Raw genomic sequence first — 449,970 nt, 5'->3', positions numbered from 1 at the left:
CGAGCCACGGCCCGTCGCCGGCGCCCTCCGGGAGCGGCAGGTTGCGGTTGGCGCCCTCCCCCGGCCCGGCGCCGAGCTCGTCGGCGTGCCCGACGTAGTGGGGGAACCAGCCGGCGGCCGGGTCGACGTGCACCGAGCCGTAGAGCACGTCGGGACGCTCGTAGAAGATCGCGGAGGTGCCGTTGCCGTGGTGGGCGTCGAGGTCGACGACGGCCACCCGCTCGATGCCGGACATCCGCAGCGCCTGGGCGGCCACCGCCGCGTTGTTGAGGTAGCAGGACCCGCCGAAGCCGGTCGGCGTCGCGTGGTGCCCGGGCGGGCGGCTCAGCGCGTAGGCCAGCGGCTCGCCGTCCAGCACCAGCTCGACGGCGCCGAGGGCGCAGTCGACGGCGGCCCGGGCGGCCGGCCAGGTGCCGGGCCCGATCAGCGTCATCGTGTCGTAGGCGAAGCGGCCCGCGTCGGCGTGCACCGCGGTGGCCGTGCGCGCCGGCAGGCCGGCCGTCATCGCCGGCGTCGGGAAGAGGTAGGGCACGACGCGCTCCTGGCCGACCAGCGCGGCGTACGGCCCGGCGGCCCAGCGCTCCGAGGCGCCGCGCAGGAAGCCGACGAGCTCGCCGTCGTGCACCCCGAGCATCGGCTCGTCGGGCTGCGGCGTCGCCTCCAGCAGCACGTGGCCCTCGGCCCGCAGCGCCTCGAGGATCGTGTCCACACGGGCCGCGACCTCGGTGCCGTCGGTGGCCACGCCCACCCACACCTCGTGCCGCGGGTCGTGCTCGCGGGTGGTCGGCGACCAGACCACGGGTACCGCTCGCGCGGCTCCAGACTGACTCATGGGTCAGCATCCTGCCGCAACCGGCGCCGTTGCGGCAGGATGCTGACGTGCCCCGCCCCCGTGACCTCGGCATCGTGATCGGCACGCTGCCGCCCGGCCCCACGTGCTCCGTGCTCGACGTGCCCGGCGTCGGCCTGGGCCACGCCACCGTGTGGCGCGACGAGCCACCGCCGCCGGACGGCCGCGGTACGGCGCGCACCGGAGTCACCGTCCTGGTCGCCGCCGACGACGCCTACCGCCGACCCCTCGCCGCCGGCGGTGCGGTGCTCAACGGCGCGGGCGAGTGCACCGGGTTCCTCACCGCCGGCGAGTGGGGCACGCTCGAGACGCCGGTCTACCTGACGTCGACCATGCAGCTCGGCCGGGTGTACGACGCCGCGTGCGAGATCGCGCTCGAGCACGACGCCGGCGTCGCCGACGACGTGGTGATCCCGGTCGTCGGCGAGTGCGACGACTCCTTCCTCAACGACTGCCGCCGGATGCAGGTGACCGGCGACGACGTCCGGGCCGCCCACGCCGCGGCCCTGGCCTCGCGCGGCACCGCCGACGCACCCGACCAGGGCGCCGTCGGTGCGGGCACCGGGATGTCGTGCCTGGGCTTCAAGGGCGGCATCGGCACCGCCTCGCGCGTCACGCCCGAGGGCCACACGGTCGGGGTGCTGCTGCTCACCAACTTCGGCGAGCGCCCGCGGCTCACCGTCGCCGGGGTGCCGGTGGGGGCGCTGGTGCCGGCCGAGCCCTCCGGGCCCGGGCGACCGGCGGGCTCCTGCATCGGCGTGGTCGTCACCGACGCCCCGGTCGACAGCGCCGGGTGCGCGCGCCTCGCGCGGCGCATCGGCCTCGGGCTGGCCCGCACCGGCTCGACCGCCCACCACGGCAGCGGGGAGATCTTCCTCGCCTGCTCCACCACCGTGCGCCCCGACCGCGACGGCGCGACCGAGCCCGGGCCCCGCGTCTCCGGACGCGCGCTCGACCCGTTGTTCGCCGCCGTCGTCGACGCGACCGAGGAGGCCGTGCTGGCCTCGATGCTCGCCGCGCCGACCGTCGTCGGCCGCGACGGCAACACCAGCGAGGGCCTCGACCCGGCCGTCGTCACCCGACTCCTCGAGGAGCACCGCCGTGGCTGACCCCGACCCGACCGGCATCCGCCGCGACGTCACGATCGAGGTGTCCGACGGCACCCGTCTCGCGGCGACGCTCTACCTCCCCGACCCCGCCTCCGGGCCGCAGCCCTGCCTGCTCGAGGCCCTGCCCTACCGCAAGGACGACCTCACCTCCTCCTACGACGAGACCTACCGGCGCCTGCGCGACGAGTTCGGGTACGCCGTGTGCCGGGTCGACGTGCGCGGCACCGGGTCGTCGGGCGGCGACCCGACCGACGAGTACCCCGAGGCCGAGCAGCGCGACCTCGTCGAGGTGATCGCCTGGCTGGCCGAGCAGGAGTGGTGCGACGGCGGCGTCGGCATGTGGGGCACGTCGTACTCGGGGTTCAACTCGCTGCAGATCGCGTGCGAGCGCCCCCCGGCACTCAAGGCCATCTGCGCCATCTACGCGACCGACGACCGCTGGACCGACGACGTCCACTGGCGCGGCGGCGCGCTGCGGCTGGTCGACCTCGTCGACTACGACCACTACATGACGCCGATGGTCATGCTGCCGCCCGTGCCGGCCGTGTGGGGCGAGGGCTGGCGCGAGGAGTGGCAGCGCCGGGTCGACACCGCGGAGCCGTGGCTGCTCACGTGGCTGCGCGAGAACCGCGACGGCGCCTACTGGCGGCACGGCTCCGTGCGCGACGCCGAGGGCGGCGGCTACGACCGGATCGTGTGCCCGGTGATGATCGTGGCCGGGTGGGCCGACGGCTACCGCAACAACTCCTTCCGCACCGTCGCGGCGCTCCGCGAGGCGGGGGTCCCGCACCGGCTGCTGGCCGGCCCGTGGGCGCACGCCGACCCGACAACCGCGATGCCCGGGCCGCGGATCGACTTCGACGTCGAGCTCGCGTCGTGGTTCGACCGCTGGCTGCGCCACGACGGCGTGCTGGCCGACGGGACCCCGCACGAGGACGGCGTCGAGGTCTTCGTGCGCGCCTCGACGCGGCCGGAGCCCGACCTCGACCTGCACGAGGGCTGGTGGGTGCGCGACACGTGGCCGTCGTCGGGCTCCTCGACGGTGGTGCACGCCCTCGGCGGGCCGCGCGAGCTGCCCGTCGACCCCGACACCGGCACCTCGGCCTGGATCGACTGCGCCGGCCACCTGCCCTGGGGCCTCTCGGGCGACCAGCGCGAGGACGACGCCCGCTCGCTCGTCTGGGACTGGGACATCGGCGCCGACGGCGAGGTGATGGTGGGCCACCCGCGCGTGCGGCTGCGGGTCTCCGCCGACGCGCCGCTGGCCTCGCTCTCGGTCAAGCTGTGCGACGTGTTCGAGGACGGCACGTCCGCCCTGATCACCCGCGGCAGCCTCGACCTCGCCTACCGCGACGGGGTCCACGGCTCGCCTGCTCCGCTGGTGCCCGGTGAGGAGTACGACGTCGAGGTCGAGCTCGACGCCTGCGCCTACGCCCTCGCCGCCGGGCAGCGGCTACGGCTGTCGGTCGCCGGCGCGGACTGGCCGAACACGATCGCCCCGCCCGCGCCGGTCACCCTGCGGATCCACGACGGCGAGCTCGAGCTGCCGCACTGGGCCGGCAGCCAGCGCCCCGCTCCGGCGTACGTCCCGGGCACGGAGCACCACTCCGAGGACCCCACCGGCGTCGCCTGGACCATCAGCCGCGACGTGCTGCGCCGCACCACCACCTGCGCCGTGAGCTCGGGCGCGACGTACGCCGTGCCGCACGGCGGGCGCGCGACCGAGCGCTACGAGGGCTCGGTGACCGTCGACCGGCGCACCTTCGACCAGTGGGCGCAGGCGGAGACGCAGTTCGCGATCACCTGGCCCGAGGTCGAGGTGCTGGTCCGCTCCACGCTGCGGATCGACGTCACCGCCGCCGGCTACGACGTGGTCATCGACGCGCTGGCCTACGAGGGCGGCACGCTGGTCACGTCACGGTCGTGGGTCGAGCACGTGCCACGGTGAGGGGCGGGCAACCGGCCGGCGTCAGCCGATGACGACCGCGGCGAGCTGGAAGGCGAGGACCACCGCGCCCAGCACGCGCCGGAACGGGGCGGCGCCCCGGACCAGCTCGTCGAGCGCCCACACCAGCAGCGCTCCGCGGCCGATGTTCTCCACCGCCGTGGCGTGGTCGGCCGACAGGTCGAACCAGCCCAGCACGACGGTGACCATCCAGACGACGATCGCGGGGTTGGGCCACTGCGCCAGCACCAGCCGGCCGTCCGGGGAGCGGAACCACCACGCGGCGGTGCCCCGGCGTGCGGGGACGGGGTCGATCCCCTTGGAGGAGGTCATCCGGCGACCGTACCCAGCGACGGCGCTGCCGGCCGCATCGCGGCGCCGGTGGTCCGGCCGGCCCGGGGGCCGCGAGCGCCAAACCCTGCCCTCGGGATGAGGCGGGCGTCGCGAGGCTCCTCGTAGGCTCACCGGCAGGACGGCCGTGGGCCGTGCGCGGAGGGAGAGAGCATGCGCGTGGAGAACACGAACCGGCCGCTCAGCCTGGGCGTGATGGGCAGGTCGCAGAAGGAGAACGAGCGGCGGCTGGCCCTGCACCCACGCCACCTCGCCAGCATCCCCGACGACCTCCGGTCACGCATCTACCTCGAGCACGGGTACGGCGAGGACTTCGGCTTCACCGAGGACCAGCTCAAGTCCTCCGTCGCCGGCTTCCGGACGCACGAGGAGATCGTCGCCCAGTGCGACATCGTGCTCCAGCCGAAGCCGGTGCTCGGCGACATCACCGAGCTGCGCGACGGGCAGGTGCTGTGGGGCTGGCCGCACTGCGTGCAGGACGAGCAGCTGACCCAGGTGGCGATCGACAGCCGCCTCACCCTGATCGCCTTCGAGGCCATGAACCACTGGAACCGTGACGGCTCCTTCGGCCTGCACGTCTTCCACCGCAACAACGAGCTCGCCGGCTACTGCTCCGTGCTCCACGCCCTCGGCCTCGCCGGCATGAACGGCAGCTACGGCCGCGGCCTGCGGGCCGTCGTGATCGGCTTCGGCGCGACCGCGCGTGGCGCCGTCGGCAGCCTCACGGCGCTCGGCGTGCACGAGGTCGACGTGCTGACCCACCGCGAGGTCGCTGCCGTGGCGGCCGCCATCAACTCGGCGCGCCTCTTCCACTTCGACGACACCGACCGACCCGGGCAGCTCAGCCACGTCGACACCCCGGACGGCCCCGTGCCCCTCGCCGCCTTCCTCGCGCAGCACGACGTGATCGTCAACTGCGTGCTGCAGGACACCGACAACCCGCACGTGTTCCTCACCGACGCCGACCTCGCCCACCTGGCGCCGGGCACGCTCGTCGTCGACGTGTCGTGCGACGAGGGCATGGGGTTCAGCTGGGCCCGCCCGACGTCGTTCGAGGACCCGACGTTCGTGGTCGGGGACCACGTCACCTACTACGCCGTCGACCACAGCCCGTCGTACCTCTGGGACTCCGCGACCTGGGAGATCAGCTCGGCGCTCCTGCGCTTCCTCCGGCCGGTGATGGAGGGCAGCGACGCGTGGGAGGCCAACCCGACGGTCCGGCGCTCCATCGAGATCCGCGAGGGCGTCGTGCAGAACCCGGCGATCCTCTCCTTCCAGGGCCGCTCGCCCCAGCACCCCCACTCACCGATCGCGACCTGAGCCGCGCCGGCCTCAGTCCACCAGCCGGCCGGTCTCGTACGCCCGCTCCATCACCGTCACCATCTGCATGACCGCGTCCTCGTTGGGCGCGAAGGGGCCGGGCAGGAAGTGCGGGCTGGCGAGGCCACGCTGCACGGACTCGCAGGCACCCCAGTCCTGCTTGTTGGTGAGGTCCCAGAACTCCACGGCCGCGTCCGCCGACACCGTGCCGTCCTCGCGCGGCAGCGCGAGCCAGGTGCACTCGATCCAGGTGCGGTCGGGCGCGAGCGGCACCATGCGGTGCGTCATCACGTAGTCGGGGTGCGGGGAGACGAGCAGGTTGGGCAGCAGGTGCAGGTACTCCACGCGGGTCGGGTCGACGCCCGGAAGCGGGGGTGCCGCGAGCTCGCCGGTCAGCGACATCGTGGCCATGCCGTCGCGCAGGTCCATCGACCCGCCGATCCACGCGCCGGGCAGGTCGTAGTTGTCACCGGAGTCCGGCGGCGTGACCTGGCACAGCTCGGGGTGGATCATCGGGCAGTGGTAGCACTCGTGGTAGTTCTCGGCGACCACCTTCCAGTTCGCCGCGATCTCGTAGGTGTGCCGGCCGGCGAGCGACAGCGACCCGGGGGCGTACGGCTCCACGATCTGCCGCATCGCGCCGAGGTGGGTGTCGAACGACGGCACCTCGGGGCTGCCGAGCGGGTGCAGGGCGTGCCCGAAGACCCAGCCCTCCCACACCTCGACCGGCAGCTCCACGAGTCCCTGCGCGGCGGGGTCGAAGCCGGGGACGTCCTTGAAGCCCGGCGCCGCGACGAGCGAGCCCGAGGTCTTGTAGCTCCACGCGTGGTAGGGGCACACGACCTGGCGCCGGCTCGAGGTGTCGCCCTCGGGGAGCAGCTCGTGGCCGCGGTGGCGGCAGGTGTTGGCGAACATCCGCACCGCCTCACCGTCCTGCACCAGCAGGGCCGGGACGTCGCCGACGACGAGCGCCCGCTGCTTGACCGGCGGCTCGAGCAGCTCGGCCAGCCGGCCCAGGCAGGTCCAGGTGCCGGCGAAGAGGTGGCGGCGCTCCCACGCCAGCACCTCCGCCGAGGTGTACTTCTCGGCCGGCAGCATCGTGACGGGCGTGGTGGACGTCGTGGACGTGGTCATGGCGCGCCTCCTCAGGCACTAGGGTCCGGGAACATGGGAGTCGGGCGGTGAGCGGCGCACGGCGCCGTTCGGCGTCGCTGCGCCAGGAGGAGATCCTCGGCGCGACCCTCGACGTGGTGGAGCGCGACGGGCTGGCGGCGACGCGCGTGGCCGACGTGGCGAGCGCGCTCGGGGTGAGCCCGGCGCTGGTCTTCTACCACTTCCGGACCAAGGACGCCCTCGTCGCCGCGGCCTTCGCGCACGCCGCGGAACGCGACCTTGCCCGGCTCGAGAAGGTCGTGGCGAGCGACGACCCGCCGCTGGAGCAGCTGCGCGGCATGCTGCGCCACTACGGCCCGACCGGCACGGCGACGGGCTGGCGGCTCTGGATCGACGCCTGGGCGCTCGCCCAGCGCGAGAAGGAGATCCACGCCGTGCTGCGCCGCATGGACCGCCAGTGGTGCGCGCTGCTGCGCGAGGTGGTCGAGGCCGGCGTGGCGAGCGGCGACTTCCGCTGCCCCGACCCCGGGGCGTCGGTGACCCGCATCTCCGCGCTGCTCGACGGCCTGTCGGTGGCCACGCTCGTCTACAAGAGCGTGACGCGCCCCCAGCTCAAGGCGTGGGTCGCCGAGGCGGTCGCCCGCGAGCTGGAGGTCGAGGGGGCCGTGCTGACCTGACGGCCGGGCCGGGGACTGGCGCACCTCACACCAGCCAGTGCGCGGCGTAGTCGGGGTCGGTGAGCGCCGGGCGGTCGAAGCGGAAGGCCGCGACGTCGGTGCCCGTCGTCCCCTCGGTCGCGAGGTCGGCCAGGAGGCGACCGAACGTCGGCGCGAACTTGAAGCCGTGCGCCGCCCCCAGGCCCGCCACGACCGTCGGGTGGTCCGGGACCGGCGCCAGCACGAAGTCGCGGTCGGGGGTCAGCGTGTACTGGCAGCGCAGCGAGCGCACCGGCTCGCCCGCCGCGGGGAGCATCCGGCGCAGGTGCGCGGCCAGCCGCTCCTCCATCGCGGCGTCGGGCTCGTGGGTGCGCGCCTCGGGGTCGACGACCGGGCCGCCGCAGTCCTGCGCGGCCTTGACGGTGTCCTCGCCGTAGCAGGGGAAGCCGTAGTACGACGGGTCGTCCATCCAGATCCACAGCGGCAGCCGGCCAGGGGCGAGCTCGTCGGGCCGCTCGGGTCGGAAGTAGGTGACCTGCTCGAGCGTGGTCTCCAGCGGGACGTTCAGCCCGAGGTGGCCGAGCACGTCGTTGGCCCAGGCGTCGGCGCAGACGACCAGCGCGCCGGCGTGCACCTCGCCCTGCGGGGTGGTCACCACGACGCCACCGGAGCCGAGGTCGCGGACGCCGGTGACCGGGCTGTGCTCGCGCAGGTCGGCCCCGTGGGCTCGCGCGTCGTCCTGCATCACCCGGGTGCCGCGGCCGGCGGGGACGATCGCCGCGTCGGCCTGGAAGAGCACGAGCGTGCCGTCGGGCAGGTGCAGCCGGGGCCAGCGGGCCCGGGTCTCCTCGACGTCGAGCAGCTCGTGCTCGATGCCGACCTCGCGCAGCGAGTCGACGTAGTCGGCCGGCGGGATCGCCGGGTCGGGCGGGAACAGGTCCACCCCGCCGACCACCGTGACCAGCTGCTCGCCGGTGTCGCGCTCGAGCCGCGCCCAGTCGTCGTACGCCTGCTGCGTGAGGCGGACGTACGCCGGGGTGTGGTAGCTGTGCCGCAGGATCCGGCTGGTGTCGTGGCTGGCGCCGCGGTCGTGGCCGAGCGCGAACCGCTCGAGCCCCACGACCCGCAGGCCGCGCCGCGCGAGCTCGCGCGCGGTGGCCGAGCCGAGGGCGCCGAGGCCGGCGACGGCGACGTCGAAGCGCTCGCTCACCGCTCCCCCTCGCCGTCGGCCGCGACGCGGGGCAGGAGCCAGCGGCGGATGTCGAGGCTCTCGTCCTCCATCGGCGCGAACCAGCCGTGCCGGTAGCTGCGCGACGACATGCCGCGCTGCACGGACTCGCAGATCGCCCAGTCCTGCTGGTTGACGAGGTCCCACAGCTCGACGGCGTCGCCCGGGTCGAAGCCCGGGCGCGCGGCCTCGTGGGCCGCGAACAGCAGGCTGCACACGACCTCGGTCTCCGCGACCCCGCGCGGCAGCAGCACGAACGCCGCGACGTGGTCGGCCGACGCCGAGACCATGAGGTTGGGGTAGGCGAGGTCGCCCTTGTGCCGGGTGCGCTCGGCCTCGTCGAGCCCGGGCAGCGGCGCGCGGCTCGTCGTGCCGGACATGGTGAAGGTCCACGCCCCCTCGCGGTGCGGGATCCCGTTGGCCCAGTCGAGGTCGGTGCCCCCGCCGCCGAACGACGGAACCAGCCGCGTCAGCTCGGGGTGCACGGGGCCGCAGTGGTAGCACTCGTTGTAGTTCTCGAGCAGCACCTTGTAGTTGGCCGCGACGCGGTAGGTCAGGGTGCGGCCGGTGACGAGGTCGCCGATGGCGTAGTTGGCCAGGCTCGACGCCGGGCCTGCCACCGCCTCGGCCAGCGGACCGGCCGCGTCGGGCGTGAGGTGCACGAAGACGAAGCCCGCCCACGTGTCGACGGCGACCATGGTGAGCCGCCAGGTGTCGGGGTCGAGCTGCTCCTCCACGTGCGGCGCGCGCATCAGCCGGCCGTCGAGGGCGTAGGTCCAGGAGTGGTAGGGGCAGCGAAGCGCCCGCACCGAGCACGAGCGCCCCTCGACGAGCAGCTGCGAGCCGCGGTGGCGGCAGACGTTGTACGCCGCGTGGAGGGCGCCGTCGTCGTCGTTGGTGACGACCACCGACTCGCCGGCCACGTCGACGGCGACCGCGCTCCCGGGCTCGGTCAGGCCGAGGTCGTCACGCCGCCCCACGCAGAACCACTCGCCGTGCAGCACCCGGTCGCGCTCGCGCTGCCAGGTCTCCTCGTCGACGTACATGTCGCGCGGCAGCGCCTGCTGCAACCCCATCGACCCCTCCTCGCCCGGCAGTGGCTCTGCTGACTCGTGAGTCAGTAACGGGCCCATGCTGCCACTGCCGGGGCACCCGGCGCCAGAGTCGGGGCCGACGTGGGGCGGTGGAGGGCGCGCTCAGTCCTCGGCGATCGCCAGCCGCACGGTCACGACCATGCCGAGCTCGACCCCCTCGGCCGCGCGCACCTTGTCCTTGAGCGGCACGACGTACCCGCCGTCCTTGGGCCACAGCGCTGTGGTGAACGCGGTGTCGCCGAGGACTCCCCGCACCGGCACCATCCCCCAGCCGTACGTGATGTCGCCGGCGATCGCCGCGATGTCGTCGGCCTCGTCGGGCGGCACGCTCACGAAGTGGTAGGGCGCCGGGCCGCGCCACTCCCACACGGGCCCGGCGAACTCGACGATCACGCGGGCGCCTCAGCCCTCGTCGCCCTCGAAACCGATCAGCCAGCGCAGGCCGAACCGGTCCACCACCTGCCCGTCGGAGGCACCCCACGGTCGGGGCTGGAGGTCGTCGAGCACCTCGCCGCCGTCGGCCAGGCGGTCGAACCAGGTGCGGAGGGTGGCGGGCTCGGTGGTGCCGAGCAGGCTCAGCATCAGCCCGCGCGCAGCGAAGGGCTCGTCGTCACCGGTGGCGTCGGAGGCGGCCAGCGCGACCGGGCCGTCGACCAGCTCGCCGTGGGCGATCGCGTCGGCGGGGCCGTCGCTGCGCTGGAAGTCGGCCAGGGTGAAGAGCCGCGCGCTGCCACCGAACACGCCGGCGTAGAAGGTCAGCGCCTCGCGTGCGGTGCCGGGCAGGTGCAGGTACGGGGTGGGAGCCGTCATGCGCCCGGATGCTAGCCCGGGTGACCGACATGTCTCCGGGGGCGCAGGTCAGCGCTCGTCGTCCCCCTGCCGCGGCGCCGCCTCGAGCCGCTGCTCGAGCGCGTCGATCTTGCGGTGGAGCTCCTCGAGGCGGGCGAGGGCGACCTTCTCGAACTCCCGCTCCGCGAGCTCCTCGGGCAGCTCGTCCTCGCGCACGAACAACGACGCGATCGTCGCCGTGAGCAGGGTCATCAGGCCGAAGCCGGACACCATGAGGATCGACGAGAGCACGCGGCCCGCGGTCGACTCGGGCGCCTCGCCCACGAAGCCGACGGTCGTCATGAGCGACAGCGCCCACCACACCCCCTCGGCGTAGCTGTTGACCTGACGGCTCTCGACGGCGGCGAACCCGCCACCCGCCAGCAGCACCACGACGGCACCCACGACCACGATCACGACGGGCCGGAGCCGCAGCCGCGACAGGAACGTCACCATGCCACCACTGTGGCACTGCCTGCGTAGGCCGGTCCGGACCTCAGGCGCGAGCGGCGGGAGACGCGCGTGAGATTCACCGACCCCCAGCCGCGGTCGCAGCAGCGAGGTGGCAGGCGACCAGGTGGTCGCCGGCGGCGGGCAGCACCGGCAGCGACGTCGCGCGGCAGTCGGCCTCGACTCCCGCCTCGGCCGCCAGCCCCGACTCGACCTTCGGGCAGCGCGGGTGGAAACGGCAGCCGGCGGGGATCCGGGTCGGGTCGGGGATCTCGCCGGTCAGCATCACCGGCTCGAGCCGGTCGATCTCGGGGACGACCGAGAGCAGGGCCTCGGTGTAGGGGTGCTTCGGCGCGCCGAGCACCTCCTCGGTGGTGCCGAGCTCGACGACGCGGCCGAGGTACATGACCGCGATCCGGTCGGCGATGTTCCACGCCAGGCCGAGGTCGTGCGTCACCACCGCCACGCCCAGGGCGAACTCGTCGCGGAGCCGGAGCAGCAGGGCCAGGATCTCGCCCCGGATGGAGGCGTCGAGGCTCGAGACCGGCTCGTCGGCGATCAGCAGCTTCGGGCGCAGCGCGAGCGCCCCCGCGATCAGCACCCGCTGCCGCTGCCCACCGGAGAGCTCGTGGGGGTAGCGCAGGAACAGCTGCTCGGGCGGCCGCAGGCCCGCATCGGACAGGGCGGCGGCGACGAGGTCGGCCTCGGTGCGGCCCTCGGGGTCCTCCTGCGCCAGCTTGTGCAGCCGGACGCCCTCGGCCACCGACTCGTAGACGGTCTGCCGGGGGTTCAGCGACCCGCTGGCGTCCTGGAGCACCATCTGCACGCGGCGCCGGTAGGTGCGCAGGGCGCGGATCGAGTAGTCCAGTGGCTGGCCATCGGCGAGGACCTGGCCGCGCGAGGGCTGCTGCAGCCCCATCATGGTCCGCGCCAGGGTGGTCTTGCCCGACCCCGACTCCCCGACGATCGCCAGGATCTCGCCCGGCCCGACGGCGAGGTCGACGCCGTCGAGCGCCCGCGCCACGGTCCCCGACCGGGTCGCGTACTCCACCCCGACGCCGCGGACCTCCACCAGTGCCTCGCTCACGGCTCCCCCACCCGGAAGCAGGCGGCGAGCCGCCCGCGGTCGTCGACCCCGTGGGAGACCAACGGCGGCTCCGCCTCGGAGCACCGGTCGACTGCGCGCGGGCAGCGGGGTGCGAACGAGCACCCCGGCGGCAGCTGGCGCGGGTCGGGCGGATCGCCCGCCAGCCCGGACGGCGCGTAGCGCGCGGCCGGATCACCGACCAACGGGAAGGCTGCGGACAGGGCGGCCGCGTAGGGGTGCAGCGGCCCGGTGAAGAGCTCGTCGGCCGGCCCGACCTCGACGACCCGCCCGGCGTACATGACCGCGACCCGGTCGCAGACGTCAGCGAGCACCGAGAGGTCGTGGCTGATCACGAGCATCCCGACGCCGGTCTCGCGCACCAACCCCGAGAGCAGGTCGAGGATCTGCGCCTGCACCATGACGTCGAGCGCCGTGGTCGGCTCGTCGGCGATCACCAGCTGGGGCCGGCAGGCCAGGGCCATCGCGATCATCACGCGCTGGCGCTGCCCTCCCGAGAGCTGGTGCGGGTAGACGCGGCTGCGTCCCGGCGGCAGCCCGACCTGCTCCATCAGCTCGTGCACGCGGGCGAGCACCGTGTCGTCGGCCAGGTCGGGCTCGTGCAGGTGGATCGGCTCGGCGATCTGCTGCTCGACCCGGTGCACGGGGTTGAGCGAGTGCAGCGCGCCCTGGAACACGATCGAGGCACCGGCCCACCGCAGCGTCCGCAGGTCGCCCCAGCCCATCTTCTGGACGTCGGCGCCGTTGACCAGCACCTCGCCGTCGACGACGGCGTCCTTGGGCTGGAGGCGCAACACCGTGCTGGCCAGCGTGGACTTGCCGCAGCCGGACTCGCCGGCCACGCCCACGATCTCGCCGGCGCGCACCACCAGGTGCACACCGCGTACGGCGGGAAGCGGGCCGGCGTCCGTCTGGTAGGACACCGCGAGGTCGCGGATGTCCAGGAGCTCCGTGGTCGTCTCGGTCACCGGGTCACCGCTTCTTCAGCCGGGGATTGAAGATCTCCTCGAGCGCCTGCCCGACGAGGGTGAAGGACAGCACGACCGTGAGAACGCACAGGCCGGGCGGCACGATGTACCACCAGGCACCGGTCGTCATGGCGCCCACGTCGAAGGCCGACTGGAGCATCGAGCCCCAGGACACCGCCGTCGGGTCACCGAGGCCGAGGAAGCTCAGCGTGGTCTCGGCGAGGATCGCGATCGCGACGGTGAGCGTGGTGTTCGCGAAGACCATCGGCATCACGTTGGGCAGCACGTGGCGGGTCATCTGGTGCCACCGCCCCGCCCCCAGGGCCCGGGCGCGCTCGAGGTAGGGCCGCTCCTTGATCGACAGCGTCTGGCTGCGGATCAGCAGCGCGGTGCCGGCCCAGCTGGTGACACCGATGACCAGGGCGATGTTGAACAGCGACCGCGGCAGCACGCTCGCCACGACGATCGCCAGCAACAGGAAGGGCAGGACCAGGAACCACTCGGTCAGCCGGAACAGCAGCCGCGCCGGCCACCCCTCGAAGAAGCCGGACATGATCCCGACCAGCGTCCCGATCACCATCGAGATGACGGTGGCGACGATGCCGACCAGCAGCGAGACCCGGGCACCCCAGATCAGCAGGGTGAGGATGGAGCGGCCGTTCTCGTCGGTGCCGAGCGGGTACTCCCACGACGGCGGCTCCAGCACGCCGCCGGTCGCCTTGGTGACCTCGAGGCCCTCGGCGGGGGCGATCAGCGGGGCCAGCAGGGCGATCGCGATGATCGCGCCCAGCACGACGAGTCCGACCACGCCGGAGCGGTGGGTGCGGAACTCCGCCCAGTTGCGCCGCAGCGACGCCGCCCGCCGACGGCGCGCCAGCTGCCGCGGGGACACCCGGCGCTTGGGGGCATCGGCAGTCGGGCCGTCCATCGCCGGGGCGCTCACGTGCGCACCCGCGGGTCGAGGAGGCCGTAGACGAGGTTGGCCGCCAGGTTGGCGAAGATGACCGCGCCGGAGGCGATCAGGAAGGTCCCCTGGAGCACCCAGTAGTCCGGGATCGTCAACGCCTCGCTGGCGAGCAGGCCGAGCCCGGGGATCGAGAAGATGGTCTCGATGGTGATCGCCCCCGAGACCACGAAGCCGAGGTTGAGCGCGATCAGGGTCGTGGTCGGCAGCATCGCGTTGCGGGCCGCGTGGCGCCGCCGTACGACGACGTCGCGCAGCCCCTTGGCGCGTGCGGTGGTCACGTAGTCCTCCCCGATCTCGTCGAGGATCGAGGAGCGCATGATCAGCGAGTAGTCGGCGAGGTAGGCCAGGGTCAGCGTGATCACCGGCAGGGTCAGGTGCCAGGCGATGTCGAGTGCCTGGCCGATCGTGCTGTCGGGCGGGTCGACCGACTCCAGGCCGCCCGTCGGGAAGATGCCCGGGATCGGGCCGGCGCCCACGGCGAAGACCGCGATCAGCAGCAGGCCCAGCCACCACTCCGGCATCGAGTACAGCGTCAGCGTGCTCCCGGTGGTCACCTTGTCGAAGCGCTGACCGCGCCGCCACCCGCTGACCATGCCGAGGTAGACGCCGATCAGCATCGCGAGCACGGTCGAGGTGCCGACGAGCAGCAGCGTCGGCCAGAGCCGGTCGACGATCAGGTCGGACACCGGGACGCGGTAGCGCAGCGAGACGCCGAGGTCGCCGCTGAAGGTGTTCTTCAGGAAGGTCAGGAACTGCTGCGGCAGCGGCTGGTCGAGGCCGTACGCAGCCTTGAACTCCTCGAGCTGCTCTTCCGTGCGGAACCGACCGCGGCCCAGGGTGCGGGCCGGGTCACCGGGGATCACCCGGAAGAGGAAGAAGTTCACGACGAGCACGAAGAACAGGCTGCCCACCGAGCCGATCACCTTGCCGACGACGTAGCGGGCGTAGCTCGCGCGTCGCTTCGGCGCGAGCCCGCCCTCGTCGTCCGACTCGCGCGCCTCAGGCGTCCCCGAGGTGCCCGCAGCGATCATCGTGCTCACCGGACCACCCGCCCCTCAGCCGCAGCGCGTGGTCCGGCGCGACGGACGCTCACTCCCGCTCGGCGGCGGTCGAGCGTCGACGCATCGCGAACACCAGGCCGCCGATCACGACCAGGCCGGCCAGCACCCCGATCCCGATCCAGACCCCCGTGCCGATGCCCTCGTCGGTGCTCGAGGTGTCACCGGTGGCCCCGATCGCCGTCTTCACGCCGTCGCAGTCACCGGCCTCGTCGGCGGGGCGGAGCTGGGTGTAGTTGTGCGACCCGTACTGCATGATCCAGACGCCGCCCGGATCGGGCTGGGGCTGGAAGCACGCGAACCGGTCGGTGCGCACCGCCTCGCCGATCGTGCTGTACGCCGTGACCAGGTACGGCGACTCCATGAACAGCTTCTCCTGCATCTGCTTGACGATCTCGACCCGTGTGGCGTCGTCGACCGCGGAGTTCTGCTCGTAGTACATGCGGTCGTAGTCCTCGTCGCAGTACCAGGAGTCCGACCAGCCACCGCGCTGGTCGCAGGTGAAGTAGCTGAGGATCGAGTCCGGGTCGGGCTCGACGTACCAACCCCACTCGAAGACGTCGAACTCGCCGTCGAGGATGATGTTGGTCAGCTTGTTGGACTCGTAGGCCGTGACCTCGGAGTCGATGCCCAGCTGGGTCAACCACTCCTGGAAGTAGTTCATGACGTTGATCGACGTCTTGGACTCGCTGCGGGCGTAGAGGCGCAGGGTGCCGATCGGGCTGCCGTCGGGCATCGTCCGCTTGCCGTCGTCGCCCATCGTGTAACCGGCCTCGTCGAGCAGCTGCCCCGCCTTCTCGAGGTCGAAGGAGAAGGCCTGGTCCTCGGAGGGCTCCCACCGCCACGTGGAGTAAGCGGGGGGAATGATCGAGTCGCCCACCTTGCCGGCGCCCTGGTAGACCTTCTCGATGAGCTGGTCGAAGTCCACCGCGTAGCCGAGCGCGTGCCGGAACGCCGGGTCCTCCAGCGCCGGGTTGCCGTCACCGATCGGCTCCTCGGTCTTCGGGTCACGGGCGCCGACGTTGAAGGCGATCTCGTCGAAGCTCGGCGAGTCGCCGTTGTGGGCGGTGATGCCCTCCTCGCTCTGCAGCGCCTCCACCTGGAGGGCACTGATACCGACGACGAAGTCGATCTCGCCCTTGATCAGCGCCTGCACCGCCGGGTCCTCGCTCTTGTAGACGCGGTAGACGACCTGGTCGACGTGCGGGGCGCCGCCCCAGTAGTCGGGGTTGGCCTCGAAGCGGTAGGTGTCGCCGCCCGCGGTGCCCTCGACCAGGCGGAACGGGCCGGAGCCCACGACGGGCTGGTTGTCGGTGGGCTCGGCCGCGTAGCTCTTGACCTCGTCCTCGCTGACGTCCTTCCAGACGTGCTCGGGCAGGATCGGGATCGGCAGCAGCGGGAGCACGGCGTTCGGCTTCGACAGCTTCATCTCCACCGTGTAGTCGTCGGTGGCCTCGATCGTGTCGACCGAGGTGAGGTAGGAGCTCCACGAGGCCGCCTCGGGGCCGCCGTCGAGCACCCGGTTGTAGGTGTAGGCCACGTCGTTGGCCGTCAGCGGCTCGCCGTCGGACCAGGTGACGTCGTCGCGCATGTTGAACGTCCAGGTCAGGCCGTCCTCGGAGGTGTCCCAGCTCTCGGCGAGCGCGGGCTGCGGCGACATGTCCTTCATCGAGTAGCCGACCAGGAAGTCGTAGGTCAGCGCCCACATCTCGTAGGACTCGGCCTCGATGCCGTTGAAGGGGTTGAACGAGTCGACCTCGTTGAGCAGTCCGACCGTGAACGTCACCGGCTCGTCGCCGGTGCCCTCGGAGCTCGCGGCGGACGGCGACGCGACGGCCGGGATGCTCAGCGCACCCGCCGCGAGGGCGAGTGCGGCGACGGCGGCAGCGCTACGGTGCCGCCTGTGACCACCCCGAGCCAGACCCCCGCCGGACCGCAGACCCCGCCGGAGGCGGCGCAGCGGCCGTACGAGCACACCGAGCACGGCGTCGCGCGTCGCGACCCCTACCACTGGCTGCGCGACGTCGGGTCCCCCGACGTCCTCGCGCACCTCGCCGCCGAGCGGACCTGGTTCGACACTGCCACCGGACATCTGGACTCCCTGGTCGATTCATTGCGCGCCGAGATGAACGCACGGGTACCAGCAACTGACCAGTCAGTCAGGTGGCGGCACCGGGGCTTTTCCTACTACACACTCCTTCCCGAAGGAAGGGAACATGCGCAACTGTTTCGTGATCTCAACGTGCTGGAAACCGAAGAATCTTCAGCAGATGAGCAATTGCGGGACGGAAACGGTGGAGAGCTGCTCCTCGACGCCAACCTGCTCGACGACGGGTCGGGCTTCGTGGAGGTCGGGCTGACCGCGATCAGCCCCGACGACCGGTGGTTGGCGTGGTCGGTGGACACCACCGGCGACGAGGTCTACCGGCTGCACTTCCGCGACCTGACCACGGGCGAGGACCTCGACGAGGTGGTCCCGCGCAGCTACTACGGCGGCGCCTGGAGCCCGGACTCGAAGGCCTTCCTCTACACGGTGCACGACGAGGCCTACCGGCCCTGGCAGGTCTGGCGGCACACGCTCGGCACGCCCGTGACCGACGACGTGCTCGTGCTCGAGGAGCGCGACGAGCGCTACGAGCTGGTCGTGCGCGAGCCGCGGCTCGGCGGGCCCGTGGTGCTCTGGGCGGAGTCGCGCGACACCCGCGAGGTGTGGGTGCTCGACGCCTCCGACCCCGAGGCCGTTCCCCGGTCGGTGGGTGGGCGCCGACGGGGCGTGGAGTACCACGCGGAGCCCGCCCGGCTGCCGGGCGGCCGCGAGGTGCTGCTGGTCGTCACCAACGACGGGGCGACGGAGTTCCGGCTCGCGGGCGCGCCGGTGCCGCGCGGGGCCGACCAGGACCACACCGCCTGGTGGGACGTCCGCCCCGAGGACCCGGCCGAGCGGCTCGAGCGCGTCGACGCGTTCGCCGGACACGCCGTGCTCTCGCTGCGGAGGGACGGGCAGCGGTGCCTGCGGCTGCTGCCCCTCGACGACCTCGCCGGCGACGGCGTGCTCCTGCGCCCGCAGTTCGACTGCGGCACGCTCGCGCTGTCGACCAACCTCGAGCCCGACGTCTCCCGGGTGCTGGTCGTCGAGGAGTCCTCCACCGAGCCGGCCGTGTGGTCGCAGGTCGACCTGGACACCGGGGAGCGCCACGCGGTCCACCGGCAGGAGGCACCCGGCCACGACCCCGGGTCGTACGTGAGCGAGATGCTGGCGTTCCCGGCCGCGGACGGCACCTGGGTGCCGGTCACGGTCGTCCGCCGGCACGACACGCCGCTCGACGGCACCGCCCCCTGCCTGGTCTACGCGTACGGCGCGTACGAGGCGGTCGAGGAGCCGGAGTTCGACCCGTCGCTGCCGAGCCTGCTCGACCGCGGCGTGGTCTACGCCCACGCCCACGTGCGCGGCGGCGGCGAGCTCGGCCGGCGCTGGTGGGACCAGGGGCACCTCGAGCACAAGGTGAACACCTTCGGCGACCTCGAGGCCGTCGCCGACGGGCTGGCCGACGGGGTCGTGGACGGCTCGCGGATCGTGACCCGCGGCCTCTCGGCCGGCGGGCTGCTGCAGGGCGCGGTCTTCAGCCGACGGCCGGACCGCTGGCGCGGGGTGGTCGCCGAGGTGCCGTTCGTCGACGTGGTGACGACCATGTTTGACGCGTCGGTCCCGCTGACGGTGACCGAGTGGGACGAGTGGGGCGACCCCCACCGGCGCGAGGAGTTCGACTGGCTGCGCGCCTACTCGCCGTACGACAACCTCCCGCCGGCCGGCGGCCGCCCCGACCTGCTGGTGACCGGGGCGCTCCACGACCCGCGGGTGATGGTCTGGGAGCCGGCCAAGTGGGTCGCCGCCCTCCGCGCCACCGACCCGCAGTGGTCACCGCGCTGCGTCTTCCGGGTCGAGCTCGGCGCCGGCGCCCACACCGGTCCCGCGGGCCGCTTCGCCCACCTCGGCTACGAGGCCGAGGTCTACGCGTGGATCCTCGAGCGGATGGGACTCGCCGACTGAGCTCCTCTAGTCCGCTTCGCAGACGCAGAGCTGGATTCCCGCGTCCCCGGTGAACGGACGACCGGACCAGTCCCCGAAGCGCTCGAGGAGCCGGAGCCCCGCCAGGGAGAGCAGCAGCGGCAGCTCCTGGGGAAAGATGCTCCTGAGCTCCAAGGGTGCGACGAGGAAGTCGGGCTCGAGCTCGGTGGAGAAGTGCCACGTCCCGCGGGTCACCTGCACGGCGGCGTCGTAGGTCTCGGCGACGTCGACCCGCACCGTGCCGCGGTCGGGATCCTCGAACGACAACCCGTCGCGGGTGCGTCGTACGCCGTCGGCGCCGGCGAGCATGCGCAGGTCCGGGTTGAACACGTCGAGGACGAACCGTGCCCCGGGCGCCAGGTGCGCCCGCACGGAGCGGAGGCAGCTCAGCAGATCGGCGGCCTCGTGCAGGTGGAGCAGCGAGTTGGCTGCGATGAACACGAGGTCGAACGTGCGGCCCAGGTCGAAGTCACGCATGTCGCCGCGCACCCACTCCACCGTGAGCGCGCTCTCGCCCGCCTTGCGCCGAGCCTCGGTGAGCATGTCCGGCGAGAGCTCGAGGCCGGTGCACGGATGACCGTCGGAGGCGATGGGGATCAGCTTGCGTCCGGTGCCGCACCCGAGCTCCAGGACACGTCCTCCCTGCCGATCGGCCTGGGCCCGGTAGAAGTCGACGGCGGGCTCGCCACCGGGAAACAGCCGGTCGTACAACCGCGCATCCGAGTAGAACTGTTCGCTCATCACGTGCACCTCCTCACAGGTTGGTACCACGCGAGCAGTCGCTCGGTCGGCAGGGACGAGGTCACTGGTCGACCTAGGACGGTGGTCGTGGTCGTCATGTGGCACATACAGTCCGCGACCACCGACACTTCCGGTCCCGAATCGTCAAGATTCGAACACAGGTTCGATCAGGAGTCCGTCATGGTTTCCGGCCTCAGGCGACCTCGAACTCCCCGAGCCGGTCCCAGTGGTCGCCCTCCATCACCACGTTGCGGATCAGCGGCGTCTCCTGCACGTACTGCGGGAGCTCGGCCTGCGCCTTCCGGAAGTGCGGGCTCGTCACGTGCGCCTCGGCGGCGTCGTCCTTGAACGCCTCCACGAGCACGTACTCGTGGGGGTCCTCGATGCTCCGCGACCAGTCGAAGAAGAGGTTGCCCTCCTCGGCACGCGTCGCCTCGGTGAACTCCCGCGCCAGCTCGGGCCAGGCGTCGGCGTACTCGGGCTTCACCTTCCACTTCACGCAGATGAAGATCATGGGCCCCACCCTACGAGCCGGGAGACCGGCTCGCGCGTCCGTTCCCGCGGGGTCGCGGATGGCCTACGCTGCTGACTCGTGAGTCAGTAGGAGGGTGGATGATCCGGACGACGCCGTTCCACGCGCGGTTGCAGGAGCTCAACACGCAGGGGTTGTACACCCACTGGCAGGGGTTCCTCTCGCCGCTGCGCTACAGCCACGCGCCGAAGCACGAGTACTACGCGGTGCGCAACAGCGTGGGCGTCTTCGACACCTCGCCGCTGTTCAAGTACCGGATCACCGGGCCCGACGCCGAGCGGTTCCTCGCCGGCGTGCTGACCCGCGACGTGCGCACCTGCCGACCGGGCCAGGCGCAGTACACGCTCTGGTGCGACGAGCGCGGGTTCGTGATGGAGGACGGCGTCGTCTTCCGGCACGCGGCCGACGACTTCCTGCTGACCTCGGCGCGACCGAGCCTGGGCTGGTTCTCCGACCTGGTCGGACGGCTGCGGGTGAGCGTCGAGGACGTCTCCGACGAGTTCGGCATGCTCGCCGTGCAGGGGCCGCGCTCGGCGCGGGTGCTGCGCACGCTCGCTCCCGAGGTCGACGACCTCGCGTTCTTCGACCTCACCCCGGCCAAGGTCGCCGACACCGGGATCACGATCTCCCGCACGGGATACACCGGCGACCTCGGCTACGAGCTCACGGTGCCCGCCGACCGGGCGGTCGACGTCCTCGACGCGGTGCTCGCCGCCGGCGACGGACACGGCCTGCGGCCGTTCGGTGAGGAGGCGCTGACGATGCTGCGGATCGAGGCCGGCCTGCCGCTCGTCGACGTGGAGTGGCGCAACAGCCGGACCGCGTGGTCCGACGACGACCGGGTCACGCCCAAGGAGCTGGGCCTGGGCTGGATGCTGCGCGGCGTCCGTGACGGCGAGCGCTCCTTCCTCGGCTCGGAGGCCATCCGGCGCGAGCTGGTGGACGGCACGTCGCGCTGGGCCAGCGTCGGCTTCGTCGTCGACTGGCAGGACTGGGAGCGCCTGCACCGCGACGCCGGGCTGCTTCCCGACAAGGACGAGCGACCTCTGGCCTGGGAGTCGGTGCTGTACGACGAGGACGGCGGCGAGCAGGTCGGCTACGCGACCAGCTTCATGTACTCCTCCGTGCTCCAGCGGCACATCGGGATGGCGCGCGTCCGCCCCGACCTCGCGCCGACCAAGGACGGCGGCAGGCCCGTGCGGCTCGAGCTCTGGATGCTCCACCGCCCGACCACCGTGGCCGCCCGGACCGTACGGCTCCCCCACTTCGACCCGCCCCGCAAGACCGCTCCGACCGGAGGCCAGGCATGACGACCCACGAGTACGACGCGATCGTCGTCGGCGGCGGCCACAACGGCCTGACCAACGCGGCCTACCTCGCCAAGGCCGGGCTGCGCACGGTGGTCCTCGAGCAGCGCCACCTCGTCGGCGGCGCGGCGATCACCGAGGAGCTCGTGCCCGGCTTCTCGTTCACCACGTTCTCCTACGCGCTGAGCCTGCTGCGCCCGCAGATCGTGCAGGAGCTCGACCTGGTGCGCCACGGCTTCCTGCCGCTGATGATGCCGTCGTCGTTCCACCCGACCGGCGACGGCGACTACCTGCTGCTCGGGGACGACCACGGCCAGAACATGCAGGAGATCCGGCGCCACTCCCCCCACGACGCCGACGCCTACGACCGCTACCACCACGACCTCGACCGGGTCTGCCAGGTGATCCAGCCGCTCTTCGACAACGCGCCGCCCGACATCTTCGGCAAGGACCCCGAGGACCAGGCGGACACGACGTGGCTGCTCGACCACCTCGGCGGCGTCGAGCGCAAGGTCGCCCACGACCTGGCGCGGCTGCTCACCGGCAGCGCGGCCGACTGGGTGAGCGACTACTTCGAGCACCCGGCGGTGCAGGGCTTCCACGCCTCGTCCTCGGTGATCGGCTCCAAGGTCGGGCCGATGTCGCCAGGCTCGGGGCTGGTGCTGCTCTTCCACAAGATGGGCGAGCACGACGGCCACCTGGGCTCGTGGGCCTTCCACAAGGGCGGCAACGGCGGCTTCACGCAGGTGCTGGCGCGGGCTGCGGAGGCGTACGGCGCCGAGATCCGCCTCGGCGCCCCTGTCTCGCAGGTCATCGAGAAGGACGGTCGCGCGGTCGGTGTCGCCCTCGAGGACGGCACGGAGCTGCACGCCCCGGTCGTGGTGTCCTCGCTCGACGCCCGGCACACCTTCCTCGACCTGGTCGACCCGCGCAGCCTGCCGACCGACCTGGTCGACAGCGTCGAGCGCACCCGCTACCGCGGGGTGTCGGCCAAGGTGAACTTCGCCCTCGACGGCCTGCCGGTCTTCCCCGCGCTGCCGGACACGGTCGACCACTACGGCGGCTTCCTCAACATCGGGCCGACCATCGAGTACGTCGAGCGGGCCTTCGACGCCGCCAAGTACGGGTGGTACTCCGAGCGGCCCTACGTCGACGCCGCGATCCAGTCGGTGGTCGACCCCGACATGGCGCCGCCGGGCAAGCACGTGATGTCGTGCTTCGTCCAGTACGCGCCGTACGAGCTGCGCGGCAGTGACTGGGAGACCGAGCGCCAGCCGTTCGGCGACGTCGCCCAGGCGGTGCTCGAGGAGCACTTCCCGGGCTTCGGCGACCTCGTGCTGCACCGCGAGGTGGTCACGCCCCTCGACATCGAGCAGAAGACGGGGCTGAGCGAGGGCAACATCTTCGCGGGCGAGCTGCTGGCGCCGCAGATGTACTTCTTCCGCCCCGCACCCGGGTGGAGCCGCTACGCGACGCCGATCGACGGCTACTACCAGTGCGGCTCGGGCACCCACCCCGGCGGCTGCGTGATCGGCGCGCCCGGCAAGCTGGCGAGCGAGCGGATCCTGCGAGACCTGGGGCGATGAGCCTGACGCCCACCCGGATCCACCACCTCACCTGCGCGACGCTCTGCCCGTCGCTGCGCCGCGTGCCGGGGCTGGTGCCCGACCAGCTGGTGGCGCACGTGCTGCTGCTCGAGACCGCCGAGGGGCTGGTGCTCGTCGACTCGGGGTTCGGCACCGACGACGTCGCGCAGGGCGGTCGCCGGCTGGGCCGCGCGTTCGTGGCCGGCGTGGGGCCGCGGCTCGACCTCGCGCAGACCGCCCTCCACCAGGTGCGCGCGCTCGGCCACGACCCCGCCGACGTACGCCACGTCGTGCTCACCCACCTCGACCTCGACCACGCCGGCGGCCTGGCCGACTTCCCCGACGCGCAGGTGCACCTGCACCGCGCGGAGCTCGCGGCCGCGCTCAACCCGCGCCTGCGGGAGCGGCAGCGCTACGTCGCCGCCCAGTGGGAGCACGGGCCCCGGTGGCAGCCGCACGACGCCGGCGGCGAGGACTGGTGCGGGTTCACCGCGGTGCGTGCCGTCGGGGACGACGTGCTGCTCGTGCCCCTGCCCGGCCACACCCGCGGGCACAGCGGGGTCGCCGTACGCCGGCCGTCCGGCGGGTGGTTCCTCCACGCCGGCGACGCCTACTTCTTCCACGGCGACAAGAAACGGCCGCGCTCCTGCCCGCCGGGTCTGCGCAGCTTCCAGGTGATGGTGCAGGCCGACCGGACGGCTCGGCTGGTCAACCTCGAGCGGCTCCAGGAGCTGCACGCGACCCGTGACGACGTCACGGTGTTCTGCGCGCACGACCGCGCCGAGTTCCTCGCGCTGGAGGGCGTCACCGACTGACGGCGTGCCCGTCCTGCTCCTGCGGCGTGCGGGTGGGTGCGGGCAGCACGTCGTCCACGGCGATCACCACGTGGGCGTACGGCGAACGCTGCACCTCGAGGTCGTGGCGCAGCTGGGCGATGCCCGCGCGGTGGCGCCGCAGCGGCGCCTCGCCGGCGCCCGGCCCGAGCACCGCCGCGAAGTCGAGCACGAACGGCAGGAAGTCGGGCAGCTGGCGGTCGCCGTGCCCCCAGCCGTTGGCGCGGTAACCCTCCTCGAGTGCCAGCAGCGCGGCGCCGCGGACCTCGGCGTCACCGTCGATCGTGGGGTCCTCGGTGACGAGGTTGAGGCTGGGGCCGTCCTTCAGCCCGAACAGCCGCTCGTAGTGGCGCTGGACGTCCTCGGGCTGGCTGGCCCCGAACCACACGAGGAACGACGTGATCCGGCTGCGCAGACCGGGGTCCTCCAGCTCGGCGGCGGAGTCGGCGAGCCGCGGCGTCGCCGCCAGCAGCTCGTCGTCGGGGTAGTCCAGCAGCATCGAGGCCAGCCGGAACAGGCGACGGCGGTCGTCGTCGCTGACCTGCGTGCCGATCTCGGTGAACACCTCGTCCTCCCTCGCGCTCCCGGTCCGACCCTCCGCGTCCCCACGGCCCGTGCTCACCAATGTGCCGGTCGCGGCGCCGTCGGGACAGGGAGCGACGGTCCCGGCTTGCGGGGACCTTGGTCCCCCGTCCGCCGGGCCGTCGGAACCAGGCCGGGCGTCGCCTGACGGGTCGGTCGGCGACGGAGCCGAGGCCGCCCGATCATCGCTACCGTGGCGGGGTGGACAGCGTGACCCTGCCGCCCGGCTACGACCTCCGGGTCGCCTCCCCGGAGGCAGCCACCGCGCTGGCGGCGGCGTACACCCGCAACCGGGAGCACCTGGCGCCGTGGGAACCGGTCCGCGACGACGAGTTCTTCACCCGCGCAGGTCAGGAACGCCGCTTGGCCGACCTGCAGAGGGACGCCGAGGCCGGGACGGCCGTGGCGTGGCTGCTCCACCACGCGGACGCGGTGGTGGGTCGGGTCACGCTCAGCAACGTGACCGGCGGCGTCTTCCAGAGCGCCAACCTCGGCTACTGGGTCGACGTCGACCACACCGGCCGCGGGCTCGCGACGGCCCTCGTGCGGTTCGCGGCACGGCAGGCGACGGACCGGGGCCTACACCGGCTCGAGGCCGGCACCCAGCGCTCGAACGTCGCGTCGCGGGCGGTCCTCGCCAGGTGCGGCTTCGAGCTGATCGGGACGGCCCCGTCCTACCTGTTCCTGGCCGGCAGCTGGCAGGACCACGACCTGTGGCAGCGGATCCTCCACGACCGCGCTCCGCGGGCGAACTCCTAGCCCGCGAGCGCGACCGCCACGGCCAGCGCCCCGAAGCCCACCAGCTCCAGCAGCCCGAGGCGCGCCGGCCGGAGGGTGACGCCGCGTGCGGCCCGCGCCCGCTGCAGGAACGCCCGGACCACGCACCACACGTAGGGCAGCACCAGCAGCCAGGCGTCGGAGCCGCCCCACGCCAGCGCCAGCGCGGTCGCGACCGCGACGCTCGCCACGGCGGCGCCGTCCGCGAGACGGCCGAACGCCGGGTTGGCGCGCTCGCGGAGGTAGGACCGCACGTGCAGCGTCGACTCCCCCAGCGTGAGCGCGCACAGCAGGGCGGCGAGCAGCACGTGGGGTTCGAGCACGCGGTCCCACGGCACGTTCCAGTCGCCACGGGGAGCGCCGAGGCCGGCGACGACCGGCACGACGAGGGCGCACTCGAGCACCAGCACCGCGTCGTTGGTCAGCGACCGCTCGGCCCGGCGGCGGGCGTGGAGCAGGTTGACGCCGAAGAGCGCGGCCAGCACGGCCCCCGGCACCCACAGCCACGGGTGCCAGACGAAGGAGACCAGGGCGGGGAGCGCGAACACCCCGGCCCAGATGCGCAGGGGACGGTCGAACCGCTCCGGGCGCGGCGCCGCGAGCCGGCCGGCGACCGCCCAGGTCAGGGGGTACGCCGCGACCCACGCGACGCCCAGCACCACGAGGTCGACCCACCACGAGCGGGCCGCCGCGGGCGCGACCACCGCACCGACCACCAGCGGCAGGGCGAGGAACGCCCAGGCGCCGTGCTGCGGCGGCACGACCGCGTCACGCCGGCGGCGGGGCGCGGCCGACCCGCTCGACGGCGCGCCGGCGGTGCTGGACCCAGGGCTCACTCCCCCAGTGTGGCGAGCAGCGCCCCCTGCCCCGCAGGGCGCAAGGTCCCCGCGCAGGTGGGACCTCGGACCCCGTCGGCCGTGGAGTGCCTCGCTAGGCTCGCCGCATGATCGGTTTCCTGGTGGCAGGCCTCGTCATCGGCGCCCTGGCGCGCCTGTTCAAGCCCGGCAAGCAGAACCTCGGGCTGCTGGCCACGCTCGGCCTGGGTCTCGTCGGCTCGCTGATCGGCGGCACGGTCGCCTGGCTGCTCGGCACCGGCTCGATCTGGGAGCTCAACGTGCTCGGCTTCGTGCTGTCCGTGGTCGCCGCGGTGCTGCTGATCGGCACCGCGGAGAGCGTCGCCGGCAAGAAGTAGCGCGGGCGGTCAGCCCTTCGCGCCGTCCGGCTCGTCCGCGGGCTCGACCTCCACGTCGGCCTCGAGCACCGCGACCTCGGTCTCGACGGCGACCTCCGCCGGAGCCTCCGGCTCGTCGTCCGGCTCGGCGGGCGCGGCCGGCTCGGCCAGTGCCTGCTCGACCAGCGACGCCCCGGCCGAGCCGCCGGTGAGGGTGGCGAGCATCTGGCGCACGTTGGCGAGCTGGGCGTTGATGCTGTCGCGGCGCTGGCTGGCCGCCGCGAGCTCGCGCTCGGACTCCGCCCGCACCCGCGCGGCCGACGTGCGCGCCTCGGTCACGATCGACGACGCCTGCTGCTCGGCCTCCTCGATGATCCGGCGGCTCTCGCGCAGCGCCTCGTCGTGGGTCTTCTCGGCGTCGGTGCGGGTGCGCTCGATGTGGGCCTCGAGCTCGGCGAGCCGGTGCTGGTGCTCCTGCATCTGCGCGGTGAAGTCCTGCTCGGCGGACTGCCGGCGGGTGGCCAGCGTGGTCTCGAAGTCGGCGGCGGCCTGGGCAGCCTTGGCCCGCTGGTCCTCGTAGACGGCCTCGGCCTCCTGCAGGCGGGCGGCGGCATCGCGCTCGGCGGCGTCGAGCCGGTCGTCGGCGGTGCGACGGGCGTCCTCGAGCACCCGGGCGGCCTCGGTGTCGGCGTCGCTGCGGCGCTGCTCGGCGTAGCGGTCGGCGTCCTTGCGCAGCCGGGTCACGTCGTCGTCGAGCTGGCGGCGCTGGGCCTCGATCTCGGCGGCGGCCGTTGCCTTGAGGTCCTCGGCCTCCTCCTCGGCGAGCGAGAGGATCTGCACGACGCGCGGGCCGAGGTGGTCGAAGGTGAGCGGGGTCGCCGGCGTGTCGGCGTCGGCCGCGGCCTCCTGGTCGCTCGCGGCGCGCTCACGCTCGGCCTCGAGGACGCGCACCCGCTGGGCGAGCTCGTCGGCGCCGGCCCGCGCCTCGGCGGCGGCCTGCGCGAGCTCCGCGAGCCGCTGGTCGACCTGGGCCGTGTCGTAGCCACGCAGGACGACGCGGAACGGCTGGCTCTGCTCGGTCATGGGTCTTCAACCTCTTCTGGGGGGTGGGGGGCGGCGTCGGAAGGGGAGACGGTCAGGTCGTCCGGGCTGACGGCGAGGGCCTGGATCACGCCCGACAGGCCGCCGAGCTCGGCGGCGATCTCGTCGCGGCGGCGGGCGAGAACGGAGACCTCGGTGCGCGCGTCGTCGAGCAGGGCGCGGGCCTTGGCGCGGATCTCGTCGGCCTCCGCGCGGGCGGCGGCGACGTGCGCGGCGGCCTGCTGCCGCGCCGTACGGAGCTCGTCGGAGGCGGCGCGCTGCTGCTTGACCACCTCGGCGGCGACCCGCTCGCGCAGCAGCGTGGCTCCCGACTCGGCCTCGTCGAGCCGGCGCTGCGCCCGCTCGTGCACGAGCGCGGCGCGGTCCTCGGCGTCCTCCACGGTGCGGGCGGCGGCCTCGTCGGCCCGGGCGCGGACCTGTGCGGCGTCGTGCTCGGCGGCGGCGAGGATGCTCTCGGCAACGGCCTGGAGCTCCTGCGCGTCGGCCTCCGCGCGGTCGAGCTGCTCGCGCACCCGCTCGGTCAGGCGGTGCAGCACGGCCTCGACGCGCTGGCGGCTCTGGCGCACGTGGGTGCCGACGTCGCGGTGACCGAGCTCGCGGATCCGCTGGGCCTCCTGCTCGGCGGTGGCGAGCAGCGCGTCCATCGTCTGCTGGGTCCAGGCGGTCTGCTCGTCGGCCGCGCGGATCGCGGCCTCGGCCTCGGCGCGGGCCGAGGCGAGCAGCTCGTCCGCGGCGGCGCGCGACTCGGCGCGCAGGCGCTCGGCCTCCTCGTGGGCCTCGTGGGCCTCGGCGGCCGCCGTCTTGCGCAGCGAACCGCTCTCCTGCTCGGCCTCGGCGCGCAGCGCGGTGGCCCGTTCGTCGGCGTCGGCGAGCAGCTCGTCGGCCGCCTGCTGCGCCTCGCGGCGGCGGCGCTCGACGAGGTCGCGGGTCTCGGCCTCGAGCCGCTCCGCCTCGGCGCGGGCCTCGGCCAGCCGGGTCTCGGCCTCCGCGTGGGCCTCGCGGCGCAGCGTCTCGGTCTCCTCGCGGGTGGTGACCAGGTCTGCCTCGACCTCGGCGCGGGTGCGCTCGGCGTCCGCCCGGGCCTCCTCGAGCAGCTGGTCGCGCTGCTGCTCGGCGGCCTGGAGCAGCAGCGTGGCCTGCTCGCTGGCGCCGACGACGGACTCCCGGGCCTCCTCGGACGCGGCGGCGAGCTGCTCGCGGGCGAGCGTGAGCGTGCGCTCGGCCTCGGCCCGGTCGGCCATCGCGCGGTCGTGGAGCTCGCGGGCGTCGGCGCGGAGCCGGTCGCTCTCGGCGGTGGCCTCGCGGGCGTCGCGCTCGGCCTGCTCGCGGAGCTCGTCGGCGACCTGCTGGGCGCGCATGAGCAGGTGGGAGGCGGCGTTGGACCGGTCGGGCACGGCAGGCTCGTCGGGGAGCGCGACGCCTGCGGTCGGGTCGTCACGCACCTGTGAAGCTTCCACGGCTTTCCTCCCTCCGTGGTTCCCGGCCACGACGCATGTCCCGGAACGGCGCGTAGTTCCGCCCGATGGTACCGCCCCCGGGTGTCCACGAGCGGGCCGGTCACCGACCGGTCGGCGACCCCCGCGGATCAGCCGGCGGACGTCGCGTCGCCGAGCCCGAGCACGCTGATCAGGAGCCGCGCGGCCTCGCCACCCTCGCCGAGGGCGAGCTCGATCGCAGCCGGCACGTCGAGGTCCGCAGCCAGCACCCGGAGCACCTGGCCCGGGGCCGCCGCACCCTGCTGGGTCGGGCCGGCCGCCGCGGCGTGGAGCCGGTCGAGCGTGTCCGCCGCACGGTCGAGACCCGCGGGGTCCCAGTCCCACGGCTGCCGCCAGTCGCGGTGGAGGAGCATCAGCCGCACCACCGAGCCGGGGGCCGTCTCGAGCAGGTCGGCCACCAGCACCAGGTTGCCGGTCGACTTCGCCATCTTCTCCCCGTCGCGACGCACCTCGCCGACGTGCACCACCGACCGCGCGAACGGCGTCACGCCGGAGGCAGCCTCGACCATCGCCACCTGGTAGGCGTGGTGGGGGAAGGCGAGGTCCTGGCCCCCGAGCAGCACGTCGATCGAGGTGCCCAGCGTCGCCATCGCCATCGCCGCGCACTCCGCGTGCCAGCCCGGGCGGCCCCAGCCCCACGGGCTCGGCCACGACGGCTGGCCCTCGGCCGAGGGACGCCACACCGGTACGTCGAACGGCGACTCCCGCTCGGGCAGGCCGTCCTGGTCGCCGAAGTCGCGGGACGCCGCGAGCGCCTCGTCGACGGCGAGACCGGCCCGCGCCGGCAGGTCGCCGCCCCGGAACAGCACGTGGCCGTCGATCTCGTAGGCCCGGTCGGCCGCGAGCAGCGCCGCCGCCAGCCGCTGCACCGCCGGCACGTGCCGGTGGGCGCGCGGCTTCTGGTGCGGCTCGGCCACGCCCAGCGCGCGCATGTCGCGCTCGAACAGGAACTCCTGCGTGACCGCGAGCTCGTCGGGCAGGCGGCCGCGGCGCTCCGCCTCGGCGGTGAGCACGTCGTCGATGTCGGTCACGTTCCGCGCGCTGAGCACCTCCGCCCCGCTCGCCCGGGCCACCGAGACCAGCAGGTCGGCCCACACGAACGTGGAGGCGTGCCCGAGGTGCGTGACGTCGTACGGCGTGATCCCACAGGTGTAGAGCCGGACGGGTCCGACCGGGAGGATCGGGTGCCCGGCCACGACGAGCGGGGTGGGCACCGGCGTCGCGGCCGGGTAGCGGGTCGAGGGCGTGGTCGCGGTCATCAGGGCCGACGCTACCCCGACCGCAGGGTCGGCCGACTGGTCCGGCCCACCTCCGGACGACCACCGCGGAATCGGCACCCTCAGGTCCCGCTCGGTAGCCTGCGCGGCATGGACGACCCCCGAAGTACGAACCGTTCACCTCTGGCCACCGGAGGTGAACGGGCCTGATGGACAGCGACACCCTGCTCAACCTGATCCTGGTCCTCGTCTTCGTGCTGGTCGGCGGCGTCTTCGCCGCCACCGAGATCGCCCTGGTCTCGCTGCGCGACAGCCAGCTCGTGCAGCTCGAGCGCGGCAGCGCCCGCGGCGCCCACGTGGCGGCCGTGGCGCGGGACCCCAACCGCTTCCTGGCCGCGGTGCAGATCGGCGTCACGGTGGCCGGCTTCTTCTCCGCCGCGTACGGCGGGTCGACGCTCGCGCCCGACCTCGCGCCGTACCTCGAGCACCTCGGGCTGCCCGAGGACGCCGCGACAACCACCGCACTCGTGGTGATGACGCTGCTCATCGCCTACCTCTCGCTGGTGCTCGGCGAGCTGGTGCCCAAGCGGCTCGCCCTGCAGCGCTCCACCGGCCTCTCGCTGGCCGTGGCGCCGCCGCTCGACCGCTTCGCCACCCTGATGCGGCCGGTGATCTGGCTGCTCTCGGTCTCGACCAACGCCGTGGTCCGCGTGCTCGGCGGTGACCCGCACGCCTCCGGCGAGGAGCTGTCGGAGGAGGAGCTGCGCGACCTCGTCGCCACCCACCAGTCGCTCGGCGAGCAGGAGCGGACGATCGTCCGCGACGTGCTCGGTGCCTCCGAGACCTCGGTCAAGGAGGTGATGCGACCGCGCGGCGAGGTCGAGTTCCTCGAGCTCGGCATGTCGCTCCCCGACGCGTGCGCGCGGGTGCTGGAGCGGCCGTTCTCGCGCTACCCGGTGATCGGCGAGGGCTTCGACGACGTGCGCGGCTTCCTGCACGCGCGCGACCTGCTCGGCGTCCGCGAGGACGACGACCGGACCGTCGCGGCGCTGACCCGCGAGGTGCTGATGCTGCCGGCGACCAACAAGGTGCTGCCGGCGGTCTCCACGATGCGCGAGACCGGCACGCACCTCGCGGTGGTCGTCGACGAGTACGGCGGCACCGACGGCATCGTCACCCTCGAGGACCTCGTCGAGGAGCTGGTCGGCGACATCCGTGACGAGCACGACCTGCTCGAGGCCCCCGACCCGGGAGGCGAGGGCGCCGGCATCGACGCGGGCCTGCGCCTCGAGGACTTCACCGAGCAGACCGGTCTCGAGCTCGAGGACGGCAGCTACGAGACCGTCGCCGGCTACGTGATCGCCCGTCTCGGACGGATCCCCGTGGTCGGCGACGCCGTGGACGTCGGGACCGACCGCCTCGTCGTGGACGAGATGGCCGGCCGGCGGGTCACGCGGGTCCGGCTGCACCGCGACGTGACGGCGCCCACGGGCGACTGAGGACCTCAGGCCCTGCCCCGCCCGGCGTGGACCGACCACGCTGGGACGCAGGAGGTCCGACCGCCATGTCCTCGCGACGCCAGCTCGTCCTCACCGGGCTCGCCGGTGTCGCGTCGTACGCCGCGGTGCAGCGCGCCGCGCGCACCTGGGGCAGCACGCCGGTCGAGCGGCGGAGCCGGCTGCCGGGTGACGCGCTGGTGCCCGATGCTCCCGTCGTGACCGACCACGCCCGCACGGTCGCGGCCCCGCCGCACGCGGTGTGGCCGTGGCTGACGCAGGTCGGGTGGCACCTGGGCGGCTGGTACACGCCGCGCTGGGTCGACCGGCTCCTCTTCCCCGACAACTGGCCGAACCTCGACCACCTCGACCCGACCCTCACCCGCCGCCTGGCCGTCGGCGACCTGATCCCCGACGGCCCGCCCGGCACCGCCGTCTTCGTCGTCGAGCAGGTCGAGCCCGAGCGGGTGCTGCTCCTCCGCTCGACCACCCACCTGCCACCGTCGTGGGCCGACCGTGCCGCGATGGAGTGGACCTGGTGCTTCGTGCTCACGCCCACCTCCGACGGCGGCACCCGGGTCCACCTGCGGGTCCGTGGCCGCACCTCGCCGTGGTGGCTGACGCTGCTCTACACGGCGCTGGTCGTGCCGGCCGACCTCGTGATGGCGCCGGGCATGCTCCGCGGGCTCGACCGCCGCGCGACCCACCCCGGCCCGCCCGGGGTGTCGGGCCGCGCGCCGTACGCCGGGGTGACCTCGTGACCAGCACGACCCGCACCCCCAGAACTTCGACCCCGGTCACGACGCCTTCGTGGTGGCGGGCGCTGGCCGGGGTCGAGGTCGCGCTGGCCGCGGTCGCGGTGGTCGCCGACCTGCTGCTCCCCGCGCTCGTGCTGGTGGTCATGGCCGCGCTCTCCCTCGCCGTACGACGGCAGCGGCCGGGCACCCTCGGCTTCCACCGCCCCGCGCGTCCCGGGCGCCTGGCCCTCACGGTCCTGGGCCTGACCGTCGCGTGGACGGCCGTGCAGTTCCTCCTGGTCACGCCGCTGGTCGAGGCGCTCACCGGCAGCAGCCACGACGTTTCCGACCTCGCCGAGGTCGAGGGCGACGCCGGCCTGCTGCTGGTGCTCGTGGTCGCCTCCTGGACCATCGCCGCGCTCGGCGAGGAGACCGCGTTCCGCGGCTACCTGCTCACCCGCGTCACCGACGCGTGCGGCGGGCCGGGCCGGGCCGCCACCGTGGTCGCCGTGCTGGTCTCGTCGCTGCTCTTCGGGCTGATCCACACCGAGCAGGGCCTCGCGGGCGTCGTGATCACGGCCGTGGACGGCGTCTTCCTCGCCGTGCTCCGCCTCCGCCTCGACGGCGGCGTGTGGGCCTCCGTGCTGGCGCACGGCTTCAACAACACCCTCGGCCTGACCGTCTTCTTCCTGGTCGGGCCGGTCGCGGCGCCGTGGTGAGACGGGTGGGTGGCGGTCAGCGACCCACGTCGAAGACGGTCGCGACCGCCGCCATGTCGGCGCCACCCAGCCCCTTGGCCGCGACCTACGGCGCGTCCATCGCGCCGCCCCGCAGCGCCTCGACGAAGAGCGCGGGGGCCGGGCCGAGCGCCGAGGCCAACGCCCAGGACTGGGCGATCCCGGCGTTGAGCGTCGCGACGAAGGCGTTGCAGACCAGCTGGAGCGCACTCGCGTCGCCGATCGTCTCGCCCACGTCGACGGAGCGGGAGCCGACCGCGTCGAGCACCGGCGCCGCGGACGCGCGGGCGGCGGCCGGTCGAGAGGCGAGCACGACCAGCGCGCCGGCCTCGGCCGGCTTGCGGGTGCCGAGCACCGGCCCGTCGACCAGGCGGCCCGCGGCCGCGCCGGCCGCCGCGGCGATGCGCCGCACCCCGTCCGGACCGACCGTGCTCGACTGCACCCAGACCGCGTCCGGGCCGAGGGCACCGACCAGCTCGTCGGCAACCGCCAGCACCGACGCCTCGTCGTAGACCAGGCTCAGCACCGCGTCGGCCCCGTCGACGGCCTCGGCGACCGACCCGGCGCCCATGATCCCGGTCCCCAGCACTGCAGCACGCATGTCCGCCGGTCTGCCAGCGCGAGCTGAGGTGGCCGCCGGCCACTCATCCTCCCTGCATGACGCCCGCGCAGGCGTCCCTTCCCTACGCTCCGCCCATGGCGTCGCCGAGCCCGAGCACCCCCGCCGACTCCCCCGCTGGGCCTGCCGCGCCCGCGGGCCGTCCGACCAGCCACTGGTGGCGGCTGACCTGGGGCGACCTCGGCCGCGCGCTGATCGCCCTCGTCGGCGCCGTGATCGGCATCCAGCTGGCGTCGTGGATCGTCCCGGGCTTCGACGTCGGTGGGTTGGGCAATGCGGTGGTCGTGGCGATCAACGTGTTCGTCTGGGGCATCATCCTGCGGCCGCTGATGGTGCGCCTCGCCGTGCTGCTCGGCGCGATCGGCACGCTGCTGATCGGCCTCTTCGGGCAGGCGATCATCATCTTCATCGCGGTCTGGGACGTGGACGGCAAGAACGACGTGACCGTGCTGAGCGCGCTCATCGCGTCGTGGATCGTGGCCGCGGTCTCCACGCTGCTCACCTACCTCGCCACCGCCGGCACCGACGACGCGGTCACGGCGAGCTTCCTGCGCCGCGCCCGGCGCCGCTCCCACACGGTGTCCGACCCGGACGTCGACGGGATCCTCTTCGTGCAGGCCGACGGCGTGCCCTGGCCGGTGCTCGACTGGTGCATCCGCGCCGGAACCCTGCCCACGCTCTCGCGCTGGATACGCAGCGGCAGCCACGAGATGGCCGAGTGGCGACCGAAGCTCCCGGCCACCACGCCCGCCAGCCAGATGGGCATCCTGCACGGCACCATCGAGGGGATCCCGGCGTTCCGCTGGGTCGACCGCGCCGAGGGGCGCGTGTACGTCGCGAACAAGCCTGCCGACGCCAAGCTGATCGAGGCCAGCCACAGCGACGGCCGCGGCCTCCTCGTCGACGACGGCGTCTCGGTCAGCAACCTCTTCACCGGCGACGCGCCGTGGGCCTACGCGACGATGAGCGCGATGGGTCGCTCCCAGGAGACCAAGGAGACGCGGATGGCGCTCTCCCAGTTCCTGGCCAGCCCCGTCGGCCTCTCCCGATCGATCCCGAAGCTGGTCGCCGAGGTCTTCCAGGAGCGGTTCCAGTCACGTCGCGCGATCCGCCGTGACATCCGGCCGCGGGTGCACCGTGGCTGGGGCTTCGTCGGCGAGCGGGCCGCCCTCACGGGTGTGCTGCGCGACGTGAACACGGCGATGGTCGCGGACGCGATGCTCAAGGGCCGGCGCTCGATCTACGTCGACTACGTCGACTACGACGCCGTGGCGCACCACGCCGGCGTCCTGCGTCCGGAGTCGATGGCCGCGCTCGAGGGCATCGACTCGGTCCTCGCCCAGCTCGAGCAGGTCGCCGCCGTGGCCCCGCGGAAGTACCACATCGTGGTGCTGTCCGACCACGGCCAGTCGCAGGGCGCGATCTTCTCCGACCGCTACGGCGAGGACCTCGCCACCCTCGTCTCCCGCCTCGCCGACGCCGACGTCGTCGCGGCCGGCGACAACCACGAGGGCGTCGGTTCGCTCAACGCCGTGATCGCCGGGTCGAGCAGCGACGACACCGTGATGGGCCGGGCCCTCGGCCGCACCAGCGACCGGGTCGCCGAGGGCTCGCTCAAGGGCGCGACCGACGCGGCCGCCGTCGAGCAGAGCGAGGCCACCACGCCGGCCGAGACGGAGGGCGCCGACCGGTTCATCGTCTTCGGCTCCGGCAACCTCGGCCTGGTCTACGTCGCCGGCGAGAAGCACCGGCTCACGCTCCAGGAGCTCACCGAACGCTTCCCCGCCCTCGTGCCCGGCCTGGTCGCCCACGAGGGCGTCGCCTTCGCGGTCGTCGACACCGCCGACCACGGCCCGGTCGTGCTCGGCAAGGGCGGCGAGCACCGCGTGCGCACCGGCGAGGTCGTCGGCGAAGATCCGCTCGCCGGCTTCGGCGACCACGCACCGGCGTTCGTGCTCCGCGCTGCGAGCATGCCCGAGGCGCCCGACATCTACGTCAACAGCCTGGTCGACGACCTCGGCGAGGTCGCGGCGTTCGAGGGCCTCGTGGGCTGCCACGGCGGCCTCGGCGGGTGGCAGGATCGCGCGATGATCGTGTGGCCCCGCGAGCTCCCCGGCCCCGCGGAGATGATCGTCGGCGCCGACGCCGTGCACCGGGTGCTCGTCGGCTGGCTCGAGCGGCTCGGCCACCGCACCGGGCTGCGCGAGCAGGCGACGGACGCTGCTCAGGCGGGCGGGTAGTCCTCGTCGGGCGCGCCCACCTCGGTCTCCTGCTCGAGCACGTCCGCCTCGTCGGCGTCCTCGTCGAGCACGCGGGGGGTGGGGCCGGTGGGCTCGTCGTCGTCCAGGCCGCGCCGCTGCTCGGCCAGGTCGGCCTCGTCGGCCTCGACGGTCGGGTCCGGGGCCTCGGGGGTCTGGGATGCCATGGCTCTTCCTGTCCTCGCCGTGTCGTGCCGGATGGTCAGCCCACCGTCGCACACCGGTGGTCGCGCCGCGTCCCCCACCCCGGACGACGCCCGGTGCGAGAGCCACCGCGGCGGGCGAACTTCATCCTCTGCAGAGGATCAGCACGCCGTGGCGCCGCCCTAGCGTTCGGCCATGAACACCATCCAGCTCACCGACACCGAGCTCGAGCTGGCCCGCCACGCCCTGCGCGCCTACCTCGGCTCCTTCGGCCACGACGAGGCGGACACGCTCCACGCGATCAAGCAGGTCATCGCCAAGCTCGACGAGGCCTCCAGCCCGGCCTGACCCGGTCCCGCCCTCAGGAGCCCGCGCCCTCCACGGGTCGCGGTGACGCGAGGTGCACGAGCATCTCGGTCATGGCGGCGAGGTCCGCCGACGAGCGGTCGGGGTCGGGGTCGCTCAGGTACTGCAGGATCAGGCCGTTCACGTTGGCGACCATCACCCGGGCCAGGGTGTCGTAGGGAACGGCGCACGTCTCCCCCGCCGCCTCGGCTGCCTGCCGGCACCACGCGCCGACCACGCTCGTGTAGCCGTCCACCTGCCAGCGCGCGAGGTTCTCCATGCCGGGCGTGCGCAGCGCGTGCGTCAGCAGCTCGTACTGCACCAGCAGCAGGCCGCGCCCGCCGACCACCATCTGCTCCCAGTAACCGGCCAGGCCACCGCGGATCGCCTGCTCGAGCCCGCCCCCGAGGTCGACGACAGCGCCGAGGAGGGCGGCGACGTCGCCGGCGATGTCCTCGGTGACCGCCGTGAGCAGGAGGTCGCGCGACGGGAAGACGTAGTGGAGCGTGCCGAGCGGGATGTCCGCCTCGGCCGCCACGGCGCGCAGGGTGGTGCCCGCCACGCCGTCCCGCTCGAGGACGGCCCGGGTCGCCGTCACGATCTGCCCGCGCCGCTCGGACGCCTTCACGTACGCCATGCACCCACCCCGACTCCCCCATGACTCGGTCGACCGTCCAAGTCTTTCACGCCAGGACTTGAAATCGCGCCTGTGACGTGGCTAACGTCCTCCAAGTCGGTCAACCGACCGACTTTTGAGAGGGCCGTGCAGGGCCACCCTCGCCCGCCGTGCCCCGAGAGGACCCCCGCTTCATGCGCCATCCCGCCGCGCGTACCGCGCTCGCGACCGCCGCCGCCACCGCCGCCGCCACCGTGGCCGTCACCCTGGCCCCGGGCCTGCCCCTCGGCACGGCACGGGCCACGACCGGTGGCCCGCAGGACGACCGGGGCGCCACGCCGACGGTCGAGCAGGTGACCCTCGTGACCGGCGACGTCGTCCGGGTCACCACCGGCGCCGACGGCCGGCAGTCCGTCGTCCTGCAGCCGCGCCCCGACGGCACGGTCCCCCAGGCCGCGATCAACCGGGCGCACGGCCACCTCTACGTCGTGCCCGCCGAGGCGTTCGGCCTCCTGGCAGACCACCGCCTCGACCACGACCTCTTCGACGTCACCACCCTGCTCGAGGACGAGTACGACGACGCCTCGCGCGCCACCCTGCCGGTGATGGTCGACTACGGCCGCGGCCGTACCGCCGCCGTCGAGGCGCGGACGGCGTCGTTCGCCGGCGCCGACCGCACGGTGACCATCCCCCGCCTCGGGATCACCGCCTTCCACACCGAGAAGCAGGACGCTCGGGCCTTCTGGGCCGACCTGACCGCAGGTCGGGACGCCGTCGGCCACCCCACCACGCTGGCCGACGGCGCCCTCCGCGTGCACCTCGACGGGCGCGTCGAGGCGACCCTCGAGGACTCCGTCCCCCAGATCCACGCGCCCGAGGCCTGGGCCGCGGGCTTCGACGGCACCGGCGCGACCGTCGCCGTGCTCGACACCGGCTACGACCCGACGCACCCCGACCTCGCGGGCGTCGTGGCCGACTCCGCGAACTTCACCACCGACGCCTCGGTCGTCGACGGCAACGGCCACGGCACCCACGTGGCGTCGACCGTCGCCGGCAGCGGCGCCGCCTCCGACGGCCTGCGCACGGGCGTGGCGCCCGGCGCCCAGCTGCTCGTGGGCAAGGTGCTCTCCGACGGCGGCTACGGCGAGGACTCCTGGGTCCTGGCCGGCATGGTGTGGGCCGTCGACCACGACGCCGACGTCGTGAGCATGAGCCTCGGCGGCGACACCGACGACGGCACCAACGCCCTCGCCCAGGCGGTCGACGAGCTCTCCGCCACCTCCGACTCCCTGTTCGTGGTCGCCGCCGGCAACAACGGCGACGCCGGACCCTCGACCGTCACCGCACCCGGCAGCGCCGCCGCGGCGCTCACGGTCGGCGCGGTCGACGTCGACGACCACATGGCGTCGTTCTCCGGTCGCGGCCCCCTCGTCCGCAGCGGCACGCTCAAGCCGGAGGTCGTGGCGCCGGGCGTCGACGTGACCGCCGCCCGCGCCGCCGGCACCGCTCTCGGACCGGTCGTCGACGACGCCTACACGACGATCAGCGGCACCTCGATGGCCACGCCCCACGTGGCCGGCCTGGCGGCGATCCTCGCCGAGCAGCACCCGGCCTGGGACGGCGAGCGGATCAAGGACGTGATCGCGGACAGCGCGGTCCCCGTCGCCGACGCGACCGGCTTCGACGCCGGTACGGGTCGCATCGACGCGCTCGCAGCGGTCGAGCAGGACGTCGTGGCACCGGCGTCGCTGTCGCTCGGCACCTTCTCGTGGCCCTACGCCGATCTCCAGCCGACGACCACCGCGCTCTCCTGGACCAACACCGGCGACCAGCCGGTCACCCTCGCGCTCGCCCTGGCCTCCGAGGACGGCACCGCCGAGCCCACCGGTTCGATGTCGCTGGCCGCCGACCAGGTCACCGTCCCCGCGGGGGGTACCACCTCCGTCGACGTCGTCCTCGACCCGACACTGGCCGCCCCCGGCTCCTACTCCGGAGTGGTCACGGCCACCCCCAGCGACGGCGGCGGCACAGTGCGCACGGCGGTCTACTACCTCCTCGAGCCCGAGCGCTACGACGTCACGGTCACCGTCAGGCCCCGCAGCGACACGCAGGTCGCCTCGCACCAGATCGGCCTCAACGGCTTCGGCGAGCCGTGGGTCTACGAGCAGCGCACCTTCGATGCCGGACCCGGCGAGCGCACCGCGACCTTCCGCCTGCCGCCGGGCAGGTACGCCACCGGCGCCATCTCGTTCGGCGTCGCCGACGACGGCGCGGACCAGGGCGTGGTCACCTACGACCCGTCGTTCACCGTCACCGGCGACACCGACATCGTGCTCGACGAGGACGACACCGGGCAGTTCAGCTACGACGTCGACCGGCCCGTCGTCGACGACGGCGCGATCCTCGACGTCGAGTGGACCGACGGCACGGACGTCGCCGGCTACATCTTCTACGGCCACGTCGACCGCGTGTACGCCCGGCCGTCGGCGGGCCTCGGCGGCACCACGACCATCGCCGCGAACTGGCTGCTCAGCCAGCCCGAGGGCGTGCTCGACGCCGGCGGCGCCCCCCTGGCCCTGCGACCGCTGACCGCCCCCGGCGGCTCGGTGACGCGCACACCGGTGCCGGTCGTCGACGGCACCTGGCCGGTGGTGGACGCCGGCAGGGCCGACGCCCCCGACACCTCGGCGGCCTCGGGTGCCGTCGCGCTGGTCGCGGGCACCTGCGCCGACCTGACCCCGGCCGCCCAGGCCCTCGCCGCGGCCGGCGCCGCCGCCGTGGTCGCGTACGCCGCACCGGGCGCGGCGTGTGCCGGCACGGTCGAGGCCGACCTCGACCTGCCGCTGCTCGAGGCGAGCCCGTGGGAGGCCGCCGGGCTCCTGGCCTCGGCCCCGGGCGACGCCCACCTGGCCACGCACGCCTCCCCGTCGTACATGTACGACCTCGTGCACTTCTGGGACGCCGTGCCCGACGGCGGCACCGTCTCCGGGACGGGTGACGCCGTGGCCACGCTGGTGGAGCACTACCGCGGCCTCGGAAGCACCAGCGGCCGCCGGATGCAGGCGGTCGAGGAGCTCATCGCGTGGGTCCCCGCCCGCAACGGGGTGGCGAACATCGGGCTCGTGCGGCCGGTGCCGTTCCCCGGCCGGGTCACCCACGTGATCTCCACCGGCTCCGGCACGCGGTGGGAGCGGACCGTCGCGATCCAGGACTCCGAGCTCGGCGGCGAGTACGCCCGCCTCTACGCGCCGCGGCGCGCGTTCGCGGGCGGCAGTCGCGTCGCCGACACGTGGTTCGGCGGCGTCGTGGGCTCGCGGGTATCGCCCCTGACGACGACCACCAACGGCGCCCCGCCGCCGACCCGCGAGGGCGACGAGCTGTTCCTCTCGATGGGCGCGTGGACCGACGACGCGGGCCACTTCACGAACTCCGACATGTTCGCCAGCGAGGAGTACGACGGTCGGATCTTCGTCGACGGCGACCTCGAGCTCCACCAGGACGCGTCGGTGTTCATGAACACCGCGATCCCCGCCGGTCGTCACGACATCCGGGTGGTCGCGGAGGCCCGTCGTCACAACCGCTTCTGGCGGTTGTCCGACCGCGTGCACACCGAGTGGACCTTCCGCTCGGCGCCGCCGGAGGACGCCTGGGACGTGCTGCCGATGCTCGGCGTCGACTACGGGATCCGGCTGTCGTCGACCAACCAGGCACCTGCTGGGCGGGTCGGGCTCGACGTCGACTTCACGATGCCGCGCGGCCTCCCGGCGCCGACCATCACCCGGCACCAGGTCGCGGTGTCGTGGGACGGCGGCGACACCTGGCGCGCCGTACGTCCGCAGCACTGCGGCGACGACTCCTGCCACCTCGTGCTGCACAACCGGGCCGGCCGTCACGCCAGCCTGCGCGTCAGCGCCACGGACCAGGCCGGGCGCACCGTCCGGCAGACGGTCCTCCACGCGTACTCGGTGCAGGCGGCTCGCCCCTAGCCCGCCGGCCGAGGACGCCGCCGGAGCCCAGTTCCGGCGGAGCCCGAGGCGGGGTGGCCCCGGCCGGCACCGGGGTCACCCTGTCGGGGTGATGCGCAGGGCGCCGCACCCGACGAGGGTCGCGGGTACCGGTGACCGATCGGTCACGGGGTCGCGGCCTTCGAAGGAGGCAGGTGCATGACGGACCAGATCACCGAACCACTGCCGGACGAGCTCGACGAGCTCGGTCCGGTCGACTGGATCGTGGTGGAGTTCCCGGGCAGCAAGTTCAACGGCAAGGTCGCTCCCGCTCTGCAGGCCCTCGTCGAGGCGGGGACCGTGCGGGTGCTCGACCTGCTGCTGATCCGCAAGGACGAGGACGGCGCGACCGAGTTCTTCGAGCTCACCGACCTCGAGGACGGCGAGCTCGGCGAGCTGCGTGCCTACGAGACCGCGGTCGCCATGCTCCTCAGCGAGCAGGACGTCGAGGCGATCGCCGCGGCCGTCGACCCCGGCAGCACCGCGGCCCTCCTCGTCTGGGAGAACCTGTGGGCGGCGCCGTTCGCGTCGGCCGTGCGTCACGCCGGCGGCCAGCTGGTCGCCAGCGGTCGGATCCCGATCCAGGCGCTGCTCGCCGTGATCGAGGAAGACCAGGAGAGGGAGGGCTGACATGCCACTCGCAGCACGCAGGATGCGGCGCGCATCGGCAGTGGGACCGGCGCCGGTCGCGAGGACCGCGGCGACCGTCGGCACCGTCGCCGTCGTCGCCCACGGCGTCAACCGGCGCAGCGACCGGCGCGAGGACCGGCGCGACGACCGCGGAGACCGACGGGAGGACCGGCGCGACCGGCGATTCTGAGGCACGAGGCGGGTCCCTCGCGTCGAGGACCCCGCGCTCAGACAGGCAGAGGGGCACGTTCGAGCCCCTCTGCCTGTGCCCGGGGATCGCAGCTGCTGCCCCCTACGGGCAGGGCCCCTTCTGGAGCCTCGAGAAGCCCTCCTCGGCCGCGTACGCCGTGCCGACCTCGTCGGCCGGGTAGGTCTCCGGCCGGAGGTCGAGCAGCGTCCCGTCGGGCAGTGTCACCGACTCCTCCGACCCCACGACGAGGCACTCGCCGCTCGGCAGGATCACGTGGGCCCGGTTGTGCGCCGAGGCCGTCTGGCACAGCACCAGCACGAGCACCGGCGCGAGCAGCACCCCCTTGACCAGTGTCGCCCTCACGTCTCTCTCCCTTCGTCGAGGAACCCCTCCCGGGCCGTCCCCGGGGAAGGTCCGGGAGGACCGTACGGGCGCGCTCTTGAAGAACTCTGGACTCGGTTCGTCGGTCCGGCGACGGCACCAGGGCTTACGGTGCCCACGTGGAGTTCCGGCTTCTCGGGCCTCTGGAAGCCGAGGGTCGCGACGGCGCGATCTCCCTCGGTGGCCGCAAGCAGCGCACGGTCCTGGCCCACCTCCTGATCCGCGTGAACCGGGTGGTCGCGACCGACCGCCTGATCGACCTCGTCTGGGACGACGACCCTCCACCTGCGGTGCGCAATGTGCTCCAGACCTATGTCTCGAGGTTGCGCAAGGGCATCGGCCCGGAACGACTGGTGACCCGGCACGGCGGCTACGTCCTGCTCGCTGACCCATCGGAGATCGACGCCGAGGCCTTCACGACGCTCGTCGAACATGCCCGGACCAGCACTCCGATCGATGCGGACGAGGCGGTGCTCCACTACCGGCGGGCGGAGGCGCTGTGGCGTGGCAGCGCGCTGGAGGATCTCGCCGACCAACCGTCCTTGCGCAGCGAGATCGCGCGTCTCGACGAGCTCAGGATGACGGCGACCGAGGAACGCATCGTCGTCGAGCTCGCCCTGGGCAGGCACCGCGAGCTCGTCGCCGAGCTGGAGGCGCTGACCACCGCTCATCCGCTTCGCGAGGCGCTGTGGGCGCAGCTGATGACGGCGCTGTACCGGTCCGGCCGCCAGTCGGAGGCACTCGCGACGTACCGGCGGGCACGGACCCACCTCGTGCGGGAACTGGGGCTGGAGCCCTCGGCCGACCTGAAGCGGCTCGAGCAGCGGATCCTCGACCAGGACCCCGCCCTCGACTCCGCGGGAATCCCGGTGCGCGGACTCCGCCTCCTGGAACGGATCGGTGAGGGCTCGTTCGGGGTGGTCCACCGGGCGAGCCAGCCCCAGGTGGGCCGCGATGTCGCCGTCAAGGTCGTGCGCCCGCGCTTCGCGAACGACCCCGCCTTCATCCGGCGCTTCGAGGTCGAGGCCCGGCTCGTCGCCCGGCTCGAGCATCCCCGCATCGTGCCTCTCTACGACTTCTGGCGTGAGCCGTCCGGCGCCTTCCTGGTGATGCGGCTGCTGCGCGGTGGAAGCCTCCGCGACGTCCTGGCGCAGGGCCCTCTGCCGGCCGACCAGGCGCTCGCGGTGGTCGAGCACGTCGGAGCTGCACTTGCCACGGCTCACCGCAACGGCGTGGTGCACCGCGACGTCAAGCCGGCCAACATCCTCTTCGACGAGGAGCGCAACGCCTACCTGTCCGACTTCGGGATCGCGCGCGGTCTCGACCAGCTCCGCGAGGACGACCTGTCACCGGTGACGGGCTCGTCGGTCCACTACCTCTCCCCCGAGGAGGTTCGGGGGGAGACCCCGACGGAGCGGGCCGACATCTACCGCCTGGGACTGGTCCTGTTCGAGATGCTCACCGGTCAGCACCCGTGGGAGCTGGCCGGGACCGCCAACGACGCCGACGGACGGGCCGACGACCTGCCGTCCTTGGCCAGCCTGCGCCCCGACCTCCCGCCCGGTCTGGAGACCGTGGTCCGACGTGCGACCTGCTCCGAGCCGGCCGACAGGTATGCGGACGTGCCCTCACTGGTGGACGCGGTCGTGGCGGCGCTGCGGGCCACGCCGTCCCCCGACCTCTCCCGGATCCCGGCGCACAACCCGTACAAGGGACTGCGCCCCTTCGAGGAGCCGGACGCAGCAGACTTCTTCGGTCGCGAGCACCTGGTGTGCCATCTCGTCGAACGCCTGGCCGACGAGAGCGACAGCAGCCGGATCGTGGCCCTGGTCGGCCCGTCGGGCAGCGGCAAGTCCTCGGTGGTGCACGCCGGGCTGGTGCCCGCGATGCGTGCCGGCGCGGTCAGCGGATCGGAGCGCTGGCTCGTCGCCGAGATGACGCCCGGTGCGCACCCCTTCGTGGACCTGGCGGCCGCCTTCCTCGCCCTGGCACCAACGGTCCCGCCCCGGGACCTGTTCGAGGGGCTGGAGCGGGGAGGGGAGGCGCTGCTCGCCGCCGTCGAGTGGCTGCTCCCGGACGACGGTTCGCGGTTGCTCCTCGTCATCGACCAGTTCGAGGGGGTGTTCACGGACGCCGACGAGGTCACGCGCTCACGTTTCCTCGCCGCACTCGACGAGGCGGCCGCCACGCCCGGGGGCCGGCTCCGCGTCGTGCTGACGCTCCGTGCGGACTTCCTCGACCGACCGCTGGCCCACTCCGGCTTCGCCTCGCACCTGAGGTCGGGGACCGAGCTCGTCGTCGCGCTCACCCCGGAGGAGCTGGAGCGCTCCATCGCGGGTCCCGCCGAGCGCGCCGGACTCGTGCTCGAGCCCAGCCTGGTCGCCCGGCTGGTCTCGGACGTCCACGACCAGCCCGGCGGCCTCCCGCTGCTGCAGTTCGCCCTGGCAGAGCTGGTCGACGGTGCTAGCACGTCCACGCTCTCGCTGGCGGCGTACGCCGATCTCGGCGGGGTGGCCGGCGCGGTCGCGCGTGGTGCCGAGGAGACCTACGCGTCGTTGTCGCCCCGTCAGCAGGACCGCGCACGACAGCTCTTCCTGCGCCTGGTCCAGCGCGGCGACGGCGCCAGGCCCACGCGGCGCCGCGTGCTCCGCGCCGAGCTCGGGTCGCTTGCGGACGACCCGGCGGAGATGGACCAGGTGGTCGACGCCTTCGTCCGCCGCCGCCTCCTCTCGCTCGACCGCGACACCGACAGCAGGGCACCGACCGTCGAGCTCGCGCACGAGTCGTTGCTCGACGCCTGGGCCCGTCTCGAAGGGTGGGTCGAGGACGCCCAGGACGACCTCGTCGTCCAGAGGCGGCTGGCACGAGCCGTCCGTGACTGGCGCGAGGCGTCCGGTGAGCCGTCGTTCCTGGCCGCGGGCGCACGCCTGGAGCTGTTCGAATCGTGGCGCGCCCGCACCGACCTGGGCGTGACGCCGGAGGAGGACGCGTTCCTCCGGGCGTCTGCCGAGCAGCGCGACCGGCTGCGTGCCGAGGATGCCGCCCGGCAGCAGCGGGAGCGGTCGCTCGAACGCCGGTCGCTCCGGCGGTCCCGGTACCTCGTCGGGGCGCTGACCGCAGGAGTCCTCGTCGCGGGTGCCCTGGTCCTGCTCGCCGTGGACCAGCGCCACGAGGCCGAACGCGCGCGGAGGGACGCAGTCACCAGGGAGCTCGCCGCCGCCGCCGTGGCCAACATCGACGTGGACCCCGAGCGGAGCGTGCTGCTGGCGCTCGCAGCGGTGGAGGAGAGCCGGGCCGGCGGGGGTGGGACACCGCCGGAGGTGTGGGAGGCGCTGCACCGTGCCGTCCTGGCCTCGCGCATCGTGCTGCGGGTGCCCGGGCTCGGCGGGGCGCTGGACTGGAGCCCGCACGGCGACCTGTTCGTGACGGAGGGGCCCGAGGAGAGCGGCCTGGTGGACGTCCGCGACGCCGCCACCGGCGAGTCGGTGCGCTCCTTCCGGGGGCACGACGGCGACGTGAACCTGGCGGTCTTCAGCGACGACGGTTCCCTCCTCGCCACCAGCGGGGACGACGGGGCGGTGCGGGTGTGGGACCCGCGGACCGGCCGCGAGCTGCAGAGCCTCGAGGGCCCGCCGGGGCAGGTCTGGGGCGTGAGCTTCAGCCCGGACGGCTCACTGGTCGCCGCCTCCCACTGGGAGTCGGGGGTCGTGCGGGTGTGGGAGGTGTCCACCGGAGATCTCGTCAGCAAGGCAGGCGGACTCCTGCCGTCGCTCACGACCTCGTTCAGCCCGGACGGGCGGCGGCTCGCCATCGGCACCTTCGGGTCCGAGTCCGTCGTCGTCGACGTCGGTACCGGGACCGCCGTGGCCACGCTGCCGAACCCGGAGGGTGGAGTCAACGGGGTCGACTGGAGCCCGGACGGTCGCTGGATCGCCTCCTCCCCCATCACCGGCCAGGTGCGGATCCACGACGCGCGCTCGGGCAAGCTGTGGTCGTCGCTGTACGGCCACCTCGGCCCCGTCGTGGCCACCGACTGGAGCGCGGACTCCGCGAGGCTGGTGACCGGGTCGGGGGACGGCACGGTCAGGGTGTGGGCACTGAACGGGACCGGCGGCCGGCAGGTCCTGTCCATCCCCGTCCAGGAACGCGGGGGCGGGTTGTGGGTCGCGTTCTCCCCGGACGGGCAGCAGGTCATGGCCGGTGACCAGGAGGGCACGGCGGTCAAGGTCTTCGACGTCGGGGTGACGGGCGACGCGGAGTGGACCAACGTCGATGCCGGCGCGGCCCCGCTGCTCGGGTTCACCCGCGACGGCGCTCAGCTCGTCACCGCGAGCGACGACGGTTCGATCCGGGTCTGGGACGTCCGGACCGCGGCCGGGACCACGACCCTCCGGGGGCAGCGCCGCGGACCCGCCGCCGTCGTCCCGCTCAGCGTGGGCCCACACGGCGAGGTCGCGTCCAGCATCGGCGGCCTCGTGACGGTCCGGGGGCCGGAGCGCACGAGCGCGCCCGCTACGGTGGGCTCGGCGACCGGGGTGGCCGACGTCGCCTGGAGCCCCGACGGGACCGTGCTGGCGCTGGTGCACGGCAACGGACGCGTCGAGGTCGTCGAGCCGCAACAGGGGCCGCCGCTGGTGAGGCTGGACGAGGAGAGCGGTCACATCGCTCTGGGCGCACGGTTCAGTCCCGACGGGGAGCTCCTGGCCGTCTCCCACACCCCTGCGGGACGGCTCGACCCCAGCCGCGCCGGGGTCACGGTCTGGAGCTGGCGAGACGGCACCGTCAGGCACACGTTCCCGGGAGGGGGGAGGCTGTCCTTCTCTGCGGACGCATCGCTGCTCGCCGTGGCTCCCGTCTTCGGTCCCGTGCGCATCTGGGACGTCCGGACAGGTGAGGAGGTCGCCCGCTTCGTGGGCCACACCGGCAACGCCACCGACGTCGAGTTCGCGCCGAGCGGCACGCGCGTGGCGACCGCGAGCGCGGACGGCACAGTGCGGCTCTGGGAGGCCACCACAGGAGTCGAGCAGATCATGCTGCGCGGTCACAGCGGCACGGTCACCGACGTCGCCTTCAGCGCCGACGGCACCAAGCTCGCCTCGGCGAGCGCGGACGGGTTGGCCCGGGTCTGGGCCCTCGACCCGCAGGACCTGGTCGCGATCGCCGAGAGCAGCGTCACGCGGGGGTTGTCGCCGGAGGAGTGCTCGCGCTACCCCGCCGCCTGCTAGCAGGGACCGGCTTCCTCACGGTTCAAGCGTTCTTCCAGTGTCGCCGCCTAACGTCCCCTGCCTGTGGCCGGCGCAACTGGGCGATGGCCGGTGAGGAGGCGTGACGATGCGACGGACGACGGCGTTGCTGGTGACGGTCGGCGTGCTGACAGCTGCGGGAGCGGCACCCGCAGCGGCGACCATCCGCGAGCGTTTCACCCTGCACGAGGAGTGGAGCCATGCCGAGGACTGCGGGTTCCCGGTCGAGGTGACCGGGTGGAGGGACGACCTCTTCCTGGTCCGTGAGGGCACGAACCAGGACGCCGGCGCGTTTCCCGTCGTCAACCGCACGAGCTGGAGCGAGACGTGGACCAACCCGGAGACCGGGGACTGGTTCACGATCAGCGGGCGGTCGTTGTTCAACGAGGTCTCCGCCACGCGGGTGGAGGGCTCGATCTTCGAGTTCCGGGCCGTGGACGCCGGCCAGCCGTTCGTCGTGGTCGACTCCGACGGGACGGTCGTCGAGCGCAACTCGGGTTCTGTCCACTTCTCGTACCTGTTCGATACCGGTGGCGACGACGAGCCCGGGGGCGAGTGGCTCGCCGACACCGACTTCTGGGTCGCCGGGCCCCACCCGTCGTTGGACCTCGCACCCTGCGACTACGCCGTCCAGCTCATCGGCTGAGCCTCGCGGGCCCTCCCCGACGACCGGTGACCTCTGCCCCTGTCGCCGACCCGCCGCGCAGGTGTGGGCTGGAGACGGCGGGAGGTGGTCATGGTGCTGACGATGCAGACCGAGGTGGACCTGCGGGGGGTGAGCGCACGCGAGGTCACCGACTTCATGCTGGAGTGCGACGACACGGCGTACTCGGCGTGGTGGCCCGGCACCCACCGCGAGTTCCACGTGGTCGAGCCCGGGCCGGGCGGGGGTCACGTCGGCGACCGCGTGTGGATGGACGAGGTCGTCGGCTCACGACATCTGCGGATGGGCGCCACCGTGGTGGTGGCGGACCCCGGGCACCGGATCGTGTGGCAGCTGCGCCCGTGGCGGCTGCCGCTCCCGGTGCACCTCGCACTGACGGTGCGCGACGAGGGCGACCGCGTCGGGCTGCGCCACACCCTCACCGCCGGCTGGAACGGGTGGCGACGGGTCCTCGACCCGCTGTGGCGGCTCTACTTCACCGCCGCCTTCACCCGGGGGCTCGACGAGCACGCGAGGACCGAGTTCCCCCGCCTGGCCGAGATCCTGCGCGCGCGGCGCCGCGCAGCGCCGTGACCTACTTCTTCAGGTCCTTGAGGATCTGCTGGCTCGCGAGCTTGCCCGGGGCGCCGACCACGCAGCCGCCGGGGTGGGTCCCGGAGCCGCACTGGTAGTAGCCCTCGATCGGCGTGCGGTACTGCGCGTAGCCGGGGGCCGGCCGGAAGAAGTACATCTGCGGGGCGAGGAACTCGCCGGCGAAGATGTTGCCCTCGGTCAGCCCGACGGTGCGCTCGATGTCGAGCGGCGTCTGCACCTCGCGCTGGAGCACGAGGTCGCCGAAGCCCGGGAAGAACGACTCGAAGGTCGCCTGCACGGTGTCGGCGAAGTTCTCGCGCTCGGTGTCCCAGTCGCTGCCCTCGAGGTGGTACGGCGCGTACTGCACGAAGCAGGACATGACGTGCTTGCCCGGCGGCGCCATGTCGGGGTCGACGAACGACTGGATCGCGCAGTCGATGTAGGGGCGCTGGCTGTACCAGCCGTACTTCGCGTCGTCGAAGGCCTTCTCGAGGTAGCGCATCGACGGGCCGATGTTGATGAACCCGCCGTACTGGTCGGTGCGGTCGCCCATGGCCGGGTAGCGCGGAGCCCCGTCGAGGGCGAAGTTGACCTTGGCCGAGGTCCCCTGGAAGCGGAAGCGGTTGATGTTCTCCACCAGGTCGGCCGGCAGCTCGCGCGGCTCGACCAGCTGGGTGAACGTGCGCCGGGGGTCGAGCGCGCTGACGACGGTGGACGCCTTGAGCTCGGTGCCGTCCTCGAGCGCGACGCCGACGGCCTTGCCGTCCCTGGTGATGACGCAGTCGACGTGGGCGTTGAGCAGGATCTCGGCGCCGAACGACTCGGCCGCCCGGGCCAGCAGCTGGGTGAAGCCGCCGTTGCCGCCCTTGTGGAACGACCAGGCGCCGAAGTGGCCGTCGTGCTCGCCGAGCGTGTGGTAGAGCAGCACCAGCCCGGAGCCCTGCGACATCGGCCCGACCTTGGTGCCGATGATCCCGGTCGAGGCGATGTAGCCCTTGAGGATGTCGCTCTCGAAGTAGTCGTCGAGGAAGTCCGCGGCGCTCCCGGTGAGCAGCCGGACCAGGTCGTGCACGACCTTCTGGTCGGCGCCCTTGAGGTGCGAGACCAGGTCGGCGGTGGCGGCGACGTCCTCCTCGGAGGTGCCGAAGATGTTGGGCGGCACCTTGTCGAACAGAGGCTTGACCAGCTGGCAGACCCGCTCCATGTCGTAGTCGTAACGGTCCATCGCGTCGGCGTCGTGCGGCGAGTGCCGCATCACCTCCTTGATGTTCTCGTCGCGGTCCTGGCCGAGGAGCAGGTAGTCGCCGTTCTCCATCGGGGCGAACGACGTCGGCATCAGGATCGGCATGAAGCCGTGCTTGACGAGCTCGAGGTCCTGCACGATGTCGGGCCGGATCAGGCTCAGCGCGTAGGAGAACGACGTGAAGAAGAAGCCCGGCCGCAGCTCTTCCGTGATCGCAGCACCCCCCACGAGGTCGCGTCGCTCGACGATGAGCACCTTGAGCCCCGCCTTGGCGAGGTAGGCGCCGTTGACGAGGCCGTTGTGCCCGCCACCGATGACGATGACGTCGTAGGTCTTGTCCTTCGACTTGTCCTTGGCTGCCATGTCAGGCCGTCTTTCGTGGAGGGTTGAAGAACGGGAGCCGGGTCACGCCGGCGGCCACCGTCCGGTACTCGTGGTTGATCGTGAGCTCGACGTTGACCTTGGAGCCCGGGGCGCCGAGGTCGGGGCGGACCCGCGCCATCGCGATGTGCCGCTGCAGGATCGGCGAGTACATGAGGCTCGTCGCGTACCCGACGCGCTCACCGTCGTCGTCGTACAGCATCGACTCCCAGTCGAGGGGGGTCTCGTCGCGCGGCGCGATCAGGCCGGCCTCGGCGTACACCCGCTCGTAGTCGGCGTAGTCGAGCAGGATCCCGACCGACGCCCAGCGCGACGTGCCCTCGGCCAGCTCGCGGCGGATCGCGTTGCGGCCGATGAACGGGCGGTCGTCGGCGTCGATCCCCTTGAGCATCCAGCCGAAGCCGAGCTCCTTCGGCGTGATCCGGTCGTGGTCGGTCCAGGCCAGGCGGCTGGAGGAGAACTCCACGTTGATGAGCACCAGCCCGGCCTCGATGCGCGTCATCAGCAGGGCCTCCTCGCCGAACGGGCGGAAGCCGTGCCCCTCGCCGGCCTCGATGACCGCGTCGAGGACCCCGAGCGCGTCGTCGCTGCCGACCCGCACCTCGTAGCCGAGGTCGCCGGTGTAACCGGTGCGCGAGATCGTCACCGGGGCTCCGGCGATCTTGGCCTCGGTGTGGCCGAAGTAGGGCAGGCCCTCGACCTCCGGGGCCAGCTTGCCGAGGATCACCTTCGACCGCGGCCCCTGCACGGCGAGCATGCCGTACTCCTCGGTGGCGTCCTCGATGCTCACCTCGAGGCGGCCGACCAGGTCGCTGAGGTAGCCGAGGTTGGGCTCCGCCGAGGTCAGCAGGAACTCGTTGTCGGCGTGCCGGAAGACCACGCCGTCCTCGAGCACCCAGCCGCGGTCGTCGCACCAGATCGTGTACTGCGCGCGGCCGGGCCTGCAGGTGCGGATGTCGCGGGTCATCACGCCGCCGAGGAACTTCTCGGCGTCGCGACCGACGATCCGGTACTTGTAGAGCGGCGAGGTGTCGAAGAAGCCCGCGCTGTTGCGGACGGCGAAGTACTCGTGCTTCGCGGACGAGGTGTAGCTCAGCGCCGAGAGGTAGCCGGCCCAGTGGCCCCAGCGCTTGGTCTCGTTGAGCTCGTCGAGCCGCTCGTGGAACGGGGTGGTCCTGATCATCGTCGACCGTCCTTCGTCGGGGTCGCGCGCCTTGCCCGCACGCTACTGAATGACCAGTCAGTCAGTCCAGACCCTTGTCGGGATGTGATGGGGTGGGTCCGTGATGATCCGTCCCGCCGAGCTGGCGGCCATCAAGCGCGGGGAGATCGACCTGGCCTTCCGCCGCTGGGAGCGGCCGCGAGTCGTGGTGGGCACCCGGATGCGCACGCCGGTGGGCCTGGTCGAGGTGACCTCGGTCGAGAAGGTGAACGTCGCGCGGCTCACCGCGGACGACGCGCGCCGCGCCGGGGCCGCCTCCGCCGCGGCGCTCCGCGAGGCACTGGCGGCCCGGGCCGAGCGCCCCGCGTGGCGGGTCGGGCTGACCTGGGCCGGCGAGGACCCCCGGGTGGCGCTGCGCGAGGCCGTGCCCACGGCCGGCGAGCTCACCCAGATCGAGGCCCGGCTCGACCGGCTCGACCGCGCCTCACCCGTCGGCGCGTGGACCCGCGCGACGCTCGACCTCATCGACCGCAACCCCGAGGTGCGAGCCGCCGACCTCGCGGCACAGGTGGGCCGCGAGACGCAGGACTTCAAGCGCGACGTGCGCAAGCTCAAGGACCTCGGGCTGACGGAGTCGCTCGACATCGGCTACCGGCTCTCGCCGCGCGGCGAGTCGGTCGTCGACGCCGGCCTGCCCGCCCCGCGCGAGCGGGCGCCGCGTCCCGCCGGCACTCCCCTGCCCCACGTCGGCGCTCCCGCGGCCCGGGCGCTGCGGGCCGCCGGACTGACCACGCTCGAGGCGGTCGCGACGAAGTCCGAGGCCGAGGTCGCCGCGATGCACGGCGTCGGGCCGGTCGCGGTCGACCGGCTGCGCGAGGCGATCTCCGAGGCCGGATTTGGGTGGCCGCGCTCCTGAGGCGAGGGCGCCTCAGGCCACGCGCCGCACCACGGCCCCGGCCACCCCGAGCCACAGCGGGATGAGGACCGCAGCGACCCAGGCGGTCCACGGGACGGCCGCCAGGAGTGCCAGCACGGCGGCGGGGACCCACAGCCCGCTCGGCAGGCTGCGACGGGCCCAGACGGCCGCCGCCACCAGGGCCAGGCCGGGCGCGTAGCGGGCGAAGTCGGCCACGTTGAGCAGCAGGAGCGTCGCCTCGCCGAGTCCGTCGTGCGGAGTGTCCAGCGCGACGTCTGCCGTGGCGACGGCGGCGCCGAAGACGGCGTAGTACAGGGCGGTCGTGAGGGCGACGCCGGCCCCCGCCAGCGTCATCACCGACCCTGCGGGCCCCCGACCGTGACCGAGGCGTGAGGCCGCCACCAGCAGCGCAGCAGCACCGAACGCCGCGACACCGGCGCCGACCTGAAGCGGCACTCCCGAGTCGCGCAGCGAGTGGACGACGGCCTCGCCGGACGATCCGGAGACGGTGCAGAGCAGCACCGCCGCCGACACCAGGAGGGAGCCGGCGACGCAGACCAGTCGCGACCCTCGGTCGGTGCTGCCGGACACGTCGTTCGGGCGGGTGGGCGAGACGGTGACGGTCATGGCGATCTCCCTCGGTCGTGCCGGTCCGGAGGGCCGGCGAGCGCGACGCTAGGCGCAGCGTCGGGTCGGTCACCTCTGCCTCGTGGCCAGACCACCTCTGCCTCGAGACAGAGGACAGGGACGACACCCGGTCCCTACGATCACGGCGTGAGGGTCCTCCGATCGGGCCTGGTCCGCGACGCCCTGCTCGGGCTCGCGGTCGTGGCCGCAGCGGAGCTGGAGCTCCTCACGGTCGATCCCGGCGAGGTCGACGGGAGCCTGGCAGGACTGCACCTCCTCTCCCTCGCGCTGCTGCCCGCGTTCACGATCCGTCGCGTGTCCCCGGTCGGCGCGGTGGGCGTGGTCGCGCTCGCGTTCGCGTGCCAGCCCCTGCTCGGCAGCGCGCCGGTCGCGGTGCCCTTCCTGGCGCTGCTGTTCCTGCTGGCCTCGCTCGGCTGGTACGCCGGCACGGCGGCCGGGGCACTGGGCGTGGGGCTCACCCTGCTGGCGGCGGTCCCGTCCGCGCTGGTCGACGGCTCCACCCCGGCCGACCTCGTGGTCAATGCGACCGTGGTCGTGGCCGCCTGGGGATCGGCGCACCTCGTCAGGATCGCGACCGATCGACGGGTGGCCGCCGAGGTCGAGGCGGACCGGGCCGCCCGGGACGCCGTGGCGGACGAACGTGAACGCATCTCCCGTGACCTCCACGACTCACTGGGCCACGCGCTCACCCTGATCACCCTGCACGCCGGCGGTGCCCGCGAGGGAACCCGTCAACCGCAGGACCGGACGGCCTTCGAGTACATCGAGCACGCCGGACGCGAGGCGCTCGTCGACCTGCACCGCTTCCTCGAGCTGCTCGGCCCGGGCGAGGACGAGGCCCCCGGCCTCGCGCACCTGCCCCAGCTGGTCGAGGGGGTGAGGGGGCAGGGGATCGATGTCGACCTGGCGGTCGCGGCGGACGGCCTGCCCGCCAGCGTGGAGACCACCGTCTACCGGGTCGTCCAGGAGGGGCTGACCAACGTGGTCCGGCACTCCGCGGCGCGACGGGCGGTCGTCGAGGTGCGACGGGAGCCCGGCGAGGTCCGGACGACGGTCCGCGACGACGGGCACGCGGTCGCCCCGCGGGTGCCGTCGAGCGGTCGCGGTCTCGTCGGGCTGCGCGAGCGCCTCGGCCTGTTCCACGGCACGCTGGAGTACGGGGACACGCCCTCAGGTTGGCTCCTCGAGGCCCGCATCCCCCTGGGCGGCGCCTGATGCGCGTCGTGGTCGTCGACGACGAACCGCTGGTGCGCCAGGGCCTGCGGCTGGTCCTCGAGCGTGACGAGGAGCTCCACATCGTCGGCGAGGGCGAGGACGGTCTCGCGGCCGTTCGTCTGGCGCACCAGCACCGGCCCGACGTGGTCCTGGTCGACATCCGCATGCCGCGGCTCGACGGCATCGAGGCCACGAGGCGGATCACCGCCGATCCGGGCCTCCGGGCCGTCCGGGTGGTGGTCCTGACGACGTTCGCCGACGACGCGCTCCTGGTCGCCGCGGTCCGGGCCGGGGCGGTGGGCTACCTGCTGAAGAGCATGCCCCCCGAGGAGATCCGCGCGGCCGTCCGCGCCGCTGCCGGGGGCGAGGTCGCCCTGGCGCCGCTGCTCGTGGAGCGCCTCGTGCGCGAGCACGCGGAGGCCCGGGTCGCCCCCTCGCCTCTCCTGGGCCGGCTGACAGGTCGGGAGACGGAGGTGCTGCGCGCCATCGCCGCCGGCAGGTCCAACGGCGAGATCGCGGCGGCGCTGTTCCTCGGCGAGGGGACCGTCAAGACGCACGTGGCCGCGATCCTGCGCAAGCTCGAGGTCAGGGACAGGACCCAGGCGGCGGTCGCGGCGTACGAGCTCGGCCTGGTACGTCCCGGCGGCGCCTGACTACCCGACGTAGAGCTTGCGGAGGCGCTCGGTGATCGTCCAGGTGGTGCGGTCGCCGGCGTGCAGCCGCACCAGCACGCCCGGGCGCAGCGTGATCGTGCTGCCGTCGTCGAAGGTGACCGTGCCGGCGCCGGAGAGCACGAGGAAGAGCTCGTCGACCTCGGTGTCGGTGTCGGTGCCGGGCCCGGCCTCCCAGAGCCCGACGTCACCCGCGAACGCTGCGGCGTCGTACGACGCGAGGTCGCGGAGCGCGGTCGCCAGGGCGGCCGAGGCGCCGTCGGGCTCGACGCCCTCGGCGTGCACGTCGGCGCTGACCAGCCGCTCGTCCGCCGCGGTCACGAGTCGAACCCCAGGCCGAGGCGGTCGAGGCTGCGCAGCCAGAGGTTGCGGCGACCGGTGTCGTCGTGGCGGGCCAGCGATCGGCGGGTCGCCTCGATCCCGACCCAGGCGAGGGGCTCGGGCGGGAACGGGAGGGGCTTGGTGCGCACCATCTCCAGCCGGGTGCGCTCGGTCTCCGCGCCGGCGAGCAGGTCGAGCATCACGTCCGCGGCGAAGCGGGACGCCCCGACGCCGAGACCGGTGAAGCCGGTGGCGTAGGCGGTGCGGCCGTGGTGGGCGGTGCCGTAGAACGCGCAGAACCGGGTCGAGGTGTCGATCACGCCAGCCCACCGGTGGGTGAACCGGATGCCGGCGAGCTGCGGGAAGGTCGCGGCGAAGTTGCGCGCCAGCGTCGTGAACGTCTCCGCACGGTCGAGGTGGTCAGGCTCGATCGAGCGCCCGAAGTGGTAGATCGCGTCGTACCCGCCCCACAGGATCCGGCGGTCGGGCGTGATCCGGTAGTAGTGGAACTGGTTGCCGCAGTCGGAGATGCCGATCGCGGGGTCCCAGCGGATCCCGGCGAGCTGGTCGTCGGTCAGCGGCTCGGTGGCGAGCACGTAGTCGTAGACGGGGACGACCGCCCAGCGCAGGCGACGCAGCGGGTTGGGGAAGACGTTGGTGGCCAGCACGACGTCACGGGCACGGACGGTGCCGCCAGAGGTCACGGCCTCGACCCGGCGGCCGCGACGGGTCAGCGACTCGAGCCGGGTGCCCTCGGCGATCGTCGCGCCGAGCTGCTCGGCCAGCTCGGCCAGGCCCCAGGCGAGCCGGGCGGGGTCGACCAGCGCGCACTCGCGGGGGTGCTGGCGTCCGGCCAGGTAGGTGGGCGAGTCGACCATCGCGCGGATCGCGTCGCGGTCGAGGAAGCCGGGTTCGTGGGGGTCGAGGTCGGCGACCTCGTGCGGTCGGGTGGCGACGGCGAGGGTGCCGCCCCGGACGAACCCGCAGTCGATGCCGTGCTTCTCGACCGCCTCCTCGATCTCGTCGAGGTTGCGCAGGCCGAGCTCGTGGAGCGTGTCGTACTCGTCGGGCCAGCGGTTGCGGCCGTTGGCCTCGCCGTGGGTCAGGCTCGCCTCGCAGAAGCCACCGTTGCGACCGGTGGCCTGCTCGGCGATGCGGTCGGCCTCGACCAGCAGCACCGACCGGCCGGGGTTGCGCTCGAGGGCGCGCACCGCCGTCCAGAGGCCGGTGAAGCCACCGCCCACGACGAGCAGGTCGACGTCGAGGTCGCCGCGGAGCGCGGGGCGGGGGTCGGGACGGAGCGGGGTGTCGAGCCACAGCGGGCGCAGCACGGAGCCGGCCAGCGCCTGCTCGGGGTCGGCGGTGGTCACGGCCAGATCGAAGCACACCCGGCCCAACCGCCGCTCCTCCGCGTGGGGTGAACGTCAGACGCCCAGCTCGAGGGCCCACTTCTCGAGGACGGTGGCCAGCACCGCCCGCTCGCGGGCGCTCAGCGCGCCGACGAGCCGGTGCTCGTTGGCGATGTGGGCCGTGAAGGCCTCGTCGATGAGCGTGCGCCCGGCGGTCGTGAGCGCCACGACCCGGCCCCGGCCGTCGCGGTCGCTGGCCCGGCGGGTCACCCAGCCCTGCTCCTCGCACCTCGCCACCCGCTTGGTCACGGCGCCGGAGGAGACCATGGTCGAGGCGGCGAGCTCGGTGGGCGTGAGCTCGTACGGCGCCCCCTGGCGCCGCAGCGTGGCCAGCACGTCGAACTCGCCCTCCCCCAGCCCGTGCTCGGCGTACACCGCGACCAGCTCCTCGGTCAGCGCCGCCGCGACCCGGTGCAGCCGGGCGATGACGCCCTGGGGAGCGACGTCGAGGTCGGGCCGCTCGGCCGCCCACTGCGCCATCACCCGTCCGACGTGGTCGCGCGTGTCTGCCATGACCGGGAATATACCTTCCAAGGAAACTATTATTGTTTCCATGGAAACTAGTTCGGCACGCTCCGCCCTGATCACGGTCGTGGCCCCGCTCGCGTGGGGCACGACGTACGTCGTCACGGGCGAGCTCCTGCCCCCGGACCGGCCGATCTTCGCGGCAGCCGTGCGTGCCCTGCCGGCCGGCCTGCTGCTGCTCGCCTGGCGACGACGCCTCCCCCACGGCGTGTGGTGGTGGCGCTCGCTGGTGCTCGGGGTCTGCAACTTCACGCTGTTCTTCCCGCTGCTCTTCCTCGGGGCCTACCACCTGCCGGGTGGTCTGGCCTCCACGATCGGGGCCTCGGCACCCCTGGCCGTCATGGTGTTCGCGTGGCTGCTCATCCACGAGCCGCCCGGGCTGGTCCGCGTCACCGCGGCCGGCGTGGGCCTCGTGGGCGTCGCGCTGCTGGTCCTGCGCGACCCGGGCGGCGTGGACGTGATCGGCGTCGCCGCTGCGCTCGGCTCGGTGGTGATGTCGTCGCTGGGGTTCGTGCTGGTCAAGCGGTGGCCGGCGCCGGTGGACATGCTGACGCTCGTGTCGTGGCAGCTGGTCGCCGGCGGGCTGCTCCTCGTGCCGGTCGCAGCCCTGGTCGAGGGCGCCCCTCCGGCCGTGGACGCCGGCGCGGTCCTCGGGTACGTCTGGATCGGCACGGTCGGCACCGTGGTCGCGTACCTCTGCTGGTTCCACGGCCTGGCGACCATGCCCGCGGGGGCGGTCTCGCTCATCGGGCTGGCCAACCCGGTGGTGGCCACCCTGCTCGGCGTCGTCGTCGCGGGCGAGGCCTTCGGCGTCGGCACCGCGGCGGGGATGGTGCTGGTGCTCGGCGGCGTCCTGGCCGGCCAGCCGGCGGTGCTGGCGGCGCTGCGTGGCCGCTCCGCACCGCGGCGCGGCGCCGGACCCGCCGACCTGTCGGCGCGCTCGCGGCCCGAGCTGGCACGGGAGGCCGCCTGAGGACCCGGCGACCACTACTCTCGGCGCATGTTCGTCGAGGCCGGTGGCTTCCTGCTCAACACCGTGGACGTCGGGAGCGGTCCGCGCACGTTCGTCGCCCACGGCGGCTGGGTGGGCAGCTGGGAGCTGTGGCAGGAGCCCGTGCAGCTGATGCAGCCGCGCTGGCGTTGCATCGCCTACGACCACCGGGGGGCCGGGGCGAGCACGGCGCCGCCCGAGGCGGTCCACCCGCGGGGCCTCGTCGAGGACCTGTTCGCGGTGCTCGACCACCTCGGCGTCGAGCGGTGCGTGCTGGCCGGCGAGTCGATGGGCGCGATGACCTGCCTCCAGGCGGTGCTCGAGGGCCCCGACCGGTTCGACGGGCTGGTGCTCGTCGACGGCTCCCCCGCCGCCGGAGGTCCGCCGGACACCGCGCTGGTCCGGGCCGACTACCCGGCGTACGTCGCCGCCTTCGTCGACGCGTGCGTGCCCGAGCCCGACAGCGAGCACGTCCGGCGATGGGGTCGCCAGATCCTGCTCCGCGCCGACCCGGAGGCCGCGGCCCGGATGTTCGAGAGCCACCACGAGGAGCAGGTCGCCCCCGACCTGACCGCCGTCACCGTCCCCACGCTCGTGCTGCACGGCGAGCTCGACGCGGTCGTGCCGGTGGAGGTCGGACGTCAGGTCGCGGCGGCGATCCCGGGCGCCGAGCTCGTCGTCCTCCCGGGCACCGGGCACGTGCCCACGATGACCCGCCCCCAGCTCGTCGTGGACGCCGTCGAGGAGTGGGCGGCGAGGGCGCTGCCGCGGCCGTGACGTCAGCCGGAGAGGCCGCCTCCGCCGCCTCCCCCACCGGGCCGCTTCTTCAGCCCGGCCAGGTTGACGTCGCGATCGGCCTGCTCGACACGCTAGCGCGCCTCACGGGCGGCCGCCTTCTCGCGGATGCGGTGCTCGCGCCAGCGCTGCCGCCAGGTGCCGAGCCTCTGCTTGATCCCCATGGGTCCACTGTGCCGTGCCCGGGGCCTCAGTGCGACGGGAACGGCCCGAGCACGCGCAGCTGCAGCAGCGCGGCGAAGCGCTGGTCGGGGTCGCGGAGGTCGATGCCGCCGACCTCGGCGACTCGCCGCAGGCGGTAGCGGAACGTGTTGGGGTGCACGAACTGCGCCTCGGAAGCGGCGCTGACGTCGCCGAACGCGTCGAGCCAGGCCTGCAGGGTCTCGACGAGGCTGGCCTGGTGGCGTCGGTCGTAGTCGAGCAGCCGCGCCAGCGCCCCGGTGGGCCGGTCCCCGCGCGCGGCGACGAGGTCGCGCAGCTCGTGCACCAGGGCCTCGACCTGCACGTCGTCGAGGCGGGCGGCGCGGCGCTCCCCGCTGCCGTCGCGCAGCACCCGCAGGGCGCGGTCGGCGCTGAGCCGTGAGTGCACCAGCCCGGCGACGTCGTGGGCGACGGGTCCGACGCCGACCACGGGCCGCATCCGGTCGGCGACGCGGTCGAGGAAGTCCTCGGCGATCCGCAGCGCCCGCTCCTCGCCGTCGATCCCGTCGGGGTCGCCGGAGCCGTCGGCAGGCACCGGCACCAGGCCGTACGTCGTGTCCCCGACCGGCGCGGCGGCGCTGCGCGCCTGCAGCGCGCCGAGGTGGAGCGCGAAGGCGTCGCCGAGCCGCTGCCGCTCCTGGGCGTACGACGCAGCGTCCTCGGCCGTCCCGCCGAGGGCGACCGCGACCACGACGAGCGGCTGACCCGCCAGCCCGAGCCGCTCGAGCGCCTCGCGCGCGCCGGCTCCGCCCTCGAGCGCCGAGCTCACCAGGTCGGCCCGGACCCGGCGACGCACGTCGGCGCCGGCCCGCACCCGGAGCAGGTGGAGGGCGACGAGCTTCGCCGCGTCGCCGAGCGCGGCCGAGCGCTCCTCGCTCAGCGGGCCGGGCACGGCGGCCCAGATCGAGCCGAGCACCTCGTCGCCCGCGCGCACGGCGATCGCCACCCGAGGCATCGAGAAGGCGTCCTCCCCGCCCTCGACCGGCGTGATGAACACCGGCCGGTCGGTGCGGTGGAGCTCGCGGAAGACGCCGCGCTCGCTGAGGATCCGGGAGTAGCGCTCCGGCACCTGCCGCCCGAGGATCGTCTCGACCCGCGAGGGGTCGGCCTCGTCCTGGCCGCCGGAGAAGGCGAGCACCCGCGAGCTGCGGTCCTCGATGGTGATGGGGGCGTCGAGCAGCGCCGCGATCGCGTTCGCCACCGCGAAGAGGTCGCCCGACGGCAGCCCGCCCAGCGTCTCCTCCTCGGTCACCGCGACGTCGCCCTCGGCGAGCACCGAGCGCAGCATCGCGGCCAGGTGGGCCCACGGCACCCCGCGCCCGAGCCCGAGCAGGGCGACCCCGGCGGCGTCCGCGGCCGCCTCGACCTCGGGCGTGAGCGGCACCGGCGAGCGCAGCACCAGCCCCACCGCGCCGGCGCGGCCGAGCTCGTCCAGCAGCGCGACCACCCGGTCGGGCGACTCGACCCCGACGCCGAGCACCAGCGCCCGCGGCGGGAGCACCGGCGCGTCGAGCGGGTCGTGGATCACCACCCCGCCGATCTCCGCGGCGGCCCCGGGCTCCTCGACCCCGCGCACGGCGTCGAGCAGGGTGGCGCCGAGGTCGTCGAGCACCCGGCCCAGGCTCGTGCGGGGCCGGGGCCGCGGTGTCGGTGCGGGCGCGGCGCTCATGGTGGCCGCCACCCTACGTCGTCCGGGACGACGACCATCCGCCTCCGGTTCGTCGGATCCGACGAGGCCGAGGCACTCAGACGGCCAGCCACGTGGTCGCCGTGGTCACCGCGGCCAGCTCGTCCTCGAGCGGCACGACACCGAGCCCGGGCCCCGTCGGCACGGCCAGGTGCCCGTGGTCGAGCACGAACGGCACGGTCACGTCGGTGCGGTAGTAGCGCCCGGACGCCGAGGTGTCCCCCGGCAGCGTGAAGCCGGGCAGCGCGGCGAGCGCCACGTTCGCGGCCCGGCCCAGGCCGGTCTCGAGCATCCCGCCGCACCACACCGGCACGCCGTTCGCGACGCAGAGGTCGTGGATCCGCCGTGCCTCGAGGTAGCCGCCCACCCGCCCGGGCTTGATGTTGACGATCGCGCACGCCCCCAGCCGGATCGCCGCGGCCGCGGACTGCGCCGAGACGATCGACTCGTCGAGGCACACCGGCGTGCGCAGGTGCCGCGCGAGGTCGGCGTGCCCCAGCACGTCCTCCTCCTCCAGCGGCTGCTCGATCAGCAGCAGGTCGAAGGGATCGAGCCGGGCGAGGTGCCGCGCGTCGGCGAGGGTGTAGGCCGTGTTGGCGTCGACCTGGAGCAGCACGTCGCCGTACCTCTCCCGGACGGCGCGCACCGGCTCGACGTCCCAGCCGGGCTCGATCTTCAGCTTGATCCGGGCGTACCCCTCGTCGAGGTAGCCGCCGACGGCGTCGAGCAGCTCGGGGATGCTGTCCATGATCCCGACCGAGACCCCGCACGGCACGCGGTCGTGCACCGCACCGAGCTCGCGGGCGAACGACCGGCCCTCGGCGCGCAGCTCCGCGTCGAGGACGCCCATCTCCAGGGCCGCCTTGGCCATCCGGTGGCCCTTGAAGGGCGCCAGCAGGCCGGCGACGGCGTGGGCGTCGAGCGCGTCGGAGGCGGCCAGGGCCGGCACGAGGAACCGGGTCAGCACGTCGGCGGCCGCGTCGACGTACTCCGAGCTGTAGAGCGGGTCGGCCATCGCGACGCACTCCCCCCAGCCCTCGGCCTTGTCGGTGACGACGCGCAGCAGCAGCGCGTCGCGCGAGGTCTGCGTGCCGAACGACGTGCGGAACGGCGAGACCAGCGGCATCGCGATCCGGCGCAGCTCGACCCCGGTCAGATTCACGAGCTCCTCCTCACGACGTACCAGCCCTCGCGGTCGAAGCCGGCCACCCGGCCACCGTCGGCGACCAGCTGCGACAGCGCGTCGCGCACCGCGACCCGCCAGCGCTGCGCGAGCGCGGGGTCGGTGGCGCGCAGGGCCTGGATGTCGGGCGGCACCGCGACCAGGCTGGTCGCGGCGTCGACCCGGCCCGGCGCCGGTGCGCCGTCGGCGTCGATGCCGAGGGCCACCACCGCTCCGGCGGCCAGCTCGTCGGCGGCGCGGAGGACCACCGGCCGGCCGGCGCACGCCGCGACGACCGCCGGGTCGCGCAGCCGCCAGCGGACGAGCAGCCGGTCGGAGTCGTCGTCACCGTTGATGCTGTCGAGCATCGCGCCGTAGAAGTTGGGGAGGTACTCGGCCGGCTCGGCCGCGAGCTTGGCGAGGTTGAACCACGCGTTGCGGCTGACCAGCGGGTCGAAGGTCCAGGCGACCTCCGAGACGCCCCGCAGCAGCGCCCACGCGCGCTGGTGCAGCTTGAGCGCGAAGCCGACGTTGCGACCCGCCATGTCCGGCGCGACCCCCGCGATGTGGCTGTGCAGCGCGTCCTCCGAGGGCGCGTGGAAGAAGCCGACGCAGGCGCCCACGAGCCGGTCGCCGTCGTAGGCGCCGCCGACGTAGTTGCCGGCCTTGGTGAAGGCGCGGAGCAGCTCGAGCGTGACCGGCGGGTTGGCCGACCGGCCCCAGATCTCGGCGTAGAGGTCGACCACGGCCGCCATGCCGGTGAGGTCACCGACCTCGCGCACCGCGACGCCGGCGGCTTGCGCAGCAGCGTCGGCCGCCTGCACCGCGGGGTCGAGGTCGACCGGCGTCAGGTGGGCGGTGGGGCGGTGCGTGCCGACGTCGTCGGGGATGGTCATCATCGGGCCTTCCCGGAGGTCGCGAGGGGGGTCGCGAGCGGGGCGAGGGGGTGCGCGAGCAGGTCGGCCACCAGCGCCCGGAGGAGCTCGGTGCGGCCGGGCAGGTGCTCGACCAGCACGTGCTCGTCGTCGGCGTGGGCACCGCCACCGACGGCGCCGAGGCCGTCGAGGGTCGGCGTGCCGACGCCGGCGGTGAAGTTGCCGTCGGAGGCGCCACCGACGCCCGCCGTCGTGAGCGCGGGCAGGCCGAGGTCGGCGGCGAGCGCCCGGGCGCGATCGAGCAGGGCGGCGGAGGCCGCCGCCTCGAGCGGCGGCCGGTTGGGGCCGCCGCCGATCGTGACCGTCGCGCCGGGGAGGTACGGCGGCAGCGCACGCAGCGCGGCGTCGACCCGCTCCTGCTCGGCGACGGTCCGCACCCGGACGTCGACGGAGAAGGTGCCGTCGGCCGGAACCGTGTTGGTGGTGGTGCCGCTGCCGGCCACCGTAGGGGTGACCGTGGTGCCCCGCGCCTCGTCGGCGAGCCCGGCGACGGCCAGCACCTGGTGGGCGAGCTCCACGGTGGCGTTCACCCCGCTCTCCGGCTCGAGTCCGGCGTGGGACGCGCGCCCGCCGATCCGCACGTCGTACAGCGAGACGCCCTTGCGCTCGGTCTTGAGCGCACCGCCCTCGGCGGACGCCTCGAGCACGAGCGCCGCGCCGGCGGCCCGGGCCTCGTCCTCCACCAGCGCGCGCGAGGTCGGCGAGCCGACCTCCTCGTCACCGGTGACCAGGAGCGTGACGCCGTCGCGGTCGTCGAGGGCCGCGAGCGCGTGGAAGGCCATCACCAGGCCCGCCTTCATGTCGAAGCAGCCGGGGCCGCGCAGCACCCCGCCCTCCACCGTGCAGGGCCGGGTCGCGAGGGAGCCGAGAGGCCAGACGGTGTCGTGGTGGCCGAGCACCAGCACCCGTGACGGGCCCGGGCCGAGCCGCCACCGCAGGTGGGTGACCCCGGAGAGCACGATGCGCTCCGGCGCCACGCCGAGCAGCCGGGTGCCCAGCGCGGCCACGACGTCGGCGGAGACCGCCACCGCCGCGAGGTCGGACGACGGCGACTCGCACCCCACCAGAGCGCGAGTGCCGTCGAGGAGCAGGGCGAGGTCCATCAGTCGACCCTCGGGGTGGCCCGGGCGCCGAAGTGGAGGTAGCGCTCGCCGGTCGGCAGCTCGTAGAAGGTGACCGGGAACCAGGTCTCGGCCTCCTCCGGCTTGGTCAGCCACATCCCGGGCGCGTAGGGCACCAGGCGGTACTCGTCGACGGGGTCCGGCACCAGCTCGGCGAGCGGGCCGCTGAGGGTGGTGCGCAGCAGCGGACCGTCGTCCCCGTCGAGGACCTCCATCAGCACCGACGCCCGCTGGTAGCGACCGACGTACGGCGCGAGGTCCGCCTCGACGGGCGGCTCCGGCGGCGTCAGCGGGTGCGGCATCTCGACGCCGGCCAGCTCGGCGAAGACCTCGCGGTAGAGGTCCTCGTAGAGGTCGCGGCTGCCGTCGTTGTTGGTCAGCAGCGTCACGGCGAGCCCGGCGCCGGGCAGCACGCGCAGGAAGGCCGCCTGCCCGATCGTGTTGCCGTCGTGGCCGTGGAGGCGCTCGCCGTCCCAGCCGAAGCGGATCCACCCGAGCCCCCACGAGTCGCCCAGGGAGTACTTGTCCGGCAGGTCGGCCTGGTGGTCGGCCATCGCCGCGACCGACTCCGCGCCGAGCACCCGCCCCCCGTCGGGGCCGAGGCCGCCGGTCAGGTGCAGCCGGGCGAAGGCGAGCACGTCGGCGGCGTTGGCCGAGACCAGCCCGGCCGGCCCGATCGAGCGCGGCAGCTGCCAGACCGGGGCGACCTGCTTGTGCCCGTCCTCGGTCACGTGCCCGACGGCGGCGGCGTGCAGCAGCGCCTCCTCGGGCAGCGTGATCGCGTGGCGCATCTGCAGCGGCTCGAAGAGCCGCTCGTGCAGCGCCGCGTCCCACGTCTTCTCGGTCAGCACCTCGATCACGCGGCCCAGCACGGAGAAGCCCGCGTTGCAGTAGGACCAGGTGGCGCCGAGCGGGTGGTTCTGGGTCTGCTCGGCGAGCAGCTCGACGTACCGCTCGATGCAGTCGTCGCCGCGGCCGGTGTCGGTGAAGACGTCGCCGTCGATGCCGCTGGTGTGGTTGAGCAGGTGGCGCACGGTCACGTGCTTGGTGACGTCGGGGTCGGCGAGCCGCAGCTCGGGCAGCACCTCGACCACGGGGGCGTCGAGGTCGAGCAGGCCCTCGTCGACGAGCTGCATGACGACGGTGGCCGTCCACACCTTGGTGATCGAGCCGATCTGGAAGATCGACTCCGGCGTCACCGGGGCGCCGGTGTCGATGCTGAGCAGGCCGTACGAGGCGACCACGAGCTCGTCGTCGGCCGCGGCGCCGTCGGGGTCGACGCGCAGGATGCCGAGCTGGGCGCCGGGGATCCCGTGCCGCTCGGCCAGCCTGGCCAGCCGCTGCTCCCAGTGGGCGACGTCGATGCGCGGGCGGCCGGCGTGGCGGGCGTGGCGCTCGACCCAGTCGACGAGCCGTGTGCCGTAGTCGATCCGCTGCGAGGGCGGGCCGAGCAGCACGAAGGCGTGCGACGCCCCGGGGTAGAGCACGAGCTCCGTCGGCACGCCGCGCTCGCGCAGCGTGGTGTGCCACTGCTGGGCCTGGCCGACGGGGCAGGTCAGGTCCTCGAGCCCGTGCAGCACGAGCGTCGGCGTGCTGACCCGGTGGACGCGCGTGAGCGGCGACATCGCTGCGTAGGCCTCGGGCTGCTCCCACGGCGCCCCGCCGAGCTCGTAGGCGCTCATGCAGGGCCCGTCGTCGCAGGTGCCGTACATGCTCGTCATGTCGCTGACCACGCCTCCGGCGACGCCCGCCCTGAACCGGTCGTCGTGCCCGGTCAGCCAGCAGGTCATGAAGCCGCCGTAGCTGTAGCCGGTGACCGCGAGCCGGTCGGGGTCGGCGACGCCCTCGGCCACGAGCGCGTCGAGCGGCTCGAGGAAGTCGAGGTGGTCCGCGACGCCCCACGCGCCGTGCACCCCGTCGAAGAACGCCTCGCCGTAGCCGTCGCTGCCGCGCGGGTTGACCAGCAGCACCGCCCACCCCCGGGCGACGAGCTCCTGGTGGTAGGGGTGCATCTCGTCCGCAGCGGCGTTCCAGGCGTTGTGCGGGCCGCCGTGCACGTCGAGCAGCAACGGCCGCGGCCCGGTGCGCTCGGGGTCGCGCAGCAGCCAGGCCTGCACCTCGGTGCCGTCGGAGATCGTGAACGTCCGCTCCTCCGGCTCGAACAGCTCGAGGTCGGCGATCCCCGCGCCGTGGTCGGTCAGCACCGCCTCCGCGCCGGTGGCGAGGTCGAGCGCCACCACCTCGCCGTACGACGTGGGCGTGCCGAGTGTGACCACCGCGGTGCCCCCGACGACCGAGAGCCCGGAAACCACGCGGCCGGCGCCCGCGAGCAGCGGTCCCTCGGCGTCGCCGAGCGCCCACAGGTGGGTGCAGCCACGGTCGCGCAGGCAGACGAGCAGGCGACCGTCACCGGCCTCCTGCGGTCGTCCGCCGGGGTACGCCGTGCCGCCCGGCATGACGTTGCGGTCGAGGTGCGCGGTGAGGCTGACCGGCTCGCTGCCGTCGAGCGGCACCCGCAGCAGGTGCTGGTGGCCGACCGGGTCGCCCGGGTGGCCGACCACGAGGAGCGAGGCGCCGTCGCGCGCGAACGACACGCTGGCAGCGACGCCGTCGGCGGAACCGACCACCCGGGGGCGTGCCCTGCGGTCGGCGGCGTCGACGAGGTGGACGGCGGTCCGCCACGTGAGGTCGCTGTCGTCACCGACCTTGCGGAGGAAGGCGATCGTCGACGAGTCGGGCGACCACGCCGCGCCCGCCGCGTGCTCCCCGCCGTCGGTGACCTGACGGCACTCCCCGCTCGCGAGGTCGACGACGTGGAGCTGCTGCCGGGCGGCACCGAGGATCCCGGCGCCGTCGGCCTGGTAGTCGAGCCGGCGGGCGACCACCGGCGAGCCGACGTGGCCGACGGTGGCGCAGAGGGCGAGCCGGGTGCCGTCGGGGCTCCACACCGGGGCGCCCGCGCCGTGCGGGAGCTGCGTGACCCGCTCGGCGTCGCCACCGTCGGCCGCGAGCAGGTGCACCTCGCCCTCGCGCAGGAACGCGATCCGGGAGCCGTCCGGAGACCAGGCCGGCGCGGTGTCGTCGGGACCGGCGGTCAGCCGGCGCGCCTCGCCGCCGGCGACGGGCACCGTCCAGAGCTGGTCGAGGTAGCGGTCGTGCTCGGCGTCCATCGTGCGGAGCACGTAGACGACGCGCGTGCCGTCGGGCGAGAGCACGGGCTGCGAGGGCACCGCGATCGCGGTGAGGTCGGTGAGACGCATCCGTCGGGTCATGGGTGGCTCCTGGGGGTTCCGGGGACGGCGGCGAGCAGCTGTCGGGTGTAGTCGTGGTCGGGCGCGGCGAGGACCCGTGACGTCGGGCCCTCCTCGACGATGCGTCCGTCGTGCATGACCGCGACCCGGTCGGCGACGTAGCGCACCACGGCGAGGTTGTGGGAGATGAAGAGCAGGGTGAGCCCCAGCTCGCGCTGGAGCTCGCGGACGAGGTTGAGCACCGCGCCCTGGATCGAGACGTCGAGCGCGGACGTGATCTCGTCGGCGACGACGACCGACGGGCGCCCGGCCAGGGCCCGGGCCAGGGCGACGCGCTGCCGCTGGCCGCCGGAGAGCTCGGCGGGGAGGGCGCCGGCGCGGGTCGGGTCGAGGTGCACGAGCTCGAGCAGCCGCGCCACGTCGGCGCGGCGGTCGGCCCGCGAGCCCTCGCGGGGCAGCGCCTCGGCGACGCTGGCGCCGACGCTCATCCGCGGGTCGAGCGAGGAGTAGGGGTCCTGGAAGACCATCTGCACCGGCCGCCGCCGCCCGCGCACCGGCACCGGCTCGCCGTCGAGCAGCACCCGGCCGCCGTCGAGCGGCACCAGGCCGACGGCGGTGCGGGCCAGCGTGGACTTGCCCGACCCCGACTCACCCACCAGCCCGACGACCTCACCGTGCGGCACCTCCAGGCTGACGTCGTCCACGGCCCGGGTGTCGCCGAAGCAGACCCGGACGTCCTCGAAGACCAGGCCGCTCACGACGCCTCCACCTCCTCGAGCAGGTCGGCCGGCTCGCGGTCCTCGGTCACCAGCGCGAGGGGCTCGCCGGCGTGCCAGCAGGCGACGCGGCGTCCGGCGGTGTCCGGCTCGAGGGGCGGGTCCTCGGCGCGGCAGCGGTCGGTGGCCAGCGGGCAGCGGGGCGCGAAGGCGCAGCCCGGGGGGACGTCGGCCGGGTCGACCGGGCGGCCGGGGATCACCGCCAGCGGCTGGTCGAGGTCGGTCTCCATGTCGGGCACGGCGGCGACGAGCGCCCGCGTGTAGGGGTGGCGGGCCGCGGTGTCGAGCTCGGCGGCGGGGAGGTCCTCGACGATGCGGCCGGCGTACATCACGAGCACGCGGTCGCAGACCTCGCCGACCACGGTGACGTCGTGGCTGATCAGCACGAGCGCGACGTCGTCGCTGCGACGGATGGCGGCGAGCAGGTCGAGCACCTGCTGCTGCACGGTGACGTCGAGGGCGGTGGTCGGCTCGTCGGCGACGATGAGCGCGGGCGTGCCCATGAGGCCCATCCCGATCATGGCGCGCTGGCGCATGCCGCCCGAGAACTCGTGCGGGTACTGGTGCGCGCGACGCTCGGGGTCGGAGATGCGCACGGCGCGCATCCGGTCCACGGCGCGGGCCATCGCCGCCTTGCGGTCGAGCCCCTGGTGGTGACGCGCGCCCTCCGCGAGCTGGCCGCCCATCCGCCGGGTGGGGTTGAACGAGGTGAGCGGATCCTGGAACACCATGGCGAGCGACGTGCCGAGGAGGTGGCGCTGCGCCTTCGTGTCGGCGGCGCGCAGGTCGGTGCCGAGCAGCTCGAGGCGCGCGGCGTCGACCCGGCCCGGGGCCTCCACGAGGCGCGAGACCGCGAGCGCCGTCAGCGACTTGCCCGAGCCCGACTCGCCGACGATCCCGAGCGCCTCGCCGCGGCGCACGCAGAAGGAGACGCCGCGCACCGGCCGGACCACGCCGTCGGGCCCGGGGAAGGCGACCTCGAGGTCGCGGACGTCGAGCACGACGTCGGACGCCGCCTCGTGCGACTCCTCGGCGACCGGGACCCCGGTCTCGAGCGCCTCCGGCGTCGGCGGCAGCGACGGGATGCCGCCCACCACCCCGACCCCCAGCCCCTTGGCCACGGACTCGCCGAAGAGGTTGAAGGCCAGGCCCGCGACCAGGACGGCGATGCCGGGCGCGAGCGCGGCCGCCGGGCTGACGTAGATCGAGCTGATGCCGTCGAACAGCAGGCGGCCCCAGTCGTAGGCCGGTTGCTGCACACCGAGGCCGAGGAACGACAGGCCGGCGAAGGACAGCAGGGCCGCGCCGGCGCCGATCGTGGCGTTGACGACCAGCGGCTCGGAGACGTTGGGCAGCACGTGGCGCACGAGGATGCGCGGGCGGCTGACCCCCGCGACCTGCGCCGCGTCGACGAAGTCGCGCGAGGCGATGCCCGCCACCAGCGTCTGGGTGAGCCGGCCGAAGGTGGGGGCGCCCGCGAAGCCGATCGCGAGCACGGCCCCGGTCGCGCCCACCCCGAAGATGACGGCGAAGAACAGGGCGAGCAGCAGCCCGGGGAAGGCGACCGCGATGTTGGTGCCGGCGACCACCGCCCGGCCCGACCGCTTCCCGAGCAGGAACGGGGCGGTGCCGATCACCAGGCCGGCGACCACCGCGATCACGGTCGCGGCCAGCGCGAGCTCCACCGACAGCCGGGTGGCGACGAGCGTGCGGAAGAAGATGTCGCGCCCGAGGTTGTCGGTGCCCGCCCAGTGCTCCCGCGAGGGGCCGGCGAGGATGTCGTTGGTGTCGATGGCGTTGGCCTCGTCGGTCCACAGGACCGGCGCCACGACCGCGAGCACCAGGACCCCCACCGCCAGCACGGTGGCGGTCAGCCCGACCGGCGTGCGCAGCACGCTCATCCAGCGGCGCACGCCTCAGTCCTCCCGGATCATCGAGCGCGGGTCGAGCACGGCGAGCGCGACGTCGACGAGGGTGTTGACCAGCAGCACGCCGACGCCGTACACGAGCACGATCGCCTGCACGAGCTGGTAGTCCTTGGTCAGGATCGAGCTGACGATCGTGCTGCCGAGGCCGGGCCAGGCGAAGACGTTCTCCACCAGCACCGTGCCGGCGACCATCGAGGTGAGGATCAGCCCGGCCAGCGTGAGCGAGGCGGTCAGCGCGTTGGGCAGAGCGTGTCCGAGGTGGACGGTGCGGTCGGGGAGGCGCTTGGCGCGGGCGGTGCGGACGAAGTCGGCGTCGAGCACCGTCACCATCTCGACCCGGATGATGCGCGCCAGGATCGCGGCGGGGCCGATCGCGAGGGCGATCACCGGCAGCACGTAGGCGCTGGGGGTGTCGTTGCCCGCGACCGGCAGCCAGCCGAGGCTGACCGCGAAGACGTAGACGAGGAGAACACCGAGCAGGAAGTCCGGGATGATCCCCAGCACGACGCTGGTCGAGGTGAACGCGAGCTCGGTCCGGCGGCCGTGGCCGCGCCGGGTGCGCACGCCCATCGCCACGCCGAGCGGCACGGCGATCCCGACCGCGACCACGAACGCGAGGAAGGCCAGCGCGAGCGTCGCCGGCAGGCGCTGCCCGACGACCTCGGACACCGGCAGCTGCGAGGTGATCGAGGTGCCGAGGTCACCGGTGAAGAGGCCCTGGAGGTAGTGCCAGTACTGCACGAGGAGCGGGTCCTCGAGCCCCATCTCCTCACGCTTGGCGGTGACCAGCGCCGCCGGTGCGGTCGGCCCGAGGGCCGCCCGCACCGGGTCGCCGGGGATCAGGTGGATCATCAGGAACGACGCCGTCACCAGCACCCAGAGCGAGACCAGCAGGCGCCCGAGGCGTCGTACGCCGAAACGCACCCAGGGGTGGGACCACAGCCCCTCGCGCGGGGTGGTGGCGATCACCGAGCTCGCCGTCGTCATGGCTCCGGTCTCCCCTGGGTCGTCGTCGGCGAGGCAGGTCAGCTGGCGAGCATGCGGATGCTCGTCGGCACCAGCTGTCCCGGCATCTCGAACTCCGCACCGTTGCCGTAGGTCGTCACCAGGTTGTTGGCAAAGGGCACGATGTCGGCGGCGGTGAAGAGCGACGCCTCGGCCTGCAGCCAGGTGTCGCAGCCCTCGGTGCCCGGCATGCCGGAGGCCTGCTTCACGCCGGCGTCGTAGTCGGGGTTGTCGATGCCGGAGAAGTTGGTGCCGCCGTCGGCCATGCCGGGCCCGGAGAGGAACGGCACGAGCTGGTCGGGGCTGTTCACGTTGAGCGGGACCCACGCGATGTCCCAGTCGCCGGTGCCGAAGATCGCCTGCTGCAGCGCGGTCTCGTCGACGCCCTTGGCCGTGACGGTGGCACCTGCCGCCTCCCACTGCTGGACCGCGAGCTCGGCGGCGGCGGACACCGCGTTGCCCGCCGCGCTGGAGTAGAGGAACGTCAGCTTCTGGCCCGCGAGGGCGGTCTTCGCGGCCTCGACGTCCTGCGCGGGCACGTTGCCCGACACGGAGTCACCCGGGCAGGCGACCGGCTGGATCGCCGCGAGCGTCGTGGCCGGGGTGCCGTTGCCGGCGGTGGCCACGGACGCGAGCTGCTCGAGGTCGAGCGCCTGGGTCAGGCCCATCCGGACGCCGGGGTCGGCGGTCCCGTGGCCGTCGCCGTGGTTGTACCACTGCTCGCCCACGAGGGCCGGCGTCTGGCTGGTGAAGAGGTCCTGGGCGTCGAGGCGCTTGGCGTCGGGGCCCTGGACCGTCGCGGCGTTGAGGTCGCCGGAGAGCAGGAGGTTCGCGGCGGTGCCCTCGTTCTGGACCACCTTCATCACGACGGTGTCGGGCATCCCCTTCTCGGCCGTCGTCGCGCCGTCGGGGCCCCACGTGTAGCCGTCACGGATCTCGTAGGTGTAGTGGTCGCCCGGCGCTGCCTCGGTGAGGACGTACGGGCCGGTGCCGGCCGTCGAGTCCGACAGCGACGCACGGTCCTCCATCCCCGCCTCGCAGACCATGGGGAGGCTGGCGAGGCCGTTGAGCACGAACGGCGCGGGCTGGGCGAGCGTGATCGTCACGGTGCCGGCGGCGTCGTCCGCCTCCGCCTTGGCACCGACGGGCAGGAACACGCCCAGGTACGGGCTCTTGTTCTTGGGGTCGGCGACGTAGGCGATGTTGTCCGCGACGGTCGTCGCAGTGAAGTCGGAGCCGTCGGCACAGGTGATGCCGTCACCGAGCGTCAGGGTGACGGTCGCGCCGTCCACCTTCCAGTCGGTGGCCAGCTGCGACTGGATCTCCCCGGTGTCGGCGTCGACGGCGACCAGGTTGTCGTAGGCGAGCTGGTTGACCGTGAACAGCTGGCTGCTGGCCGAGGACTGCGGGTCGAGCTTGCCCGGGTCGCCCGCCATGGCCATGGTGAACGTCCCGCCGTCGGCGTACTGGGTGTCGCCGCTGCTGCCGTTGCCGTCGGAGTCGGAGCCGGAGCCGCCGCACCCGGTGAGCAGGGCGGCGGTGACGCAGAGGCCGAGGGCGGCCGGGGTCAGCTTCATGGAGATCTCTCTGTTCGCGGTTCGCGGGGTCGGGGTCAGGCGCCGGCGCGGCGGAACGCGCGGCCGATGTGGAGGTAGAGGGCGTGGCCGTCGCCGTCGTCGCCGACGAAGGCGTGCGGGATGTGCAGCCCGTGCTCGGGGACGGCGTTGATCAGGCTGTCGCCGCGGAAGTGGACGAGCTCCTGGCGCTGCGGCTTCTCACCGAGCTCCTCGAACATCCCCTTGGGCACCTGGTCGAGCCAGATCCGGCCGTCGTCGTCCTGGCTCACGGTGAGGTCGACGATCTCGGCGGAGTAGGTGCCGACGTAGCGGGAGGCGTCGATGCGCTCCGGGTCGGCCGGCGGCACCGGCAGCGGCGGCAGGGTCGCGTCGCTGAGCTCGGCGACCACGTGGCCGACGAGGTCGTGGTAGAGCGAGATCGTGTCGCCGCCGTTGGTGAGCAGCGCCACCGCGAGACCGGCCTCGGGCACCATCCGGAGGAAGGCGTTCTGGCCGATCGTGCTGCCGTCGTGGCCGATGATCGCGCCGGTCGGGGTGTCGAAGCGCTCGAAGCCGAGGCCCCAGGAGTCGCCCATCACGCCGAGGTAGGGCAGGTCGACCTGCCGCTCGTGCATGCGCGCGGCGGTGCCGGGCGCGAGCACCTGCGTGCCGTCGGACGCCCTGCCGTCCTCGAGGTGCATCCGCGCGAAGCCGACGAGGTCCCGCGCCGCCATCGCGAGCATGGCGCCGGCCGGGGCGTTGGAGCGGGCCAGCGCCCACACCGGCGCCGGGCTGAAGCCGGTGCCCGGCTCGAGCTCGATGTGACCCATCGCGGCGCGGAACATGATCGCCTCGTAGGGGCTGGTCGCGACGTGGGTGAGGCCGAGCGGTGCGACGAGGTGCTCGCGCAGCGCGGCGTCGTACGTCTTCTCGCGCAGCACCTCGACCAGCCGGCCGAGCACGCAGAAGCCGGCGTTGTTGTAGGAGAACTGCTCGCCGGGGGGGAACAGCTGCGGCACCTCGTGCAGGACGCCGAGGTACTTCTCCACCGCGTCGTCGCCGGGGCCGGTGTCGGTGAAGATGTCGCCCTCGAAGCCCGCCGTGTGGTCGAGCAGCATCCGGGTGGTGATGCGGGTCGCGGCCTCCTCGTCGCCGATCCGGAAGTCCGGCAGGTAGGTCCGCAGCGGCTCGTCGAGGTCGACGAGGCCCTCGTCGACGAGCTGCATGACCAAGGTGCTGGTCCACAGCTTGGTGATCGAGCCGATCTGGAAGACCGCGTCGGTGGTGGCTTCGACCCCGGTGCCGCGGTGGAGGACGCCGGTCGCGTGCTCGACGACCTCGTCCCCGCGGAGGACGGCGACCGCAGCGGCCGGCACGTCGTACTTCGCGATGAGCGCCGGCAGCTGCCCGGCGATCCACGTCCTGACGTCGTCCAGGGAGCTCATGGGGTCACGCTAGGAGCGGCGACCCCGCGCATGTTCGTCGTTCCCGACAAGCGGGCTCGGTGTGGTTCGTCCGGCCCGACAGTGTCGTCAGCGCACGACGTGGAAGTTGAACTGTGCCGTGCCGAGGGCTCCCATCAGCCGCAGCCAGACCGGCAGCAGCATCTCGGTGCCGCGGGCGGTGTCGATGCCGCCCAGGTCGATCACGTCCTCGTGGCCGAACGAGGTGAGCAGGTCGGTGACCAGCGCCTTCGCGGTGGCGTCGTCGCCGGAGACGAAGACCGTGCTCGGGGCGCCGAGGGCCGCCGGGTCCACCATGAGCGCGGCCGTGAGCGTGTTGAGGGTCTTGACCACGCGGGCCTCGGGGAACGCGCGCTGCACCTGCTCGCCGAGCGAGTCGGTGTCCTTGACGAAGAGGGTGGGCGGGAAGCCGTTCGAGAAGTCGAGGGGGTTCGCGATGTCGACGAGCACCTTGCCGGCGAGGTTCGCGGCGCCGGCCAGGCGCAGCACGTCGAGCGTCACGTCGCCGGAGGAGGCATTGACGACGAGCTCGGCACCCGCGGCCGCGTCGGCGAACGCCGCCAGCCCCACGCCCTCGTGGTCGGCGTGCCAGGTGGCGAACGGCGGGTTGCCCATGCCGTCGGGCTCGGTGCGGGCCAGCGTGGCCTGCGGGTCGCGGGTGCCCACGACGACGGCGTGGCCGAGCGAGTGCAGGCGGCCGGCGACGGCGCGTCCGACGCTGCCGGTGCCGAGAACGGCGATGTCCATGGGGAGTCCCTCTCCGAGTCGAATAGACAGGTCTGTCTACCTCTGGGGCTGGACGCTAGCAGACAGACCTGTCTACCATCAAGGGGTGCCCCCCTCCTCCCGCGCAGCGCCGGCGCGCGACCGGATCCTCGAGACCGCCTCCGCGCTCTTCTACGCGCGCGGGATCCGCGCGGTCGGGGTCGACCTGATCATCGCGGAGTCGGGCGTGGCCAAGGCGACGTTCTACAAGCACTTCCCCTCCAAGGACGACCTCGTCGTGGCCTACCTCGACCGGGTCGACGCCGCCTGGAGCGGGCAGCTCCACGCCGCGGCCGAGGCGGCCGGTCCCGAACCGGCCGACCAGCTGGTCGGCCTCTTCGACGCGCTCGGCCAGGCCTGCCGGCGCGAGGGCTACCGCGGCTGCGGCTTCATCAACGCCGCGGCCGAAGCGGCTCCCGGCGGCCCCGTCCACGCCCGCACCGTTGCCCACAAGCAGGCGGTGCTGGCGTGGGTCAGCGAGCTGGCCGCCGAGGCCGGGGCGCCCGACCCCCACGGTCTCGCCCGCTCGCTCACGCTCCTGCTCGACGGGGGCCTGGCCAGCGGCGCGCTCGACGCCGACCCCGGGGTGCCGGCTCTGACGGCCCAGGCCGCTGGCACGCTGGTCGGCGCCGCGATCCCCCACGGGGGATGACGCCCGGGCCGCAGCGCTCGTCCTAGCGTCGCCGGCGTGCCCGCCCACGAGCCCTCCCGCGCCACGCTGCCCCTGCCCGACCCGGAGCCCCCGCGGCTGACGGCGTACGACGCGAAGGACCCGGCAGCGTCGTACCCCCCGCTGACGCCGCTGCGACCGCCCGCCGGGGCGCCGAACGTGCTGATCGTGCTGCTCGACGACGTCGGCTTCGGGGCGGCCAGCACCTTCGGCGGGCCGGTGCGCACGCCCACCGCCGACCGGCTGGCGGCGCGGGGTCTCTCCTTCGACCGCTTCCACACCACCGCCCTCTGCGCGCCGACGCGGTCGGCGCTGCTCACCGGGCGCAACCACCACTCCGTGGGCATGGGCTCGATCACCGAGGTGGCGACCTCGGCACCCGGCTACTCCTCGGTGCGGCCGAGGTCGGCGGCACCGCTGGCGGAGGTGCTGCGGCTCAACGGCTACTCCACCGCCCAGTTCGGCAAGTGCCACGAGGTGCCCGTGTGGGAGTCGAGCCCAGTGGGGCCGTTCGACGCGTGGCCCACCGGCGGCGGCGGGTTCGAGCACTTCTACGGCTTCATCGGCGGTGAGACGAACCAGTACTACCCCTCGCTCTTCCAGGGCACCACGCCCGTCGAGCCGGACCGCACGCCCGAGGAGGGCTACCACCTGACCGACGACCTCGCCGACAAGGCGATCGCGTGGCTGCGGCAGCAGCGGGCCCTCAGTGCCGACCGCCCCTTCTTCCTCTACTTCGCCCCCGGCGCCGCCCATGCCCCGCACCAGGTGCCCCCGGGCTGGGCGGAGCGCTACGCCGGCGAGTTCGACGACGGCTGGGACGCGCTGCGTGAGCGGACCCTGGCCCGGCAGAAGGAGCTCGGCGTGGTGCCGGGCGACGCCGTGCTCACTGCTCGACCGGACGAGATCCCGGCGTGGGACGACATGCCCGACGACCTCAAGCCGGTGCTGTCGCGGCAGATGGAGGTGTTCGCCGGCTTCCTCGAGCACGTCGACCACCACGTCGGCCGCCTCGTCGACACCCTCGAGGAGCTCGGCACCGCCGAGGACACGCTGGTCTTCTACATCGTCGGCGACAACGGCGCCTCCGGCGAGGGGACGGTCAACGGCAGCTTCAACGAGGGGTTCGTCTTCAACAACGCCGCGCACCTCGAGACACCGGAGTTCCTGCACTCGAAGATCGACGAGTTCGGCTCACCGACGGCCTACAACCACTACGCCGTGGGCTGGGCGCACGCGACCAGCACGCCGTACCAGTGGACCAAGCAGGTCGCCTCCCACTGGGGCGGCACCCGCAACGGCACGGTGGTGCACTGGCCGCGCGGCATCGAGGCGTCGGGGCGCCGCCACCAGTTCACGCACGTCACCGACGTCGTGCCGACGGTGCTCGAGGCGGCCGGGCTGCCGGTGCCCCGGGCGGTCAACGGCACCCACCAGATGCCGCTGCACGGCACGAGCATGGTGCCGACCTTCACCGACGCGGACGCCCCGGAGACCCATGACCTGCAGTACTTCGAGTGCTTCGTGAACCGCGGCATCTACCACCGGGGCTGGACGGCCGTGACGCGTCACAGCACGCCATGGATCGTCGAGGAGCTCCCGGCGTACGACGACGACGTGTGGGAGCTCTACAGCCCCGACGACTGGACGCAGGCCCACGACCTGGCGGCCGAGATGCCGGAGAAGCTCGCGGAGCTGCAGCGACTGTTCCTCGTCGAGGCAGCGAAGTACGGCGTGCTGCCGCTCGACGACCGCCGCATCGAGCGGTTCAACCCCGACCTCGCCGGGCGGCCGGTGCTGATCGCGGGCACCAGCCAGCGCCTCTACCCGGGCATGGGGCGGCTGCCGGAGAACTGCGTGCTCAACGTGAAGAACAAGTCGTTCGCCGTGACCGCGCGGCTGACCGTCCCCGAGGGCGGTGCCGAGGGCGTCGTCCTCGCCCAGGGCGGCTCCTTCGGCGGCTGGAGCGTCTACCTGCGCGAGGGCGTGCCGACCTTCTGCTACAACCTGCTCGGCCTGCAGCGGGTCAAGGTCCGCGGCTCCGCACCGCTCGGGCCGGGTGAGCACGAGGTGCGTGTCGAGCTCTCCTACGACGGTGGCGGTTTCGGCAAGGGCGCGACGGTCACGGTGCGCGCGGACGGCGCCGAGGTCGGGACCGGGCGGCTCGAGGTGACCGTGCCGATGGTCTTCTCCATGGACGAGACCACCGACGTCGGCGAGGACCTCGCCACCCCCGTCAGTGACGACTACGGCGCGGGCGACAACCACTTCACCGGCACCATCGCGTGGGTCCAGATCGACCTCGGCGAGGACGCCCTCGACCACGAGATCCCCGTCGAGGAGCGGCTGCGGGTGGCGCTGGCGCGGCAGTGACCCGGGCGGTCACAGGTCGCGGAAGCGCGACCCCAGCAGCTCGACCAGCGGGTCGCCGGCCTCGCGGCGCCGGTAGGGCACCTGCAGGGTGAGCTCCTCGACGTCGCCGACCTCCAGGTCGTGGTCAGCACCGGCCGGGTCGTCGATCACGTCGAACACGCCGCGGTCGAGAACCAGACCGATGTCGCCGAACGGCATCTGCAGCCGCCACGTCTCCACCAGCCCCCGCGCCTCCGGCCGCAGCCACCCCGAGAGCAGGGGGAAGCCGAAGCGCCACGTCACCTCGAGGTCCTCCCCCGGAACCCCGAAGGGCTTCCCCGTCGCGCGGGCGAGGTCGTCGCCGTGCGCGAGGAGCTCACCGAGCAGGTTGCCCCAGCCGCCGGCCATGGTGGTCTGCAACCCGGCGTGGAACGGGAACTCCGTGTCGGGCGGCACCGAGCCCACGACGGCACCGAGGAAGGCCCACTGCTCCTCGATCGACCGGGCCGACGCCTCGAGGCCGACCCCGATCCGGGCGACGTCCTCCTCGTTGGCGACGGCGACGAGGTCGGCGGTGTCCGCCCGGCGCCGGTCGACGGTGTAGCGCTCGTACACCGACTGCACGTGGGTCACGGTCTGGCCGACGGTCCAGGTCAGCCCGGGGACAGGCAGCGCCACCTCGTCCTCGGTCAGCGCCCGCACGTACGCCACGAATCGCGCCGTGTGGTGTCCCGCCACCTCGAACCCCCGCACGTGCGCCTCGGCGAGCGTCATGCCCATGACCGTCCCCTCTCCTGCCTACTACTCCGATCCGGAGTAGCAGGCAATCTACTCCGAGTCGGAGTAGTGTCAACCCCGTGACGCTGACGACGACCTCCTACGCGATCCTCGGGCTGCTCGACCTCAGGGACTGGTCGGCGTACGAGCTCGCCCAGCAGGCCACACGCTCGCTCGCCTACACCTGGCCTGTCTCGGAGAGTCAGCTGTACGCCGAGCCGAAGCGACTCGCACGCGAGGGACTGATCTCGGTGCACGAACGGGCGGCCGGCCCCGTCCGCAGCCGGCAGGTCTTCTCGATCACGGCGGCAGGCCGGCGCGCGCTGCGGGCGTGGTTGGCGACCGAACCGGCCGCGCCGGTGGTGCGGATCGAGGCTCTGCTGCGCTGCCTGCTCGCGACCAGCGGCGGCAAGGACGACCTGCTCCGGAGTCTCGCCGCGACCCGCGAGGCCGCGGCGCAGGCCTACGACAACGGTCAGGCGATGGTCGGGGCCATGGTGACCGGCGAGCTGCCGTTCCCCGAGCGGCTGCACGCGAACGTGCTGTGGATGACCTTCGCGGCCGATCTCCTGCGACTGGTCGTCGAATGGGCGGACTCCGCCGCGGCGGAGGTCGAAGCCTGGGACGACGCGGAGCACGGCGGCGACCCGGCTCGCGCCCGGCGCATGCTCGAGTCGCTCCCACGGCTGCTGCCGGGCGACTGAGCCCGCGCTGCGGGCGGCGCCGGCCCGGCAGTGAGGTGGGCAGGGCGGGGCGCCGGGGCAATTCGCGGGTCAACCCGCGAATTGGTCCTTGTCGCCCCGAAACAACCATCAGACAGTGACCAATTCCGTACGACGGTGGGGCGCGTGGGGCTGCTGAGGCAACGCCGATCAAGCACGACGTCGAGGCTGGGGTCACGATGAGGCATGACCACTCGGGACCCCACCGGCACGCTCACCGGCAGGCTCGCGCTCGTCTCCGGCGCCTCGCGTGGACTGGGGCGCGCCTGCGCGCTCGAGCTCGCGGCCGCGGGCGCGCACGTCGTCGCGACCGGGCGCAGCGCGGAGGGCGCCGCCACCCGGACCGACCCTCCGGGGCTCACCCTCGAGGGCACCCGCGACCTGGTCGAGGCGGCCGGCGGCTCGGTCGAGATCCACCGCTGCGACCACACCGATCCCGACCATGTCGACGCGCTGGTGCTCGACGTCCTCGCCCGGCACGGGGCGATCGACGTGCTGGTCAACAACGCGTGGGGCGGGCACGACCACCACGACGAGTCGGCGTACGGCGAGGAGGTCTGGGACGAGCCGATGGACCAGTTCCGGCAGATGCTGCTTGCCGGTGCCTACTCCGACTTCGTCACCTCGCTGCGCACGCTCAAGCACGCGATGGGGCCGGCCGGTCGCGGCACCATCCTGACCACGACGTGGCACACCCCCGAACCCCCCGCGTGGCTGCCGTACGAGTCGAGCAAGGCGGCCAAGAACCGTCTCGTCTACGCGCTCGGCTACCACCTGCAGGGCAAGGGCATCCCGGTCATCGCGGTCGCGCCGGGCTGGATGCGCACCGAGCTGATGCTCACCCACCACACGGCCGAGGAGCTCGCCGGGAAGACCGAGACGCCGCACCTCGCTGCCCGCGTCGTCACCGCGCTGGCGGCTGACCCCGACGCGATGCGCTGGAGCGGGCAGGTCGTCGACGCCGGCGAGATGGCCGAGCACTACGGCATCGACGACCTCGACGGGACCCGCCCGCACCCCAACGCGGGTCGCTTCGAGCCCAGCCGCCCGCTGCCGCCTCCGGAGTGACCCGACCCCGCCGGGCCGGGTCCTTCGGCCCTGTCGCCGCCACGCCGCCCCGACGTACGTTGCCCTCATGGCCGAGGGCAACCGTCCGGCTCGTCTGCCGCCGCGCTGGTTCATCGTCACGTTCTGGAAGGTGCACCGCACCCTCAACAAGATGTCCGGTGGCCGCCGCTTCCTCTGGAAGCCCGGAGGCAGGCGCGGCTGGGGCGCGCTGCGACTCACCACGGTCGGCCGCCGCAGCGGACAGGAGCGCTCGGTCATCCTCGGCTACCTCGAGGACGGACCCGACCTGGTCGTGCTGGCCATGAACGGCTGGGGCCCCGCCGAGCCCGCCTGGTGGCTCAACCTCCAGGCGCACCCGAGCGCCCTCGCCCGCCTGCACGGACAGCCCGAGCAGCGCGTCGTCGCCCACGCCGCCGAGGGCGCCGAGCGCGAGCGGCTGTGGGAGCGGTGGCGCGAGGTCGACGAGGGCCTCGACGAGTACGCCGCCCGGCGCCCGTCGCCGACCGCCGTCGTGGTCCTGTCCCCCGAGGCGGCCGCCTGAGCCGGCCACCGGAGCCTGCAGACCGACGCGACGGACCCAATCGTCCGGCGGGTGGGAGCCGTCGGCCAGCGGCAGGTGAGACGATCCGGGCATGACGGGCACCGGCATCGACTCCAGGGACCTCCCGCTCGACGACACGACGGCCCACATCGAGCTCACCGAGGCGTACGCCGCGCACAACTACCACCCGCTGCGCGTCGTGCTCGCCGAGGGCGAGGGCGCGTGGGTGACCGACGTGGAGGGGCGGCGCTACCTCGACTGCCTGGCGGGCTACAGCGCGCTCAACTTCGGGCACTCGCACCCCCGGCTCGTGGCCCGCGCGCAGGAGCAGCTCGGCCGGCTGACGCTGACCTCGCGGGCGTTCTACAACGACCAGCTCGGACTGTTCGCCCGCGACCTCGCGCAGCTGTGCGACAAGGACATGATCCTGCCGATGAACTCCGGCGCCGAGGCCGTCGAGACCGCGATCAAGGTCGCCCGCAAGTGGGGCTACCTGGTCAAGGGCGTCCCCGCCGACAAGGCCAAGATCATCACGATGGACGGCAACTTCCACGGCCGCACCACCACGATCGTGTCGTTCTCGACCGACCCCGCCGCCCGCAACGGCTACGCGCCGTACACCCCCGGCTTTGAGATCGTGCCGTACGGCGACTTCGCCGCGCTCGAGGCGGCCGTCGACGAGAACACCGTCGCGGTGCTGCTCGAGCCGATCCAGGGCGAGGCCGGCGTGATCATCCCGCCGGAGGGCTACCTCCAGCAGGTCCGCGCGCTCTGCAACGTCGAGGGCGTGCTGATGATGGCCGACGAGATCCAGTCGGGCCTCGCGCGCAGCGGCCGCACCTTCGCCTGCGACCACGAGGACGTCGTGCCGGAGGTCTACATCCTCGGCAAGGCCCTCGGCGGCGGCCTCTATCCCGTCTCGGCGATCGCGGCGGACGGCGACGTCCTCGAGGTGATCACCCCCGGCACCCACGGCTCGACCTTCGGCGGCAACCCGCTCGCCGCGGCCATCGGCCGCGAGGTGGTCGCCATGGTGGAGACCGGGGAGTTCCAGCAGCGCGCCCGCGTGCTGGGCGAGCGCCTGGCCGCCGGCCTCGGCGACCTGATCGGCAACGGCCTCGAGGCCGTGCGCACCCGCGGGCTGTGGGCCGGCGTCGACGTCGACCCCGACCTCAACACCGGCCGCCACGTCTGCGAGCGCCTGCTCGAGGAGGGCATCCTCGCCAAGGAGGCCCACGGCCAGACCGTCCGCCTCGCTCCCCCGCTGGTCGCCACCGAGGACGACATCGACCTGCTCGTCAGCGCCTTCCGCACGGTCTGCTCCGGCTAGCTCCGCGTCTGGCCCGCGCGGCGCCTCACCCCACGCCCTTGTGGTCGCGGCGGTCCGACCAGCACGCTGGCTTCATGGACGAGGACGAGCGTCGAGGCCAGCTCCTGCGGCACTGGGAGTTCGCCGGCTCCGACCAGGACATCACCCACGAGATCTACGCCGAGGACGCAGTTCTGGAGTTCCCGCAGTCAGGTGAGCGTTTCGTCGGCGTGGCCAGCTTCAAGCCCTGGCGGGAGCAGTATCCCGAGCCGGTGGAGTTCCGCACCGTCTCCCTGCGTGGCTCCGGCGACCTGTGGGTCGTGGAGAACCTGATCAGCTACGACGGGCGCCCGTGGCAGCCCACCGTCAACATCCTCGAGTTCCGGGGCGACGAGGTGGTCCGGGAGTCGATCTACATCACCGAGACGTGGGAGGCGCCCGAGTGGCGCGCGCCCTGGCGCGACACGACCGGCGGCCGCGGAGCCCACGAGGAGTCGTGACGCCGTCCCCCCGGGGCCCCCGGCCACGGCGGCCTCAGCTGCAGGTCTCCACCGACCGGTCGACGACCGTGGCGCCGTTCGCCGCGACGGTCACCTTGGCCGACAGCTCGACGACGAGGTGGCTGCCGTCGGTGCCGGTCAGGCGGTCGCGCAGCCGGAACTGCACGACTCGGAACTCGTCGTGGTCCGGGTCGGTCAGCACGCCGTCCACCTTCTCCCGGTAGCCGCCGGTGTAGGTCGGCAGCGACGGGTCGTCGGGCACCAGCTCGATCCAGCCCTCGACCATGCCGTTGACGTGGGCCTCGCCCGCGACCTGCCCGCCCCGCGGCAGCAGGACGTCGTACCCGCCGTGCCGGACCTCGTGGAACGTCGTGGCCCAGGCGCCGCACGGGTTCTCGTCGGCACTCCAGTGGCTGGTGCCGTCCCACTCCTCGGGGACGAAGAACCTGGTCGCCCCCTGACCGGGGGCGGCCGCGGCGGCGGGCAGGAGGCCGGGGGCCAGGCCGGTGAGGGCGGTGGTGAGCAGGGCGCCGGCCACGAGGCCGGCCTTGGTCGGGTGGGTGCGCATGGTGGTCCTCGATCCGTCTGGGGCCGTCGGGCGACGGCCGCTACGACCGCACTGCACCAGTCAGCCACACCGGGTGGCGACGGGCGCCGGCCCCGGGGCACCCGGGAGGATCTCCCGACCGCGACCGGGACGTCCGCCCTCCCCAACGCGCGCTCCTCGGTCCACACTGATCGCCATGGCCACCGCACCCGCGGAGGTACCCCGTGACCGCCGCCTCGCCCTCCTCGGCTGGGGCCTCGCCGTGCTCGCGCTGCTGCTGATCGCGGCCGTGCCGTTCCTGGTCTCCGGCGGCGTGAACGACCGCCCGCAGGTCGTGGCCGGCTACCCGGCCCGCGACTACGTCGCCCACCTGGTGATCGTGGCCTCGCTCGTGCTCTCGGGCGCCTGGCTCGTGCACCTGCGGCCGCGCAACGCGATCGGCTGGATCCTCCTCGCCAGCGGGGCGCTGCAGGCGGTGCAGACGAGCACCGACGCCTACGGCATCCGCGCCCTCACCGACCCCGACCACTCGCTCCCCCTGGCCCGCTCGGCCGAGTGGGTCGCCCAGTGGACCTGGATCCCGGCCCTGCTGCTGGTGGTCGCGGTGCTGCCGATCCTCTACCCCACGGGCTACCCGTCCAGCCGGTTCTGGCGGCGTCACCTGCGGGTGACCGTGGTGGGGCTCGTGTGCCTCGTCTCGGCAGCAGCGATCGCGTCGGCGCACTTCGACGACTCGGTGACCGGGTACGACGCCGGGTACACCCCGCCCACCTGGCTGGTGGCACCGCTGGCGGTGATCGGGATCATCACCACGGCCGGGTGCGTGCTGGTGACGCTCGTCGGCACGGTCGTGCGGACGGTCCGGGCCGGGGCGCCCGAGCGGCAGCAGCTGGCGCTGCTCGTGGCGGTGGTGGCGCTGATGCTCGTCTTCGCCTTCGTGCCCGGCCAGTTCCTCTTCGCGTTCGTCTACGCGAGCCTGCCGGTCGCGATCGTCGTCGGGGTGCTGCGCTACCGCCTGCTCGGCATCGAGGTCGCCGTGCGGCGGACCCTGCTCTACGTGCCGCTGACGGTGCTGGTGGCAGTTGTGGTCGGGCTGAGCACGGCGTCCCTGGCCCGGCTGCTGCCCGACGGCCCGCTGCCCCTGCTCCTGGGCTCGGCCGTCGTGGCGGTCTTCATCTTCCCGGTCGCGCGGCTGCTCCAGCGTGGCGTCGACCGGTTCGTGCTGGGCGACCGCGCCGACCCGCTGCGCCAGGTGGCGGGGGTCGCCGCGGAGCTCGCCGCACCGAGCGAGGACCCGGTCTCCTCGATGCTGGCCGCGGTCACCACCGCCACCGGCGCGACGTACGGCGCGGTCTGCGGGGCCGACGGAGCAGTGCTGGTGAGCCTCGGCACCGACCACGTGCCGACCCACCAGGTGCCCCTGCGGCTGGGCGACGAGGACCTCGGCACGCTCGTGGTCGGCCCGCGTCGTGGCAGCAGCCGGGTCGCGGACGACGACGCGCGCCTGATCGACGCCCTGGCCCCGCACCTCGCGATGGTCGTGCACGCCTCGCGCCTCACCGCGGCGCTGGCCGAGCAGCAGGCCCGCGCCACCCGGGCGACGCTGACCGAGCGCGACCGGCTCCGGCGCGACCTGCACGACGGCCTCGGCCCGTCGCTGTCCGGCATCTCGCTGAGCCTCGAGGCCGCGCTGGTCGCGATCCGCCGCGACCCCGGCTCCGCGGCCGCGATCCTCGAGCGCACCCGCGCGGAGGCCGACGACGCCAGCCGTGAGGTGCGCCGCGTGATCGACGCCCTGCGCCCCACGGCGCTCGACCGTGCCGACCTCGCCCGGGCGGTGCGCCAGACCGCGACGGGTCTCGGCCTGGGCCGGCCGGGAGGAACCTCCTTCAGTCTCGAGGCCGGCGACCTCGAGGGGCTGCCGCCGGTGGTCGAGGAGGCCGCCTACCGGATCGTCGCCGAGTCGCTCACCAACGTGGTCCGGCACGCCGACGCGTCCTGCTGCGTCGTCCGGCTGTCGCGCGGGCCCGGCGTGCTGCGCCTCGTCGTCGAGGACGACGGCACCGGTGTCGACGACGCCTCCCCCGGCGGGCACGGCCTCGGCTCCATGCGCCGGCGGGCCGGCGACCTCGGCGGGCGCCTCGTCGTACGGCAGCGGGTGCCGGCCGGCACCACCGTCGACGCCGTCCTCCCGTGGGTGCGCCCGTGAGCATCCGGGTCGTGGTCGCCGACGACCACCCGATGTACCGGTTCGGCGTCGAGGCCGTGCTCGCCCAGGCCGACGGCATCGAGGTCGTGGCCAGCGTGGCCGACGGCGACGAGCTGATCGGTGTGGTCGCCGAGCTGCGTCCCGACGTGGTGGTGAGCGACCTGAGCATGCCCGGCACCGACGGCGTGACGGCGGCCGGCGCGATGCTGGCCGCCCAGCCCGACCTGGCCGTGCTGGCGCTGACCATGCACGACGACGACGAGCACGTCCACGCCGCGCTGCGGGCCGGCGCGCGCGGCTACCTGGTCAAGGGCGCCGACGCCGACTCGATCGTGCGCGCCGTCCGTGCGGTCGCCGCCGGCGACGCGGTGTACGGCGGTGACGTGGCTCGCCGGCTGACCGCGGGGCTCGTCGCGGCCGGGCCCCCGCAGGCGCCGGTCCCGCTGCCCGACCTCACCCCGCGCGAGCGCCAGGTGCTCGATCTCCTCGCCGCGGGCTGTCGCAACCGGGAGATCGGGCAGCGGCTCGGGATGAGCGAGAAGACCGTGCGCAACCACGTCTCGCACCTGCTCCTCAAGTTCGGGGTCGAGGACCGCACCGGCATCGCGCTGCGTGCGCGCGACGCCGGGCTGGGCGGCGCCCCACTGGACTGAGCCGGGACCTCTGGTCCTGCCGCGCGGTCGACGGTCCTCCTAGGCTGGGTGCATGCGGACCATCGGCAACATCCTCTGGTTCATCCTCGCCGGGGTCTGGCTGGCGATCGGCTACGTGGTCGCCGGCATCCTGGCCTTCGTGCTGATCGTGACGATCCCGTTCGGCATCGCGTCGTTCCGCCTCGCGTCCTTCGTGATCTGGCCCTTCGGACGCACCACGGTCTGGAAGCGCAACGCCGGGATCTGGTCGCTGATCGGCAACATCGTGTGGATCATCTTCTTCGGCTGGGAGCTCGCGCTGGTGCACCTGGTCACCGGCCTGCTGCTGATGGTCACCATCATCGGCATCCCGTTCGGCATCGCCTGCTGGAAGATGATCCCGCTCTCGCTCTTCCCGCTCGGCCGCCAGATCGTGTCGATCGACAGCGTCGACCACGACCCGTACGGGCTGCCTGCCTGAGCGCACTACAGGTAGGTCTCGGGCACCGGCCCGAGCACCTCCATCTCGTGGTGGCCCGCGATCCTGTCCAGCAGCTCCGGCGTGGCGGTGCCCGCCGCCTCGGCGGCCGCCAGCTCCTCGAAGAACCCGACCATCGCGGTCGGGCTGAACAGGTTGAGCTTCTTCCCGGGCTGGTCCGAGACGACCTGGAACGTGTGCGGCAACCCGCGCGGGACGTACACGAAGCTCCCCGGCGGACAGTGGTGGCGGTCGTCCTCGACGAACATCAGGTACTCGCCCTCGAGCACGTAGAACGCCTCCGCGGCGTCGCGGTGCCGGTGCAGCGGCGGCCCGAAGCCCGGCGGCTCCTCCTGGGTCAGCAGCAGCGAGAACTCCCCCGCGGTCTGGTCGCCGGCGGCCAGGACCTCGGCCTTGAAGGTGCCGAGGTCGAGCACCCGACCGCCCCCGGGCGGCACGACGAAGGGCTCGTCCATGACGGACAGCATGGCCCGGGGCGCTCCCACCGGCAACGGCCCGGCCACCGGGCGTGAGCGTCGTCGGCGTCCCTACGCCCGCAGCACCTTCTCCATCGGCCGCCCCTTCGCGAGCTCGTCGACGAGCTTGTCGAGGTAGCGGATCCGCCGCATGAGGGGGTCCTCGACGTCCTGCACCTTCACCCCGCACACCGAGCCGGTGATCAGCGAGGCGTGGGGGTTGAGGGTCGCCCCGGCGAAGAAGTCCTCGAACGTCGTGCCGGCGTCGAGGTGCTGCTGCAGGGCCGCCTCGTCGTAGCCGGTCAGCCATCCGATGACCTCGTCGAGCTCGTCCTTGCTGCGCCCCTTCTTCTCCACCTTCGCCACGTAGTGCGGGTAGACGGAGGCGACGCTCGTCGTGAAGATCCGGTGGCTCACGCCCGCGAGACTAACCCGCTGGTTGCCGGGTGTCGGTGGTCCATGGGAAGGATGACCCATGACGACCACGCCGACGCCGTCGTACTCGACCCGCCTGCTCGACACCGACACCTGGCCCGACTTCGCCGCCCTGGTCGAGGCCAACAATGGCGTGTGGGGCGGCTGCTGGTGCATCGGCTTCCACCCCGACGGCTTCGGGCCTTCGCCCGAGGCCAACCGCGACGCCAAGCACGCGCACGTGCTCCGCGGCACGGTGCACCAGGTCCTGGTGTACGACGGCGACGCGTGCGTCGGCTGGTGCCAGTTCGGACCGCTGGCCGAGGTGTCGCGCATCAAGAACCTCAAGGCCTACGAGAAGGAGCTCGACGACCTGCCCGACTGGCGGATCGGCTGCCTCTTCACCGGCAGCAAGCACCGCGGCCACGGCGTCGCCCGGGCCGCTGTGACGGGCGCGCTGGCGGCGATCAAGGAGGCCGGCGGCGGCCTCGTCGAGGCCTACCCGGAGCAGGTCGAGGGCCGCAAGCCCCAGCGGGGCGCCTACTTCCACACTGGACCCGAGGACCTGTTCACCGACCTCGGGTTCGAGCGCGACCGGCAGATCGCCACGTGGCGCTGGGTGATGAGGCGACGTGTCGAGCCCTGAGGCCGGCGGCCGCGCCCCCGAGCCTCCGCAGCTCCACCCGCTCCTCGCGACCCGGTTCAGCCCGCTGGTCTTCGACCCCGCGCACCGGCTCACGGAGGCCGAGGAGGACGTGCTGCTCGAGGCGGCCCGGTGGGCACCGTCGGCCGGCAACTCGCAGCCCTGGCTCTTCCACCTCCGGCACCGCGGCACTCCCGGGCACGACACGCTCGTCGCACGGCTCGCCCCGAGCTCGCGGCGGTGGGCCCCGGCCGCCAGCGCGCTCGTGGTCAACCTCGCGCACAGCACGGTGGAGGGCACTGACTGGCAGTTCTCCGAGTTCGCCCACTACGACCTCGGGCAGGCCGTCGCCCACATGACCGTCCAGGCGAGCGCGATGGGCCTGTCGTGCCGCCAGTTCCGGGCCTTCGACCTCGACGGGCTGACCGCCGACCTGCGCGTCCCGCCGGGCTGGACCGTCGTCACGATGACCGCGATCGGGCGGGCGCTGGGCGACGACCCCCACCGGGAGCGCCGGAGTCTCGACGACCTCCGGCTCGACCTGCCGGGACCCACCTGACCGCACGGGCCAGAGCCCTTGGTCCCGTCCGGGCCACCCGCCCCGCCGCGCAAGCGGGGACCCTCGGCCCTAGCCGCGCCGGGCGCGGGGCCACAGACTCAGAGCGTGACCCGCGACGCGGCGGCTTCGGGAGTGCTCGAGACACAGCGGCGTGCCGACCGGACGCTCGACGTGCCCGGCCTGCAGGCCCTGGTGGACGAGCTGGTCGCGCGCGGGTACGACGTGATCGGGCCGACCGTGCAGTCCGGCGCCATCGTCAACGCCTCCATCACCAGCGTCGAGGAGCTGCCGCGTGGCTGGGGCGACGACCAGGACGCCGGCCGCTACCGGCTCCGCCGGCGCGACGACGAGGCCCTGTTCGGCTTCGCCGCGGGCGCGCAGTCGGCCAAGCCGGTCTTCTTCCCCGCCGAGGAACTGCTCTGGCGCGGCCGCCGCACCGGCGAGGGCTTCGAAGTCGAGGCCGACGGCCCCGAGGACCGCCGCAGCCACGCGCCGTACGCCCTGCTCGGCGTGCGCTCCTGCGACCTCTCCGCGGTCGGCATCCACGACGTCGTGCTCACCGGCCGGCTCCACGGCGACGTGGCGTACGCCGCGCGCCGGGCCGCCGCCTTCGTCGTGGCGGTCACCTGCTCGGATCCGTCCGGCACCTGCTTCTGCGTCTCGATGGGCACCGGCCCGCGGCCCGAGCAGGGCCGGGGCGCGGCGTACGACCTGTCGCTGACCGAGCTGATCGACGACGACGGGCACCGATTCGTCGTGGAGGTGGCCAGCGAGCGCGGCGCCGAGGTCCTCGACGCGGTCGGCGCACTCGAGGCACCGCCGGACGACGTCGCGGCGGGCGACCGGGTGGCGGAGGACGCCGCGGGCCGGATGGGCCGCCACCTCGACACCACCGACCTCAAGGACCTGCTCTACGCCGGCGCCGACAGCCCGATCTGGGACGACGTCGCGAGCCGCTGCCTGGCCTGCGGGAACTGCACGGCCGTCTGCCCCACCTGCTTCTGCACCGACGTCGAGGACGTCACCGACCTCGCCGGCGACGTGGCCGGCCGCACCCGGGTCTGGGACTCGTGCTTCGACGCCGACTACTCCTGGATCCACGGCGGCACCGTGCGCGAGTCGACGAAGGCGCGCTACCGCCAGTGGATGACCCACAAGCTCGGCTCGTGGATCGACCAGTTCGGCACGTCGGGCTGCGTGGGCTGCGGCCGGTGCGTGACCTGGTGCCCGGCCGCGATCGACATCACCGCCGAGGCCGCCGCGCTGCGGGCCGAGGGAGCGGCGGGCACGACGACGGGAGACCCATCATGAAGACCATCAAGGAGCTGCTCTCGGAGCACCCGTTCTTCCACGGGCTCGACGACGACTGGCTCGAGCTCGTCGCCGGCTGCGCGAGCAACTCGCACCTCTCCCCCGGCTCCTACCTGTTCCACGAGGGCAGCGCCGCCGACACCTTCTACCTGATCCGGCGCGGCCAGGTCGCGATCGAGGTCGCGACTCCGACGGGGCCGCGCGTGATCCAGACGGTCCGCGACGGCGACGTCGTCGGGTGGTCGTGGCTGGTGGCGCCCTACCGCTGGACCTTCGACGCCCGGGCCACCGACGAGCTGAGCCTGATCGCCTTCGACGGCGCCTGCCTGCGCGGCAAGTGCAACGACGACACCGACCTCGGCTACGCGCTGCTCCAGCGCGTGGTGCGGGTGATGTCGGCGAGCCTGCACTCCGCCCGGGTGCGGCTGCTCGACCTCTACGGGGCCCCGACGTGACCCTCCGCCCCGGCCCGTCCGACGCCGGCCTCCTCGAGCGCGAGGGGGTGATGGTGCCGCGCGCGTTCGTCGTCGCCGAGAACCGGCGCGACACCCGCGACACCGTCACGCTGGAGCTGGTCGCCGTGGACGGCGACCCGCTGGAGTTCGCCGCCGGGCAGTTCACCATGCTGTCGGGCTTCGGCGCCGGCGAGGTCCCGATCTCCATCAGCGGCGACCCCGCGCACCCCGAGGTGCTGCAGCACACGATCCGCAACGTCGGCGGCGTCACCCGCACCCTCGCGCACGCAGCGCCGGGGACGGCGCTCGGGATCCGCGGGCCCTACGGGCACGGCTGGAAGGTCGCCGACGGGCGCGGCGGCGACGTCGTCTTCGTCGCGGGCGGCATCGGGCTGGCCCCGCTGCGCCCGGCGATCCTCGAGGTCTGCGCCGACCGCGCGTCGTACGGCCAGGTCCGCCTGCTCTACGGCTCGCGCACCCCGGAGGACATCCTCTTCACCTCCGACCTGCACGTGTGGGCCCGCGAGCACGACATCGTCGTCGAGGAGATCGTCGATGCGGGCACGCTCGGCTGGCGCGGGCACGTCGGGCTGGTCACCCAGCTGGTGGCCCGCGGCGGGTTCGACCCGGCCCGGACGCTCGCGCTGGTGTGCGGCCCCGAGGTGATGATGCGGTACGCCGCGCAGGCGCTGCACGACCGTGGTGTCAGCCCGCCCCGCATCCGGCTGTCGATGGAGCGGAACATGAAGTGCGGCGTCGGGCTCTGCGGCCACTGCCAGCTCCGCGAGCTGTTCCTCTGCATCGACGGTCCGGTGCTCGGCTACGACCGGCTGGCACCCCTGATGGCGAGGGCCGAGCTGTGACCACCCCCAAGCCGAAGCCCAAGCTCGCCGTCTGGAAGTTCGCCTCCTGCGACGGCTGCCAGCTCACCCTGCTCAACTGCGAGGACGAGCTGATCCCTCTCGCCGGCGCGGTCGACATCGCCTACTTCCCCGAGGCCACCCGGGCCGTCGTCGAGGGCCCCTACGACGTCTCGCTGGTCGAGGGGTCGATCACCACACCCGACGACCTCGAGCGGATCCAGCAGGTGCGCGCCTCGTCGCGGCGGCTGATCACCATCGGCGCCTGCGCGACCGCCGGCGGCATCCAGGCGCTGCGCAACTTCGCCGACGTCGAGGAGTTCCGCTCGGTCGTCTACGCCCACCCCGAGTACGTCGTCACCCTCGACCGTTCGACGCCGATCGCGGCGCACGTGGCCGTCGACTTCGAGCTGCGCGGGTGCCCGATCGACCGGCACCAGCTGCTCGAGGTGCTCGCCGCCGAGATCCAGGGCCGCCCGGCGCGGGTGTCGAAGCACAGCGTCTGCTTCGAGTGCAAGCGTCGCGGCAACGTCTGCGTCACGGTCGCACACGGCACCCCGTGCCTCGGGCCGGTCACGCAGGCCGGCTGCGGCGCGCTGTGCCCGTCGTACGACCGGGGCTGCTACGGGTGCTTCGGCCCCCAGGACACGCCCAACACGACCTCGCTGACCGAGCGGCTGCGGGTGCACGGCATGGACGAACGCGACGTGCAGCGGATCTTCCGGACCTTCAACGCGGCCTCGGAGGTCTTCCTGCGTGCGAGCGAGGAGGTGGAGCCGTGAACCACAAGCTCACCGACGGCGGCCAGGTGATGCACGTCGGCACGCTCGCCCGGGTCGAGGGCGAGGGCGCCATGCACATCGAGATGCGCGACGGCCGGGTCACCAACGTGCAGCTGCAGATCTACGAGCCGCCGCGCTTCTACGAGGGCTTCCTCCGCGGCCGGGGCTGGACCGAGCCGCCCGACATCACCGCGCGCATCTGCGGCATCTGCCCCGTCGCCTACCAGATGAGCGCCTGCTGGGCGATCGAGGACGCGTGCGGCGTCTCCGTGACCGACGCGGTCCGGCAGATGCGACGGCTGCTCTACTGCGGCGAGTGGATCGAGAGCCACGCGCTCCACGTCTTCCTGCTGCACGCACCCGACTTCCTCGGCTACGAGAGCGCGATCGACCTCGCCGGCGACCACCCCGCGGTCGTGGAGACCGGGCTGCGGCTCAAGAAGGCCGGCAATCGCCTGATGACCGTGGTCGGCGGGCGCTCGATCCACCCGGTCAACGTGCGGATCGGCGGCTTCCACCGGATGCCGCGCACCAGCGAGCTGCGCGCCCTGCGGCCGGTGCTCGAGCAGGCGCTCGACGACGCGCTGGCGACCGTGCAGATCGTGTCGGGCTTCGACTTCCCCGACATGGAGCAGCCGCACGAGTACGTCGCGCTGCGGCCCGAGGTCGGCTACCCGATCGAGGAGGGCCGGGTCGTCACCTCGTCGGGCCACGACTTCGACGTCCGTGACTTCCCGCGCCACGTCGCGGAGTTCCAGGTGCCGCACTCGCACGCCCTGCACGCCCGGCTCGACGGCGGCGAGCGCGGGCCGTACGTCGTGGGGCCGCTCGCCCGCTACACGCTCAACCACGACCGGCTCGGCGAGGTCGCCCGCAGCGCCGCCCGCGAGGCGGGGCTCGGGACCGAGTGCCGCAACCCCTTCCGCTCGATCGTGGTGCGGGCGGTGGAGATCGTGGAGGCGGTCACCGAGGCGCTGCGGATCATCGACGGCTGGACCGACGGCGCCGCTCCGAGCGTGCCGGTGCCGGCACGGGCCGGCGAGGGTTTCGGCGCCAGCGAGGCGCCGCGCGGCATCCTCTTCCACCGCTACGTGCTCGCCGAGGACGGCACGATCCTCGACGCGCAGATCGTGCCCCCGACCTCGCAGAACCAGCCCGCGGTCGAGGCCGACCTCCGCTCACTGGTCGAGGGCTGGACCGACCTCGACGACCACGACCTCCAGCACCGCTGCGAGCACGCGATCCGCAACTACGACCCCTGCATCTCGTGCGCCACCCACTTCCTCGACCTGACGGTGGAGCGGTCGTGACCGGGGCGACCCTCGTCGTCGGTCTCGGCCGCACGGACCGGCGCGACGACGGGGTGGGCCCGGCCGTCGCCCGCGTCGTCGCCGCCCGCGTTCCCGGGGGCGCGGTCGAGGTGCGGACCGAGGAGGACCCGACCGCGCTGCTCGACCTGTGGGAGGGCCACGACCACGTGGTGCTCGTGGACGCCGTGGTCACCGGCCGGACCCCCGGCACGCTGCACCGGCTCGAGGTCGGGACCGACGCACCCCCGCTGCCGGCGGAGTCGTGGGCGGGCACCGGCCGGGCCGGCACCCACGCCTTCGGCCTCGCCACCGCGGTCGAGCTCGGACGAGCGCTGGGCCGGCTGCCGGCCCGCGTGGTGGTGGTCGGCGTCGAGGCCGCGGACGTCGACCTCGGCGACTCGCTGTCGCCCGCGGTCGTCGCGGTCGTCGAGCAGGCTGCCGACCTCGTCGCGGAGGAGGTGACCGCGGATGTGCCTGGGTGAGCTGGGCGAGGTCGTCCGCGTCGACGCCGGCACCGCCGAGGTCGTCACCGGCGCAGGACGCCGTACGACCGTCTCGCTGATGACGCTCGACCTGCCCGTCGCGACCGGCGACTGGCTGGTCGTGCACTCAGGTTTCGCGCTCGAGCGGGTCACCCCCGCCGAGGCGGAGGAGGCCGCCCGGATCCGGGCGGCGAGCTCGAGGGAGGAGCCCAGATGAGCACCCCGATGACCACCCGCCGGCGCACCGGCATCCTGCTCGCGCTGGTCACGGCCTGCGTCAGCGGCGTGTCGGTGTTCGTGAACTCCTACGGCGTCGCCGCCTTCGGCAACCCGACGGCGTTCACCACCGCCAAGAACCTCGTGGCCGCCGCGATCCTGGTGGTCGCCGTGGCCGCCGGCAGGTCGTACGGCGTGCGGCTCACGCGCCCGCAGGGCGGCCGGCAGTGGGTGGCCCTGACGGCGGTCGGGGTGATCGGGGGCAGCGTGCCGTTCGTGCTGTTCTTCGAGGGGCTGGCGCGCTCGACCTCGCCGCAGGCGGCGTTCCTGCACAAGACGCTGGTGCTGTGGGTCGCGCTGCTGGCGGTCGTGGTGCTGGGCGAGCGGCTGCAGTGGGGGCACTGGGTGGCGATCGGGCTGCTCGTCGTCGGCAGCGTCGGCCTCGCCGGCGGCACCCCCTCGGCCCTCGGGGCTCCGGAGCTGATGATCCTGGCCGCGACCTTGCTGTGGGCGGTCGAGGTGGTGATCGCCAAGCGGCTGCTCGGCAGCCTCTCGTCGTGGACGGTCGGCGTGGCCCGGATGACGCTCGGGTCGGTCGTGCTGCTGGCGTGGGTGGCGATGCGGGGCAACCTGTCGCTGCTGACGTCGCTGACGGCCGAGCAGGTCGGCTGGGTGCTGCTGACCGGTGCGCTGCTGGCGACCTACGTCAGCACCTGGTTCGCCGCGCTCCAGCGCGCGCAGGCCATCGACGTCACCGCGGTGCTCGTGCTCGCGGCTCCGCTGACCGCCGCGCTCAGCGCCGCAGTCGACGGGGTCCCGCTGCAGGTGGGCTGGATCGTGGTGCTCGTGGCCGGCGGCACGCTGGCCGCGTGGCTCGGCTGGCGCGGGCGCCCCGAGGTGGTGCCCGTCCGTGCCTGAGCCTGCCGTGCCGGGGTCGCAGGGGGTGCTGCGCTTCGCGCGCTACGCCTACCCGCCCAACGAGCTCGGCTACTGCGGGCCCGACGCCTCGCGCCAGCTGCTCGAGCAGGTCGCGGCCGGCGTCGGTGACGGCGACCTGCGGCGGCTGGCCCGCGGCTTCGAGGGCGCATGGCCCTACCTGCAGCTCATCGCTGCCGCCAACGGCATCGCCGACCCGCTCGACGACCGGGTGGTGGAGGCGTACTGGGTGGGCAACGACCTGCTCGCCCGGGTCTCGCCGCGCCTCCTGGGCGACTCGCTGGAGCTGCGCTTCCGCGACCGCGTCGGCACCGCGTGGTCACGGCTCGCGGCCACCGTGCCGGAGGGGGCGCTGCCCCACCACGCCTTCCACGTGTTCGGGGTCTACCCCTGGCTCGGCCTGCTGCGCGAGGGGCAGGTCGACGCGCCGCTGCGCGTGCTCGACCGCTGCCGCGTGCGCTGGGGCGAGGTGCTGTCGGTCGGAGGTGGCCTGGCCACCGTGCGTTCACGGCCGCTCACGTGGGACGGGCGCCGTCTCCTGCTCGGCGAGCCCGTCGAGGAGCAGGCGATGGTCAGCACCGAGGGCCTCGGGCTCGCCACCCCCGTCGGCCCGGGCGACCGGGTCGCCCTCCACTGGGACTGGGTCTGCGAGCGCCTCGACCGTCGTGGCCTCACCGCCCTGCGCACCCACACGCTCCGCCAGCTGCAGGTCGTCAACGGCGTGCCGGTCCCGGCGCCGGCGGCCGTGCTCTCCTGACGGCTCTACGCGGACGTCATACGGTTCGCCGGTCCTGACCGGCAGGACGTATGACGCTGCGGACCCGCCCGTCGGCACCTCCGCTCAGCCGGCCCCGCGCATCTTCGCCAGACGGGCCTCCAGCGAGGCCACGCGGTGCGCGTTGCCGCGCAGGCCGACGTACGCGTCGCCGTGCGTCCAGAGCAGCGCGTCGTCGAGACGGCGTACGGCGCCGGGAGGGTAGCGGTAGTCCATCCGCTCCTGGAGGGTCTCGGTGTCGACCGCCCGCAGGGTGTCGGCGAGCTCGGCGAGCGAGGTGATGCCGAGCTCGAGGATCAGCCCGGCCATCCACGCGTAGTGGTCGGTGCGCGACCAGCCGGCGTCGGGGTACTGCCCGGCGAGGAACGCCGAGAGCTCGCGCGGGCTGATCCGCGGGTCGTCGTCGCTGGGGCCGTCGGCGGCGACCTCGGGCACGCCGGCCCGCAGCCGGTCGCGGATCGTGGAGAACTCACGGTCGGCCAGCTCGAGCAGCCCGGCCGCGAGGGTGAAGCGGCGGTCGAGGTCGGAGACGTGCTCGTCGGGGACCGTGCCCTTGTAGCGGATGTCGTGCTCGAACTCCGCCCACGCGTGCTGGAGCACCGTGCGGATCTGGATCTGGGCCTGCCGCCCGCGCAGCAGCTCCCAGCCGTTCTGGGTCTCCAGCTGCGGGTCGACGCCGACGAGCAGGTGCCGGCTGGCGTAGCCGAAGCGCCCCTCCCCCGCGGTCTCCTCGCCCCAGTCGCGGTCGTCGTGCACCACGACCTGGTCGGCGAGCAGGTCGGCGACCGCCTGCACGTCGCTGTCGACGTAGGTGATGACGCGGACGCCGATCTGGTCGGTGATCTCGGTCATCGGGTCGGCGAACGCGCGGGTGCCGTCGGGGAGCGTGCGCGCAGCCTTCGCCGCGAACGACGACACCGACTTCGCGCGGCCGTTGACGCTGAGGTAGTTGATGCCGGCGTCGTCGAGCACCGAGGTCACCAGTGCCACGAACAGGTCGGCGGCCTGCCGCAGCTGCGGGTGCAGCTCGGCGTAGCGGCGCACCACGGCTCCGGAGTCCTGCGCCTTCGCCGAGATCCGCGGGCCGCGCGGGGACGGCGTGAGGTCGGTGGGCAGGCTCGGCGTCACGATGTAGCCGGTCTCGAAGTCGCCGTACGTCGTGGTGTCCTCCGGCCGGCGCTCGGCGTACAGCCCGACGTAGGCGCAGACGACCGCGTCGACCTGGTCCTCCACGACGCGCAGCTCGCTCTTGCGGCCGGCCTGCTCGGCGGCGGTGCGCAGCTTGCGCCACGCCCGGCCCCGGCTCGGACCCGCCGGCGCGCCGTCGACGTGCAGCGGCGGGTCCGCGGTGGCGAGGCCCTCGAGCAGCCCGATCAGCACGATCAGCTCGGCGCGGAGCTGGTCGAGGTCGCGCCCGGGCTTGTTCTTGTACTTCAGCGTGCGCCCGAGCCGGAAGAGCGCCACCGTCGCGGGGTGCGGGTAGACCTCGATCGCCCGGCGCGAGCGCCCCGACCGCGGGTTCATGTCGAGGCCGAGCCGGGCGGCGATCCGCGCCCCGCGGGGCTGCTCGCGGAACTCCGGCTTGCCGGTGTTGGAGGGGTGGGCGCCCGCGTCGAAGCGGGCGAAGTCCTTGTTGAGCGCCGCCTCGGCCGGCCGGTTGCCGGCGGCGTTGGTCACGATCAGGGGCGCGTCGATCGCCACCAGGCAGTCGTCCTCGACGTACGGCGCCAGCGCCTCGACGATGTCGTCGTCGGTCTGCACCGCCGACACGTGCACGAGACGTCCCTCGACGTCGAGGACGGCCAGGCCGGTGGGTCTCCGGTCACCCCACGCGAGGTCGACTCCGACGAAGTGCATGGGGCGAAGCCTGCCTCATCGCCCCGACGCACGGGGCGCCGAGGAGTACGGTGGCTGCACGGTGGCCGTGCTCCAGCCGGTGTCTTCTCCGCGAACCCACTGCCAGAAGGGCGGGACGGACATGTCGAGCGAGCGGCGAGCCGACTGGACCGGAGACCCGGATCCCCCGCCCCGGGGAGACGCGCGGGCCGCCGCCCTGGCCGGTTACCTGCGCACGCTCGCCGCGGAGTCGGAGGCGTCACCGGCCTCGCTCGACGGGACGGGTCTGCTCGAGGCGGCCGGCATCGCGGAGCGGATGTCGCCGGACGACCCCCGGCTGCGGGCCCTGTCGGACGCCGGCCACTTCGGCTCCACCCCGGGCGGACGCGTGCTCTTCCTGGCGACGCCCGAGGTGCGTGCCGTCGTCCGGCGCCAGCTCGTGTCGGGCCACCAGTCGGGCGTGGTGCTCCTCGCGCGGCTGGTCGCGACCGCCACCGGCCCCGACGAGGCGCGGACCTCCCTCGACGAGCTCAGCTGGCGGGTGCGCGAGGCCCGCGAGCACGTCCAGCGCCAGCGGCAGGGCAAGGTCGGCACCCAGGCGCTCTTCGAGGCGCGTCACGGACTGCTCGTCGCGCTCGAGGCGTACGTCGCGGCCCTGCAGCGGCGCCGCTTCCCGGTGCCCCCGCTGCTGCACGGCGAGCTGGAGCTGCACCGCAAGCTCTTCCCCTGACGCAGCCCCACGCCGAAGCCCTAGAGTCACCGCATGGCGAACAGGACCATCGGCCTCTCCGACGAGCTCGCGGCGTACGTCGTCGCGATGGGTGTGCGCGAGCCTGCGGTGCTCACGCGGCTGCGTGAGGAGACGGCCGCGCTGCCCGAGCACGGCATGCAGGTCTCGCCCGAGCAGGGCGCGCTGCTCGCGATGCTGGTCGAGCTGATGGGCGCCCGCCGCTGCCTCGAGGTCGGCACCTTCACCGGCTACTCCTCCACCGCCGTCGCGCTGGCCCTGCCCGACGACGGCCGGCTGCTGTGCTGCGACGTCTCCGACGAGTGGACGTCGCTGGCCCGGCGCGCGTGGGACGACGCCGGCGTCGCGCACAAGGTCGAGCTGCGCATCCAGCCTGCCCTGACCACGCTCGACGAGCTGCTCGCCGACGGCCAGGAGTCGACCTTCGACCTCGCGTTCCTCGACGCCGACAAGACCGCCTACGACGACTACTACGAGCGGCTGCTGCGGCTGGTCAGGCCCGGCGGGTTGATCGCGATCGACAACGTGCTGTGGTCGGGCGCCGTCCTCGACGAGGACCCCGACGACGCCTCGACCCGCGCGCTGCAGGCCCTCAACGCCAAGCTCGCCGCCGACGAGCGCATCTCGGTCTGCCTGCTCCCCGTCGCCGACGGCGTCACCCTGGCCCGACGGCGCTGAGGGGTCACCCCGTGGTCACGACCGCCTGACGTGGCCGGGTGTCGACCCGGAGCTGGAAGACGTCGGGGCGGTTGTAGTGCCCGACCGGGTCGAACAGCCGCCGCAGCTCGGCCACCTGGCCGAGGTCGATCTCGGCGGTCAGGATCCCCTCCGCGTGGCGCAGCGGGCCGGCCACGAGCTGTCCGCCCGGGTCGCAGATGACCGTGTTGCCGGGCTCGAGCCACTCGCCGTCCTCCTCGTCGAGCACGCGCGTCAGCCGCTCGCGGTCGGGGAGGTCGGCCGGCACCTGGTCCGTGCGCAGGGCGGGGTTGACCCCGACCACCCACACCCGCCCCTCGCGGGCGATGTGGCGCATGGTGGCGACCCAGCCGTCGCCGCGCGCGAGGGTCGGCGCCAGCCACACCTCGACACCCTGGGCGTAGAGGTGGAAGCGCGCCAGCGGCATGTAGTTCTCCCAGCAGATGAGCCCGCCGAGCCGGCCGAGCGCGGTCGGCACGACCTCGAGCATCGAGCCGTCGCCCTGCCCCCACACCGTCCGCTCGGCCCCCGTGGGCATCAGCTTGCGGTGCTTGCCGAGCAGCCGGCCGTCGGGCCCGACGTACAGCACCGTGTTGTAGATCGTGGTGCCGTGCGGCTCGCGCTCCTGCACGCCGATCACGACGTGGACCCCGGCGGCGCGGGCGGCCGCGCCGATGCGGGCGGTCGCCGGCCCCGGCACCACGACGGCCTGCTCGACGAGCCGGGCGTACCAGGGGCCGTCGCCGTCCCAGATCGGCACGGTGTCCATCCACAGCGGCGTCCCGGGGACGAACGCCTCGGGCAGCACCACGAGCTCGGCGCCGAGGCCGGCGGCCTCCGCGACCAGCTCCTCGACCCGGGTCAGCGTCGCCTCGCGGTCGAGCAGGACGTACGCCGCCTGCACCGCCGCGACCGTGAACCGCGTGCTCATCGGGTGCCTGCCAGCACGTGCAGCTCGCAGGGGCCGACGAAGCCCTCGTCGCCCTCGTACGCCGCGAGCGCCCCGCCGACCTCGGCCCAGGTCTCCGAGCGGCGCTCGGGGTCGAGGCCGGACAGCATCTGGTGCAGGGCGCCGAACGACTCGCGCTCGAAGCGCAGGCACTCCGCTGCCGACGACATGCGCAGCGGGGCCTCCATCGTACGGACGGTGACGTCTCGGAACCCCGCCTGCTCGAGGTCGGCGTGGGCGACCTCGGGGTCGGCCAGGCTGAACGGGCCCGGCTGCCCGGGCGCGGGCGCCGCCAGCCCCGCGCGGCGGCGCACGATCGAGACCGGCACGGAGAAGAACCCGTTGCGGTCGGCCGCGGTGTAGACGACCGCCGCGAACCGGCCGCCCTCGCGCAGGCTGGCCCGGATGCCCCGCAGCGCCCGCTGCTGGTCGGGGAAGTAGATGAGGCCGAGCCGGCAGATCGCGGCGTCGAAGGTGCGGGGCCAGCGGTCCCCGATCTCCTCGCCGTCCACCGCCGCGGTGCTGACCTGCCCGAGGCCGGCCTCGGCGGCCGCGCCCTCGGCGTAGGTCAGGATCTCGGCCGACAGGTCGGTGAGCAGCACGCTCCCGCCCGGCCCGGTCCGGCGGGCCGCCGCGAGGCCCTGCCCGCCGGCGCCGGCCGCGACGTCGAGCACCCGCGAGCCCTCCTGCACGCCGGCGGCGTCGAGCATCGCCTCGGTCGCACCGCCCAGCCACGACTCCAGGTCGGGTCCCCACCGGTGCCACGCCTCCGCGGCCTCGTCCCACTGCTGCAAGGTCGTCGCCTTGTACGCCGTCGCGTCGAACTGCATCGCTCACTCCTCTGGTCGGCTGCTGCCGCCAGCGTGCTCCCCGTCCGCGCCTCCCGGCATCCGTGGTGGGCACGGAATTCACCCCGCCGGGGCTGGCGGCGCCGTGCGCCCGACCCGACACTGGCACCGTGGTGAGTCGGACGGCGTGGTCGCACGGGGTCACCGACCGCGAGCACGAGGTGCTCGTGCTCGTGGCCGACCACCTCACCAACGCCGAGATCGCCGACCGGCTCACGCTGTCGGTCCGCACCGTCGAGTCCCACGTCACCTCGCTGATCCGCAAGCTCGAGGTGCCCGACCGGCGCAGCCTCGCCCGCCGGGCGGACGCGCTCGGCCTGCTGCGCGGTCCGGCGCACTGGCCGCGCCCCGGGGGCGACTTCGTCGGCCGCGAGGCCGAGGCGGCGCTGCTGGCCGGCGCCCTGGCCGAGCACCGCGTGGTCACGGTGGCCGGGCCCGGCGGGGTAGGCAAGACGACGCTGACGACGCGGGTCGTCGAGCAGGCCGCCGCGGACCGCCCCCACGGCGGGTGGTTCGTCGACCTCGCCCAGGTCGGGGACGCGCGCGGCGTCGTGCCCGCGGTCGCCGCCGCGGTCGGGGTGGTCGAGGCGCCCGGCGGTTCCCTGCTCGAGGCCCTGCTCGGAGTGCTGTCGCGCACCGACGGGTTGCTCCTGCTCGACAACTGCGAGCACGTGCTCGCCGAGGTGGAGCACCTGGTGTCGACGGTGGTGGCCGCCTGCCCGCGCCTCACGGTCGTCGCGACGAGCAGAGCGCGGCTGGGCGCGACGTACGAGTGGGTCTACGAGCTGCCGGGCCTCCGTCGTGACGACGCGGTCCGGTTGTTCCGCCGGCGCGCTGCCGCGGCCGGGGGACCTGCGCCCGAGGGCCCGGAGGTCGAGGCGCTCTGCGCGCGGCTGGAGGGGATGGCGCTGGCGATCGAGCTGGCGGCGGCGCGCTACCCGTCGCTGGGGCTGGACGGGCTGGTGACCGCCCTGGCCGACCCCCTGCGGCTGCTCGGCGACGGCGGTACGGCGCGCCAGCGGTCGCTGCGCGCCACCATCGCGTGGAGCGTCGACCTGCTGGACGACGAGGAACGCGCGGTGCTCGCCGCGTGCTCGGTCTTCGCCTCGCCGTTCACGGTCGCCGCGGCACAGCGGGTGGTCGGTCCCGAGCTGCCCGAGGCGGCCGTGGCGCTGGCGCTCGGCGCCCTCGCCGACCAGCACCTGATGCGAGCCGACGTGGGCGCGCCGACCACCTACCGCTTCCTCGAGGTGGTGCGGCAGTACGCCGCCGACCTGCTCGGCTCCCACGCGGACGAGGTGGCCCGGCGGCACGGCGCGTGGGCGGGCGACGAGCTCGCCCGGCTGGGCGCGGGCGCGCGCGACGCGACCTGGTGCGCGGGGTTCGACCGGCTCGCCGTCGAGCTGCGCGTGGCGCTCTCGCGGCCCACGGCGCCCGAGGGGCTCGGCGAGCGTTTCGCCGACGAGCTGCTGCAGCGCGGACGGCTGGAGGAGGCGCAGGCCCGCTACGAGCAGGCGGCCGCGGGGGCGACCGGGGCCGAACGGGTGCGGCTGCTGCGCCGGGCCGCGGGAGCGGCGGCCGCCCGCCTGGTCGGCGACGAGGCGATCCGCCTGCTGGTGGAGGCACGCGACGCCGCGGTGACCGTCGGCGACGACGCCGCAGCCGCCGACGCGCTCGCCTGGGCGGCGATCCACTCCGAGCTCGCGCCCGGCATCATGGCGCACCCGCCGACCCGCGAGGCGACCGAGGCGCGGCTGACCGAGGCGCGTGAGCGGGCCCCGGCCGGCTCGGCCGCGGCCGCCACCGTCGAGGTCGCGGCAGCCGCCCTGCTGCTGGGCGGGCACGCCGACCGGCTCGAGGTCGGGCGCGCCGCGGCGGCGCAGGCGGCCGCCGCCGGGGCCCCGGTCGCCGCGTCGTCCGCGCTCGACGCCGTGTGCGCGGCCCACCTCGAGCGCGGCGAGATCCCGGCCGCGATGGGCGCCGTCGAGGAGCGCGGCCGACTGCTCGACCCGCTGTCCGTCGACGCCGCCACGGCGTACCCCTTCAACGACTTCCTGCTCATGGGCTGCGAGGTGTCGCTGGCGGCCGGCGAGCTGCGCCGGGCCGCGGCGTACGCCGACCGGCTCGCCGCGCTCCCCTGCTACCGCGCCTACGTGCACCCGCCGCTGGCCCGACGGCTCGAGGTCGACGTGCTGGCCGGCGACCTCGTGACGGCGGCGGCGCACGGCGAGCGGTTCCTCGCGTCGTGGGAGCAGGCGGGCCGCCACCGGGCCTCGACCCTCGCGGTCGGCGCCTACGCGATGGCCCTCGGGCACGGGTTGCGCGGCGACGACGCCGCCCGAGCGGTGTGGGTCGAGGCGGCCGGCGAGCTCCTCGCCGGCCGGGGGTGGGCGGTCGACGCCGTCGAGCTCGGTTGGTCACCCGCCCTCGACGCCGTGCTCCTGCTCGACCGTGACGACCCGACGGGCGCGCTGGCCAGGCTCTCGGTCGACCTCGACGAACCGCTGTGGAGCCAGTGGGCGCCCGCGCTCTGGCGCCCGTGGTACGCCGCCGCGCTCGCCGAGGCGGTCGTCCTGGCCGGGGCCCCCGACGCGGCGGTGCGGTTGCGGGCAGCGGCCGAGGCGGCCCGCGCCAACCCGGTCACGGCCGCCCTGGTCCGCCGGGCAGCAGCCCTCGAGGCCGGCGACCGCGGGGCCGTCGCCGGGTCCGCGGCGGAGCTCGAGGCCCTCGGCAGCGCCTACCAGGCCGGGCGCAGCCGGCGCCTCGCCGGAGTCGACTAGCCCCGGTCGGCCAGCCGCGGCGGGAACCCGCCGGTCGCGATCGGACCCCACCGCGTGGGCGTGATCCGCAGGATCGACTTGCTCTGCTCCACCATGGCGCGGCGGTACTCGTCCCAGTCGGGGTGCTCGCCGGAGATGGTGCGGAAGTACTCGACCAGCGCCTCGACCGAGTCGGGCGCGTCGATCACCTCGCAGGTGCCGTCGACCTGCACCCACGCGTCCCCGAAGTCGTCGCTCAGCACGAGCACCGAGACCTCCGGGTCGCGCCGGGCGTTGGCGGTCTTGGCGCGCTCGGGGTAGGTGGAGACGACGATCCGGCCGCTGTCGTCGACGCCTCCCGTCACCGGCGAGACCTGTGGCGAACCGTCGCGGCGGCGGGTGATCAGCACCAGGTGGTGCCGGGGGCGCACGAACTCCAGGAGCCCCTCGAGGTCGACGGTCGTGGTGGTCGCGATGCTCGGTGCCATGACGCCAGTCTTACCCGCCGGCGGTCGCACCCACGCCACGGTTGGCGGGATCCTGCGGCAACGTGGCACTCGCACCGCCTGCGGGCTCGGGTCGCGTGCCCCAGACTCGTCGTCTGCCACCCGGAGGAGATGCCCGTGCCCCAGCCGACCGCGCGTGACGACGACCTGGCCGACTTCACCCGCCGGGTGATCCCCCTCGAGGGCGCGGACCTCGTCGTGCACGTCGCCGGGGCCGGGCCGGCGGTCGTGGTGATGCCGGAGATGCCGGGCATCAGCCCCGACGTGGCGCGGTTCGCCCGGTGGGTGCGCGACGCCGGCTTCACCGTCTGGCTGCCCTCGCTCTTCGGCGTCGACGGCGCCTGGCCGACGGCCGGGACCGGCGAGCAGGTGATGCGTCGCGCGTGTGTCAGCACGGAGTTCCGCGCCTTCGCCGGTGGCGGCACCAGCCCGATCGTCGACCGTCTCCGCGCGCTGGCCCGCCTTGCCCACGAGGAGTCGGGCGGGCCGGGCGTCGGCGCGGTCGGCATGTGCTTCACCGGCAACTTCGCGCTGACCATGACCCTCGAGCCGTCGGTCGTCGCCGCCGTCGTCAACCACCCCTCCCTGCCGCTCGACGACCCGGCGGGCCTCGAGATCTCGCCCGAGGACGCCGACGCCGTGAGGCGCCGCGTCGAGCGCGACGACCTCGACGTCCTGGGTTACCGGTTCGACACCGACCGCTGGTGCACCGCGGCCCGCTTCGCGGCGTACGAGGCGCTGCTGGGCCCGCGGTGGGACGGGCGTGTGCTGCCCGGCGAGGTTGCGAACCCCGACCCGCCGCCGTTCTTCCGCGACCTGGTCGGGACGCCGCACAGCGTCGTCACCGCGCACCTGGTCGACGAGGCCGGGCACCCGACGCTGCAGGCGCGCGACGAGATCATCGCCTACCTGACCCGGCGGCTGCTGCCGTGAACTCCGGTGACGTGCGGCTGGGGTTCGCCGGGCTCGGGCACATGGGCGAACCGATGGCGGCCAACCTCGTGCGCGCCGGCACCCGCCTGACGGTGTGGAACCGCAGCGAGGAGAAGGCCCGGCGCCTGGAGCAGCAGGGCGCCGTCCGCGCCGCCTCGGTGCACGAGCTCGTCGGGGCGAGCGACGTCGTGCTGATGATGCTGGCCAACGGGGCGGTGATCGACCGGGCCCTGGGCCGCGACGGGTCGCGCTTCGAGGTGCCCGTCGCCGGGCGCACGGTCGTGCACATGGGCACGACCTCGCCGTCGTACTCCCGCTCGCTGGGCGACGACCTGGTGCGCGCCGGGGCGCGGTACGTCGAGGCGCCGGTGTCGGGATCCCGGGTCCCGGCCGAGGCGGGTCAGCTGGTGGCGATGCTCGCCGGCGACCCGGACTCGCTCGACCTGGTCGAGCCGCTGCTCGCGCCGCTGTGCTCCTCGACGTTCCGCTGCGGCGAGGTGCCGGGCGCACTGGAGACCAAGCTCGCCGTGAACGTCTTCCTGATCGCGCTGGTGACCGGCCTGGCCGAGGCATTCCGCTTCGGCGAGGCGGCCGGCATCGACCCGGCGCTGCTCGGGGCGATCCTCGACGCCGGGCCGATGGCGAGCGCGGTCTCGCGGGTCAAGATCGCCAAGCTCCTCGACGGCGACCTCGGGCCGCAGGCGTCGGTGCGCGACGTGCACTACAACAGCCGCCTGATCCTCGAGGCCGCCTCGGAGCGCGGCGCCACCATGCCGCTGCTCACGGTCTGCACCGCGCTCTTCGGCGAGGCGGAGGGGCGAGGCCTCGGGGCCGCCGACATGATCGCCGTCCTCGAGGCCGTCCGCGGGCGCGACGGTGCGCCACCGTCGGGCTGAACCTGCCGTGCTCAGAACCTGCGCCGGTAGCCCTCCGCTGCCGCGATCCGCTCGTGTGCCATCCGCAGCGCGGCCGCGCGCGGCTCGAGACCGTCGGCCTTCATCCGCTCGAGCACCTGGAGCACGTTGCGGCGGACCTTGGTGCTGATCGCCAGCGACGCCTGGTCACGGTTGCCGCCGGCGTACTCGACCGCACCGCAGATCACGCCACCGGCGTTCGCGATCACGTCCGGGATGCAGAGCACGCCGCGCTGGTGGAGCTCGTGCTCGGCCTCCGGGGTGATCGGGAGGTTCGCCCCCTGCAGCACGAAGCGCGTGTGCAGCGTGTCGACGTTCTGCTTGGTGATCACGTCGGCCTGGGCGGCCGGCACGAAGATGTCGCACTCCATCGTCAGCAGGTCGTCGCGCGGAACCTCGGTGCCGAAGGGGAATTCGTGCACCCCCTGCTCACCCTTGAACGCCGCGAGCGCCTCGAGGTCCAGCCCGTCGGGCTGGTAGATCGCGCCGCGGACGTCGGACACGCCGACGACCAGTGCGCCGCGCTCGGCGAGCTGCAGGGCGGCGTGCTTGCCGACCGCGCCGAAACCCTGCACGATCACGCGCGCCCCGCGGACCTCCAGCAGCCCGGCCTCCTCCAGCGCCTCGGCCGTCACGGCGAGCCCGTAGCCCGTCGCACCCAGCTCGTCGAGCGGGATCCCGCCGAGCACCGCCGGCAGCCCGATGGCGCGTCCGATCTCGTCGCGCACCCACGCCATGTCGGTCTCGCAGGTCCCCATGTCCGGGCCCGGCACGTAGTCGGTCAGCCCCCGGATCGCGACCGCGAACGCACGTACGACGCGCTCCCGCTCGGCCACGTCGAGCGGCCGCGGGATCGTGATGCCCGACTTCGCACCGCCGTGCGGCAGCGCCGCCGCGGCGTTCTTGATCGTCATCGCCCGCGCCAGCCGCGCGACCTCTGCGGCGTCCACGGTCGTCGTCATCCGCGTACCGCCGATGCCGACCCCGAGCGCGGTGTTGTCCACGACCACCGTGGCCGTGCACCCCAGCGGCAGCCGCAGGAACACCACCTTCTCGGGCCCCAGGTCGTCAACCGGCCAGAACGCCGTCGCCTCCGCTCCGGCTACCTGTTCGTTGAACGCACCGACAGTCACCCTCGCCACCTCCCTGAGCCGACAAGTCCTCACCATCACCGTGCTCCCGGTGGGTGCCCGGCGGAACGGGACAAGGGCCCGTCCTGGCACGACAGAGGTCCTCTGCCGCTCGTCCGGGACGTTCTGCCGCCTCCGGCCTTGCTGCCAGCGGGGCTGGCCGGCCTCTACTCCCGGACCCGGCCGGTCTCGTAACCCCACATCGCGACCTCCACCCGGTTACGGGCGCCGAGCTTGGCCATGAGGCTGCCGATGTGGGTCTTCACCGTGCTGAGGCTGATGTGCAGCTCCGCGGCGATCTCCGCGTTGGTACGACCCCGCGCGACGGTGAGCAGCACCTGCTCCTCACGTTCGGTGAGCGGCTCGAGGGGCTGGGCGGGGCGAGCTGCCCGACCGGTGCCCGCGAACGTCGACAGCAGCCGGCGGGTGATGCTGGGCGAGATGAGCGAGTCACCCAGGGTGGCCGCCCGGATCGCCTCGCCGAGCAGCTCGGGTCCGGCGTCCTTCAGCAGGAAGCCGGTGGCGCCGGCCGACAGCGCACCGTGCACGTACTCGTCGAGGTCGAAGGTGGTGATCACGACGACCGCGACCGGGTCCTCGACGCCCGGCCCGGCCAGCAGACGGGTCGCTTCGACCCCGTCGAGGACGGGCATCCGGATGTCCATCAGGCACACGTCGGGACGGAGCTCGCGGGCCAGCCGCACCGCCTCCTGCCCGTCCCGCGCCTCCCCCACGACCTCGATGCCGTCCAGGGTGCCGAGGATCAGCCGCAGTCCGGTCCGCACGAGATCCTGGTCGTCGGCGACCAGCACCCGGATGCTCACGCCGGCACCTGCCGCGGGAGTGTCGCGCTGACGGCCCAACCGCGACCGGGGCAGGGGCCTGCCCTGCACGCGCCGCCCAGGAGCAGTGCGCGTTCCACCATCCCGGTGAGCCCGAACCCCCCGTCGAGGGCAGGGTCAGCCGGGCCCGGATCACCGTCGTCGCGGACGACGAGGCTGACCGTCGACTGGTCGCCGGCGACGCGCACGTCGATCAGGGTGGCGTTCCGGGCATGCCGCAGAGCGTTGGTGACCGCCTCCTGAGCGATCCGGAAGACAGCGGCGTCGATCGCCGCCGGCAGGGCGTCGAGGTCCCCCGAGACCGTGACCTCCACCCGCGGTCCGGCAGGCGATGCCCCGGACAGCCGCTGGAGGTCGGCAACACCGGGCTGGGGCGCGTAGTCGGCGGGTGCCTCGTTGCGCAGTACGCGGACCATGGCCCGCATCTCTGCGAGCGTGCGAGTCGCCTCCACCTCGATCACCTCCAGTGCCTCGAGCGGCGACGAGGGGCTGGTCGCCGCGAGCGCGCGCCCTGCCTGTGCATGGACGGCGATGGCCGAGACGTGGTGGGCCACCGTGTCGTGCAGCTCGCGCGCCAACAGGAGCCGCTCCTCCGACTTCACCTGCTCCAGCCTTCGCTCCCCGGCGCCGTGCTGGGAACGCACGGCCCACCCCAGGGCGAGGGCGGACATCAGGACAGCGACGCCGGCGATGGCGTCGGCCGCCCCGGTCCAGCTGACGGAGAGGGCGAGGGTCGCCGGGACCAGGATGATCGCCAGACCGGCCGTCGCCTCTCGCCCGGAGCCCCACCGGAACAGTGCGTAGGGGAACACGAGGAAGTAGACCGTCGTGGACATGTCGAGCGCCGGTTCGCCAGCCGCGATCAGCCCGATGTCGACGGCAAGGGTCACGCCGAAGGCGGTCGCGACCACCGCGAGGGGGTGGGTACGGCGCCACAGCACCAGAGGCGCGAGCCCCACCGTCACCACCGCCGACAGCACCGGGAGCGGCAGGTCCTCACGCAGGACGGCCTCCAGCACCGCGGAGACCGTCACGACCGCCAGCAGCGCCCAGTCCCGCCACACCCGGACCGGTGGGGGCGAGGGCCGGGGTTCCTCCAGCAGGGACCGCAGTGGATTGCTCACCCCCTCAGCGTAGGGAGGGGGCGCCGCCAGGGGACCGGCCGAAAGTCTGACCCGGTCCCAGCCGTTGGCACGACCGGCCCGGAGCCTCACGGCCGATGCCTGGCGACCTCGAGCGGGCGAGGGTTGTCACATGATCACTGTTGAGGCCCTGACCCGGAGGTACGCCGGCTTCACCGCCGTCGACGACGTCTCCTTCACCGCCCTGCCCGGTCGCGTCACCGGCTTCCTCGGCCCGAACGGGGCCGGCAAGTCCACCACGATGCGCGTGATGGTCGGCCTCACCGTCCCGACATCCGGCTCGGCGACCATCAACGGAGTGCGGTTCGCCGACCTCCCCAACCCCGGCCTCGAGGTGGGCGTCCTGCTGGACGCCTCCGCGCAGCACGCCGGTCGCACCGGCCGCGAGATCCTCGCGGTCGCCGCCGCCACGATGGGCCTGCCCGGCTCGCGCGTCGACGAGATGCTCGAGCTCGTGAGCCTGACGCCCACCGAGGCCAGGCGCCGGGTGCGCAACTACTCGCTCGGCATGCGCCAGCGGCTCGGCATCGCCACGGCACTCCTCGGGGACCCCCAGGTGCTGATCCTCGACGAGCCCGCCAACGGACTCGACCCCGCCGGGATCCGGTGGATGCGCGACCTGCTGACGGGCTTCGCCAGCCAGGGCGGCACGGTGCTGCTGTCCTCACACCTGCTCCACGAGATCGAGGTCATCGCCGATGACCTGGTCGTCATCGGCAACGGCAAGATCGTCGCGTCCGGCACCAAGGAAGAGCTCCTCGCCGCGGCAGGGACGCTCGCCCGCTCGACGTCACCGCGCGACCTCGCCCACGCACTCGAGCAGGCCGGGATCCCGAGCACGCTCGCCGGGGACGGCTCGGTCCGCACCGAGGCCGACCCCGCTCGGGTCGGGGCCGTGGCCCTGACCGCCGGCATCGCCCTCACCGAGCTCCGGTCCGCCGAGGGAGCCGGGCTCGAAGACATGTTCCTGTCGCTCACTGCCGACACCCAACGCGAAGGAGCTGCGGCATGACCGCCACGACCGTCCCGCCGACGACCACCACGGAGGTCGCACCGGTCCGCGGGACCGCCCGTCCCGTCCCGACCACTCGGCTCGTCAAGGTCGAGCTGCGCAAGATGTTCGACACCCGCTCGGGATTCTGGATGCTCCTCAGCATCGGAGTCCTGTCGGTCGTCGCGACGGGGGCGGTCATCATCTTCGCTCCTGACAGCGCCGTCACCTACGAGAGCTTCGGGACTGCGATCGGCTTCCCGATGTCGGTGATCCTGCCGATGATCGCGATCCTGGCCGTCACGAGTGAGTGGAGCCAGCGCAGTGGGCTCACGACGTTCACGCTGGTGCCGAGCCGCGGACGTGTGATCGGCGCCAAGGCGATCGCGACCGTGCTGGTGGGCCTCGGCTCGATGGCCGTCGCCTTCGCGGTGGGCGCCGTCGGCAACCTGGTCGGCTCCGCACTCGCCGGCGTCGACACCGTCTGGGACGTGTCGCTGTCGACCGCACCCCAGATCGTGCTCGGAAACCTGGTCGGCATGGCGATCGGCTTCACGCTCGGCGTGGTCCTCAGGGCCTCGGCCGCGGCGATCGTCGGCTACTTCGTGGTCTCGCTCGTGCTGCCCGGCATCCTCGCGCTGCTCGCCATGGTGCGGGAGTGGTTCCTGGACCTGCAGCCGTGGATCGACTGGAACTACACGCAGGTGGAGCTCTTCGAGGGCGCCACGGACACCGGTGAGGAGTGGGCGATGCTCGGATCGACCACGATGATCTGGATCGTCATTCCCCTCGTCGTCGGGCTGCTGTTCCTGCGCCGCTCCGAGGTCAAGTAGCGCGGGGTCGGTCTGTGCGCCCCGAAGGGCGCGCTCTCCTCACCCTCCTACGCGCCGCCACATGGTCGTGACGATGGCGCGGTCCAGGACCGTCTCGAACTGGCCGACCTGGAGGTATCCCTGCCGTTCATAGCGGTGGTTGTTCGCCGGGTTGCTCGACTCCAGGTACGTCGGGATGCCAACCGCGTCCCACCGTGCCAGGTCACCGGCCAGGTGCGCCTGACCGTAGCCATGGCCGGCGAGAGATGGTCTGGTGGCCAGCAGGCTCAGATAGGCGTGTGGAGCTTCGTGCGGGTGGTTCTCGTCGAAGCGATCCCACAGTTCGAACAGGGCCGCTACGTGACTCGCGTCGAGGGCACGCTCGGCCAACGCACGGAGCTCGGACTCCTGCCCCTCAGACAGCTCCGTCCCACCGGGAGGGATCCAGACGGACACTGTGCCAGCGTCTGCGCCGGTGAACACGGTCTCGTAGCGCTGCGCACCCTCGAGGTACAAGCTCCAGTAGGCCCGCAGATCGTCCTCGAGGGCCGTCACACCGCCCAGGGCGGGGCCCCACACCGGGTCATTCCGGAAAGCCCGCATGAGCGTATCCGCCGCGGCGGGAAGATCCTCCGCCGTCGCAGGGCGAACATCCATGCTCCGGCATGCTAGGGCAGGCGAACTGGAACCACTAGTTGTCTCGCCCTGGTTGTCTCGCTGCTGGGGACCGCGCGCACTCCCTGGCTCTGCAGTCGACCTTCGCGGACAGCCTCCTGCCGCCGAGCTGCTGCCCGCCCGCGAGGGCGCTGAGACGATCCCGCGAGTCATCGAGGATCATGAAGCGTGCGCAACAGGTGGCGACGCAGGCTCGACATCGAGCTGGCCCGCCTGCGCACAGACGGGCGCCACGGGGTCCTGTGGTCCCTGCGGGTGACGGTCGCCGCGGTCGCCAGCTATGTGGTGGCGACGCTGCTGTTCCCGGGCACGGAGCCACTGCTGGCCCCGCTGACCGCGATGCTCGTCGTCCAGGTCACGCCGGTGTCGCTCCTGGCCAGCGGCCTCGACCGGGTGGTGGCTGTGGTCACGGGCGTGGCACTGGCCGTGGCCTTCGCTGCCGTCCTCCCGCTCGAGTGGTGGAGCCTGGGCCTGCTGATCTTCGTCTGCCTGGCGATCGGCCAGGTGCTCCGCCTGCGCTCGAACCTCCTCGAGGTCGCGATCAGCGGCATGCTGGTCCTCGGCGTCGGCTCACTGAGTGCGGAGTCGGCCGCCGGGCAACGCATCGCGGAGACGCTGGTGGGTGCGGCCGTGGGCATCGCGGCGAACCTGCTGTTCCCGCCCCGTGTCGCCAGTGCCGACGCCGCGCGGGCCATCGATGGCCTGGCGGACTCGATCAGCGGGTTGCTCGATCACGCCGCTCGGGAGATGTCTGACCTGGGCGAGGGCAGTGACCTCGGGTCGGCGGCACGGGCGTGGCTGGACGAGGCCCGCCGGATCACTCACGAGGACATCCCTCGGGTCGGTTCCGCGCTCCTGCATGCCGAACAGGGGCGCCGTCTCAACGTGCGCGCCGTCGGGAGCCCCGACGTCGGGCCGGGGCTGCGCCAGGGCCTCGAGACGCTGGAGCACTCCGCGCTCTCCATCCGTTCGATGTTCCGCGGGCTGGTGGACGCCACGACCGAGCCGACGTGGCTCGACGACGAGAGCGCCGCGGACGTGGTGGCCGGGCTCGCCCAGACACTGCGTGAGATGGCCGCGGGCATCGATGCGTTCGGACAGCTGGTCCGCAACGAAGCGGGGCCCGTCACGAGCCCGGCCCTGGACGACGTACAGGCTCTCCGCGACGCCCTCGACGGCATGCAGGAAGCGCGAGCCCGGCTCGACGACCTGGCCATGACCGAGAGCGCTCCGGAGCTGCGGGAGCTGCACGCCGTCATGCGGACGACGGTCAAGCGGCTGCTGCGCGAGATGGATCTCGAGCAGCGCGTCCGGCGCCAGGTACAGATGCTGCGCCCCATCCGCCCGCGGCCGGCCTACCTCGGCCGACCCCCGTCGAGACGGAGGCCGGCTCCACCCGAGCCCTCGCCGGACGCGGAGACCCAGCCGCTCCCCCGACTCCCCGACGGCCGTCAGGACCCACCGCGCCGCTGAGCGGAGGCGGCAGCGGCGATCCGGTCGAGGGTCACGGTCATGGTCTCCTCGTTCCGACGTGCACGATCCTTCGTCCCGGTGACGAGCGGCGACAGCCAGGTCACCAGCGCGCCCCGACGGTCCTGCCACAGCTCCGTGACCAGGCATCCGCCCTCGGTCGGCTCGACCTCGTACGCCCACTCGGCCACGCTGAACGGGCCGATCGAGACGTCGAAGGCGAAGCGCCGCGCCGGCTCGCACGCCGTCACCGTGCAGGTGGAGCGCCACGTCTTCGAGCCCCTCTGGTTGGTGCCCCTGAAACGGGCACCCAGGGCGGGTCCCCCGGCCCCGCGCTGCCAGACCGCGTCGGTGGTCTCCGGTGACCACTCGCCCATGCGCGTGATGTCGGCGACGAGACCCCACGCCTCTTCCGGTGTCGCGTCCATGCTTCGTCGGACACGAAGGGCTCCGGGCGACTGACTGCTCACCACAGTGATGCCTCCCATCCGTGCTGGGTCGGAGCCGACGATACGAAGGGACCGGCCCGGGAGACATCACTCGGTCGTGGGATATGTGCTCACGCGGGACATGTCCCAGGAGGGACCCCTGATCGCCCGGACCACGGCCACGGTCAGCCGCGGTCCGGCCGCGTCTGGACCATGGTCGACGTACGACCAGCGCGCACCGCCAGAATGGTCCGGTGACCGCATCGACGAACGACCCCTTGGCCGTGTCCGCGCCGGAGCTCGACCTGTCCGCGCTGCACGACTCCCTGGCCACGTGGTGGGGCCTGGAGGGGGACCTCACCGCCGTGCACGGCGAGCGCGACCGCAACTTCAGGGTCGACACCCCCCGCGGTCGGTACCTGCTCAAGGTGCACAACCCTGCGGACACCGAGGAGGTGCTCGACTTCCAGTACTCGGCGCTGCGCCACATCCGGGCCGTGGCACCCGACGTCCCGGTGCCCGACGTGGTGACGACCCGACAGGGTGCGTGGTCGGTGGCGCTGACCGGGCTCGACGGCCGGCAATCGCTGGCGTGGGTCATGACCTGGCTGGAGGGCCGGCATCCCGATCCGGTGGAGATGGGCCCGACCCACCTGCGGGAGTGGGGGCGCATGTCGGCCCGGCTCGGACAGGCGCTGCGCGGGTTCGTGCATCCCGCCGCGTCCTACCCGATCACCTGGGACGTCCGACGACTCCCGCAGCTGCGGCCCTGGCTCACGGCCGTCGACGAGGCGCGGCGCCCGGCGGTGCAGGCCGTGCTGGACCGGTTCGAGCAGCGGGTCGCGCCGGAGCTGGCGAGGGTGCGCGCCCAGGTCGTGCACAACGACCTCGCCCCCACCAACGTGCTCGTCGACGACACGCTCGCCTTCACCGGGATCACCGACTTCGGGGACATGACCCACACGGCACTGATCTGCGACCTGGGCATCGCCACGGCCGACCTGCTCAGCGGTCTCGACGGTGCGTTCGAGCTCGCGCCCGAGGTGGTGGCCGGTTACGCCGCCACCACGCCGCTGGAGCCGCAGGAGGTCGGTCTCCTCGCCGACCTGATGGCCGGGCGCTACGCCGCCTGCGTCCTGATCACTGCGTGGCGTACCCAGCAGCTGGGCTCCGCGCCGCAGATCGACGAGGAGGCGTACGGCCAGCTCGAGGCCATGCTCGACGTCGGCCTGGACACGCTGACAGCGCGGTTCACCACCGCCCTGGCCACCGGCGGCGCGACCAGCCCGCCCTACCGCGGGCTGCCCTACCGTCGTCGGCCCACCACCGAGCTGCTCCGTGCGCGCTCGCAGGTGCTGGGCGGCCTGGAGGTCAGCTACGCCGAGCCCGTGCACCTCGTGGGCGGCCGGGGGGTGCTCCTCGAGGGGGCGGACGGGCGCCACTACCTCGATGCCTACAACAACGTGCCGGTGCTGGGGCACTCCCACCCGGCGGTCGTGGACGCCGTCTGCTCGCAGCTGGCCACGCTGAACACCAACAGCCGCTACCTGCAGGAGGCTCCGGTCGAGCTGGCTGAGCGGCTGCTGTCCACCCTCCCGGCGCGGTTCGACCGCGTCCTGCTCGTGAACTCCGGCAGCGAGGCGAACGACCTGGCGTGGCGGATCGCGCGGCACGCGACCGGCGCCACGGGCGGCATCGTCACCTCGTGGGCATACCACGGCGTCACGGAGGCGACGTTCGCGTTCTCCCCGGAGAGCTGGGGCGACAGTCCGTCCCCGCCGCACATGCGGCTGGTGGAGCCTCCGCCTGCCGCACCCGCTGCGGTGGCGTCGGCGGTGGAGAGCCTCGCGGCCAGCGGCCACGGCGTGGCGGCGATGCTGGTCGACGGCGTGTTCACCAGCGACGGCATCCGTGGGCCGGCTCACGAGTGGACCGCCGCCGCCGCGGCGGCAGTGCACACAGCGGGCGGGCTGTACGTCGCGGACGAGGTGCAGGCCGGGCACGGGCGGACCGGCGACGCCCTGTGGAGCTTCATGGCCGGCGAGGTGCCGGCTGACCTGGTGACCCTGGGCAAGCCCATGGGGAACGGCTACCCGGTCGCCGCCGTCTGCGGTCCCGCGGAGCTGGTGGACCCCTTCATCGCGGACACCGACTACTTCAGCACGTTCGGCGGCGGCACCGCGGCGTGCGCCGCAGCGGTCGCCGTGCTGCGGGCCATCGAGGAGGAGCACGTGGTCGCCCGCGTCGCGGCCACCGGGGCGCGACTCCTCACGGCGTTGCGTGGTGTCGCGAGCGAGGAGCCGCAGGTGGGCGACGTACGTGGCTGGGGACTCGCCGTCGGCGTGGACATCGTGGACCCGGCCTCGGGTCGTCCCGACCCCGCACGCACCGGCAGGATCGTCGAGGGCATGCGGGAGCGAGGTGTGCTGATCGGTCGTACCGGACAAGACCGGGCGAGCCTGAAGATCCGGCCGCCCCTGGTCTTCGGCGACGAGCACGCCGATCAGCTCATCGAGGCGCTGACCAGCACCCTCCACTCCCTGCGCTGACCCTGCCTGCGCAGGGCCAGCGGACGACGCGCGCTGGTGGCCGATCAGCCCATCCGGATCATCTTCCGGTTGACGAACTCCTCGATGCCGAACCGGCCGAGCTCGCGGCCGAGACCCGACCTCTTCACGCCGCCGAACGGCAGCTCCACGCCGTCGGCGTCGACCAGGTTGACGAACACCATGCCCGCCTCGATCTGGCCCGCCACCCGCTCGGCCTGCTCGGGGTCGTTGGTGAACACGTAGGAGCCGAGGCCGAACGGCGTGTCGTTGGCGAGCTGGATCGCCTCGGCCTCGTCCTTGGCCTTGAACACCATCGCCACCGGCCCGAACAGCTCCTGGTAGAAGGTGTCGCTGTCGCGGCTGACGCCGGTCAGCACGCCGGAGGGAACGTGTGCCCCTTCGCGCTCGCCCTCGGCCGCGACCAGCGTGGCTCCGTCGGCCTTCGCGCGCTCGATCTGCTCCATGAGCCGGTCCGCCGCGAGCTCCGAGGAGAGGGGCGCGCGGCCCGCGGCGAGGATGCCGGCGGTGAACTTGTCGACGAACTCGTCGTAGAGGTCCTCGGTGACGATGAAGCGCTTGCCCGCGTTGCACGCCTGACCGGTGTTGCCGAGCCGGGCGGCCAGGGCCGCCTCGACCGTCGCGTCCATGTCGTCGGTGCCGAGCACCAGGAACGGGTCGGAGCCGCCGAGCTCGAGCACGACCTTCTTCAGGTTCCGGCCGGCGACCTCGGCCACCGCCGCACCCGCCCGCTCCGAGCCGGTGACCGAGACGCCCTGGACGCGCGGGTCGGCGATGATGTCGGCGGCCTGCTCGTTGCTGGCGTAGATGTTGACGTAGGCGCCGTCCGGGAAGCCGGCGTCGGTGAAGATCTGCTCGATGAACGCCGACGACGAGGGGCACTGCGGCGCGTGCTTGAGCAGGATCGTGTTGCCCAGGCACAGGTTCGGGCCGGCGAACCGGGCCACCTGGTAGGCCGGGAAATTCCACGGCATGATCCCGAGCAGCACGCCGACCGGCTCGCGGTGGATCCGGGCCGTGCCCTCCCCGGCGAGCAGCGTGATCTCCTCGTCCTTGAGGAACTCCTCGGCGTTGTCGGCGTAGTACTCGTAGATCGCGGCGCTGAACTCGACCTCGCCGACGGCCTCCTCGCGAGGCTTGCCCATCTCCTCGACGATGAGGTCGGCGAGCTCCTCGGTGCGCTCCGTGTGGAGCTCGGCCACGCGCCGTACCAGGGCGGCGCGCTCGGCGACCGAGGTCCGGCGGCCCCACTCCTGGTAGGCGGCCTGCGCGCGGTCGATGGCGCTGGCGATGTCGGCGTCGGTGGCGGTGTCGTACTTGCGGACCAGCTCACCCGTGGCGGGGTTGCGGACGGCGTACTCGGTCATGGGTGGATCTCCTGGGGGCGAAGAGAGGTGTCGGTACGAGTCAACGTTGCGACGCCTTCGATCGCAAGAGGTAGAGGCCGGGCGGATCGTGGACCTGCGTCATTCCGCCGCCCGCGTCCTGCCCCTTTCGGTAGGGCGACCGTAGCAATGTCGGACCATCCCGCAACGCGACCGCTGCCCGTCACGCAAGGATCCGGCGTCTAGCCCGGGGGCGGCGTCTCCGGCAGCACCATGGCCAGGCTGAACCACACCGGCAATGCTGAGCACTTCGTCGCGATCGTCAGCTGCGAATGCGCACGGAGGCTCACCTCCGCCCCCGTCGCCACGTGGCTCCGTGCCCGAGGAGCAGGTTCATGTCCACCTTCGTCATCGTCCCCGGAGCCTGGGACGCCCCGGCGTCCATGGAGCCGGTCATCGGACCCCTGGAAGCGGAAGGCCACGACGTGGTCGTCGTCGATCTGCCGTGCGAGAAGGCTGACGCGACCCTGGAGGAGTACGCGGACGCCGTGCGCGCCGTGCTTCCCGACGACGTGGAGCAGGTCGTGCTGGTCGGTTACTCGTTCGGGGGGTTCACCGCGTCCAGGATCGCCGTCGACCACCCCGACGTGCCGGTGGTCTACGTCGCGGCCTGGATCCCGCGAGATGGTTCCTCGGTGCTCGACCTCTTCGCGGGCGGCGATCCGTTCGAGGCCGGCGAGGAAGCTGGGATCGCCGCCTTCGACGGACTGATCCTCAGCGCCGGCCCGGGCCGGTGCGCACTGAACATCGACCTGTACGTCGCCGCGGCCGAGCATGCCGAGCGGGACGCAGCACGGAGCTACCTGGAGCGGACGCAACGTCCGCAGGGCATCACCGCGTTGCGCCAGAAGTGGTGCGGGGACCTACCAGCCTCTCGCCGCCGCACGTACGTCCTGACGACCGCCGACACGCTGGTGCCGCCAGAGGCGCAACGGGTGATGGCAGCGTCGGTGGGCGCCGACATCGTCGAGATCGCCTCGGACCACGGGATCTTCCGCGAGCATCCCGCGCGTCTCGCCGAGCTGTTGATCGCCGCCTCCCGCTGACCTGCCCCCGTCAGCACCGGGCAGACGTCGAGGTGCAGGAGATGCTCGCGAGATCGTCTGAGACTCGTGCGTCGTCCAGGACGCATCACCCCTCTGAATCGATCACTCCGCGCATCTTCAGGCCCGTGAGGACCAGCACCAGCGCCCCCGTCAGGATGCCGAGCGTGGTCAGCACGGACTGCTCGTTGTTGCTGAACCAGGAGAACTCGTACCAACCAGACTTGGGGATGGTGGCCGCAGCCACCAACGCGACCACGAACCCGATGAGGGAGCGACCCGCGAGGCGCCCTGCCAGCTTCTTCGACCAGTTCGTGCCCTCATCCAGCGAGAAGGCGCCCGCCCAGACGAAGACGATCACGGTTGCTGCGGTGACGATGACCATCCCCCAGAAGTTGCTCTGGAGGCCGGTCCATGCCGTGAGGAGGGCCCCGTAGCTGACCAGGAAGTCACCGGGAATCCACGGCGTCAAGGACTTCTGGATGTCGCCTCTCGTCTTCTTGAGCTTGGATGATGCGTCTTCCTGAGCTGCCCTGACGGCCTCGGGCTGGGCCCCGGCCGCGAGATCTGCGGGCGGTGCGGTGGATGCCAGTAGAGCCGCGTTCTTGCCGAGCGACACGAGTGCCATGTCTCCCCCGTTCAACACTGTTGGCACTGAGGGTCCTCGCCGTCGCGACGGTCTTCAAGTGCCGGGCGGCGGCCTCACTGGGGTACCGGCTCCACACCATCTCGACGGCGGCCTCCGGCAGCAAGGGCCCGGGCGGCGGTGACCGGATCCAGGCGACGATGGTCTTCGAGAGGATCACGTGGTCGCACCCGAGCCCGCTGGTGTAGTTGTCCCGCCTCGATCCCTGACCCGGGCGCTCACGAGGACTAACGTGAGTCCTGGAGGCAGCCGTGCAACAGGCTCACGCCGGGTGCACCGGGTCGGGTTGTCACCGAGATTCGGTGTCTGCGACGGAGGTGCGACGGTGCGTCAGTCCGCTGTCGAGTTCATGGAGTGGCTGACGGCACGCACGCCCGGCCAGGCGGAGTTCCACCAGGCGGTGTCCGAGGTGGTGTCGTCGGTCTGGCCGGTGCTGGAGCGCAAGCCGGTGTACGCCGGCATGCGGGTCCTCGAGCGGATGACCGAGCCGGAGCGGGTGATCTCGTTCCGGGTGCCGTGGATCGACGACCGCGGCGAGATCCAGGTCAACCGGGGCTACCGGGTCGAGATGAACAGTGCGATCGGCCCGTACAAGGGCGGCCTGCGGTTCCGGGCGGACGTCGACCTGAGCACCCTCAAGTTCCTGGCCTTCGAGCAGACGCTCAAGAACGCGCTGACCACCCTCCCCCTCGGCGGCGGCAAGGGCGGGTCCGACTTCGACCCCAAGGGCCGCAGCGACGGCGAGGTCATGCGCTTCTGCCAGGCCTTCATGAGCGAGCTCTACCGGCACATCGGCGGCCGCACCGACGTCCCTGCCGGCGACATCGGGGTCGGCGCCCGCGAGATCGGCTTCCTGTTCGGCCAGTACAAGCGGCTCGCCAACGAGTTCGCCGGCGTCCTCACGGGCAAGGGCCCGGCCTGGGGCGGCAGCTTCATCCGGCCCGAGGCGACCGGCTACGGCGTCGTCTACTTCGCCGAGCAGATGCTCAAGACGCGCGACGAGAGCATCTACCGCAAGGGCTGCCTGATCTCCGGGTCCGGCAACGTCGCGCAGTACGCCGCCGAGAACGTCATCCGGCTGGGCGGCAGGGTGCTGACCATGTCGGACTCCTCCGGCTTCGTCCACGACCCCGACGGGATCGACGAGGAGAAGCTGGCCTGGCTCATCGAGCTCAAGGAGGTGCGGCGCGGCCGGATCTCGGAGTACGCCGAGCACTTCGGCTGCGCCTTCCACGCGGGCCAGCGCCCGTGGGCGGTCAAGGACGCGCAGGTCGCGCTGCCGTGCGCCTCCCAGAACGAGCTCACCGAGCAGGAGGCCAAGACGCTGCTGGCCAACGGCGTGCACGTCGTCGCCGAGGGCGCCAACATGCCGTGCGAGCCCGGCGCCGTACGCCAGTTCATCGAGGCCGGGATCCTGTTCGGCCCCGGCAAGGCCGCCAACGCCGGCGGCGTGGCCGTGAGCGGGCTGGAGATGGTGCAGAACGCCACCTTCTCGACCTGGGCCCGCGAGCAGGTGGACGACCGCCTGCTGGGGATCATGGTCGACATCCACCACAGCTGCGTCCGGGCGGCCGCCGAGTACGGCGCGCCCGGCAACTACGTCGCCGGCGCCAACATCGCCGGATTCGAGAAGGTCGCCTCGGCCATGCTGGCCCAGGGCGTCGTCTAGGGAGGACGCTGACATGACGCGCAAGAGGGTCGCCTACTTCGACGGGACCGACTCCAAGCTGTTGACCGCCCTGGTGTGCGACGGCTACGACACGGTCCCCGTCTCGAACGGCCGCGACAACCACGGCCACCACGTCCGGCTCATCAACGACAAGAACCGCGTCGACCTGCTGATCGGGTACGTCCACAAGATCATCGCCCCGGACGGCGCCGCCCGCGAGAAGAACGACGTGGTCGCCAAGGACCTCTTCCACATCTGCCGCATCCTCGAGATCCCGCTCCTGCTGGAGATCCCCGAGGCTCTGCAACCCAGGGCCATCGAGCTGCTCGACCACCCGCCGGACATCGTCAAGCTGGTCGACCCGGCCGACACGCTCGAGGTCGCTCGCGCCCTGCTCGCCGACGACTGAGCGGCAGTTCCGCGACCCCGCTCGAGCTCGGGAGTGCTAGCGCCTGCCCCGACCGAACATGCGGCCCAGCCGGTCACCCATCGACCTCGGCGGCTTGACGTCGATCACGGTCGACGCCTCGGGCTCCGGGAGTCCGGCCGCCTGCTCCGCGGAGAGCGTCGTGCGCACGTGGCTGGTCCAGATCGAGTCGACCTGGTCGGCGTCGACGAACCGCGCGCCGTCCGCCGTCCGGACGACGATGCCGTCGAACACCGAGACCTTCTCGTCGACGAGCACGGCCTCGACCGTGGCGAACGGCTGCCCGTCACTCGTCTGCACTGCCGTGCCCGGCTGCAACGCGGTGTAGGCGATGGGGTGGTCGTCGGTCTCGGGCATGGGCCAACTCTACGGCGGCTCGTTGATGATCTCGCCGCGCTCGTCGGAGAGCAGCGCCGCCAGCCGGTCGCGCCACGCCTGCAGCGCCTCGGGGGTCAGTCGTGGCCAGTCGGTCACCTCGCCGACGACCCTGAGCGGCTTCGTGCTGCGGTAGGAACGGGTGGGGTTGCCGGGGAACTTCTTGTCCGTCACGTTGGGGTCGTCCTCGAACTCGCCGATCGGCTCGACGGCGTACACGCGCGGAGTGCCCTCCCCCGCGGCGAGCTCCGCGGCGAGGCCGGCGCCATCGGGCAGCGCGGTGAAGTAGATGTGGTTCATGACGACCTCAGGCCGGTAGTTGGACCGGTAGCCGGCCGTGAGCAGGTCGCCGACCCGCAGGTCGGCCTTCGTGCCGTGGAAGAACGGCCCCTCGTCCAGCACGTCGGTCACCGCCACAGCCTAGGTCGACCTGGCGCCGTCCGGGTCTGACCGTGCCCGCGGCAGGTACGGACGAGTGACGCACCTCCTTCCGCGCACGATCGCCATGCAGCCGGGATCGCGCGACACTGGGGGGAGAACCCCGACGCGAGGAGGGCAGGGCCATGGAGTCGAGCTCGTCCCCGTCCGATCTGGTCCTCCTGGACGAGCTGCGGCGACGGCGTGGGGAGCTGCGCGAGTCGATGGATGCGCTCGAGGGTGCCCTGGCCTGGCCGGCCAGGGTCGACCCGGTGCGGTGGGCGGAACGTGTCCACGTCGCCCTGGTCGAGCTCTCCGGGGACTTCCGTGAGCACATCGAGATCACCGAGGGACCCGAGGGGATCCACGGCGACCTGGTCGCGTCCTCGCCCCGGCTGTCCGGGCCGGTCGAGAGCCTCACCCGCGAGCACGACGTGATCCGCCGACATCTCGACGGGCTGCTGGCCCGCGTGGCTCTGCCCGACGCCGGCGAGGACGTCGACCGGGTGCGTGACCTCGGTACGGCTCTCCTGGGCCGGCTCGTCCGGCACCGCCAGCGGGGTGCCGACCTCGTCTTCGAGGCCTACGAGTACGACATCGGCGGCGAGACCTGAGCCCTCGCAGGTCAGGAGGTCGGGGTGAACGTGACGCTCCGGACCATCCTCGTCATGCGGTTCGTGGTCGGGTCGTCGCACTTCTCGCAGAAGGCCTGGAGGACGGTGCGTTGTCCGTCGACGTCGACGATCCACCAGTCACCGACGTACCCGGGAGCCATGTTGTTGTTGGTGCCGGAGTTGCCGGGCAGCCCCAGCTGGGCGTCCACGCACTTCGAGGCGTCATAGGACGGCGGGAGCCTCAGCTCGAGGTACCGGCCGTCAGCGCCACCGACCTCGACCGTCCGGGGCTGGGTGGCGCTGTAGGGCCGCTGGTTGGCGATCGCGCGCACCAGGGGGTCGACTCCTGCGCGCGGGGCCGTCAGGTAGTGAGGGCCGTGGCACGGGTCGTCCGGGACGCCGTAGGTCTCGCCCGCCGTCTCGAGCTTGAGGAAGGAGTCGTCCAGCTTCACGTACAACCCGTCACCGAACAGGACCGCGGTCTGCGGCAGGTCGATGTCGAGGGCGAGGGTGTCGCTGAGCGCGATCCGGTAGCGGCCCGCCTGGTCGATGGCGATGTCGTCGTTCGCGTCGGGGCTGGGCAGCGGCAGGACACCGGCGGGCAGGGCGACCTCGGACGTGCTCGGGATCGAGCTCCCGGCAGCGACCTGCGTCGAGGACGCGGCGACCGCCGGGCTGCTGGCGTCGGCGTCGTCCTCGGAGCACGACGACAGCACTGCTGCCGCCGCCGCGAGGGCGACCGTGGAGTGGAGGATCCGGTTTCGTCGTGACATCAGCGTTGCTCCTCAGGAGTCGGAGGTGGGCTCCGAGTCGCCCCTCGTCCCCTGTAGGAGTCATGAGCACCGCGAAAGGTTCAGGCCGGCCCTCCTGGACCGCACTGCCGCGGCGGCCGAGCCGGCTACCGGCTGAGCACCACGTCGCAGTCGGTGAACTCCGGCGGACCGTCCAGGACGTCACCCAGCATGGCGCGGATGGGCTGGAGACCTGCCTGGCGCCGAGGATCCTTCTCGCGGATCCGTGCCTTCTCCTCGCTCTCGAAGACGACCACGACGAACAGCTCCGTCGGGTCGGACTGGCTGCGCAGGACCAACGTCTGCTGGAGACCGGAGTCCTCCGGCTCGATGGCGCGCAGCCGGTCGAAGACCTCCAGGACCTCGGCCTCGTTCCCCGGATGGGTGCTGAGCCTCTGCACCTGTGCCCACATGGTTGATCGCCTCCGCATCGGATCGTCCCGCTCACGAGCAGGGCAGGTGCTCGGAGGCTAGACAGGTCCCGGAGGCCGCGCCACCAGCCGGACGAGGTGGGCTGCTCCAGTGCCGTGGGCCACGACACGGCCGGAGCGGGAAGATGCCCACCTCGCTGCCGGTTGTCAGCGGGTGATGTCCGACGACGAGAGAGAACCCGTGACCACCCCCAGCCACGCACCGCGTCCAGCCGCACCCCGCGAGGTCCGCCTCGTCTCCCGCCCGGTCGGTTGGCCGACGCACGACGACTTCGAGCTGGTCGCGAGCGAGGTCCCCGAGCTCGCCGAGGGGCAGGTCCGGGTGCGCAACGTGGTCATGTCGGTGGACCCCTACATGCGCGGCCGGATGAGCGCCGCCACGTCGTACGCCGCGCCGTACGAGCTGGGCGAGGCGATGCAGGGCGGCGCGGTCGGCGTCGTCGAGGAGTCGCGCGCCGACGGGATCACCGTCGGCGACCACGTCCTGCACGGTCTCGGCTGGCGCGAGGTCGCCGTCCTTGACGGCTCAGCCGTCCGCGTGGTCGACGTGACCGCCGCCCCGGCCTCGGCGTACCTCGGCATCCTCGGGATGACGGGGCTCACCGCGTATGCGGGACTCACCCGGGTCGCGGCCCTGCAGGAGGGTGACACCGTCTTCGTGTCCGGTGCCGCGGGGGCGGTCGGTGGAGCCGTCGGCCAGGTCGCCAGGGCGCTCGGCGCCTCACGGGTGATCGGCAGCGCCGGCACCCCCGAGAAGGTCCGCCACGTCGTGGAGGACCTCGGCTTCGACGCGGCCTTCAACTACAAGGACGGGCCGGTCTCGGCCCAGCTGCGGGAGGCCGCACCGGACGGCATCGACGTCTACTTCGACAACGTCGGCGGGGAGCACCTCGAAGCCGCGATCGGCTCGCTGCGGCTCCACGGCCGGGTGGCGGTCTGCGGGATGATCTCGGTCTACAACGACACCGAGCCGGCGCCCGGCCCACGCAACCTCGCGCGCCTCATCCAGACCCGGGGCCGCATCGAGGGCTTCCTGGTCGGTGACCACTACGACCTGGCCCGCGAGTACGCCGGGAAGGCGGCCGGCTGGCTCGCCGACGGCACGATCTCACTGCGGGAGACCTCGGTCGACGGGATCGAGCACGCCGTCGACGCCTTCCTCGGTGTCCTCCGGGGGGAGAACACCGGGAAGATGGTCGTCGGCCTCTGAGGACCGGTCAGGCCGTGGGGTACGCCGAGACGCTGGCGGGCGCGGTGATGGTCTCCTCGGCCGGCATCAGGATCCAGAGCACGGGGTAGATCAGGAACTGGCTGCCGGGCAGGACCATCAGCAGCAGCACGAACAGCAGCCGCGAGACCCACGGCGTGAGGCCGAAGCGGCGGCCGACGCCGGCGCACACGCCGCCGAGCACCCGGCCGTCCCGGGGGCGGATGAGGCCCTGCTGGGCGAAGCTGGAGCGGACGTCGTTCATGGTGATCCTCCGATGGATGAGGTGATGGCTCCAGCCTGCGCCGAGCGGCGGCCGCGCACCATCGGGATCAGCCCCGGTCCTACCCCGAGATCGGGCCCGGGACTCCTTGGACGAGCGTGGTTTCATCGCGACATGACCGACGAAAACCCCCGCCTGCCCGACCACGCCCTGGAGCTCCGCGAGGGCGCCACCATCCCGCTCCTCGGCTTCGGCACCTGGCAGATCAAGGGTGACGACGCGGTGCGCGCGACCTCGACGGCCCTCGAGGCCGGCTACCGCCACCTCGACACGGCCACGGTCTACGGCAACGAGGGCGAGGTCGGTCGCGCGCTGGCCGGGAGCGGGGTGCCGCGCGACGACGTCTTCGTCACGACCAAGTGCCCGGGCAACGGGGGCGGCCATGAGCTCGACACCCTGCGGCAGAGCCTCGAGCTGTTGCAGACCGACCACGTCGACCTGTGGCTCGTCCACTGGCCCGACGAGGGCACGGACGCCGTGGCCATGTGGCAGGCGTTCGTGGAGGCCCGCGAGGCGGGTCTCACCCGCGAGATCGGCGTGAGCAACTTCGACGTCTCCCTCGTCGACGAGGTCACCCGGGCGACCGGCGTCGCCCCCGCGGTCAACCAGATCGAGTGGAGCCCGCTGCTCTTCGACCCCGAGACGCTGGCCGGGCACCGGGGGCGCGAGGTCGCGCTCGAGGGCTACAGCGCCCTGCGCGGAGGCACGCTCGAGCACCCGGCGATCGTCGGGATCGCGGAGCGGCTGGGACGTACGCCGGCCCAGGTCATCATCCGCTGGCACCTGCAGCACGAGGTGATCGTCATCCCCAAGTCGGTGAACGCCGAGCGCATCCGGTCGAACGCCGACGTCGGCGGGTTCGAGCTGACCGACGACGACATGGCGACCCTCGACGCCCTCGGCGGCCGCTGACCTGCCACGTCCGACGCTCAGCGGTCGAGGTCGGCCAGCACCGTCCCGATCGTGTCGATGCTCTCGGCGGTGATGGGGTCGAGCACGAGCTGGAGGTGGGTCGCGCCGGCGGCCGCCAGGCCGCGCACGTGGTCGCCGAGGTCGTCGGGCGTGACCGTGGTGACGCCCGCGTCGTAGGTCTCCCCCATCAGCCTGCCCCGCCCCTCGGGGAGCGTGACCAGCACGGCAGCGGTCGCTGCGACGGATCGGCCCTCGGGCATGGCCGCGTCGACGTCGGCCTTCACCCCGGCGAACGTCTCGACCGCGTTGTCGTAGATGCTCCACCACACGTTCCACGCGTCGACGACAGGCAGCCCGATGCCGAGCATGCGCGGGCTGTTGGACCCCAGCATGATCGGCGGCCCACCCTCGCGGACCGGTTGCGGGTCGAGCACGCAGTCCTCGACGTCGTAGAACTCGCCGTGGAACGTCGTCCGCCCCTCGCGCAGCAGCGGCGCGATGATCGCCAGCGCCTCCTCGAAGCGCGAGACCCGCCGGTCGTAGGGGAAGCCGAAGGCGTCGAACTCCCGCCGGTTCCAGCCCGCCCCGAGCCCCACGATCAGCCGTCCCCCGGAGATCGCGTCCACCGTCGCGGCCTGCTTGGCCAGCATCGCCGGCGCGTGGAAGCCCGTCGACGCGACGAGCGGTCCGATCTCCACGCGCTCGGTCGCCGCGGCGACGGCGGCCAGCGTCGTCCAGGCCTCGTAGGGGCCGCGGGTCGACCCGTCCGGGAGGTCGTAGACCAGGTGGTCACCCACCCAGACCGAGTCGAAGCCGGCCGACTCCGCCCGGCGCGCCAGGTCGAGGTACTCCGGCCAGGGCACGAACCTCTCCACCTCGGGCAGCTGGACACCGACCTTGCAGGGGCGCGTCATGGCCCCAACCTAGACATCGTCACGACCCGGAGCGGTCTCAGCCCGGCTCCGACGCGCGGGACCGGTTGAGGTCGGCCCGACGCTGCAGGACGGCACGCTCGCCCTCGTTCCTGGTGCGGGCGGCCGCCGCGGTGAACGCAGCGGCGGCCGCGACGTGCTGCCCCGCCCGCTCGAGCAGGTCACCGCGCACGCTCGGCACCAGCGGTGAGTCGCCGAGCGCTTCCTCGTCGATCGCCTCCAGCACGGCGAGCCCCGCGTCCGGGCCGTACGCCCGTCCGTGCGCGACGGCCCGGTTGACCTCGACGACCGGTCCCGGGGCGGCGCCGGCGAGGACGTCGTAGAGGGACGCGATCCGGCGCCAGTCGGTGTCCTCGGCGCGCGCGGCCCGTGCGTGCTGGGCGGCGATCGAGGCCTGCAGGAAGTACTTCCCCACGGGTTTGCCGCCCGCGGCGAGCACCTCGGCGCGGCGCAGCGCGGCCAGCCCGCGACGGACGAGCAGCTGGTCCCAGCGCGTCCGGTCCTGCGCCTCCAGCAGCACCGGCGCGCCGTCCTCGTCGAGCCGGGCACCGAGGCGCGAGCCCTGCAGCTCCAGGAGCGCCTGCAGCCCCAGCACCTCGGGCTCGTCGGGCGCGAGGTCGGCCAGCATGCGCGCCAGCCGCATGGCCTCGTGCGCCAGGTCGGGGCGCATCCAGTCGTCACCGGCGGTAGCGGTGTAGCCCTCGTTGAAGATCAGGTAGATCACCGCCATCACGTCGTCGAGGCGACGGGTGCGGTCGGCCCCCGTGGGCAGCTCGAACTCGGCGTGCGCCTCGCTCAGCGTCTTCTTGGCCCGCGAGATGCGCTGGCCCATCGTGGACTCGCTGGCCAGGAAGCCGCGGGCGATCTCGGCGGTGGTCAGTCCCCCGACCAGGCGCAGCGTCAGCGCGGCGCGCGACTCGGCGGTCAGGGAGGGGTGGCACGACAGGAAGATGAGCCGCAGGACGTCGTCCTCGATGTGGTCGACCTGGGCGTCGAGGTCGGGCATCTGCTCCTCCTCGCCCGTGCCGGCACGTTCGAGCTCCGCCACCTTGCGGCGCAGGTTGTCGGCGCGGCGGAAGTGGTCGACGCCGCGCCGCTTGGCCGTGGTCATCAGCCACGCGCCGGGGTTCTCCGGTACGCCGGTGGCCGGCCACTGCTCGAGCGCGGCCACCAGCGCGTCCTGCGCGAGGTCCTCGGCGAGCTCCACGTCGCGCGTCATCCGGGTGAGCGCGCCGACGAGGCGGGCCGACTCGGCCCGCCACGCGGCGACGATCGCTGCGGTCGGGTCGACGTGGTCGCGACGGGCGCGACCGACGTCCCCGTCCTTGCTCGACTCGGCCGGCACGCGGCCAGCGTAGTGAGCGCCGGTCAGGCGCCGGGCGCCTCCGGACCCGTGGAGATCTGGCGCAGGGTCGAGATCACGGTGACCTCGGGCCAGTACTTCGCGTGCAGCTCGGCGAACTCGCGCTGGTCCGCGACGGCGTCCTCGAGCGAGTCGTACTGCATGATCGCCCAGCCGCCGACGACCTCCTTGGCCTCGGCGTAGGGGCCGTCCACCCGGCTGACCTCGCCCTGGCGGACCACGAAGTTCACGGCGTCCTCGGTGCCGTGGAGCCCGCCTCCGTCGAGGAACACGCCCTTGGCGGCCTGCTCGCCGATGTAGGCGTCCATCGCCTCGAACAGCTCCTGCGGCGGCGTGCCCACGCCCTCTTCCATCCTCACGAATCCCATGAAACGCGGCATCTCGATCACTCCTGGTGGTTGCTGGGGAGTTGCTTGGTCGCACGTACGTCGAACGGTCGCCAGGGTCTTCGACATCGGCGTCCCGACTTCTTTTCCGGAACCCGTCGGCACCAGGTCGTGACGCTACGGGAGCCGGCTGCCGGGCTCCACCCTGCTACCTCGACCCGGAGGCCCGCAGCCGTGCCGAGAGGGGCTCGAGCGCCGCCACCAGCTCGTCGAGCTCGAGCGGGTCCAGCGCCTCGTAGGGAGCCTCGGCGAGGGCGTCGGTCAGTGCCTCGATCCTGGCCTTGGTCGCGCGCCCCGACTCCGTGAGGCGGCCCTCGGGGTCGAGGAGACCACGGTCGCGCAGGCCGTCCATGACCGCGGCCAGGCGGGGCGCCGGCAGGTGGTGGATGCGGCCGAACGACTCGGCCGGGTAGATGCCCATGTCGAGGGCGCTGAGCACGTGGGCCTCGGTCCCGCCGACCTGCTCGGACACCAGGGAGACGACGTGGCCGTCACCCCGGTGCTCGCGGAGCACGGTGGCCGCGTGCCAGAGCCGGGCCACCGGCTCCCCGGGCACGGGGAGCGAACGGAGCCCGGCGTACATCACCCGCCCCTCGACCGGCGCGCTCGTCGCGGCCCGGGCGAGGAGTGCGGCGGCACGCCCGAGCCCGGAGGTGCCGACGAGGTCGCCGAGGATCCGCCGCAGGGCTGCGACGCAGCCGCGCTCCCGGGCGGCGTGCGCCTCCTCGGGCGTGGTCGTCTCCCAGACCCGCGGGACGTGGCGGGCCACCTCGCCGTCGGCGAAGCTGTAGAAGGCGGCGTCGACCACCTCCGCCGGGACCCGGCCGAGCGGCGCGGAGCGGCCCGCGAAGTAGCCGTCCCAGTAGTTGCTGAACCCCAGCGCCGCCATGGCCTCGTGGGGCTCCTCGGAGAAGAAGTTGACCAACGAGATCGGCTCGATGAGGTCGTGCAGTCGCCGGGCGACCGGCTTCGGGTGCGGCATCGCTGCTCCTGTCGACGTGGCGACCGTCGCAGCCGCCTCTCACCAGTGCCACGAACAGGCCGGCCGCGATCCGACACCTGGCCGCTACCTGCCGAGGCGCGGGACGACCGGGCGGACGCGGCCGGCAGGCCCCACGATGGGGGCATGCCCCGAGCCACGACCGTGCTGTCCAGTGCCGCGTACGCCGCCCTGTCGGTCGCCGACACCGTGGCGGCGGGCAGGAGCGGTGCCGGGGCCCGACGGCTGAGGCGCGTCCTCAAACCTGCGTTGATGCCGACGCTGGCGACCGCGTTCGTGTCGGGCACCCGGGGCGGGCGCGCTCCCGCCGGCACCGACCGGCTGCGCACCGGCACGGTGGCCGCCCAGGCGCTGTCGTGGGGCGGTGACGTGGCGCTGCTCGGCACGAGCGAGCGGGCCTTCCTGGCCGGCGTCGGGTCGTTCTTCGGTGCGCACGTCGCCTACATCGCGGCCTTCCTGTCGGTGCGCGGCCGGAGCGACGAGTACGACACCACCGGCCTCAAGGTGGCGTGCGGCCTGTGGCTGACCACGGCGCCCGTGATGAGCCTCGCTGCGGGCCGGAAGGACCCCGGCCTCCGCGGCCCGGTCGCCGCCTACGCGACGATCCTCTCGGCGATGTTCGCGACCTCGCGCATGCTCGACCCGGCCCTGCCGCCGGGGGCGCGCCGCACGCTGCAGGCGGGCACGGCGCTCTTCCTCGTCTCCGACACCCTGCTCGCGGTGCAGGAGTTCGTCCTCCCTGAGCCCCGCCCCGCCGTCGAGTCCGCGGTGATGGCCACCTACACGGCGGCCCAGGGCCTGATCGCGGTGGGAGTCGCGCGCGCGGCCTAGGGTGGGCCCCATGCAGACCACCTCGCTGACTGACCTGGCCCGGCAACACCTCGAGGCCGCCCGCGCGGCGGGGTCGGGGCGCTCGTCGGTCACGCTGTACGGCGGTCGCGAGCACGACCTCCGCCAGACACTGATCGCGATGCAGGCCGGGACGGTGCTCGGCGAGCACGAGGCCCCGGGCGAGGCCACCCTGCAGGTGATCGAGGGCCAGGTGACGCTGCACGCCGCCGGTGACGAGTGGGAGGCCGAGGTCGGGGACCACCTGGTGATCCCGCAGCAGCGCCACGACCTCGCCGCTCGCACGGACGCGGTGGTGCTGCTGACGGTCGCCACCCGCGGCTCGGCCGGCTGACCGCCCCGGAGCCGTCCGTGGACCCCGCCTACCGCGTCACCCGCCTGTCGACCACGCCCGTCAAGGGGTTGGCGCTGCACCACCCCGACTCGATCGAGCTGACGTCGGACGGCGCGCTCGGCGACCGGGTCTTCTTCCTCGTCGACGACCACGGCGAGGTCCAGAGCTGCACCGCCAACCGCGGCCTCTTCGGCCTGACCGCCGCGTACGACAGCGCCTCCCGTCGCCTCGCGATCACCCGCGGGCAGGAGGTGGTGATCGAGGGGGTCGCCGAGCCCGGCCCGGCCGTCACCGTCGACCTGTGGGGCGTCCGCACCGTCGTCGCCGACACCGTCGCGGACCCTGCGTGGAGCGCCCTCTTCTCCGACCTCGTCGGCAAGCCGGTGCGGTTCCTGCACGCCCGCGGCTCGGCGTACGACGTGTGGCCCGTGACGCTGGTCGGCACCGCTTCGCTCGACGAGCTCGCCCGTCACGGCGCCGACGGGCTCGACGCGCGACGCTTCCGCATGCTGGTCGAGTTCTCGGGCGGCGACCCGCACGTGGAGGACTCCTGGGCGGGGAGCCTCCTCGAGGTCGGTGGTGCGGTCGTGCGCGCCGGCGGCCCGGTCAAGCGGTGCGCCGCGACCACCCGCGACCCCGACTCGGGCGAGGTCGACCTGCAGACGCTCCGCTTGATCACCTCCTACCGGGGCCGGCAGGAGTCGGAGTTCGGGGTCGGCGCCCACTTCGGCGTCTACGGCGAGGTCGTCGAGCCGGGCCGGGTCTCCCTCGGCGACCGGCTCACGCCCGTCGGCGACGCGTGATCAGCTGAGGATCCGCGACCGGTCAGGGTCGAAGAAGGGCCGCAGCGAGACGCGGGCCGGCACCCGGGTGCCGGCGACGTCAACCTCGAAGCTCCCCGCGGCGAGCCCGCCGGCAGTCACGCCGCCCTCGCGGGTGAGGCCGGCGATGCCGCAGGCCGCACCGAGCGAGTGGCCGAAGCCGCCGCTGCGGACGTGGCCGACCGGCTGGTCGTCCCAGTAGACCGGCTCGTCGCCGACCAGGTCGTGGTCCGGGGAGTCGAGCAGCACGTTGACGAGCCGGGCGGAGGGCGGGCCCGCCTCGCGCTGCGCGAGCAGGGCGTCGCGCCCGACGAAGCCGCCGGGCTTGTCCCAGGCGACCGCGAAGCCGAGCCCCGCCTCGAGCGGGGTGTCGCCGGAGTCGATGTCGTGGCCCATGTCGCGGAAGGCCTTCTCGAGCCGCATGGTCTCCAGCGCGCCGAGGCCGGTCGGGAGGAGACCGAGGTCCTCTCCTGCCTCGCGCAGCTGCTCGTAGAGCGTGGCGCCGAACTCGGTGGGCACCAGCAGGTCCCAGCCCAGCTCCCCGACGTAGGTCACGCGCAACGCCCAGAGCGGGGTGTAGCCGAGCTCGACCTTGCGCGCGGTGAGGTAGGGGAACGCGGCGTCGGACCAGTCGTCGGGGCTCAGCCGCTGGAGCAGCTCGCGCGAGCGCGGCCCCTGCACCGACAGCATCGCGTGCCCGCTGGTCACGTCGGTGACGGTGAGGAACTCCCCCGCCCGGGTCTGCCGGCGGATCCAGGCGGGCACCCGGCGGTGGATGTTGTCGCCGCTCACCACGACGTACGCGTCGTCGGCCATCCGCGTCACCGTGACGTCGGCGATGATCCCGCCGCGGTCGTCGAGCCACTGCGTGTAGACAACTCTCCCGGGTGCCGTGTCGACGTCGTTGGCGCACACCCGGTTGAGCACGGCGCAGGCGTCCGGGCCCTGCACGAGGTGGTGCGACATCAGCGACATGTCGAAGATCGCGACGCTGTCGCGGGCCCGCAGGTGCTCCTCCCGGGTGCGCTCGAAGGCCTCGCCGCGCGCGTAGCCCCACTCGACGGTCGGGGTCACGCCCGGGCCGGCGAAGTAGTCGGGGTACTCCCACCCGCTCGTCGCGACGAAGTGGGCGCCGTCCGCGACGTGCTGGGCGTGGTACGGCGAGCGGCGGACGTGGCGTCCGAGCCGCGGCTGGGCGTTGGGCCAGGAGAGGTCGTTGAGCAGGAAGCCCAGCCGCTCCACCGTGCGCTCGCGGCGGAAGAGCCGCGTCGCCTGGAACTCGTGCGCCCGGTCGACTCCGACCGTGGTGACGTCGATGGGCGGGTGCTCCTCGAGCATCCACTGCGCCATCACGTGCCCGAGCCCGCCGCCGGAGAGGATGCCGATCGAGTTGAGGCCGCAGGCGAGGTAGAGGTTGTCGACCTCGGGCGACTCCCCCAGCATCGGCGACAGGTCGTCGGTGAAGCTCTCCGGTCCGCAGAAGAGCGTGCGGATGCCGGCGTCCTCGAGCGCCGGGAAGCGCCGCATCGCGACCTCCAGGAACGGCGCCAGCCGCTCCCAGTCGGGCGGCAGGACCGCGAAGGCGCTGTCCCTCGGCGTGCCGTCGAGCGCCCACGCCTTGCCGACGGGCTCGAACATCCCGACCAGCAGGCCGCCACCTTCCTCGCGGTAGTAGCCGTAGGCCTCGCCGTCCTCGATCACCGGCACGGACTCCGGAGTGACTCCCGGGATCGGCTCGGTGAGCAGGTAGTAGTGCTCCGCGGCCTGCAGCGGCACGGTGACCCCCGCCTTCGCCGCCAGCTCGCGGCCCCAGAGGCCGGCGGCCAGCACGACCTTCTCGCACCCGACGTCACCCCGGTCGGTGCGGACCCCGACCACCCGGCCGTGGTCGAGGACGAAGTCGGTGACCTCGGTGTCCTGGAAGATCCGGACCCCGCGCTGCCGCGCGCCCCGGGCCAGCGACATCGTCACGTCGACGGGGTTGGCCCGCCCCTCGTCGGGCGTCCAGAAGCCGTGGACGACGTCGTCGGTGCGCATCAGAGGCACCAGGTCGGCCACCTCGCGCGGCGACAGCACGTCCTTGGTCATCCCCACCGACCGCATGTACGCCGTCTCGCGGCGCAGGTTCTCGTCGGCGCGCGCTGTCGTGGCCAGTTGCAGGTAGCCGCACCGGCGGAACCCGGTGGCGACCCCGGTCTCCTCCTCCAGCCGCGCGTAGAGCTCGGCGGAGTAGCGCGCCATCCAGAGCGCGTCCTCGCTGGCGCCGCCCGAGACCACCTCGCCCGCGGCGTGCCAGGTGGTGCCCGACGTCAGCTGCTTGCGCTCGAGCAGCACGACGTCGGTCGCCCCCAGCAGGGCGAGGTGGTAGGCGATCGACGTCCCGACCATGCCGCCGCCGACGACGACGTACTGCGCCCGCTCCGGCAGGTCGCCCGACCCGGCCTGCGTGGTCTCGCCGGCCCGGGCAGCGGCGGGGTTGATGGCCGTGAAGTCCAGCGACATGCTGCGCAGCCTGCCACTGGTTGAACGGCTGTTCAATGGGTCGGCGCAGCACGCGCCGCTCAGGCTCCCGGTCGTCCGGGGCGTCGCGCTCGGTCCTCCTCGTGCAGGCTGACGCGTTCGCGCAGGAACGGGAGCGGGACCGACGGGTCCGTGCTGTCGAGCTCCCGGGCCAGCCGGTGCGCGTCGAACACCGCCTCGGAGGTCATCCGGGGGGCCACCGCGTCCCCGACGCGGTGGAGGGCGACGACCCCGGCGTCGCGCAGCGCCTCGACGTCGGCAGACAGCTCGTGGAAGAGCTGGTCGTCGGACGTCTGCTGCGTGACCAGGACCAGGCCTCCTGCGGGGAGCCGCCAGGCGTCACCGAGGTCGTCCTCCCCCCAGACCGACCCGGTGTCGAAACCGTCGAGAGTGATGCCGCGATGGGTGCGGACTCCTCGCCGGTGCAGGTGCGCGCGCAGGTGCTCGCCCTCGAGCGTGTGGTCCGAGACCGGGGAGACCACGGGGAAGGGGGTGACCAGGTGCACCTCGGAACCCTCGTCCGCCAGGAGCTCGGCGACACCGGACCCGACGAGGTAGCCCTCGCAGTCGTAGACGACGACCCGGCCGGCGCGCGGTCTCAGCCCGCCGGCGACCTGCTCGGGCGTCAGCACGTCGGGCAGGTCCGCACCGACGAGCGGGTCGGGGCGGCCGGGTTGCACCCCGTCGTCGCGCCAGCGGGAGCCGGTGGCGAGCACCACCACGTCGGCGCCGTACTCGAGCACCTCGGCGGCAGAGAGTCGGCGGCCGGTGATGACCTCGACCTCGGGGAGCTGGTCGAGCTGGACCTGCCGCCAGTCCAGGACCCGACCCCAGTCCCCCAAGGTCGGCAGGCGCCGCATCCACCGGAGCTTGCCGCCGACCTCGTCCTCCGCCTCGACGAGGTGGACCGCGCGGTAGCCCCGCCGTCCCAGCACGAGCGCGCACTCCAGACCGGCGGGGCCTGCCCCGACGACGAGCACCCTCGTGTCGGGCGTGACCGTGGGCGGATGGCGTTCGGGGTGCCAGCCCCGGCGGTACTCCTCACCTGCGGAGGGGTTCTGCAGGCACCCGACCCGGTCGAAGGCCTCCTCGCGGAGGATGCACACGTTGGAGCCGGTGCACTCGCGGACGTCCGCCAGCCGACCTTCGGCGATCTTGCGCGGGAGGAACGGATCCGCGATGGCGGGGCGGGCGGCCCCGATCAGGTCGACCGCACCGGAACGGACGACCTCGGCCATGAGGTCGGGGCTGGTGTACCTGCCGACGCCGACGACGGGCTTGCTCGAGACCTCACGGACCCGGGAGGCCCAGGGCCGCTGGTGGCCTTCGGGGAAGTACCTCGAGCTCCCCGAGTCCTCGGGCCAGCTGCCGACGTTGACGTCCCACAGGTCGACCATCGGGTCGGCGAGCCCGATGAAGCCCAGCATGTCGTCGATGTCGATCCCGGGGAGCCCGTCGCGTCCGTGTACGGCGGTCCTGACAGCGATGGCACAGTCGCGGCCCACCGCCTCGGCGACGGCCTCGATGGTCTCCAGGAAGAGCCGGGCACGGTTCGCGAGGCTGCCGCCGTAGCCGTCCGTGCGTCGGTTCGTGTGCGGCGAGAGGAACTGGGTGAGCAGGTAGCCGTGGGCGCCGTAGACGTAGACGATGTCGAAGCCGACGTCCCGGGCGCGCCGGGCCGCCCGGACCCAGTCGGCACGGACCCGCTCGATGTCGTCGACGGTCATCTCCTTGGCGAGACCGGCCCAGGTCTGCGCCGACGCCACCTGGCTCGGTGCGAGCCGGTGGTTCCTGCTGTCCCCGTTGGTGCTCTCGGCGCCACCGTGGTGCAGCTCGATCCCGGCCAGCGAGCCGTGCGCGTGGATCGCCTCCACCGAGATCGCCAGCGCCCGGGCGTCCTGGTCGTCCCACAGGTTCGCGCCGACCTCGGGAGTCTCGTCGGTGTCGCGGCTGATCGGGGCGTAGTCGAGGCAGACCCCGCCCCAGCCGCCTTCGGCCTTGACCGCCCGGAACGCGGCCTGGGCGCGCGGCCTGTCCGTCCCGAAGCCACTGGCGTGCGGCACCTGGTAGAAGCGGTTGGGCAGCAGCTTCGGCCCGACCTGCAGCGGCTCGAAGAGGACGGCGTGCCGTGCGTCCAGCCGCGGATCCTTCCCCAGCTCGGAGATCGGGGCTGGGGCTCGGCCCGGCCGGCTCTCGTGGTCCACGAGACCCATCAAGGCAGAAGGACGGCTCCGGGGCCAGACCCTCGTGCTCTGCGCTCTGCGCTCGACGCGAGCCCGTACCCGGTCCACACTGGCACCGGGGCCGGCCCACGTTGGCCGCGGTCGGCTGTTCCCGTGCGGGGACGGCCGGGGCACTTCCCGACGACGCTGGGACAACCGATGGTTCGTGTGGCCGCCGTCCAGGCAACTCCGGTGTTCCTCGACCGTGAGGCGACCGCCGACAAGGTCTGTGCCCTGGTCGGGGAAGCCGCAGGGCGGGGCGCGGAGCTGATCGTCTTTCCCGAGTCGTTCATCCCCGCCTACCCCGACTGGGTGTGGCGCACCCCTGCGTGGCGCGATGCAGCGTTCATGCAGCTCCTCCATGCGAATGCGGTCAGCGTGCCCGGACCCACCCTGGAGCGGATCGGGGAAGCGGCGTCGGCGGCGTCGGCGTACGTCGTGATCGGGGTGACCGAGATCGAGGGCGGCACGTTGTACAACACCCTGCTGTACCTGGGTCCGGACGGGCAGGTCCTGCAGCGACACCGCAAGCTCATGCCCACGGGCGGGGAGCGGACGGTGTGGGGGATGGGGGACGGCTCCGAGCTCGGCGTCATCCGTACGCCCTTCGGAGTCGTCGGGGGGCTGCTGTGCTGGGAGAACTACATGCCCCTGGCCCGGGCGGCGATCTATGCCCAGCACTGCGACATCTACCTGGCACCGACGTGGGACAACAGCGACACCTGGGTGGCCACCTTGCGCCACATCGCCAAGGAGGGCGGCCAGTTCGTCATCGGCGTCGCGCCGCTGCTCCGCGGCTCGGACGTGCCCGAGCCGTTGCGCGGGACGCTCTACGGCGTGGACGACGACTGGATGTCTCGCGGCTACACCACCATCGTCGCCCCGGGCGGTGAGGTGATCGCGGGACCGGTGTCGGAGCGTGAGGAGATCCTCTACGCCGACCTCGACGTGGCCGCGGTGCACGCACAGCGGAGGATGTTCGACCCGGTGGGTCACTATGCGCGACCCGACGTCTTCACGCTCCACGTCGACACGCGGGCCAAGCGCGCGGTCATCTTCGACGGGGACGGCCCGGGCTGAGCCTCAACCCTCCTGGGCGCCGGGGTCGTCGAGCACGTCGCGCCAGGAGTGGCGCGGGTCGAAACCGAGAAGGTCGCGCGCCTTGTCGATGGCGTAGAAGGTCTCGTCGCGGCCCATCTCCCGGCGCACCTCGACCCCGTCGTAGAAGCGGTCGCGGATCTCCTGCGTGGTCGCAGCCACCGACATGTCGGCGTTGGCGACGTTGAAGACCTGGTAGCCCAGCCCGTCGGTCTCGAGGCAGCGCTGCACCATCTGGCCCAGGTCGCGCACGTCGATGTAGGCGAAGAAGTTGCGGCGCCGCAGCGACGGGTCGGCCAGGAACGCCGGGAACTTCTCGGCGTACTCGTGGGGCTCGATCACGTTGTTGATCCGCAGCCCGAAGACGTCGGCGCCGGTGCGGGCCTGGAACGAGCGCCCGGTCACCTCGTTGGCGACCTTCGACATCGCGTAGGAGTCCTCCGGCACGGTCGGGTGCTCCTCGTCGACGGGGAGGTAGAGCGGCCGCCGCTCGCCCTGGGCGAAGCAGACGCCGTACGTCGTCTCCGAGGAGGCGAACACGACCTTGCGCACGCCGAGGCGGGTCGCCGCCTCCAGGACGTGGTAGGTGCTCAGCACGTTGGTCGCGTACGTCGCGGCGTCGGGCCTGAGCAGGATCGCCGGGACCGCGGCGAGGTGCACGACCGCGTCGTACGCCGGCTTCTCGGGCAGGTCCAGCTCGTCGAACGTCGCGAGCCCCGCGAGCGCCGACCAGGTCTCGCCGGCATCGGTGAGGTCGACGCGGAGGTCCGCGACGGCCGGGTGTCCCAGCGGGACGAGGTCGGCGTTGGTGACGTGGTGGCCCTGCTCGGCGAGGTAGGGCGCGACGTGCTTGCCGGCCTTGCCGCTGCCACCCGTGAGGAAGATGCGCATGGACCTTCTTACCCTGCGGGCGCCTGCGCGACCCCTCCCGGTCACCGCTGCCTCGGGCGCCTCGCGTCCCCGGGGAGGCCGAACTCGGTGCGCACACCGGGGCTGAAGGCGGCGTGGTCGGGCGGCCGGTCCGCCAGTCCGGGCAGCCCCACCGAGGCCATGAGGCCGTCATCGAGAGCCAGCACCTCGGCGTCGTGCACCGGCCAGGCCTCGTGCTGGTTGGGGACGTAGAGGGTGCGCCCCCACCAGCGCACGTGCAGCCCCCAGCGCGCGCTGACGAAGTCGTCGAGCGCGGTCGGTGTGCGCCGCTCGCCCGCGCGGACCACGACGTGGCTCCCCGGTCGCGACCCGCGCCGGCGCAGCCGCGCGTCGTACGTGTGCACGTCGCCGTCGGCCCGGTGGCGCATCCGCGCCCAGCGGTAGGGCAGGCCGAACGCCGCGCGGGCACCGGCCACCACCGCCGCCCGGTCGGCGTCGAGACTGAGGAAGACGATGCCGCGTCGTCCGGTGTCGTCGACGGAGTAGAGCCGGACGTTGGTCTCCAGGAACGACCCCAGCCACGGGACGCCGGGACCGCGCGCGATGCCCGCGTCGACCATCCGGAAGGGGATCAGCCCGACGTAGGTGACCCCGTCGAGGGTGTCGGGGCGGACGCCGGGCGGCATCCGGTGCGCGACCTCCTCCGGGGCGGCCGCCCAGTGCAGGAAGGTCAGGTCGCACCAGCGCTGGTTCATCATCACCCGGCCGGTCAGCTCCGGCGCCTCCGCGGAGACGGGCTCGACACCGGAGTCGCTCACGTCGCCAGCCTAGGTCGGGCGCGGACGAGTCGTCTCGGGGGCCGCATCGGGCGACCGGTCGTACATACCGAGTTCTGGGGCTTGTGCCCGCGACGGCGCGGTGGCACCGTCAGCGACGTTGGGGGGACACGCTCGAGGAGGCAGTCGTGCGCTCACGTTCTTCGTTTGCCCTTGCCAGTGTCATCGGCCTGATGGCCGCCGGGGCGGTGGTCGGTGTCACCACCGACGCCTCGTCCGCCACGTCGCAGCACTCGCCATCACCCGCCCGCTACGTCGGCGAGCGGGCGCCGCTCGCCACCCAGGCGAAGGCGCCGGCGGCGACAGGGCTGCCCACCCCGGGCGATGCCCTCGGCGGGAACGAGACCAAGAGTCCCGAGGTCGAGGCCCGCCAGAACTCGCCCCAGGGTGGGTCGAACGTCCTCAACGGCAAGGTCCGGCCGCCGTCGGCCGCGTCGGTGCCCGTCACGCAGAACCCCAACGGGGTCACCAGCAGCTTCGAGGGCTCCAACCACTTCGACAGCCGCTACTCCGACGGTGGCAACGCGTTCTCCGGCGAGCCGCCGGACCAGGGTCTCTGCGTCGGTGGCGACTACGTCTTCGAGATCGTCAACTCCGTCGTGCAGGTCTACACCAAGTCCGGGACGCCGCTGATCGCCGGCACCAAGGCCTTCCCCGACGGTCCCTCGGTCGGCCTCTCCCTCAACGAGTTCTACGAGCTCCCCCCGGCGATCGTGCGTCCGAGCGGCCCGTACGGCCCCTTCATGTTCGACACCGCCTGCCTCTACGACCCGACCACCGACCGGTGGTTCGTGACGTCGGCGAACCTCGACCAGGACCCGACCACCGGCGACTTCACCGGCACGAACCAGGTGTGGCTGGCCGTCAGCGAGACCGACGACCCGCTGGGCGCGTGGCAGATCTGGTCGATCGACACCACCAACAACGGTGAGAACGGCACCCCCGACCACGGCTGCCTCGAGGCAGCGTGCTTCGGCGACTACCCGCAGATCGGCATGGACGCCCACGGCTTCTACATCACGACCAACGAGTTCGAGTTCTTCGGCGACGGGTTCAACGGCGCCCAGGTCTACGCGCTCTCCAAGGACGACCTGGTCGCCGGCGTCGAGGACCCGACGATGCAGATGTTCGAGAACGTCCCCACGTCGTCGTACAACGACCTGTCCTACACGATGCAGCCCGTCAACGCGCTGCCCGCCGAGTGGGCCACCTCGCAGGGCGGCACGATGTACTTCGGGATGTCGGGCTCGCCGTTCACCGCGGGCCTCGCGAGGTCGATCGCCCTCTACTCGCTGACGAACACCTCGTCGCTCGACACCGACTCGCCGGACCTGGCGCTGGAGGAGACGAGCGTGGCCACCCAGCCCTACGCCACGCCCGGGTTCGCGCAGCAGCAGAACGGCCCCACGCCGCTGCTCGACTGCGTCAACTCCGTGTCGTGCATCGGCGTCCGTTACCCGAGCATCAAGTCGCCGAGCGTGCTCGACGCCGGCAACTCGGGCAAGGTCTACGGCGCGTGGCTCCACGACGGTGACGTCTACCTGACCACCGGCACCCCGCTCACCGGGTCGGGCGCCGCCTGGTACAACACCAACAACGGAGCGTGGAAGGCCATCAAGCAGCGGACCGGCGTCGCCTGGTTCGTGCTCCACCCCAGCCAGAGCGGTGCGCTGTCGGCGTCGCTGGGCGGCAACGGCTACGTCGCGGTGCAGGGCGCCAACCTGACCTACCCCTCGATCGCGGTCGGCCCGACCGGAGCGGGCGCGATCGGCGCCACACTCGCCGGACCGAGCTACTACCCGAGCGCAGCGGTCGCCAGGTTCCGGGCGGGCCAGGCGCCGGAACGGGTGCAGGTCACGGGTCAGGGGGTCGGGCCCAACGACGGCTTCACCGCCACCGGCGAGGGCGGCTACGACCCGCGCTGGGGCGACTACGGCGCCGCGACGGTCACGCCCGACGGCACGATGTGGTTCGCGAGCGAGTACACGGCCTCGCAGTGCACCGACGCGGAGTTCGCGCTCGACACGACGTGCGGCTACCGGCGCAGCTTCTACGCGAACTGGAGCACGCACATCACGGCGGTGCAACCGCTCGGCTGAGCGCCCGCCAGCCGCCGCCTCCCGGGTCCAGCCCCGGGAGTGCGGCGGCCGCGGCGTGCCGCGGGAGGCCGGGTCAGGAGGCGATGTCGGGCGTACCGTCGCTGTCGGCCCGCGCGGCGACGCGCGCGCGGTGCTCGGCGCGGCGCTCGACGAAGCGGGACGCCTGGGTGTCCAGCCCCTCGAGGAAGGTCGCGAGCTCGTCGCGCGCCCGCTCGCCCACCTCGCCGAGGTCGGTGCGGTCGAAGACGTCCCAGTGGCGCAGGATCGGCATGATCACGTCGTCGTGGTGCAGCCGCAGGTCGTAGATCCCGGCCTTGGCGATGATCATCGAGTTGCGTCGGAAGCCGGCCATCGTGGCGCCGGGCATCTCGAAGCCGATGACCTCGTCGGCGATGGCGCGCATGGTCTCGTCGGGAGCGATCTCCAGCGCCGCCGCCACGATGTTGCGGTAGAAGACCATGTGGAGGTTCTCGTCCTTGGAGATCCGGGCGAGCATCCGGTCGGCGACCGGGTCGTGGGTGACCTTGCCGGTGTTGCGGTGCGAGACCCGCGTGGCGAGCTCCTGGAACGACACGTAGGTCACCGCCTCCAGCGGCGTCTTGTCACCGGAGTCGTAGCCCGAGGTCATGTAGTCCATCCGGGCGCGCTCCAGCTCGACCGGGTCGACGCCGCGGGTCACGACGAGGTAGTCGCGCATGGCGATGCCGTGACGGTTCTCCTCCGCGGTCCAGCGACCGACCCAGGTGCCCCACGCCCCGTCGCGACCGAACCGGGTGGCGATCTCGCGGTGGTAGGACGGCAGGTTGTCCTCGGTCAGCAGGTTGGTGATCATCGCCGCCTTGGCGGTCTCGGAGAGCCGGGACTGCTCCGGAGCCCAGTCCTCGCCACCCAGGAAGGCGAAGTCGCGACCCTCGCTCCACGGGACGTAGTCGTGGGGGTGCCACTCCTGGGCCATCCCGAGGTGGCGGTCGAGGTTCTCGGCGACGACAGGTTCCAGCGCCTCCAGCAGATGGTTCGCAGAGCTCACGGGCACTCCCTCGGTCGGCTGCGTGCGAGCGTACGCCCCCGGCCCCGCCGGCTACGTCGGCGCGCGCCGTCACGGAGCCTGCGCACGGGGGACCGGCGACGCCTGCGGGCGCCTTGCGACAGGATCGACCGGTGAAGAAGTACCTCCTCCTCGACCACGACGGGGTCCTGGTGGACACCGAGCCCTGGTACTTCAGGGCCGGTCAGCGCGCCCTGGCGGACCTCGGCCTCTCGTTGGACCGGGACGACTACCTGCACGACATGAGCCGGGGGCTCGGCACGTGGGCCCGGGCCAGGGCGGCAGGGGTCGGCGAACCGACCATCACCAGGCAGCGCGAGCTCCGCGACACCTACTACCAGGAGTACCTGCGGACCGAGGCCATCGAGATCGACGGTGTCGTCGACGCGCTCGCCGAGCTGGCCCGGCACGTCCGCATGGCCGTCGTCACGACCGCGAAGCGGGTGGACTTCGACCTCATCCACGAGCAGCGCCGGATCGTCCCGTTCATGGACTTCGTCCTCGTGCGCGAGGACTACCAGCAGGCCAAGCCGCACCCGGAGCCGTACCTGACGGCCCTGGAGCGGTTCGGTGCCGACCGCCACGAGGCGCTGGTGGTGGAGGACTCGGCCCGGGGCCTGGCCTCCGCCGTGGCGGCCGGCATCGACTGCGCCGTCGTCCACAACGACTTCACCCGGGGACAGGACTTCTCGCTGGCGACCTGGCGCAGCGACTCCCTGCGCCAGCTCACCGGCATGGTTGCCCCATGAGCCAGGGCACGACGCGGGAGCAAGGGTGCATCTTCTGCGCCATCGTGGCCGGACAGGCCGAGGCAAGCGTGGTGCACGAGGACGAGGCCGTGGTGGCCTTCATGGACCTGCACCCGGTCACACCCGGCCACCTGCTCGTCGTACCACGCACGCACGCGGTCGGCCTGGAGGACCTCGATCGAGCCACGGGCGCTCAGGTGTGGTCGGTCGGTCACGACCTCTCGCGAGCGCTGCGCCGGTCCCGCTTGGGCGCCGAGGAGGATCAACGTCATGGTCTGTGACGGCGAGGTCGCCTTCCAGACGGTCCTCCACGTCCACCTCCACGTGATCCCTCGCTACGCAGGAGACGGCTGGACCGTCGTCCCGGAGCCGCTGGAACGCGGGAGGTCGCTGCTCGACGTCGACGCGCAGGCCATCAAGGACGCCATCGCGTCGGGCGAATGACTCTGGACGCACCCTGCGAGTGAGTAGCGTGACGGCATGGACAGCCGCCCGCCGTTCCCACCGTTCACCGCGGAGACCGCCGCACAGAAGGCCCGTGCCGCCGAGGACGCCTGGAACTCGTGCGACCCGGCTCGCGTCGCGCTCGCGTACACGGTCGACAGCCGGTGGCGGAACCGCGAGGTGTTCGTCCACGGCCGTGCCGAGATCGAGGCCTTCCTGACCCAGAAGTGGGCCCGGGAGCTGGACTACCGGCTGATCAAGGAGGTGTGGACGTACGGCGGCAACCGGATCGCCGTCCGGTTCGTCTACGAGTCCCACGACGCGCAGGGTCAGTGGTTCCGCTCGCACGGCAACGAGAACTGGGAGTTCGACGAGCACGGCCTGATGCAACGACGTCACGCCAGCATCAACGACATCGCCATCGACGAGTCCGAGCGGCTCTTCCACTGGGACCGGCCCGGCCCGCGGCCCGCGGACCACCCCGGCCTCACCGACCTCGGTCTCTGAGCCGCGCTGCCGGCGCCGCCCGCGACGCCGTCGGCCTGATGAGGCGTGGACGCCTGTGCGGCCCGATGGCTATCGTCGAGCCGGACGTGGGGCCCGCGCCGACCGAAGGGGAACCTGGTGAGCGACGACCTGAGTCGGCTGGCCGACGACTGCTGGGAGGCCGCGGCGTCGCGCGAGCCGACCTACCTCCGGCACCTGCTCGGTGACTACTCCGCGGTCGACTCCTACGAGGGGGCCAGCCGCGAGTCCGATGCTCGGTTCGCGGCGACGATGCGGGAGCTGGCCCGGCGGGCGGAGTCCATCGACGAGGGCACGCTCGACGAGCAGGAGCGGATCACCCGGTCGGTGGTGGCCTCCTACGGGTCGACCTCGGCCGACCTCGCCGCCACGCCGCTCGGCGACCTCCGCGCCGACCCGATCAGCGGCATCCAGGTCGACCTGCCGCTGGTGATGGGGCTGCTGACGGTGCCCGACGAGGCAGTGGCCGCGCAGATGCCCGCGAAGCTCGACGCCGTCGGTGTCCACCTGCGCGAGACCGCCGACCGCGTGCGCGAGGGTGCCGCCGACGGGTGGGTGCCCGCCGCGTACCTCGTCCGCGAGACCATCGCGCAGATCGGTGCCGCGCTCGCGACGCCGCTGTCCGACGACCAGGTCGTCGCCGCGATCTCGCTGCCCGACGGGATCGACGACGGCGCTGTCCGCGAGGCGCTGCGCGCCGCCGTCGAGCGCTCGGTGCGTCCGGGCCTCGAGGCCTACCGCCAGGCGCTGCGTGACGTGCTCCCGCAAGCACGACCCGAGGAGCAATGCGGCCTCTCGTGGCTCGAGGGCGGCGAGGCGACGTACGCCGCGGCGCTGCGCTACTTCACGACCACCGACAAGACCGCCGAGGAGATCCACGAGATCGGGCTGGCCCAGCTGGCCCACCTGGCCGACGAGTACCGCGAGCTCGGCCCGGAGGTGGTCGGATCGGACGACCTCGACACCATCTTCGACTCGCTGCGGAGCGACCCGAAGCTGCACTACGAGCACCCCGACGAGCTGGTCGAGGACTCACGGACGGCGCTGGCGCGCGCCGAGGCCGCGATGGCGGACTGGTTCGAGGTCGTCCCCCGCGCCTCCTGCGCGGTCGAGGGCACCGAGGTGGGCGCCAAGGCGTTCTACTTCCCCCCGGCCAGCGACGGGTCGCGCGGCGGCACGTTCTTCGTCAACACCTCCGACACCTCGGCCTGGGGACGGTTCGAGCTCGAGTCGCTCGCCTTCCACGAGGGGGTGCCCGGGCACCACCTGCAGCTCGCGATCGCCGACGAGCTGCCCGCGTCGGTCCCGAAGCTGCTCAAGTACGCCGTCAACGACGCGTACGCCGAGGGGTGGGGGCTCTACTCCGAGCGCCTGGCGGACGAGATGGGCCTCTACTCCTCCGCCCTCGACCGGATGGGCATGTTCAGCGCGGACTCGCTCCGGGCCTGCCGGCTCGTGGTCGACACCGGCATCCACGCGTTCGGCTGGAGCCGCCAGCAGGCGGTCGACTTCATGCTGTCCAACTCGCCGCTGGCCGAGGGCATCTGCCGGCCCGAGGCCGACCGCTACGTCTGCTACCCGGGCCAGGCCACGTCGTACATGATCGGTCGGCTGGAGATCCAGCGGATGCGCGCCGAGGCCGAGCAGCGTCAGGGTGACCGCTTCGACATCCGGGCCTTCCACTCGGCTGTCCTCGACAGCGGCGCGCTGCCGCTCGACGTCCTCGACCGCGTCGTCGCCTCGCGGCTCGGCTAGCGACGGGTGCCGCTCGCCTTCGTGAGCGACTTGACGGCGGCGTTGAAGACGGGCCAGCCGTTCATGCCGCCGTTGACCTTCTGCCGCACGAGCTCCCAGTCGCCGGCGCGGGCAGCCTGGTCGACGCCCCGCTCACCGAAGTACTCGACGAGCACCTGCGCCGCCGTCGACGGCGCCAGCGCGAGGTGTGGATGCTGCTCGAGCGGGACGCCGATCTTCTTCCCGTAGGTCCGGTAGTTGGCCCGGCCGGTGAGCTGGATGTAGCCGCGGCCGTGGTAGCGGGCGCCGTCGCCGGGCCTGGTGTTGCCGAGGTCGGCGCGGCCCTCGTACATGCGCGTGAAGTAGTCGTCGTCGCCGAACTCGTTGATCGGCTCGAAGACCCGGCCGACCTCGGTGACCACGGTGGCGGCCGCCGCGATGTTCACGGCGTCGCCGGCCATGCCGCCGCGGCGGAGTGCCTGCTGCAGGCGCGGCCAGTTGGCGAGGACGTGTGCAGGCTCGGCGTCGACGGCGTCGGCGATCTGCCGCGGCGGGAGCCAGCCGGCGCCGTCCGCGGGGTCGCCGTCGTCCGGGTCGTCCGCGGCCGCGGCAGCGCCGATCGCCTGCCACGTGCGCTGGTCGACCACACCGGTCACCCGGAGCCCGCGGCGCTCCACCCGGGCGCCGGTGCTGTCGTGCGTGCGCTGGAAGGCGCGGACACCGTGCTCGGTGATGTCGCCGAAGTAGCCGTCGTCGTCCAGCAGCAGCATCGCCTGGAGCTGGGCGACGATCCCCTTGCCCGTCTCGGGGCGCTTGTCCCGGCACCCGTTCTCGAGCGGCGGCTCGGTGACCACCCGCCACTCCGGGCTGGTGTCAGCTCCCCGCCATCCGTGCGGGAACGTCGAGCGCAGCGAGGCGAGCGAGGGCGCGTTGCCCTGCTGCAGGTGCGGGTAGTCCTTGAACGACTTCCAGTCGCCGCCCCACTCCAGCCCGAGGCCCTTGCAGATGGCCACGAACGCTCTCCAGTCGGGGTGGTCCTGGTCCCACACCGCCCGCCCGTTCTTGACGACGGCGAAGTCGAAGGCGAGCCCGAAGTTGTGGTAGCTCTCGCCGGGCCGGGCGTTCGTGACGATCGCGCCCGGGGTCTCCCGACCCTGGGCGTAGAGGCGCCGCTGCTCCTCGTAGCTGCGGAGGGCGCTGACGACGAACACGTCGACCTTCTCGCTCGCGGCGGTGGCGAAGGCCTTCTCGGCCTTCTTCCTCAGATCAGGTTGCAGTCCGGTCAGCAGCTGCAGATTCCCCTGTGCCATCGGACGTGCTCCCCTCCGCCGGCCACGCGCCGACCACGCCACTGTCGCCGTGCCGCGTCACCCGGGCGTCACGTGTCCGGTGTATCTCGCGAACCGCACCGTTCTCTGGGAGGTAGGGACACCGGCAAGGGCCGGCCCTGGTCTAGTCAGGAAGTCACGTGGTGGCGGTGGACAGTCAGCAGAGGTACAACAGGGAGTCAAGGAGATCCGGGCGGACCTTGGTACGCAACCGAGCCACACAGCCCGACCTCCGCGGGTGGTGAAGGCAGTGGCTACGTTTTCGGGTGCCGGCGTGACGGATGTCCCCCACGCAGTCCCCCGCCGCGCCCGCACCGGCATCGTCTCGGGAGAAAGCCGTGCCGGCGCGACGTGAGACGGGGCGCGCGCCGCTCTCCGTGACCGCCCCTGCCGGCGCGCGGTTGCGTCTGCTCGACACCTTCACCCTCGAGGCGTCGGGCACGACGGTCGACCTGCCGGAAGGACAGCAGCGCCTGCTCGCCTACCTCGCCCAGCACGGCCCGTCGGCACGCGCTGTCGTCGCGGGCACGCTGTGGCCCGAGGCCACCGAGGGACACGCGCTCGCCAACCTGCGCACCGGCGTGTGGAGGCTCAACCGGTTGCTCCCGGGCCTGCTCTGCGTCGACGGCTTCCGGCTGGGCGTCTCCCCCGACCTGTGGGTCGACTCCCGCCAGCAGGAGGCACTGGCGACCCGGCTGCTCCACCACGAACCCGGCGACGAGCCGTGGGCGGGCGACGAGGTCTCGACGCTGTGGCAGCGCGAGTTCCTGCCGGGCTGGTACGACGACTGGATCATCTTCGAGCGCGAGCGACTCGGCCAGATGCGTCTCCACGCCCTCGAGCACGCCGCCCGGCTGCTGATCCTGCGACGGGACCTGAACGCCGCGCTCCGCTTCGCCCTCGAGGCGGTGCGCACCGAGCCGCTCCGGGAGACCGCGACCGTCGTCCTCGTGTCGGTCTACCTCGCCGAGGGCAACGTGGCGGACGCCGTCCACCAGCGAGACGTCTTCACCGAGCACCTGTGGCGCGAGCTGGGCGTCGAGCCCTCGCCCCGGCTGGCCAGCCTCGTGCCCTGGCCGCGACGGTCGTCACCGACCTCCGTGATGCCCACGTGACGTCGGGGGGGCCATAAAGGGCGGGTGAGCGAGACGCCCGGACGAGTCGAGGCGCTGCTGGTGCTCCGCCTGTGGACCGAGCAGGACGGGCAGCTCAGGGTCCGCATCAGCGCGACCCGGGACGTCGGCGGGCGCGACGTCGTCACGTCGTACGCCGCGACGCGCGCCGAGGTCCTGGCCACGGTCGGCGCCTGGCTGGACTCGCTCGTGACGCCTCGGTGACGCAGGACGGCATATCCGTGGACCAGGCAGCCACTCTCGCGAAGGGGAACCCGCCATGCCCTCGACACTCAACGCCCCCGGTATCTACCTCGAGGAGCTCCCCAGTGGCGTGCACCCGATCACCGGGGTGAGCACGTCCGACACCGCCTTCGTCGACTGGTTCCCGCGCGGACCGGTGAGCACGCCGACGCGGATCACGAGCTTCACCGAGTTCACCCGGGTGTTCGGTGGCCTGCACGCGCAGAGTGCCGCCAGCTACGCCGTCCTGCAGTACTTCCAGCAGGGCGGTGCCGTGGCCTGGGTGGTGCGCCTCGCCGACGCCGGTGACACCGCGGCGGCGATGGACATCAAGGACGGTGCCTCGCCGGCGAAGAAGTCGCTGGCGGTCACCGCGGCCAACCCCGGGGCGTGGGGCAGCAACCTGCAGGTCGCCGTGACGACCAGTGGCAGCACCTTCAGCATCTTCGTCCGCGAGGTCGTGTCCGGCCGGGTGGTCGACGCCGAGGTCTTCCGCAACCTGGTCCGGACGCCGGGCGCCGCGAACTCGGCCATCGACGTCGTCAACGCCGGTTCGCGCCTGATCCGGCTCGCGGCCGGGGTCGGCACCGCCGGCGACCCGGCGGGCGGCGCCGCGACGGCGACCGGCGAACCCGACGACACCGCCAGCCCCAGCCCGTGGGCGCCGATGAGCACGGCGGGTGCCGACACGACCGCGCTCGCGACCAACCTCGGCACCAAGCTCGACACCGCGATGAAGACGCTGGTCTCCATCGAGCCGTTCGTCTTCAACCTGCTCTGCATCCCGGCCATGGCCACCCTCGGCGCCGCCGACCAGAAGGCACTCGTCGCCGGTGCGGTGACGTTCTGCGCCGCGCACCAGGCCCTCCTCCTCGTGGACCCGCCGGCGACGACCACCACGCCGGCGGCGGCCCAGGGGCTCATCGGGACGGCGTTCGACCCGAGCAAGGACGCCGCCTGCTACTACCCGCGCCTCCTGATGCCCGACCCGCTGGCTCCGGGGCTGATGCGCAACATCGGGCCGAGTGGGGTCGTGGCCGGCATCATGGCCCGGACCGACGGCACCCGCGGGGTCTGGAAGGCCCCGGCGGGCATCGACGCCGTCGTCGCCGGGGTCTCGCTCGCCGTCCCCGTCACCGAGGCGGACAGCGGCGCCCTCAACCCCCTGGGGATCAACGCGTTCCGCTCCCTGCCCGTGATCGGCAACGTCGTGTGGGGGGCGCGCACCCTGTTCGGCGCGGACACCCGCGCGAGCGAGTGGAAGTACGTCCCGGTGCGGCGTACGGCGCTCTACCTCGAGCAGAGCCTCCGCGCCGGCCTCACGTGGGTCGTGTTCGAGCCGAACGACGAGCCGCTCTGGTCGCAGGTCCGGCTCAACGTCGGCGCCTTCATGCAGGACCTGTTCCGCAAGGGCGCGTTCCAGGGAACGACGCCCCGCGAGGCGTACTTCGTCCGGTGCGACAGGACCACCACGACGCAGAGCGACGTCGACCGGGGCGTGGTCAACATCCTCGTCGGGTTCGCGCCGCTGAAGCCTGCGGAGTTCGTCGTCATCCAGATCCAGCAGCTGGCCGGCCAGGCCACGGCGTGAGAAGGGCGTCCCCACCATGGCTCAGTTCACCGTGAACACGACCCGCTTCGACCCGTACAAGAACTTCAAGTTCCGGGTGAAGTGGGACGGCAAGTACGTGGCCGGCATCAGCAAGGTGGGCGCCCTGAAGCGCACCACCGAACCCGTGAAGCACCGCGAGGGCGGAGACCCGAGCACGTCGCGCAAGTCACCGGGGCGCAGCGAGTTCGAGGCGATCACGCTGGAGCGCGGCGTCACCCACGACCTGGAGTTCGAGGCGTGGGCGAACAAGGTCTGGAGCTTCGGCTCCGGGCTCGGTGCGGAGTCCTCCCTCAAGGACTTCCGCAAGGACCTCATCATCGAGGTCTACAACGAGGCCGGCCAGGTCGCGCTGGCCTACAAGGTCTTCCGCTGCTGGGTCTCGGAGTTCCAGGCCCTGCCCGACCTCGACGCGAACGCCAACGCAGTCGCCATCCAGCACCTCAAGCTCGAGAACGAGGGCTGGGAGCGCGACCGCGAGGTGCCCGAGCCCACGGAGCCCAGCCTCACGTGAGCCAGCTGACCCCGGCCACCGTCCTGGAGCTGTGGGAGGCGGGCCTGGGCAGCAGCCCCGCCGCCCGCGCCGACCTGCTCCTCGTGTCGGCCGTCGCGGACCGCCGCGACGACCGGCCGGCGGACGACGTCGAGGACTGGCCGGTCGGCACGCGCGACCGCGCCCTGCTCGAGCACTACTGCCCACGTCGCGCCGTGCTCGACGCCGTGGCCGACTGTCCCGCGTGCGGGTCGGCGCTGGACGTCGCCGTCGACGCGCAGGCCCTCGTGGCCGAGTCGTCACCGGGCCCCGTCACCGTCGACGTCGACGGCCACCGGGTCGTGGTGCGGGCCGTCACGGTGGGAGACCTGCGGGCGGTCCCCGCCGGGGGGAGCCCCGAGGCTCTGCGGGACGCGCTGCTGGAGCGCTGCGTCGTCCGCGCGACGTACGACGGGAGCGAGGTGCCGCCGGACCAGCTGCCACCGGCGGTGGTCGAGCGGATCGAGTCGACGCTCGACGAGCTTGACCCCACGGGCGACCTGGAGGTCGTGCTCACCTGCGAGGACTGCGGCGAGCGGTGGTCGGAGACGCTCGACCCGGTGCGCTTCGCCTGGGCGGCCCTGGAGTCGTCGGCGCGCCGGCTGGCCACCGACGTCCACACCCTCGCGCGCGCCTACGGCTGGCGCGAGCAGGACATCCTGGCCCTGAGCGCCTTCCGGCGACACCTCTACCTGTCGGCGCTCGAGCCATGAGCGGTTACCTGATGCGGCTCGCCACCCGGTCGACCCGGGCCACGGGCGGCTTGCGCCCCCGGGCGCCCTCCCTGTTCGAGGTCGCGGTTCCGGCCGTGGACGCCGCACCAGCCGACCTCCGTCCGACCAACTCGCCCACCCCGCCCACCCCGCCGGCCCCGCCCGCCACGCTGCCCGTGACGGCTGAGGAGCCTCCGGCCGACCCGTCGGTCGGTCCGACCCCGCCTGCGCCGGTCCGACGGGCCCAGCCGCGCCCGGCCGTCGGCGAGCGGCCCGCGGCCGCTGCGACGGGGGCGGCGCCGCAGGTCGCCGCCCCCGACGTCCCCGTTGCGCCACCGGTGACGGTCGCCCGCGACGGCCGACCCGGTCCCGCGGTCGCCGCCAGCGCGGTGGCGGCCCACGCAGCCACGCCGGCGGCCGCAGACCTCGAGAAGCGGCCGCCGGTCCCCACCTCCGCCAGGCCGGCCGGCGTGCCGGACGGCGCTCCCGAGGCGGCCGTGCGGTCCACGGTGCTCGCGGGGGTCGCCGTCGACGCGCGTCCTGCCGACCCCGCGGGTCCCGGTGCCACCGTGGTGCCCCTGCCCCGCCTCCACCCGGGTCCGGCACCCGAGGAGCCGGCCCCCGAGGTCACGGTCACCATCGGCCGGATCGACGTGGTCGCGGCGCCGCCCGCGTCGCCGACCCCGACAGCGTCGCCACCTCCCGTGGTCCGGCCGGCGCCGCAGCGACGCGGCACCGGTGCCCCGGCACTGGCCGACTACCTGCGTGAGCGGAGCGGACGGTGAGCAACTTCCTCGCCGTCGCCACGGTCTCCGCGTCCCTCCAGCGCCTGCTCACGCCCAGGGTCAGCGCCGCCGTGGGCGGGGCCGAGGTGTGGGTGGACCGGTCGGACGTGAAGCACCAGAAGTCCGGCGTGAACATCTACATGTACAAGACCTCGCTCGACTCGGTGTCGCGCAACGAGGAGCTGCCGGGGCGCACCTCGGACGGCACGACCCTGCGCGCGCGGCCGCGGGTGCCGGTTAGCCTCCACTACCTGCTGACCTTCCACGGCAGGGACGACGAGCTCGTGCCCCAGCGCCTGCTCGGCGCGACGCTCGCCGCTCTGCACACGCACCCGATCCTCGGCACCGACCTGATCGCCCAGGTGACCGCCGAGGCCACCGCCCAGCCGCCGACCCACGCCTACCTCGCGCTCACCGACCTCGCCGACGCCGACGAGGTGGTGCGGGTCTCCCCCGACCCGATGAGCCTCGACGAGCTCTCGAAGCTGTGGTCGGTCTTCTTCCAGAGTCCCTACCAGCTGTCCGCGACGTACGTCGCCTCGGCGGTCCGCCTCGAGGAGTCCAGCGGGACCCCGGTCGAGGCGCCGCCCGTGCTGCAGCCCCGGCTCACCGTCCGCGGGCTGCTGCGACCGACCATCCTCAGTGCGCTCAACGCCGCCGACCCGCGGGCCCCGGTCGCCTCGACGTCCGTGCTCCGGATCGCCGGCAGCGGGTTGCGGGGCGACCGGACCGTGGTGCGCGTCGGTGCGACCGAGCTGACCCCGGCGGCAGCAGACACGGGCGCCACCTCGATCAGCGTGCCCCTCGCCGGCGGCGCGCAGCTGCGCGCCGGGCTGCAACCGGTGGTCGTGGCCCACCAGTGGTTGGTCGGCGACGCACCGGGCGAGCCCCGCGGTGGCGAGACGAGCAACCCCGTGGGCGTCGTGGTCGTCCCGCAGGTGAGCGTCAACGTCAACGCCACCACCCTCACGCTCACCAGCGACCTCACCATCGGGCGCACCCAGCAGGTGACCGTGGCGCTGCTCGACCGGACGACGGGCGCGACGCTGCGGCAGGTCGACGTACCTCCGCTCGCCGCCGACACCACGACGGTCGCGCTCCCCCGCCCGTCCGCCGGACCGGGCCTCCCGGCCGGCCAGTACGGCGTGAGCCTCGTCGTGGACGGCGCTCAGAGCCCGGTGACCCGCAACGCGTCGGGCACCATCACGGGACCCCTGGTGACCGTGCCGTGACCGCGACCGCCGCGGCGTCCGAGGCGCGCGCCGACTCCGCCACCTGGACCCGGGCCAACCAGCGCTCGGTCGTCGCCGAGCTGAGCGAGGTGACCGCGGCCCTGGCCCGCCACGCCGGCGTCGAGCCACCTCCGGCCCCGCACCGGTCGGCCGGGGCCGAGGCGGAGTCGTCCGCCGTCGACGTCGTGGCCGACGCGTTCGGGCTGTCGCCGTTCGAGCGGTCGATCCTGCTCCTGTGCGCCGGGGTCGAGCTGGACGCGGGCCACGCGGCCCTGTGCGCCAGCAGCCCCACGTTCGGCCTGGCGCTGGCCGCCCTGCCCGACCCGCACTGGTCGGCCCTCGCGCCGGACGGACCGCTGCGCCGGTGGCGCCTGGTGCAGGTGGCCGACCACGGGCCGCTGACGGCAGCCACGCTGCGGATCGACGAGTACGTCCTGCACTACCTCACCGGGCTGCGCGGCCCGGACGCCAAGCTCACCGGCATCGTCGGGGCGGCCGCGGCCGAGCCGGGCACGACCCCGCTCCAGGATCCCGCGGCGCACCGGGTCGCAGACCTGTGGCGCGTTCCCGGGGGGCCGGTGCCGGTGCTCACCGGCGGTGACCGCTGGAGCCGGCTCGCCGTCGCGGCCCACGCGGCCCGTGACCTCGGGACCGGCCTGTCGACGATCGACCCCCGGGTCATCCCGGTCGACCCGGCTGCCCGCGAGGAGCTCGCGCGGCTGCTCGAACGCCACTGCGTGCTGGCCGGGACCGCGTTCCTGGTCGACCACGAGCCCGACACCGACGCCGCGGTCGACGCCCTGGTGTCCCTGACGAGTGCGCCGGTCGCCGTCTCGGCCGGGGCGCTGCCGGCCCTGCGACGACGGGCCACGGTCCTGGTCGACGTGCCCCGGCCCAGCGCCGCCGAGCAGCACGACCTGTGGCTCGCCGGGGCCGGGCCCGACGCTCCGGCCGCCGCGCTGGCGGCGGCCTTCAACCTCGACGCCGCATCGATCGCGGCGACCGTGACGGCCGCGGGCGGCGACCCGGACGCGCTCTGGACCGCCTGCCGCGCCGTCGACCGACCCGACCTCAGCACCCACGCCCAGCGCGTCGAGTCCGCAGCCTCGTGGGACGACCTGGTCCTGCAGCCCGTCCAGCGGCAGACCCTCGAGCTGCTCACCGCCCACGCGCGCCACCGGGTGACGGTGTACGACGAGTGGGGCCTGCGGATGGGACGTGACACCGGTCTGGGCAGCACGGCCGTCTTCGGCGGGCCGAGCGGCACCGGCAAGACGTTCGCGGCCGAGGTCGTCGCCAACGACCTGTCCCTCGACCTCTACCGGGTCGACCTGAGCGCCGTGGTGAGCAAGTACATCGGCGAGACCGAGAAGAACCTCCGCCGCGTCTTCGACGCCGCCGACCACGGGGCCGCCGTGCTCCTCTTCGACGAGGCGGACGCGCTCTTCGGCAAGCGCACCGAGGTCCGGGACAGCCACGACCGCTACGCCAACGTCGAGGTCTCCTACCTCCTGCAGCGGATGGAGGCCTACCGCGGGCTGGCCATCCTCACCACCAACATGGCCGACGCGCTCGACGCGGCCTTCCTGCGCAGGATCCGCTTCCTGGTGAGCTTCCCCTTCCCCGACCGGGCGATGCGCCTCGAGCTCTGGCGTCGCGCCTTCCCCGCGGCGACACCGACGTCGGGGCTCGACCTCGACGCGCTGGCCACCCTGGACCTCGCGGGCGGCACGATCCGCAACGTCGCCGTGAACGCCGCCTTCCTCGCCGCCCACGCCGGCGAGCCGGTCGGCATGGGGCACGTCGTCCAGGCCGCCCGGATCGAGTGCAGCAAGCTCGGCCAGCCGATGCCCTCCCTGACCTGGGAGTCCCCGTGACCCGGCCGGAGGTGCGGCTCCACGACGTCAGGGTCACCGGCGACGTCGACCGCGCGGCGCTCCTCGCGGCCATCGAGTCTGCCGTCGCCGACGCGTCCGTCACCGGTCCCGTGGCGCCCGACCGCGTCAGGTCCGCGGTCTCGGACGCCGTCTCGTCGGTGGTCGACCCACCGCGTGGCCAGGAGGGTGGTCCATGAGAACGACGACGAGCGCACCGACCACGGAGGTCGCCGCCACCACGGTGTGGCGGTGCGGCGGCAGGCAGTGTGGCGCCGGCGAGTGCGCCCACGAGGAGGACGAGCTCCACCGGCACGCCTCGGGCTCGGCGGCGGTCGGTCCCGCCACCCTGCGCGTCAGCAGCCCGGACGACCCCGCGGAGGTCGAGGCCGACCGGATCGCCGACCAGCTCATGCGCGACGTGGACGTGGCGACCCCGGCGGCGCGACCCGGGCACCAGGTCCAGCGCAAGGGAGCGGCCGACTTCTCGGCGTACGACGTCGACGAGGAGGTCAAGCGCAGCGCGACCGACCCGGGCGTGGCCGCCCGGGAGGTCGACGAGCGCGTGCGCTCCGTCCGCGGGGGTGGGCGCCCGCTCGAGCAGGAGGTGCGGACCTTCATGGAGCAACGGTTCGGCCACGACTTCGGCAGCGTGCGCGTCCACACCGACGTCAGGGCTGCCGAGGCCGCGCAGGCCGTCCACGCCCACGCGTTCACCCTCGGGAAGGACATCGCCTTCGCCGCGGGCCAGTGGCGTCCTTCCACGCACGAGGGCCGCAGGCTCCTGGCCCACGAGCTCACCCACGTCGTCCAGCAGACCGGGACGTCGCCGACGCCGCAGCCGGCCGGGACGGTCCAGCGCGACCTCGCCACCGAGCTGCCGGAGGGCCCGGTGGAGGACCAGGCAGACCTCAGCGAAGCACAGATCCGGTCCGCCATCGCCTTCAACCGGGCCCGCTACGACGAGGCGAACACGAGATTGATCCAGAACCTGCTGGGGGGCGAGGTGACCGGCACCTGGACGCGGGGGAACATCGTCGCCATCGCTGCCACGCAGGAGCAGTACGGGCTCACGGCCGACGGCAAGGTCGGCAGCGACACCTTCCGTTTCCTCAACGACGAGCAGACGCTGGAGGGCATGGACACCACCGATGCGAACTGCCTGACGGCGTTCAACGTGAGCGTTGCTCCGGTGAACTTCGTCGGCACCAACCCGGCGTCCATCGAGGGACACTTCCGGACCTCGTCGGAGTTCTCCAGCCGGTGCACCTGCTCGGACTTCCAGTACCGCCAGTTCATCCGGGGACATGCCCGTCACATCCGCGGCGGGGTCACCACCGACATCAGCAACGCCTTCGCGAACGTCCCGGGCGGCCGCCTGCCGGCGAACTTCCGCGAGGACGGCGACACCACGGACAACCCCGTGAACTACGGGCACCGCAACAACAGGGCGGACGCCAGTCCCGAGGACCACTACATCGACGATGCCAACGCCAACGACCAGGCGAACGGCTGTCGCTACCGCAACGAGGACTTCCCGGGACTGACGGGGATCACCCCCGTGACCGGCGACGTCTTCGACCTGAACATGAGCTTCCGCGGCGAGATCCAGCGCAACGGGACCGCTGTCGAGACGAAGCACTGGACAGCGATCAACGGCCGGTTCACGATGCCCTGAGAAGGATCAGGTGGTTTCCATGACCCGCACCATCTCCGGGAAGCGTCGCGTGGTGGACCGGTCCCGCGCAGGCGTCTGGTCGCCGGTGCCGGCCGTCGCGGCACCGGCCGGATCCCGCCCGGGCGCTCCCGACCACGAGTTCGCAGACCTGCACGTCTCCCGACCGGACCGGGCCTGCGGCCTGCCCTCGGTCACCGGGACCGACGTCGAGGACGAGGAGATCCCGGGCCCCGTCCGTGATGACCGACCGCACCAGGGTGCCGCCACGATCGTCTGCGACGGCAGCGGTGGGTACCGCGTCGCGCTCAACTCCTGGGCGGGCGCGGCGTGCGGCATCGAGGGCTGCGTGCGCCGCCACGAGGAGTCCCACGCCACCGACTGGCGCCGCCGCTGGCCGCAGGGGTGCAAGGACAAGGCCAACGGCGCCGCCATCCCGCTCGGCGGACCGGGCTACGCCGACTTCCTCAAGACCTCCGAGTGCACGGCGTACGGCGTCGAGGAGTCCTGCATCGCCCCGCTGCTCGCAGCGGCGACGCGCGACCACACCCCGTGCGAGGCCACGCTGCGGAGCCATCTCGCGGACACGCGCACCCAGAAGGCGTCCTACTGTTGACCGGGTCCGCCGGATGACCGAGACCGAGGCGGTCGAGGTGGCGAGGTGGCTGGCGGTCGCTGCCGGCCACGACCTCGCTCGCTACGCCGAGCCGGAGGCGCGGCTCGAGGGTGACGAGTGGTTCGTGCTGTTCCGGGGCGTGTCGGGGGCGCCGGGCGACCACTTCGCGATCGCACTGCACCACGACACCCACGCCTCCCGGGTCGTCGAGGGGCGCTGAGCCCCGCAGCGTGCTCCCCCACACTCGCGCGTGCGGCAACCGTGACGGCCCGGTGACGCCGACCCGGCGAGCCTGAGCGGATGACGGGGTTCTCCGGATCGCCGAGGCTCACCAAGGGTGCGCTGATCGGGCTCGACGTGCTGAAGCCGCTGGCCAGCGTCATCGTCTTCCAGTACAACCCCGAGAAGGTCACCCGGACGCTGCGCGCCCGGACCGGGGGCGGCGACGGCGCGGAGGGCGAGGCGCTGCGGCTGAGCGGGCCGCCCGAGGAGACCTTCGACCTCGCGATCGAGATCGACGCGACCGACCAGCTCGCCGTCGGGGACTCGGTCGCCGGCGAGCTCGGCATCGCCCCGCAGCTGGCGTCGCTGGAGATGATGTTCTACCCCGCGTCGGGCCTGGTGATCGCCAACGAGGCCCTCGCGCTCGCCGGCCTCGTCGAGGTGGTCCCGCCCGAGGCACCGCTGGCCCTCCTCGTCTGGGGGCCCACCCGGATCCTGCCCGTCCGGATCACCAGCATCAGCGTCGCCGAGGAGGCCTACGACCCGAGCCTCAACCCGATCCAGGCCAAGGTGACGCTCGGCGTACGCGTGCTCACCTACGACGACCTCGGTCTGCTCTCGGTCGGCGGGGGGCTCTTCATGGTCCACCAGGTGGCGAAGGAGGCGATGGCCAACCTCGGCAGCGCCCTCTCCTTCTCGGCGACCACGACCGTGGGCGCCGGCGCGACGGCAGGGGGCTGAGGTGTTCGCCCCGTCGAGCCGGTACGCCGGGCTCCCCACCGCCACCACGGTCGTCACCGGCGCGGACGGGGAGGCCCGCGAGGTCACCTACGTGCGCCGGCGGCTGCTCCCCCGGCTGGCCGACCTCACGGTGCTCAGCCACCACACGGTGCAGCCGGGTGAGCGCCTCGACCACCTCGCCGCCCGCTACGCCGGCGACCCGACGCAGTTCTGGCGCCTGTGCGACGCGACCGAGGTCCTCCGCCCGGCCGATCTGGAGGTGCCGGGCACCCGGCTGCCGATCGCCGCGCCCGTGCGGCAGGGCGGGTGACGCGGTGCTCGAGAGCGTCCTCGGGGTGCGCCTGCTGCTCTGGACCGGCAACCCGGTCCCGACGCCGAGCCCGAGCCTGATCGAGCCGTTGCGCACCGTCGAGGTCCGCAACGACACCGAGTCGGGCGACGGCTTCCAGATGACCTTCGCCCTCACCAAGGACACCTTCGGTCGCTACGACGTCGTCGACACCCTGTCGCCGGGGACACGGGTCTGGATCGGGGCCGTGATCGGCGTCGTCCCCGAGCCGCTCATCGACGGGGTCGTCGAGCGGCACGACCTGAGTCCCAGCGACCGCCCCGGCGAGACCACGCTCACGGTGACCGGGAGGACCGTGACCTCGCTGCTCGGGCTGGAGGAGAGGAACACGTCGTTCGCCAACCAGCCCGACTACGTGATCGTCACCCGCACGCTCGCCTCCTACCCCGAGCTGGGGTTCGTGCCCGACGTCACGCCCACCACCGACGTGCCGATCGAGCTCCAGCGCACCCCGCAGCAGCGCGAGACCGACCTCGCCATGATCAACCGGCTCGCCGAGGCGAACAGCTTCGTCTTCTACAGCGAGCCGATCACCTTCGGCGTGAACCGGGCCCACTGGGGTCCCGTGGTCCGCGCCGGGATCCCGCAACGGGCCCTGACCCGCGGCATGGGCGCGCACGGCAACTGCCGCCAGCTGTCCTTCAGCAACGACTCGCTGGCACCGGAGGGCGCGACCGGCACGTTCGTCGAGCCCCTCACCAAGATGCGGATCCCGATCCCCGCGCTGCCCGCCCTCCGCCTGCCCCCGCTGTCCGCGTCTCCGGCCGGTGCCCGCCGGACGACCGTGCTCCGCGACACCGCGAACACGGGTCCTCTCCAGACCGCCCTCGCCTCGGCGGCCGCCGCCACGCGGGCGCCCGAGGCGGTGCGCGGCCAGGGCACCGTCGAGACCGCCCGCTACGGCGGCGTCCTCCGGGCCCGCGGCCTCGTGGGCGTGCGGGGCGCCGGGCTCGACTACGACGGGTTCTACTACGTCACGCAGGTGACCCACACGATCTCGCGCGGCAGCTACGTGCAGGGCTTCGGCCTCAGCCGCGAGGGCACCGGCACCCTCACCCCGGCGGTGGTCCCGTGACCGAGTTCTTCGGCAAGTACCGCGGCGTGGTCACCGACATCCAGGACCCGCTGATGACGATGCGGATCAAGGCCAGCGTGCCCGACGTGTACGGCGACGGCACCAGCGGCTGGGCGATGCCGTGCTCGCCCTTCGGCGGCAACCAGGTCGGCCTCTTCGCGCTGCCCACGGTCGGCGCGGGGGTGTGGATCGAGTTCGAGCACGGCGATCCCGACTACCCCGTGTGGACGGGCTGCTGGTGGGGCTCGGCCGCCGAGGTGCCCACCCAGTGGCTGGCGCCGCCGTACAAGAAGCTGATGGTGGTCACCCCCGCGGGCCACAGCATCACCGTCGACGACACCCCGGGGGTCGGCGGCATCACGCTCCAGACCGCCGACGGGGCGAAGGTGGTGCTGAGCGCGATCGGCCTGCAGATCACGAACGGGCAGGGCGCCACCATCCAGCTCACCGGCCCCCAGGTCTCGATCAACAACGGCGCGCTGGACGTGACCTGATGCCCGGACTCGCCCTGACCCAGGCCGGCACGGTCCTGTGCGCCCACGGCGGCCAGGCGCAGCCGACCGCACCGCTGCCGCGGGTGCTGATGTCGGGCTCCCCCGCGGTGGGCCAGTCCGCCCCCTACGTCGTCGCCGGGTGCCCGTTCGTCGCCGGCACCGTGCCGTCCCCGTGCGTGACCGACACCTGGATGACCGGCGCGCTGCGCGTGCGGTCGGGGGGCATCCCGCTGCTCCTGCAGGACAGCCAGTCCGTCTGCGCCCCCAACGGCACGCCGTCGATGGTCATCTCGCCCGGCCAGGCAAGGGTGATGGCCCAGTGAGCGGCCTGCGGCCCGACTTCCCGCTCCGGATCGACGGGCGCGGCCGGTCCGCCGCGACCGGTCAGGACGACCATGTCCACGACCTCGTCGAGCAGGTGCTGTTCACGAGCCCGGGCGAGCGGGTCAACCGCCCGACGTTCGGCTGCGGGCTGCTGCAGCTGGTCTTCGAGCCCAACTCCGAGCCGCTCGCCCTGGCCGTCAAGGCGACCGTGCAGGCCTCGCTCCAGCAGTGGCTCGGTGAGCTGATCGCGGTCGACCGCGTGGACGTGCGGGCGGAGGACTCCGTGCTCCGGGTCACCGTCGGCTACACGGTGCGGGCGACCCAGGAGTCGCGCCTCGACGAGTTCCGGAGCTCGCTGTGAGCGACCTCGACCTGTGTCCCGAGGGGCAGCGCGTGGAAGCGGTCCGCGACGCGGTCACGGTCAACGGCATCGACTACCTCGAGGTGCTGCCGGGCCAGCGCAAGCTGGCGGTGCACTTCCTGCACGCGCTGCCCGGACAGCCCGACGAGGTCCCCTCCGGCGGCACGACGCTCACGCGCAGCCACGTCGTCATCGACGGCGGCGACCGGGTCCGCGGCCTCCGGGCCCTGGGCACCGCGACGACGGACGACGTGCTCACCGTGACGACCTCTGGCCCCGGCGACTTCTCGACCTACCGCCTGCGGCTCGTCGACCCCCTCACGGGCAGGACGCCCCGCGGTTTCGACCCACGCCTCAGCGAGCTCGACTTCAGCTTCAAGGCCGGCTGCCCGACGCGGTTCGACTGCCGTCGCGACGACAACTGCCAACCGCCCCCGCTGCCCTCGACGGTGCGCGACTACCTGGCCAAGGACTACGAGAGCTTCCGCCGGCAGATGGTGGACCGCATCGCGGCCCGGGTGCCCGGCTGGGACGACCACCCCGCCGACGCGCAGGTTGCCCTGGTCGAGCTGCTCGCGTTCGTCGCCGACCGGCTCAGCTACGAGCAGGACGCGGTCGCCACCGAGGCCTACCTCGGGACGGCCCGGCGCCGTACGTCGATCCGCCGGCACGCGCGGCTGCTCGGCTACCGGGTGCACGAGGGCTGCGCCGCGCGGACGTTCGTGCACCTCCCGGTGACCGCAGCCCAGACCGTGCCGGCCGGCACCCGGTTCCGCACCGGCGGCGACGAGGGCGACGTCCAGGTCTTCGAGTCCCTGCACGACCTGGCGGCGTTCCCCGCCCACGGCGGGATCGACCTGCACACCTGGAGCGACGACCTGTGCTGCCTGCCGCAGGGCGCCACCAGCGCGACGCTCCGGATCGACCACCCGCTGTCGCTGGCAGCCGGCGACTTCCTGCTGCTCGAGGAGATCGCGGGAGCGGAGAGCGGCGAGCCGGCCGATGCCGACCGCACCCACCGTGCGGTGGTGCGGCTGGTCGAGGTGGGCGAGCCGGCGACCGACCCCCTCGACGGGCGGGCGGTACTCGACGTCCGGTGGGACGCCGAGGACGCGCTCCGGTTCCCCCTGCGCATCGTGTCGGAGACGCGGGACGGCGACGGCAGCCTGCGCCGGTCGGTCGTCGGCGTGGCCGCCGGGAACATGGTGCTCGTCGAGCACGGGGCCACCGTGGACGGGCCGGTGCCGCTCGACACCGGGCTCGACGACGTCGGTCGCTGGCGCCCGCTGCTGCCGGACGGGCGTCCGACGTACGCCGTGCCCTACGACGAGCTCGTCACGGACCACACCGGCCGGCGGGTCCGCCCCTCGGCGACCGCGCTCCTCGCCACCGACCCGCGGCAGGCCCTGCCGTCCATCACGGTGGCGCCCGCCAACGACCCGCAGGACGACCACGCGTTCCGCCCGGTGGCCGACCTGCTCGCCTCCGACGCGGACGACCGCACCCTCGTCGTCGAGCCGGAGGACGACGGGACCGCGACCCTGCGCTTCGGGGACGGCTCCTACGGCCGCGAGCCCGACGTGCACGAGCCCCACGTGGCGACCTACCGCGTCGGCCACGGCGCCGCCGGCAACGTGGGCCCGGAGGCGATCACCCGCATGGACGGCGACGACCTGGTCGTCCGCAACCCGCTCGCCGGCACGGGCGGCGTCGACCCCGAGCCGACGGAGCAGGTGCGGCAGGACGCGCCGTACGCCTTCCGGGTGCAGGAGCGCGCCGTGACCGAGGCCGACTACGGCGCGATCGTCACCGACCGCTTCACGGGCGTGCAGCGGGCCCGCGGGCGGATGCGCTGGACCGGGAGCTGGTACACCGCGTTCGTGACGGTCGACCGGACCGACGGCGTCGCGGTCGACCCCGCGTTCACCGAGCGGGTCGGGCGCTTCCTCGACGGCTACCGGATGGCCGGTGTGGACGTCGACGTCGCGCAGCCCCGACCGGTACCGGTCGAGCTCGAGCTCTCCGTCTGCGCCCACGACGACCGCTTCGCGACCGACGTCGAGCGCGACGTGCTCGACGTGCTGTCGGCCGGGACGACCCGCGCCGGGCGGCGCGGTCTCTTCCACCCCGACAACTTCACCTTCGGCACCCCGGTCCACCTGAGCCGGGTCTACGCCGCGGTCCTCGCCGTGCCGGGCGTGGCCACGGTGCGCGCCACCACCTTCCGGCGGTACGGCGAGCACAGCCGCGGCGAGCTCGCCGCCGGCGTGCTCCGGGTGCACGACATGGAGATCGCCCAGCTCGCCAACGACCCGGACGTCCCCGAGCGGGGCGTGCTCACCGTCCGCGTCGGGGGTGCCCGATGAGCGACCAGCGCCGCGACTGCGGCTGCCCGCCCGCTGGAGCGACGGCGACGCCGGCACGGGTGGACAACCCACCCGGACTGCCCGCCGTACGACGTCGCGTGGGCACGTCCGGGGCGTTCGCGTCCGCCATGGAGGCACGCCTCACGCGCAGCCCCGCGCTGTCAGGGCTCACCACCCGCGACGCCGACGACCCGACCATCGCCCTGGTCGACGCGTGGTCGTCGGTGCTCGACGTGCTGGCCTTCTACACCGAGCGGGTCGCCAACGAGGCCTACCTGCGGACCGCGGTGGACCCGCGCTCGCTCAGCGAGCTCGCCCACGAGGTCGGCTACCAGCCCCTGCGGGGACGGGCGTCGGCGACCGTGCTCGCCCTCACGCTCGAGGACGCCGTCGGCGCACCCGACGTCGTGCCGGTCCCGACCGGCACCCGGGTGGCCAGCCTGCCCGGGCCGGGCGAGGTGCCCCAGACCTACGAGACCACCGCGGAGCTGGTCGCGCGGCCGGCCTGGAACGCGATCGCGGCCCGAGCCCGGGTGCCCCAGCAGGTCGGCGTCGGGCACCGCTCGGTGCTCGTGGACGGGCTGCGCAGCGACCTCGCCGTCGGCGACGCCGTCCTGCTCGTCGGACGCGAGCGCGAGGCCTCCAGCGCCGACACCCACTGGGCGTTCCGGCGGCTGGCCTCGGTGGAGCGGCTCCCCGGCCTCGACGCGACGCGGATCGGCTGGGTCGACCCGCTCGGGGAACCCGCCACGTCGACCGGCCGGCACGGGGTCGAGCAGCTCCCCGACGCCCGCGACCTGCGCCTGTACGTCCTGCGCACCCGGGCCGCGATCTTCGGCGCCGCCGCTCCCGACTGGCGGCTGATCAGCCAGTCCGTCGGCGGCGGCAGGCCCGACGGGACCGGCTCGTCCGTCCCGGTCACGAGGTCGCTGCTCCACGCCGAGCACCGCGGGCGGAGGCGCGACACCCTCGAGTCCCGCGCGCTGCCCGGACCCGACTGGCCGGGGTTCAGCGTGGTCGCGCCCGGCCAGCCGGAGAACACGGTCGATCTCGACGCCACCTACCCGGCGGCCTCGCCGGGGTCCTGGGTCGTGCTGGCCAGGACCGGCGTGACGGTGCTCTACCGCGTCATGGCCACCACCGAGACCTCCCGGACCGACTTCACCCTCAACGCCAAGGTGAGCCGGCTGTCGCTCACCGGTCCGACAGCGAGCCACCTCTTCGGGGCCTCGGTGCGCGAGACCACGGCGTTCGTGGGCTCGGAGCTGCTGCCGCTGGCCACGGGGCCCGATCCGCTGCCGGTGCAGGGCGAGCAGATCGTCCTCGCCCGTCCCGTGCCGACGCTGGAGGCGGGTCGCCGCGTGGTCGTCGTCGGCCCCCGACCCCGGATCCGCGTGGCCGAGGGCGTGCGCACGCTGACCGCGACTCCTCCCGGCCGGAGTGCGGTGCACCTGCACCCCGGCGACGAGCTCGAGGTGAGCGGGCGGGTGGACGACAACGGCGACGGCACCGTCACGTGGCGGACCACCCGGGGCCTGGTGACGGGTCCTGCGGACGCGCTGCAGCCGCTCGCACCGGCGGCCGGGGCCCCCCGGCACCGCGAGGAGGCCGTGGTCGCCGGGCCCACCCCCGACAGCGACGAGGTCGACACGCTCGTGCTCACGGCGGCGCTCACGGGCTGCTACGACCGCGACGCGGTGCGGGTGCTCGCCAACGTCGTGACGGCCACCCACGGCGAGTCGCGCGCCCAGGTGCTCGGCGGCGGCGACGCCGCCCTCACCTACCAGCACTTCACGCTGCAGGAGCCGCCGCTGACCTACGTGCCGTCGGCCAGCGGCGGAGGAGTCACGTCGACGCTCGAGGTGCGCGTCGACGGCCGGCTCTGGCGCGAGGTTCCCCAGCTGTTCGGCTGCGGCCCCGACGACGAGGTCTACGTGACCGCGACCGACGACGAGGGCACGGTGACCGTGACGTTCGGCGACGGACGGACGGGCTCGCGGCTCCCGACCGGGGCCGGCAACGTCACGGCGCGCTACCGCGTCGGCACGGGGATGGCGGGCCGGCTCGACGCCGACGTGCTCACGCTGCCGATGACGCGGCCGCTCGGTCTGCGAGCGGTGACCAACCCCCTGCCCACCGGCCTCGCCGCCGACCCCGAGACACCCGCGGACGTCCGCGCCCACGCCCCGCGGACCGCCCTGACCCTCGATCGCGTGGTCTCCCTGCGTGACGTCGAGGACTTCGCGCGAGGCGTCCCCGGCATCGGCAAGGCCGTCGCGGCCCGGCTGTGGGACGGACGTCGCCGGTTCGTGCACCTGACGGTGGCGGGCTCCGGCGGACAGGTGCTCGACACCGAGGCGATCCGCAACCTGCGCGACGCGCTCCTCGGAGCCGGCGACGCCCGGCTGCCGCTGGAGGTGCAGGCCGCCGAGGTCGTGGCCGAGCACGTGAGCCTCACCGTCGTGGTCGACCCGGCGTACGGGACGCGGGAGGTGCTGGACGGCGTCACCCGGTCCGTGACCGCCGCGCTGTCCGAGGGCGACCGCGAGCTGGGGCAGCCCCTGACCGAGGGCGACGTGATCCTCGCCGCGCACGCCGTCGCGGGCGTGGTGGCCGTGACCGTGACGGTCCCGCGCACCGACGTGCCCTCGTCCTCCGCGCGCGTCGTCGGCGGTGTCACCATGCCGGCCCAGCTCGTGGTCCTCGCCGCCGGCGGGCTCACCGTCACGGAGGCGTCGTCATGACCGCCCTGCGCGACCAGCTCATCGACCTGCTCCCCCGGGTCTACCACCAGCGTGACACCGAGCCCGGGCAGGGCGGCGTCCTCGAGGCACTCCTCCAGATCCTCGGCGAGCAGGGCGACCTGGTCGCCGCCGACCTCGAGCAGCTCTACGACGACGCCTTCATCGAGACCTGCGCCGACTGGGTCGTCCCCTACCTCGGCGACCTGCTCGGCGTCCGGCTGCTGCACCCGCTCGGGCCGGGTGCGGGACGCCAGCGCGCGCTCGTCGCCAACACCCTCGACCACCGGCGCCGCAAGGGCACCCTGGCTGCCCTCGAGGACCTCGCCTTCCAGGTCACCGGGTGGCCCACGGCGGCCGTGGAGTACTTCCAGCGGCTCGGCACCACCCAGCACCTGGCCCACCGCCGCCCCGGCAACCTGCGCACCCCCGACCTGCGGCGGGCGGCCGACCTCGAGCTCGTGGGCGGACCCTTCTCGGTCGCCGCCCGCACCGCCGAGGCGCGCCTGGTGCCGGCGGGGCTCCACAACCTCCCCACCATCGGCCTGCACGTGTGGCGGCTGGCGCCGCAGACGGTGCTGCGGGCCACCGCCCGCCCGGTGACCGACCCTCCCGACGGGCGCTACCTCGTCGACCCGGTCGGCCTCGCGGCGCCGCTCTTCAACGCGCCTCCCCCGCAGCCGTCGATCACCACGCTGGCCCGTGAGTTCGAGGTCCCCGCACCGCTGCGCACCCGGGCCCTGTACGACGAGCTCGAGGGGCTGCGCGCCGCCACCGGGGACGTGCCGCGCTGGTTCGGCGCCGAGCCCGTCATCGAGGTGTACGCCGACACCGGCGGCGGCCTGGAGGCCGTGCCGGTGGCCGCCCTCACCGCCGCGGACCTCGGCGACCCGCCTGCGGCGACGTCGACCGGCTGGCCCCGCCCGGCCGCACCGCTGACCGTGGCCGTCGACCCGGTCCGGGGCCGGCTCGCCTTCCGCGACGGGCTGGTGCCCACAGCGGTCGAGGTCACCGCCACGGTCGCCTCGCCGGGCCGCGTCGGCGCCGGCAGCTACGTGCGCGACACCGTGCTCCCGACGGCGCCCGACGGGAGCGCGCCGTGGTTCCGTGCCGTGGGCGCGGCGGCCGCGCCGGTCCCCGGCGCCGTCTGCGCCACGATCGCCGAGGCCGTGGCCGACTGGCAGGCCGAGCCCGCCGGCACGATCGGGGTCATCGCGCTGCTCGACAGCCGGACCTACGTCGAGGACCTCGCCGTCACCGTCCCCGCCGGGAGCGAGCTGACGATCGCCGCCCTCGCCTGGTCGCAGGCCGAGACCGCGAACGCCCTCACGGTCCTGCAGCTCACCGACGCCGTGCCCGCCGGCCGCCGGCCGCACCTGCGTGGCTCCATCACCGTCACCGGCACGGCGCCGACCGGGGACGAGCTCCCGGGCGAGCTGGCCGTCGACGGCCTGCTGCTGGAGGGCAGCGTCACGGTGGCCGCGGGTGACCTGGGCCGCCTGGCCCTGCGTCACACCACCCTCGTCCCCGGCACGGGGAGCCTCACCGTCGACGCCCCTGCCGCGACCGACGACGACAACGGACACCTCGTGATCGAGCTGACGCGGGCGATCAGCGGGCCGGTCGCCGTGCCCCACCGCGGCCCCGAGCTCGACCTCGCCACCAGCATCGTCGACGGCGTCGGCGGCCCCGCGGTCGACGCGCCCCGGGCCCCTGCCCTGCTCGACCAGGTCACGGTGGTCGGTGCGCTCACCGTCGAGCAGCTCAGCGCCAGCGACTGCGTCCTGGCCGGCCAGGTCACGGTCGAGCGGCACCAGGCGGGCTGTCTGCGGTTCAGCTACCTGAGCGAGGGTGCCGTCGCACCGCGCCGCTTCCGGTGCCAGCCCGACCTGGCTCTCACCGGGGTGACCGACGCCGCCACCGCCGCGGCCGTGCGCGCCCGCCTCACGCCGGCGTTCAGCTCCACGACCTACGGCGACCCGGCGTACGGACGGCTCGACGACCGGTCCGACCCCGCGCTGCTGACCGGCGCGTCCAACGGTGCCGCGATGGGCGCCTTCGCGGAGCTGCAGGAGCCGCAGCGCCTGGCGAACCTCGCCGCGGTGCTCGACGAGCACCTCCGGCTCGGCCTCGAGGCAGGAGTCGTCCGTGAGACCTGACCACACCCAACAAGGGGGTGCCACATGAACGGTGGAGACCTGACCCGGTCGACGTTCCGGGCAGACCGTCACTACTCCGGTGTCCGGATGCAGCAGGGCCGCGTCCAGCTGGACGCCGACTGGAACGAGCAGCTGGACGTGACCGCTCACCGCGACCGCGCCGAGTCGCTCGACGTGATCGGGCCCGCCGGGGTGCCCAAGGTCGAGGGCGGCTTCGAGCTGACCGCCTCCGCGGACGGGACCGACCTGCTCCTCTCCCCCGGCCGCGCGTGGGTCGCCGGGCACCTGTGCGAGGCCGACGGCGGGACGACGACGGTCTCCGGGACCCCGACCTCGACGCGGGTCGAGGTCGACACCCTGGTCCTCGACGGGGTCGAGCTCCGCCCCGGCACCTGGGTCGAGGTCGTGGGTGACTCCGGAACCGTGGTGGCACGGGCCACCGCCGTCGACGTCGCGGCCGACACCGTGACCCTCGACGCCTCGGTCGCGGCGCTCAACGGCGACCTGCGGATCCGGCGCCTCCACTCCTACGCCGTGCAGCCCGACCTCCCCACCCCCGAGCACACCACGCAGGCCAGCGCCACCGACCCGCGGGTGCTCGACCTGCCCGAGGGCAGCTACCTCGCCTACCTCGACGTCTGGGAGCGGTCGATCTCCTCGCTCGACGACGCCCACCTCAGCGAGCCGGCGCTGGGCACCGACACCACCACGCGCAGCCAGGTCGTGTGGCAGGTCCGGCTGCTCGACCTCGCCGGCGTCCCGGACCCCGTCGACTGCGACACCGACCTGTCGGCCGCGCTCGAGGCCCTGGCTCCCTCGACCGGCCTGATGGCCGCGCGGGCGGAGCCCCCGAGCGGCTCGACCGACCTGTGCCGGCCGACGCCCGCCGGCGGTTACGTCGGGCTCGAGAACCAGCTCTACCGCGTGCACGTCCACGACCTCGAAGCCGGACGCCCGGTCGTCCTCTGGAGTCGCGAGAACGCGTCCGTGGCGACCACGTGGATCTCCTCCGTCGCCACGGACACGCTCCAGGTGGCCAGCATCGGCAAGGACGCCGTCCTCGGGTTCCAGCCCGGCGACTGGGTCGAGCTCTTCGACGACGCCTGCGTGCTGGAGGCCCGGGGCGGGACCCTCGTGCGCCTGCTCGACGCGCGCGAGGACCGACTGGTGCTCGACGTGGCAACCGCGACGGGCTCCACCGCGATCACCGACTTCCCCCGCAACCCGCAGGTCCGCCGCTGGGACTCCCCGGGCGCCGTGACGGTGTCGGGCGACGACTGGGTCGAGCTCGAGAACGGCGTGCAGGTCCGCTTCCCGTCCGGCGGGACCTTCCACCGGCACGACTACTGGCTGGTCCCTGCCCGCAGCGTGCTCGCCGACGTGGACTGGCCGCGGGACTCCGGCGGCGAGCCGCTCGCCCTCCCTGCGTCGGGGGTGCGGCACGACACAGGGCGGCTGGCGATCGTCACGCGTTCCGCGTCGGGGCTGTCCGTCGCCGACTGCCGCGAGCTGTTCCCCTCGCTGACCACCCTCACCGCCGACGACGTCGCGGTCGACAACGACGTCTGCGACCTCGCCGGCGTCGAGACGGTGCAGGATGCCATCGACGCGCTGTGCCGCGCCAACGACCTGCGCCGGCACAACCGGCTCCTGCACGGTCACGGCATCGTCTGCGGGCTCGCGGTCCACTGCGGCTCCGGGGAGGACGACCGGAGCACCGACGACCTGAGCACCGAGGAGCGCCGCCGGCTGTTCCGCGAGGAGGACGAGGCCGGGGCGCTCCGGCGCTTCGTCACCGTGGAGCCCGGCAGCGCCATCGACGCCGACGGCAACGACCTCGACGTGCCCGAGCCGATCGTCGTCGACGTCCTCCGGGAGATCGAGGGCCTCGGCGAGGGCGTGCTCGACGCCGACGGCGACGGCGAGGTCAGCCTGGTGCTGCGTCCCCGGGGCGGGGGCCGGTCCAGCGCCGCCGTCACCCGCTTCGTCGCCCGCACCGAGCGCGAGTGGCTCGACGGCACGCTCCTCAACGACATCTACGAGGACTGCATCGCCAAGCCGCTGAGCTGGGTCCGCGCGCAGCTCGACCCCGGCACCGACGCGGACCCTCGCGCCTACCTGCTGCGCACGGCCCTGACCAACCTGCTCAGCGACGTCGTCAACCCGCAGTCGAGCGCCACGGTCTTCGTGTCGGCGAGCGAGCACGAGGTGCTCGAGTCGTTCTACCGGGGGCTGCGCAAGCGCCTGGCGAGCGAGACCTTCTGCGCGATGTTCGACGACGCGCGCCCCTACCCCGACTACCCCGCGTCGTTCGAGGGGCTCCGGACGATCGCCGGGACCGGCAACCACGACCGGGCCCGCACCCGGCCCGGCGGCGACGAGGTGTGGACGACGGGCGGCGGGATCAACCCGCTCCAGCCCTCCACCATGCTCAACCGCTACAGCCTGCGGTCCGAGCGCCTGGTGTCGCGGATGGACCCCGTGAGCGGCCTCGAGCTCGAGCCGGGCGCCCGGTCGTCGACCGCCGCGGCCGCCGTCACCGACCTCGCCTTCTCACCCGACGGCAAGCTGGTCGCCGTCGCCGTGCCGACCCGCGACGGCAACGACACGTTCTTCCGCGTGGGCGAGATCGGCGACACCGGCGTCCGCTGGCGTCCGGCCACGACCATCTGCGGCGTCAAGCTCGTCACCCTGGCCACCACGGACGCCGACGCCGACCACGTGTACGCCGTGGGGCTGCGCCGCACAGCCACCGAGGGCAAGGCCTTCAGCCTCAAGGAGTACACCGGCGCCGGTGTGTGGCAGATCCCCTGGGGCGAGGTCCCGGACGGGCTCGGCCCGCTCGAGTCCACCGCCACCCTCAACACCGTCGGCCACCTCGCGATCTCGCCGCAGGGTGAGGCCGTGTTCACGATCGGCCCCGACGGCGGCACCGCCGAGCGCTACGACCGGCTCGTCTCGATGCACCTGCCCGACCGGTCCGGCCTGCGCGTGACCACGCTGCCCGGCACCGGGTCGGACGACGTCGCCCTGGTCCTGCGGAGCGAGGCGGCGGACGGGACGTCCGCCTGGGTGGTGACCGGCAGCGGCCGTGAGCGCCAGGTGACCGGGATCGAGCTCGCCAGCGGCAACGAGGTGACGCGCGTGGGTGTCGGGGCCGAGGGCCGGGTGGCGCTCCAGGCCGTCCGTGACCGCCTGCTCGTCACCGACTCCGCGACGTCCCTGGCCCGGGTGCTCGACACCTCGCGCCAGGAGCTGGTCGACGGGCTGCAGATCCCGGTGCAGGTCGGGCCGGTCTCCTCGACCGCCACCGCGCTGGAGGCGAGGAACGCCGTGGTCCTGAACCTCGTCAGCAACAGCCTCTCGGTGATGGACGTGGGCGTGGTGCTGGCCGACGAGCTCGACCTCGAGCCACTGGTGGACTACCGGCACGCCGCGGTCGAGGCGTTCGCCGACCTGGTCGGCGGGCTCGCGCAGTACCTGAAGGACTGCGTGTGCGACCACCTCCTGGTCAGGTGCCCGCCGCGGCAGGAGAACCTCGACCTGGACCTCGCGGCCGTGAGCATCCGCGGGGGTTCGGTCTACAAGGTCTGCAACTTCTCGCGTCGCCGCTACGTGAAGTCCTTCCCCACCGTCGGCTACTGGCTGTCGCTCGTGCCGGTGCTGCCGGCACTGCGCCAGGTGCTGGGCGACTTCTGCTGCCGGGTGCTCACGGAGTACTTCGGCAGGTACTCGACGGCCGACCGTGCCGACGCGCGTGACCGGGTCGACCCCGCGCGCCTGCTCCGCTTCCTGCAGGTGGCCCAGGACGAGGACCCCCTCGGCCGGTGGCGGGGCAGCGGGCTGGGCAGCGCGACCAGCTTCCTCCGCGGCGCGAACTCCGGCGACTGGGGCGAGGAGAGCACCCCGGCCGCGGCGCCGCCGGACGTCCAGCCCGGCGTCGAGGAGGCACCGACGACGCCCGGCGCGGCGCCCGTGTTCACGCGCCCCGCCACGCACGAGGTGATCCTGCGCAACCTGCTGCAGAGCCCCGTCATCCGGGAGGACCTCGGCATCGTGCGGGCCCAGCCGGCGATCACCGGGACGGAGCGGACCCTCGCCACCGGGGAGGTGTCGCGGGGGGTCGCGCTGCGTCGCACGGTGGCGCCCGACACCGCGCCCGACACCTCGCCCGAGCACCTGGCGGCGCTGACCGAGCGGGTCTCCTCGCTCGAGCAGCAGATCGCCGCGCTGACCAAGCCGGCTCCGAAGAAGCGCGCGACCCGCAGCAAGCCCACCGAGTGACCCCTCGCAGGGCGGGTCAGGAGAGGAGAACGAGCAGATGCCGCCGTCCGACGTCCCCCCGGTAGCCCTCCGCACCTACACGGCACTCCGCCTCGGCGTCGTCGCCGTGATCGCCGCACTCGGGATCGCGGTGTGGCGCGAGATCGTGAACACGCCCGGCGGGTGTGTCCAGCGGTCGCTCAGCGCCTACTACTACACGCCGGTCCGGCCGGTCTTCGTCGGCGCACTGCTCATCATCGGGTTCGTGATGATCGCGATGTGGGGGAAGACGTTCGTCGAGGACGCCGCGCTGAACCTGGCGGGCATGCTGCTGTCGGTGGTGGCCCTCGTGCCCACGCTGGACGCGAACTACTGCAGCACGCCGCAGGCGGGCCAGGTGACCGATCCGGAGGCGAAGCAGATCGCGGACGCCCGCCTGATCAGCGACAACGCCGACGCCGTCGCCCGCAGCTTCACCGCCTTCCTCGCGGTCGGCGTCGTGGTCCTGCTGCTGGTGGCGGTCGTCGGTGCCTGGCTCTACGTGCGGTCGCCGGCGAAGGCCTCCCGGAAGGCCCTGCTGTCCTACCTGATCACCTGGGCGCTCGCGGCGGCCGCGCTGCTCGTCTACTACCTGCTGTTCCAGCACGCCGACGACCCGTCCAGCTTCTTCAACCACCGGGTGCACAGCTGGTCGGCGAACCTCGCGGTGGCCTGCATCATCGTCGCGGTCGCGTCGGCAGCGGTCGACAACGCCCGGCGTTCCGACCGCGCCACGCGGTCGTGGTGGCAGGGGTACAGCAGGTGGACGTGGCTCTACGGGATCCTCACCGTGACGATGGTCGGCAGCGCGCTCGTGATCAAGGGCGGCGACCGCTTCCACTGGTTCTCGGGCTGGGCGGACGTCCATGCCACGTTCCTCGTCGAGGCGGTGCTGATCTTCCTCCTCGGCGTCTTCTGGGTGCTGCAGACGATCGAGCGGCGGAGCGAGGGCGCCCCGACGTACTGAACCGCGGTGGGCGTCGGCCCGGGACCGTCAGCAGAGCTCCGCGAGCCGGGCCAGGCCCGGCCGGAGGTGGGCGGCGAGACGCTCGCGGGCGGCGTCCAGCGCCGCGGACCCCGGGTGGTCGGGAGGGGTCCGCGCCGGGTTGAGCGCCACCCGGCTCGCCCACTCCCTGATGTCGGGCTCACTCGTGAACGAGAGCACCGCCCGGGTGCCGAGGACGTTCATGCGCACCCAGTCGGCCATCGAGTTGCCGTAGCCCGACGGCGGGCAGAGCCGGTTCTTCTCGTCGTCGTCGTGGCGCGTGGCCTCGACGTAGCCCACGAGGGCCGCTCCGAAGCACGGGAACCCGGCCCTGATCGGCTGCAGCGTGATGACGTCCGGGCGCCACACGGGGACGAGGGGCGGGTACTTGAGCCCGTCGGCCGCACAGTGCACGACGAGGGCGTCGTCCGCGACGGAGACCGCGCCGTCGGCGACGTGGAGCCTGCCCCGCTCCACGGCCTGGATGTGCCCCCGGCGCACGACGTTCTCGATGGTGCGCAGCTGCTCGAGCTCCCACTCGGCGAGCGTCGGCGCTTTGGCCATCGTCGGCAGGAGGGTCCGGTCGATGCGCAGCATGATGCCGGCGTCCTCGAGGCGCAGGAAGAGGTCCTCGAGCGACGTCGACTCCGCACCGGCCTGCATGACGTCGGCGGCCATGGCGGTGAAGATCGCGGGGTCCGGCTGCACCACGGCCCGGTTCATCATCCACGGCTCGCGCGGTCGCACCCAGCAGATGGCGTCGGGGTCGACCCCGCGCCCGAGCAGCCAGACGCACGCGTCGGTCGCGGTCTTGCCCGCGCCGACCACGACGTACTGGCTCGGGGCGTCGTCGAGCCGGGCGAGCTCGTTGACCGGGAGGACCCGGGCACCCTCGCCCACCGCGAACGGCGGCGGCTTCTCCGCCGGGATGCTCGGCGCGAGGTAGTGGGCGTCGACGACCCGGCAGCGCTCGGGCACCTCGAACCGCTCGCCCGAGATGTGGGAGACGACGGTGCGCCCGCCGACGTGCTCGCTGTTGGGGAGGAGCTCGACCCGGCCCGACTCCAGGAACCGCTCGAGCACCCGCTCGTAGTAGGCGCAGATCTCGAGCTGGGAGGCCCGCTCCTGGAGCCCGCGCTCGGGTCCGCGCTGCTGCAGCTGCCCGCCCCCGAGCAGGCTGGACGCGACGCCGTAGAACGCGGAGGCCTGGTGCAGCCGGACGAAGGGGTAGGCCCCGAGCCAGTGGCCGCTGACGCCGTGGCGCCGGTCGACCAGTGCCACGCGTACCTCGGCGTGGTCGATCAGGGCGTCGGTGAAGGCCATGCCCATGGCCCCCGCCCCGACCACGAGGTAGTCGACGTCAAGGATCCGCGTCACGAACACCACGGTGGCAGCACCTCGGGCTCACGTCCACGGCAACCGACGGAATGTCGAGAACCGGGCGCGAGCCCCGTCCCCGGAGCACACGACGGAGAGCAGGAGACGATGACACCCATGAGCACGATCAAGCAGCTCGACCACGTCGGCGTCACCGTGACCGACCTCGACGCGGCCACGGCGTTCTTCGTCGGCCTCGGTCTCGAGGTCGAGGGGCGGACCTTCGTGGAGGGGGAGTTCATCGACACGGTCATCGGCATCCCGGACTCGCGGACCGAGATCGTCATGCTGCGACCGCCGGGCGGTGGCACCGCGATCGAGCTCTCGAGCTTCGTCCGGCCGGCCATGCAGCACGGCTCCCCCGACACCATCACCGAGGTCGGCCTGCGCAACGTCTGCTTCCAGGTCGAGGGGCTGGAGGCGATGGTCGACCGGCTGGCGGCGGACGGGTACGGGCTGGTCGGCGGGGTCGGCGAGCACGAGGGCGTCTGGCGGATGGCGTACGTCCGCGGACCCGAGGGGATCGTCGTGTCCCTGGCCGAGCGCATCGGCTGACCCGCCGACGACGCGGCACCCGGCCCGTGGACGAGGTCCTCAGCGCCGGACCCTGCCCGGGAGGATGAAGTCGTACCCGCGGCCGGTGCGGAGCCGGACCGCCCGCTCGGCCCGGCGGGCCTGCAGCCAGAAGCCGAGCAGGCGCGCGTCGGAGCGGTAGTAGCGGTCCACGTCGCGCCTCGTGATCGGGGACGCCCCGAGCGGTTCGAGCCACTGGTTGACCACCTCGAGGGCGGCGTCGATCCGGTCCGGTCGGCCCTCCTTGTGGTAGTTGCCGAGCAGGTCGACGGCCGCGGTACGCGGCTCGAAGTAGTCCTCGAAGTAGGCGTGCACGGTGCCCAGGCGGCGGAAGACCGGCCGCAGCGGCGCCGGGGCGGTCGAGAGGATGATCTCGGCGTCCATCGCCTGGCGCCCGCCCCGCCGCAGGAACGGTGTGCCGACGTCGAGCAGCGTGGGAGGGCCGCTGGTGTCCGGCGCGAGGTACCAGTTCGAGAGCTGGGCGTCCACGGCGACGTCCTCAGCGGCCTTCTCGCGCACGGCGAGCACCGCGTCCAGCACCCGGTGCAGCAGCGTCTCGTGGGCGGCGTCGTCGGCCGTCCGCATGATGCTGTGCCCGATCCGGTCGCCCGCGACCTCGGGCTGGACGAGGTAGGTGACCGGGGTCCGCCCGGTACGGCGTACGACGAGCACCTCGGTCTCGACGACCGGGACGCCGGCGCTGCGTACCGCCGCGACGTAGTCGGTCACGAGCTCGCCGTAGGTCTCGGCCGCACGTTGGTCCGCGAACCCGGACATCCGCTTGAGCACCAGGCCCGGTACGTCGGCCAGGACGAGCACCGCGCTCACCTCGCCGTACCCGAGGATGCGCAGGCCGGGTGTGGCCTCCGGACGGGCCGGCGCCAGCCCCTCCTCCAGGTCGGCCAGGCGCCGCGCCAACGACCCCGCGTCCGCTCCTGCCTGCTCAGCCACCGGCGACCGCACCCCCCACCTGTGCACAGGCGGTGTCCAGCGCGGCCAGCGCGGCCCGCGCCTCGTCGACGCCGAGCAGCAGCCCGGGCTTGAACTGCAGGCACGACGGGTCGAAGCCGGCGTAGATCGCCCAGACCCCGGCCGTCAGCAACGCCCCCGTCATCAGCATCCCTCCCTGCGGGTGGGCGAACCTCAGGCCGATCACCAGTCCGGTCTGGCGCACCTCGAGCAGCCACTCCGGGTGGCGGCGGCGCAGGTCCGCCAGTCCGTCGGCGAACAGCGCGACCAGCGACTCGACGTGCTCGACGGTGGCCGGGTCGGTGGTGAGGTCGAGCACCCGCCGTGCGACGGGGCAGCCGAGCTCGGCGCCGCCGAAAGTCGACACGTGACCCCAGCCGTCGTCCTCCAACCAGCCGCCCAGCCAGTCGTCGAGCAGGGTGGCACTGATCGGGTAGAGCCCGCCGGAGAGACCCTTGGCGGTGATGACCGCGTGCGGCTGGACGCCGTGGCGTTCGAACGCCCACAGCGGACCGGTCCGGCCCAGCCCTGTCTGCACCTCGTCGAGGACGAGCGCGGTGCCGTGGCGGTGGCACACCGCCTCGACCTCCGCGAGGTAGCCCGGTTGCGGCGGCACGAACCCGACGGTGGCGGGCACCGTCTCCAGGATGACCGCCGCCACGTCGCCGGCGGCACACGCGGCCTCGACCGCCGCGGCGTCGTTGAAGGGCACGTGCACGAATTCGCCCGGTGCGCCGGCGGAGCCGAATGCCGCAGCCGCCCGCTCGTCCCCGGCGGCGAGGGCCAGCCCGGTGTGCCCGTGGTAGCCCCCGGTGGCCGACACCACGCGGTTGCGGCCCGTCGCCCGGCGGGCGCTCTTGAGGGCCAGGTCGACCGCCTCGCCCCCGCCGCTGCCGAAGACGGCGTACCGCATGCCGGGCGTCAGCGCGACCAGCTGCTCGGCCAGCAGTGCCCGCTCCGCGCTGGGGAAGTGGTGGTTGCCGATGTCGAGGCGGTCGAGCGCGACCCGCAGCTCCTCGACCAGGGCGGGGTGGCGGTGGCCGAGGTTGAAGGTGCCGCCGTTGAGGTGGAGGTCGAGCAGCTCCCGGCCGTCGAGGTCCCACATCCGGTAGCCCTCGCGCCTGCCGATGACCAGGTCCGCGTGCAGCCCGGTCAGCGTCCGGACCCGGTCGGGACAGACGTGCTCCTCCGCCAGCCGGAGGACCTCCTCGCGCGTCGGCCAGTGTGCTCGGTCATCCATCGCCGGTCCTTCCCGTGGTCGGCGAGCCGGTCGCTGCGGCCCGCACCGGGCTGATGGTCACCATCTGGCACCCGTCTGCGAAGGTGGCGGCAGGGTCGAAGGACCCGAAGTTCACCCCGGAGCAGCTCCGGTCCACCACTCCGGCAGGTCGGCCAACGAGTCGAGCACCGCGTCGGGGCGCACCTCGCCGTCGAGGTCGGACGCGGCGAACTTGCCGGTGCGCACGAGCACACCGGTCAGTCCCGCGGCCTGAGCACCCGCGACGTCGGTGCGGACGTCGTCGCCGACCATCACGACCTGCCCCGTCCCCACACCCGCCTCCAGACCCAGCGCGTCGACCGCCGCGCCGAAGAACGCCGGGTCGGGCTTGCCCAGCACCACCGCGGTGCGGCCCGCGGCGTACTCCAGTGCCCGCACGAAGGCCCCGGCGTCGAGGCGGAGGCCGTCCTCGGCCTGCCAGTAGCGCGTCATGCCCAGTGCGACCAGTGGCGCCGTGGGACCACTCACCAGGAGGCGGAGCGCGCGGTTGAGCGTCGGGAAGTCCCAGCCCTCCCCCAGGTCGCCGATGACGACCGCGCCGGCCCCCTGCTCGACGTCCTCCGCGACCGGCTGCAGTGCGGCGAACTCGGCGGCCGTCGCCGCAGGGACGAACACTGCCGGACGGTCGATGCCGTGGTGCCGCAGCCAGGCCACCGCCGCGACTGCTGGGGTGAGCACCTGCTCGGTGCGTGCCGGGACCCCCATGCCGACGAGGGTGTCCACGATCGCCTGCCGCGGTTGCGACGTGGTGTTGGTCAGGAAGCAGTACGGCACGCCCTCGCGCGCCAGCCACCTGATCGCGTCGGCGGCACCCGGCACGGGGTCGTGGCCCACGTAGACGACCCCGTCGAGGTCGAGCAGCACTCCGCGCCGCGGTCGCGCCGGGGACGTCGACGCGGTCACCCGACACCCAGCTCGCCGACGAGCTCGCCGAACGCCGCGACGTAGGCGTCGACGTCCTCGTCCGTCGCCGCGACCGAGCAGGTGGGCCCGGCGCCGATGATGGCGTCCCAGACGCCGCGGTTCGCCAGGTAGACACGCATCAGCCGCCGCAGCGGGACGTCCAGGACCGTCGTCGCCTCGACAGCGTTGCGCGGCGGGGCGGGGCTGAACGAGACCCCGCTGCGGGGCCAGAACCGGTGGGTCGTCCACGGCAGGCCCGCCTCGGTGACGACCCCCGACAGCCCGTCGGCGAGCCGGGTGCCCAGGCGCTGGCTGTGCGCGTAGGCGCCGTCGGTCAGCACCTCGCTCATCGCCGCGCGCGCCGCCGCCATCGAGACCGGGTTGCCGAAGAGCGTGCCGCCGACGGCCACCTGCGGCTTGGTGTCGTCGCGGCCGCCTGGTCGTTGCAGCACGGCCGCGACCTCCTCGGTCATGCCGTAGGCACCCAGGGGGATGCCTGCGGCGATCGACTTGCCGACCGTCACGAAGTCGGGGGCGAGGCCCCACATCCGGGCGAGGCCGCCCGGACCCACCACCTGCGTGTGGGTCTCGTCGTACGCCAGCAGCGTGCCGGCGTTGCGCGTCAGCTCGCGCAGGCTGTCGTGGAACCCGGCGTCGGGCATCAGCAGGCCGACGTTGTTGGTGAGCGCCGGCTCGGTGATCACGACAGCGACCTCGCGGGAGGCGAGCGCCTGCCACAACGAGGCGAGGTCGTTGAACGGCACGACCAGCGTGCGCTCGGTGACGTCGTGCGGCAGGCCGGCCTCCTCGGGGACCAGGTGGTCGCCCTCGAGCTCGACCAGCACGTCGTCGAAGTGACCGTGGTACTTGCCGTCGAAGAAGAGGACCTTCTCGCGACCGGTGAGCGACCGGGCGATCCGGATCACCTCGGTGTTGGCGCTCGTCGCCGCCAGCGTGAACTGCCACAGCGGCAGGCCGTACCGGCGCCCCAGCTCCCCCGCGACCCAGATCGAGTCCTCGGTCGGCAGCAGGTACTGCGAGCCCCGGGCGACCTGCCTGCTCACGGCCTCGACCACGGGAGCCGGGCCGTAGCCGGTGAACATCGACATGTCGGCGATGTTGAAGTCGGCGTACTCGTGCCCGTCGACGTCACGCAGCCGCGACCCCTCCGCCGACTCGATGAAGAGCGGCGGGTGGTCGTACGACGTGCGCAGCCAGCTCATCGGGACACCGTTGGGCATCACGCCCTGCCCGGCCGCCCACAGCTCCTGGCTGCGCGGGCGCGCCGCGACGAACGCGGCATCCTCGCGCGCCTTGAGCTCCGCCACTCGCGCGGGGTCCGGGTGCGCACCACTCATCCCCGGAGCGTAGGGCAGGCCCGCCTGTCGCGTCAGCGCCCGCCGTCGGCGGGCGAGGGGCCCACCCGCGGCCAGGTCCAGGCGTAGCCGATGACGGCTGCCAGGGCCGCGACCTCGAGGGCGCTGCCGAGGAGGTAGTAGGTCCAGGTCTCCCCGATGGCGCCGCCGACGACCGTGAGCAGGTAGACCGACGCGAGCACGAGGTTGCCCCACCGCGCGACGCGGGCGGGGAGCACGAGGCTCAGGAAGACCATGAGGCTCGGGATCGCGACGTACGCCGTGACGCCCAGCAAGAAGCCCTGGCCCACCGTGAAGGTCCAGACCTGACCGGCATCGAGATCGGCCCGGATGTCGGCGCGGAAGAGCGAGAACAGGTCGACGTAGACGTACACGAACATCATCGCGGCCCACAGGGCCGAGATCTTGACGCGCACGTTCACCGGGACCGGGTCGAGGTGCGTGCTCCCCGTGGTGGGGATCGTCGGTGCGGGTGCCGTGTGGGTCATGTCCGTCTCCTCGCTGCGGTGGCTTACGCTGTAAGCCTCTCGTTCCCCACTCTAGGCTTACTTAGTACACTGGTCAATGTGCCCTCCCCCACCCCGCGCACTCCCCTCACCCGCGAGCGGGTGGTCCGCGCCGCGATCGGGCTCGCCGACCGCGAGGGTCTGGCGGCGCTCACGATGCGCCGGCTGGGCGCCGAGCTCGGCGTGCAGGCGATGTCGCTCTACAAGCACGTGTCGAGCAAGGACCAGATCCTCGACGAGGTCGTCGAGGAGATCTTCGGCGGCATCGAGGTCACCGACCTGGACGCCGGCTGGGAGGAGGCGATGCGGCAGCGGGCCCACGCGACACGGACGGCACTGAGTGCCCACCCCTGGGCCATCGGCCTGCTGGAGAGCCGCGGAGCCTCGGGCCCCGCCTCGACCCGCTACGTGGACGCGGTCCTGGGCTGCCTGCGCTCGGCCGGCTTCTCCTTGGAGGATGCCGCCCACGCCTTCTGGACCCTCGACAGCTTCGTGTACGGGCACGTGCTGCAGGAGTCGCGTGCGTCGGCTCCGCCGGACGGGAGGGCCGAGGAAGCGGCGCCGACCGCCGACCTCGACTCGTCCGACTACCCGCACCTCGCCGAGGTCGTCGCCCGGGCGTCGGAGTTCAGCGTCGACGCCGAGTTCGACTACGGCCTCGAGCTCATCCTCGCTGCGCTGTCCGGTGCCCGAGCCCGACGGGGGTGACGGGTTCGCGCGGTCGCCGAGCGCCCGGAGGTCTGGCCGGGGCGGTGCGACCGTCGTACGCTCCCGGCATGACGGCCGTCGACGGCCAGCGGCGATGAGCTTCCAGCGACGCCTGACCCGCGTCGGGAACCGGATCGGTGTGTGGATGTACCGCACGCTCGACGGTCGCCTGTCCAGCGGCAGCAAGCGGGTCACGGTCCTGATGATCACCACGCCCGGTCGGCGCACGGGTCTGCCCCGCTCGACCTGCGTGCGCTACCTGGAGCGGCCGGAGGGGCTGGTCGTGTGGGGCACGGGCTCGGGGTCTCCGCAGGACCCCGACTGGTTCCAGAACCTGCGCCGGGTCACGGTCGCCCACGTGCAGCTGCGCGACCGCCACGTCGACCTGCGACCCCGCGAGCTGCACGGCGACGAGCGCGACGCGATGTGGCGCGACGTGATCCTCGCCGAGGCCCCCGAGGTCGAGAAGTTCGCCCGCAAGGCCGGGCGCACCATTCCCGTGGCGGTGCTCGAGCGCGGGTGACCTGCGACAGCCAACGTCATGCGGTTCGCCGGTCAGGACGCGCGCCCCGCATGACGTCCCGGCCTCGTCGGGGCGCCCTCGCGTAGCGGTCGGCGACGATCGGCTGCTGGTCGACGGGTACGCGGTCCTCGATGGTCCACGCGAGCCGGATCAGGCCGGAGTGCGACCACGTGAGCGGCGTGGCCGACCGCGTGCCCTGCGTCACACGGGGGTGCTCACACGCGCTCGCCTTCCCTGGCGTACGACGAGGAGGCCGGCGGCGGCGAGCGCGAGCGTCACGGGCACGACGGCCAGCGCCGCGTGCAGCGAGGTGGCGTCGGCGAGGCTGCCGACGAGCAACGGCGAGAGCATCACGGCCAGCGACGTGACGGCGACGGCGCGCCCGCTCGCGCGGGCGGCCTGCTCCGGAGCGAGCGAGACCGCGAGGGACAGCGCCATCGGGAAGAGGTTGCCGACGCCGAGCCCGAGCAGCGCCAGCCCGGCGACCGCCTGGACGGGGACTCCGGACGGCCAGAGCACCACGAAGCCGACGGCGGCGACGACGAGGGCGACACCGAGCAGCAGGGCGGGGTCGTGACGCCGGGCGAGCCGGCTGCCGACGACACGGCCGACCAGCACGCCCCCGAAGTAGCCGACCATCAACGTGACGGCGTCGTCCGCGCTGACGTCGACCGCCTCGTCGACGAAGCTCGCACCCCAGGCGGTGATGCACCACTCCGCGGCCGTGCAGCACACCAGGACCCCGGCCGCGACCCAGAACAGTGCCGGCAGCCGCCCGTGCCCCTCGGCCGGCGGCGCGGGGGCGTCGATCGCGAGGCCGCGGTTGGCGGCCCAGGCGACCAACGGCACGACGAGCGAGGCCAGCAGCGCCGCACGCCAGCCCGCGCCCAGCACGGCGACGAGCCAGAAGGCGCCGACCAGCACGACGTAGGCGAGGCTCGCGGCGACGTTCGCCTCGGTCAGCGCGACGGTGCGCAGGTCGCCGTGGTGGTCGGCCAGCGTGGCCTGGATCGTGGCCAGCAGCATCCCGCCGCCGAGCCCCATGACCAGCACCGCGAGCAGGGTCGCGGCCACCACCGGACCTGCGGTCAGCCCGGCCGCACCCAGACCCATCAGCGCCGCCGACGACCAGAGCAGTCGGCGGCGCCCGACGGCCTGCTCGACCCACGACGACACCAGCCCCGACGCGAGCGCCCCGGCGGCGAAGGCCGCGACGTGCAGCCCGCCGACGGTGTAGCCGATGTCGAGCTCGTCGCGCAGGTGCGGGATCACCAGGCCGGGGGCAGCCTGGAGGTAGGCGAACCACGCCAGCAGCAGGTAAGCGAGCCAGGTCAGGCGGTCGCGGGTGAAGGCTGCGGGCACGCCCGTCACGCTACGGGGCGCGGGGCCGACGGGTCAGGGGTGGCCGGCGTGCGGCGCGGGCGCGTCGTACGTCAGCACCTCGCCGGTGCGCTCGCCGCCACCGTGCTGCCAGTCGAGGGTCTCCCAGTCGGTGGCCACGACGTGCAGGGTGCGTCCGTCGGGGCCGCCGAGCATGCAGGCGAAGCAGCCGCGGTCGACCTCGACGGTGTCGAGCACCTCCCCGCCCTGGGCCACGCGGCGGCAGTGCTGGTTCGGGACGTCGGCGTACCAGACCGCGCCCGCGGCATCGAGGCAGATGCCGTCGGGCGCCGCCCCGTCACCGAGGTCGGCCCACACCCGACGGTCGGCCAGCGAGCCGTCGTCCGCGATGGTGAACGCCGTCAGCCGCGCGGCGTGCGACTCCGCCACGATCAGCGTCGCGCCGTCGGGCGTCACCGCCATCCCGTTGGGGAACCACAGGTCGTCCGCGACGTCGCGGGTCCCGCCGTCGGGCAGGACCACGGCAGCGACGCCGGGCCGTGGCTCCTCCCCCGGCATCGAGCCCGGCATGTTCACGTAGACGCGGCCGGCCGGGTCGACCACGATCTCGTTCCACGGCCGGCCCGTCCCGCCGTACGGCGCGAGGTCGGGGCCGACGACCACGCCCCGGGGCGTCGTGCAGACGATGCGGCCGTCGGGCAGCCAGTCGACCGAGAACGGCAGACCGTGCACCCGCAGGGCCACCTCGGTGTGGCCGTCGGCGTCGACCGTCAGCACCTCCCCGGCCAGCCAGTCGCACACCCACAGCCGGTCGTCGTGCCAGCGGGGAGACTCGCCCATGGCGAGGCCGCTGGCGAGCACACGCGTCGTCATGGAGGGGTGGACCGGCTCATCGCCCCGGAGTCATCGGCGCCTCAGTCGTCGGGCATGGCCCGGCGCTCGCCGACCGGGCCGGTGGCGAGGGGGAAGCCCACCGAGCCGGCCCGCACCCACCACTCCATGGCGTCGTACGCCAGGCGGCCGGCGACCACCGACGGGTCGCCGTCGGAGAGGCGGGCGGCCTCGGCGGGGTCGCAGGCGAAGACCGACATGCCACGGTAGGACTCGTCGCTCTGCTGGCCGAAGGGACCGTTGGCGACGATCAGCCCGCGTGCGGCGAGGTCGGCGCGGTAGGCGAGGTGGCGGGACTGGAGGTCGTCGAGCTCCTCGTCGCCCATCTCCGGCGCGTCGGCCGGGCGGCGCAGCACGACGACCGTGAACACGTCGAAGGCATCCGGGATGTTCGGGTCGCGGGCCATGCGCTCAGGCTAGTGCGAGGAGCTCGACGCCGGGCCCCGTCAGGTCCGGCGCCGCGGTGGCGCCGCGCCCCGTGAGCAGCAGGAGAAGGGCCAGCGCCGGGCCGCGCACCTCGGGACCGTCGCCGACTGCCCAGTCAGCATCGGTCGCCCGGAGCGCCAGGTGCCCGAGCCTCCGGCGGGCACGGAACGGCCACCCCATCGTCCACACGCGTTCGAGACCCGGCACCGTGTCCTCAGGTGCAACCGGGAACGCGCGGCCCAGCGGGATCGCGATGTCCTGGCTGTGCACCTCGATGTCGAACAGCGAGTTGGCGGTGCTCAGGGCCCAGGCCGTCGTGCGGTCTCCGGCGTGCCGGCGGATCCGGTCGACGATCTCGCCGGGCTCCGCAGCGCCGTACCTCCTGGCGAGGTGCGTGTTGATCCGGTCCGGGTCGAAGCGGGCACGCGGCGCGGCAGCCGCCATCTCACGCACGGTGATCGTGGGCACGAGCGACAGGTGCCCGGCCACGTCACGGACCCTCCAGCCCGCGCAGAGGGACGGGTGGTCCCACTCCTCGGGGCCGAGGGTCTCGAGCAGGTCGGCGAGCCGCAGACGGAGCCGGCCCACCACGGCCCAGTAGGCGTCAGAGTCCACGGCCACCTCCCAGAAGGTCCGAGTTTCGGATCATTTTTACTCCGATTCTCGGACTTCTGCAAGGATGGCGCCGTGACCAGCCGTGTCGACGAGCCGAACCTCGGGCTGCTGCTGTTCATCCCCTACCGGGCGATGGAGTCGGCGGTGCTCGACGAGCTGCGGCGCCACGGCCACGACATGTCGGTGAGCCAGGCCCGCGTCTTCCAGCGGATCGGCGCGAAGGGCTCGCGCATGAACGACCTGGCGGGCGCCGCCCAGGTCAGCAAGCAGACACTGACCTCGATCGTCGACCAGCTCGAGCAACGAGGGTGGGTGCGGCGGGCACCGGACCCCGCGGACGCGCGTGCCCGGGTCGTCACGATCACCGACGGGGGCCGGGCGCTCATCGAGCTCGGGCGACCGGTCGTCGAGGAGATGGAGCGCTCGTGGGAGCGTCGACTGGGCCCGCACCGCACCGCCGAGCTGCGCAGGGCGCTCACCGACCTGCGCGAGATCACCGATCCCTACCTCGCCGAGACCGACTGACCCTCGCTGCGCGCCGCGCTCCACGCCCGGGCGAAGGTCGGCGGGATCCAGGTCGGTCGAGGTGGCGGTCAGCAGCTCTGCCATCACCGCCACCCTGGGCAGTGGCCAGCGCGGCGGTGCGGTGCGATCGTGACCGGATGAGCCTCGATCCCGTCACCACCAACCCCGACCACTACCGCGTCGTCCTCGAGAACGAGCGGGTCCGGGTCCTCGAGTACCGCGACCGGCCGGGAGACCGGACGACGCCGCACCAGCACCCCGACAGCGTCATGTACACGCTCAGCTCGTTCCGCCGCAGGCTCGTGTCGGGCGACCGGCACCACGAGGTCGAGCTCGCGGCCGGCGTCACGGGCTGGCTGCCCGCCCAGGAGCACCACGGCGAGAACATCGGTGACACCCCGACCCACGTCGTCTTCGTGGAGCTCAAGGAGCCGGCGCCCGGCGCCGCCCCGGCCGGGGACGTGGTGCCGGGACCGCAGCTGGACTGACGGGCGGGAGGCCGGTCAGACCAGCTCGATGTCCGCCGCGGGGCCGGACGGCTCGGCCTGCGCCGCCTGCTCCGCGAGCTCGGCCTCGAGTGCCTTCGTCAGGATCGCGGCGAGCGTCTCGACGCGGACGTCGGCGCTGTCGCCGGCCTCCTCGCCGGCACCGTCGAGCGCCCGGGCAGCCAGCCCGGCCTTGCTGTCGATCAGCTCGGCGATGTTGGCGTCGATGGTCTGCGCGGCGATGATCCGCCAGGCGGTGACGGGCTCGGTCTGGCCGATCCGGTGGACGCGGTCGATCGCCTGCGTCTGCTCGGCGTTGGTCCACGACAGCTCGGAGAGCACGACGTTGGAGGAGACCTGCAGGTTGATGCCGACGCCGGCGGCCGTCAGCGAGCAGATGATCACCGAGACGTCGGGGTCGTTGACGAAGCCGTCGATCGCCTCCTGGCGCGCGGTCCGGCTCTGGTCACCGCGGATCTGCGTGTAGCGCAGGTCGCGCTTGTCGAAGACCTCGGCCGCGGTGTCCATGACGTCGAGGTGCTTGGCGAAGAAGACGACCTTGCCGGCGCTGCGCGCGAGCTGGGCGGCGTAGTCGGCGGCGAGCTCGGCCTTGGCCTGGCCGATCTTGCGCACCATCGTGAAGACGTTGTCGCCCGTCTTCTCGTCGCTGCTCTCGGCGACCTCGCGCTCCGCGACCCGGTGCACGAGGGTGAGGTCGATGCCCTCGACGTCCGCGCCGTTGCGACGGTGCTCGATCGCCGCGCGGTAGCGCCCGACGAGGCGCTTGGCGAGCTGGCGCTCGGCCTCGGCGATGGAGCGGCCCGCCGGGCCCTCGAGCTCGACCGGGAGGTCGGCGATGCGGCGGGCGGGGATGTCGGCGGCCACGTCGACCTTGCGCCGGCGCACGATGCCGAGGTCGATCACCGACTGCCGTGCGAGGGGGTAGAACGCGTGGTCGGCCGGCGTGTAGCCGGTGTCCTCGAGGGCGGCCATCAGCTCGTTGCCGGGCTTGCGCTCGTCGATCCAGCCGAGGAACTCCCAGATCGCGCGGAAGTCCTCGATGTCGTTGATCAGCGGGGTGCCGGTGAGGGCCATCAGCAGCGGCCGGGAGACCCGGCGCCGGATGCGCTCGGAGATCTCCGCGACGTGCTGGGAGCGCTGGGACTTCTTGTTCTTGATGTAGTGCGCCTCGTCGACGACCATCCCGCGGAAACCGTGGTCACCGAGCCAGCCGACGTGGCGGTCGAGGACCTCGTAGTTGACCACGACGATGTCGGCGAACCCGTCGACCGTCGCGCCGTCGCCGTGGATGACCGTGACCGAGCGGTTCGGCGTCCAGCGCTGGGCCTCGCGCGCCCAGTTGGTCTTCACGACGTTGGGCACGACCGCGAGCAGCGGGTAGGCCCGGGCGACCTCGGCGCCGAGCAGCGCCTGGGCGGTCTTGCCGAGGCCCGGCTCGTCGGCCAGGAGGAAGGTGCGGTGGCCGGCCGCGACCGAGGCCAGCAGCTGGCCCTGGTGGGGCATCAGCTCGAAGCCGCGGGGCGTCCGGGTCTCGAGCGGGTCGGGCAGTGCCATGCAGGCCGGCGCACCGGGCACCGGGTGCTCGAAGGCGTTGAGCAGCGGGCCGATCAGCTCCCAGCCGACCAGCTTGCCCTGGGTGCGGGGGGCCGCCTTGCTGAAGTCGGGGGGCATGAACGGGTTGGCCAGCTGCGCGGAGACCACCGAGCGGGGTACGACGCGGCGCTCGGCCGGCTGCTCGGCGCTGAACGTGGGCTCGGCCTCCGGCGCGGGCTCGAGACCGCCGGCGGTCTCCATGTCGCGCTTGATCCGTTTGGTGGCCTCGCTGATGTCGGCGTCGTCCTGGAGGAGCGAGAACAGCGACGGCTCACGCGCCGCGGTGCTGGCCAGGATCGTGGCCACGCCCTCGAGCCGCTTGAGGAAGTTGTCGCGCTGCGCGTCGGTGAGCGTCTCGTCGGCCCGCACCCGCGCCCGCTCCTCGCGCGCCAGCAGCGCCACGGCCTGGAACCGCGCCCGCTGCCCCGAGGTCAGCTGCCGCCGCTCGACGGCGTGCTCCACCTCACGGACGGCCTTGGCGAGCTCCGGGATGACGCCGTCGTTCTGCTGCTGCTGCTTGCGCGCAGGCTGCCGACGCCGGTTCCCACCGGACCGCTGATCACGCTTCGTGGCCAAGCACGTCTCTCTCTCAACTCGTGCGGGCCGTGGACGGCGACGCACCTCCGGGTCGACCAGCCGGACCTCCGCGTGTGCCACGACGCGGCGTCGGTCGGCCGACGTGCGCCCGGGGAATCGTTGCGTCCCGGGCCGAGCAGACCGGCGGCGACCACCCGAGTCCGAACAGAGCGTCGGTCACGTCATCTGGCGCCGGTCGGTGACCAGTGTACGAGATGGGGTGGCGGTCCGCTGCACGTCGTACGACCTGCGTGGCGAGAACGCCCCGGAGAGCCGTCGCATTCCCCGTCGTCGACCCTCAGCCCTTGACGTAGGAGAGCTTCTCGGCGACCAGGCCGTCGCGCACGCGGAAGACGTCGACGCCGCGCACGTGACCGGTCGGCCAGGTGTAGCGCCACAGGACGACGGCGCGGTCGCCGGCGACCACCTGCTGCTCGGTCTCGAAGGTCGACCCGGCGGCATCGCGGAAGAAGGCCGTCCAGGCCGCGCGCACCGCGACCCGGCCCTCGTGGCGTACGCCGTCGGGCGGGGCCGTGGACTCGAAGACGCAGTCGTCGGTCACCGCCGCCATCACCGCGTCGACGTCGTGACGGTCGAACGCCTCGGCGAACCGCGCCACCGCCGCAGCGGTGGCGCGCTCGTCGACGGCGGCGTCGGTGGTCACGGCTGCTCGGCGTAGTGGCTCGCGCCGAACCAGTCCACGACCACGACCGGCTCGTCCCCGACGACCCAGGCATCGTGCCCGGCGGGCAGCGAGGTGACCTGGCCGGGGGTGGCGTCGAGCTCCCGGCCGTCCTCGGTGCGGATCCGGAGGGTGCCGGAGACGTGGTACTGGAAGTGCGGCGCCTCGCAGAGCTCGGTGCCGGCGACCGGCTTGACGTGGTCGGACCAGCGCCAGCCCGGCTCGAGGACCAGGCGGCCGATCTCGGTCCCGCCGATGGAGAGGATCTCGGCGCGTCCGCGCTCGAAGGCGCGCACCTCGTCGGGGGTGGCGAAGTCCGCCTGCTCGACCGTCTGCCGACGGGTCATCTGCTCGGTGCCCATGCTGCCTCCTCGGGTCGGTGGGCCGCCCCTGCGGCGGTCCTTCCGTCTGGACGGGGACGCTAGGTACACCACCTTGCGGAAAGGTTGCGGTTCGCTGGCAGAGGGCGAGCCGCCGGGCGCAGGATGTGGCCGTGACGACCGCAGGGTCCCTCGAGATCCGTCTGCTGGGTCGCTTCGCCGTCCTCCGCAACGGGCTCGAGGTCCCCCCGGCCGCGTTCGCCGGCCGCAAGGTGCGCACGCTGGTCAAGGTGCTGGCCACGCGGCAGGGCCGCTTCGTCAGCAACGACCTCCTCGCGGAGGCGCTCTGGCCCGACCGCCTGCCGGCCGACCCCGTCGCCAACCTCCAGGTGCTCGTCAACCGCGCCCGCCGGGCGATGGGCGACCCGTCGTCCGTCGTGACCGGGCAGGGCGGCTACCTGCTCGCCGCGCCACCCGTCTGCGAGGTGGACGCCGAGCTGTTCCTGGCCGCGGTCGCCCCGGGTCGTCCGGCCACGTGGGCCGACCTGCGCGAGGCGCTGGACCGGTGGCAGGGCGACCCCCTCCCCGAGGAGGCCTACGACGACTGGGCGTCCGACTACCGCAGCCGGCTCCAGCGGGCGCACCAGCAGGCGCTCGAGACCGCGGCGGCGCTGGCTGTGGAGGAGGGCGAGCCCGAGGCCGCCGTGGACCTCGCCGGCCGCGCCGTCACCGCCGACCCCCTGCGGGAGACCGCGGTGCTCGCGCTGGTCGACGCGCTCACGGCAGCCGGCGACCCGGCTGCCGCCCTCCAGACGTACGACGACTACCGCAGGGCTCTCGCGGACGAGCTCGGGGTCTCCCCCTCGGCGGCCGCGGCCGCCGTCCACGCGCGGCTGCTGCGCCAGGGGACGACCCCGGACACCAGAACGCGGGCCCGGCCGCCCCGGGCCCAGCTGCTCGGTGAGCTGACCTTCGTCGGCCGGGACGCGGAGCTGGCGGCGGTGCGCACGCGGCTCGCCGCAGGCAGAGGCGGCGGCGTGGTGGTGGTCGCCGGGGTCTCGGGCGCGGGCAAGTCGCGGCTGATCGACGAGGTCGCGCGCCACGTCGCGGTCGTGCGTGCGCGTGCCTACCTGGCCGAGCAGTCGGAGCCCTGGTCGCTGCTGCGCACCCTGCTCCGCGACGTCCTCGCGCAGGACCTCACCCGCGTCGACGCGCTCCCCGCGCCGATGGCCGCAGCCGTGGGCTGGCTGCTGCCGGAGCTCGACGCCGTGACCGCGTCGACCGACCCCGAGAGCCGCCGGATCCTGGTGCAGCAGGCGACGCTGCGGCTGCTGGGCGGCCTCGACGCCGCGCTCGCGGTCGACGACCTCCAGTGGTGCGACCCGCGCAGCCTCGAGGTGCTGGAGGCCGCCACCAACCGGGTCCCTCAGCTGCCGGTGCTGGTCGCCGTCCGCCCCGACGAGCTGGGTCCGGAGGTCGGGGCCTTCCTCGACCGCGTCCGCACCACGGCCCGGATCGACCTCGGCGGGCTGCCCGGCGAGGCGATCGACCGCCTGGTCGACGACCCTCGCGTCGCCGACGCCCTGCGCGAGCACACCGGCCGGACACCGATGGCGGTCGCCGAGGTGCTGCGAGCCCTGGCCGCCGAGGGCCTGCTCACGCCGACGACCCGCGGGCGGTGGGCGTCGGTCGACGGCGCCGCGGCAGGGCGTGCCGTCGAGCTCGCCCGCGAGGGGCAGCACCGGGCCGTGGCCGCGCGGGTCGCCGCGCAGCCCGCCGACGACCGGGAGCTGCTCGCACTCCTCGCGGTCCTCGCCCGCGAGACCCCGGGGGCGGTGCTGGCCCAGGCCGCCGGCGCCGACGAGCCCGACGTGCTCGGGTCGCTCGGCCGGCTGCACCGGCGAGGGCTGGTGCGCCTCGGCGACCAGGGGTGGGCGACCAGCCACGACCTGGTCACCGAGGTGGTCGCAGCGTCGCTCGACCCCGCCGACCGGGTGCGGCTGCACGCGGCCGTGGTGGACGCCCTGCCTGCCGACGACGACCCGGTCGTGCTCGCGCAGCACCTGCGCGCGGCCGGCCGCTCCGCCGAGGCCGCAGCGGCCTACGCCCGGGCCGCCCGGCACGCACTCGACGCCGCCGCCGACGACGAGGCGGTCGCGGTCGCGACGCAGGGCCTCGACCTCGGCCCGCCGACGTCCGTCGCGGCGCAGCTGCACGAGGTACGCGGCCAGGCCCGCCAGCGCCGCGGCGACATCGCCGGCGCGCGCGACGACCTGGACGCCGCGCTCGCGGCGCACCCCGGCGGCCCCGACCACGCGCGGCTGCTGGCCAGGCTGGCGCTGCTGGCCTCCGGCTCCGACGACCTGGTGCGCGCCGCCCAGCTCGCCGAGCTCGCCGTCGTCGAGGCGGGGACCGATGCGACCGAGCGCGCCCGGGCGCTCGAGGTGGCCTCCGTGCTCGACATGAACCTCGGGCACGAGGCGCGGGCTGCCGAGCGTGCCTCGGAGGCGCTCGCCCTCTACGAACGGCTCGGCGACGCCAACGGCATGGCGCGGATCATCGACGCGCGGGCCATGGCCTCCTTCCTCGGCGGTGACGTGGCCGGCGGCGAGACGGCCCTGAGCCGCGCCGCCGACCTCTTCCGCGACTCCGGCGACCTGGTGCGGGTGGTGACACCCCGGTCGACCGCCGGCCACGCCCTGGTCTTCGAGGGCCGGCCGGAGGAAGGTCTGGCGCTCGTGGACGAGGCGCTCGGGCTGGCGCGCGACCTCGGCCACCCCGAGAGCCAGACCTACGCGCTGTGGCACCGCGCGGAGGCGCTGGCCGCGCTGCGCCGGGCGGACGAGGCGACCGACGCCGCCGCCGAGGCGCTCGCGATCGCCACCCGCATCGGGCACCGCGGCTGGACGGCGACCGCCTGGCGTGCGATCGGCCTGGCCGCGCAGCGGCGCGGCGACCTCGACGCGGCCCTGCACGCCTTCCGCTCCTCGCTGCGCACCTCGGAGCACCTGGGGCTCTTCGCGAGCTGGGCGGCCGCGCGCACGGCGATGGTGCTGGTCGAGTCGGGCAGAGCGCACTCCGCCGAGCCGCTGGTGGCGCGGGCGCTCGCGGAGGGGCCACCGCTGGGTCACTACGAGGCCCGCTGGGCGCGGGTGGAGGTCGCCGCGGCCACCGGTGACCCGGCGACACCCGGGCTGGCGCGCGAGGCGGTGGCGCTCGCCGACGCGGGTGGGGTCCGCCAGGGCCGCGACCGGCTGGTCGTGCTCGGCGCCTGACGTCCGCCTCGCTCGCTCAGGCGGGTGCGGACGCCGCGCGCCACTCGCGCTCGAGCAGCCCGTACACCCACGAGTCCGAGACGTCGCCGTCGACGATGCAGTCCTCCCGCAGCGTCCCCTCGTGGACGAACCCGAGCTTCTCCAGGACGCGGGCAGAGGCGGCGTTGCGGGTGTCGGCCTCGGCCTGGACGCGGTTGAGGTCGAGGGTGTCGAACGCCCACGCCAGCAGCGCACGGGCGGCCTCCGTCGCGTACCCGTGACCCCAGGCGGCCTCGGTCAGGACGTAGCCCAGCGACGCACTGCGGAAGTCGGCGTTGTAGCTCGTCAGGCCGCACCAGCCGAGGAAGTCACCGTCGGAGGCGCCCTCGATCACCAGCCGGGCGCCGCTGCCGTCGTCCGCGATCTGGCGGCACGCCGCGATGAAGCGGTCGGCACGGGCCCGCTCGGTCCACGGCGGCGAGTCCCAGTAGCGCAGCACGTGGGCGTCGCCGTGCAGCGCGAAGAGCGCATCGGCGTCCGCATCGGTGACGGGGCGCAGGCGGAGGCGCTCGGTCTGCAGCGTGGGGGTGGGCAGCGACATGCGGGCGATGCTGCCCCGTGGGGCGGCCGGGGGGAAATGGATTGTCAGGAGGCCGGTTGACTGTTCCGCTGCGCGCGGCGTCACTATCCTGCGCAGATGGTCGAGGAAGCCCCCGCCGCGACCGACCCTCTCCCCGGGCCGATCGAGATCGTCCCCTACGAGCCCGGGCGCCAGGCCGACTTCGAGCGCCTGAACCGGGAGTGGCTCGAGCGCTGGTTCAGCATCGAGGAGGTCGACCGGCTGGTGCTCACCGACCCCGAGCAGCACCTGATCGCCGACGGTGGGCAGGTCCTGCTGGCGGTCGCTGCGGACGGCACTGCCGTGGGCACCGTCGCCCTGCGGCACGACGGTGACGGTGTCTACGAGCTGACCAAGATGGCCGTCACCCCCGGGCTGCGCGGCGCCGGCATCGGCCGCCAGCTGGCCGAGGCCGCGATCGGGGCGTACGTCGGGACGGGCGGGCGTGAGCTCTACCTCGAGACCAACTCCCGCCTCGGGCCGGCGATCGCGCTGTACGAGAGCCTCGGCTTCGAGCACCGCCCGCTCCGCGACGGCTCGCACTACGCACGCGCCGACGTGCACATGGTCTGGGTGCCGCCGGGCGGGTGACTCAGCCCAGGATGCGCTCCCGCGTCGGGTCGTAGAAGGGCCGCAGCGACAGGGTCGCCGGGTGGCGGGTGCCGGCGACGTCGACCTCGAATCCGCCGGCGCGCAGCCAGTCGGGCGTGACGCCCTCGTCGTGCTCGACGACGGCGAGCCCGACGCTGGTGCCGAGGGTGTGCCCGAAGTCGCCGGCGCGGACGTAGCCGACCCACGTGCCGTGGTGCAGCACCGGCTCGCCGCCGTGCAGCAGGGGCTCGGGGTCGTCGACCCGGACGTGCACCATCCGCGCCCGGCGGTCGTCGCGGCGGGCGAGCAGCGCGTCGCGCCCGGTGAAGCCGCCGGGCTTGTCCCACGCGATCGTGAACCCGAGCCCGGCGACCAGCGGGTCGTCGGTGTTCTCGATGTCGACGCCGTAGTCGCGGTAGCCCTTCTCCAGCCGCAGCGACCCCATCGCGAGCAGGCCCACGTCGCGCAGCCCGTACGGCGCGCCGGCGGCGACCAGCGCGTCGTACACCGAGGCGGCCTGGTCGGCCGGCACGTGCAGCTCGTAGCCCAGCTCCCCGAGGTAGGTGACCCGCAGCGCGAGGAAGCGCGACGACCCCACCTCGACCTCGCGCGCGGTGAGGTAGGGGAAGGCGGCGTCCGACCAGTCGTCGGGCGACAGCGACGCGAGCAGCTCGCGCGACGCCGGCCCCTGCACCGACAGCAGGGTGGTGCCGGCCGTGACGTCGGTGCTGATCGCCACCTCCCCCGGCGCGGGCGCGCGGCGCAGCATCGTCTCGACCCGGCGGTGGACCACGTCGCTGGCCACGACGAGGAACCGCTCGTCGGCGAGCTTGGTCACGGTCAGGTCGGCGAGCAGGCCGCCGTCGTCCTGGCACCACTGCGTGTAGACGACGCGTCCCGGCTCGCCGTCCACCTGGCTCACCGAGAGCCGGTTGAGCACTCCGCCGGCGTCGGGTCCCTGCACGAGGAACTTCGACATCAGCGACATGTCCATCACGCCGACCGCCTCGCGCACGGCGCGGTGCTCCTCCGCGACGCGGGGGAACGACGCCGCCCGGCCCCAGGTCGCCTCGGGCGCGGACGTCGTGCCGGGGTCGCCGAACCACAGCGGGTACTCCCAGCCGGCCGACTGCCCGAACCTCGCGCCGGCCGCAGCCAATCGGTCGTGCAGCACCGATCGCCGTACGCCGCGCCCGCTGCGCCACTGGAAGGTCGGCCACACGCCGTCCCCGAACAGCACGCCCAGCGCCTCGACCACCCGCTCGCCGCGGAACCGACGGGTGGTCTCGTGCGGCAGCGCCCGCTCGACCGAGTAGTGCGTGACGTCGACCGGCGGCCGGCCGTCGACGATCCACTGGGCGACCACGCTGCCGGCGCCGCCACCGGACAGGATGCCGAGGGAGTTCATGCCCGCGGCGACGAAGACGCCCTCGACCTCGGGCGCGGGGCCGAGCAGCGGGTGCACGTCGGCGGTGAACGACTCGGGCCCGCAGAAGAGCTTCCGCAGCCCGATGCCCTCGAGGCCCGGGTAGCGCCACATCGCGCGCTCGAGGAAGGGCGTCATCCGGTCCCAGTCGGGCGGGATCGTGCCGAAGGCGAAGTCGGCCGGCGGCGCGTCGAGGTGCCAGGCCGCGCCGACCGGCTCGAACAACCCGACCAGCAGGCCGTCGGCCTCCTCGCGGTAGTAGCCGTAGCGGTCGGGGTCCTCGACGACCGGCAGGTCGCGGTGCACGCCGGGCACCGGCTCGGTCAGCAGGTAGTAGTGCTCGGCTGCCTGCAGCGGCACGTCGACGCCGCAGCGTCGCCCGAGCTCGCGGGTCCACAGGCCGGCGGCGAGCACGACGGTCTCGCACTCCACGTCCCCGCGGTCGGTGACCACGGCGGTCACGCGCCCGCGCTCGGAGCGGAGGCCGGTCACCGACGTGCCGGTCACCACCCGCACGCCGAGCTGCCGGGCGCCCTTGGCCAGCGCGGTCGCCACCCCGACCGGGTCGGCGCGCCCCTCGTCGGCGACGTACGACGCGGCGAGCACGTCGTCGACCCGGGTCACCGGCGTCAGCTGCGCGACCTCGGCCGGCGAGACCTCGACGTTGTCGATGCCGAAGCCGCGCTGGAAGGCGCGCTCGCGGCGCAGGGTCTCGAGCCGCCCCGGGTTGCAGGCGAGGTGGAGGTGCCCGATCTCCCGGAAGCCGGTCGAGTGCCCGGTCTCGGCCTCGAGCCGGGTGTAGAGGTCGCGCGAGTAGCGGGCCATCCAGATCGAGGTCTCGTCGGTCATCCCGGCGCTGGTGATCAGCCCGGCCGCGTGCCACGTCGTCCCGGCCGTGAGCTCGTGGCGCTCGACGAGGACGACGTCGGTGACGCCGAGGTGCGCGAGGTGGTAGGCGACGCTCGACCCGACCACGCCGCCGCCCACGACGACGACGCGGGCCCGGGCGGGCAGGCCGGCGTCCGGCTGGCTGACTGAACGGTCATTCACCCGCCACATCATGCCCGGGCGAGCGGGTTTCGTCAGCCGCCCGACAGACCGGTCTCGCGCGCCACCACGACGGCCTGGGCGCGGTCGCGCAGGTCGAGCTTGGCGAAGACGTGTCGCACGTGGGTCTTCACCGTCGCCATGCTGATCACCAGCTCGCTGGCGATCTCGGCGTTGGAGCGCCCCTCGCCGATGAGGGCGAGGATCTCGCGCTCGCGCTCGCTGAGGTCGGCGAACCCCGGGGGCCGGGCCGGCGGCACGGGCGGGTGGGCGGAGAAGTGCTCCATCAGCCGGGCCAGCACCGCCGGGGCGACGACCGGCTCACCGGCCGCCGCCCGCTCGACCGCGTCCACGAGCCCCTCGGCGGTGACGTCCTTGAGCAGGAAGCCCACCGCGCCCGCCCGCAGCGCGTCCGCGACGTGCTGGTCGGCGTCGAAGGTCGTCAGCGCCAGCACCTTCGCGGTGCCGGCCGCGACGACCTGGCGGGTGGCCTCGACACCGTCGGTGCCGGGCATGCGCAGGTCCATCAGCACGACGTCCGGGCGCAGCTCGGCCGCGGCCGCGACCGCCGCGGCACCGTCAGCGGCCTCACCGACGACCTCGACTCCCCCGAGCTCGAGGATCATCCGCAGGCCGTGACGCACCAGGTCCTGGTCGTCGGCGACGACGACGCGCGTCATGCCCCCACCGCCACCGGGATGCAGACGCGGACGTCGAACAGCCCGCTGGTCGTCGCCACCTCGAACGTCCCGCCCAGCAGCTCGGCGCGGTGGCGCATCCCCGTCAGGCCACGGCCCGGCGCGACGCGGCGTCGCCCGGGCGCCGGGTTGACCGCACGGACCCGCACCGCCTCGGGCGACCAGTCGACCTGCAGGTCGACCGGCGCACCGGGGGCGTGGCGACCGGCGTTGGTGAGGCACTCGCGCACGATCCGGTTGACCGCGAGCGCGACCGGGGCCTGGTCAGGCGGCGGAGTGCCGGTCACGGACAGCGTGCCGGCGATCCCGGCGTCGCGGGCGCGGTCGACGAGCGCAGCGAGGCCCTCGGGCCCTGCGCCCTCGCCCTCGGGCGCCAGCACACCGAGCACGGCGCGGATCTCGGTGAGCGTCTGGTGGGCGGTGGACCGGATCGCCTCGACGGGCTCGGCCGCCCGGGCCGGGTCGAGCCGCAGCGCCGCAGCGGCGGCCTCGGCCTGGATCGCGATCAGGGTGACCTCGTGCCCGACGACGTCGTGGAGCTCCTGCGCGATCCGTGCGCGCTCGGCGCCGACGGCCGCGGCCTCGGCCCGGCTGCGCTCCTCCGCGAGCTCGCGGGTGAGGGAGACCAGCGCCTGGTTCTGCCGCTGCTGGTGCCGCACCGCCCGGCCCGCCACGGCCGGGGCCAGGACGACCAGGCCGGCGCCGATCGCGGCGACGGGCGCCTCGGGGCCGAGCAGCGTGCCGGCCACGGAGAGCAGGGCGGCCACGAGGGTGGCGCCGACCACCGCGCGGTCGGGCTCGCCCCGGTTGCCGAGCGCGTAGAACTGGAGGATCACGACCACGAACCCGAGTACCGGGTAGCCCTCGAGCGGGATCAGCCAGAAGGCCGCCATCACGAGGCTCGACTCGACCGGGAAGGTACGACGCCAGGCGACCGGCAGCGTCGACCCCACGACGTACAGCACGGCGAGGGCGGGGGCGGCGAGCGGCAGCAGCGCCGTCTGCAGCAGCCCGGCGACCGTGAACGCGACGGCCAGCCCGGCGTCGAGCCAGGTGGTGCGCAGGCGGTCGAGCAGGTCCACGCGCCGCAATGTAGTGAGCCGGGGGCGTCCCTCGCATCAGCCCACGGGATGAGCGCCGGGCGGTCGGCGGGGTGAGCGCGAACCGTCCGCGGGATCGATGTGGCCGGCACCGCCGGATTCCTAGGTTTCGTGTCGGCCCGGTCCGGGCCCACCACAGAACGGAGAACCTCGATGTCCACCACGTCCACCCGCCCGGCGCACGACCTTCCCGCCGCCCCGGGCACGCAAGGCACCGAGACGCGGCTCGCCCGCGCCTCCGCTCGCTTCGGCGTCGCCTTCGCGGTCTGCCAGCTCGGCGTCATGGTCGCCATGACCACCCTGGTGCTCCCTCGCGGCGGCTCACCCGGTGAGTCCGCCCTGGAGTGGGGACGCCACGTCCTCGACGCCGCGGACTGGTACCGGTGGGGCAACTACGCCTTCATGCTGGCCGGCGTCCTGCTGCTCGGCTTCCTCGGCGTGGTCCACCAGCGGCTGCGCCGGGCCGACCCGAGCGGGATCCTGTCCACCGTCGCGCTCGCCTCCGGCACCCTGCTCGGACTGGTCTGGCCGTTCGCCGCGATCCTCCACGACGTGGCGCTCGACACCGCCGCCAAGGGCACCGACGTCCGGATCCTCGCCGGCTGGGACGCGATCGCGCCGTACTCGCTGGCCTTCTCGGCCCTGCCGCGGATCTTCTTCGTGGGTGCGATCGTGCTCGCCCTCACCCTGGAGGGCCGGTCGCGCCGGCTGCGCAACGTCGGCGTGGCGCTGCTGCCCCTGAGCCTCGTCGGCACCGCCACGGTGGTGACGGGAGCGGTCTTCCCGGTGCTGGCCCTGAGCACCCTCGGCTACGAGCTGTGGGTCGGCGCCCTCGCCTGGCGCTGGCTGCGCGAGGACCGCTGAGCACCTCTCGACAGCGGCGGCCGGCGCGGTTACGGTCGATGACTGACTGAGCGTTCAGTCACCGATAGGGGAACCACCGTGCGACCTTCCTCTCCCGCACCGGCCGCCGCCGTCGTCACCGGGCTCGGACTCCTCGCTGCACTGCTCGCCGGGTGCACGGGTTCCGACGAGCCCGAGGAGCCGGCCGCCGCACCGTCCACCTCCCCGGCCGCGGGCGGGGCGCCGGAGCCGGACCCGGTGGACCTGTCGCTGCTCGTCTTCAACGTCGAGTACGGCGGCACCCGCGCGACCGACGCGGTGATGGAGGACCTCGACGCCGACGTGGTCGGGGTGCTCGAGTCCTACAACCGGCTGCCGAAGATCGCCGAGGCCGCGGGCTACCCCTACTACGACGTGGGGCTGCAGATCCTGTCGAAGTACCCGATCCTCGAGCCCTCCGGCGCCGACGGCCTCTACGCCTACCTCGAGGTACGACCGGGCGAGGCGGTGGCGATGATCAACACCCACCTCGACTACGTGAAGGACGGCCCGCGCCAGCTCGTGGAGGGCGTGCCGGTCGAGGAGGTGCTGGCCTCCGAGGACGAGGTGCGCACGTCGAGCATCGAGAAGCTGATCCCGTCGGCCGAGGAGCTGATGGCCGACGGCTGGCCGGTGCTGCTGACCGGCGACCTCAACGAGCCGTCCCACCTCGACTGGACCGCCGAGACCGCCGACCAGCACCGCGGCTTCGGGCCGGTCGCGTGGCCGGTGAGCCGGGCGCTGGTGGACGCCGGGATGACCGACGTCTACCGCGAGGCACACCCCGACCCGGTGACCGACCCCGGCAACACCTGGGGCGACGTGGGCGACACGGGCCGGATGGCGCGCCGGATCGACTTCGCCTACGCCGGCGGGCCGGTCGAGGTGGGCAGCAGCCAGGTCGTGGGCGAGGAGGGCGTCGACGGCGTCGACCTGGGCTACCCGCGCTGGACCTCCGACCACCGCGCCGTCTACTCCGAGCTCACGGTCACCCCCGCCCCGATCCCGACGACGGTCGCGCTGTCGCGGCGCCTGGTCACCGTGGGCGAGGAGGTCACCGCGTACTGGTGGTTCCCCGACGGCACCTCTGCCGGCAGCATCGGGCTGAGCGGACCCGGCTCCGCGTCGTACGACGTGAGCGGCGAGGTGGGCACCCTCGACCTGGGCACCGCCGAACTGCCGCCCGGGCGGTACGACGTCACGCTGGCCGGCGCCGACGGGGAGGTGGTGGCGACCAACCAGCTCGACGTGCGCTCGGCGACGGCGGACGTGGAGGTGACGACCGACCGCGCGACCTACGGCGTCGGCGACGACATCACGGTGTCGTGGACCCAGGGCCCGGCCAACCGGTGGGACTGGATCGGCGTCTACCGCGCCGACGCAGCGAACCCGTTCCAGGACGACTACCTCGTCTGGGCCTACACCGGTGGCCACGACGCGGGTGCGCTGCCGCCCACCACCGACGGCGAGCTCGTGATCGGGCAGGACCACCTGGGCAGCCCGTGGCCGCTGCCGCCCGGCGACTACGTCGTCCACTACCTGCTCACCGACCGCTACCGCTCGGCCGGCTCCGCGGAGTTCTCCGTGCGGCGTTGAGCCCCGTCAGCGATGCAGCACCTTCGCGACGACGATGCGGTGCGACGTCGGGTCGCGCCAGGCCAAGGCCAGGGCGTTCTGCTGCCTCCCCGAAGCCCCCATGACGAGCCGCGGAGGCATCGCGGAGTGGATGACCGGGCCGAGATCGGAGAGGTCGGCGGATCTGACGCGCCACCTGAGCGGGTGTTCCGGGATCTGCTGCGGCCACGCCAGCACGGTGGTCCACGAGCACCGGGCGACGGCCGGAGTGCCCGTCCGAAGCCCCGGGGCCGAGACCGGCTGCGGGGCCGCCCAGCCGTCGCGCCCGCGGTAGGCGTGGAACAGCGTCGCCACCCCAGCCCCACGCTCCCTCCAGACGATGTCGTGACGGGAGCGCCGGTCCATGACGGTGCTGTAGATGCCCAGCACATCGCCGCCGACGTTCGACACCGTCGTCGGCTGACCACCGTGGAACGACCCCCGCAGGCGTACGTCTCCGCCGCTGCGGTTGGTCCAATAGACACCGAACCTGCTGAACATCGGGGTGAGCATGTTCTCAGCGATGTCCCCGTAGGCCTCCGGACCGGAGGTGGGCAGCGTCAGGAAGAGGTGGGACAGAGCGACGTAGTGGTGGCCGTCGAAGCGACTGAACATCAACCGCTGCTCCTTCCACCCGGCCATCGACAGATCCCGGGCATCACCGCCGGCCGCCGACAGGAACTGTCGGTGGACGGTGGTCCCCGCGTGGTCGAGGGTCGCCATCTGCACCCGCCTGTGGTGCCCGTCGTCGCCGAGGTAGAACACCGTCGGTGTGGGTTCGCGAGAGCGGCCCTCGCGCCACTGCGCGGCGGCATACCACGGGATCGGCTTCACCGCGTCGCGGCGCGGGTCGGAGACCGTCAGTGGTCGCGACCAGCTGGAAGCGCCGTACGTGACACTCGCCATGACCACCGCGTGATGGCGGCGTTGTGCCAGCCACGACACGACGCGGGTGGCGTACGGCCGCACGTAGCGACCGGCCTTGTTCGCGCCACCGCCAGAGTAGATACGCACCTGGGGGTCGGCCACGTCGGTGCCCGGGGCCGAGATCCACACTGGACGACTCCAGTCCGACTTCCGGCGCTGCTGGGAGTACTGAACGCGCCAGTTCCGGCCGTCCCAGGCCCGCCACACCGCGGCCGTGTTGCCGATCCCGTCGTAGGCCAGCGCCGGCGACGTGGCCCGCCGGTGCGGGGGCGAGACCGATCGCGCGGGACCCCACCGGGGACCGTCCGTACGAAGCGCCGGTGCGGCGGCGGTGGTGCCGGCTGGACCCGGCGTCGACACGGCAGGACCTGTGAACACGGCCAGCCCCGTGGCGACGATGACGGCGAGGAGGAAGTAGGTGCGGCCACCCGTCCCGGTCACGTGCTGCATGCCTGCCACCACTTCTTGCCTATCCTTCACAGCGTCGTCGCCCGCGCGCTCGACGCGGTAGAGGCGTAGGTCATGGGGCTTCGGACGACAGTCAGGACCCACCGACCCGCCTGCCGCTCCGCGGGCTCGGCGGAGTTCTCCGTCGAGCGCTGAGGGGCTGGTCGCCGGCGCCTGCGAGGAGGACGATGCCGACATGGACAGAGCCGTGCTCAACTCGATGCCCGACGCCGAGCGGATGCTGGTCGCCGAGACCGACCGCGAGGCCATGGCCGAGCTCGACGAGGACGAGCTCCTCGAGCTGCACCAGCGGATCCGACGGGCACGCACCAAGTACGTGAAGAACTACCGGCGCGCCGCGAGCGCCTCGGTCGCCCAGCGCGGCGGCCGCGGGAAGAGCTTCCCGACCAACCAGCGCGACCGCGACCGCGCCGAGGTCTTCGAGGAGGCTCTCGCCCGGGTCAGCCGCCGGCTCGGCGTGGTGGCCGGCGAGTCCGCCAAGGCGCTCAAGGCCGAGCGTCTCGCGACTGCCCGGGCTGGCAGCGCCGGCCCGGAGACCGCGGCCGCGCGGGCTGCCTCAGCGCCTCGCGGTCGCGCCCGGACGACCCGCAAGACCACCGGAGGCGTCAAGAAGGACGCCTCCACCCGCTCGCAGGGCGCGCGGCGCCAGGCGAAGCGTGACGCTCGCTGACGCCGCGCACGGGTGCGGGCTCGATCAGGGCCGCGCGTCCCGTGGCAGCACCACGGCGTGGTCGCCCATCTCGGCGCGCCGGATCAGGTCCGAGACCAGGCGGTGCGCCTCGCCGATGGCCTCGACGAGCGCCTCGAGCCCGCTGTCGGTGCGGCCGGCCTCGAGCGCCCACTTGGCGGCGCTCATCCGCTGGACGAGCGAGTCGTTGATCTCGATGGCCTCGCGGTGGAGCGCGGCGGCGACCTCGAGCCGGCGACGCTCGGCCTCGGCCCGCTGCCCGCGGTCGACAGCCCGGCCGAGCAGGTAGCCGAGCAGCAGGAGCGGGAGCGCGCGCGTCACCCAGCCGGCCACGCTGAGGTCGACGTCGCGGGCCAGCACCCAGACCGCGACCAGCGCCAGCCCGACCACGCCGGCCAGCAGGCCGCCGCGGGCGCCGAAGGCCACGGCTGCCAGGGCGACCGGGAAGACGAAGAGCATGGAGTAGCCGTCGACCGGTTCGCCGACCGAGAGGCGCAGGGCCAGCACGCCGGCGAAGAGCAGGGTCACCACGGCGAGGGCCAGGCGGGGGTGGGCGCGGAACCACAGCTCGTCGTGCGGCACCGCGGGCGTCAGCGCGACCGGGGACGCGGCCGCGGTCGACGTCGTCGTCTGCATGCACACGAGGGTGCGACAGGACACCCGTGCACAACAGGGACGGAAGTCCTGCCCTCCGGCCCCGGGGTCAGAAGGTCGGCCGGTGCGAGCTGACGTCGTCCTGCACCTTGCGGACCAGGTCGTAGCCGCAGACCTCGCAGTACGTCTCCTTCACCGCCGCTCCGCAGTCGGGGCACTTCTGCGACCGGTGGAGCTTGTGCAGCCAGCGTGGACGCTTGAGCACGGGAGTCACCTCCTCCCCATCCCCACCAGTCCACGCCGTCGGGGCGGCCGGCGTCCAGAGCCGGAAGTCCTGCTCCGCGAGCACCGAGGGGGCAGCTCGAGGTCGGGGACCAGCTCGACGAGCAGGGCGCGCACCCGGCCGTCGCGGTCCGCGACGATCCGGCGCACCTCTGCCTCGTCCTGGGGGACGCGGGTGCTCACTGCGGGACCCCGGTCGGGGCGGGGTCGCGGTCGGGGAAGAAGCGGCGGGCCCAGAGGCTGACGTAGACCAGCGCGACCAGGGCCGGCACCTCGATGAGCGGCCCGACGACACCCGCGAGGGCCTGCCCCGAGGCGACGCCGAAGACGCCGATGGCCACGGCGATGGCGAGCTCGAAGTTGTTGCCGGCGGCAGTGAACGAGACGGCCGTCGCGCGCTGGTAGTCGAAGCGGAGGGCGCGGGTCAGCAGCATCGAGCCGCCCCACATCAGGACGAAGTACGCGAGCAGGGGCACCGCGATCCGGGCCACGTCGAGCGGGTTGCCGGTGATGGTCTCGCCCTGGAGGGCGAAGAGGATGACGATGGTGAACAGCAGCCCGTAGAGGGCGGCCGGGCCGATCCGCGGCAGGAACGACGTCTCGTACCACTCCCGCCCGCGCGTCCGCTCGCCGATCGTGCGGGTGAGGTAGCCGGCCAGCAGCGGGATGCCGAGGAAGACGAGCACCGACGTGGCGATGCTCCACATCGACACCTCGAGGGCGGCCTGCGCGAGCCCGAGCCAGCCCGGGAGGACGGACAGGCAGAACCACCCGAGCAGCGCGAACGCGAGGATCTGGAAGATCGCGTTGAGGGCGACCAGGATCGCCGCCGCCTCGCCGTCGCCGCAGGCGAGGTCGTTCCAGATCAGCACCATCGCGATGCACCGCGCGAGCCCGACGATGATCAGCCCGGTGCGGAACGCCGGCAGGTCGGGCAGGAAGACCCAGGCGAGGGTGAACATCAGCAGCGGCCCGGCCACCCAGTTGAGGACGGTCGAGGTCACCAGCATCCGCCGGTCGCGGGTGACGTGCCCGAGCTCGTCGTACCGGACCTTGGCCAGCACGGGGTACATCATCACCAGCAGGCCGACCGCGATCGGCAGCGAGACCGAGCCGACCTCGACGGCCGCGAGGGCGTCGTCGAGGCCGGGCACGGCGCGGCCGAGCGCGAGGCCCAGCACCATTGCTGCGATGATCCAGACGGGCAGGAACCGGTCGAGCGTGGACAGGCGCTGCACCACCGTGTCATCGCGGTGCGGAGGCGCGTGGAGCGCGGGCTCGGTCATGCCGGCCCTCCGTCGAGCGTGCCGGTCGCGAAGAGGTTGCCGAGGGCCGTCATCACCTCGGGGCGCGCCCGGTAGAAGATCCAGGTGCCGCGGCGCTCGCGCTGCAGGACGCCGCTCTCGTGCAGCACCTTGAGGTGGTGGCTGATCGTGGGCTGGCTCAGGTCGAAGTAGGGCGTCAGGTCGCAGACGCAGGCCTCGCCGCCCTCGTGGGAGAGCACGAGCGACAGCAGGCGCAGGCGTGTCGGGTCGGCGACGGCCTTGAGCAGCGGCACCACCTGCCCGGCCTGCGCGGCACTCATCGGCTTGTGGGCGAGGGGGATGCAGCTGGCCAGGGCGTCGTCGGCGAGCGACAGCTCGCGCAGCCCGGACCCGGACGAGGACTTCGACATGTGTCTATGTTGAGCGATGTCGAAGCAGGACCGCAAGCGAGGCTAGGCCACGGGCGTCCGCGACGGCAGGGTCGCCGGCACGAGGACGGCGGCGACGCACAGCAGGACGGCGAGCCCGAGGAAGACGCCGTCGAGCCCGCCGAGCGCCCCGGCCAGCAGCGCCGCGGCGAACGGCGCCCCGGCGGAGGCGACCATGGCCGGCGCGGCGAGGAGGCCGTTGTGCCGTCCCAGCCCGAGGGTCCCCCACCGGTCGGGCACGGCCGTCGCCTGGAGCAGCGTCATGATCCCGCGGGCCAGGCCGGCGGCCACCGACAGCAGCACCAGGACCACGTAGGGCCCGTCGACCAGGGCCAGCGCCGCCGTGGCCGCCGCCAGCACCAGCAGGGTGGCGACGGTGCGTGCCAGGAGCGTCGAGTGCTCGGCGAGCGGTCGGTAGAGGAGGCGGCCGGCGACCTGTCCGGCGCCGCCGAGGCCGAGGGCGACGGCCGCCGCGGTGAGGGCCACGCCGCGACCGACCAGGAGGTTCACCAGGTTGACCAGCGCGGCGTACGTCGCGAAGGCCGCGAGCGCCAGCAGCACGGCGAGGACGACGAACTCCCGCGACGAGCTCGCACGCCCGCCCCGGCTGCGCGGGTGGTCGTGGGCCACCCACGTCGACGGCAGTCCGAACGCGTGCAGCGGCACCGTGACGGCAGCCAGCACGACCATGAGCACGAGGTAGGCGCCCCGCCAGCCGAGGGCGTGCTCGAGGACCGCGGTGAGCGGCGCGAACACCGTGGACGCCAGACCGGCGACGAGCGTGACGGCGGTGAGGCCGCGCAGGGCGCGGCTGCCGCCCCAGCGGGTGACGGCCGTGAAGGCGGGCGTGTAGAGGACTGCCGACATCGCGACCCCGGCCAGCACCCAGCCGGCGAGGAACACCGCCCTGGTGGGGGCGAGCGCGATCAGCGCGAGCGCGGGGACGGCGAGCAGCGACCCCGTCGTCATCACGGGACGCGGCCCGTGCCGGTCGAGCAGGCGGCCGGCGAGCACGCCGGCCAGCCCGGTGACGACCAGCCCGACCGAGAAGGCGCCCATGGTGAGCGTGGGCGACCAGCCGGTGTCGGCGGTGATCGCGTCGGAGAGCACCGGGAAGGCGTAGTAGAGGACGCCCCAGGAGGTGATCTCGGTCGTGCAGAGGACGGCGACGGCGCGGCGGAGCCCGGCGTCGTCGAGGACGCCGGGCTCCTCCGACCGGTCGCTCGGGGTCATCAGCAGCGGCTGGACCCGACGGTGAGCACCTCGCCCTGCGCGGGGGCGCAGCACCCACCGGAGGCGGCTGACTCCTCCTCGTCGAAGAGCCCGGCACCTCCGCAGACACCGGTCTCGGGCAGCACCAGCTCGACCCTCGCGGCGTCCTCGTGGTCGCCGGCGAGCGTCGCCGCGACCGAGCGCACCTGCTCGAAGCCGGTCAGGGCCAGGAAGGTCGGCGCCCGGCCGTAGGACTTCATGCCGACCACGTAGAGCCCGGCCTCGGGCTGCGCGAGCTCGGCGGCGCCGTGGGGGTAGACGGTGCCGCACGAGTGGACGTTGGGGTCGATCAGGGGCGCCAGCCTCGTCGGCGCCTGCAGGGCGGGGTCGAGGTCGAGCCGGACCTCGGAGAGGAAGCCGAGGTCGGGGCGGAAGCCCGTGGTCACCACCACCTCGTCGACCTGCCCGACGCGCTGGCCGTCCTCGGCGACCACGGCGAGGCGGTCGCCGTCGGCCTCGACGCGCGCGGCCCGGAAGCCGGTGCGGGTGGTGACGAGGTCGGACTGCGCCGCGGCGCGGGCGCGGTCGCCGAGCGCACCGCGGGCGGCGAGCTGGTCCTCGGCGCCGCCGCCGAAGGTGTGGCCGAGGCCGGGACGGCGCACCAGCCAGCTCACCCGGGTGCCCGGCGCCTCCTGGGCGAGCGCGGCCAGTGCCACCAGCACGGTCTTGGCCGAGGCGCCGGTACCGGCGACGACGACGTGCTTGCCGGCGTAGCGGTCGCGGGCGGCCGGGTCGGCCAGGTCGGGGATCCGGTAGGCGATCCGGTCGGCGTGCTCGACCTCCCCCAGGGCCGGGTAGCCGTCGGCACCGAGCGGGTTGGCGGTCGACCAGGTGCCCGAGGCGTCGACGACGGCGCGGGCGGCGACCACCTCGGCGCCGCCGGGCGTCGCGACGTGCACGGCGTACGGCGCGTCGTCGCGGCCGGCGTCGACGACCAGGTCGCGCCCGGCGCGGGCCACGCCGGTGACCCGGGCGTCGTACTCCACGACGCCGAGGGCGTCGGCCAGCGGCTGCAGGTAGTCAGCGGCCCAGCCCGCCCCCGTCGGGTAGCGCTCCGGGTCGGGCGCAGCCCAGCCGGTCGGCTCGAGGAGACGCCGGGCCGCGGGGTCGACGAGCTCCGACCACGGGGAGAAGAGCCGCACGTGGCCCCAGTCGCGCACGGCCGCGCCGGCGGTGGCGCCCTGCTCGAGCACGCGGGCCGGGAGGTCGCGCTCGCGCAGGTGGGCGGCGGCGGCCAGCCCGACGGGGCCGGCGCCGATGACGATGACGGGGAGCGGCTCGCTCATCACGGTCACCTTTCTTCGATGATGGTCGATGAATTTCTCGGAGTGTGACTGTATCGACACGCGTCGATGCTTTCAACCATCGATCGAGATCGATACACTGGTCCGCATGAGCACGACCGCCACCCCGATCCCGCTGACCGTGCTGCCCACGCCGCCGGCACTGCCCGCGCTGGGCGAGGCCGACGCCGCGACCTACGCGTCGTGGTTCGCCTGCCTGGCCGAGCCGATGCGGGTGCGGATGCTGCACGCCGTCGCCACCGCGCCGGCGGGCTTGTTGACCGTCGGGGCGCTGGCCGAGGAGCTCGGCATCAGCCAGTCCACGGCCTCCCACCACGTCAAGAAGCTGGCCGAGGTCGGCTTCCTGATCCTCGCCAAGGAGGGCACCTCCACGCTGGTGCGCGTCAACTCCGCCTGCTGCACGGGCCTCCCCCACGCCGCCGACATCGTGATGGGCTCGCTCTCGCAGCCCCGCACCACCGCCGGGGGCGAGGAGCTGCCCTGCTGCCCGAGCGGCCTGCCCGACGACGTGACGGTGCGGGCGATGGCCGAGAGCGACCTCGACGTCGTGCGCCGGATCTACGCCGAGGGCATCGCCACCGGGCAGGCCACCTTCGAGACCAGCGTCCCGCCCGCGTCCACCCTGTGGCGGAAGTGGCTCCCCGCCCACCGCTGGGTCGCGGAGGTCGACGGTGAGGTCGTCGGCTGGGCCGCCGCCGTGCGCACCTCGCAGCGCGACTGCTACGCCGGCGTGGCCGAGACCTCGGTGTACGTCGCCGAGGGGTTCCGCGGCCGCGGGGTCGGCAAGGCGCTGCTGCACCGCCAGGTCACCGCCGCCGACGCCGACGGGCTGTGGACGCTGCACACCTCGGTCTTCCCCGAGAACCGCGCCAGCCTCGCCCTCCACCACTCCGCCGGCTACCGCACCCTCGCGGTGCGCGACCGGATCGCCCAGCTCGACGGTGCCTGGCGCGACACCGTGCTCCTCGAACGACGCCGGGCCGACTGAGCGCCCGCCCGGCACCAGGCCTCATCACCTCCACGACGGAAGGAGATGGCGATGAGCACCACCACCCCCGCCACCCGCGGCACGACCCCCGGCAGCACCCCGGCCAGCGACGACGTCCGTGCCGCGGTGCGCACCCACTACGCCGCCCTCGTCGAGCCCGAGGGCTCGACGCGCGGCTGCTGCGGCGGCAGCGCGCCGGTGTCGCTCGAGCTCGGCTACAGCGAGGCCGACCTCGCCGCCGTCCCCGAGGGAGCCGACCTCGGGCTCGGGTGCGGCAACCCGCAGGCCATCGCCGCGCTGCGGCCGGGCGAGACCGTGCTCGACCTCGGCTGCGGCGCGGGCTTCGACGTCTTCCTCGCCGCCCGCGCGGTGGGCCCGACCGGTCACGTGATCGGTGTCGACATGACCCCCGAGATGCTGACGAGGGCCCGCGCCAACGCGCGTGCGGGCGAGGTCGCGAACGTCGAGTTCCGCCTCGGCGAGATCGAGCACCTGCCGGTGGCCGACGCCAGCGTCGACGTGGTGATCTCCAACTGCGTCGTCAACCTCTCGCCCGAGCAGCAGCAGGTGGTCGACGAGGCCTACCGGGTGCTGCGTCCGGGCGGACGGCTGGCGATCTCCGACGTCGTGACCACGGCCGAGCTGCCCGCCGACGTGCGGGCCGACCTCGACCTGGTCGCCGCCTGCGTCACCGGCGCCTCGACCGTCGACGCCGTGACCGCGATGCTCGAGCAGGCGGGGTTCACCGACGTCCGGGTGGTCCCGGTCGACGCCACGCGCGAGCTGCCCACCACCTGGGACCCGGCCGGCGACGTCCGCGACTACGTCGTCTCCGCCAGCATCGAGGGCACCCGGCCCGTCGGCGCATGAGACCGCAGGCGGTCGGGGTCGCCTGCGTGCTCGGGGCCACGGCGTGCTGGGGCGTCGGCACGGTCCTGAGCAAGCAGGCCCTCGACCGCGGGCTCGCGCCACTGACCCTGCTCGCGGTCGAGCTGGTGGCCAGCAGCGTGCTGCTCGGCACGTTCGCCTCCGTGCGCCGCGTCCGCGGCGAGGTCGCGGAGCGCCCCGACCGGCGACTGGTCCTGCTCGGGCTGCTCAACCCGGGCCTCGCCTACCTGCTCGGTCTGCTGGGCCTGCTCACCGTCAGCGCGAGCCTGTCGGTGCTGCTGTGGGCCACCGAGCCGGTGCTGATCCTGCTGCTCGCCGTCGCCTGGCTCGGCGAGCGCCTGACGCCGGTCACCACAACGGCCACGCTCGTCGCTGTGCTCGGCGCGGTCCTCGTCGTCCTGCGTCCGGGGGCGACCGGGGACGCCCGCGGGATCGCGCTGTCCGTGGCTGCCGTGACCGCCTGCGCCTGCTACACGGTGCTGACCCGGCGGCTGCTGCTCGACGACGGCACGGTCGGGGTGGTGCTGTCCCAGCAGGTGGCGGCGCTCGCGCTGGTCGTCGTCGTGCTCGGCGTCACCGCCGCCGCCGGGATCGGCACGGGAGGCACCGTCGAGCCGTCCGCGTGGGGATTCGCCGTCGCCTCCGGCGTCGTCTACTACGGCCTCGCCTTCACGGCGTACGTCGCGGGATTGCGCCGGCTGCCGGCGGAGGTCGCGGGGTCGCTGCTGCCCGCCATCCCGGTCTTCGGCCTCGCGGCCGCCCACCTCACCGGCGACCGCTTGAGCCCGGTGCAGTGGGTGGGGGTCGCGCTGGTCGTCGCCGGCACCACGACCGCTGCGGTGTGGCACCTGCGCGCCACCCCCGAGGCGGCCGCCGCACCGGCGGCCTGAGGCGGGTCAGACCCCCCGGGCGGCCTCGGCGGCGATCTGGTCGAACTGCTCGCCCATCGCCGCGGCCAGCTCCTGCGCGGCCGACAGCGGCCGCACCATGACCATGAACGCGTCGATCAGGCCGTCGTCGTCGAGGTGGAGGAAGTCGCAGCCGGTGATCGACCGGCCGCGCACCGTGGCCTCGAAGACCAGCGCGTGGTCGCGCCCGCCGGCGTCGGCGATCTCCCGCACGTAGTGGAAGTCCTCGAACACGCGGCTCACCCCGCGCAGGATCGCGGCCGTGATCGCCTTGCCCGCGTAGGGCTTGAAGGCGACCGGGCTGGTGAAGACGACGTCGTCGGCCAGGCAGGCCGTCATCGCGTCGGTGTCGCCGGCCTCGACGGCGGCGCGGAAGGCGTTCACGGGGTCCCCTGACTGTCGTCGCTCGCAGGCGAGCCTAGGCGCCGCCGCGGCAGGCCCGCAGCAGGGTCAGCGTCAGCGTCTCCGCCGCGGCCACGACCTCCGCGACCGGCACCGACTCGTGGGGTCCGTGGGCCAGCCGGACGTCGCCGGGGCCGTACTGCAGCGTGGGCACGCCCGCGGCGGCATACAGCCGCAGGTCACTGCCGTAGGGCGCGCCCCGCTCGCGCGGGGCGGGCCCAGCCGTCACGTCGGCGTGAGCGCCGGACACGAGCCGGGCGAGACGGCGCCTCTCCTCGGCGTACCGGCCGCTGGCGAACTGGCCACCCGGCCACCGCACGACCGGCGGGTGGTCGCGCAGCCACGGGTCGGCGCCGGCTGCGGCCACGACCGCCTCCTCCAGCGCGGTCCGGGCGTCGGCCGGGTCCTCGTCGAGGGCGACGCCGAGGCGCCCCTCGGCCACGAGAAGGTCGGGCACGCTGCTGGCCCAGTCACCACAGCGCACGCGGCCCACGGACAGCGGGTAGGCGACGGGGTACTCGGCCATCAAGGGGTCGACGACCCGGTTGCGCTGCCCCTCGAGGTCGCGGAGCGCGGCGTGCACGGGGAGGAACGCCTCGAACGCGCTGACCCCGGCGTAGGCCGTGCTGCCGTGGGTCGCCAGCCCCGGCACGGAGATCTCGAAGGTGAGGGCGCCGGCGTTCGCAGTGGTCAGGGTGCCGCTGGTCGGCTCGGCGATCACGCAGGCCGCGCCCCGGTGACCACGGGCCAGGGTGGCGAAGGCGCCCAGGCCGCCGTCCTCCTCCCCCACGACGAGGTGCACGGCGAACGGCCGCTCGGGGCGGATGCCGGCCGCGCGCAGCGCGCGGACCGCGGCCAGGCACGCCACGACCCCGCCCTTCATGTCGACGGTGCCACGCCCGTGGACGCGGCCACCGGCAACGCGTGGGCTGAAGGCGTCGCCCTCCCACTGCGCCGGGTCACCGGGAGGGACGACGTCGACGTGCCCCTGCAGCACGAGCGCCGGCACGCCGGTCTCCTCGGCGCCGCGCGAGGTGCCGACGAGCCCCCACGCCTCCGCCCGGGCCACCTCCCAGCCCGGGAAGCCGGGGTCGGAGGTCAGCGCGGTCAGGTCCAGCGACCAGAGGTCGACGTCGAGGTCGAGAGCCCGCAGCTGCTTGGCGAGCAGGTGGACGACGTCGTTCTCGGCGTCGGTCCCGCTGATGGACGGGACCGCGACGAGGTCGACCAGGTCGCGGACCAGCTCGCGCTCGTCCACGGACGCGAGCGCACGCAGCTCCTCGTCGCACAGGTCTCGGGGCACCGCGATCTCCTCCTTCGGCCCCGCTCCACGCTAGGGCCGACGAGGCCGCGCGCCCATGGCCCGACCGGGTCCTTTCCCCCCGGTGCGCAGGGGCCCGAGCGCCTGGCACGTCGGTGGCAGCCCGGGGTGGAGAACTCCCTCCCCCTACGCTGGGCCGCATGGTCCACCGCCGTGCCGGCGTGCTGCTGCACGTGACGTCCCTGCCCTCCGGCGACCTCGGGGACGACGCGTTCCGGTTCGTCGACTTCCTCGCGGCCGCAGGCTGCTCGGTGTGGCAGGTGCTGCCGCTGGTGCCGACCCACGACGAGGACCACTCGCCGTACAACGCGCAGTCGGCGATGGCCGGCAACCCCGACCTGATCAGCGCGGAGCGCCGCGCGCAGCGGGGGCTGCTCGTCGCCGCGTCGCTCAGCGACGACCAGCGGACGGCGTACGACGCGTGGTGCGCGCGACAGGCCGACTGGCTCGACGCCTACCTCGAGTACACCGCGCTGCGCGAGGCCGTCGGCCACCTGCCGTGGCTGGCCTGGGAGCCCGGCCTGCGCGACCGCGACCCGCGCCGGGTCGCCGAGGTGCTGACGCCCGTGGCCGACCGCGTCGAGGAGCTGCGGTTCGAGCAGTGGGTCTTCGCCGAGCAGTGGCGCGAGCTGCGCGAGCACGCCGCCGGGCGGGGCGTGCTGCTCTTCGGCGACCTGCCGATCTTCGTCGCGCTCGACAGCGCCGACGTGTGGGCCTCGCGCGAGCTGTTCGAGCTCGACTCGGAGGGGCGGCCGGTGACCGTGACCGGGTGCCCGCCCGACTACTTCGCCGTCGACGGACAGCGCTGGAACAACCCCCACTACGACTGGGCCGCGATGGCCGCCGACGGCTTCGCGTGGTGGCGGCGCCGGATCGCGCGGCAGCGGGAGCTCTTCGACCTGGTGCGCATCGACCACTTCCGCGGGTTCGAGGCCGCCTGGCACGTCCCCCTCGCGGCGCCGACCGCCCGCGACGGCTGGTGGGTGCCCGGGCCGCGGGACGCGGTGCTGTCGGCGCTCGTCGACGCGGCCGGCCCCGGCACGCTCGTCGCCGAGGACCTCGGCATGATCACGCCCGAGGTCGACGCGCTGCGGCGGCGGTTCGGGCTGCCGGGCATGAAGATCCTGCAGTTCGCCTTCGACGGCAGCCCCGACAACCCCTACCTCCCGCAGCACCACGGCGAGGAGAGCGTCGTCTACACCGGCACCCACGACAACGACACCACGCTCGGCTGGTGGCACTCGCTGGACGAGGGCACCCGCGACCAGGTACGGCGGCTGCTCGCTGAGCAGGGCCTCGACCCCGACGAGCCGATGCCCTGGGCCCTCGTGCGCCTCGCGCTCTCCTCGACCGCCGCGCTCGCCGTCGTACCCGCCCAGGACCTGCTGGGCCTCGGCGCCGAGAGCCGCATGAACACCCCCGGCACCGACACCGGCAACTGGGCCTGGCGGGCACCCGCCGACGCCTTCGACGACGCCCTCGCCGCCCGCGTGCGGGGGCTGGTCGAGGTGACGCACCGCGTCCGGGGCACCACCGACAGCGTCGGCGTCTGACCGTACGTCACGGCCACCTGTCGCTCGACGCGCGACTGGTCCACCGGCAGGACGACCTTCAGGTCTGGTCCGGGCCGATCGTCCCGCCGACCGGGGCACCCCGACCCTGATGGCCTGCTCGCACGCCCCGTCGAATGGACGTGGGCGGCCCCGCGGTGGACCGCCGTCGTCGCGGACAGGAGGAGGCGCCATGACCGACGGCTACCAGGCGCTGATCCGGATCACGGACTTCGCCATGAATCTCACCGAGGCGCCGGAGACGCAGTCCGTGTACGACGGCCTGACCACCGTCCTCCAGGACCTGCTCGGCATCACCAGCGTGCTGCTCCTCGACACGGACGGGCGGCTGCTGTCGATGGCCTCGGTGGAGCCGCTCACGGTGGCCCAGGTCGAGATGCTGCGGCGGCTGGTCACCTCCGGACTGGAGATCGCCGACGACGACGCACTGACCGAGGCCGACCTGCCGCAGCGTGTGCCTGACGGCGACGACTTCGGGCGTGAGGCCGCAGCGCACGGGATCCGCTCGCTCGCGATCGTCCCGCTGCGCATCGAGGGGAGCCACACCGCCTTCGTGTGCCTGTGCTCGCAGGAGCCCCACGACTGGGCGGACCTCGAGATCGGCTGCGCCCAGTGCCTGACGGCGATCACCGGGGCGTTCAGCGCGGCCAGCATCAGGCTGGGTCGCCAGACGGTGCTCGCCGCGCAGCTGCAGCACGCGCTCGGCGCGCGGGTGGTGGTGGAGCAGGCCAAGGGCGTGCTGGCGGCGAGCGAGGGCATCGGCGTGGGCGAGGCGTTCGAGCAGATGCGGCAGATGGCCCGCACCCGCGGGGTCTCGGTCCGCGCGGTGGCGGACGCCGTCGTCAACACCGGCCTCCGTCCCGGGAGCGCGGACTGAACGCCGCACCCCGGGACCTTCGGCCTCCCCCACGTCGGGACCTTTGACCCGTGGACGCGCGGTCAGGTGCCCACGTAGCGTCGCTGGGTCGCGCCTCCACGACTCGGCCGTCCGGCCGGAGGCACACCGCCCGTGACCCCGGCGCACCGTCTTCACCTGTTCGGGGGAGTCACCATGAGCGCAGCGCGATTCGAACCGCCCACCCTCCCTGCCACGCCGTGGGCCGAGGCCCCGCACCGCACCGCCCGCCGCGTGCCGCGCCGCTCGGTCGAGGGCGTCCTGGCCCGCGTCCTGCGCGACGCGATGACCGACGACTGGAACCCCGTGGTCGGGGCACACCGCGCGGTCCTGCACGTCCAGGGCGACGAGGAGCTCCTGCGCCGGGCGCACTGGCGGCTGGTGGACACCCCCGGCGAGCGTCTGCCACTGGTCCGGGCCCGGGCCGTCGCCTCGCTGAAGCTGGCCATCGGCTCGCTCGAGGACTCCCCCGAGACCTGAACGGGCCTCTGCCGGTCTCCCTGCGCCGGCCTTGCTGCCAACGTCATACGTTTCGGCGGTCAGGACCGGCAGAACGCATGACGTCCTGAACCGCACTGGGAGGCCACTCATCCGTCAGGGACTACAGGTCGAGGGCGGTGGCCGTGACAACATCCCCCCATGGGAGCAGGGAGCAGGATCGTCGTCGCCGCCGTGGCGCTGGCCGCGGCAGCGGCCGGGACCATCAGCGCAGGGGCCGCGAACGCGGCCGATCCGGTCACCTTCACCGTCGAGCCGAGCGTCAACCAGCTCACGGTCGTCGACGCCCCGGCCGGCACCGCGCTGGAGCTGGTCGACGGGAGTGACGCGGTCGTCGGGAGCGGCACCACCGATGCCAACGGCGCCTTGCTGTGGCGGGACCTGACGGCGGGCAGCTACACGGTGCGCACGACCACCGACCCGGTCACGACGTCGGACCCGGTGACGGTCGACGACTTCTCCGACCCCGCCCCCGACCAGTCGTTCTACTCCGGGCAGACGCTCCAGGACGGCTTCGGCTACCTCGAGACGCGTGACGGGACGACGCTGTCGGTCAACGTCTCGCTGCCCGGCAACAACAACAACGGCTCGTTCCCGACGGTGGTCGAGTACTCCGGCTACGACCCGAGCAACCCGGCGAACACCACGATGGCCCAGCTCTACAACACCCTCGGCTTCGCGTACGTCGGCGTGAACATCCGGGGCACCGGCTGCTCGGGCGGATCCTTCCTCAACTTCGAGCCGATCCAGAGCCTCGACGGGTACGACGCCATCGAGACGATCGCCGCGCAGCCGTGGGCCAAGTTCCACCAGGTCGGCATGGTCGGCATCTCCTACCCCGGCATCTCGCAGCTGTACGTCGCGCGCACCCAGCCGCCGAGCCTCGACGCGATCTCGCCGCTGTCGGTCATCGACGACACCTACCGCGGCACGCTCTACCCCGGCGGCATCCTCAACACCGGCTTCGCCGTCCCGTGGGCGAAGGAGCGCGCGACCCAGGCGGCGCCGTACGGCCAGGCCTGGACCAAGCAGCGCGCCGACGCCGGCGACACCGTGTGCGCGGCCAACCAGCTGCTGCGGCTGCAGAACCCCGACCCGCTGGCGCTGATCGAGGACAACGCCTTCTACTCCCCGCAGATGTACGACCGGATCTCGCCGACGACGTTCGTCGACGACATCGACGTGCCGGTGTTCCTCGCCGGCGCCTGGCAGGACGAGCAGACCGGCGGACACTTCCCGGCGATGCTCGACCAGTTCAGCTCCTCGCCCCACCTCTACGCGACCATGAGCAACGGCGCGCACATCGAGTCGCTCGGCCTCGGCGTCTTCCGCCGCTACGCCGAGTTCCTCGACCTGTACGTCGGCCGGCGGGTGCCGAACGGCGCGGCGGCGAGCCTCGTCGCCCCGATCCTGGCCAACAGCCTGACCGGCGTGAGCGGGCTGACGCTGCCGAAGGGCATGGACTGGTCGGGCATGACCTACGACGAGGCGCTCGCGACGTACGAGGCGCGCAAGCCGGTGCGGATCCTCTTCGAGGAGGGCGCCGCCGACGGCGAGCCCAGCGGCGCTCCGCTCCCCCGCTTCGCGCGCGGCTTCGACTCCTGGCCGGTGGCGGAGGCGCAGGCCACCCGGTGGTTCCTGCGCCCCGACGGCTCCCTGCGCGCGCGCCCCTCGTCGGTGGCTCCCGGCCGGACGACGCCGCGCAGCTACCGCGCGGACCCGGGCGCGCTGCCCGAGACGACGTACACCGGGTCGGGCTCCGGCATCTGGCAGGCCCACCCCGACTACGACTGGCAGCAGATCCCGGCGGGCAAGGGCCTCGGCTGGATCACGCCGCCCCTGAAGCGGACCGTCGTGCCGATCGGGTCGGGGTCGGTCGACCTGTGGGTCAGCACCCCGGCCGGCGACACCGACCTCGAGGTGACGCTGAGCGAGGTACGCCCCAACGGACGCGAGGTCTACGTGCAGTCGGGCTGGCTGCGGGCCAGCCACCGCGCGCTCGACCCGTCGTCGACGCCGCTCGACCCGGTGCCGACGCACCTCGAGGCCGACGCGGCGCCGCTGCCGTCCGGTGAGCCGACCCGGGTGCGGGTGGAGCTGTTCCCGTTCGCCCACCCCTTCCGCGCCGGCTCGCGGATCCGGATCACGGTCGACGCCCCCGGCGACGCCCGCCCGACGTGGGCCTTCGACACGATCAGCCACGGCGAGCGGGTCGCGGTCTCGACCGACGCCGAGCACCGCTCGCGGATCGTGCTCCCGGTGGTGCCCGGCGTGCAGGTGCCGAAGCAGGCGCCGCCGTGCCGGTCGCTGCGCAGCCAGCCCTGCCGGTGGTACGAGGGCTGACCTGCAGCGCGCCCTTCTCAGGTCGTGACCGCCGACTGCTCCTCACCCGACTGCTGGTGGCGCAGCCGCGTCAGCGCCGCGCGGGCGTGCGACTTCACGGTGCCCTCGGAGATGCCGAGAGCCGACGCCGTGTCGGCCTCGGTGAGGTCGTCGAAGTAGCGCAGCACGAGCACTGCGCGCTGTCGCGGCGAGAGCCGGCGCAGGTCCTCGAGCAGCGCGACGCGATCGGTGCTGTCGTGGTGCGCCGTCTCCGGGACCGCATCGCTGGTCACCTCCCGCCACCGACGACCGCGCCACCGGTTCACCGACTCGCGCGCGAGCACCTGCCGGACGTAGGACTCGGGGTGGTCCTTGATCCGTCCCCACGTCGGCACCACCTTGATCGGCGCCGACTGCACGAGGTCCTCGGCGTCGTGGTGGTTGCCGGTCATGACGCACCGCCCTGTTCTTCGAGCGCTTCTCCGATCAGGTCGGCGGCGAACGTGACGTGCCGCGGCGCCCCTGCCGGGACGACCACGTGACGCAGGGCTGGATCGGCGAAAGGCGGGCCGGCGTGGATGTCCAGGGCGACCACGGTGCCGTTGCCCTCCTGCGGGTCCTTCCAGCGACCGAGCAGGATCCCGGACCCGCTCAGGCCCGAGGCGTCGCACAGCTCCACCACGGGGAAGCCCCAACCCCATCCCGGAGCGTAGGCCCCAGCTTCCCGGGCTCGCCCGAGACCGTGGGCGCCTCGCGCTCCCCGGGACCGCTTCCGCGATCGGTGAGCCAGAGGTCGAACCCGTCCGAGAAGGCCCAGTAGTCGACGCGCTCCGGCGCCGTGCCCGGCTCCCACACCCAACCGTCTCCGTCGCCACCACCCGCGACGGTGCCGACCAGGTGCGTCGCACCGACCCACATGAATCCCGCACGGGTCCCGAGCTCGGAGAGCGGGGAGTGGCTCTCGCCGGTCACCAGGTCGCGGACGACCAGCTCCGCGCTGGAGGGCATGGAGGCGATGCGGCGGCCGTCGGGCGAGAGCTCCAGCTGCGCGAAGTCGGCGGCGTCCTGGGGGTCGTCGGGGTAGTCGGGCAGGTCGAGCGGGAGCGTGCCGAACGCCCCGGTCTCCGCGACGAGCCCGATGGCCTCCACAGCTCGGCCGCGGGAGCACCCCCCGTCGGTGCGTCGTCCGCCAGGTCCATCAGCCGGTCGTGCAGCGTGTCCATGGGTCCCCTCCGATGCCAACCCTCACTCATCTGCACACGATGAGTGAGGGTCTGCGAGGGGGCAGCGCCCGACAGGTCAAGCCCAGGTCGCCGACGGCGCTTCCACCCGTCTGGAGCGGTCGGCACCGCACGAGTCATCTGGGTTGGTCGCACGTTCGACCAACCTGATCGCGGCGCTCGTCCCGCTAGCCGATGTCGCGGTGCCGGAAGCGCAGCCAGGCGGCGTCGCACAGCGCCAGCGCGACCGACGTCAGGCCGAGGAACGAGGGCCACGACCAGGGCTCGGCCGGCACGTGCGGCACCCACGAGTACGGCGAGAGGTCGAGCACCCAGTCGGGCCAGGTGAACAGGTCCCCGAGCAGCGTGACCACGAGGAAGAACGCCGGCCACGCCCAGGCCAGCACCGTCCAGTGGCTGCGCCACGAGAAGGTCAGCGCGGCCAGGCCGACGACCACCCACGCCGCGGGGATCCAGGCCAGGGCGGCGACCAGCACCTCGCTCGGGTCGGGCCCGTCCGCGCCGAGGTAGCCGATCCAGAGTCCGGCGCCCGACACCACGAGCAGCCAGGCGGTGCCGCCGAGCGCCACCGCCATCACCGCGCCGAACCACTGCGCCCGCGAGGTCGCCGTCGCCATCACCGCCTCGGCCCGGCCGCTGCCCTCGTCGGCGCCGGCGTGGGCGACCACGACGATGCCGAAGCAGGTGATCACGACCGCGACCACGAACATGATCGCGGCGATCATCTCGCCGCCCAGGGCGTCCAGGGCCTGCTGCGCGGTCGCGGAGTCGAGGAGGTCCTCGATGCCGGGGGCGATGAAGCCGAAGAGGAAGCCGGTCACCGCCACCGCCAGCGTCCACAAGGCCAATTGCCAGCCGTGCACCACCACGGCGAGCGAGAACACGTCGCGCAGCCGGGGCGAGCCCTCGGCCGGGCCCGGCCGCGAGGCCACCAGCCCGGAGCCGAGGTCGCGTCGGCTCCGGAGCACGGCGGCGACGCCGACCAGCACGCCGGCCAGCGCGACGTACGCCAGCAGCAGCCACCAGCGCGTGTCGCCGTACGCCCGGAGCTGGGTGTTCCACCCCAGCGGCGAGAGCCAGCTCAGCCACCCCGCGGAGGTGGTGTCGCCGACCGCGCGGAGCAGGAAGAGCACCGCGATCGTGCCGGCGGCGTACGCCGCGCAGGTGCGCGCGCTGGCGGAGAGCTGCGCGCACACCGCGGCGATGCCCGCCGCGACCACGGCCGTGCCGAACCACGCGGCGCCGAAGGCCACCGACCCCGCGACCGGCAGCCCGCCGGCGACGTTGCCGACCGCGACCAGGAGCCCGAGGACCAGCCCGACCACCACCGACTCGGTGACCGCCGCGGCCAGCGGGGCGTCGCGGCCGACGGCGGTGCCGCCGACGAGCTCGGTCTGGCCGTTCTCCTCCTCGACGCGCGTGTGCCGGCGGACCAGCACGACGAAGAGGATCGCGGCGAAGACGGCGTAGAGCACCGTCATCTTGGTCATCGCCAGCTCGCCCTCGCTGGTGACGTCGAGGACCGGGCCGTAGAGCGCGACGATGGCCCCGCTCTCGTTGATCGCCGTGGCCGCCCGGACGCGGTCCGCCTCGGTGGCGTAGAGGCCCGGGGTGGCCGCGGCGGAGGCGAAGGCGAGCACGGCGAGCACCAGCACCCACACCGTCGCGATCACCCGGTCGCGGCGGGCGAAGTGCCGGGTCAGCAGTCCGGTCCCGGCGAGGCCGTTCACCCGACGGCCCCGTCCGGCGCGCGGTAGGCGTCGAGGAAGAGCTCCTCCAGGCTCGGCGGCGTGCTGGTCAGTGCCTCGATGCCGGCGGAGGTCAGCACCGTGAGCAGGGCCGGCAGGCCCTCGCGGTCGACGGTGCAGGTGAGCTGGCGGCCCTCGACCGCCACGCCGTGCACGCCGGGCATCCCGTCGAGCTCGGGAACGGCGCCGGCGAAGGTGGCGCTGACCTTGCTCTGGCGCAGGTGGCCGAGCGCCTCGAGCGTGCCGGACTCGACGGTGCGGCCCTCGCGGATGATCGTCACCCGGTCGGCGAGCCGCTCGACCTCGGAGAGGATGTGGCTCGAGAGCAGCACGGTCGCACCGCGCGCGGTGTGCTCGGCGACGCACTCGTTGAAGACCTGCTCCATGAGGGGGTCGAGGCCGCTGGTGGGCTCGTCGAGCACCAGCAGCTCGCTGTCGGCTGCGAACGCCGCGACCAGCGCGACCTTCTGCCGATTCCCCTTGGAGTAGGCGCGCCCCTTCTTGGTCGGGTCGAGCTCGAAGCGCTCGAGCAGCTCCCCACGCCGCGAGGAGCGCGGGTCGACGTGACGCATCCGCAGCAGCAGGTCGATGGTCTCCCCGCCCGAGAGGTTGGGCCACAGGGCGACGTCGCCCGGCACGTAGGCGAGACGGCGGTGCAGGTCCGCCGCCTCGCGCCAGGGGTCGGCGCCGAAGAGCCGCGCCTCCCCGCCCGTCGCGCGCACCAGCCCGAGCAGGATCCGGATCGTCGTGGACTTCCCGGCGCCGTTGGGCCCGAGGAAGCCGTGCACCTCGCCGGCCTCGACCCGCAGGTCGAGCCCGTCGAGGGCCCGGACCTGGCCGAAGCTCTTGGCGAGGCCCCCCGTCTCGATCACCAGCTCCGAGGTCACGCTGCCATCGTACGAACGGCGGAGGTCAGACGGCCTCTGCCGCACGGGCGACCCGGTCACCGGTTGCCGGCTCGATGCGGTGGTTGCCCCGGAAGAGGCCGGCCGGGTCGTGCTGCGCCTTCGCGCTCCGCAGGCGCTCCCAGGTGGCGGCGTCGAAGAACGTGCTGGCGTCGGCCGGGTGCTCCACGAAGTTGGGGTACTGACCGATCCGCCACGGCTCGACCGCGACGTCGAGACGCTGCAGGTACGACGCGACCTCGACGGCCGACTCGTAGTCGGGCACCACGCCGAGGGCGAACAGGCAGAACTGGCCCGGCATCGTGGCGCGGGCACCGGCGCCCGGCTCGGTCCGCGACAGCGCACCGCCGAGGTGGCGGATCTGCACCAGCGGGAGCGGCGACCCGGCCCCCTCCCCCACGACCTCGAGCACGCGGCCGATCCCGTCTGCGGGCAGGTCGTCGAGCAGGGCGGTGGTGCTGCGGTAGGGCAGCGGGTCGGGCGGGTCCATCGCCATGTCCGCCAGGGCTACGGGCGCGACCATCGCGAAGGTGTCGAGCGCCGCGCCGAGCTCGCGCACCGGCGCGACCAGCGCGGCTCCCTCCTCCTCGCTCCCGAGGAAGGCTGCGTGGAAGACCGTGAAGGCACCGCCCCGCAGCGGCTCCGGGACCTCGGGCACGTCCGGGAACTGGTAGACGGTCGTCCACGTCATCAGCTCCTCGGGCAGGTCGGGGGCGATGCTGGTCCACGTCGTCAGCACCTCCTCGGCGCGCTCGAGCGGGAAGAACAGCCCGCCGGCGTAGAGCTCCTTGACCGGGTAGACGGTGAACTCGATGGCGGTGACGACGCCGAAGTTGCCGTTGCCGCCGCGCAGCGCCCAGAACAGGTCGGGCTGGTGGTGCGCGTCGACGCGGTGCAGGCGAGCGTCGGCGGTGACGACGTCGAAGGCGACGACGCTGTTGGCCTGCAATCCGTGCTTGCGGGCCAGCCAGCCCATGCCGCCCCCCAGCGAGTAGCCGGCGATGCCCACGTCGGGCGAGGATCCGTGCAGGGCGGCGAGCCCGAGGTCGGAGAGCTGCGGGACGACGTCGCGCCAGCGCACGCCGGCACCGACGCGGGCCCGGCCGGTGTCGACGTCGATGGCGATGCTGCGCAGCTCGCGGACGTCGACGACGAGCGTGTCGGAGACGCCGGCGTGCGCCGCGGCGTTGTGGCCGGTCGCCTGGCCGGCCACGTGGAGCCCGTGGTCCCGGGCGTGCGCGACGGCGGCGACCACGTCGTCGGTGTCGACGGCGAGCACGATCGCGGCGGGTTCGAGGTCGGCGGCGAGGTTGTAGCCCGAGCGGACGGCGTCCCAGTCGGCGTCGGCGGCGGTCACCACGCGTCCCGAGACCCGCGTGGCCAGCTCGGCCAGGGAGGAGGTGGTGGCGGACATGGCAGATTCCCTTTCGTTGAACAGTGTGTTTGTCGAAAACTCCTGACCGGGATGCTAGCATCGATGAACACCATGTCAAGTCAAACGAGGAAGTACGAGCTCAAGGTCCGCGCCGACCAGCAGCGCGAGACCCGTGACCGCATCGCGCGCTGCGCCGCCGAGCTGCACGAGGAGGTCGGCGTGGCGCGCACGACCGTCGCCGAGATCGCGCGCCGGGCCGGCGTCAGCCGCCTGACCGTCTACAACCACTTCCCCGACCTCGAGTCCCTGCTGCCGGCGTGCGCGGCCCACTACGAGACGGTGCACCCGCGGCCCGACCTCGCCGAGGAGCTCGCCGTCGCCGACGACGCCGGGCGCGTCACCGCGGTGCTGCACCGGCTCTACGCCTGGCACCGCGAGACCCAGCCGATGTTCGGCAAGGTCTACAGCGACCGCCAGGCGGTGCCCGAGGTCGACCGGTTCCTCGCCGCGACCGTCGACCTCCAGCAGGACGACGTCGCCGCACGCCTCGCCGCGTCGCTGGGGGCCGGCACGACCGGGCAACGGGCGCTGGTGCGGCTGGCGGTCGACTACTGGACCTGGGCCCGCCTCGACGCCGAGGGGCTCGACGACCGCGCCGCCGCCGAGGTCATGACGTGGGCGGTGCTGTCGGCACCCGGTCGCTGACCGGCCGCGAGGCCGCCAGCACGCCGAGCACGATCAGCAGCTGTCCCAGACAGTAGGTGAGCATCACGACGGCACCGTCGCCGTCGAAGGCGAACCGGTCGGTCAGCGCGGTCGCGGCCAGCGTGCTGTCGGAGACCACGAAGATGATCGCGCCGACGGCGGTCGTCGCGTTCACGCCGGTGGCCAGCGCCGCCATCGCGCACAGCACGACGCCGTAGACCGCGACCGGCAGGAGCATCGAGCCCAGGTCGGGGCCGAGCACGACGAGCAGCAACACGAACCACGCGGCGTACGGAACGACGAGGAGCTTGTTGCGGTCGAGCGGCCCGTCCGCGTACGTCGTGGCGAAGCCGACCAGGTAGCAGACATGGGCCAGGAGGAAGGCCAGCAGCCCGAGGAGGAACCACACGTCGCCCTCCGGCATCAGCGCCAGGTCGCCGAGCCAGCTCCACGCGAGGGCGGCCGCGGTCGCGCGCAGCAGGCGGCCCTCCAGCGGCGCCGACGCGAGGAGGAAGCCCAGCAGCAGCGGCATCAGCAGCGGCTTGGTCACGACGTAGAGCACGTCGAGGTCGAGGACCTGAGCCAGCACCTGCGCCAGCGCGGCCACCACGAAGGCCACCAGCAGCACCCGCGACGCCACCCTCACCCGCTCACCTCCCCGGACGCCCCGACCCTAGTGGCGCGCGGATCGGTCAGGAACGAAGAAGCAGACCAGTCGGCCGGCTACCTACGATCGGGACACCGAGGACCAGACCAGATCACGAGAGGGAACGACATGGCGGAGAAGGCGACGCAGGAGAGCTTCACCGAGGAGGAGCGCGCCGCGATGAAGGAGCGCGCGGCCGAGCTCAAGGCGGCCGGCAAGCGGGGCACGGGCGCGAAGAAGGCGGAGGCGGACCTCAAGGACTGCCTCGACAAGATCGCCGAGATGCCGGAGGCCGACCGGGTGATCGCGGAGAAGCTGCACGAGATCGTGACCACCCACACCCCCGAGCTGCTGCCGAAGACCTGGTACGGCATGCCGGCCTACGCCCGCGACGGCAAGGCGGTGGTGTTCTTCAAGCCGGCGGCGAAGTTCAAGGTGCGCTACGCCGAGGTCGGCTTCAACGAGCCGGCGCAGCTCGACGACGGCGACATGTGGCCGACGGCGTACGCGGTCGTCGCCATGAACGACGCGGTGGCGAAGAAGCTGACGACCCTGGTGAAGAAGGCCGCCGGCTGACGGGGGCTACGAGCCGGCGGACCCGAGCAGAGCCTCGAGGCAGGCGGCCAGGACCCGGCCGATGATCTGGCCGGTGGCGACGCCGACGAGGACGAGCACGACGAGGGCGCCCAGCATGATCCACACCCGGTGGTCGCTGGGGTGGTCGGGCGGACCGGGCGGCCCCAGGTGGGCGGCGTGGTGCCGCACGGCCATGACTGCCTACTCGGTCCCGAAGCCCGGGAGCGGCGTGCTGGCGATCGGGTGGGCCGGCTCGGGCGGTGTCTCCACGCGGATCACGTGGTGGTCGGGGTAGACGTCACCCGGTGCGAACGTGGTGGGCGACTCGTCGGCGACCACGATCAGGCTCGCGAGGTCCGACCAGCGGGCGACGACGTCGTCGACGTCGTCCTCGCTCGCGCAGAGCTCGCACGTCAGCAGCTCCTCGTGGTCGTAGACGCGCACCGCGATGGTCAGTGTGCTGATGTCCAGGGTCCCTGCGGACATGGTCCTTCCTCCTCCGTACTGGCTTCACACCCAGCCTGCGCCGCGCGCCGGGCGGGCGTCAGGGACCAAGGTCCCCCCGGGCCGGGGCGGCAGTCACGCGCTCTGCCCGGGCCCTGCGCACCAGCCGGTCAGGTGGTCGCGGGCCGGCGCGCGGCCGCACGCCGCCGGACGGGGCGGACGACGGCGTACGCACCCATGCTGAACAGGCTGAGCAGCATCAGGTGGATCCCGGCGGCATCCGCGACGCCCACCGAGGCGAAGGCGCCCGGCGCGGCGAGGGCCCAGCCGCGCACCTGACGGCTCCCGGACGAGCCGGTGGAGGCCCAGGTCGCCAGGTGCTCGCAGTTGTTGCGCACCAGGTGGTAGTCCTGGCTGCCCGGGCGCGACTCGGCGTTCGCGACGACCTCGTCGGCCGGCAGCCGGTTGCGGTGCACCCGCACGCGCAGCTCGGAGGTGCCGGTGAAGTCGGCCAGGGTCGTCCGCTCGACGCGACGGCCGGGCCGCCGCCCGCCGGAGAAGTGGATCACCGTGCCGTCGCCGCAGTCGATGCCGTGGTGGCTGTAGCGCCGACCCCGCCGCACGAAGAGGTGGTCCCCGCGGCTCATGCCGGTGAGGACGACGGGGTGCCCGCCGCGGGCTGGTCGAACACGAACCGTCGGAACGCCCAGAAGCGGGTGGCGGTCGCGACGCCGAGCCCGAGCACGTTGGCCGCGAGGTTGTCGGCCAGAGGGCTGCTGAGCCCGAGCACGTAGCGGCTGATCCACAGGAACAGCACGGGGATGGCCATCGTGACCGCACCCAGGGCGAAGAACCGCACCAGGCCGGTCGCCGGGTCACGCACGTCGCGGTCGCGGAACGTCCACGTCCGGAGGCCCACGAAGGCCAGGGCCCCGGCCGCGGCATTCGCGAGCACGTACGCCGCGATCGGCTGGTCGGCCATCGGCGCCGCGCCCGGCCCCCACCCGTGGACGAGGGCGTTGAAGCCCAGGATCGACACCAGCGTCGCCACGCCACCGACGGCCAGGAAGCGGACGACCTCGCCGAGGAGGTGCCTCACCCGGACTCCTCGGGTCGCGGTGGACGTCACTGCGTCGACGGTACCGGCGGCGCGAAGGTCCGTTCGCATCGGCGCGAGGGCCGGTGCAGCGGGTCGGTCCCGGTGCAGGAAGGCCAGCACGACCAGCCTGCGCCCCGCCGACGTGTCGGTCGGTGGGGCGCAGGAGCGGGTGCGCGAGCGGGTCAGTCGACGCTGTACGGCGTGGGGCGGAAGCCCTTGACGAGCATGTAGGTGCCGACGGAGAGCTCCCAGACCGCGATCGGCAGGGTCAGCAGCAGGGCCGGGCCGGTCATCAGCGTGAGGTGGCCGAAGACCACCAGCACCGCGGCGGTGATGAGCAGCGGGGCGCCGATGAGACCGAGGGTGGGGATCCAGCGCGGCACCAGGCCCGACTTGTGGAGGAGGGTGCCGAAGAGCAGGGCGTTCAGGGCGGGCATGAGCCCGGGGCCGAACAGGAAGGTCCAGTCGCGGACGTCGACCAGCGCCTGCGCGGTGGTGGCCAGGCCGGCGGCGTCGCTGCCGAGGTCCTGCCGCAGGGTGACGACGGCCATCAGGCTGACGACACCGGTCATGATCACGGCCGCCTCCATGGTGCGCGAGATGACGAAGCCGAGGGCGAGCGACTGGTTCACCCGCCGGACGACCGGGAAGACCGCGACCGCGGTGCCGATGGCGGTCAGGGCGTTGACGACGTCGAGCAGGCAGCCCGCGAGCACCTGGGTGTCGTGGCCCGGCCCGAGCACGTACGCCGCCGGGTCGTCGAGCAGCGGCGCGATCAGCGGGAGCGCCGGGATCGAGGCGGCAAAGGTGATCAGGTACAGCAGCCCGGCGACGCGGGCGTGCCGCAGGGCGGAGTCGCTGGCCCGCACCGGCGCGGTGCGCGGTGCGACGGGAGCGGTGGTCGTGGTGGTCATCTCAGTCTCCTCGGGTGGGGTGCGGCGGGTCGGGCTCGACCCGGACGAGCGAGAGCAGCGGCAGGCCGAGGTCACGGACCTGGGCGAGCAGCCCGTGCAGGGCCGCCTGGTCGGCGACGCGGGCCCGGACGACGGTGGTGCCGTCGGCCCCGGGCGTGACACCCGCACCGTCGAGCCAGGCCGACCACCGCTGGTCGAGGTGCCCGCTCAGGCGGATCTCGTACCAGCCGTCGTCGCTCGGCCGGGTGCTGGCGTCCACGGGTGCTCCTGCTGCTCGGTGACGGGATCTCGTCGTCCGTCTCGGTTGTCGAGCACGCTAGGAACGGAGGTGGGGAGCGGACGTCCCCACAGGTGGTGACCGGGGTGGGGATCCTGCGGGTCCCCGCTCAGCGCGGGTGGCGCAGCAGGCCCAGCTGGTGGGCCCGGGTGACGGCCGCGCGGCGGCTGTTCACGCCGAGCTTGGCGTAGATGTGCTTGGTGTGGGTGCGCACGGTGTGCAGGGAGACGACCAGCTCGCGGGCGATGGCCGGCCCGTCGAGCTCGGAGGCGAGGAGGCGCAGCACCTCGAGCTCGCGCTCGCTCAGCGGGTCGACGAGCACCTGCGGCACCGGCACCGAGGCGGCCGGCGTCGTGGTCGCACCGTCGGTCAGCACCCGGACGAAGCCCTCCCGCTCGGCCAGCAGCCGCGCCCGCTCCAGCGCGGTCACGGCGCCGGGTCGGTCGCCCCGGTCACGTCGTACGCCGGAGAGCAGGACGAGCGCCTCGATCTGCGCGCGCACCCGTCCCCCGGTCTCCGCGTCCGCGAGGAGCCGCTCGAGCAGCGACTCCGCGCCGGCGAGCTCGCCGTCGGCCACCAGCAGCCGGGCCAGCGTCAGGTGCTCGTGCTCGCGGAGGTACGACGGGGCGTCGTCGGCCGACAGGTTCCGGCGGCGCGCCCAGGCGCGGGCGGCGTCCAGGTCGCCGAGGGCGAGCCGGACCCGGGCCAGCCGCGAGGCGAGCGGCCGGACGTCGGGCGAGAAGTCGCCGACGTGCACGCGCTGCGCCTCCTCGAGCAGCTCGACCGCAGCGCCGCGGTCGCCCTCGGCCTCCCGCAGCCCGGCCATGGCCGCCCGCCAGCGGTAGGGGTGCTGGGGCAGCCCGGCCACCTCCCCGAGCTCGTCGCTGCGCCGGAGGTGCTCCGCGGCGGCAGCGAGGTCACCGCGCTCGAGGGCCAGCCCGGCGAGGCCGTCGTGCATGTCGGCGGTGCCGCGCAGGTCCGGCGCGACGGTCGCCCCGAGCACCAGGGCGTCCTCGAGGGTGGCGCGGGCGTCGTGCAGCCCGCCGAGTGCCACCTGCAGGTCGGCCACGGCGATCGAGCACCCGAGCACGTCCGCGACGTGGCCGATCTCGCGCAGGCCCGCAGCGGCGGCGCGGTAGTCGCGCAGGGCCCCGGCGAGGTCTCCCCGCGTCCACGCCGCCAGCCCGAGCAGCGCGGACGCACCGGCTGCGACGAGGGTGTCGCCGCGCCCGGCGGCGAGCTCCGCGGCCGCCGTGGCATGGCGGGTGGTGCCGGCCAGGTCGCCGCCGAGGAGGGCGAGCGCCGCGCGGTACATGCGGACCGTCGCCGGCACCCCGGCCAGCGCCTCGCGGTCGGCCACGACGAGCTCGTCGGCGGGCAGGTGGAGCATCCGGTCGACCTCGTCGAGCCGCTGCGCGACGCCCTCGGGCCGGTTGCTGCTCATCAGGCCGCCCGCGAGCCCGAGGGCCAGGAGCGGGCGGCGGTCGGTGACGTCCGGGGGCAGGGCCTCGACCCAGCCGACGATCACCGCCTCGCGCCGCTCGCGCTGCAGTCCCGGGACGGCCCGCTCGACCAGGTCGGCCGCCCGCTCGTCGTCACCGGCGGCCAGGGCGTGCCGGACGGCCGCGGCGGCGTCACCCTGCTCGTCGTACCACTGGCTGGCGCGGCGGTGGAGCGCGGTGACCCGGTCGGGGTGCTCGGCCTGCAGGTGCGCCCCGAGCACGTCGGCGAAGAGGTGGTGGTAGCGGTACCAGCGGCGGTGGTCGTCGAGCGGCACCACGAAGAGGTTCTCCCGCTCGAGGCGCTCGAGCAGGCGGCGCGACCCCGACGTGCCGGTGACCGTGTCGCACAGCGGGCCGGTGAGCCGCTCGAGGACCGAGGTGCCGAGCAGGAAGTCGCGCACCTCGGCGGGCTGTCGGTCCAGCACCTCCTCGACGAGGTAGTCCACGACGTAGCGGTCGTCGCCGGCGAAGCCCGCGATGAACGACGTCCGGTCCTCGCGGCCGGTGAGCGAGATCGCGGCGAGGTGGAGCGCCGCGATCCAGCCCTCGGTGCGATCCGCGAGCGAGGCGAGGTCGTCGCCCGCGAGGTCGACGCCGCTGGCCACGAGGTACGCGCCGGTCTCCTCGGTCGTGAACCGCAGGTCGGTGGCCCGGACCTCGGTCAGCTCCCCGCGGGCGCGCAGCCGGGCCAGCGGCAGGGCGGGGTCGGCCCGCGTGCCGAGCGTCAGGCGGACCTGCGGCGGGAGGTGGTCGACGAGGAAGGCCATGCCGGGCTGCACCTCGGGACCGTCGGCGAGGTGGTAGTCGTCGAGCACCACCTCGAGGTCGTCGGGCAGCACGCTGAGCTCGTTGAGCACCCCGGTCAGGACCGACTCGACCGGCGCCTGACCGCTCTGCAGCAAGGTCAGCCCCGCCGCGGCCGTGCCGGGCGCGGCTCGCTCCACGGCGGTCAGCAGGTAGGCCCAGAACGACCCCGCCTGCCGGTCGCCCTCGTCGAGCGACACCCAGGCGACGCGCGGGTCGTCGGCGCCCTGGTCCTCGCCGTACCAGCTCGTGAGGAGGGTGGTCTTCCCGAAGCCGGCCGGTGCCGCGACCAGCGTGAGCCGCGTCCGGGCCGCCGCCGCCGGGCGCGCCAGCCGCGCACGTCGTACGACGTCGGGCCGGGTGCGCGGCCGGAAGAGCTTGGACTCGACCAGGGGCAGGTTCGCGTCCACGCGCCCATTGGACCGCGCCCGTCCCCGGGTCGGCAACGCCGGGCGCCGCCGGTCCGTCCCGTGCCGCTCAGCGCCACGGGTCGCCGGCGGCGCGCACGTAGCGGCGCCAGACGTGGTCCCAGGGGGTGACCGCGATGATCACCACGACCAGCGAGCAGTTGACCGCCACCTCGGAGGTGGCGGCGTCGAGCCCGCCGTCGAGGAAGCGGGGCAGCGCGACGGTGGTCAACCACAGGACCTTCCAGGTGGTCTCGAACAGCAGGACGGGCAGCAGGGCGACGGGGTGTCGCAGCCCGAGGAGGGCGAGCAGGGACATCGCGGTGAGCAGCGCCCAGGTGACCCCCTCGAAGAGCGGCAGCGCGTGCGCGTCGGGGAGCAGCGGCCACTTCCTGACGGCGAGGCCGAGGCCCATCAGCAGGTAGCCGGCACGCATCGCGTTGACGCGGCGCACGGACAGCGGGCGCGAGGCGGTGGCGGGGAGGTGGGCGATGGTGGACATGGGGTCCTCCTCGGGTGGGCGTCGTGGGTGGGTGGGTGAGGTCAGGCGGGTGACCACTCGTCGGCGAGCAGCGCGTAGCCGACGACGTCGAGCCACCGCCCGGAGCGGTGGAGGGACTCGCGGACGGCGTGCAGCTCGCGGCGCATGCCGACCCGCTCCATGAGCCGCCAGGAGGCGTCGTTGTCGAGGAACGAGTTGGCGTGCACGCGCCGTACGCCGAGGTCGGCGAAGCAGTGGCGCAGCAGCTCGCGGACGGCCTCGGTGGCGTAGCCGTGGCCCTCGTGCGCGGGGTCGAGCACCCAGCCGAGCTCGGCCTGCGCCCCACGGGCGCCGTCGGCGACGTCGAGCTGGGCCCAGGCGTCCTCGCGACGCAGCATGAGGTCCGCGACCACCTGGCCGTCGGGCCCGTGGCCGAGCTGGACGACGACGGTGGTGGCGAGCCGCCCAGGATCGGTGAAGAGCTCGCGGTAGCCGGCGAGGGTGTCGGGGCAGCCGGTGAGCCACTCGTTGACGGCGGCGTCCTGCCGGAACCGCCAGGTCGGGTCTGCGTCCGCGGGTGTGGCCGCGCGGAGCGTGAGCCGGTCGGTGTGCAGGGGGTGCGGCAGCGCCGGCGGCGGCACGGCGGGCGGGGCCGCGGCGGCGTGGAGGTCGAGGAGCGTGACGCCGAGGTCGCGCAGACCCGCGAGCACGCCGTGCAGCTGGGCCTGGTCGGCGACCGGGCCCGCGAGGGTGCTGGTACCGCCGTTGGACCGGGTGATGGCGAGGCCGCCGAGCCGCGCGGACCAGTGGTCGTCGAGGTGCCCGTCGACGCGGATCTCGTAGCGGGCCCCGCTGGTGGTGGTCATGCCGGCACCTCCGTCGTCGTCGCGAAGGCTCGGGTCCGGTGCGCCCTCAGCCGCGCGGGACGGCGGATCACCCACTCGGCGACGGCGAGGTTGATCACCCACCCGGACGTCTTCAGCAGGTCGCCGGTGAGGTCGCCGTGGCCGAGCAGCACCTCGCCGAAGCCCTCGCTGAAGACCTGCGTGCCCGCGCCGAGGCTGACCGCGTAGGCGCGGATCATCCAGGCGCGGTGGGCCGGGATGTCGCGCCGGCGGATCGCGGTGACACCGAGCACGACGAACGCCGCCACCAACGGGGCCACGACGAGGCGGACGCCGTACAGGAGGTCTCCGGTGCCGGGCTGCGGCGAGTAGAGCAGCGTCACCCACAGCCCCGACGTGGCGACGACGAGCGCCGCCGGCACCAGGGCTCGACCGGCGCGGCGGTGCCAGGCCGGGTGGCGCCGCCGGAGTCCCGCCGACATCTGGAAGGCGCCGCCGAGTGCGTAGACGGCGGCGGCGACGAGGTGGAGGCTCAGGGCGACCGGGAACCCGGACGCGAACCGCTCGTCGGCGGGCATCACGGCCGGCCCGCCCAGCCGCTCCACGAGCCGCAGGCCACCAGCGGTGAGCGGGACGACCGACAGCGCGACGAGGGCCAGCGGGACCGCCCAGCCGGTGTTGCCGGCCGGATGGTCCGCAGCGGTGCGGCGCAGCGTCATCGCGCGACGCTCTCGGCGACCGGGGTACGTCGGACCGGGGCGACGGCGGGGGTCGAGCCGGTGCTGCGCCACAGCGACACGCCGAGACCGATGAGGGCGATGGCCTCGGGGACGGCCATCGGACGGTCGAACGCCTCGGGCAAGAAGGCCAGCGACGCGGTCGCGACCGTGCTGACGGCCAGCAGGGCGGCCGCCCAGCGGGCCAGCACGCCGGAGCGGACGAGCGCGATCCCGAAGACCAGCCCGCCGAGCATGTAGCCCACCCCGGTCACGTTGAAGAGCAGCTGCACCGAGCCGATGTCCCCCTCGGGCACCGCACCGACGGCGGAGGCCACGACGTCGTTGACGAAGCCGGGCTGCGTGTCGACCAGCTGGGGCAGCACCACGGCGGCGATGACCTGGGTCGCGAACATGCTCAGGTAGCCGACAGCGAACAGGAGGTAGCCGGTCAGGCCGAGCACGCCCATGCGGGTGTGCTGCCGCAGGTACATCCCGGTGATCCCCGCGAGGGCGAGCACGCTCATCACCATCTTGGCGCAGCTGCGCGCCACCCACTGCGTGGTCTCCGTCGTGAACGCGTCGTGGGGAGGATGGTTGACCTGGACGGCGATGAAGATGCCGCCCGCGACCGCCGCTGCGGCGCCGGCGGCCTTGACGAGGCTGGTGGTGGTGACGGTCATGGCGGTGCTCCCTGGTCGGGGCCCGACGGTGCGTCGGGCGATGACCGGAACCTAGGGAGCGGGCTGGTGAGCCCGCCTCACATGACGATGTGAACGCCGATGTGAACGCCGACGTGAACGCCGTGGTGGACGTGGTCGTGGACGTCGTCGCGCTACAGCAGGCCGCGCTCCTGCGCCTCCCGGACGGCGGCACGGCGGGTGTTGACGCCGAGCTTGGTGAAGATGTTCTTGGTGTGGGTGCGGAAGGTGTTGACGGAGACGTAGAGCTGCCGGGCGATCTCGGGCCCCGCGAGGTCGGTGGCGAGCAGCCGGAGCACCTCGAGCTCACGCTCGCTCAACCCCTCGACCAGGCCTCGCGTCGCCGCGGACGGCTCTGGCGCCACGGGGACGATCGTCGCCGTGAGCACCTGCGCGGCGAGGTCGGCGGCCGGCTCACCCGGACGCGCCGCGGCCCGGTGCAGGAGCGCTGACATCGGCTCGCCCTCGTCGAGGAACAGCCGGCGGTGGCCAACGGGTACGCCGAGCGCCAGGGCCCGGTCGAGGTCCTGGAGCGCGGCGCGGTCGTCGCCGCGCCGGTGGTGTGCGAGGACCCGGACCACGAGCGCGTCCAGCGTGCTGCCCCCACGGCCGGCCGCCTCGGCGACGGCCAGCACGGCGCCGGTCAGTCGCTCGACCCGGTCGAGCCCGTCGTCTCCCGCCGGGTGCTGGGCGACGACCAGCCGGGCGAGCGTGAGCGCGTCGTACTCGTGGAGGTAGGACGGCACGTCGTCGAGGGACCCGGCGTGCTCGTCGGCCCAGTCCCGGACAGCCGGCAGGTCCCCCCGGGCGACCTGCACCCGGGCCCGCTGCGCGGCGATCGGCCGGACGTCGGGGAAGAAGCCGGGGACGTAGCGCGACCCGGCCGCGTCCAGTGCCGCCACGGCGCCGTCGAGGTCGCCCCGGGCGCGCAGCCACCACGCGGACGCGGTGTGCCAGCGGTAGCGGTTCTCCGGGAGCGACGCGCGCTCGCCGAGCGCCTCGGCCACGGTCAGGTGGTGCTCCGCGGCACCGAGGTCGCCCTGCTCGCGCAACACGTCGGCCAGTGCGACGTGCAGGTCGCCCAGCGTCGTGAGCGGTGGCCCGGGCTGGTTCTCGGCAGCGGCGAGCGCCGCCTCGAGCAGGCGCCGCGCCTCGTCGGGACGCCCGCGGGCGCGCCACATCTCGGCCAGCACCACCGTGGCGCCGAGCTCGTCGGCGCGGTTGCCCGCGGCGCGAAGGCTGCTCACGGCCTCGGTGAAGGTCGCGACCGCGGTCACCAGGTCGCCGTCGGCCCAGGCCGCCAGGCCCAGGAAGCCGGCGGAGGCGCCGCGCGGGAAGTGGTCGTCCGGACCGGCGAGGTCGAACGCCCGCCGGGCGTGGGCGACGGTCCCCCCGGTGTCGCCACGGGCCTGGGCGACGGAGGCGCGGTAGACCTCCACCATGGCCGGCAGGCCGGAGAGCTCGCGCTCGCGCGCCCGTTGCGCGACCGGGCCACCCGGCGTGGCCACCGCCGCCGCACCCGTGCCGGTCACGAGGCCGGCGTCGGCGACGTCGAGCCAGGCATCCAGGCCGTCGAGGTCGCCCGCCGACAGCCGGGTCCAGGCGAAGCCCACGGCGAGCAGGGGGCGCCGGCGGAGCACGTCGTCGGGCACGGCACGGAGCCAGTCGCCCAGGGTGCGGTCCTCGCGCCGGGTGCGCAGCCCCGGCAGGGCGAGCTCGAGCAGGTCGGCGGACAGCTCCGGGTCGTCGGCGGCCAGGGCGTGGGGGTAGGCGTCGACGAGCCGGTCCTCCGCGGCGTACCAGCGGGCCGCCGCGCGGTGGAGGCGTCGTACGCGCCCGGGGTCCTGCGCTGCCGACCGTGACCGCAGCGCGTCGGCGAACAGGTGGTGGTAGCGCCACCACCGTCGATGGTCGTCGAGGGGTACGACGAACAGGTTGGCGCGCTCGAGCTCCTCGAGCGCCTGCTGGCCGTCGGCACGGCCGGTCAGCGCGTCGCACAGCGGCCCGCTGAGCTCCTCGAGCACGGAGGTGTCGAGGAGGAAGGCCCTCACCTCATCGGGCAACCGGTCGAGCACCTCCTCGAGGAGGTAGTCGAGCACCAGCCGGTGGCTGCCCGCGAAGCCCTCGATCAGCTTCCCCACGTCCGGGCCCCCTCCGGGCCCGCGGCCGACCGACAGCGCGGCGAGCTGGAGCCCGGCCGCCCAGCCCTCGGTCCGGTCCTCGAGCGCATCGACCTGCGGGGGCTCGAGGCCGAGACCCATGACCTCGTTGAGGAACGCCGTGGCCTCGGGGCCGGTGAAGCGCAGGTCGGAGGCGCGGACCTCGATCAGCTCCCCCCGCGCACGCATCCGCGCCAGCGGCAGCGGTGGGTCGGCCCGGGTCGTCATCGCCAGCGTGACCTGGGGCGGCAGGTTGTCGACGAAGAAGCCGACCGCCTCGTGCACGGCCGGGGTGGTGACGACGTGGTAGTCGTCGAGCACCAGCACGACCGGGCCGGGCAGCGCGTCGAGGTCGTCGAGGAGGCTGACCAGCACGGCGTCCACCGGGATCCCGCGGTCGGTGTCGAGCAGTGCCGCCGCCTCCTCGCCGACCCCCGACCCGTCGGGCGCCGCGACCCGGACCGCCGCCACCAGCAGGGTCAGGAAGCGGCGCAGGTCGTCGTCCGTGGCGTCGAGCGACACCCAGCCCACCGTGGCCGGGGGGTCGCCCTCGAGCCACTGCGCCACGAGCGTGGTCTTGCCGAAGCCCGCCGGGGCCGCGACGAGCACCAGGCGGGGTCGCGGGCCGGAGGCCCCCGGCAACCGGCCCGTCAGCCGGGCGCGGGGCACCAGGGCCCGGCGGGGTCGCGGCAGGTGCAGCTTGGTGGCCGGGACGGACGAGCTCACCCGTCGTCCTGCCCGTCGGCCCGCACGTGCATCCGCTCCCCCGGTCGCCCGAAGATGCTGAGCACCTCGGCGGGGCCGTCGCCGGCACTGCCGAACCAGTGCGGCACCTGGGTGTCGAACTCCGCCGCCTCGCCCGCCACCAGCACCTCGTCGCGGTCGCCGAGCACCAGCCGCATCCGACCCGCCAGCACGTAGAGCCACTCGAACCCGTCGTGGGCCCGCGGGCTGGGCGTGGTCTGGGTCGCCGGGATCACGATCTTCCACGCCTGCACGCCGCCGGGGTGGGTCAGCGGGACGACGGTCCGGCCGTTGACGCGGCGGGGCTTGAGGCGGATCCGCGGATCGCCGACCTCGGGCGCGCCGACCAGGTCGTCGAGCGGCACGCGGTAGGTCTGCGCGAGCGGCAGCAGCAGCTCGAGGCTCGGCTTGCGCTGACCGTTCTCCAGTCGGGAGAGCGTGCTCTTGGAGATCCCGGTGCGGGCCGCGGCGTCGGTCAGCGTGAGCCCGCGCTGCTCCCGCACCCGGCGCAGGCGGAGCCCGACCCGGTCGAGCGCCGCGGCGATGCCCTCGTCGGTCACCCGCCCATTGGACCCTGCGTTCCCGGAAACGGCAACGAACGTTGCCGGCCGGTCCAGCCGCCGCCACGCTGGGGGCATGGACGAGAATGAGTACGACGTGGTGGTCGCCGGCGGCGGCGCCGCCGGCCTGTCGGCCGCGCTGGTGCTGACCCGGGCCCGCCGCCGGGTGGCGGTGGTCGACGCCGGCAGCCCGCGCAACGCGCCGGCCGCGCACATGCACGGCTACCTCGGCTCCGACGGCCTGCCGCCGTCCGAGCTCCTGGCCGCCGGGCGCGAGGAGGTCGCCGGGTACGGCGGGCACCTCGTCGCCGGCACCGTCACCGGCATCGCGCCGCTCGCCGCCACCCCGGAGCGCCCGCGGGCCTTCGAGGTGGGGCTGGACGACGGGCGGGTGCTGCTGGCCCGCCGCGTGGTCGTCACCACGGGCCTGCGCGACGTCCTGCCGGACCTGCCCGGCGTCCGCGAGCGCTGGGGCCGTGACCTGCTGCACTGCCCCTACTGCCACGGCCACGAGGTGCGCGACCAGCCCCTCGGTGTCCTGGGCGGGACGCCCGAGAGCGTGGCGCACGCGCACCTGGTGCGCCAGTGGGCGCACGACGTCGTCTACTTCAGCAACGGCACGGAGCTGACCGGGCCCGAGCGCGAGGCCATGGTCGCCCGCGCGATCGGCGTCGTCGACGGCCCGGTCGCCCGGCTGGTGGTCGAGGACGACGCGATCTGCGGCGTCGAGCTCGAGGACGGCCGGGTCGTGCCGCGGACCGCGGTCTTCGTCCGCCCCGACTTCACGCCCCACGACGACCTCCTGACCGGCCTCGGCTGCGCCACCCACGACACCGGCTGGGTGGCCGTCGACCCGACGGGCGCGACCAGCGTCCCCGGCGTCTGGGCCGCGGGCAACGCCGTGAACCCCCGCGCCCAGGTGGTCACCGCGGCCGGCGAGGGCTCGGCCGCCGCGATCGCCGTCAACAACGACCTCGTCGACGAGGACACCGCTCTCGCCCTCGCCGCCTTCTAGGCCGAACCGTCACCCAGATCGGTCGAGCCGTCACTCAGATCGGTCGAGCCGTCACTTCCGTCGTACCGCCGAGCCGCAACTGACGGTTCGCGTGATCTGAGTGACGGTTCGACACCACCCCACCGAAGGAGAACCCCGTGAACGACGACGCCGCTGCCGTGATCCGGCCGGTCGGTCCGCCGACGAAGCACCAGCTCGCGCTGATGATCTGGATCGCGGTCTTCCCGACCCTGACCCTGCTCAACCTGACGCTGGGGCCCTACCTGTCCGACCTGGGCGTGGTGCCGCGCACCTTCGTGCTGGCCACCGTCGCCGTGCCGATCGTGATCTACGGCGTGATGCCGCGCCTGCACCGGGCGCGGGCCCGGCTGCTGTCGCGCTGATCCCGACGCCGGTCGAGAACGGCGGCCGCGACGTCAGCCCTCGGCGGCGACGTCGCGGCCGTCGGCGGTGTGCGGGTCCTCGTCGATGGCCTCGACGGCCTCGGTGAGCTCGGTCTCCGTGGCCCGACGCCGGTCGAGGTGTACGCCGGCGATCATGCAGCGCACCGAGCCGCCGGCGAGCTCGATGGTCTGGATCTCGACCGACACGATCGAGCACGACTCCTCGATGGCCGCCACCTGGTCGGGTCGCAGGCTGCGCCGGGCGCGCTCCGACATCGCCATCACGTAGTGGCGCTTGCCGGTCGCGGTGCGACCGCACAGCTCGACCGCGTTGCCGGCGAACTCGCGCACCTGCTCCTCGGAGATCTCCACGACGGTCCGGCCGTTGACCGACAGCCGCTCGCGCACCTGTTCGCGACGGTGCTTGTCGGGGATCATCTCCAGCGCGAAGAGCGCGACATCCGTGCCGACGCAGCCGATCACGTTGGTGTGGTAGACCGGCACGCCGTCGGAGTCGACGGCGTCGAAGGCCATCGGCTCGTAGCCGAAGTCGGTGCAGAACCGCTCGAGCACGTGGGTGTCCGCACGGTGGCTGCGCGCGGCGTACGCCACCCGCGAGACGTGGTCGAGCACCATCGCGCCGGTGCCCTCGAGGAAGATGCCGTCGGGCTCGAGGCCGGAGTAGTCGACGATCGTCTGCACCCGGTACTCCGACTTGAGCATCTCGAGCACGTCGGCGCGGCGCTCGTGGCGCCGGTTGGAGGCGTACATCGGGTAGACCGCGACCATGCCGCCGGCGTGGGTCGAGAGCCAGTTGTTGGGGAAGACGCTGTCGGGCCGGGTGTGGTCCTCGTCGGAGAAGACGTGCACCCGAACCCCGGCGCCGCGCAGGGCGTCGGCGAGGGCGTCCATCTCCGCGAGGGCCTTGAGCGCCGTCTCCTCGTCGGACTGCCCGGCTGGCAGGTCGGACTGGAAGGCGTTGTCGGCTGCCGTCGCCGGGTTGGGCAGGAAACGCTCGGCGCGGACGAGGACGACAGCGGAAGGGGCCTGGGCACTCACGACCCGCGAATGTAGCAACCCCGCGACCGAGCCGTCGCATCGCGAGGGTGCTCGGGCGTCGGCCGGGGCACGTCCCTCGTGGGTGACTCCATCTCCGCGAGCCGCGGGTTCTCGCCGCCGCGCCGCGTGGCGGGCAGCCGGATCCGTACGGCGCTCGGCCGTGACCTGCGGGAACGTTGAGCTCGTCGGTGTCGGAGTCGGTGCTCGGCACGCTGGCCACGGTCTGCCACGTCCCGCCCCGGCGGACCTGCAGGTCGTAGGTGACCACCAGCCCCGATGGCCGTGCCCAAATACCCCCGGGGGTATGATGGTGACACCAGTCCCCCCAAGGAGCACCCGTGTCCGTCACCTCCCCGACCTGCTCGACGACCTCGTGGCACGTCCAGCGCATCCTGTTCCTCGTCGCCGGGCTCGTGACCCTCGCCGGCGTCGTCCTCGGCGTCCTCGTCTCGCCGTGGTTCCTGCTCGTCCCTGCACTCGTCGGCGCGAACCAGCTGCTCATGGTCGCCGTCGGCTGGTGCCCGATGTCCCTGCTGCTGCGCCGGCTCGGCGTCTCGGACGCCGGCTGATCCCGGCGCACGTGGAGACGCCGGCTCGCCCCCTCACCGGCACCCTGCCTCCCTGGGAGGCGGTGCTGGCCGTGGTCGCGCACCCCGACGACGAGTCGTTCGGCCTCGGGGCGGTGCTCGACGCGTTCGCCCGGACGGGCTGCTCTGTCTCGCTGCTGTGCCTCACCCGGGGTGAGGCATCGACCGTGCACGGGACCGACGGCGACCTGCGCACCCTGCGCACGGCCGAGCTGTCCGACGCTGCCGCGACCCTCGGGTTGGCCTCGGCCACCCTCGGCGAGCACCCGGACGGCGAGCTGGCGGTCGAGCCACGCGCCGAGCTCGCCGCGGAGGTGGTCCGAGCGGCGGTCGAGGCCGTGGCCGACGGCCTGGTCGTCTTCGACCCGAGCGGTGTCACCGGCCACCCCGACCACGCTGCCGCCACCCGCGCCGCGGTCGAGGCCGCCGACGAGCTCGGGCTGCCGGTGCTCGCCTGGACGCTGCCGCTGACGGTGGCCCAGCAGCTCAACGAGGAGTGCGGGACCCGGTTCGTCGGCCACCCACCGTCCGAGGTCGACGTCGTGGTCGCCGTGACGCGGGACCGCCAGGTCGAGGCCAGCCGCGCCCACGTGAGCCAGGCGATCCCCACGAGCGTCCTCTGGCGTCGCCTGGACCTGCTCGGTGACACGGAGCACCTGCGCTGGCTCCGGCCCCCGGACGGCCGACGGTCCGGACCCTAGGCCAGGCAGGCCCGCGGGAGCTCGAACCACCGCAGGTGCTCGAAGTCGCGCGACACGGCGTCCTCGGGGCTGTCGTCCGCCGGCGGGGTGGCCGCCTCGAGGAGGCGCCGGCCCGCGGCGAGGTGCTCGGCCAGCGCGGACTCGGGAGCGGTGCGGCGGTGACGCCGGTAGACCATCGTGCCCTCGTCGTCGTAGCCGACCTGGCCCAGCCGCAGAGGCGGCTCGACGGGGCCGTCGCGGTGCACCCAGATGCCGCGCTCGACGTCGAAGCGGTAGCTGGCGAGCAGCCGCCACCCGTGCTGCGCCACGAGCGCGACGGCCTCGAGGAGGTAGGCGAAGACCGCCTCGGAGGTGAAGTAGTTGAAGCTGACCCGCACCCAGCCGGGCTTGATGCCCTCGCAGCCCCGCGTGATCTCGCGCTCGAACTCGTGGGAGCGCTCGAGGTCGATGCCGAGCAGGCGGTGACCGTAGGGGCCGGCGCACGAGCAGCCGCCGCGCGACTGGATGCCGAAGAGGTCGTTGAGCAGCGCGACCACGTAGTTGTGGTGCAGGTAGCGCCCGCTCGGGCCGCGGACGACGAAGGAGACGATCGAGAGCCGCTCGGCCGCCGGGTTGCCGAGGATCTCGATGCTCGGCTCGCGCGACCAGCGCTCCAGGGCCCGGCGCACGTAGCTCTCCTCGTGCTCGCGGATCACGTCGATGCCGACGGCTTCCTTGAGCTGGAAGACCAACCCGGCCCGGATCGACTCCACGATGGCGGGGGTGCCGCCCTCCTCGCGGTGCACGGGGTCGGTGAGGTAGCGGTGGTCCTCGGGGTTCACGTACGCGACGGTGCCGCCGCCCGGCACGTCCGGCACGCGGTTGGTCAGCAGCGCGCGTCGTACGACGAGCACGCCGGGCGTCGAGGGTCCGCCGATGAACTTGTGCGGCGAGAGGAAGACGGCGTCCTTGTAGCAGAGCGGGTCGTCGGCGACGGGGCCGTCCATCTCGATCTTCACGTAGGGCCCGGCAGCCGCGAAGTCCCAGAAGGACAGGGCGCCGTGGCGGTGCAGCAGGGTCGAGATGCCCGCGGTGTCGCTGAGGATGCCGGTCACGTTGCTGGCCGCCGAGAAGCTGCCGATCTTGAGCGGGCGGTCGGCGTGGCGGACGAGCTCGGCCTCCAGCACCGCGAGGTCGATGTGCCCGTCGGTGTCGGCCGGGATCGACACGACGTCGGCGATCGACTCGCGCCACGGGATCTCGTTGGAGTGGTGCTCGAAGGGGCCGAGGAAGACGACGGGCCGTTCGTCGGCCGGGATCCGGTCGACGAGGTGGTAGCGGTCCTCGAGGCCCGACGGGATCCGCAGGCCCAGCACACCGATCAGCTTGTCCACCGCGCCCGTGCAGCCCGACCCGGCGAAGATCACGACGGTGTCGTCGCCAGCACCCACGGCGTCGTGGATGATCGCCCGCGCGTCCTCACGCAGGCGGGTGGTCTGCAGGCCCGTGCCGCTGGACTCGGTGTGGGTGTTGGCGTAGCGGGGCAGCACCTCGTCGCGGATGAAGTCCTCGAGGAAGCCCAGCGCCCGCCCCGAGGCGGTGTAGTCGGCGTAGGTCACCCGCCGGGGGCCGAAGGGCCCCTCCATCACCTCGTCGTCCCCGATCACGCCCTCTCGGATGCGGCGCAGCAACGGGGTCTCGGGAGGTGGCTCCGGGAGCCCCTCCGCCACCAGCACGTCCTCCATGGGAGGAGCGTAGGCCCGTCCGCCCCGCTCACCCCTGCGGGTGGTCCCGTGGGGGGTTCAGGCCCGGTCGATCGGGGCACGGCACCCGGATGGCCGATGTCCGCGCGACCGTTTCCCCGCCCGGTCCGGGTGGCGCTGTCCGACGGCTTCCCGGTGCTGGTCTTCCTGGTCTCCGGGTCCGTCGTCCTGAGGCTGCCGGGGTCGTTGCCGTACGTCGTGACGGCGCGGCCGGCCCTGAGCCGCGCGACGACCTGACCTCCCGGCGGAGCCGGCGTCAGGAGAGGTCGGGCCGCATCGGCGACGCCGCGGTGAGCCCTCCGTCGACCGTGAGGCACTGGCCGGTGACGAACGCGGCGGCCGGTGAGGCGAGCCAGGCCACCACGGCGGCGACGTCGTCCGCCGTGCCGAGGCGCCCGGCGGGGTGCCGGGCGAGTGCGTCGTCGCGCGCGGCGGTGGGGTCACCGGCCTGGGCGAAGGCGTCGTCCGCCATCTCGGTGGCGATCCAGCCCGGCAGTACGGCGTTGCAGCGCACCCGCGGCCCGTGGTCGACGGCGATGGAGCGGGTCAGCGCGTGCACGAACGCCTTGGAGGCGTTGTAGAGCGCCATCGACGGGTCGGCGACCGATCCCGAGATCGAACCGATGTTGACGATCACGCCCCCACGCTCGCCCATGGCGGGCAGGACGGCGCGGCAGACCTGGAAGACCCCGCGGCAGTTGGTGCCCACCACGAGGTCCCAGTCGTCGTCGGTGCTGTCGACGACGGTGGCGACGACCTGGACGCCGGCGTTGTTGACCAGCAGCGAGACCGGCCCCGCCACCCGCTCGGCCGTGGCGGCCAGGCGCGCGGCGTCGTCCGGGTCCGACACGTCGGCCGTGACCCAGTGGACGTCGGGCGGCAGGTCGTCCGGGCGGTCGCTGCGCCCGCAGGTCACCACGACGACCCCGTCGGCGCGCAGCCGCTCGACGACCGCGCGGCCGATGCCGCGGCTGCCGCCGGTGACGAGCGCGACGTCCTCCACAGGCCCGAGCGTCCCGGGGGTGCCGGGCGTGGTCAACCCACCGGCCCGATCCGGGCCGCGCCGATGGCGACGCCGCCGGGCGGCCCACCGGCCAGCGCCATGCCGGTGACGCCCGGCCGGTCGCTGCGCCGAACCACGACGGACCCGCTGGGCCAGCGGAGCACCAGCCCGTCGGGCGTCGGCTCCACCCCGGCGCCCAGCGCGTCGCCGAAGAGCCGCTGCGTGGCGGCGAGGTCGGTGGAGCCGAGGTGGGTCGCGCCGAGACGCGCCGGTGCGCCCAGCGGAGCATCGACGGCCGGCGCCCACCATCCGGGCTCGTCGGGGAGGTCGCCCTCGGTCTGCGCGAGCTGGACGACGGTGGCGTGCACGCTGTCGGGCACCACGAAGGCCTCCTGCCACACCGGGTCGCCGTAGCTCTCCCCCACGACCTTCAGCCCGAGGTCGCGCACCCGACCGACGGCCTCGCGCAGGTCGGGCACCGTGAAGGTCAGGTGGTGCGGTCCCTCCCCGTGGCGCTCCAGGAACCGGGTCAGGAAGCCCGGGCCCGCGGGCTCGAGCAGCTCGAGCGTGGCGCCGCCCTCGTCGTCGCCCACCCGGAGCTGGAGGTAGCGGAACTCCGCCAGCGTCTCCCCCACGACCGGCACGGCGCCCAGCTCGCTGCGCAGCCGCCGCGCCCACGCCAGGGCGTCGTGCACGGCGTACGCCGTGTGGTCGAGGTCGACCCCGGCCGGGTGGGCGTGGGCACGCGTCGGCGAGGCGGTCACGTGCGGCACTCTAGGGGCCGGTGCCTGTTCAGCCGATGACCCGCACCCGCTCGCAGCCGATGAGCTCGTCGCGGTCGTCCCTCGGTCCCTGGTAACGGACGACGTCGTTGCCGGGGCCGCACCGGATGACGTCGCTCACCCCGTCGTCGGACGTCGTCACCCGGTCAGGGGCGCGACCCCCGTGCACGTGGTCCCGCCCGTCGCTGACCCCGAACGCGTCGCGGCCGCGGCCACCCACGAGCAGGTCGCGGTCGTCGGGCGCAGGGTTGCCGAACTCCGTCTCGACCCAGTCGGTCATCCAGTCACCGCCGAGGCCGCCGAAGAGGGCATCCGGCCCGGCACCACCGGTCAGCCCGTCGTCCCCGTCGCGACCGCGCAGCAGGTCGGCACGGCCCCACCCCGCGAGGTAGTCACTGCCCGGACCGCCGCCGAGCCGGTCGTGGCCGCCACCCCCTGACAGGTTGTCGCGCCCGGGCCCACCGAGCACCGTGTCGTCGCCGCGCAGCCCGGCGAGCACGTCCCGCCCCGTGCCACCGCGCAGCCGGTCGTCACCCGCGCGCCCGTCGATGCGGTCGGAACCGCCCCGCCCGCGGAGGGTGTCGGCCTGCGCTGTGCCGTGGATGACGTCGTCACCGCTGGTCCCGGTGATCGTGTCGGCGTACGCCGCACCGGCGGCCGCCGTGAGCAACCCGAGCAACCCGACGGCTGCCGCCGTCCTCCGCGCCCTCGTCCGGCGCTCACCCGTGTCCGACACCGTCCCTCTCCTCGCGCTCGACCATCCGACAGCACGAGCGCACCACGGCACGCACGGCTCCGGTAGAGAAGATGGTCCTGCCGGGACCGGCAGGTGCTGACGGCTCGGAACGTCCCGGGCCGTGGGGTGTCGGATCCGCGCCACCCCGTTCGTGGTGAGGTGGGAGGGGGTCGACCGGACCGCCCGGGACACGAGGAGATCTGAGGATGACGCACTACCTGCTGGCCGTGCACGGCCCCGTCGAGCGCAACGAGTTCGGCAACTACGGCTCCCGCGAGGAGATGGAGCAGGCCTTCGCCGACACCGGGGCGTTCAACGAGAAGCTCCACGCCGAGGGCTACTGGGTCTTCGCCGGCGGGCTCCTGCCCGCGTCCTCGGCGACGGTGGTCGACGGCACCGGCGACACCCCGCTCATCACCGACGGGCCCTACCTCGAGACCAAGGAGGTCATCGGCGGGTTCTGGGTGATCGACGCGCCCGACCTCGACGTGGCGATCCGGCTCGCGGCGGAGGGGTCGAAGGCCTGCCGGGGCAAGGTCGAGGTGCGCCCCTTCGAGGGCCTGGCCTGAGCCGCGCTACGCCGAGGCGGTGACGACCCACGAGGCGGTGACCCGCTTGCCCACGGGAAGACGGGTCACGGTCAGCGCGTCGGCGAGCTGCTCGACCATGCTGAGGCCACGACCGGTGGTGGCGTGCTCGTCGACGGACATCACGACGGGCCACCCACCGGCGTCGTCCTCGACCGTGAGCTCGACGCGACGGCCGGTCGCCGTCACCTCGAGGTCGACCTTCCCCGCTCCGGCCCGGACCGCGTTGGTGACCAGCTCGCTGGCGATCAGCGCGACGTCCTCGACGTGCAGGTCCTGGGGCAGCTCGGCCTCCGACAGGTGGTTGCGGACGTAGGTCCGCGCCAGCCGGGGCGCGTGGCGGTCTGCCGGGAGCCGGGTCCTCATGCGGTCGTCCTGCGCAGGGCGAGGACGGCGACGTCGTCGGCGGAGTCGGCGTTGCGCATGGTCTCCAGCACCTCGGCGATGAGCGACCCGAGCGGCCGCGCGCCGACCGCCTCGACGGCGGCGACCAGACGGCGGAAGCCGGTGTCGATGTCCTCGGTGCGCCGCTCGACGAGACCGTCGGTGAAGGCGATCAGGGTGGCGCCGTGGTCGAGGGTGAAGGTGCTCGGCCGGTACGACGCGGACCCGACGCCGAGAGGGGGACCGGTGCACACGCGCACGAAGTCGGTCCCGGTGCCGGACACGAGCAGCGGGGGCGGGTGTCCGGCGCTGGCGACCGCGATCTCCCCCGTGCCCCAGTTGCCGACGCCCACGAGGGCCGTGACGATGTGGCCGTCGTCGGCGACGTCGAACTGGCGCGAGCACTTGTCGAGGGCGTCCTCCGGGCTGTCGCCGTCGACGAGGTAGGCGCGCAGGGTGAAGCGGGCGCGCGCCATCTCGGCGACGGCGTCGATGCCGTGGCCCGACACGTCGCCCACGACGAAGGCGAACTGCTGGTCGCCGATGGCCACCAGGCTGTACCAGTCGCCGCCGATGTCGACGCCCTTCGACGCCGCGACGTACTGCGAGGCCATCTCGATGCCCGGGATGTGCGGGTTGACCTGCGGGAGCAGCGCACGCTGGAGACCGACGAAGTGCTCGCGCTGCTCGCCGTACAGGCTGTCCACGCGCTGGTAGAGCGTGGTGATCGTCTCGGTGTCGCTCTCCGCCCGCTGTCGCGACCGCACCAGCTTCCACGCCACCAGGGCCGCGACGACGGTGAGCAGCAGGCCGGCCAGCAGCAGGATCCCCGGCAGCCGCTCGCTCAGCGGGCTGCCGAGGTGGTGGCGCGGCGCGGTGACGAGCGTCAGCTCGGTGTCGCCGAACGGCACCGACGCCCGGGCGGTGAGGTCGCCGTCGAGGGGCAGGCTGTCGGGGTCGACGTCGGTGGTGGTCAGGTCCGCGGTCTCGGTGCTGGGGCCGAGGTAGAGCGCGTAGTGGAGGTCGGCGAACGCGGAATCCCGGTCGACCGGTGACCGCCGGTCCGCCGGGATCGCGCGCTCGGCGTAGACGATGTAGCCGGTGTCCGGGTCGGCCAGTGCGTAGACGATCCGGAGCTGGTCGCCGACCTCGACCCGGCCCACGACCGAGGTCTCGGCCGCGAGGGCACGGCTCAGCAGCTCCTGGACCTCCGAGCCACCGGGATCCATGCCCGGCGTCACGCCGAGCTGCGCGACGCGGGTCGTCGTCGCCCCCTCGTGGCGCCAGAGGGCGCCCGACACGAACAGCTGGTCGGGTCCGACGTTGCGGGCGAAGATCCGGGTGAACGCCGCACCTCCACGATCCGGACCGGCCGCGGCCTCGACGGCGAGGGCCGCCGCCATCGGCTGCTGGATGGAGAGGACGGCCGTGGACAGGACGGCGGCCGCCTGCCGGGTCTGCACCTCGAGGAGGCGTTGCTCGGTGTTCTCGTCCACCCGGGCCACCGCCCAGGTCGCCAGGCCGGTGAGCACGAGCCCCACGACGCAGATCGCCGCGACCACGCGCACCGGTCGCGCCGACCCCGGCTCGCGGGTCGGCCCCGGAGCTTCGTGACGGGGCTCGGACATGCGGGCTACGACTCGCGCGGGCGGATGTCGAACGCCTCCTGCAGTCCCGTGATCTCCAGCAGTCGCAGGGTCGGCCGCCCGACGTCGACGAGCGAGAGGGTCTTGCCCTGACGGGTCGCCTCGTTGCGGACGCGCACGAGTGCCCCGAGGCCGCTGGAGTCGATGAAGGTGACCCCGCCGAAGTCCAGCTCGACGTCGTCGGCCCGGTCGAGGCAGCCGAGCACCACCCGGGCGAGCTCGTCGGCGACGGCCAGGTCGATCTCGCCCTCCAGCCGGACGACGCACCCGCCGTCGGCCCGAGTGCTCTCTGTGAACGTGGCCACGACTACTCCTGCCCGATGATGATGGGGAAAAAGTAGCGCCCCGGGCGTCCGTTGTCTGTCCGCGGCGCGTGGTGGACACCCCGTCGTCCCCGAAGGTGGTGACGTTCGGCTCTGCCGGCGGGGCTCGAGAGGTGGCAGCGTCGGTGACGTGACCGAGCATGTCTCCGTGTCACACCTGAGGTCGTCCTCGCCCGACCTCTCGCTGGGCACACGCATCGACCTCGACGACCTGGCCAAGCGCTACGTCGTCGGCGACACCACGGTGACCGCGCTGTCCGACGTCAACCTGCACGTCGACGAGACCGCGTTCGTCGTCGTGCTCGGCCCCTCGGGCAGCGGCAAGACGACGCTGCTCAACATGATCGGCCTGCTCGACGTCCCGACCGAGGGCCGCGTGGCGCTCAACGGGCTGGACATGACACGGGCGTCGCGACGCGAGCAGTTCGCGCTGCGTCGGCACACCGTCAGCTTCATCTTCCAGACCTTCAACCTGTTCCCGGGTCTGACTGCCGCCGAGAACGTGCAGTTCGGCGCGGACGTGGCGGGGCGACCCCGCACGACGGAGGTCGCGCACGAGGTGCTCGACCGCGTCGGCCTCGGTGACCGCGTGGACCACTTCCCGCACCAGCTCTCCGGAGGGGAGCAGCAACGGGTCGCGATCGCCCGCGCCCTGGCGACCGACAACCCCATCCTGCTCGCCGACGAGCCGACCGGCGAGCTCGACTTCCGCACCGGCGTGCAGATCCTTGAGCTGCTGCAGCGTCAGGCCGAGGCCGGCAAGACGGTGCTCGTCGTCACCCACAACCGGGAGATCTCCCGCGTCGCCGACCGGGTGATCGAGCTCTCGAGCGGGCACGTCGTGAGCGACGGACCGCCGCACGGCGGCAAGAGCCGCACCGAGGATCTGCACTGGTAGCGCCATGGACGCGCGGTCGGTGCGGCTCTGGGTCAGGTGGTCCTGGCGCGACCTCCGGCGGCGCTGGCTGCTGGTGACCGCCCTGGCGCTGACGATCGCGCTCGGCACCGGGGTGTACGCCGGCCTCGGCGGCACCACCGCCTGGCGGATCCAGTCCAACGACGCGAGCTACAGCAGCCTGCGGATGCACGACCTGCGGGTGCGGCTGCCCGAGGGCGGCTTCGTGCCTGACGGCACGCTGCTCACCGCGGTGGACGGCCTCGACGACGCCGCCTCCGTCGAGGCGGCCGTCGAGCGGCTGGTCGTGCCGACCCTGGTGGACGCCTCGACCGGCTCCCACGAGCTGCTGGTCCCCGGCGAGCTGGTCGGCATGCCGACCGGGACGTCCGCGGTGGACAGCCTCTACGTCGCCGAGGGCCGGGGGCTGCGCGTCGGTGACGAGCAGCAGCCCGTGGCCGTGCTCGAGTCCAAGTTCGCCACCGGGCACGACCTCCCCGCGCAGGGGCGGCTGCTGCTGGGCGCCGAGCAGCCCGTGGACTACGTCGGCACCGGCTACACCCCCGAGTACTTCCAGGTCATCGGGCGCAGCGGGATGGTGCTCGGCGAGAGGGGCTTCGCGGTGGTGTTCATGCCGCTCGCTCCCGCGCAGGCGGCGTCCGGCCACGCGGGCCAGGTGAACGACCTGGTCCTGCGGGCCGCGCCCGGCGCCGACCTGGCCCTGCTGGACGACCAGCTCGCCGACGCCGTGGCGCCCTACGGAGGCGTCGTGACGACGGCGGAGGACGACCCGGTCCGCCGGGCCCTCTACGAGGACGCCCACAACGACCAGAAGACCTGGAACGTCTTCGCGTTCCTGATCCTGTTCGGGGCGGCGTTCGCCGCCTTCAACCTGGTCACGCGGATGATCGAGTCGCAGCGCCGCGAGATCGGGGTCGGCATGGCCCTCGGAGTGCCACCGCGCGTCCTCGCGGTCCGCCCGCTCCTCGTGGGCGTGCAGATCGCGGTGCTCGGGGTGGTGGCCGGCATCGGCGTCGGCTGGCTGACCGGGCAGGCGATGGCCGGCGTCATGACCGACCTGCTCCCCCTGCCCGTCTGGCAGACGCCCTTCCAGGCCGGGCGCTTCGCGCAGGCAGCGCTGCTCGGCCTGCTGATCCCGCTGGTGGCCGCCGTGCTCCCCATCGCGCGGGCCCTCCGGATGTCCCCGGTGGACGCGATCAGGTCGGGCGCCTACGGCGCCGCCCGCCCCGGTGGCCGCCTGCTGCGGCTGGTGACGCGGGCGCGCCTGCCCGGGAAGACCTACGTCTCGATGTCGCTGCGCAACGTGCTGCGCGCGGGCCGGCGCACGGCGTTCACCGCCCTCGGAGTCGCGGCCGCGGTGACCTCGCTCGTCGCGGCCTTCGGGCTGATGGACACCTTCAGCGCCGCCGGCGGCGCCAACGCTGCCGAGGTCTCCCGCAGCAACCCCGACCGGCTGCTGGTCACCCTGGACACCTTCCACCCGGTCGGCTCCGCGCTGCCACGCGCCGTCGCCGACACCCCCGGGGTCGCCGACTCCGAGCCCCAGCTCGGCGTACCGGCGACGTTCAGCACCGACGCCGGCGAGCTGGACGCCTTCGTGCAGGTCCTCGACTTCGACAACGACGTCTGGACCCCGTCGCTGCTCGACGAACGAGGCCCGGCCGACGGGCTCGTGCTGTCCGAGAAGGCCGCCGACGACCTCGGCGTCGCACCCGGCGACTCGATCGCCGTACGCCACCTCGTGCGTGTGGACGGGGGCCTCCGGCTCGTCACCAGCCAGGTGCCGGTGCGCGCCCTGCACCCCAACCCCTGGCGCACCTTCGCCTACCTCGACGCCGACGGCGCAGCGCTCTTCGGTCTGGCGGGCACCGCCAACCAGGTGGTCGTCGTCCCCTCCGGCGACGTCGACCAGCTGCGCCGCGACCTGTTCGAGCTGCCGGGCGTCACCGCCATCGAGTCCGCCTCGAGCCTGGCGGACGCGCTGGACAACGCCCTGGAGGAGTTCACCGGCATCCTCCGCGTCATCGAGGTGGCCACCCTCCTGCTCGCGCTGCTGATCGCCTTCAACACCGCCAGCATCAGCGCCGACGAGCGCACACGCGAGCACGCGACGATGTTCGCCTTCGGCCTGCCGCCCCGCGTGGTGATGACGATGGCGGTCGTGGAGAACGCCCTGATCGGCGTGCTCGGGACCCTGCTCGGCATCGTCGGCGGCTTCGCCGGGCTGAGCTACATCGTCTCCGGCTTCGACCAGGTGATGCCCGACCTGGCCGTCGAGCCCACGCTCTCCGCGACCACCGTGGTCACCACCTTCGTGCTCGGCGTCCTCGTGGTCGGGCTCGCGCCCCTGCTCGGCGTACGCCGGGAGCGCCGGATGGACATCCCCGCCGCGCTCCGCGTGGTCGAGTGAGGGTCAGTGCCGCTCCTCCGGGAGCGGTGGACGCCGGACGAAGCGACCGCGGCCGGGACGCGGGTCGGCAGGCTCGCCGCCGACCGCGACGACCTCGCCGCGGCTCAGGGTCAGCGCCGGCCAGCCGCTGACGACGCGGCCCGCGTAGGGGCTGTGGTCGCAGCGCGAGTGCAGGTGCGACGCGTCGAGGCGGCGGGTCGCGGCAGGGTCGAAGACGACGAGGTCGGCGTCGAGGCCGGGCCGCAGAGCGCCCTTGGTGCCGTCGAGCCCGAAGAGCCGGGCAGGCGTCCCGGAGGTCGCGGCCACCCACTGCTCGAGCGTCAGGTCGCCGGCGAGGACGCCCTGGTAGACGAGCGACAGCCGCGTCTCGACCCCGCTCAGGCCGCCCGGGATCTGCGTGAAGTCGGTCCAGCCGGTGCCGGCGGTGCCGTGCCGCCGGTCCGCGACGGTGAACGGGCAGTGGTCGGTGGAGACGACCTCGACCTCGCCGTCGCCGAGGGCCCGCCACAGCGCGGCGCGGTCGGCCGGGCCGCGCAGGGGTGGCGCGCACACGAAGTCGGGGTCGCCGCTCTCGAGGTGCGACTGCTCGAGGTGGAGGTAGTGCGGGCAGGTCTCCGCGTGGATGTCGACGCCGTCCGCACGCGCGGTCCGTACGGCCTCCAGCCCGGCCGCGCTCGAGAGGTGCACGACGTACAGCCAGGCGCGCTCGCGGCCGGCCAGCGCCGCGGCCCGCCGGATCGCCTCGGCCTCGACCGAGGGCGGGCGCACCGAGGGCAGGGCCTCGGGACCGGTGCGGCCTGTCGCGACCGCCCCGGCGGCCAGCCGCTCGACCGTGGCGCCGTCCTCCGCGTGCACGCAGACCCGGACGCCGGTACGCCGCGACGCGGCCAGCGCCCGGCCGAGGGTCTCGTCGTCGACCATCAGCCGGTCGGGGTAGGCCAGGTAGAGCTTCACGCTGGCGACCCCGTGGTCGAGGAAGTCGGCGAACCGTCGCGCCGCGGCGTCGGCGTCCTCGGGCATCTCGGTCACCGTCAGGTGGAAGCCGTAGTCGATCACCGCCTCGCCGTGGGCACGCTCGTGCCAGGTGGCCAGCGCCTCTGCCCACGGCTCGCGTCCCGCGCCCGCGAAGTCGAGCAGGCAGGTGGTGCCGCCGCACGCGGCGGCCAGGGTGCCCGAGGCGAAGTCGTCGGCCGAGGTCACCGCGCCCACGGGCAGGGCCAGGTGGGTGTGCACGTCGATGCCGCCCGGGACGACGTACGCGCCGCCGGCGTCCACCACCGCGGCGTCGCCGGCGTCCTCCGGCCCGATCTGCGGCTCGACCGCCACGACCCGGCCGTCACGGACGAGCACGTCGGCGCGCCGACTCCCCGCCGCGTCCACGACGGTGCCGCCGCGCACCACGAGGGCGCCTGCCACGCGCGCTACCCGCGCAGCGCCCGCCACACCCGCTCCGGGGTGAGCGGGAGCTCGTCGACGGTGACGCCGGTCGCGTCGAGGATCGCGTTGCGCACGGCGGGCGCCACGCCGTCGATGGCGATCTCGCCGACCGACTTGGCGCCGAACGGACCGCTCGGCTCCATGGTCTGCACGAGGAACACCTCCATCGGCGGCATGTCGTCGGACCGGAAGATCCAGTAGGGCCCGAAGCGGGCGTTGACGGCCCGGCCGTCGTCGTCGAGCACGAGGTCCTCGGTCAACGCGTAGCCGAGCGCCTGGGCCATCGCCCCCTCGACCTGCCCGCTGGCCGTCGTCGGGTTGATCGCCACGCCGCAGTCGACCGCCATCACCATCTTGCCCACGGTGACCTGGCCGGTGTCGACGTCGACCTCGACCTCCACCGTCTGGGCCGCGAACGGCGGTGGGGAGACGCTGGAGACGTGCGAGGCGGTGGCCATGATCTGCTCCTGGTCCTCGACGTGGAGCGAGTGCAGGGCGACGTCCTCCAGCGACACCGACCGCCCGTCGGGAGCCCAGGCCTCGCCGGCCCTCAGCTCGATCCCGTCGGCGTCGGCGAGCTCGAGCAGCCGGGCGGCCCGCAGCACGATCCGGTCGCGCACCGCCTCGGCGGCCTTCTTCACCGCCGCGCCGGAGATGTACGTCGTGCTGTCGGCGTAGGCGCCCACGTCGAACGGCGTGAGGTCGGTGTCCGCGGCGTACACGATGACGTCCTCGGCTCCCACGTCGAGCACCTCGGCGGCGATCTGCGCCAGCACGGTGTCGGCGCCGGTGCCGAGGTCGGTGGCGCCGACGAGCAGGTTGAAGGACCCGTCGTCGTTGATCTTGATCGAGGCCCCGCCCATGTCGAGGTCGGGGATGCTGGTCGCCTGCATGCAGAGGGCGAAGCCGATCCCCCGACGGATGTTCGGTCGGTCGGGCGGCCGCTTCCACAGCGGGTCGGCCCGGCGCTCCCACCCGATGGCCCGCCGCGCCTGCGCGACGCACTCGTCGGTGGCGCAGCTCGAGACCCGCGGGACGTCGCCGGTCTCCGAGGCACCGCGCTCGCCGAGCTCCGGGAGGATGTCGAGCGGGTCGCCCTCGCGCACCCAGTTCCTGCGCCGCAGCTCGATCGGGTCGAGGCCGAGGGTGCGGGCGATGTCGTCCATGTGCGACTCGAGCGCGAACAGCGCCTGCGGTGCGCCGTACCCCCGGAAGGCGCCGGCCACCGGACGGTTGGTGTAGGCGACGTCGGCGGTGAACCGCTTGGCCGGGCAGTTGTACTCCGAGAGGCCGCGCTGCCCCGAGACCGACTGCACCGTGAACCCGTGGGTGGCGTAGGGCCCGGTGTTGCCGACGGTGTGGAAATCCTGGGCGAGCAGGTGCCCGTCGTCGTCGAAGGCCGAGCGGAAGGTGATGGTCTGCGCGTGCCGGATGCGCGAGGAGACGAACTCCTCCTCGCGGGTCAGCTCGAGGCGGACCGGGCGACGCGTGGCCAGCACCAGGTGGCCGACGACGTCCTCGAGGAGCATCTCCTGCTTGCCGCCGAAGCCGCCACCGATGCGCGGCTTGACCACACGGATGCGCTTGACCGGCAGGCCGAGGAGCGGGGCGACCATGCGACGGACGTGGAAGGGCACCTGGGTCGAGCTCCGGAGCACCAGCCGCTCGTCCTCGTCGAGCCAGCCGATCGTGATGTGCGGCTCGATCGGGCACTGCTGCTGCTGCTGGACGTGGAAGGTCCGCTCGAGCACGTGCGGCGCCGCGGCGAACGCCGCCTCCAGGGCCTCGTCGGAGACCGTCTGGCCCACGATGTGGTGGGTGGTGTTGCGGGCGGCGTCGTGGATGCCGACGGTGTCGGTCTCGTCGTGGATCACCGGGGCGCCGGGGCTGATCGCCTCGACCTCGTCGAGGACGCTCGGGAGCACCTCGTAGGTGACCTCGATCAGGCGGCAGGCCGCCGCCGCGACCTCCGGCGACTCCGCGGCGACCGCGGCCACCCGGTCACCGACGTGACGGACCTTGTCGTCGAAGCTCACCTGGTCCCAGGGCCGGGGGTTGGGCCAGCTCTGGCCTCCGGACGCGTACTTCACGCGCGGGGTGTTGAAGGCGTGCAGGACCGCGTGGACGCCGGGCAGGGCGCGCGCCTGGGTGTCGTCGATCGCGACGATCCGGGCGTGGGCGTGCGGGCTGCGCAGCACCTTGGCCCACAGCATCCCGCGCAACTCGATGTCGTCGACGAAGGCGGGCTTGCCCTTGACCAGCTTGACCGCGTCCACCTTGGGGACGCCCTTGCCCACCACGCTGGTGGTCGGGACGTCTGCGGACAGGACGAGGCGCGGCACGGCGGCCGGAGCCTCCGGCACGGGTGCGTCCCCGCCGTCGGCGAGGCGCGCCACGACGACGGGCGCCATCGGGTCGGGCTTCTCCCCTCGCAGCAGCGCGGCCGCACGCTGCACCGCGTCGACGACCTTCACGTAGCCGGTCTCGCGGTCGAGGATCCCGGAGAAGGCGTCGCGGATCGCGGCCTCGGACGGGTCGGGGTCGCGGGCGAGGAGCGCCTGGGTGGCCAGCACCATGGCACCGGCCGAGTAGCCCGACTGCAGGGCGCCGGACTCGACGAAGGCGGCCTGGATCGGGTGCAGCTCACCCGTGGCGACGTCGAGCGACTCGACGGTCGTCACCTCGTGGCCCCCGGCCTGGGCCGCGAGGAGCACGTCCGCGGAGACCAGCCGACCGTCGACGAGCACGGCGGCCGCCCCGGTCTCGCCGGTCCCGGAGCCGAACCTGACGCTGAAGCACCCCAGCCGGCGGAGCACGGTCAGCAGCGAGTCGCCCGGGGCGCAGGTCACGTGCTGCGGTGCGCCGTTCAGCGTGAGCTGGATGTCCATCACTCGCTCCCCTCCGCGATCCGGGCGAGGAGGACCTCGGCCAGGTGCCGGCGGTAGTCGGCCGATCCCCGGAAGTCACCCGAGGGCTGCAGGTCGTCGCCGGGCTCCACCAGCACCGGCGTGGGCGCCACCCCGGTGAGGGCGACGCGTCGCCCCTCCTCCGTGGAGCGGGCGTAGGCGGCGACGATGGCGCGGTCGGCGGGCGTCCTCGCCGTGCGCGCGGCCCGAGCGTCACCCGCCGTACGGATGGTCACGGCGGTCACGACCTGGCCGGCCGGGAGGAACAGCTCGGCGAGCACCCGCTCCAGCTCGATCCCCTCGGTCACCTCACGGTCCTCGACCTCGACGACGGCCTCGTGCACCAGCAGCGCCGCCAGCAGCTCGCTGTCCGCGCGACCGGTCGCGATGCAGCCACCGACCGTGCCCTGCGCGCGCAGGGTGCTGGGCTGCTCGCGCCGCGCCGCCTCGCGGACGACGGGAGGCACGAGCTCGCTGTCGGCGAGCTCCTGCAGCGTGACCATCGCCCCGATCCGCAGCGCGTCTCCGGCCCCGGGCCGGATGCCGTCGAGGTGGAGAGCCTGGAGGTCCACCACCTCGACCTGCTCGGCCGAGGGGTCACCTTCGAGCCGGGTGCCACCGGCGAGGACGATCGCGTCCGCTCTCTCGAGCAGCTCGAGCGCCTCCGCCATGGTCGAGGGTCGCCAGTAGGCCGTTACCGTCACCATGCCGCCAGCATCGCCAGCGGCCGGGCCGCGCGGCAGAGGCAAAGGTCCACGCCCACCTGCCGAACCGTCACTCAGATCCGTCGAACCGTCACTTGGATCCGTCGAGCCGTCGCTGGGGGCAGGAGTGTCACCCGAACTGACGGTTCGACCGATCTGAGTGACGGTTCGACCGATCTGGCTGACGGTTCGGCCTCAGGACATGGTCAGGGCCATCACGGCCTTCTGACCGTGCAGCCGGTTCTCGGCCTGGTCGTAGACGACGCTGCGGGGCCCGTCGATCACCTCGTCGGTCACCTCGACGCCGCGCTCGGCCGGCAGCGGGTGCATGAAGACCGCGTCGTCCGAGGCGGTCGCCATGCGCCGCTCGTCGGTGATCCACGACGCGTACCGGTCGACGAGCCGGGCCTCCTCGGCCTCGTCGGTCGTGGTGAGCACGGCTCCCCAGCTCTTGGCGTAGACGACGTCGGTGCCGCGGATCCCGGCGTCGAAGTCGTCCATGAGCTCCAGCGAGCCGCGACCGGCGCGGGCGTTCGCCTGCGCCTGCTCGACCATCTCGGGCATCAGCGCGAACTCCGGCGGGTGCACCAGGCGCACGTTCATGCCGAAGCGCGGCAGCAGCATGACCAGGCTCTGGGGCACGCTGAGCGGCTTGGAGTACGTCCTCGCGCAGGCCCAGCTGATCGTCGCCGTCCGCCCGCGCGGGTCGCCGAACCGCTCGATGATCGTCATCAGGTCGGCGAGGGCCTGGTGGGGGTGGAAGTGGTCGCACTGCATGTTGAGCACCGGCACCCGGCTCGCGGCGGCGACGTCGCGGATGTAGGCGTTCCCGATGCCCCAGTCGACGTTGCGGATCGCGATGCCGTCGTTGTAGCGGCCGAGGATCTCCCCGATCTCCTTGGCGGTGTCGCCGTGCGCGATCTGCGTCGAGCGGCTCTCGATGAACTGGGCGTGCCCACCGAGCTGGGCCATCCCGGCCTCGAAGGACGCCCGGGTCCGGGTGCTGGAGAAGAAGAACAGCATCGCCAGCACCTTGTCGCGCAGGTAGGGGTGCGGCTGGCCGAGGGCCCGGTCGCGCTTGAGCGCGAGGGCGACGTCGAGCACGGTGTCGATCTCGTCGCGCGTCCAGTCCTGGAAGTCGATGACGTCGCGGCCACGCAGGTGGGTCTGCACCGGAGTCCCTCTCTCTACTCGACCGCGCCGAGGACCAGCGAGAGCAGCGCCATCCTCATCACGACGCCGTTGTAGGCCTCGAACCAGTAGCGGGCGTGGCGCGTGCTGTCGACGTCCGTCGTCAGCTCGTCCATCCGCGGCAGCGAGTGCAGGACGATCGCGTCCTGCCGGGCCTTGTCCTGCAGCAGCTTGCGCGTCACCTGGTACGCCGCGGGGGTGGTGCCGTGCTCGGCCGTCGGATCGACGCGCGACTGCGTGTAGTCGGCCTGGACGACGGGCTCCATGTAGATGACGTCGGCCTCGGCGATGCACTTCTCCACCGACTCGACCTCGCGGTAGTTCACGCTGCGCTCGTCGAGCTCCGTCTTGAACTCGGGCAGCAGCGAGAGCTCCGGCGGGGAGACGACCATCGCCTCCATGTCGAACTGCGCCATCGCGTAGAGGATCGAGTGCATGGTGCGCATCCGCATGTCGCCGACGCACAGCACCCGCAGCCCGTCGAGGGTGCCCTTGTCCTTCCAGATCGTGTAGAGGTCGGTGAGCACCTGCGTGGGGTGCTCGCCCCACCCGTCGCCGCAGTTGATCACGGGCACCGACGCCCAGCGCGCGGCCTCGTGCGGGGCGCCCTGCACGTGGTGGCGCATCGCGATCACGTCGCCGTAGAACTCCAGCATGTGCGCGGTGTCCTTCATCGACTCCTGGTAGAAGTCGCCCGCTCGGGTCATCTTGGCGTCCGCGAAGCCGAGCACGTGCCCGCCGAGGCGGTGCATGGCGGCCTCGGTCGCCAGCCGGGTCCGGGTGCTCGGCTGGTAGAAGGCGGTGAGCAGCGTCTTGTGCCGCAGCAGGTCGCCGTTGCGCCGCTTCTCGGCGTAGGGCCGCAGCTCCTCGGCCACCGAGAAGATCTGCTGGTACTCGTCGCGCTCCATGTCCTTCAGCGACAGGATGTCCCGACCGGCGAAGCTCCTCATGTTGTGTTCCTCTCCTCCTCGGACACCGCGAAGGTGTCGATCATCAGCCGGACGTCGTCGCCGAGCGGGTACAGGACGGGGCAGGTCGCCCCCGCCTCGACGTACTCGGCGACCTTGGCGCGGCACTCCTCGGGGCTCCCGGACGCGGTGATCTGCTGCACCACCTCGTCGGGCACCAGCTTCATGGCCCGACGGATCTCCTCGCGCCCGGCGGGCCAGGTCAGGACCTGGCCGATCTCGTCGATGAGCGCGGGGTCCACGCCGCTCGCCTTCATGATGTGCGGCTGCTGCCCGAGGTACTGCGTGAGCAGCTCGCGGGAGCGGTCGAGAGCGAGCTCGCGGTCGCGGTCGACCGAGCACACCACGAGCTGCGGCCGGTCGATGTCGTCGAGCGAGCGACCCGCCTTCGCCGCGCCGGCCGCCAGGGCCGCCATCGCCTGCGCGTCGTACGCCGGACCGACCATGTAGTTGAGCAGCACGCCGTCGGCGATCTCGCCGGCCAGCTCCATCATCTGCATCCCGGTGGCGCCGATGTAGATCGGCACCCGTCGCGGCGACCGGTCGCCGTGCACGACGTCGATCTCGACGTCGTCGAGGTGCACGAACTCGCCGTGGTAGGTCACCCGCTCCATGGCGAGCAGGCGCCGGGTGGCCTCGACGGTCTCGCGCATCGCGCGCAGCGGCTTGCGACGGTCGACGCCGACCTTGGTGGCGAGCGGCTCCCACCACGCGCCGAGGCCCATCACCACGCGGCCGGGCGCGAGCTCGTCGAGCGTCGAGAAGGTGGCGGCCAGCAGCCCCACGTTGCGGGTCCAGATCGGGACGATGCCGGAGCAGACCTTGATCCGGCTGGTGACGGCCGCGTACGCCGCCATCGGCACCGTGGCCTCCCGCACGAGCCGGCTCTCCGCCTGCCAGACGGCGTCGAAGCCGCGGTCCTCGGCGTACCGGACGTGCTCCATGCCCTCGCGGAGCGGGTGGAGGTCCTGCAGGTAGAGCGCGACTCTCATCGGGTGCCTCCTCCGGGTTCACTGCTCGTCACGGGTTCGAAGTCGTGGGCGGGGACCGCGTCCATCCGGTCCCAGAGGCGCGCAGCCTCGACGGCGCCGCCGGCGGCCACCTCCGCCTCCTCGACGCGCGTCGACCGGCGGTCGGCGACGACGAGCTCGCCGGCGACCAGCACGTCGCGCACCTGGGCCGCCGACAGGCCGAAGACCCAGTGGCCGACGAGGTTGTCGGCCGTGACCGGGGTGGGCGTCGGGTAGTCGAGCACGACGAGGTCGGCCGGAGCGCCGGCGCGGAGGGTGCCGAGCAGGGGCTCTCCGTGGACGCGTCCGGCGAAGCGGGCGCCGTCGGCGAGCCGGGCGAGCGGCCAGTTCCCCGCCGTGGCGACGTCGGCCTCGCGGGCGCGGAAGAAGCCGACCTGCGACTCGGCGAAGAGGTCACCGCCGATCCCGTCGGTGCCGAGGGCGACGCCGCGGGGCGCGTGGTTGAAGGGTGAGTGCCCCACCGCGTTGTTCATGTTGCTGCGCGGGTTGCAGACCACGGTCGCGCCGGTGTCGGCGACGGCGTGGATCTCCGCGGGCGCGACGTGGACGCAGTGGGCAAGCAGCGCCCGGTCGGTGAGGGCGCCGGCGCGGTCGAGCCGCTCCACGACGCCGTGGCCGCACCGCAGGCGGGCGTCGACCTGGTCGGCGGCGTCCTCGGCGACGTGGATGTGCACGCCGGTGCCGCTGAGCCGGGCGGCGTCGACGACGTCGTCGAGGGTGTCGTCGGAGAGCGTGAACGACGCGTGGGCGCCCACCATGCCCCGCGTCAGGCCGTCGGCCCGGGCGATGAAGCGGCGGTTCTCGGCGACGCCGGCGGCGGCCCGCTCGGGACCGTCACGGTCGCTGACCTCGTAGCAGAGCACGCTGCGCACCCCGAGCCCGGCCAGGGTGTCGGCGATGATGTCGAGCGACCCGTCGACGGCGTTCGGCGAGGCGTGGTGGTCGACGATCGTGGTGGTGCCGGCGCGCAGCGCGTCGAGCCCGCCGCGGAGCGCCGAGGCCCGGATGGCCTCCTCGTCGAGGGCGCGGTCGAGGCGCCACCAGACCCGCTGCAGGATCTCGGTGAAGGTCACGGGCGGCGCGAGGCGGTAGGGCATGCCGCGGCTCAGCGCCGAGTAGAGGTGGTGGTGGGCGCACACGTTGCCCGGCAGGACCAGCGTCCCCGTGCAGTCGCGGCGGGGCACGCCCGCCGGGGCGGTGCCGACCCACGCGACCCGGTCACCGGCGAGCACGACGTCGGCAGCGACGACCTCGGGCGGGTCGAGCGCGACGACCACTGTCGCCCCACAGAGCGCCGACGTCGGCGTGACGTCCAAGCGGGGGGCCTCCACGGTGCCGCGCTCCTCTCGTCGCGTTCGCACCTCAGCGTGTTCCGCCGCGGCGCGGCGCCGGTAGGGTCTATGGGCCTTGCCGGTGCTGCCGATCGACACCCGTGAAGAGCACGCCCACGCGGTCGTCCGGCCCGACGTCCCCGGCGTCGACCAGCTCCAGCAGCCCGGCCAGACCCGACGACCCGGTGGGGTCGACGTCGTGGCCCGCCGCCACCCCGAGCTCGCGGGCCCGGGCCAGGCGCTCCTCGGCCACGACCAGCGGCCGGCCCCCGGTCGTGAGCATGCCGTCGACCACCGCGCGCCAGTCGTAGGTCTCGTCGTCGAGGATGCCGGTCGCGATGCTGCGGGGCTCCTCCTCCCACGGCCACATGTACGCCGACCGGTGGGTGGCCGCGGCGCGCATCACCGCGGTGATCTCGGCAGGGGCGGGCGCCGGGGCCAACCCTTCCCGCACCCGGGCGTACGCCCGCTCGAGCGGGTGGCCGCCCGTCGTCTGCACGGTGTGCACGCGGGGCTCACGCCCGAGGACGCCGAGCTCGACGGCCTCCCCGAGGCCCTGGAGGCACGCACTGGCGAGAGCTCCCCCGCCGACCTGGACGACGAGGTGGTCGAGGTCGGTGCCCGCGACCGCGAGCTCGGAGACCATCTCCCAGGCCAGGGTCTCGCCGCCCTCGACGACGAGGCCGTTCTCCGGGCCCTGGCAGGTGAAGGGGAGCGCCCCCGCGGCCACCTCGCCGCGCAGGCGGGCGTACGTCGGGTCGCCGGGCACGCCGGGCGTCCGCGCGACGGTGACCACGTCGGCACCCAGCCCGTGCAGCTCGTGCAGCACGACGGGGTCGGCGTCGACCGGCACCAGCACCCGCAGCCGGCGGTCCGAGGCGCGCGCGAGGGCCGCGGCGGCGAGGGCCGCGTTGCCGCAGCTCGCGATCGCCAGGTCGGGTCGGTGCGCGGGGTCGGCCAGGCCGAGGCGCTCGGCGACCTCGAGGTGCAGCAGCACGCCCATGAGGTGGCGGCCCTTGTGCGATCCCGTGACGTTGCCGGTCTCGTCCTTGACCCACACTCCCCCGGCGGCGCTGAAGCCGAGCCGGTCCGACAGCGTCGCGTCGCGGCCGAAGGGCGTGGCCCGGAAGCCGGTGCCGGCGACCCGGGCCACCGCGTCGTCGAGCCGGCCCACGAGGTCGACGTACTCCTCGTCGCCCAGACCGCCCACGGTTGCGCGGGTGTGGCTGTGGAGCAGCCCCCGGTAGTGGACGAAGGGCGAGCCGGTCGGGGCACCCCCGGCGGGGAAGCTCACGCGGTCGAGGTCCAGCACACGCACCAGCACGTGGTCGGTGTCGTCACCGTCGGCCCGGGGGCAGCGGAACGGCCAGGGGGCGTCCCACGCGGGCGAGACGCCGCAGCCCCAGCACACCAGCCGGCTCGTCGGCGCGGGCACGGCGCCCTCACCCGCCCCGGCCGGACGACATCCCGGTGCGGGCGTTGAAGTCGGCGATCATCTCGTCCCACGCCGCGATCCGGCCGTGCAGGCCCTCCCAGAAGGCCGGGTCGCGACGCACCACGAAGTCCTCGACCGCGACGCCGCGCTGCTCGACCCACGTGTAGTAACCCAGGTCGAAGATGCGGTCGCGGTCGCGCGTGGTCGTCTCGAGCAGGTCGCTGGTGTCGGCCCCCAGCATCCAGCGCCCGAACACCTCCGCCGCGTGCGCCTCGTCGAAGCCGTCGGCGAAGTCGCGGGCCGTGATCCGCCGCCGCTCGCTGTCGTACATCGCCGCGCCGTCGGTGGCCACCGTCATCACGACGTCCTCGGGCCCGAGGTCGAGGTGCTTGGCGAGCTTCACGGCCGCCAGGACGTTGCAGATGCTCGAGAGGCCGAACGACGGCAGCGCGGCGAGCGTCGCCTCCGGCACGCCGCACCGGTCGGCGAGGTAGGCCAGGCCCGCCGGCTCGCTGAGCAGCACGGAGAGCTGGTCGGTCGCCCGGTCGGTGACCGCAACGACCACGTCGGTGTTGTGGACGTGGTGGATCAGCGGGATGTGCTTGTCGCCGATGCCCTGGATGTTGTGGGCGCCGAAGCCGTTGCGCAGCATCGTCGGGCACTCCAGCGCCTCGACGGCGACCACGGCGGCGCCGTACTCCTCCTTGAGGTGGTCGCCGGCGCCGAGCGTCCCCGACGAGCCGGAGGCGGAGACGAACGCGCGCAGGCGCAGCTCGGGGTCGCTCGCGCGCAGGTGCTCGAAGACCGCGCCGAAGGCCCGGCCGGTGCACAGCCAGTGCCCGAGGTGGTTCCCGAACTCCGCGAACTGGTTGATGATCACGTTGGTCGGGTCGAGGGCCAGCTCGTCGCACCGCTCGTAGATCTCCCGGACGTTGCTCTCGGTGCCCGGCGTGGTGACGATGTCGTCCTGCGAGGCGACCCAGCGGCTGAGCCAGCCGAACCGCTCGCGGCTCATGCCCTCCGGGAGCACGGCGACGCCGCGGCAGCCCAGGATCCGGGAGATGGCCACGCCGCCGCGGCAGTAGTTGCCGGTCGAGGGCCACACCGCACGCTGGGTGGTGGGGTCGAAGCGCCCGGTGACGATGCGCGGCACCAGGCAGGAGTAGGCGGCCAGCACCTTGTGGGCGCGGATCATCGGGAAGCGGTCGCCGAGGGCGACGACGATCCGCGCGTCGACGCCGGTGAGCTCCTTCGGGAGCACGACGTGCTCGGGGACCGCGGCGAGGCCGGTGCGGGAGGCGTCGTTGTACCAGTGGATGCGGAAGAGGTTGCGGGGGTCCCCGTCGTCGGGCCCGACGCCGGCCAGGCTCGCGGTGACCTCGGGAGCGATCAGCGCGGGGTCCGCCAGCTCGGCGAACGTCGGCAGGGCGATGCCGGCGGACCGGAAGTGCCCGACAGCACGGTCACGGACCTCCGCGTCGACGAGGTGGTCCTCGACTCCGAGCAACGACATGGCCCCTCCATCCGGGGTGGTCAGGCCAGCCGCTGGAGGCGGCGGGCGACGGTCTGGTGGCGACGGAGCATCTCCTCGAGGCCGGGGTGGACGAGCACGGCGTCCTCGACCACCGGCCGCCCGGCCACGACGGTGTGGCGCGCGGCCACCGGCCCGCAGCGCAGCCAGGCCTCGACGGGGTCGGTGAGGGCCCCGGCGAAGGCGATGCCGGTCAGCGGCCAGCAGACGAGGTCGCCGACGGCTCCCGGCGTCAGTGTGCCGATCTCACCGGCCCGGCCCAGGCACGCGGCCGACCCGCGGGTGGCGATGTCGAGCACGTCGCGGGCGGTCATTCCCGTGGGGCCCTTGCGCTGGTGGCCCAGCAGCAGCGCGGTGCGTGCCTCGAGCCAGAGCGAGGCGTGGTCGGTCGAGGCCGACCCGTCGCAGCCGAGGCCGACGGGGACCCCGGCCGCGCGCAGCTCGGCCACCGGGGCCAGCCCTCCTCCACCGATCAGCATGTTGGACGACGGGCAGTGGGCGACACCGACGCCCGCGGCGCCGAGGCGTCGTACCTCGTCGTCGTTGGGGTAGATGCAGTGCGCCACCCAGCTGCGGTCCGACAGCCAGCCGACCTCCTCGAACTGGTCGATGGTGCGGCGCCCGAAGGTCTGCGCGGCGAACCGGTCCTCGTCGGGGTCCTCGGCGAGGTGGGTGTGCAGGCGTACGTCGAGCCGCTCGGCCAGCTCGGCGGTGCGACGCATCAGGTCGGCGGAGACGGAGAACGGCGAGCAGGGCGCGAGCGCGATCCGCACCATCGCGCCCCACGACGGGTCGTGGTGGCGGGCGACCAGCCGCTCGCTGTCCGCGAGGATCTCGTCGTCGTCCTGCACCACGGAGTCCGGCGGCAGGCCGCCGTCCTTCTCCGACAGGCTCATCGAGCCGCGGGTCGGGTGGAAACGCATCCCGAGCTCCTGCGCCGCGGCGATCTCGGCGGAGATCAGGTCGCCACCGTGGCGGGGGTGGACGTAGAGGTGGTCGGTGGTCGTCGTGCAGCCGCCGAGGGCCAGCTCGGCCAGTCCCACCCACGCCGAGACGTACGCCGCCTCCTCGTCGAGGCCGGCCCACAGCGGGTAGAGGGTGGTCAGCCAGGTGAACAGCGAGGTGTTGACCGAGGGCCGGTGGGCACGCGTGAGGTTCTGGTAGATGTGGTGGTGGGTGTTGACCAGGCCCGGCGTGACCAGGCACCCGTCGGCGCGCAGCACCCTCTCGGCCCGCGGGCGCTCGTCCCCCGGCCCGCCCACGGCGGCGACCAGGCCGCCGTCCACGGCGACCCAGCCGCCGGAGATCTCACGGTCCTCGGCGTCGAGCGTCGCCACCAGCTCGGCCCCGTCGACCAGAAGCTCGACGGTCACACTCGCGACGTTAGACCTACCGATCCGCGCTGTCGTCGGGCCGAAAGACCCTGCCCGGCGTGACGTGGGCGACGCCGCGTCCGGCAGACCGAGGGGGTGGGCCGCGGCCCGCCCCCTCGGCGTCCCACGGTCAGCTCGTCTCCTGCTCGGTGGGCACGGTCGCGGGGAAGAGCGGTTGGCCGCACTCCTCGCAGTAGTGCACGCCGGGAGCGTGCTTCGAGCCGCAGTTGGGGCAGAACACGTGCTGGCCCGCGCTGGGAGCCGGCGCCGGCGGCGTCACCACCTGCTCCGGCTCGGGGGCCGGAGGGGCGACCGGTGCGGCGACCGGTGCGGCCGGGCCCTGCGCCACCGTGCTCGGCGCAGGCGGGGCTGCCACCGGCGGTGCGACCGGCTCGGGAGCCGGCGGTGCCGACATGACCGTCGGCGACATCGGTGTCGGCGGCGTCCGGCGGCGACGCACGAGGAACAGTCCGGTCCCCGCCACGATCAGCAGGACCACGGCTCCTCCGACGGCGTACACCCAGACGGGCACACCGCCGCCCTCGTCGGACTGGGGCGGTGCCACGTCGTCCGGGTAGCTGGTCACGGCCTGCTGCCGGAACTCGGTGACCATCCGCCAGCCCGGCTGGAGCGCGAGCGCGGCGTCGAACTCGGCGACCGCGTCGTGGTAGCGGCTCTGGAAGTAGTACGACAACCCGTCACGGTAGGCCTGCTCGGCCTCCCCCAGCGTGTTGTCGACCCCGTTGCCCTCGAGGATCGACGTCAGCGACCCCACCGTCGTCATGAAGTCGGACGACGACTCGCTCCCCGCCGGAGCCCAGGAGACGGTGCCGACGACGTTGCCGTCCATGTCGACGACCGGCCCTCCGGACATGCCGGGGCTGGTCCGCGCCGAGATGGAGGTGAACGGCGTCCCGTTGACCGTCTCGGTCCCGCTCACGCTGCCCTCGTTGAAGCTGGGCGGCGTGTCGGAGTCGACGACCTCGGACACCGCTCCGGAGTAACCGCTCGCGACCACCGCGACGCCGCTCTCGGGCTCAGCATCGGCGAGCGGCAGCGTCGGCGCCTCCAGCCCGTTGACGGTCAGCAGGGCCACGTCCCCGTCCACGAAGGGCTGGACGTCCTGCACGCTCGTCGGGCGGGCCTTCATCGAGAGCGCGGGCACGGTCGTCCTCACCGTCCTGTCGGGCGGCGATCCGGACTGGGTGCCCTCGATGCTGGCGTTGGCCGCCAGGGCCGAGTAGGCCATGGCCTGGTGCGCCGGGTTCGAGGTGATCCCCTGCACGGCCCGCGCGAGGATGGCTCCGGTGCCGCCGGCCATGCCCTGCGCGTCCACGCAGTGACCGGCCGTCACGACGGCGCCGTCCGGCGAGGCGACGTACCCGGAGCAGGTGGTCTTCACGATCCAGGGTCCGTAGACGCCCTTGGCCTCGTACCAGTTGCCCCAGAGGGTGACGTCACGGTCGAGCACCAGCCAGCCCTTCCACGTCACCTGCACGTGCGCCAGGCTGGCGTTGACGACCGCGTTCACGTACTGGAGATCGGTGGTGCTGGCGGCGTGCGCAGCTGGCGCATGGCCCATCGGGATCGCCACCATCGCGGCCACCAGGACCCCCGACGACAACCAGCGCAGGCGGCGGAGCGGCCCTGCCTGGCGTGCTGTGCACTTCATGACGACCTCCTCCGGGTGGGAACCCCGAAGGCCACTCCCCGTCGGACTGGTCCTCAGGGGTCTCCCCTTCACGCTAGGGACCGCGGGCCCGAGGTCGTAGAGCCCTCCGACCCCAGTTGCCGCGGACGAAGGGCCCGGACCGGTGCGCCGTGACCCGCGCCGTCAGCCGGAGAGGACGTCGGCCAGCTCGGCGCGCGATCCGATGCCGAGCTTGGTGTAGACCTTGCGCAGGTGGTACTCGACGGTCTTCGGGCTGAGGAAGAGCGCTGCCGCGGCCTCGCGCGTCGTGCGTCCCTCGACGAGCAGCAGGCTGACCTGCAGCTCCTGCGGGGTGAGCAGGCTGCGCGGGTCGGCGCCGCGCCGGTGCACGGTCTCGCCGGTGGCGGCGAGCTCGGTCGCGGCGTGCTCCGCCCAGCGGGCGGCGCCGAGGTCCTCGAAGTCGTCGAGGGCGGCGCGCAGCTGCTCGCGGGCGTCGACGCGACGAGCCGAGCGCCGCAACCATCCGCCGTACGCCAGCCGGGTGCGGGCGGTCTCGAACCGGTCGAGCGTGGCCGCGTGCAGGCCCAGGGCGGTCTCGAAGCAGCCGTCGGAGGCGAGGTCCTGCGTCACCAGGCCGCGCGCCCGGGCGGCCCGGGCCAGCGCCCACGGCTGCCCCTTGGCCTCGGCCGCCCGTGCGTAGTCCGCCGCGACCGCGGCCGCCCGCTGCGTCTCCCCCAGCCGCATCAGCGCCTCGGCCAGCTCAGGCCCGGGCACGAGGTCGACGTCGGCGAGCTCGTGCGTGCGCATGATGGCTTCCAGTGCGCGGAACTGCTCGACGGCGCGGGCCGGTTCGCCGAGCGACAGCTCGAGGTCACCGAGCGCGAAGCGGGTCCACGCGTGGGCCAGGTGCAGGTGGGTCGCCTCCAGCTGCGCGAGGACGTCCTCGGCGTAGGACCGGCAGACCTCCTCCCGCCCCTGGCGCGCCTCGAGCCAGCACAGCCCGGCCAGCGCCATCACGTGCTCGGTGACCTGCCCGGTCTCCTCGGCCAGCCGGGCCGCCTCGCAGTAGTTGGCCTCGGCCTGCGCCCACGAGGAGGTGGTGGCCTGGTCGCGGGCGACGTGCCACAGCACCGCGGGCAGCGCGCCGACGCCGGCCACGCTCCGCACGTGGTCGACGTACTCGAGCAGCGTCGCCGCCTGGTCGGCGTCGCGCAGGAAGAGCGGGACGAGCATCACGCACGACAGCCGGTGCGGGTCGCGGTGCAGCGCCTCCGTCGACCGGATCAGCGGCACGGCGGCACGCAGGTCCTCGGCGCCTCCGGCCTCGCCCGACACGACGCGGGCCATCCCGGTCGCGATCAGCCCGAGCGCCCTGGCCTTGGGGTCGGTGACGCGCGGGGCGAGGGTCTCCAGCCTCCGGGCGATCTGCAGCGCCGCGGGGACGCCGGCGAGGTAGAAGCTCGCGTGCACGGCGTCCGAGAGGTAGGTGCACTCCTCCGCCGGGTCGGTGCTGAGGTCGGCCGCGGCGACCAGCATCTCGCGGGCGTCGCGCAGCTGCCCCGTGCGCGCGGCGATGCCGCCGCGCAGCGCGAGCTCGCGGACCCGCGCGGCGTCCGAGGGGTGGGAGCGTGCGTGGGCGTCGAGCAGGCCGAGGGCGCGCTCCGTGAGACCCGCGGACCACGCCGTCTCCGCGGCCATCAGCAGCAGGTCGGCCCGGCGGTCCGGGTCGGGGTGCAGCCGGGCCGAGCGCTCGAAGGCACCCGAGGCCACCGAGTACGCCGTCCGGCCCCGCGCGCGCTCCCCCGCGGCCGCGAGCAGGTCGGAGATCTCGGCGTCGGGGCGCCACACGGCCTCGGCGAGGTGCCAGGCGCGACGGTCGGCGTCGGTCTCGGGCAGCGACCCGGCCACCGCCGCGTGGGCCGCCCGGCGCTCGCGGGCCCCGACCCGGGAGTAGGCCGCGGCCCGCACCAGCGGGTGTCGGAAGGTCACCTGGCCGGCCCGCACCGCAACCAGACCGGCGTCCTCCGCACCGGCCAGGGCCTCGACGTCGACACCGAGCTCCTGGCAGGCCTGCGTCGTGACCAGGAGGTCGCCACCGCAGACCGCCGCCACGAGGAGCGCGGTGCGGCAGTCCTCGTCGAGCTGGTCGAGCCGGCGGTCGAAGGCCGCCGTCACAGCGTCGGGGACCCGCGCGGGCAGGTCCGCGGGGTCGGTCGCGAGGGCATCGAGGTCGTCACCGGCCAGCTCCAGCAGCGCCAGCGGGTTGCCGGAGGCGAGCGTGAGCAGCGGCTCCAGTCGGCCGGCGGCCAGCGGCCCGCCGACGGCACGGGCGGCCAGGCTCGCCGCCGCGTCGTCCGGCAGACCGCCCAGGCGGAGGACCGGGAGCCCGGCCACGAGCCGGTCGGCCTCGGGGCTGCGCGCCGTCGCGAGCACCACCACGGGGTCGGCGGCCAGCCGGCGGGCGGCGAAGACCAGCGCCTCGGCCGAGGGGAGGTCGAGCGCGTGGAGGTCGTCGACGACCACGACGACCGGCCCCTCCTCGGCGCAGCGGGACAGCAGGCCCAGCACCGCCGCGCCGATCATGAACCGGTCACCGCTGCCGGGCGCCGCCTCCGAGAGCTCGAGCGCCCCGCCGAGGGCAGCCGCGTGCGCGGGCACCAGCCCGTCGAGGCGGTCGAGCACCGGGCGCAGCAGCTGCAGCAGCCCGGCGAAGGGCACGTGCCGCTCGGTGTCGAGCCCCGTGGCCCGCAGGACCAGCATGCCGTCGGTGGCCTCGTCGGCCAGCACGTCCTCGAGCAGGGCGGTCTTGCCGACCCCCGGCTCACCGCTGATCACGAGCGTGCCGCTCACCCCGCGACGAGCGGTCGTCAGCAGCTGACGCACCTGCTCGCGCTCGGCGTCCCTCCCCAGGAGCAGCGGCTCCTCCACGCCGGCAGTCTAGGCCCCCCCGGGGGCGGGGGCAGCCGGAAACTAGGTGGGTCCCCCGATGCGGTGGACGGCTCCCGGCGGCGAGCGTGGTGGTCCACGACAACCACCCGGCCACGGCCGGGAGAAGGAGCAGGACATGACCATCACGACCGGCACCACCGCCCCCGCCGACAACGGCGTCAACGTCGAGGCCCTCCTCGGCGTACGCGAGGCGAGCGCGGACTCCCCCGAGATCACCCAGTTCCAGTGGCGCTCGACGGCCACGTGGGTCAACGGCACGCACAGCCGCTCGGACATCGAGGGCTTCTACGGCTTCGGCGCCGAGCAGGTGCACCACACGACGTTCAGCCTGGACGCCGACCACCCGCTGCAGTTCGCCGCGAAGGACAACGGCCCGACGCCGGTCGAGTACGTCCTGGCCGCCCTCGGCTCCTGCCTGACCGCCGGTGTCGCGGCCGTCGCCCAGCAGCGCCAGATCCAGCTGCGATCGGTCAAGGCCAACCTGACGGCCGAGATGGACCTCCAGGGGATCCTCGGCGCCGACCCCGACGTCCGCAACGGCTTCAGCGGCGTGACGGTCAGCTACGAGATCGACGCGGACGCCTCGCCCGAGGACATCCGCGCCCTCGTCGCTCAGTCGCAGAAGCGCTCGGCGGTCTTCGACATCATGACCAACCCGACCGACGTCACCGTCTCCGTGGTCTGATGCGCACCCTCACCGCAGTCGTCATCGGTGCCGGCCACTGCGGGCTCGCGATGAGCCGCCACCTCGCCGACCGCTCGATCGACCACGTGGTCCTCGAGCGCGGCCAGGTGGCGACCTCGTGGCGGACCCAGCGCTGGGACTCCCTCCGGCTGCTCACGCCGAGCTGGATGACGCGACTGCCGGGGTGGGGGTACGACGGGGACGACCCGGACGGCTACCTGTCGGCCACGGACGTGGCCGACCTGGTCACCGCCTACGCGACCGCGACCGGCGCACCGGTCGTCACCGGGACGACGGTGACCTCCGTACGACCGGCCGGCGACGGCTTCGACGTCGAGACCGACCGGGGCCGGTGGCACGCGCGCAACGTCGTGCTGGCCGCCGGCACCACCCGGAGCGTGGTGCCGCCGCTCGCACGCCACCTCCCGCGCGGCGTCGTCTCGATCGGCGCCCTGGACTACCGCAACCCCGGGCAGCTGCCCGAGGGCGGTGTGCTGGTCGTCGGCGCGTCGGCCAGCGGCGTGCAGATCGCGGAGGAGCTCCAGCGGTCGGGCCGCCCGGTCACCCTCGCCGTCGGCGAGCACGTCCGGGTCCCGCGCCGCTACCGCGGCCGCGACATCCTCTGGTGGATGGACGCCGTCGGCATCCTCGACCAGGGGGCGGACCAGATGGATGACCTCGTGCGCGCCCGCCGGCTCCCCTCCCTCCAGCTCGCGGGGAGCGGCCGTCCGGTCGACCTCGACGCGCTGCAGCGGGCCGGTGTCCGCCTGGTCGGCCGGTTCGCCGGACTCCGCGACGACGTCGCCCAGTTCTCGGGCTCGCTGGCCAACGTCGTCACACTCGCCGACCTCAAGCTCGGCCGGCTGCTCGACACGATCGACGACCACGCGGGCGGTCACGGCGAGCGCCTCGACCCCACGCCGGTCCCGCGCGCTCCGCTGGGCCTCGACCTCGGCAGCGGTGAGATCCGGTCGGTGGTGTGGGCGACCGGCGTGCGCCCCGACTTCTCCTGGCTCGACGTGCCGGTCCTCGACCGGCGGGGCCGGCTCACCCACGACGGCGGCGTGACCCCGTGGCCCGGGCTCTACGCCCTCGGCCTGCCGCTGCTGCGGCGCCGCCGCTCGACGTACATCGACGGCGCGCGCCAGGACGCCGACGACCTCGCGACCCACCTGCTCGAACGCCTCCGGACCGGTGGCGACCCCCGGACGAGGGAGGCCTCGTGAACACCCACCCCCTGGCGACCACCGTCGCCACCGCGGTCGCCGACCGCTGTTCCGACCGGCTCGGCGCCTGCCTCGACGACACCGTCCGCCTGCGCGCCCTGGTGCCCGGCGGGCCGATCGAGGAGCACGGCCGCGACGCCGTCCTGTCGCGCTTCCACGACTGGTTCGGCGGCTACGACACCGTCGTGCTCGCCGACGCCGCCGGGGACGAGGTCGGCGACCGCGTCCTCGTGCACTACAAGCTGCTGCTCGACCCCGACGCCGACGCGCGGGTGCTCACCCAGACCCTCGTGTGCACCCTGTGGGACGGCCTGGTGGGTCGGATCGACCTGGTCTGCTCCGGCTTCCGGAGGCTGCCATGACCACGACCTGCCCCCACGCGCTCGACGAGTCGCTGACCCGCTGGGGCGACTACGACCGCGACGACCCGTTCCCGCTCTTCGCGCAGGTGCGCTCGGCCGGGCCGGTGCACGAGGTCACGCTGGCCGACGGGCACCGGGCCTTCCTCGTCGTCGGGTACGCCGCGGCGCGCGAGGCCCTCAACCACCCGGACCTGTCCAAGGACATGCACGCCGCCCTCGCCCGCGACGGCGCCGTCGTCGCCGAGGGCCTGCCCGGCCCGGACTTCGCCCGGCACATGCTGAGCGTCGACCAGCCCGACCACACCCGGCTGCGCGGGCTCGCGGCCCGGGCCTTCACCCGTACCCGCCTGCGGGCGCTCGAGCCGCGCATCGAGGAGCTCGTGACCGAGCTGCTGGACGACCTCGCCGCCTCCGACGGTGTGGTCGACCTGGTCGCCGGCTTCGCCGGACCGCTGCCCTTCGCCGTGATCGGCGAGCTGCTCGGCATCGAGCGGGACGACCAGCGCCGGCTGGCCGCGTGGTTCGCGACCCTACTGGCGCCGTACGACGGCGACGAGCCGCCCGCCGCGTCCGTGGCCGCCTCCGACGCGATCGTCGGGTTCCTCACCGACCTCGTCGACCTTCGGTGGGCCGAGCCGACCGAGGACCTCGTCGGGGACCTGGTGACGGCGTGCCGCGAGGGCGACCTGACGCGCCAGGAGCTGCTCTCGACGCTCTTCCAGCTCGTCGTCGCCGGGCACGACACCACGACCAGCCTGATCGGCAACGGCGTGGTCGCGCTGCTCACCCACCCCGACCAGCACGCCGCGCTCGTCGCCGACCTCGACCTCGTGCCGCAGGCGGTCGAGGAGTTCCTGCGCTGGGACGCACCGGTCCCCCACTCGACCTTCCGCTACGCCGCGCGCGACCTCACGATCGCGGGCACCGCGATCCCGGAGGGGGTCCAGGTGCTGGTCTCGCTGGCCGCCGCGGGGCGCGACCCCGAGCGCACCCCCGGTGCCGAGGCGTTCGACCTGCAGCGCGGCGGGGCGACGCACCTCGCCTTCGGGCACGGCATCCACCACTGCCTCGGCGCGCGCCTCGCCCGGCTCGAGGCGCGGATCGCCTTCACCGAGCTCCTCCGGCGCTACCCGGCGATGCGGCTCGCCGTACCGCCCGAGGAGCTGAGCTGGGGCCACGGCGACGGCCTCGTGCTGCGGGGACTCAGCTCCCTGCCGGTCTTGCTGACGGGCCCGGGGCCGCAGGAGACTCGACCATGACCCGCGCACGGGAACCGGACGCGGACGGCTACGTCGAGCACGCCGGGGTCAAGCTCCACTACGAGGTGTACGGCGACGCCGGGCCGACCATCCTGCTGCTGCCGACGTGGACGATCATCCACAAGCGGTTCTGGAAGCTGCAGGTGCCCTACCTCGCCCGGCACCACCGGGTGGTCACCTACGACGGGCCCGGCAACGGCCTCTCCGACCGGCCGCTGGTCAGCGACGCCTACGACGATGCGCGCCAGGTCGAGTACGCCCTCGCCGTGCTCGACGCCACGGGGACCGATCAGGCGGTCGTCGTCGGGTTGTCCAAGGGCGCGCGGTGGGCGCTGCAGCTGGCCTCCCGGCACGGCGACCGGGTGCTGGGCACGGTGACCATCGGCGCCTCGGTGCCGCTCACCGACCCGCACACCGCGCGCGTGGAGCCCGGAGCCGACCCCCGGCAGCTACCGCCGTCCGTGGTCCCGGCCGTGGCCCGCGACCCGCTGGAGCACTGGGCCAAGTACGACCCGGCGTACTGGCAGGAGGGGCACGAGGACTTCCTCTGGTTCTTCTTCGGCATGAGCTTCCCCGAGCCGCGCTCCACCAAGCCGATCGAGGACTGCGTGGCCTGGGGCCTCGACACCGGCCCCGACGTGCTGGCCGTCGAGTGGCAGATCGAGCCTCCGACCCGCGAGTCCGTGGAGGACTGGTGCCGGTCGGTCACCTCGCCCGTCCTGGTGATCCACGGCGACTGCGACCTGATCAGCCCGCTCTCGCGCGGCGAGCGGATCGCCGAGCTCACCGGTGGTGAGCTCGTGGTGGTCGAGGGCGGCGGGCACATCCCGCTGGCCCGCGACCCGGTCAAGGTCAACCACCTCGTCCACGACTTCGCGAGCCGCGTGGCGCCACCCCCGCGGCCGCGCCCGACGACCTGGCGGCGGGGCCGGCGGCGGCCCCGCAAGGTGCTCTACGTGTCCTCGCCGATCGGCCTCGGGCACGCGCGCCGCGACGTCGCGGTCGCGCAGGCACTGGTGCGCGAGCGCGACGACGTGACCGTCGAGTGGCTGGCGCAGGACCCCGTGACCCGCTTCCTGCAGCAGGAGGGCGAGACCGTGCACCCGGCCAGCGCCTGGCTGGCCAGCGAGTCGGGGCACATCGAGGCCGAGTCCGGCGAGCACGACCTCCACTGCTTCGAGGCCCTGCGCCGGATGGACGAGATCCTGGTCAACAACTTCCACGTCTTCCACGACGTGGTGCGCGAGGGCGACTACGACCTGGTCGTCGGCGACGAGGCCTGGGACATCGACCACTACCTGCACGAGAACCCCGAGCTCAAGCGCTTCGCGTTCGCCTGGATGACCGACTTCGTCGGCGTCCTGCCCATGCCCGGCGCCCCCGAGCGGGAGGCACGGCTCACCGCCGACTACAACGCGGAGATGATCGAGCACGTCGAGCGGTTCCCCTGGCTGCGCGACCGGGCGATCTTCGTCGGCAACCCCGACGACGTGGTCCCCGGCACCTTCGGCCCCGACCTGCCCGAGATCCGCGCGTGGACCGAGCAGCACTACGACTTCGCCGGCTACGTCACCGGACTCGACCCCGCCACCCCCGTCGACCGCACAGAGAGCCGCCGCGCCCTCGGGTGGGGTGACGACGAGCAGGTCTGCGTGGTCACCGTCGGCGGGTCGGGCGTCGGCTCCCACCTGCTGCGGCGCGTCGTCGCGGCGTACGACGCCGCCCGGCGCCTGGTGCCCGGCCTGCGGATGGTGGTCGTCACCGGGCCCCGCGTCGACCCGGGCCTGGTCTCCGCCCGGCCCGGCCTGGAGGTGCACGCCTTCGTGCCCGACCTCCCCCGCCTGCTCGCGGCCTGCGACCTCGCGGTCGTGCAGGGCGGCCTGACCACGACCATGGAGCTCACCGCGGCCGGGCGCCCGTTCCTCTACGTCCCGCTGCGCAACCACTTCGAGCAGAACCTGCACGTGCGCCACCGGCTCGAGCGCTACGGCGCGGGCCGCTGCCTGCCCTGGGACGAGGCCGCCGACCCCGACCGGCTCGCCCACGCCATCGCCGGCACCGTCGGCACCGAGGTCACCTCGCAGCCGGTGGAGAGCGGCGGCGCCGAACGCGCCGCCGCCCTCCTCGCCGACCTGCTCTGACGGTCGCCGCCCCCGGCGGCAGACCTCAGCGGTCGATCATCTTCTGCATGGCCTCCGGGTAGCGGTCCCCCACGACCTGCACGCTCGCCGAGGCCTCGTCGAGCTCGGCGAGGTCGTCCCCGGTGAGCTCGAGGTCCGCCGCGCCGAGGTTCTCGTCGAGGCGCTCGAGGCGCCGGGTGCCGGGGATCGGGACGATCCACGGCTCCTGCGCCAGCAGCCAGGCCAGCGCCACCTGCCCGACGGTGGCGCCCTTGCGCTCGGCGACCTTCCGCACGAGGTCGACCAGGGCGAGGTTGGCCTCGAGCGCCTCGCGCTCGAAGCGGGGGAGGGTGGCGCGGATGTCGCCCTCCCCGAACTCGCTCGAGGCGCTGACCTGGCCGGTCAGGAAGCCGCGGCCGAGCGGGCTGAACGGCACGAACCCGATGCCGAGCTCCTCCAGCGCGGGGAGGATCTCGTCCTCCGGCTCGCGCCAGAAGAGGGAGTACTCGCTCTGCAGGGCCGTGACCGGCTGCACGGCGTGGGCGCGGCGGATCGTCGCGACCCCGGCCTCGGACATCCCGAAGTGGTGGACCTTGCCCGCCTCGATCAGCTCCTTGACGGTGCCGGCGACCTCCTCGATGGGGACGTCCGGGTCGACGCGGTGCTGGTAGAGCAGGTCGATCGCCTCGGTGCGCAGGCGCCGCAGCGAGCCGTCGACCGCGGCCCGGATCGACTCCGGCCGGCTCGTGACGCCGGTGGACGCCCCGGCCTCGTCGAAGGCGAAGCCGAACTTGGTGGCGATCACGACGTCGTCGCGCACCGGCTGCAGCGCCTCGCCCACGAGCTCCTCGTTGTGGAAGGGCCCGTAGACCTCGGCGGTGTCGAAGAGCGTGACGCCGCGGTCGACCGCGGCGCGGAGGAACGTGATCATCTCCTCGCGCGGCGGCCGTCGGCCGAACGACTGGCTCATGCCCATGCAGCCGAGTCCGAGGGGTGACACGCGCAGGCCTGGGGAGCCGAGCGTCCGTGCGTGCATGTGCGTCTCCTTCGTCTTCGTCACCACGTCTGGTGCACGTCCTCGGCCCAGCCGAAGACGTCGGCGATCTGTACCCATTCCGGGTGGCCGTCCGCGCCCCAGATCCGGACCCGCCCCGACCAGGTCCCGAAGCACTGGTGGGTGGCGGACGAGACGACCTTGAGGTCGGTCTCGCTGACCCGGTCGTGCTGGGGCGCGAAGGTGAGGTCGACGTCGGTGCCGGTGACCCGCCACGGCTCCAGCCAGGCCGTGGTGTCGTAGGTCCACACCAGCTCCTCGCTGATCTTGTGGAGCGTGCCGTCGACGAGCAGCGAGTTCTCCACCGAGCCGGTGCCGTCGGTCCACCTGCCACCCACCTGCAGGCCGAGCACGCGGCCGTCGGTGCGGCCCGAACCGGCGCCCCAGTTCCAGTGCACCCGGTGCGGCCAGCGACCGCGGCCGTGGTCGAGGGTCGCCCAGGCGTCGCCACCGGACACGTCGTACGCCGTGCCGTCGAACCAGACCGTGCCGACGGCAGGGCGCGCGACGTCCTTGACCGTGTACTGGAAGAGTCGGTCGGTCCACGGCACCACCACGCCGAGGCACTGGTGCCCCTCGGGCCGCTGCGCGACCACGTCGACCCGCACCCGGTCGCCGGAGGCCCGCAACCGGGTGCCACCGTCGACCTCGGAGATCTCGATGCGGAGCGCCTTCCTGCTCAGCGTCGCGGGTCCCTCACCGAGGGTGCCGGGGAGCGTGACGCCGGCGCCGAACGGGGTGATCACGTCCTGCGCGTGCGTCCGGCCGGTGCGCCGGTCCCAGAACCACACGCCGCTCACGCCCGCGTAGTCGATGTGGCTGACCACGAGGGTCACCACGTGCGTCGGGGTGGTGACCGCCCAGTACTCCCAGCGCTTGTTGCGACCCCGGCCGACCCGGCCCCGACCGATGCCGTCGGTGCGGAGCAGCGGCGTGCGCGTCCAGCCCACGGCGTCGGGGTCGAGCCGTCCGTCCGGACGGGTCAGCGACACCGGCGAGGTGAGCTCGCGCTCGGAGACCGCGACCGGCTGCGCCGTACCGCGTCGTCCGGAGGCATCCACACCGTCACCCTAGGGCGACGACACGGCGACGGCGGTCGGTCCGGCGCGTCGTCCACGCGCGGTACCCGTCGGCGACCCTGCCCCGTGGCCGGCCACGCACGACACGCTCCGCCCGGCGGACCGACGACGTGGGGCACAATCAGGCCGTGGCGACCGCTCGTCCCTCGTTCGAGGCCACGGTGTCCGCGCGCGAGGCGGAGGTCCTCGCCGCGGTCTCGGAGCACCTCACCAACGCCGAGATCGCCGAACGTCTCTTCATCTCCGTGCGCACCGTCGAGAGCCACGTCTCCTCCCTGCTGCGCAAGCTGCAGGTGACCGACCGCCGCGAGCTCGCCCAGGCCGGACGGCCGGTGCTGGGCAACCGGGGCTCCGCGTGGTCGGTGGGCACGCCGCAGACCACGCTCCCCCGGCCCCTCACGCCCTTCGTCGGTCGCGAGCACGAGGTCGCCGACCTCGCCCGCGCCTTGGACGAGCACCGGCTGGTCACGGTGGTCGGTCCCGGCGGCGTGGGCAAGACCCGCCTCGCCCTCCGGGTCGCCGACGAGGTGCAGGGCCGGTTCGCCGACGGCGTGGTCTTCGTCGACCTGGTGCCGGTGGCCGAGCCGGACGCCGTCGCGGCAGCCGTGGCGGGTGCCCTGGGCCTCGGGGAGAGCCAGCAGCACTCCGTCGAGGAGGTCCTCACCGGGTGGCTCTCCACCCGCCGAATGCTGCTCGTGGTCGACAACTGCGAGCACCTGCTGGACGCGGTGAGCGTGCTCCTCGAGGTGCTGCTCACGGCCTGTCCCGGGCTGACAGTGCTGGCGACCAGCAGGTCGCGCCTCCTGCTGCCCTTCGAGCTCACCTACCCCGCTCCGGGGCTCTCCCTGGCAGCGGAGGACGGTCGACCCCCCGACGCGGTCGAGCTGTTCGTCAGCCGGGCGGCGGCCGCGGGCTCACCCGTGGGCCCCGGTGACCTCGGGCGGGTCGCCGTCCTGTGCCGCAACCTGGACGGGATGGCCCTCGCGATCGAGCTGGCAGCGGCCCGGCTGCCCGCCCTGGGCCTCGACGGCCTGGAGGCCGGACTGGCCGACCGGCTCGACCTCCTGGCGGGCGGGTCACGCGTCGACGACCGGCACCGCTCGCTCCGCTCGGCGCTCGACTGGAGCCACGCGCTGCTCTCCGAGCAGGAGCGCGCACTGCTGCGGCGGATCTCGGTGATCGCGGGTCCGTTCCCGGCCTCCGCGGCCGTGGAGATGCTGGGCGACTGGGACCCGCTGGTACCGGACCGGGTGCCCGCCCACCTCGCCCGACTCGCCGAGGAGAGCCTGCTCGTGCCGGTCCCGACCGCGCTCGGCACCCGCTACAGCCAGCTGGAGACGATCCGGCAGTACGGCGCCGCCCTGCTCGCCGCCGCGGACGAGGTGGACGTCGCGCACGCCCGCCACCTGCACTGGTGCCTCGCGACCGCCGAGCGGCTGGGCGAGCCGGCGACGGCGGGCGAGGAGGGTGAGCTCTGGCGGGCCCGCTTCGACGAGGCATCCGTGGAGACCCGGTGGAGCCTGCCGTGGGCGCGGCACCGGGCCGACCAGCGGGAGCCGGCGTACCGGCTGTCGACGTTGATGGCCGACCTGAGCCTCGTCCGCGGTCGGCCCGGTGAGTCGCAGCGGCGCTACGAGCTCGCCGCCGAGCTCGCGCCCGACGACACGGCGCGGACGCTCGCGCTCCGTCAGGCCGCCGGCGCTGCCGACGGCCGGCAGTTCGGGAACGAGGCGATGCGTCTGCGGGAGCTCGCCGCGGAAGCGGCCGAGCGCGCCGGCGACCCGACCGGCGCGGCCGTCGACCTGGCCCGGGCCGCCGAGCTGGTCGAACGCGGTCCGGGCATCATGGCGGTGGTCCCGCCGACCAGCGAGATCGAGCGCCTGCTCTCCCGGGCGCGGCCGCTCGCGGACGGTGACCCCCGGGCCGAGAGCCGGATCCTGACGGCCGAGGCCTTCGGACGCGGCGAACGCGACCCGGAGGTGAGGTCGCTCGTCGACCGCGCGATCCAGCTCGCCCGGACTGCCGGCGACCCGCTCGGCGAGAGCGCCGCGCTCGACATGCTGACCGCGGTGCAGCTCGCGGAGGGCCAGCTCGAGGAGGCGTTCGAGAGCGCCGTGCGCCGGACCGAGCTGCTCGTGCCGGTGCCGGTCGCCGCGGACTCCGCGCTGGAGTTCTTCGACTCCTACCAGATGGGGTCGCAGTGCGCTCTCGCCGCGGGCGACCTCGGCGAGGCCCGCCGGCTCGGCGAGGGCCTGCTCGACCTGCCCTTCTACCGCGAGGAGTACCACCTCGCGACCTCCCGGCTGATCGTGGTGGGCCTCTTCACCGGCGCCTGGGACGAGGCGCTCACCCAGGCCGAGCTGTTCCGGACGGGGTGGGAGCGGGCCGGCCGCCCGCTGCAGGGCAACCTGCGCGCCGCGCCGTACTCCGCGGCGACGATCCACGCCCTCCGGGGCGACGACGAGGCGCGCGCGGAGTGGATGACCGTCGTCGCGACGCTGGAGGAGCCGCTCCGCCGGCGCCGGGCGGGGGCGTTCGGGAAGTTCTTCGACTCCCTGGTGCTGCTGCACCGGGGCCGGCCGGCCGAGGCGGTCGAGCTGCTCGCCCAGCCCCCGGAGAGTCTCGTGGGGGACGCCGACGCGATGTGGCGGGCCTGGTACGCCTCCGCCTGGTGCGAGGCGGCCGTCCTGGCGGGGCTCCCCGACGCGCAGGAGAGGCTCCGGCAGGCCGAGCAGGTGACGGTCGGCAACCCGGTCGCGCAGGCGGTGGTGCTGCGGGCGCGCGGCCTGGCGGGCAGCGGGGCCGGCAGCGCCGGCGGAGGCCGCGACGACATCGTCGCCGCGGCCTCCGCCCTGCGGTCGCTGGGAGCCCGCTACCAGTGGGCCCGCAGCCTGGTGATGCTCGGCGGTGCGGACCGCGAACGGGGCCTCGCCGAGCTCGACGCGATGGGCGCTGCCCCTACGGCCTGGCCTCCAGGATGAGGTTGAGGGGCGTGCGGGTGGCCACGCGCACGCTCGAGAACCCCGCCTCGCGCAGCACCTCCTCCAGCCGCTGCGGGCCGGCCTGGGCGCCGAGGCCCAGCGCCCCCTCCTGGGCCAGCGAGGACGGCGTGCAGACCACGGTCGAGATGCCGTAGTAGAGCCGTCCCACCGGGTTGAGGTTGTCCGCCAGCCCGTCGCCCGCGGCAGGCTCCACGAGCAGCAGCGTCCCGTCCGGCGCCAGGGACCGGCGGATGTGCCGGGCCACTCCGACCGGGTCACCCATGTCGTGCAGGCAGTCGAACATCGTCACGAGGTCGAAGCCGGTCCCGGGCACGGCCGCGGCCGGCGCGACCTCGAACCGGGCGCGCCGCTCGACCCCGGCCTCGCGCGCGGACGACCGCGCCGCCTCGATCGACGGCGCGTGGTTGTCGACCCCGAGGAACGTCGAGTGCTCGAACTCGCGGGCCATGATCACCGTCGAGGCGCCGAAGCCGCAGCCGACGTCGGCCACGCTGGCCCCCGCCCGCAGCTTGTCGACGACCCCGTCGAGGGCCGGCAGCCACGACTGCACCAGGTTCGCCTCGTACCCCGGACGGAACAGCCGGAGGGCGCCGCTGTAGAGCCGCTCGTCGTGCGCACCCCAGGCGATGCCCTCGCCCGTGGTGAACGTGCGGGCGAACGCGTCGTGGTCGACGTAGCAGGAGGCGATGGTCTCGAAGGCCCCGCCGAGGAACACCGGGCTGCGCTCGTCGGCGAGCACGAGCGCGTGCTCCGCGCTGAGCTCGAAGGTGCCGGCGTAGGGCTCGTAGGCGACGTAGCCGCCTGCCGCCTGGTTGCCCAGCCACTCGCGCACGTACCGCTCGTGGGTGCCGGTCCGTTCGGCGACGTCTGCCGGCGTCAGCGGGCCGGCCCCTGCCATGGCGCGGTAGAGGCCGAGGCGGTCGCCCAGGTGGACCATCAGGCCCGAGATGGCCGCGGCGAGGTCGCCCACCGCCTCGTGGACGAACTGCTCGAGGACCCCCTCGTCGAGGGGCGGCGCGTCCGTTGTCGTCATGGTCTCTCCTTGGGGGTGGTCGTCCCGGTCGGGACGTCGGGCACCGCCTGGCCGGCGGCTCCACCACCGTCGCCGCGACCGGGCGGGGCCACATCCGTGGTCGCCACGGACCGCGCCACGGATTCCGGGACTCCGTGGTCGGCACCGATGCGCCGCGGGCCGCCCCGACCGCACCGTTTCCTCCGAGCGGCGACCACGCCGCGACAGACCGGGACAAGGGAGGAACGCACGTGCTCAACAACTACATCGCCACCGCGCTCGCGGCCCAGCGCGAGGAGCAGATCGTGGCCTCGGTACGACGGTGGGGCGGGGCCGCCGGCTCCTCCACGCGTCGTGACCGACGGCGCCCGGCCGTGCAGGTGGCCCTGCGCGTGGTCGGATCAGACCGTCGTCGACCCGACGGCCGGCCGCCCGCGGCCGTGTTCGCGGCGACGGCCGCCGGCGCGCTGCTGGTCTCGCTCGACGTGTCCGTGGCCAACGCGTTGATGCCGGCGATCGGACACGACTTCGCGGGGTCCGACCGTGCCGCCCTGTCCTGGGTGATCACCGTGTACGCCATCGTCTTCGCGTCGGCACTGGTGCCCGCCGGCCGGATCGCCGACCGTGTGGGACGTCGCCGTACCTACCTCGGCGGGCTGGCCGTGTTCGCCGCTGGGTCGCTCGTCTGCGGCGTGGCCCCCGACCTGGCGGTGCTGCTCCTCGGACGGGCTCTGCAGGGGCTCGGCGCCGCGGCCGCCTCGCCGGCGTCGATGGGGCTGCTCCTGGCCGCGTCGGGGTCACGGCGCCGTTCCGACTCCGCGGCCCGGTGGACGGGAGCCGCAGCCCTGGGCGTGTGCCTGGGGCCGCTCCTCGGCGGTGTGATGACCGACCTCGGCGACTGGCGGTGGGCGTTCCTGGTCAACCTGCCGGTCGCCGCGGTCGTCGCGGTCTCGGCGCTCGTCGTCCTGCCCGAGACGCCCCGCGTGCCGGGCCGCGGCCTGCCCGACCCGGTCGGCGCGGGGATGCTCGCGGCGGCCGCCGCGCTGGTCAGCCTCGTCCTCGCGGAGAGCGCGGACTGGGGCCCGGTCTCCGTCCGCACGGTCGCCTGCACCGCGGCAGCGGCCGCCCTGTCGTGGGCGTTCGTGAGCCGGTCGCGTCGGGTGCGTGAACCGCTCCTCCGGCTCACGCTGCTGCGCGACCGCAACGTCGCCAGCGCGGCGGTGGTCACGGGCTGCTACGCGGCCGGGTTCTTCGCCTTCCTGCTGACCTTCATGCTGTTCGCGGTCGGGCACTGGCGGCTGTCCCTCGTGGGGGCCGGTGCCTCGGCGCTGGTGCCCGGCGCCGTGGTCGTCGCCCTCACCCTCCTCGTGGGGCGCATCACGGAGCGCGCCGGGCACCGCCTCCCGCTCGTGATCGGCGCGAGCCTGATGGCCGGAGCCCTGCTGGCCTGCGCGGCAACGCTCGGCGGCGACCACGTCCAGGCTCGGTGGCTGCTGGTGGGTCCGGTGCTCGGGCTGGGGATCGGCCTCTGCTACCCGGTCCTGGCGGGTGCTGCCGTGCACGGGCTCGACCCAGCCGACCTCGCCGCGGCGAGCGCCCTCAACCAGTGCACCCGCCAGCTGGGCGCCGCCGTCGGGATCGCCGCCACGGTCGGCGTCCTCGGCCCGGACCACGTCCCCGACCTGGCGCGCGTCCAGGCGGCGTGGCTGCTCGCGGCGCTCTTCTGCGCCGTCGCGGCCGCGGCAGCCGTGCTGATCCCGTCCGCACGGGCGACGAAGCCCCTGACCACCGCCTCCCTCGGCCCGCGAGCCGACGCCTGGGAGCGGTGCGCATGAACGGGCCGGCCGGCGCCTGCGTCACGGACGTCGCCCCCGGCGTCCTGCGCCCTGACGTCGAGCTGCGGCCGCTTGAACCCGGTGACTCCGGGGCCGTGGTCGCCGTCTTCCGCGGCATGGGTGCCCGGTCCCGCGAGCTCCGCTTCCTGCTGCCCAAGGCGCGGCTCACCGGATCCGACGTACGACAGCTCGTCGACGTCGACCACCGCGACCACGTCGCCCTCCTCGCCTCGACCGTGCCCGACCGACGGCCCGTCGCGATCGCGCGGTTCGTCCGCGACGGCGACGATCCCGGGTCGGCCGAGGTCGCCGTGGAGGTCGTGGACGACTGGCAGCGCAGGGGTGTCGGTGCCATGCTGCTGAGCGCGCTCCTGCGGCGCGCGGTCGAGCTCGACGTCCGCCGACTCACCATGGTCGTGTCGCACGACAACCGGGCCGTGCAGCGGCTGCTGCGCCGGGCCCCGGGGCGCGTCACCCGCACCCGCGCGGATCGCGGGACCACCGAGTACGTGCTGTCGCTGGAGGGAGGGCCGCGATGACGACGTTCCACCGGGCGCAGGTCCCGGATCGCGCGGACGGGATCGCGAGCCTGCTCGGGGTCTGGGCCCACCCCGACGACGAGGCCTACCTCTCCAGCGGGCTCATGTCCCTGGTCGCGGACGCGGGCGGCCGCGTCGCGGTGGTGACCGCGACGCGCGGTGAGCACGGCACGGACGACCCGGAGACCTGGCCCCCGGAGCGCCTGGCGCCGGTGCGCGAGCGTGAGCTCCGGGCCAGCCTCGACGAGGTCGGCGTGCACGAGCACCACTGGTTGTCCTACCGGGACGGTGAGCTCGCCGAGCTGCCGGTCGACCGCGGCGCCGCGGACCTCGTCCCGGTCATCGAGCAGGTCCGGCCCGAGGTCATCGTCACCTTCGGGCCCGAGGGCATGACCGGTCACCCGGACCACCGGACGGTGTCGGCGTGGACCACGGAGGCGTGGCGACGGACCGGGTGCCGGGCCGAGCTCTGGTACGCGACGCTGACCCCGGAGTTCCACATGACGTGGGGCGAGCTCAACGACCGGGTCGGGCTGTGGACCACCCCGCCGCCCGTCACGGCGCAGTCGGAGCTCGCGGCGCACCTGCAGATGTCCGGTCCCGTGCTGGCCCGCAAGCACCGGGCGCTGCGGGCGCACGCCTCGCAGACCCGGGCGCTCGAGGAGCTGGTGGGCGCCACGACGTACCGCAGCTGGTGGTCCGTCGAGAGCTTCGTGGCACCCGAGAACCGCGACGCCTGACCGGCGGGCCCGTCAGACAGTCGGACGTGAGGCGGTGCGCAGCGTCGCCCACAACAGCGCGAACGCGACCACCTGGAGCAGCCCGAGCAGGGTCGCCAGCAGCGTGAGGTGGTGGGTCACCAGCGCCCCCGCCACGGCACCTCCGGCCAGGGCGCCGAGGCCCTGCACCGCCGCGAAGATGCCGTACGCCGTGGCGCGCCGGCCCGGGGCGACCAGGCTCGCGACGTACGCCTTGACGGTGGAGTCCTGGATGCCGGTCGCGGCGCCCCAGACCATCACGCCCACCAGCACCAGCCACAGCTGATCGGCGAGGGCCGCGACCGGCACGACCGCGACGAGGAAGGGCACGCCCAGCAGGACGTGGGGTCCCCACCGGTCGAAGAGGTCGCCGGTGACCAGGGCGGCCACGGCCTCCACCCCCATCGCCAGTGCGTAGACCAGGGGCGCGGCGGCGATCGTGACCAGCCCGGTGTCGACGAAGCGGTAGGAGATCACGCCGAAGGTCATCAGCCCGGCCGTGGTCAGGGCGGCGGACAGGGCGAACAGGTGGAAGGCCCGCGGCAGGTCCGAGCCGAGCACCGAGGTGCGCAGGCCGCGCCACGTGCGCCACGCGACCGGCGTCGGGGCTGAGGTGTCCTCGGGGTCGGGCTCGGCGACCGACGGCACGCGGCGTCGCAGCTGGGCCAGCAGCAGCATCGAGACCGCGCCGGGCACGGCCAGCAGCAGGAAGCCGGGCCAGTAGACGCCGGTGACCGCCAGGGCACCCGCGACGAGCAGCGGACCGGCGAAGGCGCCCACCTGGTCGAGCGCCTTGTGCACGGCGAAGCCGCGGCCCCGCCCGGTCTGCACGGCCATCCGCGCCAGCAGCGCCGACTTCGACGGGCTGCGGACCGCCTTGCCGGTGCGCTCGAGCAGGATCAGCACCGAGGCCACGGCGACGCCGGCCGCCCCCACGAACGGCGCGACGGCGAGCAGCGGGACGCACACCGCGGTCATGGCGTAGCCGATGACGGTCAGGCGCCAGTGGTTGCGGCTGTGGTCGGCCCACGGTCCGGTCACCAGCCGCAGCACGAGCGCGATCGCCTCGCCGGCCCCGGTGACCACGCCGACGACGAGGGCCGAGGCGCCCAGCGAGCCGAGGAACGGGCCGGCGATCGAGCGCATGCCCTCGTAGACCATGTCCGCGGCGAGGCTGACCGTGCCGAAGGCCACGACCGCGCGCCACGGGGACCAGGCGCCACGGGTCGCTTGCACGGCGCCATCCTCGCCCATGACGCCCCACCCCACCGGCCGGAGCCGCCTGCCAGACTGCGGCCATGCGAGCGCTGTGCAAGGCCGGGCCCGGCCCCGGCCTGGAGATGGTGGAGATCCCGGAGCCCGAGCCCGGACCGGGGCAGGTGAAGCTGCGGGTCCTGCGCACCGGCCTGTGCGGGACCGACGTGCACATCTACCGCTGGGACGGCTGGGCCCAGCGCGCGATCAAGCCGCCCCTCGTGCCCGGGCACGAGTTCTGCGGCGAGGTCGTGGCGGTGGGCGAGGGGGTCAGCACCGTGCACGTCGGCGACTTCGCCTCCGGCGAGGGCCACCAGGTCTGCGGCCTGTGCCGCAACTGCCGGGCGGGCCGCCGGCACCTCTGCATCCGCACGGTCGGCCTCGGCGTGGACATCGACGGCGCCTTCGCGGAGTACGTCGTGATCCCCGAGACCAACGTGTGGGTGCACCGGGGCCTCGGGCCCGCCGACCTCGACCCCGACCTCGCGGGGATCTTCGACCCGCTCGGCAACGCCGTGCACACCGCGCTCGCCTTCCCGCTCGTCGGCGAGGACGTGCTGATCACCGGCGCCGGCCCGATCGGCCTGATGGCCACCGCGATCGTCCGCAAGGTCGGGGCACGCCTCGTGGTGGTCACCGACGTCAACGACGAGCGGCTGGCGCTTGCGAGCACCCTCGGCGCCGACCTGGTGGTGAACGTCCGGCGCGACTCGGTGGCCGACGCCCAGCGCCAGCTGGGGATGGCCGAGGGCTTCGACGTGGCGCTGGAGATGTCCGGGGCGCCGACCGCGCTGCCGGAGATCATCGCCAACCTCAACCACGGCGGCCGGGTGGCGGTCCTCGGCCTGCCCAGCGAGTCGATCATCGTCGACTGGACGACGGTGGTCACGCACATGATCACGATCCGCGGCATCTACGGCCGCGAGATGTTCGAGACCTGGTACGCGATGAGCGCGCTGCTCCAGTCGGGCCTCGACGTCTCCCCCGTCATCACCGACCGCTTCTCCGCCGCGGACTGGGAGGCGGGCTTCGCCGCGGCCGCCGACGGCAACCGTGGCAAGGTGGTCCTCGACTGGACGGAGGCACGATGAAGCAGGGCATGCGCGAGGAGCTGCAAGCCACCCTCGACACGATCCGCGAGGAGGGCCTCTACAAGAACGAGCGCGAGATCGGCGGCGCCCAGGGACGCGCCGTACGGCTCGGTGACCGCGAGGTCCTCAACTTCTGCGCGAACAACTACCTCGGCCTCGCGGACGACCCCCGCATCGTCGCGGCCGCGCGCGACGCCCTCGACACGTGGGGCTTCGGGATGGCCAGCGTCCGCTTCATCTGCGGCACCCAGACCCAGCACGTCGAGCTCGAGCGCCGGATCGCCGCGTTCGTCGGCACCGAGGCCGCGATCCTCTACCCCTCCTGCTTCGACGCCAACGGCGGTCTCTTCGAGGTGCTGCTCGACGAGCAGGACGCGGTGATCTCCGACGAGCTCAACCACGCCTCGATCATCGACGGCATCCGGCTCTGCAAGGCGCGCCGGCTGCGCTACCGCAACCGCGACCTCGCCGACCTCGAGGCGCAGCTCGTCGCCGCCCGCGACGCGCGCCGCCGCCTCGTCGTGACCGACGGTGTCTTCTCGATGGACGGCTACCTCGCGCCCCTCGACCAGATCTGCGACCTCGCCGAGAAGCACGACGCGCTGGTCGTCGTCGACGACTCGCATGCGGTCGGCTTCATCGGCCCCCACGGTGCCGGCACCCCCGACCTGTTCGGCGTCCGCGACCGGGTCGACATCGTCACCGGCACCCTCGGCAAGGCCCTCGGCGGTGCGTCGGGCGGCTTCGTCGCCGGCCCTCAGGAGGTCGTCGACCTGCTGCGCCAGCGGTCGCGCCCCTACCTCTTCTCCAACACCGTCTCCCCCGCCGTCGTCGCCGCCTCCCACGCGGCGCTGGACCTCGTGGCCGAGGGCGGCGAGGAACGCGCGATGCTCGAGCGCTCCACCAAGCGGTTCCGCCGGCTGATGTCGGAGGCCGGCTTCGACGTGCTCGAGGGAGACCACCCGATCGTGCCGATCATGTTCGGCGACGCCCGGACCGCCGCGTCGGTCGCGGAGTCGATGCTCGAGCTCGGTGTCTACGTGGTGGCCTTCTCCTACCCCGTCGTCCCCCGCGAGCGGGCCCGCATCCGCGTCCAGGTCTCCGCCGCGCACACCGACGACGACATCGACCGCTGCGTCGCCGCCTTCGTGGAGTCGCGGCAGCGGGTCACCGGGGGCTGAGCGTCCGAGGGGACCCGCGATTCACGCGGCCACGGGGACGACGACCTCGTTCCTCCGCAGGAACCACGGGGTCCAGGGCGGGTCGAAGCGCGCGTACCGCGGGGTCCCGACCACCTCCAGGCCGGCAGCGTCCAGCGCGGCCAGCAGCTGCGCGGCCCGCTTCTCGAAGGAGCCGCGCGACCAGCGTCCGGAGAAGCGCAGCGCTGCCGCCGTCTCGGCCGGCACCCGGCGCACGCGCACCGCGGAGTCCAGCGGGTCCGGGAGGTCGTCGGCGCTGACGTCGGCAGGCATCACGAACCCCACGACGTAGCGGCGGTTCGCCGGGTCCTGCTCCTGCACCACCGGCGCGGTCATGGCGATCTTGCGCGACGACCGGTTGTGACCGCCGATGAAGCGGGCGAGCCGGGGGAAGGCCACGTTCCCCGCCAGCTCGAAGGGGCCACCGACCTCGGTCTCGGCGACGAGGTGCTCCGGGTAGCGGCGCAGCTCGAACTCGGGATGCTCCTCGAGCACCTCGTACACCTGCTGCTCGGTCATGGGGGCGCTCCTGCCACGTGTCCCGCTTCCACGGTACGACCCCACCGCCGACCGCTCCGACCCAGCCTGCGCCGGTCAGCCGGGGCGGTCGCCGCAGTACAGGTCCAGCTGCACCACGTGCCCGGCACGCACCTCCGCCCGGGCCGGCTGGCAGGACCCTGCCCTGCTCCGGCCCCCCACCTCGAAGGTGCCCGCGGAGGTGTGCACCACGGCCGTGCCGCTCCGGTCGGTGGGCGCGCGAACGACGTCGGTCGCACCCTGGCCCGTGACCCGGACGACGCCACGCGCGACCGTCATGCTGCACGGGACCAGGGACCCCCCGGTGGGACAGTGCACGTCGAAGAGGCGGACCTGCACCCCCGTGCCCGGAGGCGGCGGCTCACGCGGCGGCAACGTCGCCGCGGAGGAGCCCCCGGACGGGCCGGTGGCCGGCTGCACGAGGGTTGCCCGACCGGTGCCCACCGTCGGGCGCTGACCGCCGGGCTGGTCGGAGGGAGTCTGCGCACTGCCTCCCTCGTTGGGTCCCGGCGTCGCACCCGTCGCAGCCTCGGAGCCGACCGCCGTCGTCCGGTCCGCGGCCCCCTGCTCGGCGCCACAGCCGGCGAGCAGCAGGACGAGCAGCACAGCGAGCGGCGCTCCCAGGGCAGTGCTCAGGGTCCTGCGCATCGCACGTCACCTCCTCGGTGCCCCCGCCCGCATGGGACGGATGCGACGAGCTTCCGGTTCCGGACCGGCACCACTCTGGCCCCTGCAGGGTTCCGGCACCGCCTCACGCGCGCGCACCAGCTTGTGGTCCAGCCCTCGGCACGGTCACAGGTCCAGCCCCGTGGACCAGCCCAACCACCCTCTCGACCAGCGATTTCCGTGGCCCGCAGGCGGGGGTTCCGCCCAGGTTCCTCTACTTTCTTTACCTGGGTGATGTGGCCGCCACCGGCCGTCGTTACCTTCCCCGGTTAGGCGCGACGTCCCCTCTGGAGCTCTTCCAGGGGCTTCGCTCAGCGAGGTCTCGACTCCGTCCCCACCTGCGCGGCGCCTCGACTCCCTACGCTCGCGTCGGTGTGTCTGCATGCCTTGAATCGACCGAGCGTCGATCACAGGAGAAGACCAGGATGAATCCTCGAACCAGGGCCGCCGCTCTCGGCGGCGCTGCGGCTCTTGCCATCGCGATGCTGACCCCTCTCGCTGTCGCCGAGGCCGGTGTCGCCCCTCACTCCTCGGGATCCGTGTCGGCGTCCGCCGTCGACAAGGTCGGCAGCGGGATGACCGTGTCCCGGAAGTCCGTCGTGCTCCGCGACCTGCGGAGCACCGCGCCGACCCAGAAGGTCCGGCAGCCCGGTCCGCTCACCATCACCGGCAAGCCGACCTTCCGGTCGTACGGCCGCGCGCCGGCTGTGGCCGCGAAGACGGCGTCGCAGTCCGGTCCGGCCGTCAACGGCAGCGTGCGCACCAACGCCACCGGCCCGCTGGTGACACCGCCGACCGTGATCACCAAGAACTGGAACGGCCTCAGCCAGGCCAACTCCTCCTGCAACTGCCAGCCGCCCGATCCCAACGCCGCCGCAGGCGCGACGCAGACCGTCCAGGCGGTCAACCTGAGCGTCGCCGTCTGGAGCAAGGCCAACCCGCCGGCGCTGCAGAAGAACACCGCGCTGAGCACCTTCCTCGGGGAGTCGCGCCCGCTGTCCGACCCGCGCGTGGCCTGGGACCCGAACTGGAAGCGGTGGGTGCTGACGGCCATCCCGATCCCCACCGCGTCCACCTCCGCCCCCGGACTCGACCTCGCCGTCTCCAAGACGTCGAACGCGACCGGCGCCTGGTGGATCTACAAGATCGGCTTCTCCGGCGGTTCGTTCCCGGCCGGGACCCTGCTGGACTACCCGATGCTCGGCCAGCAGCAGGACGCCCTGGTCTGGGGCACGAACAACTACCAGCTCGACTCCGTCGGCAACTACAACTACATCGGGTCCACGGCGTTCGCCGTCCCGAAGGCACGGGCCTACAACGGGCTCGGGTTCAACTTCCCGGCCTTCGGCGTGGCCTTCAGCACCCACCCCGCCGACACCGGGAACATCCCGATGGACAGCGACGGCAACGCCTACCTGATGGCCGCTGACGACGCCAACGACCGGATGATCCTCTACAGGATGAACAACGCGACGTACTCCAACCTCACGTCCCTCAGCCTGGTCGGGACCCCGGCCGTGGCGTTCGCCGCGCCGCCACGAGGAGCCCACCAGCCCGGTGGGGCTCCGGACGTCGACGCACTCGACGGCCGCATCGCTGCGACGCCGGTCGTCTCGAACGGGTTCGTGTGGTTCGCCCACGGCATCGCCCTCGGCAGCTACCCCGCCGTCCAGTACGGCGCCGTCGCGACCTCGGGAGCCTCCGCCACGGTGGCCACCGCGTTCCACTCGGCCACCAGCGACGACATCAACCCGTCGATCGGTTTCTTCCCGACCGCGGCCAGCGGTGGGTACATCTACCTCAACTGGGCCTACAGCGACGCGGCCAACAACATCGGGATCAGCGACACCGTCAGCGGCGTCTCGCCCGGCGAGGGCGTCCCGGCGCTCGTCGGCCTCGACACCACCCTGATCACCGGCGGCACCTCCGGCCAGACCCGGTTCGGTGACTACTCCTCGGTGTCGATCACTCCGTACGCCAAGAACGCGAGCTGTGGCGTGGGCCGCACGGCGTACACCGCCCAGCAGTACTTCAGCGGAGGGGTGTGGGCCACCCGGCTGGCCCAGGTCGGCTTCTGCTGACCCGGGTCTGCTGACCTTCTCGCACACCAGGACCGCCCGGACCTGCACCTCGCAGGTCCGGGCGGTCCGCTCCGCTCCGGGCCCGGTACCCCGTCTTGGGGACGTGGACCTCGTTGTCGGGGCGCGGAGCGGTGTGGTGCCTACCGTCAGGGGGCCGAGCGCGGTGTGACAGGCGAGCCCAACCACGGGCAAGGCCACGGGACCACCCCGGCTGAGGAGAGAAGCATGTCTGCACGTCCGTATCCGCTCGACCAGCCACGCCACTCCAGAACCAGGCGACGTCGCTCGCGCTGGGCCGTCTCAGCAGTCGCCGCCCTGGTGGCCGCGGGCCTCCCGGCGACGCAGGCAGACGCCGTCAACGTCGACCAGGGCAACCGCATCGTGTCGGCCAACCCGGCGGACTGGACGCCGCACGTCATGAACGGCTCCGTCAACGCGATGACGCAGGTCGGCAACAAGATCATCGCCGCCGGCACCTTCACCTCCGTCAGCCCGGCGGGCACCTTCTCGAACACCGGCGACGACCTCGTGCGCAACCGGATCTTCGCCTTCGACGCCACCACCGGCGCGATCGACACCTCCTTCAACCCCAACCTCGGGGGCGCGGCGACCTCGCTCGACACTGACGGCACCTCCATCTACGTGGGCGGGTCGTTCGGCTCGGTGGGCGGCAACTCGGCCATCAAGCGCGTGGTCAAGCTCACCGCCTCCGGCGCGGTCGTCCCGGGCTTCAACGCGGTGCCCAACAAGGGCGTGAACGACCTCGCCGTGCGCGGTTCTCGCGTCTACGTCGGCGGCTCCTTCACCTCGATCAAGTCCGGCACCGTCACCTCCGCCCGGGGCGCCTTCGCCGCCCTGGACTCGACCACCGGCGCCACGCTGGCGTCGGTCAACATCCCGTTCACGGGCAAGTACGACCCCGACAACGGCGGCGGAGGCACCACCAACATCACCCGGTTCGACGTCTCCGCGGACGGCTCCCGCGTGGCGGCGGTCGGCAACTTCGCCCTGGTCGGCGGCCTGCCGCGGGTCCAGCTCGCCGTCCTCGACACGAGCGGCCCCACCGCCACGGTCGCCCCCTGGGCGACCAACCGCTACGACCGGGCGCACAACTCGTGCGCCGGCGTGTTCGACACCTTCATGCGCGACATCGACTTCTCCCCCGACGGCTCCTACTTCGTCGCCTCGAGCACGGGCGCGTTCGCCGGCGGCGCCGGGAGCGGCACGCTCTGCGACACCGTCACCCGGTGGGAGACCGACAGCACGGGCAACGACCCCACCTGGTCCGACTACACCGGCGGCGACACGACGTACGGCGTGGCGGTCACGGGCGGCGTCATCTACGTCGGCGGCCACATGCGCTGGGAGAACAACCCCTTCCAGGGCGACCAGGCCGGGCCGGGGGCCGTCCCGCGGGAGGGCATCGCGGCGCTCGACCCCGTCAACGGCCTGCCGCTCTCGTGGAACCCGGGCCGCACCCGCGGCGTGGGCGCCCAGGCGCTCCTCGCCACCGACCAGGGTCTGTGGGTCGGCAGCGACACCAAGAAGATCGGCGGGGAGACCCACGGCCGGGTCGCGTTCATGCCGCTGGCCGGCGGCACCACGATCCCGAGCGTCCCGGCCGCCACGCTGCCCAACGACCTGTTCGTGGCGCAGCGCACGACCGGCGCCGGCAACAACGTCCTCTACCGGGTGAACGCCGCCGGGCCCGCGCTCCAGTCGGGCGACGGTGGTCCGGACTGGACGACGGACCAAGGCCTGGTCAGCGGTGGCAACACCGCCGACTGGGGTAGCACGGTGCCGGTCGACTCGACGGTCCCCGCCTCCACCCCGAAGGACATCTTCGCCACCGAGCGCTGGGGCGAGCAGGACTGGAACTTCCCGGTCGCGGCTGGGAAGAGCGTCACGGTGAGGCTCTACTTCGCCAACCAGTACGACGGGACGGCCCAGGCGACCCAGCGCGTGTTCGACGTCCTGATCGACGGCCAGACGGAGCTGGACAACTTCGACATCGTGGCCGCCGCGGGCAACAAGACCGGCACCATGCGGGACTTCACGATCACCACCGACAACGACGGTGTCGACGTGGACTTCCGCGCCGTGACCGAGAACCCGCTCGTCAACGGCATCGAGGTCATCGACAACGACGCAGCGCCGGGCAGCACCACGACCGGCGTCCTCCAGCGGCGTGCCGTGGACGCCTCGGGAGTGCCGGTCGGCTCGACCAGCACGGCCAACTCGGCCATGGACTGGTCCACGGTCCGGGGCGCCTTCCTCCTCAACGGCACCGTCTACTACGGCCTCAACGACGGCTCGCTCTACCGGCGTACGTTCGACGCGACGACCGGAGCGACGGGGGCGCAGCAGGTGGTGAACCTCTACGACGACCCCGACGACGGCTCGCGCATCCCGTTCGCGATCGCGAACATGACCGGGATGTTCTACGACACCGCGACGCACCGGATCTACTACACGGTCTTCGGGGACAGTCGGCTCTACTACCGCTACTTCACCCCGGAGAGCAGGGTCGTGGGCGCGCAGACGTTCGAAGCCGACTCCAACGGCGTCGACTTCGCGTCGGTGGCCGGCATGACCCTGGCGTCCGGCCAGATCCTCTACGGCTCGTCGGCCGACGGCTCGCTGCGCAGCGTGCCGTTCTCCGGTGGGCGCGTGACGGGCAGCCCTTCGGTGGTCAGTGACGACGGCACGTGGAAGTACCGCGCGATCCTCGTGCCGAACGGCTGAGACGCACGGCCGGGCTCGGAGCTCGCCTGCTCGGCGAGCTCCGAGCCCCGCCTGCTCTCAGGGGAACAGCGCCAGCTGGATGAGCGAGGCGGCGTCCGGCGAGGCGGTCACCGAGTCGTCCCCGCGCATGCCGTAGACCGTCAGCTGGTCGAGAGACGGATCGGTCCCGGAGACCCGCACCGTCGGGTGCAGGCCCTGCGCGACCACCGCGCCGTTGTCAGCGGCCACGGTGACCTGGTCGCCGTTCGTCGTTCCGAACAGGACGACCTCGTCGGCCTGTCCGTCCGGTGCGCCCGATGCGTCCGTCAGGTCGGCGTCGACCAGGGCGAGACCGGTGCCGGTCAGGTCGTCGACGAGCACCTGGTCGCTGCCGCCGAGCAACCTGAGGTTCGCGACCTCGATCCCGACGACGTCCAGCACCGCAGCACCGATGTCGCGGGCGAGGCGCACGTGCCCGTCGGGTTCGGCCGAGAGGTCGAGCGTCTCGCCGATGTTGGCACAGGAGAACGACAGGTGGTCGTCGCCGTTGCCGCCGTCGACCGCATCGCTGCCACCGCCCGGGGCCCAGCGGATCACGTCGTCCCCGTCACCGCCCCTCAGGGACTCGGGTCCCGTGCCGCCGGCGAGGGAGTCGGCACCCGCGCCGCCGTCGACGTCGAGCGCGACGAGGCCCGACACGGAACCGAGGGTCGCGTAGCTGTCGTCACCCCCGCCCATCAGGACGGCGAGCCGGTCAGTCGCGGTCAGGCGCAGCTCCAGGCCGGGCGTGGCCCCCTGCACCAGCACGTCGGTGCCGTCGCTGCCGGCCGTGACCGTGTCGGCCGAGCTCGTGCCGGCCACCGTCACCGGTTCGCCCGGGGCCGAGGTCCCGACCACGTGGACCCGGTCGCCGGCCCCGCCGTTCCCGACGAGGAACCGCGCCCCGAGCCCGTCCACGACGGCCGCGTCACCTTCCCGTCCGACCACCACGCCGGGCGGCACGGCGAGCTCGTCGGTCGAGCCGTCGTCACCGGTGGGGCCGGCGAGGTCCGTCGTCACGGTGGTGACACCGGTGCCGTGGAGGTCACCCGCGGACACCGAGTCCGTGCCGCCGAGCAGGCGCAGGTCGACGGCCTCGACGCCGACGAGGTCCAGCGAGACGGACGCGATGTCGCGGGTCAGTCGCACGTGCCCGGCAGCCGTGGCCGCGAGTGCGACGGCCTCCGAGGCGTTGCTCGCCTGGAACTGCAACCGGTCCGTGCCCGCGCCGGCGTCCACCGTGTCGCTGCCGCCGCCGGGTTCCCAGGTGATCGTGTCGGCTCCGTCGCCGCCCGCGACGACGTCGGATCCCACCCCGCCGCTGAGCAGGTCGTCGCCCGCTCCGCCGAGGAGGCGCTCCGTGGCGAACGTGCCGATCAGGGTGTCGCCACCGTCCCCGCCGTCGAGGGTCGTCGCCTCGGTGTCGGTGAAGGCGCCGTTGGAGGAGTCCGCCGCGAGCCGGTCGGCTCCTCCTGCCCCGGCGACCATGATGGAGGAGAAGAGGCTGCGGTCGAACGCGTAGTCGGCCGTGCCGTCGGCTCCGAGGTCGACCTCCAGCGTGGACGGGTCCCCCTGGCGCAGGCGGACACTGACGACGTCGGGATACGCCGTGCCCGTGACCGTGAGCACCCCCTTCCTCACGGACGCCTTGACGGTGGCCGTGGCCGCCGACGCGTGGGGGGTCGTGGTGGTGAGCACGAGTGCCGCGGTGGCAGCGGCCGCGAGCAGACGGCCGCCTCTCAAGCTGTCGAACATGTGATGACTCCTTGGTGGATGGGTGGGTGCTGGGGATCAGGTGTCGCGTGAGGAGGAGGGGCGTGGGTGCCCTCGGGAGGTGCCGACGACGGCGGGATGCGGTGGCAGCCGGGCGGAGAGGTGCTCCACCTCGTCGCTCATGGCGGAGCTGGCGCGACGGAGCAGGGTGCGGATCCCGTCGCTGTCCCAGTCGTAGCGACACACCGACTCGGTCACCGCGGCCAGGGCGTGGGACAGGCGGTCCCGCGTGAGCTGGTAGCCGGCCAGTGCCGCCTCGGGGGACGAGCCGTCGATCCCTGCCAGCACGGCTTCCGACAGCAGCTCGGCGTCGCGGAGCGCGTCGGTGAGGCCATGGGTGGTGATCGGGTCCCGGAAGTACCCGGCGTCGCCGACCAAGGCCCAGCCCGGTCCGTACGGCCGCCGCACGTACCCGGGCAGGCCACGCCACCCGTGGATCCGGCCGCCCGCACCACCGCTCCGGACGGTGTCCGAGACCGTGGCGGGCACCGCGTCGAGGAGCCTCTCGAAGGCTCCCGCGGTCCCCTCGCGCCGCAGCGTCCGCATCCGGGCGGGCGTGGTGGACACGAACACGCAGGTCTCCCCCGCGTTCGTCGGGATCAGGCCCGCCGCCGCGCCGTCGCCGTACGCCCAGACGTAGCCCCGGACGGGCAGGTCGGAGACGTAGCGGTAGAGCAGCGCACTCGCCTCGGTGCCGCGGCCCAGGGTCCGGGCCCCGGTCTCGCGCGCGACCAGGGAGCCGACGCCGTCCGCGCCGACGGTGAGCGCCGCCCTGACCCCGGCGTCCCGGCCGTCGGGGCCCGCCGCGCGGACACCGAGGACACGACCGTCGTCGTCGCGGAGCAGGCCGGTCACGGAGGTCCCGTGGAGGACGTCGGCTCCGGCCGCTGCCGCTGCCTCGACCAGCACCCGGTCGAGGAGGTGACGTCGCGGGGCGTACAGCGCGTCGACTCCCGGGCTCGGTCGCAACGAGACGTGGGCGGTCGCGCCGTCGGGATGGGCGAAGTCGATGCTGCGGACCGGCGGGGTGCCGGCGGCCACCAGCGCGGGAAGCACCTCCCACCGGGAGAGCTGGAGGACACCGGCGCGCATCAGGGCGTGGGTGGAGACGGTGTCCGACCCGACCGGCGACCGCTCGAGCACGGCGACCCGCAGTCCGGCGCGTGCCAGGAGCAACGCCGTCGAGGCGCCAGCCGCCCGGCCGCCCACGACGGCCACGTCGTAGTCGTTCACGCCCGCTCCTCCGGTGTCAGTGCGTCCGGTCGACCGCTGACCGCGGCCACGACCGGGTCCCGCCACACGACGGCGGTGCCGTCGAGGACCGTGGTGCCGGACTGGTTGACGACCTGGGTGGCCAGGGTCGTGACCGGCTTGTCCGCGCGGACGGCGGTGACCGTGGCCTGCGCCGTCAGCTCGTCCCCGGGACGTACCGGCGCGAGGAATCGCCAGGCCACCTCGAGGAAGACGCTCCCGGGACCGGGGAGCTGCTCGGCGACCAGGGCGTTGAGCAGGCCCGAGGTCACGCCACCCTGGACGACGACGCCACCGAGGCGACTCCTCGCCGCCAGTGCCTCGTCGTAGTGGATCGGGTTGCGGTCGCCGCTGATCTCGGTGAAGAGGACGATGTCCCGCTCGGTGACCGTGCGGCTCCTCCGGGCGACCCTCCCGACCTGTGTCGTGTTCATGCCGGGAAGGTTCGCGCCCCCTCCTTCCCCACACCTTCCCCCGGGGACCGCGCCCCGACGAGCGCGGAAGGACCGGGGAAGGTCGGGCGCGCAACCTGCGCCTGACGACGCCCGCAACCCCGCCGGCGCGCACCCGGAAGGAAGAAGTTGCACCATGACCGACATGCCAAGGCTCCTGAGCGCGGTCCGTCTCGCGGAGGTCGACCGCACGGCGCGGACCAACGCGGAGCGGCCCCGGGTCCCCCACCCCACACGTCGCCGGTGGCGACGTCCGCGGTGAGCGTGACGACGTGGCAGACCTCGTCGAGGGTCGTGCTGTCGGGGCGTGCTGCACGCCTGACAGCGCAGCCCCGGCGTTGGTAGCCTCCACGGCACAGTGCCTGCGATCGGTGGGCACCCGGAGGATGCCGCGATGAGCGTTCTGATCAGGCTTCTCGGGGGTTTCGAGGTCGTCCGCGACGACGTGCGCGTGCCGGCCGATGCCTGGGTACGCCGGCAGGCCGCCCAGCTCGTCGAGGTGCTCGCCCTGAGCCGCGACCTCCGGATGCACCGCGAGCAGGTGATCGACGCGCTGTGGCCGGGACTGGCCGCGGACGTCGCCGCGCCCCGCCTGCACAAAGCGGCCCACTACGCCCGACGTGCCCTCGACGACCCCGCTGCCGTCGTCCTGCGTCACGAGATGGTCGCGCTGTTCCCCGGGCGGGAGGTCGGCGTCGACGTCCGCGAGTTCACCCGGGCCGCCGGTCACGCCCTGCAGACCGGCGACGAGGCGCTCGCCGCCGAGGCGCTGGCGTGGTACCGCGGCCCGTTGCTCCCCGACGACCCGTACGAGCCGTGGGCCGAGGAGCCGCGTGCGTCCGCACGGCAGCACCACCTGGGCCTGCTCCGACTCCTGGCGAGGTGGGACGACCTCGTGGCCGAGGAGCCGGCCGACGAGGAGGCGCACCTCGCCCTGGCCCGGGCCCGGGTCGACGCCGGCGACCCGCGGGGAGCTCTGCTGCAGCTCCAACGGCTGGAGCAGGCGCTTCGAGGGGAGCTCGGTGCGTCGCCCGGGCCCGAGGCGGTGCGGCTGCGCGCGGAGCTCGAGCGGAGCACGGCCGTCCCGGGGCGGTCGCAGTCCACCCCGGCCGCCACCGACGCACGTCCGGCCGTCCGACTCTTCGGGAGGCGGGACGTCGGCGACCGGGTCCGCGCGGCCCTCGACGACGCGGCCGACGGACGCGGGGTCACGTTGCTGGTCTCCGGCCCGGCCGGCGTCGGCAAGTCCGCGGTGCTCGACCTGGCCGAGGCCCTGGCCCGGCGTCAGGCCTGGAAGGTCGCCCGGTCCGCCGCCTCGTCCGTCGAGGGACCGTGGCCCTACTCACCGGTGCTGGAGGCGCTCAGCGGCCTGTGCCGACGACACCCCGCCCTCCTCGACGGGCTGGCCGACGACCACCGCACCGAGATCGAGCACGCGTTGACCGGACGCGACCTCGGCTGGACCGGGGAGGACAGCCACCAACGGCTGTTCGTGGCCGCCGCGGAGCTGATGAGGGTCGCCGCCGCGGGCCCGGGACTGCTCCTCGTGGTGGACGACGCGCAGGACGCCGACGAGGCCTCCCTGCGCCTGCTGCACTACCTGTCCCGCTGTGCCGTCGACGAGCGGGTCCTCCTGCTCCTCGCGCACCGCGACCCCGCTCCCTCCCGCGTCGTCGACATCACCGCGAGCATGGTGTCCCGCGGCGGCGGTGACCTGCTCGAGCTCCGCCCCCTGCCCCTGAGGGCGTCCCAGCGTCTGCTCCTGGACCGGTTCCCCGAGCTGGACCCGGAGGCGGCCGACGAGATCGCCGAGGCCGCAGGAGGTCTCCCGTTCGCCCTGATCGAGATGGCGCGCAGCCGCGTGGACGGCTCGGGGCCCGCGGCGGCCGTGCTCCCGCCCCCGGCGTTGCGGACCTTCCAGCGGGTCGCCCTCCTGGGCCTGGCGTTCAGCACCGACGAGCTCCTCGCCCTCAGCGACGGCTCGGAGGACGAGACCTACGACCAGCTCGAGCTGGCGCTGGCTGCTCTCGTGGTCGAGCCCGCCGAGGGTGGCTACCGCTTCCGGCACCCCTTGGTGCGCGAGGCGCTGGTGGACCAGCTCCCGCCGCACGAGCGGTCGCGTGGGCACCAACGCGTTGCCGAGGCGCTGGTCGCGCTGGAGCGCCCGCCCGGCCAGGTCGCGCACCACTACCTGGCCGCAGGTCTGGCGTCCCGCGCCGTGCCCCACGTGGTGCGGGCGGTGGAGATCGCCGGGGCACTCGGCGCCTACCGCGACGCCCTGGCCCTCGTCGAGGGCGTCCGTGGGCACGCCGGCCCCGACCACCTGCCGGTGCTGCTGTCGCGCCGGGCCGACCTGCTCATGGCGCTGGGTGACCCCGAGGCCGTGGACGCGTACGCCGAGGCGGTCAGGGTGACGACGGGGACCCTGCAGCGGCTCAACCGTGCGCGGCTGGCCCGGGCTGCGGCGGTCGGCGGGGACCTCGCCACCGCACGTGCGGCCCTGGCGGGCCTCGAGCTCGAGGGCGACGACGCTGACGGGTCAGTCCTGCTCGCGCGGGGCATGGTGGCGTACTTCAGCGGCGACATGGACACCGCCTGGCAGGTCGCCACCGAGGCGCGCGAGAGGCTGCGCGGCATCGACGACCCCTGGCACGTGGTGGACCTGGTGGGGCTCCACGGGCTGCTGGCGCACCAGCGTGGTGAGTGGTACACCAGCTTCCGCACCGAGCTCCGGAGGACCCAGGGGCACGAGCGCCTCGCAGGAGCCGTCTTCGACGCCCACCTGTGCGTCGCGGAGAACGTGCTCTACGGCCGGGAGCCCTACCCCGAGGTCATCGCCGAGGCCGAGCAGCTCCGCGTCCGTGCGAGCCAGGCCGGAGCCCTGCGCGGCGTCGCCTTCGCCACCGCCCTGATCGGCGAGGCCGCGCTCATGATGGGCGACCTGCCCCGGGCCGAGGCGGAGCTCCAGGAGGCGGTCGAGCTCCACGCGGACATCGACGCGGCCGGAGGTCAGGCCCACAGCATGCAGCGCCTGGCCGAGGTTCGGCTGGCCCAGGGGCGCACCGACGAGGCCCGGCTGCTGCTGGAGCGGGCGCTGCTGCTCGCACGCTGGTCGACCATCGGCATGCACCTGCTGCAACGCATCTTCGGCACGCTGATCGTCTCCGCCCCGGACGTCGCGTCGGCACGTCTCATGGTGGACCGGGCGGAGAGCACGCTCGGCGAGCCCGACCAGTGCTGGTTCTGCACCGTCATGCTCGCGGTGCCGGCTGCCACCGCCTGCGCCCGTGCCGGTGACCTCGAGGACGCCCACCGCTTCCTGGACGCTGCCGAGCGATCGGTGCGGCACTGGGGCGAGAGCTCGTGGCAGGCCGCCGTGCTGGAGGCCGAGGCGACGGTGGCACTCGCCGAGGGCGACACCGAGCGCTACCGCCGCGTGAGCCGGGAGGCGGCGGACGCCTACGCACGCGTCGGTCACCTCGAGGACGCGGCCCGGTGCCTGGCCGCCGAGGCGCCCTCCGAGCAGCACTGAACCGGCTCCCCGCCCGGCACCGGACCCTGCGCCGGGAAGGTACGGGCAGCCCGGCGAAGGGCAACGGCAGGTCAGGGGAAGGAGCCGGGAAGCCCGGCGCCCCACCCTCGTCGCATGACCTACCACGACACCGGTGCCGCTGACCCTGCTGCCCACTCCCCTGTCATCGACCGCGGTCCGTCGCTCGTGGTCCGTGACGCGGTCGTCCTGCGTGGCGGCCGTCGCCTGCTCGACGGCGTCACCCTGAGCCTGGACAGGGGTGAGCTGGTCGCCGTGATCGGCGCCAGCGGCGCCGGCAAGAGCACCCTGCTGGCCTCCATGGCCGGTCTGCTGCCGCTCGCGTCCGGATCCGTCGAGCTCGTGGCCGCGTCCGGGGGCCCGCTCGGCTCGCCGTACGGCGTCGTGGGGATGGTCCCGCAGGACGACATCCTGCACCCGGACCTCCCGCTGCAGCGGACGCTCCGCCATGCCGCGGGGCTGCGCCTCGCCGGCGACCGGGACCGGCTCGACGGCGCGGTCCGGGAGGTCCTCGAGGCGCTCGACCTGGTCGAGCGGGCAGCGGTCCCGGTCGGGTCGCTCAGCGGGGGTCAGCGCAAGCGCGCCAGCATCGCCGTGGAGCTGCTGGCCGAGCCGAGCCTGTGCCTGCTGGACGAGCCCACGTCCGGCCTCGACCCCGCCACGGCGCGGGCCCTGGTCGCGACGCTGCGCGCCCTGGCCGACCGTGGGGACGGCATCGCGTTCACCACCCACGCACTCGCCGACGTCGAGAGCTGCGACCGTCTGGTCGTGCTGGCCACCGGCGGCCGCCTCGTGTACGACGGGCCCCCTGCTCTCGCGGCGGCCGCACTGGGGGTGGACGGGCTCGGCGACCTCTACGACCTCCTCGCGGACCCCGAGGGTCTCGTCGCGGCCACGGACGACGGCGCGACGCGGACGGCCGTGGCGGCCGGACGACCCCTGCGTCCGCCGGCACCACGACGTCCCGCCCGGGATGCCCACCCGCCACGACCCTCGCGGCTCCGGCAGTTCTCCGTGCTCACCCACCGGGCGGCCGAGATCGTGCTGCGCAACCGGTTGACCCTCAGCATCCTCCTCGGCTCGCCGGCCGCCGTGATCGCCATGTTCGCGGTGCTCTTCCAGCCCGGCCAGCTGAGCCAGGGCTCCGATCCCACCGGGGCCGTGATGGAGGCCTACTGGCTGGCGTTCGCCGGGTTCTTCTTCGGCCTGACCTACGGCCTCCTCCAGATCTGCACCGAGATCCCGGTCATGCGACGCGAGCACCAGTCCGGCGTGAGCGACGCGGCGTACCTGGCCTCCAAGGTCGCACTGCTCACGCCCGTGCTCCTCGCCGTCAACGTCGTCATGCTCGGCGTGCTGCGCGCACTCGACCGGCTGCCGGCGCTGTCCGGCGCGACCTGGGCGTCCCTGTCGGTCACCCTGGGCGTCAACGCGCTGGTGGCCCTCTTCCTCGGGCTGCTGGCCTCGGCGTCGGTGACCTCCGCAGCCCAGGCGGCCCTGGCGCTCCCCATGCTCTGCTTCCCCGCGGTGCTCTTCTCCGGGGCGATGGTGCCGGTGCCGGTGATGGCGCGGGCGGGAGCCGCGATCGCGGCCGTGATGCCCGACCGGTGGGCCTTCGAAGCGATCTCGCGCCACCTCGGGGTCAGCCGGCTCGTGCCGGCCGGCTCGCCGTACGCCGATCTCGGGCGATCGTCCTCCGTCACCTACTGGTGGTTCCTCGCCGTGACCGGGCTCGTCCTCGCGGCCGGCGCCTACGTGGCCGTCCGTCGCCGGGGACGTTGAGCCGCGACGCCAGCTCGCGGCGTTCGTCGAGGCCCGCCGGCGCGGGTCGGGCGCACAGCCGGTCACGAGGGGTGGTCAGGCGTCGTCAGGGCCGCCGAAGGGGCGAGTGTCTGCCGTGTCGAGCGCAGCGCCGTCGACCCTGAGCTCCAGCTGGATGACGTACTTCCCCGGCGCCCGCGGCACCGGCACCCAGAGGCTGACGCTACCCGTGTCGTGATCGCTGCTCGGGTGCAGGCGGTAGGCCAGGTGCGAGCCCTGCCAGGCTGGCGGAAGCGGGCCTCGGGCCGACCGCCCGAACATCGACCAGAGCACGTCGACGGACTCGCCGCGGAGGCCGGTGAGCTCCACGTCCGCGCTCACGAGCTCACCCACGGGTTCGCCCTCGCTCCCCGGCGAGGTCTCGACGCGGGTAGCCACCAGCAGCCGCACGATCTCGCGCGTCGCCTCGTCGACGCTCACGGGGTCGCCGTCGGCGTCGACGGGGGTGCCGGTGGTGATGAACGCGCGGCAGCCACGAGCGTCCGTCGCGCACGCCGGCGTCACCCCCTGCACCTCGAGGAGCGGCGCCACACGGTCGGTCAACGCCGACGCGGCCTCTTGCGAGAAGTCCCAGCGCGCCAGCGGCGACGCCGGCGACCCGGATGAGGTCACGGGCGTGGTGGCGGTCGTCAGCAGGGTCGTCGTCGGCGAGGGCGTGGGCAGGCTCACCGAGCTGGACCCCGTCGTCGATCCCGACAGGGTCGACGTCGACCCCGTCGTCACAACCCCCGTCGCCAGCTGCGTCGCATGGGCAAGGGCGGCCGCGGCCACGACGTCGCCGGACAGGTCCACGGCGCGAGGCACCCCGCCCGCACGAGGGGAGGCCTTCTCCGCACGGAACTCGAATTCGCTCATCGACATCGGGTGGATGCGGACCGACGTCAGGACGGCGCTGTCCGCGGGATCGCCGGACGGCCACAACGCCAGGATCGCGCCCACCGCCGAGGCCAGGGCACCGGCGCTCAGGACGACCTTCGTCAGTCGGTTCCACGTCGCCCAGGGCGGACGCTTGCCGGACGGCGCTTCCCGTCCCCCAGCGTCACCCGGTGACGCACCTGCAGCCTGCCCGAGGTCGTCCATGTGGTCCCCGCCTCCCCGAAGGCGGAGACCATGCTACTCGCGCGACGCGGCCTACGCCGCCGTCCGCCGCCGGGGACGCCGACCCAGACGCGAGCTCGCGGGGCGCGTTACCTTCATCGGCATGCGGAACTGGGCGGGGAACGTCGAGTACTCCTCCGACGACCTGCGGATCCCGGGGACGCTCGAGGAGCTGCAGGACCTCGTCGCGGGCGCCTCGCGGGTGCGCGCCACGGGGACCAGGCACTCGTTCTCGCGGGTGGTCGACACCACCGGCACGCTGGTGAGCACGGCCGGGCTCGGTCTCGCGCTCGAGGTCGACGAGGCCTCGGGGACCGCCTGGGTGCCCGCTGCGGCCACCTTCGCCGACATCGTCCCCGCTCTCGACCGGGCCGGTTGGGCCCTGCACAACATGGGCTCGTTGCCCCACATCTCGGTCGGGGGTGCCTGCGCGACCGGCACGCACGGCTCGGGCGTCCGCAACGGCTGCCTGGCCTCGCGCGTCGTCGGCGTGGAGCTCGTGACCGGGACCGGCGAGCTGGTCACGAGCCTCGGGGGAGCGCCCGAGTTCCCCGGCATGGTGCTGTCGCTGGGCTCGCTCGGGGTCGCCACGCGGCTCGCCCTGCGGCTCGAGCGCGCGTACGACGTCCGCCAGGAGGTGGTGCTCGACGTCCCGGTCGCGACCGTGGTCGACGAGGTCGTCGAGATCCTGGGCGCGGCGTACAGCGTCAGCCTCTTCGCGTCGTTCAGCGACCCCGCCGTGGTCGACTCGGTCTGGCTCAAGCACCGCGGCGCCACGGGGGTCGACCGGGGCGAGGTGTGGGGCGGCCGGCGGGCGGAGACCAACGTGCACCCCATCCTCGGCATCTCCGCCGACGCCGCCACCGACCAGCTGGGCACGTCCGGCCCGTGGCACGAGCGGCTGCCGCACTTCAAGCCGTCGTTCACCCCCAGCGCCGGCGACGAGATCCAGTCGGAGTTCTTCGTGCCCCTGGCGAGCGCCTCCGACGTGGTGGCTGCGCTCGCCGCACGTTCCCAGGAGTTCGCGCCCGCGCTGCAGGTCATGGAGATCCGCGCGGTCGCGGCCGACCACATGTGGTTGAGCCCGTTCCAGGACCGCGAGACGCTCGCCGTGCACGCCACCTGGGTCTCCGACCTCGCCGCCGTCCGGCCGGCACTCGAGCGGCTCGAGCACATCCTGCAGCCGTTCGGTCCTCGACCACACTGGGGCAAGTACTTCGTGGGCTTCGACCGCGACCGGGTCGGGAGCACCTATCCGAGGCTCCCCGACTTCCGCGACCTCGCGGAGCGGCTCGACCCCGAGCGGCGGTTCGTGAACGACTTCGTCGAGGGGCTGGGCCTGCGCTGAGGAGCGGTCTCAGGCGGATGCAAGTCGGGTGCAAGTGGCCCTCAAGCGTGGCCACGCACCGTGGGCGTCACCAACCCACGCACCCTTGCAAGGAGAGACACCATGCACGCACGCAGCACCACCACCGCGGCCCTGGCCGCCGCCGCGCTGATCCTGGTCGCCCCGTCCGCCCAGGCAGCGACGGTGGAACGGTTCGACCGCAGCGCCTTCGACAGCGCCCCGGTCACGACGGGCTCCGGCTACACGATGGCGGGAGCGACCTCCGGCGAGCTCGGCGGCTACCTCAGCCTCTCCGTCCAGGCAGCGGACGGCACGGTGCCCGCCCAGGGCCAGTGCGAGACCGCGGACGTCGCGGCGGTCCTCACGGTCTCCCCCGGGGAGACGTTCACCATCGCGACGACGGGCGAGCTGTGCAGCCACTTCGTCGACGGGACCCCGACGCTCAACGCCTACTTCGGCTCCCGGCAGGTGAGCTACGCCGGCACCCACAAGCGCGCCCGCGTCACCGACGGGATCATCGCCTTCACGCGGGGCTACTTCGGCGCCCAGGGTTCGGTGGGGATGTCCGTCCGCTGGTGAGGCCGCGGGCGGGCTCGGGCCCGCCCGCGGAAGCCGGAGCTGGTCAGGCCACGGTCCTGACGACGCTCGGACGCACGGGCAGGTGGTAGCTCACGGTGGCGCCGTCGTACTCGCGTCGCGCGTCCGGCGCACGCAGACCGACCATCCGGCTGACGGCCTCGTTGGTCGCGGTCGCGAAGACCTCGACCTGCTCGATGCCGCGCGCGGCCAGGTCGGCCATCAGCACCTCCGCCAGGGCGGTGCCGATCCCCTGCCGCTGCCGGTCGTCGGCGACGACCACGCCGATCTCGGCGACCGGCGTCGTGCCGGCGCGGTGCCAGACGCCGTGACCGACCAGGGCGGTGCCCGCGTGCGCCAGCACCGCGCCCCCACGCGGACCCTCCGGCAGCAGGGCGTCGAGCATGGCGGCCGTCGGCCCCGGACCGAGCGCCGTCTGGAAGCGTCGGTACGCCGACTCGGGCGAGAGCCCGCGCAGCAGCGCGGCGACGCTCGCGCGGTCGGCCGGTACGGCGCGGCGGATCCGCAGCCCGGTCATGGCCGGCCACCCTCGAGGAAGGCCACGACCTCGCCGACGACGGCCTGGTCGCGGAGGATCCGGCCGTGCCCGAGTCCGCGGGTCTCGACCAGGCGGGCACCGTCCCCCAGCGCCTCGACCAGCCGGTCGGCCTGGCTGCGGTCGACGACCCGGTCGGCGGCGTCGTGGACCACCAGCACCTCGCGGTCGGGCAGGGGCTGGGCGGAGAACCGCTCCCAGATCCCGGTGTCGCCGGCGAACCAGGCCCGCTCGATCGCCCTCCGCAGCTCGCGGTTGACCGTCGCCCCGAGCCCGAGCCGCTCGCAGAAGGTGTCGACGACGTAGCCGAACTCGCCCATCCCGCTCAGCGCGACCAGTCGCTCGGCGCGCAGCCCGGACCGCGCGGCGTACAGCGCGACCGGGACGCCGAACGAGTGGGCGACCACGCCGGCGAAGGGTCCGTGCCGGCGCTCGAGCTCGGCGATGACCACCTGGTGCTCCACGATGGTGCGCACCGGGCCGGGCGTCGCCCCGTGCCCCCAGGCGTCGTAGGCGACGGGGCTGTACCCGGCCCCGAGCAGGGCGGCCACGACCTCGGCGAAGCGCGAGGCCCGCGCTCCCCAGCCGTGGACGAACAGCACCGGCCGCTCGCCGTCGCCCCACGCGTAGGCGGCGACCTCGGTGCCGTCGTGGTCGACGAGACTGCGGCGGGCCGCGGTGTGCACGTCCTGCTCGTCGTCGCGGACGGCGGCCGGGCGACCCGGCCGACGCCACAGCTCGAGGGCGAGCCGGCCGGTGACCCGCGGAGCGAGTCGCGCCCCGGCGTTGAGCGAGGCGCCGACCAGCGCCGGCACCCGGTCAGCGAGCCGGGCAGGGCGGGGGGCGGGGCGGACGGAGGGTCGCTGGCTGAGGTCGGTGGTGGTCATGGCGGATCCTGCGGCAGAGGGGATATAATGAGTCCGAACGATCGTACTATTTGTTTCGAATGTCAATCCCCCACCCGCAACTAGGCTGCGCACTGATGAGCGAACACCTGGCCGACACCACCAGCGACGACGCCGCGCGCGAACCCAGCGACGGACGCGTGCGGCGCGGCGACCGCACCCGCCGCGTCGTCCTGCGCAAGGCCGTCGACGTCGCCTCCGTCGAGGGTCTCGAGGGCCTGTCGATCGGGAGGCTGGCCACCGAGCTGTCCATGAGCAAGAGCGGCCTGATCTCCCACTTCGGCAGCAAGGAGGGGCTGCAGCTCGCCACCATCCGCGCGGCCCGCGCGATCTTCGTCGCCACCGTCATCGACGGGGCGCTGGAGACACCCCCGGGGCTCGCCCGGCTGCGGGCCCTGCTCGACGCCTGGCTCGACTACTCCAGTGACCGCCGCTTCCCCGGCGGGTGCTTCTTCTCGCGCGCCTGCCACGAGTACGCCGCCCGGCCGGGCGCCGTCCGCGACGCCCTGGCCGCCACGGACGACGAGTGGCTCGCCCTGATCACCCGCAGCGTCGCCGAGGCCCAGGAGGTCGGTGACATCGACCCCGACGTCGACGCCGGCTCCCTCGCCTTCGAGCTGGTCGCCTACCTCGACTCCGCCAACCTGCGATCGCTCCTGATGGGCAGCAACGAGCCCTACGACCAGGCGCGGCACGCGGTCGGTGACCGGCTGGCGGCCGTGAGCGAGGCGTCGAGGTCTCCCACCCGCTCCCGGTGATCGCGGGCGCCGCCCCGCCGACGGGACTAGCCTGCTGACCTGGGGCAGGGCGAAGGTGGGCCGCGATGAGCGACGACACGAAGGCCGGGTCCGGACGATCCTGGCGCCGGCTCCCGATCGTGACGTGGCTGCCGCGCTACGAGCGGGGCTGGCTCCGCGGTGACGCCGCCGCCGGTGCCGTGGTCGCGGCGCTCGCCGTCCCCCAGGCCCTCGGCTACGCCTCGATCGCCGGCGCCCCGGTGCAGGTGGGGCTCTACTCCGTGCCGGTCGCCCTGGTCGTCTACGCGGTGTTCGGCTCGTCGCGACAGCTCGTGGTCGGGCCGGTCTCGACGGTGTCGGTGCTCTCCGGTTCGCTCCTCGCCGGCTTCGGCGTCGCCGGCACGGCACAGGCGGCGTCGTACACCGCTGCGCTCGCGCTGGGCGCGGGGGTGGTGCTCGTCGTGGCCGGGTTCCTCGGCATCGGCTGGATGGCGGAGTTCCTGTCCAAGCCCATCGTCACCGGCTTCGTCCTCGGCCTGACGATCCTGGTCATCCTCGGCGAGGTGCCGCACCTGCTCGGCGTACCGACGCCGCAGGGCCAGGTCGTCGAGCGGCTGGGCGCCCTGGGGTCCAGCCTCACCCACGGCGACGGCGACCCGGCCACCATGGTCGTGTCGGCCGTTGCGCTCGTCCTGCTGTTCGGCGGCCAGCGGGTGGTCCCGAGGTTCCCGTGGGCGCTGCTCGTGCTGGTCCTGGGGCTCGTCGCGTCCTCGGCGCTCGACCTCGCGGCACGGGGCGTCGAGGTCGTGGGGACGGTGCCGCGCGGACTGCCCACCCCCGGGATCCCCTCGGTCGCGAGCGAGGACCTGTGGCGGCTGCTCGCCGCCGGAGCCGCGCTGGCGCTGGTGGGGCTGGCCGAGGGGCTGAGCGCGGCCCGGCTCTTCGCCGGGCAGGGTGACTACCGCATCGACGCCGACCAGGAGCTGGTCGCGTCCGGGGCGGCGAACATCGCCTGCGGCCTCTGCGGGGGCATCGGCGTGGCGGGCAGCCTCTCGAAGACCGCGGCCGCCGATGACGCGCGGGGCCGCACCCAGCTGACCGGCGTCACCGCGGCCGCGCTGGCCCTCCTGGTCATCGTCGCCATCGCGCCGGTCCTGTCCGACCTGCCCCGGGCGGTGCTCAGCGCGATCGTCGTCAACGCCGTCTGGAAGCTGATGGACTGGGGCGCGCTCCCCCGCTACGCGCAGGTCCGCCGCAACGACGTGATGGCCGCCCTCATCGCCGCGACCGGCGTGCTGGTCTTCGGCCCCCTCAACGGCCTGCTGCTGGCCGTCGCGGCCTCGGTGGTCGGTCTGGTCTACCGGTCGAGCCGGGTCGACGTCGAGGTGATGGGCAAGGTGCCGCACGAGAAGGCCGCGTGGGGCAGCATCCGCGACCACGCCGAGCGGCCGACGTACCCCTGGGTGCTGGTGCTCCGCGTGGACGCCCCGATGTTCTGGGTGACGGCGGCGCCGATCCAGGACGCCGTCCTGTCCCGGGTGGAGGCGGTGCCGGGGACCCGCGTCGTGGTCCTCGACCTCGAGGCCACCAACCAGATGGACGTGACGAGCGTGGACGCGCTGTCCCACCTGCTGCGGGCGCTGCACCAGCGCGGCATCGACCTCTACCTGGTCCGGGTGATGTGGCCGGTACGGCAGGCCTTGCGGAGCTCGGGACTCATGGACCAGGTCGGCGAGGACCACCTGTGGCACAGCATCTCCCAGGGCGTCCGGGAGGCCCGCCGGGTGCACGGCCTGGCCGAGCTGCCTGCCGGGCCGGGGGTGCACGGGGTCGAGCTCGAGGCGGCCGAGGGGGCCGAGGAGCACATCGCCGCCCGGACGCCCGAGCCGGAGCCCGATCCCCCGCCGTCCAGCCGGCGTCGGACCTGACGCTCTGGTCCGGGACCTATGGCGACCTCCCGGGCCTTCCGACCCTGCTCCCCGCCTCCGGGGGTACGCACCCTTGTGGTGGGGCAGTCCGGAGGAGGTGCGATGGCTCAGCGTCACTCGCGGGCCGGCAACGTCGACGTCGACGGCCACCCCGCCCTGCTCGAGCACCGGCACCCGCTGGCGATGGTCTACGGGGGCGGTGGCGTCGTCGGGATCGCCTACACGGCCGGGGTCGCCGCCGGTCTGGTCAGCGCCGGCATCCCCGTGACGGGCGCGCCCGCGCTCGGCACCTCGGCCGGGTCGTGGACCGCCTCGGCGCTGGCGCTCGGCATGTCCTACGACGACCTGGCCGACCTGCCGGTGCCCTCGGTGCCCGCCGTACGCCCCGGCGTGCTCGGCGACATCGCCCGGATGGCCTTCGGCGAGTCGACCCACCCGCTCGTCTCGGTCTCGGCCGTCTGTGTCCGGTCGCGGCGCCGCCACATCCTCGACGGTGGCGCCTACCCGCTGGCGGACCTCGTGGCCGCCTCCTCGGCCGTCCCCGGCCTGCTGCCACCGCACCGCGTCGAGGGACGTCTGTACGTCGACGGCGGCATGTGGTCGGCCACCTCGGTCGACGCCGCGGAGGAGGCAGCCCGCGTCATCGTGGTCGCCCCGCTCGCGGGCCGGGTGATGGGCCCGATGGGCCGCGTCGCCGGGGCCCTGCTCGCGCGTGAGCTCGACGGCTGGCAGCAACGCCACCCGGAGGCGAGCATCCACATGATCCGCCCCAACCGCGAGATGGCGAAGATCGTCGGCGTCCGCCCCCTGGCCCTCTTCGACGTCGAACGCGCCCAGGCCATCTACCCCCTGGCCTACGAGCAGGGTGTGCGGTGGGGCGAGGAGATCCAGGCCGCGACGGAGCCCGAGCGGGAGGAGGCCGGCTGAGCCACCGCGACGGTCAGGCCTGCGCGGACAACAGCTGGACGACCGTCTCGCCCGGGCAGGTGGCGGACTTCTTGATCGTCCACCGGCCGACGTACCCGTTGCCGGTCCAATTGGCCTCCGCGTCGTCGTCCTCGGTCTCCCCGCTGGTCACCCGGAAGCCGGCCTCCTCGGCGGCGTTCATGGCTGCCAACACCTCCTCGAACGGCGTGCGCGTGACGCCGGTGGCGATCACTCCGTCCTCGCCCCTGTCCTCCACGGCGAAGACCACGGTCCCGTCCGGCAGCGGGAAGTCGGAGGGGTAGGAGTCGGGCGTCGAGGCCACCGGGGTGGCGTCCGCGACGCAGGTGCTGGCGTCGGCCGCGGAGTGCTCACCGGTGTCCGACTCGCCTGCCGTGGGGTCGCCGCCCTCCCCACACCCGGCGACGAGGGCGACGAGGGCCAGCACGGCGGGCGTCAGTGCCGCGCGCGGTGCGGCCATCGGCCCCTCCCGGTGGTGACGAGCTTGTTGTCGGCCTCGTCCGACTCCGCGATCAGGTTGCCGGGGTCCACCGAGCCGGTGAACGTGTGCGTCCCGCTGGTCGCCTTCCACGAGAAGGTCACCGTCGTCTGCCTTCCCGCGGCCAGGGCCGTGAGGGTCGTCCGACCCACCACGGCCTGCCCGTCGCTCATGCGCACGACGATGTCGGTGGCGCGGGCTCGACCCGTGTTCGCCACGGTCGACGTCGCGACGAACTTGCCCTTCAGCTTGACCACGCTCTGCTTGGCCAGGGTCAGGTTGGCCTTCGGGTCGTAGGACGAGAACAACCCCAGACCACTGCTCTGGCGGACGATGGTCGCGTAGGCCGCCTGCGCATCGGCTGGCCCGTCGTTGCTGTTGTGCGTCGTGTCGGTGACGCACGCGTCGATGCACCCGTCGGCGAAGCCCACCTCGACGTGCCCCGTCCGGTCGACGGTCACGTCGATGAAGTCCAGCAGGTTGCGGTCGTTGCCGCACGTCGTGCCGCCGGTGCAGATCGACCCGCGCTGGACCGGGTCGTTCGGCGTCGCGTCAACCGACACCCAGGTCTTGCCCCCGTCGTAGGTGCTCGCGAGGTAGAGGTGCCACTCGGCGTCCTTGAAGTCCGTCTGGCTCTGGTAGTTGCCGGCCTTGGTGGTGCCGAGGTAGGCGAGGGTCGCCCGGTCGTCGTCCCCGGCGACCATCGCGGGGAACACGGCGTTCTTGACGCCGAGGTCGGCGCCGACCGTCTGCGGGGCCGACCACGTCGAGCCCTGGTCGTGGCTCACCGCGACTGCCGGCTTGCCGTCGGAGCCGACGTACCCGAAGTAGACGGTGCCGTTCGCGCCCACGCCCACGGACGGGTCCGCGTCGCTCGGGCTGCTGCCCGGGACCCGGTGGACCGTCCAGCTCGCGCCGTTGTCCTTGCTCACCACCACGGCCGCGTTGCTGCCGCACGCCTTGTTCGGCACGTACGCCGTGCCGTCGGGCGCGACCTTGACGTGCCCGTGCAGGCCGCCGCAGTCGAGCAGGCTGTAGGTCGGGACGCCCGGACCGAACGTCGTGCCGCCGTCGTGCGAGGCGGCGCAGAAGGCGGTGGCGATGTCCTGGCTGCAGTAGTAGACCGCGTGGGGGTAGGCGGAGGTGGGCAGCGCGCCGACGCCGTCGGGGCTGTAGGGGCCGCCGCCGATCGTCTGGTGGTCCACACCCGACGGGATCCCGCCCCCGGTGCTCGGCTGCCAGGTCTGGCCGTCGTCGTCGGTGTAGCAGGTCAGCGAGTCCACCCCGGACAGCTGCGACTCGAAGGTCCGCCCCGTCGCGTGGTCGGTGAACAGGATGGGGTCGAGGCTGGTCAGGCCGCCCTGGGGGCAGCCCTTCGCGGCCGTCGCCGACACGTCGCTCCACGACGCCTTCGCAGGGGACACGCTGTCGTCGAAGGTCACCTTGTAGGTCGACAGGTAGGCCTGGTACATCGTGGCGCCGGTCTTCCAGCTCGACCCGATGGACGGCTCGCCGGCGTTGTTGACGTCCGCGCCCAGGGCCGTCGGCGCCGGGTAGGTCGTGAACCCGGGGGGCGTCGCCGTGCCGGGGGGCGGCGGCACCGGGGTGTCGACGAGGGTGGCCTCGGCCGAGTAGCTCTGGCCCAGGGGCAGGAACGGCACCACACGCACCGTGTAGGTGCCCGCCGTCGGCGGCAGGACGACCTGCTCGGGGTCGGCGCTCGAGGCAGCCTGGCCGACGGTGTTCCCGGCCGCGTCGAGCACGTAGACGTCGAAGTCGGCCGCCGTCTGCGGCCACGTCACGTCGACCTTCAGCGCGTGGGTGTCGCCGTACCCCGCGGGCGTCGACACGTGGAGGGTGAAGTCGTCGCAGCTCTGCGGAGCCGTGCAGTCCGGGGCGTCCAGCGCCGTACCGGTCGTGTTGGGCGCGACGAACGGGCCGCCGGTCCACGACACCGTCCTCGACGAGTCGCTCACGGACCCCTCGCTCGGGCTGCTGGCGGACGCCGAACCCCCGTTGCCCAGCAGGGCGGCGGCCAGGACCACCGCGCTGGCGACACCGAGCACGCGACGGGCATGAGAGTGGTGACGACGTGGACGCATGGGTGGCTCCTCGGGTTGCCGTGACCCCTGGTCAACGACCTACCCCGTCCACGGTCACGCCCATCACGTCCGCGTCCCCGTCGTGGCCCACCTCGCCCGTCAGACGATCCGGACGACCGTGGCCGAGAACGGTTCGGCCAGCAGCTCGAGCAGGGGCGCCATGGCCTCGCCGGTCGCCGGGTCGCCCATGACGGCGTCCCGCGCCTCGGCTGCCTCCCAGTCGGCGATCTCCACCAGCGCGTCGGGGTCGTCGACCACCTCGTACAAGGCGCTGCCCAGGGAGCCCCTCCCTTCCAGGGCTGGCCCGAGCTCGGCCATCAGTGTGCGAAGCACGTTCGTGAGCTCGTCGCGCCGGCCGGGCTTGGCCTTCAGCTCGACGATCACCTTGACTGCCATGGGTGGACCTCCTCGAAGCGGGTGTCGGCGCTACTTCTCGATGTAGACGGTGAGCGGCGGCAGCACGCCGTGCGCCTCCATCTGGGCCGCCACCTCGGGAGGAGGCGAGTCGATCAGCGCGCGTACGGCGTCGACGTCGTGCACGGTGGCGCTCACGGCGATCCGGTTGCTGCCGTCGAGCGCGACGTGATCCGTGACGTCGGTGCCGACCGACCCGAGGGCGGCCGCCCGCTCGGCCTTGCCCGTGAGCCAGCGTTCGATGTCGACGACCTCGTGGGTGATGACCATGCGTGGCATGCTGCGCTCCTTTGCGCGGAGTGGGTGGGTGATCACGCCGGTCGCTCCAGCGGTCGACGGCACCTCGGGTGGCCCGACCGATCGTGCTGCCGGCCGGGCGCGAAGACATCACTCGATCGGGTGATGCCCGGACGATGCGTGCCGCGGTGGACGGATGGACCAGTCTGGACCGCCGGCGCCGTCGGGAGCAGACTCGGCGCGTGGCGGGGTCGTCGTGAGGACGTCTGGGGAGAGGCTGGTCGGGCGGGATGCCGAGCTCGCCCTGACGGCGGGCGAGGTCGACCGACTCGGCGAGGGCCGGGCGGCGACGCTGACGATCGAGGGGGAAGCCGGCGTCGGCAAGACCCGCCTGGCGCAGAGCATGGTCCACCGCGCGCGATCGCGTGGCATGACGGTGTTCTGCGGCCGGGCTCATCCCTTCGAGCGGACGCGTCCGTTCGGCGTGGTCGCTGACGCGTTGGACCTGAGCGTGCGTTCGTCCGATTCGCGCGGCGCCGCGATCGGGGCGCTGCTGTCCCGTCACGACGCGGACGCATCGGGGTCGGTCGGCGACATCCAGTACCGCGTCGTCGAGGAGATCGTCGACCTGGTCGAGACCGCGTGCGCCGAGCGCCCGGTGCTGCTGGTCGCCGAGGACATCCACTGGGCGGACACCGCAAGTCTGTTGACCGTCTTGTCGATCGTGCGGCAGCTGCCGCTCGCTCCCCTGCTCGCCGTGGTGACCACGCGACCGTCGCCACTTCCCGGCGACGTCGTCCGGCTGCTCGACGACCTGGCGGACGAGGGTGGGCGCACCCTGCGCCTGCAGCCCCTGGCACCCGACCAGGTCGCGGCTCTTGCGGCGCACGAGCTCGGGGCGCCCCCCGGGCCCGGCCTGGCCGCCATGCTGGACAAGGCCGGCGGGAACCCGCTGTGGGTCAACGCCCTGCTGCGCTCCCTGGCCGACGAGGGGGTCCTGCGCGACGCCTCCGGCGTGGTCGACGTGACGAGCCCGGAGCTGCCGGGCTCGCTGAGCGAGCTGGTGGCCCGCCGCCTGCGCGACCTGTCGGGGCCGACGCTGGACCTGCTCCAGGTCACGGCCGTGCTCGGCGACGCGGTGTCCGTGCGCGACGTGGCCGCTGTCGCCCGACGTACGCCGGCCGACGTGGCCGGGCAGCTGACCGAGGCGTTCGACGCCCGCCTCCTCGACGAGGTCGACGAACGCGTCGTGTTCCGGCACCAGCTCGTGCACGACGCCATCTACCAGCGCGTCCCTGCGCCGGCGCGTCGCCTGCTGCACCGCGAGGCCGCGGTCGCGCTGATGGCAGCGGGGGCGGACCGGCTGGCCGTGGCCGACCACCTGGTGCTCGGCGCCGAGCGGGGCGACGAGCAGGTCGTCGGGTGGCTGCGGGACGCCGCCCGTGAGGCGTCGGGGCAGGCGCCGGCGGTCACCCTCGAGCTCCTCCGCCGCGCCGAGGCGCTGCTGCCGGGCGGTCATCGCGACGCGGACCTCGTGTCGGCGGAGGTCGTGCAGGCACTGCTGCGCGCCGGCCACGTCGCCGAGGCGTCGGCGCGAGCGGAGGCGGTGCTGACCCGGCGGCACGCCACCGAGGTCGACTCCCCGTTGCGCGTCGCTCTCGTGGGCGCGCTGGCCCTGCAGAACCGTGCCGACGAGGTCACCGCCGTGGTCGAGGCCAGCCTCGCCGCCCCCGACCGCCTGCGCCCCGCCGATCAGGCGCTCGTGCTGTCCCAGCAGAGCTGGGCCCTCACCTACACCGGCGACCCCCGGGCGGGTGAGTCAGCAGCCGCGCGGGCGCTCGCCATCGCCGAGCAGGTGAGCGACACGGCAATGTCGGTGTGGGCGCTGACGGCGCTGCTGGTGGCGGAGGGTCGGCAGGGCCGTTTCGACGAGGCGCTGTCACACGCCCGTCGCGCGGCCACCCTCGCGGCCGGCTCGCCCGACACGCGATCGCTGCCGCTGCAGCCGAAGTTCTTCCTCGGCCTGGCGCTGTTCGACTGCGACCTCGTCGGCGAGGCCCGGACCGCCTTCCGGGCGGCGCTGGACGACGAGTCCGGCTCCGCGTGGTGGCTCTCGGACACACTCATGGCGGACGCCCAGGCGTCGTTCGCCATCGGTGAGTGGGACGACGCGGTGCCCGGCCTGATCGCCGGCGGCCAGGCGGCGCAGGAGAAGGGCAACCCGCTGCTGACGACGCAGTCGCTCGCCTACCGCACCGTCATCGCGACGGCCAGGGGAGATCTCCGGAGCGCCCGCAAGCTGGCCGACGGGTTCACCGCGTCGCTGGAGGGCGAGCAGCTGAGCTACAACGCGGGAGTGCTGACCTTCGCCGCGGCCGGGCTCACGGCGGCCGAGGGCGACCTGCAGGGGGCCTTCGACCTGCTGCTGCGGTGCTGGCGTTTCGACCAGGCGCGGGAGAGCCGGTTCTACCACCGCTGCCTCGCCCCGGATCTCGTGCGGCTCGCCCTGGCCCTGGGGCACCGCGACGTCGCCGTCGAGGTGGCCGACAGCGTCGCCGCCGGGGTCGCCCTGGCGCCGGAGGTGGCCACCGTGGCCGGTCTTGCCCTGCGCTGTCGTGGACTGGTCGACGGTGAGGTCGAGGCGCTGGTCGAGGCCGCCGCGCTCACCCGCCGTACGCCTCTCCTGGTGGAGCACGCCGGCGCCTGCGAAGACGCCGCGAGCCTGCTGGCGCGGGACGGCCGGCGCGACGAGGCGGCGACCCTGCTGAACGAGGCGCTGGACCGCTACGAGCAGGCCGGCGCCGACGCCTGGGCCGGCCGCGTCCGGGCCGGGCTGCGGTCCGTCGGCGCCCACCCCGGTGCCCGCGGACCGCGGCGCCGCCCCGCGGCCGGCTGGGAGAGCCTCACCGACACGGAGCGGGCGGTGGCACTGCTCGTCGCGGATGGCCTGACGAACGGCGCCGTGGCCCGGCGGATGTACATCTCACCGCACACCGTGAACACCCACCTGAGACACGTGTTCGCCAAGCTCGGGGTGTCGAACCGGGTCGAGCTCGCCACGGTGGTGCATCACTCGATCGAGTGATGTCCTGCCTGCCCGGCTCCGGCACATTCGACGGCAGGCAGTCGCGCAGGCTGCCACCGACGAGTGGAGGCTCACCGTGGACCACGCTGCGACGATGCGGAGCACCTACGAGCTGATCAACACCGGCGACATCGCCGGGTTCGGCGACCTGCTGGCCGACGACTTCGTCGAGCACCAGGGCGGGCCGGGGTTCCCCGACACCAAGGAGGGCACGCTCGCCTTCTTCCGCGCCCTGCTCGACGCCTTCCCCGACCTGCACATGGAGGTCGAGGACCTGATCGCCGACGGGGACAAGACCGTCGCCCGGGTCACGACCACGGGGACCCACCGGGGCGACTTCATGGGCATCCCGCCGACCGGCAGCAGCGCCGGCATGCAGCTCATCGACATCATGCGGTTCGACGGAGCCGGCCGGGTGTGCGAGCACTGGGGGGTCGCGGACATGTTGACGCTGCTGCAGCAGCTCGGCGTCGTACCTGCCAGCGCCCCGGTCTAGGAAAACCAGCGCGGCGGACTGCGACACAGGCCATCGCATGCAGAGCATCGCGTTCGCCGTCCACCTGTCGCCCGACCAGACGCGGACGACCGTCGGCGCGCTGGCCTCGTGCTGGCGGGGGCCTCGCCGGGAGTCCTTCCGGGACGCCCGACGCCGTGCGGGCATCGTCAGGGAGGCGGTCTGGCTCCAGTCCGCTCCCGGAGGTGCCCTTGCGATCGTGTACCTCGAGGCCGACGACCTCGACGCCGCGTTCGCGATGTGGGCGAGGTCGGCCGAGCCGTTCGACAGCTGGTTCCGCGCGCACGCCCACCACGTGCACGGCAACGCCTGGGACGACGCGTTCCGGGCGCCGGAGCTGGTGCTCGACTTCGACACCGGCAGGACTGATTGAGGGAGGAAGCGACATGTGGGCGCAGCTCATCACGATGCCCGTGAAGCCGGACAAGGACTTCTCGGCCCTGTCCCAGGCCCTGCGCGACGCCGAGCAGCCGGGATCGGGACTGGTGCGGACGCTGACGATGCGCGACCAGAAGGATCCACGACTGCTGTACACGCTCGTCGTCTTCGAGAGCGAGGAGAAGGCGCGCGCCCGCGAGCGGGATCCACGCCGCCAGGAGGTCCTCCAGTCCGTGCGGGCCATGATGGACGACATCCTCGACGGCCCGATGGAGTTCGTCGACCTGACCGTCGAGGCGGAGTGGACGGGCCACGAGGACGCGTGAGGCCACACAGGCACCAGTGAGACTTCAGGCCCGGAATCCGCGGATTCCGGGCCTGAAGTGTCGTAGCGGGGGACCCGGCGGATCTGCGATCGTCCCGTTGACCGTCGACACTCACCCGCGACGTAGGGCCCCTGCCAGGGCATCTGCCACCCTTCCCTCATGAGCTGATCGAAGCACGGGGCACGGACGGTCGGCGCAGCTTCTCGAAGGACCGGCGACAGAAGTGCGGGAGCAGCCAAGCGGCCCGCCCTGCACGGACGCGCGGCGCGGTCCCGCTTGGGACCCGCCCGTCGCGCTGGCGCCAAGGCGCTACGTCGACGACAGCGGCTCCAGCGGAGGTGCGCACTGCCGGTCCTTCGCCGCAGGGCGCTCCGACAACGACACGCCCGGGATGTGGGACCGTGAGGATCAGCGACGACGCGGATCAGGAACGGGCGAGCAGGGATATGTCGATTCAGCTCATGGCGCCTCTCGACGCGGTTCTGATGACCGCTGAGCTGCTGGGCAACCCGATGCACGTCGCGGTTCTGCTCGTGCTCACGCCTCCTCCGGGCGCGGAACCCTCCTATGTCGACCGGCTGTACGACGACGCTGTGGCCTCCGGCGTCGAGGTCGACCCCAGGCTGCTCCGCCACCCGCACCGCGGGTTCGACACCGGGGGCCTGTGGGCCTGGCGGCCCGCCGAAGGACTCGAGCTCACCCGACACGTCCGCCGGCACACTCTCCAGACCGGCAGCCGCGAAGAGTTGTACGAGCTGGTCGGCCACGCGCACGAGACGCCTCTCCCGCAAGACCGGCCGATGTGGGAGGCCATCCTCGTGGACGGGCTGTCCGACGGCCGATTCGCGTTCTACATCAAGGTGCACCACGCCCTGATGGACGGTGTGAGCGGTCTGAGGTTGGTCGAGGGGTCGATGTCCACCGACCCTGACGAGCGCGGCTCGCCTCCGTACGTCGGGTTCCGGACTCACGGCACGAATGCGGCTACCCCGGGGGGGCGTCGGCTCCCCGTGAGGATGGCCGGTGTCACAGTGCGCACGGCGACCGCCGCGACCGCCATGGGGCGGCGCGTCGTCGAGGGCACGATCGCCGACATCGCGAAGGGTCTGACGACCGACACGACCGTGCTGCCCTTCCGGGCTCCGCGCACGCGGCTCAACGGTCCGCTCACTGCCACCCGCTCGTTCACCGCAGGCACCTGGCAGCGCGAGCGGATTCGCCGCGTGCAGGAGGCGGCCCCTGGTGTGACCGGCAACGACGTGATGACGGCCATGCTTGCCGGCGGTCTGCGAGGGTGGTTGGCCGAGCACGACGAGCTGCCTGAGAAGTCGCTGGTCGCGATCTGCCCCGTCTCGGTGCGCACGCCCGAGGGAGGCGAGGCCGGCAACGCCTTCGGCACGGCGCTGTGCAACCTGGGCACTGCCCTGGAGGACCCGCGCCAGCGACTGGACCTGATCAGCCGGTCGATGGCCGTGGCGAAGAGACGCGTCCTCGACCTCGGACCGGTCCCCTCGCTGCTGGTCGCAGCACCGAGCATCCTGCCGACGATCCTGCTGCCGATGCTGCCGTTCGACCCGGGGCTGAGGCCGGGCTACAACCTGCCGATCTCGAACGTGCCGGGGCCGAGGCACGACCTCTACTGGAACGGTGCGCACCTCGACGAGATGTACCCGGTGTCGGTGGTGTACGACGGGATGGCACTCAACGTCACCGGCTGCGGCTACGCGGACAAGATCTGTCTCGGATACGTCGCCGGACGGGACGCCGTGCCTGACGTCGAGTCACTCGTCCCCCACACCGAGGAGGCACTGGTGGAGCTCGAGACCGCGCTGGGGGTGAGATGACTGCCGAGACCGAGCCCGACGGCCGCCCGATGTGTGTCGACCCGCGGTTCCAGACGACTGCCGACCGGTTCTTCGACACCTTCCGGACCACCGCACACGGCGGCGGAGCCGCCGCGGCGTACCTGCACGGCGAGCTCGTGCTCGACGTGTGGGCAGGGTGGCGGGCGAAGGACCTGAGGTGGACGCACGACACCGTGACGATGTGCTTCTCGACAGGGAAGGGCGTCGCGAGCACGGTCCTGCACCGGCTCGCGGACCGTGGTCTCGTCGACTACGACCAACCCGTTGCGGCGTACTGGCCCGAGTTCGCCGCCGCCGGCAAGGACCGGATCACGGTACGGGAGCTGATGTCACACCGCGCCGGGCTGCACAACGTGCGGGCGATCGCGCCGACCCGCGAGATCCTGCTGGACAACGATGCCTTCGCGAACGCATTGGCGGCAGGTTCTCCGGACCCGCGCCGGTTCCGGGGCCCTGGCTACCACGCGGTGACCTACGGCAACCTGGTCGCGGAGGTCGCGGCTCGGGTGACCGGCAAGGACTTCACGACGCTGCTGCGCGAGGAGGTCGCTGAACCGCTCGGGGTCGACGAGTTCTGGTTCCACGTGCCGCTCGACCACCGCGTCCGGATCGCGCGGGTGTTCCCGACGGTCAAGCCGGGGCCGTTGCCGTGGAGCACCACCGGCCGGCTGCTGTCGGCCGTCCCGGGACTGCGCGCTGTCGCGGAGGCCGGCATGGCCGCGGGGTTCGACGAGCTGGTGCGAAGTCCCGAGGCGCACGACGCGGTGATGCCCGGGTGGAACGGCGTGTTCAGCGCCGAGGCGCTCGCGAAGATGTACGTCGCGCTCGCCAACGGCGGGGTGGTCGACGCGAAGCGCTACCTGTCCGCGGACCGGATCCGACAGATGGCCCAGGTGCAGACCAGGGACCGCGACTACGTGCTGGGCATCCGACCCAACTGGCGGCTCGGCTACCACCCCGCCTGGCTGCGCATCCCGGAGCCGCCACTCGGGTCGATCGGCCACTACGGCTTCGGCGGCTCGGGCGCCTGGGCGGATCCGGAGACCGGACTCTCGTTCGCCTTCGTCAGCAACCGGCTCGGCAACGCGCTGCAGCCGATCACCGACGGGCGGATGTCACGGATCGGCGGGGCTGCGATCGAGGCGGCGCGCCGGGCTGCGTGACCCGACCCAGCAGGCACGGCGCCAGCCCGCGTGAGGCGTGTCGACGTGTAGCTTCCGCGGCCACGCACCGAGACAACCTCATGGCGCAAACAGAAGCGGCCCTCACAGTCTCTGTGAGGGCCGCTTCATCTGCGTAGCGGGGGCAGGATTTGAACCTGCGACCTCTGGACGCCATCAGGGCCATCGCAACGACTACGGAGTTGGGCCGGAAGCTACCGATTCGCTAGGTGTGGTGAGGGATTCGCCCTCGCTTCCGACCTCACAATACTCGACTGGCACCGAGTAGGACGGGCCCAATCTGGACACTAAGTGGACACGGCATGAATCCCGACTCCCCTGTCATTCGGACGTGCACCGTCGCTCAGGCCAGGGACGGGAACCTTCTCCATCCTCGTCACGTCCACGCCTACGGACGTCGTCGCTGGCAGCAAGGCACTGCTGCAGGCCAGGTGGTGACGATGGCGAAACCGGCTCGGTCCGACCCGCGGGAGACCGTCGCGAGTGTGTTCCTGCGCTGGGACTGCCGATGACCTACGTCGCAGGCACCTCACTGGTCGTCTTCACCCGACCGGCCCTGCCGCCTCGCGGTCCGCGCCAGCGGCCGGACTGGAGGCTGGTCGCGGCTCTCACCGCCGCCTCGGCCGCCGGCGGCCTCGCTGGCGCCCGGCTTGCTGACCGCGTTGACCGGCTCAGGAGACGCCCGGTCAGGCCAATCTCGCAGGCTCCACCGTGACGGCGGGACCGAGCACGCGACTGAGTAGGCGTGCGGCGTGCGGGCCGGCCCCGCGGATCGCGAAGGACCGTCCCGCGGCGTCCGACTCCTCCACCAGGTCGCGCAGCATCAGTGCTCCCGTGAGGTCCAGCCGGCCGACGGAGTTGAGGTGCAGCACCACGCTCGCCACGTCGGGGTGCTGCACGATTACCGCGTTGATGGCGCGCTCCACGGCCGGGGCGGAGCCGAAGTACAGCACGCCCGAAGGCCGCAGGTGCAGCACGTCGTGCTCGACGCACGAGGGCACCGGCACCCGCATCTCGCGCCACAGGTGCACGGCGAGGGCGGCGGCCACACCGAGGACCACCCCGCGCTCGACGCGGGGCGCGAAGGCTAGGGTGCTCACCGCCGTCACCACACCGACGGCGAACTGCGGCTTGGACCAGTGCCAGTAGAGCGCAGGTTTGCGCACGTCCACGAGCGACAGCACAGCGCCGATGACGAGGCCGGCGAGGACCGCGAGCGGAAGGTTCGCCAGCATCCCGGCGAACGGCAGGATCGCCAGCACCAGGAGCCCGGTGAATGCGCCGCTCCACCGGGTCCGGGCTCCGCTGAGCCGGTTGAGCCCGGTGCGAGAGAACGAGCCGCCGACCGGGAAGCCGCCCGCTGCACCGGAGGCAAGGTTGGCCAGCCCCTGGCCGACGAACTCCCGGTTCGAGTTCCAGGGCTGCCGGTCCTCGGCGGCGTACCGGCGGGCGATGGACGCCGGCTCGGCAAAGCCGATCACGGCGATCACCAGGCCCGGTAGCAGCAGCGCACCCAGGTCCCCCGGGGCGATGCTGCGCGGGGCATGGAGCTGCAGGTCGAAGGTCCCGACGGTGGCGCCGTCGTAGCCGGCGAGCGTGCTCCAAGCGGTGGCGGCGACGACGGCCACCAGGGCACCGGGGAAGAACGCCCAGAGTCGGCGACCTCCGAACATCACCACGAGGGCACCGAGCCCCAGTGCGACGTCGGCCCAGGACCACTCGGTCGGGTCGGCCAGCGCGGAGACCGCACCCACGAGCGGGTTGGCGGCGTCCACGTCGACGCCGAGCAGCGCGGGGACCTGGGTGCCGACGATCAGCAGCGCCGCGGCCGTGGTGAAGCTGACGACCACCGGCTGCGACATCAGGTAGGCGATCGGCCCGGCGCCCACCAGGCCCAGGGTTACGCGGACCAGCCCCACGATGAGCGCCAGCACCGCCGCGAGGGCCGCGAAACGCAGCGACTCCGGCTCTGCCAGCGGCGCCAGGGCTCCGAACGTCAGCAGGCTGGTGACGGCGACGGGGCCGGTCTGCAGGTACGGCGAGGAGCCGACCAGTGCCCCGGCGATCGGCGCCGCCACCGCGGCGTACAGGCCGTAGACCGGGTCGAGTCCGGCGATCGAGGCGTACGCCAGCGCCTGGGGGACCAGCACCAGAGCGACGGTCGCAGCCGCGACGAGGTCGCCGCGCGCGGGCCGGGTGACCTTCGCGCGCATCGGCGTCACACGACGGACAGCGGGAGCGACCGACCGACCAGGCTCCGACGGACCACCGGCAGGCTGGCGGCGATGCGGCGCAGCTCCACCACCGACGGCGCGTCCGGGGTGGCCACCATCGCCGGCAGGCCGAGGTCGCCCGCGGTGCGGAGCGGGAGGTCGAGCGGGACCTGGCCGAGCAGCGTGGTGCCGATGCCCGCGGCAAGCCGGGCGCCTCCTCCCTCGCCGAACAGCGGCGTCTCGGCGTCGCACGACGAGCAGACCAGGGTGGACATGTTCTCGATGACGCCCGCGATCGGCATCCGCGCGTCGCGCGCCATCCGGCCCACCCGGGCGGCCACGGTCTGGGCAGCCGGTTGGGGCGTGGTCACCGCCAGCAGCTGCGCGTCCGGGATCAGCTCGAGCAGGGTGAGGGTGACGTCGCCGGTCCCCGGCGGGAGGTCGATGAGCAGGACGTCGAGGTCGCCCCAGTGCACGTCGCCGAGGAATTGTTCGATCGCCTTGTGCAGCATCGGGCCCCGCCACACCACCGGTTCGTCGCCCTGGACGAGGAAGCCGACCGACATCAGGGAGACGCCGTGCGCCTGAAGCGGCAGCATCAGGCCCTTCAGCGCGACGGGCGGGTGCCGAACCCCGAACAGCTGCGGGACCGACCACCCCCACACGTCTGCGTCGAGGACGCCGACCCGCTTGCCCTGCTGGGCAAGGGCCACCGCGAGGTTGGCCGTCACGGTCGACTTGCCGACGCCGCCCTTGCCGCTGGCGACGGCGTAGACGTGGGTCGTGGCGTCGGGGCCGAACGGGTGCCCGTCCTCGCGGCCTCCCCGCAGCCGGGACGCCAGGCTCATCCGCTCGCCGTCGGTCATCGCGTCGAACTTGACCCGCACGCCGGTGACGCCGGGGACCGTGTCGACCGCAGTCCCGACGTCGGCGACGAGCCGTTCGCGCATCGGGCAGGTCGGCGTGGTGAGACGAACGGTGACGTGCGCCGTGCCGTCGTGGTCGACGGTGACGTCGCCGAGCATGCCTGCCTCGTCGAGGTCGAGGTGCAGCTCGGGATCACGCACCGCCCCCGCGGCACCTCGTACGGCGTCCGCGTCGACGTCCGCGGAGGGCGGGCGGCGCGACAACAGGCTCACTGGTCCTCCCCCCGGGCGCCGGTGGCGGCCATCCGGTAGGCCGACCGCTTCGGCGTGACGTGGCGCATCATGAACTCCGGCCGGCGCTGGCCGCCGGGGCCGGGCCCGGGCCGGGCCATCGACAGCCACCGGCGGTAGACCTCGCGCGACTTGTTCACGTCGACCTCCACGTCGCCGTACTGGTCGCCCTCGCGGGCCTTCTCGATGCGCACCTTCTGGTGCCAGCAGTGCATGCCGGAGATCGGGTCGGGTTGGACCGGGAAGGTGAGGTTCTGGTGCACGCCCGGGTCGTCCCAGTAGATCCGCTCGGAGTCGGGGTCGTCGCTCGTGAAGGGCTTGACCCCTTCCTTGTAGCGCAGCTTCCAGATGCCGTCCTCGGACCGGTTGAGGTCGACCTTGCCCATCACCCATCGGCTGCCGGGGTGACCGTCCTGCTGCCAGCGGCCCATGTGGTGGGAGAGGCCCACCACGCCGGGCCGGATCGCCTCGGTCGCCCAGACCCGCACCACGAAGTGGCCGATCTCGGTGGTCACCCGCACCAGCTCGCCCGTGCCGAGCCCCATCGCCACCGCGTCGTCCTTGTTGAACCACAGCGGGTGGGTGTTGGCGATCTCGTTGAGGTACTTCGCGTTGCCCGAGCGGGTGTGGATCAGCGTCGGCAGCCGGAAGTTGGGCATCAGCACGAACTCGTCGTTGCCGCGGTCGACTTTGCGCGCGGCGACGTGCGACTCGATGTAGCCCGGCGTCGCCTGGTCGGGCCAGCCCCAGTCCGCGAGCGTCGTGGAGAAGAGCTCGAGCTTGCGCGATGGGGACAGCCAGCCGGCCGTCTGCGTGCCGTCCTCGTGCACGACGCCCACCGCGCCCGCCTCGCCGACCAGCGGCGGCTGCGACTCCAGGGTGACCGGCTTGCGGAGCACCCCCCGCTCGTCCGGCTCGGCGCCCTCGAGCTCCGCCTCGGTCAGCTGCCGCTCGTCGAGGCGGTAGAGGTCCTTGGCGACCTCGAACACGCCGTACTTGCGCATGTACTGCAGCGGGGTCAGGCCCTGGCCCTGCGCCGCCTCCGGCAGCCCAGGGACGCTGTGCGAGAACAACGTGTCGTAGTACTCGTCCTGGGTCATCCGCTCCCCGGGACGCTCCTGCGACTCGAAGTACTTCCGGATGCCGAGCGCGCCGTCGGGGTCGATCTGCCAGGACAGCTCGAACCAGAACTCGTTCTCCTCCCAGACCTCGCCGGGGTTCGCGTCACGGCTGTCCTGGTAGGGGATGCCGCGCTGCTCCATCGCGACGCGGGTCACCGGCTGGCGGAAGGCGAGCCACTTCGAGGTGTGCGTCTCGAACGACATCGTGTCGTGCCGCTCCGACGCGTGCCCCATCGGCAGCACGTAGTCGGCGAAAGTCGCAGACTCGCTCCATGTCGGCGTGAGCGCCACATGGAGCCCCATCTTCTCCTCGTCCTTGAGGACGTCGATCCAGGTGAAGCCGTCGGGGTTGACCCACAGCGGGTTGTAGACCCGGCTGAAGTACACCTCGAGGCGCCCGCGCCCGTCCTTCAGCAGGTGCGGCAGCAGGATCGACATCTCGTTCGTGGTGAGCGGGTACTCCCGCGGCCAGAGCATCTCGCTCCAGACGTCGTTGGGCTCCGGCATCTGCGGGAAGTGCGCGATGAACTTGTCCCAGCCGTTCGGGTGCGTCCCGCCCTCGGTGCCGACGCTGCCGGTCAGCACGTTGAGGAAGAACAGGCTGCGGGCGATCTGCCAGCCGCCGAGGTTGCCGGCCGCGGCCGAGCGCCACGTGTGGGTGGCCAACCGGGTGCCGGCGTCGGCGACCAGCGCGGCCAGCCGCTCGATCTGCTCGACCGGGACGTGCGCCTCGGCGGCGGCGTACTCGAAGGTGTAGTGGGCGTAGTCGTCGGTCAGCCGGTCGAGGAAGGTCTCGAAGTCCCGAGGGGCGTCGGGGTGCAGGCGCTCGAGGTAGACGTCCCAGTTCACCCAGCGGCGCAGGAACGCCTCGTCGATCCGGCGGGTGCGCAGCAGGTGCGAGGCGACGGCCAGGAAGATTGCGCCCTCGCTGCCCGGCCACGGCGAGATCCACAGGTCGGCATGCGAGGCGGTGTTGGACAGCCGCAGGTCGAGCACGGCCAGCTTGGCGCCGTTCTGCTTGGCCTCCATGATCCGCTGGGCGTGCGGGTTGAAGTAGTGCCCGGTCTCGAGGTGGGACGACAGCAACAGGATCGTCTTGGCGTTCGCGTAGTCCGGGGACGGCCGGTCGTAGCCCATCCAGTGCGTGTAGCCGGACCGGCCACCGGACGAGCAGACGTTGGTGTGGCTGTTGTGGCCGTCGACGCCCCACGCCTGCAGCACCCGCTCGACGAACCCGTCTTCGCCGGGACGGCCGACGTGGTACATCACCTCGTCCTTGCGATCCTCGACGATCGCTCGGCGGACCCGGCCGGCGATGTCGGCGAGCGCCTCGTCCCAGCTGACCCGCTCGAACTTCCCCGAGCCGCGCTCGCCCACCCGGCGCAGCGGGTACAGGATGCGCTCGGGGTCGTGAACCTGGTTGATCGTCGCCGGACCCTTGGCGCAGTTGCGGCCCCGCGACCCCGGGTGCGCCGGGTTGCCCTCGAACTTCTTGATCGAGAGGTCCTCGTGGTCGACGTAGGCGAGCAGTCCGCACGAGGACTCGCAGTTGAAGCAGATGGTCGGGATCAGCGAGTAGGTGTGCGGGACCTTGCGCGGGTGCGCCTTCGCGTCGAACTCGACGTGGTGGTCCCAGTCCTCCACCGGCGGGTAGTTGCGCAGACCTTCGTGGCTGCGCTCGCCCGGCATGTTCACGCGAGGGTTCACAGGTGCTCCGTTCGTGGTCATGAGAGGGCCGGGTCCTGGCCGGCGCGGACGAAGACGCTCTCGTAGACAACCAGGGCGGGTTGTACGACGACGCCGGCGAGCGCGAGCAGGACGACCGGCATGCCGCCCCAGGTGAGCGCGCCGAGGACGGCCGCCGCCGCCGCCGGGGCGACCGCCCCGAGCCAGAACAGCCGCGCGTAGCGGCCGCTGGTGACGATGTGGGCAGCCATCGAGGCCTGCCGGCTGGCGTGCCTGCCGCCGTACTCCAGGGCGAGCATCAGCAGGTGAAGGACCGTCGACACCACGAACGCGGCGGCCACCAGTCGCCAGGCTCGGTCGCCGAGGTCGGCGAAGAGACCGGCGACGGCCAACGCACCGCTGCCCACCATGACGGCCTGCACGGTCAGGTGCCAGAAGAGCAGCGGCGACTGCCACAGGTCGCGGCCCTCGGCCTGCCCGAAGAGGAAGGCCGTGTAGCCCGCCATCAGGGCGCAGACCGGCAGACCGACCCAAGCCAAGGTCGTCATCGCCCAGCCCACGTCGAACGCGGCCGCGAGTGCCCAGAGGATCGCCCCACCGGAGAAGGCGGTGAGCACGTAGGCGCCCAGGACCAGCCACGACGTGAAGTTGGACTTCAAGAAGATGTAGAGGAACCGCTCGGGACGCTTGAGGTCCCACACCAGCAGGGCACCGGTAGTCGCTGCCCCGAACAGGCCCAGGGCCGGCGCCACCCAGTCACCGACGGCGCCCAGGCCGATCCCCAGCAGGTGGGCGACCAGCGCCACCGCCAGCGCTCCGGCGCCGATGCCCTTGGTCCACAGGTAGGTGACGACCTTCCAGCCCCACGGGCGCGGGTGCGCAGTGTTCAGCGTCGTCCGGGCCTGGGTGACCGGGTCGCGGGTCACGTCGCCCTGCGTCGCCAACCGCTGAGCGTCGGGCTTCGCCCAGATGTAGGTGTCGTCCACCGGTGCGGCCAGTGGGTCGAGCACGGCCCGGTCGGCGCCCAGGTAGAAGACGTTGGGGCCGGTGTTCTGCTCCGGGCTGCGGACCGCGGTCTCGTTGGTGCTCACCAGCTTCGCGATGCCGCTCTTCGGGTCCTCAAGGTCGCCGACCCAGATCGAATGAGTCGGGCAAACCACCACGCAGGCAGGCTCCAGGCCTTCGTCGACCCGGTGCGCGCAGAGGTTGCACTTCGCGGCGGTGTGCGTGTCGGCGTCGATGTAGATGGCGTCGTACGGACAGGCCTGCATGCAGCTCTTGCAGCCGATGCAGCGCTGGTTGTCGAAGTCGACGATCCCGTCGTCACGCTTGAAGAGCGCCTGGGTGGGGCAGATCTTCACGCAGGGCGCGTCGGTGCAGTGGTTGCAGCGCATCACCCCGAACGAGCGCGTCGTGTCGGGGAAGGACCCGGTGTCGACGTACTTCACCCAGGTCCGGAACTGGCCGAGCGGCACCTCGTGCTCGGTCTTGCAGGCGACTGTGCAGGCGTGGCAACCGATACAGGTGCGCTGGTCGATCGCGAACCCGTACTGCACCCGTCTTCAGCCCTTCCGGATGACGTAGCGGAAGAAGCCTTCCTCGCTGGTGGCTTCGAGCAGCTCGTTGCCGGTGTCCTTGGCCCACGAGGGGATGTCGCTGCGCGAACCCCCGTCGGTGGCCTCCACGACCATGATCTGGCCAGGCTCGATCTGCTTGATGCCCTTGGACGTCAGCAGCACCGGCATCGGACACTTCTTGCCCTTGGCATCGATGGTCAGGTCGACCTGGTAGTCCATCACTGGCTCCTAGATGAAGAGGTTGATCTGGGACTTGCTCATCTCCGAGAGCGCAGTGGCGGCACCGACCGGCTCGCCGACACCCTCGATCAGCTGGTCGGGACGCAGCCCCATGAGCTCCATGGTCATCTCGCACGGCCAGAGGTTGACGTCGAGCTCGAGGCACATCTCGATGAGCTCCTTGGGACTGGCGACCTTGTTGTCCGTGGCGAGCTTGTTCATCATCCAGGCGCCGGCACCGGCCATGTTGAGCTTCGAGAGCTTCATGTGGCTGATGCCCGGCCGGTTCATCCCCGCGAGCGCCTTGGTCATGGCGTTGGTCCCGGTGATCCGGACCTCGTCACGCACCAGCGCAAACAGCCCCCAGAAGGTGAAGAAGATGGTGGTCCGCATCCCGTAGGCCGCCCCAGTCGACCCCAAGATCAAGGTCGGCCACATCTTGTCGAGATCGCCGCTCCAGGCAACGATCGTCATGCTCTCCGGTACGTCCGTGTCCTCGTTGTCCGCCATGGGCGAGTCCTCTTTCTCCCACAAGTTGGGGCGTTGCCAAAGCGTGACTCCGGACACTACATTCGTGTTTGCGCATATAACAAGGCCTTCGCAGAACTCGTAGGAGAGACCGTGGCCGAGACCGTGACCCCGCTGGAGCTGTTCCACGAGATCGCCGACGGGAGTGTGCCGGAGTTCCTCGACGTGCGGAACCTGGATGAGTTCGAGGCCAGCCGCATCGAGGGCTCGCGACCGGTGCCTACCCGCAACGTGCCCGTCTACCGGGTCTTCGAGGACCTCGAGGAGGAGTGTGCACGCACCCTCGAGGGAGCGGTCGTGATCTGCGGTCAGGGCAACGGATCCGAGCTCGTTGCCGAGGAGTTCGGCGACCTGGGAAGGACTGTCCGGTCGCTCGAGGGTGGGACCGACGCCTGGAACCGTCTGCTGGTGCCGGTCGAGATCACCGGGCTACCGGCGCCCGTCCAGGTCTGGCAGTTCCAGCGCCCCGCCAAGGCGTGCCTGTCGTACGTCGTGGGCGTGCCTGGCGAGCGCTGCATCATCGTGGACCCGACCCGCCAACCCCAGCCCTACCTCGACCTCGCCGCCGAGCACGGAATGACCGTCAGCCACGTTGTCGACACCCACGTGCACGCAGACCACATCAGCGGCGGCCCTTTCCTCGCCGCGGAGCTGGGCGTGGAGTACCACCTGCCGCCGGAGGACTGCGGCGGCGTGGTGCCGTTCCCGAACCGGCCGCTCGCTGACGGCGACGTCCTCGACCTGGGTTCGGCGCAGGTGCGGGTGATGAGCATGCACCTGCCCGGTCACACACCCGGCACCATCGCGCTGCTGGTCAGCGACGCCGTGCTCCTCGTGGGTGACACCGTCTTCGTCCGCGGATTGGGCCGGCCCGACCTGACCGGGCAGGCCGAGGAGCTGGCGCGGGACCTCTTCCGGAGCGTGCACGAGCGGCTCCGCCCCCTCGACCCGCAGACGATCATCGCCCCCGCGCACTGGTCGAGCTCAGACGAGATCAACAGCGAGGGACTGGTGGTGACGACGCTCGAAGACGTGTTCACCGCGACGCTGCTCAACCAGAAGGCGATGGAGAAGTTCGTCGAGGAGATCGTCACCTCGCTGCCGGCGGCACCGCAGACCTACGACACGATCCGGCTGGTCAACGCCGGCAGGATCGCCCCGCCCGAGGACGAGATCGACATCCTCGATGTGGGTCGCAATCAGTGCGCGGCCTCGACGTCGCTGAGCAGATGACCTTCTCACGGCGCTCCGACCGCAGCCCCCTCAACGGGGTCGGCGAGGCTCCCGACTACCGGTTCACCCTGGCCAACGAGCGCACCTTCCTCGCCTGGGTCCGCTCAGCGCTCGCGATGATGGCTGCGGGCGTGGCCGTCATACAGTTCGTGCCGGGTCTCGACCTGGTCCGGCACGCTCTGGGTCTGCTGCTCATCCTGCTGGGCGGGCTGCTTGCGGGAGGCTCGTACGCCCACTGGGAGAGCAACGAGCGGGCCATGCGACTCGGAGAGCCGCTGCCGCACTCCCCGGTGCCCCGGCTGGTCGCGGCAGCGCTGACCCTCACCGCGGTGGCCGCACTGGTGCTCACGATCCTGGACCTCATGGGCGGGTGACCCTGTGAGCACGGACAACGGGCTGCAGGCCGAGCGCACGGCCATGGCCTGGCAACGCACGGCGCTGGGTCTGGTCGGCGTCTCGGCGCTGCTGCTGCACCTCGCCGGCGGCGCTCTCGGTCTGTCGCTGGTGGGTGCGGTCGGGATGCTGGCTGCTCTGTTCGTGTTGCTGCAGGTGGAGGCCCGCTTTCTCCACGGTCACCGCAACGACGTGGCCGAGTCGCCAATGGGGGTCTGGGCGGTCCGCGGCATCACGGCCGCCACCGTGCTGCTCTCCCTGGGCGCGGTGGTCGTGGTCCTCAGCGGAGGCGGCTGAACTCTACAATCAGCACCAGGGTAGGTGGGGCTCGCGACCGGAGGACGCGTGGACAGACAGGTTGCAGCGGAGCTACATGAATTGCACGCACGGGTGTGCAAGGCAATCGCCGACCCCAAGCGTCTTCTCATCATCAACGAGCTGCGCGACCGCGAGCTGAGCGTCGGCGAACTGTGCGAGGCGCTCGACCTGAGCCAGTCCAACGTCAGCCAGCACCTCGCGATCCTTCGGGACCGCGGCGTCGTCTCCACCCGGCGCGTGGGCACCAGCGTGATCTACATGCTGCGCGGCAAGAAGGTGCTCCAGGCCGTCGATCTGCTGCGCGAGTTCCTCGCCGAGGATCTTGCCGAGCGCGGCCGCCTCGGCGACGAGATCATCGGCTGAACCACTCGGTCGACGGGATCAATCACCCCAACATCCCCCGCCTCGGGGACCTGGCCGGCGCGTGTCTTGCACACCCCGGCCGCAGGCCAGCCCTACCTCTGTTCGCGCTCGAGGCCGCTGCGACCAGGAGACGCAGGCCCCCGCGAGGAGTACGCACACTGGCCGGGGCCGACGGCGCTGATCCGCGTCCAAGACGTTCACCGATTCGCCTCCACGCGGTGGATCGGGCACAATCTGACAGCCTCCCCCGTGCCAGCCAGCACGTCGTCGGCCGCCCGCAACACCCCATCACGAGCTCCAGGTCAGTCAGCGGAACATGGACGCCCGGCCCGTAGGACGCGAACTGACCAGCCCGAGGTCACGCCGATACTTTGAAGCCCGTCGACTGGGCCAGCCCCAGATGCGCGGTCAGGTGCACCACTCGCGCAAGATGGCCAGCCTCGGGGCCCCACCCCCCGAAACAGGCATGCCCGGCCGACAACGCCGCTCGCTCATCGACCAGTTTGACATCGCCGGCCAACGCTTGCATCGCCACGCGGCAATTCTGGTCGAGGTGCAGGCGTCAAGCCGCGCTCGGCGTCGGCCCGGCGTGGCGGTCGACAGCGTTGCCAGCGGTTGGGTTTGACACAGGCTCGGTAGGCCAGTCGTGGACTCGTCCGCTAGCTGGGCTCAGGGCTCGGAACTCCCTGAGCCCTCATACTCAGGTCCTCTCCAGCAGTCCTCGGCTCATCTCTGTCGGACTGTGCCTCGAGCGCCGTCGGGTTGCCGATCGGGTCCGCAGGTTCGTAGGACGAGCCGCTGCCATGGCCCACCGGGCGAGGACGGCGAGTAGAGCAATGACGGCCATGACGACGAGCCACGAGGAATGGTCGGGCGACGCCCCGGCCTGCGCCGAGAAGTCCTCCGGTGCCGAGGACCGGAATCGCAGCGTCGAACGCAAACACGGTCACTGGTTCCCTTCCCGAAGCCCTCGCACGCGGAGAACGACGTCGCCGAGGCCGATCTTCGTGGAATCTTCATTGAGACCCTTGCGACGCGTCAGGCGAAGCATCCACGCCTCGGTTGCAGGAACTCGACGATGGGCGCGAGGCCCCATCGGCGGTGCACAAGGGCAGGCGGAAAGGCGCCCGCGGGGCGACTGAGCACCACACGGCGCGTGGACCAGCTGGCGCCTACGCGGTCGAGATGGGCAGCGGCCAACACATTCGCAGGCGCCACGGGCAGAGGCCCGGAGGTCGGTGGCTGTCTCGACAGCCCCAGCTGGTTCCGGAGCAATCTGGCCCGAGCGATCAACCGTCGGCCAGGGCCCAAACCGTGTCGGCCATCGGACAGCGGCCCCTCGACGGGCGGGCAGCGCCCGGACAGCGGACGGACAGCGGTCGGGGCGACTCTCGTCCCGCCGGCGCCCACCGCGGGCGCCCGGAGGGAGAGGAGGAGCCGTGCCCCACGTCGTCGCACGTCCCGGCCTGGTCACGGGAGCCCGGATCGCGGTGCTGCTCGCCGTGGTGCACGCCGTGAACGACGTGCTGCTGGCCACCGTCGGAGCGCTGCTCCCCTCCCTCCGCACGACCTTCGCGGCGTCGACCACCGACCTGGCCGTCATCGTGGCGGTGCTGACCATCAGCTCGTCGGCGACCCAGCCGGTGATCGGCGCCTTCGCGGAGCGGCTGGGCCTCAGGAAGGTCATCGCCACCGGCGTGGCCCTGGCCGCCGTCTCGATGAGCCTCGTCGGGCTGGCCCCGGGGCTGGGCACGCTCGCCGTGCTGCTGGCGGTGGCCGGGCTCGGCTCCGCCGCCTTGCACCCGGTGGCGGTGAGCATCGTCGGCAGCTCGGCGTCGCCGAACCCCGGCCTCGCCGTGGGCCTGTTCACCGCGGGTGGCATGGCCGGCTTCGCGCTGGGGCCGGTCCTCGTGCTGTGGTTCGTCAGGAGCCACGGCCTCGAGGCGTCGTACTGGCTCATGGTGCCGGGCCTGCTCGCGGCCGTCCTGCTGTGGTACGGCCTCCCGGACTGGTCACCGCACGCGGCGACGGTGCGCGGCCAGGGCACGGCCCTGCTGCGCGCCGCCCCGGCAGTCCGCTGGCTGCTGGCGACCTCGGTGATCGTCAACCTCGTCTCGCTGGTCGTGGCCAGCGCGCTGCCCCTGTGGCTCGTGGAGGCCCACGGCGTGCGGCCTGACGCCTCCCTGCTCGGCTGGGTGCTCGGCGCGTACTCGCTCGCGGCGGGCGTCGGCGCCGTGGCCGGAGGGGCGCTGGGTGGGCGCACCGGCTACCGGTCCGCCACGGTCGCCTCCCTGCTGCTGGCACTGCCCGCAGCGCTCGCGCTCGTCGTGGTGCCCCCCGGCGCGGGCACCGTCGTGCTCGCCGCGACCGCCGGTGCGCTGCTCTACGTGAGCCAGCCGCTGCTCGTGGTGCGTGCCCAGGCTCTCGTGCCCGACGCACCCGTCGCGGCCGCCGGCGTCGTGATCGGTCTCGGCGCCGGGCTCGCCGGCGCTCTGTACGTACTGGTCGGCGTGGCGCAGGACGCCGTCGGCCTCGGCGCCTCCCTGGTCGCTGGTGGCCTGCTGCTGCTCCCGGCGGCGGCCGCGGCACACGTGGCGCTCGGCCGGGCCGGGGGTGCGCGGTGAACCCGCTCCGGCTCCCGCTGACGGCGCGCTTCCTGCTGCTCGCCTACGCGCTCTCGTGGTGGCCGTGGCTGGGCCGGCTGGGCAATCCCGAGGCCGCGGTGCTGCTGCCCGTCGGCCCCTCGGTGGCCGCCCTGCTGGTGCTGGCTGGTCAACGGCACCGGGCTCGACGACGCGCGTTGCTCCGGTCGCTGTGGCCACCGCGAGACCGTCGTTGGTGGACGGCGCTCCTGCTGCCGCCACTGGTCGCCGCCACCGCGGTCCTGCTGGCTGTGGTGTCCGGCGCGGGCAGCGTGTCGCCGGACGGCCCGGCGGTCGCGCTGCTCACCCTGGCGCTGCTGCCGCTGACCGCGGTGGTGGCCGGCCCGCTCGGTGAGGAGCTCGGCTGGCGCGGCTTCCTGCTGCCCGAGCTGCTGCGTCGCCACTCGGTCGCGGTCTCCACCGCGATCGTCACCGCGGCGTGGCTGGTCTTCCACCTCCCGCTGCTGGTGACCGAGCCTGCCCGGTACGGGCTGCCCTGGGCGATCATGCTGGCGTCGGCCTCGGTGGTGATGACCGGCCTGCACCTGGGCAGCGGCGGCAGCACGCTGCTCGCGGTGGCCTTCCACGCGGTCACCAACAGCGCCACCGCAGCCGCGGTCCAGCTCGTCCGACCCGCGGACCGGCCGCTCGTGTGGTGGCTGGTCGCCGGGTCCTGGGCTGCCCTCGCCGTCGCGAGCGCCGTGGCCGCGCGTCGTACGACCTCCTCGCCGCGCCTCTCCCCCGTCCGTGACCGCGCGGAGTCCGTCCACGAAGGAGCACACCGATGATCACCCCCATCGACGTCCACGCCCGCCACCTGCTCTGGTTGCTGCCCGTGCACGCCACCTTGCTGGGGCTGTCCACGCTGACCCACCAGCCGGACCCGACCACGGACTTCGCCGGCTACGCCGACTACGTGACCACCGACCTGTTCCTCGTCAGCCACCTGGGGGCCAGCATCCTGGGCGCCGGGCTGGGTGCCGTCGGTGCCGTCGCCGTGCTGCTGCACCTGGCCCTGGACGGCCGACGGCCGTCGGGTCTGCTCGGCACCTCCCTGTTCGTCGTCGGCAACGTGCTGCTCACCGCCGTCTTCGCGGCGGCGGCGTTCGCGCAGCCGGCCATCGGGCGCGCCCACCAGGCTGGCGTGGAGGAGATCGTCGCAGTCGACCGCGACGTCTACGGGGCTCCACTGCTCGCCACCGCGGCGACCGGCCTGCTGCTCTTCACCGGGGGTGCGGTCCTCCTCGGGCGGGCGCTGTCGCGCCGCCCCGGTCTGCGGCTGGCGGGCCGCGTCTACGCCACGGCCGTCCCGGCCTTCGCGCTCGCCGGGTTCACCGTCCAGGCGATGCAGCCGGTTGCCGGGTTCGTGGCCGCGGCGGCGGCGGTCGTGGTGGCTGTCCGGCTGCCGCGGTCCGGCCCCGAGCTCCAGCTGGGCTCCGGCGAGCCGGCGCGGGCCCGGACCACGAGCTGAGGCGGCGTCAGGCCCGCGGGGCGGCGACGGCGGCGACCGCCTCGCGGGCGGCGCCGAGCGGCCCCCGGCCGGCGACCACGGAACGCACCCTGTTGACGACCTTCGGCGACCCCAGTGCCACGGCGCCGACCAGCCGGTCGTCGGCGTCGGCGAAGCCGACGGTCACCGCGTCGTCGGCGACGTCCCCGGCGAGCACCACCTCCCGGAGGGAGGGGTGCCAGGTGCCGACGACGGTCATCGCCTTGCCGTGGAGCCGGGTCGCGAACGACAGCGACGGCTCGAACGGGCCGGGGTCCTCCGCCAGGCCCAGGTCGTGCGCGATCACCCGGGCCGCGTGGCGGCCCTGCGCCAGGGCGTGGCCCCAGTGCTCGATCCGTCGCGCACCGGCCGGCGTCTCCACGTTCGCCAGGTCGCCGGCGACGTAGACGCCCACGGCACCCAGGGCCCGCAGCCGGCCGTCGGCGTGCACGCCGTCGCCGACGGCGACCGGCGACCCCGCCAGCCACCCGACGGAGGGCTCGACACCGACCGCGGCCAGCACGAGGTCCACCGCCACGGCGCGGCCGTCGGAGAGCGACACGACGACGTCGGCCCCGGCCCGTCCGAGCCCGGTCACGGTGACCCCGAAGGCCGTGCGCAGGTGCTGCTCGTGCCGCTGCCGGAGCCAGCCGCCGACCGTCGGGCCGAGCACCCGGCCGAGGGGGGCGGGGTCCGGGTCGACCAGGACCACCTCGGCACCGCCGGACGCCAGGGCGTCGGCGGTCTCCGCCCCCAGCAGGCCGCCACCGACGACGGCGACCCGGACGGGGCTGTCCGCGCCGCCGCGGCCGGCGGCCTCGGCGAGCAGGGCCCGCAGGCCCAGGGCGTCCTCGGCGGTGCGCAGCACACGCACCCGGCTGGCCACCCCCGGCGGGTGCGGGGCCGGGATCCGCCGCGGGTGGGCCCCGGTCGCGACGAGCAGCGACCCGTAGCCCAGCGAGGCGCCCGAGTCGAGCCGCACCCGTCGTCCCGCGGTGTCGAGCCCGACGGCCCGGCTGCCGAGCACCCAGGTCGTGCCGGGGTCCGAGGGGACCGCCAGCGCCACGGAGTCGAGCGTCATGTCGCCCTGGAGCAGGCCCTTGTTGACCGTGGTGCGGTTGTAGGGCGCGTGGGTCTCGCCGTTCACCACGGTGAGCGGCCCGTCGTACCCGAGGGCCCTCAGCTCGGTCGCCGCGGTGGCCCCGGCCGCCCCGGCTCCCACGATCAGCACGCCCCCGCGGGGTGTGGCGCTCACCGGCCGGCGCCTTCCCGCTGCCGCTCGTCGGCGAGCGGGGCGAAGCGGCGCAGGCGGAGGCTGTTGCTCACGACGAAGACCGACGAGAATGCCATCGCGGCACCGGCCAGCATCGGGTTGAGCAGACCGGCCACGGCCAGCGGGATCGCGGCGACGTTGTAGGCGAAGGCCCAGAACAGGTTGCCCTTGATCGTGCCGAGCGTGCGGCGGGAGAGCCGGATGGCGTCTGCCGCGGCCCGCAGGTCGCCGCGGACCAGCGTGAGGTCGCTGGCCTCGATCGCGACGTCGGTGCCGGTGCCCATCGACAGGCCCAGGTCGGCCTGGGCGAGGGCCGCGGCGTCGTTGACGCCGTCGCCGACCATCGCCACGACCCGTCCCTGTTCCTGGAGGCGTCGGACGACGTCGACCTTGTCCTCGGGCAGCACCTCGGCGATCACGCTGTCGGGGCCGTCGGGGATGCCGACCTGCGCGGCCACCGACCGGGCCACCGCCTCGTTGTCGCCGGTGAGCAGCACCGGGCTGAGCCCGAGCCGCCGGAGCTGGGCGATCGCCTCGGCGGAGGTCGGCTTGACGACGTCGCTGACGACCAGCACGCCGCGCGCCCGGCCGTCCCAGCCGACCGCGACCGCCGTCTGCCCGTGCGCCTCCGCGAGCTGCGTGGCCGCGGTCAGCTCGTCGGTGAGGTACTGGGACCAGTCCGCCAGCAGCTGGGGCCGGCCGACGAGCACCGCGTGACCGTCGACGATGCCCTGGACGCCCAGGCCGGGCACGTTGGCGAAGTCCTCGGGGACCGGCAACCCACCCACCCGCTGGCGCGCACCGTCGGCGATGGCGCGGGCGATGGGGTGCTCGGAGGCGTGCTCGAGCGCACCGGCGAGCCGCGCGACCTCGTCGGCGTCCTCGCCGGTCGCCGCCACCACGTCGACCAGGGTCATCTGGCCGGTGGTCACGGTGCCGGTCTTGTCCAGCACGACGGTGTCGACGCGGCGCGTGCTCTCCAGGACCTCGGGACCCTTGATCAGGATGCCGAGCTGGGCGCCGCGGCCGGTGCCCACCATCAGCGCGGTCGGCGTGGCGAGGCCGAGGGCGCAGGGGCAGGCGATGATCAGGACGGCCACGGCGGCGGTGAACGCGGCAGCCGTGCCCGCACCGGCACCGAGCCAGAAGCCCAGCGTGGCGCCGGACAGCGCGATCACCACCGGGACGAAGATCCCCGAGATCCGGTCGGCGAGCCGCTGGGCCTGCGCCTTGCCGTTCTGGGCGTCCTCCACCAGCCTCGCCATCTGCGCGAGCCGGGTCTCCGAGCCGACGCGGGTGGCCCGCACCACGAGGCGGCCGCCGGCGTTGACGGTGGCGCCGGTGACGGCGTCACCCGGGCCGACCTCCACCGGGACGGACTCGCCGGTGAGCATCGAGGCGTCGACCGCCGAGGTGCCCTCGACGACCACGCCGTCGGTGGCCACCTTCTCCCCGGGGCGGACGACGAAGACGTCGTCGACCCGCAGGTCGTCGGTGGGGATGCGCACCTCCTCGTCACCGCGGAGCACCGAGACCTCCTTGGCACCGAGCTCGAGCAGCGCCCGCAGTGCGGCGCCGGCCCGGCGCTTCGACCGGGCCTCGAAGTAGCGACCGGCGAGGATGAACGTGGTGACCCCCGCGGCGGCCTCGAGGTAGATGTTGCCGAGCCCGTCGGTGCGCTCGATCGCGAGGCTGAACGGGTGGGTCATGCCCGGCTCGCCGGCGGTGCCGGCGAAGAGCGCGACGAGCGACCAGCCGAACGCCGCCAGCGTGCCCACGGAGACGAGGGTGTCCATGGTCGCGGCGCCGTGCCGCAGGTTGGTCCAGGCGGCCCGGTGGAACGGCCACGCGCCCCACACCACCACCGGCGCGGCGAGGGTCAGGGACAGCCACTGCCAGTAGGTGAACTGCCACGCCGGCACCATGGCCAGCGCCACGACGGGCACGGTGAGCGCCAGCGAGACGAGCAGCCTGCGGCGCAGGGGTGCGACCGGGTCGGCCTCGTCGGCCTCGGCCCCGGAGATCGCGGCGCCGTCCGCGGCCCGCGGCTGCGGCAGCCGGGCGGTGTAGCCCGCGCTCTCCACGGCGGCCACGAGGACGTCGGGGTCGACGGGCGCGGCGGCGTCGAGGCTGACCCTGGCCTTCTCCGTGGCGTAGTTGACCGTCGCGACGACGCCCTCGAGCTTGTTCAGCTTGCGCTCGATGCGGTTGGCGCAGGACGCGCAGGTCATCCCGCCGATCTCGAGCTCGATCTGCTGGGTCGGGGGTGGCGCTGCCTGGATGGTCATGATCCTGTCCTTCGTGCGGGTGCGGTTGCGGGGCTGCCCCCGCGGGAGTGGTGCCCCTCCGCCGCCGAACCGGGCGGCGACGGCGGCGGAGGGGGCGTGGGGGGTCGGCTGGTCAGCTCGCGGCGAGCTGGTAGCCGGCCTCCTCCACGGCCTCCTGGACCTGCGAGCGGTCCAGGTCGGAGCCGGAGGAGACGGTGACCTGCCCGGAGGCGAGGTCGACGTCGACGTTCTCGACACCGGGGATCGCGGTGATCTCCTCGGTGACCGACATCGCGCAGTGCGAGCAGGTCATGCCGACGACGGTGTAGGTGCTGGTGCTCATCTCGGGTGTTCCCTTTCCTGTGGTGGGCCTGCCCACCGGGCGGCAGGCAGGAGCTCAGTGGGCGTGGTCGCCGGCATGGGGGTCGCCGCCGGTCTCCTGCTCGTCGCCGGGGTCCGACGCCGTGGCGGTGAACGCCGCCGTCCGGACCACGCCGCGGTGCTGGAAGTCCAGGAACAGCCGGTAGCTGCCGACCGAGGGGACCTCGGCGTGGAACGTGATGACGGGCCCGGGCTCGGTCCGCCCGTCGCCGGGCTCGCCGTCTGGGTGCACGTGCAGGTAGGCGAGGTCGCCGTCGCGGAGCGCGACGAGGTGGCCGTAGGCCCCGAGGTACGGCTGGAGGTCGGTGACGTCCTCCCCGTCCTTGGTGACCGTGAGCGTCAGCCGGGAGGTGCGCCCCGGCACCAGGGTGCCCTCGAGCTCGACCTCGTAGCCGTCGACGGTGGCCGTGCGTGCCGGCTCGGGGAGCGTCTGCGGGGAGTAGTCGCCCGCGACCGACACGTCGTGCCCGAGCGTATAGCCCTCCCCCGCTCCCTGCGGGGTGAAGTCGGCGAAGACGCGGTACTCTCCCGGCGCCGCGAGGTCGACCGGGACTGACCAGGTGCCGTCCTCGTCGAGCTCGGGGTGCACGTGCTGGAAGTCCGACAGGTCGCGGCGTACCGCGATCAGGTGCAGCTGCTTGCCGTGGCTCACCTCGTACGCCGTCACCGTCGCGCCGGACGGGTCGGTGATCCGGAAGCGGAGCGGCACTCGGCGCGCGGGCTGGAAGTGGTCCTGCAGCAGCTGCAGCGTGTAGCCGTCCTGGGAGACCATCAGGCCTCCTGGCAGCGCGGTGCCGGCCGCCCCGTGCGACTCGTCGTGGCCGTCCCCGTGCCCGGCGGTGGGCGCCACGACGTCGCCGGCGGACTCGTGGCCACCCCGATGGGGCTGCGGCTGGGTGTCGGCGCCGACAGGGCCGACGGCAGCGCCGATCAGGGCGGCGGCGCCGGTGACGGCGACCAGGCTGAGGACGAAGCCGGCGGTGCGGGTCGTGCTCTTCATGGGTTTCTCCTCGTGAGGTGCTGGAAAGGTCACTGGGGTGGTCGCGGTCTCGCGGTGGAAAGAGTCCGGAGGCCGGGGAGTCTCGGTGGATGCAGCATCGGTGGGGGTCTTGTCCGACGGCTGTCCGTCCGCTGTCCGGGGCGAGGCGTCCGCGGACAGTGACTGGGCAGCGGCGTCCCGCACCGTGAGCCCCCCCGGGGGCGTGTGCCCCCACCGACGAAAGGACCCACTGTCATGTCCCTGCGCATCCTGATCGCCTACGACGGCTCACCGGGCTCGCGTGCCGCCGTCTCCGAGGCCGGGCGTCTCTTCCCCGGAGCGGAGGCCGTCGTCGTCTACGCACGCCAGCCCCTGGAGGGCATGGCCGCCCACCTCGAGCACCACCCGGACGTCGAGGACCTGCGCCGGCTCGACGAGTCGACCCTGGACTCCTCGCAGCAGGTCGCCGTGGAGGGCGCGAAGCTGGCGGTCGACCACGGCCTCGTGGCCTCGGCCGAGGTCACCTCGACGATGCGTCCGCCGTGGAGCGCCATCGTCGAGGCAGCCTCGGCCGCGGAGGCGTCGGTGGTCGTGCTCGGGTCCCGGGGACGAGGCGCGATCGGCTCGGCCCTGCTCGGCAGCACCTCGGCCGCGGTCACCCACCACGTCGGGCGGCCGGTGCTCATCGTTCCCGCGCCGGCGGAGTGAATCCGGCTGCCGCACGCTCGTGGTGACACCACCGTGGCCCGGACCCCCGAGGGTCCGGGCCACTGTCCGTTCCTCCCGCTCAGTGCATGTGCAGCACGTGCGCGGGATCCCGGGGAGTCGCCTCGTCGACGCCGTGGTGGGATGCGCCAACCTGCGGGTGTCCGCCGACGCGCGCAGCGTGGTCGTGATGCTCCTCGCGTGAACCGCCGTGGCGCAGGGTGACCAGCGCCACCACGAGGCCGGTGAGCGTCATCAGACCGCCGATCCAGTTCACCGACGCCAGGCCCAGCCCGCCGTCGATCGCGGCCCCGCCGAGGTAGATGCCCACTGCGCTGCCCAGCGTGAAGGCCGAGATGTTCGCCGCACTCGCCACGTCGGGCGCGTGCCCGGCTGCCGTCATCACCCGCAGCTGGAGCGGGGCCACCACCGCGAAGGCGGCGACACCGAACACGAACATCATCGGGACAGCGGTCACCGGCGACTGGATGGCAACAGTCAGTGCCATGAGGGTGGTCGCGAGCACCGCCAGCGTGACGACGACCGAGAGCCGCAGGTCCTTGTCGGCGAACCGGCCGCCCAGGGCGTTGCCCACGAACAGGCCCGCCCCGAACAGCAGCAGCAGGGGCGTGATCCAGCGGGCGTCCAGGCCGGCCACGTCGGTGATCTGCGGCGCCACGTACACGTAGCTGGTGAAGACCCCGCCGTAGCCGAGCAGAGTGGTCAGCAGGGCCCCCCACACCGCGGGACGGCGCAGGGCGAAGGCCTGCTCGCGCATCGTCGGTCCCTGACCACCACCGCCGAGGTGGGCCAGGGCGTGGGCGTCGAGGCCCTCGAACTCCTGGCCGGAGGGGGCCTCGTGGTGAGCGGCGTGCGTTCCGTGGTGCCCGTCGTGCGGCTCGGGGTGCTCCGGCGTGGTCGTCCTGGCCACCCCCGCTCCGGAGGGCAACGTCGCCAGGAGCCCGAGCAGGGCGACCCCTCCGAGGACGACCAGCGTCCAGAAGGTGAAGCGCCAACCGAACGCCTGCCCGACAGCGGCCCCGATCGGGGCGCCGAGCACGGTGCTCGCGGTGAGCCCGGAGAAGACCACGGCGACGGCCCGTCCCTTGCGGACCGGGTCCACGAGCTCCGCGGCGAAGACCGCGGCGATGCCCAGGAACGCACCGTGGGCCATCGCGGAGACGACCCGTCCCGCCATCACCCAGCCGTAGGTGGGTGCCAGCGCCGACAGGATGTTCCCGAGGAGGAAGACCGCGGTGGTGGTGAACAGCATGCTGCGCCGCCCGAACCGGACGCCGAGCACGGTGAAGAGGGGGGCGCCGATGGCGACGCCGAGTGCGTAGACGCTCTCGAGGTGCCCGACGGCACCGAGGGAGACGTCGAGGGCCGACGCGATCTCGCGGACGACGCCGGCGACGATGAACTCGTCGGCGCCCATGGCGAAGGCGCCGACGACCATGGCCCAGATGGCCAGGGGAAGTCGCTTCATGGGAGTTGCTCCTGATCGTGAGGTGGGACGTGAAGGGGTGGTACGACGGCCGCGGCTGCGGCCGGTTCAGCGGTGACTGACCTTCACGCGACACGACCAAGCGGCGTGCGCAACCAGCAGCCCGGCGCGGGGCCAGCGAGTACGGATGCGGGACATGGGGACCTCCTGTAGGCGGCCTCAACGTTGTACCCCCCTGGGGTATTCCCGGTGGCAGTGGCCGCCGGTCGCGGGACGGCGGGCAAGAGACGGCCGAGCCGGCCCGGCGCGCCGCATCGTGGAGTCGTGCGGGCCGCCGCGCGGGGAAGGATGGCGCGGGGAAGGATGGAGAGCAGCGACGGGCGGACACCCCGTGACGCATCCGAGCTAGCCGGGCGCCACATGCGGGCAATGCGTGATCGAGAACGGGCAAACCCGCACACGATGGCGAGCCGGATCGCGACGAGGATGGCGTAGGCGCGACCGTCCGAATCCAAGGGGCACGGGCTTGATCGTCCCGACTGGCGCGGCGAGCCCTACTCCGCCCCTCTACTATCTCCCCGGCCCCACTCTGCGGACGCGAGTTCCTCGCAGAGGATCTTGCAGAGCGCGGCCGCCTCGGCGAGGAGATCATCGGCTGAACACCCCCGGTCGACGGGAATCAAGCACCCCGACATCCCCGGCCTCGGGGACCGCGCGGGCGAGTGTCCTTCACGCCCCATGGACCGAGGGGGGTTCTTCGAAGCGATGGTCCGCTATCGACGTGGTCCGCTCGGTCGACCTGGACGTCGCCTCCGGTGAAGTGCTGCTGGCGTGAGGCTGGTGCAGGAGGAGGTGCACGCCGACCCTCGCGGCGCGACCGGATGACGTCAGAAGTTGCCCAGGGCGCGCGGGCGCAGGATCCAGAGGCCGCTGTTCATGTCGCTGGCCAGCACCAGGTTGCGCTGCCGGTCCAGGAAGACCCCCCACACGATCGCGACCGTTGGGAAGGTGCCCGTCTCGTCCTCGGCTGCCGGCGGCACGAACTGACCTCGCATCACCGGGTCAGACGGATGCCGGTAGTCCCACCACACGATGCCGTCGCTGTACCACGACGAGAACGCCTGGCTGCCCTTGGCGACCTCGGTGTTGTGCACCGAGTAGAAGCCGTCCTGGCGAAGCGTGCGGCTGTTGGGTGTCGAGAACGTCCCCTCGAGGGCGGGGGCGGCCGGGTCGCTGACGTCGAAGAGGTGCACCTCGCCCCACGCGCCGAAGTCCTCGTCCGGGCAGTCGACCGGCGAGAAGTCCTCGGGGTTCACCAGCAGCGTGTCACCGGCACGCACCACCGAGTGGACGTCGCCGTCCTCGTCCGGAGGGGCGATGTCCGCCGTGCTGACGAAAGAGGGTGCGCTTGGCTCGGTGATGTCCAGCAGGACGGCCCCGAAGTCCCAGTATGAGCCGTAAACGCTCAACCCCTGGTCCACGAAGCGCACGCTGTGGTCGAAGGAGGCGGGGAAGCAACCGAGGTTCTGATCCGTCGCACCTGGGTCCACACCCAGGTCGGCACCGATCGCCCAGTCCCCTGCCGTGCCCGGCTCGTTTGGGTCTGTGGCATCGACCAGCACGACCTCGCCGGTCCCGTTGATCTGTTCGGCGAACAGGTTCGAGCACCCCGCCAGGACCATGCCGTCCGGACGCTGCACCAGGTCGACCTCGTGGCAGCCGACGCTGAACTCCGGGGCCGTCCACCGGCCGAGCTCGGCGGGGTGCCTCGGGTCGGTCACGTCGAAGAACTGGAGTCCGCGGAACACTGGGTCCTCGACGTCCCCGCAGACCTGGATGCCGGTCACCGCGAGGTCACCAGTGAACTCAGGGGTGCTGACGCGACGGACCACGACGTCCTCGGCGCTCGTCCCCTCGTCGTTCTGCAGGCGCGACACGAGCCGGGGGTGGCTCAGGTTGTGGTAGTCCACGACCTTCACGCCCGTCGCGGGGCACGTCGCCGACCACACCCCCACGTACGCGTACTTGTCGTGTGCCCACACGTCGGCGTTCAGCGCGCCGGTGTCGAGGTGCCCCTTCACCTTGAACCCATCGCTGTGCATCCGGGTCGGTCCGTGGGCACCCGGCCTGAGCGGCGCCTTCAGCCCGTGCCCGGCCTCGGCGTGCAGGGCGGCTGCCCGGGCAGGACCACCCCGCGGAACGTTCCCGGCGCCCGCGGACGGCGCCAAAGCCAGAGCCGCGAGGACGACGACAGTGCTGACGACGATGATTGGACGACGGCACATGATGACCCCCGGATCCCCGTTGCTGACCGTCTTCCCGTGTTACACCTCCACCGCCCCACGGTCAAGGGCTGCGCCTGCTCCGAACCCCGCAGCGTCGCCCGTTCGCATGAGCCGTTCCCGGCCAGCCCGTCCGCAGCGCTTCCTGGTGATCGGACCCCATTTGCGGGGCAGTCCGGCGCGCCAGAATCCGGCCCGCGGCAGCCTCACCACCCTCACAGGGCGCCTCACAGCGCACCAAAGGGTGCCTCACAAATGACCGATCGCACGGCGGCGTCTGCTCACATCCTGCTGACACTCGGAGTCAGGACGGCACCAGAGGCGGCCTCCGGATCTCACCGAAAAACCGCCTCTAACCTGCGCGTTTGCACATACTCGTCCAGTACCGAGTCGGACGGATCAAATCTGGACAGTGTTGGACACGTGCTGAATGCGCCCTCTGACGGACGACGAGGAAGGGCCACTATCGGGAATGACGGACCAGTTGTAGACGGCACCATTGGCCGCGGCCGCTTCAGGTTCGTGCATTGCACGAACCTGCACCGTAAGTGGACAGCGATCAAATTTCCGACCCGTCGTCGATCGTGCTCTCTCCGGCCATGCGCCTCCGTCTGGGCGAGGAGCACGAGCCCCGACGTTCCCTCTGGATGCTGCACCCGCTCATGCCCGTGCGTTAGCGGACGGTGGACTGACAGACCGCAATGGAGTCGGGGAACCATCGGTCGTCCAAATGGCGAAGGCGTGCCGTGGCCTTGACCGTGTCATCGGAGCGGTACAGCACGACGGTCACCCGGCTTTCGTTTGCCGGTGACATGGCGGCATGGTTCGCCCCCGAATGGCGAAGCAAGCTGACTGCTGCTTGCCTCAACGAGTCCCATCCTGAGTGATCGGGGATTATGCGAGTGACTCGTCCGTCTCGGCAGTCTGGGCGCGTGCCGGACAGCATCTGGTCGAGCCGTTGCACGCGGGCGGTTGTCTCCTGCGGCGATGCGTCGACGGAAGACGGAGAACCGGCAGCCGTCGGCTGCGGACGGTCTTGTGCAGCGTCGGGAGTCGCGCTGGCTGCGCACCCCGCAACCAGGAGGGCGGCCAGTGGCAGCATTGCCGTGATGTTTCTGCGCATACGCGTCGTCTCCCGTGGGGGCCGTTGTCAGTATGACGCAGCCAGGAGAAGAACGGTTCCTGAAACGTCCTCATCTGCCGCATAGCGTTCGCTGCGGCCATCCGATCATGCCTGCGGGCTCAGGCGGTCAAGGCAACACCTCGGCCAGTGCTTGTGATGGTGTCTTGAAGCCGAGGGTCTGTCGAGGTCTGCCGTTGAGCTGGTCGGCGATGGCGTCGAGGTCGGCTTGGTTCAGGGTGCGGAAGTCCAGGGTGCGGGGCAGGTACTAGCGCAGCAGCCCGCGTAGCAGCCCGTTGGTGTTCTCGTTGCTGCCCCGCTGCCAGGGCGACTTGGGATCGCAGAAGTAGCCCTCGATGCCGGTCTGAGCGGTGAACCGGGCGTGGGCTGCCATCTCGTGGCCCTGGTCCCAGGTCAGGGTCCGGGTCAGGGCCGCGGACAGGGTGGTGATCTCCGCGGCCATCCCCTCGGCGACAAGGTCGGCCCCTGTGACCCTCGGGCAGAGCCACCAGCATTACGAACCGGGTCGACCCCTCCACCAGCGTGGCTACCGGACTCATTCGCTTGCCGAAGACCAGGTCGCCCTCCCAATGACCCGGCACCGCCCGACTGCGGCCTCGGCGGGACGTTCGGAGATGTGCAGCGCTACCCGTGCCGGCGCTCAGGGCCGACCCGATGTCGAGTCGCCGGCACCGCACCTCGAGCTCCACGACATCGGGCGCTGCTCCTCCCGGTGGTGGACAACCTCGTCCGAGTCATGGGGCTCACCTTGAGCCGAGCCAGGCCCGGCACGACATCGTGGAATGGCGCGCAGGCGAGCCGCTGAGACCGCCGCGGCCGTGGGAGCACGTCATCACCTGGCCGCCTAGACTCACGTTGATGTCCGGTACGCAGCCTTGGATCAACGCGGCCACGACGCTCCGGAGTGTGTGCGGCGCGGCCGCGCTCCTCGGGCTGTTCGCGATGCACGGCCTCGCCGGTCACGGAACTGCGCACCAGGGGCATGCCGACTCGTCGATGCCCCTGGGCTCCGCCGCCGGCCCCGCCTACGCGTCGATGACCACGCACCACCAAGCACACGAGGCGCCGGCCGCCAGCACTCCGGGCGACCGCACCCCCGATCCGGGCTCCGGTCTGCTCGGGCTGGCCGGCATGTGCCTGGCGGTCCTGTTGATCAGCGTCGTCCTGGCCGTCGAGCTCGGGCGTGGGATCCCGATCAAGGCCCGTCGCGGCCCGAAGTCGCGAGCGTTCGGGCAACCGAGACGCGCTCGCCGATACCGAGATCCGCCCTGCCTGTTCGCCTTGTCGATTCAGCGTTGCTGAGGGACTCAGCGCCCCGGTGTCACCGCTTGTGACGTCCGGGCGCATCCCGCTGCCCTCGACGACAACGAGATCCGACAAGGAACCCCCATGAAGCACTCGAAGAGACTGGTGGCTGCAGCTGCGGCCGCAACCCTGCTCGTCAGCCTCACCGCCTGCGGCGACGACGGTTCGGCCGGTGACGCCCGAGCCGAGGAGACCGCCGCGAACGGCGACGTCTTTAACGACGCCGACGTGGCCTTCACGACCGAGATGATTCCCCATCACGCCCAAGCGCTGGCGATGGTCGACCTGACTCGCGGCCGCGACCTCTCCCCGGAGGTCCAGAACCTGACCGAGGACATCCAGGCGGCGCAGGTGCCCGAGATCGAGCAGATGGTCGACTGGCTGAACGACTGGGACAAGCCCGTCCCCGAGACGATGCAGGACCATGCCAACGCCGAGGACGACGGCATGAGTGGTCACGAGATGGGCGACGACAGCACCGACATGCCGGGGATGATGACCAACGAAGAGCTGGACGAGCTCGAGGCCGCCCAGGGCCAGGAGTTCGAGACCATGTGGCTGGAGATGATGATCGAGCACCACCAGGGCGCCATCGAGATGGCAAAGGACGAGCAGGCCGACGGCGTGTTCGAGGCCGCCAGGAAGCTCGCCGAGTCGATCGAGACCTCACAGCAGGCCGAGATCGACCACATGAACGAGCTCCTCGGCTCGTGACGCGCCGCGGTGGCCAGCCGTCCCGTGGGGGCACGGCTGGCCACCGCACACCACCACCGCAACAGGGAGTCTGATCGCTCGTGGCACGTCGACTGCGCTTCGCCGCACTCGTCCTCCTCGCTGTGCTGGCGGCGTGCGGCAGGTCTGCCGATGACGCACCCTCAGCAGATGAGGGCAGCGACCACCTGATCGGCCACGTCCACGGCCTCGGCATCAACCCCGCGGACGACATGCTCTACGTGGCAGGCCACAACGGCGTGTTCCGCGTCGAGGACGGCACCCCGATCCGGGTGGCGGACCGCTGGCAGGACACGATGGCCTTCACGATCGTCGGACCGGACACGTTCCTGGCCAGCGGACATCCCGATCTGCGGGAGGACCTGCCGCCGCACCTGGGCCTGATCGAGTCCACGGACGCGGCTGAGTCCTGGAAGCCCCTGTCCCTTCAGGGCGAGGCGGACTTCCACGCCCTCGAGATCGTGGGCGAGCGGATTTACGGGTATGACGCCACGAGCGGGCAGCTGATGACCACGAAGGATCGCGAGACCTGGGAGACCGTCACGACGGGCGAGTACGTCGACCTGGCCACACGTCCCTCGCAGCCCGACAGGGTGCTGGCCACGACCCCGACCGGAGCCGTCTACGAGATCCGTCTCGACGGCACGCAGCGACGACTGGCCGACGCACCCAGAGTCGTCCTCATCGACTCGACCTCGCAAGGTCGGATCGTGGGAGTCACCGCCGGCGGCGAGGTCTACAGCACCAGCTGGCTCGTGGACCAGTGGCGGGCCGTCGGTGAGGTGCCGGGACCTCCCGCGGCCCTGGCAGCGACTGACGGCGTCTGGCACGTGGCCACGGACGAGGCCGTCCTGTCGTCCACCGACGACGGAGCGACCTGGACGGACGTCCTAGGCTGACCGGCGTGACGCGCTGGGGGTTCGGGCACCAGACGAACCTCAGCCGACCGGCTGGAGCTCGTCCCGCCTCGTGGACGCGGGGCCGGTCGCCTGCGCGGGCAGACGGAGTCGCTTCAGCAGCAGCGCGTTGACCGCGACCAGGAAGCTGGAACCTGACATCGACAGGGCGGCTACCTCGGGGCGGAGCACCAGACCGAACGCCGGGTAGAAGATGCCGGCCGCGACAGGAAGCGCGATCGCGTTGTAGCCGACCGCCCAGCCGAGGTTCTGACGCATCTTCCGCAGCGTGCCCCGGGCCGATCGTTGGCGCCAACGGCCGCCCAGCGGGTCGGACCGCAGGAGGTCGACACGTCCGGCGGTTCGATCGCCACGTCGGTGCCCGCGGGGGGACCGGCACGTCTCAAGCCGGCATGCACGACCAGCGTCGCACCGCTGGTTCCGACGCATACTTCAGGGAACCTTCACGGTTCCCGATGCGCAACGTCCATGTCCAAGACGAACTCTTGTCCTAATAGCAATCCAGACCGACGAAGTCCCTGCGAGTCGAGGAGATGCGCGCGATGAACGGCAACCACCTGAAGTCCATGCTGGTTGGAGGCACAGGCGTGTTCGGCGCGCTGCTGCTATTCGGTGTGCCGCTGTCGAGCGCCTTGCTGTACGCCGTCTTGCTGGCCTGCCCACTGATGATGATCACCATGGGGGGGCACGGCGGCCACGGCGGCGAGCACGACCACTCTTCACAGGGCCGCTCTTCACAGGGCCGTGATGAGAGCACTTCCTCGACAGCCACGGACGCAGATGTGAGATGACTATGTGCCGCGGTCGGTTCCACCCTCGTTGTCTCGGCCTCCTGCCCTCTTGTGATGGTGAAGGCCTCTCCCGCGCGTGGACCAACTGAGCCGCTCGGTCAAAGCAGGACAACTGAAATGGTCACCTTGGAACAGGCCCCGCGTGTGCCCCGGGAGCGATCCCCCGGATCCGCCAGTGTCGACATGACGACCCACACCATCCAGCGTTGGCTCACGCTGACGGCGTTGACAGTCGTGACGTTCCTGTTGCTGCTCGACGACACGGCCGTCGCCGTTGCCCAACCCGCTATCCAACTTCGACTCGGCCTGAACCTCCAGGGTCTTCAGTGGGTGATCAACGTCTACACGCTGACGATCGCCGCCTTCATTCTCCTCGCCGGGCAGCTTGCCGATCGCTTCGGTCGGCGACGGGTCTACCTTGCGGGTCTTGCGATCTTCACACTCGCTTCGTTGGGCGCTGGGCTCGCGTCGTCGGAGGCCCAGCTGATCGCGATGCGTGCGGTCCAAGGACTCGGCGCGGCACTCGTGACTCCGACTGCACTCGCAATCATCGCGGACGCGTTCCCGCGCAGCCAGCGCGCCACCGCACTCGGCATCTGGGCCGGGGTCTCAGCCAGCGCACTCGGTCTGGGTCCGCTGGTTGGCGCACTCATCAACGACTCCCTCGGCTGGCGCTGGATCTTTCTCATCAACGTACCGGTCGGAATGGCTGTGTGGATCTTGGCGCGAGCCGTCCTCCGCGCAGGACGTCCGCCGCGGCCCTCACTGCGCTTGGACGCCGCAGGTGCCGTCATCTCGGGGACAGGTCTACTTGCCTTGATCCTGGGGCTCACCCAGGCCAACGCCGCCGGCTGGCTCTCGGTCCGCATCGTTTCACTTTTCCTAGGCGCTGCGCTCTGTCTCGCGCTCTTCATACGACACGAACGGATGACAGCGGATCCTCTTCTTCGACTCTCACTGTTCAAGGATCGCGCCTTTGCCGGGGCGAACATCCAGATCCTGCTGGCCACCTCAGTGATGTGCAGCCTCTTCTTCTTCCTGGCGTTGTACCTGCAAACCGTGCTCGGGTACTCCGCACTCGAGGCGGGTGCCGGCCTGTTGCCGCTCACCGTCACCATCGTCCTCGTCGGGCCGTTCGCCGGCCGGCTTGCGGACCGGATCGGGCCACGTGTCCCCGTCTCTACGGGCATGCTGCTGCTCGCCGGAGCTCTCTTGGGTCTGTCGGGCCTGAGCGTGGACTCGAGCATCAGCAGCCTGGTGCCCTGGCTGGCGCTAGCCGGCTTCGCGATCGGACTGGTGACAGCGCCGACCACAGCGACCGCCATGGGATCAACAGACACCGATGGCTACGGTTCCGCTGCGGCCGTGTTCAGTACCTTCCAGACCACCGGGCTCACCCTCGGGATCGCGATCATGGGAGCGATCCTCGCGTCCTTCGGACCGGGCGCAGCCTTCGCTCGCACGATCGGCGACAGCCATCACGAAGCATTTGTGCGCGGCTTCTCGACGGCTCTCACCGTCAACGCTGTTATCGCGCTCCTCGCCGTAGTCGTCGCTCTCGCCATGTTGCGCCCAACGCGTGGGTCATCCGGACCGCCCAACGGGGCCGTCAGCGAGGAGACCGGCCCATGACCATCAACCACTTTCGCCCAATCAAAGGACCCTGCCATCCCACTGCGCACGGCGGCAACGATGTCGCTGTGACGACCCACGGCCAGGCTTGCGAGCCCGGCGATGCCTCCTGCCGTCCCTGTATCCCCCAGCTCTCAAGCCCCCGTGACCGGACCGCCGGAATCCGCCAAGCCATCTCGAAGGAGCCGGAGCCGATCGTCACGCTGACCCACCTTCTTCACCTGTGCCGTGACGAACACAGAGCATTGCGAGAGAGCGCCGGGAACCCACGCATCACCGACAAGGTGGAAGCGTTGCGTCGGACCTTGGCGGACGCCCTGCCCGACCCATCGATCGCGGCGGCGCTCGATCCCCCCGTACGCCGCGCGCTCGTCATGGCCTTCGACGACCTCGACCTCCCACCGATCGTCATCGCTCGAACGCAGGCCGAGCCCATTGACGAACTCTACTGCCACACATTCGCCCAATCATTCAAGCTGCGCAGTCCCTACCAACCAGGAGTTGGTGACCCCGTGCCGCTCGACGGCCCGGACCTGCGTGGGGTGCTGGCGATGCGATCCACCTCGCCGCCCTGGCGGCTGGCCAATCGACTCGACGAGACCCGTCACATCCCCTAGGCCGGCGAATGGGCCGTGCAGTTCCGAATCATCTTCGACTACAGCCTGTTCGAAACGCTGGTCGGCGCGATCACGGCCGACACGGTCGTGGCCACGTGCCACCCAAATCGCACCCTCGCAGAGTTCGACCTGAGCCGTGGCAACCACGGCTGGACGTTTCCCATCGCCCCGCTCGACGCGTCTCGACAGCATGCCGAGATCGACCGACTCATCACTCTCGCAACGGACGCCGGCGCGCAGATCGTAGTGCTACCGGAACTCTGCGTCACCGAGGAACTGGCCGCGTCGCTTGAGACCTGGGCGCGGCGACCCGATGGTCCCCGACTCCTGGTCGCCGGGAGCTACCACCACAACGGGCGCCGGGCAGATGGCTCGCACGCTGGCCGACGGCGAAATACTGCCATCGGATGGGTTCGGGGCAGTGATCGCGCACTCGAGCACGACAAGTACTCTCCCGCGGATCGGCCCATGGCCGAGGGCATTGAGCCCGAGGGCTGGCCCGAGGTGCGCATCTACGTGACAGCCGACGGATGGCACCTCGCGATCGTGATCTGCCGCGATCTGTTGAACCCGCAAGCAGCCAACGCGCTCTCGGAGGCTGGGGTGAACCTGCTGTTGGTCCCGGCTATGAGCGAGACCCTGATGACGTTCGGCGGCCCGGTGGCCCATATGGTCGGAGCCCGCCAGGCATTGGTGGCCGTTGCCAACAACCCCGGAGCATGGGCAACCAGCGGCGACACGATCGTGCAACAGCCGGCCCGGGCGTTGTTCGGGCATCCCGGGTTCGGTCAACAGATTCGGCTGGTCAAACCGCCAGACCCAGAACCCGGTGTCGCCCTGATGCTGGGCAGGTGTCGGGAGGTTCCGGGCTGGAGCACCGTGGCGGTGCCGTTGGTCCCAACGCGCAAGGGATGCGGGGTCACGCAATCGTGGGCGTCGAAATGGACGCCGCCCTCACTAACATGGATCGTGACGTGGTGGCCTTGGTAGTGAACCCTGAATGACACCGCCTTGATCTCGGGGGGCAGGCAGGGCGACGCCGTGAGTCCCCGCTCCGAGATGCGGAAGCCAGCGAAGGTAGTGCGAACGATGTCGACGGTCCCCGCCATTGCTCCGAGGTGCACGCCTTCCTTGGTGGTGCCGCCCTGGGTGTCATCGAGGTCGGCCACCAGTGCTTCGCGGAACAGCGCCCAGGCCCGGTCAGGGTCGAACCTCGCCAGGACCGAGGTGTGGACCACGCGACTCAAGGTTGAGCCGTGGGCGGTGCGCGCCAGATAGTGGTCGACGGTGCGAGCCAGATCCTGCTCGGTCATGGAATAGCCGAGCGTCGACAGCACACCGAGGAGTTCGTCGACGTCCAGCAGGTACACGAGCATGAGGACGTCGGCCTGCTTCGCCAGCTTGTAGCGGTTGGTGGTGTCTCCCTCGGCCTCGAGGATGAGGTCGAGCCGGCCGATGTTGGCGTGGGCGGATCGGTAGTGCTCCCAGTCAAGCTCGGCGAGGTGCTGGTAGCCGTCAAACTGGCTGATGATGCCGTCGTGGACTGGCACCGTCAGCCTTCTGCGGAGATGCTTCCACCTGTCCGGTTCGTCGGGCTCCACGTGGAGAGTGGAAATGAGCTCGTCACAGGCCTGGCCGCGGAGAAGTTCGAGTACGTCGAGTGCCCGACTGCACACCCAGGCTGTCATGACGTTGGTGCAGGCGTTGTCCCTCAGCCCCGAGCCGGGGGTGTCGGGGTATCCGTCGTGATATTCGTCGGGTCCCATCACCCCTTCGATGTGGAAGCGGTCTCCGACCGGGTCGTACCGGGCCATGGACGCGAACGCCCGGGCCACGTCGATGATCAGCTCGCCGCCACGTTCGGCCAGCCAGGTCAGGTCCGCGGTGGCCGCGTAGTACGCCCAGGCGTTGAAGGCGACGGCGAGGCCAACGTGCCGCTGCCGCCAGGAGTTGTCCGGCATCCACCGCCCAGACCGCGGGTTGAACAACCGGTCCGGTGTCTCTTCGCGCCCACTGCTGCCGCTCTGCCAAGGGAACACGGCGCCGGCCAGCCCCAACCGCGACGCAGCATGCCTGGCTGCCGGGAGGCGGCGCCACCGGTACTCCAGGACGGCCCGGGACACCGCCGGCGCCTGGGTGGTGAGTAGTGGCAGGACGAAGAGCTCGTCCCAGAACACGTGTCCCCGGTAGCCCTGGCCGTGCAGCCCACGCGCCGGCACACCGGCGTCCAGCTGGGCCGTGTGTTGGGTGAAGGTCTGCGCCAAGTGGAACAGGTGGAGGTTGAGGATCATGGCGTCCTGCGCGTCGAGCCCGTCGACGGTGACAGCGAACCGTGTCCACAGCTGGGCCCAGTCGGCCTCGTGCTCGGTCAGGAGCTCGCCGAACCGCTCGGGGGCACGTGCGAGTTCCGCGAGGGCACCCTCCCGTGGGGAGGCAACCGCGGAGTCCTTCGAGGTCACGATGGCTGCGGTCTTCTCGACTCTCACGTCCTGGCCATCGGTCATGTCGAGCGTGAACTCCTGGGCGTGGAAGCCAGGGGTCGACTGCACGTAAGTAGGTCGATTCGTATGCCTGGCATTCACGAGAGTGCGGACGGCGGTGGCGATCCGGATCCGGCTCGAGGTCGTCTCGGCCTCGACCACGAGGAGATGGGGATCAAGCGGTGCGCCTTGGACGTCCATGAGGTGACGGTTGGCCAGGGCACGAAACTCCGCGACCCCTGCGTTGGTGACCGTGGCGTCGATGCCCGACCGGATCGTCACGGTCCCGTCCCATCCCTCGGCGACCAGCGTGGTCTCGAGGGCCGCAATGTGGCGCCTGGCCAGCGAGACCAACCGGCGTTGGATGAGGCGCAGTCGGCGTCCTCGGCGGTCGGTCAGGAGAACTCGGCGGACGAGCAGGCCCCGGCGAAGGTCGAGCCCGGTCGACTCGCGCTCGGTGCTGAGTCCGCCGGCTGACCACCACTCGCCGTCGTCGACGCGCAGGTCAAAGGGCAGCCAGTTGGGGACGTTGACGACCTGCTCGTCTTCCACTGCCGCGCCTTGGATGCTGCTGGTCAGTCGGTTGTAGACGCCGGCCAGGTACGTGCCCGGGTAGTGCGTACCGTCTGCCCTGGTCTCGGGGGCGGCCCCGCGTGTTCCCAGATAGCCGTTGGCCAGGGTGGTCAGGGCTTCTCGGTGTCCCTCGTGCGCGGGGTCGAACCCCTCGAAGGTCACGACCCAGGGATCAGTGCGGCGGCGCACGCCCAGATCGAGCTGGCTGACATCTTCGACGACAATGTCGGCGCCCGCGGCTTCGAGCGCCGCCCGATTGTCCTGCCGCGCGACGCCTACGACCAACCCGAACATGCCGCGGCGCGCGGCCTGTACCCCGGCGATCGCGTCCTCCACCACTGCAGCCTGTCCTGGGTCCACGCCGAGCAGACGCGCCGTCTCGATGAACATCGCGGGATCGGGCTTGCCGGCCAGGCCAAGCTCGTGTGCTCTCGTCCCGTCGACCACGACGTCGAAGAGGTCGGTGATACCTGCGGCCGCCAGGAGGGCCGGCGCGTTTCGGCTGGCCGTGACCAGGCCGGTTGGGACGTGGCCGTCTCGCAGTCGCTTCAGCAACGCTTGGGTTCCGGGGAACACCCGGACCTCGCGCTCGGCGAGAAGGTCAAGGAAGATCGCGTTCTTCCGCGCGCCCAGCCCCGGGACCGACCACACGTCGGCGCCGTCGGTCTGAATGCCCTCGGGCACCCTGAGTTGTCGGGAAGCGAGAAAGGTCCGCACCCCGTCCTCGCGCGACCGGCCGTCCACATATCGGCGGTAGTCCGCTCGCGGGTCGAACCCTGCCGTGTCGGCGTCGGACGCTAGGCGAGGATCTCGCAGTACCTCGTCGAACAGGCGCTTCCAGGCCTCGGCGTGGATGGCCGCGGTGTCGGTGACCACGCCATCCATGTCGAAGATGACCGCGGCGTACGGCGGGCGCAGAGCCGCTCGGGGTCCGCTGTTGCTACCCGTGACTCCCCCTCGCGTGGCGTCGGGTTCGATAGTGTGCTGGGTGGCTACTCCCGACACTTTGTGTCCGCAACTCACTCTGCCTCTTGGGAATGAAGTCCGTCCACGCTCCGTGTGAAGATGCAAGCGCCAGGGCTCCGTACGGGCGGTGCAGGCTGCCGGGACATGGCCCACTCCGGCCGGTTCGAGGGGCTTCAGCCCGCACCGTCAACCGTCCACGCTCCAGCAAACTCGGCAGGCTCGGTTCAATGACGGTGCGAAGTTGGCTTTCCTCAGTGGTTCCGTTGCGGGAGTCTCGCCGAGGAGTCGCCGGCCCGCCTATCGCGTCGTTGCGAAGCGCATGAGGTGGCCAGCAGAGGAACGACGTTCCTCGAGGCTCTCGGTTCCACCAGGCTGACGGCCCCTGGAGCAGGGAGCTTCAGCCGCCGTCACCGTCGGCCAAGACACCCGGCCGGGCGCCCCAAACAGGTGCTGGGCACTGCTGGTCAGGCACTGGTGCCGGCGTACTTGCCTGGGTCCTTCTCGAAGCTTGCGGCGCAGTGCTCGGAGCAGAAGAAGTACGTCGTTTCGTTGTGCTCAATGCTGCGAGCGGCACTAGCGGGGTCGATGGTCATTCCGCAGACGGGGTCGACAACGGTTGCAGTTGACATGGGTGATCCTCCTTGGGGTGTGCTTCTTGTTGTGGCCTTCTCTGTGCGCCCTACCTCGACGACCGGTTCTCCTGCGAGGGGATGGATGGCGTCAGGGACGGCGTTGGGGCGGAAGGTCTTGAGTCGGTTGGCGTTGGCGACCACCGACAGCGAGGACAGGGCCATCGCAGCCGCAGCGATCATGGGGCTCAGAGTCAGACCAAACGCCGGGTAGAGGGCGCCAGCTGCGATGGGGATCCCGAGGCCGTTGTAGACGAAGGCGAACACGAGGTTCTGCTTGATGTTGCGCATCGTGGCCCGGGACAGGTCGACCGCCGTCACCACGCCGGACAGCGCGCCCGAGATCAGGGTGATGTCGGAGGACTCGATGGCCACGTCGGTGCCGGTGCCGATGGCTGATCCGATGTCCGCCTGGGCCAGGGCCGGAGCGTCGTTGATGCCGTCGCCCACCATCCCGACGATGCGACCCTCAGACTGGAGCCGCTTGACCTCGGCGGCCTTGTGCTCGGGCAGGACCTCGGCGAGAACGCGGGCGATGCCGACCTGACGGGCGATCGCCGCGGCCGTGGCCCGATTGTCGCCCGTCATCATCACGACCTCGATACCGCGCGACTGCAGGGCCGCCACGGCGGCCGCGGAGCCATCCTTGACTGTGTCCGCGACGCCGATCACCCCGGCTGGGACGCCGGCAACTGCCGCGAGGATGGGCGTCTTGCCGTCGACGGCCAGTGCCTCGACGTGAGCAAGCAGAGGAGTCGGGGCGATGCCCGCGCCCGCCAGGAGTCGTGGGCTTCCGACCAGCACCTCGCGGCCCTCGACCAGCGCCCGGACGCCCTGCCCAGTGACCGAGTCGAACGCGGTGACCTCAGGCAGTGGCAGGTGTCGGCGCTTGGCCCCGGCCACGATCGCCGCAGCCAACGGGTGCTCGGACGACTGCTCGACCGCAGCCACCACGGCGAGCAGGTCGCCGTCGGTGAAGCTCGCGGCGGGGATCACGTCCGTCAGGATCGGGGTGCCGTTGGTGATGGTGCCCGTCTTGTCCAGGACGACTGTGTCGAGCTTGTGAGCGGTCTCGAGCGCCTCTGCCGAGCGGATGAGGATGCCGTTGGTGGCGCCCTTTCCTGTGCCCACGGTGATGGACATGGGCGTGGCGAGGCCGAGGGCGCAAGGGCAGGCGATGATGAGGACAGAGACGGCGGCGACGAGGGCGAAGACGAAAGCTGGGTCGGGGCCGGCGAGCGCCCAGACCACAAATGCCCAGAGTGCGATGGCAATGACGGCGGGGACGAAATAGCTGGACACCTTGTCCACGAGTCGCTGTATCGGCGCCTTGGACCCCTGGGCCTCCCGCACCAGCTTGATGATCTGGGCGAGCATGGTCTCCCCGCCGACCTTGGTGGCGGCGTAGCGGAAGGTTCCGGTCTGGTTGATGGTCGCGCCGATGACGGTGTCGCCGGGGGCCTTGCTGACCGGAATGGGCTCGCCGGTGACCATCGACTCGTCCACCGAGGATGCTCCTTCGGTGACCTGACCGTCGACAGGCAGCTTCTCGCCGGGGCGTACCACGACGATGTCGTCGACGAGGACGAGGTCGGTAGGGATCTCCTTCTCCAGACCGTCACGCACGACTCGGGCGGTGTGCGGCTGCAGGCCGATGAGAGTGCGGATCGCTTCGCCAGTGCCGGCCTTGGCTCTGGTTTCCAGCAACCGGCCGAACAGGATCAGGGTGAGGATCACGCCCACTGCTTCGTAGTAGACCTCGCGCACGTCCTCCGGGAGCAGGCTCGGGGCGATGGTCACGACCAGGCTGTAGCCGAAGGCCGCGACGGTTCCGAGCGTGATGAGCGAGTTCATGTCCGCGGTCCGGTGCGAGAGCGCCAGCCACCCCGTGCGGTGGATCGGCCAGCCTGTGTACAGCATGACGGGCGCGATCAGCGCCAACTGGACCCACCGGTTCATCAGGAGCTCGGGCATCCAGGTCACGCCGAAGAACTCGGTGAACATGACCGCGAAGAGCACCGGTGCGGTGAGGATTGCGCCGACGATCACTCGACGCGACAGATCCGAGATCTCAGAGGCACGCTCGGCGGCTTCGGGATCCTCGCTCTCCGGGTCGCCGGGAAACACAGCATCGAGCGGGCTTGTCACGTCCCGTGACTCGTGCCTGTCGCCACGCCGCGGAACGCTGTCGCGACCCAAGTTGTCGGGCGTGTGCAAGACCTGTTGCGGCTGGTCTCCCTCGGCGACGCGCAGCGTGCCGCTGATCATGTTCATCCCGCACGCGAAGCGGTAGGTCCCTTCTTCCTTGGGCGTGAACTCCACGGCGGTGGTCGCATACGCCGGCAACAACTCGTTGACCTTGAAGTCCGGCATGATCACTCGGGAGGAGCACTCGCCAGACTCCTGACGGTCGAACACCATCCTCACTGGGGTGCCCGGCCGCACCTCGAGCAGGTCAGGGTGGTAGCCGCCTTTGACCGTCACTCGAACCACCTGGTAGCCGTCCTCGACCTCGGCGTGGACCGACTTCCTCGGGCCGAAGAAGAACCACGCGAGAAAGCCGGTCATAACCAGTGCGAACAGGATGACACTTGCGTCACCGACGTTCATCGGACTCCACCTCCGGTCACACGGGCGGAGACTGAGCGGTATCAATCTCTCACCTTGATACCCCGATCGGGTACCACTCTAGGTAACCGCCTACAGGTATCGGACGTGCATTCTGAGTGTGAAGGTTCGATAAAGGACCCAGCCACCCGACGGCGACGGGCCCGGCTGCCGGGGATACTCCCCCAACCACCATCGGGCTACATCAAACCTTGACCTCACCCGCACCGGCAATCCACCTGCACCGCGGAGGCTAAGAGGTAAAGGAACCTGGCGCATCCGGCCCCCGGCTCCCTGATCGTGGAGGAGGAAGACGATGTTGGAGTTCCTGAGCGGCAACTGGTTGTGGATCCTGCTCATTGGAGGGATGTTGTTCATGTACCTCCGTCATGGCCGCGGACACGGCGGACACGTGGGTTGCGGGGGTCACCAGCACTCGGCGAGCGAGCAACAGCCCGCCGAGGTACGCTCCGTCGGCGATCGCCTGGAGGATGCCCGTAAGCACCCGAGGGCGGGCTGCCACTGAGCGCTCCGCTTCGGCGGCTCGTCCCCAGCCGCCGGAGCGCCTTCGTGTCAGTAACCGCGGCGACGTGCCAGGTGATTGGAGATCCATGGACATGGCGGAGGTGGCGATGGGTCCAATTCGCCTTGGCCCAGCCCGACTGGTTCGTCACCGGGCGCACCACTGAATCGCGATCTTCGGCAACGTCGAGGGACCCTTCGAGCGTAGCCCTTGGCTGATCGTGCACATGAAGCACGTCGTCGAGTGCAGATCTACCTCCAACAGCCGAGTGCAGATCTTTGTCCCGACACCGACGAGCGCATCCGTGCTAGTGCGTTGGCTGCAGGGTCTCAGCTTGGACCGGTTCGGGACGGGACGGCTGCGCGGGCAGGGACAGCCGCTTCAGCATCAAGGCGTTGACGGCCACCAGGAAGCTCGACCCAGACATTGACAGGGCGGCGATCTCGGGTCGCAGAACCAGGCCGAACGCAGGCTCGAAGACGCCGGCCGCGATCGGCAACGCAACTGCGTTGTAGCCCACCGCCCATCCGAGGTTCTGCCGCATCTTGCGCAATGTGCCCCGTCCGATCGTCAGTGCCACTGGCACGTCCAGGGGGTCGGACCGCATGAGGACGACGTCAGCGGCCTCAATGGCGACGTCGGTGCCGGCGCCGACGGCGATACCGACGTCTGCCTGCACCAGCGAGGGAGAATCATTGACGCCGTCGCCGACCATCGCGACGACGCGCCCTTCACCCTGCAGCCGCTGGATGTGGCGGGCTTTGTCCTCGGGGAGCACCTCGGCGATCACAGTGTCGATCCCGAGCTCCTCGGCGATCCGCTCGGCGGTCGCCTGGTTGTCGCCGGTGAGCATGACCACCTCGACGCCGGCATTGTGCAGGGCCTCGATGGCCGCGTGGGAGGTGTCGCGGACCGCGTCGGCCATCCCGATCACCCCGACGACATTCCCGTCGACGGCGACGAACACGGCCGTGCGTCCGCCGGAGGCGATTTCGTCGCGCCGCGCTCCGAGGTCCCCGACCGAGATGCCCTCAGATTCCATCAGACGCCGGTTGCCGATCGCGACCTGATGTCCGTCGACCCTGGCGAGCGCTCCGATGCCGGTGACGTTGCGGAAGCCAGTGGCGCGTAGCCGCGGCACGGCTGTCGCGTCAACGTGGCGCACGACGGCCTGGGCGAGCGGGTGTTCGGACTCACGCTCGACCGCCCCCGCGAGCGCCAGCAAACGGGCGCGGTCGATGTGGCCGACGACCACGTCGGTGACCTCCGGCTCACCCTTGGTAAGGGTGCCGGTCTTGTCCATCACGACGGTGCCGATCCGGGCTGAGGTCTCGATCGCGGTGGCGTTCTTGAACAGGATGCCCCGTTTCGCGCCGAGCCCGGACCCGACCATGATCGCGGTCGGCGTGGCCAGGCCGAGGGCATCTGGGCAGGTGATGACGACGACGGTGATGGCGAACAGCAGCGCAGTCTGCACGCTCGCGCCCGTCGCCAGCCAGACGAGGAACGTCCCAGCCCCGCCGATCAGGGCGACCAGGACGAGCCAGAACGCGGCCTTGTCAGCAAGTCGCTGTCCGGGCGCCTTCGAATTCTGCGCCTGCTGCACCAGCGCGACGATCTGGGCCAGGGCCGTGTCCGCGCCCACCTTGGTGGCGCGCACCCGGAGGGTGCCGGTGGTGTTGACGGTGGCGCCGATGACCGGGTCGCCCGGCCCCTTGGGCACTGGGAGACTCTCGCCGGTGACCATCGCCTCGTCGACGTCGGAGTCGCCTTCCTCGACCAGCCCGTCGGCGGCGATCTTGGCGCCGGGGCGGATCAGGAGCAGGTCGCCAACGACGACGTCCGCCGTGGAGATCTCGACCGGTTCGCCGTCGCGGATGACGAGGGCCTGGGGTGGCGCCAGATCGAGGAGGGTTCGGATGGCGTCGTTGGCGCCACCGCGGGCGCGCATCTCGAACCAGTGCCCCAGTAGCACGAACGCGGTCAGCACGGTGGCCGCCTCGTAGAACACCTCCCCACCACCGGTGAGGGTGACCCCGAGCGAGTACAACCAGCCTGCTCCGACGGCCACAGCGACGAGCACCATCATGTCGAGCGTTCGGGCGCGCAGGGCCCGCCAGGCTCCGTCGAAGAAGATCCAGGCGGAGTAGAACACCACTGGTAGTGACAGCAGCAGGCTGAACACGTCGTCGCGGAGGCCGAACGGAGCGGGGGTGTCGAAGCCGAGCACCTCGCGGCCGATCGGGGACCATAAGAGGATGGGGACCGAGAGCACCGCAGCGACGAGGAACCGGTTGCGCATGTCGCGGACCATGTCGGCCATCGACATCGACCCGTGTCCGCCGTGGCCCATCGCGTCGTGCGGGGAGCTCACCGGGGAAGCGGGCGTCATGGTGTGCCCCGCGTGCCCGCTCTGGGTGACGTGCGCGTCGTGGCCGGTCGCGGGCTCTGGCTCGGTCATCGGGTCGCACATGTGGTGCGGGACAGATTGGCCGGAGCAGTGGAAGCCGCAGTCACGCACCCAGTCCCGCAGCTCGGTCAGGCTTGTGTGGTGGGGGTCGTACGTGACGGTGGCGGTCTGCGCAACCGGGTTTGCGTCCACGGACAGGACCCCGGGCTGTCGGGACAGGACGGCCTCGGCCACGTTCTTGCTGGTGGCCCACTGGACTCCCGAGACCTCCAGGACCGCAGTAGCGCTGCCATTGCCGTCCCCGTGTCCGTGGTCGGGGTGGCCCTCGGAGTGTGATTGTGTGGTCATCGGTCTGCTCTCTTGACGAGTGCCGCGCTCGCCGCGTGGCCGAGCCCCTCGGCCGGGCGAGATGCGGAGGTCGTGGAGACGGCCTGGAATCGGCGTAGGCGCAGGCTGTTTGAGACCACGAACACCGAGGAGAACGCCATGGCGGCGCCGGCGATCAGGGGGTTCAGCAGGCCGAGGGCTGCGAGGGGAAGAGCTGCGACGTTGTAGGCGAACGCCCAGAACAGGTTGCCCTTGATGGTCCGCAGGGTGCGGCGGGAGAGACGGATGGCGTCGACGGCGGCGCGCAGGTCGCCGCGGACGAGGGTCAGGTCGGAGGCCTCGATGGCCACGTCAGTGCCGGTGCCCATGGCGATGCCCAGGTTGGCTGTGGCCAGTGCTGCGGCGTCGTTGACGCCGTCGCCGACCATCGCCACGGTGCGGCCCTGGCGTTGCAGTTGGTCGACGACGGCGACCTTGTCGGCGGGAAGAACCTCCGCGATGACCTCGTCGATGCCCACGTCGGCGGCGACCGCGCGGGCCGCGCGTTCGTTGTCGCCGGTGAGCAGCACCGGCCGCAGTCCCAGCTCCTTGAGCTCGGCCACGGCTTGGGCACTGGTGGGTTTGACGGTGTCGGAGACGACCAGCACGCCGCGGGCGGCGCCGTCCCAGCCGGCGGCGATCACGGTGCGGCCCTCCTGCTCGGCTGCCTCGACCACTTCTGCCAGGCCCGGGTCGAGGGGTTGGCTCCATTCCTGGGCGAGCCAGCCGCGTCGGCCCGCCACCACAGCGTGGCCGTCGACGACCCCGGCGACGCCGAGGCCCTGGGTCGAGGTGAAGGCCTCCACGCCGGGCAGGCGTGTCCCGAGTCGTTGACTGGCGCCGTTTGCGATGGCGTTGCCGATCGGATGCTCGGAGGCGTCCTCGACCGCCCCGACCAGTCGGAGCAGGTCGTCGGGGGCAATACCGGCGGCGGGGACGACGTCGGCCAGCTCCATCCGGCCCGTGGTCACGGTGCCGGTCTTGTCAAGGACGATGGTGTCGACCACCCGGGTCGACTCCAGCACCTCGGGCCCCTTGATGAGGATGCCGAGCTGGGCGCCGCGGCCGGTGCCCACGAGCAGAGCGGTCGGAGTGGCCAGGCCGAGGGCACAGGGGCAGGCGATGATCAGCACCGCGACGGCGGCGGTGAAGGCGGCGGTGACGCTGTGTCCGGTCAGCAGCCATCCGGCCAGGGTTGACAGGGACAGCCCGATCACGATGGGCACGAAGACCGCTGAGACTCGGTCGGCGAGGCGCTGGACCTGCGCCTTGCCGCTCTGGGCATCTTCGACGAGCCGGGCCATCTGGGCTAGCTGTGTGTCGGCTCCGACACGGGTCGCAGTGACGACCAGGCGGCCCCCGGCGTTGACGGTGGCACCGACGATCGCGTCACCCGGGCCGACCTCGACCGGGACGGGCTCCCCGGTGAGCATGGAGGCGTCTACGGCGGAGGTGCCATCCGCGACGACTCCGTCGGTGGCGACCTTCTCGCCCGGGCGTACGACGAACCGGTCACCGACCGCGAGCTGGTTCACTGGGATCCGCACCTCGCTCCCATCGCGCAGGACGGCGACGTCCTTGGCGCCCATGTCGAGCAGGGCGCGCAGCGCTGCACCGGACTGCCGCTTGGCGCGGGCCTCGAAGTAGCGCCCGGCGATGATGAAGGTAGTGACCGCGGCCGCGACCTCGAGGTAGATGTGGACGCTGGCTTCGCCGTCGGGAAAGAGGTCGAAGGGCATCTGCATCCCGGTCATCCCGGCATCGGTGAACAGCAGTGCCCACAGAGACCACAGCCAGGCGGCGGTGACCCCGACCGAGATCAGCGTGTCCATGGTGGCCCCGCCGTGCCGCGCGTTGGTGACGGCGGCGCGGTGGAACGGCCAGGCACCCCAGACCACCACGGGTGAGGCCAACGTCAGCGATATCCATTGCCAGTTGTCGAACTGGAGAGCCGAGACCATTGACATGGCGAGGACCGGCACCGTCAGAACGGTCGATACGACCAGCCGCTGCCACCAGCCCGCGGCCTCGACGTCGCGGGCGCCTCGTGCGTCGTCGCTCGCAGCTTCGTCATTGCTCCGCGGACTCGGGACGGTCGCGGTGTAACCGGTTGCCTCGACCACGTTGACCAGGTCGTCGGTGGTGAGGGTGGTCGGGTAGCTGACCTTGGCCTTCTCGGTGGCGTAGTTGACCGTGGCGGTGACGCCGTCGAGCCTGTTCAGTTTCTTCTCGATCCGGGCCGCGCAGGAGGCGCAGGTCATCCCGCCGATGGTCAGCTCGACGTCGCTCACGACACCGGCCTTGGTCGCGGTCTGCTCGGTCATGCCTGTGTGCCTCCTGCTGGGTGGATCGCGCTCCTGCGGGCCTGAGGGCTGCAAGCCCTCAGGCGAGCTGGTAGTCACCCGCCTCGTCGAGCGCCGCGGCGACCTGGGTCTCGGCCAAAGGCTGGGTGCTGGTGACGGTGACCGTTGAGGTGCCGCCGGCGACCAGCTCCACCTGTACGTCGGTCACTCCGTCGAGGGACTTGAGCTCGCTGGTGACGGCCCCGGCGCAGTGGCCACACGTCATGCCGGAGACGGCGTAGCTGTGAGTGGTCATCGGGTTCTCCTGATCGGTCGAGTTGGTCATCGTCGGCGTGAGAGCGGAGCCGGCTTCAGCGGCGCCGCAGCCGCCGCAGCCGCAGCCGCAGCCGTCGGAGTCGGCGCTCTGCTCTTGCATCACTGGGAGGCCGCGGGTGGTGTCGGTGGTGGTCGTCTCGGTCATGGATGCATCCTTAGGTTGGCTGCAGGGTCAGGAGCGGACAAGACGGGCGATGGCCTCGGAGGCCTCGGTCAGCTTGCGTCTGGTGTCCTCGGGGCCCTCGGCGTGGGCGAGGCAGTGCTGCAGGTGCTGGTCGAGGAGCAGCAGTGCCACACTCTCCAGTGCCTTGGTGGAGGCTGCGATCTGGGTCAGGATGTCGATGCAGTAGGTGTCCTCGTCCACCAGTCGCTGGAGCCCGCGGACTTGTCCCTCGACGCGTCGCAGTCGGGTCTGGATCGCCTGCTTTTCGGTGATGTAGCCGGGCTCCGTGTGCATGGCGGGGCCTCCCTCGCTGACGTGACTGTGGGGTGTGGCCTTCCGTCGCCGACGGTACCCCATAGGGGTATCAGGCGCAAGTGTATCTGGATGCCTTCGCCGAACCTTCAGGACGACGCAACGCTTGACGATTCACCGCTGTCGAGGGGCCAGCGGGCCTTGTAGGACTGCCGGCTAGCCATTCACTCGGCTCCGGATCTCATCCAGGAGGTCTGCGGGGTCGAGCCACATCGAGGGGTACTCGCCGTACCAGCGCTGCTGGCCTTGGGCGTCGATGAGCACGAAGCTGTGGCCCGGCAGCCCGGCGTGCATGCCCTTGCCGAGCGTGCCGTAGGCCTCGGAAACGGTGCCGTCGTCGAGCAGGAACGGCGTTGTGACGCCGTTGGCGTCCATGTCGGCAGTGATCTGCTCGCTGGAATTCATCACGATCGGCAGCACGGTGACGTCGAGCTTCTCGAAGGCTGCCGCTTGCTTCTCGATCTCGCCCATCTGGACGATGCAGGACTGGCACCCGGCACCCTCGGAGAAGTACAGGAGCACGTTCTCACCGCGGTGCTCGGACAGGGTGTGCTGGACACCGCTGGTGTCGGTGAGCGTGAACCCGGGTGCGGTTCGGATCGCCTCCGACGACTCGGGTCGCGAAGTGAGCATCATCGTGGTGATGAGGCCGACGACGGCCAGGCCGGCGACCACACCGATCATGATGCGCAGCCGTCGGCCACGCCCGGCTGCCCGAGCGGCCTGCTGGGCCCGGGCACGGCGTTCCTGGCGTGCTTCCTCGGCGGCCTTGTGCGACATGGTGGTCTCCTCCAACGACTCAGTGGTGGTGGTGGTGTTCGGCGCGGGATTCCGGGCTGGAGCCGTGGCAATCGGGGTGTTGTGTCTGGTCATGCGTCGATCCGTCGGATCGGCGTCGGTCTCGAAGGGTCGCGACGACGAACACAGCAGCGAGGGTGAGGACGACGAGCCCGAGCACCGGCTCGGGCACCGGATCGGTCCAGGTTTCGATGCGGGCGAATGCCTTGGACAGTCCCTGGCCGATGGAGACCTGGAAGCCGGGGCCGCCGGTCATCTGGCCGGTGTTGGCCAGGTAGATCACGAAGCCGCCCATGACCGCGAAGGCAACGGCGACGGCGATGTTGATCGTGTTGGTGACCAGCGCCTTGCCGGCCAGGCGGATGCGGACCGGTCTGGCCTGCAGGAAGCCTCGCTCACCGAGGTGGAAGCGGTCCCAGAGCAGGGCCATCACGAACAGCGGGAAGACCATGCCGAAGGTGTAGGCCAGTCCGAGGGTCGCTCCGCCGATGGCGGAGCCCGACAGTGCGGACAGCGTCATCACTCCGGCGAGCACGGGGGCGCAGCAGGAGCTGGCGATCCCGGAGAAGACGCCGAGGGCGAAAAAACTCGCAGAGTCCCCGCGGGTGGTGTCGGGGGCGCGCAGGAACGACGGCAGGCTGACCATCCGGCCGGACAGGCTGAGCCCCGCCAGGGTGAGCATCAGTGCGCCGCCGGCGTAGTACAACGGCGCGTGGTAGTTGGCGATGGTGGAGGCGACCAGGCTCATGCCGAGAGTGATCGGGACCAGCACCATGGCGAGGCCGGCGGCGAAGACGAAGGTGAGCGGGAGCAGCCGCCAGCGGCGGTTCTTGACCGCGACAGCGAGGTAGGAGGGCGCGAGGAAGACGATGCAGCAGGGCGCGAACAGGGCGACGCCGCCCGCGAAGAACGCGGCAAGCACCGAGCCGGTGGTCAATAGGTCACCCATGAGGGCCACCGCTGGGGACGGACCGGCCGGTAGTGGGAGCGCCGTAGCGGTGAATCAGGTGCTTGGCGAGCTTGCGGCGTGGGAGCCGGCCATTGCTGAAGAACGCACCGTCGATCAGCACCAGTGGAGTCATCGTGGCCCGGTGTCGTGCCACCAGCAGGCGGCCGGTCTCCGAACGGACGTCGACGGTGTCCACCTCCAGCGGATAGTCGACCGCGAAGTCGGCGAGCACTTGATGCGCGTCGGCGCAGAAGTGGCATGCGTCAGACTCCACGATGGTTACGAGGGCGGGGGGCGGCGCCCCGTCGTGCACGGCCTCGTTGGTGGCTGATTCAGCCATGGGCGGTCTCCTCGCGTGCGTGCGTCGCTACCCCTCGAGAATCCGCGTTCCGTGTGGTCGTTCCGCCGAGAGTTCGATGAAGGTTCTGTGAAGGTGCATGAGGACCAAGGTCCCCTCCCCCAGAGTCAGGCTGAGGGCAGGCGTACGGTGAAGGTGCTGCCCTGCCCTGGTCCGGCACTGGTGGCGAAGACGCCGCCGCCGTGAGCCTCGATGAGGGCCTTGGCGATGGCCAAGCCGATGCCGGAGCCGCCGTGGTGGCGATCGCGGGCAGAGTCGACTCGGTAGAACCGGTCGAAGAGGTGTGGCAAGTGCTCTGCGGCGATACCTTGGCCGGTGTCGGCCACGGCGTACTCCACCCAGTGCTCCACCCGGCGGCAGGACACCGTGACGCTGCCGCCCTCGGGCGTGTGGCGCAACGCGTTGTCGATGAGGTTGCCCAGCACCTGGCCGATCCGGTCCGGGTCGACGTTCACCCGGCCCGATTGCTGCAGGTCGACGTCCAACCGGACCCCTTTGCTCTCATAGCGGTCGCGGGCCGCGTCTGCGGCAGTGGCAGCGACCGTGACCGCGTCCACGGGGCGCGGGTCCAGACGGAGGTTGCCTTCCTCGGCGTGAGAGACCGCCCCGATGTCTTCGGCGAGCCGCCGCAGCCGACGGGTCGAGGACCGCAGCACTGTGACGGTGTCGGCGTCGAGATGGCGCACACCGTCCTCGAGCGCCTCGAGGTGGGCGTCGATGGTTGCCAAGGGCGTGCGCATCTCGTGGGCAAGGTCGGCGAGCATCCGACGTCGCGTGGCTTCGGTTGCCTGGAGTCGATCGGCGAGACGGTTGTACGTGTCGGCCAGAGTGGCAAACTCGGCGCCGAGGCCGGGGTCGTCCACGTGGGTGTCGTAGCGACCTGCGGCGATCTGGGAGGAGGCCTCGGCGACATGACCGATGGAGCGTTGGATCCGGCGACTGAAGTACCACGACACAGCCAGCGCCGCAACAACTGCGGCCAGCAGGGCGACGCTGATCGACACCAGCAGGGCGGAGGCGAAGGCCTCCTCGACGTGCTCGGTCTCCTTCTGGCTGTGCGCGACCCCGGCCCGATCCAGGTGGTCGTGGAAGATGCTGGGGCCGACCGCGGAGGCAACCAGCCAGATGGTCAACGCTCCGGCGACCAGGACGAGGGCCTGCGCCAGGAGCAGACGGGTGGCGAACCGCGGGCCACGCCCCGCGGGGGCCCCGGTCACTCGCCTGTGCCCATCCGGTAGCCGATGCCTCGGACTGTGCGTACGAACCGGCCCTCGGTGGCGTCGTCCCCCAGTTTGCGGCGTAGATGCCCGATATGGACATCAACGAGGTGCTCGTCCCCCACCCACGTCTGGCCCCACACGTGGTCGATGAGCTGACGGCGGCTGAACGCCATCCGGGGTCGTTCGGCAAGTGCCGCCAGTAGGTCGAACTCGGTGCGGGTGAGCGCGACCGGCTCGCCGCCGAGCCACACGTCGCGGCCCGGCACATCAACCCTCAGCTCTCCGAACCTCAGGTCATCGTGCGAGTCCTCCGCTTCCCGCGGCGATCGGGGGCGGCGCAGCATCGTCTGGATGCGGGCCATCAGCACCCGGGGGCTGAACGGTTTCGTGATGTAGTCGTCGGCGCCGACCGACAGGCCGATCAGGGTGTCCACCTCCTCGCTCCGAGCGGTCAGCATCACGACGTACGCGTCGCTGAACGTGCGGATCTGTCGACACACTTCGATCCCGTCCAAGGTCGGCAGGCCCAGGTCGAGGATGACCACGTCGGGGTCGACGTCGCGGGCGGTGAGGACTGCCTGCAGTCCGTCGTGGGCAAGTGAGGTCTCGAACCCCTCGCGTTCCAGGTAGCTGCCCAGGAGCTTGGCCAGGCTGGTTTCGTCCTCGACCACGAGAGCCCGTAGCCCGGAGGCCGGCTTCGGTGTGCCCGGGGCCGAAGCGGGTGTCGTGGTGGCGCCGACGTCACTGTCCATGCCACCCATCGTGACAGTCCGCAGGCCCCAAGCTGTATGAGCGGGTGGGTTCGGGGGGTTCTTCAGCGAACCTTCATCGAATGGCGATGCGATGCCCCGGGTGGGCGGCCGACAGTAGGCGTGAAGCACAGCCAGAAGGAGCTGAGGACGATGATGGGCTGGTACAACGACGGGATGGGTTGGGGCGGCTGGCTGGTCATGCTGCTCGGCATGGTCGCCTTCTGGGGTTTGGTGATTTGGGCAGTTGTGGTGCTCTTCCGCGACAGCCGAGCAGACGACTCCCGGCCGGCACACCCAGACCCGCTGAACACCCTCGACGAAAGGTTCGCCCGCGGCGAGATCGACGAGACCGAGTACCGGGACCGCGCCGACGTGCTCCGCGCAGTCCACCACTGAGCCTTGCGCCGCCGGCTCCCGCTGGCGATCGCGCTCGGCTGGATCCCGCTTCTCCTCCTGGCATCAGCCACGCTTCTGCCGGGCACACGTGGCTCCCCCAGCCTGGAACGACCCCGTATGGCGCACACTGCGCACGCATGAAGCAACAGAGGAGACGACAATGTTCAAAGAGATGATCCGACTTGCTGCCATCGCGAGTGGCCTGGCGGTTGTGGTGCTGCTGACTCTGGGCACGGCGACACCAGCGACCGCCGCCGGCGACTTCGGCGACCACGTGAGTACATGCGCCCAAACCATGGGCTTCAGCGCCGACCACAACCCCGGCATGCATCAGGGGCGCCATGGTTGGGATCCCACCCTCACCTGCTGAATCAGCAGGCAAACGCCGTCAACTCCGGGAGTCGCCCCCGGGCACAATGCCCACGTCAGCGACCAGGTCGTTGATGAGCGTCGCGATTCGAAGTTCCCGGGAAGCCCGAGCTTCAGGTGGTCGGGCTGCTTGGGCTCATGGGCCGCAGCTCAAGGCGGCACTCGATGGCTGTACGACGCCTCGCCCACAGCGCATAGACGAGTAGCCCGACAGAACCTGTGGCGAGCAGGGGCTGGATGGGTGCAAACCAGTTGAGCGCGCCGCTCACGCCGACCGCCATGACGACCAGCTTGTTGCAGATGGGGCATCCGACAGCGAAGAGAGACAACATGCTCCCAAGGAAAGTCTTGCCGCCCTGAGTCGCTGGCAGGGGGAGTGCCGGGTCGCGCACGTACGTGGCCACGAGGGCTCCCGTCAGGAGCGCTGAGATCGCCCACACCGGATAGTTCCACCACAGCACCGGTGTCATCCGGTGATACCAGGAGGTCTGGATGATTCCGGTGGGGATCCCGATCATCAAGGCCGTGACGACTGCGGCCGCGCCGCCGACTGCGATTCGTCGCCCAAGGAGCATGACCCACCACCTTCTACTAGCCCTCATCGTAGATGAACGTTTCCATCGCTCGGGCCAGGCCTGCCCCTTGAAGCTTGAGGCGGAACTGAGCCCAGACGTGGCGGCGCAGTCGACGCGACCAAGCACGGGCAAGGGCCCGTTTCACGGGGTTCTTGCTGGTCTTGTGCAGGTGGCCGGTTGCGCCATCAGGACGGGTCGCGGAACTGCCCTGGTAGCAGTTCTTCCACTCCGGGAACCAGGATGGGCTCGCAGTTCTGCAGTTCGTAGCGAAGTACCACCAAGAGCGACAACGTGGTAGCTGGTTCATCGTCGATCGTGAAGCCGCCATTAGGGTAGTCCCGCGCGAACTGCTCCATCACCTCGACGGGGCGTCGCACCGATGCGGATCCGCGTGTCGCGAGCGGTTGTCTGCAGGCGCGGCTCGTGGCGTGGAGCGCCCGGTGGGCGGCGTCGACGCGCGCTTGCGGCGGAGACTGCGTCGGTGTGGGAAGCACGGACAGCGCCGTACCCCCTTGGGCTCCCGTCACGGGTCGCGACGACGCCGGCTCATGGATCAATGCCGTTCCGAGCAGTTCCGCGACGGCCGCGGTGAACGCAAGCGCGACGAGCACAGCGATCATCGGGTGACGCATGAGCCATAGCACAACGGTTGAAGTCCTCACAGAGGCGTCTGCCAGGTTCCGATGAGGGTGCGCAGGCTTGCCAACCACCCGGCCCAGAGACCGGCGACTTCGAGGATCCCGAGTGAGACGAGCAGTGCACCGCCTGTCTGCATCACCGCCAAGGCGTGTCGGCGGGCGAAGGTGAAGAGCCGGAAGACGCGGCTGATGCCGAGTGCTGCGAGGACGAACGGGATGCCGAGCCCGAGGCTGTAGGCGAAGGAGAGGATTGCTCCCCTACCAGCGGTCCCCGACGTCGTCGCCAGCGTAAGCACCGCCGCGAGGGTGGGGCCGATGCAGGGCGTCCAGCCGATGCCGAACATCACCCCCAGCAGGGGCGCTCCCGCCAACCCGACCTTTGGCCGGTAGCCGAGCCTCAGGGTCCGCGACAACCATGGGACGGCGCCGAGCACCCCGGCAAACATCAGTCCGAGGACGATGGTGAGCACCCCCAGGATCCGGGTGATGACGTCCTGGTGTCTCATCAGAGGGGCCCCGACCGCTCCGAAAGCGGCGCCATAACTGGTGAAGACGAGCGCGAACCCGAGCACGAACAGCGCTGTCCCAACTACGGTGGCTGACCGACGCGCGGGAATCGAGGGGTTGCCGGCGTCGGCGCCGGCAACCCCGGTGACGTAGGCGAGATAGCCCGGTACCAGCGGCAGGCAGCACGGACTGAGGAATGACACCAGCCCAGCGACGATCGCGATGGGCACCGCGACAAGCAGTGGGCCGTAGGCGACGGTCGTCCCGACGGACAGGGCGTGGATCATCCGGTCTTCTCCGCGTCCTCGATGAGTCCGCGCAAGGTACTCCCGTCTACCCTGCCGATCACGCTGGCGCGGGTGACGCCGGACTTGTCGACGACCAGGGTCGAGGGGACCGCGCTGACCGGGATGATCCCGGTGAACTGGGCGAGGACGAGGCCGTTCTGGTCATCGAAGCTGGGATAGGTGATGCCGTAGTTGCGAGCGAACGCCCGCGCGGCCGCCGGGTTGTCGCGTACGTCGATCCCCACAAACCGCACACCGCGAGGCTCGGTCTCCTCCGAGATTGCGGCAAGGTCCGGCGCCTCCGCGCGGCACGGCGCGCACCACGACCCCCACACGTTGAGGACGACGACGTGGCCGCGAAGATCTGCAAGGTCCAGCATCTGCCCGTCAACGGTCTTGCCCGCGATCTGCGGCACCGGCACCCCCTCGTCTGCTCGGTAGAGCGTCAGACCGGCTCCGGCATCGCTGCCGTCCGTCGAGGCTCGCGACCTGAGATCGTGCATCTGCCACCAGCCAACGCCGACCACCGCAGCGATCACGAGGAACACCACAGCCGTCCGAGCCTTCCGCAGCGTTTCGCTCACACCATTCACCCATCTACTATCTTCAGTAGTTGATAGTAGATGGGACATCCCCGCCGAAGGCAGGCCGGGCATAGCAGAGGAGCACGACAGGCATGACCGAGCCAGCCGACAAGCGCATCTTGGGGCTCTCGCCCCGGGCCCGCCGATTCGTCTTCCCGTTCTTGGCGATCGCGGCCGTGATCATCGCCATCGGCTATTTCTCGAGCAAGGGGTCGGACGACTCGTCCGGCTCCGGCACCGGCCCCGTCGTCGGGGGGGACCTGCACGCCGTCGACGATCTCGGGTCTCGACTCTTCGTGGGCGGGCACGACGGCGCCGGCTACCGCGCGAGGGTGGGCGGGTGGACACAGATCGACACCCTTGAAGAGAAGGACGTCATGGGATGGGCCGCGACCGGCACGATGATCCTCGCGGGCGGGCACGCCGGTCTCTACGCGTCGACCGACGACGGCTCCACGTTCGGGCTGGTCGACGGGCTGCCCGTCGCCGACGTGCACGCGCTGGGAGCCTCCGGCGACGTTGTGTACCTGGCCTCGCCCGAGACCGGCACCCTCGTCTCCACCGACGGCGGGAAGACCTTCGAACCGCGTAGCCCGGCGGGCCAGGAGTTCATGGGGACGATCTGGGTCGACAGGACAGACGCCGACGTCGCCGTCGCGTCGTCCATGCGGGAGGGCGCCGTGCGGACGACCGACGGCGGCGCGAGCTGGACTCCCCTCGGCAGTGCGAGCGGGTCGATGGCGGTGGCTGTGGACAAGACCGGCTCGCGCCTGCTCGCGATCGGCATGGATGGCGCGCAGCTGAGCACCGACGGCGGTATGTCATGGGCCGCGCTGGACGTTCCGGGCGGGACCAGCGCAGGGTCATACACTTCTACCGGGCATCTCGTGGTGGCCGCTCTCGACGGCACGCGAGCCATCCTGTACAAGCAGGATGGCAGCACGTGGGATCCCATCACGTGAGCCAGTACGGTCGCGGTACGCGATCGAGAAGGGAGTCGGCGAGGATGCGCCCATTCGGGGATCTCGAGGCCGTGGTGATGGAGCACATCTGGACGGCTGACCGACCGCTCACGGTACGGGACGTTCTGGAGCGGATGGACCGCGAGCCTCCGCTGGCCTACACCACCGTGCTGACCGTGATGGACAACCTTCACCGGAAGGGGTTCCTGAGCCGCGAGCGCGAGGGGCGCGCCTTCCGCTACCGGCCAACCAAGGACCGGGCCGAGCACACCGCGGAGCTGATGCACGAGCTGCTCAGCGACAGCGGCAACGCGTCGGTCACCCTGCTGCGCTTCCTCGACCACATGTCCCCCACCGAGGTCGCTCGCCTGAAGCGAGCCCTCGGTGATTAGCGCGCTCCTCCTCGCGATTTACGCGGTCACCGCCGGCACGCTCGGAGCCGGATGGCTGCGCGAGGCGCACTGGCCAAGACTTGCGCCTCGCATGGCAATCGTCGCCTGGCAGGCCCTCGCCGCATCGGTCCTGCTCGCCCTCGCGGCCGCAGGCCTGGCTCTCGCGATCTCATTCCCGCACGTGCGCAGTGACCTGGCGCGCCTGCTCCACCTGTGCGCCGAGAACCTGCAGCACGGATACGCCTCTCCTGGCGGCACGATGACGGCGGTCGCCGGCGTGGCTCTCTTCCTGGGCTTGCTGGCCCGGGTGAGCTGGTGTGCGGTGCGCGCGGTCATCTTGGACCGCCGCGACCGCAACTCCCGCGTGGCCATCCTCGACCTGGTCGGCCGTACCGACGTACTCCCCGGTGCACTCGTCCTCGACCACCAGGCACCCTACGCGTTCTGCGTCGGTGGCCGGCGGCACCGCGTGGTCGTCACCAGCGGACTGCTCGCCAACTTGAACGCGGACGAGGTCGACGCCGTCCTCGCCCACGAGCACGCTCACCTGCGCCAACGGCACCACGTGGCACTGGTGGCTTGCCGCGCCTTGTTCGGCGCACTGGCGCCGACCTTCCCGGCATTTTGTCGGGCGATGCCTCAGGTCCGCCTCTTCGCCGAGCTGAGTGCCGATGACTCCGCCCGACGCCGCGTCGGCGCGCGACCCCTGCGGCAGGCCCTCACCACGCTCGCCTGCCTGCCTGCTCCGGCCGGCGCGCTCGCGGCCAGCGCCCACGACGTCCAGACCCGGCTCCTGCGACTGGACGGCCAGCATAGACAGCTGACACGCCGCGGGTCGGCGCTGGCCGCCGCGGGCATCGGAGCCGTCATCCTCGTCCCGCTCGGGCTCGCCTCCGCTCCCGCTCTTGCACTGGCCTGGGAAGGAATCTGCCTTCTGGGCTGACCCGCACCGCCGCGGCGTCGAGCATCTACTATTCTCCTTAGTTGACGGGCCGCAGGGGCCCGCTCGCAAGGAGGTCCGCTCTCATGAGCAACCGTCGTCGCGCGAAGAAGAGCGACATCGACAAGCAACTCTCCAACTGGAGCAGGCGCCGAATCCTCTCCTGGTCGCTCTTCGGCCTCGCGGGCCTCGTGGCCGTCCAGCACCTTCTCGCCCACGCAGGCCTCCGCCCGGTTCCCCTCTCGATGGGATGGCAGGACGTCCTCATCGGCTACCCGACGGCCATCGTCCTCGCCATCATCGGCGCGATCGCGCTTGACCCGAACCCGCGGATCTGAAGGCGAGGGCGTGCTCCCACTCTCGCTGCCGAGTCCCAGCCAAGGCGTGTGGCATCTCGGCCCGTTCCCGCTGCGTGCCTATGCGCTGTGCATCATTGCCGGCATCCTCGCCGCCGGGTGGTTCGCCGAGAGACGTTGGACCAAGCGCGGCGGCGAACCGGGCGTCATCTCCGACATCGCCCTCTGGGCAGTTCCGTTCGGCGTGGTCGGCGGCCGGCTCTATCACGTAGTCACGGACCCCGAGCTCTACTTCAAGGCGGGACAGGACCCTTGGGCCGCGTTCTACGTTTGGAACGGTGGCCTGGGGATCTGGGGGGCGATCGCGATGGGCGCTCTTGGCGCCTGGATTGGTGCGCGCCGCAAAGGTGTGTCGTTCGGCGAGGTCGCCGGGGTCCTGGCGCCGGCGATCCCGCTCGCGCAGGCTATCGGGCGGCTGGGCAACTGGTTCAACCAGGAGCTCTTCGGTGGGCCGACCGACCTGCCCTGGGGGCTGCAGATCTCGCCGACCCGCCGCCCCGACGGCTACGAGGGATACGCCAACTTCCATCCCACGTTTCTCTACGAGAGCCTGTGGGATCTCGGCGTCGTCGGGCTCGTGCTCTGGGTCGAAGCGCGCTTCAAAGTCACAGGAGGCCGCCTCTTCGCGGTCTACGTCATGGGCTACACGGCGGGACGAGGGTGGATCGAGTATCTGCGCATCGACACCGTCAACCACATCCTGGGCCTTCGTCTGAACGTGTGGACCAGCGTGATCGTGTTCGCGGCAGCCGCGGCGTACTTCGTGATCGCCGGACGTCGGGCGCGTGACCGTGACGACCAACGGGACGCCGACGCGAGCCCGGCACCGTGACCCAGATCGATGAGACACCGCCGCTGACTTCCCAGCCGAGCCAGCCCGATCCGGCTCCGCCCGCGCTGACCCCCCTCGAGCTTGCCCGCTGGTCATGGCGACAGCTGACCTCGATGCGCAGCGCACTGATGCTGCTCATGCTGCTTGGACTCGCGGCCATCCCCGGCTCGCTGGTCCCGCAGGACCGGGTCGACGCCTTCGCCGTCTCCCGCTGGAAATTTGCCCACCCCGGTCTCACGCCGCTCTACGAGCGGCTCGGCCTGTTCCACGTCTACGGATCGGTCTGGTTCAGCGCGATCTACATGCTGTTGATGGCCTCGCTCGTCGGCTGCATCCTGCCGAGGCTCAAGGTCTACTGGCGGGCGGCAGCCGCGACACCCCCGCGTGCACCGCGCAACCCATCGCGCCTGCCGAACTTCTTGGCGGCCAAGCTGGACGCGACCGCCGAGGAGACCGCCGAGCGAGCGCGAGCCCGACTCCGACGGCAGCGCTACCGCGTCCGCACCACCCGCGAGGCCGACGGCAGCGTCACGATCGCCGCGCAGCGCGGATACCTCCGCGAGGCCGGCAACCTGCTGTTCCACCTGTCAGTGGTGCTCGTCTTGGTCTCGTTCGCGATCGGGACCCTCTTCGGCTTCCGCGGCGGCGTGATCGTCGTGTCCGGCCAGACGTTCACCAACGTCCGCCAGTCCTACGACGACTTCGCTCCCGGTGGCCTGTTCGGCGCCGACGGTCTCGAACCCTTCAACCTGACCCTCGACGACTTCAAGGCAAGCTTCATGAGGGCCGGACCCACCCTCGGGCAGCCCACCGCGTTCAGCGCAGACCTGACCTACCAGACCTTCCCCGGGGCGGCGGAGCGCTCGAAGACCATCGAGGTCAACCAACCCCTCACCATCGGCAACACGAGCGTGTTCCTGGTCGGCAACGGCTACGCCCCCCTGATCACGGTCCGCGACGGCAAGGGCAAGACCGTCTACTCCGGTCCCACGGTGTTCCTCCCGGAAGACGCCACCTACGCCTCTTGGGGGGTCATCAAGGTGCCCGACGCCCAACCCACCCAGCTCGGATTCGAGGGTCAATTCCTCCCGACGTACGGCTACGACAAGCAGGGCGGAACCTTCTCCCAGTTCCCCGACACCCTCGCTCCGACGCTGTCCCTGACGGCCTACAAGGGCGACCTCGGACTCGGCTCCGGCATCCCGCAATCGGTCTACTCCCTGAACAAGAAGAAGCTCACCGCCCTGACCGACACTGACGGAAAGCCCCTGACCCTCACCATCCCGATGGGCAAGACCCGCCGACTTCCCAACGGGATCGGGACGATCACCTTCGACGGCGTTCGCCGCTGGGCCAAGCTCCAGATCAGCGCCACCCCCGCAGAACCGCTCGCACTCGGCGGTGTCGTCCTCGGGTTGATCGGCCTGTTGGCTTCGCTGTACGTGCGGCCGCGCCGGATCTGGCTACGCGCACGCCCCCGGTCCGGCGCCGGTGCCGACGTCGAGCTGGCCGGCCTGGACCGTCGCGAAGGGCACGGCCTCGACCGTGCCCTCACCCAACTCCTCGCCAACATCGAGGCCGACATCGAGAAGGCAGCCACATGACCACCGTCCAATACGCCCAGTTCAGCAACACCGCGGTCATGTTCGCGGCGATCGTCTACTCACTGGCTCTCCTCGCCCACGTCGCCGAATGGGCCATGCACCGTACGCCGAAGGGCGCGAAGGTGCTCGCCACGGTGGGCGTCGGCTCACCAGCCGAACCCGACCGCCTGCCTCAGGCGTCCTACGGCGAGGAGTTCGCCGGGCGCTTCGGCGTCGCCCTCACGACCCTCGGGTTTGCCCTCAACGTGGCAGGCATGGTCAGCCGTGGCCTCGCGGCCGAACGGGTCCCGTGGGGCAACATGTACGAGTTCGTCATCACCGGATGCGTCGCGACCGTGGCAACGTATCTGGTGCTGTTGCGCTTCCAGCCGATCCGCTGGCTCGGGCTGCCGGTCAACGCACTCGTCGTCGTGCTCCTGATGATCGCGGTCCTACTGCTCGACATCCCCGCCGGGCCGCTCGTGCCAGCCCTGCACTCCTACTGGCTCTACATACACGTCACAGCAGCTCTCCTCGCAACCGGCGCGTTCACGATCGGCGCGCTCGCATCTCTGCTCTACCTCTACCGCACCCGCGCGGAGGCCCGCGGAACCGGCGACGATGGCCTGAGCTCCCGCCTGCCGGGCGCCGAGAGCATCGACCGGATCGCCTACGGCGTTCACGCGTTCGGCTTTCCCGTCTGGACCTTCGCCGCGCTCATCGCCGGTCCGATCTGGGCACGCTACGCCTGGGGCCGCTACTGGGGCTGGGACCCCAAGGAGGTCTGGGCATTCATCACCTGGGTCGCCTACGCCGCCTACCTGCACGCCCGCGCGACCGCCGGATGGCGAGGAAAGCGGGCCGCCATCCTCGCCCTGATCGGATTCGCAACGCTGTTGTTCAACTTCGTCGGCATCAACCTCTGGGGCGGCGGCCTGCACTCCTACTCCGGCAAGTAGACAAGGAGCCGACTCCCCAGATCTGTGACTCCAGCGTGGAGAACGGGCGGACGGTCGCGGACTGGCTCCACCAGTTCGGTCCCGTCACCGCGGCCGGCACCACCGACACCCATGGCCGGAGTTCGTCGTGGTGGATTCCACCGAGTTCCGACACCGCAACCAGAAGCAAGTCCCCTGCGGGTGTTCTGCGTCCTGCCCGCTTGGGGCTACCCTGCCGGGGCGAAGACCGGACGGCTTGGGGCGCTTCGTGGCTTACCCGTCCGACACCGCCGACGACTCGGTGGACTTCCTCCGCTCCCTCCTTTGCCGGCCGGTCGAGGTCTGTCATCTCCGACCCTGACAAGGCCATCCGGTCCGCGACGCGTCTGGCGGGGGGCACCCGGGATCGGCGCACCACCTGCGCGATCACACCTGGACCGCAATGGCCTCAAGGCGGTGGGTCATGACGGCTTCGCTTCGACGACGTGCAGACCCTCGGGCCCCTGGTCGCTGAGGCATTCACGAGGCTCCAGGCGTGGGCCGGCGTTCTAGGACGAGGTCACTTGCGACGCCTACTCCACCCACCCGGTCACATCATCACACCAGAGGCAACTGGGTCTCTTCCTTACGCGGCTATGCGGTCCGCCCGAATCGCGAGGCAAATGTGGACGCTGTCTAGTGTCCGGTCGAACGACCGCGCCGATGACTGCGCATCACGAACGAAAGGGCAACGATCGCCACGAGAATGCCGACGATGACCGACGCCATGCCAACACCGTGCCACGTGTTCGAAGCGAACGCGCCGGAACACTCACGAAGCTCACGGTCGTCCACGCAGCGACTGTTGCCTGACGAGGAGCAGGAACCCGCCAGCCCACTCGAGCAGCACTCCACTAGACACCGCGCCAAGTGCAACAGGCCATCTGCGTCCACTCACCGCCGCCACGGGTGTGACCCCCTTCCTGTCTTCTTTGACGCGGCCTTGCACGTGTTGGTTCCCGACCTCTCGACGCCTGCCCAGTGCGCTCCGGCGACGCACGCTCAGCCATTGCCGGGGGCATCTTCAGAACTCGGGCGAGAAAGGGGCAGCAGCCCGTCGCCTGGGGCGTGCCTCCGCATCAGGCTGCTAGGGACGGACGCCAAGGCCCGTCGGATCAGATGACCAAGGTGCCGTCGCGAATGAGGCTGCTTGTGAAGCCATCATCACTTTGACTCTCGCTTGAAACGAGCCTTCAGGGTCCCGTCAAGCCGCCGACCGCGCCCGCTCTGCCACCCCATCGGGCGGCAAGCAGATCTCCGCCAACGGGCCCGGCTGGAGCAACGTGCAGACCATTGGGTCACAATCACGCAGATATGTGGCTGGTGGGCGTTATCGAATCTCTGGGGGCCGGGGGCGTGATCCTGAGAAGCCGTGGGCGGCGGTTCAGTCCCCTTGGTCGCCTCGCCGGTGCCCGGGACGGAGAGGCCGAGCCACTCAGTGAAGGCTGGGTCCAGTTCCAGCACTACTATGAACCATAGTATGCGACGTGCGGACACAACGCGTACGCCGAGAAAGCCGAGGAGCGAAGGCATGGGTGGAGGTCGATCGCCGACTGATCGAGTTGGCTCGCCCCTGACGCTCGAATGGTCGCCGTCCGACCGAATGCGAGTCGTCACCCTGCTCGGGGTGGCCGGATTGGTGGCTTCGGTGGCAATGGCCGTTTTCGGCCTGCCTCCCGTGGATCTTCACGGGCCGCTCCACCGCATGGGCATCATGGACCCATTCTGTGGCGGGACCCGCGCGGCCAGGCTTACCGCCCACGGCCAACTTCTCGAGGCGTGGCGATACAACCCGCTCGGCATCCTCGCGACCGTCGCGGCGGCGCTCGCAGTCGCTCGACTCGGGGTAGGCATTGCCCTGCGCCGCTGGCTCAACGTCGAGATTGTGTGGACACCGCGTCGAGCCAGACTCGTGCTCGGCGTCCTGGTGGTCGCGACCGTCGCTCTGGAGATCCGGCAGCAGGGTCGCGCTGACCTTCTCCTCAAGCCTTACTGAGTTCCGGACCAGCAAGGACAGCCATACCGTGCCCGGCACCGTGACCGAGATGCCGACGCACCACCAACCGACGCACCACCCACTTATCTGGCACCCACCCCGGGCAGCCGTTCGCCTCAACGATGTTCGCGCAATGTGATCCCGACGTGACCCGCAGGGCAGAGGACGCGCGCAGCCCCCACAGCAGCGAGGCCCAGTCGGCTCGCCGTCAAGTTTGAGGGCCAAGTGCGGCGAAGGCCGCCACGAGTCTGGCCTTGGCATCGTCGGCGACCTTGTTCAGCGCGTCGCTGCTCGCGAGGCCCTTCATGGCCTCGGGGTCGAACGCCTCCACAAGCGTCGTTTCCCGATCCAGCGCACGGACCACGACGTTGCAGGGCAACACTGCCGCGATCGAGGGGTCTGCCTGGATCGCCTCGAAGGCCAGCGGCGGACGGCACGCCCCGAGGATGACCTGGTCTGCCACATCGACTCCGAGCTTGTCCTTCAGCGCCGCTGCCAGGTCGATCTCGGTCATCACACCGAACCCCTGTTGCCCCAAGGCAGCACGCACGGCTTCGACGGCTTCGGAGTACGGCTCACCACGGTGGTGGCGATGGTGTAGTCCGTCACTGGTGGCTCCTTCTCGTTCGATCGATGGGTCCCTCGGCCTGGTCGGTCTTGTCACGTGCCGCACGTCGACCTCGCATCAGCTCAACGTGGCTCGCCCGCCGCGCTGGCCGCAGGGTCCACCAAGCCAGAGCGGCTAGCAGGACGACGACTCCGACTGCGACAATCCACGATCGGCCGCCGGCGATACCGGGCCCCACGCCAGCCAGTCCCCCGGTGTTGAGTGCGGACAGGTGGAGTTGACTCATCGGTGACATGCCGTGTCACTACCCTCTTCTCGGGTTCAGATGCTCTGGCGCCTTCCGGCCGGGACTCCGTCACCCGCGATCACGCCTTTGTAGCGCCGACTTGCGGGCTTCGTACTCTTCGCGGTCAAGCTCCCCGCGCGCGAACCGTTCGTCCAGGATGTCCAGAGGGTGGCGGTCGCGCGAAGGGTCACGGGTGCGCGACGTCGCTGCGCTTCTGCTGTTGCTGTTCTGACCGCGGAAGATCATGACACCGACAACGACCACCCCCAACCAGAAGACCGTCATCATGACGATCATGGCGAGCCAGCCACCAGCGCCGAACCCTCCGTCGTGGTACCAACCCATCATCGCGCCCAGCCCCTCTGCTTGTTTGGCAACAGCCTGACCCGCACGTCGCAGACATCAAGTGCCGGTCCTGTGAAGGTTTGCTGAAGATGCCCAGCGACGTCGCCGCAGCCAGCATCCATCTTGCCTCCACGGAATCGGCCATCGGATCGTCGGCGGTTACCTTCGGCCGGCAACGGCAAAGCTACTTCCGGGCTACTTCCGGACCGGGCTCGAGACGTGGCCGTTGGTCGTCGGCGACGTCCTCACGCCGGATTGGCGCCGTGCAGCCAAAGCTCAAGCGATCCGGGCGGGCGACCTCGCGCGCGGTGCTCCACGGGTCTACTTCGTCCCCCGGCATCCGCCTTCATGGGATCAAAGTGCGGGCTTCACACGATCTACATCCCGTTCGGGCAACTTTGCAAGAGACAAATACCTTGTCGAGGAGCCCGAGGAGAAGCCGATGTGCACCACCCACGCACACACCACGGCGCGCAGGACAGCGCCCGCCGAGGAACCTGAGAGCGGCCACTGCGGCCACTGCAGCCACGACGACCTCACGCTCGAAGAGCTCAAGGGTCGGCGCGCCGAACTCGACCAGGACATCGCCGCCCGCGAACTGACCGACTCCGGCGCCGGGAGGCTCACCCCCACCGCGTGATCGACAGTCACAGCTCTCCCGACCAGCCGGCCCACACCCGTGACACTTCATGATGTTCACTCGCGATTCGCGCAGGTGCATCTGCGCACCAGCTCGGAACGGGCGGTGTACTTCACCTTGGTGGCACAGCTCGCGGAGTCTTGGTCGGCCGTGGAGATCGCCGGCTTGAAGGATGTCGACCTTCGGACGGTCGAGGCGGTGCTCGCTCGGTACACGGAGGCCGGCGTTGTCGACGTGGTCGATTCCGTGACCGGCTTGCGCTACCGGTGGCGTTCGGACATGAGTTACCTCTTCGGTGCCGGCTCGAGCGCGGTCACGGTGATCGATCCCGTGTGCGGAATGACGGTGGCGGATGGGACGCCTTACCGGCTCGAGGACGGATCCAGGACACTCTGGCTGTTCTGCTCCATTCTCTGCCTGGCGACCTTCAAGGCCGATCCGCAGACCTGTCTGTCTCCACGACAAGTTCACTGCGACAAGGAGCAGCAATGAGAAGCAGAACGGAGCCGTCCCGGATCGGCCTGACGACCTGTGCGCGACAGTTCGACATCGCTTCATTCCTTCTCGGTGCGCTCACCCCGCCCGATGAGCGTGAACTCATGACACACGCCGCTGCGTGCCGCTGCTGTCAAGCGACGCTCCACGAATTCGGCACATTGCCCGATCTTCTCGCTCTCGTCCCTCCCTCGGTCACGGAGCGGATCGACCCGCAACGCGAGCCAGCCCTGAGGCGACGCCTCGCTCGCGCTGACATCGGCCGATTCCAGCACACACCGACAACGGAACCCCAAGGGAGACCACGCCTGCCCATCGGCCGTCGGCACCACTGCGCCAGCGTGGCGCGACCCGGTGCCCGCAACGGGTAGGTCAACAGATTCCGAGAAGCCGCAAACCGCCAGAGAGCGACCGACCGAAGGCTCAAGCCTGTCCCGACTCGTCGCTCTGGTCGACAGGTGCCTGAAGGTCCCGCCGATGACACGACCTCGGCGACGGCAGCCTCCGTATCCCGGCCCATGCCATCCCAACTCCCGCGGCGATGAGGGCCAGCGCCTTGATCGGGGCGGCGAGCGTGACGGCAGGGGTGATCGAGCGCCGACGTGGCACCTCAACGACCACCGCATCCGTCTCCCTCGGGGTCATCCTCGCCAAGACTGACCCGTTGGGCGCGATGGCCCCGGAGATTCCGTTGGTCGACGCCACCACGACGCTGCGTCCCACCTCCATGGCGCGAAGTCGGGTGATCGCGAACTGCTGCTCCGGTTGAGCGGTGTTGATGAAGGTCGCATTGCTGGTCTGGACTGTGACGACTTCCGCCCCAGCGAGGACCTGGTCGAGCAGTGGGTCATCGAACACCACGTCGAAGCAGATGAGGTCTGCGACGGTCAGCCCATCGACCTGGAGAGGTACGGACTGGGTGCCGGCCTCCATGTCCCGCGCCACCTTCGAGAGTCGCCCGATTCCGAAGCGATCGAGCCAGCTGCGGAAGGGTACGTACTCGCCGAACGGCACGGGGTGGTGTTTGACGTAACGCTCGGTCGTCACCCCTCTCGGGGTCCACACGATCCCCTGATTGGTCACCCCTCCCGGCTGTGCGCCGTCGACGATTGCCCCGACCAGCACCGGAACACCCACCGCCTCGACGGCGGAGGCGATCGTTTGGTGCGTCGACGCGTCGCGGAAAGGGTCGACAGCGGTGGAATTCTCGGGCCACAGCACTAGGTCGGGCCGCGCCACGTCATCACGGCGGACGCGCGCCCCGAGCCGAGCCGTCGCGTGAGTGAGGTTGCGGGTGACTTCTCGGTGCACCGCCAGCAGGTCGTCCCCTGACCCGGGCACGTCTGGCTGGACGACGCCGATCGTCACCGTGGGTTCTGGGGCCGGCTGGGGTCCAGGTGCAAGCGCACCGGGCAGCAGCAAGACCGGGGCCAACACACCCGCCGCGACTCCGACACGAAGGCGACCTATCGGGCGAAGCACGAGCCACGCCAGGAGCGCACCAGACAGGGCCACAATGAAGCTCACTCCGGTCGCGCCAACCAGAGGAAGCCACTCAGCGTAGGGGGTGTCGGACGTACCCCAGACGAGTCGGGCCCAGGGAAAGCCCCCGAGAGGCCACGTCGACACAAGAATCTCGTCTGCCGCCCACAGGCTCGCGACCCAGACAGGCCACCACGGAAGCCTGGTTGCCATCGCGACCGCAGCACCCAACAGCGAGAAGTAGAGCGATACCACCAATCCGACCAAGAGCCAGGCGTCGACGCCCACCACCCGCATCCAGAACGTGAGCGTGAGGAGGTAGGTGGCACCGAAGGCGTAGCCCAGCGCTAACGACTGCAGCGGACGCGTGGACGCGACCGACACCACGAGCAGGGCGACGCCGATCGGCAACATCCACGGTTGATCCCAGGGAGGGCTCGCGGCCGCGATCGCTAGACCGGCCCCGATCGATCCAGCCATTCGGGCGGACGCGCGCAGCCCATGAGGAGCGGCATCCCCCGCTGGCCCACGGGATCCGCCGCCACTCCAGGCCAGCGAAGTCATCGTCCGAGCCGGTCCTCGGGAGGATGTCCACGCGGGCGGCGTCCCTGGCCTGGCAGGCTGTCGGACCACAATCGTTCGGCCTCGCTCTCACCACGTCTCAGGCTCCGGCTCCGACATTGACGAACCACGGCCAGAAACTACCGCCCATAGTAGTATGGCAGGGAGGGCAACCTTGATGGTCGGCGAACAGCTCGGCGTCACGGATCGCACGTGCCGAGGGCGGCCTGGTCTTAGCGGCGTACTGGCTGCTCTCGGCGATTTGCACGCCGGCGTCCTTCAGCACAGCACATGCCGGCTCGACCCCGACCTCACGCCCTCGACCACGTCGTGGCGGACGGCCGCCCCGGCGCTCACCGAGGACCGCACCGACGCGGACACGCGCAGGACCGCCTCCGTAGGATCACGCCGTGAAGTCCTGGGATCAACAGACCCACCGCCAGCGCACCCGGATTTTGACGGTCATCCTGGTCGTCTTCGTCCTTTTCTTGGCCGGCGGGTACTACGGCGGCTACCGACTGGCCGGCGACAAGGTTCCACGTGGGACGACGATCTCGGGCGTCGAGGTGGGCGGGCTGACCCGCAGCGCCGCCATCACCGAGCTCGAGCAGAGGTTTGCCGACCGCGGGCGGGCGCCGATCGCGGTCCAGGTGGAGCGTGGTGGGCAGGAGCGGTCGGCGTCGGTTCGGCTCGGCGAGATCGGGCTGGCCGTGGACGCGGAACGGTCCATCGACGCTGCCGGGGCCGAAGCGAGTTTGAGCCCTGTCTGGCTCTGGAACTACTACACCGGCGGAAGCGAGATTGACGCCGTCGTCAACGTCGACGAGGAGCGGCTCCGCGAGCGGCTCGCCGCCCTTTCCGCGGGGCTCGGTACTCCACCGAGGGACGGTGCCGTCACGTTCAGCCCCCAGGGTGTCACCACCACGCACCCGGCGACGGGCGAGGCCGTCGACACGGGAGCCGCCCGCGAGGCGCTCACTGCCGCCTACCTCGGCGGAGACGACACGGTTGAGCTGCCCATCGAACCCGTGGAGCCCGACATCGACGAGCACGACGTCCGCGAGGCGCTGCGGAACTATGCCACCCCCGCGATGTCGGCGCCTGTGACCTTGGTCCTCGGGAAGTCCCGGATCCGGTTGGAGCCGCGACAGTACGCCGACGCCTTGTCGATGGTGCCGCACACCGGCGAACTGGTGCCCGCAGTCGACTGGACAGAACTGAGCCAGCTGGTCGACCTCGCCGTGGTTGCCAGTGATCCGGTCGACGCCACGGTGGTCATCGTGGACGGCCGTCCCCAGGTGGTCCCGGCCGAGTCCGGTCTGGGCTACCGGCCCTCGGACGTGGTGGATGCCTTCCTCGACGTCATCACGTCGCGCGGGAGCGCGCGGAAGGTGGAGGTCCAAGGAAACGTCGTGGAGCCGGACCTCGCCACGAGTGAGGCGCGCGAGCTCGGGATCGAGGAGAAGGTCTCGGAGTTCACGACCTACTACCCGCACGCCGATTACCGCAACGTCAATCTGGGTCGGGCCGCCGAGCTGATCGACGGCACCGTCTTGGAGCCGGGCGACGGATTTTCACTCAACGGCATCGTCGGAGAGCGGACAGTCGAGAACGGGTTCACTGAGGGCTACGTCATCAACGACGGGATCTTGGTCCGCGATCTTGGGGGCGGGGTCTCCCAGATGGCCACCACGACGTTCAACGCGATGTTCTTCGCGGGTCTGGAGGACATAGAGCACAAGGCGCACTCGTTCTACATCGACCGCTATCCCGTCGGCCGAGAGGCCACCGTGGCTTGGCCGTCCATCGACTTGCGGTTCCGCAATGACACCCCGTACGGCGTGCTCATCAAGGCTTCGCGGACCCCGAGCTCCGACAGCGCCCAAGGCTCGGTCACGGTGCAGATGTGGTCCACCAAGTACTGGGACATCGATTCACGCACATCCGAGCGGTACAACTACCGGCCGCCGAGGACCCGCACGCTCACTACCCCCGACTGCGAGCCGAACGCCGGCTGGTCGGGCTTCGACGTCGACGTGACCCGGGTGTTCCGCCGCGTCGGTGGAGGCACCATCGATCACACCGAGCTCTTCCACACCTCCTACACTCCTGCCGACACGGTGGTCTGCGAGGAGCCAGGCAGGTACAACTGACGAGGCAACCACACTCGCTTCGGTCACGAGGCAGTCATCGGTCCGTCGGCCGCATCAGTGGACGACGAAGGCCGATGCACGAGTCGTGCCGAGCGCAGGGTTCGCCCACTTTGCCACAGGCGACTCCGACGTCTCTCGCGCCCGGTCGCTCGGCGTGAACCACAAGACTCGTGTGCTGTCCCCACCATCGGCCACGACGAGCCCACAGCCAGCGCCTCGCCGAACCAGGTCGACCTCGCGCTCCGACTGGTACGTGATCAGTGACATCGCGGGAAGACGGCGAGTGCGGCGTCGGAGGACAGCGCGGCTGGGACGCACTCGTTTCTGAGTCGGCCTTTAGCCACGCCTTCTACTAGCCATCGTAGTAGAAGGCGGTCACACTGGTGGGCATGCGACGGGTGGGGCTCCATCTGGTGGTCTTGGTAAGCCTAGGCCTCCTGCTTCCTCTCGCTGTCGCGCCCCCGACCTGGGCCCACGGCGACGGCGAGACGACCGAAGGCTACCTTCTGGTGCAGCAGGCACTCGGACACCTGGCGCACGACACCGACATGTCAGGCATAGACCTGGCGCTGGAGAAGGTGGGTGACGCCCTTGAGACCGACGACCAGGACGGCGTCGACGTTGCCCTTCTGCTCGACGGCAAGACGACTTTGGAGCAAGGTGACGTCTTGCGGGCTCGAGACCTGCTGCAGAACTCCATTCAGGACGCTCTTCACGACCTGCCTCCGGCCACCGGAAACCAAACCGGGACCCGGGAGGTAGTGCCCGAGCTCGCCGGCAGGACCGAGCTGCGGAGTCAGGACTGGCTCCTGCTCCTTGGATCGGTCGCGGTGCTGATCGTCGGCGCCTGGCTCGGCTACCGCTTCCGCCCGCGTGACAACGTGCGTGCGCTCAGATCCCGCCTGACGACCGAGGCCGCCGTCGATCCGAGTAGGGGCGGGGAGGGAGTCTGAGGATGGCAACCATCGAGCAACCTGACACCGGGACGGGCCGGTCTCGCCTGCGTCGAGTGGTCGACGTCGTCGACGAGCGCCTCGGAATCAAGGCCTTGGAGTACCCCGTCCCGGAACACGCCAACAACCTCGCCTGGAGTCTGGGCGGGATCACAGCGTTCACGTTCTTCGTCCTCGTCGCCACCGGCATACTCCTGGTCCAGTTCTACTCCCCGGTGCCGGAGACGGCGAACGAGTCGGTGCGTGACATGGTCACCCGGGTGTGGGGCATGCGTTTCGTCCGCAGCCTGCACTTCTGGGCCGCCCAGGCGATGTACGTCACCGCTGCCCTGCATCTCCTCCGGGTCTTCTTCACGGGTTCCTACAAGCGCCCACGGGAGGGAAACTGGCTGATCGGCGTCGCCATGTTCGGCCTGGTGATCTTCGCACTGTTCACCGGCACCGTCCTCAAGTGGGACCAGGAGGGCTTCGAGGCCCTGGGACACAACCTCGAGGTCGCCGACCTGTTGGGCGGGGTGGGAGTCTGGTTCTCGCCGGACTTTGCCTCCCGAGTGTCCATACTCGTGCGGTTGTACGGCGCGCACGTGGTCATCATCCCCGGCTTGATCCTGGTGCTGTTCACGCTCCATGCGTTGCTGGTCAAGCGGCACCGCATCTCACCCCATCCGAGCCTGACCGCCGACGACGAGGCGGAGCAAGCACCCCTGGGAGAACCCACTGAGCCGTTCACACATCACCTGCGACGCATCGCTGCCCTCGGACTCGCCCTGACAGGGTTGCTGGGCATCCTCGCGGTGCTCGTGCCCCCGGCAGTGGGACCCCAACCCGTAGAAGGGCTCGAGGTCACCAAGCCGCCCTGGAACTTCTGGTGGATGTTCACCCTGGAGAACTGGTTCGGCCTGCCCTTCATCCTCTACGGCGGCGGCGCACTGTTCCTTCTGCTCGTGGCCCTCCCCTTCGTCGACCGCAATCCGCACCGGCTGTGGCGACACCGCCCACTCGCGATGGTCATCGGACTCATCGTGCTGCTCACAGTGGTAACGCTCACGATCCTCATGGCCTTCACGACTCCGCAGACCCACCTCGGCATGTAAGGCCACCGTGTCCACCAATGATTCATCACGGCGGGCGCGCCGGGCCTTCTGGTGGCTCACACTGGTGGCCGTCGCCGCGGCCGGATCACTCAGCGCCGCGGTCGCCGCCCCCCCGAACGTGACCACGGGGCTGCGGGTCGCCGTCAGCGGACTGGCCCTCGTGGTGGCCCTCGTGCTCGCCGCGAGGGTATTCATCGCTGACGAGCGTGCCCGGCGACGCGCTTCGCGCGATGCCGACAGGCCGGCATGAGGGTTATCCGCAACACCAGCCGGTGGTGCCAGATGGTCGGCACCTGGAGCGAAGTCTGGCAGCCCCGGAACACGATCCGATCCTCTGCGCAACACCAGTGACACGCTCGGAATCGATCTACTATGCATCTTCGTAGCAGTCGCCTAGTGTGACTGATGTGACTGATGAGCACTCTCACCCTCCGGCCGCCACCCGACGGCCCCTCTTGAAGCTGGCGGCCGGCGGAGCAGCGGTGCTCGTCGTCGGCGCCGGAACGCGGTTGAGCCAAGGGCCATCGGGGAAGGGCGGCCCTGGTTCGGGCCAGGGCGGACTGATCCTGTCGACGGGGACTGACTCCGACGTGGCATCAGTGGATGTGACGCTCGACGACGCCCTCTCCCGAATCTCCAGCGACTCCTGGCAGTCGCGCGAGATGACCACGTCGACACATTCGATGGTCGCGCTCACGTGGAACACGGGCCAACCGCTGCCCGTGGCGTACACACGCTCCCGACGCTCCGGGTCCTGGAGCGGCTGGACCCGACTGCCGGTGCTCGACGACCTGGCCGGAGCAGTGGGCGAAGGCCCGACCGCGACCGCGGGAACCGATGTCATCTGGGTCGGGCCGTCCGACGGTGTACAGGTGCGCGTGAGCGGAGAGCGCCCCGCCGGCCTCCGCTTGGTGCTCCTGTTCCCTCGTCAACGACCTGGCGACAGGCAAGTAGGCCAGGTCGCCGAACCCCTCCTCAGCGCCCGCACAGGGGACGGTTCCGTCGGCCGGCTCCGACCTGCGCTCGTCAGTCGCAAGGAATGGGGTGCTGACGAGTCACTCCGCGACGGCGACCCCAGCTACATCCGCACGATCAAGCAGGTCCACATCCACCACACGGCAAGCTCCAACGACTACCACCGCGACGACGTCCCTGCGCTGCTCCGCGGCATGTACGCCTACCACACGCGGACGCTCGGTTGGTCCGACATTGGCTACAACTTCTTGGTGGACCGCTTCGGCCGCTGCTGGGTCGGACGCGCTGGCGGACCGGCCAAGCCGGTGCGCGGCGCGCACACGCTCGGGTTCAACCACGAGTCAACGGGGATCTCGGCCATCGGCAACTATGAGACCGCTCGCCCCGGCGACCGCCTGCTGCAGGCCATCGCCGCGCTGGCCGCTTGGAAGCTCGACCCGTTCGAGCGGGACGCTCGTGGCTCAATCCGGGTCGAGTCGGAGGGAAGCGACAAGTACGCAGCTGGCCGCAAGGTCCGTCTCCCGGTCATCGACGGACACCGGGACACCAACGACACCGCGTGCCCGGGTCGGCACCTCTACGATGCGTTGCCGACCATCCGCCGCCGCACTGCACGGATGATCGCCGAGGCTCACCGCACCTCCATCGTGGTCACACAGCCCGCTCACGTCGCCGGGGCTGCGCAGCTCGGGCGCACGCTGAGGGTCGACCTGGGCCGTTTCACGCCCGAGGATGCAACGGTGACCTACCGCTGGATCCGCGGCGGGAGGTCGATCCGGGGCGCTCGCGAGCAGGAGTACGACGTCCGACCGTGGGATGTCGGACACAAGTTGGGCTGCGAGGTGACGCTGTCGCGCGACGGACTCGAGCCGGTCACCCAGACTCCACCCCCCCTTGGTCCGTGCACGGCGCGGCCGACGGTCAAGGTGAACACCTCCTCGCGCCGCCGAGTGGCTCGGATCGACGTGGCCGTCGTCGCGCCCGATCAAGTGCGGCCGGTGCCCAGCGGAACGGTCTCGATCGCCCTGGGCCAGCGCCGGAAGATCGCCGCCTTGCAGCGGGGTCACGCCGCGGCCCGCTTCGGCAGGTACCGCCGCCTCCCGGCTGGCACCTACACCGTCGAGGTCACGTATCGCGGGGATGACGCCTTCGTGCCTGTCACGGTCACGAGCACTCTCACCATCGGATGAGCGAGACCGCCATTGCGCCTCGGGACTCGGGCGGGCGTCGAGGTTTGGTCAGGGATCCCGTGGTGCGCGACCCCAAGCCGCATCGAGGACCGGCGGACCGCGCATCCGGCCCGAGGATCGGCGGGGTCGCGATTCAGATCAGCTGATGTCCTCGGCGGCGGCGAGGCCATCAGCAGCGGTCCTGCGATCACCGAGGTATCACCTGGCTGACGCGACACAAGCCGCTTCGTCACTCCGGGCGATCTCGATCTCCGTGACACCGGGGGACCTGCTGCACGAATGCCTGAGCTCGGCGCGGGCATCCGGGATGCCCGCGAGGTGCGACGCGGGCTCAGTGCGGCCGGACCGCTCGGAATCTCATCAGATGGCCGGCAAGGCTCGACCGCACGTCGACTTCGGCGAGCCCCACGCGGGCAAGCCCGGCGCGAAGCTCAGCGGCGGCCACGATCCGGTGTGGTGATCCGTCGAGCCGGTGCAGCAGGCGGGCCGCTCGGGTGTCCGTGAGGTCGTAGCCGACGAGGGCGCCGCCGGGGCGGAGCACACGGGCGCACTCAGTCAGGGCGTCCGTCCAGTCGATCACGTGGTGCAGCATCAGGAACGAGGTCACCGCATCGAACGAGCTCGCCTCGAAGGGCAACGATGTGACGTCTGCGACCCCGACCTCGACGCTCCCGCGGCCCTGAAACCGATCCCGGGCGGAATCGACCATCACCTTGTCGAGGTCGGTCACCACGAGTCGAACCTCTGGGAACGATTCGACGATCCCGGCAGCCATGGCACCACTTCCGGCGCCGATCTCGAGGACGTCGCCGGCGAGCTCATCACCTCGCAGAGCCCAGGGCAGCACACCTCGCCACGCGAACCATCGCCAGAGGGCGCTGCGGCAGAAGGCAGCCTCGACCGCGGACATCACCGGCACGGCGCACCTGCACCAAGCCGCTGGCCTGGCCTCGTCACCGCAACAGGCTCTTCATGGTCGCGATCTCCTCGGTCTGAGCTTGCTCGATCTGCTCCGCCAGCGCAATCGCATCCTCGTTGGCCCCCGCCGACTGCTCCGTCTGCGCCATCGCGATGGCGCCGCGGTGGTGCTCGATCATCATGGTGAGGAACATCTGGTCGAACTGGCTGCCGTCGGCGCTCTGCAACTGGTCCATGTCGTCCGGCGACATCATCCCGGGCATCGAGCCGGACATGTCCATACCGCTCATGGCCTCAGGCACCGGCTTGCCCCAGGACTGAAGCCAGCTCGTCATCTGATCGATCTCGGGCCCCTGCGCCTGCAGGATCTGGTCCGCCAGGTCCTGCACCTCGGCGCTCTGCGCACGGCCGGCTGCCAACTTTGCCATCTCGACCGCCTGCTGGTGGTGCGGAATCATGTCCGTGGCGAACGTGACATCGGCTGCGTTGAATTCTTCCGACACCGCACCGCTCGCCGAAGACATCGAGGACGACTCCATCCCAGCCATGCCCTCCATGCCACTGTCGTCATCTCCACCACACGCGGAAAGCGCGAGCATCCCGACGATCGCGAGAACGGTTCCGGCGGCGAGTCTTCTGCGCAAGGTCAAGCACTCCTCTTCACCTGGGGATACGAAGGAATCGCCGACGTTCAACGGTCGATCGCGCCGTCAGCGACTCGTCCTACTAGTACGCATAGTACTAAGCGAGCCTGGACGGGGCGGAGTTGGCCCGTGTCATCGCGCGGGCACCCCCGGCCTGACTTCGCCGATTGGCGGGTGCCCCGCATCGTGCCCCAGCGGGTCGATGACCAGTACTCCGAAGGTGCGCGCTCCTCGAGCACGTAGCGGGACTTCTGCTGCTGGTGGGGCAGCGCCCCCTGGCCTGGACCCGGCCATCAGGATCCGTGGATTGAAGGGCCTGGCCATGTAGTCGTCGGCACCGACCGAGCCCTACGCCGTCACGCCGTCCGGCTTGGCAGGCTCAGGCCGAGCGGGACCACGTCGGGTCGACGCTGCGGCGCCCGACGGGCGAGCAACCGAGACGCCCGCGGCCTGCGAGCCCTCGTCCCCGCGCCTTGCCCGCTCGCCCTTACGGCCATGGTGGCAGTCCGGATCGCGGGCCAGCCGCGGGCCAGGCCCGGTGACGGCGGCTTCTTCGTCGAATCTTCACACGAACGCGATCAACCGGCACGGGTGACGGGGACACCGTGGAGTCACCAAGCAGGCGAAGGAGCTGAGGACGATGATGGGTTGGTACCACGACGGCGTGGGTTGGGGCGGCTGGATCGTCATGACCTTGGCCATGGTCGCGTTCTGGGCGTTGGTGGTCTTTGCCGTCCTCGCCATGTTCCGCACGCAGCGCTCCGGTGAGTCCACCACCACGGACCGTCGCGACCCGATGCAGATCCTCGACGAGCGGTTCGCTCGTGGGGAGATCGACGAGGACGAGTACCACGCCCGCAGCAGCGTGCTGCGCGCCTCGGTTCACTAGGTGTACGCCCTCCTCCTTCCGCCTCTGGTCACGCCAACCGCACAGTCAGGAGCACTGTCTTGCCCGAGATCACCCGTCGCGCCGTCCTCCGCGGAGCCATCGGCCTCACCGGCGTGGTCGCCCTGGGCGGCCTCGCGTCCTGCAGTCGATCCACCGGCTCTGTGATCGGCCCGGGATCTGACGCCGTGGCCACCGCCGAGGCCGCGCGCCGGGTCACGGGGGGTCGGCTGGTCACCGCCCGCCTCACCCCACGACCGGCCACCCTCGACCTGGGCGGTCGGACCGTGGAGACCTGGGCCTACGGTGACGCCGCGCCCGGGCCGCTGCTGCGTGCCACCGCCGGTGACGTGCTGCGCGTCGACGTCGACAACCAGCTCCCGGCTGCCACGAGCGTGCACTGGCACGGCCTGGCGCTGCGCAACGACATGGACGGCGTGCCCGGCATGACCCAGGATCCGATCGCAGCCGGAGGGTCGTTCCGGTACGAGTTCACCGTCCCGGACCCGGGCACCTACTTCTACCACCCGCACTCCGGCGTCCAGTTGGACCGCGGCCTGTACGGCGTCCTGGTGGTCGACGACCCCGCGGAGCCGGGACGCTACGACCAGGAGTGGCTCGTCGTCCTCGACGACTGGGTCGACGGCACCGGCCGCACCCCGGACCAGGTCCTCGCCGGCCTGCAGCAGTCCGCTGGCGACGGATCCATGGGTGGCATGCAGGGGATGGACCATGGCTCGATGATGGGCGGATCGATGGGCGGGATTCACGGCATGGAAGGCATGCAGTCCCCCCTCCTGGGCGGCGCAGGAGACATCGCCTATCCGCACTACCTCGTCAACGGCCGAGCAGCCACCGACCCGGACACGCTCGCAGCGAAGCCGGGACAGCGCGTGCGCGTCCGGTTCGTCAACGCCGGCTCGGACACGGCGTTCCGGGTCGCTGTCGGTGGGCACCGCATGACCGTCACCCACAGTGACGGCTTCCCCGTCGTGCCGGTGCCCACCGACGCGCTGCTGATCGGGATGGGCGAGCGTTTCGACGTCACCCTCACCCTGGGCGACGGGGTGTTCCCGCTAGTCGCCTCGGCGGAGGGGAAGAAGGGCCGAGGGCTTGCGGCGATCCGCACCGCTGCGGGGCCCGCGCCGGCCGCCGAGACCCCGGTCCCCGAGCTGTCGGGCCAGACGCTTCTCGGCACCGACCTGTCCCCGAGCGACTCCGTCCGGCTCGACCGGCGATCCACCGACCGACAGCACGATCTGGTGCTGGGCGGATCCATGGCGCCCTACCGGTGGACGCTGAACGGGGAGACCTTCCCCGAGACCGAACCCCTGCCGGTGGTGCAGGGCGAGCGGGTCCGCCTCCGGTTCGTCAACCAGACGATGATGTTCCACCCCATGCACGTCCACGGGCACACGTTCGCGCTCGCCCAAGGGGGGACTCGCAAGGACACCGTCATCGTCCGTCCCATGCAAGCCCTGGAGGTCGACCTCGACGCCGACAACCCCGGTCAGTGGGCCACTCACTGCCACAACATCTACCACGCCGAGAGCGGCATGATGACCACGCTCTCCTACCAGGTCCAGGAGTGACGATGCCCGACCATCACGCCGCAGCCGGGGAGGCAGTGAAACCTCGCCTCGAAGAATCCCACGCCGACGACACAGCTGATGAGGCTTCCCAGCGTCGGGGCGTCCTTGCCACTGCCTGGAGTGCGGTGACCGCGGCGGTCGGCGGCATCATGGGTCTGCTCCCCCACCTGCTGCACCACGTGGGACTGCTCGGCGGAGCGGTGCTGGTGACCGGGGCGACCGGCAACGTCGTGTTCGCCGTTCTAGGGATCGTCCTGTCCCTGCCCCTACTTCGGCGCCTCTATCGACGATTCGGCACCTGGAAGGCGCCCGCCCTCGCCCTCGCGGTCTTCACGCTGATGTTCTCCCTCTCCGCCTTCGTCATCGGCCCCGCCATCAACAACGACAACCCGAGCCCGGACCGCCCCCCGGTGCAGACCCCGGGCCCCGACGACCACGAGGGCCATCACGGCGGCTGAGGCCGTGGCGGCGCACCTTCAAGGAACCTTCACACGACCCCCGCGGTCACCTTCACCCATGGGCGGGACGCTGAGAGTGGACCAGGAAACGGTCCGCGAGAACTTGGAGGATCGTCATGAGTAACCGCTGGAGCATCAACATCACCCCCGCCGAACGGGCGGCTCGCATCATCATCGGCGGTGCCGGTGCCGTGGTCGGCATCGTCCTGCTGGTCGGAGCCACCTCCACCTTGGCCGTCGCCCTCGAGCTGCTGCTCGTGCTGGCCGGTCTCGACCTCGTCGTCACCGGCGCGCTCGGCCACTGCCCGCTCTACGCCAGGCTCGGCCACGTGCCCGCCTCGCTGAAGGGAAGGACCTCATGAGCACCCCGAACGGCATGGAAGGCGAGCCCCGCCCCGGTCCGCAGCCCTGGACCTACCCGCCCGAGGGCCGCGCGTCCACCGACACCTCCCACGCCCCGCATGAGCCGGACGGCGGTCACGGCGGACACGGCGGACACGGCGGACACGGGCTGATGATGATCGTCTGCTGCATCCCGATGCTGGTGATCGCCGGTCTGCTGGTCCTCACCGGGGTTGTCGGGTCAGGCATCATCGTCGCCGCACTGGTGTGCACCGCGATGATGGCGGCCATGATGTTCGCCATGCCCGGGGGACACGGCGGCCACAAGTAGCACGAGCGCCGAGCCAACGCTCGGCCGAGGAACGTGAGCCGACATGACAGGCCGCAGCGAAGGATCCGTCCCGATCACCCGCCGCTTCCTCATCACCCGGCCGGTGCGCACCGCCGCCGGCGCCGGCGGGATCGGGCTCGCCCTGATGCTGATGCTGCTGCTCGCCGGGCTGTGGGTCGGCGTCCAGGACCGCGTCACCACCTACGACGACCACCTCGGTGCCGACCTGGTGGTGGTCCCGGCCGGGACCCGCAGCCTGTTCGCCGACCCCGGCGTGCTCCCCGCACCCGCGGTGGACACCATCGCCCAGACACCCGGCGTGACCGCAGCGGCGCCGCTGCGGACGATGTACCAGATCCTCGAGCTGCCGACCAGCAAGGCCGCGGTCGCCGCGGTCGCCTTCGACCCCACCAGCGGACTCGGCGGCCCCTGGGCCTTCACCGACGGGAGAGCCCCTCAGGCCGACGACGAGGTCGCCGTCGACACCCTGTGGGCCGACCAGCACAACTACGCGGTCGGCGACCGGCTGCCGATCCTCGGACACCCGATGCAGGTGGTCGGGCTCACCGACGACACCGCCTTGTTCATGACCCCTTTGCTGTTCACCACCACGACCGGGATGGACCAGATGCTGCGGGCCACCGGCACGACCGGCGCGGTCCTCGTCACGACCTCAGACCCCGCGGGCGTCGCCGAACGGCTTCGTGACGCCGGGTACACGGTGCGCACCCCGGCCGAGCTGCACCAGGCATCGCTCGATCTCGCCACCGACATCTACGGCTCCCCGGTCCGCCTCATGGTCGGCGTCGCCTTCGCCGCGGGCACCCTCATCGTCGCGCTGGTGGCCTACACGCGCGTCACCGAGCAGCAGCGCGACCTCGGCGTCCTCAAGGCCCTCGGCGCCACTCCGGCGCGGCTGCGGCGGATCGCCGTGTCTGAAACGGTGGCGCTGACGGTGCTCGGCACTCTCGCCGCCGTATTCCTCCTGGTCCTCACCCGGGAGCTCCTCGAGTGGTGGCGGCCCGCGTTCCCCGTCCTCCTCACTACCGGCACGATCGCGCAGACCGCCGCCGCAGCCGCCGCGATGGCGCTGCTCGCCGCATGGCTGCCGGCACACCGGCTCAGCCGGCTCGATGCCGCCTCGGCATTCCGGAGCGGACGATGACCACCACGTCGGTCCACCCCACGCTTTCGCACCCCAACCCCGCGCGAGGGATACGCCCGACAGGGGCCGTGCCCGTGGGACGACGCTTCCTGTTCGCCGACCGGCGCCGCGCCACGTTGACAGTCCTCGGCGTGGCGGCGTCCTTGCTGCTGGTGCTTGTCCTCGGCGGCATCTTCGCGGGCGCCGTCGACAGGGTGACCTACTACATCCGTACCTCGCCGGCCGACGTGTTCGTCTCGCAGGCCGGGGTGCGCACCATGCACATGTCCGCCTCGACGCTCCCGGCCGACGCTCCCGACCGCGTCGCCCAGGTGCCGGGCGTCGCCTGGGCCGCCCCGATCGCGTTCGCGTCCGGCTCGGTAGCCGGAGCACAAGGGCGGCAGCTGACCTACCTGATCGGCTACGACACCCGCACCGGTCGCGGCGGCCCGAGCGGCCTGGTAGCCGGACGCCTCCCAGGCGCCGGCGAGGCGATCATCGACGAGCAGGCGGCAGACCGGCTCGGCATCGGCCTGGGCGACCGGTTCACGGTGATGGGCATGCCGGTGCGTGCCGTCGGGTTCTCCACCGGCGGCAGCAGCATCACCAACACCACCGTGTTCGTGGACCTCGCCGAGTTCGCTCGCATCCACGACGAGCGGGTCTCCTACGTGCTCGCGGGCGTGGACGCAGGTGCCGACCCGGACACCGTGGCCGACCGCATCCAGGCCGAGGTCGACGGAGTGACCGTGCAGAGCCGGGAGCAGTTCGCCGAGTCCGAGGCGCGCATCGTCACCGACATGAGTGCCGATCTCCTTCGGCTGATGTCCACCATCGGGCTGGTGATCGCGCTTGCCGTCATCGCCCTCGGGCTGATGACCGCTACCTTGAACCGGCTGCGGGACTTCGCCGTGCTCAAGGCCCTAGGCGCCCGGACCCCTCGCCTCGCGAGGGCGGTGGCCATGCAGGTCCTGTTGACCGTCGTACTCGCCTCGGCGGTTGCCACCACCGCGGCATTGATTCTCGCCTGGCTGCTGCCGACCGCCGCTCCCGCCGTTCAGATATCCATCACCGCCGCCGCCGTCGCGCAGACCACTGCCGCAGCGCTTCTGGTCGGCCTGATCGCCGCCCTGTGGCCGCTTCGCCGCATCGCCGCCCTCGACGCGGCGACCGCCTTCCGGGAGACCCGATGAACACCGCCGACAACACCCACAGCACCACCGCCGCCGACACGGCCGGGACCCCGGGCCTCACCTCAGGCTCCGCGGCTTCGTCAAGCGCACCCAGTGGGGTGCCGGTGCTGACCGTTCGAGGTCTCACCAAGACCTACGGTTCGGGCGAAACCGCAGTGGACGCGGTCCGCTCGGTCGACCTGGACGTCGCCTCCGGTGAAGTGCTGCTGGTCATGGGGCCGTCGGGGTCGGGTAAGACGACGCTGCTGCTGATGCTCGGCGCCCTGCTCCGCCCGACCGCGGGTTCGATCACCGTCACCGGCCGCGACGGCCGTAACGTGGACGTCGCTGCCGCGCCCGAGAAGCAGCTTCCGGCCCTGCGCTCTCACACCTTCGGGTTCATCTTCCAGGACTACGCCCTCCTCGACGCGCTGAGCGCCACCGAGAACATCGCCGTCGCCGCCAACCTTGCCGGCACCACCGGGTCCGCCGCCCACAACCGCGCCACCGAGCTGCTCGACCGGGTCGGCCTCGCGCACCGGGCGACCGCGCGCCCGTCCCAGATGTCCGGTGGCGAACAACAACGGGTCGCCGTCGCCCGCGCGCTCTCCAACGACCCGCCCGTACTGCTCGCTGACGAGCCGACAGCCAACCTCGACGCCTCCCGCGGCCGGGACCTCGCTCGACTGCTGCGCCGGCTCGCCGACGAAGACCACCGCTCGGTCGTCATCGTCAGCCACGACGACCGGCTTCGCGAGATCGCAGACCGCGTGTTGTGGCTGGAGGACGGTCAGTTCCGCCAGATCGCCGCCATGGCCATCGACCCCGTCTGCCGGATGTCGGTCGAGCCCACCGGCGCCCACCTCAAGTGGCGCGAGCAGACGATCTGGTTCTGCTCCGAAGGCTGCAAACGGGAGTTCGCCGAGAACCCCGCCAGCTTCGAGCCCTCAGCATGACCCCGGCTGAGCGCCACCCGTTCCATGGCCGGCCTACGGCGTCAGCGACTCCTCCCCGGTCGTCACCACGATGTTGCCCACCTTTGCGAAGGAACCGGTGGTGACCGTCGCCACAGTCCTCAGATTGCTCCTAGGTTGAGACGTCTCGCTTCCTCGGCGGCGCGTTCGGAGGCGCGGGCCCGGGTGTAGCGGACGAGCATGTCGGTGCGGGTCCAGCCGGCGATGGCCATGAGCCCGGATTCGGAGCCTCCTGCGGCGAGCCAGCGGTGCGCCGCGGTGTGGCGGAGCCGGTGGGGCCGGAAGCCATCGACGCCGGCCCGCTGGGCGCGGCGGCGTAGGGATCGCATGAGTCCTTCGCGACCGAACTGCTTGCCGCGGTTGCCCAACCACAGGTCGGGCGTGTGAGCGAGGGGATGCCGCACGCGTCCGTCGAGGTACCGCAGGAGCGCCTCGGTGGTGGCCTGGCCGATCGGGACGATCCGGCCGCGCCCGCCTTTGCCGCGGCGGATGGTGATCAGGCGAGTGATGAGGTCGAGGTCGTCGAGCTGGAGGTCGATGAGCTCGCCGGAGCGGATCGCGGTCTCGAACATGAGCCGGATGATGGCCTCGTCGCGACGGTGATGGAGCGTGTCCCCCGCCGCTGCGTCGGATTCGGACACGGCGCAGGTGCCGATGAGCGCGCGGAGCTCGTCGTCGGTGAGCGGCTCGACCAGTGGGGGTTCGACGCGTGGTGCCTTGACGCCGGGGAACGGGTCGGTGTGGATCTCGCCGCCGGCGGTGAGCCAGGAGGCGAAGCGGCGGACGGCGAGTTGGCGGATGCGGGCGGTGCCAGGTGCTGCGCCGGAGTCGAGTAGGCCGGCGATCCATTGGTTGAGCGCGGCGCGGCTCATGGGCAGGTGGTCGTGCTCGGCGCACCAGGTTAAGTAGCGGGTGGCGCCGTCGGCGTAGAGGGTGACGGTGCCGGGTGCCTTGTTCTCTGCGCGCAGCGCGGTCTTCCAGTCACTCAGTCGGTCGAGTGCGTGAATGGCGGGGCGGGCTCACAGGGTCAATGCAACAGCAGTCCGTTGATCAGCTCTGAGGGTGCAGCGTAGTCAAGGCGTTTGCGGGGGCGGTCGTTGAACTGGTCCTGGACCCAGGCGAGGTCTTCCTTGCTGTGTACCGAGAGGTCGGTGCCCTTGGGGAAGTACTGGCGCAGCAGGCCGTTGGTGTTCTCGTTGGTGGCGCGTTGCCAGGGTGAGTGGGGGTCGCAGAAGTAGACCTTCAGGCCGGTGATCTGGGCGATCTGCTTGTGCCGGGACAACTCCTTGCCCTGATCCCAGGTCAGGGTCTTGCGGAGGTTGGCCGGCAGTGCCGTCATGGCCTCGGTGATCGCGGCGGTGACCTGTTCGGCGCCATGACCCTGGGGCAGGTGCAGCAGCAAGGTGTAGCCGGTGACGCGCTCGACAAGGGTCCCGATCGCCGAGGCGTTGTTCTTGCCGGTGATCAGGTCGCCCTCCCAGTGCCCGGGCACTCGTCGTTCGGCGACCTCTTCCTCGCGCTCGACGATGTTGACCATGTCGGGGATCTGGCCGCGGCCATCGTTGCGTCGTTGCCGGACCTCGGTGCGGGTGACCCGGCGAGTCCGGCCGCTGCGCAGGTACTTCTTGAGCTCCTCGCGCAGCGCGCCGCGCCCTTGCACGAACAGTTCGCGGTAGATCGTCTCGTGGTGCACCTGCATCTCCGGGTCCTCGGGGAACTCTCGACGCAACCCTCCCGCGATCTGCTCCGGAGACAACAATGCCTCCAGCCCGGTGATCACCCGCTCACACAGCGCCGGGTTGGCCTCCAGCTTGGTTGCCTTGGGCCGCAGCGCCCGGACCTCGGCGCGGAGCTGGGCCAGGTCGGCGCGATAGCAGGCCCGACCGGCCCGCCCGCCGACCTCGCGGCTGACCGTCGAGGGCGACTTACCGATCACCGTCGCGATCACCGTGAAACCGAACCCTGCCCGGCAGCCGTTCTCGATCGACTGCCGATCCGCCAACGACAGCCGGAAGCCACCGGGGCTGGTACACCGCTCCATCACCCCGCCAGCGTTGATGATCCACCGCCCTTCGGGCTCGATGCGCGATCGCAAGCCGAAGTCCGCGGAGAGGCGCGAGGAGCACTACTGAAGCGAACTTCAGAGCGTTCCAAGCGAAGAGCAGCACCAGCAGGTTGAGGTAGCCCGGGCCACCCCGCTCGACCACCGTGGAGCAGACGCTCATCGAGAATAGGTACGCCGGCGCGGCGACAATGGCGACGGGGATCGCCCACTTGAGGCCACGCGGGCTGCGGAGCCAGTCGATCACGCGGTTCGTGGGCATGTAGAACGCGAGGTAGCCGCGGATGGCTGCGGCGAGGTGGATCGAGACGGCGAGCATGAGGGTCTCCTTTGGTCGGCTCACTTCATCGCTACATCTGGGCACCGGTGCTCGCCCACGCCAGGCCCGTGTGCTGGGGAGAAACTGTCAGGAAGGCGGCCTGTGGACCGGGTCAGCCGAGCACCCGGACTTCAGGCACGAGTCCGTTCTGCCCTGCGACGCCCGATTGCTGGGCAATGTCGGCAGCTCTCCTCACGGCCTTCCTCGCGCGTGACTCGTCGATTCGCTGACGGTCCGAGTCCCCGCCGGGGCCAACCGGCGATTCGCTGTCGATCTGCCATAGGTCGCGGTAGGCCGCGACCACCCGAACCTCGTGCATCCACAGGTCGCGGTGGCGGCGATCATCGGGAGGTATGCCGAGCCTGCGCAGCCACGCCGCATTCTGCCCCACAGCCGCCTCGGCCAGCGCAGTCGCCCGCGACTCCAGCAGATCCTCGCGCTCGGTCAACGCGCGGCGCATCTTGTCCGCCATCGGGCCGTCGGCGACCGGGACGAGCCCGGCGATCAGCCGCGCCTGTTGTCGGCCGCCTCTCTTGCAGGTGGTGGCGTTCCGGATTCGGCTGATGAGGACGGCGCCGATGTCCTCGGCGTCGGCCAACCCTCGCTGGGCGACCACCTTGGGCAGCAACGTGGCGATGTCGAAGCCGGACGATTCAGCGCGTCGCAGCTCTGCGGCGAGCGGCCCGAACGAGTCGGACGCGATGACCCCCTCCACTTCGTCGTCCATAAGTCCCGAGGAGCAGAGTTCGACGACCCATCGGTCGTGCTGAGCCTCGGCCCCGATGGTCAGGTACTCCGCGGCGAGCTGAGCGAACGACGACCAGCGCTCCTGCTCCTCGGTGATCGTCTGGTGTGCGGACAGTTCGACGCCGGAGTGTTGGAGCACGCCGAACAGGACCGACTTGGCGGTGACTTCCTCGGGAGGTGGCGCTGCGTGCGAGTCGTCGGGCCGGTCGAGAGCGACGTACGCGATGTTGGTGTGTCGCCCGCGGGTCATGGAGACGTAGAAGTTTTCGCGGGTGGTGGAGCTGGTGACGACGGCGTGCGCGGTGTCGACGGTCATGCCCTGGGCCCGGTGGGCGGTGATGGCGTAGCCGAGATCGACGTGCTCTGCCACGTACTCCGCCGGGAGCACAACCGCAGCACCGATCTTCATCCCGAGGCGCTCGGCAACGACGGAGCCATCGGCAGCCACGTCGGTCACTCGCCAACGGTCACCGTTCTTCACCCAGCCGCCACGCAGACCGCGGATGCGGCGGTGGTTCTGCCTAGTGATGATGAGGTCGCCGACCGACGCCCGTGTGCCGTCGCGGAGCTCGACCTCCCGGCTCGCTTCGGTCTCGCCATCGCGCAGCCGTTCGGCCCGGGCGCGCTCATTCAGTTCGACCATGGCGTCGGTCGACTCTGTGACGAGCAGGCTGCTGGCGCCGTCACGCAGGTCGGCTCGCCAGGCTAGGTACGCGGCGTCCACCATCTCGGCGTGGGTGCCGTCCTTAACTCGCTCGTGGCGGAAGTAGGTGCTGATGACCTTGGTGCGCCCTAGACGCAGGTCGATGGAGGCGTCCTTCTCCCACTCGTTCACGAACCGGTGCACTTCGGTCAGCTCGGGCGTGTCGTCGCGCGCTTCGGCCAGAAGCGGGAACGCCCCTCCGGCGTCGACCGCTTGGAGCTGGGCCCAGTCGCCGACCAGGAGCACCTTCGCACCTGCGCTCGAAGCGATACCGGCGATCCGATCGAGGGTCAGAGTTCCGGCGAGGGTCGCTTCGTCGATGATGACGAGCTGACCCTTGCGGAACTCGGCTCGCCCGTGGTCGTGCTCGTGCAGCCACTTCGCGGTGTTGTCACAGGCGACGTCGAGGTCTTGTGTCAGTACGTCGGCGGCGGCGGCCGACGGCGCGAGGCCGACGACGCTGTCGCTGCCATGGACTCTCGTCCATGCCTTGTGCAGCGCGCGCATGGCGGTTGTCTTGCCCGCGCCAGCGGGGCCGATCAGCAGGTCGACCTGACGACCCGAGACGGCCACGGAGGCGAGTGTCGCGACCTGCTCGTCGCTGAGTTGGTGACCTAACACCTCCTTCTCAGAGACCGCCTCAACCGTCTCCAGTTCGACCACGGGCGAGCAGCGGTCTTCACCACGGGCGAGTAGCCGGTCCTCGGCCGCGAGGATCTCCTCGGACATGAAGGTGACCGAGTGCTTCGGTCGGAACAGGCTGGTTCCGTCGCTGCGCCGGAACACGTCCGGGTTGTAGGCCAACTCCGGTGGAGTCAGCGAGATGGAGATGCGCTTGGCTTCCTCGACGATCTTCGCCACTGCCCGCTCGCGTTCGCCGACAGTGGCGAAACGCCACTCCATCGTCTGGCGAGAAGCTTCGGCCCAGAGGTTCCAGTGCCTCCAGGTCGAGCGCTTCTGACTGATCGCTCCCACGGTCGCCCGGGCGACCTTGGCGAGCGCGTCGGGCGAGATGTCATCGGCGTGCAGAAGGCCACGGGCGAGTCGGTTGGTGTCGCCCCTAGCACCACGGGCGAGCAGCGCGCGAGCCCATCCGGTGGCATCCCGCCCGATGAGTCCGCTCGCCCGTGCCCTCCAACTCGCCGTCAGTTCGGCGAGCGAGTGAACGTGCTTCTCGGGCCGTGTTGTCAGGGTTGCCGTGGCGCGCATCTTGATGACGGCGGCAGCGTCGGGAGCTCGCCCGTAGTCACGCAGATACTGCTCGACCAGGCGATCCGTTTCGACCTCGATCGTTCGCGATCGACTGGAGAACTCGCTCACCAACTCCTCCCCAACGCCGACGATCTCGAACGCTGGGTGCCGGCTCGTGCCACGCTCACGCATCTCCCACTCCAACCCGAACGACCGCTGGAGGATGTCGGCGAGCACCGCGTTGTAGTGCTCGGAAAGTGCGACTACCGAGGCGAACATCGGCCGGCTATCCAAGGACCGCCACCTGCCGTCGAAGACGGTACGGACCTTGTTCGAGACGACGACGTGGGTGTGCAGCTGAGGGTCGCCAGCGCGGGAGTCCCAATGGTCGTAGGCCGTCGCCGCGACACCGACGACGTCGTGGTGGGCGGAGGCCCCGTCTCGTGCGTTGGATCCGGCTCGCGTCACTGCAACCTCGCGTTGCAGCATCGCGAGGACCTCCGTGACGGCTTGGTGGTGCGCATCGACGATCAATGCCTGACTGCCCGCGTCCGCCACGCCCCATAACACCGAAACCGACTTCGGAACGCTGAAGGTGTAGTCGAAGCCCGCGGTCGCGGTCTGCGCCCCCTTCGCCATCTCCTCGGCCTCGATCTCGTCGACAAGTTGGCCTCGCTCCTCATCCGACAAGTGCGGGTTCAGGCTGGCTTCACGCTCGTCCACCCGCTGCTTGTGGGTGGCGAAGCGCTGGAATGCGGTGCCGAGCTGATCGCCCGTGATCGGGTCACGCCCCTGGCCGATCAACAGGACCAGCTGCGGCTCGGACACGGTGGTGCCGACGGCGAGTTCGCCGGCGCCGAACTCCGCGACACCCGATCCCATCCAGATGCCGGGAGGCGTGCCAGCTTCCGCGTAGTAGCGGGTCAGCGGTGTCGAGAGACTCCGGTTGCTGTCACCAGCGACGACGCTGCGGAGCAGGTACTTGTAGCCCTCGCCCGCCGACATCTTGCGCATGGAGACGGTCATCGCCGCACACCTCCTCGGCATGAAGGTGCACGGCGGGTTCCACAGCCATGGGTTGACGGCGATCCATCCACAGCCCCGGCCACAGAGCCCACCTCACGGTGCCAGAGGTGTGGACGCTGGAAGAGGCAGATGTACGGGGCGCGGGAAAGGGCGCGCACCTGCCGGACGAAGTGCGGCTCCGTCGGCCGCAAGGTGGAGAGGTGAGGAATGAGAGACAGTTGCGCTTGGTGGGTCACCGGTGTCTCAATAGGACATGACGGTGCCTTGCCAGTCCGTCAGCAGGGCGTCGTTCGCACTTCCGTGACCCAAACCCACGGAAGGGAACGGTCTCGGAAATGACGCGAAATCGGGGAGTAGCCCTTGTAGCGACCGCAGCCATGCTGCTGGTCGCAGTGACCGCGTGTGCCGACGACGGCAATGATCCGGCGGCGCCTGGGACGTCCGCCCCCAGCACGCCGGCCACGACCACAAGTTCATCGACGCCGCCTTCCGAGAGCGAGATCGCCTCCGAGGCGGCGTCAGCCATGGTGCGGCAGTACTTCAAGACGGTGGGTCTGGTTCGGCAGGACCCGAAGCGTCCCGCTTCCGACCTCGACACCGTGGCGTCGAGCACACAGCTTCTCGCGCAGAAGAACCTGCTGAAGCGCCAACGAGCAGACGGGCTGCACCAAACCGGCATCACCAAGGTCGTGAAGCTGAATGTCCAATCCGTCAGCCTGGATGACCCAGCGACTGCCGTGATCGACGTGTGCTGGGACGTCAGCGGCGTGGACGTCATCGATCGCAGCAGCAATTCAGTGGTGACACCCGACCGCAAGGACGTCGGCTGGACGCGCTTCACCGTCACCAACGGCAAGTGGAAGACAGCACCGACCGACGGTTGGCGGGTGTCAGGCGGCTCGGACCTGGAGAAAGAGCCATGCGTCGGCTCCTGACCATCGCGGTCACGGTCGCAGCCCTCGCAAGCGCGCTGGTTACTCTGGTGCCGTCACCGACGTACGCCGACACGGTCTGCGGTCAGACCGACCCCGACACCGGGATCTGTCTAGTTTGGATCGAGGTCCCTGGCACCCCGGGCACGCCTGGCGATCCTGGCGACGACGGCCCGAAGGACACGGGCTCGGGCGCGGCCTGCTACTGGGATGGGACCGCACAGGGCATCAGCAAGCCACCGCCCGGCCCGGTGCCGTGCAGCTCGGAGAACGGCTACTGGTCGAACGGCTATCACTGCTACATCCAGCTGCTCGACCCGCAACCTGCCGCAGGTGACCCGAGCTGGCAGGGCCACGAGCCCGGCGACGGGGGCGTGTACCAGTGCTACCAGCCACAGACGGACCTGATGATCCTCGTGTGGTCGGCGGATCCGCCGCCAAACTCTGGAAGCGGTCCCACGCCCCGAGAGGTGGCGCAGATCGCCATCTCCGACATGAAGCTCACGGCCATCAACATCGGTATCGCTCCCAAGGCGGAGGACGATCGCATCGGCCTCGTCGGCATGCCGATCTGGATGTGGGTCGCGAACCCCGACGCGCACACATGGGGACCGGCCACCGCCTCGGCGACCGCAGGCGGCATCACGGTGACAGCGACCGCTCGGGTTCACCAGATCACCTGGGACATGGGTGACGGGCACAAGGTCATGTGCAGGACCGCCGGAACGCCCTACAAGCCGGAGTACGGCAATAGGAAGTCGCCCGACTGCGGCTACGTCTACACGACGTCCAGCTCGTCGGAGCCCGGTGACAAGTTCAAGGTCACGGCCACGTCGGACTGGGTCATCGAGTGGTCGGGCGCGGGCCAGACAGGAACCATCCGGCTGAACGGACTCGTCCGGGAAGCCCAGATCGCAATAGGAGAAGCGCAGGTGCTCGTGCAGTAGCTGGGCGGAGGGAGCAAGGTCCATGAGCAAGACGGCCACCCGAGACGACAGGACGCTCGACCAGGAGTCGAGTCCCGCCGCCAGTCCGCTTGTGCCTCCGCCCAAGCTCAGACGGCGGCCAGCTCTGATCGTCGCCGCACTGATCGCAATCTGCCTCGGTGCGCTCCTTGCCGCCTGGGCATGGACAGCCACCACAACGACCCAGGAAGTCCTCGTCGCGCGGGACACGATCGAGCGCGGCGCAGTGATCGAGGCCGGCGACCTCGCCCGGGTGCGAGTCAGTGCCGACCCGGCACTCCAACCGGTCCCGGCTAGCCAGTTCGATGAGGTGGTCGGGCAGCGAGCGGCGTACGACGTCGCGGCGGGCGCGATGCTCACTCCTGAGTCGTTCGCTCAGGGTGTTGTGCCGGACGCCGACAACTCGATCGTCGGGGTCGCTCTTACTCCAGCCCAGGCACCCGGGCTGGATCTCGCCACAGGTGACCGCGTCCGGGTGGTCGTGACACCACCGCAGGGTGCGGACATGCCTGAGGGCGTCCCGCAGTTCAGCGAGGCGACCGTCGCCGGAGTACGCACGTCCAGCGAGACCGGGCAGTTGATCGTCGACCTGCTCGTGCCGCACGCCGACGCGGCCGTCTTGGCTGCCCGCGCAGCGACCGGCAACGTCGCCCTCGTCCTGGACTCCCGGGAACGCTGATGGCTGTCATCGCCCTTGCCTCGGCATCCGGCTCTCCCGGGGTAACCACGACGGCTCTCGGATTGTCCTTGCTGTGGCCGCGACCCGTCCTATTGGTTGAGGCTGATCCCACCGGCGGGTCTGCTCTGCTGGCTGGCTACTTCCGTGGCACTAGGGAGTACCAGGCCGGGCTCATCGAGCTCGCGCTCACGTCGAACAGCATCCGCGACGGGCTCGCCGAGGTATCGCAGCGGATCGACGGCACCCACGTCTCCTTCGTCGCGGGCACCCGGTCTCACAGCCAGGCGCCGGCTCTGCGGGATCTCTGGCTACCGCTCTCGAACGAGCTTGCCGAACTGGAGTCCACCGGTCAGGACGTCATCGTCGACGCCGGTCGACTCGGGCTCGTCGGTTCACCAGAACCCCTGCTCGCTCAAGCCGACCTAACTCTGGTCCTGACGCGGACGAACCTGCCGGCGTTGTCGGCGGTCCGCTCCTGGGTCGATTCCGTCCAGCGCGGCACGTTCGAGTGGCGACAGACTGGCGTCGTCGTGGTCGGTGACGGCCAGCCGTACGGTGCCCGCGAGGTGAGTCGAGTCCTGAACTCGCCCGTGGTCGCGGCCCTTCCCGAAGATCCCGAGTCTGCCGCCGTCTTCTCGCGCGGAGCGCAGCCTCCGAAGCGTTTCGAGACCGGTCCACTCGCCCGTGGGCTCCAAGCGGCGACCGCGTCCATCCACTCGACTGTCTCGCGCCATCGCAGCGAGCTTCTCGAAGGCGCTCGGCCGTGACCAGCGAGAGCATTGACGTGACGCCGGACGTGGCCGGACTTCCACTGTTCAACCAGCCTCTACCAGGGCCAGGGGCGAGTTCGTCCCCACGTCTGATCACGCCGTTGAAGGCGACCGACAACTCGCCCGTGGTCGAGATCGACTGGACGCTCGTGGCGTCACTCCGCGCCCAAGCCTCCGAGCAACTCAGTCAAGCGGTCGCAGCTGACCGAGCTCGACTCGACAGAACCGCACAAGAGGAACTCGGGCGCTCGATCGTGCTCGACCTCATCGAATCGACCGTCTCCGAACGGGTCAACGCTGGCGACCGAGCATGGCCACTCGTGCAGCAGAAGGCACTCGCCCGGGCCGTCTTCGACTCCCTGTTCCGACTCGGTCGGCTGCAGCCACTCGTCGACAACGACGACACGGAGAACATCATCATCGCCGGCTACGACAACGTGATGCTCGAACTCATCGACGGATCGCTGGTGGACGGACCACCCGTAGCCGACTCCGACGAGGAGCTGATCGACTTCCTCGTGTTCCTTGCCTCCCGATCGGAGGTCAACGCTCGGGGGTTCTCAGAGGCCCAGCCCAGATTGCACCTCCGCCTCGACGGCGGCTCACGCCTCGCCGCCGCGGCGTGGGTGACGCCGCGGCCGTCGGTCGTCATCCGCCGCCACCGGCTGATGCAGGTCACCCTCGATGACCTCGTCGAACGGCAGATGATGACGCCTGTAGCCGCCTCGTTCCTTCGGGCCGCGGTGCGGGCTCGCAAGAGCATCGTCGTCGCGGGCAGCCAGGGCGCCGGCAAGACCACCGTGGTGCGCGCCCTCTGCGCCGAGATTGACCCGATGGAGGCAATCGGCACCTTCGAGACCGAGTACGAACTGCACCTGCACGAGCTGAAGCATCACAAGATCGTTCACCCTTGGGAAGCGCGTCCCGGTTCGGGCGAGCGTGGACCGGACGGCCGAATGGCTGGCGAGTTCACCCTTGACGACGCGCTCGTCGACTCCTTCCGCTTCAACCTCTCCCGGCAGATCGTCGGCGAGGTCCGTGGCAAGGAGATCTGGGCGATGATCAAGGCGATGGAGTCCGGCACCGGATCCATCTCCACGACGCACGCCTCGGACGCGGTGGGCGCTGTTCGCAAGCTGGTGACGTGCGCAATGGAGGCCGGGCCCCACGTCACCCACGACCTGGCAACGTCGAAGTTGGCAGCGACGATCGACCTGATCGTCCAGCTCGACCTGCGGACCACAACGGTGAACGGCGTCTCACAGCGCCGTCGCTGGGTCGCCGAGATCATCGCCCTGGAACCAGGCGAGCGCGAGACCGGCTACGCGACCACCCACATCTTTGGCCCGGACAGGGAAGGCACTGCGGTCCCAGCGGTACTGCCGGACGAGTATCGCGCGCTTGCGTCGTACGGCTTCGATCTCCCGAGCTACCTGATGCAGCAGGAGGCGCGCACATGATCGCGCTTGTTCCTGCTCTCGCTGGCGCCCTGATCGTCGCAGGCATCATCGGAGTGATCCTCGGGCTCCGACCTACACCGGTGCCGGAGAAGCGCCCTTCCTTACGCAGCTTGCGACGACTCCACAACCTCGACCGCACCACCCGCGTGCTCCTGCTCGGCGGACTTGGGGCCGGTGTCATCGCGTGGCTGGTCACCGGCTGGATGCTGGCCGTCATCGCGGTACCGGTCGCGGCCGTCGGTCTGCCAATGCTCCTGTCGGCGGGCTCGGCGGCGTCTCGGATTCAGCGCCTCGAAGCAATGGAGGAATGGACGCGCTCCTTGGCAGGTGTGCTCACCGTCGGAGTCGGGCTGGAGCAAGCACTGGTGGCAACGCTGCGCTCGACTCCTGCACCCATTGCTCCGGAGGTCACCCGACTGGTGGCACGGCTTCGTGCTCGCTGGGTCACGGAGGACGCACTGCGCGCTTTCGCGGACGAACTTGACGACTCCACGGGTGACCTCATCGCGGCCAACCTCATCCTCGGCGCGCGACGTCGGGGTGCGGGCTTGTCGAGCGTGCTCGAGGGGCTCGCCGAGTCCGTCGCAGCCGACGTTCGCGCACGCCGGCAGGTGGAGGCCGACCGGGCCAAGCCACGAGCGACTGCGCGCTGGGTGACGTTGATCAGCGCGGGCGTGCTCGTGATCCTGGCGGTGTCCGGGTCATACGTCGCGCCGTACAAGAGCCCGTTCGGCCAGGTCATCCTCATGAGCCTCCTCGCGGCGTACGTCGCGACGCTGGTCTGGATGAAGCGGATGGCGTTGGGTCGAAACCTGCCACGGTTCCTCGGCACGCAGGGCAGCGCGACATGACCACCGGGCTCCAGCTAGCTCTCGCCGCCGGCGCGCTCGTGTCGCTCGGCGTGGTCCTCCTGGTCACACGTCTCATGTCGGCTGAGCCGGATCTCGCCGAGTCTCTGAGCCGGCTCACACCCGCCCGCGGGCGAGCGACCGCACTCGGCCCAGCTTCGGCAGCCTCGGGCAAGGAGCGCATTGGCGTGTGGGCGATGAAGACCCTTCCCACGGCGATGTGGGTGCGTACGCCGACGCGCGAGCTCGCGATCCTCCGTATTCCGCTTGCTCGGTTCTACGGCGACAAACTGGCCTTCGCTGGGCTCGGCCTGATCATCCCGCCGCTGCTCGCGTGGTTCTTCGACCTCATCGGCTTGGGGATGCCGATCGCCATCCCCGCACTCGCCTCGCTCGGGCTGGCGGCCCTGATGTTCTTCATGCCGAACTACAACGCCATCGACGATGCCCGCACGGCCCGGCTCGAGTTCGCCCGAGCGCTCGGCGAGTACATCGACCTCGTCGCTTTGGAGCGGAACAACGGCTCCGGCGTCCGACAGGCGATGGAGTCGGCTGCCGAGGTGGGCGACTCCTGGGTATTCAGCCGTCTCGCGGAGGAGTTGACGCGCTCGCGTTGGTCGGGTCTCCCGCCCTGGGACGCCCTGCACACCTTGGCTGACGAGTTCGGCCTGCCTGAGCTCGATGACTTCGCCGACATCATGCGGCTCTCGGGCGAGGAGGGGGCCTCGATCTACACCACACTCCGTGCCCGGTCCGCCGCGATGCGCACGGCGATGCTCAACGACGAGATCGCGGAGGCCAACGCCGTCGGCGAGCGCATGACCATCCCCGGCTCGCTCCTCGGCGTCATCTTCATGGCGCTGCTCGTCGCCCCGTCGCTGCTGCGGATGTTCAGCAACACCTGACCACCAACAGATCAACCAAGGAAAGGAGCCCACCAATGGAACGACTCATCGGAGCGCTGCTCGCGCTCACGTTCGGACTGGAGTCACGACTCCAGCGCCGTGACGAGCGCGGCTCGGTGACCACCGAGCATGTGCTCTGGGCGGTGGCCGTGATCGCCATCGTTGCAATCGTCGTAGCCGCGGTGAAGGCATATGTCACGAGCCAGGCCGGCAACATCAAGTAGCCGTCGCCGACAGGACGAACGCGGCTCGGCGACGATCGAGCTGATGATCCTGCTGCCGGCGCTCTTCGCCGTGATGTTCCTCGGGATGCAGGCGGCGCTGTTCTACCACGCCCGTTCCGCGGCAATCGCGGCTGCGCAAGAAGGCGCCCGGGCTGCCGCCGGTGAGCACGGTCGCGAGTCGGACGGCGTACAGGCAGCTAACGCATTCATCGATCAGGCCGGCGGTGACGACGTGCTCCCGGGCGCCACCACAACGGCCAACCGCACGGCCACAACGGTGACCGTGGTCGTCCGAGGGCACTCGCTGAGCGTCATCCCCGGCTGGTCACCCGTCGTCCGCCAAGAAGCCTCCGTTCCCGTCGAGAGGCTGACGACACCATGACTCGCCCGCGGGCGCGCGACGAGCGCGGATCGGCAGCCATCGAGGCTGCCATCGGCGTGCCCGCGTTCCTGCTCTTCGTCGGACTCATCATCTTCGGTGGGCGCACTGCTACGACGCACCAGTCGGTTGAGACTGCCGCGGCTGACGCTGCCCGCTCGGCATCCCTTGAGCGCACGAGCGCATCGGCCAGAACGCAGGCGATCTCAGCGGCGACCACCAGCCTCTCCAACCAAGGCATCCACTGCCTCGACATCGACGTCACCATCGACGCCAGCCAGTTCAGCCGTACGGTCGGCGAGGCCGCGACCGTCTCCGTCACCGTCCAGTGCCGCCTCGACCTGTCAGATCTGTCCATTCCCGGGGTGCCAGGTAGCCGCCTGATCCGAGCGACCAGCACCAGCCCTATTGACACATGGAGGGAACGCGGATGATGCGACGAACTCGCGACGAACGCGGCTCCATCTCACTGTGGATGGTGACCGCCAGCTTCGTGATGATGGTCCTCGTCGGACTCGCCGTCGACCTCGGCGGACAGATCCATGCCAAGCAGCGTGCCCACAACGTCGCCGCCGAGGCCGCCCGCGCCGGCGGTGAACAAGTCGAAGCCGGGCCGGCCATCGAGGGCCGCTACGTGAGTGTCGACACCGCGGCGGCTCGAACCGCCGCCCAGGAGTACCTCGCAGCGGCCGGCGTCGCCGGAACCGTGACAGTGACCGGCGGCGACACGGTCCACGTCGAGGTGACCGACACCTACACGCCCAAGTTCCTGAGCTTCATCGGCATCGGCGACCTCACCGTGACCTCCGATGCCTCCGCCCGCATCGTCCGCAGCCTAGGAGGTACCGAACAGTGACCGCACGCAACCGTGCCGCCGGGCTGGGAGCCACCCTGCTCATCCTCGTGATGGTGGTCGGGACTCCGCTGCTGCTCCTCGCGATCGGAGTGACCCCGTGGACCGAGGACCTCGGCGAGTTCGGCACCCTGCTGACCAGTCCGGACGACGGCACTCTCGCGCTGCTGGTGATCGGCGTCGTTGCATGGGTCGCCTGGGTGGTTCTCGCCCTGTCTCTCCTCGTCGAGATCCTGGCCGCCATCCGCGGCGTCACCGCACCCCGGTTGCCCGGTCTCGCAATTCCGCAAGGTCTGGCAGGGCGGCTCGTCGCGACGGCAGCCCTCTTCTTCGCCGTTGCGCCGGTCGGCGCGCCGGTGTTCGCCCCACAGGTGGCGCACGCAACGCCGGTGATCGAGGCACCTCCGATCGTCAACCAGCCGGAGGCGTCTCTCGCTCCTTCGGCGGCGCCGGCCTCGGAAGCCGCGACCCATGAGGAGACGCCCACGGTCGATTACGTCGTGCGTCGAGGCGACAGCCTGTGGAAGATCGCGCAGGAACACCTCGGCGATGGCATGCGCTACCGCGAGATCATCGCGCTGAACGAAGCGGTCCTCCATGGAGAACCCAGCTTCATCGACCCCGGGCTGACCCTGCGGCTCCCCAGTGACGCCGCGCCAGCTGTCGATTCGACCGATGAGCCACAAACGGAGAAGACGCACGTCGTCGAGCCCGGCGACACGCTGTGGGATGTCGCCGAGGAGGAACTTGGCGACGGCCAGCGGTACCCGGAGATCTTCAAAGCGTCGCACGACACCGTGCAGGCGGACGGTCAGCACCTCACAGACCCCGACCTCATCCGTCCCGGCTGGGAACTGACGATTCCGGTCGCCGACGACTCGCCCGTGGTCGAGTCTCCCTCGGTGGACCGCTCGCCGGAGGAGACCCCCGACGGCCGGCACCTCGGTCCAGATCCGGTCGGGAACACCCCGCCGGCAGAGACCCCGGAAGACGACGCTTCCACCGCCGAGCCGGACGAGTCGAACTCAGCGACGCCGGGAGATCACATGGACGAAGGAGAGCATGCTTCGGTCACGTGGCTGCTGCCTGGGCTGACGGGAGCAGGGGTTCTTCTGGCCGGGTCGGTACTGCTCGCGGTGCGCGCGCATCGGCGTACCCAGCAGCGGCACAGACGCCCCGGGTTCGGAATCGCTCCTCCCCCAGCCGAGGTCCGAGCGATCGAGAAGACCGCCACGGTCACAGGTGCGCCGGCCGCAGAGGTGATTGACCAACTCGACCGACTGCTCCGTCACCTCGCTGCGGTCATGGACGAGGTACCCAAGCTCAACGCAGCCGAGGTTGGCAGGGAGACGGTCACGCTGCACCTCGCCGAGTCGGCTGACCTCCCGACGCCGTGGGCCGGATCGTCGGTCACGTGGACGGCGAACCTGGACTCGCCCGTAGGCGACGAAGACGTCCTTCCGCCGTACCCGTTGCTAGCCAGCGTTGGACAGGGGGCTGACGGAGACCTGTGGTTGCTCGACTTCGAACGGATTGGCTCAGGAGTGCTCGCCGGAGACCCCGAACGGGCGACGGCCCTCGCGCGCCACCTCGCCGCCGAGTTGGCGTTGAGCCCATGGACCGTGATCTCGACGGTCGACACGATCGGTGTTGCTTCCGAGTTGTCTTCTCTGGACTCCGGCCGCCTTCGATGCCACGCGGAGGACGACACTGCGTTCCTCGTGCAGCTCCAACAGGATCTGGTCCAGGCTCAGGCGCTCGGGCACGGCGACCCCGAGCCGTTCCACGCCCTGCTCGTTGCCGGCGCCCCAAGCAGCGAAGTTCGGGCACTCGCCGAACTTGTACGGCGTCAGACGTCACGGTCGGGCTTCACTGTCGTCGACATCGGAGATCCCCAGCCTGATGACACGGTCATCCAGTTGACCCACGACGGCCGGCTCCGGGTGCCCCACCTCGATCTCGATCTAGCTTCCGCCGGTCTCACCTCCACCGAAGCAACTGCCACCGCTGCGATTGTCGACTTGACCAGGGAGGCAGTCGTGGTGCCGATGCCGCGCGAGGAGGGCGCGACTGGATGGAGGGCCCTCGCGGATCACGCAGGGGCGCTGATCACTGACCTGACCGAAGCCCGTCCGCAGGGAGAGGCGGGCGGTACGTCGCTACTGCCCGAGGCGACACAGCGTTACGAGTCCGTGGCGCCGACGACGGCGGAGGACGTCGAGACCCTTGCCCCGGTCGTCCCAGAGCAATCCCGACGGATCGTCGAGGAGTCGGACCCACGGCTCGACGACGACCTGGCGGAGTGGCGCAATCCGCAGAGCGCGCTGCCCAAGTTGCAGCTCCTCGGTCCCGTGACCGTCATCGCGCCGGGCGACCCGCCGTCGGCGGTTGCCGAGCGGCGGGCCTACTTCAACGAACTCGTCACCTTCCTGGCGCTCCACCCGACCGGAGTCTCGTCACGGCAGGTCCGCGAGGCATTCGGCATCACCCAGTCCCGCGCGCGAACGGACCTCGGATACATACGCACATGGTTCGGCACCGACCCCCGGACCGGCGACCTGCACCTTCCGGCAGCGACAACATCTCCCGCTCACCGCGACCGCGGCACCAACGGCTACCAACTGACCGACGTCCTCGTCGACCTCGACCTGTTCCGTCGCCTCCGTGCCCGCGCTCAGGCTCGCGGTGCCGACGGGATGGGCGACCTCGTGGCAGCGCTGGAGCTCGTCCGCGGCGAACCGTTCAGCGACCTCCGCACCCCGGGCTGGAGCTGGCTGCTCGATGGTGAGCGCGTCCACGAAACAGCGGCGTTCGCCGTGGTCGACGTCGCCCACATCGTCGCCACCGACGCCTTCTCGCGAGGCGACTTCGGCCGCGCCCATGTGGCAGCCGAGAAGGGCTGCGCCGCTGCGCCGTACGACGAGGTCTGCCGACTCGACCTGGCCAAAGTCGCAGAAGCTGAGGGGCACGACACCATCGCTGAGCAGATCCTCGATGAGCACGTCTTCAACCGCACCGACGACCACCTTCCGCCGATCGACGTCCCCGAGCGCACGAAGGCGGTGGCAGGAAACAAGGCCTGGGGCGGCGTGAAGCGCGCCAGCGGGCGCTGATTCGGACTCGCGCAACCGCTGCACCGAAGCTTTTTTCTGAGACCACCACGGGCGGGGTTGACCTGCAGAAACGCCGTGACTTCAACTAGCCCGTGGCGCCCTGAACTACTCGCCCGTGGGCGAAACTTGGTGCCCCCTACGGCGCAAAGTCGGGCGCATGAGCTCGGCACAACGGCAGTCCCGGTCTTCGCGGTGGAATCCGCGGCTGCCCGTCTTCTTGTCCGAAGCGCCGGACCTCGCCACCGCTTCCACGATGCTCGCCTCTCGGGACATCCCGGTCTTCCCATGCACGCCAGGCGGGAAGCAGCCGCTCACGAACCACGGTTTTCGCGGCGCAAGCTCGGACGTCTCGACAGTGAGGAACTGGTGGCAGCGTTGGCCCGATGCCAACATCGGAATGCCGACCGGTGCGATCTCTGGGGTGGACGTCGTCGACATCGACGTGCACGCCGGCGGCACCGGGTTCGGTGCTTTCGAGCGAGCAACGTCGGCCGGACTCACCGAGGGCTGGGCGTGGCTGGTCCGCACCCCGTCGGGCGGAGTTCACGCGTACTACCTGCGCGGGCAGGCCGACGAGCAACGCTCGTGGCAGGTGCCAGGCCAGCATGTCGACTTCCGTGGGGACTGTGGCTACATCGTCTCGCCGCCGTCACAGATCGACGGCCGTTCGTACGGCCTGATCGCGGTTGCCCAACACCGGGCAACTCCTGTCGATGCGGCTGCCCTCCGCGCCTTCCTCGACCCGCCTCGGCCGACGCGCCCGCCAGCCTCGATGCCGGCGATGGGGTCGCGTCCGAACAAGCTGGCTGACTGGGTGGCATCCCGCCCCGAGGGTGCGCGTAACCACGGACTCTTCTGGGCTGCCTGCCGGATGGTCGAGGACGGACATGCGTTCGACGCGACAGCCGGTCTGCTCGGTGAAGCCGCCCGTTCCGCCGGATTGTCTGACCAGGAGGCCATGACAACGATTCGGTCGGCGTACCGGATCGCATCCCGACTGGGAGCAGTGAACAACGCTCGCCCTACGACCGCGGCTGAGGCGGTGGCGCTGTGAACAACAACAACCACTACGAGCGTCGCGACGACCGGGTCATACCCGATCACACAACGCCTCAGCCGCAGACCGACCCGGCGGTATCCGCGCTCGCGCACCATCGGGATCCCTCGATCCCGACCACGCCGGACGTACCTGCTCCGAAAGCCGAGCGCGGAATCGCCTGGGTACGCCCCAGTGAACTGCCCTCCTTGATCGGCACGAAGTGGGCCGCCCGAGGGATCGATCTCCAAAGCGAGCTGGTCCGCCGTTCGCGACGCGCGCCGGCCAAGGCAGCGCGGGCGGGCCACAAGATCAGCCGGAGCGCGATTGCACGCCCCGAACCGCTCACCGCATCGGTGTCCACGACTGAGGAGTTGGGGCTATGACCAGCGCATTCGACGAAGCCCCCCTGGACTTCACGACCGCTGAGGGCCTCCGGCTCATGCTCGTCCGGCTTCGCTACCGCTCCGACGGCTGGAGTCACGACCCCGAGGCATCCGACCTCATGAGCTATGCGATGGAGAAGTACGGCGCCCTCGCCCGCAAGTACGGCTACGAGCCGGTCGAGGCAGCCATCGCAGCCTTCGACGCCATGCACACGCGAGCCGTACGTGTTGCTGATGATCCTTGGGCCGTGGTGACTCGGGTCGTCGAGCTCACGCTCGTCTATGACCAGCGCGCCGACGGGCTCCTCTGCTCCAACCAGCAGGCGCGCCGCGAGGTGGACAGCGAGCGCCACGACGCCGAACGGTTCAGCGACCGCGACGCAGAGTTGGTTGACTTCCATCCGGCGTTCGCGATCCCCGCACCTCAGGATGCGATCGACTTCGATGGCGACCAGAACCAAGGAGACGAACCGACCAACGCCTGGATCGCGGTCGACGATGCAGTCGCCGTGTTCGTGGCTCTCCGCTGGCCCGAGGAAGTGGCTCGGACGGCGGTCGAGTACATCTGCACCCGGCTGCTCCGCGCAGGCAACCGCCACACCGCGTTCGAGGCGTTGCGTCGAGATCGCCACGCGCAGGCGATGCTCGACGTGGACCAGCGCGCGTGGCTCGTGTTCCTACGCGTGATCCTCGGCAACCAGCACCCTGATCGCCGCCAGACGTCCGCTGGCCGCGGGATGCTGCTCCGGCTCCTGATCGGCGACGATCCCGAAGCGCTGCTGGCGGACAGGTCGCTCGTCGCCGAGATCGCCAGCATCCGTCAGCCCGTGCGCTTCGAGACTGGAGGGCGCCACCATGTCTGAGCACGACGGGCACATCGAGCTTGAACGCCGCGTTGACTCAATCGTCGTGGGCGTCCGGCATCGCCAGCACCCCGAGGACGGCATCGAATCGTTGATGATGTCGATCCGCAAGCTCGGCCTACTCCAACCCGTCACGATCACGCCTGACGGAGTGCTGGTGTGCGGTGCCCGGCGCCTCGAAGCCGTCAAGCAGTTGGGGTGGCGCACCTTGAAGGTATGGGTGCGGTCCGGGATCTCCGACGAACTGAGCCGGCTGCTCGCGCAGCAGGACGAGAACGAACAGCGCAAGCCGCTGACCCCATTGGAGCAAGCAGCCCTCTTCCGGGAGCTGCAAGAGCTGATGACCGAGGACGGTGCCAGGCGCCAGGAGGCGAGCCGTTTCGGCGCCGATGGCGATTCGGGGGAAGCGAACGGTGCCGGTGCCGCACCGGCACCGCGTGGTCACGGCGATAGTCGCCACCAGGCAGCAGTAGCGGTCACCGGCAAGGCGTCGTACTCCCTGCTGCAACAGATTTCTGCGATCGAGCGCGTCGCAGCCGATCGAGGTCTCCCCGAGACCGTTCGGAAGATCGCTCAGGCAGAGCTGGAGAACATCGAACGTGGCGGTGACGTGAAGCCGGCCTACTTCACGGTCCTCGCAGCCAAGGAGCTCATCGCTGTCGACCACACACCGTTGCCGGCCGGCCCGCCGACATCCGAGGAGCTGGAGCAGCTCGCTAGGGAGGCGCAGGAAAGGCTCCGCCAGAACCGTGTACGCGGCGGAACGAAGAGCAAGCCGAAGAAGACCAGTTCGGCGCACCGAAGCCTCCGAGCTTTCGTCCTGACCTGGGGCGACCTCGACGGCTGGTCGCGGTTCTACAACCCGACCGAGATCGCCTCTCAGATCAAAGCGAACGACTGGGAAATGTTTGAGCGAGTGCTCGCCGAGACCATCACGTTCGCCGACGAGGTCCGCGAGCTGCGGTCCGCACCGATATCGGCCTGACCGGACCGCCCGGCACACCTCTCCGCCATCCCTGAGAAAGGACCTGAGGTGGAAGCTGATGCTCTATTCGACCGCTCCCGACGACCTCCGTCGACGCCGCCTCATCGTCGTCGGCATCACGTTTGGCTTGTTGCTGATCTCCGTGGTCGCATACGTCGTCCTGATCCAACGTTCGCCAGTTGCCAGATCCTCCCAGCCGGACGTCGGTCACCGGACAGGCCCAAGGCCCGAGGCCGGGGCGACGCCCCTGAACCAGATCGCACCGTTGCCTGACATCAGCGATCCCGAGACCTTCGCCCGACAGGTCGCCCAGGCGATCTTCGAGTGGGATACCGCGACGCTCATCACCCGCACAGACCACGTCGAGCAGCTCGTCGCGGTCGGCGATCCGACCGGTGAGTCGACTCCCGGCCTCGTCTCGGACCTCGACAACTACCTTCCGACCCCGGACGCCTGGAAGGAGCTCGCGAAGTACGAAACCCGTCAGTGGCTCTCCGTCGAAGCGGTCACGACCCCGACCAAATGGCTCGAAGCGGAAGCCCAAGCAGGCGACTCGCTCCTGCCCGGCACGACGGCGTTCACGATCGACGGCGTCCGCCATCGAGCAGGGGTCTGGGAGGACGCGCCCGTCTCGTCGGAGCACGACGTGTCCTTCACCGTGTTCGTCGTCTGTGGACCGTCGTACCCCGAGTGCCATCTGCTGCGGCTGTCATTGCCCGACCAGCCGCTGGAGTGATCAATGTCCAAGGCCGTCGTCGCGGGGGTGACCGCCATCTTGTTCGGGCCGGCCACCGTTCTGCTCGGACTGGCTGTGTTGCTCAACCCGGCCGCGCAGGCCCAGTGTCTGCCGTCGGGTCTGGTCGTCGGCCAGACTCCCGCCAGTCTGACAGCCACGAGGAGCGACGGAATCGAGGTCACCCTCGACAAGGCACAGCTCACCCGCGCAGCGACCATCGTCAGTGTGGGCGGAGGTACGAAGGATGTCGGACGCGACGGCATCGTCATTGCCCTCATGGCAGCGCTCACCGAGTCGAGCCTGCGGATGCTCTCCAACACCAGCGCGTACCCCGATTCCGCGAACTACCCGAACGACGGAAACGGCGGTGACCACGACTCCCTCGGACTGTTTCAGATGCGCCCGAGCACGGGGTGGGGCAGCGTCAAGAATCTCATGGACGCCGAGTACCAAGCCCTGGCGTTCTACGGTGGGCCCAACGGACCGAACCACGGTTCGCCTCGCGGACTGCTCGACATCCCCGACTGGAAGCTGCTTCCGAAGGGCGTGGCGGCCCAGGCCGTTGAGGTGTCGGCCTACCCCGACCGGTATGCCGCCTACGAGCCTGTCGCCGTGGCGATCCTCGACGCGATCGCGACCGGCACGTCGAGCGATTCGTGCGGAGACGAGGCTCATGGCCTTGGCGTCCCACTGCCGCCCGGGTTCCCGGGAGCCTTCATTGCCGCCGCCGAATCGCAGACCGGGAAGCCGTACGTCTGGGGCGGCGGCACCTACACCGGACCGTCCGGCATTGGGTCCGACGGCCGCGGGCCTGGCTTCGACTGCTCAGGACTCGTGCTGTACGCCGCGTACCAAGCGTCAGGCGGGAGGCTCAAGCTTCCGCACTACTCAGGGGCGCAACTCGCCTTCGGCCAAACCGTGGCTTGGGACGCCAAACAGCCCGGCGACCTCATCTTCTTCTTCCATGCGGGGGCATCAGCTCCCCATCACGTCGCCATTTACGTCGGCGAAGGCAAGCTCCTGCAAGCTCCGCACACCGGCGACAACGTGCGCCTCGGGACTGTGTCTGAGTTCGCCGGCCAGACGATGGCGATCCGCCGACTCGGCGGATGAGGCGCACCTGTTCGCCATGACGATCCCCGGTCTCCTTCGGTTGGTCGGACCTGACTTCGGTGCGCTTGGTGGCTCCAGTCAGCTCCGCGCGATTGTCGGCGCGCTCCTGACCTACGGCCTCATCACCGCCGTACTGATGATCGTTGTTTGCTCGGCGACCTGGGCGATCGGATCGGCGCAGGGCAGCTGGCAGACCGCGAGCAAGGCCAAGGTGGGTCTCTTCGTCGCCATCGGCGGAGCGACCTTGACGGGCGGCGCGCTCGCTTGGGCCAACTGGCTGCTCGACGTTGGCGCGACGCTGTGACCGACGAGCAGCTCGCCTTCGACATCGAGGGGATGCTCCACGAGGCGGCCGTCGAGGACGCACCCGAGTGGCGCGGGGCGCCGCTGCACTTCACGACGGCCTACCTCTCGCCGTCCGATCTCGACGCCGCCATCGCTCACTGGCAGTCCTTGCACAGGCTCGACGGATCGCGGCGGGACAGCCGCATGTGGCACCGCGCGATCGCGGTGCCAGGAGGCGTGGATGTTGGCGAGCACGGATTCGATCTCTTCACCGTCGACCTGCGCTGCGACCCGTGGAAACACCCCGAACCTCACGCCGACTGCGCCTGCGTCGGCGATCTGACGTACATGGCGATCTGCGAACCCCACGCCTGGCGCGTCATTGCCAGCGACGAGAACGCAGCCGTCGAGGGCTGGCACGACCACGCCTTTCCTGGTTGGCGCGACCTACCCGTCGTCCCAGCTCGACTCCGCAACACCGACGAGATCGGACTCTCGAAGGCCGCCCGGAAGTGGGTCGAGCAGCGCTACCCGGCGTCGATGCAGATCGTGGGCGCGCCGGTCATCACCGAGCGGAGCGGCATCGGCACCCGGCATGTCCCTGGCCGCTCACCGTGGGGTGGCTACGACATCTCGAACACGGCGGTCGAGCCGAGTCAAGCTGTCATTCGTCGGAGCCGAGCTCGGGCCGTGTCGGTCGACCCGATTCGGTGTCGCGCGGATTCGGGGCCGGTCCTCAGGATCTGAAGCCGCCTCAGTCGAGATGCCTGAACATCGCGAAGCACTGGGCGCACTGGAACGTGTCCGCGTAGCCGTCGGCCGGTGCGTGCATCTCATACGACTCGCAGTGAGGGCACTCCATCAACGCGTACTCCGCGCCCTGTTCGTCCCGAATGATCGCCACCCGTCGATCGTACGGCTAGCTGGTCGGCTTCGGGCGAACACCTGAGCGATGAGGCAACCCCGCCACTCACTTAGGAGGAACCGTGATTCTGCTCGGCACGAAGATCCCGGCGCTGCTGCCGCTGGACGTCGACATCAACCCGAACTCAAACGGGCTGCCCGGCATTGGCCAGCTCCGCACCATCGTCGGCGCGTCAATGACGGTCGGCCTCATCCTCGCGGTGCTCGCCCTGATCGTGTCAGCCGCCGTGTGGGCTCTCGGCGCGAACTCGTCGAACCCGCACCTCGCAGGGCGAGGCAAGTTCGGCGTCCTCGTCGGCCTTGGAGCAGCGATCATCACCGGCGCCTCGGTCGCCCTCGTCAACTTCTTCTGGAACGTCGGCCAGGCGGTCTGACCCGCCACTAGGGAGAGGACAAGCCAATGGTCGACGTGTGCGACGTACCAGTCATTTCCGGAGTCTGCGATGTCGCAGGCGACGCCGCTGGCGCACTGGTCTCAGCGCCGTTCGACTGGCTCGCCCAGAGCATGGGGCACGCGGCCGGCTGGATGTTCGAAGCCGTCTGGAACGTCTTCGACTCGACCACCATGGTCGACGTCACGAGCAGCCAGTACACGAAGGTCTACAACATCCTCTTCGGCGTCGCGGTGTTCGTGATGCTCGGCTTCTTCATGCTCCAGGTCATTGGAGGAATGATCAGGCGCGAGCCCGCGGCCTTGTCACGGGCAGCCCTCGGCCTCGCGAAGTCGATCCTCGGATCCTTCGTCGCACTCACGCTCATGGCGACCGCGCTGGAGATCACCGACCAGCTCTGTATCGGCATCGTCCACGCCGCCGGAACCAACATGGAGCAGATGGGCGATCGAATCGCGCTCCTCGCCTCTGGTTTGCTCACGCTCAACATCGCGGCACCGGGCGCTGGCGCCATCGTCACGATCTTCGTCGCCGGCCTAGCCATCGGCGCGGCCGTGATCGTTTGGATCAGTCTCCTCATCCGCAAGGCGCTGCTACTGCTTGCGATCGTCTTCGCGCCCATCGCGCTCGCGGGGTCCAGTTGGGACCACACCCGCGCTTGGGTGAGCAAGTGGGCGTCGTTCGTGATCGCGCTGATCGTGTCGAAGGTCGTCCTGGTCGTGATCTTCCTGCTCGCCACGGCCCAGGTTTCAGCCCCCATCGATGGCGATCTCCAGTCCGTCAGTGACCCAATCGCGGGCGTCGTACTCATGCTCATCGCCGGCTTCGCGCCGTACCTGACATACAAGGCGATCAGCTTCATGGGCTTCGACATGTACCACGCGATGTCCGCCGAGCAAGAGGCGAAGTCCGCTCTCAACCGGCCGTTGCCCATCCCGATGAGCCGTCGCCCCAGCGCCGAGCCGAGCAAGATCCTCGACGGCGGCACCAGCGGTGGCGGAAGTGGTGCGTCGGGTGGCGGCTCACGGACCCCACCGGCGCCCGCATCGGGTTCCGCTCCCGCGGGTGGCGGGTCGGCCGGGGCCTCCTCCGGGGGCGGAGCCGCTGCCGCTGGAGGCACGGTTGCGGGTGGTGTTGCCGCCGGTCTCGTCGTGGCGAAGGAGGCGGCGACGGCAGGAGTCGGCATGGGTCACCCCGTGGGAGCGACGGCTTCACAGCAGACGGACGCAGCAAGCCAGACACCTCCCGCGGCTGGCGCCCCGATGCCACCCCATGTGGCCGACTCGATCCCAGCGCCTCGGACCGGCGGAAAGGCTGATCGATGACCCACCAAGCCGACATGCGCGAATACGAACTCGCGCCGGTGAAGTTCTCCCGGCTGACCCGACGCGGCGTCTTACTAGGTCTCTCAGGAGCTCAACTGTTCGTGGTTGGTGCCGGAGCGATCACCCTGGTCTTCGCGCTGTACTTCGGCGGCGCTGCCTCGCTTGCCTACGTCGTCCCGATCCTGACGCTCTGCGCAGCGCTCACGTGGATTGGCGTCGGCGGACGCAAGCTCGTGGAGTGGGTGCCGGTTGTCAGCCGATGGGCGCGACGGTGGCTCGGAGGCCAGTTGCTGTTCCAGCGCCGCGTCGCCAAGCCGCGCCCCGCTGGAACGCTGTCTCTTCCTGGAGACGCGGCGAGGTTGCGCCAGTGGGTCGACCCCGAGACACGGGCCGTCATGGTTCATGACCCGCATCAGGCGACGCTCACGGCGATCGTCGGCGTTACGCACCCGGCGTTCATCCTGCTCGACCCGGTCGAGCAGCAGCGCCGTGTGACGAGTTGGGGTCGGGTACTGGCCACGACCTGCCGATCCGGCCGCATCGCCTGCCTACAGGTGATGGAGCGGACCTTGCCGGACTCTGGAAAGGGCCTCGCAGAGTGGTGGTCCCAGCACGGACGCCAGAACGACTCCTGGACCTCCACGACGTACGCCGAGCTGATCGATCGCGCTGGGCCCGCCGGAGAACGCCATGCGAGCACCGTCTCGATCTCACTCGACATGAAGACCTCCGGTCGCGCAATCCGCGCCGCCGGCGGAGGCAACCGCGGTGCCGCCGCGGTGCTCCGCCAAGAGATGTCCACGATGACCGCGGCTCTCCGGGCAGCCGACCTCGCGGCCTCGGGGTGGCTGGAGCCGGGTGACCTCGCACTGATTCTGCGCTCGGCCTACGACCCTGTCGTGGCCGGCGCTCTGGAACGCCACGGCGACCTTGGGCGCGATCTGGCCACGGCGGGCCCGGTGGCGGTTACGGAAAGCTGGGCGAGCGTTCGCAGCGACTCCGCGCACCACTGCGTCCTTTGGATCAGCGAGTGGCCCCGGTCGCTCGTGTACCCAGGCTTCCTCGCACCGGTGCTCTTGTCGTCAGGGGTACGACGGACGTTCACGCTGCTCTACACGCCGATGCGCACCGACCAAGCCGCACGCAACATCCGCAAGAAGAAGACCGAGTACATCTCGGACGCCGCCCAACGTCAGCGCATCGGGCAGATCGAGGACGCCCAGCAGTCAGCGGAGTACAACGACGTCCTTCAGCAGGAGGCCGACCTCACCGCCGGCCACGGCATTCTCCGGAACACCGGCTTGATCGCGGTGAGCGCCCAAGACCCAGACGAGCTTGAGCGTGCCGTCGCCGATATCGAGCAAGCAGCGATCCAGGCCTCGTGCGAAACCCGCCGCCTCTGGGGGCAGCAGGCACAGGCGTTCTCGGCTGCCGCTCTGCCTCTTTGCCGCACGGTGTGACCCGCTCACCTGCGTCTCGAACAGGTCGAGAAGGAGACACCGATGCCCACGTTCGAGAACCCGGCGGCCGACGCCGATGAAGTCCAGACAGTGCTTCGCGCGCTCGCGCACGCGACCCGTTCCATCGAGGACCCGCGCCAGATCTATTCGGTTCTCGGGTCGCTCACGTCCGCGGTGGCGTCACTGAGCCAGTCGCTCCATCAGCTCGCGACCTTCCATGACAACGCGGCTATGAAGGGCGTCTGGGTCGCGGGTGACTCCCGGGCCGGACGCGCGGCGACGTTCCTGGTGTCATGGGAACTCCACCGGGCCGGCGAGATCCTCCATCAGGTGTCGGACTCGATCGCCAGCGCCCACAACGCCGAGTCGCGGATCACCTACACCCACCGCGACTTCCCGGGGTTCGCTGAGGCAACCAACCGGTCAGCTCACAACGGGCTCCAGTTGTGAACGGTTGGAAGGACGGCCGGCTGCACAGTGCAGTCCTTGTCTCCCCGCGACGCGAGCGCCGACGGGACCGCCGTACGCGTCGGGCCGCAGCGAGCGCACTGCTCGCGGACGACCGCGACGGCCGGAAGGCAGCAGCCAAGGCGAAGGCCGACGAACTGGCGGCCGAGCGTCGCGCGACCACTGTGTTGCCCAAGGCAGGCGAGCCCGGCCCGGCGGCTCTCCGCACACCGGGGCGACTGCGGCTCCCGCGGCATCAGGACACTTCTGCCACGCTCGCGGGCGCGTATCCGTTCCTGGCTGAGGGCGGACTCGGTAGCGAAGGCGTGTTTGTCGGCCAGGACCTCTACTCGGGCAGCTCCTTCGTCTACGACCCGTGGGTGCTTTACGCCCGCGGCCTGATCACGGCGCCGAATCTCGTCCTTGCTGGAATCGTGGGCGCCGGCAAGTCAGCGTTGGCGAAGAGCCTGTACACACGCTCGATCCCGTTCGGCCGGCGCGTGTACGTCCCCGGCGACCCGAAGGGCGAGCACACAGCGGTCGCTGAGGCCGTGGGCGGCAAGGCGATCGCTCTCGGACACGGGATGGCCAACAGGCTCAACCCGCTCGACGAGGGCCACCGACCCAACGGGCTCGACGACCTCCAGTGGGCAGCGCAAGTGACCGCTCGACATCGAGACCTCGTCGGCGCACTCGCGGAGACAGTGCTCGACCGGCGACTCACTCCGCTGGAGCACACGGCGGTCGATGTCGCCCTCGCCGACGCCGTCCGCTCGTCCGAAGTCCCCGTCCTGCCGATGGTCGTTGACCGGCTCCTCGCTCCCGATCCGACCACAGACACTGACGGCCGCCTCGCCGAGGACGGTCGCCTCGCGGGACACGCCCTGCGACGTCTCGTGGCGGGTGACCTGGCGGGTCTCTTCGACGGACCGTCAACCGTGCGGTTCGACCCGACCTTGCCGATGGTGTCGCTCGACCTGTCGCGCGTGACGGAGAACGCCACGCTGATCTCGGTGCTGATGACCTGCGCTTCGGCCTGGATGGAGTCCGCGCTGCTCGATCCGAGCGGGGGCCAGCGATGGGTCGTGTACGACGAGGCGTGGCGACTCATGTCGCACCCCGCCCTGCTGCGACGCATGGACGCGCACTGGCGCCTCGCGCGGCACTACGGGATCGCGAACATGCTGATCTTCCACAAACTCTCCGACCTCGACAACGTCGGCGACCAGGGCTCTGCAATGCGCGCCCTCGCCTCATCCCTGCTCGCCAACGCCGAGACCCGCGTCGTGTACCGGCAGGAGTCCGACCAGCTCGGCACAACCGCTGCCGCCCTGGGACTCACCGGCACCGAGCAGTCGCTGTTGCCCACGCTCGGCACCGGCCAGGGGCTGTGGCGGATCAAGCACAGGTCGTTCGTTGTCCAGCATCAGCTGCACCCAGCTGAGCTGGACCTCTTTGAAACCGGTGCGCGCGCGAGGGGTGCAGGTTAGAAGTTCGCATGAAATTTGACGGTTTTGACGCGAACCTGAGCATTCACGGGGCTCAGAGCGTACGTGGGAGCTCAGGTTCGGGGAACCTGCGCGGCCTTCTGCTCGGCGGTGGCGCTCTGTTCCGATCGGTGTTCGGCGGGGTCGCTGCAGCAGTCGTCGACGCCGTTCTGGACGGGGGTCGCCTCGAGGGGGTTCTCGCTGGCCGGGGTGGGGCGGCAGGCGCATCCTTCGCCGCGCCAGGCCTCCAGCCCCTCTCGGACGGCGACAGCGGCGATCACCAGGACGGCGATGGGGTCGGCCCAGGACCAACCGAGTGTGGCGTTGAGAAGCAGGCCGGCCAGAAGCACGGCGGACAGGTGGGACCGACCGGGGTAAATCCGGACCTAGGTACAAGTTACAAGCGTTCGGACTCGTCGGGGTCGGTGGTTCGGGTCAGGGCCGCCCGAAACTGGTCGGCTGAGGGTGCGGGCACGATCTGGTTGTTCTCGTCGCGGTACAGCCGGCAGGCGATGCTGCATTCGCCAGACGTGCCCAGGGCGAACGGGTCGACGCCGTTGATCAGCAAGGTTGGCGAGCCCGTCATGCCCCGGGCGGCTGCCTCGGCGTCAGTGGTGACCTCGCGCGTTGTGGCTGGGATGTCGGTGACCTCGCGGAGTCGATCCAGCATCGGTATCAGGTTCGGGCAGTCGGGAACGTGCAGGACCTCGATGGTCACCGCGGGCTGTCTATTCGAGCTAGTCATGATCCGCTCCGGGTCGTTGGTGTGGTGTCGGTTTCGCGATCGCGTCCAGCAAGGCACAAGCCCGGTCGGCCGCCGGGAGTTCGCAGGTGGCGATCAGGTCGGTCAGGGAGTCGTGCATCCGTTGCAGGTCCACGATCCGTGTCTCGAGGTCGGCCCGCCGGGATTGAGCGAGTTCTCGGGCGGCGTCACAGCTGTCGGGCCCGCCGGCGTTGAGGTGCAGCAGTTCTTCGACCTCGTCCAGGGTGAAGCCGAGTTCTTGGGCGCGCTTGATGAACCGCAGCAGTTCGACAGCCGCGGGCGGGTAGTCGCGGTAGCCACCGGGAGTCCGTGGTGGCGGCTGCAGCAGGCCGCGGCGCTCGTAGTAGCGCAGCGTCTCGGTGTTCACGCTGGCGCGCTGGGCCAGCTCACTGGATCGCATGACCCCATCCTGAACCCTGGACCTAGGTACGGAGTCAAGGTCCCTGGCCCAGTTGTCACGGCCCGAGCGGGAAAGGCACGGAGGCAATGATCTTGTTTGACGACATCACTCCGTCGCTGCTGCGCTCAACCTCGGCTCGGTTCACCGTCGACGGTGAGGTCGGGATGCTCGATGGTCTTGAGGTATCGGGTGGCGCCTTCGACGCTGAGGCCGAAGAGGTCGCAGATGCGGCGGATGTCGCCGCCGGTGGCGTGGATCTCGTGCAGGATGCGGTCTTCGCGCAGTGCTTGGGGGCGCAGCGTGATGCCACGCCAGGGGAAGCTGTGGCCGACCGGGACCAGCCGTGGGGCGGTGCGTCTGCTGACCAGCAGGTGGGGGTTGATGCAGCCGGGCCAGCGCTGGTTGCGGTGGTCGAGCCAGGCCGTCAGCCGGGTCCGGACTGGGGCCGCGAGCGGGATGACGCGATCGCCGATGGTGAGCCGTCCGTCGATGATGTCGGTCAGCCTCACGGCCCGCAGTTGCTTGCCGCTCAGGGCATGGAAGGCGACCAGGGCCACCGCGAGCGCGACGACGGGGTCGGGGTGGTTGAGCTCGGCGCGGATCACGGCGGGGTCGAGCGCGAGTGGAGTCGTCCGGGCGAGCGGGGTGTGCTTCATGCCGCGCATCGGGTTGGCGAAGATCAGGCGCTGGCCCTTGAGGGTCTTGAACAGCGACCTGCACGCGAGTTCGGCTGCGTGGCGTCGACCGGGTGGCAGCGACGCCAGCGCGTTCACGATGTCGGCGCGCGTGACCTGGGCGAAGGAGTGGTAGCCAGCAGCGACCCAGGTGTTGACCACGGTGACCAGGCCGAGGATCTGGACGCGGACTGTCTGGGAGTCGCGGGGCACCTGCCGCGGGGTCAGTTCGGAGCCTTCGAGCATGACGTGGAGCCACAGCTCGAGGTGCTCGCGCATCACTGGTGGCAGCCCGGCGGCGCGTTTGGCGAAGTAGAGCTCGACGCGGCTGGGCCGGTCCTCGATGAGCAGTCCTGCTTCGTCGAGGACGTCGATGGTGGAGATGATGTTGCCGTCGTAGCGCGGCAGCTGCATCACGTCGCTGGCACGGATCTTGGCCGTGGGGTTCTCGCGCAGGGTCTGCAGCAGCCGCAGGGACCTCGTCACGTCGTTGCGCTGGCGCACCGACCAGCCGTAGCGCTCGGCGTGCTGGTCGACGATCGCGGCGCACAAGCGGGTGAGCTCGCTGTCTTCGATCAGGACCCGTCGGCGCACGGCTTCGGGGTCGGGTGTCATGTCGAACAGGGCGAGCTGGATCGAGGTCTCGTCGTCGAAGCCGGTCCCCGCGGGGTAGGGCAGCTGGTTCTTGTAGCGGCTTCTCCAGGGCTCCTCGCCGGTGCGCACGCTCGCCGTGGCCGCCTTGCGTGCCCGTGGCCCGGGTCGCAGGCTGGGCTCGGGCGCGAGGCGCGGCGTGACGCGCTTCTTGAACAGCATGTTGGCCAAGAACAGTTGTTGGCTGTGCCGGTTGGCGCCGGCGTAGTCGAGGGCCCGTCCGGGCTCCTGGGTCATCTGGGCCTGCTCGACGCACAGCCGGCAGGCGCCCGACAGTCCGACGGGAATGTGTCGGCTGCAGTAGTCGCAGACGCCTTCGGGGTAGTGGGTGCGCCACCAGCGGCAGGGTCCGCAGGTCCAGTTGAGGCGCGGGTAGACGCCCCACGCCAGGCAGCCCTTGCAGGCCCCGGGCCGTTGCGGGCTGCGGGGGTGGCACAGGCTGCACAGGCCTTGGCTGAAGTAGTCCTTGGTCGTCCCGCACCAGCGGCACGGCGGCGTGGGGAACGGGCCGCCGGGCAAGCACTCGTAGCAGACGTCGACCCGCGGAGCCGTCCACGCGACGGGGTTGGCCTGACACCGGTTGCACCGCGGCGGCAGCCGCAACGGTGCCTCAGGTCCTGGTCCCGGCATGCAGTTCTTGTCCCGTGCGTACTCGTCGAGCTCGCCGTGGTCTACAGCGGCGGGGTCGAACGCGGCTGGCCGAACCGCGGACTGACCACCGGGCCGTTCCCGCCGCCGTTCGGGTTGTCATCGCCGTTCCCGTTGCCCCCGTTGGCGGCCTCGGCGTCGCGGGCACGGCGGGCGGCGACCTTGTCCGGCTCGGGGGTCATCAGGTCGTTGGGGGTGCACTCGAGCACCGCGCACAGCACGTCGAGCTCCTCCAGGCGCATGGTCGGCGGGGTGCCCGCCCACCACGACGACATCTTCCCGGCGCTAATCTCCAGGCCGGCATCGGCCAGCATGCGCCGTAGTTCCGCTGACTTCCAGATCCCTCGCTCGGCGGCCCGAAGCCGCAGGCTCCACTGCATCTTGATCCTCTCCTTTCATCGCGGGAAGTCAGTCGGTCCGGAGTCCCAGACGGGCTTCAACACGGTCGTTGGCGGTGTTCCACGCGTGCACGATGTGCTCGCTGCGCACGTGGATGTAGCCCGAGGTGGTGGCCAGCCACTGGTGGCCCAGCAGCTCCTGGATCGCCTTGATGTCCATGCCGACGGCGTACAGCGACGAGGCGCAGTAGTGCCGCAGCACGTGGGGCGTCATCCGGTCCGACCAGGCCGGCAGCCACTGATCGACGTGGATCGCCAGGCCGCGGCGCAGTGCGTTGCTGCCCACGCGGCCACAACGCCCCAGGTCACGATCGAACCGCTCCGAGGGAAGCATCGGCGCGTCCGGGTTGTCCCAGTCCTGACCGTACTGGTGGCGGACCTCGGCCAGCCACCAGTCGATCAGCTGGTCCGCGCCGTTGATCGCCGGCACCAGCCGCGGCTTGTGCCCGCGCCCCCGGCTGCCCTTGCCGAACCGGACGTGGAGCTTGCCGAACTCGCCCAGATCGGGACGCCAGTCGCGGATGTCGAGCATGACGGTCTCGTTGATCCGCAGCCCCAGCCGACGCCACAGCGAGGCGGCGAAGTAGTCGCGGGCCGCGGGCAAGTACTTGCGGGCCTGCGGGATCGAGCCGCGCCACGCGGTGAACAGCGAGTCGATCTCCTCATCCGAGGGCGGGACGCGGACCTTGGCCAGCGACGCCCCCGACTGGCGGTTGAACTCGTCGATCGGCTGCTCGACCAGCACGCCGGTCGCACGGCGGATCGTGCCCTCGTAGCGGGCCAGCACGAACTCGTAGAACAGCGACAAGGTCCCGGCCTTGCCGGCCCTGGTGGCCACGCTGTGGCCCAGCCGGCGCTGATCAGCCAGGAATGCGTCAGCGTCCGCGCAGGTCGCCTCCCACAGCGGCTTGGTCAGCGATCGGGCGAACTCGATCACCACCGAGCGGGTCGCTCGAATGTGCCCGTCACTCAGGCCGGCCGCCGACATCGCCAGCGCGTACTGGTCCACGAGCTCCTGCTCGAAGTCCTCGGCCGCCTGCGCACTCGACAGCACCAGATCCCCGGCACTGCCACCAGGCAGCGCCACCAGACCCATCAGATACCGACTTCACAGGAGCCGAGCATGCGTCGATGCTACACCGAAACCGTCAGTCACAGTGACGACCAATCACTTCAAGTCCAAGGAGGCAGGGAACCCACGTCACCTGCACAAACGCGGATCCAGACCTCCAATGCCGCCGATCGAACCTAAGCGCCTAGAGACAGCGGCCCCGGCTGCACACCTGACCTCCGAGACAGGAGGCATCCGATGAGAGTCCAGACCCGCGATCTCGCGGCCCGCGAGGAGAAACTCGAGGCCCTCCAACAGAAGCTGACGGAGTCGGTTGGCGCTCTGGTCACCGGCGACGACTGGAAGCGCGCACTGGAGTTCGCGGCGAAGTTCCGCTCGCGGTCGTTCAACAATACGTTGCTGATCTACGTCCAGCATTACGCCGCGTTCCAGCAGGGCCGCGTGCCGGAGCCGATGCCGACGTACGTCGCCGGCTTCCGCCAGTGGATGAGCCTCAACCGCGCCGCAATGAAGGGACAGTCCGGGTACGCGATTCTCGCCCCGGTCACCGCCAGATTCGCGTCGCCGAATCCCGCGGACCCGGACTCCTGGCACCGACTTGGCCGCGGCGAGACGCCCGGCTTCGGAGAGGCCGTCCGTTCGAAGCTGATCGGTCTGAAGCCGGCCTACGTCTGGGATATCTCGCAGACCGACGGCGAGCCCATCCCCGAGCCACCTCGCCCAGCGCTGCTCCAGGGTCGGGCACCCGATGGCCTGTGGGACGGACTCGCGGACCAGATCACTGCGCACGGCTTTGGGCTGAGGCTGGTGTCGCACGCGAAGTCGATCGGTGGCGCGAACGGGCTGACCGACTACATGACTCGCGAGGTGTCGGTGCGGATGGATATGGACGATGCCGCCCAGGTGAAGACCCTCGCCCACGACCTATTGACCGCACCAACTGGAGTGTCCTGAGCCGTCCCCGGGCGACCAGTGCGGCACGACTCGCCGGTCGATGGGGATGTCCGCCGTTCCCGAGGCTTTGCGTGCTGCCGTTCGTCGCGACGACGAGCGGAAGGACATCTGGGATGGAGCGTGACGTGACGGCTTTGGTCGTCCCGACCATCGGCGCCGTGGCCAGCATCGACGCGGCGCCGGGCACGGTGCTGCTGGATGCGACGGGCGAGCCGGTCGAAGAGGTCAGCGAGTTCTTCGCCACGATGGTGGCCTGCGGCGCGAGCTTCAGTTCGCTGCGGTCCTATGGCCTGGCGCTGCTGCTTTGGTGGCGGTTCCTGGCTGTCATCGAGGTGCCTTGGCAGCGCGCGGGCCGGATCGAGGCACGCGACTTCGTGTTGTGGATGCGGCTGGTGGGCCCAGCAGGCCGGCCGGGCGGGTACGCGCCGGCGACGATCAACCACGCCCTCGCGGTGGTCAAGATGTTCTACGCCGACCGGACCCGCGCCGGCGACGGGCCACTGGTCAACCCGGTCCCCGACGCCGTCCATCGAGCCGGACGGAGGTCCCAAGCGCATCACAATCCGATGCAGCCCTTCGCGCCAGGACCGCGGGCGCCACTGCGGCAGAAGATGCCTGAGCGGATTCCTCGCCACCTGCCCGACGGGCTCTTCGACGAGCTGTTCGCTACGTTGCGCTCGGACCGGGACCGTGCCCTGCTGGCGTTCTACGTCTCGACCGGTGCCCGCGCCTCTGAACTCCTCGGCGTCACCGTGGACCTCGTGAATCCCGGCGACCAGCGCATCGGCGTACGTCGGAAGGGCTCGGGCCGGTTGCAGTGGCTACCCGCCTCCGCGGATGCGTTCGTGTGGCTTCGGCTCTACGAGCAGCAGACCGAGCGTCCGGCCGGCGAGCAGGCGTTGTGGCTGACCCGGCGACGTCCGGTGCGCCCGCTGACCTACTCGGCAGCCCGGCGAATGCTGCAACGGGCGAACGAGTCGCTGGGCACGGCCTGGACGCTGCACGACCTGAGGCACACCGCCGCTCAGCGGATGGTCGACGACCCCGCCATGTCGTTGACCGATGTGCAGTGGGTGCTGGGCCACGCCCACATCACCACGACCCAGCTCTATCTGCGTCCGCGGGAGGAAGAGGTCGTCGCCCGGGTGCTGGCCCATCACCGCGACCGGGTTGAACGGCCGTCCACACCACCACCGCCTGTGGACACGGCGGGATACTCCGCCGAGGTGCTGGCGGTGCTGTTCGGCGGGACACGGCCATGAGCGACCACATCGACCCGGTCGCCCACCTTCAGAAGGCCGCGCGCCCGTCGCGCAACGTGCCCGCCAACAACGGTGGCCTACGCCCCAAGGCGCCGACCCCGACGCTTCCGACGCCGGCGATCGCCCGGCCGACAGTGTGGGCCGCCTCCCAGATGAGCTATGAGGAGTTGCTCGCCGCGGTCCGCGACCTGGAATCCGCGAACGGCACCACGTTGTCGAAGCAGATCCGCAGCCAGGTGTTGTTCGCGGAAACCCTCCTCGGTTGGCTGCTGAGGTTCCCCGGGGAGTCGTGGCAGCAACGGTGGCATGCCTCCGGTGCGGACGCAGCCGGAAGGGACTGGACCGCGTTGGCCGCCGAGCCCGACAGACACGGGCACCTTGTCGCTGCTGCGGGCAGGCTCCTGCTGCTGGACGTGATCCGTCCCGACTACTCCTGGCTCTACGCGACCCAGGCCACACCCAGACTCTACGAACGGCTCCGGACGCTGCGTGATCCCGCGGGGTTCGCCGACATGGAGCGTCTTTGCGACGCGGATGCGCGGATGCTGCCGAGCGACCGGCGCCAGGCGTTGAACCAGCTCACCAGGATGCTGGTCCACAACGGCGGCACGTTGGGCGACATCACCCTGCCGGACTGCATCGAGGCCCACCGTGCGCAAGACGGCTACCGTGGCCGGTCTCACCCCCGCTGGTACACGCTGCTCCGGGAGGCCGCGATCCTGCCGGCCGACAGCCCGCCGACCATCTTCGCCGCGTCACGGCGAGGGCAGTTGACGATCGAGGAGATGGTCGACCGCTACGACGTCGTGTGCCGTCCGGTCAGAGACCTGTTCGTCGCCTACCTCTACGAACGCCGTGCCGCGATGGACTACAACTCCATCCGCTACCTCGCGGCCAAGCTCGTCCTCTTGTTCTGGCGCGACCTGGAGATCCACGAGCCCGGCATCGAGTCCCTGCACCTGACCGACGAGGTCGCGCGTCGCTGGAAGACCAGGCTCAGCGGCCCGGTGCTGTACGGCAGCAACCGCGTCGGGAAGAAGCGCGAGGACCCCTACACGATCCTCATGGCCGTCCGTGCTTTCTACGCCGACCTCTCCCACTGGGCGCTGGAGGACCCCGCCCGATGGGCCACCTGGGCCGCACCCTCCCCGGTCAACTCCCGCGACCTGGCCGGCATGACCAAGATGCTCAAGCAGTCGCGGTCGCGCACCCACCAGCGCATCCGGGAACTCGCGCCCCTACTTCCACGGCTCGTCGACGCAGCCAGCGACACCCGAGCGGCAGCCAAGGAACTGCTCGATGCCGCCGCAGCGACCCCGCCCGGCCAGTCGTTCACCCAGGATGGTCACACGCTACGACGAGCGACCCTGAGCGACGACGGGAGCCGCGGCCGGAAGGTCAGTCGTGGCCACGTTTACGTCGACAATCCGGAGTCCGGCGGCACCAGCGACCGGCCGCAGGACAATCGCCGGAACCTAAGCCTTGAGGCCGACCGGGCGTTCTGGACGTGGGCGCTGGTCGAGGTGCTGCGTCACACCGGGGCACGCATCGAGGAAGTCCTCGAGATCACCCACCGTTCCTTCGTGTCTTACCGGCTGCCCTCGACTGGTGAGGTGATCCCGATGCTGCAGATCACCCCGTCCAAGACCGACAAGGAGCGGCTCTTGGTCATCGGCCCCGAGCTCGCAGTGGCGTTCGCCGAGATCATCTCCCACGTCCGCGGCGACAACGAGCAGCTGCCGCTGGTCAGCCGCTACGACAGCGCCGAACGCGTGCACAGCCCCGAGCTTCCGTACTTGTTTCAACGGCCCTATGGGATAGGCAGGACCGCGATGAGCTCCTCCTACGTCATCAAGCTGCTCGACGAGCTGGTCACCACCGCGAAGATCACCAACAACGGCGGCACACCGGCCAAGTTCAGCCCCCACGACTTCCGAAGGATCTTCGCCACCGAGGCCGTAGCGTCCGGCCTGCCCGTGCACATCACCGCCAAGATCCTGGGCCACGACTCGATCGCGACGACCCAGACCTATGCGGCGGTCTACGACCAGGACGTGATCGAGCACCACCGTGCCTACATCGCTCGCCGGCGAGCACTGCGGCCGTCTCAGGAGTACCGCGAACCCACCGACAGCGAGTGGGACGAGTTCCTCGGCCACTTCGCCCAACGCAAACTCGAACTCGGCACCTGCGGGCGTGCCTACGGCACCGGCTGCCAACACGAACACGCCTGCATCCGCTGCCCCATGCTCCGTCCCGACCCCGCCCAGCACCAACGGCTCCAGCAGATCATCGACAGCCTCGACGGCCGGATCGCCGAGGCCAGCAATCGGGGCTGGCTCGGCGAGGTCGACGGCCTGCGAACCAGCCGCGCCGCCGCCGAACAGAAACTCACCCAGATGCAGCGCACCGCCACCAACCTCGGCCTGCCCACCGTCCGGAGCCGACTCGACCCGTCGCCGGATGCGTAAGGCGAAGCTCTCTCGCCGTCAGGCCACGAACAGGCCGCGGAGACCCGGGGTGGGTGTCGCCCCATGACCGCCGTTCTAGCCGACGACGCGAAGTCCATCGCGGTTGCGCTCGTTGCCGCGTGGCGATCGCTCCGAGGCCCAGTCGTCGATCGGCTGAGGCGGCGCATGAAGCTGCGGGAGAGTCTCGAACTCCGCGCGATGGGATCCATTGTCAACCCCGGAACCAGCCGAGGGTGACACGCGTCACACTGGTGTAGAGTCGCTATCGATCGGCCAAGAGCGAATCCGATGGCGTCGGTCGAAGCGTCGTTGCGAGGGAGGGTCCGCCAGTACGGTCATTGAGAATGCGTAGTCTCTGTCTCGGCTCGGCAGCCGTTGTCTGCCTAGGATTTCTCGTCGTTGCTCCAGCCATGGCTGACGAGTGGGGTTCCCAAGACGGCAACACTGGTGCGCACCCCGATGAGGATCCGCACTCGTATTGTCTGGGGAGTTCCGTGTCTGCTGACCTCGAGGAGAACATCGACGCCGCAGCATGGAACGCACTTGATCCCACGCAGGTTAACGTCAATTACAGTTCGACCTGCCAGTTGACGGGCGCGGGCGAGACGGATGTGGTGTGGACTCAGGGGAATATCGCATCTGGGGCACTCGCGTGGACCGACTGCGACGACTACGAAAGCGACCCTCCGACAAATCAGTGCGACCAGAATTACGTCCGCGTCGACTTGGCAACGGTCAATCAAGGGGTGGACGACGAGATCGATCAGACCATAACAACGTGCCATGAGTTCGGGCACACCGCAGGCCTGTCGCACGGTTCGACCCAGGACGACTGCATGGAGAACGTGTCAACCTCCAATCCACCAAACGCGCTCAAGTGGCGTCGCTATAGCGCTCACCACATCGATGACCACATCAACCCGTGGTTCTGATCTAACGAGAAGGGACGGTTGACATGGCAAAGCGATGGTTCGCCGCGACGCTGAGTATTGCCGTGCTCTTCGGGGTAGGGGCATGCTCGAACGAGAAGACTCAAGCCACTTCACAGGCGAACTCGCCGGTGGCGGACTCGGAACGCGCAGATCCTTCTGCTGCTCTGGTCGCGCATCTACGCGACACGTCCTCGGCTCGGTACGAGCCGTTCGAAACACCGAAGGACATGCTTTCTGACGCTGACGTCGCGATCATGGGTGAGGTGGTCTCCGTAGAGCTCGCGATGATCAGAAACGAGTTCGACGGCCAAGGCGGAGTTGTTGTAGGAGTCCGACCTCTAGAGGTTTGGAAGGAACCCAAAGGCGAGCCGGCCGAGTTGACGTACTTCGTGGTACGCCGCGCAAAGAACGTCGGGGTCGAACCCTTCCGCGCAGGACTTCCCGTTGGCCATAACGTCGCGATCTTCGGATACACGTCCGATGTTCAGTTCATAGAAGGCGATCCTGGCCAGCCCATCCTTGAACCGGCACCTCAGGGTCTGTTCATCGAGACCGACGCCGGGTTGGCGAACGTGTACGCCCCCGGCGACGACGGCTGGCCAGAGATCAAGACGATGAAGGATCTTGCCGCCTCGATTCAATAGTGTCTGGGAACTGCTGCGTCGACATGCGAGATGGGAGTTATTAGGCGTAGTGCGGATGGACCCCCGCGTGCGGAACTTGCAGCAGGACGCACGCTGCGATCGGTCGGACAAGAGACGCCCAGCCCGAGATAGGATCTCGATGCGAGATCCAACCATCCAGTGCGGGTTAGCACGTCTGGGGCCGCCCGGCACACCTGAGTGACGTGATAGGCCGCGATGAGCCAGCCGGTTCGCTTTGGTGCAGAAAAGAACTCGGCCACGTCATGCTCCACGGGCCCGACAACGCCGATGCCGCGCTGCACCGCGGAATCGCGGAGGTTGAGGCCGAGTCCGTTGCCGTCATGGTCGGCGCAGCCCACGGTCTTGCAACCGACGACTACACGATTCCGTACGTCGCCTCATGGGCGAGCAGCGTTCCCGGCAAGACGCCCGTGGAGGTCGTCCAGTCGACCGCCGAACGCGTGCGCGGCGCCGCGGTCACGATCCTCGACAAACTCGACACCCCGAAGGTCGGAGACGGCAACCCGCCGGGGCTCGACCGGGAGGCGCTTGCAGCGGGTCGCGCCACCGCACCTGTGCAGACGGCTGCCCAGCGACAAGTGGAGCCGGTCGGACTATGAGCATGCTCAACCCTGCCGCGCCCTATCGCCGGGACGATCGCTCGACTCTGCGGGTGCCAGTCGTGATGCCGTTAGTCGAGGTCGTCGTCGACGCGGACGGACTTCTGACCGTCACACTCGATCGAGAGCCCTACTCGGCAGACGGGGCCCTGCGACGCAAGGACCTACGGCGCACTCTTGTCGATATTGCCTCCGACCTTGCGACGCCGATCCGAGTCGAGGTGCGTGAGGCAGACGACTCCACGTTCACCGACATCATCACCCCCAAGCAACGCGATGCTGAGCCTGCGCCCGCCGCCCGTCGTGTGCTCGCCTCTCCATTCGGCATCTCTGGCGATGGGTTCACGGCCGGCGAGGAGGTGGAGGTCTGCGTCGTCGTCGCGCGGCAGGTGGCTGCGGACGACGGCAGCACGCAGCTGCGCCTGCCACCTGCTTTGCTTGCCTGCCACCCGGACGTCGTCCTCGTTGGTCGAACCTCGGGTGCGGTCGCGCTCAGTGGCGGTGCGGCGTGAATCCGCGCGGACAGGGCGTGGACGGAGACCTGGTCAACCTGGGGCTCATCGTCATCGCCGCTGTCGGGTCCATCGCCGCGGTCCTGCGGCTGGCCGGGTCGGCGGCGGCATGGCTGTTCGGGGCGTCCCAGCCGAGCGGCGGCTGGGAGTCCGGATTCCGTGTGCTGAGCCACCCGGGCGACCCTGCATCCTCCCTCGGCAGCGCGGGTCTCTCACCATGGGCCTACTGGTTGGTGCTGATTCTGATGGTCGCCGTGGCCGTCGCCCTCGCACTCGTGGTGTGGCGCCGCATCGGATCCGTGAAACACAAGACTTCGCACGACCCGTGTCGCCTTGCTGGAGTCGCCACCGGGCGCGACGTACGAGCCGTCGCGTCCCGCCGAGCACTCCTGTCGCGCGGCAGGACGCTCCGCCCATCGATGGTTGCCCCGATGCCCACCGACGTCGGCTACCTACTGGGCCGCTCACATGGCCAAGGGGTGTGGGCATCGGTCGAGGACTCGATCCTGCTGCTCGGCCCACCCCGCTCAGGGAAGGGCCTGCACGTCGTGATCAACGCGATCCTCGACGCGCCTGGGGCGGTGATCACCACCGCGACGCGACCCGACAACATCGCCGCGACGCTCACTGCGCGGCAGGCCCGCGGTCCAGTGGCCGTGTTCGATCCACAACGCCTCGCAGACGGGCTTCCCGCAGGCCTTCGCTGGTCGCCCGTCCGTGGATGCGAGGACCCGCTAACAGCGATGATCCGCGCTACCGGGCTCGCCTCCGCCACCGGACTCTCGAACGGAGGCGTCGAGTCGGGCGGCTTCTGGGAAGGCAAGACTCGCACCGCCCTCCAATCGCTCCTTCACGCCGCGGCGCTCGACAATCGGTCCCCTCGCGAGCTGTTCGGTTGGACCCTCTCACCATCAGCCGCAGCGGACGCGGTTGCCATTCTGTCGAGCAACCCGAAGGCCGCGCCGGGATGGGCCGGCTCGTTGGAGTCGATGATCCATTCAGATCCACGCACCCGAGATTCAATCTGGATGGGAGTCTCGCTGGCCCTGTCGTGCCTTGCCGATCCCCGCGTCCTCGACGCCGTCTCTCCGCGGCCGGGCGAGCACTTCGACCCCGGCGACTTCCTCACCGGCAACGGCACCCTCTACCTGCTCGCAACCGGCGCAGGCGCGGGCGCCTCATGGTCCTTGGTCGCCGCGCTCATCGAGGATCTCGTCGAGACTGCACGCCACCTGGCCGCAACTTCGCCCGGCGCGCGGCTCGACCCGCCGCTCCTGCTCGCGCTGGATGAGATTGGCAATCTCTCGCCCCTGCCTTCGCTGCCGGTCCTCATGGCCGAAGGCGGCGGTACCGGGATCACGACGATGCCGGTCTTGCAGTCGCTGTCGCAGGCCCGCGACAAGTGGGGCGACCACGCGGCCGGCGCGATCTGGGACGCCTCCATCGTCAAAGTTATCCTCGGCGGCAGCTCCTCAGCGCGTGATCTTCAGGACCTGTCCGCACTCATTGGCGAGCGTGACGAACGCACGGACACCATCTCCGTCGGCGACTACGGCTCCCGCTCGCTGCAGCGGTCCACACGGCGCGTGCCGGTCATGCCACCTGAGACGATCCGGACGCTGCCGTTCGGCACTGCGCTAGTGCTGCTCCGCAGTGCCCCGCCGTTGGTCACCGACCTGCGCCCCTGGACGGCACGCAAGGAGGCAGCGCAACTCAGCGCGGAGCGGGCATCGGTCGAGGCCTCGCTCCGGCGCCGCTGACAGGCCCATCAGGATTGGCTGTACAGAACCCAAAGGGCCTCGGCATTCGATTCCGCCTCAGCTAGCGCTGCGGTCAGTCGTTCCACCTCCGCCGTCGCGGCTTCGACACGTTCCCGCTGCTTTCGAATGCCAGCGGAGGTCGATTCAGGCTTCATCCTGGCCATGCGCGCGTCGTCCTGCTCCGCCTCGGCCTCCCACAGTGCCTCCTCCAACTCCGAGACGGAATCACTGACCTCGCTCCATCGCTCGAAGGCTGCCTGCTTCGCCTCACGCTTCTCAGCGTCGACGCGAGCCTTCTCCACGAGCCACTGCGACTTCGGCATCGCCTTCAGCACGTCGTCACGGTGCCGCTGAAGCTCCCTCGCTTTGTCCTCCACCTGCGCGTGACCCTTGGTTGCCTCAACTGCGACCTCGGTCCATCGCTTTGCAACCGCGTTCGCACCGCGCCGCGTGTAGCGATTGCCCGACGAGTTCGGGTCCCACTGGAGGTAGTAGTTACTCCCGATCGGCCGGGACACCAGAGACTGCAGCGGATGCCGCTTGGCGTCGAACAGGTTGACCGTGTCCAACATCCCTGTGCGCAGGCTGTGCTCGCTTGGCGTCGGGCCGGCCCAATGCCCAGAACGGTGGCCGAACGCGATGACAGCGTCTCGAACCGAAACTCCAGGAAAGATCCCGTCGATCCAAGCGCCGTCAGGGCTCTCGCGAACAGCAGACGCGAACCCCCTGAATGCGCCGAATGGGTTGTCTGGGTGGGCATCGCACAAGACGACTTTGCTCCGTTGCCCACTCAAGAGCAGCGCTGGCGCCTCGACGATGTAGAAGACGTTTCCAGGACCTCGCTGACTCTCAGCACCATGCTTCGCGCTCTGGAGATCGGTGTAGAGAGTCGCGTTCCGCAGATAGTGGCGAACCCAAGTGCTGTGCCACGCGTTCCGCCCTCTGATCAGTAGCACGACGCTGCCCGCCTGCACGTCGACGAGCAGGTCCTCGTCATACGGCTGTGGCTCTGTTGGCCACCGGAGTTCGGGAATCTTCATGCGAATCGTGAGAACCCTATTGGCCACCTCCGACATGCGACAGGAGTTCGGCCAGGCGGCGCCGGCAAGAGCCGCACACCTGACTCCTGAGAGCGGCAGCCAGCCGAGGCGTCGCACGACATCAGGAGTCAACATGACGATTCCCATCCAGATGAGCCTGCACGGGTTCATCGCCACCGCGCCGCAGCTCAACTTCACCGGCAACGGCGCGGCGCGCTTCTACGCCCGCGTCGGGGTCGAGCACTACCGAAAGGAGACCGACGGCAGCTTCACGAAGCTGGACTCGACCTTCCACGACATGGTCGCCTACGCCAAGACGGCCGAGCGTGCCTACGCCAAGTTCAAGGTCGGCGACAACTTCGTCGCGTCGGGCTACATCAGCGAGTACGAGGCCGATCGCAACGGCCAGGCCGAGGCCCGCGAGGAGTTCGTCGCCCGGCGGATCGGGCACGACCTCGCCCGCACGAAGTATGACGTCGACCGGATCCCCTCGCGCCAGCTCGACCCGCCGAGCGCGGACCTGACGGCGGCCAAGGAGCCGGCCAAGGTCGTCGGTCTCTGAGGCCGTGCGATGACCGCCGACATCGACCAGGCCCAGCTCGCGTTCATGGAGCCTGACGACTACGTCGTCGGTGGCGACCACCCGAGCGGCAGCCCCGTCCCTCCCGGGGCTGCCGGCTCGGACGACGAGCCACCACGCCCGATCAACTGGAACCTCCTGACCGCCGAGGAGGCCGAGGCCGAGTGGCTCGACCTCAACGCATGGGTGAACTGGCTGCGGGCGACGTACGGACTTCCGCCGACTGTGGTCCCGCCGTACTGGCATCGCCACGACGAACTGGTCTGGGAGCTCTCGGCCCTGCACACGCATTGGCTCAACGCCTACGACCAGGAGGGCAGTCCTTCGGCGCCGTTGGCGTGGCACCGCGACTTCGCTGATGCCCGGAACCGGCTGCGCGAGTGGGTCTCGACATCGGGCACGAAGCTCGACCGCGACCGGCCCACACGGCTCACGACATGGCCCGGCGAAGAGCCGACCGAGTCCGGCAGCGAGATCGAGATCGAAGACCGCGACGCCGACTTCATCGCCTACGTCCTCGAAGACGTTGCCGCTCGACGTCGCATCGAGGAAGACGCTCGGCTGCTCGTCCGAGCGTCCTGACTCTCCTCGGCCCCGCCTGTCCACCGAGTTGTCCACAGCTCGCACAACCGGATCGCCGCCATCCCACCACCCGGCCAGACGGTGGAAGGCGATCCACTCCACGAAAGGACCTGGCATGTTGCTCGCCCACGCGGTCACTCTCGCCGAGGCGCGGTCATACCTCGCGGCCCTCGCCGATCGAGCATTGACCTTCGACGCCTCGGTCGAGTACGAGCGCGTCCTGCTCCAACTCGACTTCCTCCACGGGGACTTCATCCCCGGCATCTCGCGCGTCCCGGCATACAGCCGCGACGTCCTGTTCGACGTCGCGTATGCCGCCATCGAAGAGCTCGGCGAGCACGGGATCGACCTTCTCTCCGTCGAGCTGCTGCTCGACATGCTGGAGGTGGCCTGGGCGAAGGACCTGCCCTGATGTACGGCGAGAACAGCGGCCATCTCCGCGACGCCATGGGCGCGCTCCTACGCGAACACCGCATCCAGCAGCGCCTCGGCGGCAAAGGCACCCACACCGTGCCCGAGACCACCACCCTCGCCGAACGCGAGGAACTCGGCCGGCAGATCCGCCGTTACCGCGAATGCGTGCTGACCTGGAGCCTTCAGGCCGTCCGCGCCGCCAACCCGCGCGCCGACCTCGGAGGCACCACCGTCCACAGCCGGGGGCCAGCCGAAGAGCTGCGGTTCCGACTCACGGAGGCACTGACGGCGTCGAGTGCCGACCTAGCGCCTGCCGTGGAACTCACCGCCGAACAGCGGTTCGCCACCATCGAGGCCTGGCGACAGGCCGCCCGTGCTGCGGTGCTCGGCGAACACGACTTCCCAGCCGGAGTTCGTTACAGCGACCTGACCGACCAGGAGTGCATGACGGTACTCAAGGACGCCGCCGACGTTGTCCGCGGACTCGTCGCGCTCGACCGCCGCTACTCGAACGTGCCCGGCTGGGAGAAGCTCCACAACCAAGGGTGGCTCGGCCGCGCCGCGGAGACGTGCGCCGCCCACGCCGGATACGACGATCCCGACTACGCCGTCGACCGCCAAGGATGGCAGCCAGCACCCCAACCTCTTGCCGGCCGCGCGATGCCCGGCCTGGCCGGGGTTATGCAGGCGCAGTACAACCTGCTGCTGAGCCTCGACGAGTTGCCCGACGCCCGTAGCCTCCGCGTCGTCCTCGACGCCCAGCGCGTAGTCACACACGAAGTCGCACTCCGCCTCGGCGAGGCCGTGCCCGACTTGGCTTTGAAGTGCGCAACCCGCAAGGAGACCTACATCAAGCTCGTGCGGGAAACGCGCGACCTCGGTGGCCTCCTTGGCCGAAGCAACGCGGCCGGCCATGGTTCCATCGCCGCGAGCCGCGCGCAGAAGCTCGGCCGCGAACCGCTGGCCGACGCCAAGCCGTTGCGTCAACTCGATCGCCTCTTCACCCGCATCGATCAACGCGTCTGCGCCGCGATCGAGCACGGAGTTCGAGAACGGCTCTACTTCGTCCGCCTACCGATCGCGCGCCTCGACGACCTATCCGAGGGCCTCGTCAAGGGACGGCGACAGCGCTACATGCCGATCACGTCGCCCGTCCAGTCCGACCTCATCGCGATCGCCCGCAACGAACTGCGCCCAGAGCCGATCCAGCTGACTGCACCAATCACCGCCGCCAAGAGTCGCGCCGACTTCGAGGCCGCGATCAATCATCGACCCGGCGACGCCGGACCCCCGCTTGCGTTGTGAGAAGGCGACGCCGGCTTGCTTCAGGCATCGTCGCTCCGCCTCCTTGGACCGAGCGACTCCAGGATCTCGGCGGTCACCGGGTTCACCTTCTCGTCCGGCTCGATGTAGTGCTCTTTGGTGATCTTGGACGACGTGTGTCCGAGCATCTCGGCCGCGAGGTCCGGGCCGCTTGCACGATCGATGAACGTTGCGACGGTCCGGCGGAACGAGTGCGGAGTGACTCCTTCGATGCCTGCCTCAGCCATGACGCTGCGGAGCCGCCGGCGCACGTTGTTTGTTGTCAGCGGCGTCCCGTTGCGGGTCACGAAGAGCAGATGCTCTGGCTCGTCCTTCGCCACCGCGACAAGCCGTTGCCGAAGCACTTCCGCGGTGAAGCTCGGCACCGCCACCGTCCGGGTCGACTTCGTCGTCTTTGGGTGGGGCTGTCGGTGGGTGGGCTTCCCGGACGGGGAGACGATCGTTCCGCAAATACGCACGGTGGCCGGAGAGACCGTCACATCCACATCGCACCGCCGGATCGCGAGCACCTCGCCGATGCGCGCGGAGGTTCCGAGCATGACTTCGATGATCTGTTCCAACTGCCCGTCCGGCGGAGGTCCAGGGGTACCGGGTGCACGACGCCAGCCTCGGACGGCCTCCCGGATGGCGTCGACCTGCTTGGCCGTGAGCGCCATCGCCAGAGACGGCGGCTTCTTGAGCCGGGTCGTGTCGCGCACCGGGTTCTTCGCTATCGCGTCGTACCGGACAGCCAGCCCGAAGGCGAGGCTGAGCACTGTTCGCGCCTGCTTGGCCATGCTGTAGCTCTTCGTGGTCGCCAAGGTCTTGATGAACTGGTCGACCTTGCGAACGGTGATCTCTCGGAGGACGTAGTGCTCGAAGGCCGGCACGACGAGCAGGCGCATGTTGCGCTCGTACAGGGCCCGCGTGCTCGGCGCGAGCTTGCCCTCCAGATCGAGGTCGTCCAGCCAGACCTCGACGAGGTTGGCGAACGACGTGTCGCCAGTGAGCTCTCCGGTGGCGACGTGACTCGGTCGCTGAGCAAGCACCTGCTTCAGGTTTCGCTCGGCTTCCTTGTTGGACGCGCCGGTGGCAGAGACGCGGCGGAGCCGACCGTCGTCGTCGCGGTACCGAGTGCGCGCTTGCACCCGACCTCCTGCGACCTTGACATACGTGATGTCGCCGAAGGTGCCGATCGGCGTGCGCGGCCTACCCATGGCACGTCACCGCCCGTCGGGCGTACATCCGGGCTCGGTCTCGCGATTGGTCCGGAGCCATTCGTGGACGTCGGTCACGAAGTAGCGGATCTGCCGTCCGATATGGACCGCGCAGGGTCCCTTGCCCGCCAGGCGCCAGTCGTACAGCGTCCTCACCGGCACGTGGAGGTACTCGGAGAGTTCCTCGATGCTCATCAGCGGCTCCAGGCCGCTCAAGGTGGATGTTGTGCTGTCCATGCCAAGCAGGTGTGCTGGCCGAACCGCTCGACTCCGCACAGGGCGGGGCGACTCCGCACCCGCCGTCCACTAGGGGCCCGAGGGCCGTTCGTGGACCGGGTTTCTGGACACTTTTTGGACATCTGATCAAGTTCGTAAACGCTTTCAGGCTCGGAATCCGTAGATTCCGAGCCTGAAATTCGTAGCGGGGGCAGGATTTGAACCTGCGACCTCTGGACTCAGAGTGCGATGACGACTGCCCTTCGTCGCCCCTTGCTGGCTCTTGACCGGTTGCGCGCTGACCTGCGCAAACGCTCGCGCAGCGGTGGCCACAATGCCCGCGGGTCTTGATCCGATTCACTCCCGCTAGCCCCTCTGCGACCCCGATTTCGGGGCATAAACGCGGCGTGGCTCGAATCTCATCCGCGGGCCTCACATCAGGTCAACTAGAACCAACAACCCTCCGATGCCGCCCCGAGTGCCCTTGAGAGGAGAGTCCCCTGTGGTGGTGGGGTTTGAGGTCCAACGGCGGGGCTGCGTGACGTAGGCGG

General features: G+C 72.2%; 425 protein-coding genes and 1 pseudogene (1 of these 426 only partly in view). 223 read left to right on the top strand and 203 right to left on the bottom strand.

Annotated elements, in window-relative coordinates; all coding sequences use genetic code 11:
• Positions 1-832 carry the 5' portion of a histone deacetylase family protein gene (locus tag ACFPGP_RS02200; RefSeq protein WP_378586266.1) on the bottom strand. It extends 248 nt beyond the left edge of the window, so the window shows 832 of its 1,080 coding nt (coding positions 1-832); its start codon is at positions 830-832; its stop codon lies off the left edge, out of view.
• A gap of 47 nt (positions 833-879) precedes the next feature.
• On the opposite strand from ACFPGP_RS02200, the gene ACFPGP_RS02195 reads away from it, so the two are divergent.
• Positions 880-1,959, top strand: coding sequence for a P1 family peptidase (locus ACFPGP_RS02195; protein WP_378586263.1), 1,080 nt, complete (start codon positions 880-882; stop codon positions 1,957-1,959).
• A complete protein-coding gene (locus tag ACFPGP_RS02190) occupies positions 1,952-3,907 on the top strand; it encodes a CocE/NonD family hydrolase (RefSeq protein ID WP_378586260.1) in 1,956 nt (651 codons plus the stop codon). The genes ACFPGP_RS02195 and ACFPGP_RS02190 overlap by 8 nt, the downstream gene beginning before the upstream one ends.
• A gap of 21 nt (positions 3,908-3,928) precedes the next feature.
• Here ACFPGP_RS02190 and ACFPGP_RS02185 read toward each other — a convergent pair whose 3' ends face one another.
• The gene (locus ACFPGP_RS02185) at positions 3,929-4,237 is read right to left on the bottom strand and encodes a hypothetical protein (RefSeq protein WP_378586257.1); all 309 of its coding nucleotides are present in this window, start codon (positions 4,235-4,237) and stop codon (positions 3,929-3,931) included.
• A 171-nt stretch (positions 4,238-4,408) separates the two neighbouring features.
• Between ACFPGP_RS02185 and ACFPGP_RS02180 the strand changes: the two genes are divergently transcribed.
• Complete coding sequence (locus ACFPGP_RS02180) at positions 4,409-5,575, top strand: N(5)-(carboxyethyl)ornithine synthase (RefSeq protein WP_378586254.1); 1,167 nt, start codon at positions 4,409-4,411, stop codon at positions 5,573-5,575.
• Between the two features lie 12 nt (positions 5,576-5,587).
• Here the strand turns inward: ACFPGP_RS02180 and ACFPGP_RS02175 are convergent, their stop codons facing one another.
• Positions 5,588-6,709: an aromatic ring-hydroxylating oxygenase subunit alpha gene (locus ACFPGP_RS02175; protein WP_378586252.1), complete on the bottom strand. Its 1,122-nt coding sequence runs from the start codon at positions 6,707-6,709 to the stop codon at positions 5,588-5,590.
• Between the two features lie 47 nt (positions 6,710-6,756).
• Here ACFPGP_RS02175 and ACFPGP_RS02170 point away from each other — a divergent pair, with 47 nt between their 5' ends.
• Positions 6,757-7,365 (top strand): TetR/AcrR family transcriptional regulator, encoded by a 609-nt coding sequence (locus tag ACFPGP_RS02170; RefSeq protein WP_378586250.1) that lies wholly within the window; start codon positions 6,757-6,759, stop codon positions 7,363-7,365.
• A gap of 25 nt (positions 7,366-7,390) precedes the next feature.
• On the opposite strand, the gene solA is transcribed toward ACFPGP_RS02170, so the two are convergent.
• The 10 genes from solA to ACFPGP_RS02120 form a co-directional block, all read right to left on the bottom strand.
• Entirely contained in the window at positions 7,391-8,554 is a 1,164-nt protein-coding gene (solA, locus tag ACFPGP_RS02165) for an N-methyl-L-tryptophan oxidase (RefSeq protein ID WP_378586247.1), read from the bottom strand.
• The gene (locus tag ACFPGP_RS02160; protein ID WP_378586245.1) at positions 8,551-9,648 is read right to left on the bottom strand and encodes an aromatic ring-hydroxylating oxygenase subunit alpha; all 1,098 of its coding nucleotides are present in this window, start codon (positions 9,646-9,648) and stop codon (positions 8,551-8,553) included. Before ACFPGP_RS02160 ends, solA begins: the two co-directional genes overlap by 4 nt.
• 120 nt (positions 9,649-9,768) lie before the next feature.
• Complete coding sequence (locus ACFPGP_RS02155; RefSeq protein ID WP_378586242.1) at positions 9,769-10,059, bottom strand: DUF1905 domain-containing protein; 291 nt, start codon at positions 10,057-10,059, stop codon at positions 9,769-9,771.
• A 9-nt stretch (positions 10,060-10,068) separates the two neighbouring features.
• On the bottom strand, positions 10,069-10,476 hold the full coding sequence (locus tag ACFPGP_RS02150) for a VOC family protein (RefSeq protein ID WP_378586240.1): 408 nt from the start codon (positions 10,474-10,476) through the stop codon (positions 10,069-10,071).
• 48 nt (positions 10,477-10,524) lie between these two features.
• Positions 10,525-10,950, bottom strand: coding sequence for a potassium channel family protein (locus ACFPGP_RS02145; RefSeq protein WP_378586238.1), 426 nt, complete (start codon positions 10,948-10,950; stop codon positions 10,525-10,527).
• Between the two features lie 73 nt (positions 10,951-11,023).
• A complete protein-coding gene (locus ACFPGP_RS02140) occupies positions 11,024-12,031 on the bottom strand; it encodes an ABC transporter ATP-binding protein (protein ID WP_378586236.1) in 1,008 nt (335 codons plus the stop codon).
• Entirely contained in the window at positions 12,028-13,017 is a 990-nt protein-coding gene (locus tag ACFPGP_RS02135) for an ABC transporter ATP-binding protein (RefSeq protein ID WP_378586233.1), read from the bottom strand. The genes ACFPGP_RS02140 and ACFPGP_RS02135 overlap by 4 nt, the downstream gene beginning before the upstream one ends.
• Before the next feature lie 4 nt (positions 13,018-13,021).
• Complete coding sequence (locus ACFPGP_RS02130; RefSeq protein ID WP_378586231.1) at positions 13,022-13,960, bottom strand: ABC transporter permease; 939 nt, start codon at positions 13,958-13,960, stop codon at positions 13,022-13,024.
• Entirely contained in the window at positions 13,957-15,015 is a 1,059-nt protein-coding gene (locus ACFPGP_RS02125; protein WP_378586389.1) for an ABC transporter permease, read from the bottom strand. Before ACFPGP_RS02125 ends, ACFPGP_RS02130 begins: the two co-directional genes overlap by 4 nt.
• 58 nt (positions 15,016-15,073) lie before the next feature.
• Positions 15,074-16,828 carry an ABC transporter substrate-binding protein gene (locus ACFPGP_RS02120; RefSeq protein ID WP_378586229.1) on the bottom strand — a complete coding sequence of 585 codons (1,755 nt, stop codon included), beginning with the start codon at positions 16,826-16,828 and terminating at the stop codon, positions 15,074-15,076.
• Positions 16,829-16,945: 117 nt separating this feature from the next.
• Here ACFPGP_RS02120 and ACFPGP_RS02115 point away from each other — a divergent pair, with 117 nt between their 5' ends.
• The gene (locus ACFPGP_RS02115; RefSeq protein ID WP_378586227.1) at positions 16,946-19,090 is read left to right on the top strand and encodes a S9 family peptidase; all 2,145 of its coding nucleotides are present in this window, start codon (positions 16,946-16,948) and stop codon (positions 19,088-19,090) included.
• A gap of 6 nt (positions 19,091-19,096) precedes the next feature.
• Here the strand turns inward: ACFPGP_RS02115 and ACFPGP_RS02110 are convergent, their stop codons facing one another.
• Both ACFPGP_RS02110 and ACFPGP_RS02105 read right to left on the bottom strand, forming a co-directional pair.
• On the bottom strand, positions 19,097-19,849 hold the full coding sequence (locus ACFPGP_RS02110; protein ID WP_378586225.1) for a class I SAM-dependent methyltransferase: 753 nt from the start codon (positions 19,847-19,849) through the stop codon (positions 19,097-19,099).
• A 193-nt stretch (positions 19,850-20,042) separates the two neighbouring features.
• Complete coding sequence (locus tag ACFPGP_RS02105; protein WP_378586222.1) at positions 20,043-20,363, bottom strand: putative quinol monooxygenase; 321 nt, start codon at positions 20,361-20,363, stop codon at positions 20,043-20,045.
• A 98-nt stretch (positions 20,364-20,461) separates the two neighbouring features.
• Between ACFPGP_RS02105 and ACFPGP_RS02100 the strand changes: the two genes are divergently transcribed.
• Genes ACFPGP_RS02100 through ACFPGP_RS02090 form a run of 3 tightly spaced genes read left to right on the top strand, consistent with a single transcriptional unit; the run spans position 20,462 to position 24,089 of the window.
• Positions 20,462-21,691 carry an aminomethyl transferase family protein gene (locus ACFPGP_RS02100; RefSeq protein ID WP_378586221.1) on the top strand — a complete coding sequence of 410 codons (1,230 nt, stop codon included), beginning with the start codon at positions 20,462-20,464 and terminating at the stop codon, positions 21,689-21,691.
• A complete protein-coding gene (locus ACFPGP_RS02095; protein ID WP_378586218.1) occupies positions 21,688-23,274 on the top strand; it encodes a phytoene desaturase family protein in 1,587 nt (528 codons plus the stop codon). The genes ACFPGP_RS02100 and ACFPGP_RS02095 overlap by 4 nt, the downstream gene beginning before the upstream one ends.
• The gene (locus tag ACFPGP_RS02090) at positions 23,271-24,089 is read left to right on the top strand and encodes an MBL fold metallo-hydrolase (protein WP_378586215.1); all 819 of its coding nucleotides are present in this window, start codon (positions 23,271-23,273) and stop codon (positions 24,087-24,089) included. Before ACFPGP_RS02095 ends, ACFPGP_RS02090 begins: the two co-directional genes overlap by 4 nt.
• Here the strand turns inward: ACFPGP_RS02090 and narJ are convergent.
• Positions 24,079-24,672 carry a nitrate reductase molybdenum cofactor assembly chaperone gene (gene narJ / locus ACFPGP_RS02085; protein ID WP_378586213.1) on the bottom strand — a complete coding sequence of 198 codons (594 nt, stop codon included), beginning with the start codon at positions 24,670-24,672 and terminating at the stop codon, positions 24,079-24,081. The two genes, ACFPGP_RS02090 and narJ, sit on opposite strands and share 11 nt — an antisense overlap.
• 218 nt (positions 24,673-24,890) lie before the next feature.
• Between narJ and ACFPGP_RS02080 the strand changes: the two genes are divergently transcribed.
• Positions 24,891-25,448, top strand: coding sequence for a GNAT family N-acetyltransferase (locus ACFPGP_RS02080; RefSeq protein WP_378586210.1), 558 nt, complete (start codon positions 24,891-24,893; stop codon positions 25,446-25,448).
• Here the strand turns inward: ACFPGP_RS02080 and ACFPGP_RS02075 are convergent.
• Positions 25,445-26,302, bottom strand: a complete 858-nt coding sequence (locus ACFPGP_RS02075; protein WP_378586207.1) for a YwiC-like family protein — start codon at positions 26,300-26,302, stop codon at positions 25,445-25,447. The two genes, ACFPGP_RS02080 and ACFPGP_RS02075, sit on opposite strands and share 4 nt — an antisense overlap.
• Before the next feature lie 107 nt (positions 26,303-26,409).
• Here ACFPGP_RS02075 and ACFPGP_RS02070 point away from each other — a divergent pair, with 107 nt between their 5' ends.
• Positions 26,410-26,658 carry a GlsB/YeaQ/YmgE family stress response membrane protein gene (locus tag ACFPGP_RS02070; RefSeq protein ID WP_378586205.1) on the top strand — a complete coding sequence of 83 codons (249 nt, stop codon included), beginning with the start codon at positions 26,410-26,412 and terminating at the stop codon, positions 26,656-26,658.
• A gap of 9 nt (positions 26,659-26,667) precedes the next feature.
• On the opposite strand, the gene ACFPGP_RS02065 is transcribed toward ACFPGP_RS02070, so the two are convergent.
• From ACFPGP_RS02065 to ACFPGP_RS02055, 3 genes are all read right to left on the bottom strand, one after another.
• Positions 26,668-27,720 (bottom strand): coiled-coil domain-containing protein, encoded by a 1,053-nt coding sequence (locus tag ACFPGP_RS02065; RefSeq protein ID WP_378586203.1) that lies wholly within the window; start codon positions 27,718-27,720, stop codon positions 26,668-26,670.
• Positions 27,717-29,180, bottom strand: a complete 1,464-nt coding sequence (locus tag ACFPGP_RS02060; protein ID WP_378586200.1) for a coiled-coil domain-containing protein — start codon at positions 29,178-29,180, stop codon at positions 27,717-27,719. Before ACFPGP_RS02060 ends, ACFPGP_RS02065 begins: the two co-directional genes overlap by 4 nt.
• Positions 29,181-29,323: 143 nt before the next feature.
• Positions 29,324-30,493 (bottom strand): cysteine--tRNA ligase, encoded by a 1,170-nt coding sequence (locus tag ACFPGP_RS02055; RefSeq protein ID WP_378586198.1) that lies wholly within the window; start codon positions 30,491-30,493, stop codon positions 29,324-29,326.
• Between the two features lie 167 nt (positions 30,494-30,660).
• Here ACFPGP_RS02055 and ACFPGP_RS02050 point away from each other — a divergent pair, with 167 nt between their 5' ends.
• The 3 genes from ACFPGP_RS02050 (at position 30,661) to ACFPGP_RS02040 (ending at position 33,403) form a co-directional block, all read left to right on the top strand.
• Positions 30,661-31,950 (top strand): hemolysin family protein, encoded by a 1,290-nt coding sequence (locus ACFPGP_RS02050; RefSeq protein WP_378586195.1) that lies wholly within the window; start codon positions 30,661-30,663, stop codon positions 31,948-31,950.
• Positions 31,951-32,015: 65 nt separating this feature from the next.
• Positions 32,016-32,708, top strand: coding sequence for an SRPBCC family protein (locus ACFPGP_RS02045; RefSeq protein WP_378586192.1), 693 nt, complete (start codon positions 32,016-32,018; stop codon positions 32,706-32,708).
• Positions 32,705-33,403 (top strand): CPBP family intramembrane glutamic endopeptidase, encoded by a 699-nt coding sequence (locus tag ACFPGP_RS02040; RefSeq protein ID WP_378586189.1) that lies wholly within the window; start codon positions 32,705-32,707, stop codon positions 33,401-33,403. The genes ACFPGP_RS02045 and ACFPGP_RS02040 overlap by 4 nt, the downstream gene beginning before the upstream one ends.
• An 85-nt stretch (positions 33,404-33,488) precedes the next feature.
• Here the strand turns inward: ACFPGP_RS02040 and ACFPGP_RS02035 are convergent, their stop codons facing one another.
• Positions 33,489-34,022, bottom strand: coding sequence for an NAD(P)-binding domain-containing protein (locus ACFPGP_RS02035; RefSeq protein ID WP_378586187.1), 534 nt, complete (start codon positions 34,020-34,022; stop codon positions 33,489-33,491).
• A gap of 95 nt (positions 34,023-34,117) precedes the next feature.
• On the opposite strand from ACFPGP_RS02035, the gene ACFPGP_RS02030 reads away from it, so the two are divergent.
• Positions 34,118-36,280, top strand: a complete 2,163-nt coding sequence (locus ACFPGP_RS02030; protein WP_378586185.1) for a phage holin family protein — start codon at positions 34,118-34,120, stop codon at positions 36,278-36,280.
• Here the strand turns inward: ACFPGP_RS02030 and ACFPGP_RS02025 are convergent.
• Positions 36,265-36,465: a hypothetical protein gene (locus ACFPGP_RS02025; protein ID WP_378586182.1), complete on the bottom strand. Its 201-nt coding sequence runs from the start codon at positions 36,463-36,465 to the stop codon at positions 36,265-36,267. The two genes, ACFPGP_RS02030 and ACFPGP_RS02025, sit on opposite strands and share 16 nt — an antisense overlap.
• Positions 36,466-36,637: 172 nt before the next feature.
• Here ACFPGP_RS02025 and ACFPGP_RS02020 point away from each other — a divergent pair, with 172 nt between their 5' ends.
• A complete protein-coding gene (locus ACFPGP_RS02020; RefSeq protein ID WP_378586179.1) occupies positions 36,638-36,790 on the top strand; it encodes a hypothetical protein in 153 nt (50 codons plus the stop codon).
• Positions 36,791-36,803: 13 nt separating this feature from the next.
• Here the strand turns inward: ACFPGP_RS02020 and ACFPGP_RS02015 are convergent, their stop codons facing one another.
• Complete coding sequence (locus tag ACFPGP_RS02015; RefSeq protein WP_378586177.1) at positions 36,804-37,424, bottom strand: TetR/AcrR family transcriptional regulator; 621 nt, start codon at positions 37,422-37,424, stop codon at positions 36,804-36,806.
• A 149-nt stretch (positions 37,425-37,573) separates the two neighbouring features.
• Between ACFPGP_RS02015 and ACFPGP_RS02010 the strand changes: the two genes are divergently transcribed.
• Both ACFPGP_RS02010 and ACFPGP_RS02005 read left to right on the top strand, forming a co-directional pair.
• Positions 37,574-41,389, top strand: coding sequence for a S8 family peptidase (locus ACFPGP_RS02010; RefSeq protein ID WP_378586175.1), 3,816 nt, complete (start codon positions 37,574-37,576; stop codon positions 41,387-41,389).
• A 177-nt stretch (positions 41,390-41,566) separates the two neighbouring features.
• Positions 41,567-42,037, top strand: coding sequence for a DUF6325 family protein (locus ACFPGP_RS02005; protein WP_378586172.1), 471 nt, complete (start codon positions 41,567-41,569; stop codon positions 42,035-42,037).
• A gap of 292 nt (positions 42,038-42,329) precedes the next feature.
• On the opposite strand, the gene ACFPGP_RS02000 is transcribed toward ACFPGP_RS02005, so the two are convergent.
• On the bottom strand, positions 42,330-42,590 hold the full coding sequence (locus ACFPGP_RS02000) for a hypothetical protein (RefSeq protein ID WP_378586169.1): 261 nt from the start codon (positions 42,588-42,590) through the stop codon (positions 42,330-42,332).
• A gap of 137 nt (positions 42,591-42,727) precedes the next feature.
• Between ACFPGP_RS02000 and ACFPGP_RS01995 the strand changes: the two genes are divergently transcribed.
• The 3 genes from ACFPGP_RS01995 (at position 42,728) to ACFPGP_RS01985 (ending at position 49,088) form a co-directional block, all read left to right on the top strand.
• On the top strand, positions 42,728-47,833 hold the full coding sequence (locus tag ACFPGP_RS01995) for an nSTAND1 domain-containing NTPase (RefSeq protein ID WP_378586166.1): 5,106 nt from the start codon (positions 42,728-42,730) through the stop codon (positions 47,831-47,833).
• A gap of 106 nt (positions 47,834-47,939) precedes the next feature.
• Positions 47,940-48,497: a hypothetical protein gene (locus ACFPGP_RS01990; RefSeq protein ID WP_378586163.1), complete on the top strand. Its 558-nt coding sequence runs from the start codon at positions 47,940-47,942 to the stop codon at positions 48,495-48,497.
• 90 nt (positions 48,498-48,587) lie between these two features.
• On the top strand, positions 48,588-49,088 hold the full coding sequence (locus ACFPGP_RS01985; RefSeq protein WP_378586160.1) for a hypothetical protein: 501 nt from the start codon (positions 48,588-48,590) through the stop codon (positions 49,086-49,088).
• A 1-nt stretch (position 49,089) separates the two neighbouring features.
• On the opposite strand, the gene ACFPGP_RS01980 is transcribed toward ACFPGP_RS01985, so the two are convergent.
• Complete coding sequence (locus ACFPGP_RS01980; protein WP_378586158.1) at positions 49,090-50,694, bottom strand: phytoene desaturase family protein; 1,605 nt, start codon at positions 50,692-50,694, stop codon at positions 49,090-49,092.
• Position 50,695: 1 nt separating this feature from the next.
• Complete coding sequence (locus tag ACFPGP_RS01975) at positions 50,696-51,895, bottom strand: aminomethyl transferase family protein (protein WP_378586155.1); 1,200 nt, start codon at positions 51,893-51,895, stop codon at positions 50,696-50,698.
• 103 nt (positions 51,896-51,998) lie between these two features.
• Between ACFPGP_RS01975 and ACFPGP_RS01970 the strand changes: the two genes are divergently transcribed.
• Entirely contained in the window at positions 51,999-52,790 is a 792-nt protein-coding gene (locus tag ACFPGP_RS01970; RefSeq protein ID WP_465263239.1) for a helix-hairpin-helix domain-containing protein, read from the top strand.
• A 12-nt stretch (positions 52,791-52,802) separates the two neighbouring features.
• On the opposite strand, the gene ACFPGP_RS01965 is transcribed toward ACFPGP_RS01970, so the two are convergent.
• A complete protein-coding gene (locus ACFPGP_RS01965; protein ID WP_378586151.1) occupies positions 52,803-53,417 on the bottom strand; it encodes a hypothetical protein in 615 nt (204 codons plus the stop codon).
• A gap of 147 nt (positions 53,418-53,564) precedes the next feature.
• Here ACFPGP_RS01965 and ACFPGP_RS01960 point away from each other — a divergent pair, with 147 nt between their 5' ends.
• Both ACFPGP_RS01960 and ACFPGP_RS01955 read left to right on the top strand, forming a co-directional pair.
• The gene (locus ACFPGP_RS01960) at positions 53,565-54,653 is read left to right on the top strand and encodes a sensor histidine kinase (RefSeq protein WP_378586148.1); all 1,089 of its coding nucleotides are present in this window, start codon (positions 53,565-53,567) and stop codon (positions 54,651-54,653) included.
• Complete coding sequence (locus ACFPGP_RS01955) at positions 54,653-55,306, top strand: response regulator (RefSeq protein ID WP_378586145.1); 654 nt, start codon at positions 54,653-54,655, stop codon at positions 55,304-55,306. Before ACFPGP_RS01960 ends, ACFPGP_RS01955 begins: the two co-directional genes overlap by 1 nt.
• On the opposite strand, the gene ACFPGP_RS01950 is transcribed toward ACFPGP_RS01955, so the two are convergent.
• The 3 genes from ACFPGP_RS01950 to ACFPGP_RS01940 are packed head-to-tail and all read right to left on the bottom strand — an operon-like array spanning position 55,307 to position 57,567.
• Positions 55,307-55,645: a cupin domain-containing protein gene (locus ACFPGP_RS01950; RefSeq protein ID WP_378586143.1), complete on the bottom strand. Its 339-nt coding sequence runs from the start codon at positions 55,643-55,645 to the stop codon at positions 55,307-55,309. It abuts the gene before it with no gap.
• Complete coding sequence (locus ACFPGP_RS01945) at positions 55,642-57,015, bottom strand: NAD(P)/FAD-dependent oxidoreductase (RefSeq protein ID WP_378586141.1); 1,374 nt, start codon at positions 57,013-57,015, stop codon at positions 55,642-55,644. Before ACFPGP_RS01945 ends, ACFPGP_RS01950 begins: the two co-directional genes overlap by 4 nt.
• Positions 57,016-57,069: 54 nt before the next feature.
• Positions 57,070-57,567, bottom strand: coding sequence for a MarR family winged helix-turn-helix transcriptional regulator (locus ACFPGP_RS01940; RefSeq protein ID WP_378586138.1), 498 nt, complete (start codon positions 57,565-57,567; stop codon positions 57,070-57,072).
• Positions 57,568-57,607: 40 nt separating this feature from the next.
• Between ACFPGP_RS01940 and ACFPGP_RS01935 the strand changes: the two genes are divergently transcribed.
• Both ACFPGP_RS01935 and ACFPGP_RS01930 read left to right on the top strand, forming a co-directional pair.
• Positions 57,608-58,552 (top strand): DMT family transporter, encoded by a 945-nt coding sequence (locus ACFPGP_RS01935; protein WP_378586135.1) that lies wholly within the window; start codon positions 57,608-57,610, stop codon positions 58,550-58,552.
• Positions 58,553-58,579: 27 nt separating this feature from the next.
• Positions 58,580-59,347, top strand: a complete 768-nt coding sequence (locus tag ACFPGP_RS01930) for an alpha/beta fold hydrolase (RefSeq protein ID WP_378586132.1) — start codon at positions 58,580-58,582, stop codon at positions 59,345-59,347.
• Between the two features lie 208 nt (positions 59,348-59,555).
• Here ACFPGP_RS01930 and ACFPGP_RS01925 read toward each other — a convergent pair whose 3' ends face one another.
• From ACFPGP_RS01925 to ACFPGP_RS01875, 11 genes are all read right to left on the bottom strand, one after another.
• Positions 59,556-61,235 carry a PucR family transcriptional regulator gene (locus ACFPGP_RS01925; protein WP_378586130.1) on the bottom strand — a complete coding sequence of 560 codons (1,680 nt, stop codon included), beginning with the start codon at positions 61,233-61,235 and terminating at the stop codon, positions 59,556-59,558.
• 76 nt (positions 61,236-61,311) lie between these two features.
• Positions 61,312-62,415, bottom strand: coding sequence for an o-succinylbenzoate synthase (menC, locus tag ACFPGP_RS01920; protein WP_378586128.1), 1,104 nt, complete (start codon positions 62,413-62,415; stop codon positions 61,312-61,314).
• The gene (locus ACFPGP_RS01915) at positions 62,412-63,314 is read right to left on the bottom strand and encodes a GNAT family N-acetyltransferase (RefSeq protein ID WP_378586126.1); all 903 of its coding nucleotides are present in this window, start codon (positions 63,312-63,314) and stop codon (positions 62,412-62,414) included. Before ACFPGP_RS01915 ends, menC begins: the two co-directional genes overlap by 4 nt.
• Complete coding sequence (locus tag ACFPGP_RS01910; protein WP_378586123.1) at positions 63,311-64,453, bottom strand: M20 family metallopeptidase; 1,143 nt, start codon at positions 64,451-64,453, stop codon at positions 63,311-63,313. Before ACFPGP_RS01910 ends, ACFPGP_RS01915 begins: the two co-directional genes overlap by 4 nt.
• Positions 64,453-67,743 (bottom strand): serine hydrolase, encoded by a 3,291-nt coding sequence (locus ACFPGP_RS01905; protein ID WP_378586120.1) that lies wholly within the window; start codon positions 67,741-67,743, stop codon positions 64,453-64,455. Before ACFPGP_RS01905 ends, ACFPGP_RS01910 begins: the two co-directional genes overlap by 1 nt.
• Positions 67,740-68,480, bottom strand: coding sequence for an ABC transporter ATP-binding protein (locus tag ACFPGP_RS01900; RefSeq protein WP_378586118.1), 741 nt, complete (start codon positions 68,478-68,480; stop codon positions 67,740-67,742). Before ACFPGP_RS01900 ends, ACFPGP_RS01905 begins: the two co-directional genes overlap by 4 nt.
• Positions 68,477-70,411: a dipeptide/oligopeptide/nickel ABC transporter permease/ATP-binding protein gene (locus ACFPGP_RS01895; protein ID WP_378586115.1), complete on the bottom strand. Its 1,935-nt coding sequence runs from the start codon at positions 70,409-70,411 to the stop codon at positions 68,477-68,479. The genes ACFPGP_RS01900 and ACFPGP_RS01895 overlap by 4 nt, the downstream gene beginning before the upstream one ends.
• 3 nt (positions 70,412-70,414) lie before the next feature.
• Positions 70,415-71,413 carry an ABC transporter permease gene (locus ACFPGP_RS01890; protein ID WP_378586113.1) on the bottom strand — a complete coding sequence of 333 codons (999 nt, stop codon included), beginning with the start codon at positions 71,411-71,413 and terminating at the stop codon, positions 70,415-70,417.
• Between the two features lie 38 nt (positions 71,414-71,451).
• Entirely contained in the window at positions 71,452-73,008 is a 1,557-nt protein-coding gene (locus ACFPGP_RS01885) for an ABC transporter substrate-binding protein (protein ID WP_378586112.1), read from the bottom strand.
• 35 nt (positions 73,009-73,043) lie between these two features.
• The gene (locus ACFPGP_RS01880) at positions 73,044-74,432 is read right to left on the bottom strand and encodes a serine hydrolase domain-containing protein (RefSeq protein WP_378586111.1); all 1,389 of its coding nucleotides are present in this window, start codon (positions 74,430-74,432) and stop codon (positions 73,044-73,046) included.
• A gap of 87 nt (positions 74,433-74,519) precedes the next feature.
• Positions 74,520-75,197, bottom strand: a complete 678-nt coding sequence (locus ACFPGP_RS01875; protein ID WP_378586108.1) for an NADPH-dependent F420 reductase — start codon at positions 75,195-75,197, stop codon at positions 74,520-74,522.
• Positions 75,198-75,282: 85 nt separating this feature from the next.
• Between ACFPGP_RS01875 and ACFPGP_RS01870 the strand changes: the two genes are divergently transcribed.
• Together ACFPGP_RS01870 and ACFPGP_RS01865 are read left to right on the top strand one after the other, a co-directional pair.
• Positions 75,283-75,867, top strand: a complete 585-nt coding sequence (locus ACFPGP_RS01870) for a TetR/AcrR family transcriptional regulator (RefSeq protein ID WP_378586105.1) — start codon at positions 75,283-75,285, stop codon at positions 75,865-75,867.
• 36 nt (positions 75,868-75,903) lie between these two features.
• The gene (locus ACFPGP_RS01865; RefSeq protein ID WP_378586103.1) at positions 75,904-78,258 is read left to right on the top strand and encodes an arylsulfatase; all 2,355 of its coding nucleotides are present in this window, start codon (positions 75,904-75,906) and stop codon (positions 78,256-78,258) included.
• A gap of 9 nt (positions 78,259-78,267) precedes the next feature.
• Here ACFPGP_RS01865 and ACFPGP_RS01860 read toward each other — a convergent pair whose 3' ends face one another.
• Positions 78,268-79,017, bottom strand: a complete 750-nt coding sequence (locus ACFPGP_RS01860) for a maleylpyruvate isomerase N-terminal domain-containing protein (protein ID WP_378586100.1) — start codon at positions 79,015-79,017, stop codon at positions 78,268-78,270.
• A gap of 77 nt (positions 79,018-79,094) precedes the next feature.
• On the opposite strand from ACFPGP_RS01860, the gene ACFPGP_RS01855 reads away from it, so the two are divergent.
• From ACFPGP_RS01855 to ACFPGP_RS01835, 5 genes are all read left to right on the top strand, one after another.
• Positions 79,095-79,718, top strand: a complete 624-nt coding sequence (locus ACFPGP_RS01855) for a PadR family transcriptional regulator (RefSeq protein ID WP_378586097.1) — start codon at positions 79,095-79,097, stop codon at positions 79,716-79,718.
• A 204-nt stretch (positions 79,719-79,922) separates the two neighbouring features.
• Complete coding sequence (locus tag ACFPGP_RS01850; protein WP_378586093.1) at positions 79,923-80,804, top strand: SDR family NAD(P)-dependent oxidoreductase; 882 nt, start codon at positions 79,923-79,925, stop codon at positions 80,802-80,804.
• Positions 80,805-80,871: 67 nt separating this feature from the next.
• Positions 80,872-81,345, top strand: coding sequence for a nitroreductase/quinone reductase family protein (locus ACFPGP_RS01845; protein WP_378586090.1), 474 nt, complete (start codon positions 80,872-80,874; stop codon positions 81,343-81,345).
• A 91-nt stretch (positions 81,346-81,436) separates the two neighbouring features.
• A complete protein-coding gene (rocD, locus tag ACFPGP_RS01840; RefSeq protein ID WP_378586088.1) occupies positions 81,437-82,675 on the top strand; it encodes an ornithine--oxo-acid transaminase in 1,239 nt (412 codons plus the stop codon).
• A 74-nt stretch (positions 82,676-82,749) separates the two neighbouring features.
• Positions 82,750-83,154 carry a nuclear transport factor 2-like protein gene (locus ACFPGP_RS01835; protein ID WP_378586085.1) on the top strand — a complete coding sequence of 135 codons (405 nt, stop codon included), beginning with the start codon at positions 82,750-82,752 and terminating at the stop codon, positions 83,152-83,154.
• A gap of 34 nt (positions 83,155-83,188) precedes the next feature.
• Here the strand turns inward: ACFPGP_RS01835 and ACFPGP_RS01830 are convergent, their stop codons facing one another.
• Positions 83,189-83,722, bottom strand: a complete 534-nt coding sequence (locus ACFPGP_RS01830; protein ID WP_378586083.1) for a hypothetical protein — start codon at positions 83,720-83,722, stop codon at positions 83,189-83,191.
• A 175-nt stretch (positions 83,723-83,897) separates the two neighbouring features.
• Between ACFPGP_RS01830 and ACFPGP_RS01825 the strand changes: the two genes are divergently transcribed.
• From ACFPGP_RS01825 to ACFPGP_RS01815, 3 genes are read left to right on the top strand one after another with little or no spacing between them, the layout of a single operon-like run.
• A complete protein-coding gene (locus ACFPGP_RS01825) occupies positions 83,898-85,910 on the top strand; it encodes a sensor histidine kinase (protein WP_378586081.1) in 2,013 nt (670 codons plus the stop codon).
• On the top strand, positions 85,907-86,563 hold the full coding sequence (locus ACFPGP_RS01820) for a response regulator transcription factor (protein WP_378586078.1): 657 nt from the start codon (positions 85,907-85,909) through the stop codon (positions 86,561-86,563). Before ACFPGP_RS01825 ends, ACFPGP_RS01820 begins: the two co-directional genes overlap by 4 nt.
• A gap of 52 nt (positions 86,564-86,615) precedes the next feature.
• On the top strand, positions 86,616-87,023 hold the full coding sequence (locus ACFPGP_RS01815) for a YccF domain-containing protein (protein WP_378586075.1): 408 nt from the start codon (positions 86,616-86,618) through the stop codon (positions 87,021-87,023).
• Positions 87,024-87,028: 5 nt separating this feature from the next.
• Here ACFPGP_RS01815 and ACFPGP_RS01810 read toward each other — a convergent pair whose 3' ends face one another.
• Both ACFPGP_RS01810 and ACFPGP_RS01805 read right to left on the bottom strand, forming a co-directional pair.
• Positions 87,029-87,496, bottom strand: a complete 468-nt coding sequence (locus tag ACFPGP_RS01810) for a cupin domain-containing protein (protein WP_378586072.1) — start codon at positions 87,494-87,496, stop codon at positions 87,029-87,031.
• A 72-nt stretch (positions 87,497-87,568) separates the two neighbouring features.
• Positions 87,569-87,913: a DUF2200 domain-containing protein gene (locus ACFPGP_RS01805; protein ID WP_378586070.1), complete on the bottom strand. Its 345-nt coding sequence runs from the start codon at positions 87,911-87,913 to the stop codon at positions 87,569-87,571.
• A 58-nt stretch (positions 87,914-87,971) separates the two neighbouring features.
• Here ACFPGP_RS01805 and ACFPGP_RS01800 point away from each other — a divergent pair, with 58 nt between their 5' ends.
• The 11 genes from ACFPGP_RS01800 (at position 87,972) to ACFPGP_RS01750 (ending at position 96,221) form a co-directional block, all read left to right on the top strand.
• Positions 87,972-88,556, top strand: coding sequence for a GNAT family N-acetyltransferase (locus ACFPGP_RS01800; protein ID WP_378586067.1), 585 nt, complete (start codon positions 87,972-87,974; stop codon positions 88,554-88,556).
• Positions 88,543-89,112 (top strand): nitroreductase family protein, encoded by a 570-nt coding sequence (locus ACFPGP_RS01795; protein WP_378586064.1) that lies wholly within the window; start codon positions 88,543-88,545, stop codon positions 89,110-89,112. The genes ACFPGP_RS01800 and ACFPGP_RS01795 overlap by 14 nt, the downstream gene beginning before the upstream one ends.
• 105 nt (positions 89,113-89,217) lie before the next feature.
• The gene (locus tag ACFPGP_RS01790; RefSeq protein ID WP_378586061.1) at positions 89,218-90,423 is read left to right on the top strand and encodes a 4Fe-4S dicluster domain-containing protein; all 1,206 of its coding nucleotides are present in this window, start codon (positions 89,218-89,220) and stop codon (positions 90,421-90,423) included.
• The gene (locus ACFPGP_RS01785) at positions 90,420-90,878 is read left to right on the top strand and encodes a cyclic nucleotide-binding domain-containing protein (protein WP_378586058.1); all 459 of its coding nucleotides are present in this window, start codon (positions 90,420-90,422) and stop codon (positions 90,876-90,878) included. Before ACFPGP_RS01790 ends, ACFPGP_RS01785 begins: the two co-directional genes overlap by 4 nt.
• A complete protein-coding gene (locus tag ACFPGP_RS01780) occupies positions 90,875-91,741 on the top strand; it encodes an FAD/NAD(P)-binding protein (RefSeq protein ID WP_378586056.1) in 867 nt (288 codons plus the stop codon). Before ACFPGP_RS01785 ends, ACFPGP_RS01780 begins: the two co-directional genes overlap by 4 nt.
• Positions 91,738-92,520 (top strand): NADH-quinone oxidoreductase subunit B family protein, encoded by a 783-nt coding sequence (locus ACFPGP_RS01775; protein ID WP_378586054.1) that lies wholly within the window; start codon positions 91,738-91,740, stop codon positions 92,518-92,520. The genes ACFPGP_RS01780 and ACFPGP_RS01775 overlap by 4 nt, the downstream gene beginning before the upstream one ends.
• On the top strand, positions 92,517-93,830 hold the full coding sequence (locus ACFPGP_RS01770; protein ID WP_378586052.1) for a Ni/Fe hydrogenase subunit alpha: 1,314 nt from the start codon (positions 92,517-92,519) through the stop codon (positions 93,828-93,830). The genes ACFPGP_RS01775 and ACFPGP_RS01770 overlap by 4 nt, the downstream gene beginning before the upstream one ends.
• Positions 93,827-94,312: a hydrogenase maturation protease gene (locus tag ACFPGP_RS01765; protein WP_378586049.1), complete on the top strand. Its 486-nt coding sequence runs from the start codon at positions 93,827-93,829 to the stop codon at positions 94,310-94,312. The genes ACFPGP_RS01770 and ACFPGP_RS01765 overlap by 4 nt, the downstream gene beginning before the upstream one ends.
• The gene (locus ACFPGP_RS01760; protein WP_378586046.1) at positions 94,299-94,529 is read left to right on the top strand and encodes a HypC/HybG/HupF family hydrogenase formation chaperone; all 231 of its coding nucleotides are present in this window, start codon (positions 94,299-94,301) and stop codon (positions 94,527-94,529) included. Before ACFPGP_RS01765 ends, ACFPGP_RS01760 begins: the two co-directional genes overlap by 14 nt.
• Positions 94,526-95,446 (top strand): DMT family transporter, encoded by a 921-nt coding sequence (locus tag ACFPGP_RS01755; RefSeq protein WP_378586044.1) that lies wholly within the window; start codon positions 94,526-94,528, stop codon positions 95,444-95,446. The genes ACFPGP_RS01760 and ACFPGP_RS01755 overlap by 4 nt, the downstream gene beginning before the upstream one ends.
• Positions 95,439-96,221 carry a DUF6390 family protein gene (locus ACFPGP_RS01750; protein ID WP_378586041.1) on the top strand — a complete coding sequence of 261 codons (783 nt, stop codon included), beginning with the start codon at positions 95,439-95,441 and terminating at the stop codon, positions 96,219-96,221. The genes ACFPGP_RS01755 and ACFPGP_RS01750 overlap by 8 nt, the downstream gene beginning before the upstream one ends.
• 84 nt (positions 96,222-96,305) lie before the next feature.
• Here ACFPGP_RS01750 and ACFPGP_RS01745 read toward each other — a convergent pair whose 3' ends face one another.
• Positions 96,306-98,096 (bottom strand): DUF429 domain-containing protein, encoded by a 1,791-nt coding sequence (locus ACFPGP_RS01745; protein ID WP_378586039.1) that lies wholly within the window; start codon positions 98,094-98,096, stop codon positions 96,306-96,308.
• Positions 98,097-98,217: 121 nt separating this feature from the next.
• Here ACFPGP_RS01745 and ACFPGP_RS01740 point away from each other — a divergent pair, with 121 nt between their 5' ends.
• Both ACFPGP_RS01740 and ACFPGP_RS01735 read left to right on the top strand, forming a co-directional pair.
• Positions 98,218-98,805, top strand: a complete 588-nt coding sequence (locus tag ACFPGP_RS01740) for a hypothetical protein (RefSeq protein WP_378586036.1) — start codon at positions 98,218-98,220, stop codon at positions 98,803-98,805.
• Between the two features lie 33 nt (positions 98,806-98,838).
• Entirely contained in the window at positions 98,839-99,501 is a 663-nt protein-coding gene (locus ACFPGP_RS01735; RefSeq protein ID WP_378586033.1) for a class I SAM-dependent methyltransferase, read from the top strand.
• Positions 99,502-99,505: 4 nt separating this feature from the next.
• Here ACFPGP_RS01735 and ACFPGP_RS01730 read toward each other — a convergent pair whose 3' ends face one another.
• Positions 99,506-100,450 (bottom strand): carbon-nitrogen hydrolase family protein, encoded by a 945-nt coding sequence (locus tag ACFPGP_RS01730; protein WP_378586030.1) that lies wholly within the window; start codon positions 100,448-100,450, stop codon positions 99,506-99,508.
• Positions 100,447-101,298 (bottom strand): class I SAM-dependent methyltransferase, encoded by an 852-nt coding sequence (locus ACFPGP_RS01725; protein ID WP_378586028.1) that lies wholly within the window; start codon positions 101,296-101,298, stop codon positions 100,447-100,449. The genes ACFPGP_RS01730 and ACFPGP_RS01725 overlap by 4 nt, the downstream gene beginning before the upstream one ends.
• 128 nt (positions 101,299-101,426) lie before the next feature.
• Between ACFPGP_RS01725 and ACFPGP_RS01720 the strand changes: the two genes are divergently transcribed.
• Entirely contained in the window at positions 101,427-104,096 is a 2,670-nt protein-coding gene (locus tag ACFPGP_RS01720) for an ATP-binding protein (protein WP_378586025.1), read from the top strand.
• On the opposite strand, the gene ACFPGP_RS01715 is transcribed toward ACFPGP_RS01720, so the two are convergent.
• A complete protein-coding gene (locus tag ACFPGP_RS01715) occupies positions 104,093-104,563 on the bottom strand; it encodes a PPOX class F420-dependent oxidoreductase (protein ID WP_378586022.1) in 471 nt (156 codons plus the stop codon). The genes ACFPGP_RS01720 and ACFPGP_RS01715 overlap by 4 nt on opposite strands.
• 135 nt (positions 104,564-104,698) lie before the next feature.
• Here ACFPGP_RS01715 and ACFPGP_RS01710 point away from each other — a divergent pair, with 135 nt between their 5' ends.
• Together ACFPGP_RS01710 and ACFPGP_RS01705 are read left to right on the top strand one after the other, a co-directional pair.
• Positions 104,699-105,514 (top strand): dienelactone hydrolase family protein, encoded by an 816-nt coding sequence (locus ACFPGP_RS01710; RefSeq protein ID WP_378586019.1) that lies wholly within the window; start codon positions 104,699-104,701, stop codon positions 105,512-105,514.
• Positions 105,511-106,410: an NAD(P)-dependent oxidoreductase gene (locus tag ACFPGP_RS01705; protein ID WP_378586017.1), complete on the top strand. Its 900-nt coding sequence runs from the start codon at positions 105,511-105,513 to the stop codon at positions 106,408-106,410. The genes ACFPGP_RS01710 and ACFPGP_RS01705 overlap by 4 nt, the downstream gene beginning before the upstream one ends.
• Before the next feature lie 11 nt (positions 106,411-106,421).
• Here the strand turns inward: ACFPGP_RS01705 and ACFPGP_RS01700 are convergent, their stop codons facing one another.
• The 3 genes from ACFPGP_RS01700 to ACFPGP_RS01690 all read right to left on the bottom strand — a co-directional run bounded on the left by ACFPGP_RS01700 (position 106,422) and on the right by ACFPGP_RS01690 (position 109,524).
• Positions 106,422-107,561 (bottom strand): Glu/Leu/Phe/Val family dehydrogenase, encoded by a 1,140-nt coding sequence (locus ACFPGP_RS01700; RefSeq protein ID WP_378586014.1) that lies wholly within the window; start codon positions 107,559-107,561, stop codon positions 106,422-106,424.
• Positions 107,562-107,725: 164 nt separating this feature from the next.
• Complete coding sequence (locus tag ACFPGP_RS01695) at positions 107,726-108,382, bottom strand: response regulator (RefSeq protein WP_378586012.1); 657 nt, start codon at positions 108,380-108,382, stop codon at positions 107,726-107,728.
• Entirely contained in the window at positions 108,379-109,524 is a 1,146-nt protein-coding gene (locus ACFPGP_RS01690) for a sensor histidine kinase (protein WP_378586009.1), read from the bottom strand. Before ACFPGP_RS01690 ends, ACFPGP_RS01695 begins: the two co-directional genes overlap by 4 nt.
• A 130-nt stretch (positions 109,525-109,654) precedes the next feature.
• On the opposite strand from ACFPGP_RS01690, the gene ACFPGP_RS01685 reads away from it, so the two are divergent.
• Together ACFPGP_RS01685 and ACFPGP_RS01680 are read left to right on the top strand one after the other, a co-directional pair.
• A complete protein-coding gene (locus ACFPGP_RS01685; protein ID WP_378586007.1) occupies positions 109,655-110,554 on the top strand; it encodes an ABC transporter ATP-binding protein in 900 nt (299 codons plus the stop codon).
• Positions 110,551-111,366, top strand: a complete 816-nt coding sequence (locus tag ACFPGP_RS01680; protein WP_378586004.1) for an ABC-2 transporter permease — start codon at positions 110,551-110,553, stop codon at positions 111,364-111,366. Before ACFPGP_RS01685 ends, ACFPGP_RS01680 begins: the two co-directional genes overlap by 4 nt.
• Before the next feature lie 39 nt (positions 111,367-111,405).
• On the opposite strand, the gene ACFPGP_RS01675 is transcribed toward ACFPGP_RS01680, so the two are convergent.
• On the bottom strand, positions 111,406-112,002 hold the full coding sequence (locus tag ACFPGP_RS01675; RefSeq protein ID WP_378586001.1) for a GNAT family N-acetyltransferase: 597 nt from the start codon (positions 112,000-112,002) through the stop codon (positions 111,406-111,408).
• A 186-nt stretch (positions 112,003-112,188) separates the two neighbouring features.
• Between ACFPGP_RS01675 and ACFPGP_RS01670 the strand changes: the two genes are divergently transcribed.
• Entirely contained in the window at positions 112,189-113,493 is a 1,305-nt protein-coding gene (locus ACFPGP_RS01670) for an FUSC family protein (protein ID WP_378585999.1), read from the top strand.
• Here the strand turns inward: ACFPGP_RS01670 and ACFPGP_RS01665 are convergent.
• The gene (locus ACFPGP_RS01665) at positions 113,472-113,978 is read right to left on the bottom strand and encodes an SRPBCC family protein (protein WP_378585996.1); all 507 of its coding nucleotides are present in this window, start codon (positions 113,976-113,978) and stop codon (positions 113,472-113,474) included. The genes ACFPGP_RS01670 and ACFPGP_RS01665 overlap by 22 nt on opposite strands.
• A gap of 194 nt (positions 113,979-114,172) precedes the next feature.
• On the opposite strand from ACFPGP_RS01665, the gene ACFPGP_RS01660 reads away from it, so the two are divergent.
• The gene (locus tag ACFPGP_RS01660) at positions 114,173-116,467 is read left to right on the top strand and encodes an aminotransferase class III-fold pyridoxal phosphate-dependent enzyme (RefSeq protein ID WP_378585994.1); all 2,295 of its coding nucleotides are present in this window, start codon (positions 114,173-114,175) and stop codon (positions 116,465-116,467) included.
• Between the two features lie 44 nt (positions 116,468-116,511).
• Here ACFPGP_RS01660 and ACFPGP_RS01655 read toward each other — a convergent pair whose 3' ends face one another.
• The gene (locus ACFPGP_RS01655; RefSeq protein WP_378585992.1) at positions 116,512-117,852 is read right to left on the bottom strand and encodes an NAD-dependent succinate-semialdehyde dehydrogenase; all 1,341 of its coding nucleotides are present in this window, start codon (positions 117,850-117,852) and stop codon (positions 116,512-116,514) included.
• 353 nt (positions 117,853-118,205) lie between these two features.
• On the opposite strand from ACFPGP_RS01655, the gene ACFPGP_RS01650 reads away from it, so the two are divergent.
• The gene (locus ACFPGP_RS01650; protein WP_378585989.1) at positions 118,206-118,916 is read left to right on the top strand and encodes an alpha/beta fold hydrolase; all 711 of its coding nucleotides are present in this window, start codon (positions 118,206-118,208) and stop codon (positions 118,914-118,916) included.
• 85 nt (positions 118,917-119,001) lie between these two features.
• Here ACFPGP_RS01650 and ACFPGP_RS01645 read toward each other — a convergent pair whose 3' ends face one another.
• Positions 119,002-119,541 carry a hypothetical protein gene (locus ACFPGP_RS01645; protein ID WP_378585986.1) on the bottom strand — a complete coding sequence of 180 codons (540 nt, stop codon included), beginning with the start codon at positions 119,539-119,541 and terminating at the stop codon, positions 119,002-119,004.
• A gap of 20 nt (positions 119,542-119,561) precedes the next feature.
• On the opposite strand from ACFPGP_RS01645, the gene ACFPGP_RS01640 reads away from it, so the two are divergent.
• The 3 genes from ACFPGP_RS01640 (at position 119,562) to ACFPGP_RS01630 (ending at position 121,637) form a co-directional block, all read left to right on the top strand.
• Complete coding sequence (locus tag ACFPGP_RS01640; RefSeq protein WP_378585983.1) at positions 119,562-119,747, top strand: hypothetical protein; 186 nt, start codon at positions 119,562-119,564, stop codon at positions 119,745-119,747.
• Positions 119,748-119,884: 137 nt separating this feature from the next.
• On the top strand, positions 119,885-121,228 hold the full coding sequence (gene gdhA / locus ACFPGP_RS01635) for an NADP-specific glutamate dehydrogenase (RefSeq protein WP_378585981.1): 1,344 nt from the start codon (positions 119,885-119,887) through the stop codon (positions 121,226-121,228).
• Between the two features lie 13 nt (positions 121,229-121,241).
• Positions 121,242-121,637, top strand: coding sequence for a hypothetical protein (locus tag ACFPGP_RS01630; protein WP_378585978.1), 396 nt, complete (start codon positions 121,242-121,244; stop codon positions 121,635-121,637).
• Between the two features lie 36 nt (positions 121,638-121,673).
• On the opposite strand, the gene ACFPGP_RS01625 is transcribed toward ACFPGP_RS01630, so the two are convergent.
• A complete protein-coding gene (locus ACFPGP_RS01625; protein WP_378585975.1) occupies positions 121,674-122,012 on the bottom strand; it encodes a hypothetical protein in 339 nt (112 codons plus the stop codon).
• 9 nt (positions 122,013-122,021) lie between these two features.
• Complete coding sequence (gene arr, locus ACFPGP_RS01620) at positions 122,022-122,441, bottom strand: NAD(+)--rifampin ADP-ribosyltransferase (RefSeq protein ID WP_378585972.1); 420 nt, start codon at positions 122,439-122,441, stop codon at positions 122,022-122,024.
• Positions 122,442-122,593: 152 nt separating this feature from the next.
• Here arr and ACFPGP_RS01615 point away from each other — a divergent pair, with 152 nt between their 5' ends.
• On the top strand, positions 122,594-123,061 hold the full coding sequence (locus tag ACFPGP_RS01615) for a hemerythrin domain-containing protein (protein WP_378585969.1): 468 nt from the start codon (positions 122,594-122,596) through the stop codon (positions 123,059-123,061).
• Positions 123,062-123,072: 11 nt separating this feature from the next.
• Here the strand turns inward: ACFPGP_RS01615 and ACFPGP_RS01610 are convergent, their stop codons facing one another.
• Complete coding sequence (locus tag ACFPGP_RS01610) at positions 123,073-123,834, bottom strand: hypothetical protein (protein WP_378585966.1); 762 nt, start codon at positions 123,832-123,834, stop codon at positions 123,073-123,075.
• Between the two features lie 125 nt (positions 123,835-123,959).
• Entirely contained in the window at positions 123,960-124,265 is a 306-nt protein-coding gene (locus ACFPGP_RS01605) for an antibiotic biosynthesis monooxygenase family protein (protein WP_378585963.1), read from the bottom strand.
• A 199-nt stretch (positions 124,266-124,464) separates the two neighbouring features.
• Here ACFPGP_RS01605 and ACFPGP_RS01600 point away from each other — a divergent pair, with 199 nt between their 5' ends.
• Positions 124,465-125,493 carry an NADP-dependent oxidoreductase gene (locus ACFPGP_RS01600; protein WP_378585960.1) on the top strand — a complete coding sequence of 343 codons (1,029 nt, stop codon included), beginning with the start codon at positions 124,465-124,467 and terminating at the stop codon, positions 125,491-125,493.
• Between the two features lie 7 nt (positions 125,494-125,500).
• Here the strand turns inward: ACFPGP_RS01600 and ACFPGP_RS01595 are convergent, their stop codons facing one another.
• Positions 125,501-125,755 (bottom strand): PspC domain-containing protein, encoded by a 255-nt coding sequence (locus tag ACFPGP_RS01595; protein WP_378585957.1) that lies wholly within the window; start codon positions 125,753-125,755, stop codon positions 125,501-125,503.
• Positions 125,756-125,887: 132 nt separating this feature from the next.
• Between ACFPGP_RS01595 and ACFPGP_RS01590 the strand changes: the two genes are divergently transcribed.
• Entirely contained in the window at positions 125,888-126,685 is a 798-nt protein-coding gene (locus tag ACFPGP_RS01590) for an aldo/keto reductase (RefSeq protein WP_378585954.1), read from the top strand.
• 17 nt (positions 126,686-126,702) lie between these two features.
• Here the strand turns inward: ACFPGP_RS01590 and ACFPGP_RS01585 are convergent, their stop codons facing one another.
• From ACFPGP_RS01585 to ACFPGP_RS01570, 4 genes are all read right to left on the bottom strand, one after another.
• Positions 126,703-127,599, bottom strand: coding sequence for an LLM class flavin-dependent oxidoreductase (locus ACFPGP_RS01585; RefSeq protein WP_378585952.1), 897 nt, complete (start codon positions 127,597-127,599; stop codon positions 126,703-126,705).
• Between the two features lie 37 nt (positions 127,600-127,636).
• Positions 127,637-128,962: an RNA polymerase sigma factor gene (locus ACFPGP_RS01580; protein WP_378585949.1), complete on the bottom strand. Its 1,326-nt coding sequence runs from the start codon at positions 128,960-128,962 to the stop codon at positions 127,637-127,639.
• A 23-nt stretch (positions 128,963-128,985) separates the two neighbouring features.
• Positions 128,986-129,333: a YciI family protein gene (locus ACFPGP_RS01575; RefSeq protein ID WP_378586386.1), complete on the bottom strand. Its 348-nt coding sequence runs from the start codon at positions 129,331-129,333 to the stop codon at positions 128,986-128,988.
• Between the two features lie 181 nt (positions 129,334-129,514).
• Positions 129,515-130,348, bottom strand: coding sequence for an SCO6745 family protein (locus ACFPGP_RS01570; protein ID WP_378585946.1), 834 nt, complete (start codon positions 130,346-130,348; stop codon positions 129,515-129,517).
• 144 nt (positions 130,349-130,492) lie between these two features.
• On the opposite strand from ACFPGP_RS01570, the gene ACFPGP_RS01565 reads away from it, so the two are divergent.
• The 3 genes from ACFPGP_RS01565 to ACFPGP_RS01555 are packed head-to-tail and all read left to right on the top strand — an operon-like array spanning position 130,493 to position 132,352.
• Complete coding sequence (locus tag ACFPGP_RS01565) at positions 130,493-131,197, top strand: lysoplasmalogenase (protein WP_378585944.1); 705 nt, start codon at positions 130,493-130,495, stop codon at positions 131,195-131,197.
• A 10-nt stretch (positions 131,198-131,207) separates the two neighbouring features.
• Positions 131,208-131,549: a cupin domain-containing protein gene (locus tag ACFPGP_RS01560; RefSeq protein WP_378585942.1), complete on the top strand. Its 342-nt coding sequence runs from the start codon at positions 131,208-131,210 to the stop codon at positions 131,547-131,549.
• A gap of 17 nt (positions 131,550-131,566) precedes the next feature.
• A complete protein-coding gene (locus tag ACFPGP_RS01555; RefSeq protein ID WP_378585940.1) occupies positions 131,567-132,352 on the top strand; it encodes an MOSC domain-containing protein in 786 nt (261 codons plus the stop codon).
• On the opposite strand, the gene ACFPGP_RS01550 is transcribed toward ACFPGP_RS01555, so the two are convergent.
• Together ACFPGP_RS01550 and ACFPGP_RS01545 are read right to left on the bottom strand one after the other, a co-directional pair.
• Positions 132,353-134,872 carry an FAD-dependent oxidoreductase gene (locus tag ACFPGP_RS01550; RefSeq protein WP_378585937.1) on the bottom strand — a complete coding sequence of 840 codons (2,520 nt, stop codon included), beginning with the start codon at positions 134,870-134,872 and terminating at the stop codon, positions 132,353-132,355.
• A gap of 59 nt (positions 134,873-134,931) precedes the next feature.
• Positions 134,932-137,103 (bottom strand): oxidoreductase, encoded by a 2,172-nt coding sequence (locus tag ACFPGP_RS01545; RefSeq protein ID WP_378585934.1) that lies wholly within the window; start codon positions 137,101-137,103, stop codon positions 134,932-134,934.
• A 168-nt stretch (positions 137,104-137,271) separates the two neighbouring features.
• On the opposite strand from ACFPGP_RS01545, the gene ACFPGP_RS01540 reads away from it, so the two are divergent.
• Positions 137,272-138,192 (top strand): carbon-nitrogen hydrolase family protein, encoded by a 921-nt coding sequence (locus ACFPGP_RS01540; RefSeq protein ID WP_378585931.1) that lies wholly within the window; start codon positions 137,272-137,274, stop codon positions 138,190-138,192.
• A 3-nt stretch (positions 138,193-138,195) separates the two neighbouring features.
• On the opposite strand, the gene ACFPGP_RS01535 is transcribed toward ACFPGP_RS01540, so the two are convergent.
• On the bottom strand, positions 138,196-139,101 hold the full coding sequence (locus ACFPGP_RS01535; RefSeq protein ID WP_378585928.1) for an NAD-dependent epimerase/dehydratase family protein: 906 nt from the start codon (positions 139,099-139,101) through the stop codon (positions 138,196-138,198).
• 41 nt (positions 139,102-139,142) lie between these two features.
• Positions 139,143-139,898: a YqjF family protein gene (locus ACFPGP_RS01530; protein WP_378585925.1), complete on the bottom strand. Its 756-nt coding sequence runs from the start codon at positions 139,896-139,898 to the stop codon at positions 139,143-139,145.
• A 146-nt stretch (positions 139,899-140,044) separates the two neighbouring features.
• On the opposite strand from ACFPGP_RS01530, the gene ACFPGP_RS01525 reads away from it, so the two are divergent.
• Positions 140,045-142,015 (top strand): hypothetical protein, encoded by a 1,971-nt coding sequence (locus ACFPGP_RS01525; RefSeq protein WP_378585922.1) that lies wholly within the window; start codon positions 140,045-140,047, stop codon positions 142,013-142,015.
• Between the two features lie 73 nt (positions 142,016-142,088).
• On the opposite strand, the gene ACFPGP_RS01520 is transcribed toward ACFPGP_RS01525, so the two are convergent.
• A complete protein-coding gene (locus ACFPGP_RS01520) occupies positions 142,089-143,042 on the bottom strand; it encodes an acyl-ACP desaturase (protein ID WP_378585919.1) in 954 nt (317 codons plus the stop codon).
• A 131-nt stretch (positions 143,043-143,173) separates the two neighbouring features.
• On the opposite strand from ACFPGP_RS01520, the gene ACFPGP_RS01515 reads away from it, so the two are divergent.
• From ACFPGP_RS01515 to ACFPGP_RS01495, 5 genes are all read left to right on the top strand, one after another.
• The gene (locus ACFPGP_RS01515) at positions 143,174-143,809 is read left to right on the top strand and encodes an HAD family hydrolase (protein WP_378585916.1); all 636 of its coding nucleotides are present in this window, start codon (positions 143,174-143,176) and stop codon (positions 143,807-143,809) included.
• Positions 143,806-144,090 carry an HIT family protein gene (locus tag ACFPGP_RS01510; RefSeq protein WP_378585913.1) on the top strand — a complete coding sequence of 95 codons (285 nt, stop codon included), beginning with the start codon at positions 143,806-143,808 and terminating at the stop codon, positions 144,088-144,090. The genes ACFPGP_RS01515 and ACFPGP_RS01510 overlap by 4 nt, the downstream gene beginning before the upstream one ends.
• A complete protein-coding gene (locus ACFPGP_RS01505) occupies positions 144,080-144,253 on the top strand; it encodes an HIT domain-containing protein (protein ID WP_378585910.1) in 174 nt (57 codons plus the stop codon). Before ACFPGP_RS01510 ends, ACFPGP_RS01505 begins: the two co-directional genes overlap by 11 nt.
• Before the next feature lie 36 nt (positions 144,254-144,289).
• Entirely contained in the window at positions 144,290-144,760 is a 471-nt protein-coding gene (locus tag ACFPGP_RS01500; RefSeq protein WP_378585907.1) for a nuclear transport factor 2 family protein, read from the top strand.
• 117 nt (positions 144,761-144,877) lie between these two features.
• Positions 144,878-146,533 (top strand): DUF885 domain-containing protein, encoded by a 1,656-nt coding sequence (locus ACFPGP_RS01495; RefSeq protein ID WP_378585904.1) that lies wholly within the window; start codon positions 144,878-144,880, stop codon positions 146,531-146,533.
• Here ACFPGP_RS01495 and ACFPGP_RS01490 read toward each other — a convergent pair.
• Positions 146,530-147,822, bottom strand: coding sequence for a M15 family metallopeptidase (locus ACFPGP_RS01490; RefSeq protein ID WP_378585901.1), 1,293 nt, complete (start codon positions 147,820-147,822; stop codon positions 146,530-146,532). The two genes, ACFPGP_RS01495 and ACFPGP_RS01490, sit on opposite strands and share 4 nt — an antisense overlap.
• A 356-nt stretch (positions 147,823-148,178) precedes the next feature.
• Here ACFPGP_RS01490 and ACFPGP_RS01485 point away from each other — a divergent pair, with 356 nt between their 5' ends.
• The 23 genes from ACFPGP_RS01485 to ACFPGP_RS01375 all read left to right on the top strand — a co-directional run bounded on the left by ACFPGP_RS01485 (position 148,179) and on the right by ACFPGP_RS01375 (position 174,332).
• The gene (locus tag ACFPGP_RS01485; RefSeq protein ID WP_378585899.1) at positions 148,179-148,955 is read left to right on the top strand and encodes an AfsR/SARP family transcriptional regulator; all 777 of its coding nucleotides are present in this window, start codon (positions 148,179-148,181) and stop codon (positions 148,953-148,955) included.
• A gap of 24 nt (positions 148,956-148,979) precedes the next feature.
• On the top strand, positions 148,980-149,177 hold the full coding sequence (locus ACFPGP_RS01480) for a hypothetical protein (RefSeq protein ID WP_378585897.1): 198 nt from the start codon (positions 148,980-148,982) through the stop codon (positions 149,175-149,177).
• A 55-nt stretch (positions 149,178-149,232) separates the two neighbouring features.
• Positions 149,233-150,786: a phage tail sheath C-terminal domain-containing protein gene (locus tag ACFPGP_RS01475; protein WP_378585894.1), complete on the top strand. Its 1,554-nt coding sequence runs from the start codon at positions 149,233-149,235 to the stop codon at positions 150,784-150,786.
• A 16-nt stretch (positions 150,787-150,802) separates the two neighbouring features.
• Positions 150,803-151,318: a phage tail protein gene (locus ACFPGP_RS01470; protein ID WP_378585892.1), complete on the top strand. Its 516-nt coding sequence runs from the start codon at positions 150,803-150,805 to the stop codon at positions 151,316-151,318.
• The gene (locus tag ACFPGP_RS01465; protein WP_378585890.1) at positions 151,315-152,049 is read left to right on the top strand and encodes a hypothetical protein; all 735 of its coding nucleotides are present in this window, start codon (positions 151,315-151,317) and stop codon (positions 152,047-152,049) included. Before ACFPGP_RS01470 ends, ACFPGP_RS01465 begins: the two co-directional genes overlap by 4 nt.
• Positions 152,046-152,834: a hypothetical protein gene (locus tag ACFPGP_RS01460; RefSeq protein WP_378585887.1), complete on the top strand. Its 789-nt coding sequence runs from the start codon at positions 152,046-152,048 to the stop codon at positions 152,832-152,834. The genes ACFPGP_RS01465 and ACFPGP_RS01460 overlap by 4 nt, the downstream gene beginning before the upstream one ends.
• Entirely contained in the window at positions 152,831-154,066 is a 1,236-nt protein-coding gene (locus ACFPGP_RS01455) for a Pvc16 family protein (RefSeq protein WP_378585885.1), read from the top strand. The genes ACFPGP_RS01460 and ACFPGP_RS01455 overlap by 4 nt, the downstream gene beginning before the upstream one ends.
• Positions 154,063-155,943: an ATP-binding protein gene (locus ACFPGP_RS01450; protein WP_378585882.1), complete on the top strand. Its 1,881-nt coding sequence runs from the start codon at positions 154,063-154,065 to the stop codon at positions 155,941-155,943. The genes ACFPGP_RS01455 and ACFPGP_RS01450 overlap by 4 nt, the downstream gene beginning before the upstream one ends.
• Complete coding sequence (locus tag ACFPGP_RS01445; RefSeq protein ID WP_378585880.1) at positions 155,940-156,140, top strand: hypothetical protein; 201 nt, start codon at positions 155,940-155,942, stop codon at positions 156,138-156,140. Before ACFPGP_RS01450 ends, ACFPGP_RS01445 begins: the two co-directional genes overlap by 4 nt.
• Positions 156,137-157,618, top strand: coding sequence for an eCIS core domain-containing protein (locus tag ACFPGP_RS01440; RefSeq protein WP_378585878.1), 1,482 nt, complete (start codon positions 156,137-156,139; stop codon positions 157,616-157,618). The genes ACFPGP_RS01445 and ACFPGP_RS01440 overlap by 4 nt, the downstream gene beginning before the upstream one ends.
• A 19-nt stretch (positions 157,619-157,637) precedes the next feature.
• The gene (locus tag ACFPGP_RS01435; RefSeq protein WP_378585875.1) at positions 157,638-158,231 is read left to right on the top strand and encodes a hypothetical protein; all 594 of its coding nucleotides are present in this window, start codon (positions 157,638-157,640) and stop codon (positions 158,229-158,231) included.
• Positions 158,232-158,244: 13 nt separating this feature from the next.
• A complete protein-coding gene (locus tag ACFPGP_RS01430) occupies positions 158,245-158,451 on the top strand; it encodes a hypothetical protein (RefSeq protein WP_378585873.1) in 207 nt (68 codons plus the stop codon).
• Positions 158,452-158,531: 80 nt separating this feature from the next.
• Positions 158,532-159,194: a hypothetical protein gene (locus tag ACFPGP_RS01425; protein ID WP_378585870.1), complete on the top strand. Its 663-nt coding sequence runs from the start codon at positions 158,532-158,534 to the stop codon at positions 159,192-159,194.
• Position 159,195: 1 nt separating this feature from the next.
• Positions 159,196-159,504 carry a LysM domain-containing protein gene (locus ACFPGP_RS01420; protein ID WP_378585867.1) on the top strand — a complete coding sequence of 103 codons (309 nt, stop codon included), beginning with the start codon at positions 159,196-159,198 and terminating at the stop codon, positions 159,502-159,504.
• 4 nt (positions 159,505-159,508) lie between these two features.
• Entirely contained in the window at positions 159,509-160,618 is a 1,110-nt protein-coding gene (locus ACFPGP_RS01415) for a hypothetical protein (RefSeq protein ID WP_378585864.1), read from the top strand.
• Entirely contained in the window at positions 160,615-161,112 is a 498-nt protein-coding gene (locus ACFPGP_RS01410; protein ID WP_378585862.1) for a phage baseplate assembly protein V, read from the top strand. The genes ACFPGP_RS01415 and ACFPGP_RS01410 overlap by 4 nt, the downstream gene beginning before the upstream one ends.
• Positions 161,112-161,435 (top strand): hypothetical protein, encoded by a 324-nt coding sequence (locus ACFPGP_RS01405; RefSeq protein ID WP_378585860.1) that lies wholly within the window; start codon positions 161,112-161,114, stop codon positions 161,433-161,435. Before ACFPGP_RS01410 ends, ACFPGP_RS01405 begins: the two co-directional genes overlap by 1 nt.
• Positions 161,432-161,797 (top strand): GPW/gp25 family protein, encoded by a 366-nt coding sequence (locus ACFPGP_RS01400; protein WP_378585858.1) that lies wholly within the window; start codon positions 161,432-161,434, stop codon positions 161,795-161,797. The genes ACFPGP_RS01405 and ACFPGP_RS01400 overlap by 4 nt, the downstream gene beginning before the upstream one ends.
• Positions 161,794-164,163 carry a putative baseplate assembly protein gene (locus ACFPGP_RS01395; RefSeq protein ID WP_378585856.1) on the top strand — a complete coding sequence of 790 codons (2,370 nt, stop codon included), beginning with the start codon at positions 161,794-161,796 and terminating at the stop codon, positions 164,161-164,163. Before ACFPGP_RS01400 ends, ACFPGP_RS01395 begins: the two co-directional genes overlap by 4 nt.
• Positions 164,160-166,907: a hypothetical protein gene (locus ACFPGP_RS01390; protein WP_378585853.1), complete on the top strand. Its 2,748-nt coding sequence runs from the start codon at positions 164,160-164,162 to the stop codon at positions 166,905-166,907. Before ACFPGP_RS01395 ends, ACFPGP_RS01390 begins: the two co-directional genes overlap by 4 nt.
• Positions 166,904-169,063: a hypothetical protein gene (locus ACFPGP_RS01385; RefSeq protein ID WP_378585850.1), complete on the top strand. Its 2,160-nt coding sequence runs from the start codon at positions 166,904-166,906 to the stop codon at positions 169,061-169,063. The genes ACFPGP_RS01390 and ACFPGP_RS01385 overlap by 4 nt, the downstream gene beginning before the upstream one ends.
• A 24-nt stretch (positions 169,064-169,087) precedes the next feature.
• Positions 169,088-173,347, top strand: coding sequence for a DUF6519 domain-containing protein (locus tag ACFPGP_RS01380; RefSeq protein ID WP_378585848.1), 4,260 nt, complete (start codon positions 169,088-169,090; stop codon positions 173,345-173,347).
• A gap of 37 nt (positions 173,348-173,384) precedes the next feature.
• Positions 173,385-174,332: a hypothetical protein gene (locus ACFPGP_RS01375; protein WP_378585845.1), complete on the top strand. Its 948-nt coding sequence runs from the start codon at positions 173,385-173,387 to the stop codon at positions 174,330-174,332.
• A gap of 27 nt (positions 174,333-174,359) precedes the next feature.
• Here the strand turns inward: ACFPGP_RS01375 and ACFPGP_RS01370 are convergent, their stop codons facing one another.
• On the bottom strand, positions 174,360-175,727 hold the full coding sequence (locus ACFPGP_RS01370) for a pyridine nucleotide-disulfide oxidoreductase (protein ID WP_378585843.1): 1,368 nt from the start codon (positions 175,725-175,727) through the stop codon (positions 174,360-174,362).
• A 117-nt stretch (positions 175,728-175,844) separates the two neighbouring features.
• On the opposite strand from ACFPGP_RS01370, the gene ACFPGP_RS01365 reads away from it, so the two are divergent.
• A complete protein-coding gene (locus tag ACFPGP_RS01365; RefSeq protein ID WP_378585840.1) occupies positions 175,845-176,282 on the top strand; it encodes a VOC family protein in 438 nt (145 codons plus the stop codon).
• 39 nt (positions 176,283-176,321) lie between these two features.
• Here ACFPGP_RS01365 and ACFPGP_RS01360 read toward each other — a convergent pair whose 3' ends face one another.
• The 5 genes from ACFPGP_RS01360 to ACFPGP_RS01340 all read right to left on the bottom strand — a co-directional run bounded on the left by ACFPGP_RS01360 (position 176,322) and on the right by ACFPGP_RS01340 (position 181,315).
• Positions 176,322-177,251: a DUF6206 family protein gene (locus ACFPGP_RS01360; protein ID WP_378585837.1), complete on the bottom strand. Its 930-nt coding sequence runs from the start codon at positions 177,249-177,251 to the stop codon at positions 176,322-176,324.
• A complete protein-coding gene (locus ACFPGP_RS01355) occupies positions 177,244-178,509 on the bottom strand; it encodes a class-III pyridoxal-phosphate-dependent aminotransferase (RefSeq protein WP_378585834.1) in 1,266 nt (421 codons plus the stop codon). Before ACFPGP_RS01355 ends, ACFPGP_RS01360 begins: the two co-directional genes overlap by 8 nt.
• A gap of 111 nt (positions 178,510-178,620) precedes the next feature.
• Positions 178,621-179,451: a TIGR01458 family HAD-type hydrolase gene (locus ACFPGP_RS01350; RefSeq protein ID WP_378585831.1), complete on the bottom strand. Its 831-nt coding sequence runs from the start codon at positions 179,449-179,451 to the stop codon at positions 178,621-178,623.
• Positions 179,448-180,809: a transaminase gene (locus ACFPGP_RS01345; RefSeq protein ID WP_378585828.1), complete on the bottom strand. Its 1,362-nt coding sequence runs from the start codon at positions 180,807-180,809 to the stop codon at positions 179,448-179,450. The genes ACFPGP_RS01350 and ACFPGP_RS01345 overlap by 4 nt, the downstream gene beginning before the upstream one ends.
• A 32-nt stretch (positions 180,810-180,841) precedes the next feature.
• A complete protein-coding gene (locus tag ACFPGP_RS01340) occupies positions 180,842-181,315 on the bottom strand; it encodes a DUF6326 family protein (RefSeq protein ID WP_378585825.1) in 474 nt (157 codons plus the stop codon).
• Positions 181,316-181,393: 78 nt separating this feature from the next.
• Between ACFPGP_RS01340 and ACFPGP_RS01335 the strand changes: the two genes are divergently transcribed.
• Positions 181,394-182,041, top strand: coding sequence for a TetR/AcrR family transcriptional regulator (locus tag ACFPGP_RS01335; RefSeq protein ID WP_378585822.1), 648 nt, complete (start codon positions 181,394-181,396; stop codon positions 182,039-182,041).
• A gap of 94 nt (positions 182,042-182,135) precedes the next feature.
• Entirely contained in the window at positions 182,136-182,564 is a 429-nt protein-coding gene (locus ACFPGP_RS01330) for a nitroreductase/quinone reductase family protein (RefSeq protein WP_378585820.1), read from the top strand.
• Positions 182,565-182,765: 201 nt separating this feature from the next.
• Here the strand turns inward: ACFPGP_RS01330 and ACFPGP_RS01325 are convergent, their stop codons facing one another.
• Genes ACFPGP_RS01325 through ACFPGP_RS01310 form a run of 4 tightly spaced genes read right to left on the bottom strand, consistent with a single transcriptional unit; the run spans position 182,766 to position 185,837 of the window.
• On the bottom strand, positions 182,766-183,926 hold the full coding sequence (locus ACFPGP_RS01325; protein WP_378585818.1) for an MFS transporter: 1,161 nt from the start codon (positions 183,924-183,926) through the stop codon (positions 182,766-182,768).
• A gap of 33 nt (positions 183,927-183,959) precedes the next feature.
• Positions 183,960-184,778, bottom strand: a complete 819-nt coding sequence (locus tag ACFPGP_RS01320) for an SMP-30/gluconolactonase/LRE family protein (protein WP_378585815.1) — start codon at positions 184,776-184,778, stop codon at positions 183,960-183,962.
• A 41-nt stretch (positions 184,779-184,819) separates the two neighbouring features.
• Entirely contained in the window at positions 184,820-185,203 is a 384-nt protein-coding gene (locus tag ACFPGP_RS01315; RefSeq protein WP_378585813.1) for a YciI family protein, read from the bottom strand.
• Positions 185,204-185,207: 4 nt separating this feature from the next.
• Positions 185,208-185,837: a maleylpyruvate isomerase family mycothiol-dependent enzyme gene (locus ACFPGP_RS01310; RefSeq protein ID WP_378585810.1), complete on the bottom strand. Its 630-nt coding sequence runs from the start codon at positions 185,835-185,837 to the stop codon at positions 185,208-185,210.
• Positions 185,838-185,909: 72 nt separating this feature from the next.
• On the opposite strand from ACFPGP_RS01310, the gene ACFPGP_RS01305 reads away from it, so the two are divergent.
• Together ACFPGP_RS01305 and ACFPGP_RS01300 are read left to right on the top strand one after the other, a co-directional pair.
• Positions 185,910-186,362, top strand: a complete 453-nt coding sequence (locus tag ACFPGP_RS01305) for a MarR family winged helix-turn-helix transcriptional regulator (RefSeq protein ID WP_378585807.1) — start codon at positions 185,910-185,912, stop codon at positions 186,360-186,362.
• A gap of 137 nt (positions 186,363-186,499) precedes the next feature.
• Positions 186,500-186,850: a cupin domain-containing protein gene (locus tag ACFPGP_RS01300; RefSeq protein WP_378585805.1), complete on the top strand. Its 351-nt coding sequence runs from the start codon at positions 186,500-186,502 to the stop codon at positions 186,848-186,850.
• A 15-nt stretch (positions 186,851-186,865) separates the two neighbouring features.
• Here ACFPGP_RS01300 and ACFPGP_RS01295 read toward each other — a convergent pair whose 3' ends face one another.
• From ACFPGP_RS01295 to ACFPGP_RS01285, 3 genes are all read right to left on the bottom strand, one after another.
• Positions 186,866-189,037, bottom strand: coding sequence for a DEAD/DEAH box helicase (locus tag ACFPGP_RS01295; protein WP_378585802.1), 2,172 nt, complete (start codon positions 189,035-189,037; stop codon positions 186,866-186,868).
• Between the two features lie 298 nt (positions 189,038-189,335).
• The gene (locus ACFPGP_RS01290) at positions 189,336-189,701 is read right to left on the bottom strand and encodes a nuclear transport factor 2 family protein (RefSeq protein ID WP_378585799.1); all 366 of its coding nucleotides are present in this window, start codon (positions 189,699-189,701) and stop codon (positions 189,336-189,338) included.
• A complete protein-coding gene (locus ACFPGP_RS01285; protein ID WP_378585795.1) occupies positions 189,698-190,081 on the bottom strand; it encodes a cupin domain-containing protein in 384 nt (127 codons plus the stop codon). Before ACFPGP_RS01285 ends, ACFPGP_RS01290 begins: the two co-directional genes overlap by 4 nt.
• A 131-nt stretch (positions 190,082-190,212) precedes the next feature.
• On the opposite strand from ACFPGP_RS01285, the gene ACFPGP_RS01280 reads away from it, so the two are divergent.
• Positions 190,213-193,314 (top strand): BTAD domain-containing putative transcriptional regulator, encoded by a 3,102-nt coding sequence (locus ACFPGP_RS01280; RefSeq protein WP_378585792.1) that lies wholly within the window; start codon positions 190,213-190,215, stop codon positions 193,312-193,314.
• A gap of 16 nt (positions 193,315-193,330) precedes the next feature.
• Here ACFPGP_RS01280 and ACFPGP_RS01275 read toward each other — a convergent pair whose 3' ends face one another.
• Positions 193,331-193,894: a GNAT family N-acetyltransferase gene (locus ACFPGP_RS01275; RefSeq protein WP_378585790.1), complete on the bottom strand. Its 564-nt coding sequence runs from the start codon at positions 193,892-193,894 to the stop codon at positions 193,331-193,333.
• 96 nt (positions 193,895-193,990) lie between these two features.
• On the opposite strand from ACFPGP_RS01275, the gene ACFPGP_RS01270 reads away from it, so the two are divergent.
• The gene (locus ACFPGP_RS01270) at positions 193,991-194,503 is read left to right on the top strand and encodes a GNAT family N-acetyltransferase (RefSeq protein WP_378585789.1); all 513 of its coding nucleotides are present in this window, start codon (positions 193,991-193,993) and stop codon (positions 194,501-194,503) included.
• 1 nt (position 194,504) lies between these two features.
• Here ACFPGP_RS01270 and ACFPGP_RS01265 read toward each other — a convergent pair whose 3' ends face one another.
• The 3 genes from ACFPGP_RS01265 to ACFPGP_RS01255 are packed head-to-tail and all read right to left on the bottom strand — an operon-like array spanning position 194,505 to position 198,756.
• The gene (locus ACFPGP_RS01265; protein ID WP_378585788.1) at positions 194,505-196,979 is read right to left on the bottom strand and encodes an FAD-dependent oxidoreductase; all 2,475 of its coding nucleotides are present in this window, start codon (positions 196,977-196,979) and stop codon (positions 194,505-194,507) included.
• A gap of 32 nt (positions 196,980-197,011) precedes the next feature.
• A complete protein-coding gene (locus ACFPGP_RS01260; protein WP_378585786.1) occupies positions 197,012-197,656 on the bottom strand; it encodes a response regulator in 645 nt (214 codons plus the stop codon).
• Positions 197,653-198,756 carry a sensor histidine kinase gene (locus ACFPGP_RS01255; protein ID WP_378585783.1) on the bottom strand — a complete coding sequence of 368 codons (1,104 nt, stop codon included), beginning with the start codon at positions 198,754-198,756 and terminating at the stop codon, positions 197,653-197,655. Before ACFPGP_RS01255 ends, ACFPGP_RS01260 begins: the two co-directional genes overlap by 4 nt.
• A 171-nt stretch (positions 198,757-198,927) precedes the next feature.
• Between ACFPGP_RS01255 and ACFPGP_RS01250 the strand changes: the two genes are divergently transcribed.
• Positions 198,928-199,638 (top strand): hypothetical protein, encoded by a 711-nt coding sequence (locus ACFPGP_RS01250; protein WP_378585780.1) that lies wholly within the window; start codon positions 198,928-198,930, stop codon positions 199,636-199,638.
• Positions 199,639-199,716: 78 nt separating this feature from the next.
• A complete protein-coding gene (locus tag ACFPGP_RS01245) occupies positions 199,717-201,252 on the top strand; it encodes an endonuclease/exonuclease/phosphatase family protein (protein WP_378585777.1) in 1,536 nt (511 codons plus the stop codon).
• A 6-nt stretch (positions 201,253-201,258) separates the two neighbouring features.
• Here ACFPGP_RS01245 and ACFPGP_RS01240 read toward each other — a convergent pair whose 3' ends face one another.
• Positions 201,259-202,749 (bottom strand): hypothetical protein, encoded by a 1,491-nt coding sequence (locus ACFPGP_RS01240; protein WP_378585774.1) that lies wholly within the window; start codon positions 202,747-202,749, stop codon positions 201,259-201,261.
• A 91-nt stretch (positions 202,750-202,840) separates the two neighbouring features.
• Between ACFPGP_RS01240 and ACFPGP_RS01235 the strand changes: the two genes are divergently transcribed.
• The gene (locus ACFPGP_RS01235) at positions 202,841-203,335 is read left to right on the top strand and encodes a hypothetical protein (protein ID WP_378585773.1); all 495 of its coding nucleotides are present in this window, start codon (positions 202,841-202,843) and stop codon (positions 203,333-203,335) included.
• Between the two features lie 24 nt (positions 203,336-203,359).
• Here the strand turns inward: ACFPGP_RS01235 and ACFPGP_RS01230 are convergent, their stop codons facing one another.
• From ACFPGP_RS01230 to ACFPGP_RS01205, 6 genes are all read right to left on the bottom strand, one after another.
• Positions 203,360-203,989, bottom strand: coding sequence for a hypothetical protein (locus tag ACFPGP_RS01230; protein ID WP_378585770.1), 630 nt, complete (start codon positions 203,987-203,989; stop codon positions 203,360-203,362).
• A gap of 67 nt (positions 203,990-204,056) precedes the next feature.
• Positions 204,057-204,212: a hypothetical protein gene (locus tag ACFPGP_RS01225; protein ID WP_378585767.1), complete on the bottom strand. Its 156-nt coding sequence runs from the start codon at positions 204,210-204,212 to the stop codon at positions 204,057-204,059.
• A 196-nt stretch (positions 204,213-204,408) separates the two neighbouring features.
• Positions 204,409-205,515, bottom strand: coding sequence for an ACR3 family arsenite efflux transporter (arsB, locus tag ACFPGP_RS01220; protein WP_378585765.1), 1,107 nt, complete (start codon positions 205,513-205,515; stop codon positions 204,409-204,411).
• Complete coding sequence (locus ACFPGP_RS01215; protein WP_378585762.1) at positions 205,512-205,904, bottom strand: metalloregulator ArsR/SmtB family transcription factor; 393 nt, start codon at positions 205,902-205,904, stop codon at positions 205,512-205,514. Before ACFPGP_RS01215 ends, arsB begins: the two co-directional genes overlap by 4 nt.
• Positions 205,905-205,946: 42 nt before the next feature.
• Positions 205,947-207,155 carry an MFS transporter gene (locus ACFPGP_RS01210; protein ID WP_378585760.1) on the bottom strand — a complete coding sequence of 403 codons (1,209 nt, stop codon included), beginning with the start codon at positions 207,153-207,155 and terminating at the stop codon, positions 205,947-205,949.
• Complete coding sequence (locus tag ACFPGP_RS01205; RefSeq protein WP_378585758.1) at positions 207,155-208,480, bottom strand: NAD(P)-binding domain-containing protein; 1,326 nt, start codon at positions 208,478-208,480, stop codon at positions 207,155-207,157. The genes ACFPGP_RS01210 and ACFPGP_RS01205 overlap by 1 nt, the downstream gene beginning before the upstream one ends.
• Positions 208,481-208,586: 106 nt before the next feature.
• Between ACFPGP_RS01205 and ACFPGP_RS01200 the strand changes: the two genes are divergently transcribed.
• The 3 genes from ACFPGP_RS01200 to ACFPGP_RS01190 are packed head-to-tail and all read left to right on the top strand — an operon-like array spanning position 208,587 to position 211,264.
• Positions 208,587-209,486 carry a helix-turn-helix domain-containing GNAT family N-acetyltransferase gene (locus tag ACFPGP_RS01200; protein ID WP_378585755.1) on the top strand — a complete coding sequence of 300 codons (900 nt, stop codon included), beginning with the start codon at positions 208,587-208,589 and terminating at the stop codon, positions 209,484-209,486.
• 51 nt (positions 209,487-209,537) lie between these two features.
• Positions 209,538-210,356, top strand: a complete 819-nt coding sequence (gene arsM / locus ACFPGP_RS01195) for an arsenite methyltransferase (protein WP_378585753.1) — start codon at positions 209,538-209,540, stop codon at positions 210,354-210,356.
• Positions 210,353-211,264: a DMT family transporter gene (locus tag ACFPGP_RS01190; protein WP_378585751.1), complete on the top strand. Its 912-nt coding sequence runs from the start codon at positions 210,353-210,355 to the stop codon at positions 211,262-211,264. Before arsM ends, ACFPGP_RS01190 begins: the two co-directional genes overlap by 4 nt.
• Positions 211,265-211,270: 6 nt before the next feature.
• Here ACFPGP_RS01190 and ACFPGP_RS01185 read toward each other — a convergent pair whose 3' ends face one another.
• Positions 211,271-211,666 (bottom strand): nuclear transport factor 2 family protein, encoded by a 396-nt coding sequence (locus tag ACFPGP_RS01185; protein ID WP_378585748.1) that lies wholly within the window; start codon positions 211,664-211,666, stop codon positions 211,271-211,273.
• 34 nt (positions 211,667-211,700) lie between these two features.
• The gene (locus ACFPGP_RS01180) at positions 211,701-212,987 is read right to left on the bottom strand and encodes an ArgE/DapE family deacylase (protein WP_378585745.1); all 1,287 of its coding nucleotides are present in this window, start codon (positions 212,985-212,987) and stop codon (positions 211,701-211,703) included.
• 158 nt (positions 212,988-213,145) lie between these two features.
• Here ACFPGP_RS01180 and malQ point away from each other — a divergent pair, with 158 nt between their 5' ends.
• From malQ to ACFPGP_RS01160, 4 genes are all read left to right on the top strand, one after another.
• Positions 213,146-214,558 (top strand): 4-alpha-glucanotransferase, encoded by a 1,413-nt coding sequence (malQ, locus tag ACFPGP_RS01175; protein ID WP_378585742.1) that lies wholly within the window; start codon positions 213,146-213,148, stop codon positions 214,556-214,558.
• A 190-nt stretch (positions 214,559-214,748) separates the two neighbouring features.
• Complete coding sequence (locus ACFPGP_RS01170; protein ID WP_378585740.1) at positions 214,749-215,453, top strand: ANTAR domain-containing protein; 705 nt, start codon at positions 214,749-214,751, stop codon at positions 215,451-215,453.
• Positions 215,454-215,627: 174 nt separating this feature from the next.
• Positions 215,628-215,951: a hypothetical protein gene (locus ACFPGP_RS01165; protein WP_378585737.1), complete on the top strand. Its 324-nt coding sequence runs from the start codon at positions 215,628-215,630 to the stop codon at positions 215,949-215,951.
• A 159-nt stretch (positions 215,952-216,110) separates the two neighbouring features.
• Positions 216,111-218,312 (top strand): CocE/NonD family hydrolase, encoded by a 2,202-nt coding sequence (locus ACFPGP_RS01160; RefSeq protein WP_378585734.1) that lies wholly within the window; start codon positions 216,111-216,113, stop codon positions 218,310-218,312.
• Positions 218,313-218,329: 17 nt separating this feature from the next.
• Here ACFPGP_RS01160 and ACFPGP_RS01155 read toward each other — a convergent pair whose 3' ends face one another.
• The 6 genes from ACFPGP_RS01155 to ACFPGP_RS01130 all read right to left on the bottom strand — a co-directional run bounded on the left by ACFPGP_RS01155 (position 218,330) and on the right by ACFPGP_RS01130 (position 223,599).
• Positions 218,330-218,743: a SigE family RNA polymerase sigma factor gene (locus ACFPGP_RS01155; protein WP_378585732.1), complete on the bottom strand. Its 414-nt coding sequence runs from the start codon at positions 218,741-218,743 to the stop codon at positions 218,330-218,332.
• Entirely contained in the window at positions 218,740-218,970 is a 231-nt protein-coding gene (locus ACFPGP_RS01150) for a hypothetical protein (protein ID WP_378585729.1), read from the bottom strand. The genes ACFPGP_RS01155 and ACFPGP_RS01150 overlap by 4 nt, the downstream gene beginning before the upstream one ends.
• Positions 218,943-219,440, bottom strand: coding sequence for a hypothetical protein (locus ACFPGP_RS01145; protein ID WP_378585726.1), 498 nt, complete (start codon positions 219,438-219,440; stop codon positions 218,943-218,945). Before ACFPGP_RS01145 ends, ACFPGP_RS01150 begins: the two co-directional genes overlap by 28 nt.
• A gap of 259 nt (positions 219,441-219,699) precedes the next feature.
• Positions 219,700-221,262, bottom strand: coding sequence for an ABC transporter permease (locus tag ACFPGP_RS01140; protein ID WP_378585724.1), 1,563 nt, complete (start codon positions 221,260-221,262; stop codon positions 219,700-219,702).
• Positions 221,259-222,167 (bottom strand): ABC transporter ATP-binding protein, encoded by a 909-nt coding sequence (locus ACFPGP_RS01135; RefSeq protein ID WP_378585721.1) that lies wholly within the window; start codon positions 222,165-222,167, stop codon positions 221,259-221,261. Before ACFPGP_RS01135 ends, ACFPGP_RS01140 begins: the two co-directional genes overlap by 4 nt.
• Before the next feature lie 25 nt (positions 222,168-222,192).
• Positions 222,193-223,599 carry an FAD-binding oxidoreductase gene (locus ACFPGP_RS01130; protein WP_378585718.1) on the bottom strand — a complete coding sequence of 469 codons (1,407 nt, stop codon included), beginning with the start codon at positions 223,597-223,599 and terminating at the stop codon, positions 222,193-222,195.
• A 63-nt stretch (positions 223,600-223,662) separates the two neighbouring features.
• On the opposite strand from ACFPGP_RS01130, the gene ACFPGP_RS01125 reads away from it, so the two are divergent.
• Positions 223,663-224,265 (top strand): TetR/AcrR family transcriptional regulator, encoded by a 603-nt coding sequence (locus ACFPGP_RS01125; RefSeq protein ID WP_378585715.1) that lies wholly within the window; start codon positions 223,663-223,665, stop codon positions 224,263-224,265.
• Here ACFPGP_RS01125 and ACFPGP_RS01120 read toward each other — a convergent pair.
• On the bottom strand, positions 224,228-224,911 hold the full coding sequence (locus tag ACFPGP_RS01120; RefSeq protein WP_378585713.1) for a lysoplasmalogenase: 684 nt from the start codon (positions 224,909-224,911) through the stop codon (positions 224,228-224,230). The genes ACFPGP_RS01125 and ACFPGP_RS01120 overlap by 38 nt on opposite strands.
• A gap of 129 nt (positions 224,912-225,040) precedes the next feature.
• On the opposite strand from ACFPGP_RS01120, the gene ACFPGP_RS01115 reads away from it, so the two are divergent.
• A complete protein-coding gene (locus ACFPGP_RS01115) occupies positions 225,041-225,487 on the top strand; it encodes an iron chaperone (protein ID WP_378585710.1) in 447 nt (148 codons plus the stop codon).
• A gap of 6 nt (positions 225,488-225,493) precedes the next feature.
• On the opposite strand, the gene ACFPGP_RS01110 is transcribed toward ACFPGP_RS01115, so the two are convergent.
• The 13 genes from ACFPGP_RS01110 to ACFPGP_RS01050 all read right to left on the bottom strand — a co-directional run bounded on the left by ACFPGP_RS01110 (position 225,494) and on the right by ACFPGP_RS01050 (position 237,140).
• On the bottom strand, positions 225,494-225,682 hold the full coding sequence (locus ACFPGP_RS01110; RefSeq protein WP_378585708.1) for a hypothetical protein: 189 nt from the start codon (positions 225,680-225,682) through the stop codon (positions 225,494-225,496).
• Positions 225,683-225,688: 6 nt separating this feature from the next.
• The gene (locus ACFPGP_RS01105) at positions 225,689-225,973 is read right to left on the bottom strand and encodes a hypothetical protein (RefSeq protein ID WP_378585706.1); all 285 of its coding nucleotides are present in this window, start codon (positions 225,971-225,973) and stop codon (positions 225,689-225,691) included.
• A 128-nt stretch (positions 225,974-226,101) separates the two neighbouring features.
• Entirely contained in the window at positions 226,102-226,578 is a 477-nt protein-coding gene (locus tag ACFPGP_RS01100) for a lecithin retinol acyltransferase family protein (protein WP_378585704.1), read from the bottom strand.
• Positions 226,575-227,030, bottom strand: coding sequence for a GtrA family protein (locus ACFPGP_RS01095; RefSeq protein WP_378585701.1), 456 nt, complete (start codon positions 227,028-227,030; stop codon positions 226,575-226,577). The genes ACFPGP_RS01100 and ACFPGP_RS01095 overlap by 4 nt, the downstream gene beginning before the upstream one ends.
• 182 nt (positions 227,031-227,212) lie before the next feature.
• Entirely contained in the window at positions 227,213-227,944 is a 732-nt protein-coding gene (locus ACFPGP_RS01090; RefSeq protein ID WP_378585698.1) for a DUF4386 domain-containing protein, read from the bottom strand.
• Position 227,945: 1 nt separating this feature from the next.
• Positions 227,946-228,203 carry a hypothetical protein gene (locus tag ACFPGP_RS01085; RefSeq protein WP_378585695.1) on the bottom strand — a complete coding sequence of 86 codons (258 nt, stop codon included), beginning with the start codon at positions 228,201-228,203 and terminating at the stop codon, positions 227,946-227,948.
• A 127-nt stretch (positions 228,204-228,330) separates the two neighbouring features.
• Positions 228,331-230,937 (bottom strand): winged helix-turn-helix domain-containing protein, encoded by a 2,607-nt coding sequence (locus ACFPGP_RS01080; protein ID WP_378585693.1) that lies wholly within the window; start codon positions 230,935-230,937, stop codon positions 228,331-228,333.
• 67 nt (positions 230,938-231,004) lie between these two features.
• Entirely contained in the window at positions 231,005-231,436 is a 432-nt protein-coding gene (locus ACFPGP_RS01075) for a hypothetical protein (protein ID WP_378585691.1), read from the bottom strand.
• Positions 231,437-231,477: 41 nt separating this feature from the next.
• Entirely contained in the window at positions 231,478-232,281 is an 804-nt protein-coding gene (locus tag ACFPGP_RS01070; protein ID WP_378585688.1) for a GNAT family N-acetyltransferase, read from the bottom strand.
• Entirely contained in the window at positions 232,278-232,979 is a 702-nt protein-coding gene (locus ACFPGP_RS01065; RefSeq protein WP_378585686.1) for a DUF2306 domain-containing protein, read from the bottom strand. Before ACFPGP_RS01065 ends, ACFPGP_RS01070 begins: the two co-directional genes overlap by 4 nt.
• Complete coding sequence (locus ACFPGP_RS01060) at positions 232,976-233,659, bottom strand: hypothetical protein (RefSeq protein WP_378585683.1); 684 nt, start codon at positions 233,657-233,659, stop codon at positions 232,976-232,978. The genes ACFPGP_RS01065 and ACFPGP_RS01060 overlap by 4 nt, the downstream gene beginning before the upstream one ends.
• A 152-nt stretch (positions 233,660-233,811) precedes the next feature.
• Positions 233,812-236,562 carry a winged helix-turn-helix domain-containing protein gene (locus tag ACFPGP_RS01055; RefSeq protein WP_378585681.1) on the bottom strand — a complete coding sequence of 917 codons (2,751 nt, stop codon included), beginning with the start codon at positions 236,560-236,562 and terminating at the stop codon, positions 233,812-233,814.
• The gene (locus ACFPGP_RS01050; RefSeq protein ID WP_378585678.1) at positions 236,559-237,140 is read right to left on the bottom strand and encodes a helix-turn-helix domain-containing protein; all 582 of its coding nucleotides are present in this window, start codon (positions 237,138-237,140) and stop codon (positions 236,559-236,561) included. The genes ACFPGP_RS01055 and ACFPGP_RS01050 overlap by 4 nt, the downstream gene beginning before the upstream one ends.
• Positions 237,141-237,216: 76 nt before the next feature.
• Between ACFPGP_RS01050 and ACFPGP_RS01045 the strand changes: the two genes are divergently transcribed.
• A complete protein-coding gene (locus tag ACFPGP_RS01045) occupies positions 237,217-238,155 on the top strand; it encodes an NAD(P)/FAD-dependent oxidoreductase (protein WP_378585675.1) in 939 nt (312 codons plus the stop codon).
• 137 nt (positions 238,156-238,292) lie between these two features.
• Positions 238,293-238,538: a putative antibiotic biosynthesis monooxygenase gene (locus ACFPGP_RS01040; protein WP_378585672.1), complete on the top strand. Its 246-nt coding sequence runs from the start codon at positions 238,293-238,295 to the stop codon at positions 238,536-238,538.
• A 33-nt stretch (positions 238,539-238,571) separates the two neighbouring features.
• Here the strand turns inward: ACFPGP_RS01040 and ctlX are convergent, their stop codons facing one another.
• On the bottom strand, positions 238,572-239,597 hold the full coding sequence (gene ctlX, locus ACFPGP_RS01035; RefSeq protein WP_378585670.1) for a citrulline utilization hydrolase CtlX: 1,026 nt from the start codon (positions 239,595-239,597) through the stop codon (positions 238,572-238,574).
• Positions 239,598-239,935: 338 nt separating this feature from the next.
• Between ctlX and ACFPGP_RS01030 the strand changes: the two genes are divergently transcribed.
• Positions 239,936-240,166, top strand: a complete 231-nt coding sequence (locus tag ACFPGP_RS01030) for a YgaP-like transmembrane domain (protein ID WP_378585667.1) — start codon at positions 239,936-239,938, stop codon at positions 240,164-240,166.
• 11 nt (positions 240,167-240,177) lie between these two features.
• Positions 240,178-240,885, top strand: a complete 708-nt coding sequence (locus tag ACFPGP_RS01025) for a PIG-L deacetylase family protein (protein ID WP_378585664.1) — start codon at positions 240,178-240,180, stop codon at positions 240,883-240,885.
• Here the strand turns inward: ACFPGP_RS01025 and ACFPGP_RS01020 are convergent.
• Positions 240,882-242,609: an aminotransferase class V-fold PLP-dependent enzyme gene (locus ACFPGP_RS01020; RefSeq protein ID WP_378585661.1), complete on the bottom strand. Its 1,728-nt coding sequence runs from the start codon at positions 242,607-242,609 to the stop codon at positions 240,882-240,884. The genes ACFPGP_RS01025 and ACFPGP_RS01020 overlap by 4 nt on opposite strands.
• A gap of 96 nt (positions 242,610-242,705) precedes the next feature.
• Between ACFPGP_RS01020 and ACFPGP_RS01015 the strand changes: the two genes are divergently transcribed.
• Positions 242,706-242,864 (top strand): hypothetical protein, encoded by a 159-nt coding sequence (locus tag ACFPGP_RS01015; RefSeq protein ID WP_378585659.1) that lies wholly within the window; start codon positions 242,706-242,708, stop codon positions 242,862-242,864.
• Between the two features lie 19 nt (positions 242,865-242,883).
• On the opposite strand, the gene ACFPGP_RS01010 is transcribed toward ACFPGP_RS01015, so the two are convergent.
• The 3 genes from ACFPGP_RS01010 to ACFPGP_RS01000 are packed head-to-tail and all read right to left on the bottom strand — an operon-like array spanning position 242,884 to position 245,148.
• Complete coding sequence (locus ACFPGP_RS01010) at positions 242,884-243,630, bottom strand: SDR family NAD(P)-dependent oxidoreductase (protein WP_378585657.1); 747 nt, start codon at positions 243,628-243,630, stop codon at positions 242,884-242,886.
• A gap of 32 nt (positions 243,631-243,662) precedes the next feature.
• Entirely contained in the window at positions 243,663-244,394 is a 732-nt protein-coding gene (locus ACFPGP_RS01005) for a VOC family protein (RefSeq protein WP_378585654.1), read from the bottom strand.
• A 28-nt stretch (positions 244,395-244,422) separates the two neighbouring features.
• Positions 244,423-245,148, bottom strand: a complete 726-nt coding sequence (locus tag ACFPGP_RS01000; RefSeq protein WP_378585652.1) for a calcium-binding protein — start codon at positions 245,146-245,148, stop codon at positions 244,423-244,425.
• Positions 245,149-245,354: 206 nt separating this feature from the next.
• Between ACFPGP_RS01000 and ACFPGP_RS00995 the strand changes: the two genes are divergently transcribed.
• The gene (locus ACFPGP_RS00995; protein ID WP_378585649.1) at positions 245,355-245,717 is read left to right on the top strand and encodes a YciI family protein; all 363 of its coding nucleotides are present in this window, start codon (positions 245,355-245,357) and stop codon (positions 245,715-245,717) included.
• 6 nt (positions 245,718-245,723) lie between these two features.
• Here ACFPGP_RS00995 and ACFPGP_RS00990 read toward each other — a convergent pair whose 3' ends face one another.
• The 3 genes from ACFPGP_RS00990 to ACFPGP_RS00980 are packed head-to-tail and all read right to left on the bottom strand — an operon-like array spanning position 245,724 to position 248,070.
• Positions 245,724-246,101, bottom strand: coding sequence for an ATP-binding protein (locus ACFPGP_RS00990; RefSeq protein WP_378585647.1), 378 nt, complete (start codon positions 246,099-246,101; stop codon positions 245,724-245,726).
• On the bottom strand, positions 246,098-247,747 hold the full coding sequence (locus tag ACFPGP_RS00985; protein ID WP_378585644.1) for a PP2C family protein-serine/threonine phosphatase: 1,650 nt from the start codon (positions 247,745-247,747) through the stop codon (positions 246,098-246,100). Before ACFPGP_RS00985 ends, ACFPGP_RS00990 begins: the two co-directional genes overlap by 4 nt.
• A 5-nt stretch (positions 247,748-247,752) precedes the next feature.
• Positions 247,753-248,070, bottom strand: coding sequence for an STAS domain-containing protein (locus ACFPGP_RS00980; RefSeq protein ID WP_378585641.1), 318 nt, complete (start codon positions 248,068-248,070; stop codon positions 247,753-247,755).
• 166 nt (positions 248,071-248,236) lie between these two features.
• Between ACFPGP_RS00980 and ACFPGP_RS00975 the strand changes: the two genes are divergently transcribed.
• Both ACFPGP_RS00975 and ACFPGP_RS00970 read left to right on the top strand, forming a co-directional pair.
• The gene (locus ACFPGP_RS00975) at positions 248,237-248,986 is read left to right on the top strand and encodes an ABC transporter ATP-binding protein (RefSeq protein ID WP_378585639.1); all 750 of its coding nucleotides are present in this window, start codon (positions 248,237-248,239) and stop codon (positions 248,984-248,986) included.
• A gap of 4 nt (positions 248,987-248,990) precedes the next feature.
• Positions 248,991-251,414: an FtsX-like permease family protein gene (locus tag ACFPGP_RS00970; RefSeq protein ID WP_378585636.1), complete on the top strand. Its 2,424-nt coding sequence runs from the start codon at positions 248,991-248,993 to the stop codon at positions 251,412-251,414.
• A gap of 3 nt (positions 251,415-251,417) precedes the next feature.
• Here ACFPGP_RS00970 and hydA read toward each other — a convergent pair whose 3' ends face one another.
• From hydA to ACFPGP_RS00910, 12 genes are all read right to left on the bottom strand, one after another.
• A complete protein-coding gene (hydA, locus tag ACFPGP_RS00965) occupies positions 251,418-252,830 on the bottom strand; it encodes a dihydropyrimidinase (RefSeq protein WP_378585633.1) in 1,413 nt (470 codons plus the stop codon).
• A gap of 5 nt (positions 252,831-252,835) precedes the next feature.
• Positions 252,836-255,739 (bottom strand): molybdopterin-dependent oxidoreductase, encoded by a 2,904-nt coding sequence (locus ACFPGP_RS00960; RefSeq protein ID WP_378585630.1) that lies wholly within the window; start codon positions 255,737-255,739, stop codon positions 252,836-252,838.
• The gene (locus tag ACFPGP_RS00955; RefSeq protein ID WP_378585628.1) at positions 255,739-256,464 is read right to left on the bottom strand and encodes an FAD binding domain-containing protein; all 726 of its coding nucleotides are present in this window, start codon (positions 256,462-256,464) and stop codon (positions 255,739-255,741) included. The genes ACFPGP_RS00960 and ACFPGP_RS00955 overlap by 1 nt, the downstream gene beginning before the upstream one ends.
• Before the next feature lie 192 nt (positions 256,465-256,656).
• Positions 256,657-257,634, bottom strand: a complete 978-nt coding sequence (locus ACFPGP_RS00950; protein ID WP_378585626.1) for an ornithine carbamoyltransferase — start codon at positions 257,632-257,634, stop codon at positions 256,657-256,659.
• 14 nt (positions 257,635-257,648) lie between these two features.
• Positions 257,649-258,602 carry an aspartate carbamoyltransferase gene (gene pyrB / locus ACFPGP_RS00945; RefSeq protein WP_378585622.1) on the bottom strand — a complete coding sequence of 318 codons (954 nt, stop codon included), beginning with the start codon at positions 258,600-258,602 and terminating at the stop codon, positions 257,649-257,651.
• Positions 258,599-259,612, bottom strand: coding sequence for an LLM class flavin-dependent oxidoreductase (locus ACFPGP_RS00940; protein ID WP_378585620.1), 1,014 nt, complete (start codon positions 259,610-259,612; stop codon positions 258,599-258,601). The genes pyrB and ACFPGP_RS00940 overlap by 4 nt, the downstream gene beginning before the upstream one ends.
• Positions 259,609-260,982: an amidohydrolase family protein gene (locus tag ACFPGP_RS00935; RefSeq protein WP_378585619.1), complete on the bottom strand. Its 1,374-nt coding sequence runs from the start codon at positions 260,980-260,982 to the stop codon at positions 259,609-259,611. The genes ACFPGP_RS00940 and ACFPGP_RS00935 overlap by 4 nt, the downstream gene beginning before the upstream one ends.
• A gap of 67 nt (positions 260,983-261,049) precedes the next feature.
• Positions 261,050-262,417: a pyridoxal-phosphate dependent enzyme gene (locus tag ACFPGP_RS00930; protein WP_378585616.1), complete on the bottom strand. Its 1,368-nt coding sequence runs from the start codon at positions 262,415-262,417 to the stop codon at positions 261,050-261,052.
• 7 nt (positions 262,418-262,424) lie between these two features.
• On the bottom strand, positions 262,425-263,930 hold the full coding sequence (locus ACFPGP_RS00925; RefSeq protein WP_378585614.1) for a pyridoxal-5'-phosphate-dependent protein subunit beta: 1,506 nt from the start codon (positions 263,928-263,930) through the stop codon (positions 262,425-262,427).
• Positions 263,931-263,950: 20 nt separating this feature from the next.
• A complete protein-coding gene (locus tag ACFPGP_RS00920; protein WP_378585611.1) occupies positions 263,951-265,321 on the bottom strand; it encodes an 8-oxoguanine deaminase in 1,371 nt (456 codons plus the stop codon).
• A 130-nt stretch (positions 265,322-265,451) separates the two neighbouring features.
• Complete coding sequence (locus tag ACFPGP_RS00915; RefSeq protein ID WP_378585608.1) at positions 265,452-266,993, bottom strand: trypsin-like peptidase domain-containing protein; 1,542 nt, start codon at positions 266,991-266,993, stop codon at positions 265,452-265,454.
• Positions 266,994-267,155: 162 nt separating this feature from the next.
• Positions 267,156-269,900 (bottom strand): helix-turn-helix transcriptional regulator, encoded by a 2,745-nt coding sequence (locus ACFPGP_RS00910; RefSeq protein ID WP_378585605.1) that lies wholly within the window; start codon positions 269,898-269,900, stop codon positions 267,156-267,158.
• A 136-nt stretch (positions 269,901-270,036) separates the two neighbouring features.
• Here ACFPGP_RS00910 and ACFPGP_RS00905 point away from each other — a divergent pair, with 136 nt between their 5' ends.
• From ACFPGP_RS00905 to ACFPGP_RS00885, 5 genes are read left to right on the top strand one after another with little or no spacing between them, the layout of a single operon-like run.
• Positions 270,037-270,606 (top strand): OsmC family protein, encoded by a 570-nt coding sequence (locus ACFPGP_RS00905; RefSeq protein WP_378585603.1) that lies wholly within the window; start codon positions 270,037-270,039, stop codon positions 270,604-270,606.
• On the top strand, positions 270,606-271,832 hold the full coding sequence (locus ACFPGP_RS00900) for an NAD(P)-binding domain-containing protein (protein WP_378585600.1): 1,227 nt from the start codon (positions 270,606-270,608) through the stop codon (positions 271,830-271,832). Before ACFPGP_RS00905 ends, ACFPGP_RS00900 begins: the two co-directional genes overlap by 1 nt.
• Positions 271,829-272,194 carry a nuclear transport factor 2 family protein gene (locus ACFPGP_RS00895; RefSeq protein ID WP_378585598.1) on the top strand — a complete coding sequence of 122 codons (366 nt, stop codon included), beginning with the start codon at positions 271,829-271,831 and terminating at the stop codon, positions 272,192-272,194. The genes ACFPGP_RS00900 and ACFPGP_RS00895 overlap by 4 nt, the downstream gene beginning before the upstream one ends.
• Complete coding sequence (locus ACFPGP_RS00890) at positions 272,191-273,453, top strand: cytochrome P450 family protein (protein WP_378585595.1); 1,263 nt, start codon at positions 272,191-272,193, stop codon at positions 273,451-273,453. The genes ACFPGP_RS00895 and ACFPGP_RS00890 overlap by 4 nt, the downstream gene beginning before the upstream one ends.
• Entirely contained in the window at positions 273,450-275,594 is a 2,145-nt protein-coding gene (locus tag ACFPGP_RS00885; RefSeq protein WP_378585592.1) for an alpha/beta hydrolase, read from the top strand. The genes ACFPGP_RS00890 and ACFPGP_RS00885 overlap by 4 nt, the downstream gene beginning before the upstream one ends.
• Positions 275,595-275,619: 25 nt before the next feature.
• On the opposite strand, the gene ACFPGP_RS00880 is transcribed toward ACFPGP_RS00885, so the two are convergent.
• Together ACFPGP_RS00880 and ACFPGP_RS00875 are read right to left on the bottom strand one after the other, a co-directional pair.
• A complete protein-coding gene (locus ACFPGP_RS00880; RefSeq protein WP_378585589.1) occupies positions 275,620-276,609 on the bottom strand; it encodes an aldo/keto reductase in 990 nt (329 codons plus the stop codon).
• Positions 276,610-276,629: 20 nt separating this feature from the next.
• Positions 276,630-277,688: a DUF2804 domain-containing protein gene (locus tag ACFPGP_RS00875; RefSeq protein WP_378585586.1), complete on the bottom strand. Its 1,059-nt coding sequence runs from the start codon at positions 277,686-277,688 to the stop codon at positions 276,630-276,632.
• Positions 277,689-277,834: 146 nt separating this feature from the next.
• Between ACFPGP_RS00875 and ACFPGP_RS00870 the strand changes: the two genes are divergently transcribed.
• Entirely contained in the window at positions 277,835-280,687 is a 2,853-nt protein-coding gene (locus ACFPGP_RS00870; protein ID WP_378585584.1) for an ATP-binding protein, read from the top strand.
• On the opposite strand, the gene ACFPGP_RS00865 is transcribed toward ACFPGP_RS00870, so the two are convergent.
• Positions 280,665-281,741: a methyltransferase domain-containing protein gene (locus tag ACFPGP_RS00865; protein WP_378585582.1), complete on the bottom strand. Its 1,077-nt coding sequence runs from the start codon at positions 281,739-281,741 to the stop codon at positions 280,665-280,667. The two genes, ACFPGP_RS00870 and ACFPGP_RS00865, sit on opposite strands and share 23 nt — an antisense overlap.
• A 230-nt stretch (positions 281,742-281,971) precedes the next feature.
• On the opposite strand from ACFPGP_RS00865, the gene ACFPGP_RS00860 reads away from it, so the two are divergent.
• Genes ACFPGP_RS00860 through ACFPGP_RS00850 form a run of 3 tightly spaced genes read left to right on the top strand, consistent with a single transcriptional unit; the run spans position 281,972 to position 284,834 of the window.
• Positions 281,972-283,555 (top strand): MFS transporter, encoded by a 1,584-nt coding sequence (locus ACFPGP_RS00860; RefSeq protein WP_378585581.1) that lies wholly within the window; start codon positions 281,972-281,974, stop codon positions 283,553-283,555.
• Complete coding sequence (locus ACFPGP_RS00855) at positions 283,552-284,094, top strand: GNAT family N-acetyltransferase (protein ID WP_378585579.1); 543 nt, start codon at positions 283,552-283,554, stop codon at positions 284,092-284,094. The genes ACFPGP_RS00860 and ACFPGP_RS00855 overlap by 4 nt, the downstream gene beginning before the upstream one ends.
• On the top strand, positions 284,091-284,834 hold the full coding sequence (locus ACFPGP_RS00850; RefSeq protein ID WP_378585577.1) for a PIG-L deacetylase family protein: 744 nt from the start codon (positions 284,091-284,093) through the stop codon (positions 284,832-284,834). The genes ACFPGP_RS00855 and ACFPGP_RS00850 overlap by 4 nt, the downstream gene beginning before the upstream one ends.
• 12 nt (positions 284,835-284,846) lie before the next feature.
• Here the strand turns inward: ACFPGP_RS00850 and ACFPGP_RS00845 are convergent, their stop codons facing one another.
• Positions 284,847-286,088 carry an MFS transporter gene (locus ACFPGP_RS00845; protein WP_378585574.1) on the bottom strand — a complete coding sequence of 414 codons (1,242 nt, stop codon included), beginning with the start codon at positions 286,086-286,088 and terminating at the stop codon, positions 284,847-284,849.
• Between the two features lie 62 nt (positions 286,089-286,150).
• On the opposite strand from ACFPGP_RS00845, the gene tdh reads away from it, so the two are divergent.
• Together tdh and ACFPGP_RS00835 are read left to right on the top strand one after the other, a co-directional pair.
• Entirely contained in the window at positions 286,151-287,197 is a 1,047-nt protein-coding gene (tdh, locus tag ACFPGP_RS00840) for an L-threonine 3-dehydrogenase (protein ID WP_378585572.1), read from the top strand.
• An 8-nt stretch (positions 287,198-287,205) separates the two neighbouring features.
• Positions 287,206-288,378: a glycine C-acetyltransferase gene (locus ACFPGP_RS00835; RefSeq protein WP_378586383.1), complete on the top strand. Its 1,173-nt coding sequence runs from the start codon at positions 287,206-287,208 to the stop codon at positions 288,376-288,378.
• 21 nt (positions 288,379-288,399) lie between these two features.
• Here ACFPGP_RS00835 and ACFPGP_RS00830 read toward each other — a convergent pair whose 3' ends face one another.
• Together ACFPGP_RS00830 and ACFPGP_RS00825 are read right to left on the bottom strand one after the other, a co-directional pair.
• Positions 288,400-288,915 carry an SOUL family heme-binding protein gene (locus ACFPGP_RS00830; RefSeq protein ID WP_378585569.1) on the bottom strand — a complete coding sequence of 172 codons (516 nt, stop codon included), beginning with the start codon at positions 288,913-288,915 and terminating at the stop codon, positions 288,400-288,402.
• Positions 288,916-288,990: 75 nt separating this feature from the next.
• Entirely contained in the window at positions 288,991-289,581 is a 591-nt protein-coding gene (locus ACFPGP_RS00825) for a hypothetical protein (protein WP_378585567.1), read from the bottom strand.
• Between the two features lie 443 nt (positions 289,582-290,024).
• Here ACFPGP_RS00825 and ACFPGP_RS00820 point away from each other — a divergent pair, with 443 nt between their 5' ends.
• Both ACFPGP_RS00820 and ACFPGP_RS00815 read left to right on the top strand, forming a co-directional pair.
• Positions 290,025-291,680, top strand: a complete 1,656-nt coding sequence (locus ACFPGP_RS00820; protein WP_378585564.1) for a hypothetical protein — start codon at positions 290,025-290,027, stop codon at positions 291,678-291,680.
• A 225-nt stretch (positions 291,681-291,905) separates the two neighbouring features.
• Positions 291,906-294,425, top strand: a complete 2,520-nt coding sequence (locus ACFPGP_RS00815) for a malectin domain-containing carbohydrate-binding protein (RefSeq protein ID WP_378585563.1) — start codon at positions 291,906-291,908, stop codon at positions 294,423-294,425.
• A gap of 57 nt (positions 294,426-294,482) precedes the next feature.
• Here ACFPGP_RS00815 and ACFPGP_RS00810 read toward each other — a convergent pair whose 3' ends face one another.
• The 3 genes from ACFPGP_RS00810 to ACFPGP_RS00800 are packed head-to-tail and all read right to left on the bottom strand — an operon-like array spanning position 294,483 to position 297,901.
• Positions 294,483-296,198 (bottom strand): calcium-binding protein, encoded by a 1,716-nt coding sequence (locus tag ACFPGP_RS00810; RefSeq protein WP_378585560.1) that lies wholly within the window; start codon positions 296,196-296,198, stop codon positions 294,483-294,485.
• Between the two features lie 36 nt (positions 296,199-296,234).
• Entirely contained in the window at positions 296,235-297,449 is a 1,215-nt protein-coding gene (locus tag ACFPGP_RS00805; protein WP_378585558.1) for an NAD(P)/FAD-dependent oxidoreductase, read from the bottom strand.
• On the bottom strand, positions 297,446-297,901 hold the full coding sequence (locus ACFPGP_RS00800; protein WP_378585555.1) for a MaoC family dehydratase: 456 nt from the start codon (positions 297,899-297,901) through the stop codon (positions 297,446-297,448). The genes ACFPGP_RS00805 and ACFPGP_RS00800 overlap by 4 nt, the downstream gene beginning before the upstream one ends.
• 412 nt (positions 297,902-298,313) lie before the next feature.
• On the opposite strand from ACFPGP_RS00800, the gene ACFPGP_RS00795 reads away from it, so the two are divergent.
• Positions 298,314-301,451: an ATP-binding protein gene (locus tag ACFPGP_RS00795; RefSeq protein WP_378585552.1), complete on the top strand. Its 3,138-nt coding sequence runs from the start codon at positions 298,314-298,316 to the stop codon at positions 301,449-301,451.
• 114 nt (positions 301,452-301,565) lie between these two features.
• A complete protein-coding gene (locus ACFPGP_RS00790) occupies positions 301,566-303,251 on the top strand; it encodes an ATP-binding cassette domain-containing protein (RefSeq protein WP_378585550.1) in 1,686 nt (561 codons plus the stop codon).
• A gap of 75 nt (positions 303,252-303,326) precedes the next feature.
• On the opposite strand, the gene ACFPGP_RS00785 is transcribed toward ACFPGP_RS00790, so the two are convergent.
• Positions 303,327-304,145, bottom strand: a complete 819-nt coding sequence (locus ACFPGP_RS00785; protein ID WP_378585548.1) for a hypothetical protein — start codon at positions 304,143-304,145, stop codon at positions 303,327-303,329.
• A 346-nt stretch (positions 304,146-304,491) separates the two neighbouring features.
• On the opposite strand from ACFPGP_RS00785, the gene ACFPGP_RS00780 reads away from it, so the two are divergent.
• Together ACFPGP_RS00780 and ACFPGP_RS00775 are read left to right on the top strand one after the other, a co-directional pair.
• Positions 304,492-305,736: an FAD-binding protein gene (locus ACFPGP_RS00780; RefSeq protein ID WP_378585547.1), complete on the top strand. Its 1,245-nt coding sequence runs from the start codon at positions 304,492-304,494 to the stop codon at positions 305,734-305,736.
• A 102-nt stretch (positions 305,737-305,838) separates the two neighbouring features.
• Entirely contained in the window at positions 305,839-306,315 is a 477-nt protein-coding gene (locus tag ACFPGP_RS00775; protein WP_378585545.1) for a hypothetical protein, read from the top strand.
• A 43-nt stretch (positions 306,316-306,358) separates the two neighbouring features.
• On the opposite strand, the gene ACFPGP_RS00770 is transcribed toward ACFPGP_RS00775, so the two are convergent.
• Entirely contained in the window at positions 306,359-306,850 is a 492-nt protein-coding gene (locus ACFPGP_RS00770) for a GNAT family N-acetyltransferase (RefSeq protein ID WP_378585543.1), read from the bottom strand.
• Entirely contained in the window at positions 306,847-307,755 is a 909-nt protein-coding gene (locus ACFPGP_RS00765) for an alpha/beta hydrolase (protein WP_378585540.1), read from the bottom strand. Before ACFPGP_RS00765 ends, ACFPGP_RS00770 begins: the two co-directional genes overlap by 4 nt.
• A gap of 95 nt (positions 307,756-307,850) precedes the next feature.
• On the opposite strand from ACFPGP_RS00765, the gene ACFPGP_RS00760 reads away from it, so the two are divergent.
• From ACFPGP_RS00760 to ACFPGP_RS00750, 3 genes are all read left to right on the top strand, one after another.
• The gene (locus tag ACFPGP_RS00760; protein WP_378585539.1) at positions 307,851-308,531 is read left to right on the top strand and encodes a TetR/AcrR family transcriptional regulator; all 681 of its coding nucleotides are present in this window, start codon (positions 307,851-307,853) and stop codon (positions 308,529-308,531) included.
• A gap of 65 nt (positions 308,532-308,596) precedes the next feature.
• Positions 308,597-310,438 (top strand): SulP family inorganic anion transporter, encoded by a 1,842-nt coding sequence (locus ACFPGP_RS00755; protein WP_378585538.1) that lies wholly within the window; start codon positions 308,597-308,599, stop codon positions 310,436-310,438.
• 102 nt (positions 310,439-310,540) lie between these two features.
• Positions 310,541-311,365, top strand: coding sequence for a patatin-like phospholipase family protein (locus ACFPGP_RS00750; protein ID WP_378585535.1), 825 nt, complete (start codon positions 310,541-310,543; stop codon positions 311,363-311,365).
• Between the two features lie 13 nt (positions 311,366-311,378).
• Here ACFPGP_RS00750 and ACFPGP_RS00745 read toward each other — a convergent pair whose 3' ends face one another.
• The 4 genes from ACFPGP_RS00745 to ACFPGP_RS00730 all read right to left on the bottom strand — a co-directional run bounded on the left by ACFPGP_RS00745 (position 311,379) and on the right by ACFPGP_RS00730 (position 314,656).
• Positions 311,379-311,843: a hypothetical protein gene (locus tag ACFPGP_RS00745; protein ID WP_378585533.1), complete on the bottom strand. Its 465-nt coding sequence runs from the start codon at positions 311,841-311,843 to the stop codon at positions 311,379-311,381.
• Entirely contained in the window at positions 311,819-313,963 is a 2,145-nt protein-coding gene (locus tag ACFPGP_RS00740; protein WP_378585531.1) for a CARDB domain-containing protein, read from the bottom strand. The genes ACFPGP_RS00745 and ACFPGP_RS00740 overlap by 25 nt, the downstream gene beginning before the upstream one ends.
• Positions 313,964-314,062: 99 nt before the next feature.
• A complete protein-coding gene (locus tag ACFPGP_RS00735) occupies positions 314,063-314,359 on the bottom strand; it encodes a putative quinol monooxygenase (RefSeq protein WP_378585528.1) in 297 nt (98 codons plus the stop codon).
• 30 nt (positions 314,360-314,389) lie between these two features.
• On the bottom strand, positions 314,390-314,656 hold the full coding sequence (locus tag ACFPGP_RS00730) for a hypothetical protein (RefSeq protein ID WP_378585525.1): 267 nt from the start codon (positions 314,654-314,656) through the stop codon (positions 314,390-314,392).
• 214 nt (positions 314,657-314,870) lie between these two features.
• On the opposite strand from ACFPGP_RS00730, the gene ACFPGP_RS00725 reads away from it, so the two are divergent.
• The 6 genes from ACFPGP_RS00725 (at position 314,871) to ACFPGP_RS00700 (ending at position 321,945) form a co-directional block, all read left to right on the top strand.
• A complete protein-coding gene (locus tag ACFPGP_RS00725) occupies positions 314,871-317,699 on the top strand; it encodes a helix-turn-helix transcriptional regulator (protein WP_378585523.1) in 2,829 nt (942 codons plus the stop codon).
• A 94-nt stretch (positions 317,700-317,793) separates the two neighbouring features.
• Positions 317,794-318,195 (top strand): ester cyclase, encoded by a 402-nt coding sequence (locus ACFPGP_RS00720; RefSeq protein WP_378585521.1) that lies wholly within the window; start codon positions 317,794-317,796, stop codon positions 318,193-318,195.
• Positions 318,196-318,232: 37 nt separating this feature from the next.
• Positions 318,233-318,586 carry a hypothetical protein gene (locus tag ACFPGP_RS00715; protein WP_378585518.1) on the top strand — a complete coding sequence of 118 codons (354 nt, stop codon included), beginning with the start codon at positions 318,233-318,235 and terminating at the stop codon, positions 318,584-318,586.
• A gap of 13 nt (positions 318,587-318,599) precedes the next feature.
• Entirely contained in the window at positions 318,600-318,917 is a 318-nt protein-coding gene (locus tag ACFPGP_RS00710; protein WP_378585517.1) for a hypothetical protein, read from the top strand.
• Positions 318,918-319,363: 446 nt separating this feature from the next.
• Positions 319,364-320,761 (top strand): wax ester/triacylglycerol synthase family O-acyltransferase, encoded by a 1,398-nt coding sequence (locus ACFPGP_RS00705; protein ID WP_378585514.1) that lies wholly within the window; start codon positions 319,364-319,366, stop codon positions 320,759-320,761.
• Entirely contained in the window at positions 320,758-321,945 is a 1,188-nt protein-coding gene (locus ACFPGP_RS00700) for a serine hydrolase domain-containing protein (RefSeq protein ID WP_378585512.1), read from the top strand. The genes ACFPGP_RS00705 and ACFPGP_RS00700 overlap by 4 nt, the downstream gene beginning before the upstream one ends.
• A gap of 704 nt (positions 321,946-322,649) precedes the next feature.
• On the opposite strand, the gene ACFPGP_RS00695 is transcribed toward ACFPGP_RS00700, so the two are convergent.
• Genes ACFPGP_RS00695 through ACFPGP_RS00670 form a run of 6 tightly spaced genes read right to left on the bottom strand, consistent with a single transcriptional unit; the run spans position 322,650 to position 330,446 of the window.
• On the bottom strand, positions 322,650-324,176 hold the full coding sequence (locus ACFPGP_RS00695) for a SulP family inorganic anion transporter (protein WP_378585510.1): 1,527 nt from the start codon (positions 324,174-324,176) through the stop codon (positions 322,650-322,652).
• A 5-nt stretch (positions 324,177-324,181) separates the two neighbouring features.
• Positions 324,182-325,315 carry an Mrp/NBP35 family ATP-binding protein gene (locus ACFPGP_RS00690; RefSeq protein WP_378585507.1) on the bottom strand — a complete coding sequence of 378 codons (1,134 nt, stop codon included), beginning with the start codon at positions 325,313-325,315 and terminating at the stop codon, positions 324,182-324,184.
• Positions 325,312-328,161 carry a molybdopterin-dependent oxidoreductase gene (locus tag ACFPGP_RS00685; RefSeq protein ID WP_378585505.1) on the bottom strand — a complete coding sequence of 950 codons (2,850 nt, stop codon included), beginning with the start codon at positions 328,159-328,161 and terminating at the stop codon, positions 325,312-325,314. Before ACFPGP_RS00685 ends, ACFPGP_RS00690 begins: the two co-directional genes overlap by 4 nt.
• Before the next feature lie 17 nt (positions 328,162-328,178).
• Complete coding sequence (locus tag ACFPGP_RS00680) at positions 328,179-329,696, bottom strand: 4Fe-4S dicluster domain-containing protein (protein WP_378585503.1); 1,518 nt, start codon at positions 329,694-329,696, stop codon at positions 328,179-328,181.
• Between the two features lie 6 nt (positions 329,697-329,702).
• Positions 329,703-329,936, bottom strand: a complete 234-nt coding sequence (locus ACFPGP_RS00675) for a sulfurtransferase TusA family protein (RefSeq protein WP_378585501.1) — start codon at positions 329,934-329,936, stop codon at positions 329,703-329,705.
• A 9-nt stretch (positions 329,937-329,945) separates the two neighbouring features.
• The gene (locus tag ACFPGP_RS00670) at positions 329,946-330,446 is read right to left on the bottom strand and encodes a DsrE/DsrF/DrsH-like family protein (RefSeq protein WP_378585499.1); all 501 of its coding nucleotides are present in this window, start codon (positions 330,444-330,446) and stop codon (positions 329,946-329,948) included.
• Positions 330,447-330,557: 111 nt separating this feature from the next.
• Here ACFPGP_RS00670 and ACFPGP_RS00665 point away from each other — a divergent pair, with 111 nt between their 5' ends.
• From ACFPGP_RS00665 to ACFPGP_RS00650, 4 genes are read left to right on the top strand one after another with little or no spacing between them, the layout of a single operon-like run.
• Positions 330,558-331,697: an MBL fold metallo-hydrolase gene (locus ACFPGP_RS00665; protein ID WP_378585496.1), complete on the top strand. Its 1,140-nt coding sequence runs from the start codon at positions 330,558-330,560 to the stop codon at positions 331,695-331,697.
• The gene (locus tag ACFPGP_RS00660) at positions 331,694-332,071 is read left to right on the top strand and encodes a YidH family protein (protein WP_378585494.1); all 378 of its coding nucleotides are present in this window, start codon (positions 331,694-331,696) and stop codon (positions 332,069-332,071) included. Before ACFPGP_RS00665 ends, ACFPGP_RS00660 begins: the two co-directional genes overlap by 4 nt.
• A gap of 4 nt (positions 332,072-332,075) precedes the next feature.
• Positions 332,076-332,387, top strand: a complete 312-nt coding sequence (locus ACFPGP_RS00655) for a DUF202 domain-containing protein (protein WP_378585492.1) — start codon at positions 332,076-332,078, stop codon at positions 332,385-332,387.
• Positions 332,388-332,411: 24 nt separating this feature from the next.
• On the top strand, positions 332,412-332,771 hold the full coding sequence (locus tag ACFPGP_RS00650) for an ArsR/SmtB family transcription factor (RefSeq protein WP_378585489.1): 360 nt from the start codon (positions 332,412-332,414) through the stop codon (positions 332,769-332,771).
• 358 nt (positions 332,772-333,129) lie between these two features.
• Here ACFPGP_RS00650 and ACFPGP_RS00645 read toward each other — a convergent pair whose 3' ends face one another.
• A complete protein-coding gene (locus ACFPGP_RS00645) occupies positions 333,130-333,306 on the bottom strand; it encodes a hypothetical protein (protein ID WP_378585487.1) in 177 nt (58 codons plus the stop codon).
• Positions 333,307-334,210: 904 nt separating this feature from the next.
• Here ACFPGP_RS00645 and ACFPGP_RS00640 point away from each other — a divergent pair.
• The 3 genes from ACFPGP_RS00640 to ACFPGP_RS00630 are packed head-to-tail and all read left to right on the top strand — an operon-like array spanning position 334,211 to position 336,884.
• On the top strand, positions 334,211-335,395 hold the full coding sequence (locus ACFPGP_RS00640) for an MFS transporter (protein ID WP_378585485.1): 1,185 nt from the start codon (positions 334,211-334,213) through the stop codon (positions 335,393-335,395).
• Positions 335,392-336,201, top strand: coding sequence for a CPBP family intramembrane glutamic endopeptidase (locus ACFPGP_RS00635; protein ID WP_378585483.1), 810 nt, complete (start codon positions 335,392-335,394; stop codon positions 336,199-336,201). The genes ACFPGP_RS00640 and ACFPGP_RS00635 overlap by 4 nt, the downstream gene beginning before the upstream one ends.
• Entirely contained in the window at positions 336,198-336,884 is a 687-nt protein-coding gene (locus tag ACFPGP_RS00630; RefSeq protein WP_378585480.1) for a hypothetical protein, read from the top strand. The genes ACFPGP_RS00635 and ACFPGP_RS00630 overlap by 4 nt, the downstream gene beginning before the upstream one ends.
• Before the next feature lie 7 nt (positions 336,885-336,891).
• Here the strand turns inward: ACFPGP_RS00630 and ACFPGP_RS00625 are convergent, their stop codons facing one another.
• The 4 genes from ACFPGP_RS00625 to ACFPGP_RS00610 form a co-directional block, all read right to left on the bottom strand.
• Complete coding sequence (locus tag ACFPGP_RS00625) at positions 336,892-338,157, bottom strand: NAD(P)/FAD-dependent oxidoreductase (protein WP_378585477.1); 1,266 nt, start codon at positions 338,155-338,157, stop codon at positions 336,892-336,894.
• Positions 338,154-340,463, bottom strand: a complete 2,310-nt coding sequence (locus ACFPGP_RS00620; RefSeq protein WP_378585475.1) for a heavy metal translocating P-type ATPase — start codon at positions 340,461-340,463, stop codon at positions 338,154-338,156. The genes ACFPGP_RS00625 and ACFPGP_RS00620 overlap by 4 nt, the downstream gene beginning before the upstream one ends.
• 112 nt (positions 340,464-340,575) lie before the next feature.
• A complete protein-coding gene (locus ACFPGP_RS00615; protein WP_378585472.1) occupies positions 340,576-340,785 on the bottom strand; it encodes a heavy-metal-associated domain-containing protein in 210 nt (69 codons plus the stop codon).
• A gap of 54 nt (positions 340,786-340,839) precedes the next feature.
• Complete coding sequence (locus ACFPGP_RS00610) at positions 340,840-341,823, bottom strand: hypothetical protein (protein ID WP_378585469.1); 984 nt, start codon at positions 341,821-341,823, stop codon at positions 340,840-340,842.
• Positions 341,824-342,057: 234 nt separating this feature from the next.
• On the opposite strand from ACFPGP_RS00610, the gene ACFPGP_RS00605 reads away from it, so the two are divergent.
• Complete coding sequence (locus ACFPGP_RS00605) at positions 342,058-342,510, top strand: universal stress protein (RefSeq protein WP_378585466.1); 453 nt, start codon at positions 342,058-342,060, stop codon at positions 342,508-342,510.
• Between the two features lie 79 nt (positions 342,511-342,589).
• On the opposite strand, the gene ACFPGP_RS00600 is transcribed toward ACFPGP_RS00605, so the two are convergent.
• From ACFPGP_RS00600 to ACFPGP_RS00590, 3 genes and pseudogenes are all read right to left on the bottom strand, one after another.
• On the bottom strand, positions 342,590-343,996 hold the full coding sequence (locus ACFPGP_RS00600) for an MFS transporter (protein ID WP_378585463.1): 1,407 nt from the start codon (positions 343,994-343,996) through the stop codon (positions 342,590-342,592).
• A gap of 845 nt (positions 343,997-344,841) precedes the next feature.
• Positions 344,842-346,035 carry an LVIVD repeat-containing protein gene (locus ACFPGP_RS00595; protein ID WP_378585461.1) on the bottom strand — a complete coding sequence of 398 codons (1,194 nt, stop codon included), beginning with the start codon at positions 346,033-346,035 and terminating at the stop codon, positions 344,842-344,844.
• 1,451 nt (positions 346,036-347,486) lie between these two features.
• Positions 347,487-348,002: pseudogene (locus tag ACFPGP_RS00590) on the bottom strand (IS30 family transposase); the annotation flags it as partial.
• Between the two features lie 233 nt (positions 348,003-348,235).
• On the opposite strand from ACFPGP_RS00590, the gene ACFPGP_RS00580 reads away from it, so the two are divergent.
• The 3 genes from ACFPGP_RS00580 to ACFPGP_RS00570 all read left to right on the top strand — a co-directional run bounded on the left by ACFPGP_RS00580 (position 348,236) and on the right by ACFPGP_RS00570 (position 350,313).
• A complete protein-coding gene (locus ACFPGP_RS00580; RefSeq protein WP_378585458.1) occupies positions 348,236-348,679 on the top strand; it encodes a DUF6153 family protein in 444 nt (147 codons plus the stop codon).
• 87 nt (positions 348,680-348,766) lie between these two features.
• Positions 348,767-349,396, top strand: coding sequence for a DUF305 domain-containing protein (locus ACFPGP_RS00575; RefSeq protein WP_378585456.1), 630 nt, complete (start codon positions 348,767-348,769; stop codon positions 349,394-349,396).
• Between the two features lie 80 nt (positions 349,397-349,476).
• A complete protein-coding gene (locus tag ACFPGP_RS00570) occupies positions 349,477-350,313 on the top strand; it encodes a F510_1955 family glycosylhydrolase (protein ID WP_378585453.1) in 837 nt (278 codons plus the stop codon).
• A 39-nt stretch (positions 350,314-350,352) separates the two neighbouring features.
• Here the strand turns inward: ACFPGP_RS00570 and ACFPGP_RS00565 are convergent, their stop codons facing one another.
• On the bottom strand, positions 350,353-350,589 hold the full coding sequence (locus ACFPGP_RS00565) for a hypothetical protein (RefSeq protein ID WP_378585451.1): 237 nt from the start codon (positions 350,587-350,589) through the stop codon (positions 350,353-350,355).
• Between the two features lie 284 nt (positions 350,590-350,873).
• Between ACFPGP_RS00565 and ACFPGP_RS00560 the strand changes: the two genes are divergently transcribed.
• From ACFPGP_RS00560 to ACFPGP_RS00550, 3 genes are all read left to right on the top strand, one after another.
• On the top strand, positions 350,874-351,122 hold the full coding sequence (locus ACFPGP_RS00560) for a DUF2933 domain-containing protein (protein WP_378585449.1): 249 nt from the start codon (positions 350,874-350,876) through the stop codon (positions 351,120-351,122).
• Between the two features lie 183 nt (positions 351,123-351,305).
• Positions 351,306-352,754: a DHA2 family efflux MFS transporter permease subunit gene (locus ACFPGP_RS00555; protein WP_378585447.1), complete on the top strand. Its 1,449-nt coding sequence runs from the start codon at positions 351,306-351,308 to the stop codon at positions 352,752-352,754.
• Positions 352,751-353,371 (top strand): hypothetical protein, encoded by a 621-nt coding sequence (locus ACFPGP_RS00550; RefSeq protein ID WP_378585445.1) that lies wholly within the window; start codon positions 352,751-352,753, stop codon positions 353,369-353,371. Before ACFPGP_RS00555 ends, ACFPGP_RS00550 begins: the two co-directional genes overlap by 4 nt.
• Positions 353,372-354,159: 788 nt before the next feature.
• On the opposite strand, the gene ACFPGP_RS00545 is transcribed toward ACFPGP_RS00550, so the two are convergent.
• From ACFPGP_RS00545 to ACFPGP_RS00495, 11 genes are all read right to left on the bottom strand, one after another.
• Entirely contained in the window at positions 354,160-357,429 is a 3,270-nt protein-coding gene (locus tag ACFPGP_RS00545; protein WP_378585443.1) for a beta-phosphoglucomutase family hydrolase, read from the bottom strand.
• A 425-nt stretch (positions 357,430-357,854) separates the two neighbouring features.
• A complete protein-coding gene (locus ACFPGP_RS00540) occupies positions 357,855-360,629 on the bottom strand; it encodes a heavy metal translocating P-type ATPase (protein WP_378585441.1) in 2,775 nt (924 codons plus the stop codon).
• A gap of 827 nt (positions 360,630-361,456) precedes the next feature.
• Positions 361,457-363,793: a heavy metal translocating P-type ATPase gene (locus ACFPGP_RS00535; RefSeq protein ID WP_378585438.1), complete on the bottom strand. Its 2,337-nt coding sequence runs from the start codon at positions 363,791-363,793 to the stop codon at positions 361,457-361,459.
• A gap of 110 nt (positions 363,794-363,903) precedes the next feature.
• Entirely contained in the window at positions 363,904-366,249 is a 2,346-nt protein-coding gene (locus ACFPGP_RS00530) for a heavy metal translocating P-type ATPase (RefSeq protein WP_378585435.1), read from the bottom strand.
• Positions 366,250-366,307: 58 nt separating this feature from the next.
• The gene (locus ACFPGP_RS00525) at positions 366,308-366,688 is read right to left on the bottom strand and encodes a heavy-metal-associated domain-containing protein (protein WP_378585432.1); all 381 of its coding nucleotides are present in this window, start codon (positions 366,686-366,688) and stop codon (positions 366,308-366,310) included.
• 27 nt (positions 366,689-366,715) lie between these two features.
• Positions 366,716-367,000 (bottom strand): metal-sensitive transcriptional regulator, encoded by a 285-nt coding sequence (locus tag ACFPGP_RS00520; protein ID WP_378585430.1) that lies wholly within the window; start codon positions 366,998-367,000, stop codon positions 366,716-366,718.
• Positions 367,001-367,174: 174 nt separating this feature from the next.
• On the bottom strand, positions 367,175-367,798 hold the full coding sequence (locus ACFPGP_RS00515) for a peroxiredoxin family protein (protein WP_378585427.1): 624 nt from the start codon (positions 367,796-367,798) through the stop codon (positions 367,175-367,177).
• 19 nt (positions 367,799-367,817) lie between these two features.
• The gene (locus ACFPGP_RS00510; RefSeq protein ID WP_378585424.1) at positions 367,818-368,765 is read right to left on the bottom strand and encodes a cytochrome c biogenesis CcdA family protein; all 948 of its coding nucleotides are present in this window, start codon (positions 368,763-368,765) and stop codon (positions 367,818-367,820) included.
• Positions 368,758-369,105 carry a glutaredoxin gene (locus ACFPGP_RS00505; protein WP_378585423.1) on the bottom strand — a complete coding sequence of 116 codons (348 nt, stop codon included), beginning with the start codon at positions 369,103-369,105 and terminating at the stop codon, positions 368,758-368,760. Before ACFPGP_RS00505 ends, ACFPGP_RS00510 begins: the two co-directional genes overlap by 8 nt.
• Before the next feature lie 125 nt (positions 369,106-369,230).
• On the bottom strand, positions 369,231-370,340 hold the full coding sequence (locus ACFPGP_RS00500) for a sensor histidine kinase (RefSeq protein WP_378585420.1): 1,110 nt from the start codon (positions 370,338-370,340) through the stop codon (positions 369,231-369,233).
• Positions 370,337-371,095, bottom strand: a complete 759-nt coding sequence (locus ACFPGP_RS00495; protein WP_378585418.1) for a response regulator — start codon at positions 371,093-371,095, stop codon at positions 370,337-370,339. Before ACFPGP_RS00495 ends, ACFPGP_RS00500 begins: the two co-directional genes overlap by 4 nt.
• 120 nt (positions 371,096-371,215) lie before the next feature.
• On the opposite strand from ACFPGP_RS00495, the gene ACFPGP_RS00490 reads away from it, so the two are divergent.
• Together ACFPGP_RS00490 and ACFPGP_RS00485 are read left to right on the top strand one after the other, a co-directional pair.
• Positions 371,216-371,491 (top strand): SHOCT domain-containing protein, encoded by a 276-nt coding sequence (locus tag ACFPGP_RS00490; protein ID WP_378585415.1) that lies wholly within the window; start codon positions 371,216-371,218, stop codon positions 371,489-371,491.
• Between the two features lie 160 nt (positions 371,492-371,651).
• Positions 371,652-371,861 carry a hypothetical protein gene (locus tag ACFPGP_RS00485; RefSeq protein ID WP_378585413.1) on the top strand — a complete coding sequence of 70 codons (210 nt, stop codon included), beginning with the start codon at positions 371,652-371,654 and terminating at the stop codon, positions 371,859-371,861.
• A 112-nt stretch (positions 371,862-371,973) separates the two neighbouring features.
• Here the strand turns inward: ACFPGP_RS00485 and ACFPGP_RS00480 are convergent, their stop codons facing one another.
• From ACFPGP_RS00480 to ACFPGP_RS00465, 4 genes are all read right to left on the bottom strand, one after another.
• A complete protein-coding gene (locus tag ACFPGP_RS00480) occupies positions 371,974-372,435 on the bottom strand; it encodes a hypothetical protein (protein ID WP_378585411.1) in 462 nt (153 codons plus the stop codon).
• 185 nt (positions 372,436-372,620) lie between these two features.
• Entirely contained in the window at positions 372,621-373,055 is a 435-nt protein-coding gene (locus ACFPGP_RS00475) for a hypothetical protein (RefSeq protein ID WP_378585408.1), read from the bottom strand.
• A gap of 38 nt (positions 373,056-373,093) precedes the next feature.
• Complete coding sequence (locus tag ACFPGP_RS00470) at positions 373,094-373,867, bottom strand: cytochrome c biogenesis CcdA family protein (protein WP_378585405.1); 774 nt, start codon at positions 373,865-373,867, stop codon at positions 373,094-373,096.
• On the bottom strand, positions 373,864-374,451 hold the full coding sequence (locus ACFPGP_RS00465; RefSeq protein WP_378585403.1) for a TlpA family protein disulfide reductase: 588 nt from the start codon (positions 374,449-374,451) through the stop codon (positions 373,864-373,866). Before ACFPGP_RS00465 ends, ACFPGP_RS00470 begins: the two co-directional genes overlap by 4 nt.
• A gap of 92 nt (positions 374,452-374,543) precedes the next feature.
• Here ACFPGP_RS00465 and ACFPGP_RS00460 point away from each other — a divergent pair, with 92 nt between their 5' ends.
• The 7 genes from ACFPGP_RS00460 to ccsB all read left to right on the top strand — a co-directional run bounded on the left by ACFPGP_RS00460 (position 374,544) and on the right by ccsB (position 380,475).
• A complete protein-coding gene (locus ACFPGP_RS00460; protein ID WP_378585401.1) occupies positions 374,544-375,413 on the top strand; it encodes a WD40/YVTN/BNR-like repeat-containing protein in 870 nt (289 codons plus the stop codon).
• The gene (locus ACFPGP_RS00455) at positions 375,410-375,805 is read left to right on the top strand and encodes a BlaI/MecI/CopY family transcriptional regulator (protein ID WP_378585398.1); all 396 of its coding nucleotides are present in this window, start codon (positions 375,410-375,412) and stop codon (positions 375,803-375,805) included. The genes ACFPGP_RS00460 and ACFPGP_RS00455 overlap by 4 nt, the downstream gene beginning before the upstream one ends.
• On the top strand, positions 375,798-376,748 hold the full coding sequence (locus ACFPGP_RS00450) for a M56 family metallopeptidase (RefSeq protein WP_378585395.1): 951 nt from the start codon (positions 375,798-375,800) through the stop codon (positions 376,746-376,748). The genes ACFPGP_RS00455 and ACFPGP_RS00450 overlap by 8 nt, the downstream gene beginning before the upstream one ends.
• 83 nt (positions 376,749-376,831) lie before the next feature.
• Positions 376,832-377,083, top strand: a complete 252-nt coding sequence (locus tag ACFPGP_RS00445; protein ID WP_378585392.1) for a hypothetical protein — start codon at positions 376,832-376,834, stop codon at positions 377,081-377,083.
• A gap of 10 nt (positions 377,084-377,093) precedes the next feature.
• A complete protein-coding gene (gene lgt, locus ACFPGP_RS00440) occupies positions 377,094-377,933 on the top strand; it encodes a prolipoprotein diacylglyceryl transferase (protein ID WP_378585389.1) in 840 nt (279 codons plus the stop codon).
• A gap of 113 nt (positions 377,934-378,046) precedes the next feature.
• Positions 378,047-379,537: a cytochrome c biogenesis protein ResB gene (gene resB, locus ACFPGP_RS00435; protein ID WP_378585386.1), complete on the top strand. Its 1,491-nt coding sequence runs from the start codon at positions 378,047-378,049 to the stop codon at positions 379,535-379,537.
• Positions 379,534-380,475, top strand: a complete 942-nt coding sequence (ccsB, locus tag ACFPGP_RS00430) for a c-type cytochrome biogenesis protein CcsB (protein WP_378585383.1) — start codon at positions 379,534-379,536, stop codon at positions 380,473-380,475. Before resB ends, ccsB begins: the two co-directional genes overlap by 4 nt.
• Positions 380,476-381,129: 654 nt before the next feature.
• Here the strand turns inward: ccsB and ACFPGP_RS00425 are convergent.
• On the bottom strand, positions 381,130-381,288 hold the full coding sequence (locus ACFPGP_RS00425) for a hypothetical protein (RefSeq protein ID WP_378585381.1): 159 nt from the start codon (positions 381,286-381,288) through the stop codon (positions 381,130-381,132).
• A gap of 832 nt (positions 381,289-382,120) precedes the next feature.
• Between ACFPGP_RS00425 and ACFPGP_RS00420 the strand changes: the two genes are divergently transcribed.
• Positions 382,121-382,489 (top strand): DUF2752 domain-containing protein, encoded by a 369-nt coding sequence (locus ACFPGP_RS00420; protein ID WP_378585379.1) that lies wholly within the window; start codon positions 382,121-382,123, stop codon positions 382,487-382,489.
• Between the two features lie 208 nt (positions 382,490-382,697).
• Here the strand turns inward: ACFPGP_RS00420 and ACFPGP_RS00415 are convergent, their stop codons facing one another.
• Both ACFPGP_RS00415 and ACFPGP_RS00410 read right to left on the bottom strand, forming a co-directional pair.
• Positions 382,698-383,003, bottom strand: coding sequence for a DUF302 domain-containing protein (locus ACFPGP_RS00415; protein ID WP_378585377.1), 306 nt, complete (start codon positions 383,001-383,003; stop codon positions 382,698-382,700).
• Positions 383,004-383,412: 409 nt separating this feature from the next.
• A complete protein-coding gene (locus ACFPGP_RS00410; protein ID WP_378585375.1) occupies positions 383,413-383,640 on the bottom strand; it encodes an SHOCT domain-containing protein in 228 nt (75 codons plus the stop codon).
• Positions 383,641-384,130: 490 nt separating this feature from the next.
• Between ACFPGP_RS00410 and ACFPGP_RS00405 the strand changes: the two genes are divergently transcribed.
• Complete coding sequence (locus ACFPGP_RS00405; RefSeq protein WP_378585372.1) at positions 384,131-384,328, top strand: hypothetical protein; 198 nt, start codon at positions 384,131-384,133, stop codon at positions 384,326-384,328.
• 75 nt (positions 384,329-384,403) lie between these two features.
• On the top strand, positions 384,404-384,820 hold the full coding sequence (locus ACFPGP_RS00400; protein ID WP_378585369.1) for a hypothetical protein: 417 nt from the start codon (positions 384,404-384,406) through the stop codon (positions 384,818-384,820).
• Between the two features lie 426 nt (positions 384,821-385,246).
• On the opposite strand, the gene lnt is transcribed toward ACFPGP_RS00400, so the two are convergent.
• Positions 385,247-386,785, bottom strand: a complete 1,539-nt coding sequence (gene lnt / locus ACFPGP_RS00395; protein WP_378585366.1) for an apolipoprotein N-acyltransferase — start codon at positions 386,783-386,785, stop codon at positions 385,247-385,249.
• A 491-nt stretch (positions 386,786-387,276) separates the two neighbouring features.
• On the opposite strand from lnt, the gene ACFPGP_RS00390 reads away from it, so the two are divergent.
• From ACFPGP_RS00390 to ACFPGP_RS00375, 4 genes are all read left to right on the top strand, one after another.
• Positions 387,277-389,019, top strand: coding sequence for a VanW family protein (locus tag ACFPGP_RS00390; RefSeq protein ID WP_378585364.1), 1,743 nt, complete (start codon positions 387,277-387,279; stop codon positions 389,017-389,019).
• 389 nt (positions 389,020-389,408) lie between these two features.
• Positions 389,409-389,972: a hypothetical protein gene (locus ACFPGP_RS00385; protein WP_378585361.1), complete on the top strand. Its 564-nt coding sequence runs from the start codon at positions 389,409-389,411 to the stop codon at positions 389,970-389,972.
• Between the two features lie 2 nt (positions 389,973-389,974).
• On the top strand, positions 389,975-391,066 hold the full coding sequence (locus ACFPGP_RS00380; RefSeq protein WP_378585359.1) for a cytochrome b: 1,092 nt from the start codon (positions 389,975-389,977) through the stop codon (positions 391,064-391,066).
• A gap of 455 nt (positions 391,067-391,521) precedes the next feature.
• Positions 391,522-393,231 (top strand): N-acetylmuramoyl-L-alanine amidase, encoded by a 1,710-nt coding sequence (locus ACFPGP_RS00375; RefSeq protein WP_378585356.1) that lies wholly within the window; start codon positions 391,522-391,524, stop codon positions 393,229-393,231.
• A 331-nt stretch (positions 393,232-393,562) separates the two neighbouring features.
• On the opposite strand, the gene ACFPGP_RS00370 is transcribed toward ACFPGP_RS00375, so the two are convergent.
• Both ACFPGP_RS00370 and ACFPGP_RS00365 read right to left on the bottom strand, forming a co-directional pair.
• Positions 393,563-394,141 carry a class I SAM-dependent methyltransferase gene (locus ACFPGP_RS00370; protein WP_378586381.1) on the bottom strand — a complete coding sequence of 193 codons (579 nt, stop codon included), beginning with the start codon at positions 394,139-394,141 and terminating at the stop codon, positions 393,563-393,565.
• A 43-nt stretch (positions 394,142-394,184) separates the two neighbouring features.
• Positions 394,185-394,799, bottom strand: a complete 615-nt coding sequence (locus ACFPGP_RS00365) for a DUF305 domain-containing protein (protein WP_378585354.1) — start codon at positions 394,797-394,799, stop codon at positions 394,185-394,187.
• Between the two features lie 634 nt (positions 394,800-395,433).
• Between ACFPGP_RS00365 and ACFPGP_RS00360 the strand changes: the two genes are divergently transcribed.
• The 8 genes from ACFPGP_RS00360 to ACFPGP_RS00325 all read left to right on the top strand — a co-directional run bounded on the left by ACFPGP_RS00360 (position 395,434) and on the right by ACFPGP_RS00325 (position 401,674).
• Complete coding sequence (locus tag ACFPGP_RS00360) at positions 395,434-395,682, top strand: SHOCT domain-containing protein (RefSeq protein WP_378585351.1); 249 nt, start codon at positions 395,434-395,436, stop codon at positions 395,680-395,682.
• A 59-nt stretch (positions 395,683-395,741) separates the two neighbouring features.
• Complete coding sequence (locus ACFPGP_RS00355; RefSeq protein ID WP_378585348.1) at positions 395,742-397,271, top strand: multicopper oxidase family protein; 1,530 nt, start codon at positions 395,742-395,744, stop codon at positions 397,269-397,271.
• A gap of 125 nt (positions 397,272-397,396) precedes the next feature.
• Complete coding sequence (locus tag ACFPGP_RS00350; RefSeq protein WP_378585345.1) at positions 397,397-397,729, top strand: hypothetical protein; 333 nt, start codon at positions 397,397-397,399, stop codon at positions 397,727-397,729.
• A 116-nt stretch (positions 397,730-397,845) separates the two neighbouring features.
• A complete protein-coding gene (locus tag ACFPGP_RS00345; protein WP_378585342.1) occupies positions 397,846-398,091 on the top strand; it encodes a YgaP family membrane protein in 246 nt (81 codons plus the stop codon).
• Positions 398,088-398,402: a hypothetical protein gene (locus ACFPGP_RS00340; protein ID WP_378585339.1), complete on the top strand. Its 315-nt coding sequence runs from the start codon at positions 398,088-398,090 to the stop codon at positions 398,400-398,402. Before ACFPGP_RS00345 ends, ACFPGP_RS00340 begins: the two co-directional genes overlap by 4 nt.
• A 43-nt stretch (positions 398,403-398,445) precedes the next feature.
• Positions 398,446-399,567: an ABC transporter permease gene (locus tag ACFPGP_RS00335; RefSeq protein WP_378585337.1), complete on the top strand. Its 1,122-nt coding sequence runs from the start codon at positions 398,446-398,448 to the stop codon at positions 399,565-399,567.
• On the top strand, positions 399,564-400,739 hold the full coding sequence (locus tag ACFPGP_RS00330; protein WP_378585334.1) for an ABC transporter permease: 1,176 nt from the start codon (positions 399,564-399,566) through the stop codon (positions 400,737-400,739). Before ACFPGP_RS00335 ends, ACFPGP_RS00330 begins: the two co-directional genes overlap by 4 nt.
• Positions 400,736-401,674, top strand: coding sequence for an ATP-binding cassette domain-containing protein (locus ACFPGP_RS00325; RefSeq protein ID WP_378585331.1), 939 nt, complete (start codon positions 400,736-400,738; stop codon positions 401,672-401,674). Before ACFPGP_RS00330 ends, ACFPGP_RS00325 begins: the two co-directional genes overlap by 4 nt.
• Positions 401,675-401,793: 119 nt before the next feature.
• Here the strand turns inward: ACFPGP_RS00325 and ACFPGP_RS00320 are convergent, their stop codons facing one another.
• The 4 genes from ACFPGP_RS00320 to mobF form a co-directional block, all read right to left on the bottom strand.
• Positions 401,794-402,564: a tyrosine-type recombinase/integrase gene (locus tag ACFPGP_RS00320; RefSeq protein ID WP_378585328.1), complete on the bottom strand. Its 771-nt coding sequence runs from the start codon at positions 402,562-402,564 to the stop codon at positions 401,794-401,796.
• A 155-nt stretch (positions 402,565-402,719) separates the two neighbouring features.
• Complete coding sequence (locus ACFPGP_RS00315; RefSeq protein ID WP_378586378.1) at positions 402,720-403,733, bottom strand: IS30 family transposase; 1,014 nt, start codon at positions 403,731-403,733, stop codon at positions 402,720-402,722.
• Positions 403,618-404,073 (bottom strand): hypothetical protein, encoded by a 456-nt coding sequence (locus ACFPGP_RS00310; protein ID WP_378586394.1) that lies wholly within the window; start codon positions 404,071-404,073, stop codon positions 403,618-403,620. Before ACFPGP_RS00310 ends, ACFPGP_RS00315 begins: the two co-directional genes overlap by 116 nt.
• A 112-nt stretch (positions 404,074-404,185) precedes the next feature.
• On the bottom strand, positions 404,186-407,740 hold the full coding sequence (gene mobF, locus ACFPGP_RS00305; RefSeq protein WP_378585325.1) for a MobF family relaxase: 3,555 nt from the start codon (positions 407,738-407,740) through the stop codon (positions 404,186-404,188).
• 377 nt (positions 407,741-408,117) lie between these two features.
• Between mobF and ACFPGP_RS00300 the strand changes: the two genes are divergently transcribed.
• The 20 genes from ACFPGP_RS00300 to ACFPGP_RS00205 all read left to right on the top strand — a co-directional run bounded on the left by ACFPGP_RS00300 (position 408,118) and on the right by ACFPGP_RS00205 (position 425,019).
• Complete coding sequence (locus tag ACFPGP_RS00300; protein ID WP_378585322.1) at positions 408,118-408,675, top strand: hypothetical protein; 558 nt, start codon at positions 408,118-408,120, stop codon at positions 408,673-408,675.
• The gene (locus ACFPGP_RS00295; protein ID WP_378585320.1) at positions 408,660-409,619 is read left to right on the top strand and encodes a hypothetical protein; all 960 of its coding nucleotides are present in this window, start codon (positions 408,660-408,662) and stop codon (positions 409,617-409,619) included. The genes ACFPGP_RS00300 and ACFPGP_RS00295 overlap by 16 nt, the downstream gene beginning before the upstream one ends.
• Positions 409,620-409,641: 22 nt before the next feature.
• On the top strand, positions 409,642-410,316 hold the full coding sequence (locus ACFPGP_RS00290; RefSeq protein WP_378585318.1) for an SAF domain-containing protein: 675 nt from the start codon (positions 409,642-409,644) through the stop codon (positions 410,314-410,316).
• On the top strand, positions 410,316-411,083 hold the full coding sequence (locus ACFPGP_RS00285) for a hypothetical protein (protein ID WP_378585315.1): 768 nt from the start codon (positions 410,316-410,318) through the stop codon (positions 411,081-411,083). Before ACFPGP_RS00290 ends, ACFPGP_RS00285 begins: the two co-directional genes overlap by 1 nt.
• Entirely contained in the window at positions 411,080-412,546 is a 1,467-nt protein-coding gene (locus tag ACFPGP_RS00280) for a CpaF family protein (RefSeq protein ID WP_378585312.1), read from the top strand. Before ACFPGP_RS00285 ends, ACFPGP_RS00280 begins: the two co-directional genes overlap by 4 nt.
• Positions 412,543-413,397 (top strand): type II secretion system F family protein, encoded by an 855-nt coding sequence (locus ACFPGP_RS00275; RefSeq protein ID WP_378585310.1) that lies wholly within the window; start codon positions 412,543-412,545, stop codon positions 413,395-413,397. Before ACFPGP_RS00280 ends, ACFPGP_RS00275 begins: the two co-directional genes overlap by 4 nt.
• The gene (locus ACFPGP_RS00270) at positions 413,394-414,299 is read left to right on the top strand and encodes a type II secretion system F family protein (RefSeq protein WP_378585307.1); all 906 of its coding nucleotides are present in this window, start codon (positions 413,394-413,396) and stop codon (positions 414,297-414,299) included. Before ACFPGP_RS00275 ends, ACFPGP_RS00270 begins: the two co-directional genes overlap by 4 nt.
• Positions 414,300-414,334: 35 nt before the next feature.
• Positions 414,335-414,523, top strand: a complete 189-nt coding sequence (locus tag ACFPGP_RS00265; RefSeq protein WP_378585304.1) for a hypothetical protein — start codon at positions 414,335-414,337, stop codon at positions 414,521-414,523.
• The gene (locus ACFPGP_RS00260; RefSeq protein ID WP_378585301.1) at positions 414,492-414,905 is read left to right on the top strand and encodes a TadE/TadG family type IV pilus assembly protein; all 414 of its coding nucleotides are present in this window, start codon (positions 414,492-414,494) and stop codon (positions 414,903-414,905) included. Before ACFPGP_RS00265 ends, ACFPGP_RS00260 begins: the two co-directional genes overlap by 32 nt.
• The gene (locus tag ACFPGP_RS00255) at positions 414,902-415,336 is read left to right on the top strand and encodes a TadE/TadG family type IV pilus assembly protein (protein ID WP_378585299.1); all 435 of its coding nucleotides are present in this window, start codon (positions 414,902-414,904) and stop codon (positions 415,334-415,336) included. Before ACFPGP_RS00260 ends, ACFPGP_RS00255 begins: the two co-directional genes overlap by 4 nt.
• Positions 415,318-415,758, top strand: a complete 441-nt coding sequence (locus ACFPGP_RS00250; protein ID WP_378585296.1) for a pilus assembly protein TadG-related protein — start codon at positions 415,318-415,320, stop codon at positions 415,756-415,758. Before ACFPGP_RS00255 ends, ACFPGP_RS00250 begins: the two co-directional genes overlap by 19 nt.
• Complete coding sequence (locus tag ACFPGP_RS00245) at positions 415,755-418,868, top strand: LysM peptidoglycan-binding domain-containing protein (RefSeq protein WP_378585294.1); 3,114 nt, start codon at positions 415,755-415,757, stop codon at positions 418,866-418,868. Before ACFPGP_RS00250 ends, ACFPGP_RS00245 begins: the two co-directional genes overlap by 4 nt.
• A gap of 157 nt (positions 418,869-419,025) precedes the next feature.
• On the top strand, positions 419,026-419,922 hold the full coding sequence (locus ACFPGP_RS00240; protein WP_378585291.1) for a bifunctional DNA primase/polymerase: 897 nt from the start codon (positions 419,026-419,028) through the stop codon (positions 419,920-419,922).
• A complete protein-coding gene (locus ACFPGP_RS00235) occupies positions 419,919-420,290 on the top strand; it encodes a hypothetical protein (protein WP_378585288.1) in 372 nt (123 codons plus the stop codon). Before ACFPGP_RS00240 ends, ACFPGP_RS00235 begins: the two co-directional genes overlap by 4 nt.
• Positions 420,287-421,153 (top strand): serine/arginine repetitive matrix protein 2, encoded by an 867-nt coding sequence (locus ACFPGP_RS00230; protein ID WP_378585286.1) that lies wholly within the window; start codon positions 420,287-420,289, stop codon positions 421,151-421,153. Before ACFPGP_RS00235 ends, ACFPGP_RS00230 begins: the two co-directional genes overlap by 4 nt.
• Positions 421,146-422,138: a ParB/RepB/Spo0J family partition protein gene (locus ACFPGP_RS00225; RefSeq protein ID WP_378585283.1), complete on the top strand. Its 993-nt coding sequence runs from the start codon at positions 421,146-421,148 to the stop codon at positions 422,136-422,138. The genes ACFPGP_RS00230 and ACFPGP_RS00225 overlap by 8 nt, the downstream gene beginning before the upstream one ends.
• Before the next feature lie 58 nt (positions 422,139-422,196).
• Positions 422,197-422,874 (top strand): hypothetical protein, encoded by a 678-nt coding sequence (locus ACFPGP_RS00220; RefSeq protein WP_378585280.1) that lies wholly within the window; start codon positions 422,197-422,199, stop codon positions 422,872-422,874.
• Positions 422,875-422,877: 3 nt separating this feature from the next.
• Positions 422,878-423,987, top strand: a complete 1,110-nt coding sequence (locus tag ACFPGP_RS00215; protein ID WP_378585277.1) for a C40 family peptidase — start codon at positions 422,878-422,880, stop codon at positions 423,985-423,987.
• A gap of 16 nt (positions 423,988-424,003) precedes the next feature.
• A complete protein-coding gene (locus ACFPGP_RS00210; RefSeq protein WP_378585274.1) occupies positions 424,004-424,291 on the top strand; it encodes a DUF6112 family protein in 288 nt (95 codons plus the stop codon).
• The gene (locus tag ACFPGP_RS00205; RefSeq protein WP_378585271.1) at positions 424,288-425,019 is read left to right on the top strand and encodes a DUF6349 family protein; all 732 of its coding nucleotides are present in this window, start codon (positions 424,288-424,290) and stop codon (positions 425,017-425,019) included. Before ACFPGP_RS00210 ends, ACFPGP_RS00205 begins: the two co-directional genes overlap by 4 nt.
• A 7-nt stretch (positions 425,020-425,026) precedes the next feature.
• Here ACFPGP_RS00205 and ACFPGP_RS00200 read toward each other — a convergent pair whose 3' ends face one another.
• Positions 425,027-425,176 (bottom strand): hypothetical protein, encoded by a 150-nt coding sequence (locus ACFPGP_RS00200; RefSeq protein WP_378585268.1) that lies wholly within the window; start codon positions 425,174-425,176, stop codon positions 425,027-425,029.
• A gap of 82 nt (positions 425,177-425,258) precedes the next feature.
• Between ACFPGP_RS00200 and ACFPGP_RS00195 the strand changes: the two genes are divergently transcribed.
• Genes ACFPGP_RS00195 through ACFPGP_RS00175 form a run of 5 tightly spaced genes read left to right on the top strand, consistent with a single transcriptional unit; the run spans position 425,259 to position 430,310 of the window.
• Positions 425,259-425,570 carry a DUF6112 family protein gene (locus ACFPGP_RS00195; protein ID WP_378585266.1) on the top strand — a complete coding sequence of 104 codons (312 nt, stop codon included), beginning with the start codon at positions 425,259-425,261 and terminating at the stop codon, positions 425,568-425,570.
• A gap of 26 nt (positions 425,571-425,596) precedes the next feature.
• Positions 425,597-426,913: a conjugal transfer protein TrbL gene (locus ACFPGP_RS00190; RefSeq protein ID WP_378585263.1), complete on the top strand. Its 1,317-nt coding sequence runs from the start codon at positions 425,597-425,599 to the stop codon at positions 426,911-426,913.
• Complete coding sequence (locus ACFPGP_RS00185; RefSeq protein ID WP_378585260.1) at positions 426,910-428,373, top strand: SCO6880 family protein; 1,464 nt, start codon at positions 426,910-426,912, stop codon at positions 428,371-428,373. Before ACFPGP_RS00190 ends, ACFPGP_RS00185 begins: the two co-directional genes overlap by 4 nt.
• A 42-nt stretch (positions 428,374-428,415) precedes the next feature.
• Positions 428,416-428,823 (top strand): hypothetical protein, encoded by a 408-nt coding sequence (locus ACFPGP_RS00180; protein WP_378585258.1) that lies wholly within the window; start codon positions 428,416-428,418, stop codon positions 428,821-428,823.
• Complete coding sequence (locus tag ACFPGP_RS00175; RefSeq protein ID WP_378585255.1) at positions 428,820-430,310, top strand: ATP-binding protein; 1,491 nt, start codon at positions 428,820-428,822, stop codon at positions 430,308-430,310. The genes ACFPGP_RS00180 and ACFPGP_RS00175 overlap by 4 nt, the downstream gene beginning before the upstream one ends.
• Positions 430,311-430,381: 71 nt before the next feature.
• On the opposite strand, the gene ACFPGP_RS00170 is transcribed toward ACFPGP_RS00175, so the two are convergent.
• The 6 genes from ACFPGP_RS00170 to ACFPGP_RS00145 form a co-directional block, all read right to left on the bottom strand.
• Positions 430,382-430,657 (bottom strand): hypothetical protein, encoded by a 276-nt coding sequence (locus tag ACFPGP_RS00170; protein ID WP_378585252.1) that lies wholly within the window; start codon positions 430,655-430,657, stop codon positions 430,382-430,384.
• A 47-nt stretch (positions 430,658-430,704) separates the two neighbouring features.
• Positions 430,705-431,025, bottom strand: a complete 321-nt coding sequence (locus ACFPGP_RS00165; protein ID WP_141003262.1) for a hypothetical protein — start codon at positions 431,023-431,025, stop codon at positions 430,705-430,707.
• Positions 431,026-431,044: 19 nt separating this feature from the next.
• Complete coding sequence (locus ACFPGP_RS00160; protein ID WP_136562087.1) at positions 431,045-431,470, bottom strand: MerR family transcriptional regulator; 426 nt, start codon at positions 431,468-431,470, stop codon at positions 431,045-431,047.
• A 125-nt stretch (positions 431,471-431,595) separates the two neighbouring features.
• Positions 431,596-433,425: a hypothetical protein gene (locus ACFPGP_RS00155; protein WP_136562088.1), complete on the bottom strand. Its 1,830-nt coding sequence runs from the start codon at positions 433,423-433,425 to the stop codon at positions 431,596-431,598.
• 41 nt (positions 433,426-433,466) lie between these two features.
• Positions 433,467-433,823, bottom strand: a complete 357-nt coding sequence (locus tag ACFPGP_RS00150) for a helix-turn-helix domain-containing protein (protein WP_136562089.1) — start codon at positions 433,821-433,823, stop codon at positions 433,467-433,469.
• Positions 433,824-433,851: 28 nt separating this feature from the next.
• Positions 433,852-434,928, bottom strand: coding sequence for a tyrosine-type recombinase/integrase (locus ACFPGP_RS00145; protein WP_238694809.1), 1,077 nt, complete (start codon positions 434,926-434,928; stop codon positions 433,852-433,854).
• Positions 434,929-435,150: 222 nt separating this feature from the next.
• Here ACFPGP_RS00145 and ACFPGP_RS00140 point away from each other — a divergent pair, with 222 nt between their 5' ends.
• From ACFPGP_RS00140 to ACFPGP_RS00105, 8 genes are all read left to right on the top strand, one after another.
• A complete protein-coding gene (locus tag ACFPGP_RS00140) occupies positions 435,151-435,867 on the top strand; it encodes a hypothetical protein (RefSeq protein ID WP_378585246.1) in 717 nt (238 codons plus the stop codon).
• Between the two features lie 113 nt (positions 435,868-435,980).
• On the top strand, positions 435,981-437,129 hold the full coding sequence (locus ACFPGP_RS00135) for a tyrosine-type recombinase/integrase (protein ID WP_378585244.1): 1,149 nt from the start codon (positions 435,981-435,983) through the stop codon (positions 437,127-437,129).
• Entirely contained in the window at positions 437,126-439,600 is a 2,475-nt protein-coding gene (locus ACFPGP_RS00130; protein ID WP_378585241.1) for a tyrosine-type recombinase/integrase, read from the top strand. The genes ACFPGP_RS00135 and ACFPGP_RS00130 overlap by 4 nt, the downstream gene beginning before the upstream one ends.
• 494 nt (positions 439,601-440,094) lie before the next feature.
• Positions 440,095-440,532, top strand: coding sequence for a zinc metalloprotease (locus ACFPGP_RS00125; RefSeq protein WP_188420896.1), 438 nt, complete (start codon positions 440,095-440,097; stop codon positions 440,530-440,532).
• Positions 440,533-440,555: 23 nt separating this feature from the next.
• Positions 440,556-441,176, top strand: a complete 621-nt coding sequence (locus ACFPGP_RS00120; RefSeq protein WP_378585237.1) for a hypothetical protein — start codon at positions 440,556-440,558, stop codon at positions 441,174-441,176.
• 263 nt (positions 441,177-441,439) lie between these two features.
• Positions 441,440-441,796: a hypothetical protein gene (locus ACFPGP_RS00115; RefSeq protein WP_378585236.1), complete on the top strand. Its 357-nt coding sequence runs from the start codon at positions 441,440-441,442 to the stop codon at positions 441,794-441,796.
• A gap of 2 nt (positions 441,797-441,798) precedes the next feature.
• Positions 441,799-442,308 (top strand): hypothetical protein, encoded by a 510-nt coding sequence (locus ACFPGP_RS00110; protein WP_378585233.1) that lies wholly within the window; start codon positions 441,799-441,801, stop codon positions 442,306-442,308.
• A 17-nt stretch (positions 442,309-442,325) separates the two neighbouring features.
• A complete protein-coding gene (locus ACFPGP_RS00105) occupies positions 442,326-444,068 on the top strand; it encodes a type IV secretory system conjugative DNA transfer family protein (protein ID WP_465263238.1) in 1,743 nt (580 codons plus the stop codon).
• An 8-nt stretch (positions 444,069-444,076) separates the two neighbouring features.
• Here ACFPGP_RS00105 and ACFPGP_RS00100 read toward each other — a convergent pair whose 3' ends face one another.
• On the bottom strand, positions 444,077-445,108 hold the full coding sequence (locus ACFPGP_RS00100) for a hypothetical protein (RefSeq protein WP_378585228.1): 1,032 nt from the start codon (positions 445,106-445,108) through the stop codon (positions 444,077-444,079).
• 133 nt (positions 445,109-445,241) lie between these two features.
• Between ACFPGP_RS00100 and ACFPGP_RS00095 the strand changes: the two genes are divergently transcribed.
• From ACFPGP_RS00095 to ACFPGP_RS00080, 4 genes are all read left to right on the top strand, one after another.
• Positions 445,242-445,670 carry a single-stranded DNA-binding protein gene (locus ACFPGP_RS00095; protein ID WP_378585225.1) on the top strand — a complete coding sequence of 143 codons (429 nt, stop codon included), beginning with the start codon at positions 445,242-445,244 and terminating at the stop codon, positions 445,668-445,670.
• Between the two features lie 9 nt (positions 445,671-445,679).
• Complete coding sequence (locus ACFPGP_RS00090; RefSeq protein WP_378585222.1) at positions 445,680-446,270, top strand: hypothetical protein; 591 nt, start codon at positions 445,680-445,682, stop codon at positions 446,268-446,270.
• A 115-nt stretch (positions 446,271-446,385) separates the two neighbouring features.
• Entirely contained in the window at positions 446,386-446,682 is a 297-nt protein-coding gene (locus ACFPGP_RS00085) for a hypothetical protein (protein WP_378585220.1), read from the top strand.
• Positions 446,682-447,989: a hypothetical protein gene (locus ACFPGP_RS00080; protein ID WP_378585218.1), complete on the top strand. Its 1,308-nt coding sequence runs from the start codon at positions 446,682-446,684 to the stop codon at positions 447,987-447,989. Before ACFPGP_RS00085 ends, ACFPGP_RS00080 begins: the two co-directional genes overlap by 1 nt.
• A 20-nt stretch (positions 447,990-448,009) precedes the next feature.
• Here the strand turns inward: ACFPGP_RS00080 and ACFPGP_RS00075 are convergent, their stop codons facing one another.
• On the bottom strand, positions 448,010-449,203 hold the full coding sequence (locus ACFPGP_RS00075; protein ID WP_378585216.1) for a tyrosine-type recombinase/integrase: 1,194 nt from the start codon (positions 449,201-449,203) through the stop codon (positions 448,010-448,012).
• A gap of 6 nt (positions 449,204-449,209) precedes the next feature.
• Positions 449,210-449,419, bottom strand: a complete 210-nt coding sequence (locus ACFPGP_RS00070) for a helix-turn-helix domain-containing protein (RefSeq protein WP_378585214.1) — start codon at positions 449,417-449,419, stop codon at positions 449,210-449,212.
• Between the last annotated feature and the right edge of the window lie 551 nt (positions 449,420-449,970).

Origin of the sequence: Nocardioides taihuensis (genome assembly GCF_042657275.1) — a bacterium.
Taxonomy (GTDB): Bacteria; Actinomycetota; Actinomycetes; order Propionibacteriales; family Nocardioidaceae; genus Nocardioides; species Nocardioides taihuensis.
The sequence above is the reverse complement of the archived record's forward strand: the minus strand, read 5'-3'. Positions and strand labels throughout refer to the sequence as shown.

What these genes read in the sequence shown, in the direction of transcription:
- ACFPGP_RS02030 (WP_378586185.1), top strand. Translation starts at nt 34,118, where the DNA reads ATGGCGTCGCCGAGCCCGAGCACCCCCGCCGACTCCCCCGCTGGGCCT.
- ACFPGP_RS01565 (WP_378585944.1), top strand. Translation starts at nt 130,493, where the DNA reads ATGCCCCGAGCCACGACCGTGCTGTCCAGTGCCGCGTACGCCGCCCTG.
- ACFPGP_RS00155 (WP_136562088.1), bottom strand. Translation starts at nt 433,425, where the DNA reads ATGCCGGGACCAGGACCTGAGGCACCGTTGCGGCTGCCGCCGCGGTGC.
- ACFPGP_RS00470 (WP_378585405.1), bottom strand. Translation starts at nt 373,867, where the DNA reads ATGATCCACGCCCTGTCCGTCGGGACGACCGTCGCCTACGGCCCACTG.
- ACFPGP_RS01385 (WP_378585850.1), top strand. Translation starts at nt 166,904, where the DNA reads ATGACCGCCCTGCGCGACCAGCTCATCGACCTGCTCCCCCGGGTCTAC.
- ACFPGP_RS00460 (WP_378585401.1), top strand. Translation starts at nt 374,544, where the DNA reads ATGACCGAGCCAGCCGACAAGCGCATCTTGGGGCTCTCGCCCCGGGCC.
- ACFPGP_RS00705 (WP_378585514.1), top strand. Translation starts at nt 319,364, where the DNA reads ATGTCGATTCAGCTCATGGCGCCTCTCGACGCGGTTCTGATGACCGCT.
- ACFPGP_RS01910 (WP_378586123.1), bottom strand. Translation starts at nt 64,453, where the DNA reads ATGGACCTCGCCCTGCTCCTCGACGGCACTCGCGCTCTGGTGGGGTGC.
- ACFPGP_RS00955 (WP_378585628.1), bottom strand. Translation starts at nt 256,464, where the DNA reads ATGGTGACGGTAACGGCCTACTGGCGACCCTCGACCATGGCGGAGGCG.
- ACFPGP_RS00695 (WP_378585510.1), bottom strand. Translation starts at nt 324,176, where the DNA reads ATGCGCGCGAAGGTCACCCGGCCCGCGCGCGGCGACCTCGTCGCGGCT.
- ACFPGP_RS01680 (WP_378586004.1), top strand. Translation starts at nt 110,551, where the DNA reads ATGACCGCCACGACCGTCCCGCCGACGACCACCACGGAGGTCGCACCG.
- ACFPGP_RS00410 (WP_378585375.1), bottom strand. Translation starts at nt 383,640, where the DNA reads ATGATCGTCATGATGACGGTCTTCTGGTTGGGGGTGGTCGTTGTCGGT.
- ACFPGP_RS01155 (WP_378585732.1), bottom strand. Translation starts at nt 218,743, where the DNA reads ATGACCGGCAACCACCACGACGCCGAGGACCTCGTGCAGTCGGCGCCG.
- ACFPGP_RS00565 (WP_378585451.1), bottom strand. Translation starts at nt 350,589, where the DNA reads ATGCGTCAGAACCTCGGCTGGGCGGTCGGCTACAACGCGATCGCGCTT.
- ACFPGP_RS00510 (WP_378585424.1), bottom strand. Translation starts at nt 368,765, where the DNA reads ATGGGTGACCTATTGACCACCGGCTCGGTGCTTGCCGCGTTCTTCGCG.
- ACFPGP_RS00675 (WP_378585501.1), bottom strand. Translation starts at nt 329,936, where the DNA reads ATGGACTACCAGGTCGACCTGACCATCGATGCCAAGGGCAAGAAGTGT.
- ACFPGP_RS01375 (WP_378585845.1), top strand. Translation starts at nt 173,385, where the DNA reads ATGCCGCCGTCCGACGTCCCCCCGGTAGCCCTCCGCACCTACACGGCA.
- ACFPGP_RS00520 (WP_378585430.1), bottom strand. Translation starts at nt 367,000, where the DNA reads ATGCACACGGAGCCCGGCTACATCACCGAAAAGCAGGCGATCCAGACC.
- ACFPGP_RS01435 (WP_378585875.1), top strand. Translation starts at nt 157,638, where the DNA reads ATGACCCGCACCATCTCCGGGAAGCGTCGCGTGGTGGACCGGTCCCGC.
- ACFPGP_RS01340 (WP_378585825.1), bottom strand. Translation starts at nt 181,315, where the DNA reads ATGACCCACACGGCACCCGCACCGACGATCCCCACCACGGGGAGCACG.
- ACFPGP_RS01825 (WP_378586081.1), top strand. Translation starts at nt 83,898, where the DNA reads ATGGCCACCGCACCCGCGGAGGTACCCCGTGACCGCCGCCTCGCCCTC.
- ACFPGP_RS00115 (WP_378585236.1), top strand. Translation starts at nt 441,440, where the DNA reads ATGCTCCACGGGCCCGACAACGCCGATGCCGCGCTGCACCGCGGAATC.
- ACFPGP_RS00720 (WP_378585521.1), top strand. Translation starts at nt 317,794, where the DNA reads ATGCGGAGCACCTACGAGCTGATCAACACCGGCGACATCGCCGGGTTC.
- ACFPGP_RS01965 (WP_378586151.1), bottom strand. Translation starts at nt 53,417, where the DNA reads ATGACCGTCACCGTCTCGCCCACCCGCCCGAACGACGTGTCCGGCAGC.
- ACFPGP_RS02180 (WP_378586254.1), top strand. Translation starts at nt 4,409, where the DNA reads ATGCGCGTGGAGAACACGAACCGGCCGCTCAGCCTGGGCGTGATGGGC.
- ACFPGP_RS00415 (WP_378585377.1), bottom strand. Translation starts at nt 383,003, where the DNA reads ATGACCGAGATCGACCTGGCAGCGGCGCTGAAGGACAAGCTCGGAGTC.
- ACFPGP_RS01475 (WP_378585894.1), top strand. Translation starts at nt 149,233, where the DNA reads ATGCCCTCGACACTCAACGCCCCCGGTATCTACCTCGAGGAGCTCCCC.
- ACFPGP_RS00925 (WP_378585614.1), bottom strand. Translation starts at nt 263,930, where the DNA reads ATGTCGTTGCTCGGAGTCGAGGACCACCTCGTCGACGCGGAGGTCCGT.
- ACFPGP_RS01160 (WP_378585734.1), top strand. Translation starts at nt 216,111, where the DNA reads ATGGGAGCAGGGAGCAGGATCGTCGTCGCCGCCGTGGCGCTGGCCGCG.
- ACFPGP_RS01585 (WP_378585952.1), bottom strand. Translation starts at nt 127,599, where the DNA reads ATGACGCGCCCCTGCAAGGTCGGTGTCCAGCTGCCCGAGGTGGAGAGG.
- ACFPGP_RS01845 (WP_378586090.1), top strand. Translation starts at nt 80,872, where the DNA reads ATGGCCGAGGGCAACCGTCCGGCTCGTCTGCCGCCGCGCTGGTTCATC.
- ACFPGP_RS00670 (WP_378585499.1), bottom strand. Translation starts at nt 330,446, where the DNA reads ATGGCGGACAACGAGGACACGGACGTACCGGAGAGCATGACGATCGTT.
- ACFPGP_RS01045 (WP_378585675.1), top strand. Translation starts at nt 237,217, where the DNA reads ATGGACGAGAATGAGTACGACGTGGTGGTCGCCGGCGGCGGCGCCGCC.
- ACFPGP_RS00995 (WP_378585649.1), top strand. Translation starts at nt 245,355, where the DNA reads ATGACGCACTACCTGCTGGCCGTGCACGGCCCCGTCGAGCGCAACGAG.
- ACFPGP_RS01535 (WP_378585928.1), bottom strand. Translation starts at nt 139,101, where the DNA reads ATGCGCATCTTCCTCACGGGTGGCAGCGGCAAGGCCGGCAAGCACGTC.
- ACFPGP_RS00970 (WP_378585636.1), top strand. Translation starts at nt 248,991, where the DNA reads ATGGACGCGCGGTCGGTGCGGCTCTGGGTCAGGTGGTCCTGGCGCGAC.
- ACFPGP_RS01275 (WP_378585790.1), bottom strand. Translation starts at nt 193,894, where the DNA reads ATGTCGCTGCCCACCCCCACGCTGCAGACCGAGCGCCTCCGCCTGCGC.
- ACFPGP_RS02055 (WP_378586198.1), bottom strand. Translation starts at nt 30,493, where the DNA reads ATGACCGCGACCACGCCCTCGACCCGCTACCCGGCCGCGACGCCGGTG.
- ACFPGP_RS01470 (WP_378585892.1), top strand. Translation starts at nt 150,803, where the DNA reads ATGGCTCAGTTCACCGTGAACACGACCCGCTTCGACCCGTACAAGAAC.
- ACFPGP_RS00260 (WP_378585301.1), top strand. Translation starts at nt 414,492, where the DNA reads ATGTCACGAGCCAGGCCGGCAACATCAAGTAGCCGTCGCCGACAGGAC.
- ACFPGP_RS02110 (WP_378586225.1), bottom strand. Translation starts at nt 19,849, where the DNA reads ATGAGCGAACAGTTCTACTCGGATGCGCGGTTGTACGACCGGCTGTTT.
- ACFPGP_RS01905 (WP_378586120.1), bottom strand. Translation starts at nt 67,743, where the DNA reads ATGACCCGACGGATGCGTCTCACCGACCTCACCGCGATCGCGGTGCCC.
- ACFPGP_RS00290 (WP_378585318.1), top strand. Translation starts at nt 409,642, where the DNA reads ATGAGCAAGACGGCCACCCGAGACGACAGGACGCTCGACCAGGAGTCG.
- ACFPGP_RS01230 (WP_378585770.1), bottom strand. Translation starts at nt 203,989, where the DNA reads ATGCAGACGACGACGTCGACCGCGGCCGCGTCCCCGGTCGCGCTGACG.
- ACFPGP_RS01875 (WP_378586108.1), bottom strand. Translation starts at nt 75,197, where the DNA reads ATGGACATCGCCGTTCTCGGCACCGGCAGCGTCGGACGCGCCGTCGCC.
- ACFPGP_RS00800 (WP_378585555.1), bottom strand. Translation starts at nt 297,901, where the DNA reads ATGAACACGACACAGGTCGGGAGGGTCGCCCGGAGGAGCCGCACGGTC.
- ACFPGP_RS01830 (WP_378586083.1), bottom strand. Translation starts at nt 83,722, where the DNA reads ATGCGCACCCACCCGACCAAGGCCGGCCTCGTGGCCGGCGCCCTGCTC.
- ACFPGP_RS01510 (WP_378585913.1), top strand. Translation starts at nt 143,806, where the DNA reads ATGAGCCAGGGCACGACGCGGGAGCAAGGGTGCATCTTCTGCGCCATC.
- ACFPGP_RS00330 (WP_378585334.1), top strand. Translation starts at nt 399,564, where the DNA reads ATGACCACCACGTCGGTCCACCCCACGCTTTCGCACCCCAACCCCGCG.
- ACFPGP_RS02105 (WP_378586222.1), bottom strand. Translation starts at nt 20,363, where the DNA reads ATGATCTTCATCTGCGTGAAGTGGAAGGTGAAGCCCGAGTACGCCGAC.
- ACFPGP_RS01070 (WP_378585688.1), bottom strand. Translation starts at nt 232,281, where the DNA reads ATGACCACCACCAGCGGGGCCCGCTACGAGATCCGCGTCGACGGGCAC.
- ACFPGP_RS00890 (WP_378585595.1), top strand. Translation starts at nt 272,191, where the DNA reads ATGACCACGACCTGCCCCCACGCGCTCGACGAGTCGCTGACCCGCTGG.
- ACFPGP_RS00900 (WP_378585600.1), top strand. Translation starts at nt 270,606, where the DNA reads ATGCGCACCCTCACCGCAGTCGTCATCGGTGCCGGCCACTGCGGGCTC.
- ACFPGP_RS00480 (WP_378585411.1), bottom strand. Translation starts at nt 372,435, where the DNA reads ATGCTCCTTGGGCGACGAATCGCAGTCGGCGGCGCGGCCGCAGTCGTC.
- ACFPGP_RS01730 (WP_378586030.1), bottom strand. Translation starts at nt 100,450, where the DNA reads ATGAGCACGCGGTTCACGGTCGCGGCGGTGCAGGCGGCGTACGTCCTG.
- ACFPGP_RS01975 (WP_378586155.1), bottom strand. Translation starts at nt 51,895, where the DNA reads ATGATCAGGACCACCCCGTTCCACGAGCGGCTCGACGAGCTCAACGAG.
- ACFPGP_RS01800 (WP_378586067.1), top strand. Translation starts at nt 87,972, where the DNA reads ATGACGACCACGCCGACGCCGTCGTACTCGACCCGCCTGCTCGACACC.
- ACFPGP_RS00780 (WP_378585547.1), top strand. Translation starts at nt 304,492, where the DNA reads ATGCGGAACTGGGCGGGGAACGTCGAGTACTCCTCCGACGACCTGCGG.
- ACFPGP_RS01020 (WP_378585661.1), bottom strand. Translation starts at nt 242,609, where the DNA reads ATGGAGGACGTGCTGGTGGCGGAGGGGCTCCCGGAGCCACCTCCCGAG.
- ACFPGP_RS02015 (WP_378586177.1), bottom strand. Translation starts at nt 37,424, where the DNA reads ATGGCGTACGTGAAGGCGTCCGAGCGGCGCGGGCAGATCGTGACGGCG.
- ACFPGP_RS00485 (WP_378585413.1), top strand. Translation starts at nt 371,652, where the DNA reads ATGTTCAAAGAGATGATCCGACTTGCTGCCATCGCGAGTGGCCTGGCG.
- ACFPGP_RS00275 (WP_378585310.1), top strand. Translation starts at nt 412,543, where the DNA reads ATGATCGCGCTTGTTCCTGCTCTCGCTGGCGCCCTGATCGTCGCAGGC.
- ACFPGP_RS00815 (WP_378585563.1), top strand. Translation starts at nt 291,906, where the DNA reads ATGTCTGCACGTCCGTATCCGCTCGACCAGCCACGCCACTCCAGAACC.
- ACFPGP_RS01075 (WP_378585691.1), bottom strand. Translation starts at nt 231,436, where the DNA reads ATGTCCACCATCGCCCACCTCCCCGCCACCGCCTCGCGCCCGCTGTCC.
- ACFPGP_RS00550 (WP_378585445.1), top strand. Translation starts at nt 352,751, where the DNA reads ATGACCATCAACCACTTTCGCCCAATCAAAGGACCCTGCCATCCCACT.
- ACFPGP_RS01165 (WP_378585737.1), top strand. Translation starts at nt 215,628, where the DNA reads ATGAGCGCAGCGCGATTCGAACCGCCCACCCTCCCTGCCACGCCGTGG.
- ACFPGP_RS00080 (WP_378585218.1), top strand. Translation starts at nt 446,682, where the DNA reads ATGTACGGCGAGAACAGCGGCCATCTCCGCGACGCCATGGGCGCGCTC.
- ACFPGP_RS02160 (WP_378586245.1), bottom strand. Translation starts at nt 9,648, where the DNA reads ATGGGGTTGCAGCAGGCGCTGCCGCGCGACATGTACGTCGACGAGGAG.
- ACFPGP_RS00795 (WP_378585552.1), top strand. Translation starts at nt 298,314, where the DNA reads ATGAGCGTTCTGATCAGGCTTCTCGGGGGTTTCGAGGTCGTCCGCGAC.
- ACFPGP_RS01980 (WP_378586158.1), bottom strand. Translation starts at nt 50,694, where the DNA reads ATGGCAGCCAAGGACAAGTCGAAGGACAAGACCTACGACGTCATCGTC.
- ACFPGP_RS00960 (WP_378585630.1), bottom strand. Translation starts at nt 255,739, where the DNA reads ATGGACATCCAGCTCACGCTGAACGGCGCACCGCAGCACGTGACCTGC.
- ACFPGP_RS01390 (WP_378585853.1), top strand. Translation starts at nt 164,160, where the DNA reads ATGAGCGACCAGCGCCGCGACTGCGGCTGCCCGCCCGCTGGAGCGACG.
- ACFPGP_RS01015 (WP_378585659.1), top strand. Translation starts at nt 242,706, where the DNA reads ATGTCCGCGCGACCGTTTCCCCGCCCGGTCCGGGTGGCGCTGTCCGAC.
- ACFPGP_RS01655 (WP_378585992.1), bottom strand. Translation starts at nt 117,852, where the DNA reads ATGACCGAGTACGCCGTCCGCAACCCCGCCACGGGTGAGCTGGTCCGC.
- ACFPGP_RS01540 (WP_378585931.1), top strand. Translation starts at nt 137,272, where the DNA reads ATGGTTCGTGTGGCCGCCGTCCAGGCAACTCCGGTGTTCCTCGACCGT.
- ACFPGP_RS01930 (WP_378586132.1), top strand. Translation starts at nt 58,580, where the DNA reads ATGTTCGTCGAGGCCGGTGGCTTCCTGCTCAACACCGTGGACGTCGGG.
- ACFPGP_RS00540 (WP_378585441.1), bottom strand. Translation starts at nt 360,629, where the DNA reads ATGAACGTCGGTGACGCAAGTGTCATCCTGTTCGCACTGGTTATGACC.
- ACFPGP_RS01380 (WP_378585848.1), top strand. Translation starts at nt 169,088, where the DNA reads ATGAACGGTGGAGACCTGACCCGGTCGACGTTCCGGGCAGACCGTCAC.
- ACFPGP_RS00750 (WP_378585535.1), top strand. Translation starts at nt 310,541, where the DNA reads ATGGCTCAGCGTCACTCGCGGGCCGGCAACGTCGACGTCGACGGCCAC.
- ACFPGP_RS02175 (WP_378586252.1), bottom strand. Translation starts at nt 6,709, where the DNA reads ATGACCACGTCCACGACGTCCACCACGCCCGTCACGATGCTGCCGGCC.
- ACFPGP_RS01575 (WP_378586386.1), bottom strand. Translation starts at nt 129,333, where the DNA reads ATGGAAGAGGGCGTGGGCACGCCGCCGCAGGAGCTGTTCGAGGCGATG.
- ACFPGP_RS02100 (WP_378586221.1), top strand. Translation starts at nt 20,462, where the DNA reads ATGATCCGGACGACGCCGTTCCACGCGCGGTTGCAGGAGCTCAACACG.
- ACFPGP_RS00715 (WP_378585518.1), top strand. Translation starts at nt 318,233, where the DNA reads ATGCAGAGCATCGCGTTCGCCGTCCACCTGTCGCCCGACCAGACGCGG.
- ACFPGP_RS00850 (WP_378585577.1), top strand. Translation starts at nt 284,091, where the DNA reads ATGACGACGTTCCACCGGGCGCAGGTCCCGGATCGCGCGGACGGGATC.
- ACFPGP_RS01755 (WP_378586044.1), top strand. Translation starts at nt 94,526, where the DNA reads ATGAGCACCCCGATGACCACCCGCCGGCGCACCGGCATCCTGCTCGCG.
- ACFPGP_RS02045 (WP_378586192.1), top strand. Translation starts at nt 32,016, where the DNA reads ATGTCCTCGCGACGCCAGCTCGTCCTCACCGGGCTCGCCGGTGTCGCG.
- ACFPGP_RS00130 (WP_378585241.1), top strand. Translation starts at nt 437,126, where the DNA reads ATGAGCGACCACATCGACCCGGTCGCCCACCTTCAGAAGGCCGCGCGC.
- ACFPGP_RS00495 (WP_378585418.1), bottom strand. Translation starts at nt 371,095, where the DNA reads ATGGACAGTGACGTCGGCGCCACCACGACACCCGCTTCGGCCCCGGGC.
- ACFPGP_RS00255 (WP_378585299.1), top strand. Translation starts at nt 414,902, where the DNA reads ATGACTCGCCCGCGGGCGCGCGACGAGCGCGGATCGGCAGCCATCGAG.
- ACFPGP_RS01405 (WP_378585860.1), top strand. Translation starts at nt 161,112, where the DNA reads ATGCCCGGACTCGCCCTGACCCAGGCCGGCACGGTCCTGTGCGCCCAC.
- rocD (WP_378586088.1), top strand. Translation starts at nt 81,437, where the DNA reads ATGACGGGCACCGGCATCGACTCCAGGGACCTCCCGCTCGACGACACG.
- ACFPGP_RS00150 (WP_136562089.1), bottom strand. Translation starts at nt 433,823, where the DNA reads ATGCAGTGGAGCCTGCGGCTTCGGGCCGCCGAGCGAGGGATCTGGAAG.
- ACFPGP_RS00385 (WP_378585361.1), top strand. Translation starts at nt 389,409, where the DNA reads ATGCGACGGGTGGGGCTCCATCTGGTGGTCTTGGTAAGCCTAGGCCTC.
- ACFPGP_RS01090 (WP_378585698.1), bottom strand. Translation starts at nt 227,944, where the DNA reads ATGACCACCACGACCACCGCTCCCGTCGCACCGCGCACCGCGCCGGTG.
- ACFPGP_RS01605 (WP_378585963.1), bottom strand. Translation starts at nt 124,265, where the DNA reads ATGTGGGCACAGGTGCAGAGGCTCAGCACCCATCCGGGGAACGAGGCC.
- ACFPGP_RS01200 (WP_378585755.1), top strand. Translation starts at nt 208,587, where the DNA reads ATGAGCACGACCGCCACCCCGATCCCGCTGACCGTGCTGCCCACGCCG.
- ACFPGP_RS01060 (WP_378585683.1), bottom strand. Translation starts at nt 233,659, where the DNA reads ATGACCGTCACCACCACCAGCCTCGTCAAGGCCGCCGGCGCCGCAGCG.
- ACFPGP_RS01970 (WP_465263239.1), top strand. Translation starts at nt 51,999, where the DNA reads ATGATCCGTCCCGCCGAGCTGGCGGCCATCAAGCGCGGGGAGATCGAC.
- ACFPGP_RS01215 (WP_378585762.1), bottom strand. Translation starts at nt 205,904, where the DNA reads ATGTCGAAGTCCTCGTCCGGGTCCGGGCTGCGCGAGCTGTCGCTCGCC.
- ACFPGP_RS00340 (WP_378585339.1), top strand. Translation starts at nt 398,088, where the DNA reads ATGAGCACCCCGAACGGCATGGAAGGCGAGCCCCGCCCCGGTCCGCAG.
- ACFPGP_RS01270 (WP_378585789.1), top strand. Translation starts at nt 193,991, where the DNA reads ATGGTCGAGGAAGCCCCCGCCGCGACCGACCCTCTCCCCGGGCCGATC.
- ACFPGP_RS01345 (WP_378585828.1), bottom strand. Translation starts at nt 180,809, where the DNA reads ATGAGTGGTGCGCACCCGGACCCCGCGCGAGTGGCGGAGCTCAAGGCG.
- ACFPGP_RS01315 (WP_378585813.1), bottom strand. Translation starts at nt 185,203, where the DNA reads ATGGCCCGCGACCCGAACATCCCGGATGCCTTCGACGTGTTCACGGTC.
- ACFPGP_RS00360 (WP_378585351.1), top strand. Translation starts at nt 395,434, where the DNA reads ATGATGGGTTGGTACCACGACGGCGTGGGTTGGGGCGGCTGGATCGTC.
- ACFPGP_RS01610 (WP_378585966.1), bottom strand. Translation starts at nt 123,834, where the DNA reads ATGTCACGACGAAACCGGATCCTCCACTCCACGGTCGCCCTCGCGGCG.
- ACFPGP_RS00445 (WP_378585392.1), top strand. Translation starts at nt 376,832, where the DNA reads ATGAGCAACCGTCGTCGCGCGAAGAAGAGCGACATCGACAAGCAACTC.
- ACFPGP_RS02070 (WP_378586205.1), top strand. Translation starts at nt 26,410, where the DNA reads ATGATCGGTTTCCTGGTGGCAGGCCTCGTCATCGGCGCCCTGGCGCGC.
- ACFPGP_RS00265 (WP_378585304.1), top strand. Translation starts at nt 414,335, where the DNA reads ATGGAACGACTCATCGGAGCGCTGCTCGCGCTCACGTTCGGACTGGAG.
- arsB (WP_378585765.1), bottom strand. Translation starts at nt 205,515, where the DNA reads ATGACCGAGCCCGCGCTCCACGCGCCTCCGCACCGCGATGACACGGTG.
- ACFPGP_RS00530 (WP_378585435.1), bottom strand. Translation starts at nt 366,249, where the DNA reads ATGACCGAGCAGACCGCGACCAAGGCCGGTGTCGTGAGCGACGTCGAG.
- ACFPGP_RS01740 (WP_378586036.1), top strand. Translation starts at nt 98,218, where the DNA reads ATGTCGAGCGAGCGGCGAGCCGACTGGACCGGAGACCCGGATCCCCCG.
- ACFPGP_RS02065 (WP_378586203.1), bottom strand. Translation starts at nt 27,720, where the DNA reads ATGACCGAGCAGAGCCAGCCGTTCCGCGTCGTCCTGCGTGGCTACGAC.
- ACFPGP_RS00735 (WP_378585528.1), bottom strand. Translation starts at nt 314,359, where the DNA reads ATGGCAGTCAAGGTGATCGTCGAGCTGAAGGCCAAGCCCGGCCGGCGC.
- ACFPGP_RS00610 (WP_378585469.1), bottom strand. Translation starts at nt 341,823, where the DNA reads ATGAAGAGCACGACCCGCACCGCCGGCTTCGTCCTCAGCCTGGTCGCC.
- ACFPGP_RS01725 (WP_378586028.1), bottom strand. Translation starts at nt 101,298, where the DNA reads ATGCAGTTCGACGCGACGGCGTACAAGGCGACGACCTTGCAGCAGTGG.
- ACFPGP_RS00985 (WP_378585644.1), bottom strand. Translation starts at nt 247,747, where the DNA reads ATGTCCGAGCCCCGTCACGAAGCTCCGGGGCCGACCCGCGAGCCGGGG.
- ACFPGP_RS01890 (WP_378586113.1), bottom strand. Translation starts at nt 71,413, where the DNA reads ATGACGACGGCGAGCTCGGTGATCGCCACCACCCCGCGCGAGGGGCTG.
- ACFPGP_RS00370 (WP_378586381.1), bottom strand. Translation starts at nt 394,141, where the DNA reads ATGTCCGCGGTCGAGGCTGCCTTCTGCCGCAGCGCCCTCTGGCGATGG.
- ACFPGP_RS00855 (WP_378585579.1), top strand. Translation starts at nt 283,552, where the DNA reads ATGAACGGGCCGGCCGGCGCCTGCGTCACGGACGTCGCCCCCGGCGTC.
- ACFPGP_RS02125 (WP_378586389.1), bottom strand. Translation starts at nt 15,015, where the DNA reads ATGATCGCTGCGGGCACCTCGGGGACGCCTGAGGCGCGCGAGTCGGAC.
- ACFPGP_RS00380 (WP_378585359.1), top strand. Translation starts at nt 389,975, where the DNA reads ATGGCAACCATCGAGCAACCTGACACCGGGACGGGCCGGTCTCGCCTG.
- ACFPGP_RS00230 (WP_378585286.1), top strand. Translation starts at nt 420,287, where the DNA reads ATGACCAGCGCATTCGACGAAGCCCCCCTGGACTTCACGACCGCTGAG.
- ACFPGP_RS00160 (WP_136562087.1), bottom strand. Translation starts at nt 431,470, where the DNA reads ATGCGATCCAGTGAGCTGGCCCAGCGCGCCAGCGTGAACACCGAGACG.
- ACFPGP_RS00765 (WP_378585540.1), bottom strand. Translation starts at nt 307,755, where the DNA reads ATGACCACCACCGACCTCAGCCAGCGACCCTCCGTCCGCCCCGCCCCC.
- ACFPGP_RS00575 (WP_378585456.1), top strand. Translation starts at nt 348,767, where the DNA reads ATGAAGCACTCGAAGAGACTGGTGGCTGCAGCTGCGGCCGCAACCCTG.
- ACFPGP_RS00135 (WP_378585244.1), top strand. Translation starts at nt 435,981, where the DNA reads ATGGAGCGTGACGTGACGGCTTTGGTCGTCCCGACCATCGGCGCCGTG.
- ACFPGP_RS02150 (WP_378586240.1), bottom strand. Translation starts at nt 10,476, where the DNA reads ATGACGGCTCCCACCCCGTACCTGCACCTGCCCGGCACCGCACGCGAG.
- ACFPGP_RS00660 (WP_378585494.1), top strand. Translation starts at nt 331,694, where the DNA reads ATGACCTTCTCACGGCGCTCCGACCGCAGCCCCCTCAACGGGGTCGGC.
- ACFPGP_RS01545 (WP_378585934.1), bottom strand. Translation starts at nt 137,103, where the DNA reads ATGGGTCTCGTGGACCACGAGAGCCGGCCGGGCCGAGCCCCAGCCCCG.
- ACFPGP_RS00700 (WP_378585512.1), top strand. Translation starts at nt 320,758, where the DNA reads ATGACTGCCGAGACCGAGCCCGACGGCCGCCCGATGTGTGTCGACCCG.
- ACFPGP_RS01815 (WP_378586075.1), top strand. Translation starts at nt 86,616, where the DNA reads ATGCGGACCATCGGCAACATCCTCTGGTTCATCCTCGCCGGGGTCTGG.
- ACFPGP_RS01365 (WP_378585840.1), top strand. Translation starts at nt 175,845, where the DNA reads ATGAGCACGATCAAGCAGCTCGACCACGTCGGCGTCACCGTGACCGAC.
- ACFPGP_RS00505 (WP_378585423.1), bottom strand. Translation starts at nt 369,105, where the DNA reads ATGGCTGAATCAGCCACCAACGAGGCCGTGCACGACGGGGCGCCGCCC.
- ACFPGP_RS00770 (WP_378585543.1), bottom strand. Translation starts at nt 306,850, where the DNA reads ATGACCGGGCTGCGGATCCGCCGCGCCGTACCGGCCGACCGCGCGAGC.
- ACFPGP_RS00225 (WP_378585283.1), top strand. Translation starts at nt 421,146, where the DNA reads ATGTCTGAGCACGACGGGCACATCGAGCTTGAACGCCGCGTTGACTCA.
- ACFPGP_RS00240 (WP_378585291.1), top strand. Translation starts at nt 419,026, where the DNA reads ATGAGCTCGGCACAACGGCAGTCCCGGTCTTCGCGGTGGAATCCGCGG.
- resB (WP_378585386.1), top strand. Translation starts at nt 378,047, where the DNA reads ATGCGCAGCGCACTGATGCTGCTCATGCTGCTTGGACTCGCGGCCATC.
- ACFPGP_RS01590 (WP_378585954.1), top strand. Translation starts at nt 125,888, where the DNA reads ATGACCGACGAAAACCCCCGCCTGCCCGACCACGCCCTGGAGCTCCGC.
- ACFPGP_RS00270 (WP_378585307.1), top strand. Translation starts at nt 413,394, where the DNA reads ATGACCACCGGGCTCCAGCTAGCTCTCGCCGCCGGCGCGCTCGTGTCG.
- ACFPGP_RS01735 (WP_378586033.1), top strand. Translation starts at nt 98,839, where the DNA reads ATGGCGAACAGGACCATCGGCCTCTCCGACGAGCTCGCGGCGTACGTC.
- ACFPGP_RS01260 (WP_378585786.1), bottom strand. Translation starts at nt 197,656, where the DNA reads ATGACGCGCGTCGTCGTCGCCGACGACCAGGACCTGGTGCGTCACGGC.
- ACFPGP_RS01925 (WP_378586130.1), bottom strand. Translation starts at nt 61,235, where the DNA reads ATGAGCGCCGCGCCCGCACCGACACCGCGGCCCCGGCCCCGCACGAGC.
- ACFPGP_RS01685 (WP_378586007.1), top strand. Translation starts at nt 109,655, where the DNA reads ATGATCACTGTTGAGGCCCTGACCCGGAGGTACGCCGGCTTCACCGCC.
- ACFPGP_RS00220 (WP_378585280.1), top strand. Translation starts at nt 422,197, where the DNA reads ATGCTCTATTCGACCGCTCCCGACGACCTCCGTCGACGCCGCCTCATC.
- ACFPGP_RS00210 (WP_378585274.1), top strand. Translation starts at nt 424,004, where the DNA reads ATGACGATCCCCGGTCTCCTTCGGTTGGTCGGACCTGACTTCGGTGCG.
- ACFPGP_RS01130 (WP_378585718.1), bottom strand. Translation starts at nt 223,599, where the DNA reads ATGTCCGCCACCACCTCCTCCCTGGCCGAGCTGGCCACGCGGGTCTCG.
- lnt (WP_378585366.1), bottom strand. Translation starts at nt 386,785, where the DNA reads ATGGCTGGATCGATCGGGGCCGGTCTAGCGATCGCGGCCGCGAGCCCT.
- ACFPGP_RS00835 (WP_378586383.1), top strand. Translation starts at nt 287,206, where the DNA reads ATGCGCGAGGAGCTGCAAGCCACCCTCGACACGATCCGCGAGGAGGGC.
- ACFPGP_RS00790 (WP_378585550.1), top strand. Translation starts at nt 301,566, where the DNA reads ATGACCTACCACGACACCGGTGCCGCTGACCCTGCTGCCCACTCCCCT.
- ACFPGP_RS00865 (WP_378585582.1), bottom strand. Translation starts at nt 281,741, where the DNA reads ATGACGACAACGGACGCGCCGCCCCTCGACGAGGGGGTCCTCGAGCAG.
- ACFPGP_RS00515 (WP_378585427.1), bottom strand. Translation starts at nt 367,798, where the DNA reads ATGTCGCACAAGGCCGCCGAGGAAGCACGCCAGGAACGCCGTGCCCGG.
- ACFPGP_RS01715 (WP_378586022.1), bottom strand. Translation starts at nt 104,563, where the DNA reads ATGGCACCGAGCATCGCGACCACCACGACCGTCGACCTCGAGGGGCTC.
- ACFPGP_RS00755 (WP_378585538.1), top strand. Translation starts at nt 308,597, where the DNA reads ATGAGCGACGACACGAAGGCCGGGTCCGGACGATCCTGGCGCCGGCTC.
- pyrB (WP_378585622.1), bottom strand. Translation starts at nt 258,602, where the DNA reads ATGAGGAGCTTCGCCGGTCGGGACATCCTGTCGCTGAAGGACATGGAG.
- ACFPGP_RS00295 (WP_378585320.1), top strand. Translation starts at nt 408,660, where the DNA reads ATGCGTCGGCTCCTGACCATCGCGGTCACGGTCGCAGCCCTCGCAAGC.
- ACFPGP_RS01330 (WP_378585820.1), top strand. Translation starts at nt 182,136, where the DNA reads ATGAGCTTCCAGCGACGCCTGACCCGCGTCGGGAACCGGATCGGTGTG.
- ACFPGP_RS00315 (WP_378586378.1), bottom strand. Translation starts at nt 403,733, where the DNA reads ATGGAGCGGTGTACCAGCCCCGGTGGCTTCCGGCTGTCGTTGGCGGAT.
- ACFPGP_RS00740 (WP_378585531.1), bottom strand. Translation starts at nt 313,963, where the DNA reads ATGCGTCCACGTCGTCACCACTCTCATGCCCGTCGCGTGCTCGGTGTC.
- ACFPGP_RS00880 (WP_378585589.1), bottom strand. Translation starts at nt 276,609, where the DNA reads ATGCACGCACGGACGCTCGGCTCCCCAGGCCTGCGCGTGTCACCCCTC.
- ACFPGP_RS00630 (WP_378585480.1), top strand. Translation starts at nt 336,198, where the DNA reads ATGATCACCCCCATCGACGTCCACGCCCGCCACCTGCTCTGGTTGCTG.
- ACFPGP_RS01190 (WP_378585751.1), top strand. Translation starts at nt 210,353, where the DNA reads ATGAGACCGCAGGCGGTCGGGGTCGCCTGCGTGCTCGGGGCCACGGCG.
- ACFPGP_RS01550 (WP_378585937.1), bottom strand. Translation starts at nt 134,872, where the DNA reads ATGTCGCTGGACTTCACGGCCATCAACCCCGCCGCTGCCCGGGCCGGC.
- ACFPGP_RS01115 (WP_378585710.1), top strand. Translation starts at nt 225,041, where the DNA reads ATGGCGGAGAAGGCGACGCAGGAGAGCTTCACCGAGGAGGAGCGCGCC.
- ACFPGP_RS00555 (WP_378585447.1), top strand. Translation starts at nt 351,306, where the DNA reads ATGACGACCCACACCATCCAGCGTTGGCTCACGCTGACGGCGTTGACA.
- ACFPGP_RS01285 (WP_378585795.1), bottom strand. Translation starts at nt 190,081, where the DNA reads ATGGGCACCGAGCAGATGACCCGTCGGCAGACGGTCGAGCAGGCGGAC.
- ACFPGP_RS01955 (WP_378586145.1), top strand. Translation starts at nt 54,653, where the DNA reads ATGCGCGTCGTGGTCGTCGACGACGAACCGCTGGTGCGCCAGGGCCTG.
- ACFPGP_RS00215 (WP_378585277.1), top strand. Translation starts at nt 422,878, where the DNA reads ATGTCCAAGGCCGTCGTCGCGGGGGTGACCGCCATCTTGTTCGGGCCG.
- ACFPGP_RS00300 (WP_378585322.1), top strand. Translation starts at nt 408,118, where the DNA reads ATGCTGCTGGTCGCAGTGACCGCGTGTGCCGACGACGGCAATGATCCG.
- ACFPGP_RS00810 (WP_378585560.1), bottom strand. Translation starts at nt 296,198, where the DNA reads ATGTTCGACAGCTTGAGAGGCGGCCGTCTGCTCGCGGCCGCTGCCACC.
- ACFPGP_RS00185 (WP_378585260.1), top strand. Translation starts at nt 426,910, where the DNA reads ATGACCCACCAAGCCGACATGCGCGAATACGAACTCGCGCCGGTGAAG.
- ACFPGP_RS00335 (WP_378585337.1), top strand. Translation starts at nt 398,446, where the DNA reads ATGACAGGCCGCAGCGAAGGATCCGTCCCGATCACCCGCCGCTTCCTC.
- ACFPGP_RS01250 (WP_378585780.1), top strand. Translation starts at nt 198,928, where the DNA reads ATGTCCACCACGTCCACCCGCCCGGCGCACGACCTTCCCGCCGCCCCG.
- ACFPGP_RS01425 (WP_378585870.1), top strand. Translation starts at nt 158,532, where the DNA reads ATGACGGGGTTCTCCGGATCGCCGAGGCTCACCAAGGGTGCGCTGATC.
- ACFPGP_RS00095 (WP_378585225.1), top strand. Translation starts at nt 445,242, where the DNA reads ATGACGATTCCCATCCAGATGAGCCTGCACGGGTTCATCGCCACCGCG.
- ACFPGP_RS01745 (WP_378586039.1), bottom strand. Translation starts at nt 98,096, where the DNA reads ATGCACTTCGTCGGAGTCGACCTCGCGTGGGGTGACCGGAGACCCACC.
- ACFPGP_RS02050 (WP_378586195.1), top strand. Translation starts at nt 30,661, where the DNA reads ATGGACAGCGACACCCTGCTCAACCTGATCCTGGTCCTCGTCTTCGTG.
- ACFPGP_RS02095 (WP_378586218.1), top strand. Translation starts at nt 21,688, where the DNA reads ATGACGACCCACGAGTACGACGCGATCGTCGTCGGCGGCGGCCACAAC.
- ACFPGP_RS01665 (WP_378585996.1), bottom strand. Translation starts at nt 113,978, where the DNA reads ATGGGAGGCATCACTGTGGTGAGCAGTCAGTCGCCCGGAGCCCTTCGT.
- ACFPGP_RS00730 (WP_378585525.1), bottom strand. Translation starts at nt 314,656, where the DNA reads ATGCCACGCATGGTCATCACCCACGAGGTCGTCGACATCGAACGCTGG.
- ACFPGP_RS01205 (WP_378585758.1), bottom strand. Translation starts at nt 208,480, where the DNA reads ATGAGCGAGCCGCTCCCCGTCATCGTCATCGGCGCCGGCCCCGTCGGG.
- ACFPGP_RS00580 (WP_378585458.1), top strand. Translation starts at nt 348,236, where the DNA reads ATGTCCGGTACGCAGCCTTGGATCAACGCGGCCACGACGCTCCGGAGT.
- ACFPGP_RS00310 (WP_378586394.1), bottom strand. Translation starts at nt 404,073, where the DNA reads ATGCTCGCCGTCTCGATCCACCTCGCCGCAGCCATCCGCGGCTACCTC.
- ACFPGP_RS00120 (WP_378585237.1), top strand. Translation starts at nt 440,556, where the DNA reads ATGGCAAAGCGATGGTTCGCCGCGACGCTGAGTATTGCCGTGCTCTTC.
- ACFPGP_RS01210 (WP_378585760.1), bottom strand. Translation starts at nt 207,155, where the DNA reads ATGACCCCGAGCGACCGGTCGGAGGAGCCCGGCGTCCTCGACGACGCC.
- ACFPGP_RS01615 (WP_378585969.1), top strand. Translation starts at nt 122,594, where the DNA reads ATGGAGTCGAGCTCGTCCCCGTCCGATCTGGTCCTCCTGGACGAGCTG.
- ACFPGP_RS01595 (WP_378585957.1), bottom strand. Translation starts at nt 125,755, where the DNA reads ATGAACGACGTCCGCTCCAGCTTCGCCCAGCAGGGCCTCATCCGCCCC.
- ACFPGP_RS00825 (WP_378585567.1), bottom strand. Translation starts at nt 289,581, where the DNA reads ATGCGCAGGACCCTGAGCACTGCCCTGGGAGCGCCGCTCGCTGTGCTG.
- ACFPGP_RS01570 (WP_378585946.1), bottom strand. Translation starts at nt 130,348, where the DNA reads ATGCCGCACCCGAAGCCGGTCGCCCGGCGACTGCACGACCTCATCGAG.
- ACFPGP_RS00525 (WP_378585432.1), bottom strand. Translation starts at nt 366,688, where the DNA reads ATGACCGAGACGACCACCACCGACACCACCCGCGGCCTCCCAGTGATG.
- ACFPGP_RS00180 (WP_378585258.1), top strand. Translation starts at nt 428,416, where the DNA reads ATGCCCACGTTCGAGAACCCGGCGGCCGACGCCGATGAAGTCCAGACA.
- arsM (WP_378585753.1), top strand. Translation starts at nt 209,538, where the DNA reads ATGAGCACCACCACCCCCGCCACCCGCGGCACGACCCCCGGCAGCACC.
- ACFPGP_RS01625 (WP_378585975.1), bottom strand. Translation starts at nt 122,012, where the DNA reads ATGCCCGAGACCGACGACCACCCCATCGCCTACACCGCGTTGCAGCCG.
- ACFPGP_RS01125 (WP_378585715.1), top strand. Translation starts at nt 223,663, where the DNA reads ATGAACACCATGTCAAGTCAAACGAGGAAGTACGAGCTCAAGGTCCGC.
- ACFPGP_RS01630 (WP_378585978.1), top strand. Translation starts at nt 121,242, where the DNA reads ATGACGCGCAAGAGGGTCGCCTACTTCGACGGGACCGACTCCAAGCTG.
- ACFPGP_RS01560 (WP_378585942.1), top strand. Translation starts at nt 131,208, where the DNA reads ATGCAGACCACCTCGCTGACTGACCTGGCCCGGCAACACCTCGAGGCC.
- ACFPGP_RS00775 (WP_378585545.1), top strand. Translation starts at nt 305,839, where the DNA reads ATGCACGCACGCAGCACCACCACCGCGGCCCTGGCCGCCGCCGCGCTG.
- ACFPGP_RS00940 (WP_378585620.1), bottom strand. Translation starts at nt 259,612, where the DNA reads ATGAGAGTCGCGCTCTACCTGCAGGACCTCCACCCGCTCCGCGAGGGC.
- ACFPGP_RS00325 (WP_378585331.1), top strand. Translation starts at nt 400,736, where the DNA reads ATGAACACCGCCGACAACACCCACAGCACCACCGCCGCCGACACGGCC.
- ACFPGP_RS00250 (WP_378585296.1), top strand. Translation starts at nt 415,318, where the DNA reads ATGGAGGGAACGCGGATGATGCGACGAACTCGCGACGAACGCGGCTCC.
- ACFPGP_RS00905 (WP_378585603.1), top strand. Translation starts at nt 270,037, where the DNA reads ATGACCATCACGACCGGCACCACCGCCCCCGCCGACAACGGCGTCAAC.
- ACFPGP_RS00075 (WP_378585216.1), bottom strand. Translation starts at nt 449,203, where the DNA reads ATGGGTAGGCCGCGCACGCCGATCGGCACCTTCGGCGACATCACGTAT.
- ACFPGP_RS00345 (WP_378585342.1), top strand. Translation starts at nt 397,846, where the DNA reads ATGAGTAACCGCTGGAGCATCAACATCACCCCCGCCGAACGGGCGGCT.
- ACFPGP_RS01320 (WP_378585815.1), bottom strand. Translation starts at nt 184,778, where the DNA reads ATGACGACGCGTGTGCTCGCCAGCGGCCTCGCCATGGGCGAGTCTCCC.
- ACFPGP_RS01645 (WP_378585986.1), bottom strand. Translation starts at nt 119,541, where the DNA reads ATGGCACTCGTGTCGCTCGGCAAGAACGCGGCTCTACTGGCATCCACC.
- ACFPGP_RS01650 (WP_378585989.1), top strand. Translation starts at nt 118,206, where the DNA reads ATGTCCACCTTCGTCATCGTCCCCGGAGCCTGGGACGCCCCGGCGTCC.
- ACFPGP_RS00320 (WP_378585328.1), bottom strand. Translation starts at nt 402,564, where the DNA reads ATGAGCCGCGCCGCGCTCAACCAATGGATCGCCGGCCTACTCGACTCC.
- ACFPGP_RS01065 (WP_378585686.1), bottom strand. Translation starts at nt 232,979, where the DNA reads ATGACGCTGCGCCGCACCGCTGCGGACCATCCGGCCGGCAACACCGGC.
- ACFPGP_RS02025 (WP_378586182.1), bottom strand. Translation starts at nt 36,465, where the DNA reads ATGGCATCCCAGACCCCCGAGGCCCCGGACCCGACCGTCGAGGCCGAC.
- ACFPGP_RS01460 (WP_378585887.1), top strand. Translation starts at nt 152,046, where the DNA reads ATGAGCGGTTACCTGATGCGGCTCGCCACCCGGTCGACCCGGGCCACG.
- ACFPGP_RS01985 (WP_378586160.1), top strand. Translation starts at nt 48,588, where the DNA reads ATGGTGCTGACGATGCAGACCGAGGTGGACCTGCGGGGGGTGAGCGCA.
- ACFPGP_RS01235 (WP_378585773.1), top strand. Translation starts at nt 202,841, where the DNA reads ATGGACAGAGCCGTGCTCAACTCGATGCCCGACGCCGAGCGGATGCTG.
- ACFPGP_RS00110 (WP_378585233.1), top strand. Translation starts at nt 441,799, where the DNA reads ATGCTCAACCCTGCCGCGCCCTATCGCCGGGACGATCGCTCGACTCTG.
- ACFPGP_RS01880 (WP_378586111.1), bottom strand. Translation starts at nt 74,432, where the DNA reads ATGAGCTCCCTGGACGACGTCAGGACGTGGATCGCCGGGCAGCTGCCG.
- ACFPGP_RS02090 (WP_378586215.1), top strand. Translation starts at nt 23,271, where the DNA reads ATGAGCCTGACGCCCACCCGGATCCACCACCTCACCTGCGCGACGCTC.
- ACFPGP_RS00475 (WP_378585408.1), bottom strand. Translation starts at nt 373,055, where the DNA reads ATGATCGCTGTGCTCGTCGCGCTTGCGTTCACCGCGGCCGTCGCGGAA.
- ACFPGP_RS00990 (WP_378585647.1), bottom strand. Translation starts at nt 246,101, where the DNA reads ATGAGGACCCGGCTCCCGGCAGACCGCCACGCGCCCCGGCTGGCGCGG.
- ACFPGP_RS00745 (WP_378585533.1), bottom strand. Translation starts at nt 311,843, where the DNA reads ATGGCCGCACCGCGCGCGGCACTGACGCCCGCCGTGCTGGCCCTCGTC.
- ACFPGP_RS00710 (WP_378585517.1), top strand. Translation starts at nt 318,600, where the DNA reads ATGTGGGCGCAGCTCATCACGATGCCCGTGAAGCCGGACAAGGACTTC.
- ACFPGP_RS01675 (WP_378586001.1), bottom strand. Translation starts at nt 112,002, where the DNA reads ATGGATGTTCGCCCTGCGACGGCGGAGGATCTTCCCGCCGCGGCGGAT.
- ACFPGP_RS01885 (WP_378586112.1), bottom strand. Translation starts at nt 73,008, where the DNA reads ATGAAGCTGACCCCGGCCGCCCTCGGCCTCTGCGTCACCGCCGCCCTG.
- ACFPGP_RS00600 (WP_378585463.1), bottom strand. Translation starts at nt 343,996, where the DNA reads ATGAAGCGACTTCCCCTGGCCATCTGGGCCATGGTCGTCGGCGCCTTC.
- ACFPGP_RS00915 (WP_378585608.1), bottom strand. Translation starts at nt 266,993, where the DNA reads ATGAAGTGCACAGCACGCCAGGCAGGGCCGCTCCGCCGCCTGCGCTGG.
- ACFPGP_RS00100 (WP_378585228.1), bottom strand. Translation starts at nt 445,108, where the DNA reads ATGAAGATTCCCGAACTCCGGTGGCCAACAGAGCCACAGCCGTATGAC.
- ACFPGP_RS01850 (WP_378586093.1), top strand. Translation starts at nt 79,923, where the DNA reads ATGACCACTCGGGACCCCACCGGCACGCTCACCGGCAGGCTCGCGCTC.
- ACFPGP_RS02020 (WP_378586179.1), top strand. Translation starts at nt 36,638, where the DNA reads ATGAACACCATCCAGCTCACCGACACCGAGCTCGAGCTGGCCCGCCAC.
- ACFPGP_RS01430 (WP_378585873.1), top strand. Translation starts at nt 158,245, where the DNA reads ATGACCGAGACCGAGGCGGTCGAGGTGGCGAGGTGGCTGGCGGTCGCT.
- ACFPGP_RS01940 (WP_378586138.1), bottom strand. Translation starts at nt 57,567, where the DNA reads ATGGCAGACACGCGCGACCACGTCGGACGGGTGATGGCGCAGTGGGCG.
- ACFPGP_RS00760 (WP_378585539.1), top strand. Translation starts at nt 307,851, where the DNA reads ATGAGCGAACACCTGGCCGACACCACCAGCGACGACGCCGCGCGCGAA.
- ACFPGP_RS01355 (WP_378585834.1), bottom strand. Translation starts at nt 178,509, where the DNA reads ATGGATGACCGAGCACACTGGCCGACGCGCGAGGAGGTCCTCCGGCTG.
- ACFPGP_RS00140 (WP_378585246.1), top strand. Translation starts at nt 435,151, where the DNA reads ATGAGAGTCCAGACCCGCGATCTCGCGGCCCGCGAGGAGAAACTCGAG.
- ACFPGP_RS00620 (WP_378585475.1), bottom strand. Translation starts at nt 340,463, where the DNA reads ATGACCATCCAGGCAGCGCCACCCCCGACCCAGCAGATCGAGCTCGAG.
- tdh (WP_378585572.1), top strand. Translation starts at nt 286,151, where the DNA reads ATGCGAGCGCTGTGCAAGGCCGGGCCCGGCCCCGGCCTGGAGATGGTG.
- malQ (WP_378585742.1), top strand. Translation starts at nt 213,146, where the DNA reads ATGGTCCACCGCCGTGCCGGCGTGCTGCTGCACGTGACGTCCCTGCCC.
- ACFPGP_RS01490 (WP_378585901.1), bottom strand. Translation starts at nt 147,822, where the DNA reads ATGGCACAGGGGAATCTGCAGCTGCTGACCGGACTGCAACCTGATCTG.
- ACFPGP_RS01300 (WP_378585805.1), top strand. Translation starts at nt 186,500, where the DNA reads ATGAGCCTCGATCCCGTCACCACCAACCCCGACCACTACCGCGTCGTC.
- ACFPGP_RS01100 (WP_378585704.1), bottom strand. Translation starts at nt 226,578, where the DNA reads ATGAGCCGCGGGGACCACCTCTTCGTGCGGCGGGGTCGGCGCTACAGC.
- ACFPGP_RS00885 (WP_378585592.1), top strand. Translation starts at nt 273,450, where the DNA reads ATGACCCGCGCACGGGAACCGGACGCGGACGGCTACGTCGAGCACGCC.
- ACFPGP_RS02005 (WP_378586172.1), top strand. Translation starts at nt 41,567, where the DNA reads ATGACGGACCAGATCACCGAACCACTGCCGGACGAGCTCGACGAGCTC.
- ACFPGP_RS00090 (WP_378585222.1), top strand. Translation starts at nt 445,680, where the DNA reads ATGACCGCCGACATCGACCAGGCCCAGCTCGCGTTCATGGAGCCTGAC.
- ACFPGP_RS00285 (WP_378585315.1), top strand. Translation starts at nt 410,316, where the DNA reads ATGGCTGTCATCGCCCTTGCCTCGGCATCCGGCTCTCCCGGGGTAACC.
- ACFPGP_RS00560 (WP_378585449.1), top strand. Translation starts at nt 350,874, where the DNA reads ATGAACGGCAACCACCTGAAGTCCATGCTGGTTGGAGGCACAGGCGTG.
- ACFPGP_RS00830 (WP_378585569.1), bottom strand. Translation starts at nt 288,915, where the DNA reads ATGACCGAGCAGCAGGTGTACGAGGTGCTCGAGGAGCATCCCGAGTTC.
- ACFPGP_RS02185 (WP_378586257.1), bottom strand. Translation starts at nt 4,237, where the DNA reads ATGACCTCCTCCAAGGGGATCGACCCCGTCCCCGCACGCCGGGGCACC.
- ACFPGP_RS01915 (WP_378586126.1), bottom strand. Translation starts at nt 63,314, where the DNA reads ATGATGACCATCCCCGACGACGTCGGCACGCACCGCCCCACCGCCCAC.
- ACFPGP_RS01760 (WP_378586046.1), top strand. Translation starts at nt 94,299, where the DNA reads ATGTGCCTGGGTGAGCTGGGCGAGGTCGTCCGCGTCGACGCCGGCACC.
- ACFPGP_RS02035 (WP_378586187.1), bottom strand. Translation starts at nt 34,022, where the DNA reads ATGCGTGCTGCAGTGCTGGGGACCGGGATCATGGGCGCCGGGTCGGTC.
- ACFPGP_RS01835 (WP_378586085.1), top strand. Translation starts at nt 82,750, where the DNA reads ATGGACGAGGACGAGCGTCGAGGCCAGCTCCTGCGGCACTGGGAGTTC.
- ACFPGP_RS00615 (WP_378585472.1), bottom strand. Translation starts at nt 340,785, where the DNA reads ATGAGCACCAGCACCTACACCGTCGTCGGCATGACCTGCTCGCACTGC.
- ACFPGP_RS01110 (WP_378585708.1), bottom strand. Translation starts at nt 225,682, where the DNA reads ATGGCCGTGCGGCACCACGCCGCCCACCTGGGGCCGCCCGGTCCGCCC.
- ACFPGP_RS01440 (WP_378585878.1), top strand. Translation starts at nt 156,137, where the DNA reads ATGAGAACGACGACGAGCGCACCGACCACGGAGGTCGCCGCCACCACG.
- ACFPGP_RS01500 (WP_378585907.1), top strand. Translation starts at nt 144,290, where the DNA reads ATGGACAGCCGCCCGCCGTTCCCACCGTTCACCGCGGAGACCGCCGCA.
- ACFPGP_RS00785 (WP_378585548.1), bottom strand. Translation starts at nt 304,145, where the DNA reads ATGAGCGAATTCGAGTTCCGTGCGGAGAAGGCCTCCCCTCGTGCGGGC.
- ACFPGP_RS01810 (WP_378586072.1), bottom strand. Translation starts at nt 87,496, where the DNA reads ATGGACGAGCCCTTCGTCGTGCCGCCCGGGGGCGGTCGGGTGCTCGAC.
- ACFPGP_RS01935 (WP_378586135.1), top strand. Translation starts at nt 57,608, where the DNA reads ATGGAAACTAGTTCGGCACGCTCCGCCCTGATCACGGTCGTGGCCCCG.
- ACFPGP_RS02145 (WP_378586238.1), bottom strand. Translation starts at nt 10,950, where the DNA reads ATGGTGACGTTCCTGTCGCGGCTGCGGCTCCGGCCCGTCGTGATCGTG.
- mobF (WP_378585325.1), bottom strand. Translation starts at nt 407,740, where the DNA reads ATGACCGTCTCCATGCGCAAGATGTCGGCGGGCGAGGGCTACAAGTAC.
- ACFPGP_RS00405 (WP_378585372.1), top strand. Translation starts at nt 384,131, where the DNA reads ATGTGCACCACCCACGCACACACCACGGCGCGCAGGACAGCGCCCGCC.
- ACFPGP_RS00605 (WP_378585466.1), top strand. Translation starts at nt 342,058, where the DNA reads ATGTCCCTGCGCATCCTGATCGCCTACGACGGCTCACCGGGCTCGCGT.
- ACFPGP_RS01170 (WP_378585740.1), top strand. Translation starts at nt 214,749, where the DNA reads ATGACCGACGGCTACCAGGCGCTGATCCGGATCACGGACTTCGCCATG.
- ACFPGP_RS01785 (WP_378586058.1), top strand. Translation starts at nt 90,420, where the DNA reads ATGAAGACCATCAAGGAGCTGCTCTCGGAGCACCCGTTCTTCCACGGG.
- ACFPGP_RS01105 (WP_378585706.1), bottom strand. Translation starts at nt 225,973, where the DNA reads ATGTCCGCAGGGACCCTGGACATCAGCACACTGACCATCGCGGTGCGC.
- ACFPGP_RS00190 (WP_378585263.1), top strand. Translation starts at nt 425,597, where the DNA reads ATGGTCGACGTGTGCGACGTACCAGTCATTTCCGGAGTCTGCGATGTC.
- ACFPGP_RS01505 (WP_378585910.1), top strand. Translation starts at nt 144,080, where the DNA reads ATGGTCTGTGACGGCGAGGTCGCCTTCCAGACGGTCCTCCACGTCCAC.
- ACFPGP_RS00820 (WP_378585564.1), top strand. Translation starts at nt 290,025, where the DNA reads ATGAATCCTCGAACCAGGGCCGCCGCTCTCGGCGGCGCTGCGGCTCTT.
- ccsB (WP_378585383.1), top strand. Translation starts at nt 379,534, where the DNA reads ATGACCACCGTCCAATACGCCCAGTTCAGCAACACCGCGGTCATGTTC.
- ACFPGP_RS00085 (WP_378585220.1), top strand. Translation starts at nt 446,386, where the DNA reads ATGTTGCTCGCCCACGCGGTCACTCTCGCCGAGGCGCGGTCATACCTC.
- ACFPGP_RS01860 (WP_378586100.1), bottom strand. Translation starts at nt 79,017, where the DNA reads ATGGGCATGACGCTCGCCGAGGCGCACGTGCGGGGGTTCGAGGTGGCG.
- ACFPGP_RS01990 (WP_378586163.1), top strand. Translation starts at nt 47,940, where the DNA reads ATGCGACGGACGACGGCGTTGCTGGTGACGGTCGGCGTGCTGACAGCT.